Source organism: Rhodococcus sp. PvP016 (genome assembly GCF_017832185.1).
Classification (GTDB): domain Bacteria; phylum Actinomycetota; class Actinomycetes; order Mycobacteriales; family Mycobacteriaceae; genus Rhodococcoides.
This window is the reverse complement of record NZ_JAFIBH010000001.1, coordinates 2,513,849-2,975,221: the sequence shown is the minus strand read 5'-3', so window position 1 is coordinate 2,975,221 and position 461,373 is coordinate 2,513,849. Positions and strand designations below refer to the sequence as shown.

Annotated in this window: 409 protein-coding genes, 3 tRNA genes, 3 rRNA genes, 1 other RNA gene, 2 pseudogenes and 2 riboswitches (2 of these 420 only partly in view); of the genes and pseudogenes, 159 read left to right on the top strand and 259 right to left on the bottom strand. The window is 68.9% G+C overall.

What is annotated here, in order from left to right:
* The 5 genes from JOE30_RS13900 to JOE30_RS13880 form a co-directional block, all read left to right on the top strand.
* On the top strand, positions 1-544 hold the 3' portion of the coding sequence (locus JOE30_RS13900) for a DMT family transporter (RefSeq protein ID WP_307806174.1). Its footprint begins 320 nt before the window's first position; the window shows 544 of its 864 coding nt (coding positions 321-864); its start codon lies off the left edge, out of view; it ends in the stop codon at positions 542-544.
* 58 nt (positions 545-602) lie between these two features.
* On the top strand, positions 603-2,039 hold the full coding sequence (locus tag JOE30_RS13895; RefSeq protein WP_204867322.1) for a GuaB1 family IMP dehydrogenase-related protein: 1,437 nt from the start codon (positions 603-605) through the stop codon (positions 2,037-2,039).
* Between the two features lie 358 nt (positions 2,040-2,397).
* The gene (locus JOE30_RS13890; RefSeq protein ID WP_204867320.1) at positions 2,398-3,795 is read left to right on the top strand and encodes a hemolysin family protein; all 1,398 of its coding nucleotides are present in this window, start codon (positions 2,398-2,400) and stop codon (positions 3,793-3,795) included.
* The gene (locus JOE30_RS13885) at positions 3,788-4,876 is read left to right on the top strand and encodes a hemolysin family protein (protein WP_204867319.1); all 1,089 of its coding nucleotides are present in this window, start codon (positions 3,788-3,790) and stop codon (positions 4,874-4,876) included. Before JOE30_RS13890 ends, JOE30_RS13885 begins: the two co-directional genes overlap by 8 nt.
* The gene (locus JOE30_RS13880) at positions 4,873-5,766 is read left to right on the top strand and encodes a 3-methyladenine DNA glycosylase (RefSeq protein ID WP_204867318.1); all 894 of its coding nucleotides are present in this window, start codon (positions 4,873-4,875) and stop codon (positions 5,764-5,766) included. Before JOE30_RS13885 ends, JOE30_RS13880 begins: the two co-directional genes overlap by 4 nt.
* A gap of 9 nt (positions 5,767-5,775) precedes the next feature.
* Here JOE30_RS13880 and JOE30_RS13875 read toward each other — a convergent pair whose 3' ends face one another.
* The gene (locus JOE30_RS13875; protein ID WP_204867317.1) at positions 5,776-6,651 is read right to left on the bottom strand and encodes an aldo/keto reductase; all 876 of its coding nucleotides are present in this window, start codon (positions 6,649-6,651) and stop codon (positions 5,776-5,778) included.
* Positions 6,652-6,803: 152 nt separating this feature from the next.
* On the opposite strand from JOE30_RS13875, the gene JOE30_RS13870 reads away from it, so the two are divergent.
* From JOE30_RS13870 to JOE30_RS13860, 3 genes are read left to right on the top strand one after another with little or no spacing between them, the layout of a single operon-like run.
* Entirely contained in the window at positions 6,804-8,984 is a 2,181-nt protein-coding gene (locus JOE30_RS13870; protein WP_204867315.1) for a malate synthase G, read from the top strand.
* A 42-nt stretch (positions 8,985-9,026) separates the two neighbouring features.
* The gene (locus JOE30_RS13865; protein WP_204867313.1) at positions 9,027-10,805 is read left to right on the top strand and encodes a substrate-binding domain-containing protein; all 1,779 of its coding nucleotides are present in this window, start codon (positions 9,027-9,029) and stop codon (positions 10,803-10,805) included.
* A gap of 31 nt (positions 10,806-10,836) precedes the next feature.
* Complete coding sequence (locus JOE30_RS13860) at positions 10,837-11,979, top strand: metallophosphoesterase (protein WP_204870385.1); 1,143 nt, start codon at positions 10,837-10,839, stop codon at positions 11,977-11,979.
* An 18-nt stretch (positions 11,980-11,997) separates the two neighbouring features.
* On the opposite strand, the gene gcvP is transcribed toward JOE30_RS13860, so the two are convergent.
* The 11 genes from gcvP to JOE30_RS13805 form a co-directional block, all read right to left on the bottom strand.
* On the bottom strand, positions 11,998-14,865 hold the full coding sequence (gcvP, locus tag JOE30_RS13855; protein ID WP_204867311.1) for an aminomethyl-transferring glycine dehydrogenase: 2,868 nt from the start codon (positions 14,863-14,865) through the stop codon (positions 11,998-12,000).
* 168 nt (positions 14,866-15,033) lie between these two features.
* Positions 15,034-15,151: riboswitch (glycine riboswitch) on the bottom strand.
* Positions 15,152-15,187: 36 nt separating this feature from the next.
* Positions 15,188-15,760, bottom strand: a complete 573-nt coding sequence (locus JOE30_RS13850; RefSeq protein ID WP_231476295.1) for a MerR family transcriptional regulator — start codon at positions 15,758-15,760, stop codon at positions 15,188-15,190.
* A 264-nt stretch (positions 15,761-16,024) separates the two neighbouring features.
* Entirely contained in the window at positions 16,025-16,498 is a 474-nt protein-coding gene (locus JOE30_RS13845) for a bifunctional nuclease family protein (RefSeq protein ID WP_027505439.1), read from the bottom strand.
* 124 nt (positions 16,499-16,622) lie between these two features.
* Positions 16,623-17,366 carry a MerR family transcriptional regulator gene (locus JOE30_RS13840; RefSeq protein WP_204867309.1) on the bottom strand — a complete coding sequence of 248 codons (744 nt, stop codon included), beginning with the start codon at positions 17,364-17,366 and terminating at the stop codon, positions 16,623-16,625.
* On the bottom strand, positions 17,366-17,866 hold the full coding sequence (gene garA, locus JOE30_RS13835) for a glycogen accumulation regulator GarA (RefSeq protein WP_204867307.1): 501 nt from the start codon (positions 17,864-17,866) through the stop codon (positions 17,366-17,368). Before garA ends, JOE30_RS13840 begins: the two co-directional genes overlap by 1 nt.
* 185 nt (positions 17,867-18,051) lie before the next feature.
* Complete coding sequence (gcvH, locus tag JOE30_RS13830) at positions 18,052-18,456, bottom strand: glycine cleavage system protein GcvH (RefSeq protein ID WP_027505442.1); 405 nt, start codon at positions 18,454-18,456, stop codon at positions 18,052-18,054.
* A gap of 109 nt (positions 18,457-18,565) precedes the next feature.
* On the bottom strand, positions 18,566-19,186 hold the full coding sequence (locus JOE30_RS13825) for a CDP-alcohol phosphatidyltransferase family protein (protein ID WP_204867305.1): 621 nt from the start codon (positions 19,184-19,186) through the stop codon (positions 18,566-18,568).
* 47 nt (positions 19,187-19,233) lie between these two features.
* Entirely contained in the window at positions 19,234-19,842 is a 609-nt protein-coding gene (locus JOE30_RS13820) for a CoA pyrophosphatase (protein WP_204867303.1), read from the bottom strand.
* Between the two features lie 19 nt (positions 19,843-19,861).
* Positions 19,862-21,166, bottom strand: coding sequence for a GAF domain-containing protein (locus JOE30_RS13815; protein ID WP_204867301.1), 1,305 nt, complete (start codon positions 21,164-21,166; stop codon positions 19,862-19,864).
* A gap of 58 nt (positions 21,167-21,224) precedes the next feature.
* A complete protein-coding gene (locus JOE30_RS13810) occupies positions 21,225-22,004 on the bottom strand; it encodes an acetoin reductase (protein WP_204867299.1) in 780 nt (259 codons plus the stop codon).
* Between the two features lie 41 nt (positions 22,005-22,045).
* Positions 22,046-23,092, bottom strand: coding sequence for a 2,3-butanediol dehydrogenase (locus JOE30_RS13805; protein WP_204867297.1), 1,047 nt, complete (start codon positions 23,090-23,092; stop codon positions 22,046-22,048).
* 194 nt (positions 23,093-23,286) lie between these two features.
* Between JOE30_RS13805 and JOE30_RS13800 the strand changes: the two genes are divergently transcribed.
* Complete coding sequence (locus JOE30_RS13800; protein WP_204867295.1) at positions 23,287-25,122, top strand: NAD(P)/FAD-dependent oxidoreductase; 1,836 nt, start codon at positions 23,287-23,289, stop codon at positions 25,120-25,122.
* 99 nt (positions 25,123-25,221) lie between these two features.
* On the opposite strand, the gene JOE30_RS13795 is transcribed toward JOE30_RS13800, so the two are convergent.
* Positions 25,222-25,518: a hypothetical protein gene (locus tag JOE30_RS13795; RefSeq protein WP_204867293.1), complete on the bottom strand. Its 297-nt coding sequence runs from the start codon at positions 25,516-25,518 to the stop codon at positions 25,222-25,224.
* 234 nt (positions 25,519-25,752) lie between these two features.
* Here JOE30_RS13795 and JOE30_RS13790 point away from each other — a divergent pair, with 234 nt between their 5' ends.
* The gene (locus tag JOE30_RS13790) at positions 25,753-26,538 is read left to right on the top strand and encodes a hypothetical protein (RefSeq protein ID WP_204867291.1); all 786 of its coding nucleotides are present in this window, start codon (positions 25,753-25,755) and stop codon (positions 26,536-26,538) included.
* Between the two features lie 55 nt (positions 26,539-26,593).
* On the opposite strand, the gene JOE30_RS13785 is transcribed toward JOE30_RS13790, so the two are convergent.
* From JOE30_RS13785 to infC, 46 genes are all read right to left on the bottom strand, one after another.
* Positions 26,594-27,085 (bottom strand): GNAT family N-acetyltransferase, encoded by a 492-nt coding sequence (locus JOE30_RS13785; RefSeq protein ID WP_204867289.1) that lies wholly within the window; start codon positions 27,083-27,085, stop codon positions 26,594-26,596.
* Between the two features lie 37 nt (positions 27,086-27,122).
* Positions 27,123-28,343, bottom strand: coding sequence for a glycerate kinase (locus JOE30_RS13780; protein ID WP_204867287.1), 1,221 nt, complete (start codon positions 28,341-28,343; stop codon positions 27,123-27,125).
* 28 nt (positions 28,344-28,371) lie between these two features.
* The gene (locus JOE30_RS13775; protein ID WP_204867285.1) at positions 28,372-29,877 is read right to left on the bottom strand and encodes an SLC13 family permease; all 1,506 of its coding nucleotides are present in this window, start codon (positions 29,875-29,877) and stop codon (positions 28,372-28,374) included.
* Positions 29,874-30,533, bottom strand: coding sequence for a response regulator transcription factor (locus JOE30_RS13770; protein WP_204867282.1), 660 nt, complete (start codon positions 30,531-30,533; stop codon positions 29,874-29,876). Before JOE30_RS13770 ends, JOE30_RS13775 begins: the two co-directional genes overlap by 4 nt.
* Positions 30,530-32,041 (bottom strand): ATP-binding protein, encoded by a 1,512-nt coding sequence (locus tag JOE30_RS13765; protein WP_204867280.1) that lies wholly within the window; start codon positions 32,039-32,041, stop codon positions 30,530-30,532. The genes JOE30_RS13770 and JOE30_RS13765 overlap by 4 nt, the downstream gene beginning before the upstream one ends.
* Positions 32,034-32,390 carry a hypothetical protein gene (locus JOE30_RS13760; protein WP_204867278.1) on the bottom strand — a complete coding sequence of 119 codons (357 nt, stop codon included), beginning with the start codon at positions 32,388-32,390 and terminating at the stop codon, positions 32,034-32,036. Before JOE30_RS13760 ends, JOE30_RS13765 begins: the two co-directional genes overlap by 8 nt.
* 83 nt (positions 32,391-32,473) lie before the next feature.
* Positions 32,474-33,082, bottom strand: a complete 609-nt coding sequence (locus JOE30_RS13755) for a helix-turn-helix domain-containing protein (protein WP_307806173.1) — start codon at positions 33,080-33,082, stop codon at positions 32,474-32,476.
* A 168-nt stretch (positions 33,083-33,250) separates the two neighbouring features.
* Positions 33,251-33,324 (bottom strand) — tRNA-Pro (locus JOE30_RS13750).
* Positions 33,325-33,430: 106 nt separating this feature from the next.
* On the bottom strand, positions 33,431-34,876 hold the full coding sequence (gene der, locus JOE30_RS13745; protein ID WP_204867276.1) for a ribosome biogenesis GTPase Der: 1,446 nt from the start codon (positions 34,874-34,876) through the stop codon (positions 33,431-33,433).
* The gene (gene cmk, locus JOE30_RS13740; protein WP_204870383.1) at positions 34,873-35,565 is read right to left on the bottom strand and encodes a (d)CMP kinase; all 693 of its coding nucleotides are present in this window, start codon (positions 35,563-35,565) and stop codon (positions 34,873-34,875) included. Before cmk ends, der begins: the two co-directional genes overlap by 4 nt.
* A 29-nt stretch (positions 35,566-35,594) precedes the next feature.
* On the bottom strand, positions 35,595-36,632 hold the full coding sequence (locus JOE30_RS13735) for a pseudouridine synthase (RefSeq protein WP_204867274.1): 1,038 nt from the start codon (positions 36,630-36,632) through the stop codon (positions 35,595-35,597).
* Positions 36,633-36,641: 9 nt separating this feature from the next.
* A complete protein-coding gene (scpB, locus tag JOE30_RS13730) occupies positions 36,642-37,316 on the bottom strand; it encodes an SMC-Scp complex subunit ScpB (RefSeq protein ID WP_204867272.1) in 675 nt (224 codons plus the stop codon).
* Positions 37,313-38,161, bottom strand: coding sequence for a segregation/condensation protein A (locus tag JOE30_RS13725; RefSeq protein ID WP_204867270.1), 849 nt, complete (start codon positions 38,159-38,161; stop codon positions 37,313-37,315). The genes scpB and JOE30_RS13725 overlap by 4 nt, the downstream gene beginning before the upstream one ends.
* Complete coding sequence (locus JOE30_RS13720; RefSeq protein WP_239532759.1) at positions 38,158-39,057, bottom strand: ParA family protein; 900 nt, start codon at positions 39,055-39,057, stop codon at positions 38,158-38,160. Before JOE30_RS13720 ends, JOE30_RS13725 begins: the two co-directional genes overlap by 4 nt.
* Before the next feature lie 106 nt (positions 39,058-39,163).
* Positions 39,164-40,090 (bottom strand): site-specific tyrosine recombinase XerD, encoded by a 927-nt coding sequence (gene xerD / locus JOE30_RS13715; RefSeq protein ID WP_204867267.1) that lies wholly within the window; start codon positions 40,088-40,090, stop codon positions 39,164-39,166.
* On the bottom strand, positions 40,080-40,712 hold the full coding sequence (locus JOE30_RS13710) for an NUDIX hydrolase (RefSeq protein WP_204867265.1): 633 nt from the start codon (positions 40,710-40,712) through the stop codon (positions 40,080-40,082). Before JOE30_RS13710 ends, xerD begins: the two co-directional genes overlap by 11 nt.
* A gap of 2 nt (positions 40,713-40,714) precedes the next feature.
* Positions 40,715-42,451 (bottom strand): CTP synthase, encoded by a 1,737-nt coding sequence (locus tag JOE30_RS13705; RefSeq protein ID WP_204867263.1) that lies wholly within the window; start codon positions 42,449-42,451, stop codon positions 40,715-40,717.
* A gap of 150 nt (positions 42,452-42,601) precedes the next feature.
* Positions 42,602-43,549, bottom strand: coding sequence for a copper transporter (locus JOE30_RS13700; RefSeq protein WP_027505464.1), 948 nt, complete (start codon positions 43,547-43,549; stop codon positions 42,602-42,604).
* The gene (steA, locus tag JOE30_RS13695) at positions 43,546-44,730 is read right to left on the bottom strand and encodes a putative cytokinetic ring protein SteA (RefSeq protein WP_204867261.1); all 1,185 of its coding nucleotides are present in this window, start codon (positions 44,728-44,730) and stop codon (positions 43,546-43,548) included. The genes JOE30_RS13700 and steA overlap by 4 nt, the downstream gene beginning before the upstream one ends.
* 94 nt (positions 44,731-44,824) lie before the next feature.
* Positions 44,825-46,594, bottom strand: coding sequence for a DNA repair protein RecN (gene recN / locus JOE30_RS13690; RefSeq protein WP_204867259.1), 1,770 nt, complete (start codon positions 46,592-46,594; stop codon positions 44,825-44,827).
* A 5-nt stretch (positions 46,595-46,599) separates the two neighbouring features.
* Positions 46,600-47,544: an NAD kinase gene (locus JOE30_RS13685; RefSeq protein ID WP_204867258.1), complete on the bottom strand. Its 945-nt coding sequence runs from the start codon at positions 47,542-47,544 to the stop codon at positions 46,600-46,602.
* On the bottom strand, positions 47,541-48,374 hold the full coding sequence (locus JOE30_RS13680; protein WP_204867257.1) for a TlyA family RNA methyltransferase: 834 nt from the start codon (positions 48,372-48,374) through the stop codon (positions 47,541-47,543). The genes JOE30_RS13685 and JOE30_RS13680 overlap by 4 nt, the downstream gene beginning before the upstream one ends.
* 1 nt (position 48,375) lies before the next feature.
* A complete protein-coding gene (locus tag JOE30_RS13675; RefSeq protein WP_204867256.1) occupies positions 48,376-48,630 on the bottom strand; it encodes a hypothetical protein in 255 nt (84 codons plus the stop codon).
* Between the two features lie 58 nt (positions 48,631-48,688).
* Complete coding sequence (locus JOE30_RS13670) at positions 48,689-49,693, bottom strand: HAD-IIA family hydrolase (protein ID WP_204867255.1); 1,005 nt, start codon at positions 49,691-49,693, stop codon at positions 48,689-48,691.
* On the bottom strand, positions 49,690-50,709 hold the full coding sequence (locus JOE30_RS21690) for a hypothetical protein (RefSeq protein WP_371831672.1): 1,020 nt from the start codon (positions 50,707-50,709) through the stop codon (positions 49,690-49,692). Before JOE30_RS21690 ends, JOE30_RS13670 begins: the two co-directional genes overlap by 4 nt.
* A 134-nt stretch (positions 50,710-50,843) precedes the next feature.
* Positions 50,844-50,960, bottom strand: a 5S ribosomal RNA gene (gene rrf, locus JOE30_RS13660).
* Positions 50,961-51,104: 144 nt separating this feature from the next.
* Positions 51,105-54,241: ribosomal RNA gene (locus JOE30_RS13655) — 23S ribosomal RNA — on the bottom strand.
* A gap of 331 nt (positions 54,242-54,572) precedes the next feature.
* Positions 54,573-56,091 (bottom strand): 16S ribosomal RNA (locus tag JOE30_RS13650).
* The 16S, 23S and 5S rRNA genes sit together here, the layout of an rRNA operon.
* 533 nt (positions 56,092-56,624) lie before the next feature.
* A complete protein-coding gene (gene tyrS / locus JOE30_RS13645; protein WP_204867253.1) occupies positions 56,625-57,893 on the bottom strand; it encodes a tyrosine--tRNA ligase in 1,269 nt (422 codons plus the stop codon).
* Positions 57,894-57,937: 44 nt separating this feature from the next.
* Positions 57,938-58,585 carry a DNA-3-methyladenine glycosylase gene (locus JOE30_RS13640; protein WP_204867252.1) on the bottom strand — a complete coding sequence of 216 codons (648 nt, stop codon included), beginning with the start codon at positions 58,583-58,585 and terminating at the stop codon, positions 57,938-57,940.
* A gap of 31 nt (positions 58,586-58,616) precedes the next feature.
* A complete protein-coding gene (locus JOE30_RS13635; RefSeq protein ID WP_204867250.1) occupies positions 58,617-58,841 on the bottom strand; it encodes a Trm112 family protein in 225 nt (74 codons plus the stop codon).
* Positions 58,842-58,890: 49 nt separating this feature from the next.
* Positions 58,891-61,848 (bottom strand): AMP-binding protein, encoded by a 2,958-nt coding sequence (locus tag JOE30_RS13630; RefSeq protein WP_204867248.1) that lies wholly within the window; start codon positions 61,846-61,848, stop codon positions 58,891-58,893.
* Between the two features lie 109 nt (positions 61,849-61,957).
* Complete coding sequence (gene argH / locus JOE30_RS13625; RefSeq protein WP_204867246.1) at positions 61,958-63,385, bottom strand: argininosuccinate lyase; 1,428 nt, start codon at positions 63,383-63,385, stop codon at positions 61,958-61,960.
* A complete protein-coding gene (locus JOE30_RS13620) occupies positions 63,382-64,608 on the bottom strand; it encodes an argininosuccinate synthase (protein ID WP_056447988.1) in 1,227 nt (408 codons plus the stop codon). Before JOE30_RS13620 ends, argH begins: the two co-directional genes overlap by 4 nt.
* A gap of 53 nt (positions 64,609-64,661) precedes the next feature.
* Positions 64,662-65,183: an arginine repressor gene (locus JOE30_RS13615; RefSeq protein WP_197027837.1), complete on the bottom strand. Its 522-nt coding sequence runs from the start codon at positions 65,181-65,183 to the stop codon at positions 64,662-64,664.
* Positions 65,162-66,109: an ornithine carbamoyltransferase gene (gene argF, locus JOE30_RS13610; protein ID WP_204867244.1), complete on the bottom strand. Its 948-nt coding sequence runs from the start codon at positions 66,107-66,109 to the stop codon at positions 65,162-65,164. The genes JOE30_RS13615 and argF overlap by 22 nt, the downstream gene beginning before the upstream one ends.
* On the bottom strand, positions 66,106-67,314 hold the full coding sequence (locus tag JOE30_RS13605; RefSeq protein WP_204867242.1) for an acetylornithine transaminase: 1,209 nt from the start codon (positions 67,312-67,314) through the stop codon (positions 66,106-66,108). The genes argF and JOE30_RS13605 overlap by 4 nt, the downstream gene beginning before the upstream one ends.
* The gene (gene argB, locus JOE30_RS13600; RefSeq protein WP_204867240.1) at positions 67,311-68,213 is read right to left on the bottom strand and encodes an acetylglutamate kinase; all 903 of its coding nucleotides are present in this window, start codon (positions 68,211-68,213) and stop codon (positions 67,311-67,313) included. The genes JOE30_RS13605 and argB overlap by 4 nt, the downstream gene beginning before the upstream one ends.
* A complete protein-coding gene (gene argJ, locus JOE30_RS13595; RefSeq protein ID WP_204867238.1) occupies positions 68,210-69,451 on the bottom strand; it encodes a bifunctional glutamate N-acetyltransferase/amino-acid acetyltransferase ArgJ in 1,242 nt (413 codons plus the stop codon). The genes argB and argJ overlap by 4 nt, the downstream gene beginning before the upstream one ends.
* Positions 69,448-70,506, bottom strand: a complete 1,059-nt coding sequence (gene argC / locus JOE30_RS13590) for an N-acetyl-gamma-glutamyl-phosphate reductase (RefSeq protein WP_204867236.1) — start codon at positions 70,504-70,506, stop codon at positions 69,448-69,450. Before argC ends, argJ begins: the two co-directional genes overlap by 4 nt.
* 48 nt (positions 70,507-70,554) lie before the next feature.
* Entirely contained in the window at positions 70,555-73,056 is a 2,502-nt protein-coding gene (gene pheT, locus JOE30_RS13585) for a phenylalanine--tRNA ligase subunit beta (protein ID WP_204867235.1), read from the bottom strand.
* A gap of 48 nt (positions 73,057-73,104) precedes the next feature.
* Positions 73,105-74,199 (bottom strand): phenylalanine--tRNA ligase subunit alpha, encoded by a 1,095-nt coding sequence (gene pheS, locus JOE30_RS13580; RefSeq protein WP_204867233.1) that lies wholly within the window; start codon positions 74,197-74,199, stop codon positions 73,105-73,107.
* A 70-nt stretch (positions 74,200-74,269) separates the two neighbouring features.
* The gene (locus JOE30_RS13575) at positions 74,270-75,109 is read right to left on the bottom strand and encodes an RNA methyltransferase (protein WP_204870382.1); all 840 of its coding nucleotides are present in this window, start codon (positions 75,107-75,109) and stop codon (positions 74,270-74,272) included.
* Positions 75,109-75,498, bottom strand: coding sequence for a 50S ribosomal protein L20 (gene rplT / locus JOE30_RS13570; RefSeq protein ID WP_027506746.1), 390 nt, complete (start codon positions 75,496-75,498; stop codon positions 75,109-75,111). The genes JOE30_RS13575 and rplT overlap by 1 nt, the downstream gene beginning before the upstream one ends.
* Positions 75,499-75,545: 47 nt before the next feature.
* Complete coding sequence (gene rpmI / locus JOE30_RS13565) at positions 75,546-75,740, bottom strand: 50S ribosomal protein L35 (protein WP_027506747.1); 195 nt, start codon at positions 75,738-75,740, stop codon at positions 75,546-75,548.
* A 50-nt stretch (positions 75,741-75,790) separates the two neighbouring features.
* Positions 75,791-76,468 (bottom strand): translation initiation factor IF-3, encoded by a 678-nt coding sequence (gene infC, locus JOE30_RS13560; RefSeq protein WP_082544654.1) that lies wholly within the window; start codon positions 76,466-76,468, stop codon positions 75,791-75,793.
* A gap of 501 nt (positions 76,469-76,969) precedes the next feature.
* On the opposite strand from infC, the gene JOE30_RS13555 reads away from it, so the two are divergent.
* Positions 76,970-77,362, top strand: a complete 393-nt coding sequence (locus tag JOE30_RS13555) for a DUF1844 domain-containing protein (RefSeq protein ID WP_204867232.1) — start codon at positions 76,970-76,972, stop codon at positions 77,360-77,362.
* 19 nt (positions 77,363-77,381) lie between these two features.
* Here JOE30_RS13555 and uvrA read toward each other — a convergent pair whose 3' ends face one another.
* Positions 77,382-80,300 (bottom strand): excinuclease ABC subunit UvrA, encoded by a 2,919-nt coding sequence (gene uvrA, locus JOE30_RS13550; RefSeq protein WP_204867231.1) that lies wholly within the window; start codon positions 80,298-80,300, stop codon positions 77,382-77,384.
* Positions 80,301-80,510: 210 nt separating this feature from the next.
* On the opposite strand from uvrA, the gene JOE30_RS13545 reads away from it, so the two are divergent.
* The 3 genes from JOE30_RS13545 to JOE30_RS13535 all read left to right on the top strand — a co-directional run bounded on the left by JOE30_RS13545 (position 80,511) and on the right by JOE30_RS13535 (position 84,827).
* Entirely contained in the window at positions 80,511-81,200 is a 690-nt protein-coding gene (locus JOE30_RS13545) for an MBL fold metallo-hydrolase (RefSeq protein WP_204867230.1), read from the top strand.
* Between the two features lie 163 nt (positions 81,201-81,363).
* A complete protein-coding gene (locus JOE30_RS13540) occupies positions 81,364-82,386 on the top strand; it encodes a DoxX family protein (RefSeq protein ID WP_204867229.1) in 1,023 nt (340 codons plus the stop codon).
* A 155-nt stretch (positions 82,387-82,541) separates the two neighbouring features.
* Positions 82,542-84,827 (top strand): ATP-binding domain-containing protein, encoded by a 2,286-nt coding sequence (locus tag JOE30_RS13535; protein ID WP_204867228.1) that lies wholly within the window; start codon positions 82,542-82,544, stop codon positions 84,825-84,827.
* Between the two features lie 56 nt (positions 84,828-84,883).
* Here JOE30_RS13535 and JOE30_RS13530 read toward each other — a convergent pair whose 3' ends face one another.
* The gene (locus tag JOE30_RS13530; protein WP_027506754.1) at positions 84,884-85,336 is read right to left on the bottom strand and encodes a universal stress protein; all 453 of its coding nucleotides are present in this window, start codon (positions 85,334-85,336) and stop codon (positions 84,884-84,886) included.
* 127 nt (positions 85,337-85,463) lie between these two features.
* Here JOE30_RS13530 and JOE30_RS13525 point away from each other — a divergent pair, with 127 nt between their 5' ends.
* Both JOE30_RS13525 and JOE30_RS13520 read left to right on the top strand, forming a co-directional pair.
* A complete protein-coding gene (locus JOE30_RS13525) occupies positions 85,464-88,352 on the top strand; it encodes an alpha/beta fold hydrolase (protein WP_204867227.1) in 2,889 nt (962 codons plus the stop codon).
* A complete protein-coding gene (locus tag JOE30_RS13520) occupies positions 88,349-89,233 on the top strand; it encodes an ABC transporter permease (RefSeq protein WP_204867226.1) in 885 nt (294 codons plus the stop codon). Before JOE30_RS13525 ends, JOE30_RS13520 begins: the two co-directional genes overlap by 4 nt.
* 57 nt (positions 89,234-89,290) lie before the next feature.
* On the opposite strand, the gene uvrB is transcribed toward JOE30_RS13520, so the two are convergent.
* Positions 89,291-91,453 carry an excinuclease ABC subunit UvrB gene (uvrB, locus tag JOE30_RS13515; RefSeq protein WP_027506756.1) on the bottom strand — a complete coding sequence of 721 codons (2,163 nt, stop codon included), beginning with the start codon at positions 91,451-91,453 and terminating at the stop codon, positions 89,291-89,293.
* 109 nt (positions 91,454-91,562) lie between these two features.
* Here uvrB and JOE30_RS13510 point away from each other — a divergent pair, with 109 nt between their 5' ends.
* Both JOE30_RS13510 and JOE30_RS13505 read left to right on the top strand, forming a co-directional pair.
* Positions 91,563-93,086 (top strand): ATP-dependent DNA ligase, encoded by a 1,524-nt coding sequence (locus tag JOE30_RS13510; protein ID WP_204867224.1) that lies wholly within the window; start codon positions 91,563-91,565, stop codon positions 93,084-93,086.
* A 23-nt stretch (positions 93,087-93,109) separates the two neighbouring features.
* Positions 93,110-93,631: a DUF402 domain-containing protein gene (locus tag JOE30_RS13505; protein ID WP_204867222.1), complete on the top strand. Its 522-nt coding sequence runs from the start codon at positions 93,110-93,112 to the stop codon at positions 93,629-93,631.
* 7 nt (positions 93,632-93,638) lie between these two features.
* Here JOE30_RS13505 and coaE read toward each other — a convergent pair whose 3' ends face one another.
* Complete coding sequence (gene coaE, locus JOE30_RS13500) at positions 93,639-94,856, bottom strand: dephospho-CoA kinase (RefSeq protein WP_204867220.1); 1,218 nt, start codon at positions 94,854-94,856, stop codon at positions 93,639-93,641.
* 169 nt (positions 94,857-95,025) lie between these two features.
* On the opposite strand from coaE, the gene JOE30_RS13495 reads away from it, so the two are divergent.
* Entirely contained in the window at positions 95,026-95,256 is a 231-nt protein-coding gene (locus JOE30_RS13495) for a hypothetical protein (RefSeq protein ID WP_081821417.1), read from the top strand.
* 156 nt (positions 95,257-95,412) lie between these two features.
* Here the strand turns inward: JOE30_RS13495 and rpsA are convergent, their stop codons facing one another.
* Entirely contained in the window at positions 95,413-96,891 is a 1,479-nt protein-coding gene (gene rpsA, locus JOE30_RS13490; RefSeq protein WP_027506761.1) for a 30S ribosomal protein S1, read from the bottom strand.
* Positions 96,892-97,148: 257 nt separating this feature from the next.
* Between rpsA and JOE30_RS13485 the strand changes: the two genes are divergently transcribed.
* Positions 97,149-98,060: a class I SAM-dependent methyltransferase gene (locus JOE30_RS13485; RefSeq protein WP_204867218.1), complete on the top strand. Its 912-nt coding sequence runs from the start codon at positions 97,149-97,151 to the stop codon at positions 98,058-98,060.
* A 3-nt stretch (positions 98,061-98,063) separates the two neighbouring features.
* Here the strand turns inward: JOE30_RS13485 and JOE30_RS13480 are convergent, their stop codons facing one another.
* Positions 98,064-99,194, bottom strand: a complete 1,131-nt coding sequence (locus JOE30_RS13480; protein WP_204867216.1) for an isocitrate/isopropylmalate dehydrogenase family protein — start codon at positions 99,192-99,194, stop codon at positions 98,064-98,066.
* Positions 99,195-99,214: 20 nt separating this feature from the next.
* Between JOE30_RS13480 and JOE30_RS13475 the strand changes: the two genes are divergently transcribed.
* The gene (locus tag JOE30_RS13475) at positions 99,215-99,757 is read left to right on the top strand and encodes a 2'-5' RNA ligase family protein (RefSeq protein ID WP_204867214.1); all 543 of its coding nucleotides are present in this window, start codon (positions 99,215-99,217) and stop codon (positions 99,755-99,757) included.
* On the opposite strand, the gene JOE30_RS13470 is transcribed toward JOE30_RS13475, so the two are convergent.
* Entirely contained in the window at positions 99,747-100,640 is an 894-nt protein-coding gene (locus JOE30_RS13470) for a DMT family transporter (RefSeq protein WP_307806170.1), read from the bottom strand. The two genes, JOE30_RS13475 and JOE30_RS13470, sit on opposite strands and share 11 nt — an antisense overlap.
* Before the next feature lie 2 nt (positions 100,641-100,642).
* Positions 100,643-100,768, bottom strand: coding sequence for a hypothetical protein (locus JOE30_RS21535; protein WP_275581301.1), 126 nt, complete (start codon positions 100,766-100,768; stop codon positions 100,643-100,645).
* A gap of 82 nt (positions 100,769-100,850) precedes the next feature.
* On the opposite strand from JOE30_RS21535, the gene JOE30_RS13465 reads away from it, so the two are divergent.
* Positions 100,851-101,849, top strand: a complete 999-nt coding sequence (locus JOE30_RS13465) for a GlxA family transcriptional regulator (protein WP_204867212.1) — start codon at positions 100,851-100,853, stop codon at positions 101,847-101,849.
* Positions 101,850-101,952: 103 nt separating this feature from the next.
* The gene (gene trxA / locus JOE30_RS13460; protein ID WP_204867210.1) at positions 101,953-102,324 is read left to right on the top strand and encodes a thioredoxin; all 372 of its coding nucleotides are present in this window, start codon (positions 101,953-101,955) and stop codon (positions 102,322-102,324) included.
* Between the two features lie 79 nt (positions 102,325-102,403).
* Here the strand turns inward: trxA and polA are convergent, their stop codons facing one another.
* Positions 102,404-105,067, bottom strand: coding sequence for a DNA polymerase I (polA, locus tag JOE30_RS13455; RefSeq protein ID WP_204870380.1), 2,664 nt, complete (start codon positions 105,065-105,067; stop codon positions 102,404-102,406).
* Between the two features lie 251 nt (positions 105,068-105,318).
* Here polA and JOE30_RS13450 point away from each other — a divergent pair, with 251 nt between their 5' ends.
* Genes JOE30_RS13450 through JOE30_RS13435 form a run of 4 tightly spaced genes read left to right on the top strand, consistent with a single transcriptional unit; the run spans position 105,319 to position 109,484 of the window.
* The gene (locus tag JOE30_RS13450) at positions 105,319-106,665 is read left to right on the top strand and encodes a branched-chain amino acid ABC transporter permease (protein WP_204867209.1); all 1,347 of its coding nucleotides are present in this window, start codon (positions 105,319-105,321) and stop codon (positions 106,663-106,665) included.
* A 2-nt stretch (positions 106,666-106,667) separates the two neighbouring features.
* Complete coding sequence (locus JOE30_RS13445; protein WP_204867208.1) at positions 106,668-107,660, top strand: branched-chain amino acid ABC transporter permease; 993 nt, start codon at positions 106,668-106,670, stop codon at positions 107,658-107,660.
* On the top strand, positions 107,650-108,663 hold the full coding sequence (locus tag JOE30_RS13440) for an ABC transporter ATP-binding protein (protein WP_204867207.1): 1,014 nt from the start codon (positions 107,650-107,652) through the stop codon (positions 108,661-108,663). Before JOE30_RS13445 ends, JOE30_RS13440 begins: the two co-directional genes overlap by 11 nt.
* Positions 108,660-109,484, top strand: coding sequence for an ABC transporter ATP-binding protein (locus tag JOE30_RS13435; protein ID WP_204867206.1), 825 nt, complete (start codon positions 108,660-108,662; stop codon positions 109,482-109,484). The genes JOE30_RS13440 and JOE30_RS13435 overlap by 4 nt, the downstream gene beginning before the upstream one ends.
* A gap of 219 nt (positions 109,485-109,703) precedes the next feature.
* Here the strand turns inward: JOE30_RS13435 and JOE30_RS13430 are convergent, their stop codons facing one another.
* Together JOE30_RS13430 and JOE30_RS13425 are read right to left on the bottom strand one after the other, a co-directional pair.
* Complete coding sequence (locus JOE30_RS13430) at positions 109,704-111,041, bottom strand: ABC transporter substrate-binding protein (RefSeq protein ID WP_027506772.1); 1,338 nt, start codon at positions 111,039-111,041, stop codon at positions 109,704-109,706.
* Between the two features lie 189 nt (positions 111,042-111,230).
* Positions 111,231-111,836 carry an ANTAR domain-containing response regulator gene (locus JOE30_RS13425; protein ID WP_204867205.1) on the bottom strand — a complete coding sequence of 202 codons (606 nt, stop codon included), beginning with the start codon at positions 111,834-111,836 and terminating at the stop codon, positions 111,231-111,233.
* A gap of 149 nt (positions 111,837-111,985) precedes the next feature.
* Between JOE30_RS13425 and JOE30_RS13420 the strand changes: the two genes are divergently transcribed.
* Together JOE30_RS13420 and JOE30_RS21830 are read left to right on the top strand one after the other, a co-directional pair.
* Positions 111,986-112,062: transfer RNA gene (locus JOE30_RS13420), tRNA-Leu, on the top strand.
* A 1,040-nt stretch (positions 112,063-113,102) separates the two neighbouring features.
* The gene (locus tag JOE30_RS21830; protein WP_204870379.1) at positions 113,103-113,177 is read left to right on the top strand and encodes a hypothetical protein; all 75 of its coding nucleotides are present in this window, start codon (positions 113,103-113,105) and stop codon (positions 113,175-113,177) included.
* 742 nt (positions 113,178-113,919) lie between these two features.
* Here the strand turns inward: JOE30_RS21830 and JOE30_RS13410 are convergent.
* Positions 113,920-114,297: a hypothetical protein gene (locus JOE30_RS13410; protein ID WP_204867204.1), complete on the bottom strand. Its 378-nt coding sequence runs from the start codon at positions 114,295-114,297 to the stop codon at positions 113,920-113,922.
* A gap of 72 nt (positions 114,298-114,369) precedes the next feature.
* On the opposite strand from JOE30_RS13410, the gene JOE30_RS13405 reads away from it, so the two are divergent.
* Genes JOE30_RS13405 through JOE30_RS13395 form a run of 3 tightly spaced genes read left to right on the top strand, consistent with a single transcriptional unit; the run spans position 114,370 to position 115,978 of the window.
* Positions 114,370-114,828: an anthrone oxygenase family protein gene (locus JOE30_RS13405; protein WP_307806169.1), complete on the top strand. Its 459-nt coding sequence runs from the start codon at positions 114,370-114,372 to the stop codon at positions 114,826-114,828.
* A complete protein-coding gene (locus JOE30_RS13400; RefSeq protein ID WP_204867202.1) occupies positions 114,825-115,322 on the top strand; it encodes a DNA-deoxyinosine glycosylase in 498 nt (165 codons plus the stop codon). The genes JOE30_RS13405 and JOE30_RS13400 overlap by 4 nt, the downstream gene beginning before the upstream one ends.
* On the top strand, positions 115,319-115,978 hold the full coding sequence (locus JOE30_RS13395; protein ID WP_204867200.1) for a YoaK family protein: 660 nt from the start codon (positions 115,319-115,321) through the stop codon (positions 115,976-115,978). Before JOE30_RS13400 ends, JOE30_RS13395 begins: the two co-directional genes overlap by 4 nt.
* 9 nt (positions 115,979-115,987) lie before the next feature.
* Here the strand turns inward: JOE30_RS13395 and JOE30_RS13390 are convergent, their stop codons facing one another.
* Positions 115,988-116,353: a helix-turn-helix transcriptional regulator gene (locus JOE30_RS13390; protein WP_204867197.1), complete on the bottom strand. Its 366-nt coding sequence runs from the start codon at positions 116,351-116,353 to the stop codon at positions 115,988-115,990.
* 41 nt (positions 116,354-116,394) lie between these two features.
* Between JOE30_RS13390 and JOE30_RS13385 the strand changes: the two genes are divergently transcribed.
* The gene (locus JOE30_RS13385; protein WP_307806168.1) at positions 116,395-116,730 is read left to right on the top strand and encodes a helix-turn-helix transcriptional regulator; all 336 of its coding nucleotides are present in this window, start codon (positions 116,395-116,397) and stop codon (positions 116,728-116,730) included.
* Here JOE30_RS13385 and JOE30_RS13380 read toward each other — a convergent pair.
* From JOE30_RS13380 to JOE30_RS13340, 9 genes are all read right to left on the bottom strand, one after another.
* A complete protein-coding gene (locus tag JOE30_RS13380) occupies positions 116,705-117,580 on the bottom strand; it encodes an acyl-CoA thioesterase II (protein WP_204870376.1) in 876 nt (291 codons plus the stop codon). The genes JOE30_RS13385 and JOE30_RS13380 overlap by 26 nt on opposite strands.
* Positions 117,581-117,640: 60 nt before the next feature.
* A complete protein-coding gene (gene pyk / locus JOE30_RS13375; RefSeq protein WP_027506780.1) occupies positions 117,641-119,059 on the bottom strand; it encodes a pyruvate kinase in 1,419 nt (472 codons plus the stop codon).
* Between the two features lie 99 nt (positions 119,060-119,158).
* A complete protein-coding gene (locus JOE30_RS13370) occupies positions 119,159-119,851 on the bottom strand; it encodes a TM2 domain-containing protein (RefSeq protein ID WP_204867195.1) in 693 nt (230 codons plus the stop codon).
* Positions 119,829-120,833, bottom strand: coding sequence for a prolipoprotein diacylglyceryl transferase (gene lgt, locus JOE30_RS13365; RefSeq protein WP_204870374.1), 1,005 nt, complete (start codon positions 120,831-120,833; stop codon positions 119,829-119,831). The genes JOE30_RS13370 and lgt overlap by 23 nt, the downstream gene beginning before the upstream one ends.
* A complete protein-coding gene (trpA, locus tag JOE30_RS13360; RefSeq protein WP_056448083.1) occupies positions 120,833-121,636 on the bottom strand; it encodes a tryptophan synthase subunit alpha in 804 nt (267 codons plus the stop codon). The genes lgt and trpA overlap by 1 nt, the downstream gene beginning before the upstream one ends.
* Before the next feature lie 20 nt (positions 121,637-121,656).
* Positions 121,657-122,916: a tryptophan synthase subunit beta gene (trpB, locus tag JOE30_RS13355; protein ID WP_371831671.1), complete on the bottom strand. Its 1,260-nt coding sequence runs from the start codon at positions 122,914-122,916 to the stop codon at positions 121,657-121,659.
* 55 nt (positions 122,917-122,971) lie between these two features.
* On the bottom strand, positions 122,972-123,781 hold the full coding sequence (trpC, locus tag JOE30_RS13350; RefSeq protein ID WP_204867193.1) for an indole-3-glycerol phosphate synthase TrpC: 810 nt from the start codon (positions 123,779-123,781) through the stop codon (positions 122,972-122,974).
* Between the two features lie 114 nt (positions 123,782-123,895).
* The gene (locus tag JOE30_RS13345; protein WP_204867191.1) at positions 123,896-124,555 is read right to left on the bottom strand and encodes a TIGR02234 family membrane protein; all 660 of its coding nucleotides are present in this window, start codon (positions 124,553-124,555) and stop codon (positions 123,896-123,898) included.
* Positions 124,552-126,123, bottom strand: coding sequence for an anthranilate synthase component I (locus JOE30_RS13340; protein WP_204867190.1), 1,572 nt, complete (start codon positions 126,121-126,123; stop codon positions 124,552-124,554). Before JOE30_RS13340 ends, JOE30_RS13345 begins: the two co-directional genes overlap by 4 nt.
* Before the next feature lie 140 nt (positions 126,124-126,263).
* On the opposite strand from JOE30_RS13340, the gene JOE30_RS13335 reads away from it, so the two are divergent.
* The gene (locus JOE30_RS13335; RefSeq protein ID WP_204867188.1) at positions 126,264-126,770 is read left to right on the top strand and encodes a MarR family winged helix-turn-helix transcriptional regulator; all 507 of its coding nucleotides are present in this window, start codon (positions 126,264-126,266) and stop codon (positions 126,768-126,770) included.
* A gap of 11 nt (positions 126,771-126,781) precedes the next feature.
* On the opposite strand, the gene hisI is transcribed toward JOE30_RS13335, so the two are convergent.
* The 13 genes from hisI to nadA all read right to left on the bottom strand — a co-directional run bounded on the left by hisI (position 126,782) and on the right by nadA (position 137,792).
* Entirely contained in the window at positions 126,782-127,144 is a 363-nt protein-coding gene (gene hisI, locus JOE30_RS13330) for a phosphoribosyl-AMP cyclohydrolase (protein WP_204867186.1), read from the bottom strand.
* The gene (gene hisF / locus JOE30_RS13325; protein WP_027506789.1) at positions 127,141-127,914 is read right to left on the bottom strand and encodes an imidazole glycerol phosphate synthase subunit HisF; all 774 of its coding nucleotides are present in this window, start codon (positions 127,912-127,914) and stop codon (positions 127,141-127,143) included. The genes hisI and hisF overlap by 4 nt, the downstream gene beginning before the upstream one ends.
* Positions 127,911-128,756, bottom strand: a complete 846-nt coding sequence (locus JOE30_RS13320) for an inositol monophosphatase family protein (protein ID WP_204867184.1) — start codon at positions 128,754-128,756, stop codon at positions 127,911-127,913. The genes hisF and JOE30_RS13320 overlap by 4 nt, the downstream gene beginning before the upstream one ends.
* Positions 128,753-129,505 carry a bifunctional 1-(5-phosphoribosyl)-5-((5-phosphoribosylamino)methylideneamino)imidazole-4-carboxamide isomerase/phosphoribosylanthranilate isomerase PriA gene (priA, locus tag JOE30_RS13315; protein ID WP_204867182.1) on the bottom strand — a complete coding sequence of 251 codons (753 nt, stop codon included), beginning with the start codon at positions 129,503-129,505 and terminating at the stop codon, positions 128,753-128,755. The genes JOE30_RS13320 and priA overlap by 4 nt, the downstream gene beginning before the upstream one ends.
* A gap of 52 nt (positions 129,506-129,557) precedes the next feature.
* Positions 129,558-129,797 carry a hypothetical protein gene (locus JOE30_RS13310; protein WP_204867180.1) on the bottom strand — a complete coding sequence of 80 codons (240 nt, stop codon included), beginning with the start codon at positions 129,795-129,797 and terminating at the stop codon, positions 129,558-129,560.
* Positions 129,794-130,432: an imidazole glycerol phosphate synthase subunit HisH gene (hisH, locus tag JOE30_RS13305; protein ID WP_204867178.1), complete on the bottom strand. Its 639-nt coding sequence runs from the start codon at positions 130,430-130,432 to the stop codon at positions 129,794-129,796. The genes JOE30_RS13310 and hisH overlap by 4 nt, the downstream gene beginning before the upstream one ends.
* A 59-nt stretch (positions 130,433-130,491) precedes the next feature.
* Positions 130,492-131,109: an imidazoleglycerol-phosphate dehydratase HisB gene (gene hisB, locus JOE30_RS13300; protein WP_204870370.1), complete on the bottom strand. Its 618-nt coding sequence runs from the start codon at positions 131,107-131,109 to the stop codon at positions 130,492-130,494.
* A 36-nt stretch (positions 131,110-131,145) separates the two neighbouring features.
* On the bottom strand, positions 131,146-132,282 hold the full coding sequence (locus tag JOE30_RS13295) for a histidinol-phosphate transaminase (protein ID WP_204867176.1): 1,137 nt from the start codon (positions 132,280-132,282) through the stop codon (positions 131,146-131,148).
* Entirely contained in the window at positions 132,279-133,616 is a 1,338-nt protein-coding gene (hisD, locus tag JOE30_RS13290; RefSeq protein WP_204867174.1) for a histidinol dehydrogenase, read from the bottom strand. Before hisD ends, JOE30_RS13295 begins: the two co-directional genes overlap by 4 nt.
* A 124-nt stretch (positions 133,617-133,740) precedes the next feature.
* Positions 133,741-134,208 (bottom strand): SRPBCC family protein, encoded by a 468-nt coding sequence (locus tag JOE30_RS13285; RefSeq protein WP_204867171.1) that lies wholly within the window; start codon positions 134,206-134,208, stop codon positions 133,741-133,743.
* A gap of 37 nt (positions 134,209-134,245) precedes the next feature.
* On the bottom strand, positions 134,246-135,115 hold the full coding sequence (gene nadC, locus JOE30_RS13280) for a carboxylating nicotinate-nucleotide diphosphorylase (RefSeq protein WP_204867170.1): 870 nt from the start codon (positions 135,113-135,115) through the stop codon (positions 134,246-134,248).
* Complete coding sequence (locus JOE30_RS13275) at positions 135,112-136,758, bottom strand: L-aspartate oxidase (RefSeq protein ID WP_204867168.1); 1,647 nt, start codon at positions 136,756-136,758, stop codon at positions 135,112-135,114. Before JOE30_RS13275 ends, nadC begins: the two co-directional genes overlap by 4 nt.
* Entirely contained in the window at positions 136,755-137,792 is a 1,038-nt protein-coding gene (nadA, locus tag JOE30_RS13270; RefSeq protein ID WP_204867165.1) for a quinolinate synthase NadA, read from the bottom strand. Before nadA ends, JOE30_RS13275 begins: the two co-directional genes overlap by 4 nt.
* A 167-nt stretch (positions 137,793-137,959) precedes the next feature.
* Here nadA and JOE30_RS13265 point away from each other — a divergent pair, with 167 nt between their 5' ends.
* On the top strand, positions 137,960-138,628 hold the full coding sequence (locus JOE30_RS13265) for an NUDIX domain-containing protein (RefSeq protein ID WP_204870368.1): 669 nt from the start codon (positions 137,960-137,962) through the stop codon (positions 138,626-138,628).
* Here JOE30_RS13265 and JOE30_RS21685 read toward each other — a convergent pair.
* Positions 138,621-139,697 carry a GGDEF domain-containing protein gene (locus JOE30_RS21685; RefSeq protein WP_204867163.1) on the bottom strand — a complete coding sequence of 359 codons (1,077 nt, stop codon included), beginning with the start codon at positions 139,695-139,697 and terminating at the stop codon, positions 138,621-138,623. The two genes, JOE30_RS13265 and JOE30_RS21685, sit on opposite strands and share 8 nt — an antisense overlap.
* A 113-nt stretch (positions 139,698-139,810) precedes the next feature.
* Complete coding sequence (locus tag JOE30_RS13255) at positions 139,811-140,386, bottom strand: DUF2567 domain-containing protein (RefSeq protein WP_204867161.1); 576 nt, start codon at positions 140,384-140,386, stop codon at positions 139,811-139,813.
* Positions 140,387-140,452: 66 nt separating this feature from the next.
* Here JOE30_RS13255 and JOE30_RS13250 point away from each other — a divergent pair, with 66 nt between their 5' ends.
* The 4 genes from JOE30_RS13250 (at position 140,453) to treY (ending at position 146,729) form a co-directional block, all read left to right on the top strand.
* The gene (locus JOE30_RS13250; protein ID WP_204867159.1) at positions 140,453-141,052 is read left to right on the top strand and encodes a TetR/AcrR family transcriptional regulator C-terminal domain-containing protein; all 600 of its coding nucleotides are present in this window, start codon (positions 140,453-140,455) and stop codon (positions 141,050-141,052) included.
* Complete coding sequence (locus JOE30_RS13245; protein ID WP_204867157.1) at positions 141,049-141,978, top strand: NAD(P)/FAD-dependent oxidoreductase; 930 nt, start codon at positions 141,049-141,051, stop codon at positions 141,976-141,978. The genes JOE30_RS13250 and JOE30_RS13245 overlap by 4 nt, the downstream gene beginning before the upstream one ends.
* Before the next feature lie 80 nt (positions 141,979-142,058).
* Positions 142,059-144,371, top strand: coding sequence for a glycogen debranching protein GlgX (gene glgX, locus JOE30_RS13240; RefSeq protein WP_204867155.1), 2,313 nt, complete (start codon positions 142,059-142,061; stop codon positions 144,369-144,371).
* A 9-nt stretch (positions 144,372-144,380) separates the two neighbouring features.
* Positions 144,381-146,729 (top strand): malto-oligosyltrehalose synthase, encoded by a 2,349-nt coding sequence (treY, locus tag JOE30_RS13235; RefSeq protein ID WP_204867154.1) that lies wholly within the window; start codon positions 144,381-144,383, stop codon positions 146,727-146,729.
* A 79-nt stretch (positions 146,730-146,808) separates the two neighbouring features.
* Here the strand turns inward: treY and JOE30_RS13230 are convergent, their stop codons facing one another.
* From JOE30_RS13230 to prfB, 15 genes and pseudogenes are all read right to left on the bottom strand, one after another.
* On the bottom strand, positions 146,809-147,603 hold the full coding sequence (locus JOE30_RS13230) for a DUF1295 domain-containing protein (RefSeq protein ID WP_204867153.1): 795 nt from the start codon (positions 147,601-147,603) through the stop codon (positions 146,809-146,811).
* Positions 147,600-148,895, bottom strand: a complete 1,296-nt coding sequence (locus JOE30_RS13225) for a cyclopropane-fatty-acyl-phospholipid synthase family protein (protein ID WP_204867152.1) — start codon at positions 148,893-148,895, stop codon at positions 147,600-147,602. The genes JOE30_RS13230 and JOE30_RS13225 overlap by 4 nt, the downstream gene beginning before the upstream one ends.
* Complete coding sequence (locus JOE30_RS13220) at positions 148,892-150,166, bottom strand: cyclopropane-fatty-acyl-phospholipid synthase family protein (RefSeq protein ID WP_204870366.1); 1,275 nt, start codon at positions 150,164-150,166, stop codon at positions 148,892-148,894. Before JOE30_RS13220 ends, JOE30_RS13225 begins: the two co-directional genes overlap by 4 nt.
* Positions 150,167-150,280: 114 nt before the next feature.
* Positions 150,281-150,955 (bottom strand): annotated as a pseudogene (locus JOE30_RS13215) (DUF1365 domain-containing protein); the annotation flags it as partial.
* 23 nt (positions 150,956-150,978) lie between these two features.
* Positions 150,979-152,277: an NAD(P)/FAD-dependent oxidoreductase gene (locus JOE30_RS13210; RefSeq protein WP_204867151.1), complete on the bottom strand. Its 1,299-nt coding sequence runs from the start codon at positions 152,275-152,277 to the stop codon at positions 150,979-150,981.
* A gap of 59 nt (positions 152,278-152,336) precedes the next feature.
* Positions 152,337-152,993, bottom strand: a complete 657-nt coding sequence (locus JOE30_RS13205) for a S9 family peptidase (protein WP_204867150.1) — start codon at positions 152,991-152,993, stop codon at positions 152,337-152,339.
* A gap of 125 nt (positions 152,994-153,118) precedes the next feature.
* Positions 153,119-153,489: a transfer-messenger RNA gene (gene ssrA / locus JOE30_RS13200) on the bottom strand.
* Positions 153,490-153,551: 62 nt separating this feature from the next.
* Positions 153,552-155,069 carry an SDR family oxidoreductase gene (locus tag JOE30_RS13195; RefSeq protein WP_204867149.1) on the bottom strand — a complete coding sequence of 506 codons (1,518 nt, stop codon included), beginning with the start codon at positions 155,067-155,069 and terminating at the stop codon, positions 153,552-153,554.
* A 68-nt stretch (positions 155,070-155,137) separates the two neighbouring features.
* The gene (locus tag JOE30_RS13190; RefSeq protein ID WP_204870364.1) at positions 155,138-156,007 is read right to left on the bottom strand and encodes a DMT family transporter; all 870 of its coding nucleotides are present in this window, start codon (positions 156,005-156,007) and stop codon (positions 155,138-155,140) included.
* A complete protein-coding gene (gene smpB, locus JOE30_RS13185) occupies positions 156,004-156,477 on the bottom strand; it encodes an SsrA-binding protein SmpB (RefSeq protein ID WP_027506811.1) in 474 nt (157 codons plus the stop codon). Before smpB ends, JOE30_RS13190 begins: the two co-directional genes overlap by 4 nt.
* An 87-nt stretch (positions 156,478-156,564) precedes the next feature.
* Positions 156,565-157,470, bottom strand: a complete 906-nt coding sequence (gene ftsX, locus JOE30_RS13180) for a permease-like cell division protein FtsX (protein ID WP_204867147.1) — start codon at positions 157,468-157,470, stop codon at positions 156,565-156,567.
* Positions 157,471-157,544: 74 nt separating this feature from the next.
* Complete coding sequence (gene ftsE / locus JOE30_RS13175; protein ID WP_027506813.1) at positions 157,545-158,234, bottom strand: cell division ATP-binding protein FtsE; 690 nt, start codon at positions 158,232-158,234, stop codon at positions 157,545-157,547.
* Between the two features lie 53 nt (positions 158,235-158,287).
* Positions 158,288-158,740, bottom strand: a complete 453-nt coding sequence (locus JOE30_RS13170; protein ID WP_204867145.1) for a hypothetical protein — start codon at positions 158,738-158,740, stop codon at positions 158,288-158,290.
* Complete coding sequence (locus JOE30_RS13165; RefSeq protein WP_204870362.1) at positions 158,737-159,561, bottom strand: mechanosensitive ion channel family protein; 825 nt, start codon at positions 159,559-159,561, stop codon at positions 158,737-158,739. Before JOE30_RS13165 ends, JOE30_RS13170 begins: the two co-directional genes overlap by 4 nt.
* A 66-nt stretch (positions 159,562-159,627) precedes the next feature.
* A complete protein-coding gene (gene prfB, locus JOE30_RS13160; protein WP_027506816.1) occupies positions 159,628-160,743 on the bottom strand; it encodes a peptide chain release factor 2 in 1,116 nt (371 codons plus the stop codon).
* Between the two features lie 57 nt (positions 160,744-160,800).
* Here prfB and JOE30_RS13155 point away from each other — a divergent pair, with 57 nt between their 5' ends.
* From JOE30_RS13155 to JOE30_RS13140, 4 genes are all read left to right on the top strand, one after another.
* On the top strand, positions 160,801-161,625 hold the full coding sequence (locus tag JOE30_RS13155) for an inositol monophosphatase family protein (protein WP_307806167.1): 825 nt from the start codon (positions 160,801-160,803) through the stop codon (positions 161,623-161,625).
* Positions 161,626-161,664: 39 nt separating this feature from the next.
* Positions 161,665-163,083, top strand: coding sequence for an acyl-CoA dehydrogenase family protein (locus tag JOE30_RS13150; RefSeq protein ID WP_307806166.1), 1,419 nt, complete (start codon positions 161,665-161,667; stop codon positions 163,081-163,083).
* A 31-nt stretch (positions 163,084-163,114) separates the two neighbouring features.
* On the top strand, positions 163,115-164,335 hold the full coding sequence (locus JOE30_RS13145; RefSeq protein ID WP_056447862.1) for an acyl-CoA dehydrogenase family protein: 1,221 nt from the start codon (positions 163,115-163,117) through the stop codon (positions 164,333-164,335).
* 102 nt (positions 164,336-164,437) lie between these two features.
* Positions 164,438-164,647 carry a hypothetical protein gene (locus tag JOE30_RS13140; RefSeq protein ID WP_204870855.1) on the top strand — a complete coding sequence of 70 codons (210 nt, stop codon included), beginning with the start codon at positions 164,438-164,440 and terminating at the stop codon, positions 164,645-164,647.
* Between the two features lie 96 nt (positions 164,648-164,743).
* Here JOE30_RS13140 and JOE30_RS13135 read toward each other — a convergent pair.
* Positions 164,744-164,820: transfer RNA gene (locus JOE30_RS13135), tRNA-Met, on the bottom strand.
* A 462-nt stretch (positions 164,821-165,282) separates the two neighbouring features.
* Here JOE30_RS13135 and JOE30_RS13130 point away from each other — a divergent pair.
* Positions 165,283-165,807, top strand: a complete 525-nt coding sequence (locus JOE30_RS13130) for a transglycosylase family protein (protein WP_204867139.1) — start codon at positions 165,283-165,285, stop codon at positions 165,805-165,807.
* A 700-nt stretch (positions 165,808-166,507) separates the two neighbouring features.
* On the opposite strand, the gene JOE30_RS13125 is transcribed toward JOE30_RS13130, so the two are convergent.
* Positions 166,508-169,519: a UPF0182 family protein gene (locus JOE30_RS13125; RefSeq protein ID WP_204867137.1), complete on the bottom strand. Its 3,012-nt coding sequence runs from the start codon at positions 169,517-169,519 to the stop codon at positions 166,508-166,510.
* A gap of 178 nt (positions 169,520-169,697) precedes the next feature.
* Between JOE30_RS13125 and JOE30_RS13120 the strand changes: the two genes are divergently transcribed.
* Complete coding sequence (locus JOE30_RS13120) at positions 169,698-170,336, top strand: PPA1309 family protein (protein ID WP_231476446.1); 639 nt, start codon at positions 169,698-169,700, stop codon at positions 170,334-170,336.
* Positions 170,337-170,353: 17 nt separating this feature from the next.
* Here JOE30_RS13120 and JOE30_RS13115 read toward each other — a convergent pair whose 3' ends face one another.
* Positions 170,354-171,379 carry a PDZ domain-containing protein gene (locus JOE30_RS13115; RefSeq protein WP_204867135.1) on the bottom strand — a complete coding sequence of 342 codons (1,026 nt, stop codon included), beginning with the start codon at positions 171,377-171,379 and terminating at the stop codon, positions 170,354-170,356.
* Positions 171,380-171,512: 133 nt separating this feature from the next.
* On the opposite strand from JOE30_RS13115, the gene JOE30_RS13110 reads away from it, so the two are divergent.
* The 3 genes from JOE30_RS13110 to JOE30_RS13100 all read left to right on the top strand — a co-directional run bounded on the left by JOE30_RS13110 (position 171,513) and on the right by JOE30_RS13100 (position 175,291).
* The gene (locus JOE30_RS13110) at positions 171,513-172,892 is read left to right on the top strand and encodes a zinc-dependent metalloprotease (RefSeq protein ID WP_204867133.1); all 1,380 of its coding nucleotides are present in this window, start codon (positions 171,513-171,515) and stop codon (positions 172,890-172,892) included.
* A gap of 123 nt (positions 172,893-173,015) precedes the next feature.
* A complete protein-coding gene (locus tag JOE30_RS13105) occupies positions 173,016-173,897 on the top strand; it encodes a hypothetical protein (protein ID WP_239532372.1) in 882 nt (293 codons plus the stop codon).
* A gap of 83 nt (positions 173,898-173,980) precedes the next feature.
* Positions 173,981-175,291, top strand: coding sequence for an AarF/ABC1/UbiB kinase family protein (locus JOE30_RS13100; RefSeq protein WP_204867131.1), 1,311 nt, complete (start codon positions 173,981-173,983; stop codon positions 175,289-175,291).
* 23 nt (positions 175,292-175,314) lie between these two features.
* On the opposite strand, the gene JOE30_RS13095 is transcribed toward JOE30_RS13100, so the two are convergent.
* The 3 genes from JOE30_RS13095 to JOE30_RS13085 all read right to left on the bottom strand — a co-directional run bounded on the left by JOE30_RS13095 (position 175,315) and on the right by JOE30_RS13085 (position 178,287).
* Complete coding sequence (locus JOE30_RS13095; RefSeq protein WP_371831670.1) at positions 175,315-175,659, bottom strand: WhiB family transcriptional regulator; 345 nt, start codon at positions 175,657-175,659, stop codon at positions 175,315-175,317.
* Positions 175,660-175,810: 151 nt separating this feature from the next.
* Complete coding sequence (locus JOE30_RS13090) at positions 175,811-176,068, bottom strand: hypothetical protein (protein ID WP_204867130.1); 258 nt, start codon at positions 176,066-176,068, stop codon at positions 175,811-175,813.
* 89 nt (positions 176,069-176,157) lie between these two features.
* Positions 176,158-178,287: an ATP-dependent DNA helicase UvrD2 gene (locus JOE30_RS13085; RefSeq protein ID WP_204867129.1), complete on the bottom strand. Its 2,130-nt coding sequence runs from the start codon at positions 178,285-178,287 to the stop codon at positions 176,158-176,160.
* A 136-nt stretch (positions 178,288-178,423) separates the two neighbouring features.
* On the opposite strand from JOE30_RS13085, the gene JOE30_RS13080 reads away from it, so the two are divergent.
* Complete coding sequence (locus JOE30_RS13080) at positions 178,424-178,651, top strand: mycoredoxin (protein WP_204870356.1); 228 nt, start codon at positions 178,424-178,426, stop codon at positions 178,649-178,651.
* Positions 178,652-178,671: 20 nt separating this feature from the next.
* On the opposite strand, the gene nudC is transcribed toward JOE30_RS13080, so the two are convergent.
* Both nudC and JOE30_RS13070 read right to left on the bottom strand, forming a co-directional pair.
* Complete coding sequence (nudC, locus tag JOE30_RS13075; protein WP_204870354.1) at positions 178,672-179,547, bottom strand: NAD(+) diphosphatase; 876 nt, start codon at positions 179,545-179,547, stop codon at positions 178,672-178,674.
* A gap of 87 nt (positions 179,548-179,634) precedes the next feature.
* Positions 179,635-180,705, bottom strand: a complete 1,071-nt coding sequence (locus tag JOE30_RS13070) for a TrkA family potassium uptake protein (protein ID WP_204867128.1) — start codon at positions 180,703-180,705, stop codon at positions 179,635-179,637.
* A gap of 159 nt (positions 180,706-180,864) precedes the next feature.
* Between JOE30_RS13070 and JOE30_RS13065 the strand changes: the two genes are divergently transcribed.
* Complete coding sequence (locus tag JOE30_RS13065) at positions 180,865-181,296, top strand: hypothetical protein (RefSeq protein ID WP_239532371.1); 432 nt, start codon at positions 180,865-180,867, stop codon at positions 181,294-181,296.
* On the opposite strand, the gene JOE30_RS13060 is transcribed toward JOE30_RS13065, so the two are convergent.
* Together JOE30_RS13060 and JOE30_RS13055 are read right to left on the bottom strand one after the other, a co-directional pair.
* Positions 181,297-184,662 carry an ATP-dependent DNA helicase gene (locus tag JOE30_RS13060; RefSeq protein WP_204867127.1) on the bottom strand — a complete coding sequence of 1,122 codons (3,366 nt, stop codon included), beginning with the start codon at positions 184,660-184,662 and terminating at the stop codon, positions 181,297-181,299.
* Positions 184,659-188,063: an ATP-dependent DNA helicase gene (locus tag JOE30_RS13055; RefSeq protein ID WP_239532370.1), complete on the bottom strand. Its 3,405-nt coding sequence runs from the start codon at positions 188,061-188,063 to the stop codon at positions 184,659-184,661. Before JOE30_RS13055 ends, JOE30_RS13060 begins: the two co-directional genes overlap by 4 nt.
* Positions 188,064-188,226: 163 nt before the next feature.
* Here JOE30_RS13055 and JOE30_RS13050 point away from each other — a divergent pair, with 163 nt between their 5' ends.
* Positions 188,227-189,048, top strand: a complete 822-nt coding sequence (locus JOE30_RS13050; RefSeq protein WP_239532369.1) for an alpha/beta fold hydrolase — start codon at positions 188,227-188,229, stop codon at positions 189,046-189,048.
* Positions 189,045-189,347: an MGMT family protein gene (locus tag JOE30_RS13045; protein ID WP_204867125.1), complete on the top strand. Its 303-nt coding sequence runs from the start codon at positions 189,045-189,047 to the stop codon at positions 189,345-189,347. Before JOE30_RS13050 ends, JOE30_RS13045 begins: the two co-directional genes overlap by 4 nt.
* Positions 189,348-189,354: 7 nt before the next feature.
* Here JOE30_RS13045 and JOE30_RS13040 read toward each other — a convergent pair whose 3' ends face one another.
* Complete coding sequence (locus tag JOE30_RS13040) at positions 189,355-190,836, bottom strand: PLP-dependent aminotransferase family protein (RefSeq protein ID WP_204867124.1); 1,482 nt, start codon at positions 190,834-190,836, stop codon at positions 189,355-189,357.
* 75 nt (positions 190,837-190,911) lie between these two features.
* On the opposite strand from JOE30_RS13040, the gene JOE30_RS21530 reads away from it, so the two are divergent.
* Positions 190,912-191,046, top strand: coding sequence for a hypothetical protein (locus JOE30_RS21530; RefSeq protein WP_275581300.1), 135 nt, complete (start codon positions 190,912-190,914; stop codon positions 191,044-191,046).
* A gap of 33 nt (positions 191,047-191,079) precedes the next feature.
* Positions 191,080-192,876, top strand: a complete 1,797-nt coding sequence (locus tag JOE30_RS13035) for an NTP transferase domain-containing protein (protein ID WP_204867122.1) — start codon at positions 191,080-191,082, stop codon at positions 192,874-192,876.
* Here JOE30_RS13035 and JOE30_RS13030 read toward each other — a convergent pair.
* From JOE30_RS13030 to JOE30_RS12995, 8 genes are all read right to left on the bottom strand, one after another.
* Positions 192,818-193,546 (bottom strand): sirohydrochlorin chelatase, encoded by a 729-nt coding sequence (locus tag JOE30_RS13030; RefSeq protein ID WP_204867121.1) that lies wholly within the window; start codon positions 193,544-193,546, stop codon positions 192,818-192,820. The two genes, JOE30_RS13035 and JOE30_RS13030, sit on opposite strands and share 59 nt — an antisense overlap.
* Positions 193,543-194,748 carry a uroporphyrinogen-III synthase gene (locus tag JOE30_RS13025; RefSeq protein ID WP_204870348.1) on the bottom strand — a complete coding sequence of 402 codons (1,206 nt, stop codon included), beginning with the start codon at positions 194,746-194,748 and terminating at the stop codon, positions 193,543-193,545. Before JOE30_RS13025 ends, JOE30_RS13030 begins: the two co-directional genes overlap by 4 nt.
* Entirely contained in the window at positions 194,748-195,224 is a 477-nt protein-coding gene (nirD, locus tag JOE30_RS13020) for a nitrite reductase small subunit NirD (RefSeq protein ID WP_204867120.1), read from the bottom strand. Before nirD ends, JOE30_RS13025 begins: the two co-directional genes overlap by 1 nt.
* Positions 195,225-195,328: 104 nt before the next feature.
* The gene (gene nirB, locus JOE30_RS13015) at positions 195,329-197,842 is read right to left on the bottom strand and encodes a nitrite reductase large subunit NirB (protein ID WP_204867119.1); all 2,514 of its coding nucleotides are present in this window, start codon (positions 197,840-197,842) and stop codon (positions 195,329-195,331) included.
* A gap of 47 nt (positions 197,843-197,889) precedes the next feature.
* The gene (locus tag JOE30_RS13010) at positions 197,890-199,452 is read right to left on the bottom strand and encodes an FAD-dependent oxidoreductase (protein WP_204867118.1); all 1,563 of its coding nucleotides are present in this window, start codon (positions 199,450-199,452) and stop codon (positions 197,890-197,892) included.
* Positions 199,449-201,614: a molybdopterin oxidoreductase family protein gene (locus JOE30_RS13005; protein WP_204867117.1), complete on the bottom strand. Its 2,166-nt coding sequence runs from the start codon at positions 201,612-201,614 to the stop codon at positions 199,449-199,451. Before JOE30_RS13005 ends, JOE30_RS13010 begins: the two co-directional genes overlap by 4 nt.
* Complete coding sequence (locus JOE30_RS13000; RefSeq protein ID WP_204867116.1) at positions 201,611-203,083, bottom strand: nitrate/nitrite transporter; 1,473 nt, start codon at positions 203,081-203,083, stop codon at positions 201,611-201,613. Before JOE30_RS13000 ends, JOE30_RS13005 begins: the two co-directional genes overlap by 4 nt.
* Positions 203,084-203,214: 131 nt before the next feature.
* Positions 203,215-204,519, bottom strand: a complete 1,305-nt coding sequence (locus JOE30_RS12995) for an MFS transporter (RefSeq protein WP_204867114.1) — start codon at positions 204,517-204,519, stop codon at positions 203,215-203,217.
* Positions 204,520-204,606: 87 nt separating this feature from the next.
* On the opposite strand from JOE30_RS12995, the gene JOE30_RS12990 reads away from it, so the two are divergent.
* Positions 204,607-205,302, top strand: a complete 696-nt coding sequence (locus JOE30_RS12990; RefSeq protein ID WP_204867112.1) for a FadR/GntR family transcriptional regulator — start codon at positions 204,607-204,609, stop codon at positions 205,300-205,302.
* Here JOE30_RS12990 and JOE30_RS12985 read toward each other — a convergent pair.
* From JOE30_RS12985 to JOE30_RS12975, 3 genes are all read right to left on the bottom strand, one after another.
* A complete protein-coding gene (locus JOE30_RS12985; RefSeq protein WP_027506841.1) occupies positions 205,299-206,153 on the bottom strand; it encodes a TIGR02569 family protein in 855 nt (284 codons plus the stop codon). The genes JOE30_RS12990 and JOE30_RS12985 overlap by 4 nt on opposite strands.
* A gap of 82 nt (positions 206,154-206,235) precedes the next feature.
* Complete coding sequence (moeB, locus tag JOE30_RS12980) at positions 206,236-207,414, bottom strand: molybdopterin-synthase adenylyltransferase MoeB (protein WP_204867110.1); 1,179 nt, start codon at positions 207,412-207,414, stop codon at positions 206,236-206,238.
* A 19-nt stretch (positions 207,415-207,433) separates the two neighbouring features.
* The gene (locus tag JOE30_RS12975) at positions 207,434-208,447 is read right to left on the bottom strand and encodes a DUF3152 domain-containing protein (protein WP_204867108.1); all 1,014 of its coding nucleotides are present in this window, start codon (positions 208,445-208,447) and stop codon (positions 207,434-207,436) included.
* Between the two features lie 149 nt (positions 208,448-208,596).
* Between JOE30_RS12975 and JOE30_RS12970 the strand changes: the two genes are divergently transcribed.
* Positions 208,597-209,247, top strand: coding sequence for a TetR/AcrR family transcriptional regulator (locus JOE30_RS12970; protein WP_027506843.1), 651 nt, complete (start codon positions 208,597-208,599; stop codon positions 209,245-209,247).
* Positions 209,248-209,330: 83 nt separating this feature from the next.
* Here the strand turns inward: JOE30_RS12970 and JOE30_RS12965 are convergent, their stop codons facing one another.
* Positions 209,331-209,564, bottom strand: coding sequence for a DUF3107 domain-containing protein (locus JOE30_RS12965; RefSeq protein WP_027506844.1), 234 nt, complete (start codon positions 209,562-209,564; stop codon positions 209,331-209,333).
* 109 nt (positions 209,565-209,673) lie between these two features.
* Positions 209,674-210,405, bottom strand: coding sequence for a ferritin-like fold-containing protein (locus JOE30_RS12960; protein ID WP_204867106.1), 732 nt, complete (start codon positions 210,403-210,405; stop codon positions 209,674-209,676).
* 320 nt (positions 210,406-210,725) lie between these two features.
* Here JOE30_RS12960 and JOE30_RS12955 point away from each other — a divergent pair, with 320 nt between their 5' ends.
* The 4 genes from JOE30_RS12955 (at position 210,726) to JOE30_RS12940 (ending at position 214,481) form a co-directional block, all read left to right on the top strand.
* Positions 210,726-212,411 carry a DEAD/DEAH box helicase gene (locus JOE30_RS12955; protein WP_204867104.1) on the top strand — a complete coding sequence of 562 codons (1,686 nt, stop codon included), beginning with the start codon at positions 210,726-210,728 and terminating at the stop codon, positions 212,409-212,411.
* 16 nt (positions 212,412-212,427) lie between these two features.
* Positions 212,428-213,660: a PQQ-binding-like beta-propeller repeat protein gene (locus tag JOE30_RS12950; RefSeq protein ID WP_204867102.1), complete on the top strand. Its 1,233-nt coding sequence runs from the start codon at positions 212,428-212,430 to the stop codon at positions 213,658-213,660.
* A gap of 118 nt (positions 213,661-213,778) precedes the next feature.
* Positions 213,779-214,261, top strand: a complete 483-nt coding sequence (locus tag JOE30_RS12945) for a hypothetical protein (protein ID WP_204867100.1) — start codon at positions 213,779-213,781, stop codon at positions 214,259-214,261.
* 7 nt (positions 214,262-214,268) lie between these two features.
* Positions 214,269-214,481, top strand: coding sequence for a helix-turn-helix transcriptional regulator (locus JOE30_RS12940; protein ID WP_204867097.1), 213 nt, complete (start codon positions 214,269-214,271; stop codon positions 214,479-214,481).
* Here the strand turns inward: JOE30_RS12940 and JOE30_RS12935 are convergent.
* Both JOE30_RS12935 and JOE30_RS12930 read right to left on the bottom strand, forming a co-directional pair.
* The gene (locus JOE30_RS12935) at positions 214,463-215,257 is read right to left on the bottom strand and encodes a ParA family protein (protein WP_204867095.1); all 795 of its coding nucleotides are present in this window, start codon (positions 215,255-215,257) and stop codon (positions 214,463-214,465) included. The genes JOE30_RS12940 and JOE30_RS12935 overlap by 19 nt on opposite strands.
* Before the next feature lie 97 nt (positions 215,258-215,354).
* A complete protein-coding gene (locus JOE30_RS12930; protein ID WP_204867094.1) occupies positions 215,355-216,926 on the bottom strand; it encodes a DHA2 family efflux MFS transporter permease subunit in 1,572 nt (523 codons plus the stop codon).
* Between the two features lie 174 nt (positions 216,927-217,100).
* On the opposite strand from JOE30_RS12930, the gene JOE30_RS12925 reads away from it, so the two are divergent.
* Positions 217,101-217,760: an acid phosphatase gene (locus JOE30_RS12925; RefSeq protein ID WP_204867092.1), complete on the top strand. Its 660-nt coding sequence runs from the start codon at positions 217,101-217,103 to the stop codon at positions 217,758-217,760.
* A 22-nt stretch (positions 217,761-217,782) separates the two neighbouring features.
* Here JOE30_RS12925 and JOE30_RS12920 read toward each other — a convergent pair whose 3' ends face one another.
* Positions 217,783-218,205 (bottom strand): hypothetical protein, encoded by a 423-nt coding sequence (locus tag JOE30_RS12920; protein ID WP_371831717.1) that lies wholly within the window; start codon positions 218,203-218,205, stop codon positions 217,783-217,785.
* Between the two features lie 87 nt (positions 218,206-218,292).
* Between JOE30_RS12920 and JOE30_RS12915 the strand changes: the two genes are divergently transcribed.
* Both JOE30_RS12915 and JOE30_RS12910 read left to right on the top strand, forming a co-directional pair.
* Complete coding sequence (locus tag JOE30_RS12915) at positions 218,293-219,258, top strand: diacylglycerol kinase family protein (RefSeq protein ID WP_204867090.1); 966 nt, start codon at positions 218,293-218,295, stop codon at positions 219,256-219,258.
* A gap of 259 nt (positions 219,259-219,517) precedes the next feature.
* Complete coding sequence (locus JOE30_RS12910) at positions 219,518-219,772, top strand: WhiB family transcriptional regulator (protein WP_027506852.1); 255 nt, start codon at positions 219,518-219,520, stop codon at positions 219,770-219,772.
* A 75-nt stretch (positions 219,773-219,847) separates the two neighbouring features.
* Here the strand turns inward: JOE30_RS12910 and JOE30_RS12905 are convergent, their stop codons facing one another.
* Positions 219,848-221,362, bottom strand: a complete 1,515-nt coding sequence (locus JOE30_RS12905; RefSeq protein WP_204867089.1) for a sensor histidine kinase — start codon at positions 221,360-221,362, stop codon at positions 219,848-219,850.
* Positions 221,363-221,414: 52 nt separating this feature from the next.
* Positions 221,415-221,630 (bottom strand): biotin/lipoyl-binding carrier protein, encoded by a 216-nt coding sequence (locus tag JOE30_RS12900; RefSeq protein WP_027506854.1) that lies wholly within the window; start codon positions 221,628-221,630, stop codon positions 221,415-221,417.
* 139 nt (positions 221,631-221,769) lie between these two features.
* Here JOE30_RS12900 and JOE30_RS21825 point away from each other — a divergent pair, with 139 nt between their 5' ends.
* Entirely contained in the window at positions 221,770-221,844 is a 75-nt protein-coding gene (locus JOE30_RS21825; RefSeq protein WP_110293457.1) for a 50S ribosomal protein bL37, read from the top strand.
* A 64-nt stretch (positions 221,845-221,908) separates the two neighbouring features.
* On the opposite strand, the gene rsrA is transcribed toward JOE30_RS21825, so the two are convergent.
* Both rsrA and JOE30_RS12890 read right to left on the bottom strand, forming a co-directional pair.
* Entirely contained in the window at positions 221,909-222,181 is a 273-nt protein-coding gene (rsrA, locus tag JOE30_RS12895; RefSeq protein WP_027506855.1) for a mycothiol system anti-sigma-R factor, read from the bottom strand.
* Positions 222,178-222,804, bottom strand: coding sequence for a sigma-70 family RNA polymerase sigma factor (locus JOE30_RS12890; RefSeq protein ID WP_037186858.1), 627 nt, complete (start codon positions 222,802-222,804; stop codon positions 222,178-222,180). Before JOE30_RS12890 ends, rsrA begins: the two co-directional genes overlap by 4 nt.
* 288 nt (positions 222,805-223,092) lie before the next feature.
* Between JOE30_RS12890 and JOE30_RS12885 the strand changes: the two genes are divergently transcribed.
* From JOE30_RS12885 to rsgA, 3 genes are read left to right on the top strand one after another with little or no spacing between them, the layout of a single operon-like run.
* Positions 223,093-223,758 carry an aminoacyl-tRNA deacylase gene (locus tag JOE30_RS12885; protein WP_307806164.1) on the top strand — a complete coding sequence of 222 codons (666 nt, stop codon included), beginning with the start codon at positions 223,093-223,095 and terminating at the stop codon, positions 223,756-223,758.
* 2 nt (positions 223,759-223,760) lie between these two features.
* A complete protein-coding gene (gene aroA / locus JOE30_RS12880; RefSeq protein ID WP_307806163.1) occupies positions 223,761-225,047 on the top strand; it encodes a 3-phosphoshikimate 1-carboxyvinyltransferase in 1,287 nt (428 codons plus the stop codon).
* A gap of 8 nt (positions 225,048-225,055) precedes the next feature.
* Positions 225,056-226,033: a ribosome small subunit-dependent GTPase A gene (gene rsgA, locus JOE30_RS12875; protein ID WP_204867087.1), complete on the top strand. Its 978-nt coding sequence runs from the start codon at positions 225,056-225,058 to the stop codon at positions 226,031-226,033.
* 19 nt (positions 226,034-226,052) lie between these two features.
* On the opposite strand, the gene JOE30_RS12870 is transcribed toward rsgA, so the two are convergent.
* The 5 genes from JOE30_RS12870 to JOE30_RS12850 form a co-directional block, all read right to left on the bottom strand.
* The gene (locus JOE30_RS12870) at positions 226,053-227,303 is read right to left on the bottom strand and encodes a fatty acid desaturase (protein ID WP_204867086.1); all 1,251 of its coding nucleotides are present in this window, start codon (positions 227,301-227,303) and stop codon (positions 226,053-226,055) included.
* Positions 227,304-227,382: 79 nt separating this feature from the next.
* A complete protein-coding gene (locus JOE30_RS12865; RefSeq protein ID WP_204867085.1) occupies positions 227,383-228,648 on the bottom strand; it encodes a fatty acid desaturase in 1,266 nt (421 codons plus the stop codon).
* A 143-nt stretch (positions 228,649-228,791) separates the two neighbouring features.
* Complete coding sequence (locus tag JOE30_RS12860; RefSeq protein ID WP_027506861.1) at positions 228,792-229,907, bottom strand: ferredoxin reductase; 1,116 nt, start codon at positions 229,905-229,907, stop codon at positions 228,792-228,794.
* 100 nt (positions 229,908-230,007) lie between these two features.
* The gene (locus tag JOE30_RS12855) at positions 230,008-230,541 is read right to left on the bottom strand and encodes a hypothetical protein (protein WP_371831669.1); all 534 of its coding nucleotides are present in this window, start codon (positions 230,539-230,541) and stop codon (positions 230,008-230,010) included.
* A gap of 24 nt (positions 230,542-230,565) precedes the next feature.
* The gene (locus JOE30_RS12850) at positions 230,566-231,990 is read right to left on the bottom strand and encodes a wax ester/triacylglycerol synthase family O-acyltransferase (RefSeq protein WP_204867084.1); all 1,425 of its coding nucleotides are present in this window, start codon (positions 231,988-231,990) and stop codon (positions 230,566-230,568) included.
* A 253-nt stretch (positions 231,991-232,243) separates the two neighbouring features.
* Between JOE30_RS12850 and JOE30_RS12845 the strand changes: the two genes are divergently transcribed.
* Positions 232,244-232,795 carry an Rv3235 family protein gene (locus JOE30_RS12845; protein WP_204867082.1) on the top strand — a complete coding sequence of 184 codons (552 nt, stop codon included), beginning with the start codon at positions 232,244-232,246 and terminating at the stop codon, positions 232,793-232,795.
* Positions 232,796-232,825: 30 nt separating this feature from the next.
* Here JOE30_RS12845 and secA read toward each other — a convergent pair whose 3' ends face one another.
* The 14 genes from secA to JOE30_RS12775 form a co-directional block, all read right to left on the bottom strand.
* Entirely contained in the window at positions 232,826-235,738 is a 2,913-nt protein-coding gene (gene secA, locus JOE30_RS12840) for a preprotein translocase subunit SecA (protein ID WP_204867080.1), read from the bottom strand.
* 218 nt (positions 235,739-235,956) lie between these two features.
* Positions 235,957-236,544: a ribosome hibernation-promoting factor, HPF/YfiA family gene (gene hpf / locus JOE30_RS12835; protein ID WP_027506865.1), complete on the bottom strand. Its 588-nt coding sequence runs from the start codon at positions 236,542-236,544 to the stop codon at positions 235,957-235,959.
* A gap of 458 nt (positions 236,545-237,002) precedes the next feature.
* Positions 237,003-237,671 (bottom strand): ComF family protein, encoded by a 669-nt coding sequence (locus tag JOE30_RS12830; protein WP_204867075.1) that lies wholly within the window; start codon positions 237,669-237,671, stop codon positions 237,003-237,005.
* 42 nt (positions 237,672-237,713) lie between these two features.
* Positions 237,714-239,498 carry an MtrAB system accessory lipoprotein LpqB gene (gene lpqB / locus JOE30_RS12825; protein WP_371831668.1) on the bottom strand — a complete coding sequence of 595 codons (1,785 nt, stop codon included), beginning with the start codon at positions 239,496-239,498 and terminating at the stop codon, positions 237,714-237,716.
* Positions 239,495-241,180, bottom strand: coding sequence for an MtrAB system histidine kinase MtrB (mtrB, locus tag JOE30_RS12820; RefSeq protein WP_027506868.1), 1,686 nt, complete (start codon positions 241,178-241,180; stop codon positions 239,495-239,497). The genes lpqB and mtrB overlap by 4 nt, the downstream gene beginning before the upstream one ends.
* A gap of 28 nt (positions 241,181-241,208) precedes the next feature.
* Positions 241,209-241,886: an MtrAB system response regulator MtrA gene (gene mtrA / locus JOE30_RS12815; protein WP_027506869.1), complete on the bottom strand. Its 678-nt coding sequence runs from the start codon at positions 241,884-241,886 to the stop codon at positions 241,209-241,211.
* Positions 241,887-241,891: 5 nt separating this feature from the next.
* The gene (locus JOE30_RS12810; RefSeq protein WP_204867074.1) at positions 241,892-242,575 is read right to left on the bottom strand and encodes a dTMP kinase; all 684 of its coding nucleotides are present in this window, start codon (positions 242,573-242,575) and stop codon (positions 241,892-241,894) included.
* Positions 242,576-242,615: 40 nt separating this feature from the next.
* Positions 242,616-244,127 (bottom strand): adenosylhomocysteinase, encoded by a 1,512-nt coding sequence (gene ahcY / locus JOE30_RS12805; RefSeq protein WP_037186733.1) that lies wholly within the window; start codon positions 244,125-244,127, stop codon positions 242,616-242,618.
* 114 nt (positions 244,128-244,241) lie between these two features.
* Positions 244,242-245,402 (bottom strand): alkane 1-monooxygenase, encoded by a 1,161-nt coding sequence (locus JOE30_RS12800; RefSeq protein ID WP_204867073.1) that lies wholly within the window; start codon positions 245,400-245,402, stop codon positions 244,242-244,244.
* Positions 245,403-245,558: 156 nt separating this feature from the next.
* Positions 245,559-246,986 (bottom strand): amino acid permease, encoded by a 1,428-nt coding sequence (locus tag JOE30_RS12795; protein WP_204870342.1) that lies wholly within the window; start codon positions 246,984-246,986, stop codon positions 245,559-245,561.
* Between the two features lie 178 nt (positions 246,987-247,164).
* Complete coding sequence (gene manA / locus JOE30_RS12790; RefSeq protein WP_204867072.1) at positions 247,165-248,412, bottom strand: mannose-6-phosphate isomerase, class I; 1,248 nt, start codon at positions 248,410-248,412, stop codon at positions 247,165-247,167.
* A 49-nt stretch (positions 248,413-248,461) separates the two neighbouring features.
* Positions 248,462-249,631 carry a tobH protein gene (locus JOE30_RS12785; protein ID WP_204867071.1) on the bottom strand — a complete coding sequence of 390 codons (1,170 nt, stop codon included), beginning with the start codon at positions 249,629-249,631 and terminating at the stop codon, positions 248,462-248,464.
* A 56-nt stretch (positions 249,632-249,687) separates the two neighbouring features.
* Positions 249,688-251,058, bottom strand: coding sequence for a phosphomannomutase/phosphoglucomutase (locus JOE30_RS12780; RefSeq protein WP_204867070.1), 1,371 nt, complete (start codon positions 251,056-251,058; stop codon positions 249,688-249,690).
* Between the two features lie 136 nt (positions 251,059-251,194).
* Complete coding sequence (locus JOE30_RS12775) at positions 251,195-251,602, bottom strand: DUF3499 domain-containing protein (protein WP_204867069.1); 408 nt, start codon at positions 251,600-251,602, stop codon at positions 251,195-251,197.
* A 167-nt stretch (positions 251,603-251,769) separates the two neighbouring features.
* On the opposite strand from JOE30_RS12775, the gene JOE30_RS12770 reads away from it, so the two are divergent.
* The gene (locus JOE30_RS12770) at positions 251,770-252,192 is read left to right on the top strand and encodes a metallopeptidase family protein (RefSeq protein ID WP_051613606.1); all 423 of its coding nucleotides are present in this window, start codon (positions 251,770-251,772) and stop codon (positions 252,190-252,192) included.
* Between the two features lie 46 nt (positions 252,193-252,238).
* Here the strand turns inward: JOE30_RS12770 and JOE30_RS12765 are convergent, their stop codons facing one another.
* On the bottom strand, positions 252,239-252,469 hold the full coding sequence (locus JOE30_RS12765; RefSeq protein WP_197027846.1) for a WhiB family transcriptional regulator: 231 nt from the start codon (positions 252,467-252,469) through the stop codon (positions 252,239-252,241).
* A gap of 603 nt (positions 252,470-253,072) precedes the next feature.
* Between JOE30_RS12765 and cofD the strand changes: the two genes are divergently transcribed.
* From cofD to JOE30_RS12750, 3 genes are read left to right on the top strand one after another with little or no spacing between them, the layout of a single operon-like run.
* Positions 253,073-254,029 carry a 2-phospho-L-lactate transferase gene (gene cofD, locus JOE30_RS12760; RefSeq protein ID WP_027506879.1) on the top strand — a complete coding sequence of 319 codons (957 nt, stop codon included), beginning with the start codon at positions 253,073-253,075 and terminating at the stop codon, positions 254,027-254,029.
* Positions 254,026-255,384 (top strand): coenzyme F420-0:L-glutamate ligase, encoded by a 1,359-nt coding sequence (locus tag JOE30_RS12755; RefSeq protein WP_204867068.1) that lies wholly within the window; start codon positions 254,026-254,028, stop codon positions 255,382-255,384. Before cofD ends, JOE30_RS12755 begins: the two co-directional genes overlap by 4 nt.
* A 10-nt stretch (positions 255,385-255,394) precedes the next feature.
* Entirely contained in the window at positions 255,395-255,952 is a 558-nt protein-coding gene (locus JOE30_RS12750; protein ID WP_204867066.1) for an NUDIX hydrolase, read from the top strand.
* 37 nt (positions 255,953-255,989) lie between these two features.
* On the opposite strand, the gene JOE30_RS12745 is transcribed toward JOE30_RS12750, so the two are convergent.
* From JOE30_RS12745 to rfbD, 3 genes are read right to left on the bottom strand one after another with little or no spacing between them, the layout of a single operon-like run.
* Positions 255,990-257,066: a sugar phosphate nucleotidyltransferase gene (locus JOE30_RS12745; RefSeq protein WP_204867064.1), complete on the bottom strand. Its 1,077-nt coding sequence runs from the start codon at positions 257,064-257,066 to the stop codon at positions 255,990-255,992.
* Between the two features lie 26 nt (positions 257,067-257,092).
* A complete protein-coding gene (locus JOE30_RS12740; protein WP_204867062.1) occupies positions 257,093-257,983 on the bottom strand; it encodes a glycosyltransferase family 2 protein in 891 nt (296 codons plus the stop codon).
* 10 nt (positions 257,984-257,993) lie between these two features.
* Positions 257,994-258,902, bottom strand: a complete 909-nt coding sequence (gene rfbD / locus JOE30_RS12735; RefSeq protein ID WP_307806162.1) for a dTDP-4-dehydrorhamnose reductase — start codon at positions 258,900-258,902, stop codon at positions 257,994-257,996.
* A 267-nt stretch (positions 258,903-259,169) separates the two neighbouring features.
* Between rfbD and JOE30_RS12730 the strand changes: the two genes are divergently transcribed.
* Together JOE30_RS12730 and JOE30_RS12725 are read left to right on the top strand one after the other, a co-directional pair.
* Positions 259,170-260,606 carry an LCP family protein gene (locus JOE30_RS12730; RefSeq protein WP_204870338.1) on the top strand — a complete coding sequence of 479 codons (1,437 nt, stop codon included), beginning with the start codon at positions 259,170-259,172 and terminating at the stop codon, positions 260,604-260,606.
* A gap of 27 nt (positions 260,607-260,633) precedes the next feature.
* Positions 260,634-261,347 (top strand): TIGR03089 family protein, encoded by a 714-nt coding sequence (locus tag JOE30_RS12725; RefSeq protein ID WP_204867061.1) that lies wholly within the window; start codon positions 260,634-260,636, stop codon positions 261,345-261,347.
* Here JOE30_RS12725 and JOE30_RS12720 read toward each other — a convergent pair.
* From JOE30_RS12720 to JOE30_RS12700, 5 genes are read right to left on the bottom strand one after another with little or no spacing between them, the layout of a single operon-like run.
* Positions 261,328-261,741, bottom strand: a complete 414-nt coding sequence (locus JOE30_RS12720) for a hypothetical protein (protein WP_307806161.1) — start codon at positions 261,739-261,741, stop codon at positions 261,328-261,330. The genes JOE30_RS12725 and JOE30_RS12720 overlap by 20 nt on opposite strands.
* On the bottom strand, positions 261,738-262,124 hold the full coding sequence (crcB, locus tag JOE30_RS12715; RefSeq protein ID WP_204867060.1) for a fluoride efflux transporter CrcB: 387 nt from the start codon (positions 262,122-262,124) through the stop codon (positions 261,738-261,740). Before crcB (JOE30_RS12715) ends, JOE30_RS12720 begins: the two co-directional genes overlap by 4 nt.
* Positions 262,121-262,561 carry a fluoride efflux transporter CrcB gene (gene crcB, locus JOE30_RS12710; RefSeq protein ID WP_204867059.1) on the bottom strand — a complete coding sequence of 147 codons (441 nt, stop codon included), beginning with the start codon at positions 262,559-262,561 and terminating at the stop codon, positions 262,121-262,123. Before crcB (JOE30_RS12710) ends, crcB (JOE30_RS12715) begins: the two co-directional genes overlap by 4 nt.
* Positions 262,558-263,076 carry a 5-(carboxyamino)imidazole ribonucleotide mutase gene (gene purE / locus JOE30_RS12705; RefSeq protein ID WP_204867058.1) on the bottom strand — a complete coding sequence of 173 codons (519 nt, stop codon included), beginning with the start codon at positions 263,074-263,076 and terminating at the stop codon, positions 262,558-262,560. Before purE ends, crcB (JOE30_RS12710) begins: the two co-directional genes overlap by 4 nt.
* A complete protein-coding gene (locus JOE30_RS12700) occupies positions 263,069-264,361 on the bottom strand; it encodes a 5-(carboxyamino)imidazole ribonucleotide synthase (RefSeq protein ID WP_204867057.1) in 1,293 nt (430 codons plus the stop codon). The genes purE and JOE30_RS12700 overlap by 8 nt, the downstream gene beginning before the upstream one ends.
* 54 nt (positions 264,362-264,415) lie before the next feature.
* Between JOE30_RS12700 and JOE30_RS12695 the strand changes: the two genes are divergently transcribed.
* Positions 264,416-265,006, top strand: a complete 591-nt coding sequence (locus JOE30_RS12695) for a GtrA family protein (protein ID WP_037186749.1) — start codon at positions 264,416-264,418, stop codon at positions 265,004-265,006.
* Positions 265,007-265,171: 165 nt separating this feature from the next.
* Positions 265,172-267,625, top strand: coding sequence for a cytochrome P450/oxidoreductase (locus JOE30_RS12690; protein ID WP_204867056.1), 2,454 nt, complete (start codon positions 265,172-265,174; stop codon positions 267,623-267,625).
* 33 nt (positions 267,626-267,658) lie between these two features.
* Here JOE30_RS12690 and JOE30_RS12685 read toward each other — a convergent pair whose 3' ends face one another.
* From JOE30_RS12685 to JOE30_RS12665, 5 genes are read right to left on the bottom strand one after another with little or no spacing between them, the layout of a single operon-like run.
* Positions 267,659-268,216 (bottom strand): TetR/AcrR family transcriptional regulator, encoded by a 558-nt coding sequence (locus tag JOE30_RS12685; protein ID WP_204867055.1) that lies wholly within the window; start codon positions 268,214-268,216, stop codon positions 267,659-267,661.
* A gap of 27 nt (positions 268,217-268,243) precedes the next feature.
* Complete coding sequence (locus JOE30_RS12680; protein ID WP_204867054.1) at positions 268,244-269,569, bottom strand: HAMP domain-containing sensor histidine kinase; 1,326 nt, start codon at positions 269,567-269,569, stop codon at positions 268,244-268,246.
* 12 nt (positions 269,570-269,581) lie between these two features.
* Positions 269,582-270,265, bottom strand: a complete 684-nt coding sequence (locus JOE30_RS12675) for a response regulator transcription factor (protein ID WP_027506895.1) — start codon at positions 270,263-270,265, stop codon at positions 269,582-269,584.
* 9 nt (positions 270,266-270,274) lie between these two features.
* A complete protein-coding gene (locus JOE30_RS12670) occupies positions 270,275-270,817 on the bottom strand; it encodes a PH domain-containing protein (protein WP_204867052.1) in 543 nt (180 codons plus the stop codon).
* Positions 270,818-270,842: 25 nt separating this feature from the next.
* Positions 270,843-271,697, bottom strand: coding sequence for a biotin--[acetyl-CoA-carboxylase] ligase (locus JOE30_RS12665; protein ID WP_204867050.1), 855 nt, complete (start codon positions 271,695-271,697; stop codon positions 270,843-270,845).
* A gap of 77 nt (positions 271,698-271,774) precedes the next feature.
* Here JOE30_RS12665 and JOE30_RS12660 point away from each other — a divergent pair, with 77 nt between their 5' ends.
* Positions 271,775-273,436, top strand: coding sequence for an acyl-CoA carboxylase subunit beta (locus tag JOE30_RS12660; protein WP_239532367.1), 1,662 nt, complete (start codon positions 271,775-271,777; stop codon positions 273,434-273,436).
* Positions 273,437-273,439: 3 nt separating this feature from the next.
* Here the strand turns inward: JOE30_RS12660 and JOE30_RS12655 are convergent, their stop codons facing one another.
* From JOE30_RS12655 to JOE30_RS12645, 3 genes are read right to left on the bottom strand one after another with little or no spacing between them, the layout of a single operon-like run.
* Positions 273,440-274,837 carry a hypothetical protein gene (locus JOE30_RS12655; protein WP_204867049.1) on the bottom strand — a complete coding sequence of 466 codons (1,398 nt, stop codon included), beginning with the start codon at positions 274,835-274,837 and terminating at the stop codon, positions 273,440-273,442.
* The gene (locus tag JOE30_RS12650) at positions 274,824-276,170 is read right to left on the bottom strand and encodes a hypothetical protein (RefSeq protein WP_204867048.1); all 1,347 of its coding nucleotides are present in this window, start codon (positions 276,168-276,170) and stop codon (positions 274,824-274,826) included. Before JOE30_RS12650 ends, JOE30_RS12655 begins: the two co-directional genes overlap by 14 nt.
* The gene (locus JOE30_RS12645; RefSeq protein WP_204867047.1) at positions 276,167-277,462 is read right to left on the bottom strand and encodes a glycosyltransferase; all 1,296 of its coding nucleotides are present in this window, start codon (positions 277,460-277,462) and stop codon (positions 276,167-276,169) included. Before JOE30_RS12645 ends, JOE30_RS12650 begins: the two co-directional genes overlap by 4 nt.
* Before the next feature lie 443 nt (positions 277,463-277,905).
* Here JOE30_RS12645 and JOE30_RS12640 point away from each other — a divergent pair, with 443 nt between their 5' ends.
* The 13 genes from JOE30_RS12640 to JOE30_RS12580 all read left to right on the top strand — a co-directional run bounded on the left by JOE30_RS12640 (position 277,906) and on the right by JOE30_RS12580 (position 291,415).
* Positions 277,906-279,243, top strand: coding sequence for a glycosyltransferase (locus JOE30_RS12640; RefSeq protein WP_204867046.1), 1,338 nt, complete (start codon positions 277,906-277,908; stop codon positions 279,241-279,243).
* Positions 279,240-280,115 (top strand): glycosyltransferase family 2 protein, encoded by an 876-nt coding sequence (locus JOE30_RS12635; protein ID WP_204867045.1) that lies wholly within the window; start codon positions 279,240-279,242, stop codon positions 280,113-280,115. Before JOE30_RS12640 ends, JOE30_RS12635 begins: the two co-directional genes overlap by 4 nt.
* 76 nt (positions 280,116-280,191) lie before the next feature.
* Positions 280,192-281,652: a condensation domain-containing protein gene (locus JOE30_RS12630; protein WP_204867044.1), complete on the top strand. Its 1,461-nt coding sequence runs from the start codon at positions 280,192-280,194 to the stop codon at positions 281,650-281,652.
* Complete coding sequence (locus tag JOE30_RS12625; RefSeq protein ID WP_204867042.1) at positions 281,649-283,079, top strand: condensation domain-containing protein; 1,431 nt, start codon at positions 281,649-281,651, stop codon at positions 283,077-283,079. Before JOE30_RS12630 ends, JOE30_RS12625 begins: the two co-directional genes overlap by 4 nt.
* Complete coding sequence (locus tag JOE30_RS12620) at positions 283,070-284,458, top strand: condensation domain-containing protein (protein WP_204867040.1); 1,389 nt, start codon at positions 283,070-283,072, stop codon at positions 284,456-284,458. The genes JOE30_RS12625 and JOE30_RS12620 overlap by 10 nt, the downstream gene beginning before the upstream one ends.
* A gap of 36 nt (positions 284,459-284,494) precedes the next feature.
* Positions 284,495-284,752 (top strand): acyl-CoA carboxylase subunit epsilon, encoded by a 258-nt coding sequence (locus JOE30_RS12615; RefSeq protein WP_027506905.1) that lies wholly within the window; start codon positions 284,495-284,497, stop codon positions 284,750-284,752.
* Entirely contained in the window at positions 284,749-285,429 is a 681-nt protein-coding gene (locus JOE30_RS12610) for a nucleoside triphosphate pyrophosphatase (protein WP_204867038.1), read from the top strand. Before JOE30_RS12615 ends, JOE30_RS12610 begins: the two co-directional genes overlap by 4 nt.
* A gap of 82 nt (positions 285,430-285,511) precedes the next feature.
* Positions 285,512-286,402 carry a sulfurtransferase gene (locus JOE30_RS12605; RefSeq protein WP_204867036.1) on the top strand — a complete coding sequence of 297 codons (891 nt, stop codon included), beginning with the start codon at positions 285,512-285,514 and terminating at the stop codon, positions 286,400-286,402.
* Entirely contained in the window at positions 286,399-286,818 is a 420-nt protein-coding gene (locus JOE30_RS12600; protein WP_037186768.1) for a SufE family protein, read from the top strand. Before JOE30_RS12605 ends, JOE30_RS12600 begins: the two co-directional genes overlap by 4 nt.
* Before the next feature lie 102 nt (positions 286,819-286,920).
* A complete protein-coding gene (locus JOE30_RS12595) occupies positions 286,921-288,378 on the top strand; it encodes a condensation domain-containing protein (protein WP_204867034.1) in 1,458 nt (485 codons plus the stop codon).
* 89 nt (positions 288,379-288,467) lie between these two features.
* On the top strand, positions 288,468-290,261 hold the full coding sequence (locus tag JOE30_RS12590) for an acetyl/propionyl/methylcrotonyl-CoA carboxylase subunit alpha (protein WP_204867032.1): 1,794 nt from the start codon (positions 288,468-288,470) through the stop codon (positions 290,259-290,261).
* A gap of 36 nt (positions 290,262-290,297) precedes the next feature.
* Complete coding sequence (locus tag JOE30_RS12585) at positions 290,298-290,714, top strand: DUF1707 domain-containing protein (RefSeq protein ID WP_204867030.1); 417 nt, start codon at positions 290,298-290,300, stop codon at positions 290,712-290,714.
* On the top strand, positions 290,711-291,415 hold the full coding sequence (locus tag JOE30_RS12580; RefSeq protein ID WP_307806160.1) for a haloacid dehalogenase type II: 705 nt from the start codon (positions 290,711-290,713) through the stop codon (positions 291,413-291,415). The genes JOE30_RS12585 and JOE30_RS12580 overlap by 4 nt, the downstream gene beginning before the upstream one ends.
* Here the strand turns inward: JOE30_RS12580 and JOE30_RS12575 are convergent.
* The 3 genes from JOE30_RS12575 to JOE30_RS12565 all read right to left on the bottom strand — a co-directional run bounded on the left by JOE30_RS12575 (position 291,409) and on the right by JOE30_RS12565 (position 293,430).
* The gene (locus JOE30_RS12575; RefSeq protein ID WP_204867028.1) at positions 291,409-291,921 is read right to left on the bottom strand and encodes a bifunctional 2-polyprenyl-6-hydroxyphenol methylase/3-demethylubiquinol 3-O-methyltransferase UbiG; all 513 of its coding nucleotides are present in this window, start codon (positions 291,919-291,921) and stop codon (positions 291,409-291,411) included. The two genes, JOE30_RS12580 and JOE30_RS12575, sit on opposite strands and share 7 nt — an antisense overlap.
* On the bottom strand, positions 291,902-292,498 hold the full coding sequence (locus JOE30_RS12570; RefSeq protein ID WP_204867027.1) for an NTP transferase domain-containing protein: 597 nt from the start codon (positions 292,496-292,498) through the stop codon (positions 291,902-291,904). The genes JOE30_RS12575 and JOE30_RS12570 overlap by 20 nt, the downstream gene beginning before the upstream one ends.
* A 287-nt stretch (positions 292,499-292,785) precedes the next feature.
* Entirely contained in the window at positions 292,786-293,430 is a 645-nt protein-coding gene (locus tag JOE30_RS12565) for a pyridoxamine 5'-phosphate oxidase family protein (protein WP_204867026.1), read from the bottom strand.
* Between the two features lie 198 nt (positions 293,431-293,628).
* Between JOE30_RS12565 and JOE30_RS12560 the strand changes: the two genes are divergently transcribed.
* Genes JOE30_RS12560 through pucL form a run of 4 tightly spaced genes read left to right on the top strand, consistent with a single transcriptional unit; the run spans position 293,629 to position 297,319 of the window.
* On the top strand, positions 293,629-295,533 hold the full coding sequence (locus JOE30_RS12560; RefSeq protein WP_204867024.1) for a solute carrier family 23 protein: 1,905 nt from the start codon (positions 293,629-293,631) through the stop codon (positions 295,531-295,533).
* A gap of 31 nt (positions 295,534-295,564) precedes the next feature.
* Positions 295,565-296,074, top strand: a complete 510-nt coding sequence (uraD, locus tag JOE30_RS12555) for a 2-oxo-4-hydroxy-4-carboxy-5-ureidoimidazoline decarboxylase (protein WP_204870332.1) — start codon at positions 295,565-295,567, stop codon at positions 296,072-296,074.
* The gene (gene uraH, locus JOE30_RS12550) at positions 296,071-296,394 is read left to right on the top strand and encodes a hydroxyisourate hydrolase (protein WP_204867022.1); all 324 of its coding nucleotides are present in this window, start codon (positions 296,071-296,073) and stop codon (positions 296,392-296,394) included. Before uraD ends, uraH begins: the two co-directional genes overlap by 4 nt.
* 4 nt (positions 296,395-296,398) lie before the next feature.
* Positions 296,399-297,319 (top strand): factor-independent urate hydroxylase, encoded by a 921-nt coding sequence (pucL, locus tag JOE30_RS12545; protein ID WP_204867021.1) that lies wholly within the window; start codon positions 296,399-296,401, stop codon positions 297,317-297,319.
* On the opposite strand, the gene JOE30_RS12540 is transcribed toward pucL, so the two are convergent.
* On the bottom strand, positions 297,301-298,854 hold the full coding sequence (locus JOE30_RS12540; RefSeq protein WP_204867019.1) for a PucR family transcriptional regulator ligand-binding domain-containing protein: 1,554 nt from the start codon (positions 298,852-298,854) through the stop codon (positions 297,301-297,303). The genes pucL and JOE30_RS12540 overlap by 19 nt on opposite strands.
* Before the next feature lie 113 nt (positions 298,855-298,967).
* Here JOE30_RS12540 and JOE30_RS12535 point away from each other — a divergent pair, with 113 nt between their 5' ends.
* Genes JOE30_RS12535 through JOE30_RS12525 form a run of 3 tightly spaced genes read left to right on the top strand, consistent with a single transcriptional unit; the run spans position 298,968 to position 303,881 of the window.
* Positions 298,968-300,365, top strand: coding sequence for an 8-oxoguanine deaminase (locus tag JOE30_RS12535; RefSeq protein WP_307806159.1), 1,398 nt, complete (start codon positions 298,968-298,970; stop codon positions 300,363-300,365).
* 4 nt (positions 300,366-300,369) lie between these two features.
* Entirely contained in the window at positions 300,370-301,182 is an 813-nt protein-coding gene (locus JOE30_RS12530) for an FAD binding domain-containing protein (RefSeq protein ID WP_204867018.1), read from the top strand.
* Positions 301,179-303,881, top strand: coding sequence for a molybdopterin cofactor-binding domain-containing protein (locus JOE30_RS12525; RefSeq protein WP_204867017.1), 2,703 nt, complete (start codon positions 301,179-301,181; stop codon positions 303,879-303,881). Before JOE30_RS12530 ends, JOE30_RS12525 begins: the two co-directional genes overlap by 4 nt.
* Here the strand turns inward: JOE30_RS12525 and JOE30_RS12520 are convergent.
* The 3 genes from JOE30_RS12520 to JOE30_RS12510 all read right to left on the bottom strand — a co-directional run bounded on the left by JOE30_RS12520 (position 303,869) and on the right by JOE30_RS12510 (position 306,301).
* Positions 303,869-304,333, bottom strand: coding sequence for an Lrp/AsnC family transcriptional regulator (locus JOE30_RS12520; RefSeq protein WP_027503691.1), 465 nt, complete (start codon positions 304,331-304,333; stop codon positions 303,869-303,871). The genes JOE30_RS12525 and JOE30_RS12520 overlap by 13 nt on opposite strands.
* A gap of 34 nt (positions 304,334-304,367) precedes the next feature.
* Positions 304,368-305,078, bottom strand: a complete 711-nt coding sequence (locus JOE30_RS12515) for a CPBP family intramembrane glutamic endopeptidase (RefSeq protein WP_056447710.1) — start codon at positions 305,076-305,078, stop codon at positions 304,368-304,370.
* 68 nt (positions 305,079-305,146) lie between these two features.
* Positions 305,147-306,301, bottom strand: coding sequence for an NAD(P)H-binding protein (locus JOE30_RS12510; RefSeq protein WP_204867016.1), 1,155 nt, complete (start codon positions 306,299-306,301; stop codon positions 305,147-305,149).
* 71 nt (positions 306,302-306,372) lie between these two features.
* Here JOE30_RS12510 and JOE30_RS12505 point away from each other — a divergent pair, with 71 nt between their 5' ends.
* From JOE30_RS12505 to JOE30_RS12495, 3 genes are all read left to right on the top strand, one after another.
* On the top strand, positions 306,373-306,975 hold the full coding sequence (locus JOE30_RS12505) for a ribulose 1,5-bisphosphate carboxylase large subunit (protein WP_204867015.1): 603 nt from the start codon (positions 306,373-306,375) through the stop codon (positions 306,973-306,975).
* Between the two features lie 138 nt (positions 306,976-307,113).
* Positions 307,114-311,673, top strand: a complete 4,560-nt coding sequence (locus JOE30_RS12500) for an ATP-dependent helicase (RefSeq protein WP_204867014.1) — start codon at positions 307,114-307,116, stop codon at positions 311,671-311,673.
* A gap of 3 nt (positions 311,674-311,676) precedes the next feature.
* A complete protein-coding gene (locus JOE30_RS12495) occupies positions 311,677-312,456 on the top strand; it encodes a DNA-formamidopyrimidine glycosylase family protein (RefSeq protein ID WP_204867013.1) in 780 nt (259 codons plus the stop codon).
* Positions 312,457-312,469: 13 nt separating this feature from the next.
* Here the strand turns inward: JOE30_RS12495 and JOE30_RS12490 are convergent, their stop codons facing one another.
* Genes JOE30_RS12490 through JOE30_RS12480 form a run of 3 tightly spaced genes read right to left on the bottom strand, consistent with a single transcriptional unit; the run spans position 312,470 to position 316,047 of the window.
* Positions 312,470-313,123, bottom strand: coding sequence for a PadR family transcriptional regulator (locus tag JOE30_RS12490; RefSeq protein WP_204867012.1), 654 nt, complete (start codon positions 313,121-313,123; stop codon positions 312,470-312,472).
* 36 nt (positions 313,124-313,159) lie between these two features.
* Complete coding sequence (locus JOE30_RS12485; RefSeq protein WP_204867009.1) at positions 313,160-314,467, bottom strand: serine hydrolase; 1,308 nt, start codon at positions 314,465-314,467, stop codon at positions 313,160-313,162.
* Positions 314,464-316,047 (bottom strand): serine hydrolase, encoded by a 1,584-nt coding sequence (locus JOE30_RS12480; RefSeq protein ID WP_204867007.1) that lies wholly within the window; start codon positions 316,045-316,047, stop codon positions 314,464-314,466. Before JOE30_RS12480 ends, JOE30_RS12485 begins: the two co-directional genes overlap by 4 nt.
* A gap of 183 nt (positions 316,048-316,230) precedes the next feature.
* On the opposite strand from JOE30_RS12480, the gene JOE30_RS12475 reads away from it, so the two are divergent.
* On the top strand, positions 316,231-316,446 hold the full coding sequence (locus JOE30_RS12475; protein ID WP_204867005.1) for a DUF2945 domain-containing protein: 216 nt from the start codon (positions 316,231-316,233) through the stop codon (positions 316,444-316,446).
* 7 nt (positions 316,447-316,453) lie between these two features.
* On the opposite strand, the gene JOE30_RS12470 is transcribed toward JOE30_RS12475, so the two are convergent.
* The 3 genes from JOE30_RS12470 to JOE30_RS12460 all read right to left on the bottom strand — a co-directional run bounded on the left by JOE30_RS12470 (position 316,454) and on the right by JOE30_RS12460 (position 320,230).
* Positions 316,454-317,422 (bottom strand): diguanylate cyclase, encoded by a 969-nt coding sequence (locus JOE30_RS12470; protein ID WP_204867003.1) that lies wholly within the window; start codon positions 317,420-317,422, stop codon positions 316,454-316,456.
* A gap of 46 nt (positions 317,423-317,468) precedes the next feature.
* Positions 317,469-318,656: a PLP-dependent aminotransferase family protein gene (locus JOE30_RS12465; RefSeq protein WP_204867001.1), complete on the bottom strand. Its 1,188-nt coding sequence runs from the start codon at positions 318,654-318,656 to the stop codon at positions 317,469-317,471.
* Between the two features lie 170 nt (positions 318,657-318,826).
* Positions 318,827-320,230: an NAD(P)H-quinone dehydrogenase gene (locus JOE30_RS12460; protein WP_204866999.1), complete on the bottom strand. Its 1,404-nt coding sequence runs from the start codon at positions 320,228-320,230 to the stop codon at positions 318,827-318,829.
* A 163-nt stretch (positions 320,231-320,393) separates the two neighbouring features.
* Between JOE30_RS12460 and JOE30_RS12455 the strand changes: the two genes are divergently transcribed.
* Positions 320,394-320,861 (top strand): gamma-glutamylcyclotransferase, encoded by a 468-nt coding sequence (locus tag JOE30_RS12455; RefSeq protein ID WP_027503702.1) that lies wholly within the window; start codon positions 320,394-320,396, stop codon positions 320,859-320,861.
* Positions 320,862-320,881: 20 nt separating this feature from the next.
* Here the strand turns inward: JOE30_RS12455 and JOE30_RS12450 are convergent, their stop codons facing one another.
* From JOE30_RS12450 to JOE30_RS12440, 3 genes are read right to left on the bottom strand one after another with little or no spacing between them, the layout of a single operon-like run.
* Entirely contained in the window at positions 320,882-322,048 is a 1,167-nt protein-coding gene (locus JOE30_RS12450; protein WP_204866997.1) for a M20 family metallopeptidase, read from the bottom strand.
* Positions 322,045-323,217 carry a M20 family metallopeptidase gene (locus tag JOE30_RS12445; protein ID WP_204866995.1) on the bottom strand — a complete coding sequence of 391 codons (1,173 nt, stop codon included), beginning with the start codon at positions 323,215-323,217 and terminating at the stop codon, positions 322,045-322,047. The genes JOE30_RS12450 and JOE30_RS12445 overlap by 4 nt, the downstream gene beginning before the upstream one ends.
* A 13-nt stretch (positions 323,218-323,230) precedes the next feature.
* A complete protein-coding gene (locus JOE30_RS12440) occupies positions 323,231-323,932 on the bottom strand; it encodes an enoyl-CoA hydratase/isomerase family protein (protein ID WP_204866993.1) in 702 nt (233 codons plus the stop codon).
* Positions 323,933-324,021: 89 nt separating this feature from the next.
* On the opposite strand from JOE30_RS12440, the gene JOE30_RS12435 reads away from it, so the two are divergent.
* The 3 genes from JOE30_RS12435 to JOE30_RS12425 are packed head-to-tail and all read left to right on the top strand — an operon-like array spanning position 324,022 to position 326,679.
* Positions 324,022-324,174, top strand: a complete 153-nt coding sequence (locus JOE30_RS12435) for a hypothetical protein (RefSeq protein WP_204866990.1) — start codon at positions 324,022-324,024, stop codon at positions 324,172-324,174.
* A gap of 58 nt (positions 324,175-324,232) precedes the next feature.
* Positions 324,233-325,078: a purine-nucleoside phosphorylase gene (locus tag JOE30_RS12430; RefSeq protein WP_204866988.1), complete on the top strand. Its 846-nt coding sequence runs from the start codon at positions 324,233-324,235 to the stop codon at positions 325,076-325,078.
* Entirely contained in the window at positions 325,075-326,679 is a 1,605-nt protein-coding gene (locus JOE30_RS12425) for a phospho-sugar mutase (RefSeq protein ID WP_204866986.1), read from the top strand. Before JOE30_RS12430 ends, JOE30_RS12425 begins: the two co-directional genes overlap by 4 nt.
* On the opposite strand, the gene upp is transcribed toward JOE30_RS12425, so the two are convergent.
* Positions 326,676-327,299, bottom strand: a complete 624-nt coding sequence (gene upp, locus JOE30_RS12420) for a uracil phosphoribosyltransferase (RefSeq protein WP_027503708.1) — start codon at positions 327,297-327,299, stop codon at positions 326,676-326,678. The two genes, JOE30_RS12425 and upp, sit on opposite strands and share 4 nt — an antisense overlap.
* Positions 327,300-327,447: 148 nt before the next feature.
* Between upp and JOE30_RS12415 the strand changes: the two genes are divergently transcribed.
* From JOE30_RS12415 to JOE30_RS12400, 4 genes are read left to right on the top strand one after another with little or no spacing between them, the layout of a single operon-like run.
* Positions 327,448-327,771, top strand: coding sequence for a hypothetical protein (locus tag JOE30_RS12415; RefSeq protein WP_204866984.1), 324 nt, complete (start codon positions 327,448-327,450; stop codon positions 327,769-327,771).
* A complete protein-coding gene (locus tag JOE30_RS12410) occupies positions 327,768-328,763 on the top strand; it encodes a C40 family peptidase (RefSeq protein WP_204866981.1) in 996 nt (331 codons plus the stop codon). Before JOE30_RS12415 ends, JOE30_RS12410 begins: the two co-directional genes overlap by 4 nt.
* Entirely contained in the window at positions 328,760-329,275 is a 516-nt protein-coding gene (locus JOE30_RS12405) for a hypothetical protein (protein ID WP_204866979.1), read from the top strand. The genes JOE30_RS12410 and JOE30_RS12405 overlap by 4 nt, the downstream gene beginning before the upstream one ends.
* A gap of 10 nt (positions 329,276-329,285) precedes the next feature.
* The gene (locus tag JOE30_RS12400) at positions 329,286-330,551 is read left to right on the top strand and encodes a primosomal protein (RefSeq protein WP_204866977.1); all 1,266 of its coding nucleotides are present in this window, start codon (positions 329,286-329,288) and stop codon (positions 330,549-330,551) included.
* Between the two features lie 15 nt (positions 330,552-330,566).
* On the opposite strand, the gene JOE30_RS12395 is transcribed toward JOE30_RS12400, so the two are convergent.
* On the bottom strand, positions 330,567-330,953 hold the full coding sequence (locus tag JOE30_RS12395) for a DUF2200 domain-containing protein (RefSeq protein WP_204866975.1): 387 nt from the start codon (positions 330,951-330,953) through the stop codon (positions 330,567-330,569).
* A 283-nt stretch (positions 330,954-331,236) separates the two neighbouring features.
* Here JOE30_RS12395 and JOE30_RS12390 point away from each other — a divergent pair, with 283 nt between their 5' ends.
* Positions 331,237-333,186: a hypothetical protein gene (locus JOE30_RS12390; protein WP_204866974.1), complete on the top strand. Its 1,950-nt coding sequence runs from the start codon at positions 331,237-331,239 to the stop codon at positions 333,184-333,186.
* 367 nt (positions 333,187-333,553) lie between these two features.
* Here the strand turns inward: JOE30_RS12390 and JOE30_RS12385 are convergent, their stop codons facing one another.
* The 4 genes from JOE30_RS12385 to JOE30_RS12370 form a co-directional block, all read right to left on the bottom strand.
* Entirely contained in the window at positions 333,554-333,883 is a 330-nt protein-coding gene (locus JOE30_RS12385) for a hypothetical protein (RefSeq protein ID WP_204866973.1), read from the bottom strand.
* Positions 333,884-334,044: 161 nt separating this feature from the next.
* On the bottom strand, positions 334,045-336,282 hold the full coding sequence (locus JOE30_RS12380) for an ATP-binding protein (protein ID WP_204866972.1): 2,238 nt from the start codon (positions 336,280-336,282) through the stop codon (positions 334,045-334,047).
* Complete coding sequence (locus tag JOE30_RS12375) at positions 336,279-336,854, bottom strand: ABC-three component system middle component 2 (RefSeq protein ID WP_204866971.1); 576 nt, start codon at positions 336,852-336,854, stop codon at positions 336,279-336,281. The genes JOE30_RS12380 and JOE30_RS12375 overlap by 4 nt, the downstream gene beginning before the upstream one ends.
* Entirely contained in the window at positions 336,851-337,930 is a 1,080-nt protein-coding gene (locus JOE30_RS12370) for a hypothetical protein (RefSeq protein WP_204866970.1), read from the bottom strand. The genes JOE30_RS12375 and JOE30_RS12370 overlap by 4 nt, the downstream gene beginning before the upstream one ends.
* Before the next feature lie 1,369 nt (positions 337,931-339,299).
* On the opposite strand from JOE30_RS12370, the gene JOE30_RS12365 reads away from it, so the two are divergent.
* The gene (locus JOE30_RS12365) at positions 339,300-340,046 is read left to right on the top strand and encodes a hypothetical protein (RefSeq protein WP_307806158.1); all 747 of its coding nucleotides are present in this window, start codon (positions 339,300-339,302) and stop codon (positions 340,044-340,046) included.
* Positions 340,047-340,058: 12 nt separating this feature from the next.
* Here the strand turns inward: JOE30_RS12365 and JOE30_RS12360 are convergent.
* The 6 genes and pseudogenes from JOE30_RS12360 to JOE30_RS12335 form a co-directional block, all read right to left on the bottom strand.
* Positions 340,059-341,189, bottom strand: a pseudogene (locus JOE30_RS12360) (tyrosine-type recombinase/integrase).
* A gap of 182 nt (positions 341,190-341,371) precedes the next feature.
* A complete protein-coding gene (locus tag JOE30_RS12355; protein WP_239532689.1) occupies positions 341,372-342,442 on the bottom strand; it encodes an adenosine deaminase in 1,071 nt (356 codons plus the stop codon).
* A gap of 108 nt (positions 342,443-342,550) precedes the next feature.
* Entirely contained in the window at positions 342,551-343,327 is a 777-nt protein-coding gene (locus tag JOE30_RS12350; RefSeq protein WP_275581299.1) for an amino acid ABC transporter ATP-binding protein, read from the bottom strand.
* Positions 343,324-344,781 (bottom strand): ABC transporter permease subunit, encoded by a 1,458-nt coding sequence (locus JOE30_RS12345; RefSeq protein ID WP_204870326.1) that lies wholly within the window; start codon positions 344,779-344,781, stop codon positions 343,324-343,326. The genes JOE30_RS12350 and JOE30_RS12345 overlap by 4 nt, the downstream gene beginning before the upstream one ends.
* 43 nt (positions 344,782-344,824) lie before the next feature.
* Positions 344,825-346,108 (bottom strand): thymidine phosphorylase, encoded by a 1,284-nt coding sequence (locus JOE30_RS12340; RefSeq protein WP_204866966.1) that lies wholly within the window; start codon positions 346,106-346,108, stop codon positions 344,825-344,827.
* Entirely contained in the window at positions 346,101-346,535 is a 435-nt protein-coding gene (locus JOE30_RS12335) for a cytidine deaminase (RefSeq protein WP_027503722.1), read from the bottom strand. Before JOE30_RS12335 ends, JOE30_RS12340 begins: the two co-directional genes overlap by 8 nt.
* 252 nt (positions 346,536-346,787) lie before the next feature.
* Between JOE30_RS12335 and sdhC the strand changes: the two genes are divergently transcribed.
* From sdhC to JOE30_RS12315, 4 genes are read left to right on the top strand one after another with little or no spacing between them, the layout of a single operon-like run.
* Entirely contained in the window at positions 346,788-347,195 is a 408-nt protein-coding gene (gene sdhC / locus JOE30_RS12330) for a succinate dehydrogenase, cytochrome b556 subunit (protein ID WP_081821085.1), read from the top strand.
* 3 nt (positions 347,196-347,198) lie between these two features.
* The gene (locus JOE30_RS12325; protein WP_027503724.1) at positions 347,199-347,660 is read left to right on the top strand and encodes a succinate dehydrogenase hydrophobic membrane anchor subunit; all 462 of its coding nucleotides are present in this window, start codon (positions 347,199-347,201) and stop codon (positions 347,658-347,660) included.
* A gap of 12 nt (positions 347,661-347,672) precedes the next feature.
* Positions 347,673-349,424, top strand: coding sequence for a succinate dehydrogenase flavoprotein subunit (gene sdhA / locus JOE30_RS12320; RefSeq protein ID WP_027503725.1), 1,752 nt, complete (start codon positions 347,673-347,675; stop codon positions 349,422-349,424).
* Entirely contained in the window at positions 349,424-350,206 is a 783-nt protein-coding gene (locus JOE30_RS12315; RefSeq protein ID WP_027503726.1) for a succinate dehydrogenase iron-sulfur subunit, read from the top strand. The genes sdhA and JOE30_RS12315 overlap by 1 nt, the downstream gene beginning before the upstream one ends.
* Positions 350,207-350,278: 72 nt before the next feature.
* Here JOE30_RS12315 and JOE30_RS12310 read toward each other — a convergent pair whose 3' ends face one another.
* Positions 350,279-351,496, bottom strand: a complete 1,218-nt coding sequence (locus JOE30_RS12310) for an acyl-CoA dehydrogenase family protein (protein ID WP_204866962.1) — start codon at positions 351,494-351,496, stop codon at positions 350,279-350,281.
* Between the two features lie 182 nt (positions 351,497-351,678).
* Between JOE30_RS12310 and JOE30_RS12305 the strand changes: the two genes are divergently transcribed.
* Positions 351,679-352,920: an MFS transporter gene (locus tag JOE30_RS12305; protein WP_204866961.1), complete on the top strand. Its 1,242-nt coding sequence runs from the start codon at positions 351,679-351,681 to the stop codon at positions 352,918-352,920.
* On the opposite strand, the gene JOE30_RS12300 is transcribed toward JOE30_RS12305, so the two are convergent.
* The gene (locus JOE30_RS12300; RefSeq protein ID WP_204866960.1) at positions 352,879-353,901 is read right to left on the bottom strand and encodes a LacI family DNA-binding transcriptional regulator; all 1,023 of its coding nucleotides are present in this window, start codon (positions 353,899-353,901) and stop codon (positions 352,879-352,881) included. The two genes, JOE30_RS12305 and JOE30_RS12300, sit on opposite strands and share 42 nt — an antisense overlap.
* Before the next feature lie 76 nt (positions 353,902-353,977).
* Between JOE30_RS12300 and JOE30_RS12295 the strand changes: the two genes are divergently transcribed.
* The 4 genes from JOE30_RS12295 to JOE30_RS12280 are packed head-to-tail and all read left to right on the top strand — an operon-like array spanning position 353,978 to position 357,670.
* Positions 353,978-354,757 carry an SDR family oxidoreductase gene (locus JOE30_RS12295; RefSeq protein ID WP_204866959.1) on the top strand — a complete coding sequence of 260 codons (780 nt, stop codon included), beginning with the start codon at positions 353,978-353,980 and terminating at the stop codon, positions 354,755-354,757.
* The gene (locus JOE30_RS12290; RefSeq protein WP_204866958.1) at positions 354,757-355,797 is read left to right on the top strand and encodes a Gfo/Idh/MocA family oxidoreductase; all 1,041 of its coding nucleotides are present in this window, start codon (positions 354,757-354,759) and stop codon (positions 355,795-355,797) included. Before JOE30_RS12295 ends, JOE30_RS12290 begins: the two co-directional genes overlap by 1 nt.
* On the top strand, positions 355,794-356,690 hold the full coding sequence (locus JOE30_RS12285) for a sugar phosphate isomerase/epimerase (RefSeq protein ID WP_027503731.1): 897 nt from the start codon (positions 355,794-355,796) through the stop codon (positions 356,688-356,690). Before JOE30_RS12290 ends, JOE30_RS12285 begins: the two co-directional genes overlap by 4 nt.
* Complete coding sequence (locus tag JOE30_RS12280; RefSeq protein WP_307806157.1) at positions 356,687-357,670, top strand: Gfo/Idh/MocA family oxidoreductase; 984 nt, start codon at positions 356,687-356,689, stop codon at positions 357,668-357,670. Before JOE30_RS12285 ends, JOE30_RS12280 begins: the two co-directional genes overlap by 4 nt.
* Before the next feature lie 170 nt (positions 357,671-357,840).
* Here the strand turns inward: JOE30_RS12280 and JOE30_RS12275 are convergent, their stop codons facing one another.
* The 3 genes from JOE30_RS12275 to JOE30_RS12265 all read right to left on the bottom strand — a co-directional run bounded on the left by JOE30_RS12275 (position 357,841) and on the right by JOE30_RS12265 (position 361,071).
* Positions 357,841-358,653 carry an ATP-binding cassette domain-containing protein gene (locus JOE30_RS12275; protein WP_204866957.1) on the bottom strand — a complete coding sequence of 271 codons (813 nt, stop codon included), beginning with the start codon at positions 358,651-358,653 and terminating at the stop codon, positions 357,841-357,843.
* Between the two features lie 8 nt (positions 358,654-358,661).
* Positions 358,662-359,720 (bottom strand): ABC transporter permease, encoded by a 1,059-nt coding sequence (locus JOE30_RS12270; RefSeq protein WP_204866956.1) that lies wholly within the window; start codon positions 359,718-359,720, stop codon positions 358,662-358,664.
* A 169-nt stretch (positions 359,721-359,889) separates the two neighbouring features.
* Positions 359,890-361,071, bottom strand: a complete 1,182-nt coding sequence (locus tag JOE30_RS12265) for a Gfo/Idh/MocA family protein (RefSeq protein WP_204866954.1) — start codon at positions 361,069-361,071, stop codon at positions 359,890-359,892.
* Positions 361,072-361,241: 170 nt separating this feature from the next.
* Here JOE30_RS12265 and JOE30_RS12260 point away from each other — a divergent pair, with 170 nt between their 5' ends.
* Both JOE30_RS12260 and JOE30_RS12255 read left to right on the top strand, forming a co-directional pair.
* Complete coding sequence (locus tag JOE30_RS12260) at positions 361,242-362,261, top strand: LacI family DNA-binding transcriptional regulator (RefSeq protein ID WP_307806156.1); 1,020 nt, start codon at positions 361,242-361,244, stop codon at positions 362,259-362,261.
* Between the two features lie 82 nt (positions 362,262-362,343).
* Entirely contained in the window at positions 362,344-363,342 is a 999-nt protein-coding gene (locus tag JOE30_RS12255; protein ID WP_204866952.1) for an ABC transporter substrate-binding protein, read from the top strand.
* 10 nt (positions 363,343-363,352) lie between these two features.
* Here JOE30_RS12255 and JOE30_RS12250 read toward each other — a convergent pair whose 3' ends face one another.
* Positions 363,353-364,090 (bottom strand): GntR family transcriptional regulator, encoded by a 738-nt coding sequence (locus JOE30_RS12250; protein WP_027503738.1) that lies wholly within the window; start codon positions 364,088-364,090, stop codon positions 363,353-363,355.
* A gap of 173 nt (positions 364,091-364,263) precedes the next feature.
* Between JOE30_RS12250 and iolC the strand changes: the two genes are divergently transcribed.
* The 5 genes from iolC (at position 364,264) to JOE30_RS12225 (ending at position 370,496) form a co-directional block, all read left to right on the top strand.
* Positions 364,264-365,298 (top strand): 5-dehydro-2-deoxygluconokinase, encoded by a 1,035-nt coding sequence (iolC, locus tag JOE30_RS12245; RefSeq protein ID WP_204866950.1) that lies wholly within the window; start codon positions 364,264-364,266, stop codon positions 365,296-365,298.
* A complete protein-coding gene (locus JOE30_RS12240; RefSeq protein WP_204866948.1) occupies positions 365,291-366,199 on the top strand; it encodes an aldolase in 909 nt (302 codons plus the stop codon). Before iolC ends, JOE30_RS12240 begins: the two co-directional genes overlap by 8 nt.
* A complete protein-coding gene (gene iolB / locus JOE30_RS12235) occupies positions 366,196-367,089 on the top strand; it encodes a 5-deoxy-glucuronate isomerase (protein WP_204866946.1) in 894 nt (297 codons plus the stop codon). Before JOE30_RS12240 ends, iolB begins: the two co-directional genes overlap by 4 nt.
* A 2-nt stretch (positions 367,090-367,091) precedes the next feature.
* Positions 367,092-369,044: a 3D-(3,5/4)-trihydroxycyclohexane-1,2-dione acylhydrolase (decyclizing) gene (iolD, locus tag JOE30_RS12230; protein ID WP_204866944.1), complete on the top strand. Its 1,953-nt coding sequence runs from the start codon at positions 367,092-367,094 to the stop codon at positions 369,042-369,044.
* A 69-nt stretch (positions 369,045-369,113) separates the two neighbouring features.
* Positions 369,114-370,496, top strand: coding sequence for a D-alanyl-D-alanine carboxypeptidase family protein (locus JOE30_RS12225; RefSeq protein WP_204866942.1), 1,383 nt, complete (start codon positions 369,114-369,116; stop codon positions 370,494-370,496).
* A 7-nt stretch (positions 370,497-370,503) separates the two neighbouring features.
* On the opposite strand, the gene yhjD is transcribed toward JOE30_RS12225, so the two are convergent.
* Entirely contained in the window at positions 370,504-371,526 is a 1,023-nt protein-coding gene (yhjD, locus tag JOE30_RS12220; protein WP_204866940.1) for an inner membrane protein YhjD, read from the bottom strand.
* A gap of 5 nt (positions 371,527-371,531) precedes the next feature.
* The gene (gene trpS / locus JOE30_RS12215; protein WP_056447663.1) at positions 371,532-372,575 is read right to left on the bottom strand and encodes a tryptophan--tRNA ligase; all 1,044 of its coding nucleotides are present in this window, start codon (positions 372,573-372,575) and stop codon (positions 371,532-371,534) included.
* A 41-nt stretch (positions 372,576-372,616) separates the two neighbouring features.
* Between trpS and JOE30_RS12210 the strand changes: the two genes are divergently transcribed.
* From JOE30_RS12210 to araA, 9 genes are all read left to right on the top strand, one after another.
* Complete coding sequence (locus tag JOE30_RS12210; RefSeq protein WP_204866939.1) at positions 372,617-373,648, top strand: aldose epimerase family protein; 1,032 nt, start codon at positions 372,617-372,619, stop codon at positions 373,646-373,648.
* Between the two features lie 161 nt (positions 373,649-373,809).
* Positions 373,810-374,799 carry an ABC transporter substrate-binding protein gene (locus JOE30_RS12205; RefSeq protein WP_204866938.1) on the top strand — a complete coding sequence of 330 codons (990 nt, stop codon included), beginning with the start codon at positions 373,810-373,812 and terminating at the stop codon, positions 374,797-374,799.
* A 1-nt stretch (position 374,800) separates the two neighbouring features.
* The gene (locus JOE30_RS12200) at positions 374,801-376,426 is read left to right on the top strand and encodes a sugar ABC transporter ATP-binding protein (RefSeq protein WP_239532363.1); all 1,626 of its coding nucleotides are present in this window, start codon (positions 374,801-374,803) and stop codon (positions 376,424-376,426) included.
* Positions 376,423-377,529 carry an ABC transporter permease gene (locus JOE30_RS12195; protein ID WP_239532362.1) on the top strand — a complete coding sequence of 369 codons (1,107 nt, stop codon included), beginning with the start codon at positions 376,423-376,425 and terminating at the stop codon, positions 377,527-377,529. Before JOE30_RS12200 ends, JOE30_RS12195 begins: the two co-directional genes overlap by 4 nt.
* A complete protein-coding gene (yjfF, locus tag JOE30_RS12190; RefSeq protein ID WP_204866937.1) occupies positions 377,526-378,569 on the top strand; it encodes a galactofuranose ABC transporter, permease protein YjfF in 1,044 nt (347 codons plus the stop codon). The genes JOE30_RS12195 and yjfF overlap by 4 nt, the downstream gene beginning before the upstream one ends.
* Positions 378,566-379,594, top strand: a complete 1,029-nt coding sequence (locus tag JOE30_RS12185; RefSeq protein WP_239532361.1) for a LacI family DNA-binding transcriptional regulator — start codon at positions 378,566-378,568, stop codon at positions 379,592-379,594. Before yjfF ends, JOE30_RS12185 begins: the two co-directional genes overlap by 4 nt.
* The gene (araB, locus tag JOE30_RS12180) at positions 379,591-381,273 is read left to right on the top strand and encodes a ribulokinase (protein WP_204866936.1); all 1,683 of its coding nucleotides are present in this window, start codon (positions 379,591-379,593) and stop codon (positions 381,271-381,273) included. Before JOE30_RS12185 ends, araB begins: the two co-directional genes overlap by 4 nt.
* A complete protein-coding gene (locus JOE30_RS12175) occupies positions 381,270-381,947 on the top strand; it encodes an L-ribulose-5-phosphate 4-epimerase (RefSeq protein ID WP_204866935.1) in 678 nt (225 codons plus the stop codon). Before araB ends, JOE30_RS12175 begins: the two co-directional genes overlap by 4 nt.
* Positions 381,948-382,026: 79 nt before the next feature.
* Positions 382,027-383,571 (top strand): L-arabinose isomerase, encoded by a 1,545-nt coding sequence (gene araA, locus JOE30_RS12170; protein WP_204866934.1) that lies wholly within the window; start codon positions 382,027-382,029, stop codon positions 383,569-383,571.
* 9 nt (positions 383,572-383,580) lie between these two features.
* Here araA and JOE30_RS12165 read toward each other — a convergent pair whose 3' ends face one another.
* On the bottom strand, positions 383,581-384,333 hold the full coding sequence (locus JOE30_RS12165; RefSeq protein WP_239532685.1) for an exodeoxyribonuclease III: 753 nt from the start codon (positions 384,331-384,333) through the stop codon (positions 383,581-383,583).
* 94 nt (positions 384,334-384,427) lie between these two features.
* The gene (locus JOE30_RS12160) at positions 384,428-385,579 is read right to left on the bottom strand and encodes an MFS transporter (RefSeq protein ID WP_204870314.1); all 1,152 of its coding nucleotides are present in this window, start codon (positions 385,577-385,579) and stop codon (positions 384,428-384,430) included.
* Between the two features lie 296 nt (positions 385,580-385,875).
* Positions 385,876-385,994, top strand: a riboswitch (SAM riboswitch).
* A gap of 214 nt (positions 385,995-386,208) precedes the next feature.
* Between JOE30_RS12160 and JOE30_RS12155 the strand changes: the two genes are divergently transcribed.
* The 5 genes from JOE30_RS12155 (at position 386,209) to JOE30_RS12135 (ending at position 401,249) form a co-directional block, all read left to right on the top strand.
* Positions 386,209-387,564, top strand: coding sequence for a bifunctional o-acetylhomoserine/o-acetylserine sulfhydrylase (locus tag JOE30_RS12155; protein WP_204866931.1), 1,356 nt, complete (start codon positions 386,209-386,211; stop codon positions 387,562-387,564).
* Between the two features lie 56 nt (positions 387,565-387,620).
* Positions 387,621-388,712 (top strand): homoserine O-acetyltransferase, encoded by a 1,092-nt coding sequence (locus JOE30_RS12150; RefSeq protein WP_371831667.1) that lies wholly within the window; start codon positions 387,621-387,623, stop codon positions 388,710-388,712.
* A gap of 176 nt (positions 388,713-388,888) precedes the next feature.
* A complete protein-coding gene (locus JOE30_RS12145; RefSeq protein WP_204866927.1) occupies positions 388,889-399,409 on the top strand; it encodes a non-ribosomal peptide synthetase in 10,521 nt (3,506 codons plus the stop codon).
* Positions 399,406-400,413 carry an ATP-binding cassette domain-containing protein gene (locus tag JOE30_RS12140; RefSeq protein WP_204870854.1) on the top strand — a complete coding sequence of 336 codons (1,008 nt, stop codon included), beginning with the start codon at positions 399,406-399,408 and terminating at the stop codon, positions 400,411-400,413. The genes JOE30_RS12145 and JOE30_RS12140 overlap by 4 nt, the downstream gene beginning before the upstream one ends.
* Positions 400,410-401,249: an ABC transporter permease gene (locus JOE30_RS12135; protein ID WP_056447645.1), complete on the top strand. Its 840-nt coding sequence runs from the start codon at positions 400,410-400,412 to the stop codon at positions 401,247-401,249. The genes JOE30_RS12140 and JOE30_RS12135 overlap by 4 nt, the downstream gene beginning before the upstream one ends.
* Here the strand turns inward: JOE30_RS12135 and JOE30_RS12130 are convergent.
* Positions 401,246-401,512 (bottom strand): DUF3017 domain-containing protein, encoded by a 267-nt coding sequence (locus JOE30_RS12130; protein WP_204870313.1) that lies wholly within the window; start codon positions 401,510-401,512, stop codon positions 401,246-401,248. The genes JOE30_RS12135 and JOE30_RS12130 overlap by 4 nt on opposite strands.
* A 56-nt stretch (positions 401,513-401,568) precedes the next feature.
* Complete coding sequence (locus JOE30_RS12125) at positions 401,569-402,441, bottom strand: bifunctional methylenetetrahydrofolate dehydrogenase/methenyltetrahydrofolate cyclohydrolase (protein WP_204866925.1); 873 nt, start codon at positions 402,439-402,441, stop codon at positions 401,569-401,571.
* A 54-nt stretch (positions 402,442-402,495) separates the two neighbouring features.
* Between JOE30_RS12125 and JOE30_RS12120 the strand changes: the two genes are divergently transcribed.
* Positions 402,496-402,960, top strand: coding sequence for a tRNA (cytidine(34)-2'-O)-methyltransferase (locus JOE30_RS12120; RefSeq protein WP_204866924.1), 465 nt, complete (start codon positions 402,496-402,498; stop codon positions 402,958-402,960).
* Positions 402,961-402,981: 21 nt separating this feature from the next.
* On the opposite strand, the gene JOE30_RS12115 is transcribed toward JOE30_RS12120, so the two are convergent.
* A complete protein-coding gene (locus JOE30_RS12115) occupies positions 402,982-406,293 on the bottom strand; it encodes an error-prone DNA polymerase (protein WP_204866923.1) in 3,312 nt (1,103 codons plus the stop codon).
* 211 nt (positions 406,294-406,504) lie between these two features.
* Here JOE30_RS12115 and JOE30_RS12110 point away from each other — a divergent pair, with 211 nt between their 5' ends.
* The 7 genes from JOE30_RS12110 (at position 406,505) to sigJ (ending at position 414,872) form a co-directional block, all read left to right on the top strand.
* The gene (locus JOE30_RS12110; protein ID WP_204866922.1) at positions 406,505-407,035 is read left to right on the top strand and encodes a hypothetical protein; all 531 of its coding nucleotides are present in this window, start codon (positions 406,505-406,507) and stop codon (positions 407,033-407,035) included.
* A 57-nt stretch (positions 407,036-407,092) separates the two neighbouring features.
* A complete protein-coding gene (locus tag JOE30_RS12105; RefSeq protein ID WP_204866921.1) occupies positions 407,093-408,034 on the top strand; it encodes a 1-phosphofructokinase family hexose kinase in 942 nt (313 codons plus the stop codon).
* 29 nt (positions 408,035-408,063) lie between these two features.
* Positions 408,064-408,870: a 5'/3'-nucleotidase SurE gene (surE, locus tag JOE30_RS12100; protein ID WP_204866920.1), complete on the top strand. Its 807-nt coding sequence runs from the start codon at positions 408,064-408,066 to the stop codon at positions 408,868-408,870.
* A 132-nt stretch (positions 408,871-409,002) separates the two neighbouring features.
* The gene (locus JOE30_RS12095) at positions 409,003-411,117 is read left to right on the top strand and encodes an MMPL family transporter (protein WP_204866919.1); all 2,115 of its coding nucleotides are present in this window, start codon (positions 409,003-409,005) and stop codon (positions 411,115-411,117) included.
* Between the two features lie 36 nt (positions 411,118-411,153).
* On the top strand, positions 411,154-413,160 hold the full coding sequence (locus JOE30_RS12090; RefSeq protein ID WP_204866918.1) for an SDR family oxidoreductase: 2,007 nt from the start codon (positions 411,154-411,156) through the stop codon (positions 413,158-413,160).
* 78 nt (positions 413,161-413,238) lie between these two features.
* Positions 413,239-413,994 (top strand): SDR family oxidoreductase, encoded by a 756-nt coding sequence (locus tag JOE30_RS12085; RefSeq protein WP_204866916.1) that lies wholly within the window; start codon positions 413,239-413,241, stop codon positions 413,992-413,994.
* Positions 413,991-414,872, top strand: coding sequence for an RNA polymerase sigma factor SigJ (sigJ, locus tag JOE30_RS12080; protein WP_204866915.1), 882 nt, complete (start codon positions 413,991-413,993; stop codon positions 414,870-414,872). Before JOE30_RS12085 ends, sigJ begins: the two co-directional genes overlap by 4 nt.
* An 8-nt stretch (positions 414,873-414,880) precedes the next feature.
* On the opposite strand, the gene JOE30_RS12075 is transcribed toward sigJ, so the two are convergent.
* From JOE30_RS12075 to JOE30_RS12065, 3 genes are read right to left on the bottom strand one after another with little or no spacing between them, the layout of a single operon-like run.
* Positions 414,881-415,321, bottom strand: a complete 441-nt coding sequence (locus JOE30_RS12075) for a 6,7-dimethyl-8-ribityllumazine synthase (protein ID WP_204866914.1) — start codon at positions 415,319-415,321, stop codon at positions 414,881-414,883.
* On the bottom strand, positions 415,318-415,608 hold the full coding sequence (locus tag JOE30_RS12070) for a putative quinol monooxygenase (RefSeq protein WP_027503772.1): 291 nt from the start codon (positions 415,606-415,608) through the stop codon (positions 415,318-415,320). The genes JOE30_RS12075 and JOE30_RS12070 overlap by 4 nt, the downstream gene beginning before the upstream one ends.
* Before the next feature lie 54 nt (positions 415,609-415,662).
* On the bottom strand, positions 415,663-416,040 hold the full coding sequence (locus tag JOE30_RS12065; RefSeq protein WP_204866913.1) for a VOC family protein: 378 nt from the start codon (positions 416,038-416,040) through the stop codon (positions 415,663-415,665).
* A 72-nt stretch (positions 416,041-416,112) separates the two neighbouring features.
* On the opposite strand from JOE30_RS12065, the gene JOE30_RS12060 reads away from it, so the two are divergent.
* Positions 416,113-416,937, top strand: coding sequence for a helix-turn-helix domain-containing protein (locus JOE30_RS12060; protein ID WP_307806155.1), 825 nt, complete (start codon positions 416,113-416,115; stop codon positions 416,935-416,937).
* Between the two features lies 1 nt (position 416,938).
* Here the strand turns inward: JOE30_RS12060 and JOE30_RS12055 are convergent, their stop codons facing one another.
* The 6 genes from JOE30_RS12055 to JOE30_RS12030 form a co-directional block, all read right to left on the bottom strand.
* Positions 416,939-417,895 carry a sensor histidine kinase gene (locus tag JOE30_RS12055; RefSeq protein ID WP_056442464.1) on the bottom strand — a complete coding sequence of 319 codons (957 nt, stop codon included), beginning with the start codon at positions 417,893-417,895 and terminating at the stop codon, positions 416,939-416,941.
* A gap of 42 nt (positions 417,896-417,937) precedes the next feature.
* Complete coding sequence (locus JOE30_RS12050; RefSeq protein ID WP_204866912.1) at positions 417,938-418,486, bottom strand: hypothetical protein; 549 nt, start codon at positions 418,484-418,486, stop codon at positions 417,938-417,940.
* Positions 418,487-418,547: 61 nt separating this feature from the next.
* The gene (locus JOE30_RS12045; RefSeq protein WP_204866911.1) at positions 418,548-419,327 is read right to left on the bottom strand and encodes an alpha/beta fold hydrolase; all 780 of its coding nucleotides are present in this window, start codon (positions 419,325-419,327) and stop codon (positions 418,548-418,550) included.
* 28 nt (positions 419,328-419,355) lie between these two features.
* Positions 419,356-420,591: a DNA polymerase IV gene (dinB, locus tag JOE30_RS12040; protein ID WP_204866910.1), complete on the bottom strand. Its 1,236-nt coding sequence runs from the start codon at positions 420,589-420,591 to the stop codon at positions 419,356-419,358.
* Positions 420,588-422,165: a DNA polymerase Y family protein gene (locus JOE30_RS12035; RefSeq protein WP_204866909.1), complete on the bottom strand. Its 1,578-nt coding sequence runs from the start codon at positions 422,163-422,165 to the stop codon at positions 420,588-420,590. Before JOE30_RS12035 ends, dinB begins: the two co-directional genes overlap by 4 nt.
* Entirely contained in the window at positions 422,162-422,968 is an 807-nt protein-coding gene (locus tag JOE30_RS12030; protein ID WP_204866908.1) for a hypothetical protein, read from the bottom strand. The genes JOE30_RS12035 and JOE30_RS12030 overlap by 4 nt, the downstream gene beginning before the upstream one ends.
* Before the next feature lie 186 nt (positions 422,969-423,154).
* Between JOE30_RS12030 and JOE30_RS12025 the strand changes: the two genes are divergently transcribed.
* Positions 423,155-424,405 carry a protein kinase gene (locus tag JOE30_RS12025; protein ID WP_307806154.1) on the top strand — a complete coding sequence of 417 codons (1,251 nt, stop codon included), beginning with the start codon at positions 423,155-423,157 and terminating at the stop codon, positions 424,403-424,405.
* A gap of 132 nt (positions 424,406-424,537) precedes the next feature.
* Here JOE30_RS12025 and JOE30_RS12020 read toward each other — a convergent pair whose 3' ends face one another.
* Genes JOE30_RS12020 through JOE30_RS12010 form a run of 3 tightly spaced genes read right to left on the bottom strand, consistent with a single transcriptional unit; the run spans position 424,538 to position 427,436 of the window.
* Positions 424,538-425,494 (bottom strand): endonuclease/exonuclease/phosphatase family protein, encoded by a 957-nt coding sequence (locus tag JOE30_RS12020; RefSeq protein WP_204866907.1) that lies wholly within the window; start codon positions 425,492-425,494, stop codon positions 424,538-424,540.
* On the bottom strand, positions 425,491-426,126 hold the full coding sequence (locus JOE30_RS12015; protein ID WP_204870310.1) for a response regulator transcription factor: 636 nt from the start codon (positions 426,124-426,126) through the stop codon (positions 425,491-425,493). Before JOE30_RS12015 ends, JOE30_RS12020 begins: the two co-directional genes overlap by 4 nt.
* Before the next feature lie 2 nt (positions 426,127-426,128).
* Positions 426,129-427,436, bottom strand: coding sequence for a sensor histidine kinase (locus tag JOE30_RS12010; protein ID WP_371831716.1), 1,308 nt, complete (start codon positions 427,434-427,436; stop codon positions 426,129-426,131).
* A 149-nt stretch (positions 427,437-427,585) separates the two neighbouring features.
* Between JOE30_RS12010 and JOE30_RS12005 the strand changes: the two genes are divergently transcribed.
* Positions 427,586-428,857: a PspC domain-containing protein gene (locus JOE30_RS12005; protein WP_204866905.1), complete on the top strand. Its 1,272-nt coding sequence runs from the start codon at positions 427,586-427,588 to the stop codon at positions 428,855-428,857.
* Entirely contained in the window at positions 428,847-429,083 is a 237-nt protein-coding gene (locus JOE30_RS12000; RefSeq protein WP_056442488.1) for a hypothetical protein, read from the top strand. Before JOE30_RS12005 ends, JOE30_RS12000 begins: the two co-directional genes overlap by 11 nt.
* Positions 429,084-429,122: 39 nt before the next feature.
* On the opposite strand, the gene guaA is transcribed toward JOE30_RS12000, so the two are convergent.
* The 4 genes from guaA to guaB all read right to left on the bottom strand — a co-directional run bounded on the left by guaA (position 429,123) and on the right by guaB (position 435,298).
* Entirely contained in the window at positions 429,123-430,721 is a 1,599-nt protein-coding gene (gene guaA, locus JOE30_RS11995) for a glutamine-hydrolyzing GMP synthase (RefSeq protein WP_204866904.1), read from the bottom strand.
* A gap of 28 nt (positions 430,722-430,749) precedes the next feature.
* The gene (locus JOE30_RS11990; RefSeq protein ID WP_204866903.1) at positions 430,750-432,540 is read right to left on the bottom strand and encodes an FAD-dependent oxidoreductase; all 1,791 of its coding nucleotides are present in this window, start codon (positions 432,538-432,540) and stop codon (positions 430,750-430,752) included.
* 80 nt (positions 432,541-432,620) lie between these two features.
* Complete coding sequence (locus JOE30_RS11985; protein WP_204866901.1) at positions 432,621-433,763, bottom strand: GuaB3 family IMP dehydrogenase-related protein; 1,143 nt, start codon at positions 433,761-433,763, stop codon at positions 432,621-432,623.
* 68 nt (positions 433,764-433,831) lie between these two features.
* Positions 433,832-435,298, bottom strand: coding sequence for an IMP dehydrogenase (guaB, locus tag JOE30_RS11980; protein ID WP_027503787.1), 1,467 nt, complete (start codon positions 435,296-435,298; stop codon positions 433,832-433,834).
* 287 nt (positions 435,299-435,585) lie between these two features.
* Here guaB and JOE30_RS11975 point away from each other — a divergent pair, with 287 nt between their 5' ends.
* Positions 435,586-435,990, top strand: a complete 405-nt coding sequence (locus JOE30_RS11975; protein ID WP_027503788.1) for a DUF5319 domain-containing protein — start codon at positions 435,586-435,588, stop codon at positions 435,988-435,990.
* A gap of 87 nt (positions 435,991-436,077) precedes the next feature.
* On the opposite strand, the gene JOE30_RS11970 is transcribed toward JOE30_RS11975, so the two are convergent.
* The 3 genes from JOE30_RS11970 to JOE30_RS11960 all read right to left on the bottom strand — a co-directional run bounded on the left by JOE30_RS11970 (position 436,078) and on the right by JOE30_RS11960 (position 438,563).
* Positions 436,078-437,100, bottom strand: a complete 1,023-nt coding sequence (locus tag JOE30_RS11970; RefSeq protein WP_204866896.1) for an anti-sigma-D factor RsdA — start codon at positions 437,098-437,100, stop codon at positions 436,078-436,080.
* Positions 437,093-437,671, bottom strand: coding sequence for a sigma-70 family RNA polymerase sigma factor (locus JOE30_RS11965; RefSeq protein ID WP_027503789.1), 579 nt, complete (start codon positions 437,669-437,671; stop codon positions 437,093-437,095). The genes JOE30_RS11970 and JOE30_RS11965 overlap by 8 nt, the downstream gene beginning before the upstream one ends.
* 136 nt (positions 437,672-437,807) lie before the next feature.
* Positions 437,808-438,563: a hypothetical protein gene (locus tag JOE30_RS11960; RefSeq protein WP_204866894.1), complete on the bottom strand. Its 756-nt coding sequence runs from the start codon at positions 438,561-438,563 to the stop codon at positions 437,808-437,810.
* Positions 438,564-438,861: 298 nt separating this feature from the next.
* Here JOE30_RS11960 and JOE30_RS11955 point away from each other — a divergent pair, with 298 nt between their 5' ends.
* Positions 438,862-439,155, top strand: coding sequence for a WhiB family transcriptional regulator (locus tag JOE30_RS11955; protein WP_037183820.1), 294 nt, complete (start codon positions 438,862-438,864; stop codon positions 439,153-439,155).
* A gap of 64 nt (positions 439,156-439,219) precedes the next feature.
* On the opposite strand, the gene groL is transcribed toward JOE30_RS11955, so the two are convergent.
* From groL to JOE30_RS11940, 3 genes are all read right to left on the bottom strand, one after another.
* Positions 439,220-440,836 carry a chaperonin GroEL gene (groL, locus tag JOE30_RS11950; RefSeq protein ID WP_204866892.1) on the bottom strand — a complete coding sequence of 539 codons (1,617 nt, stop codon included), beginning with the start codon at positions 440,834-440,836 and terminating at the stop codon, positions 439,220-439,222.
* 87 nt (positions 440,837-440,923) lie between these two features.
* A complete protein-coding gene (gene groES / locus JOE30_RS11945) occupies positions 440,924-441,223 on the bottom strand; it encodes a co-chaperone GroES (protein WP_027503792.1) in 300 nt (99 codons plus the stop codon).
* Positions 441,224-441,412: 189 nt separating this feature from the next.
* Complete coding sequence (locus JOE30_RS11940) at positions 441,413-442,480, bottom strand: LLM class flavin-dependent oxidoreductase (RefSeq protein WP_371831666.1); 1,068 nt, start codon at positions 442,478-442,480, stop codon at positions 441,413-441,415.
* Positions 442,481-442,653: 173 nt separating this feature from the next.
* On the opposite strand from JOE30_RS11940, the gene JOE30_RS11935 reads away from it, so the two are divergent.
* Positions 442,654-444,216, top strand: coding sequence for an Hsp70 family protein (locus tag JOE30_RS11935; RefSeq protein ID WP_204866890.1), 1,563 nt, complete (start codon positions 442,654-442,656; stop codon positions 444,214-444,216).
* A 7-nt stretch (positions 444,217-444,223) separates the two neighbouring features.
* On the opposite strand, the gene tsaD is transcribed toward JOE30_RS11935, so the two are convergent.
* Genes tsaD through JOE30_RS11905 form a run of 7 tightly spaced genes read right to left on the bottom strand, consistent with a single transcriptional unit; the run spans position 444,224 to position 450,606 of the window.
* Entirely contained in the window at positions 444,224-445,270 is a 1,047-nt protein-coding gene (gene tsaD, locus JOE30_RS11930; RefSeq protein ID WP_204866889.1) for a tRNA (adenosine(37)-N6)-threonylcarbamoyltransferase complex transferase subunit TsaD, read from the bottom strand.
* Complete coding sequence (gene rimI / locus JOE30_RS11925; RefSeq protein ID WP_204866888.1) at positions 445,267-445,749, bottom strand: ribosomal protein S18-alanine N-acetyltransferase; 483 nt, start codon at positions 445,747-445,749, stop codon at positions 445,267-445,269. The genes tsaD and rimI overlap by 4 nt, the downstream gene beginning before the upstream one ends.
* Entirely contained in the window at positions 445,746-446,402 is a 657-nt protein-coding gene (gene tsaB / locus JOE30_RS11920; RefSeq protein WP_204866887.1) for a tRNA (adenosine(37)-N6)-threonylcarbamoyltransferase complex dimerization subunit type 1 TsaB, read from the bottom strand. Before tsaB ends, rimI begins: the two co-directional genes overlap by 4 nt.
* A gap of 21 nt (positions 446,403-446,423) precedes the next feature.
* Complete coding sequence (gene tsaE / locus JOE30_RS11915; RefSeq protein WP_204866886.1) at positions 446,424-446,882, bottom strand: tRNA (adenosine(37)-N6)-threonylcarbamoyltransferase complex ATPase subunit type 1 TsaE; 459 nt, start codon at positions 446,880-446,882, stop codon at positions 446,424-446,426.
* Positions 446,875-447,924 (bottom strand): alpha/beta fold hydrolase, encoded by a 1,050-nt coding sequence (locus JOE30_RS11910; RefSeq protein WP_239532669.1) that lies wholly within the window; start codon positions 447,922-447,924, stop codon positions 446,875-446,877. The genes tsaE and JOE30_RS11910 overlap by 8 nt, the downstream gene beginning before the upstream one ends.
* Before the next feature lie 20 nt (positions 447,925-447,944).
* Positions 447,945-449,126 carry an alanine racemase gene (gene alr, locus JOE30_RS21330; RefSeq protein ID WP_371831665.1) on the bottom strand — a complete coding sequence of 394 codons (1,182 nt, stop codon included), beginning with the start codon at positions 449,124-449,126 and terminating at the stop codon, positions 447,945-447,947.
* Between the two features lie 49 nt (positions 449,127-449,175).
* Positions 449,176-450,606, bottom strand: a complete 1,431-nt coding sequence (locus JOE30_RS11905) for an NAD(P)H-hydrate dehydratase (protein WP_204866884.1) — start codon at positions 450,604-450,606, stop codon at positions 449,176-449,178.
* Positions 450,607-450,662: 56 nt separating this feature from the next.
* Between JOE30_RS11905 and JOE30_RS11900 the strand changes: the two genes are divergently transcribed.
* Complete coding sequence (locus JOE30_RS11900; RefSeq protein WP_204866882.1) at positions 450,663-451,031, top strand: plastocyanin/azurin family copper-binding protein; 369 nt, start codon at positions 450,663-450,665, stop codon at positions 451,029-451,031.
* On the opposite strand, the gene glmS is transcribed toward JOE30_RS11900, so the two are convergent.
* On the bottom strand, positions 451,032-452,894 hold the full coding sequence (glmS, locus tag JOE30_RS11895; RefSeq protein WP_204866880.1) for a glutamine--fructose-6-phosphate transaminase (isomerizing): 1,863 nt from the start codon (positions 452,892-452,894) through the stop codon (positions 451,032-451,034).
* A gap of 90 nt (positions 452,895-452,984) precedes the next feature.
* Here glmS and JOE30_RS11890 point away from each other — a divergent pair, with 90 nt between their 5' ends.
* Positions 452,985-453,851 (top strand): dienelactone hydrolase family protein, encoded by an 867-nt coding sequence (locus JOE30_RS11890; protein WP_027503804.1) that lies wholly within the window; start codon positions 452,985-452,987, stop codon positions 453,849-453,851.
* Here JOE30_RS11890 and JOE30_RS11885 read toward each other — a convergent pair.
* The 3 genes from JOE30_RS11885 to JOE30_RS11875 are packed head-to-tail and all read right to left on the bottom strand — an operon-like array spanning position 453,824 to position 455,987.
* Positions 453,824-454,060 (bottom strand): hypothetical protein, encoded by a 237-nt coding sequence (locus JOE30_RS11885; RefSeq protein WP_204866877.1) that lies wholly within the window; start codon positions 454,058-454,060, stop codon positions 453,824-453,826. The two genes, JOE30_RS11890 and JOE30_RS11885, sit on opposite strands and share 28 nt — an antisense overlap.
* Positions 454,057-455,646 (bottom strand): hypothetical protein, encoded by a 1,590-nt coding sequence (locus JOE30_RS11880; RefSeq protein WP_204866876.1) that lies wholly within the window; start codon positions 455,644-455,646, stop codon positions 454,057-454,059. Before JOE30_RS11880 ends, JOE30_RS11885 begins: the two co-directional genes overlap by 4 nt.
* On the bottom strand, positions 455,643-455,987 hold the full coding sequence (locus JOE30_RS11875) for a hypothetical protein (RefSeq protein WP_204866875.1): 345 nt from the start codon (positions 455,985-455,987) through the stop codon (positions 455,643-455,645). The genes JOE30_RS11880 and JOE30_RS11875 overlap by 4 nt, the downstream gene beginning before the upstream one ends.
* A gap of 170 nt (positions 455,988-456,157) precedes the next feature.
* Here JOE30_RS11875 and JOE30_RS11870 point away from each other — a divergent pair, with 170 nt between their 5' ends.
* Positions 456,158-457,198, top strand: coding sequence for an LLM class F420-dependent oxidoreductase (locus JOE30_RS11870; protein ID WP_204866874.1), 1,041 nt, complete (start codon positions 456,158-456,160; stop codon positions 457,196-457,198).
* Between the two features lie 12 nt (positions 457,199-457,210).
* On the opposite strand, the gene glmM is transcribed toward JOE30_RS11870, so the two are convergent.
* The 7 genes from glmM to JOE30_RS21680 form a co-directional block, all read right to left on the bottom strand.
* Positions 457,211-458,548, bottom strand: a complete 1,338-nt coding sequence (glmM, locus tag JOE30_RS11865; protein WP_204866873.1) for a phosphoglucosamine mutase — start codon at positions 458,546-458,548, stop codon at positions 457,211-457,213.
* A 113-nt stretch (positions 458,549-458,661) separates the two neighbouring features.
* Positions 458,662-459,147: a 30S ribosomal protein S9 gene (gene rpsI, locus JOE30_RS11860; RefSeq protein WP_371831715.1), complete on the bottom strand. Its 486-nt coding sequence runs from the start codon at positions 459,145-459,147 to the stop codon at positions 458,662-458,664.
* Positions 459,148-459,197: 50 nt separating this feature from the next.
* Complete coding sequence (rplM, locus tag JOE30_RS11855) at positions 459,198-459,641, bottom strand: 50S ribosomal protein L13 (RefSeq protein ID WP_027503810.1); 444 nt, start codon at positions 459,639-459,641, stop codon at positions 459,198-459,200.
* A gap of 184 nt (positions 459,642-459,825) precedes the next feature.
* Positions 459,826-460,224, bottom strand: coding sequence for a TraR/DksA C4-type zinc finger protein (locus JOE30_RS11850; protein ID WP_204866872.1), 399 nt, complete (start codon positions 460,222-460,224; stop codon positions 459,826-459,828).
* Positions 460,225-460,326: 102 nt separating this feature from the next.
* Positions 460,327-460,605, bottom strand: coding sequence for a WXG100 family type VII secretion target (locus JOE30_RS11845; protein WP_204866871.1), 279 nt, complete (start codon positions 460,603-460,605; stop codon positions 460,327-460,329).
* A gap of 51 nt (positions 460,606-460,656) precedes the next feature.
* Positions 460,657-460,959, bottom strand: a complete 303-nt coding sequence (locus tag JOE30_RS11840; RefSeq protein ID WP_162246747.1) for a WXG100 family type VII secretion target — start codon at positions 460,957-460,959, stop codon at positions 460,657-460,659.
* Positions 460,960-461,073: 114 nt separating this feature from the next.
* Positions 461,074-461,373, bottom strand: the end of a protein-coding gene (locus JOE30_RS21680; RefSeq protein ID WP_204866869.1) for a type VII secretion-associated protein. It continues 1,158 nt past the right edge of the window; only the last 300 of its 1,458 coding nucleotides appear in the window; its start codon lies beyond the right edge, outside the window; its stop codon occupies positions 461,074-461,076.

Sequence of the window (461,373 nt, the reverse complement as noted above, 5' to 3'; positions counted from 1 at the left end):
CCTCACGGTCGCGCTGGTGGCGTTCGTCGCGGTCGGCGACCCGACCGAGGGCACCGCCGACGCGCCGCTCTCGGTGTGGGCGCTGCCGCTGTCCGCCGTGGTGGCGGTGGCCCTTGTCGGCGCTGTCGCCGGTGTGCTCACGCGCGAGCCAGGTCGTGCGGCGCTGCTGCTCGGGATCGGCGGTGGACTGCTGTTCGGCGTCGCCGTCGCGTTCACCAAGTACGTCACCGACCTGGTGGAATCCGATCTGCTCGGCGCCCTCACCGCATGGCAGACGTACGCGCTGATCGCCGCCGGAGTCTCGGGCTTCTACCTGCAGCAGCGCGCGTTCCAGGCCGGTCCGCTCGCGGCGTCGCTGCCGGCGGTGACCGTGTGCGAGCCGCTGGCGGCGGTGTTCCTCGGCATCGTGGTGCTCGACGAACGGCTCCGCCTCGACGGACCGCGCGGAGTGGTGGTCGCCTCCGCCGTGATCGTCATGATCGTGACCACCGTGGTTCTCTCGCGCGAGCAGGGGCGCGCGGACGACGCCGTCCCGGCCGTCTGACCCACCCTCGACGTCGCCGCCGCAAGATATATCCGTCGGTCGCGTACGCTGGCGTCCCGTGCATTTCCTTCGCGACCAGCGCCCGCCCTACGACCTGACGTACGACGACGTGTTCCTCGTCCCGAACCACACGACGGTCACGTCTCGTTTCGACGTCGATCTGGCGAGTGTCGACGGTTCCGGGACCACCATTCCCATCGTCGTCGCCAACATGACCGCCGTGGCCGGCCGCCGGATGGCGGAGACGGTCGCGCGTCGCGGCGGCATCGTCGTCATCCCGCAGGACCTGCCGACCGCGGCCGTCGCCGAGACGGTCTCCTTCGTCAAGAGCCGGAACCTGGTGGCGGACACCCCGGTCGTGCTGACGCCCGAGGACTCGGTGTCCGACGCTCTCGCCCTCATGCCCAAGCGCGCCCACGGCGTCGTCGTGGTCGTGGACGGCGACGCGGCCGTGGGCATCGTCTCCGAGGCGGCGTGCACGGACGTCGATCGCTTCGCGCGCCTCTCGACGGTGATGGACAAGGACTTCGTGACGGCCTCCGTGGACACGAGTCCCCGCGAGATCTTCGAGCAGCTCGAGGCTCGGCACGAGAACCTCGCCGTGCTGACCGGGCCGGACGGCGCACTCGCAGGAGTGCTCACCCGCACCGGTGCGCTGCGCGCCGGCATCTACCGTCCCGCCACCGACGACGACGGGCGCCTGCGCATCGCCGCCGCCGTCGGCATCAACGGTGACGTGGGTGCGAAGGCAGCCGCCCTGGTCGAGGCCGGCGCCGACGTCCTGGTGCTCGACACCGCCCACGGCCACCAGCAGAAGATGCTCGATGCGCTGGCCGTCGTCGCGGCGCTCGATCTGGGCGTGCCCCTGGTCGCCGGCAACGTCGTGTCCGCAGCGGGTACCCGCGACCTGATCGAAGCCGGCGCGGACATCGTCAAGGTCGGTGTGGGCCCCGGCGCCATGTGCACCACCCGCATGATGACCGGCGTGGGCCGCCCGCAGTTCTCGGCCGTCGAGGAGTGCGCCACTGCGGCACGTGAGCTGGGCAAGCACGTGTGGGCCGACGGCGGGGTGCGGCATCCCCGCGACGTGGCGCTCGCCGTCGCCGCCGGTGCCTCCAACGTGATGATCGGATCCTGGTTCGCCGGCACCCACGAGTCGCCCGGCGATCTTCGCGTCGACGCAGCCGGGGTTGCCTACAAGGAGAGCTTCGGCATGGCGTCGAAGCGTGCCGTGGCCGCGCGCACGGCAGCGGACAGCGCGTTCGACCAGGCACGCAAGGGCCTGTTCGAGGAAGGCATCTCCAGCTCGCGGATGCGCCTCGATCCGGAGCGGCCCGGTGTCGAGGACCTCATCGACCACATCTGCGCGGGTGTGCGCAGCACCTGCACGTACGCCGGTGCGCGCTCGCTGGAGGAGCTGCATCGGGATGCCGTGCTGGGCATCCAGTCGGCGGCAGGCTTCGCCGAGGGACGCCCGCTCCCGTCCGGCTGGTGATCGTCGGCCCGCACTCGCGCTCACGTCGCCGACTCGGTGATTCCGGGTCGGCGACGATACGATGTGTGCGATAGCGGCGCCCCCGAGCGGGTACTGCTGTGACACGCGCCGATTCTGCGGCGCAGGCGTCGCCTCCACGCGAACGCCACACGACAGGAAGGACACCGGTGCCCGAGGCACCCACGACGACGCCGACCCCCGGGTCCGGCACTCCGTCCCCGGACCTACCGTCCCGAGACCGCCCCTCCCCCGACGGGGAGTCGTCCGGCGGTCCCTCTCCGGAGGGCTCCTCTAGGTCGCCGGGCTCACCCGGCGCTTTCCCCGAGACCACGTCGCGTCGCAGCGAGGTGTGTCCCTCGTGACCGTTCTCGTTCCGATCCTGTCCCTCGTGGGCTTCGTCGCGCTGACGGCGGGCACGGCGATCTTCGTCGCCGCGGAGTTCTCCCTCACCGCACTCGAACGCAGCACCGTCGACGCGGCTGCGCGCGACGGTGACATGCGCTCCCGCCAGGTCCAGCACGCCCACAAGACGCTGTCGTTCCAGCTCTCCGGCGCGCAGCTCGGTATCACCATCACCACGCTGATCACCGGCTACATCGCCGAACCGGTGCTGGCGCGGTTCATCACTCCGGCCGCCACGGCGCTCGGTGCGTCCGACTCGCTCGCCGGCGCCGTGTCGCTGGTGCTGGCGCTCGTCATCGCCACCTCGGCATCGATGGTCTTCGGCGAGCTGGTGCCGAAGAACATGGCCATCTCCAATCCGATGAAGGTGGCGCGGGCGACGGCCGGCCTGCAGGCGGGCTTCTCCCTCGTCTTCCGCTGGGCCATCAACGGCCTCAACGGTTCCGCGAACTGGGTGGTCCGCCGCCTCGGCGTCGAGCCGGCGGAGGAACTGCGTTCGGCGCGCTCGCCCCAGGAACTCGGGTCGCTGGTGCGCTCCTCGGCGGAACACGGCTCCATCGACCAGCGCACCGCTCTCCTCGTCGACCGCTCGCTACAGTTCGGCGAGCGCACGGCGGAGGAGTTGATGACCCCCCGCGTGAAGATCGAGACCCTCGCCGCGGACGACACGGTCGCCGACCTCATCGACACGGCGGCCCGCACCGGGTTCTCGCGGTTCCCCGTCGTCAACGGCGACCTCGACGACACCGTGGGCGTCGTCCACATCAAGCACGCGTTCACCGTGCCCGCCGAGCGCCGCGCCGGAACGACGGTCAGCTCCCTCGCGCAGCGTGTCCCCAACGTCCCCTCGAGCCTGGACGGCGACACCGTCATGGAACGGGTGCGCGCCGATGGCATGCAGGTCGCCATCGTGGTGGACGAGTACGGCGGCACCGCGGGCATCGTCACCATGGAGGACCTCATCGAGGAGATCGTCGGAGACGTCCGCGACGAGCACGACACCCGCGAGGTCGACGTCCAACGCGTCGCCGACGGGTGGCTCTGCTCCGGGCTCCTGCGCATCGACGAGGTCACCGAGTTCACCGGCTACGCGGCACCCGAGGGCGAGTACGACACCCTCGGCGGCCTGGTGCTGACACAGTTCGAACGCATCCCCGACGCCGGCGACCAGGTCATCCTGCCGCCACCGAGCGGCGACCTCGAGTCCGACGACGGCGGCTGGGTCGCGCGCGTGGACGCGATGGACGGGCGCCGGATCGACCGGATCCTCGTACGCCCGGCCGCGGAGGACGAGATCGCCCGCCTGCGCGCCGAGACCGTCCGCGAGCACGACCGGGAGGCCCTCGATGGGTGACCTACTCGCCGTCGGCCTCGCGGTCGTCCTCCTGCTCCTCAACGCCTTCTTCGTCGGTGCCGAGTTCTCGCTGATCTCTGCACGCCGCGACCGCCTCGAGAGTCTGGTGGTGCAGGGCAAGAAGCGGGCTCAGACGGTCATCGAGGCCGGTCAGAATCTGTCGATGATGCTCGCGGCCGCGCAGCTCGGCATCACCATCTGCTCGATCCTGCTCGGGCGCGTGGCGGAACCCGCCGTGGCCCACCTGATCGAGCGCCCGTTCGAGCTGCTCGGCGTACCCGACTCCCTGCTGCACCCCATCGGGTTCGCCCTCGCCCTGGGCATCGTGGTGATCCTGCACATCCTCATCGGCGAGATGGTGCCGAAGAACATCGCGATCGCCGGACCGGAAGCGACGGCGATGTTGCTGGTGCCCGTGCACTTGTGGTGGTTGCGCGTCGCGAAGCCGTTGATCTCGTTCTACAACCTGTGCGCCAACGGCACACTGCGGTTGTTGCGCGTCGAGCCGAAGGACGAGCTGGACTCGTCGGTGTCGGCGGACCAGCTCTCCGACATGATCGGCGAGTCCCGCTCCGAGGGACTCATCGACGAGGAGGAGCACCGCCGGCTGACGCAGGCTCTCGAGACGTCGGGCCGCACCGTGCGGGAGGTCCTCATCCCGCTGGACAAGGCCCGCACGGTGGTCTGCGGACCCAAGGGACCCACGCTGGGCGCGATCGAGGAGGCCGTCCGCGAGACCGGTTTCTCACGGTATCCGGTCCGCGACGAGACCGACGGCATGATCGGATACCTGCACATCAAGGACGTCCTCGATCTGATGGCGGACCCGCTGGCCGACTCGGAGACGATCATCCCGCGCTCGGACGTGCGGCTGCTGCCGATCATCGACGCGCGCACCCCTCTCGACGAGGCGCTGGCCGGTCTCCGCCGCCGTCGCAGTCACCTCGGCGCCGTCGTGGAGACGGGTAAGGGCACCATCGGCATCGTCGCTCTCGAGGACCTCGTCGAGGAGTTCGTCGGCACGGTGCGCGACGGCACCCACCTCGTGGAGGACGTCGTCCCCGGACCCGACGCGCCGTGACGTCCGTCGGGTCGGACACCGATCTCGTCGTTCTCGGACCGGACCGGTGGCATCCTCGACGGCGCGCTCACGGCGAGCGGGTGGACGAGATGATCGGTGCCTATCTGGAGCGGCGCGCGGTCGGCGAGCCGCATCCCGTGCTCGATTTCCTCTTCACCTACTACAGCCTGAAACCCGGTCATCTGCGCCGGTGGCACCCCGGACACGGGTCGGTGCTGACCGGAGCGGGTATCGAGGACTATTCCGGACGCACCGGGTACGTGAACGTCGCCGTGGGCGGGCGATCCGGCGTCACGGTGTCGTCCGAGTTCCTCGACCGGCGGTCGTCCGCGATCGACTTCGTGAGCACCCTGATCGGCCGGACGGCCACCCGCCCCGCGCAGCTGGGCTGCTTCGGTCTGCACGAGTGGGCGATGGTCTACCGCGGCGGGGACGAGGCTCTGCGTCACGACGTGCCGCTCCGCCTCGGTCACGACGGCACCGACGCGGTGGTGGAGTCGATGCCGTTGCGCTGCACCCACTACGACGCGTTCCGCTTCTTCACCCCGGACGCCCTCCCCCGCAACGCCATCGAGTTGACGCCGGAGCACCGGCTGCTGACCGAACAGCCGGGCTGCCTGCATGCGTCGATGGATCTGTACAAGTGGGTGGCGAAGCTCGGACCGTTGATGCCGTCCGAACTGCTGCTCGACTGCTTCGCGCTGTCGATGACGGCGCGTGAACTCGACATGCGGGCCAGCCCGTACGACCTCACGGCGTACGGCTACTCCCCCGTGCGTGTCGAGACGCCGACCGGACGCGCCGAGTACGTGCGCGCCCAGTCGGCGATCGCGGAACGAGCCGCCGCTCTCCGAGTCGCGATCGGCCACCTGCTCGCCGATCTGCGCTGACGGTTCGGGTCAGACGCCCACGGCCGAGAGTTCGGCGAACTCCTCGTCGCTCAGCTCGATGCTCGCGGCGGCGACGTTGTCCTCGAGGTGGGACACCGACGACGTTCCGGGAATCGGCAGCATCACCGGGGACCGACGCAACAACCACGCGAGGGCGAGCTGCGACGCGGAGACACCGTGCCGCTGGGCCAGCTCCGTCAGCGGGCTGCCCTCGCCGGTGAGCTTCCCGGTGGCGAGCGGGAACCACGGGATGAAGCCGATGTTCTGCTCCGTCGACCAGTCGAGAAGCTCCTCGGAGGAGCGGTCCGTGAGATTGAAGAGGTTCTGGACGGACACGATCGGAGCGATCTTCTGCGCCCGTGTCACCTCCTCGACGGACACCTGGCTCAGGCCGATGTGCCGGATCTTGCCTTCGTCCTGCAGCGCCTTCAATTCGCCGACCTGATCCTCGAGCGCGACGTCCGGGTCGATGCGGTGCAGCTGGAACAGGTCGATGCGGTCCACACCGAGACGGCGCAGCGACAACTCCGCCTGCTGGCGGAGGTACGCGGGACGACCGACCGGGGTCCACTGCCCGGGTCCCTGCCGGGTGAGCCCGGCCTTGGTCGCGATCACGATGTCGTCGGCGTAGGGACGCAGTGCCTCGGCGAGCAGGTCCTCGGCCACCTCCGGGCCGTAGCTGTCTGCGGTGTCGAAGAAGGTCACGCCCAGCTCGACCGATCGCCGCAGCACGCGGATCGCCTCGTCGCGGTCACGCGGCGGCCCCCAGACGCCTTCTCCGGGCAGCTGCATGGTGCCGTAACCGAGTCGGGTGATCTGGAGGTCTCCACCGAGCAGGAAGGTGCCGCTCGCGTCGGCGGGACGGGAAGTCGTCGATGTCGTCATGGCGAGTACGACGCCGTGGCGGTCGCAGGTATTCCTGCCCGTGGTCGTCTCGCGCGCCACCACCGGTGGGCTCCGCACTACCACTGGGTAACATCGGGGCGATCCAGCGCGGCACGACGCCGCGACAGGCGAGAGTCAAGTGAGGGGCTGTGATGACGGAACGCGTCCAGGTCGGCGATCTGCAGGTGGCGGCAGTGCTGCACGAGTTCGTGGAGAAGCAGGCTCTGCCCGGCACGGGTGTGGATCAGGATGCGTTCTGGGCGGGTGTGCAGTCCCTCCTCGAGGATCTCGCGCCCCGTAACCGGGCTCTCCTCGAGGCGCGCGACGAGATCCAGGGCAAGCTCGACGCCTGGCACTCCGAGCACCCCGGAGCCGGCTACGACCGCGCGCAGTACAAGGCGTTCCTGAAGGAGATCGGGTACCTGCAGGACGAGCCCGCCGCGTTCGCGATCACGACCGAGGGCGTCGACACCGAGATCACCACGACGGCCGGCCCGCAGCTGGTGGTCCCCGTTCTCAACGCACGCTTCGCGATCAACGCCTCCAACGCCCGGTGGGGCTCGCTGTACGACGCGCTCTACGGCACCGACGCCATCCCCGAGGACGGCGGCGCGGAGAAGGGCACCAGCTACAACAAGGTGCGCGGCGACAAGGTCATCGCGTGGGCTCGAACGTTCCTCGACGACGCGGTGCCGCTGACGTCGGGCTCGCACGCGGATGCCACGTCGTACGTCGTCGACGGGTCCGCCCTGGCGGTCACCCTGTCCTCCGGCGACACCGTCGGTCTCGCGTCACCGGACGCGCTGCTCGGCTACACCGGTGAGCCGTCCGCGCCGACCGGAATCCTGTTCGTCCACAACGGCTTGCACTTCGAACTGCAGATCGACGCCGACAGTCCCATCGGCAGCACCGACGCCGCGGGTGTGAAGGATGTGCTGCTCGAGTCCGCGGTCACCGCGATCATGGACTTCGAGGACTCCGTCGCCGCCGTGGACGCCGACGACAAGGTGCTCGGCTACCACAACTGGCTCGGTCTCATGCGCGGCGATCTCGCCGAGGAGGTGTCGAAGAACGGCAAGACCTTCACCCGCACCATGAATCCGGATCGCGTCTACACCGCTGTGGACGGCTCCGAACTCGTGCTGCACGGCCGGTCGCTTCTGTTCGTCCGCAACGTCGGGCACCTGATGACCACCGACGCGATCCTCGACAAGGACGGCAACGAGATCCCCGAGGGCATTCTCGATGCCGTCATGACGTCCCTGACGGGCAAGCACAGCCTGCGAGACGACGTCGCGTTGAGCAACAGCCGCACCGGCTCGCTCTACATCGTGAAGCCCAAGATGCACGGTCCCGACGAGGTCGCCTTCACGAACGAACTGTTCGCGCGCGTCGAGGACGTCGTGGGCCTCCCGCGCAACACCCTCAAGGTCGGCATCATGGACGAGGAGCGTCGCACGACGGTCAACCTCGCGGCCTGCATCCTCGCGGCGAAGGAACGCGTCGTGTTCATCAACACCGGTTTCCTCGACCGGACCGGCGACGAGATCCACACCTCCATGGAGGCGGGAGCCGTCGTGCGCAAGGCCGAGATGAAGAAGCAGAAGTGGATCGCCGCCTACGAGGACTGGAACGTCGACACCGGTCTCGCGGCGGGCCTCGAGGGCAAGGCGCAGATCGGCAAGGGAATGTGGGCGATGCCCGATCTCATGCACGACATGCTCGAGCAGAAGATCGGTCACCCGCGCGCGGGTGCCAACACCGCCTGGGTCCCGTCGCCCACCGCGGCCACGCTGCATGCCACCCATTACCACCAGGTCGACGTCTTCGCCCGCCAGGAGGAGATCGCGAAGGCTCGCCGCGCCACGGTCGACGACATTCTCGAGATCCCGCTGGCTGCCGACACCTCCTGGAGCGACGAGGACAAGCAGCGCGAACTGGACAACAACTGCCAGTCGATCCTGGGGTACGTCGTCCGGTGGATCGATCACGGCGTCGGCTGTTCCAAGGTTCCGGACATCGAGGACGTCGCGCTCATGGAGGACCGCGCGACGCTGCGCATCTCGAGTCAGCTGTTGGCCAACTGGGTCCGTCACGGCATCGTGACCGAGCAGGACGTCGTCGCTTCGCTGACGCGCATGGCGCCGGTGGTCGATCGGCAGAACGCCGGTGACCCGACCTACCGACCGCTCGCGGAGAACTCGGACTCGAACATCGCCTTCAACGCCGCCAAGGACCTCATCCTCGAGGGAACTCGGCAGCCGAACGGGTACACGGAGCCGATCCTCCACGCGCGCCGTCGCGAGTACAAGGCAGCGAACCAGGCATCCTGACAGGGAGGCCGGGAGCAGCACGAGAGAGGACGGGTCCCGAGGGTGGGAGAGCATCGTCGCACCGCGTCCACGTCGGGTGGTCGTCGCGGCGTGAGCCGCGGACCCGTCGTGGTCATCGTCGTCCTCGTGCTGCTCGTCGCGGCCGTCCTGGGCTGGTCGGCGCTGCGCGACCGCATCACCGACGAGGGTGAGCAGGCCGCGAAGGCCTGTGTGGAGGGTGACGCCGTGCTGGCCGTCACGGCCGATCCCGACATTGCCGACGCCGTGCGTACGGTCGCCGCGGCGTGGGACGCCACGGCACCGGTGGTGCGCGATCACTGCGTCACCACGACGGTGACCGAGACGGCGTCGGACGTCGCGGCAGCGGCCCTCGCGTCCGATCCGTACGACGCGGCGGCCGGTCCTCGTCCGTCGTTGTGGATCCCCGCGACCACGGCGGATGCGGCGCCGCTGATCGACGCGCGGCGGGTCGACAGCACCCCCCGGTCTCTCGCCACCAGTCCCGTCGTCCTCGGTGTCGCACCGGAGCTCGCCGACACGCTGGGAGCGGCAGCCGTCGGGTGGGCCGACCTGCCTCGTCTCGCCGCCACGCCCGAGTCGCTCGACGCCATCGGCGCCGCGGGCTGGGGGTCCCTGCGGCCGGCACTGCCGGCCGGGTCGACCACCGCCGCGGCTCTGGTGTCGGTGGCTGCGGCGATCGCCGATCCCACCGCGTCCACCCCGTCGCTCACCGCCGATCAGGCCGCGTCCGCGCCCGTGGTGTCGGCGATCTCCGCGCTCTCCCGCGCGGCGACGGACGCGACTCCCACGCCGCCCGCCGATGCTGCGGCCGCTCTCGACGCGATGGTGCAGGGCGGCGACCCCGCGGCCGCCCCGGTCCACGCCGTCCCGGTCACCGAACAGCAGTTGTACGGCCGGATCACGGAGGGCCAGCAGCTGGCCGCCTTCCGCCCGGCCGGATCGACGCCGAGTGCCGACCATCCCGCGGTGGTGCTCTCGGACAGTGATGCGACCCAACGCGCGGCTGCGGCCGAGTTCGCGGAGTTCGCCCGCGGAGCCGAACAGCAGCAGGTGTTCCTGCAGCAGGGATTCCGAGTTCCCACCGCCGACGGAACTGCCGAGGCGGCACCACCGTCGGTGGCGGGACTGACCTTCCCTGCGATCGGTCAGCCCGCCGCATCGCCCGAACCGGCGGCGCGCACGGCGGTGCTCGACACCCTGGCGTCCCCCACCCGCCCGTCGAGCACCACCGTCCTGCTCGACGTGTCGGGATCGATGGAGTCGATCGACGGGTCCGCCACGCGCCTGACCAACGTGACGTCCGCCCTGCGGCAGGTGATCGGCGCGGTCCCCGACACCACCCGGATCGGCCTGTGGACGTACAGCCGGGCACTGGACGGATCACGGCCGTACCGGGTGGAGGTCCCGCTCACCGAGGCGAATTCCGAGTCCCGTGCCGCACTGGACAGCTCTCTCGCCGGTCTGTCCCCCGCCACCGCCACGTCGACCTACGCCTCCGTGCAGGCGGCCTACGACTCGGCGGTGCAGAACTGGTCGGGCGACGGGACCAACTCGGTTCTTCTCGTCACCGACGGCCCGAACGACGACACGTCGATCTCCGCCGCGTCCTTCCTCCAGGCGATCGCCGCCGCGTCGGACCCTGCGCGTCCGGTCCGCATCGACGTGGTGTCTCTGACCCAGAACTCGGACATCGCGACGCTGCGCAGCCTCGCGGGCCAGACCGGAGGCGAGCTGGTCGAGGTGTCCTCCTCCGACTCCTCACTCGCCGCCACGCTCGACCGATTGTCCTCCGACCGGTGACGATCTCCACCGAATGCCGAAGGGCTTCCCCGTGATCCGCATGCTGACGTTCGCCGTGCTCCTGGCGATCGTGACGTTCGTCCTGCACCGCCGGCTGGTGGTGGCCACCGGACTCACCGGCGCTGCACGCCCCGCCGCAGATGCCGTTCTCGTGGCGTTCTGGGCCGCCGCGGTGGTCGGCATCGGCAGCGGTGAGGTCCTGGATCCCTCCTGGGCCCGCTACGTCGCGTACCCGGGACTGACCTGGCTCGCCGCACTCCTGTACCTGTGCCTCGGTTCCCTGCTCATCGCCGTGGGCGCACTGGTGGTGCGGATCGGAGCGCGTGTCGCCCACCGCGACGGGGTGTCCGCACGGCGCGCGTTCGTGCGTCCCGCCACCGCTGTTCTCGTCCTCGGCACCGTGGTGGCCGTCGCATACGGAGTCGTCGCGGCCGCCACCCCGAAGGTGACCCGGACGACGGTCGAACTCGCCGCTCTGCCGGCCTCGTTCGACGGTGTGCGGGTGGGCCTGGTGTCCGACCTGCACGTCGGCCCGGCACGCGGCGAGGCGTTCGTGCAGGGGGTCGTCGACACCCTCATGGCCGAGAAGCCGGACCTCATCATCATCGCCGGGGACCTCGTCGACGGAACCGTGGACCTCGTGGGCCCGGCACTGGCTCCGCTGAGCGCACTGTCTGCTCCGCTGGGTGTCGTGGTCACCAGCGGCAACCACGAGTTCTATGCGGGTGACGGCGGCGCATGGCTCAACCTGTACGACTCGCTGGGACTGCGGGTCCTGCGCAACGAGACGGTCCCGCTCACCCGCGGCGTCGACACGATCGATCTGGTCGGTATCGAGGACCTCACGGCGCCGGAACCGTACGAGCCGGATCTGGCGGCAGCCCTCGAGGGCACCGACCGGGCCCGTTTCCAGCTGCTCGCGGCGCACCAGCCCAAGCAGGCGACGCAGGCGTCCGATCTCGGTGTGGACATGCAGGTCTCCGGCCACACCCACGGCGGACAGATCTGGCCGATCGTGTATCTCGTACCGCTGCAACAGCCCTCGGTCCAGGGCCTCGACACCATCGGCGACACCACGCTCTACACCACCCGCGGCGCCGGCGCCTGGGGTCCCCCGGTCCGCATCGGCGCGCCGCCCGAGATCTCCCTGTTGGAGCTCCGGACGGCGCGCTGATCACGTCGCGTCAGTGGGTCAGGCGAAGGCCTCGATCGGCGGGCAGGAGCACACGAGGTTGCGATCGCCGTGTGCGCCGTCGATCCGCCGCACCGACGGCCACACCTTGGCTCGCGAGGTACCGGCCGGGTAGACGGCCTCCTCACGCGTGTACGGATGCGTCCAGTCGGTGACGAGGCAGTGCGCCGTGTGCGGCGCGCCCCGGAGCGGGTTGTCGTCCACGGTCCACTCCCCCGACGCCACTCGTTCGATCTCCGCACGGATGGCGATCAGGGCGTCGACGAAGGCGTCGATCTCGTCGAGATTCTCGCTCTCGGTCGGCTCGATCATGAGGGTGCCCGACACCGGGAAGCTCATCGTCGGTGCGTGGAAACCGTAGTCCGCCAACCGTTTCGCCACGTCGTCGACCGTCACCCCGGTGCGCTTGGTGATGGGCCGCAGATCCAGGATGCACTCGTGCGCGACCATCGAGCGATCGCCGGTGTAGAGCACCGGGAAGTACTCGTCGAGTCGGCGGGCGATGTAGTTCGCCGACGCGATCGCGGTGAGGGTCGCACGCCGCAGACCGGCCGCACCCATCATGCGGATGTATGCCCACGTGATCGGCAGGATGGACGCCGAACCGTACGGCGCGGCCGAGATCGCACCGGTCTCACCGAGCCCCTCCACGAACGGGTGTCCGGGCAGGAACTGCGCGAGGTGGGAGCGGACGCCGATCGGACCGACGCCGGGGCCGCCGCCGCCGTGCGGGATGCAGAACGTCTTGTGCAGGTTCAGGTGGCTGACGTCGCCGCCGAAGCGACCGGGGCGCGCCACGCCGACCAGAGCGTTGAGGTTCGCGCCGTCGACGTACACCTGTCCACCCGCGTCGTGCACCGCGGCGCAGATGTCACCGATCTCGTGTTCGTAGACGCCGTGCGTCGAGGGGTAGGTGATCATGATGGCGGCCAGCGACTCGGCGTGCTCGGCCACCTTCGCGCGCAGGTCGTCGACGTCCACGTCACCGTTTGTGCGGCACGCCACCACCACGACCTTCATTCCGGCCATCACCGCTGACGCGGCATTGGTGCCGTGGGCACTGGACGGGATGAGGCAGATGGTGCGTGCGTCGTCGCCGCGGCTGCGGTGATAGTTGCGGATCGCCAGCAGGCCCGCGTACTCGCCCTGGCTGCCTGCGTTCGGCTGCAGGGACACCGCGTCGTAGCCGGTGACCGCGACGAGCCACTCCTCGAGGTCGCCGATGATGCGCGCCATGCCGGAAGCGTCGTCCGCGGGTGCGAAGGGGTGCAGGGCGTTGAAGCCCGGCCACGTGATGGGCTCCATCTCCGCGGTGGCGTTGAGCTTCATGGTGCACGAGCCCAACGGGATCATGCTGCGGTCGAGAGCGATGTCCTTGTCGGACAGCGCGCGGAGGTACCGGAGCATGGCGGTCTCGGTGCGGTACCGCGTGAACGCCGGGTGCGTCAGGAACTCCGACGTACGGGAGAGGGCGCCGGGAACGGCGATCGGCGCGGAGCCGGAGGCGGAGGTCGGCTCGACACCGAAGGCCTGCAGCACGGCCTCCACATGTGCGTCGATCGTGGCCTCGTCGCAGGAGATGCCCACGTGGTCGTCGTCCACGAAGCGGAGATTGATCGCGGCGCCCGACTTCGCGGCGGCGACCACCACGGCCGCGCGGCCGGGCACGCGGGCGAGGACGGTGTCGAAGTAGTCCTCGTGCACCACGGTGACGCCGCCGGCGCGCAGCGCTGCACCCAGCGAGGCCGCGTGGCCGGCGACGCGGCGCGCGATGGCGGTGAGCCCGTCGGCACCGTGGTAGCTCGCGTACATCGCAGCGACGACGGCGAGGAGCACCTGCGCGGTGCAGATGTTGGACGTCGCCTTCTCGCGGCGGATGTGCTGCTCACGTGTCTGCAGTGCGAGGCGGTAGGCAGGCGATCCGTCGGCGTCGACGGAGACGCCCACGAGGCGGCCCGGCAACTGACGCGCGTGGGAGGTGCGCACGGCCAGGTATCCCGCATGGGGCCCACCGAAGCCCATCGGGACACCGAATCGCTGCGACGTGCCGAAGCACGCGTCGGCCCCCTGCTCGCCGGGTGAGGTGACGAGAGTGGCGGCGAGGAGGTCCGCGCCGACGGCCACGAGGGCGCCCCGGTCGTGCGCCTCGGCGATCACCGACGTGAGGTCGACGATGCGGCCCGACGCACCCGGCGTCTGCGACACGACGCCGAAGAACTCGCCCTCGGGCAGGCCCGCCGCGAGGTCGGCGTCGACGAGCTCGATGCCGAGCGGCTCCGCGCGCGTCGCGATCACGGCGCGGGTCTGCGGGAACAGGTCGGTGTCGAGGACCAGGCGGGCCGACTTCGACTTGCCGGCACGGCGCAGCAGCGTCATGGCCTCCGCCGCGGCGGTGCCCTCGTCGAGCATCGAGGAGTTGGCGATGTCCATACCCGTCAGGTCGGACACCATGGTCTGGAAATTGAGCAGTGCCTCGAGCCGGCCCTGGCTGATCTCGGGCTGGTACGGCGTGTACGCGGTGTACCAGGCCGGGTTCTCGAGGATGTTGCGCACCAGGACGGGCGGGGTGAGCGTGGCGCTGTACCCCTGGCCGATCATGGACGTCGCGACGGTGTTGCCGGCGGCCAGAGCGGCCAGTTCGGCGAGCGCCTCGTGTTCGGAGACCGGCGCGGGCAGAGCGTCCAGGCCGTCCGCGATGCCGTCGACGGCGGCGTCGAGAATGTCTGCGGGTACCGCGGCGGCAGCGAGATCGTCCAGGCTCGCCACACCGATGACGTCGAGGAGTCGCGCGGTCTGCTCCGCGTCGGGCCCGATGTGGCGGTCGACGAAGGTGCGGAGTCCGGAGGTCGAGCGGGGTTCGGCGGTCACGTGATCTCCCGTGGTGGTGGCGAGGTGCACGCCCCACACGCAGGGAGGGACGCCCCTCTCCCTCTGTCGTGATGCCCGAGACCACCGGGCGCCTGAGAGATTCGGCCGCCGCGTACGGCGCCTTTCCCCGTGGGCGGGTGGACGATTCCACCACTTTCCAGAGGCGTCGGAGCCCGCACGGTCCGGGTGCCTGAGAGATTGACGGAGAGGTGCTGCTCCTTCGGCGCTCGCCGGGCTTGGTCCTGTGACGGACCGTGTCCCGGCGAAGCTCTCCCGTGCGGCGTCGACGCTGCCTCAGTATATGGGAGCGGGCACCGGCGGGTCAGCCGGTCTTGCGGCTCGCGCGATTCTTGCGGCGGGAGGCGAGCTCGTCCTCGGGCGTCGGCTGGCTCTCGCCGCCGTCGGCACGCTCGGCGGGGAAGTCGGCGATGGCGCCGGTCAGTTCGCGCATGGCGCCGCTGACCGCGATCCCGAAGACGCCCTGTCCGCCCTGCAACAGGTCGACGACCTCCTCGGCGGACGTGCACTCGTAGACGGTGGTGCCGTCCGAGAACAGCGTGATGCGGGCCAGATCTGCCACGCCACGACGACGGAGGTGATCGACGGCGACACGGATGTTCTGGAGCGAGATGCCGGTGTCCAGGAGCCGCTTGACGATCTTGAGGACCAGGATGTCCTTGAAGGAGTACAGCCGCTGGCTGCCGGATCCTGCCGCGCCGCGGATGGACGGCACCACGAGGCCGGTGCGGGCCCAGTAGTCGAGCTGCCGATAGGTGATGCCGGCGATCTGGCACGCACTGGGGACGCGGTAGCCGACCAACTCGTCCGGAACCGAATCGTCGGGGAAGAGACCGGGTTGCACCTCGTCCACGTCGTTCGATGCCAGCAGGCTCATCTGCTCCGGCTCCTGCGGCTGATCTGCCACGTGTTTCTCTCCCTCTCGGATGGTCCGCCTGGAGTCCTCGTCCGCGAACCTGTTCGGCATGCGCGGTGAGAACGACGATGACATCCGTGACGCTCGGCGAGGTCGAGAATACGCCCTCGCCGCGGTGAGCGGCACGTCCTTCATCGACCCGAACGCTATGGACCGCGGAGCCGTGAGGCAACGCGCCACGCGGTAAGCCTCAACCTCAACTCAAGGGTGAGACTCGATCGTTATCTAACCGTCGGTCGCCTTGAAGTCGTCCGGCGAGATGGTGTCCAGGAATTCCTTGAACTTCTCCACCTCGTCCTCGCGCTCGTCCGGCATCACCAGACCCGCTTCGGCCAGGACGGGCTCCTCCGCGAAGATGGGGACACCGGCTCGCAGGGCGATGGCGACCGAGTCCGACGGGCGTGCCGAGACGCGCACGTCCTGGTCGAAGACCAGGTCGGCGTAGAAGGTGCCCTCCTGGAGATCGACGATGCGGACCTCCTTCAGCGATCGCCCCAGGGCCGTGACGATGTCACCGATGAGATCGTGGGTCAGCGGACGCGGCGGTTGCACGCCCTGCTGCTCCAGTGCGATCGCCGTGGCTTCCGTCTGGCCGATCCAGATCGGCAGGTACCGTTCCCCGTCCGACTCGCGCAACAGCAGAACAGGTTGATTCTGTGGCTGCTCCACCCGGATACCGATCACGCGCATCTCGCCCATTGCGCCGCCTCCCAGCTGCTGTGACTCGTCGCCCGCGCACTCGACGGGGCGGACGTGCTCTCCAGTGTATTGACCCGCGGCGCCGACGACCGGCCGTGCGAGCGGCCGACGCACGCCCTCGGGGCTACTTGTCCAGTATCCCGTGAACCGCGGACTTGACCAACGACGTGTGGAGCGACAGCGACAACGCGGCCAGCTCCCGGACGAGCTCCTCGGCGCGGTCGCGCGCGCCCGCGTCACGACCCAGTGCCACCGGCCCGGCAACCTGAGCCAGCAGGTTCGCCTCGCGGTCCGCGGCGAGCTTGAACGCGCGCAGATGCCGCACCTCGAGCCCGTACTGCGCCATCGCCCATGCCGTGCGCACGAGCACCACGGCTTCCTCGTCGTAGAAGCCGGCCGGACCCGCCGAGACGAGGCCGCTCTTCTGCAGTTCGAGCAGGAACGGTTCCTCCACGCCCGCACGCTCGAGCAGGTCGGCACGGCTCATCCGGACGCGCCGCTCACCGAGAAACTCGGTGGGCGAGACACTTCCGGGCGCCAGAGCCAGAACGCGTGGCCCCTTGGGTGCCGTGGTGACACCGTCGGGACCCACGGAACGGATGCCGTTGTCCAGAGCGTCCAGCTGTTCCTTGATGACCTTCAACGGAAGGTAGTGATCGCGCTGCGCCGTGAGGACGTAGCGCAGGCGCTCACAGTCCTCGACGGAGAATCTCCGGTAACCCGACGCCGTTCGTTCCGGGGAGATCAGTCCCTCGGCCTCGAGAAAACGGATCTTCGAAATGGTGACGTCGGGGAAGTCCGGGCGCAGACGATCGAGTACGGACCCGATCGACATGCCGCCACCGGACTGCTGCCCGACTGCCGTCATCAGCTACCTGCGCCGGCAGACGTCTCGCCGAGCTGGCCGCCTGCGGACTGGCCCTTCGGACCGGTCAGGAACACGAGACGGAATTTGCCGATCTGCACCTCGTCGCCGTTCGCCAGAACGGCGGAGTCCACGGGCTCACGGTTGACGTAGGTGCCGTTGAGGCTGCCGACGTCGACGACCTGGAAATCCTCGTCGTCCTGACGGAACTCCGCGTGGCGACGGCTCACGGTGACGTCGTCGAGGAAGATGTCGCTGTCCGGGTGGCGTCCCGCGGACGTCGTGGGCTGGTCCAGCAGGAAGCGCGAGCCCGCGTTGGGGCCACGCTTGACGACGAGCAGGGCGGAACCGACGGGCAGACCCTCGACCCCGGAGACCGGTGAGTCGGAGGAGCCCTGGGGCGCCGCTGCGGAATCGATCTCGTTCAGGAAATCCGCTCGGAAGACCGAGGTGGTCTCCGCGGGGGACTCTCCGTAGACGCCGTCGTTGCCGTTATCGCTCACGTTTCTCCTCCTCGATCTGATCGCCCCTCACCCACGAGGCGATTCAGCACATTCTCTTGTCACGCTTGTCTGACGGTTCCGCGGTTCCCCGACCGGGGTGCCGCCGAACCACGTGAGGACCTTACCGACCGTACCTTGCACACACCGTCGCCCGGGCGTGCTTGCAGCCCCGCCGGGCACGGCTGTTACGTGGTCGTGATCGACGCGTACCCCTCGGCGTCCATCATCGCCTCGAGGGCGTCGTCGAGATCGCTCTCGGAGTCGACGGACAGGTCCACGAGCCAGCCCGCGCCGTACGGATCACTGTTCACCAGTTCCGGGTCGCCGTCCAGTTCACCGTTCACCGCAACCACTTTGGCCGACAGCGGGGCGTAGATGTCGGAGACGCTCTTGGTGGACTCCACCTCGCCGAGCGACTCACCGGCCGACACCGCATCGTCCTCGGTGGGCAGCTGGACGAAGACGACGTCGCCGAGCTGCGACTGTGCGTAGTCGGTGACGCCCACGCGCACGGTGGTGGGGCCGGTCCGCTGGACCCATTCGTGCTCGGCCGTGTACCGCAACTCGGTGGGGATATCGGTCTGGCTCACGTGAACCGGGTCCTTTCGCAGGCGTTGTCGCGGTGCGGACGAGGAGAACCGCACTCGCGCTGAGCGTATTGGCGAGCTTTCCGCATCCGCAAGGCGGGCGCTCCCCGGTTCATCGTGTGGCGAGCGGGAGGCGTCGGACCGGACCGAGCGCCAGGCCGAGGTACAACGCGCCCGTGTAGAGGTACAGCGCGGTCCCCCACACCAGCAGGGCCTGCGCCGGAATCGCGATCACGTCGGCGCCGACCCAGTCCACCCGCGCGGCGAGAAGGAACGGCAGGGCACTCATCAGCACGAACGTCGCGGCCTTGCCGAGGTAGATGACCTCGGGCGGAGCAAGTCCCCGCCGCCGGTAGAGCAGCAGGGTGAGTGCGAGGATGCCGTCCCGCGCGATCAGGACCACGGCCACCCACCACGGGAGGATGCCCGCGAGGGCGAACCCCACCAGGGTGGTGACGACGTACAGGCGATCGACGAACGGATCCAGCAGAGCACCCAGGGCCGACGACTGGTCGAGCAGCCGGGCGAGCTTGCCGTCCAGCCAGTCCGTGGCCCCGCTGAGCAGAAGCAGCAGCAGCGCCCAGCCGTACGCCTGCTCCCCCAGCAACAACCACAGGAACACCGGCACCCCGAGCAGGCGAACGACACTCAGAGCGTTGGGCACCGTCAGGATGCGATCGCCGACGACACCGGCGACCACGTCGCGAGGGCTGTCGGACGCCGGACCGGTCATCCCCCGAGCTTTCCACACGGGCGCGCCGTTCGGACCCGACGAGCCGCTCAGCGCCAGGCGAAGACAGGCTGCTCGTAGTCGTGCACGCGAGTGTGCCGCCCGCCGAGCACCACCTCGCGGAACTGGTGCACCACCGCTCCCGTGGGTGCGTGTACCAGGCTCGAGCGAAAGGGCCACTGCACCACTGGTCGCGGCGACTCGGCGATCGACACGAACCGGGCGTCGACGTCCAACTCGTCCGCGGTGACGCGGTAGAGGAACTCCACCTCGTCGGGATTGGGCACCGCGTCCCCGGTCCAGTCCGCGATCCACACCACGAACGGACGGATGACGTAGCCGGAGCGGGTGCGATAGTCGTCGAGCGTCCCGAGGACGGAGTCCGGCCCGACTCGAATGCCGACCTCCTCCTCCAGTTCACGCAGGGCGGCCTCCACCGGCGTCTCGCCGTCGTCGACCCGCCCGCCGGGCAACGCGAACTGGCCCGGATGCGCACGCATCCGGGAGGGCCTCTTCGTCAGCAGCACGTGCCGATCGCCGGGCTCCCCGCCGACGGCCACGACGACCGATGCTCGCCGTTCGTCACCGCCCTCGATGAGCCGACTCTCGAAACAGTCCAGCGTCCGCACGATCTCTGCACGTTCGAGGCGTGTGTCCATCAGGCGACAGTAGCCAGCCTCACCGGGCGGGCGCGCGCAGCGCCCGCACGGCCGGAGCCGCCGAGTACGGCAGGATGCGCGAGCGATCCACCGGAAGAGCCAGCTCCACGACAGCGGACTCGTCGATCCGGTACGGCTGGGCGAGCACGACGCCGGCGAAGGCCTTGCGCAGCCGCGACATCTCGGCTCGGACCGTGATGGCACGGCCGTTGTCACCGAACAGTTCCGTCGCGAGCTCCGCCGCGGTGCGCCCGTCCCGTCTCGCGGCGAGCAGGAAGAGGATCTCCGCGTGCCGAGGCGTCGGCTCGTGCGACCAGGTCCCGAACGGGCTCGACACCTCGACCACGGTGCGGGAGGGGTCGGACACGTCGATGCGGATCGTCGTCGGCGTCGACTCCCCGTCGACGACTCCGTCGCGTTGCGAGGACGCCGGTCGCACCATCCAGCCACCGGGCAGCGGCTCCAGATCGCACACACCGAGCGTCGGTACCCACAGTCGACCCGGCGCCACCTCGTCGGGAAGCAGCACTCGATTGCGCACCGGGACCGACGCCACCGCCGCGACCCACCCGTGCCCGTCGACGGCCAGCGCGGGCGTCTCCGACCGTGCCAGCATCGGCGCCGCCACCGAGCGCAGGTTGTCGAGCGTGCGTCGATGTTGTTCGCGCAGCTGAGCTTCGGCCAGCCGAGACACGGCATCGATCAGCGCCAGCGTGGTGGGGTGCACCGAGCTCGCGGGTCCGCTGACGTCGACGAGGCCCAGCACCCGGCCGGTACGCGGATCCTTGATGGGGCTGCTCGCACACGTCCACGCGTGATGAGTGCGCACGAAGTGCTCGGCGGAGAAGATCTGCACCGCCGAGCGCGAGACCAGCGCCGTGCCGATGGCGTTGGTTCCCACACTGTCCTCGGCCCAGTCGGCGCCCTCGACGAAGCCGAGCCGATCGGCGCGGTCGAGCACCGAGGGCGCCCCGCTGCGCCACAGCACCCGCCCGAGCCGGTCCGCGACCACCAGCAGGTTGTCCGAGTCCTGCAGAACCGAACGCAGGCTCCCGGTCAACTCCGGCAGGATCTCCACGAGCCCGGAGTCTCGACGCATCTGCTCGAGTGCCGCGGCGTCGACCGAGTCGGCGGGCCCGCGGTTCTCCGGGTCGACACCCAGGTTCATCACGCGCTGCCACGAGTCGCCGATGACGTCGCGGGGGCGAGCGGGCGCGCGGGCACCCGACATGGTCGCGTCGTACACGGCGGACAGCAGCTGCGCGTACCGACGTGGGTCCTCACCTGCCGCGACGGCGGGCTCGGGTCCGGAGGTTCGAGTCATCGACACCGATTGTGCTCCACATCACAGTGCACGTCATCCCCGGGTCTGCCCCGATCGGTCATCGGTAGACGAGTCCGCCGTCGATGAGACCGGCCTGACCGGTCATGTACGCCGCGTCGGGGCCGGCGAGGTAGGAGACGTATCCCGCGACGTCGTCGGGAGTCTCGGCACGGCCCAACGCGATACCGCCCACGAACTTCTCGAAGGTCGCGCCCTCTTCCGCACCCGTCAGTTCGGCGAACCGCTTGTCGATGGTGACCCACATGTCCGTGCCCACCACCCCCGGGCAGTAGGCGTTCACGGTGATCCCGGCGGAGGCGTACTCCTTGGCGGCAGCCTGCGTGAGACCGCGCACGGCGAACTTGGTGGCGCTGTAGACACCGAGCATCTCGAACCCGTCGTGCCCCGCGATGGACGACGCGTTGATGATGCGGCCGGGCCGACCGAGTTCGATGAACGTCGCGGCCGCCGCCTGGATACCCCACAGCACGCCCTCGACGTTGATCGACAAGATCCGGCCGACCTCCTCCGGCGTGGCCTCGGACAACGGTCCGACGAGTGCGATCCCGGCGTTGTTCACCACGATGTCGAGACCTCCCAGCTCCGAGGCGGCCCGGTCGACGGCGTCGAACACCTGTCGGCGATCGCTGACGTCGGCGACGATCGTCGTGGCTGAGCGACCGAGCTCCCGCACCTCGTCGGCGACCTGGCCGATGCCGTCGTCGCGCACGTCGACGAGGGCGATGTCCGCGCCGTCGCGCGCAAGTCGGAGGGCGATTCCCCGCCCGATTCCCTGTCCTGCGCCCGTGACGAGGGCAACCTGACCGTCGATGCTCATGTGTGTCTCCTTCGTGTGATGGTGCATGTGTGGGACAGAGCTCAGAGCGACGGATCGACGAGGACCTTCATCTTCGTGCCGGCGTGCAGTGCCTCGAATCCGTCGTCGATCACCGCGTCCATCGCGATGCGCGACACCCACCCGGTGGGGTCGTACACGCCGTCGGCCATCAGAGCGATGACGGCGTCGTAGTCGGCGGAGGTGTAGCAGAGCGACCCCTGGATGCGGGCCTCCTTCATCACCAGATCGAGAAGCGGTGTGGTGAGCGGCTTCTCGTAGATGGCCACGCTGACCATCGGCTTGCGGGACCCGACGCACGCCAGCGCGGTCGCCACCGCCGGCGCGACACCGGCCGCGTCGTACACGGCGTCGGCGCCGCGCCCGTCCGTCTCGTCGGCAACCAGCGCGGGGACATCGACGGACGTGGGGTCGAGAGTGCGCGCACCGAGCGCTTCGATCGCTGCTCGCCGGGTCGCGGACGGCTCCACCACGAGGATGTCGTCGAGCCCCTTGCCGCGCAGCGCGAACCAGAGCCCGATGCCGATCGGTCCCGCCCCGAACACCATCGCGGTGTCGCCCTCGCGCACCTCACCCAGAGTCGCCGCGTGGTAGGCCACCGACATCGGCTCCACCAACGCACCCAGATCGAGGGACACCGAGTCCGGCAGCGCGTGCAGCATGTCGGTCGGCACCACCGTGTACTCGGCCATTCCGCCGTCGGACATCAGTCCGTGAAAGCCGATCGACTGGCACACGTTGTAGTTGCCGGCTCGACACGGACCACAGTGCCCGCAGCGGTACAGCGGTTCGATGGCGACACGGTCGCCGATCGACCACCCCGTCACTCCCGCGCCGAGCTCCGTGATGGTGCCGGAGAACTCGTGCCCGAGAATCAGCGGCATCTGCTGACCGGTCAGGGCGTGCGGCTCGGTGGTAATGAAGATGGGACCGGCGTAGTACTCGTGCAGGTCGGTGCCGCAGATGCCGTTCGCCCCGACGGCGATCTTCACCTGGTCCGGACCGGGATCGGGCTCCGGGACATCGGCGATCTCGACCTTGCCGGGTCCGTGGTACACCGCTGCGCGCATCGTTCGACTCCTCACCGGCCGTCCCAGCGACGGCCGTGATCACCGTTCTATGTGACACGCGGCACAGCACGACAGGGTTGCAGTCGGTTGCACCTGCGACTGCAACCCGCTGCAACTCTTCCTCGCGACCGCGTCCGCGGCGTGTGCTGTGCATCACACGAGTACGACCACGGAACGACGAAGACGGAGTTGTCATGACCCAGACCCTCGAGCCACCCACGCAGAGCATCTCGCCGCAGCAGCGAGTGGACGCATGGTTGGCCGATTTCGAAGCGGGGCTCGCAGCGCGGGACATCGATCGAGTCGTCGCGATGTTCGCCGTCGACAGCTTCTGGCGCGACTTGGTGACGTTCACCTGGAACCTGAAGACCGTCGAGGGACGCGACGGCATCGCGGACATGCTGACGGCTCGACTGGACGATGTCGACCCGCGCGGCTTCCACACCACCGAGGCCCCGGACGAGGCCGACGGCGTCATCTCCGCCTGGATCGAGTTCGAGACGGCGGCTGCGCGCGGGAAGGGCCATCTACGTCTTCGCGAGGACGCCGACACCGGCACAGCCCTCGCCTGGACACTGCTGACGACGATGCAGGAACTGAAGGGGTACGAGGAACCGCGCGGGCACGCGCGACCGATGGGGGCTGTGCACGGCTCGAACAAGCAGACGAAGACCTGGGCCGAGCGACGCGACATGGAGGAGAAGGAACTGGGATACGGCGTCCAGCCCTACGCCCTCGTCGTCGGCGGCGGTCAGGGCGGCATAGCTCTGGGTGCCCGCCTGCGTCAGATGGGCGTTCCGGCCATCGTCGTCGATCGCGGCGAGCGTCCCGGTGATCAGTGGCGAGGGCGCTACAAGTCGCTGTGCCTCCACGACCCGGTCTGGTACGACCACCTCCCCTACCTGCCGTTCCCGGACAACTGGCCGGTGTTCGCCCCGAAGGACAAGATCGGCGACTGGCTCGAGATGTACACGAAGGTCATGGAGGTGCCGTACTGGTCGAAGACGACGGCCCTGTCGGCGTCGTTCGACGAGGCGGCCGGGGAATGGACCGTGGTGGTCGATCGCGACGGCGAGGAGGTGACGCTGCGACCGAAGCAGCTGGTGATGGCGACGGGCATGTCCGGCAAGGCGAACATCCCGAATTTCCCGGGAATGGACGTCTTCCGAGGCGAGCAGCATCACTCGAGTCAGCATCCCGGTCCGGACGCCTACGTCGGCAAGAAGGTCGTGGTGGTGGGCTCGAACAACTCGGCGCACGACATCTGCAAGGCGCTGTTCGAGACGGGCGCCGACGTCACGATGCTCCAGCGGTCGTCCACTCACATCGTCAAGTCCGACTCACTGTGCGAGATCGCGCTGGGCGACCTGTACTCCGAGCGCGCCGTCGAGTCCGGAATGACCACGCAGAAGGCGGATCTCACCTTCGCGTCACTGCCGTACCGCATCATGCACGAGTTCCAGATCCCGGTGTACCAGCAGATCGCGGAGAAGGACAAGGACTTCTACGACCGCCTCGAGAAGGCCGGCTTCCAGCACGACTTCGGGGACGACGGCTCCGGACTCTTCATGAAGTACCTGCGGCGCGGCTCCGGCTACTACATCGATGTCGGCGCCTCGGAGCTGGTGGCGGACGGCAGCATCCACCTCGTCGGCGGTCAGGTCGATCACCTGACCGAGAACGCGGTGGTGCTGTCCGACGGGACGGAACTCGAGGCCGATCTCGTCGTGTACGCGACGGGCTACGGATCGATGAACGGCTGGGTGGCCGACCTGGTGGACCAGGAGACGGCCGACAAGGTGGGCAAGTGCTGGGGTCTCGGTTCCGACACCACCAAGGACCCCGGCCCGTGGGAGGGCGAGCAGCGCAACATGTGGAAGCCGACCCAGCAGGACAACCTGTGGTTCCACGGCGGCAACCTGCACCAGTCGCGGCACTACTCGCTCTACCTCGGCCTGCAGCTCAAGGCTCGGTACGAGGGCCTGGACACCCCGGTGTACGGGCTGCAGGAGGTCCATCACCTGCGCTGAACCACTCGTGCGCCTCGTGCGTGTCCCTGGACACGCGTGAGGCGCACGGCGGTCGTCGGAGCGAGCGAACTCAGCCCACGGTCGGAGTGAGGTCGGTCGTCACTGACCGAGCCAGAGTCGCTTTCGGCAGACGGCGAGCATGGGCTCGACCAACGCCCGATCGGTCACCCGAACACCGTTCTCGAGCAACACCTTCACGCGACCGAAGAACTCGAGGGGCACCAGTCCGAACTCCACCAGGATGTCCTCGGCGCGGCCGCCGCCGTAGACGTACCACCGCCGTAGGAAGGCGACCATCGCGAGGTCGGTCTCCGACGGATCGGTCGGATCGGTGGACAGGGGTGCTGCGCCGGGCGTCGTCGGCCTGGAGGCAGCGGGGAAGGGTGTGCGTGTCACGACGCGAGTATTGCCCATCGATCCGACACCGCGGTGACGGATCGGTGAACATGCCGACGAGTCACAGCAATTTCTCAGCGGCTGGTCACTCCGGGACAGTGTGAGCACCGGACCGCGCGGGTATGTGATCCCCACCACGCCACTGCGGCGTCGTCCACCGTTCCGGTAGCGGAGGCAATAGATTCGACGGTGTTCGTCGTTCGTCGGCGGCACGACCGCCGGAGGGGCAGCACGATGAACGTTCGACACAGACGACCGGCCACCTGGTTCGCGACGGCCGCAGTGGGCGTCGCACTGATCACCGCCCTCGCGGCCCCCGCGAGCGCTGCGCCCGCACCGGGCGACTTCTCCGGCGTTCCGGAGCGGACCTCCCTGTCGTACACCTCGCTCTCGACGGGCGTCCACGTCGGCACTGCCAACGAGAACGAGGCACGGCCGGGACTCTCCACGGTCAAGCTCTATCTCGCGGATCACGTGCTCCGACACGGTGATTCGTCCGCCGAGGACCGCGACCTCGCCGCTCGCATGATCCAGGTGAGCGACGACTGGGCCGCCTCGCTGCTCGACAGCAAGTACCCCGGCGCCATCGACGCCGCGGCGCGCGAGTACGGACTGACCGCGACGTCGCGAGGCAGCTTCTGGGGCGACTCCTACACCAGCACGGCCGACACCGTGCGCTTCCTCGACACCAAGAAGCGCACCGATCCCGGCAGCCCTGTCCTCGCGTGGATGACCACGGCGCTGCCGGTCGCGGCCGACGGCACGGTCCAGGACTGGGGCACCGGTCGACTCGCCGCCGCCACCGGAACCAAATGGGGTTGGGCGGACGACGGGTCCAGCGTCGTCGCCTCGGCCTCCATCGGCGACGACTTCACGGTCGCGGCCAACACCTACGGCGGCCCGGCGACCCAGAGCGACGACGTACTCACCGCGCTCGGGGCGTTCGATCTGGCGACCCCGTCGATCGTGACCGCGCCGAGTGTTCCGTCGCTGCTCGACGCCATCCTCGGTATTCGCTGAACCGGCCCAGTGGCATCGGGCGTCGACGCCACTCGGACAGTTCACGATCAACGCCTTACGTGGTGAGATCGAGGCGCATGACCACCTCGTGACGACCGTCCGGTAGCTGGTCTCCCGGCGTGTCCGACGCGGTGAAACCCGAGCGCTCGTAGGTTCGGCGGGCGGCGACGTTCTCCGACATCACCGAGAGCGTCAGCGTCACGGCGCCCGAAGCAGCAGCCCACCTAGCGATCGCGGTGATGAGCGACCGCGCAATTCCCCGACCGCGAGCGGCCGGGTCGGTCCACATCGAGATGAGTTCGGCGCTGTCGGGATCGTCGACATCGGGGACGCCGCTCGCGAGGCCCACCGGGACCGCAGCGTCGAACGCAACGAGATCCAGCGCTCCCGGGATCGACAGGCGGTCCCTCCATCGGCACTCGGGGGCGTCTTGCCAATCGGCGAGCGTGGAGCCGAACGCGTGGGGATCTTCCGCGAGCGCCGCCAGGCGGAGTGATCGCCACGCTTCCCAGTCATCGGCGGTCACACGGCGCAGCTCGATCGTCACACGGTGACGCTACAGACGATGCTGACGTCGACCGGCCTCACGCCGACTTCTTGCGACTTCGATTCCCGGATCGAGTGGAGACCGCTCCACCGAGCAGGATCATGCGCATGGTCCGTTCGGCGGCGTCGGTGAGCAGCCGCTCGCCGTTCGCGACCGCCTCGGACAACGGCATCGGCACCGTGATGATGGACGCGATGGCAGCGATGCCGACGTCGTGCACCGCCGGCGCTCCCTGACCCAGTGATCCGGCCAACGCGATCACCGGCACGCCGTACTGCTGGCAGCGCCGCGCCACCTCCGCCGGGACCTTGCCGCGCGGGGTCTGGAAGTCGATGGACCCCTCGGCGGTGATGACGAGGTCCGCCTTGCGGATTCGGCGGTCGAGGTCGATTCCCGACAGTCCCGAGTCCAGCAACGCATCGAAGCGGGACCGCAACTGCGCTCCGACCCCTGCCGCGAGTCCTGCGCCCAGTCCGCCCGACGCTCCCGTGCCCGCACCGGTCGCCACATCGCCGGTGGCCACACCGTCGCGCTCGAGGACGCGCGCCCAGTTGTCCAGCGCGGCGGCGAGTTCGTCCACCTGCTCCGGGGAGGCCCCCTTCTGCGGTCCGAACACGCGGGCGACACCGCTGGGCCCGCACAGGACGTTGTGCGGATTGCACGCGAGCACGATGTCCACCTCCGCGAGCCGCGGGTGCAGCTCGGTCAGATCGAGATGGTGGGCCCGGACTAGTTCCCGGCCGCCGCGGCCGATCTCACGACCCTGCGCGTCGAGGATCCGGGCGCCGAGCGCCTGCAGTGCCCCGGCTCCCCCGTCGCAGGTGCCGGAATCGCCGCATCCCACCAGGATCGTGTCCGCGCCCGCGTCGAGCGCCGCGGCCATGAGCTGGCCGACGCCGTAGGTGGTCGTAGCTCCGGGATCGCGTCGATCGTGCGGTACGAGCGAGAGCCCCGCCGCAGCCGCCATCTCCACCACGGCGACGGAGCGCTCGGAGCCACCGAGTCGGGCCCAGTGCGAGGGCACCGGCTCCCCCACCGGTCCGACGACCGTCGCCTCGTGGAGAGTGCCGCGCGTCGCGGCCGCCAGCGTGCGCGCCGTTCCCTCACCGCCGTCGGCGATGGGCGCGGTGTCGACCCGAACTCCGGGAAGCGCGCGCCGAACACCGGATGCGATGGCGGACGCGACGGACTCGGCGCAGAGGCTCTCCTTGAAACCGCTGGGGGCGACGAGGATGCGCTGCGGAACTCGTGTGGACATGGTTCTCCTGAGATAGGGGTGGGAGCAGTCAGGGCAGGTACAGCGGAAGACCGAGGGCAGGCCACAGCCAGACCGAGCAGACGAGAACGAGAGCGACGGACACCGGGGCGACCGCGGCGGACAGGCGGAGAAGGTGGCCTGGCGAGAACCCCGGGACGGAGTCGCTCGCGGCGAACATCGCCACCGGTTTGGCCGAACTGGTGAGGGTGAGGCAGAAGCCGGCGGCAGCGGTGGACGCGAATGCCGCGGCGGCGGGATCGATGCCGAGCACCGGCGCAGTGGCGACGATGACGGGGACGAGCACCGCGGAGCGGGCGGACCGTGACTGCACCACGAGGTGGGACAGCAGCGACACCAGCACCAGCGCGACCACGAACACGGTCGCGGCGGACGACCCGAGCGCGCTGATGGGCCCGAAGACCAGGTCGGCGAACCACTCCGCCGCACCCGTCGTGGTCAACGCCATTCCGAGACACAGCGTTCCGGCCATGAAGAGCAGCAGGCTCCACGGGATGGTGCGGACGGCGGCAGGCAGCGTGGTGGCCCCGACGAACGGTGCCGACGCGAGCAGGGCACCGATCATCGCGACGATGGCCGGTTCGACACCGTGCACCGGCTCGGTGCACCACAGGGTCACGACGGCGACCAGGACGAGCAGTACACGCTTCTGCGGGACGGTGAGTGGTCCGGCGGACCCGCCGAACGCGTCGCGTGTCACCGAGAGCGGTCGGCGTCGCTCCGCTCGATCGGTGAACAGGGACAGTGCGATCTCCGCCGCGAGATGCGACCACACGATCGCGAGCGGCAGTCCGAGGATCGCCCACTGCAGGAACCCGATGCCCGATCCGGTGGTCGTGCGCACGATCTCGCTGGTGATGAGGTGTGCTCCGGCCCCCAGCAGTGACCCGACCGCGGAGCAGAGAATGACCGCCGGGAAAACCAGCGACAGTGTCAGCACCAGTCGGGGCCGCTCACTCAGCACCGTCGCCAGAGCGAGGAACACCGGCAGCGCGAGCGCAGCCCGGCCCGACGTCGACGGGATCGCGAAGGTCGTCAGGAGCAGCACGAGGGTGACCAGATGGACGAGCTGCCGCGGCGACCGGGCGACCGACAGCACGCGTGCCGCCACCCGAGCGGACAGGCCGCTGGCCGTCACCGCCGCGGCGATGACGAACGACCCGACCAACAGCCAGATCACGGTGTCACCCAGTGTGCGCGTGAAGGTCTCGGTGGACACGGGACCCAGGATCACCAGCGTCAGAGCGGCGCCCAGAGCGACGTGGGTGTCGTCGAGGGGCGAGAAGATCCACATCCACACCGCGACCAGGAAGACCAGCACCGTTATGGTCCCGTGTGCGGTCAGATCGCCGGCCACCCCGGCCAGGACGACACCGACGGCGAGCACCGTGAGGACCACGGCACTGACGAGGGTGCGCGGCGACGGCGTCGGAACTCGCCACGGCGTCCGGGTCGGGACAGGCCTGGTGGGAGTGCGCCGACCGGGCGGCGTCGTCGCGAATTCGGTGACGGTCATCGGACGCGGTATCCCATCCCGCGCACGGTCTCCACGCGCTCGGCGCCGATCTTCGCGCGCAACGCACGCACGTAGACATCGACGACGTTCGACGCCGGATCGAAGTCGTATCCCCACACCTGCCCGAGGATCTGCTCACGGGACAGCACCTGGTCGGGGTGGCGCAGGAAGGTCTCGAGCAGAGCGAACTCGCGCGCCGTCAGATCGACGACCGACTCCCCCACGTGCACACGGCGTGACCGCAGATCCAGACGGAGGTCCCCCGAGGTCAGCGAGCTGTCCGCCGAACCTGCGGTGTCGTCCTGCAACCGCAGGCGTACCCGTGCCAGGAGCTCGGCGAACTGGAAGGGCTTGGTCATGTAGTCGTTGGCGCCGCCCTCGAGCCCGGCAACGGTGTCGCGCACGCTGTCCCGAGCGGTCAGGACCACCACGGGTGTCGTCACACCCTCGCCGCGCAACTGTCGGAGCACCGTGAATCCGTCCATCGCCGGCAGGCCGATGTCGAGCACCACCATGTCGAAGCCACCGCCACGCGCCATCATGAGCGCGGTCTCGCCGTCGGCGACGTGCTCGGTGGTGTACCCGGCGGCCCGCAGACCCTTGCCGACGAAGGAGGCGATGTGGATGTCGTCCTCCGCGATCAGGATTCGGCTCATCGGATCTCCTTCGTGAGTGCATCGTCGGTCGTGGACGTCGGGCCGGTGTCGGACCGCCGGCTGTGGCCCGGCGCCGGGAGGTCGAGGCCGAACGTCGCCCCCTCGCCGTGCACACTCCGCACCCAGGCGGAGCCGCCGTGGGCGTCGGCGATGGCACGGACGATGGCGAGTCCGAGTCCGGCACCCGACCGCGCTGCCTGTGACGTCCGGTCGGCGGGCGATCCGCGCTGGAAACGGTCGAAGATGACGGGCGCGTCCTCGGGGCGGACACCGGGCCCGTCGTCGGCGATCCACAGCGACAACCGTCGAGCGTCGCCGTCGTCGTGAAAGGTCGATCCGAGCCGGATGCGGCTCCCGTCCTCCGTGTGCCCGACGGCGTTGGCCGCGAGCTGCACCATGGCCTGCGTGACGCGCTGGGCGTCCAGAACACACGAGCCCTCCGCGACCTGCATCAGCAACCATTGCCGATCGCCGAGCGTCTGCACCTTCGACTCGATGTCGAGGACGAGTTGCGCCGCATCGACGGGGGCGGGCACGACGAAATCGGGCCGCTCGGCCTTGGCCAGCATCAGCAGGTCGCTGACGATCCGCCCCATGCGGGCGAGCTCGCTGTCGACGAGCGCCAACGTCCGCCGCCGCTCCTCCGGGTCCTCCGACATGAGCTCGAGGTGCCCGCGGACGATCGTGATCGGCGTGCGCAGTTCGTGTCCGGCATCGTCGATGAACTGTCGCTGAGTGGTGTACGCCTGCTCCAGCCGGTCGAGCATCGCATTGAACGTCTCGGCGAGATCGGCGATGTCGTCGCGCCCGTGGACCGGGACGCGCGCGGTCAGATCCGTCTCCCCGATCTCGGCCGCGACCGTGCGCACCGTGCGGACGGGAGCAAGGATGCGACCGGCGACGAGATACGCGATCCCTGTCGTCAGCAGCAGTCCGACGGCGCCGACCATGGCCATGGTTCGCATGGTCCGATCGACGAGATCACGGTTGGCACCGGTGAACGCCGTGACGACGAACGTGCCGGCGCGGCCGGTCGCGTCGTCGATGACCACGTGCCCCCACCGCATCTCGCCGATGTCGGTGTCCAGCACACCGGCGGGTTCGGCCGACCCCACGACCGTCGCAAGGATCGGTGATCCCGGAGCGAGCACAGTCGGCACAACGACACCGGGCTGAGTCAGTACCGAGTCGCCGACGACGCCGAACATCACTTCACCCGTGCCGGCCGACTGCCGGGCGAGGTACACCTCGAGAAGCCGCTCCACCGAGACGAACGGCTGCGTCGTCGTGGGATCGACCCCCTCGGACGCGAAGGTCCGAAACTCCTCGGCTTCCTGCGCGACGTCCCCGTTGGCGCGCACGTTGACGTCGCGCAACAGCAGATTGCGGGCGGTCACCAGCACGACCACCAACAGAAGAAGGGTCGTCAACATGATCCAGGCGGTGATCTTCCAGCGTGCCGGGAGAGCCGATCCGCGGCGAGCCGGGACACCGGCGGCGTCACTCATCGTCGTCACCGCCGTCGATGTCGTCCGCGTCGTCGTCCGCGTCGTCCGCGTCGTCGTCGTCCGCGTCGTCGTCGGAGAAGTCGACGATCGGCGGCGCCGGCACGGGAGCCTGAACAGTTGGCGGCGGTGGGACCGGAGCGGGAGCGGCCGGCGCGGGCACGGGAGAAGCAGGCGCGGCGTCAGGCGCCGGAGCGGTCACCTCGGGCGTCGGCTCCGGCGCCACACTCACCACGACCGGGGAGGGGTCGAGGCGTGGCGCCGGTGATCGCGTCACCAGGACCCCGGCGACGAGAACGCACGCGATGGCCACCAGAACGGCGGCCACGGCGAGTGGGCGGGAGGAGCGCATGACAGCAACTATGCCGGGGGTCCATGACCGTCCCATGAGACGACGATGAAGGTTTCTTCATGTTCGGCGCGCCGTGAGTGGCGTCAGCGGCCGAGCAGGACACCGATCTGCATCTCGATCTCGGCCGCCACGTCCGCGACGGTCTTGGTCGCGTTCGCCGTCAGAGCCATGCTGAGAAACAGGATGGCGGAGACGATGTGGGCCTGCACCTGCCGGTCCGGGTGGTGCGTCGCGTCGTCGTCGCCGCGGCCGAGGATCTCCGCGACGACCGCCTCGGTCTTTGCCGCGAGTGACAACGCTTCACGACGGTGGGGTTCCGTGTCGTCACCGAACACGACCTCGCGCTGATAGGTCCGGCCGTTCTCGATCTGCTTGCGGTTGCACTCGACGACCGGCCTGAGGACGGCCATGATCGCCTCGACCGGATCCACGACGTCGGCGGCCGCGGCGGTGCCCCGCTCGAGCGCGCTCGCGTAGTCCGAGTTCTGGACGAGGAGAAGCAGTTCACCCTTGTTCTTCGCGTACAGGAAGACGGTTCCGGTTCCCACGTCGGCGCGGTCGGCGACCTGTTGGGTGGTCACCTCACTCACGCCGTACTCGGCGAAGAGGTCGCGCGCCGCCGCGGTGATGCGGTCGAGCTTGTCCTGCTTGTTGCGTTCTCGACGACTCATCGCCGGGGAGGAAGACACCACCGCTGCCCTCCTTCGCGCTCTCCTGACGGGTGATCTACTCCCGTCATTCTCCCACGGCAGGCTTTCTCAGCTGCCGAGGAAGTCGACGACCACGGGCGCGGCCTCCGCGCGCATCGGACGCAGACATGAAAAAATGGCCCCGGACAAAGGTCCGGAGCCATTTCTGTGTCGGGCTGACAGGATTTGAACCTGCGACCACCTGACCCCCAGTCAGGTGCGCTACCAAGCTGCGCCACAGCCCGCGACCCCTCGAAAGGGATCGTGTGTGCCCCGAAGGGAACGAGGAAACACTACCCCAGTAGCGACGCTGGACGCCAATCGCCTCAGCAGCACCACCGGGGCAGTCGCCTACTTCTTCTTACGGTCCCGCTTCTCCCGGATACGCACCGAGATCCGCACCGGGCTGCCGTCGAAGTTGAACTCCTCACGCAGTCGGCGCTCGAGGAACCGGCGGTACCCGGCCTCGAGGAAACCGGTGGTGAACAGCACGAACGTCGGCGGACGCGTGCTCGCCTGCGTGGCGAACATGACGCGCGGCAGTCGACCGCCACGCATCGGCGGCGGCGTCGCGGCCACGACCTCCTTGAGCCAGGAGTTCAGCTGACCGGTCGAGATGCGCTTGTCCCACGACGCGAGTGACGTCTCGAGAGCGGGCACGAGCTTCTGCACCGCACGACCGGTCTTGGCGGAGACGTTGACGCGCTGCGCCCACGGCACGCGCATCAGGTCTCGGTCGATCTCCTTCTCGAGCTGCCCACGACGGTCGTCGTCGACGAGGTCCCACTTGTTGAACGCTATGACCAGCGCGCGGCCGGCATCGGCGACCATCGAGAGCACCCGCAGGTCCTGCTCGGAGATGACCTCGGACGCGTCGAGCAGCAGGATCGCGACCTCGGCCGCGTCGATGGCGCCCTTGGTGCGGAGCGAGGCGTAGAACTCGGCGCCGCTGGCGTGACTGACGCGCTTGCGCAACCCTGCGGTGTCGACGAAACGCCACACTTTGCCGCCCAGTTCCACCAAGGAGTCGACCGGGTCGACGGTGGTGCCGGCGACGTCGTGCACGACCGATCGCTCGTCACCGGTGAGCTTGTTCAGCAGGCTGGACTTGCCCACGTTCGGCTTGCCGACCAGGGCGACACGACGAGGGCCGGCGACACCGGTTCCCTCACGGGGGGTCTCGGGCAGGACGGCCAGGACGTCGTCGAGCAGATCGCCCGTACCGCGGCCGTGCGTCGCACTGACCGGACGGGGCTCACCGAGGCCCAGCGACCACAGCAGTGCCGCTTCGGATTCCGTGCGCTCGTCGTCGACCTTGTTGGCCACCAGGATGACCGGCGTCTTCCCCCGACGTAGGACTCGGGCCACGGCCTCGTCCGTCGCCGTCGCACCGACGACGGCGTCGACGACGAGCAGGATGGCGTCCGCCGTCTGCATCGCCATCTCGGCCTGCCGGGCGATCGACTGCTGCATTCCCTTGGCATCGGGCTCCCAGCCGCCGGTGTCCTGCACCATGAATCGGCGTCCGGACCAGTTGGCCTCGTACGAGACGCGGTCACGGGTCACGCCGGGAACGTCCTCCACCACGGCCTCGCGGCGGCCGATGATGCGGTTGACGAGCGTGGACTTGCCCACGTTGGGTCGACCGACGACGGCGAGGGTGGGAACGGCGACCTCGGCCTCGGCCTCGCCGTCACCCTCGAAGTCGATGTCCTCCCAGTCCGACTCCTCGGACCAGATGCCGTCCGAGGCGTAGACCTCGGTCGCGTCGAGCGTGTCGAATGTGTTGTCGCTCATGAGCGTGCTCCTTCCGGGGCATGAGTCGGACGCCCGATGTCCAGACGCTCGGTGACCAGACGCATCAGTTCGTCGATCACCGCGTCCTTGTCGAGGTCGCTGGTGTCCACGGTGACCGCGTCGTCCGCGGGTCGCAGAGGTGACGTGGCACGCGTGGAGTCCGCGTGGTCGCGACGCTGGACGTCGGCGAGCACGGCGTCGTAGTCGTCCCCGCGGCCCTCGGCGATGTTCTGGTCGTTACGACGCGTGGCACGCGTCTCCGCGGACGCGGTGAGGTAGATCTTGAGGTGTGCGTCGGTGAGGACGACGGTGCCGATGTCGCGCCCCTCCACGACGATCCGACCGGCGGTGTCCGCAATCTCTCGTTGCAGCGCAACGAGTTTCTCACGCACAGCGGGCACGGCAGACACCGCGGAGACGGCCGCCGTCACGGCGGATCCGCGAATCGGACCGGTGACGTCCTCGCCCGACACCTCGACCCGCTCCCCCGCGGGATCGGTGCCGATGGAGAGGTCGATGGACTCGGTGAGCGCAGCGACGGCGTCGGCGTCTCCGGGATCGACGTCGTTCGTCAGCACCCACGCCGTCGCCGCGCGGTACATCGCACCGGTGTCGAGGTAGGACGCACCGAGTCGGTTCGCCAACAAGCGGGAGACGGACGACTTGCCGGTACCGGACGGGCCGTCCATCGCGACGATCAGTCGATCGTCCGACGCGGTCACAGGCCGACCGCCCCGTACAGGCTGCCGACCTCGCCGCGACCGAGCACCCGCAGCGTGCCGGGGCGCTGGTCGCCGAGCGCGACGGCCCCGATGTCGGTGCGCACCAGGCGCTTCACCGGGAACCCGACCGAGTCGAACAGTCGACGCACGATGTGCTTGCGACCCTCGTGCAGCACGACCTTCACGAGCGTCTTGCCCTCGTTCACGTCGAGCACCGCGTAGGAGTCCACCCTCGCGGGTCCGTCGTCGAGTTCGACTCCGGAACGCAGCTTCTTGCCCGCGTCGCGGTCCAGGACACCCTGCACCGTGGCGAGGTACGTCTTGGACACCTCGAAGGAGGGGTGCATCAGTCGGTGGGCCAGATCGCCGTCGTTGGTGAGCAGGATCAGACCCTCGGTGTCGGCGTCGAGCCGGCCGACGTGGAAGAGCCGCTGTCCTGCCTGGACGCGCTCCGAGACGATGTCGCCGATGCAGGGCCGACCGAGGTCGTCCGACATCGTGGACTGCCATCCGCGCGGCTTGTTCAGCGCGATGTGGACCAGATCGGCCTTGATGACGACACGGGTGCCGTCCACCCGCACGACCGCGACCTCGGGGTCGACGCGGACACCCTGCTCGGTGACGATGCGGCCGTCGACCTCGACGCGTCCCTCGTCGATGAGCTGCTCGGCGGCGCGACGCGAGGCGACGCCTGCCTGGGCGAGCACCTTCTGCAAGCGCACACCGTCCTCCGGAGCCACGTGCGGCCGCGGGCCGTCAGTGTGCTGGTGGCGGGCGGGTTTGGCGTTGCTGATGGTCGGAGCGGCCGTCGTCTTGCGCTCCGGCTTCGGCGACTTGCCGGGCTTGGAGCCGCTGTTCTTGGGAGCCACCCGGGGGTACCCGGACTTGCCGCCGGGCTTCCGGCTCTCGGTGCGCTTGCTGTACGCAGCAGCGGCGACCTTCTTGTTGGGACGCTTCTTCTGGCGTTCGGGAGTGGAGGCGTCGGATGCGCCGTCCCGGTCCGGTGTGCCATCACGGCGAGCGGAGTCGTTCACGTTTCTTACCTATTCGTCTGTGGTGTCGGTGCCGAACTCGGTGGTCGAGTTCGACTCGGTGTTCTCTCGTCGACGCTCGGCACGCAGGACCCGTGGATCGGAGTCCATGCTGTCGCTGATGTCGTCGATCATGTCCACGCCCGGAAGCAGCGGAGCAAGTTCGGGGAGGTCGGACAGTGACGCCAACCCCAACCGTTCGAGGAACATTTCCGTGGTGACGTACTGCGTCGCCGCAGAGTCCGGGTCGGGACCCGCCTCGGCGATGAGACCTCTCGCGAGGAGAGTGCGCATCACGCCGTCCACGTTCACTCCGCGCACAGCACTGACTCGTGCGCGGGTAACCGGTTGACGATAGGCGATCACAGCGAGGGTTTCCAGTGCCGCTCGGGTGAGCTTGGACCGCGCACCGTCGAGGAGGAGCCGTTCGACGTAGGGCGCGTACTCGGTGCGGGTGTAGAAACGCCACCCGTCCCCGGCGAACCGCAGGTCGATGCCACTGCCGCGGGCGGTGAGGTCGGCGGCCATGGCGGTCAGCGCCTGCCGGATGCGCGTTTCGTCACAGTCGAGGGCGGAGGCGAGCTGCGGAACCGATGCCGGGGTGTCGACGACGAGCAGTACCGACTCGAGCGCCGCGCGCACCTCGGTGTCCGACAGGGCATCGGGAGCGTCCTCGCTCGCTGTCATCCGTAGTCCTCCATCCTCGAGACGTCCATCCGGTCGATGTCGGCAGCGTCGTCGTCCCCGGTCCAGGTGACCGCCAGATCGCCCAGCGCCTCGGGTTGGTCGAACGCGACGACCTTCTCGCGATACAACTCGAGCAGCGCGAGGAACCGCGCGACCACCTCGACGGTGACCTCGCAGTCGCGGACCAGGTCGGCGAACGTCGCCCACTCACCCACTCCGCGCTCGCGCAGCATCGCCAGGATCGCCCGCGCGTGTTCCGGAACCGACACCGCCGACGCGTGGAGATGGCCGAGACCGACCGTCGGCACCTCGCGCGGGGTGAACGCCGCCGCGGCGATCTCGGCGAAGCGGCGCGGATCCACGCCGAGCAACACCTCCGGCAGCAGCGACGCGAACGAGTCCTCGAGCGAGACCGATCGCGGATAGCGCCGCAGTGCGGCGTTCTCCAGTTCGCCGAACAACTGCGCCACTTGTTTGTAGGCCCGGTACTGCAGCAGCCGGGCGAACAGTAGGTCCCGCACCTCGAGCAGCGCCAGGTCCTCGGCGTCGTCCACCTCGCCCGACGGCAGGAGGCGGGCGGCCTTGAGGTCCAGCAGGGTCGCCGCGACCACCAGGAACTCGGTGGTCTGGTCGAGACCCATCTCCGCGCCCATCGCACGGGTGTACGCGATGAAGTCGTCGGTGACGGTGTGGAGTGCCACCTCGGTGACGTCGAGTCGGTGCTGCCCGATCAGGGTCAGCAACAAGTCGAACGGGCCTTCGAAGTTGGTGAGCCGCACCTGGAATCCGGGCGGCCTCGGCGCGTCCCCGACCGTCGTGTCCGTCACGACCGTCCCGTCGGTCAAGACTGGGGTGCGGTGTCCCGGTGGATGACCTCGCGGGCCAACGACCGGTACGCGTCGGCACCCGCGGACTTCGGCGCCCACGTGGTGATCGGTTCACCGGCGACGCTCGTCTCCGGGAAACGGACGGTGCGCGTGATGACGGTGTCGAAGACGACGTCGCCGAACACTTCCACCACGCGATTCATGACCTCTCGCGAGTGCAGTGTGCGGGCGTCGAACATCGTGACGACAATTCCCTCGAGCTTCAGCCGCGGATTGAGACGATCGCGCACCTTGTCGACGGTGTCGTTGAGCAACGCGAGTCCGCGCAGACTGAAGTACTCGCACTCCATCGGGATGAGCACGGAATCAGCGCATGCGAGTGCGTTGACCGTCAACAGGCCCAGCGACGGCTGGCAGTCGATGAGGACGTAGTCGTAGCGGTCGAGAATCGGGTGCAGCACGCGTCCCAGCGTCTGCTCGCGGCCGACCTCCGTGACCAGTTGGATCTCGGCCGCCGAGAGATCGATGTTGCTGGGCAGCAGGTCCATGCCGTCCACCCGCGTACGCATCAGGACGTCGTCGATCGCCACCCGCGGTTCGACCAGCAGATTGTGCACCGTGAGGTCCAGCTCGTGGTGCGGCACACCGAGACCCGCGGAGAGCGCGCCCTGCGGATCGAGGTCGACCAGCAGGACCCTCCGTCCGTACTCGGCCAGCGACGCTCCCAGATTGATGGTCGACGTGGTCTTGCCGACGCCGCCCTTCTGGTTGCACATCGCGATGACCGTCGCCGGTCCGTGCGAGGACAGCGGCTGCGGATCCGGGATGTCGCGGTACGGGCGGCCCGTCGGCCCCATTCCCGACGGGTGGGCCAGGGTGGGACGTTCCGGTTCGGGCTGACGAGTGCGGAACAGTGCTCCGTCGTCGTGCGCCGCTGACACCACCGGACCTCCATCCTCACCTCGTGCTGCAGTTCTCCTGAACGCTACCGCGTGTCGGGTGCAGCTTCGTGCGGACACGCTACCGTGCGCGCGGATGCGCCTCGGCCCACACTTCGCGCAATGTCGTGACGGTGACCAGTGTGTAGATCTGCGTGGTGGTCACCGAGGCGTGACCCAGAAGTTCCTGCACCACACGTACGTCCGCGCCGCCGTCGAGCAGATGGGTCGCGAAGGAGTGCCGCAACGTGTGCGGGGAGACGCTCGCTCCGATTCCGGCGCGCTCCGCCGCGGTCTGCAGGACCTGCCAGGCGCTCTGCCGGGACAACCGGCCGCCGCGCACGTTCAGCAGCAGCGCGGGGGTGCCCTGCGACACCAGTGCGGGTCGACCACGGACGAGGTACGCGTCGACGGCGTCGAGTGCGGGTCGGCCGATCGGCACGATGCGCTCCTTGCCGCCCTTGCCGTGCAGGACCACCGACCGCGAGTCGGAGTCGATGTCGTCGACGTCGAGACCCACGGCCTCGGAGATCCGCGCACCGGTGGAATAGAGGAGCTCGAGCAGCGCCCGGTCGCGCAGGCCGCGCGGGGTGTCGGCCGCCTCCCCGGCGACGGCATCGAGGAGTGCGAACACCTGCTCGACGGACAGCGATTTCGGAAGCCGTCGGCCCGGCGCCGGCGGTTTGACCCCGGCAGCGACATCGACGTCGACTATTCCCTCGGCCAGCGCGAAGCGGTGCACTCCGCGCACCGCGATGACCGTGCGCGCGGCACTGCTCGCCGCGAGCGGTGGGAAGAGCTCGTTGCCCGATCGGAGGGCCGTCACGAACTCCGCGACGTCCACCTCGGTGACGTCGCGGAGACTCTTCCGGTCGAGTTCAGCCAGATGGCTGGCGTAGCGCGAGAGATCGCGGCGGTACGAGGTGATGGTGTTGCGAGCTGACCCGCGCTCGACGGCGAGGTGATCGAGATAGGTCGCGATCACCTCGCCCGGCGAGTCAGCTGCCATGCGCGCCCGTGCGCTTCTCGAACGCGGTGGGTCGATCACGCCACGGTGCGTCGCTCGGCCGCAACGGAACCGAGCGTGACCGCATCGCGGCCAATGCCAGGATCCCCGCCACCGCCGACGCGTTCACGATCTCACCGCTGAACACACGCGACACCGCCTCGTCCACCGGGACGCGGACGAGCTCGATGTCGGCTTCCTCGTCGTGGGCCTCTGGGCGATCGACCTCGGTCACCTCGTCGGCCAGGTAGATCCGCACGGTCTCGTCCGTGAATCCGGGTGACGCCGCCACGTCGACCAGCAACGACAGGGACGCCGCGGCGAGACCGGTCTCCTCGGTCAGCTCGCGCTTCGCGGCCACGACCGGATCCTCCCCCGGCTCGTCCAGCAGACCCGCGGGAAGCTCGAGCAGGCGACGCCCCAGAGGGTGCCGGTACTGACTGATCAGCACGATGCGCTCGTCGTCGTCCAGCGCGACCACGGCGACCGCGCCGTGATGCTCGACGACCTCACGCTCGGCCCTCCGACCGCCCGGCATCGTCACCTGATCGAGCCGGAGCGCGAGAATCGCACCCTGGTACTCGACGGACGACTCGAGAATCTCGAACTCGTGACGATCGGCCATGGTCAGGCCTTCGTCGCGGCCGGTTCGGCCGGCTCCGCCGTGTCGGCCTCGTCGCCGTGGACGTCGACGGGCAACCGCTCCTCGGACTTGTACGAGAGCGCAGCGGAGATCAGCGACGCGAAGAGCGGGTGCGGCCGCGTCGGCCGGCTCTTGAGTTCGGGATGCGCCTGCGTGCCGACGAAGAACGGATGCGCGCTCCGCGGCAGTTCGACGAACTCGACCAGGTGGCCGTCCGGGGACGTGCCGCTGAACTGCAGTCCACTCTCCGCGATGCGGTCGCGGTAGCTGTTGTTCACCTCGTAGCGATGCCGGTGCCGCTCGGAGACGGACTCGCTGCCGTAGGCCTGTGACACCACGGACCCCTTGGTGAGCGTGGCGGGGTACGCGCCGAGGCGCATAGTGCCGCCCAGGTCTGCCTCGCCGGCGACAGCCTGCTCCTGATCCGCCATCGTCGAGATGACCGGCTGCGTCGTGTCGGGCTCGAACTCGGCCGAGTTCGCATCAGTGAGACCGACGGACCGCGCCGCCTCGATGACCATGCACTGCAGACCCAGGCAGAGCCCGAGCGTCGGGATCTTGTGCGTCCGGGCGTGGGTGATCGCGCCGAGCTTGCCCTCGATACCGCGGATGCCGAAACCGCCGGGAATCACCACTGCGTCGATGTCGGCGAGCGCCAGCTTGGCGCCGGCCGCGGTGTCGCAGTCGTCGGACTGCACCCACACGAGTTCGACCTTGGCGCGGTTGGCGAAGCCGCCGGCGCGCAACGCCTCGGTCACCGACAGGTACGCGTCGGGCAGATCGACGTACTTGCCGACCAGGGCGACGCGCACCGTCTCGCGAGGCTGGTGCACGCGCTCGAGAAGGGTTCCCCACACGGTCCAGTCGACGTCCCGGAACGGCAGGCCGAGCTGCCGCACGACGTACGCGTCGAGGCCCTCGCCGTGCAGCACGCGTGGGATGTCGTAGATGGAGGGCGCGTCGGGTGTGGAGATGCACCCGTCGACGTCCACGTCGCACATGAGCGCGATCTTCGCCTTGAGGCCCTGCGGCACGTCGCGGTCGGATCGCAGGATCAGCGCGTCGGGCTGAATACCGATGCTGCGCAACGCCGCCACCGAGTGCTGCGTCGGCTTGGTCTTGAGCTCACCCGAGGGCGCGAGGAACGGAACCAGCGAGACGTGGAGGAAGAAGACGTTCTCCCGGCCGACGTCGTGGCGGACCTGGCGCGCCGCTTCGAGGAAGGGCTGCGACTCGATGTCGCCGACGGTGCCACCGATCTCGGTGATCACGACGTCGGGCTCCTGGCCCTGCAGATCCGGTCCGCGCATCGCGAGGATGCGGGCCTTGATCTCGTCGGTGATGTGCGGAATGACCTGGACGGTGTCGCCGAGGTACTCGCCGCGACGTTCCTTGGCGATCACCGTGGAGTACACCTGGCCGGTGGTCACGTTGGCGTAGCCGGACAGATCCCGATCGAGGAACCGCTCGTAGTGGCCGACGTCGAGGTCGGTCTCCGCGCCGTCCTCGGTGACGAAGACCTCGCCGTGCTGGAACGGGTTCATCGTTCCGGGATCGACGTTGAGATAGGGATCGAGCTTCTGCATCGTGACGCGAAGGCCACGTGAGGTGAGAAGCTGACCGAGGCTCGAGGCCGTGAGCCCCTTGCCGAGCGACGACGCGACGCCGCCGCTGACGAAGATGTGCTTGATGTCGGCCCGCGTGTGAATGCGTGACTGCAAAGAGACTCCCGTGACGGTGCGACCCGATGGTGACAGCGAGCGAATCGCTCAACATCGAGTGGTTCGGAACCTGGCCGACCCACGGGACTTCACGGTAACACCTTCACGCGAGTTCGGTCGACACCACGCGGGCGACGACGACTGGACTACCTAGCTCGGGGTCGCCCCCACGGTCACGGCCGTCGCGGCAGGGCCCGTTCCGTACCGACCCGTCCCACCGGCGAGCTGCTCGCCGAGTGCCAGAGCGACGGTGATGCGCCCCGACGTGCGATCGACGTCGTCGACGGTGCTGGTCCCGGCGGCGAGAGCGGAATCCGACCGCACCACCGCGATGGGGCCGCTGCCCTCGGCCGAACCGGCTCGGCCCGCGAGCACGGTTCCGGCTCCGCGTCCGTCCAGCGCGCCGGCGAAGCGAGCCACGATCGCGCCGCGGTTGCCGTCCTCACCCGAGTCGGCGGCCTGTCCGGAGACCACCACCGCGAGCTGTGCCGGTGCCACGGCGCCGTCGTCGTACGTGATGAAGCCGCCGCCGCGCAGCGTGTCGAGGGCCAGGCCCAGTTCCTCGGGTGTGCTCTGCGGTTGCGCGGTCTGCGCGTTCAGCAACAGCACCGTGCCGAGCAGATCTCCCGCGAGACTGCCCTGATCCACCGATCCCGTACGCAGTTGCGCGCCGGCGGGAACCACGTTGGTGAGGCGCGTGCGGAGATCGTCGCCGCTGGCGGCGGACACGAACGCCTCGGTGAGCCCCACTCGTCCGGTCACCGACCCGCCCGCATCGGCGATGGTGCGCTGCACACCCTCCACGTCGGCGGGGTCTGCGTCGGGCGTGGTGACGAGCACGACGGTGCGATCGGCCAGCGCGCCGGCGACCACCCGCGTCGCCACGGCCGCGTCGAACCCGTCGGCGGCGTTGAGTTGCTCACCGAGTGCGTTGTTCGCCGACTGCAGGTCGTTCACCTCGGTCTGCAGATCGTCCCGATCGTCGCGCAGTCCGGACAGCACGCGGCCGGACAGCAGCCCGGAGCCGAGGACGACTCCGACCGCGAGCGCCAGGAACACCGCGATCAACGAAATGGTGTGCTGACGGAGCGAAATCACTGAAGCAGCCCCTGCACCCACAGGGCGAAGCTGTTCCAGGTCTCGATCGCCCAGTCCAGCGTCGCACCGCTGCCGTTGGTCACGACGAGCGCCGCGATGACGGCGATGAGGGCTGCGAGGACGAGCAGCGCCACCGCGCCACCGGAGACCCGGCTGCGGTACAGCGTCGCCATGGCCTTGGCGTCCACCAGTTTCGGACCGACCTTGAGTCGGGTCATGAACGTCGACGGTGTGTCCGCGCGCTTGCTGGCGTCGAAGAACTCGTCGAGCGACGCGGCGCACCCGACGGTGACGATCAGCGATGCTCCGTGGTGGTCGGCGAGCAGGAGCGCGAGGTCCGCCGGGGTGCCCGTCGCCGGGAACGTCATGGCCCCGATGCCCAGGTCCTGGATGCGCTCGAGTCCCTTGGCGTGGCCGTCGGAATCGGCGGGGAGCACCACCTCGGCGCCGGACTTCAGCGTGCGGCTGCTCACGTCGTCCGGGTCGCCGACGATCAGGTCGGGGCGATATCCCGCCTCCGACAGCGTGTCGGCGCCGGCGCCGACACCGATGAGGATCGGCGAGTACTCCTTGATGAACGGCTTGAGCGACTTCAGATCGGCCACGTGGTCGGTGCCCTCGGCGACGACCACGACGTGACGACCGTTCATGTCGACGTCCACCTCTGGCACTCCGACGCCGTCGATCAGCAGCGGCGACTCGGTGCGAATGAACTCGATCGTGTTGCCCGAGAACGCTTCAAGGTGATCGATCAGGCCGGACTTGGCCTCGATCATCCGGTCGGAGATGTCGGCCTCGGACTGCTCGGTGCCCGTGGCGAGACGCCGGTCCCCGGCATACACGTTGCCGTCGTGCAGGCGGATCTTCGATCCGTCCTTGACCTTCTTGAAGACGTCCGAACCCACTTCGTCGATGAGTTCGATGCCGTTGGCGACCAGCACCTCGGGACCGAGATTGGGGTAGCGCCCCGAGATCGAGGCGGAGGCGTTGACCACGGCCGTCACGCCGGCCTGCACCAGCAGGTCGGCCGTGATCCGGTCGAGGTCGAGTTCGTCGAGAACGACGATGTCTCCGGGACCGACACGGCGCAGGAGCTTGGCCGTGGAGCGATCGACCCGAGCGATTCCCGTGACTCCGGGAAGTGAGTCATGACTACGCGAGAGCAGAGCCGGCATCTTCATGCACACGATGATGGACAACAACACGGCAGCATCGGCGGAGGCGCGCCGTAACAACTACCACATCATTAACATGAGTCACACCAGCACAGTGCTCTCAGGCGGTCGCGGACTCCCGTTCCGCCGTCGCGGTGCGCAGCAGTTCCTCGGCATGTGCCCGGCCGGTCTCGGTGTCGTCGAGCCCGGCGAGCATGCGCGCGAGTTCCACGACACGCTCGGAATCCGTCAACGTGCGCACACCACTGTTGGGTCCGCCGCGCTTGCCGTCGGTCTTGTTCACCACCAGGTGTGTGTCCGCGAACGCCGCGACCTGCGGGAGGTGCGTCACGACGATGACCTGGTGCGTCCTGGCGAGGCGTGCCAGCCGCTTACCGATCTCCACGGCGGCGCGGCCACCCACGCCGGCGTCGACCTCGTCGAAGACCATGGTCGCTCCGGCGTCCGATCGCGCGAGGACCACCTCGAGCGCCAACATCACGCGCGAGAGCTCACCTCCGGACGCGCTCTTGTTGAGCGGCAGCGATTGCGCACCACTGTGCGCGGAGAGCCGGAACTCGATCTCGTCGGTGCCGGTCGACCCGGCGTGCAGCGCGGTTCCGTCGACGGACAGCGCCGAACGATCGTCCGCGCCCGCGGCTCGGGGGCGCACCTCGACGTCCAGCTTGGCCTTGCCCATGGCCAGACCGGCGAGTTCGGCGCTGACCGCCTTGGACAGTTTCGCCGCAGCCTTCACCCGGGCGGCCGACAGCTTGCGTGCGACCTCGGCGGTCGCGGCACCGGTGGTGGACACCCGCTCGGTCAGCGCGGCCACGGCGTCGGCGGAGACGTCCAGCCCCGTCAGGCGAGTTCGGGCGTCCTCCGCCCACGCGAGCACGCCGTCCACGTCGGCGGCGTACTTACGAGTGAGGCTCTTGAGTTCTGCCTGACGCGAGAGCAGCGTGTCCAGTGACTCCGGGTCCGCGGGCAGATCCTCGAGGTAAGAGGTGAGCTCGGCTCCGACATCGGTCACCACGGCGATGGCCTCGGCGAGACGCGGTCCGACGGCGGAAAGAATCGCATCGTCGGTGGAGGCGAGTCGATCGCGAGCCTCGCCCAACAGCGCCATGACGGACACGTCGCCGGGGTCGTCACCACCGGTGAGCGCCGTGTGCGCTGCGGACGCCGCATCGCGGAGCGAGTCCAGATCGCTGAGCCGGCGGACGGTCGCGGCGATGTCGGTGTCCTCGTGCGGTGCCGGTGCGACCGCGTCGATCTCGTTCAGGGCGAACGTGAGCTGGTCCGCCTCGCGCGCAAGTTCACGGGCCTTCTCCGTCCGCTCGCGCAGTTCGGTCACCGCGGCGACCCATTGAGAGCGGCGAGTGCGGTATGTCTCGAGCAGCGGCCCGATAGCGTCCGCGGCGAAGCGGTCCAGAGCGGCCAACTGCTGATCGCTGCGCTGCAGACGTAGTTGATCGTTCTGTCCGTGCACCGTGAGCAACGATCCGGTGAACTCCGACAGGACACCCGCCGGCACGCTGCGGCCGCCGAGATGGGCACGCGATCGGCCGTCACTACCGACCGTCCGGAGGGCGATGATGCTGTCGTCCTCGTCGCGCCGACCACCGGTGGACTCGAGCAACTGCTCCACGTCACCGCGGACCTGGTCGGTGACGTGGTCGGTGGTGAAGCGACCCTCGACCACCGCGCGGTCGGCGCCGACACGGACACGCCCGGCGTCGGCACGCGCACCGGACAGCAAGTGCAAGCTGGTGACGACCATCGTCTTGCCGGCACCGGTCTCACCGGTGAGCACCGTCAGACCCTCCGAGAACGACGCCGTCGCCTCGGCGATGACTCCCAGGCCGTCGATACGAATTTCGGACAACACGTCGGTTACGTCACCCTCCCCCGCCAGCCGGTGACCGGCAAGGCGAACTTGTGTACGAGTCGATCGGCGAACGGCGCGGAATCGAGCCGTATCCACTTGATCGGCTCACATCCTCGCACCACCTCGACGCGGGCTCCGGCGGGCAGGCGCAGGGTGCGCCGCCCGTCGCAGAAGACCACCGCGTCGTGGCCACCGTCGAAGGTCTCGATGGCGATGTGTGACTCGGGACTGGTCACCAGCGGCCGCGCGAACAGCGCATGGGCGTTGCTCGGAATGACGAGGATCGCCTCGAGCTCCGGCCACACGACCGGACCACCGGCCGAGAACGCATAGGCGGTGGATCCGGTGGGGGTCGACAGCAGAACACCGTCGCACCCGAACGAGGACACCGGACGGTCGTCCACTTCGAGCACCACCTCGAGCACACCGAGCCGCGACCCGTTCTCGATACTGGCCTCGTTCAGCGCCCACCCACGTTCGATGATCTCGCCGTCGACGTGCACGGTGATGTCCAGCGTCATCCGCGGTTCGATGCGGTACTCGCGGCGCACCACGATGGCCAGGGTCTCCTCGAGATCGTCGGCCTCCGCCTCGGCGAGGAATCCGATGCGTCCCAGGTTCACGCCGAGCACCGGGATGGACGCCACCCGCGCGAGTTCCGCAGCGCGCAGGAATGTTCCGTCGCCGCCGAGGACGAGAACGAGCTCGCAACCCACCGCCGCCGACGGTCCGAACTCCACGACGGCGACGTCGGACTGTGGAGTGGAGAGCGCATCGATTCCCGACGTCGACTCCAACCTCGACGTGTCGTGCTCGTCGACGAGCACGCGCAGGGCGATCCCGTGATCGTGGAACACCTTCGCCGCGCGCAGAGCCGTCTGCTCGATGTCCGGGCGACCCGGATGCGCGACCAGCAGGATGGTGCGCTCGGGCACGGTCGACTCGCTCACTGAGGCCCCTTCTCCACGGCGTCGGACACCAGTTGCTCGACGGACGTCGACTGGGCGGTGCTCGGATCGTCGTCCGGGCCCGGAACGGTGAGCCACAGGAAGTACTCGACGTTCCCGGACGGACCGGGCAGCGGGCTCGGCTCCACACCGGAGGTGACCAGGCCCAGGTCGGCTGCGGCGCGCGCGACTCCCAGCACCGCGTCCGCACGCAGCGCCGGATCGCGGACCACTCCCCCTGCACCGACGCGATCCTTGCCGACCTCGAACTGGGGCTTGACCATCGGGAGGATGCTGGCACCCGGACGGGCACACGCGGCGAACGCCGGGAGTACGAGGGCCAACGAGATGAAGGACAGGTCGGCGACCACGAGGTCGACCGGCCCGCCGATGGCCTCGGCGTCGATGCCGCGGACGTTCGTGCGGTCGAACACTCGCACCCGCTCGTCGGTCCGTAGCCGCCACACCAACTGGCCGTAGCCGACATCGACCGCCACGACCTCGCGTGCACCCTTGGACAGCAGCACGTCGGTGAACCCACCGGTGGACGCACCTGCGTCGAGGCACCGCGCGCCCTCGACCGTCACCCCGCGGGGCTCGAAGGCGGCGAGCGCGCCCAGCAGTTTGTGTGCCCCGCGAGAGGCCCACGACACCTCGTCGGACACCTCGGTGACCCGGAGTGCCGTGCCGGGTTCGACCGCGGTGGCGGGCTTCGTGGCCACGGTACCGGCGATCAGCACACGACCGTCCGAGATGAGCTCCGAGGCGTGCTCTCGAGATCGGGCCAGACCGCGGCGGACGAGTTCGGCGTCCACCCGAGCGCGACGAGGCATGTCAGTTCTTGTCCACGGACGCGAGCGCGTCGACGAGTACCTCGTGCGCGCGGTCGAGGATCTGGGCCTGCCTCGTCAACGTGACCAGGCCGTGCGGGTCGTCCGTACCCTCGCCGAACGGAGTCGACGCCGCCACGTCCGCCTCGGCGACCAGCGCGTCGACAGCCGAGACGACGGCATCGGGATCGACGGACGTGCCCTCGACATCGGAGTGCGACGGCAGGTGCTGACCGGGGCGGGGAACGGGCGTGCTCATCGCGGACAACGCTAGCCGATACCCCCGACGACGTCGGTCGGCGGTGGCGATCGCCGTGTCAGGCGGTCCACCGTGCGACGACATCCGCAGCCGCACCGGACGCGCCCTCGACGGTGTCGAAGCCGCCGAGCGCCCAGACCGCGGGGAGAACCTCGCGCAGCGCCTCGATCCAGAGGTCGCCGTCGTCGTCGACGTCGCGCGTGGTCTCGACACGCAGCACGGAACCGGACAGCGACACCGTCCAGGTGTCGGACGGCTCGGACGGGACGAGAGAGGCGGCCGGCTCCTCGAGCAGGGCCGACAGGGACGCCGCGAGGTACGTGGGGCGCTCGTGCCGGACGGCGGTGAGCACGTCGTGCACGGTGCTCACGCCGGTGAGCACCAGGAGTGACGGCACACCCACCTCGTTGGCTCCCGCGATGTCCGTGTCCAGCCGGTCACCCACCACCAACGGCGTGGTCGACCCGCTGCGCTCGAGCGCGTCCTTCATGAGGGGCGCCTCAGGCTTGCCCGCCACGATAGGGGTGGCCCCCGTCGCCGCGGCGACCGCCGCGACCATGGCTCCGTTTCCCGGCCCGAGGCCGCGTGGAGTCGGCAGGCTGGTGTCTGCATTGGTGGCCACCCAGCGCGCACCGGCACGGATCGCGTAGGTCGCCTCGGCGATGTTCGCCCACCCCGTGTCGGGGGAATGCCCCTGGACGACTGCGTCCGGAGTGGGCTCCGCCGTACGGACCGGCACCAGGCCGGCTGCGGACACCTCCGCCTCGAGAGCGTCGGTTCCGACGACCAACACGGTCGCACCTGCGGGCAGGAGACGAGCGAGAAGCCGCCCCGCCGCCTGGGAACTCGTCACCACCGACTCGTCGGGCGCACGGAAACCGAGATCGCGAAGATGCTCGGCCACCTGAGCGGGAGAACGACTGGCATTGTTGGTGACGTAGCAGAGCTGCGAGGAGCACTCGCGGAGAATGTCGACGGCACCGTCGATCGGATCGGGACCCCGGTACAGAGTCCCGTCCAGATCGAGCAGCAGAGCGTCGTGAGCGTCGGTCAGACGGGTCACTGACCGGTCAGTTCGTCGACTCGGTCCTCGGCGTCCGTCTCACCCTCGACGTCGGCGGCGGCAGCACGGAGGAACCACTGGACCCCGTCGTCCGCTCGACCGGCAGCCACGAGAGCGTCGGCGTAGGCGTAGTACAACCGCGCTGCCGCCGACCCCGTGCGATCTCCTTCGAGATCCGGCGTCTGGAGCGTCACCACAGCCTGGTCGTACTGACCCATGTCCATGCGGGCACCGGCCACGACGATACGCAGTTCCGACGCATCGTCTCCCGTCAGCTGGCGAGCCTCGTCGCTGCGTCCGAGCTCGATGGCTCGCTCGGGCCGACCGAGGCCCCGTTCACAATCAGCCATGACGGACAACAGGCCCGGACCACCGGCCATACGGCGGGCGGCGCGGAGTTCGGACAGAGCCTCGGCCCACTCCCCCGCGTGATACGCGGCGATGCCGGCCGTCTCGCGCACCACGGCGATGCGGCCTGCGCGCTGCCGCGCTGCACGCGCGTGCAGCAGTGCTGCGGCGGGATCGTCTCCGATCAGCTGACTGACCATGACCATGTGTCGCGCAACAGCTTCCGCGTTGCTCTTGTCCAGGCTCAACAGGTCGCGACGAACTCCGGGCTCGAGGTCTTTCGCGTCGACGTCGTCCGGCAGATCGGGCTCGACCGGACGAGGAGCGCGGGAATCAGGTCCGCGCCCACCGCCGGCACGCGGACCGGCGCTGCCTTCACCGCCGCGACGGCGAGGAGGTGCACCCTGTCCTCGGTTGCGGTCGGGTGCCTGACCCCTGCCGGAACCCTGCCTGCGGTCGCCGGACGTCGATCGATCCCCGGAGCGTCCACGGTCGCCGGTGTGGCGACGTTCGTCCTGGCTCCCGGATCGGTCACCGGAACGAGGGGCCGATGATCGGAACGACCCGCGGTCCCCCGCGGTGTCGCGGCGAGGTGCTCGGTTGTCGCGCGCGGGCGGCCGGCGGTCCGAATCGGACGCACGACCTTCCGATGACGGCTCTTCCGGCACGGTGGTTCCTTTCGATCGATCGGCGACCGAGCTCTCCCGCTCGTCACCGGTGGTGTCATCATGCCGCACTCACGATCGGAGTGCAGAAACACGAAAGGGGACCCATGTGAATGGGTCCCCTTTCGGAACGGATTGTTCGGCGGTGTCCTACTCTCCCACACCCTGTCGGGTGCAGTACCATCGGCGCTGGAGGGCTTAGCTTCCGGGTTCGGAATGGGTCCGGGCGTTTCCCCTCCGCTATGGCCACCGAAACTCTGTGAAACAACAGAGCACGAGGCACACACCTTCCCCTGTCACCGGTGCTGCTGGTGATGGATCGGTGGTGCGGGTTTCAGTTATCTGCTGAACAACTCGTGTGTTGTCTCAGATACTGCACAGTGGACGCGTAGCTTCTTTGTGGTAAGTCCTCGGCCTATTAGTACCAGTCACCTGCACCCATTGCTGGGCTTCCAGTTCTGGCCTATCAACCCGGTGGTCTGCCGGGGGCCTTACCCCCTCGAGGGGGTGAGAAACCTCATCTTGGAACAGGCTTCCCGCTTAGATGCTTTCAGCGGTTATCCCTTCCGAACGTAGCTAACCAGCGGTGCTCCTGGTGGAACAACTGGCACACCAGAGGTTCGTCCGTCCCGGTCCTCTCGTACTAGGGACAGCCTTCCTCAAGTTTCTGACGCGCGCGGCGGATAGAGACCGAACTGTCTCACGACGTTCTAAACCCAGCTCGCGTGCCGCTTTAATGGGCGAACAGCCCAACCCTTGGGACCTACTCCAGCCCCAGGATGCGACGAGCCGACATCGAGGTGCCAAACCATCCCGTCGATATGGACTCTTGGGGAAGATCAGCCTGTTATCCCCGGGGTACCTTTTATCCGTTGAGCGACACCGCTTCCACTTGCCGGTGCCGGATCACTAGTCCCGACTTTCGTCCCTGCTCGACTTGTCAGTCTCACAGTCAAGCTCCCTTGTGCACTTGCACTCGACACCTGATTGCCAACCAGGCTGAGGGAACCTTTGGGCGCCTCCGTTACATTTTGGGAGGCAACCGCCCCAGTTAAACTACCCACCAGGCACTGTCCCTGAACCAGATCATGGTCCGAGGTTGAGGTATCCAATACGATCAGAGTGGTATTTCAACAACGACTCCACACACACTGGCGTGCATGCTTCACAGTCTCCCACCTATCCTACACAAACCGAACCGAACACCAATACCAAGCTGTAGTGAAGGTCCCGGGGTCTTTTCGTCCTGCCGCGCGTAACGAGCATCTTTACTCGTAATGCAATTTCGCCGAGTCTATGGTTGAGACAGCTGAGAAGTCGTTACGCCATTCGTGCAGGTCGGAACTTACCCGACAAGGAATTTCGCTACCTTAGGATGGTTATAGTTACCACCGCCGTTTACTGGGGCTTAAATTCTCAGCTTCGCTCCCGAAGGAACTAACCGGTCCTCTTAACCTTCCAGCACCGGGCAGGCGTCAGTCCGTATACATCGTCTTACGACTTCGCACGGACCTGTGTTTTTAGTAAACAGTCGCTTCTCACTGGTCTCTGCGACCCACACCAGCTCACACTGCAAGAGTGATCACCAGCAGGGGTCCCCCTTCTCCCGAAGTTACGGGGGCATTTTGCCGAGTTCCTTAACCATAGTTATCTCGATCGCCTTGGTATTCTCTACCTGATCACCTGTGTCGGTTTGGGGTACGGGCCGTGTACCAGCTCGCTAGAGGCTTTTCTCGGCAGCATAGGATCACTGAATTCGCCTCATTCGGCTATGCATCACCTCTCAGGCTGTGTGAGACCCGGATTTGCCTAGGTCTCGCCCTACAGGCTTACACCAGTGTTACCACTGACTGGCTCAGCTACCTTCCTGCGTCACCCCATCGCTTGACTACTACCAGGAAAGGTCCCGTGCATCACCACACCCGGCACCCGAAGGTGCTCCTGGTGGCTCTGGACGGTTAGTACTCCTGATTCATCATGGGCGCGGATACACGGGTACGGGAATATCAACCCGTTGTCCATCGACTACGCCTGTCGGCCTCGCCTTAGGTCCCGACTCACCCTGGGCGGATTAACCTGGCCCAGGAACCCTTGATCATTCGGCGGACGAGTTTCTCACTCGTCTTTCGCTACTCATGCCTGCATTCTCACTCGCGTGGCCTCCACACCTGGATCACTCCGGCGCTTCCCTGGCCACACGACGCTCCCCTACCCATCCACACACCTGGCACACACCCCGTGGGATGTGCGCGGGCTATCGTGCGAATGCCGCGGCTTCGGCGGTGTACTTGAGCCCCGCTACATTGTCGGCGCAAAATCACTTGACCAGTGAGCTATTACGCACTCTTTCAAGGGTGGCTGCTTCTAAGCCAACCTCCTGGTTGTCTTCGCGACTTCACATCCTTTTCCACTTAGTACACGCTTAGGGGCCTTAGCCGGCGATCTGGGCTGTTTCCCTCTCGACTACGAACCTTATCGCCCGCAGTCTCACTGCCGCGCTCTCACATCCTGGCATTCGGAGTTTGGCTGATTTCGATAAGCTTGTGGGCCCTCTAGACCATCCAGTAGCTCTACCTCCAGGATGAAACACGCGACGCTGCACCTAAATGCATTTCGGGGAGAACCAGCTATCACGGAGTTTGATTGGCCTTTCACCCCTACCCACAACTCATCCCCTCAGTTTTCAACCTAAGTGGGTTCGGGCCTCCACGACGTCTTACCGTCGCTTCACCCTGGCCATGGGTAGATCACTCCGCTTCGGGTCTAGAGCATGCGACTGATGTTCGCCCTATTCGGACTCGCTTTCGCTACGGCTACCCCACACGGGTTAACCTCGCCACATACCACTAACTCGCAGGCTCATTCTTCAAAAGGCACGCCATCACCCACCACACCGAAATGTGCACAGGCTCTGACGGATTGTAAGCGCACGGTTTCAGGTACTATTTCACTCCCCTCCCGGGGTACTTTTCACCTTTCCCTCACGGTACTAGTCCGCTATCGGTCACCAGGGAGTATTCAGGCTTATCGGGTGGTCCCGACAGATTCACAGCAGATTTCACGGGCCCGCTGCTACTTGGGCATTCATCACGACAGTCACACAGTTTTCGTCTACGGGACTCTCACCCTCTACGACAGGCCATCCCAGACCACTTCGACTAACCGCATGATTTCTTACTGTCGGCCGATCCGGCAGAATCGACAAGACAAACCCCACAACCCCACACGCACAACCCCTGCCGGGTATCACATGCACATGGTTTGGCCTCTTCCGCGTTCGCTCGCCACTACTGACGGAATCACTGTTGTTTTCTCTTCCTGTGGGTACTGAGATGTTTCACTTCCCCACGTTCCCTCCACACACCCTATATATTCAGGTGCAGGTAACACGACATCACTCGTGCTGGGTTTCCCCATTCGGACACCCTCGGATCTCAGCTCGGTTGACAGCTCCCCGAGGCTTATCGCAGCCTCCTACGTCCTTCATCGGCTCCTGGTGCCAAGGCATCCACCGTACGCTCTTCATTACTTACAACAAAGATGCTCGCGTCCACTGTGCAGTTCTCAAACAACACACCCCCTTCGAACTCCCATCTGCACCATGCCCACCCGAAGGCGCGGTATGCCAGACATCCGAAGGAGATACATTCTTGCCTAGAAAAAACACTCGCGTGTTCTCTCAGGACCCAACAGTGCATCGATATAGAACCAGCGGAACAACACTGAGGAAGTTCGCTACTGCCGGCTCTGGTTGTCAGTGTTCCACCCATGAGCGTCCACCCGACCAACGAATGTGGTCGGCGTGGTCTCTGCGGGGTTTCCCTCCCACCTGTGTGGGTGGTACTACCCCGAGATGTGCTCCTTAGAAAGGAGGTGATCCAGCCGCACCTTCCGGTACGGCTACCTTGTTACGACTTCGTCCCAATCGCCGATCCCACCTTCGACGGCTCCCTCCCACAAGGGGTTAGGCCACCGGCTTCGGGTGTTACCGACTTTCATGACGTGACGGGCGGTGTGTACAAGGCCCGGGAACGTATTCACCGCAGCGTTGCTGATCTGCGATTACTAGCGACTCCGACTTCACGGGGTCGAGTTGCAGACCCCGATCCGAACTGAGACCGGCTTTAAGGGATTCGCTCCACCTCACGGTATCGCAGCCCTCTGTACCGGCCATTGTAGCATGTGTGAAGCCCTGGACATAAGGGGCATGATGACTTGACGTCGTCCCCACCTTCCTCCGAGTTGACCCCGGCAGTCTCCTGCGAGTCCCCGGCATTATCCGCTGGCAACACAGGACAAGGGTTGCGCTCGTTGCGGGACTTAACCCAACATCTCACGACACGAGCTGACGACAGCCATGCACCACCTGTACACCGACCACAAGGGGGGCCGTATCTCTACGGCTTTCCGGTGTATGTCAAACCCAGGTAAGGTTCTTCGCGTTGCATCGAATTAATCCACATGCTCCGCCGCTTGTGCGGGCCCCCGTCAATTCCTTTGAGTTTTAGCCTTGCGGCCGTACTCCCCAGGCGGGGCGCTTAATGCGTTAGCTACGGCACGGATCCCGTGGAAGGAAACCCACACCTAGCGCCCACCGTTTACGGCGTGGACTACCAGGGTATCTAATCCTGTTCGCTACCCACGCTTTCGCTCCTCAGCGTCAGTTATTTCCCAGAGACCCGCCTTCGCCACCGGTGTTCCTCCTGATATCTGCGCATTTCACCGCTACACCAGGAATTCCAGTCTCCCCTGAAATACTCAAGTCTGCCCGTATCGCCTGCAAGCCAACAGTTGAGCTGCTGGTTTTCACAGACGACGCGACAAACCGCCTACGAGCTCTTTACGCCCAGTAATTCCGGACAACGCTTGCACCCTACGTATTACCGCGGCTGCTGGCACGTAGTTGGCCGGTGCTTCTTCTGCAGGTACCGTCACTTGCGCTTCGTCCCTGCTGAAAGAGGTTTACAACCCGAAGGCCGTCATCCCTCACGCGGCGTCGCTGCATCAGGCTTGCGCCCATTGTGCAATATTCCCCACTGCTGCCTCCCGTAGGAGTCTGGGCCGTGTCTCAGTCCCAGTGTGGCCGGTCGCCCTCTCAGGCCGGCTACCCGTCGTCGCCTTGGTAGGCCATTACCCCACCAACAAGCTGATAGGCCGCGGGCCCATCCTGCACCGATAAATCTTTCCACCACACGGCATGCACCGCGCAGTACTATCCGGTATTAGACCCAGTTTCCCGGGCTTATCCCGAAGTGCAGGGCAGATCACCCACGTGTTACTCACCCGTTCGCCACTCGTGTACCCCGAAGGGCCTTACCGTTCGACTTGCATGTGTTAAGCACGCCGCCAGCGTTCGTCCTGAGCCAGGATCAAACTCTCCGTTGAAGACTCTTATCAACCCCACCCTAGAAAGGCGAAAGTCAATGAAAACTAGAGAGCCAAATCCAGCAATAAAACTCACGCCAGCAATAACTCCATTGCTGACAAAAAAGAACCGGTCCCTCCCCGACGGGAAGAAGGAGAAGAACCAGCAAACCAAAACAAAATATTGGCACTGACATTCATCGACACACTGTTGAGTTCTCAAAGAACACGCACACACCACCACCACCCACACTTGCGGGAGGATCCGGGGCAACCGTTCCAGCCTAACCAACCGCTCGGAGCCGAGTCAAGACTCGAACTCTTAGGTGATCAGGGCGTCAGATGATCAGCGGAGCCGGTGTTCGAGGCCTTGCGGTCTCGGTCCGTGTCCGTGTCGCTCTGACTCGACAAAAGTTACGCGACGGATAACAGTGCGTCAAATCCGCAGGTCGGGCACACGAAGGGCTCGCGACGGTGCAGGTCAGCGCGTCACATCGACGCCTCGCGGACCTTCGAGCACTCGAACCCCGACTGTGACGCCGCGCACCCGCGGCTCACACCGGCCGACGTACGCCGGCCATGTTCTTCTTACCCCGACGCAGCACCAGCCACTCACCGTGCAGGAAGTCGTCCGCGGACGGAGTCCAGTCCTCGGCAGCGATCTTCTGGTTGTTGACCGACACTCCCCCCTCTTTCACCACACGACGGGCGGCGCCTTTCGACTCGCACAGCGACGTGTCGACGAGAAGGTCGACGATCGTGCGCTCCTCCCCCACCGCCAGCTCGGCGACGTCGGTCTCCGACAACGCGGCCGAGAGTGTCCCCGCGTCGAGGTCGCGAATCTCTCCGCGGCCGAACAGGGCAGAGCTGGCGAGTTCGACGGCTGCGGTGTTGGTCGCTCCGTGCACCAGCGTCGTCATCTCCGCCGCCAGCCGCTTCTGCGCCGCGCGCGCCTGAGGTCGTTCGGCCGTCGCCGCCTCGAGTTCCGCCAACTCGTCGCGATCGAGGAAGGTGAACCAGCGCAGGTACTTCACGACGTCGGCGTCGGCCGTGTTCACGAAGTACTGGTACCACGCGTACGGCGACGTCATCTCGGGGTCGAGCCAGAGGCTCCCACCACCGGTGGACTTTCCGAACTTCGTGCCGTCTGCCGCAGTCACCAGAGGAACGGTCAGTCCGTGCACGGCGTCGCCGTCCATGCGTCGGGTGAGATCGATTCCCGCGACGATGTTCCCCCACTGATCCGATCCGCCGACCTGCAAGGTGCATCCGTGCTGCCGATGCAGGTGCAGGTAGTCCTGCGCTTGCAACAACATGTAGCTGAACTCTGTGTAGGACATCCCGTCCGATTCGAGGCGCTTCTTCACCGTGTCCCGCGCCAGCATCACGTTCACGGAGAAGTGCTTGCCGATGTCGCGAAGGAAGTCGATGGCCGACAGCGACGCGGTCCAGTCGAGGTTGTTCGCGATGACCGCGGCGCCGGCGCCGTCGAAGTCCACGAACCGCGAGAGCTGACCTTTGATGCGATCGGCCCACTCGGCCACCGTGTCGCTGGAGTTCATGACGCGTTCGCCGACGTCACGCGGATCGCCGATGAGTCCGGTCGCTCCGCCGGCCAGCACGATCGGGCGGTGACCCGCACGCTGGAAACGCGACAGGACCAGGAGCGGAACGAGGTGCCCTGCGTGCAAGCTCGGTCCCGTCGGATCGAATCCCGCGTAGAGGGTGATCGGGCCGTCCGCGGTGGTCGCCGCTGTCAGTGCCTCGATGTCTGTCGACTGGGCTATCAGTCCACGCCAGGTCAGGTCCTCGATGATGCTCACACCGGTGATTCTTTCGCATGCGCGCACGTCGCCCGACGGCGCCCTCAGGCCCGGGTACTCGGTTCCGAACCGGTGTCGATCGGCGCTCGCGGGCTACGCCGGTAGGCAGACACGGCCGCCGAGGGAATCCAGAAGCGCCATGGGCGGTCGGGAGCGGTGGACACGCCCACTCGGGGACCTGATCGGATCGGTGCCGTGGGCTCGCCGGACAGCGTCACCGACACCTCCGCATTCTCGACGAAGACACGAACACCGTTGTGAGCCAACGACAGTGCGAGAACACTCCCGACGTTGCCGGGTCCGCGAGCCATACCGGCTTCCGGTGCGCGGGGCCGCCGCGTCCTGGCGACCGCGAGACCGTCGACGACCTCACCCGCGCGGATCAGGACGGCACCCGCCGCTCCGTCGGGACCACAGACGATGTTCGCGCACAGATGCATCCCGTAACTGAGATACACGTACAGGCGACCGGGCGGCCCGAACATGACCGAGTTGCGCGGTGTGGGGCCTCGGAACGAGTGCGCCGCGGGGTCGGGCCAGGGTCCGCCGGGGTCTCCGCCGTACGCCTCCACCTCGACGATGCGCAGCGTGACGCCGGCGCACGTGATGGTGGCGCCGAGCAGCCACGTCGCCGCGTCGACAGGAGTCGCGGACCCGAGAATCTGCTCGGACGGCAGTACGAGGTCGGTCATGTCGGCGATCGACGGGTCGTAGTCGCTCCTGTCACTCCGCGATCGGAGTGGGCGCGGTCGCCCGAGCCAGAATGTCCTCGTGCTCGGCGTCGGTGGCGTCACGCGCATCGTCGATGAGCAGCACCGGAATGCCGTTCTCGATGGGGTAGACACGGCGCAGCCGGGGGTTGTAGAGCAGTTCGTCCTGGATCAGCAGAAGCGGACCCTTGTCCTGCGGGCAGGCGAGAATGCTGTGCAAGCGAGCATCGACGCTCAAGAGGACTCCTCGTTCCGTCGTCGCGTCGGTCTTCCGACGCGATCTCACCCTACTGATGCGCGGTGAAGCGCTCCGCCGCCACTGCCTTCGTCATGCGCTTGTACTCGCCGGACGTCGACGCCAGATACCAGGTCTTGACCCCGGGCCGGGGCAGTCCGGCTGCGCGCAGCGTGTCGTCGAGCGGCCGGAACGCCCGGCTCAGCGGGATGTTCGCGACCACGTGCACGACGTCGGGTCGCTCGGCCGGATCCAGGACCAGCAGCGCGTCCGACACCATCGACGCCGTGAGGTTCTGACCCGCTCGCACGGTCACTGCGCACACCGACCACTGGTCCCCGTGCTCCCCGATGCCGTACGCCACGGCAAGGTCCACCGGCTCCGCCTCGCCGATCGCGTCTGCTATCGGCTGCGGGTAGACGGGTCCTCGTGCCGTGGTGATCACCGAGCGCTTGTGCCCGAGCAGCCAGTAGTCACCGCCCTCGTCACGACGGAACAGCAAGTTGGTCGGAGTCCACACGTCGCCGGCGCTGAAGACACCGCGCATGAACGCGCCACTGGAGTCGTCCAGTCCGGGGCGGCCGAGCAACAGGCCGGGTTCGCCGGTCTCGCAGTGTCGGACGAATCCCTGCTCGTCCACGAGGTATCGACCCGAGACAGCGTCGTAAGCCGCGAGCTCCACCCGAGCGCTGCCCGGCAGCGGACGACCTTTCGCCCCGATCTTCGTTCCCGCCACGTTCGCCAGGACGACATCGCCCTCGGTGGACGCGTAGAACTCGAGCACCCGCGCGGGTGCCAGTCGTTCGAGTGTGTGTCGCCACAGATTGGTGGGCATCCCGGATCCGATGAGGAGCCGAATGGCGTGCTGACCTCGGTGCGGAAGGGACTCCGACGTCAGGATGTCCCGCATCATGGTCCACGTGTAGGAGACGACCGTGACGCCGTAGCGCTGGATCTCGTCGGCGAAGCGCTCGGGTTCCACGCCGCGAGACAGCGCGATCCGGGACCCGCCCGCCAACGCGCCGCCCACCGCCACGAGCAGTCCGGCCGAATGATGCAGTGGCGCCAGGCAGTACACGGTGTCGCCGCGGGACAGACCGGCGGAGCTGGCCGTGCCGAACGCCGACAGAGCCCAGCGGTAGTTGGTGATGAACTTGGCATCGAGGGTGTCGTCGTTTCCGCTGAACAGCACGAAAGCGAGTTCCCGTGCGCGTCCCGGGTTGGGGACGTACCACCCGGGCAACTCCACGGTCGACGGGTCGACCTGCTCGAGATCCACCACCAGGTCGGAGTCCTCGATGTCGAGCGAGCGGGACTCACCTCCGCCCAGGACCAGCACGTCCAGTCCGTGATCGACGGATCCGGCCAGATTGTCGGGGTCGACGATCAGCAGTTCCACACGCCCGAGGCGCAGCGACGCCGAGAGATCGCTGGTGGGCTGCAGCATGACGGCCACCGCACCGATGCGGGACAGTGCGGCGACGGCGGCGAGTGCGCTCGGACGTGTCTCCATGAGCACGCCGACGTGCATCGCGGGACGGACACCGTTGACGATCAGGCCGCGCACCACGTTGTCGATGCGCTGGTCCACGGCGGCGTAGGAGTACACGCGGTCGTCGAACACGAAGCACTCACCGGCACTCGCGCGCCGGGCCTGCTCGCCGAGCAGGCGACCGAGGGACACCTGCGAATGAGGTTGCAGCTGACCGAGTCTGGCGAGACGAGGCAGTGTGCGAGCGGCCTCGGACGAGATCTCACGAGACCCCTTCACGGCCCCGGCCGCCGCCGACGCGATGCCACGACCGAGACCCAGACCGACCTCGGCGATGGTGGCCGCGGTGTGGACGAGACGGTTTCCCACCGACACGCCGCTCTCCGAGGCCGGGTGCTCGTCGTACCCCATGGCGTGCACCTCGACCGGCCGCGGCCCCAGGCCCTCGCGCCACCGGATCCACCCCGCCGTGCTCGGCCACGTCTGGGTGGCGGCGGTGCTCCCGACCACCAGTCCGAAGTGCCCGGCGCGGAGCCCTGCCTCGTACACCTTGGCCCGCGGAGCGGCTTTGCGGATGCCACGCACCGCGAGTGGTTGGCCGATGTCGTCGACCTCCCCCACGAAGGCGAGGATCGGCATGGTGAGCTCGGCGAGCGAGACGACCTTGCCGCGGATGGAGAACCCGCCCGTCATCATGCGGTTGTGCACGACGAACTGCGTCAACAGTTCCGCGACCGCCGGGCCCGACCAGGCGACCCACCCGTCCATCGCGAGGAACCGACGCTGGGACTCGCGGGGCAGGAGCGCGTCCCGGTCGTGGAGCTGGAGCAGGAAGTCGATGCGCGACTTGACGGTCTTGGCCGGGTCGAGCAACTGGAACCCGGTGCGGGCCATCCAGTCGGTCACCGCGAGACGCGTGAACACGTGCTCGGCGAGGAATTCGGCACCCTTGGTGGCCACGTTCGCCGGGATCCCGAGAGGCAGCGCCGCGAGGGTGTCCACCGGACTGCCGAAGGTGATGATGCTGGCGATGTCGCGACTCGAGCGGTACGCGGCGGCCTGATAGCAGAACATGCCGCCCTGCGAGTACCCGCCGAGGTGGACGTCGCGCCCCGTCCGCTCGGCGACGATGTCGATGATCTCGCTGATCGCGACGATGTGGTCCGCCAGCGTCCGGTTCCAGCCGCCCTCCTCGGTGGCCGGCGAACCGAAGTCGACCACCCAGGGGTCCATCCCCGCCTCGTGCAGGATGCCGACGCCACCCTGGTCGCGGGTCACGTCGTAGACGTCGGCCGACATCATCATCGGCGGTACGAGCACGACGGGCGGACCCGTCTGCTCGGACTCCGGGAAGTACCGACGCAGCCGGTACATACGATCGCGCGCGACCACCGAGAAGGGGGACGGAACGGCGTCCGTCTCGAGTCCCCCGAGTCGGATGACCTCGAGCCCGTTCTGCGCCGTGGCGACCACACGCCGCAACGACGTCGCGACCGACCCGGTGTCGATTCCCAGCAACTGCACTCCTCGAAGGCGGCATCGATTCGGTCGGTGTGGTCCACGACTCGTCGACCGATGAGGTCACAGCGTCTCACACCACTCCGACCAGTCAGATCGGGTCGTCCCGTCAGGCCGTGATCCACGTCCTGAGCTCGCCCGCGGTGCGCTGGACCACGGTGATCTGCTCCGCCACCCGCGCCGGCGCGGTACCGCCGCGGCTGTCCCGCGAGCCGATGGATCCGTCGACGGTGAGCACCGCGCGCACCTCCGGTGTGAGCGCCGGGTCGATCGACGCGAACTCCTCGTCGGTCAGTTCGTCCAGACCGACACCGCGGGACTCCGCACGTCGCACACAGTCGCCGGCCACCTCGTGGGCGTGCCGGAACGGCACACCGTTGCGGACGAGCCACTCGGCGATGTCCGTCGCCAGCGTGAATCCCGCCGGCGCCAGCTCGCGCAGCCGGTCGGTGTGGAAGGTGAGAGTGGACACCAACCCTGTCAGGGCGGGCAGAAGCATCTCGAGCTGGAGCACCGAGTCGAAGACGGGCTCCTTGTCCTCCTGCAGATCACGGTTGTACGCGAGGGGCTGAGCCTTGAGCGTCGCGAGCAGTCCGGTGAGATTGCCGATCAGTCGCCCGGTCTTGCCGCGCGTGAGCTCCGCGACGTCCGGGTTCTTCTTCTGAGGCATGATCGAACTGCCCGTCGACCATGCGTCGGCGAGCGTCACGTAGCCGTACTCGGGGGTACTCCACGACACGATCTCCTCGGCGAGACGCGACAGGTCCACGGCGGTCATGGCCAGGACGAACGCCGCCTCGGCAGCGAAGTCGCGCGAACTCGTCGCGTCGATCGAGTTCTCCGCGGAACCGTCGAACCCGAGCTCCGCGGCGATCTTCTCCGGGTCGAGTCCCAGCGACGAGCCCGCCAGGGCGCCCGAACCGTAGGGCGACACCGCGGCGCGGCCGTCGAAGTCCCGGAAGCGCTGCACGTCCCGCAGCAGCGGATGGGTGTGTGCGAGCAGATGATGCGCGAGCAGGACCGGCTGCGCGGCCTGCGAGTGCGTCTTGCCCGGCATCGCCGCGTCGGGATGTGCCTGCGCCTGCGCGGTGAGGGCCTCGACCACGTCCAGCACGCCCGCCGACACCCGCCGCACCGCGTCCCGCAGCCACATCCGGAACAGGGTCGCGACCTGGTCGTTGCGCGACCTGCCGGCGCGCAATCTACCGCCGAGCTCGGGTCCGACCCGGTCGATCAGCCCGCGCTCGAGGGCGCCGTGCACGTCCTCGTCGGACTCGGCGGGACCGAACGCACCCGAGTAGACGTCGGCGGCGAGCTGATCGAGGCCGGTGAGCATCGACTCGAGATCGCCCGCCGTCAGCAGGCCGGCCGAGTTGAGCACGCGTGCGTGAGCCTTGGAGGCACGGACGTCGTACGAGGCGAGCACCCAGTCGAAGTGGGTCGACTTGCTCAGCGCCGCCATGGCTTCCGCGGGACCCGACGCGAAGCGCCCACCCCAGAGAGCGCCCGCGTTGGTGCCGTGAGCGGGTGACGTCACAGGTCCGACTGTCCCTGCGCCGCCACCGCGCCACGGTCACGGCTGGCCGCGATCTTGGACGACAGGCCGTGCAGCTGCACGAAGCCCTTGGCCGACGACTGATCGAAGGTGTCGCCCGCGTCGTAGGTCGCGAGATTGAAGTCGTAGAGCGACTCCCCGCTGCGACGACCGTTCACGACGACGGTGCCGGCGTGCAGCACCAGGCGGATCTCACCGGACACGTGCTCCTGGGTGTGCTGGACGAAGGTGTCGAGTGCGCCCTTGAGCGGCGAGAACCACAGGCCGTCGTAGACCTGCTCGGCCCACTTCTGGTCCGTGTGCCGCTTGTAGCGGCCGAGCTCGCGTTCGAGGGTGACGTGCTCGAGCTCCTCGTGGGCACGGATGAGGACCATGGCGCCGGGAGCCTCGTAGACCTCACGGCTCTTGATGCCGACGAGCCGGTCCTCGACCACGTCGAGGCGGCCGACACCCTGCTTGCCCGCACGGGTGTTCAGTTCCTGAATCGCCTGCAGCACCGAGACCGGGCGGCCGTCGATGGCGATCGGGCGTCCCTTGTCGAACGTGATGACCAGCTCGTCCGGCGCGTTGAAGTTGGCCGTCGGATCCTCGGTGTAGTCGTAGACGTCCTTGGTCGGGGCGTTCCACAGATCCTCGAGGAACCCGGTCTCCACGGCGCGACCCCACACGTTCTGGTCGATCGAGAACGGCGACTTCTTGGTGACGTTGATCGGGATGCTGTTCTCCTCGGCGAAGGCTATGGCCTTCTCGCGGGTCCAGGCGTAGTCGCGCACCGGGGCCAGCACCTCGAGCTCGGGCGCGAGCGTGTTGAAGCCGACCTCGAAGCGGACCTGGTCGTTGCCCTTGCCGGTGCACCCGTGAGCGACGACGGTGCCGCCGTGCGAGCGCGCGTTCTCGACGAGGTGCTTGACGATGAGGGGACGGCTGATGGCCGACACCAGCGGGTAGCGGTCCATGTAGAGGGCATTCGACTGGATGGTCGGGAGGCAGTACTCGTCCGCGAACTCGTCCCGGGCGTCCACGACGACGGCCTCGACAGCGCCGCAGTCGAGTGCGCGCTGCCGGATGACCTCCATGTCCTCGCCACCCTGGCCGAGGTCGATCGCCACGGCGACCACCTCCTTGCCGGTCTCGCGGCCGATCCAGCTGATGGCGACAGAGGTGTCGAGACCGCCGGAGTAGGCGAGGATGACGCGTTCGGCCATGGGGTGTGTGCTCCTTCGTGTGATTCTGACGTTCTGGGATTCGGTCTGGTGGTTCAGCGCGCGAGATTCTCGATGCGGTCGGCGAGCTCGCGTCCGGACAGCGGATCGCGGGCGATCACGAAGATGGTGTCATCCCCCGCGACCGTTCCCACAATCTCGGGCAGTGCCGCCCGGTCCAGTGCACTGGCGAGATAGTGCGCGGCTCCGGGCGGCGTGCGGAGAACCGCCATCGTGGAGCTGGCGTCGGTGGAGACGAGCAACTCGCCCAGCAGCCGGGAGAGCCGATCGGTGCCGCCCGCGACCCCTCGGACCGGGCTGCCGTCCTCGGGAACGACGTAGACGCCCGCACCACCGTCGGCGGCGCGAAGTTTGACGGCGCCCAACTCGTCGAGATCGCGGGAGAGAGTGGCCTGGGTGGCCTCGATCCCCTCCGCAGCGAGCAGCGACTGGAGTTCCTGTTGCGACCGGACCTGGTGGGTGGAGAGCAGGGCCACGACGCGCGCCTGGCGCCCGGCGCGCGTCGACGACGTCACCGGACCCTGCGACTCGGCGGTCACGGCGTCCGTCGTCCCGATGCCGCCTGCTCGAGCAGCCACACCAGGACGGCCTTCTGTGCGTGCAACCGGTTCTCGGCCTCGTCCCACACGACGCTGCGAGGGCCGTCGAGCACCGTGTCGCTGATCTCCTCGCCGCGGTGGGCCGGGAGGCAGTGCAGGACGAGAGCCTCCGAGTCGGCACGGTCGAGCAGCGACTCGTTGATCTGGAACGGGCGGAGGGGGCCGACGCGGTCGAGGCCGTCGTTCTCCTGCCCCATCGACGTCCACGTGTCGGTGACCAGCACGTCGGCTCCGGTCGCGGCGGCGATCGGATCGTTCGTGACGGTCACGCTCGCACCCGTCCGCTCACCGCGCTCCTGCGTGGCGGCCAGCACCGACGGATCCGGCACGAAGCCCTCAGGGGCGGCGATCGTGACATCGACGCCGGCGGTGACGGCGCCGAGCATGAGGGAATGCGCCATGTTGTTCGCGCCGTCACCGAAGTACGAGAGGCGCAGACCTCTCAACGATCCCTTGCGCTCGGCGAGCGTCTGGAGATCGGCCAGCACCTGGCAGGGGTGGAAATCATCGGACAGCGCGTTGACGATGGGCACGCTCGCCCCCGTCGCCATCTGCTCGAGGCGCTTCTGCCCGAACGTGCGCCACACGACGGCGTCGACGTAGCGGGACAGCACGCGCCCGGTGTCCTGCAGCGTCTCCTCGCGTCCGAGCTGCGTGCTGCGGCCGTCGACGACCACTGCGTGGCCGCCGAGCTGCGCGATGCCCATCTCGAACGAGAAGCGGGTCCGAGTCGAGTTCTTCTCGAAGATGACGCCGACGCCGCGCGGACCCTCCAACGGGCGACGCGAGAACGGTGCCTTCTTGAGTTCGACTGCGAGAGCGAGGATTTCGGCCTGCTCCTCGGGGGAGAGATCGTCGTCTCGAAGGAAGTGCCGCAGTGTCACGAGGTCGCCTCTGCTGTCGGCCGCGCCTCGTCGAGGACCGCGGGAAGTGCTCGGACGAACGATGCTGCCTGCTCGTCCGTGATGATCAGGGGTGGCGCCAGACGCAGGACGTTCGCCTGCGCCGCGTTCACCAGGAAGCCGGCGTGGCGGGCCGCGGTCTCGACATCGGCCGCCACCGGCTCGGTGAGGACGATGCCCAGGAGGAGGCCCGCACCCCGTACGTGATCGACGAGGGGATGTCCGAGCGCCTCGATGTCGTGTCGCAGGATCTTGCCCAGCCGGTCGGCGTGCGAGAGCAGATCCTCGGACGCGAGAGTGCGCAGCACGGCCAGGGCCGCCGCCGAACAGACCGGGTTGCCACCGAATGTGGTGCCGTGCTTGCCCGGGGTGAGCATGGCGGCTGCCGGACCGATGCCGATGCAGGCGCCGATGGGCAGTCCCCCGCCCAGTCCCTTCGCGAGGGTGATGACGTCCGGGACGATGCCGAACCGCTGATGGGCGTAGAACCACCCCGTACGGCCGATGCCCGTCTGGACCTCGTCGAGAATCAGCAGGGCGCCGTGGCGCGCGGTGATCTCCCGGGCTGCGGGCAGATATCCCTCCGGCGGGACGACGACGCCGCCCTCACCCATGATCGGTTCGAGGAAGACCGCGGCCGTGTTCTCGTCGACGGCTGCCTCGAGCGCGGCGACGTCGCCGTAGGGAACGTGCGACACACCGGCGGGCATCGGCTCGAACGGAGCCCGCTTGTCCGCCTGCCCCGTGAGCGCGAGGGCTCCCATGGTCCGACCGTGAAACGCGTTCTCCGCCGCGACGATGTTCGGCCGGCCCGTGAGCCGCGCGATCTTGAAAGCGGCCTCGTTCGCCTCGGTGCCGGAGTTGCAGAGGAACACCCGAGCATCGCCGCCGGCCGCGTGACCGAGGTGCTCGAGGAGGTGCTCTGCCAGTTCGATCGACGGCGGCGCCGCGTAGAGGTTGGACGTGTGGCCCAGCGTCGTCAGCTGGGCGGAGACCGCCTCGACGACCGCGGGGTGCCCGTGGCCGAGGATGTTGACCGCGATCCCGGCGAGCAGATCGAGATACTCCTTGCCGTCCGCGTCCGTCACCACGGCTCCCGAACCGCCGACCAGCGCCACGCGCGGCACGCCGTAGTTGTTCATCAGCGCATTCGAGAAGCGTTGCTGCAGTTGCTCCGTGCTGGTCATGCCCGTCCTCTCGTACTGCCGTCGTGCACCATCGTGCCGATGCCCTCGCCGGTGAACAGTTCCAGGAGCACGGAGTGCTCGAGTCGACCGTCGATGACATGGGCGCTGGGAACTCCCCCGCGCACCGCGCGCAGACACGCCTCCATCTTGGGAACCATGCCGGCGTCCAGGCCGGGCAGCAGTTCGGCGAGGACGTCCGCCTCGATCTCCGAGACGAGCGACCCGCGGTCCGGCCAGTTCGTGTAGAGCCCCTCGACGTCGGTGAGGACGACGAGCTTCTGCGCGCCGAGCGCCTCCGCGAGGGCCGCGGCCGCGGTGTCGGCGTTGATGTTGTGTACGACGCCGTCCGCATCGGGAGCGATGGTGGCGACGACCGGGATGCGCCCGGCCTCGATGAGGTCGTGCACCGCAGCGGGATTCACCGTCGTCACGTCGCCCACCAGACCGATGTCGGTGGCGACACCGTCGACGGTCACGGTCCGTCGGGTCGCCGTGAACAGATGGGCGTCCTCGCCGGAGATGCCGACAGCGTAGGGGCCGTGCGCGTTGATCAGTCCGACCAGCTCGCGACCGACCTGTCCGAACAGGACCATGCGCACGACGTCCATCACCTCGGGCGTCGTCACGCGGAAGCCGCCGCGGAACTCCCCCACCAGTCCGAGTCGAGTGAGCATGGCGGTGATCTGGGGACCGCCGCCGTGCACGATCACCGGGTGGATGCCGACGGTGCGGAGGAACGCCATGTCGGCCGCGAACGCGGCCTTGAGGCGATCGTCGACCATGGCGTTACCGCCGTACTTGACCACGACGACCTTGCCCGTCCACTGCTGGAGCCACGGGAGGGCGCCGGCGAGGATGCGTGCGGTGTCGTGTGCGGACACGGGCTCGGATGACGTCATGACGAGTAGGCCGAGTTCTCTTCGACATAGGCGTGCGACAGATCCGTGGTCCTGATCGACGCCGACGCGGAGCCGACACCGAGGTCCACCTCGACCGTGATGTCGACGGCCGAGAGATCGACCTCACGAGCGCCGGGCACACCCATGCTGTCGACGCACACGGGGCTGCCGTTGAACGACACGACGATGCGATCGGGATCGAGCGCGACCGGCGCGATGCCCACAGCGGCGAGAACGCGGCCCCAGTTGGGATCGGAGCCGAACAGCGCAGTCTTGACCAGGGAATCGCGCGCGATGGTCCGCGCCGCGACGAGTGCGTCCCGTTCGGACTCGGCGCCACCGACCCTGACGATGATCCGCTTGGTCACGCCCTCCGCATCGGCCATCAGCTGATCCGCGAGGTCGTCGCACACCGCGAGGACAGCGGCGTCGAGTTCCTCCTGAGTCGCCTCGATACCGCTGGCACCGGACGCGAGGAGCAGCACCGTGTCGTTCGTGGAGGTCGCGCCGTCGACGTCGAGTCGGTCGAAGGACTGTGCCGTGGCGTGCCGGAGGGCGCGATCGAGCTGGTCGGCGCTCGCCACGGCGTCCGTGGTGACGACACACAGCATCGTCGCCAGCGAGGGCGCCAGCATGCCGGCGCCCTTGGCCATGCCGCCCACGTTCCAGCCGTTCTCGTGGTGGATCGCCGCCTGCTTCGGCCGGGTGTCGGTCGTCATGATCGCGTAGGCCGCATCGGTGCCGCCCGAGATACCTCCCGCGAGTTCGTGCACCACCTCGGTGACACCGCCGAGCACCTTGTCCATGGGCAACCGGTCGCCGATCAGTCCGGTCGAACACACGGCGATCTCGCCGGCGCCCGTCTCGGTTCCCCAGTCGCTGAGGGTCGATGCGAGGTGCTCGGCGGTACGGTGCGTGTCCTGGAATCCGGGCGCGCCGGTGCAGGCGTTGGCGCCGCCCGAGTTCAGGACGACGGCGCGGAGCCGACCGGAGGTCAGCACCTGCTGCGACCACAGGACGGGCGCAGCCTTGATCTTGTTCAGGGTGAAGACACCGGCCGCTGCCAGATCGGGGCCCTCGTTGACCACGAGGGCGACGTCGAGGCCCCCCTTGGCCCGGAGACCGGCCTCGACCCCGGCGGCGCGGAATCCCGCTGCCGACGTCACACCCTGTGTGCGGACGAGAACTCCGGGAGCGCGCGTGGGAGCGCCGGGAGAGGACTGGCTGTGGTCGGTCATGGCGCTGTTCCCACCGTGGAGAGTCCGGCGCTCTCGGGGAGTCCGAGAGCGATGTTCATCGACTGCACCGCGGCACCGGCGGTGCCCTTCGTCAGATTGTCGATGGCGGCGAGGACCACCAGCAAGCCCGCGTCCTCGTCGACCGCCACCTGCAGGTGGACCGCGTTGGACCCGAGCACCGACCCCGTCTGCGGCAGCTGCCCCTCGGGCAGCAGGTGGAGGAAAGGTTCATCGGCACAGTACTTCTCGTAGACCGCGCGAGCCTCGGACACCGACACGCTGGTCGGGGCGGTGCACGTCGCGAGGATGCCGCGCGGCATCGGGGCGAGCACCGGGGTGAACGACACTACGACGGGGGTACCGGCGATGGCGGAGAGGTTCTGCGTGATCTCCGGCGTGTGGCGATGCGCGCCGGCGATGCCGTAGGCCCGGACCGACCCCATGACCTCGGAACCCAGCAGGTCCGGCTTCGCCGCGCGGCCGGCGCCGGAGGTGCCGCTCACGGCCACCACGGTCACACGGGGCTCGATGATGCCGGCAGCGAACGCAGGCGCCAGAGCCAGCGACGATGCCGTGGGGTAACACCCGGGAACAGCGATGCGCGTCGCTCCGACCAGGGCGTCCCGACCGCCCGGCAACTCGGGCATGCCGTAGGGCCAGTGTCCGGCGTGCTCCCCGCCGTACCAGCGGTCCCAGGCGGCGGCGTCGGTCAACCGGAAGTCGGCACCGCAGTCGACGATCAGCGTGGAGTCCGACAATTGCTCGGCGAGGGCGGCGGACTTCCCGTGCGGGAGCCCGAGGAACACGACGTCGTGCCCCGCGAGGGCGGCGGCGTCCGTGTCCACCAGCACGCGATCCGCGAGCGGAACGAGATGGGGATGGTGCTGCCCCAGCGTGGTTCCGGCGTTCCCACCGGCCGTCAGAGCGCCGATGGTCATCCGGCCGTCGAGCACGGCCGGGTGTCCGAGCAGCAGACGCAGGATCTCGCCACCCGCGTAGCCACTGGCGCCCGCGACGGCCACCCGGATGCCCGTCGATGTCGATGCACTGTCCATACGATGATTATGCATGACGGTGCAAGCTCATTCAAAAGCGGCGCACCGTCAGTGCCGGAGTTCGGCTCCCACCGCCGTCGCAGCCGCCGCGACGGCGGCGTCGCGAGCGGCGCTCGCCTCGTCCTCTGTCAACGTACGGTCGGCCGCTCGGAACCGCAGGGCGAAGGCCAGCGACTTCCGGCCGGCACCGACCTGATCGCCGGAGAACACGTCGAAGATGCGAATGTCCTCGAGGAGTGGGCCCGCCCCGGACACCAGTGCCGACTGCACGGCCGCTGCCGGGACGGACTCGTCGACGACGACCGCGACGTCCTGCAGCACGGCGGGGAACGGCGAGATGGACGGCGACGGCAGCGGCTCGCGGGTGGGAACGAGATCGAGGTCGATCTCCACCGCGCAGGTCCGCGGCGGCAGACCGGCGCGTTCGAGGACACCGGGATGCAGTTCACCCGCGTGCCCGACCACGACACCGTCGAGGACGACTTCGGCACACCGGCCCGGATGCCACGGAAGGTACTGGGCGGACCGGAGTTCCACCTCGACACCGGACGCGCTCGCGATGGTCCGGGCTGCACTGAAGGCATCGGTGGCGTCGGCGGGGCGGCCGGCGCCCCACGGCCCGGGTGCCGTCACCGCACCGGTCAGGACGACGGCGACGTGCAGCGGCTGCACCGGCAGCGATTGCTTCAGGGCGTCGATCTCGTCCTCGGTGGGACGACGGTCGACGGCGAGCGCATCGATCGGGCGCGTGCCCTCGCCCGGTCGGACGACCTGCGCGACGGCGAACAGCGCGAGATCCCGCTGCCCGCGCGAGACGTTGCGCTGGGCGATCTCCAGCAGACCAGGTACGAGAGTGGTCGCCAGTTCGGGTCGGTCCGCCTCCAACGGATTGAGCACACGCGTGGTCACCCGGCGCGGATCGTCCGCATCGAGTCCCCAGACGTCGAAGACCCCGGCCGGCAGGAACACGGGAGCGAGGACCTCGACGTGCCCTGTGTAGGCCAGTGCCCGACCCACTGCCCGGCGCCGACGCTGGGCGGCGGTGAGTCCACGGCCCGCGGGAGCGTGCGGTAGGACGGACGGAATGGACTCCAGTCCCTCCAGGCGCAGCACCTCCTCGACCAGGTCGGCGGCCTGTCGGAGGTCGGGGCGCCACGTCGGCGGCGTCACGACGGCCACCCCGCGCCCGGCGTCGGACACGGCGACGACGACCTCGCACCCGACCTGGGTGAGGCGGCGCACCGCGGTTCCGCTCGGGTAGGTCACACCCGCCACCCGGTCCGGCAGGTCGAGATCCATGGTCACGGTGTCGGGCACCGTCGGTGCACCGATGTCGGTGAGCAGCGGCTCCACCCGGCCGCCCGCGATCGAGGCCAGCAGTGCGGCGGCACGGTCGAGTGCGCGCACCGGGAGGGCAGAGTCCACCACTCGTTCATAGCGACGGCTCGCCTCACTGGGCAGCCGGTGACGGCGCGCGGTGCGGAACACGGCGAGCGGGCTCCAGATGGCGGCCTCGAGCAGAATGTCGGTGGTCTCGTCGCCCACCTCGGTGGACGCGCCACCCATGACACCGGCCAACGACACCACGCCGGACTCGTCCGCGATGACGACGTCCTCGGAATCGAGGGTGCGCACGGTGTCGTCGAGGGTGCGGAGCGTCTCCCCCGCCTCGGCGCGGCGGACCACCAACCCGCCCGACAGCGCGGACGCGTCGAATGCGTGAAGCGGTTGGCCCAGTTCGAGCATGACGTAGTTGGTGACGTCGACCGCGGGCGAGATGGGTCTCACCCCGGACAGGAGCAGCCGCCGCTGAATCGTCCAGGGTGTCACCGCGGCCGGATCGATGCCCACGACGCGGCGCGCGGCGAAACGGGTGGCACCCGACTCGGCGCGGACGTCGACCGACCAGGCCTCGCCCTCGGAGGCGGCGGCGGACACCACGGGCTGCGGGGCGTCGGCGGGGTCGACGAAGTCCAGGTCGAAACCGCATGCCAGTTCGCGGCCGAGACCGCGCACGCTGAGGGCGTATCCGCGATCGGGCGTCACGTTGACGTCGAACACGGTGTCGTCCATACCCAGAACGGCGAGTGCGTCGTCGCCGGGCTCGGCCGTGCCGGCAGGCAGCACGAGAATGCCGGAGTGATCCGAACCGATACCGAGCTCGGACACCGAGCAGATCATGCCGTCGGACGTGCGCCCGTACGTGGACCGCGCGGCGATGGCGAACCCGCCGGGCAGAACACTGCCGGGAAGCGCGGCCACGATGAGGTCGCCCTCCGCGAAGTTCCGTGCACCGCAGACGATCCCGCGCGGCTCCGCCTCCCCCACCTCGACGAGGCAGAAGCGGATCGGCTTCTTGAACTCGGTCAACTCCTCGATGGACTGCACACGGCCGACGACCAGCGGGCCCGTGATCTCCGGAAGCGGGATCACGTCCTCGATCTCGAAGCCGACGGACACGAACCCCGCGTCGAGCTCGTCAGCGGTGACGCTCCACTCGGGAGCGGCCTTCCGGACGACCTCGGTCAACCAGGACTGGGGCACTCGCACGACTTCTCCACTCTCTCTGTCTGAATGCTTGTCTGCAGGGGCCGAGCGTCAGCCGGCCACGCCGAAGGGCAGGCTGAAACGCACGTCGCCCTCGACGATGTCGCGCATGTCGGGAATGTCGTTGCGGAACTGGAGCGTTCGCTCGAGGCCCATACCGAAGGCGAACCCGCTGTAGATCTCCGGGTCGACGCCACACGCGCGCAGCACGTTCGGATTCACCATGCCGCAGCCACCCCACTCGACCCAGCCCGCTCCACCCTTCTTGCGGGGGAACCACACGTCCACCTCCGCGGACGGCTCGGTGAACGGGAAGTAGTTCGGGCGCATCCGCGTCCGAGTGTCCGGGCCGAACAGCGCACGCGCGAACGCGTCGAGCGTGCCGCGCAGATTGGCGAGCGTGAGCCCCTTGTCCACGGCGAGCCCCTCGACCTGATGGAAGACGGGAGTGTGCGTCGCGTCCAGCTCGTCCGTACGGAACGTGCGCCCGGGGCACACCACGTAGATCGGCAGGTCGCGCTCGAGCATCGACCGCACCTGCACCGGCGAGGTGTGCGTGCGCAGCACCTGACGAGACCCCTCGGGCGCGACGTGGAACGTGTCCTGCATCGTGCGCGCAGGATGGTCGGGCAGGAAGTTGAGCGCGTCGAAGTTGAAGTGCTCGGTCTCCACCTCCGGTCCCTCGGCCACCTCCCACCCCATCGCCACGAAGACGTCGGCGACCTGGTCGGCGATGACGGTGATGGGATGGCGGGCGCCCAGGGGGCGGCGGACGGACGGCAGGGTCACGTCGATCGCCTCGGCCACGAGCACGGCTGCGTCACGTTCGGCGAGCAGCACCTCGCGACGATCGTCGAACGCGATCCGCACACGGTCACGCGCCACCTTGACTCGCTTGCCGGCGTCGGCCCGCTCGGTCTTCGGCAGTGAGCCCAACGCGCGCTGCGCGAGCGCGAGGGGCGCCTTGTTCCCGATGTGGTGGATCTTGGCCTCGGACAGAGCGTCGATGTCGGACGCGGCGGCGAAGGCGGACTCGGCCTCGGTGACGGCTGCGTCCAGCGCCGCGTCGGTCAGCGCCTCCGCGTCGGCAGCGGCCTGGTCGGCCTGCGCTTCACCCTCGTTGCGCTCCACGTCCACACACTCCATCGTCTCGATCGGCGAGCACCTCTGTCGCGGTGCTCCTCACGGTCGCCGGGCAGAACCCGGCGGGGAAAGCCTAGGCGGTGCCCCGGCGGCGCTGCACCCGCGCACCGGCGTACAGACACACGGCGGCCGCGGTGGCGAGGTTGAGACTCTCGGCGCGGCCGTGGATGGGAATGCGTACCCGGTGATCCGCTGCCGCCGCGACCTCGCGGGACAGCCCGTGCGCCTCGTTGCCGAACACCCAGGCGGTGGGCCCGGCCAGCGCGTCGTCGGCGTCGTCCAGGTCCAGTTCACCGTCGACGGTCGTCGCCAGCAGACTGGCGCCGGTCGCGCGGACCGCGTCGAGTACCGCCGTCACCGAACGCTCCCGTGCGACGGGGAGATGGAACAAACTTCCGGCGGACGCGCGGACGCTCTTGCCGTTCAGTGGATCGACACTGTCCCCGGCGAAGATCACCGCGCCGGCACCGGCGGCGTCCGAGACGCGCAGGACGGTGCCCGCGTTGCCCGGCTCGGAGATGTCGACGACGACCGTCACGAGCGACGGGCTCGCGGCCAACGCCTCGGCCAGGGAGACGACGACGGACGTGCACACGGCCACGATTCCCGGCGGCGTCACGGTGTCCGACAGCGACTTCGCCGCGCGCTCGGTCATCAGCTGCGGCTGCGCACCGGCCGCGGCCGACGCCTCGAGCAGTCCGCGGTGCTCGTCGAACCAGCGCTCGGTGGCGAACACCTCGCGCACGACACCGGCGGCGACCGCCTCGGTCACCGCGTTCTCGCCCTCCGCGAGGAAGAGGCCGGTCCGCCGACGTTCGACGCCGCGCTGCAGCTTGACAGCCGAAACGACCCGCGGAGTCCGCTCGGTGAGCGGCGCCGCGGGTCGTGACGGAGTGTCGTCAAAGCTCCTGATCAGGCTGCTTCTCCGGCCGGTGCATTGATGTCGGCAGGCAGTGCCGCCTTGGCGATCTCGACGAGCGCGGTGAACGCCGCAGCGTCGGAGACAGCGAGCTCGGCGAGGATCTTGCGGTCGACCTCGACCTCGGCGATCTTCAGACCCTGCACGAAACGGTTGTACGTGATGTCGTTCGCCCGAGCTGCCGCGTTGATACGCGTGATCCACAGCTTGCGGAAGTCACCCTTGCGAGCGCGGCGATCGCGGTACGCGTAGGTGAGCGAGTGGAGCTGCTGCTCCTTCGCCTTGGTGTAGAGACGCGAACGCTGCCCGCGGTATCCGCTGGACGCCTCGAGAATCGAACGACGCTTCTTCTGGGCGTTGACCGCCCTTTTCACGCGTGCCACTGGTGAATCCTGTCGTAGTGGGGCCTAGGGCCCGGGTGGGAAAGAGATCAGAGACCGAGAAGCCGCTTGACGCGGGGAACGTCGTTGGGGCTGACGACGGCCTTGCCGTCGAGACGACGCGTCACGCGCGAGGACTTGTGCTCGAGCAGGTGGCGGCGGCCGGCCTTCTGGCGCAGGATCTTTCCGCTACCGGACACCTTGAATCGCTTCGCGGTGCCGCTGTGAGTCTTCGACTTGGGCATGAGTCCTCAGTTCTGTTACTTCGGTCGGTGGTGCTGGTGGATCCGAACGCTCAGGCGCTCGGTGTGGCTGGTGCCTGCGGCGTCGCCGGCGTCTGCGGAGCAGCGGGTGCCGGCGGTGTCGCCTCGGCGGCGGGTGCAGCGGTCGGCGCGGAGGCCGGCGGCGGCACGGTGGCGCGCGGTGCGTTGGACGCCTCCGCTGCCTTCGCCCTGGTCTTGGCGCCCTTGTGCGGAGCCAGGACCATCGTCATGTTGCGGCCGTCCTGCTTGGCCGAGGTCTCGACGAAGCCGTGCTCGGCGACGTCGGCGCCCAGGCGCTGCAGGAGGCGGTAACCGAGTTCGGGCCGCGACTGCTCGCGTCCACGGAACATGATGGTCACCTTGACCTTGGACCCGGCCTCGAGGAAGCGGACGACATGGCCCTTCTTCGTTTCGTAGTCGTGGTCGTCGATCTTGGGACGAAGCTTCTGTTCCTTGATGACCGTGAGCGTCTGGTTCTTGCGCGACTCACGAGCCTTCTGCGCGGCTTCGTACTTGAACTTGCCGTAGTCCATGATCTTGCAGACCGGCGGACGGGCGTCGGGTGCGACCTCGACGAGGTCGAGATCGGCTTCGACAGCCAGGCGGAGTGCATCTTCAACACGCACGATCCCCACCTGTTCACCGCCAGGTCCGACGAGTCGGACTTCGGGAACTCGGATGCGATCGTTGATGCGGGTCTCAGTGCTGATGGGGCCTCCTCGGTAGTGCGGTGACGGATGGTGGTGCTCGACCCGGTGCGGTGCGCCGTCCTACGCGCTCCACACCGGCGCTCGTGCTCTCCGTCTACCTCGACACCGTGGCCACCGGATTTGTTCCCGCAGGAACCTTCCGAACGACTAAAACCCCGTCGCTCGCGATCGAGATAGCGAGCAGCGGGGTCCGGTACCGACCGGTCGACGGATGTCACCATCCGCGGGCCACCTCGTCTCGTCGACGAAGCGCACCACTTCCCGATGTGGCTGGGAAGGACCGGAACCACTGCCCGGCGAACCGTGCGGTGGTGGGAGTCGGACTCCACTTGCTGCCTTCGGGCTCCGTATCCGTGGCCGGCACTCGCGCACCGACACGCACACACCTGAAGGCGGTCGTGGAAAGAAGAATAACACCAGGTGCCCTCGCGGACCGAATCCGTCCGGTCACGCACCGGGCGAGGACGCCGGTGTCGGCGCATCGTGGCATCGTCTGATGTCATGACGACCCCCGATGATGCCGTTCAGTCCGGTGCTCCACAGGTGGAGGGCACTGCGCCGCAGCTCGAGCCGGACGTGCGCGAATTGGCCGACGTCCCTGCGATCGAGGTCATCAGCCGCGCCGCGGTGATGCTCATGAGCTCTGCCGCCGAAAAGCTGGGACTCTCAGACGCGGATCCGTCCGACAGCCCCCACCTCGACCTCGACGAGGCGCGACGCGTGATCACCGCACTCGCCGGGCTGGTCACGGCCTCCGTGGAGTACCTGGGACCGCACGCCGGCCCCATCCGCGAAGGGCTGCAGGCACTGCAGAAGGCGTTCCGCGAACAGTCGGCGCACCCGGACGCGCCAGGCGCCGGGCCCGGCGAGAAGTACACCGGGCCCGTCCACTGACCGTCGCGCGACGGCCCGGTCAGGAGACCGCGACAGGCTTGCGCTTGCGGGTCCGCTTGGCCGGGACCGGTGGGGTCGAGGCGGCGTCGAGAGACTCCTGCAGGAACTTGCCGGTGTAACTCTCGGGCACCGCCGCGATCTGCTCGGGAGTGCCCTCGGCCACCATCGTTCCGCCGCCGGACCCGCCCTCGGGACCCATGTCGATCACCCAGTCGGACGTCTTGATGACGTCCAGGTTGTGCTCGATGACGATGACGGTGTTGCCCTTGTCCACCAGACCGTTGATCACCAGCAACAGCTTGCGGATGTCCTCGAAGTGCAGACCCGTGGTCGGCTCGTCGAGGATGTACACCGTGCGTCCCATGGAACGCTTCTGCAGCTCTGCGGCCAGCTTCACACGCTGCGCCTCGCCGCCGGACAGCGTGGTGGCAGGCTGTCCCAGACGGACATAGCCCAGGCCCACCTCGTTCAGCGTCTTGAGATACCGGTGGATGGACGTGATCGGTTCGAAGAAGTCGGCGGCCTCCTCGATGGGCATGTTCAGCACCTCGGCGATGGTCTTGCCCTTGTAGTGGACCTCGAGCGTCTCCCGGTTGTACCGGGCACCGTGGCACACCTCGCACGGCACGTAGACGTCCGGCAGGAAGTTCATCTCGATCTTCAGGGTGCCGTCGCCCGAGCACGCCTCGCAGCGGCCACCCTTCACGTTGAAGGAGAACCGACCCGGCTGGTAGCCGCGGATCTTGGCCTCGGTCGTCGCGGCGAACAACGTCCTGATCTTGTCGAACACACCGGTGTAGGTGGCCGCGTTGGACCGCGGCGTACGGCCGATGGGTGACTGGTCGACCCGCACGAGCTTGTCCAGCTGATCGAGGCCGTTGACGCGGGTGTGCCTCCCGGGTACCTGGCGAGCGCCGTTGAGCTTGTTCGCCATCACCGTCGCCAGGATGTCGTTGACCAGCGTGGACTTGCCCGATCCGGACACGCCCGTCACGGAGGTGAGCACTCCCAGCGGGAAGCTGACATCGATGTCCTGCAGGTTGTGCTCCCGAGCACCGATGACGGAGATCTTCCGCTTGGGATCGATCGGACGACGTACCGACGGGACCTCGATGGCCGACCGACCCGAGAGGTACGCCCCGGTGAGGCTCTCCGCGTTGGTGAGAAGCGTCTCGTACGTTCCACTGTGCACGACACGTCCGCCGCGCTCGCCGGCGAGCGGGCCGATGTCGACGACCCAGTCGGACGTGCGGATGGTGTCCTCGTCGTGCTCGACGACGATGAGCGTGTTGCCGAGGTTGCGCAGCCGCGTGAGCGTGTCGATGAGCCGGCGGTTGTCCCGCTGGTGGAGGCCGATGGACGGCTCGTCCAACACGTACAGGACGCCGACGAGACCACTGCCGATCTGGGTCGCGAGACGAATGCGCTGTGCCTCGCCGCCCGACAGCGTTCCTGCCGCGCGCGACAGCGTGAGGTACTCGAGTCCCACGTCCAGCAGGAAGCCGAGGCGGGCCTGGATCTCCTTGAGCACCTGGCCGGCGATGGCCTCCTCACGCGGACCGAGCGTCAGCGTGTTCAGGAAGTTCGAGCACTCCGAGATGGACAGTGCACACACGTCGGCGATGGACTTGTCCCCGAAATCGCCCGCGGCGATGGTCACGGACAAGATCTCGGGGCGCAGGCGCGCGCCCTCGCACACCGGGCAGTCGACCTCCCGCATGTAGCCGTCGTAACGCTCCTTCATCTGCTCCGACTCGGTCTGATCCATCCGACGGTGCAGGAAGGGCATGACGCCCTCGAACTCGGCGTAGTAGGACCGGGTGCGTCCGTACCGGTTCTTGTAGCGGACGTGCACCTGGTGCTCGCTGCCCTCAAGGACGGCACGCTTCACCTTCGCCGGCAGTTTCCGCCACGGGGTGTCGATGTCGAAGCCCATGGCGTCGGCGAGCCCGGACAGCAGCCGGCCGAAGTACTCGGACGTCTGGCCCATGGACCACGGCGCGATGGCGCCGTCCGCCAGGCTGAGATCGGGGTCCGGAACCACCAGTTCGGGGTCGACCTCCTTGCGGATGCCGAGTCCCGCGCACTCGGGGCACGCGCCGTAGGGCGAGTTGAACGAGAAAGCGCGGGGTTCGAGTTCGTCGACGGAGAGCGGGTGCCCGTTGGGGCACGCCAGACGCTCGGAGAACCGGCGCTCACGGTCGACGGCGTTCTCCTCGCGGTCGACGAAGTCGAGCACCAGGATGCCGTCGGCGAGGCGCAGCGCGGTCTCCACCGAGTCGGTGAGCCGCTGCTTGGACGACGCCTTGACGGTCAGGCGGTCGACCACCACCTCGATGTCGTGCTTGTCCTGCTTCTTCAGCTTGGGCGGATCGGTGAGCTGGTGCACGGTGCCGTCGACGCGGATACGCGAGTAGCCCTGCGTGTTGAGCTGCTCGAAGAGATCGACGAACTCGCCCTTGCGCGTGCGCACGACGGGAGCGAGCACCTGGAAACGCAGGCCCTCCTCCATCGCGAGCACCTGGTCGACGATCTGCTGAGGCGACTGCTTGGCGATGCGCTCACCGCACTGCGGGCAGTGCGCCGTGCCGGCGCGTGCGTAGAGCAGGCGCAGGTAGTCGTAGACCTCGGTGATGGTGCCGACCGTGGACCGCGGGTTGCGGTTGGTCGACTTCTGATCGATCGAGACCGCGGGCGAGAGGCCTTCGATGAAGTCGACGTCCGGCTTGTCCATCTGGCCCAGGAACTGGCGCGCGTAGGCCGAGAGCGACTCGACGTATCGGCGCTGGCCCTCGGCGAAGATGGTGTCGAACGCCAGGCTCGACTTGCCCGACCCGGACAGACCGGTGAACACGATGAGACTGTCCCGGGGCAGGTCGATGTCGACGCCCTTGAGATTGTGTTCGCGTGCGCCCTGCACTACCAGGCGATCCGCCACGGTTGTCCTCTCCTTCGTCACGGCCCACGGCCGTGCAACGTGCTGCGTCGACTCTCTCGTCGACCGCGTGAACTGCCCATTCTTCGTCGGACATGTCGTGTTCGGACACGACAGGCTTCGACGACCATATGCCCGAGGTCCGACAGACTCGACCGGCCGACGGGCTCCGTGCCCGTCTCACGACCGGTTGTCGTGGGTAATCTCACGCTCATGACCGAGAATGCACCGACGATCTCCGACGACTACACCGGCGAGGTGTCCGTGGGGACGGGCTCGCAGCGCCGCACCCTGTCGCACGCCACGATCGTGAAGACCTCGGTGGGCCCGATGGACAACAACGCCTACCTCGTCGTCTGTTCCCGGACGGGCCGATCGCTGCTCGTCGACGCCGCCAACGACGCTCCGACACTGCGCGCCGTCGTCGACCACGTGGCACCCGAGGTCTCGCTGATCGTCACGACGCACCAGCACTTCGACCACTGGCAGGCCCTCGAGGACGTCGCGTCGGCGACGGGCGCCCCGTCGGCGGCACATCCGCTCGATGCGGAACCGCTCCCCGTCGCTCCCACCCGACTGCTCGACGACGGCGACTCCGTGCAGGTCGGCGACGTCACACTCGACGTGATCCACCTCCGCGGCCACACTCCCGGGTCGATCGCCCTGGCGCTCACGGACCCCGAGAGCGGCGTCGTGCACCTTTTCACCGGCGACTCGCTCTTCCCCGGCGGCGTCGGCAAGACGGACGGAGAGGCGAACTTCGTGTCACTGCTGGACGACGTGGAGTCGCGAATCTTCGGTCGCTACGACGACCGGACGATCGTCTACCCGGGCCACGGGAAGGACACGACGCTGGGCGCGGAACGTCCTCACCTCCACGAATGGCGGACCCGCGGCTGGTGACCCGTCACCATGATCCGGTCGCCCGCCCGCCCCGCGATTCAATCGCCGGGGCGGGGGGTATGGATACAGTTCGAGAGCGTCACATGCATGTCATGGGCGTGAACAACCGCACTCGTGCAGCCAGAGCAGTCCCCCACACCACAGCCGCAACGCAGGAGGCTCAGTGATTGTCCGCCGGATCGCCCGACCGATGCTCGCATCCATCTTCATCGCAGGAGGCGTGGATGCGCTGCGCAACCCCGCCGGAAGGGCTCAGGCCGCGAAGCCTCTGATCGAGAAGAGCCAGGACGCCCTTCCCGACGAGGTGACGCAGAACGTTCCCTCCGACCCCGAGACGCTGGTCAAGATCAACGCCGCGGTGCAGATCGGCGGCGGATTCCTTCTCGCGACCGGTCGGGCGCCGCGCCTCGCGTCCACCGTGCTCGCGGGCAGCCTCGTCCCGACGACCCTCGCGGGTCACTCCTTCTGGAACGAGACGGACCCGCAGGCGAAGGCGATGCAGCGCACCCAGTTCATCAAGAACGTCAGCCTCCTCGGCGGCCTTCTCATCGCCGCCGTCGACACCGAGGGCAAGCCGTCCGTCGCCTGGCGCGGCCGCAAGGCGGCCAAGTCGGCCAAGGTCGCCGTCGCCGGCGCCCTCCCGCTGGTGTCCTCCTCGGACAGCTCCGAGACGCTCGCCCACGCCGGCGATCGCGCCAAGGAGCTCGCGGGCGTCGCCGCCGAGCGCGCACAGCCGCTCGTCGAGATCGCGTCGCAGCGTGGCGCCGAGTTGGCGGACGTCGCCCAGGATCGTGGCGGCAAGCTCGCCGAGCTGGCCAAGGAGCGCAGTGCCAAGTGGGCCGATCTGGCCGCTGCCCGCGCGTCCGAGTTCGCCGACGTCGCCCAGGATCGTGGCAGCAAGTACGCCGAGATCGCCGCGGCGCGCGGCGCCGAGCTGGCCGAGAAGGCGAAGGCCGACGGCAGCGATCTCGCGGACAAGTACGGCAAGAAGGCCCGCAAGCAGGCCAAGAAGTCCGGCAAGGACGCGCGCAAGCAGTTCGACGCCGCGCGCAAGGAGTACAAGAAGCAGTACAAGTCCACCAGCAAGGACGCGCAGAAGCAGCTGCAGGCGTCGCTGAAGGACGCCGAGAAGCGCGCCAAGGAGGCACGGGCCCGCGTCGAGGGCACGGTGCACCAGTACATCTGATCTCGTCCCCGCAGCACACGGCCGGTGTTCCCGAGAGATCGGGGGCACCGGCCGTTGCCGTCGAGAGCCCGTAGACTTTTCTGGCGCTTCCGTGCGCCGCCGAGAGGTGCACGACCACCCTCGTCACCCCGCCCCACTCGCGTTCAGGAGACCATGTGCCGGATCAGGGCACCCCGACAGATCTGCACGACGCCGACCTCGATCAGGAACAACAGCGCGTCACCCTGCTCTACGACCGCCTCGACGCTCTGCGGACCTACGCACAGTCGCGGCTGAGCGCCGTCCTGCTCCAGACGGGCGGGACACCGCAGGCGCGCAGCGAACGCGAGTCCTACTCGGCTCTGTACAACGACGACATCGCGAAGTACGACGCGTCCGAGAACGGTCTGTGCTTCGGTCGGATCGACGTCGAGGACGACGCGCCGCGCTACATCGGCCGTGTCGGCATCCTCGACGAGGACGACGACTACCAGTCATTGCTGTACGACTGGCGCGCCCCGCTGGCCCGCCCGTTCTACCTCGCCACGCCCGCCGCCCCCGAGGGCGTCGTACGCCGTCGCCACATCCGGACGCGCAGTCGTCGCGTCACCGGGGTGGCGGACGAGTACCTGGACCTCCGGACGGCGCAGGACGCCGGCGTCGCCACCGGATCGGACGGTGTCGCCGGAGAGAGCGCTCTGCTGTCCGCGCTCAACGCCGCACGCACGGGACAGATGAACGACATCGTCGAGACGATCCAGCGCGAGCAGGACGACATCATCCGGTCCACGCATCGCAGCGTCCTGGTGGTGCAGGGTGGTCCCGGTACCGGCAAGACGGCGGTGGCCCTGCACCGCGCCGCCTACCTGCTGTACACGTACCGCAAGCAACTGGACAAGAGCGGCGTGCTGATCATCGGACCCAACAGCACCTTCCTCGACTACATCGGCCAGGTGCTGCCCTCCCTCGGCGAGACGGGCGTGCTGCTGTCCACCATCGGAGATCTGTTCCCGGGTGTCGACGCGAGCCGTGAGGACACCGCGCGGGCAGCGGAACTCAAGGGTTCCCTCGACATCGTCGACGTCCTGGTCGCCGCCGTGCGCGACCGTCAGGAACTCCCGTCGGAGCCGGTGTCGGTCGACTTCGACACCTACACACTGCGGATCGACCGCAAGATGGTCACGCGCGCACGGGGACGGGCGCGGTCCTCGCGTCGACCCCACAACCTCGCTCGACCGATCTTCGTGTCCACCATGATCGATCTCCTCGCCGATCAGTTCGCCGCCATCGTGGGAGGTGACGTGCTCGACGGGTCGAATCTGCTGAGCCGTGACGACATCGCCGACATCCGCGACGAGATGCGGGAGAGCCCGGAGCTGATGGGCGCGATCGGCGCACTGTGGCCCGAGCTGTCGGCCCAGGACGTTCTCGCCGGACTGCTGGCATCGCCCGAACGGCTGCGGACGGCCGCACCGAGGTGGGCGCCCGAGGACCGTGCCGCCCTCGAACGGTCGGACGACGGACGCTTCAGCGGTGCCGACGCTCCCCTGCTCGACGAACTCGCCGAGCTCCTCGGCATCGACGACGCCGCGGAACGCGAACGGGAACAGCGTCGCTGGCGCGCCCAGATCGAGGACGCTCAGGGCGCGCTGGACATCCTGACCGGATCGGCACCGCAGGATCTCGAGGACGAACTCGATCCGGAGATCCTCATGGCGTACGACCTCATCGACGCCGACCGTCTCGCCCAGCGTCAGGGGCACGGCCGCAGGTTGACGGCGGCCGAACGCGCGGCCGGCGATCGCACGTGGACCTACGGCCACGTGATCGTCGACGAGGCTCAGGAACTCTCGCAGATGGCGTGGCGAATGGTCATGCGCCGCATACCGAATCGATGGATGACCCTCGTGGGCGACGTGGCCCAGACGGGCGACACGGCGGGTGCATCGTCCTGGCAGGACGTTCTCGGCCCCTATGTGGCGCAACGATGGAAGCTGACCGAGCTCACCGTGAACTACCGCACACCCGCGGCGATCATGGAGATCGCCCGGCGGGTTCTCTCGACACTCGACCCGGCCGCGTCGATCCCGCGGTCGGTGCGGGACAACGGCGAGACGCCGTGGGCGCATCGAGTCACGGAGGCCGATCTGGTGTCGGCGGTCGAGCGCCACGTCGCTGCGCATCCACGCCCGGGTATGTCGGCGGTCCTGGCACCCGCGGACGTCGCCGCGCGGCTCGCACATCTGGGGACGGACGACGTCCGGGTGTGCACGGTGCGCGACGCCAAGGGCCTCGAGTTCGACTCGGTGCTCATCGTGGAACCCGCACGGATCGTGGACGACTCGGCCCGCGGCCTGAACGATCTGTACGTGGCGCTCACGCGCGCGACACAGCGGCTGGGAATCGTCCACACATCGCCGCTACCGGACGTGATGGGACCCATCGCCCCCGTGACGCAGTGATGCCGTCACGGCACGAACAGTTCGTGCCGTGACGGCATCCAGCGGTGGTTCGAGCGTCAGTGCGTGGTGTGCACGATCAGCACGTCGCAGCGCGCCTTGCGCGCCGCATCGGACGGAACCGAGCCGAGCAGGCGGCCGGTGAGCGAGTTCAGTCCCCGGTTGCCCACCACGAGCAGATCCGCCTTCACCTCGCCGACGAGCTCGAGCAGCGAGTCGACGGGGTTGCCCACCACGGGACGCTCCTCGATCGACGAGGCGCCGGCTGCGACCGCACGCTCCCGCGCAACACGCAAAATCTCCTGTGTCGGAGCGGATCCCGTGATCTGGTACGCGTCGTCCTTCAGTGCGTCCGCGTCCTGCGAGGACGCTTTCGAGTCCGCCGGGTAGTACGCGCACGCGATGTAGAGCGTCGCGGCGGAATCCCCCGACAGCGCTGCCGCCTTCTCCACGGCCCGCAGTGACGAATCGGAGCCATCGGTTCCGACGACGACGTTGCGGTAAGCGCTCATACATTCCTCCAGTGGTCATGTCCCGACGATCATCGAGTGTCGATTCGAGACATTAGTCGCAGCGGCGACCGCCCGACGCGGCTTCCGGTCGAAAGCACGCGCCTCCCCCCTCGCATACATTGAAGTAATGCCACGACCCCGATTCCGGTTGCCCGGACGCGCCTCCACGCTCGGACGACCGGTGATCGTCGTCGTCGCGGTGCTCGTCGTCCTCGCCCTCGCCGTGGCGTCGTTCGCACTTCTGCGCGACTCGAACGGTTCCGCGTCGTCGGTGCGGACGGAGGACGCCGTCCGCACCCTTCCGGAGAGTCCGGGCAGCAGTGCCACCGTCGACATCGACACGACGCTGTACCTGCCGGACACGGACGCGCCCGCGCCGGCGGTGTTGTTGGCCCACGGCTTCGGCGGCGACAAGAACTCGGTGGCCGCCCAGGCGCGGGATCTCGCGTCGCGAGGGCTCGTCGTCCTCGCGTACAGCGCACGCGGCTTCGGCCTCAGCACCGGCAGCATCGGCCTCAACGATCCCGATCGTGAGGTGGCCGACGCTCGCGGCCTGATCGACTACCTGGCCACTCGCCCCGAGGTGCAACTCGATTCCCCGGGTGACCCTCGGGTCGGTGTCGCCGGTGGTTCCTACGGCGGCGCGCTCGCGCTCATGGCGGCCGGAACCGATCCTCGCATCGACGCGGACGCCGCCTCGATCACGTGGAACGACCTGAACCAGTCCCTCTTTCCCAACTATTCGGTGGCCGAGCCGTCGTCGCAGGCACCGACACCCGCCGTGTCCGAGGGCAGTGACGCCGGCGTCCTGAAACGCGGCTGGGCCGGCATCTTCTTCGGCGCCGGTGCGGCCCCTGCTCCCGGTGGAAGCGGCGACGCCCCGTCGTCGACCGCCCCCGCTGGAGCATGCGGCCGGTTCGCCCTCCAGGTGTGTCTCGCGTACGCGGAGTCCGCGGTGAGCGGACAACCGTCCGAGGCCACCAGCGAACTGCTGCGTGCGCGCTCGCCCCGGTCCTTCGCCTCCTCGATCACTGCACCCACCCTGCTCGTGCAGGGCCAGCGCGACACCCTCTTCGGACTCGACCAGGCCGACGCCACCGCGCGGCAGATCGCGGCGGCTGGCGGCTCGGTCCAGGTGCGATGGTTCGACGGCGGCCACGATGCGGGCGGCACCGACGCCACCGCGGACGGTGCGGTCGCGGACTTCCTGGTACAGCATCTGACCGGGGACGGGACCGACTCCGCGCGCGCCGACTCGACGTTCACGTACGCGTTGGCCGGCGACCCCACCGACCAGGGCGATCGGGCCCGCGAGCTCACCGCCGCCGCATATCCGGGGCTCTCGGACGCCACCCCGACCGAACGCCAGGACTTCCCGCTCACCTCGGCCACCGGCAACGACACTCAAACCGTCGTCCGGCCGCCCGGTGGGTCTCCAGCAGCTCTCACCTCCCTGCCCGGGGTCGGCTCCGCCTCGGTCCTCGGCGGCGCCGCGGCCGGACTCGGCGGGGCTGCGAGCGCACTCCTGACGGGCGACATACCGGGACAGACCGCGTCGTTCGTCACGGAGCCGCTCGACACGTCCTACACGATCGTCGGCACCTCGTCGGTGTCCGTCACCGTCGGTCCGACCACCTCGCCGAGCGGTACCGTGCTCTTCGCCAAGCTGTACGACGTGGCCGACGACGGTCGACGCACTCTGCCCAGCGGCCTGGTGTCCGCGGTGCGGGTCCCCCCGTCCGATCGACCGTCCACGGTGAGCGTCACGTTGCCGGGCATGGCATACCAGGTCGCCGCCGGACATCGCGTCGAGGTGGCGTTCTCCACCACCGACCAGGCCTACGCCGTCCCGCTCGAGCCCGCGGCGGTGTCGGTCACCCTCTCCGACGCCACGCTCGCGCTGCCCGAGGTACCTGCCGAGAACGCTGAGTCGACGTTCCCGTGGGTTCCTGTCGTGGGCATCGCGGGGCTCGCCGTGGTGGTCGCCGCCCTCGTCGCTCTCGCGTCGTTCACCTCTCGGCGTCGCACCGTCGCCGAGGTGGACGAGTCGCTGGTGGACGTTCCGCTGGTGATCACCGATCTCGCGAAGAGCTACTCCAACGGCTTCCGCGCGGTGGACGGCGTGTCGTTCCGCGTCGGCGCGGGGCAGGTGCTCGGGCTCCTCGGGCCCAACGGCGCCGGCAAGACCACCACGCTGCGCATGCTGATGGGCCTCATCACGCCCTCCAGCGGCGAGATCCGAGTCTTCGGGCACCTGGTCTCTCCCGGGGCGCCGGTCCTCTCTCGACTCGGTTCCTTCGTCGAGGGTTCCGGATTCCTGCCCCATCTCTCGGGGATGGAGAACCTGGACCTGTACTGGAAGGCGACCGGCCGACCGGCGGAGGACGCCCATCTCGAGGAGGCACTCGAGATCGCCGACCTCGGCACGGCGATCCACCGCAAGGTCCGGTCGTACAGCCAGGGCATGCGGCAACGACTCGCCATCGCGCAGGCGATGCTCGGACTCCCGGACCTCATGGTCCTGGACGAACCCACCAACGGGCTCGACCCGCCCCAGATCCGCACCATGCGCGACGTCCTCATCCGCTACGCGCAGACGGGCCGCACGGTCCTGGTCAGCAGCCACCTGCTGGCGGAGGTCGAGCAGACCTGCACCCACGTCGTCGTCATGAACAAGGGCGTCGTCATCAGCTCCGGGACGGTCGACGATCTGATCGGCGCGAGCGGTCCTCTGGAGTTCCGTGTGGACCGGCCTACCGATGCCGTCTCGGTGCTGCGAGGCATCGACGGCATGGGTGAGGTCGTCGAGGCGGAACCGGAGGGCGCGATCAAGGCGCAGCTCGGAGTGCTCGATCCCGCGATGGTGGTGCGGACGTTGGTGAGCGCCGGTATCGGCGTCTCCTCCGCGTCGCGATCGACACGACTCGAGGACGTCTTCCTCGACCTCGTGCACGACGACACCGACCGACTCCGCCATGCGGCGGAAGCGTCCTCGGGGAACGGAACGACAACATGAGCGCCGACAGTCGACCGACGACCACCACCGAGGCGCATCCGGACGGCCGGGTCGCGGGGTACACCCCGGCGGGCACGCTGTCGTTGCGAACCGAGCTGACGCGGCAGTTCACGCGGCGGAGAACCCAGTTGTCCCTGGGCTTCCTCGCGCTGCTGCCCGTCATCATGGCCATCGCGTTCACGGTGGGCGGGTCGGACTCCGACACCGCCAGCGGGAGCCTCATCGATCTGGGCACGCAGAGCGGGGTGAACTTCCTCGTCTTCGCCCTGTTCGTGTCGGTGGGATTCCTGTTGATCGTGGTGGTGGCGCTGTTCTTCGGCGACGCGATCGCCAGCGAGGCATCGTGGTCGAGTCTGCGCTACCTGCTCGCCGTCCCTGTTCCGCGAGGTCGGCTGCTGCGACAGAAGGCACTGGTGTCGGCGATCCTGTCGCTCGCCGCGCTGTTCACGCTCGTGGGGGTGTCGCTGATCCTGGGCAGCGTGCTGTACGGCGTGGGATCGCTGGTGTCACCCTTCGGCGACGCCCTGTCGTTCGGGCTGTCGATCGGGAGGCTCGCGATCGGCGTCGTCTTCATCGCGATCAATCTGACGTGGGTGGCCGGGCTGGCACTCGCCCTGTCGGTGTCCACCGATGCGCCCCTGGGCGCGGTCGGCGGCACGGTGATGGTGTCCATCGTGGCCCAGATCCTCGACCAGATCACGGCGTTGGGATCGCTGCGCAACCTGTTGCCCGGCCACTACTCGACGTCGTGGACGAGCGTGCTGTCGCCGACGCTGTCGTGGAACGACCTGCTCGACGGCGCCTTCTCCTCGCTCGCGTACGCCACCATCTTCGGCATCATCGCGTGGCGACGATTCGCGACGAAGGACATCACGAGCTGACGACGAGGCCCGGCACCGTGTCCGTCGGTGCCGGGCCTTCTCAGGTTCGGCGACGGATCAGGACAGGCCCGCGGCGTCCATCCCGCGCAGCTCCTTCTTGAGGTCCTGGATCTCGTCGCGCAGACGGCCTGCCAGCTCGAACTGCAGTTCGCGCGCCGCGTTCATCATCTGATCGGTGAGCTGCTTGACCAGGTCGGCCAACTCGGCGCGCGGCATGGTCGAGACGTCGCGCCCCTCCACGACACCGCTGCTGCCGGCCCGTCCCGCCTCGCCGGGTGCCCGCCGGCCGCGGCTGGCGTTGCGGCCCGATCCACCGATGTCCACGGTGGCCTCGGTGTCCTCCGCCTCCTCGTACACCTGGTCGAGGATGTCGGCGATCTTCTTGCGCAGCGGCTGCGGATCCACGCCCATCTTCTCGTTGTAGGCGATCTGCTTGGCGCGGCGACGCTCGGTCTCCTCCATGGCGTACTGCATCGAGTCGGTGATCTTGTCGGCATACATGTGCACCTGGCCGGACACGTTTCGGGCGGCACGGCCGATGGTCTGCACCAGACTGGTCCCGCTGCGCAGGAAGCCCTCCTTGTCGGCGTCCAGGATCGCGACGAGGGAGACCTCGGGGAGGTCCAGACCCTCACGGAGCAGGTTGATGCCGATGAGCACGTCGTACTCGCCGAGCCGGAGCTGACGCAGCAGCTCGACGCGTCGGAGCGTGTCGATGTCGGAGTGCAGGTAGCGCACCCGGATACCGAGCTCGAGGAGGTAGTCGGTGAGATCCTCCGCCATCTTCTTGGTCAGCGTGGTGACCAAGATGCGCTCGTCCTTCTCGGTGCGCTGGCGGATCTCGTGCACGAGGTCGTCGATCTGGCCCTTGGTGGGCTTGACGACGATCTCGGGGTCGACCAGGCCGGTCGGGCGGATGACCTGCTCGACCACCTCACCGCCGCTCTGTCCCAGCTCGTACTTGCCGGGGGTCGCCGACAGGTACACCGTCTGCCCGATGCGCTGCGTGAACTCCTCCCACGTCAGGGGCCGGTTGTCGGTGGCCGACGGCAGCCGGAAGCCGAACTCGACGAGGTTGCGCTTGCGCGACATGTCCCCCTCGTACATGGCACCGATCTGGGGCACCGTCACGTGGGACTCGTCGATGACGAGCAGGAAGTCGTCCGGGAAATAGTCGATGAGAGTAGCCGGCGCCGTCCCGGCGGGTCGCCCGTCGATGTGGCGCGAGTAGTTCTCGATGCCGGAGCAGAAGCCGACCTGCTTGATCATCTCGAGGTCGTACTGCGTACGCATACGCAACCGCTGGGCCTCGAGCAGCTTGCCCTTGCCCTCGAGGTCGGCGAGCCGCTCTTCGAGCTCGGCCTCGATGTCGCGCACCGCACGCTCCATGCGCTCGGGCCCGGCGACGTAGTGGGTAGCCGGGAAGATGCGCACGCTGTCGACCTGGCGCACCACGTCGCCGGTGAGGGGGTGCAGGAAGTACAGCGCCTCGATCTCGTCACCGAAGAACTCGATACGGACGGCGAGTTCCTCGTAGGACGGAATGATCTCGACGGTGTCGCCGCGCACACGGAACGATCCGCGGGTGAACGCCATGTCGTTGCGGGTGTACTGCACATCCACGAGCAGCCGGAGGAACTTGTCGCGCGGCACCTCCTGCCCCACCTCGAGATGCACCGAGCGGTCGACGTAGGACTGCGGTGTGCCGAGACCGTAGATGCACGACACCGAGGCGACCACCACGACGTCGCGACGGGACAGCAGATTGGCCGTCGCCGAGTGGCGGAGGCGCTCCACGTCGTCGTTGACCGACGAGTCCTTCTCGATGTAGGTGTCGGTCTGCGCGATGTAGGCCTCGGGCTGGTAGTAGTCGTAGTACGAGACGAAGTACTCGACGGAGTTGTTGGGCAACATCTCTCGCAGCTCGTTGGCCAACTGAGCCGCCAGTGTCTTGTTGGGCGCCATGAGCAACGTGGGCCGCTGCACCTGCTCGATCAACCACGCGGTGGTGGCCGACTTTCCGGTGCCGGTGGCGCCCAGGAGCACGATGTCCTTCTCGCCCGCCTGGACGCGCTTCGTCAGCTCCGCGATGGCCGTCGGCTGGTCGCCCGCAGGGCTGTACTCGCTGACCACCTCGAAGGGACGATCGCTGCGCTCGATGTCGCCCACGGGACGGAACTCGGAGTGCGCCAGGACGGGTTGTTCAGCTGCAAAAGCCATATCACCAGAGTAGGCCCGACCACCGACACAGTCGCCGTTCGGCGGGTCACACGACCCGGCCACGGGTACGCCGACCGTCCCTGTCGGACCTGCGCGTCACAATGGGCCCATGCTGCTCGCACGCGTCGTCGAGACCTCGGCCACGGTGGCCGCCACCCGGTCGCGCAAGGCCAAGGTCGTGGCGCTCGCCGCGCTGCTGTCCGAGTGCGCTCCCGAGGAGGTCGCCCTGGTGACGCTCTACGCGTCGGGCACTCTGCGTCAACGCCGTACCGGCCTGGGGTGGCGCAGCGTCGCCACCCTCCCCCCGGCCACCGACGCACCGACGCTGACGGTCGCCGCCGTCGATGCGGCGTTCGACGCCGTCGCGACGATGGCGGGCCCGGGATCGCAGGCAGCGCGCGCGGCGGCGGTGTCCGCACTGTTCGGCAGCGCCACCGACACGGAGCAGACCTGGCTGCGCGGCGTGGTTACCGGTGAGGTCCGCCAGGGTGCGCTCGACGCGCTGGTGCAGGAAGCCGTGGCGTCCGCGGCCGACGTCCCGCTCCCCGAGGTACGCCGGGCCGCGATGCTGTCGGGATCCACGGTGACGGCCGCGACGGCCGCGTTCACCGGCGGGTCGGCGGCACTCGCGGAGCTGGGACTGACCGTGGGCCGGGCGGTGCTTCCCATGTTGGCCTCCAGCGCCCCCACCGTGGCCGAGGGTGTGGCGAAGGCGGCCGGTGGCGCCGGCGGCGCCGTGGCGCTCGACACCAAGTTGGACGGCATCCGTGTGCAGGTCCACCGCCGCGGTGAAGACGTCTCGATCAGCACCCGCAGTCTCGACGACATCACCGCTCGCCTGCCCGAGGTCGTCGAGTTCGTGCGCGCCCTGCCGCTCACCTCCGTGGTGCTGGACGGCGAGGCGCTGGCCCTGGACGAGCAGGGACGCCCGCGGGCCTTCCAGGAGACGGCGTCACGCACGGCGCAGTCGACGGGTGTGACCGTGACACCGTTCTTCTTCGACATCCTGCACCTGGACGGTGCGGACCTGCTCGACCGTGCGCTGCACGAGCGGCTGGCCGTTCTCGACGCTCTGATCCCGGAGGGCAACCGGGTGCCGCGGCTGGTCACGGCAGACCTCGAGGCCGCGGACTCGTTCGCGGCGTCGGCGGTCGCGTCCGGTCACGAGGGTGTGGTCGTCAAGAATCTCGGTGCGCCGTACGACGCGGGACGACGCGGCGCTGCCTGGGTCAAGGTGAAGCCGGTGCACACGCTCGATCTCGTGGTGCTCGCGGTCGAGTGGGGATCCGGTCGCCGGTCCGGTCTGCTGTCCAACATCCACCTGGGCGCAGTGGATCCTGCCGGCGGCTTCGTGATGCTGGGCAAGACCTTCAAGGGCATGACCGACGAGATGCTCGCCTGGCAGACGGAGCGGTTCCTGGCTCTCGAGACGGGCCGGACCTCGCACGTGGTGCACGTGCGGCCCGAGCAGGTCGTCGAGATCGCGGTCGACGGACTGCAGCGTTCCTCGCGCTATCCGGGCGGCATCGCCCTCCGATTCGCGCGCGTGGTCCGCTACCGCGACGACAAGGCGGCAGCGGACGCCGACACGCTCGACGGAGTGCGGAGCATGTTCGCGCCGCCCACTCCGTGACGGTGCGCGGTACGGTGCGGACCATGACGGGTCTGGCACACGTGCACCCACCGAAGGTCGAGGTGTTCGACGTCGCAGGACGCACCAACACCGATCCGAAAGGGTTCGTCCGCCCGGTCGACGTGTACGAGACGACCGACTGGGGCCTCTACATGGCCCGTCCGTCGGACCATCCGTCCTTCGACTACCTGGAGTCGTGGATCGTGCCCAGCCTGGGAATCCGCGCGTCGATCTTCCACTATCTGCCCAACCATGTCCGCGACCAGAACCACTACGTCGACATCGGCGAGTTCGTCCACGACGGGGACGTGTGGCACTCGGTCGATCATTACCTCGACATCGTCGTCCGTACCGGCCGCGATGCCGAGCTCCTGGACGTCGACGAGTTGCTCGTCGCACACAGCACCGGGCTGCTCGACGCGCGGACGACGGAAGCCGCGATCCGCCGGGCGTCCACAGCCGTGGACGGGATCGCGGCGGCGAACCACGACGTGAACGGGTGGCTCGCCGCTCTCGGCATGACGACCCACTGGGCGGATCGCTGAGAGGCGATCAGTCCGCGGTCCACCCCGTCCGATCCGCCCACTCCACGACGTCGGGATACACGCTGTCGAAGTACGGCGCCTTCTCCCCCACGTACGCCTCGATGGCGTCCGCGTACTCGCCGTGTTCCGCCGCCCGCGCGGCAGCACGGGTCTTCACCTCGAGGTACGCCTCCCGAGCGGCAGGGTCGGCGCGAAGCCGGTCTCGGAACATGAGCGCGAAGACCTGTCCGGGGTACCCGTCGACCCGGAGGTGGATGTTCACCGGTCGGCCCGGGTCGGCGGCACCGTGCAGACGCTTCTCCCACAGTGCTGGATCGGCTTCCCCCGGCACCGCCGACGGCTTCGGGTCGTCGGCCGTGATGTGTTCGATGCGCGGAAAGGTGGCCGCCGACAGCGGATCACGCAGCGCGTCCGCGGTGGCGAGATCCGCCACCGTAACCTGGATGTCGAGGACGTCCTTCGCCGGGAAGCCGGGAACAGCGGTGGATCCGATGTGGTCGATCCGTATCGCTCGGTCGCCGCACGCGAGGCGCACACGATCGATCGCGCGCTGCGCCTCGGCGGGCCACATCGGGTCGGCGGGCACCACGCGAGGGGCGGCCCAGGCCACGGTCTCCGAGCGGAGGTTCGCCGCGAAGAGCTCGAGTCGATCGGCCCAGAACTCACGGACGATGGCCTCCAACGCTTCCGGTGTCCCGGAGTTGTCGAGCCACACGTCGGCGGCGGCGCGGCGCTGCTCGTCCGTCGCCTGGGCTGCGATGCGGGCGCGAGCGTCGTCCTCGTTCAGTCCACGCGAGGCCACCAGCCGTCGCACCCTCTCCTCCGCCTCGACGTGGACGACCACGACGAGGTGAAACGCTGCGGCGGTGCGGGATTCGACGAGCAACGGGATGTCGTGCACCAGGACGCAGTCCGGCGGGGCGCTGTTCACGAGCTCGGTCGTGCGCTGCCCGATCAGTGGGTGCAGGATGCCGTTGAGCGCGAGGCGTGATTCCTCGTCTCCGAACGCCTTCGCCGCCAACGCCGGACGATTCAGGCTGCCGTCGTCCGCCAGGATGTCCCCGCCGAAGCGCTCGACGAGAGCGGCCAGTCCGGGCGTGCCCGGCTCCACGACCTCGCGCGCGATCTTGTCGGCGTCCACCACGACGGCGCCGAGGTCGGCGAGGGTGCGTGACACCGTCGACTTCCCCGCGCCCATTCCACCGGTCAATCCGATTCTCAACACGGACCCAGTGTGGCCGAGTCCGGCGCGCGGCGCATCAACACGCCGCGAATCACCAGTCTCAAATGCACCATGTTTCCCAACCTGTCGGTTATCTTCGAGGCGCACAACAGGCTTTCGTATTTTCTCCGGAAGGCTCCGCGAGACGGTACTCGACAGGTAAAGGACGGGCATGAACACCATTGCGGGAGAGGGAGTCGGTCGGATGCAGTCCGGGCGGCACCGCCTGGGCATGTCCGACGGCGTCCACTGCATCCTGATCCCTCAGGTCGCCGATGCGCTGGCGGAACATCGCCGCAACTGGTTCACCTCGCTCATCAGCCCTGCCCGCCACAGCTTCGCGTCCATGCGTAAACGCGGCGTGCAGATGGGCACCGGCTGGAGTGCAGCCGCAGCGAGCTGACCCACCGCACCACCGACCACACGAGAGAAGGCCCGATCCCGCGCGGATCGGGCCTTCTCTCGTGTGTGGAGCCGGTGGGGAGCCGGTGCCACGAACCGGAGAAGCCCCGAACCTGTGCGGTTCGGGGCTTCTCTCGTTCAGCGGTCGATCAGCGGATCATGCTCCGCCGGACAGCTTCTCGCGGAGAGCGGCGAGCTGAGCGTCACTGGCGAGCGATCCGCCGGTGGACTCGGGAGCTGCTGCCGCCGGTGCACCCTGTGCGGACGGAGTACCGGTCTCCGAGGAGTAGCCGGCCGCTGCGTTGGCAGCTTCCTGCGCCTCGTCGGCCGCGGTCTTCTCCATCTGCGCGGTGTGCATCTTGTGGCGACGCTCCGCCTCGGCGTAACGGCCTTCCCACTCCTCGCGCTGCTTGTCGAAGCCCTCGAGCCATTCGTTGGTCTCGGGATCGAAGCCCTCGGGGAAGACGTAGTTGCCCTGCTCGTCGTACGAGTCGGCCATGCCGTACTTGGACGGATCGAACTCGGCGCTGTAGTCCTCGTTGGCCTGCTTCAGCGACAGCGAGATGCGGCGACGCTCGAGGTCGATGTCGATGACCTTGACGAGCGCGTCGTCGCCCACGGTGACGACCTGGTCCGGGACCTCCACGTGGCGCTCGGCCAGCTCGGAGATGTGGACCAGGCCCTCGATGCCCTCTTCGACGCGCACGAACGCACCGAAGGGAACCAGCTTGGTGACCTTGCCCGGGACGATCTGACCGATCGCGTGGGTACGGGCGAACTGACGCCACGGGTCTTCCTGCGTCGCCTTGAGCGACAGGGAGACACGCTCGCGGTCCAGGTCGACGTCGAGAACCTCGACCGTGACCTCGGTGCCGACCTCGACGACCTCGGACGGGTGGTCGATGTGCTTCCAGGACAGCTCGGACACGTGAACCAGGCCGTCGACTCCGCCGAGATCGACGAACGCGCCGAAGTTGACGATGGAGGACACGACGCCCTTGCGGACCTGGCCCTTCTGGAGCTGGTGCAGGAATTCGCTGCGCACCTCGGACTGCGTCTGCTCGAGCCATGCACGGCGCGAGAGGACGACGTTGTTGCGGTTCTTGTCGAGCTCGATGATCTTGGCCTCGATCTCCTTGCCGACGTACGGCTGGAGATCGCGGACACGACGCATCTCGACGAGCGACGCGGGAAGGAAGCCACGGAGACCGATGTCGAGGATGAGACCACCCTTGACGACCTCGATGACGGTGCCCTTGACGGCCTCGTCCTTCTCCTTGAGCTCCTCGATGGTGCCCCAGGCGCGCTCGTACTGTGCGCGCTTCTTCGACAGGATCAGACGACCCTCTTTGTCCTCCTTGGTGAGGACGAGAGCTTCGACCTCATCGCCCACGGAGACGACCTCGTTGGGGTCGACGTCGTGCTTGATGGAGAGCTCGCGAGAGGGGATGACGCCTTCGGTCTTGTAACCGATGTCGAGCAGGACCTCGTCGCGGTCGACCTTGACGATCGTGCCCTCGACGATGTCGCCATCGTTGAAGTACTTGATCGTCGCGTCGATCGCGGCGAGAAAATCCTCGGCGGAGCCGATGTCGTTGACGGCTACCTGCGGCGAGGTGACGGTGGATGAGGCCATGTGGTGAGTTGCTCCGGACGGGTTGGGGTCGGTGGATGGATGTTCGGTCGGACAGACTCGTTCTTCCTGCGGACAGGACACGCGTGCTGCCGTATCTTGAGCGCTGGGAGACGAGACACGACGCGGTCCCCCCGGACACGTCACGGACCCTCGCCGACGAGCGGGAGTCCGACCACGTGCACGCGAAGACAGACATTCGCGTATCGAAGACTACTCGGTGCCCCGCGCACCGAGCAAACCCGGTTACCGTGTTGCGCGTGTACACAGAAACCCCCGGCGATCTCGGTGTTCCGGCACGTCCGACCGGGTCCACGCCCGGCCCCACTCCCGCCGCCGGCGCGGCCCCCGCGGAGCCGCTCCCCGGTCGCCGCCGCGTCGACTCCCGATCCTCCGAGCGGGCGTCCCGGTCCTGGTGGGACCAGGATTCCGACGAGTACCACCGCACCCACGGCGACTTCCTCGGCGTGACGAGCGAGGCCGGCGAGTTCGTGTGGTGCCCCGAGGGTCTGCACGAGGGCGACGTGCATCTGCTCGGTGACGTCGAGGGGCGTGACGTGCTCGAGATCGGATGCGGATCCGCCCCCTGCTCGCGCTGGTTGGCCAGTCACGGTGCCCGCGCGACGGGCCTCGACATCTCGGCCGGGATGCTGGCGCACGGCGCTGCGGCGATCGCGGCTCGCGAGGCAGCCTCCCCCGGCAATCCGTCACCCGCGCTGATCCAGGCCTCCGCGGAGAACCTGCCGTTCGCCGACGCGTCCTTCGACGCGGTGTGCTCGGCCTTCGGCGCGATCCCGTTCGTCGCCGACTCCGCCGGAGTCATGCGCGAGGTCCGGCGCGTGCTGCGCCCCGGCGGACGGTGGGTGTTCTCGGTCAACCACCCGATGCGGTGGATCTTCCCGGACGATCCGGGCCCGGCCGGGCTGACCGCCACCATCCCCTACTTCGACCGCACGCCGTACGCGGAGTTCGATCCCGACGGCACCGCCACCTACGTCGAGCACCATCGCACGGTGGGCGATCGCGTTCGCGAGATCGTCGCCGCCGGGCTGACCCTGGTCGACATCGTCGAACCCGACTGGCCGGAGTGGCTCGATCGCGAGTGGGGTCAGTGGTCGCCGTTGCGTGGAGAGCTCTTCCCCGGCACCGCGATCTTCTGCTGCACCGCCTGACCGTCAGAGACCGCGCACCACGTGGGCGTCGACCGTCTCGAGGAACTCGCTCGTGGATGCGAGTCCCCCGATGTCCGCGGTACCGACTCCCGACGCGATGGTGGCCTCGACCGCCGCGCGGATCCGCTCTCCCACCCGTGCGTGATCGGCGGGCCCGGGTCCCGCCGCGAGGTGCTCGAGCATCGCGGCCACCGACAGCAGCAGCGCCGTCGGGTTGGCGCGGCCTCGGCCCGCGATGTCGGGGGCGGCGCCGTGGGCGGCCTGGGCCATCACCTTGGTGTCCGAGGCGTTGATCGACGGTGCCATCCCGAGCGACCCGGCCAACTCGCCGGTGAGGTCGGACAGGATGTCTCCGAACATGTTCTCGGCCACCAGGACGTCGAAGGTCTCCCCCGACCGCACGAGCTTCGCCGTGAGGGCGTCGATGTGTTCGTGGTCCACCTCGACGTCCGGGTGCCGCTCGGCCACCTCCATGCACACGTCCCTGAACAGCCCCGTCGTCAGTCGCAACACGTTCGTCTTGTGCACCACGGTCACGTGACGCCGACGGGTCTCCGCGAGGGCGAACGCCTGCTCGGCGATGCGTTCGCACGCTCGACGGGTGAACACCCCCACGGCGAGGGCGACGTCGGGAGTGGGCATGAACTCCCCGGATCCGACGGCCATGTTGCGGTCGGCGTAGAAGCCCTCGGTGTTCTCCCGGACGACGACCAGGTCCATGTTCGGACTCGTCGCCCGCACGCCCGGCAAGGCGCGCGCCGGGCGGATGTTCGCGTACAGATCGAACTCCTTGCGGATGCGACCACCCGGCGTCAGCTGTCCCCGCGTCTCCTCGGGGTACGACGCGCTGTCGTGCGGTCCGAGGACCCAGGCGTCCAGCTCTGCCAACGCGCTCAGGGTGCGCGGCGGTACCGCGTCGCCGAACTCGTCGAGTGCCGTACGACCGAAGGGCAGCTCCACCCACTCGACGGGCGTGGCACCCAGGGCCTGCACGGCCGCATCGACGATCTGTACCGTCCCGGGCACGATCTCGGTGCCGATGCCGTCGCCGTGCAGAACACCGATGCGGTGCGGTGCGCGGCGCGAGCCGGAGTCGTGGGGCTGTGCGGCCCCGGGATGCGCTGCACTCGTCATGGCCGCCATCATTACTCATCATGGTGCAGTCGGTGGAACTCCTCCTGGACGAGCGCAGCGACGATGCGATCCGGCGCGAGTGGAACTATCTCGCCGAGCTGGGGCTGCCGAGTCAGGCTCGGCACGCGGGGGCGTCCAACCGTCCGCACATGACCATCGCGGTCGCGTCGCGGATCGACGACGTCGCCGAGCGTCGGCTCGCCGCTCTGATCGCCGACGGACGAGACGCCGGGTCGTGGCGATTCCCCGAGTCGGTGCGCCTCGGCGGGTTGGTGGTCTTCGGCGGTTCGCGGGCGGTCCTGGCCCGGTCCGTCGTGCCGACCTCGGCTCTCCTGGATCTGCACGCGCGGGTGTACGAGGCGCTCGCCGACTCTCCCGGCATCCCCCCGCATCTGGAACCCGGGCACTGGACTCCGCACGTGACCCTGGCGATGCGCGCGCGTCCCGAGGACATCGGTTCCGCGGCATCGCATCTCGTGACCGATCTTCGAGACGTCGACGCCGAGGTGTCGGCCGTCCGCCGCTGGGACGGCGACGCGAGAGTCGACTGGCTCATCGGGTGACCGGCGGCGCGGCCACCGGGGCGCCTCGGCGCCTCGTCGTGACCACCACCCCGACGATGATGAGCGCGGTGCCGATCACCGCGTTCGCGGTGACCGACTCGTCGAGCACCAGGGCGCCGAGCGCGATGCCGACGACAGGACTGAGGTACGTCACGGTCGACGCGGCGGACGGTCCCCATCCCGTCACGACGTTCATGTTCCACAGGAATGCCAGTCCGGTGCCGGCACAGCCGAGCGCGAGCATCGACGCGACGACGGGGACGTCGAGACGCACCGCGTCGCTCGCCACCACGGGTGCCGCGACCAGCATCATCGCCGCGGCGACACCGATCTGCATCGTCGCCACCGCCAACGACGGCACACCCAGCGGGATGACGAACCGGCGCAGGTACACCAGCGCGACCCCGTAGGACGCGGTGGCGCCGAGGCAGGCCAGCTGCGCACGCGGGCTGCCTCCCAGACCGCTCTCCCACGGCGCGAACACCACGACGATGCCGGCGAAGCCGATCAGGAGGCCCGCGGTGCGCAGCAGAGTCGGCCGTTCGGCCGGAAGAAATGCGAAGGCCAGCACCGTCGTCATGAGCGGCGTCGTCGCGTTGACGATGGAGGCCGTGGCCGAGTCGATCTCCTGTTCCGCCCACGCGAACAGCAACCACGGGAGGATGCACTGCACCACCGCGAGGAACGCCGAGTGGAGCCACACGACTCCTCGCCGCGGCAGTCGAACGTGCATGGGTCGCAACAGGATCAGCAGCGTGGCCGCACCGAGGACGAGTCGCGCCAGAACCACCTGCACGAAGCTCAGCCCCTCGAGGCCCACCTTCATGAACAGGAAGCTCGCGCCCCACACCGCCGCGGTGGCCAGGAACTGCAGTACGAGCACGATCAGAAACGGTAGTCGCCGTGGCGTGTCACCTCGGCATGGGTGTCCGGTGTCCGATCCGCCAGCGCGAGGGCGGCGAGGACCGCGAGGAGCAGGAGGACTGTCGCGAGAACGAGGAAGAAGGTCATGCGAGAAATACTCCGCCGCACCGGATTCCGCGAACAGTGGCAGTAATGACATATTTCATCGTTTTCCTGCCATACTGGGCAGATGCTGACGAAGGTGGTCGTCCCGCTCATGCCGTTGACCGAGGCGTTCGAACTGGGCGTCGCGTGCGAGGTCTTCGGATTCGACCGGTCGGACGACGGACTGCCGGTCTACGACTTCTCGTTGATCGCGGCTGTCCCCGACCCGATCCGTACTCGGTTCGGCTACTCCATCGACGTCCCGTACGACCTCGATCGACTCGACGATGCGGATCTGATCATCATGTCCGCGGGTGGTACCGCGACGGCGCCGGACGGCACGTTCGCCTGCGGCACCGGTGACGGCCACGACCTCGAGCCGCTCGCCGAGAAGTTGCGCGCTGCCGTGGCGAGAGGCGCGCGCGTCGCGAGCCTGTGCACCGGCGCCTTCGTGCTCGGCGAGGCAGGACTCCTGGACGGACGTCGGTGCACCACCCACTGGCGCCACGCGGCGCGCCTGGCCGAGCGCTTTCCCGGCGCCACGGTCGACTCGAACGTGCTCTACGTCCAGGACGACAACGTCTACACCAGCGCCGGCACCGCTGCCGGAATAGACCTGTGCCTGCACATCGTGCGTTCCACACAGGGCGCCGCGGTGGCCAACGGCATCGCACGGCGCATGGTGGTGCCGCCGCACCGTGACGGTGGGCAGGCCCAGTACGTCGCGGTGCCCGTCCCCACCTGCGACTCGGACACCCTCGCCCCTCTCATCGACTGGATCGCCGAGAACCTGCGTGCGGACCTCACGGTGGACGTCCTGGCAGCACGGGTGTCGATGTCGCCCCGCACGTTCGCGCGCCGGTTCCAGGCGGAGACGGGCACGACCCCGGCACGCTGGATCAGCGATCAGCGTGTCCTCGAGGCGCAGCGACTCCTCGAGTCCGGTGATCTGTCGGTGGACGGCGTCGCGGACACCGTGGGGTTCGGTTCCGCCGCGGTGTTGCGGCAGCACTTCCTGCGGCTACGCCGCACCACACCGCAGTCCTACCGACGCACCTTCCGAGCGGCGCCCGTCTCGGTCTGATCGATCTCGGGAATGACGGCGCGGGTCCGCCTGTTGACGGTGGACAGAACATCATGCCGGAGCCCACACGAGGTGGGTCGGCACTCACGACGAAAGGATCCTCGTGGCAACGCAGACCCTCACCCAGCAGAACTTCGACGAGACCGTCACCGGTAACGACGTCGTTCTGGTCGACTTCTGGGCCGACTGGTGCGGACCGTGCAAGCAGTTCGCCCCGACCTTCGAGAAGTCGTCGGAGCAGCACCCCGACGTCGTGTTCGGCAAGGTCGACACCGAGGCCGAGCAGGGACTCGCCGCCGCCGCGAACATCCGCTCGATCCCCACGCTCATGGCGTTCCGCGAGGGTGTCCTCGTCTTCGCGCAGCCCGGCGCCCTTCCGCAGGCCGCGCTCGAGGACCTGGTCGGCCAGATCAAGGGCCTGGACATGGACGACGTCCGCAAGCAGATCGCGGAGCAGCAGGCCGCGTCCGAGTGACCACCGCGGGCTGACACCCGCACCCACGACGGCGGGCGACGGAAGAGATTCCGTCGCCCGCCGTCGTCGTGTGGTCGCCTCAGTGGGCGGCGTCGTCCCAGGTGCGACCTGTTCCGACGGAGACGTCGAGCGGCACCGACAGCTCGATGGCGTGCGCCATCTTGTCGCGGACGAGTGCCTCGACCTCGGCGCGTTCGGACTCGACGACCTCGAGCACCAGTTCGTCGTGCACCTGGAGGAGCATCCGTGAGGTGAGCCCGGCCTCGACGAGTCCGAGCTGGACGTCGATCATCGCGACCTTGATGATGTCGGCCGCGGTGCCCTGGATGGGGGCGTTGAGAGCCGCGCGCTCGGCGACCTCGCGGCGCTGGCGATTGTCGCTCGTGAGATCCGGCAGATAGCGGCGGCGTCCGTAGAGAGTCGAGGTGTAGCCGACCTTGCGCGCCGCCTCCACGACCTCGTGCAGGTAGTCGCGCACCCCGCCGAAGCGGGAGAAGTACGCCTCCATCTGCTCCTTGGCCTCCTCGGTGGAGATCTTGAGCTGCTGGGAGAGGCCGTAGGCACTGAGCCCGTACGCCAGTCCGTACGACATCGCCTTGACCCGGCGGCGCAACTCGGGCGTCACCTCGTCGATGGGCACCCCGAAGGCGCGCGACCCGACGAAGCTGTGCAGGTCCTCGCCGGTGTTGAAGGCCTCGATGAGCCCCTCGTCCTTGGAGACGTGCGCCATGATCCGCATCTCGATCTGGCTGTAGTCGGCCGTCATCAGCGAGTCGTAGCCCTCGCCGACGACGAAGCCCTCCCGGATGCGACGGCCCGCGGACGTCTTGACCGGAATGTTCTGCAGGTTGGGCTCGGTGGAGGACAGCCGCCCCGTCGCGGCGATGGTCTGGTTGAACGTGGTGTGGATGCGACCGTCGTCGCTGACCGACTTGAGCAGACCGTCGACCGTCACCTTGAGCCGCGTGGCGTCCCGGTGATCGAGTAGGTGTCGAAGGAACGGATGCTCGGTCTTCTCGAACATCGACTGCAGCGCTTCGGCATCGGTGGTGTAACCGGTCTTGGTGCGCTTGGTCTTCGGCATGTCGAGCTCGTCGAACAGGACCACCTGCAACTGCTTGGGCGACCCGAGGTTGATCTGCTTGCCGATCACCGCGTAGGCCGCCTCGGCGGCGACACTCACCTCCCCGGCGAACTGGCTCTGCAGGTCGTGCAGATGATCGAGATCGATCGCGATACCGGTGTTCTCGACGGTGGCGAGCACGCCGAGCAGCGGCAGCTCCATGTCCGAGAGCAGCGGCGCGGACTCGATCTCGTCGAGCTCGCGGTCCAGCGCCTCCGCGAGGTCGAGCACGGCCTGCGCTCGCAGGATCTCCCCCTCGGCCACCGCTGCCTGCGTCTCGTCCTCGCTGTCGAGGAGGGACAGCTGAGCATCGCCGGCGTCCTCGATACGCAACTCGCGCTTGAGGTACCGCAGCGAGAGGTCGTCGAGAGCGAAGCTCCGCTGCCCCGGTCGCACCAGGTAGGCCGCGAGTGCGGTGTCGCTGGTCAGCCCGGCGACGGGCCATCCGCGACCACGCAGCGCATGCAGCGCCCACTTGGCCTCGTGGAGCGCCTTGGGCCGCGACTCGTTCGCGAACCACGCCGCGAGCGCCTGCTCGTCCTCGGCGGTGAGCCCGATGGTCTCGACGTAGGCACCCTCCCCGTCCGCCGACGCGAACGCCACGGCCGACGCGTCGCCGTCGAACGGCGACCGCGTCCCCACGACGGAGAGACCGGTGCGGACACCGTCCTGCGTGTGCGCGTCGAGCCACTCGGCGAGTTCACCGGGTTCGAGCGCGCGGCCCCGCACCTCGAAGCCCTCCTCCGCCTCGGGCTCGGTCGACGAGAGTGTGGCGAAGAGCCGATCGCGCAGCACGCGGAACTCGAGATCGTCGAACAGCGCGTGCACCCGCTCGCGGTCCCACGGCGCCAGCTGCAGCTGATCCGGTGTGTACGGCAGGGGGACGTCGCGCACCATCTCGGTGAGCTGGCGATTGAGGACGACGCTGGAGAGATTGGCGCGCAGCGCGTCGCCGACCTTGCCGCGCACGGTGTCGACCTTGTCGACCAGGTCCTCGAGGCTGCCGTACTCCCGGATCCACTTGGTGGCGGTCTTCTCCCCCACCCCCGGGATGCCGGGAAGGTTGTCGCTGGGGTCTCCGCGCAGGGCCGCGAAGTCCGGGTACTGGGCCGGGGTGAGTCCGTACTTGCTCTCGACCTCCGCCGGCGTGAACCGCGTGAGGTCCGAGACGCCCTTGCGCGGGTACAGGACGGTCACCTGGTCGTTCACCAACTGCAGCGAGTCCCGGTCGCCGGTGACCACCAGCACCCGGTACCCCGCCGCGACCGCCTGCGTGGTGAGGGTCGCGATGATGTCGTCCGCCTCGAACCCCGGCTCCGCCATCACAGGGATGCCCAGAGCTCCGAGGACGTCCTTGGTGATGTCGATCTGGCCCGCGAACTCGTCGGGCGTCTTGATGCGATTGGCCTTGTACTCCGGGAACTTGTCTGCGCGGAACGTCTGACGAGAGACGTCGAAGGCCGCGCCGACGTGCGTGGGCGACTCGTCCCGCAGCAGGTTGATGAGCATGGAGGTGAACCCGTACACCGCGTTGGTGGTCTGCCCGCTGGTGGTCTTGAAGTTCTCGGCGGGCAGGGCGTAGAAGGCGCGGTACGCCACCGAGTGACCGTCGATCAGCATCAGGAGGGGCGAGGACTCGGTTACTGGACTCACGCAGGTCAGTCTAGGGAGGCGTACCGACACGAGCGAGGTCGGCGGTCGACCGCTTCGAAACAAGACTGAAACATCGAAGAAATCGAAGCGGCCGTTCTCGATACCCGGAGCCCGATAGAGTCCGACAATTGCAAGCAGAGCCGAGATTCCTCGGCGTTAGTCGACCGTCCGAGAGGACCCCCGTGCCCCCCTCGAGTCCTCGACGGCCCGGACGAACGATGGCCACCGCCGCCCTCGTCCGCGCGCTCGTCGTCGTACTCCTCGGCCTCATCGCCGCAGCCACCTTCGGTGGAACGGCCCTGGCCCAGGAACCCACTCCGTCCCCCACTCCGAGCTCGAGCTCACCACCCGCGAGCGGCTCCGAGTCCGATTCCGCTCCACCCGCCGACGCGGTCGATGTCAGCGGAAGCCTGAACAACGCCGGCGAACGCCTCGTCGGCGTCGACGTCGTGGCCCTCGACTCCGGCGACTCCGAGGTGGCTCGCACCACGTCGGAAACCGGTGGGCGCTGGACACTTCCGGTCTCACCCGGCAGTTACACGTTCCGCGTCGACCCGGAGACGCTGCCCGACGGTGTCTCCGTGCAGAGCGACGTCGAACGCACCGTGGAGGCAGGTCGCGCCAACACCGTCATCTTCAGTTTCGGTGAGGAACGCAGCGCCACGGTCGTCCCGTTCTACGAGAAGTTCCTGCGCACCACCATCGACGGGCTGCGCTTCGGACTGGTCATCGCGCTCGCTGCGATCGGTCTGAGCCTGATCTTCGGTACGACCGGCCTCACCAACTTCGCGCACGGCGAACTGGTCACGCTCGGCGCCGTCGCGGCATGGGTCTTCAACCAGAAGCTCGGGATCCAGTTGATCCCTGCCACCGTCCTGGCGGTGATAGTCGGTGTGGCGGTCGGCTGGGCGAACAACGCCGGACTCTGGAGACCACTGCGCAGACGCAAGACGGGCCTCATCGGCCAACTCGTCGTCTCGATCGGTCTCGCGATCGCCCTGCGGTACCTGATCCTCATCTTCTTCTCCGACCGCGCCGAGCCGTACAAGGACTACCAGGCGCAGGTGCAGCGTGAGTGGGGGCCGTTCGCCATCACCGACGTCAACCTCGCCTGCATCGTCATCAGCGTCGTGGTTCTCGTGCTGGTCGCGCTCATGTTGCAGAAGACCCGCATCGGCAAGGCCATGCGCGCCGTCGCCGACAACCGCGATCTCGCCGCGTCGTCCGGCATCAACGTCGAGCGCGTCGTGACCTTCGTCTGGTGCATGGGTGGCGGTCTCGCCGCTCTGGGCGGCGTGCTGTTCGGGCTCTCCGAGCTCGGCGGACGCGTCCAGTGGGAGATGGGCTTCAAGCTCCTCCTGCTCATGTTCGCCGGCATCACCCTCGGTGGCCTCGGGACGGCGTACGGCGCCCTGCTCGGCTGCGTCATCGTCGGTCTGCTGGTGCAGTGGTCGACGCTCGTGATCAACCCCGACCTCAAATACATCGGAGGATTGCTCGTCTTGATCGTCATCCTCATCGTCCGGCCGCAAGGCATCCTGGGCTCGCGGCAAAGGATCGGCTGACCATGGACATCATCGGAGCAATCCAGGTATCGCTGGCCCAGCTCGTCGGGCCCTCCGCGATCTTCTACGCACTTCTCGCCATCGGACTGAACCTGCACTTCGGCTACGCAGGACTGCTCAACTTCGGCCAGATCGGCTTCGCCCTGCTGGGCGGATACGGCGTCGGCATCATGACCGTCACGTACGAACAACCGCTGTGGCTCGGCATTCTCGTCGGACTCGCGGCGGCCGGTCTCCTCGCACTCGTACTCGGTATCCCCACCCTGCGCCTGCGAGCGGACTATCTCGCCATCGTCACCATCGCGGCGTCGGAGATCCTGAGACTGGTCTTCCGGTCCACCGCGTCGAACGGTGTCACCGGATCGACAAACGGCCTCTTCGGTTTCGCCGATCCGTTCACCAACCTCAGCCCGTTCGACTCGGGCAAGCAGTACTCGTTCGTCGGCGTGAAGTTCTACGGCGACGACCTGTGGGCCATGGTGGTCGGATGGTCTCTGGTACTGATCCTGTGCGGACTGGTGTACCTGCTCACGCACAGCCCCTGGGGACGCGTCCTCAAGGCCGTGCGCGAGGACGAGGACGCCGCTCGCTCACTGGGCAAGAACGTCTTCGTCTACAAGATGCAGGCCCTCGTCCTCGGTGGCGTCATCGGCGGTATGGGCGGCGTGTTCAACGCTCTACAGACCAAGTCGATCAACCCCGACTTCTACTCGACGGCGCAGACCTTCTTCGCCTTCGGCGCGCTGATCCTCGGCGGTGCGGCCACGGTCTTCGGCCCGGTCGTCGGAGCCATGCTCTTCTGGTTCTTCCTGTCGATCCCCGACGTGCTGCTGCGTCAGGCCGCCGCCGGCGAAAACCCGCTCATTCCGATGACCGAACAGCAGGTCGGCGCCACACGATTCGTCCTCCTCGGCATCCTCATCGCGGTGCTGATGATCTTCCGCCCGCAGGGACTGCTGGGCAACAAGCGGGAGGTACAGCTCGATGCCAAGTAACACCATCGCGGCACGCAAGCCGCTCAGCGCCGAGGCGCGCGCGGCGTTGTTCGCCGACGTCGCGAACACCCCCGGCGTCGCCAAGCCCGATCCGACCATGGTGGTCGACGGTGTGTCCCGGACCTTCGGTGGCCTCAAGGCCGTCGACGTGGCACACCTCGAGATCCAGCGTGGCTGCATCACCGGCCTGATCGGCCCGAACGGCGCCGGCAAGACGACCCTGTTCAACCTTCTCACCGGATTCGACCAGCCGGACACCGGGTCCTGGTCGATGGACGGCAAGTCACTGGGCAGGATGACACCGCACCAGGTGGCACGCCACGGTGTGGTGCGCACCTTCCAGCTGACGAAGGCACTGTCGAAACTGACCGTGCTGGACAACGTCCGCCTCGGCGCCACGGGCCAGAAGGGTGAGCGGATCTTCAACACGCTCATGCCGTGGACGTGGAAGGCGCAGGAGCGCGAGGTCACCGAGCGTGCGCAGGAACTGCTCGCGCGATTCAAGCTCGACGCGAAGTCCGAAGACCTCGCGGGATCCCTCTCCGGCGGACAGCGCAAGCTGCTCGAGATGGCGCGAGCGCTCATGACGGATCCCGCCGTCGTCATGCTCGACGAGCCCATGGCCGGCGTCAATCCCGCACTGACGCAGAGCCTTCTGGGTCACATCAAGTCGCTGCGCGACGACGGCATGACCGTCGTCTTCGTCGAGCACGACATGGACGTCATCCGCGACATCAGTGACTGGGTCGTGGTCATGGCTCAGGGCAGCGTCATCGCCGAGTCCGCTCCCGCGCAGTTGGCGGACAACGAGGCCGTCGTCGACGCGTACCTGGGAAGCCACCACGATCAAGCGCTCGAGTTCGACGCCGACGGAAATCCCGTGGGCGCTACCGCAGAACTGGCCGAGGCGCTCGAGCAGGCCGAGGTCGAGACGCTCGAGTCGGGCGGAGATCTCTCCGAGGCCGAACCCGAGATCGGGACGGACAAGAGGACCACGACATGACCGAATCCGGAGCGACCACATCGGGGGAAACCGGGCTCACCGCAGCAGAATTCGCGGCGACACCGGACGAACACCGCCGCCTGGCCACCGACGCGCTCGTGCGCGCAGACGACCTGGTGGCCGGGTACATCCCCGGCGTGAACATCCTGAAGGACTGCAACTTCTATCTGAACGACGGCGAGATCGTCGGCATCATCGGCCCCAACGGTGCCGGTAAGTCGACGTTGCTGAAGGCCCTCTTCGGTCTCATCCCCATCCGCAGCGGATCCGTCACGCTGCGCGGCGACACCATCACCTCCGCCGAGGCGCACGTCCTGGTGACAAAGGGCGTCGGCTACGTTCCGCAGACCCAGAACGTGTTCCCCTCGCTCACCATCGAGGAGAACCTCGAGATGGGGATCTATTTGCGACCGAAGAAGTTCCAGGAGCGGTTCGACTTCGTGAGCGAGCTGTTTCCGCTGTTGTCGGAACGTCGCAAGATCAAGGCGGGCGCACTGTCCGGTGGCGAACGGCAGATGGTTGCCATGGGCCGCGCGCTGATGATGGAACCGTCCGTGTTGCTGCTCGACGAGCCGTCGGCCGGACTGTCTCCGATGTTCCAGGACGAGGTCTTCATCCGCTGCAAGAAGATCAACGCGGCGGGCGTCTCCATCATCATGGTGGAGCAGAACGCTCGCCGGTGCCTCCAGATCTGTGACCGCGGCTACGTGCTCGATCAGGGCAAGAACGCGTACACCGACACCGGCACGAACCTGATGAACGACCCCAAGGTCATCGAGCTGTACCTCGGCACGCTGGCGGGGAGCAAAGAGAAGAAGTAGTACCCGCGCACACCGACAGGGGCGCTCCGAGTTCGCTCGGGGCGCCCTTTCCGTTGCCCTACCCCGGGCACGGACCCCCGGCGAGTACGTCCAAAGTGTCGTGCAAAGAGCCGGATTCACAGCACTGTCGACGTACTCGCCGGGGAGGGGAGCCGAGCCCCACGACAGCAGAACGGGCCCGACTCCAGTGGAGTCGGGCCCGTTCCGGGCTACTGCAGATCAGCCGCCGACGACGATGTAGTCCTCGGTGGTGAGCTTGTTGTCCGGTCCGAAGACCAGCTTGCCGTACGAGCCGACGGACGGCTCGCCGCCGTCGGTGAACGCGAGCTCACCGGTGACACCGTCGTAGTCGATGTCGGTTCCGGCCTTCACCAAGGGCAGGCACTCCTGGAACGTGGTGCACTTCGTTCCGTCCTTGGTGACGGAGTTGATGTTCGCCGCGATGTCGACACCCGCGGTGGACTTCGCCTGCTCCGCGGCCAGGGCGGAGATAACGACGGCGTCGTAGGACTCACCGGCGTAGTTGAAGTCGACCAGAGCCGGGTTGACGGCCTTGAGACGGTCCTGGAAACCGGCGCCCACATCGGTGAGCGGCGTGGTGCCACGCATGGTGTCGAGCAGCCCGGGTCCGACCGACTCGCCGAGCGCGTTGCCCATGTTGCCGTCGACGCCGTAGACGGCGGTGCCGTCGGACGGTCCGATGCCGATCTCGTGCATACGGGTGATGATCTTCGCCGACTCCTCGAAGCCGATGATGGCGACGGCGTCCGGGTTGAAGTTCTTCACCTGGTCGACCTCGGCGTTGAACGACTGCGCGTTGGGGTCGTAGATGATCTTCTGGATCTGATCGGACGCGATGCCGGCGTCCTCGAGGTTGGTGACCGTGTTGCTCGCCAGGCCCGTGCCGTACGGGTCGTTCAGCGCGAGGATGGAGACGCGCTGGCCGCCGTCCTCGGCGATGAGCTGCGAGAGCGCCTGTGCCTGAAGCACATCGGTCGGTGCCGTACGGAAGTACTGGCCCTTGTCCGCGTAGCAGACGAACTGGTCGGAGGTGTTGGCCGGCGAGATCTGCACGACGCCGGCGCTGGCGATCTTGTCGATGACCTTGAGGGACACCGAGGACGATGCCGCACCCAGGATGACACTGACGCCGGCCGCGAGCTCGCGGTCGACGGTGCTGTTCGCGGTGTCCGTGGTGGTGTCGCCCGAGTCACCGGGGATGAGCTCCATCGGCTGGTCGAGAACGCCACCGGCGCCGTTGACGTCGTTGACTGCGAGCTGCACGCCGGCGACCTCGGGCGGGCCGAGGAAGGCGAGGCTGCCGGTCTCGGGAAGCAGTGTGCCGAGCTTGAGCGGAGTGGTCACCGGCGTCGCGCCGGCAGTTGCCTGCTCGGGTGTGCAGTCGGTGTCCACCGTGGCCTCCGCAGCTGCGGAAGAGCCGCCGGCAGCGCTGGTTTCGCTACCGGAACTCGAATCGTCGCTCGAGGAACAGCCGAACAGGGCGAGCGAAGCGACGCTCACCACCGCAGCCGTCCGAACGATGGTTCGTCTTGCCATCTGTCGTCTCCTAGAAATATGTGCGTCACGCACCCGATACCGTGACGCTCGTGAAGGAGAACCTATCGCTCCCCGACGGTTCGCGACCCGTGGAACAAGCCCTGTGACCTTACTGTGACGTCTACGCAGCCAGTTTTAACGCAGCCGTAGCCTGGCACAGTCTTCGAGGCCGAATCACGGCACTCGGTGTCACGCGACGGGGGCGTCTCCGAGCGTCTCGATGACGACGGAGGCGACCGCCTTCATCGTGGTGCGACGGTCCATCGCGGCCCGCTGGATCCACGTGAAGGCCTCCGGCTCGGAGAGCGACTGGGACGTCATCAGCAGGCCCTTGGCGCGCTCGATGAGTTTGCGCGTGTCGAGTCGATCGGTGAGGTCGGCGATCTCGGTCTCCAGCGCGGAGATCTCGGTGAACCGGCTGGCGGCCAGTTCCACGGCGGGCACGAGGTCCGCCTTCGTGAAGGGCTTCACCAGATACGCCATGGCGCCGGCGTCGCGGGCCCTCTCGACGAGCTCGCGCTGACTGAAGGCCGTCAGGATCACGACAGGAGCCAACCGAGCCGCAGCGATCTCCGATGCCGCGTCGATACCGTCTCGACGCGGCATCTTCACGTCCATGATCACCAGATCCGGAACCAGAGCGCGGACGAGGTCCACCGCTTCCTGACCGTCCGCGGCCTCGCCGACGACGTCGTACCCCTCCTCGCGCAACATCTCCACGAGGTCCAACCGGATGAGTGACTCGTCCTCCGCGACCACCACACGACGTGGCTGCGATGGTGCCGATGTGTTCACGCTGACTCGCCCTTCCTCGATGCACTGCTCCCCTGCGGCGGCGTCGTTCTCGGCACCTCGCTCGGGCCGTCGTCAGGGTACCGGTGCGCCGCGTCCGGCACCGATCTTCTACACTCAGTGACCGCACCAGCTCGTCCAGCGAGCGGTTCGCCCTCGTATCCCAATTGGCAGAGGAAACGGATTCAAAACCCGTGCAGTGTGAGTTCGAGTCTCACCGAGGGCACCACATCACCCCAGCTACAGGCGCTCTGCCTGGGCTGCACAACCGTTCGCAAGCGTCCACCCCGCCCAACGAGCGGGACGGTCCTACGGGCTTGGGGTCGTAGCCAACATCGCGGCAGTGAAGTTGCGCCGAGGTGCGCCCGATAACCAATTCTGAGCAGATCCGACACGCCACAGTGCGTACTACGCTTTCAATCCGACTTATGAGAACCTGTGAGGCTGCCCACCGATGAGGCCGCGCTACCTACAGGATGGACGCATACATGTCCGACGACGAAACGACTGACATCGCCGCCTTGCGCGAATGGGTCGGGATACTCGACACATTTATCGTTGGCCTCGACGACCTTAGTTCAGACACCTCAATATCGTTCTGCGAGAATGCGTCAGATCTGTGGACGGCAGGAATATCCGTGGACACAGCGCCCGAACCAACTAGTGCCGCCATGTGGATTTTCTTTGGCACGGCCACGACCATCGCCCACGCAACTAGCGAGGCGGCGATGGATCAGACGAACACCCCGGACTATCGCAACCGTATAACAGGCGAAGAGATTCGCGGGGCACTGCGTTCTAGTTTGCAAGAAATTTCCCGGACTGGTCATGGGTGGTTGACGGAAGGACACCCGACGGATAACGAGGTGGCACAGAAAATCGCGGACACGGGCTCCACTCTCAAGCGACTCTTAGAAAGTGCCAAACAACTCGTAGACGAACAAGCCGCTGAAGATGAAGCCGCTGCTGCCGACCCTTACGGCGCAATCCTGGGGTATCGGACGCCCGAAGTAGATGCCTCAATCATGTTTACCAAGGTGTGTTCGTTCTCGAAGGAAGAGAACGATCGGTACGCCGATGCGTATTCGCGACTCCAAAAATTGATGGATTGCGAGTTGTTTCGACACGTGTCGGATGAGAACGAGCGATTTTGCGATACCTTAATTGGCGTACTTACCGACATTCGAGACCGAAAACTCAGCTTGACAAATGATGATGCCATGGATGAACGTAGACGCAAAATCCGCTCAGCGCTGATCTCGTTCTTGAATGCTTTGCAAAGCCATAAGGAGCAATCAATCCGTGCCGCAATGGATCTGTACAAAAGAGGCTCCCCTCAGCTGAAGGAAGTTCAGACGCATTTCGATGATCTCTTGAAGTCTTCGTTTGATTACGGGTGGCTTTTTGCAATGCGCGATGCGCTTTTCCATGGAGATATTAATGCCTTCAGATACGAATTCACCATACGGCTGCACGGCGAGGACGTCGCGAACGTGTTTATGGACCGGGACTACATGCTGCGGTTCTTCAAGGAGGATCGCAATAAGACTTGGCTCAAGCGTAGGGAGCTAGAAGAACGTGATGCTCTCCCCAGCATCCTCGACATGATCGTGGCTGTTCAGCCGCTCATGGCGCAGCTGCAGGACCGTCTCGATGAAATCCTCTACCCGGACCGGACTGCTGACGCCGCAACCGTTGTCGAACTCATCGAGCGGTTCGAAGGGCGAGAGGGTGTCTACGCATTGCAGGCCGGTCCGGGGTTCACACCACGATTTAAGATCCCGCCGCACAACCGGCTCGCGCCACGTGTGCTCGCCTACGCGCAGGGACTTGTCGCCGACTCGGCTTAACTGGACCGGCGACCAAATAGCCGCACCACGTTGGATGGCACCTGGTCCTCACCTTCGGTTGTTACCGTCGACGCTGCTACCGGTTTGGGGAATTGATTGCCAGCGCCGCCGTCCTCGGCCGGAATCCAATCGCCGTAGACGTCGAGGGTGAGCGACGCCTGGCCGTGGCCCAGCCAGGTAGATACTAAACCGGATGGTTTCGAGTTGACTGACACTCTCATGGTGTTCGATGGCACTCAGGCCATCGACCGAACGTCCAGCGAGAGCGCGAATCCTGGATCGGCCGCCCCCGTCGTCAGGCGCAGCACGTGGCGCCCCACCCGTCGGCAGGCGAATGAGATCGGGAACGCCACAGCCTGCTGCTCCCCCTCGAGGTGACCGGCGACGGGCAGTTCGAACACGTGCAGCGGCTCGTCCTCGCCGTCCGTGATCGCCACCCGTACCCGCTCACCCGATTCGTCGTCGGCGCCGCGCTGCAGCAGGACCACCAGGTAGGCCTCGACGGGCTGTGCGAGGGACGGGAGCACGCACCAGTCCCAGATGCCGCCCAGCACGTCGAGCTTCTGGTCCGACTGGCGCGCGTAGTCGGCGAAGAAGGCACTCGTGACGATCATCGGTCGACCCCTGCGGTGGGCACCGTGATCTGATGGGACGACAGAACCGCCGCATCACCGAAAGGCTTCGTCGTGTCCGTTCTGCTCTCCGCCGCCGTCGTCGCGGCGGGTGTCGGGTCCGCTGCGGTGGCCGGCGTCCTGATGGCCTTCTCCATCGCCGTGATGCCGGCGCTGGGCGCACAGCCCGCGTCCGCCGCCACGGCGGTGATGACGCGCGTGAACGTGGTCATCGTCGCTCCCGTCTTCATGGTCCTGCTGTTCGGTACCGCGGCGGCATCGGTCGTCGCCGCCGTCACCGCGTTCCTCGAGCCTGGCACACCCGCCGTCCTCGTCGCCGCGGCGGCGGCGCTCTACGTCGTGGGCTGCCTCGGCGTGACCGTCGCCGTCAACGTGCCGCTCAACGATCGACTCGCCGCCGCGGAGGACGTGTGGCCCGAGTACCTCACTCGGTGGACCCGGTGGAACCACGTCCGCGTGATCGCGGGACTGGGTGCGTCGGTGCTCTTCGTCGTCGCCGGAGTCGCAGCATGACGGTGGTGCACGGCTTCGCCCCGCTCGTCGGCGACTCGCCGCACACGCTGATACTCGGTTCCATGCCGGGGGTCGCGTCGTTGACGGCCGGGCAGTACTACGCCCACCCGCGGAACGCGTTCTGGCCCATCATGACCCGTCTGTTCCCTCTACCCGCGAATGCGGAGTACGCGGAGCGCGTGCGCGCACTCACGGCCGCGGGCGTCGCGGTGTGGGACGTTCTCGAACTGTGCACCCGCGAGGGCAGCCTCGACTCGGCCATCGAGAGCGACACGGTGGTGCCGAACGACATCGACGCGCTGCTCGCGGCCCACCCCACCCTGGACCGCATCGTGTTCAACGGCGCCGCGGCGGCGCGGCTGTTCGATCGCCACGTGGCGCTGTCCCGGCCCGTCGAGACGTTCCGTCTGCCGTCCACCAGCCCAGCCCACGCCGCGCTGAGCACGGAGGCGAAGGTCGATGCCTGGCGCGTGGTCGCGAGGGACGACCGATGACCGCGACCGCCTCGAGTCTGCGCTTCGCGCTCCTCGTCACCGCCGCGAGCGGGTTCCTCGATGCGTACACCTACGTCACCCGAGGCGGCGTCTTCGCCAACGCGCAGACGGGCAACGTCATCTTCCTGGCGATCGAGGTGTCGCGGACGCACTGGCGAGACGCGGCCCAACACCTGTGGCCGATCCTCGCGTTCGTGGTCGGTGTCTCGATCGCCAACGTCATCAAGACGGGACGCGCCGAACGCCGAGTGCACCGGCCGATCCGGTGGTCCATCGCGGCGCAGGCAGCCATCCTCGCCGTGGTGGGCTTCGTACCCGCCACGGTGCCGAATGCACTGGTCACCGTGCCGATCTCGTTCATCGCCGCGCTGCAGATCGCCCTGTTCCGGAACATCGGCGATCTCAACTACATCGCGATCGCGATGACCGGGAATCTGATGCGCGTGACCGAGGCCGGCTTCGCTGCGATCGTCGACCGCGACTCCGCCGGCCGACGGGCGTTCGGTGTCTACAGCGCCGTGATCGCCGTGTTCGTCCTCGGCGCACTGGCCGGCGCCGCCGCGACCGGGTCCGTCGGCGTCCGCGCCGCGTGGATACCGGCCGCGGTGTTGGCGGCGACGCTCGCGATCTTCGTCATCGACGAGCGCACGCCCTGAGCACCCCGGTCAGTCCTGACTCACCGGTGACCCCGATGCGACCATGCCCCGCGCCAGCTCGAGTCGACGTCGGACGGCCGTGATCAACTCGTCGTCGGTCAGCGCGGCGGCGCTGGCGGCCAACTCGATCGACGCGTCGACCTCTCGGGGCTCGAGATAGCGCGCGACGACGAGCGCCTCCACCGGATTTCGGCCGAAGTGCCGTGCGACCGCGATCACGCGATCCGCACTCGGCGTGTTCTTCCCCAGTTTCCATCTCGAAACCGACGCGGGGTCCACCCCTGCAGCCCGCGCGATCTCCACTTGTGATGCTCTGTCTGTGACGCGGTTCAGATACTCCCACCACGTCTCCCCCACCCCGGACGTCTGATCCATGGCGCGAACACTACTGACACGGACGCAAGTTCACGCGCAGTGTGTCGATTGCCCGCCCGCCAGTGCATGTGTACCTTTCGTCTCGTGCGTGCAACGAGCGCGACACGATCGATCACCGGGGGGAATCGATGGCTAATCTCGAGCTGGACCGCGACGGGCTGGAACGACTACGGCGCTTCGCTCACATCACGACCGACGGGCAACTGGCAGAACGTATCGGGGTCGACCCGGCCACGGTATCCCGTATTCTCAGCGGGAAGTGCGCGCCCGGAACGAAATTCATCGCCGGCCTGCTGTCGGAGTTCGGGACCGACCGTTTCGACGACGTCTTCGTGGTGACCGACGACCGCGTCATCGTGCCGGGAAATGGCGGATGAGCCCTTCCTGCACCACCGTCGCCACCAATTCTCCTCCGCGCGAGAAGAATCGGCCGGTGGCCAGGCCGCGGGACCCCGCGGCAACCGGCGACTCGGTGGCGTACAGCATCCACTCGTCGAAGCGGAACGGACGGTGGAACCAGATGGAATGGTTCACGGTCGCGGCCACGATGCGGTCGAAACCCCAGGACAGACCGTGCGTGGTGATGATCGAGTCGAGCACCGTCGTGTCCGACGCGTACCCCATCGTCGCGACGTGCAGAGCGGGATCGTCGGGCAACGGCCCGTCGGACTTCATCCATACCCTGTTGTGGTTCAGCCGTTCTCCGGTGCCCTTCATGATCCACGCAGGATCATTGGCGTACCGCATGTCGATCGGCTTCAGCGCATCCACGAACATCTTCAGGCGGTCTTCGTACCCGTCGAAGTGGTTGCCCAGTGGCGGCAGCGATTCGGGGTACTCGACCTCCGGCCACTCGACGCTGTGCTCGAGACCGCCGCGCGAGTCCTGGTAGGCGGCGAGCATCACGAACAGCTCCTCGTCACCCTGGTACGCCGTCACCTGACGGTTGGCGAAGGCGCGGCCGTCACGGTGACGCTCCACGCGGAAAGTGATGTCTCGCTTGACATCTCCGCCGCGAATGAAGTGTGCGTTGATCGCGTGGATCGGCCTCGCCCCGCTGACGGTGCGGCCGGCCGCGACCAGCGCCTGCGCGACCAGCTGCCCACCGAACGTCCTGCTCCCGACCTCTGCCGGGTGCCGACCGACGTAGGTGTTCTCGTCGACCTCCGTGAGATCGAGGATGTCCAGCAACACGTCGAGATCGCGTGAGCGCCCCGCCGTGGCGATCGGCGCGTCCCCCCGACGCGCCGATTCCGGTCTGTCGACCGTTCCCCCCAGTTCGGTCACTTACCGGTCCTCTTCTCCGATTCGGTGCACGTGGATCAAGTTGGTGGAGCCTACAGTGCCGGGAGGCGCACCGGCGACGATCACGACCTGGTCGCCGCGGTGATAGCGGTCGAGCTCGAGCAACGACTTGTCGACCTCGCGCACCATGCCGTCGGTGGTGTCGACGAACGGCACCAGGAACGTCTCGGTTCCCCAGGTCAGAGCGAGCTGACTGCGCACCTCGGGGATGGACGTGAACGCCAGCAGCGGCAGCCGCGAGTGCAGACGTGCCATGCGCCGCACGGTGTCACCGGACTGCGTGAAGGCGACGAGCGCCCGTGCGTCCAGCCGCTCCCCGATGTCGCGAGCTGCGTAGGAGATGACGCCGCGCTTGGTGCGCGGAGTGTGGGTGAGAGCAGGAACCGCGTCGCCCTCCATCTCGACGGTCTCCACGATGCGTGCCATCGTGCGCACCGTCTCCATGACGAACTTGCCGACGGAGGTCTCGCCGGACAGCATGACGGCGTCGGTGCCGTCGAGCACCGCGTTCGCGACGTCGGACGCCTCCGCGCGGGTGGGGCGCGAGTTCTCGATCATCGACTCGAGCATCTGCGTGGCGACGATGACGGGCTTGGCGTTGGCGCGCGCGATCTGGATGGCGCGCTTCTGCACCAGCGGAACCTGCTCGAGCGGGAGCTCGACACCGAGATCACCACGCGCGACCATCACCGCGTCGAACGCGAGGACGATGGCCTCGAGGTTGTCGACCGCTTCCGGCTTCTCGATCTTGGCGATGACGGGGACGCGGCGGCCCACCCGGTCCATGATCGCGTGCACCAGCTCGACGTCGGCCGGCGACCGCACGAACGACAGGGCGATGAAGTCGACTCCCAGAGCCAGAGCGAACTCGAGATCCTCGGTGTCCTTGTCCGACATGGCGGGAACCGACACGTCCATGCCGGGGAGGGACACGCCCTTGTTGTTGCTGACGGGGCCGCCCTCGGTCACGCGGCAGAGGACGTCATTGCCCTCGACACCGGTGACGACCAGGCCGACCTTGCCGTCGTCGACGAGGAGGCGATCGCCTTCCTTGGCGTCCTGTGCGAGTTCCTTGTAGGTGGTGGAGACCCGATCGTGCGTGCCCTCGCACTCCTCGACCGTGATGCGGATCAGCTCACCGTTGGCCCAGGTGGTCTTGCCCTCCTTGAACCGGCCGAGCCGGATCTTCGGACCCTGCAGGTCGGCGAGGATGCCCACGGCCTTCCCGGTGGCGTTCGACGCCGCACGCACCCGCTTGTAGTTCGCCTCGTGGTCGGGGTAGTCGCCGTGGCTGAAATTCAGCCGAGCCACATCCATTCCGCTCTCGACGAGTTCCTTGATTCTCTCGTCGGTGGCAGTCGCCGGTCCCAGGGTGCATACGATCTTCGTCCGTCGGGTCACGGGCGCAAGCCTAGTCCCCGCGGGACCCGATTCCTATCGACGACGCCGCTCTATGTCCTGACAATTGGGCTACTGGCCAGTAGTTAACCGGGAGGTCGTTCAGGGTTTGAGAAGTCGGCCGTTCCCGTCGCGGACCTTGCTCACGAGCATGACAATGCCGTCGACGAGGCACCACAGCCACACCGCCGCGTAGAGCGGGATGCCGATGAGCGCACCGATGATCGTCACGGTCAGCAGGACGCTCACGATGAACGACACGAGCTGCGCCACGCCGAGAACCGTCGAGCCGATGTAGAACCGGCCGATGCCCAGCGGTAGACCGAAGAGCAACGGGGCCAACTGGAGAACGCCTGCCGTCACCTTCGACTTGTCGCCGAACGGTTCGCCCGTCGCCAGGTCCCGACCGAACGGCGCCATCGGATCGACGCCGTAGCCGCCCGGGAACGGTGACTGACCGTACTGGGGCTGTCCGTACTGGGGCTGTCCGTACTGGGGCTGCGAGTACGGAGTGTCCGCGGCCGGCCGTGCAGACCAGTCCGTCGACTCGGGCTCGCGATTCCAGGAGCCGTACTCGCCCACGGGGTAGCCGAAGGCAGCCGTGTCACCGGCAGACGGTTCCGGGTACGTCCCGGGCGACGGGTAGGACGGGTAGGCGCCGGAACCCGGACCCTCGCCGAAACTGGCGTTGGTGTTCCACCCCGGACCGGGAGTGCTCCCGGTGACGTCGTCGGACCCCACGGGGTCCGAGCCGGTCGACTTCTTCGTCAGGTCAGGCTTGTCCGGATCGGTCACGTCCCTCGTCCTCACTCGTCGTCGGGGTGGTCACCTCGTCGGTGGATCTATCCTCGTCCTTCGCGGGAGCGTCCGCCTCGTCCGTCGGTGCGCCGGCGGGCTCGTCCTCGTCGGTCCGCGTGCGCAGCATGGCCGGTTCCTCACGACCCTTGGGCGCGAGGACGACGTACGCCAGTGCCAGCAGGAAGACGATGCCGGAGGTGAACGAGTTGACGCGGATGCCGCCGATGAGCGTCGCGAAGTCGCTGCGCATCAGCTCGATGACGAAGCGTCCGGCGCAGTAGCCTGCGACGTACAGGGCGAAGATGCGGCCGTGTCCGAGGCGGAAGCGGCGGTCGACCAGCACCAGGAGCACCACGACGACGACGTTCCACAGCAGTTCGTAGAGGAACGTCGGATGCACGACCCGCTCGACGATGCCGGTGGAGACGCCGGCGAGGGAGTCGACTCGACCGTTGGCGTCGACGCGCTCGTAGATCTCGAGGCCCCACGGCAGCGTGGTGTCGCGTCCGTAGAGCTCCTGGTTGAAGTAGTTGCCGATGCGGCCGATGGCCTGCGCCAGGAGGATGCCCGGCGCGACGGCGTCACCGAAGGCCGGGAGCGGTATCCCGCGTCGCCGGCAGGCGATCCACGCGCCGACGCCACCCAGGAAGACGGCGCCCCAGATGCCGAGACCGCCCTGCCAGATCTTGAGGGCGTCGATCGGATTGCCACCCTCGCCGAAGTACGTCGGCGCGTCGGTGATGACGTGGTAGACCCGGCCGCCGATGAGACCGAACGGCACGGCCCACACGGCGACGTCGAGGACGGTCCCCTTGTCGCCGCCACGGGCGACCCAGCGGCGATCACCCCACACGATCGCGACGACGATGCCGACGATGATGAAGAAGGCGTACGCCCGCAGAGCGAGCGGCCCGACGTACCAGACACCCTGCGGCGGACTCGGGATGTACGCGAGCACGGCGGTGTTCGCCGCGAGCATCACGACGCGGCCTTCGCCGACCGCACGCCCTCGGCCAGTTCGGCGGTGAGCGCGGACACGGCGCCGACGCCCTGGTCGACGGCGGAGACGAGCGCGGATCCGACGATGACGGCGTCGGCGTACGCGGCGATCTCCGCGGCCTGGGCACCGGAGCGCACCCCGAGGCCGATGCCGATGGGGATGTCGGAGTGCACACGGATGCGGGACACCAGCGCGGGCGCGGCGGAGGACACCGCGTCGCGGGCACCCGTCACGCCCATGGTCGACGCGGCGTAGACGAAACCGCTGCTCGACTGCACGGTGCGGGAGAGACGCTCCTCCGTCGACGACGGTGCGACGAGGAAGATGCGATCGAGCCCGTGCTCCTCGGAGGCGCCGAGCCAATCGCCGGCCTCGTCGGGAATCAGGTCCGGCGTGATCATGCCGAGGCCGCCCGCCGACGCGAGATTCGCGGCGAACTCGGTCACGCCGTACTTCATGACCGGGTTCCAGTACGTCATGACGACGGCCTTGCCACCGGCGTCGGCGATGGCCTCGACCACGGTGAAGACGTCGCGGACGCGGGCGCCGTTGGCCAGGGCGCGCCCTGCGGCCGCCGCGATGGTGGGACCGTCCATGACGGGATCGGAGTACGGGACGCCGACTTCGATGATGTCGCAGCCGCTGTCGACGAGGGCGCGCACGGCGTCGATCGACTCGGGCACCGTCGGGAACCCGGCGGGCAGGTACCCGACGAGGGCTGCGCGGTGCTCACCGCGGGTGTGGTCGAAGACCGGGCCCAACCGCGACGGACCGGAGTGCACCGGGATGGGGGTGGGGGTGCTCACGTCACGTTGCCCTTCTCGTCCAGGATGCCGAACCACTTCGCGGCGGTGTCGACGTCCTTGTCTCCGCGGCCGGAGAGATTGACCAGGATCATGGCGCCGTCACCGAGTTCACGGCCCAGCTTCACGGCACCCGCGATGGCGTGCGCGGACTCGATGGCCGGGATGATGCCCTCGGTCTTGCACAGCAGCGTGAAGGCCTCCATGGCCTCCGTGTCGGTGATGGGCCGGTACTCGGCTCGCCCGATGTCGTTGAGGTACGAGTGCTCCGGTCCTACGCCCGGGTAGTCGAGCCCGGCGGAGATGGAGTGCGAGTCGACGGTCTGCCCGTCCTCGTCCTGCAGCAGGTACGAGAAAGCGCCGTGGAGGGCGCCGGGCGTGCCCGCACCGATGGTCGCGGCGTGGCGACCCGTCTCGATGCCGTCGCCGGCAGCCTCGTACCCGATGAGCCGGACGTCCGCATCGTCGATGAAGGCATGGAAGATGCCGATGGCGTTGGACCCACCGCCGACGCACGCGGCGATGGCGTCGGGCAGCCGACCGTGATCGTGCAGCATCTGCGCGCGCGCCTCCATGCCGATGATGCGCTGGAAATCGCGGACCATCATGGGGAACGGGTGCGGTCCGGCGACGGTGCCGAAGCAGTAGTAGGTCTCGTCCGCGTTGGTCACCCAGTCGCGCAGCGCCTCGTTGATGGCGTCCTTGAGAGTGCGCGAGCCGGACGTCACGGCGACGACGTCGGAACCGAGGAGCTTCATCCGGGCGACGTTGAGGGCCTGACGCTCGGTGTCCACCTCGCCCATGTAGACGAGGCACTCGAGGCCGAGCAGCGCACAGGCCGTGGCCGTGGCGACGCCGTGCTGGCCGGCGCCGGTCTCGGCGATGACGCGGGTCTTGCCCATCCGCTTGGCGAGCAGCACCTGGCCCAACACGTTGTTGATCTTGTGCGAACCGGTGTGGTTGAGGTCCTCGCGCTTGAGGAAGATGCGGGCCCCACCGGCCTGCTTCGACAGATTCGCCGCCTCGAAGATCGGTGACGGGCGACCGGTGTAGTCGCGCTGCAGGCGATCGAGCTCGTCGAGGAAGTCTCGATCGCCCCGCGCCTTGGCGTACTCGGTGGTGACTTCCTCGATGACGCCCATCAGCGCCTCGGGCACGTAGCGGCCGCCGTACTTACCGAAGTGTCCGCCGAGGTCGGGGTCGTGATCGGTGCGATCGGTGATGCCGTCGCTCGAGTTCGGAAGATAGCTGGTAGTCACGGTGTCGAGTCTGCCCGATGACACACCGGGACGACGAGCCGGGTGGAGCCTGAAATCAGCGCGCAGGCTTCGGGCAGGAGGGGTGCGTTCCGGCCGCGACCAGGTCACGCACGGCGGACCGCGGATCACCGCTGGTGACCAGTCCCTCACCGACGAGAACCGCGTCGGCACCTGCTCCGGCGTAGGCCAGGAGATCGGCGGTGCCGCGGACACCGGACTCGGCGACCCGGATGATGTCCGACGGCAGTCCGGGCGCGATGCGGGAGAAGGTGTCCGGATCGACCTCGAGTGTCTTGAGGTTGCGGGCGTTGACGCCGATGACCTTGGCGCCGGCCTCGAGGGCGCGGTCCGCCTCTTCCTCGGTGTGCACCTCGACCAGCGGGGTCATTCCGAGCGACTCGGTGCGGTCGAGCAGGGACGCGAGGGCGTCCTGTTCCAGGGCGGCGACGATCAGCAGCACCATGTCGGCGCCGTGGGCGCGAGCCTCGTGGATCTGGTACGGCCCCACGATGAAGTCCTTGCGCAGCACGGGGATCTCGACGGCACGACGCACGGCGTCGAGATCGTCCAGCGATCCGCGGAAGCGGCGCTCCTCGGTGAGCACGCTGATGACGCGCGCTCCGCCGGACTCGTAGGCACCCGCCAGCACGGCGGGGTCCGGAATGTCGGCCAGCGCACCCTTGGACGGGCTGGCGCGCTTGACCTCTGCGATGACCGCGATGCCCGGCTCGATGAGCGCGGCGGCGGCGTCGAGAGCGGGCCGCGCGGCGGCGGCGGCCTTCTTGACGGAGGCGAAGTCCACCACGGATTCACGGGCCTGCGTATCGGCCCGTACACCGTCGAGGATCGAATCGAGAACGGTCATCGGTGTCCCCCGCGTCCTTCCGCCAGAGTGGTGAATGTCTGCTCGACATCGCAGTGGATGTGTGGCGCTGCTCATCCGGTGCGCTCAGCGTAGAGGCCGGAGGAACACCACCGACTAGCGGGTCTCACCGCCGCGGGGTCGGCCGTCGGCACCGCGTGCGTCGTCGGTCGCGGTCGGGTCGGCGCCGGAGTCCAGCGCGTCCCAGATGGCCCGCTCGCTCGGTTCCTCGTCCGCGTCCACGGCGGCAGACCGAACGTCCTGTTCGGCGCGCTCACGGCGCACCGCGGGGCTGTCGTACCGGGCCGACAGGCCGGCCTTGGATCGGGACGTGCGCGCGACCACGACGGCCGCGGCGAGCGCGAGCAGACCACCGAGGAGTGCGAGTGCGGCGGGCGCGCGGCTCGCCTCCGCCGAGAGGACCTCGGCACGACCGGGCAGTTCCGCCAGCGCGCCGGCGCGCTCCGGATCCACGCCCGAGACGATCAACTGCACTGCGGGAACCGCGGCTCCGACTCCGACGAGCGCGACGAGGACCGCGAGCAGCACCGTCCACCGTCCGCGGATCGCGAACAGTGCCGCCACCGCAGCGATGGCCGCGATGGCCAAGGGTGTGGTCGCCGCGGCCCACGTACCCCCCACGAGCGAGGACGTCTGCTGCTCCCCCAGCCCGTCCGAGCTGACCACCCGGACCCAGGTCATTCGCGACGACGCCCAGAGTGCCAGCGCCGCGAGAGCCAGGAGCAGCGCGGCGAGACCGACGCCCCCGCGCTTCACTCGACGCCGCCGACGGTAGTCACCGTCTCCGCCGCGGCCACTGCGCTGAGCACTGCCATCGCCTTGTTTCGCGCCTCGGTGTCCTCGTACTCGGCGACCGAGTCGGCCACCACGCCGGCACCCGCTTGGACGTACGCGGTGCCGTTCTTGATGAGGGCGGAGCGGATGCAGATCGCCGTGTCGGCGTCCCCGTCGAAGTCGAGGTACCCGACGATGCCGCCGTAGACGCCGCGGCGCGTCGGTTCGAGTTCCTCGATGAGCTCCATCGCCCGCACCTTGGGAGCACCCGACAGCGTGCCCGCCGGGAAGCAGGCGCGGACGGCGTCGAGTGCGTGCCTGCCCTCGTCGAGCCGACCCGTCACCGTCGACACCAGGTGCATGACGTGGCTGTAGCGCTCGACGTGGCGGTACTCGGTGACCTTGACCGTGCCCGGCTCGCAGACCCGTCCGAGATCGTTGCGCCCGAGGTCCACCAGCATGAGGTGCTCGGAGTTCTCCTTCTCGTCCACGAGGAGGTCCTTCTCGAGCAACAGGTCGTCCTCCTCGGTGTCGCCGCGCCACCGGGTCCCGGCGATCGGGTGCGTCGTCGCGACACCGTCGGCGACCGTCACGAGGGACTCGGGGCTCGACCCGACGATCGAGAACGCGGTCTCGCCGTCCGCGCCGGGGACGTGCATCAGGTACATGTACGGGCTCGGATTGGAGCGTCGGAGCATGCGATAGACGTCCAGCGGAGACGCGGTGGTCTCCATCTCGAAACGCTGGGACAGCACCACCTGGAACGCCTCGCCCGCCTCGATCTCCTCGACCAGGCGGTGCACGTCGGCGCCGAACCCCTCGGAGGTGCGCTGGCGCCGGAACTGCGGCTCGGGTCGCGAGAAGGATGCCACCGTGGACTCCGCGGCGGACGACAGTGCGAGGGTCATGCGGTCGAGCCGTGCCACCGCGTCGTCGTACGCCTCGTCGACCCGCTCGTCGGTGCCGTTCCAGTTCACCGCGTTGGCGATGAGGGTGATCGCACCCTCGTGGTGGTCCACCGCCGCCAGATCGGTCGCGAGGAGCATCACCATCTCGGGGATCTGCAGATCGTCCTCGGTGAGTTCGGGCAGCCGCTCGATGTGGCGCACTGCGTCGTAGCCGAGATACCCCACCATCCCGCCGGTCAGCGGGGGCAGGTCCGGCAACCGTTCGGAGCGGAGCAGCTCGATGGTGGCCCCGAGTGCGTCCAGCGGATGGCCACCCGACGGGGCACCCGCCGGCGTCTCCCCCATCCACGCGGCCTCGCCGTCCACGACCGTGAGCGCACTGGGGCTGCCCGCACCGATGAACGACCATCGGGACCAGGACCGCCCGTTCTCGGCCGATTCGAGCAGGAACGTGCCGGGCCGGTCACCGGCGAGCTTGCGGTACGCCGACAGCGGAGTCTCGGAGTCCGCGAGGACCTTGCGTACGACGGGGACCACGCGATGGACGGCGGCCAAGTGGCGGAACTGCTCCCGCGTGGTGGTTCCGTCGCCGCCGAGCGCGGTCGACGCACGTCCGGGTGCCGGGTCCTTCTGCGAATCCATGGGTGTCATCTTCCCGGGTGCCGTCCCGCCGGGTTCGGGAGGTGCCGAACGCAGTGGTCGCACGGGCGGTGGGACACTCGACGAGTCGGAAACCGAACTGGTCGGTCGTGATCCGGCACGAGGAGAGGAACGCGCACCCGATGACCGCGACACCGCCGTCCGAGCCACCGCCGGACGAGATGCGCTGGCTCACACCGGCACAGCAGGACGCCTGGCGCGTGCTGGTCGCCTTCGTGACCCGGCTGCCCGCCGCGCTGGACACCCAGCTGCAGCGAGACTCCGGGCTGACGCACTTCGACTACTTCGTGATGGCGACGCTGTCCGAGGCTCCGGATCGACGGCTGCGCCTGCGTGACCTCGCGGATTTCGCCAACGCGTCGCTGTCCCGGCTGTCGCACGTGATGACCAAGCTCGAGCGCGCCGGATGGGCGCGGCGGGAGAGCATCAGCGGCGGCCGCGGCTCCCACGCCGTTCTCACGGACGAGGGGTACGCGAAGGTGGTCGCCACGGCTCCCGGCCACGTCTCCACGGTGCGGTCACTCGTGTTCGACGGGCTGGACGACGAGCAGGTCGAGACGATGCGGGCGCTCGCCGAGGTCATGGTCACCAACCTCGACGCCGGCATCGCCCGCGACGGCGGTGGCTGACCGCTCGGTACTCAGGCGGTCGGGGGCTCGCTCAGCAACAGGTCGGCGTCGAAGCACGAGTGATCACCGGTGTGGCACGCGCCGCCGGTCTGATCGACCGTGAGCAGGATAGTGTCGCCGTCGCAGTCGAGGCGGACCTCGTGGACGTATTGTGCGTGTCCGGACGACTCGCCCTTGACCCAGTACTCCTGCCGCGACCGCGACCAGTACGTGCCCTTTCGCGTCGCGAGCGTCATGGCCAGAGCCGTGTCGTCCATCCACGCGACCATGAGCACGTCACCGGTGCCGCGTTCCTGCGCGACGGCGCACACCAGTCCGTCGTCGGTGCGCTTGAGACGGTCGGCGATCGCCGGGTCGAGAACCGGGGCGCTCACCGAACCTCCACACCGTCCGCGCGCAGTGCGCCCTTGACGTCGCCGATGGTCATCTCGCCGAAGTGGAAGACGCTGGCCGCGAGAACGGCATCGGCCCCTGCGGCCACGGCGGGCGCGAAGTGCTCGACGGCGCCGGCGCCGCCACTGGCGATGACCGGGACCCGGACGGCCGCGCGGACAGCGGTGATCATGGCGATGTCGAAGCCGGCCTTCGTGCCGTCCGCGTCCATCGAGTTGAGCAGGATCTCGCCCACACCGAGTTCGGCCCCGCGGTGTGCCCACTCCACGGCGTCGACTCCCGTACCGCGGCGGCCGCCGTGCGTGGTGACCTCCCAACCGGACGCCGTCGGCGCCTCGCCCTCGGGCACCGTCCGGGCGTCGACCGACAGCACGATGCACTGCGAACCGAATCGAGAGCTCAACTCGCGCAACAACTCCGGTCGAGCGAGCGCCGCCGTGTTGACGGACACCTTGTCGGCGCCCGCTCGCAGGAGCGTGTCCACGTCCTGCACGGTGCGGACACCGCCGCCGACGGTGAGGGGAATGAACACCTGCTCCGCGGTGCGGGTGACGACGTCCAGCATCGTCGCGCGCCCACCGGACGATGCGGTGACGTCGAGGAAGGTCAGCTCGTCGGCGCCCTCGGCGTCGTACTTCGCGGCGAGCTCGACCGGATCACCGGCGTCGCGTAGATCAGCGAAGTTGACTCCCTTGACGACGCGGCCCGCGTCGACGTCCAGGCACGGGATGACGCGTACGGCGACACTCATCTCCGGACTCCTTCCCGCGCGCGCGATGTCGGTGTGTACGAGGACGGCTCGCCGACTCCGGCGAGCACCTGCAGCAGTTCCTCGTGCACGCCGGGGGCTGCGGCGAGCACCGACGTCGAGGTCACCGTCCACGGCTCGCCCGCCAGATCGGTGACGATCCCGCCGCCGGCGCGGACCAGCATCGCTCCCGCGGCGTTGTCCCACGCATGGTGACCGAACACGATCGACGCACCGAGTGTTCCCGCCGCGGTGTAGGCGAGGTCCAGTCCGGTCGACCCGTGCATGCGGATCCGTGACGAGACGCGGCTGATGTCCGAGAGCACCTGCACCCGGTAGGCGCCGGGCAACCGGCCGCGGCTGTCGATGTTGAACGCACCGAATCCGACGATGGAGGAGGCGAGTGCGGAGGTGGGCAGCGCGGGAAGCGCCTCCCCGTCCCGGTGCACGGGTCCACCGTCCACCGCCCAGAAGCGTTGGCCGATCAGCGGAAGCCACGTCAGACCGATGACCGGGCGCCCGTCGACCAGCAGCGACAGCAGGGTGCCCGCGGTGGGCAGCCCGAACGAGTAGTTGAAGGTCCCGTCGATCGGATCGAGTACCCACACGGTGCCGGACTCGACGGGTGGCCCGCCGAACTCCTCGCCGTGCACGGGGATCTGGGTCTGCTCCTGCAGTTCCTCGACCAGCCGACGTTCGAGCTCGAGGTCGACGGCGGTGGCGAAGTCGTCCGGCCCCTTGGCCACGGCGCTGGGCGCGCCGGCGCCCGCGACGAACCGCTCGTGGGTGCCGTCGAGCAGGGTGCGCGCGGTGGCCGCGAGAGCGTCCAGGTCCACGGCGGTCACGTCGCCGACGGTGCGCTGTCCGCGACGGCGGCGAGGGCCTCCGGCAGCGTGAAGCGGCCGGCGTAGAGGGCCTTGCCGACGATGGAACCCTCGACGCCCTTGTCGGTCAGCGTGGCGATCGCGACCAGATCTGCGACGGTGGACACGCCGCCGGACGCGATGACCGGCGCGTCGGTGACAGCGCAGACCTGTTCGAGGAGTTCGAGATTGGGTCCGGTGAGAGTGCCGTCGCGCGTGACGTCGGTGACCACGTACCTCGAGCACCCGTCGCGGTCGAGTCGCTCCAGAACCTCCCACAGATCGCCGCCGTCACTCACCCAGCCGCGTCCGCGCAGGCGGTGCTCACCGTCGACGATGCGCACGTCCAGTCCCACGGCGACACGATCGCCGTACTCACCGATGGCGCGGCGGCACCACTCCGGATCCTCGAGGGCGGCGGTGCCGAGGTTGACGCGCGCGCAGCCCGTCGCGAGCGCTGCCCGCAGGCTCTCGTCGTCGCGGATGCCACCGGACAGCTCGACCTTCACGTCGAGTTCCCCCACCACGCTCGCGAGGAGGTCGCGGTTCGAACCGCGACCGAAGGCGGCGTCCAGATCCACCAGATGCACCCACTCGGCGCCGTCGTTCTGCCAGGCCAACGCGGCGTCGCGCGGGGAGCCGTAGGCGGTCTCGCTGCCTGCCTCTCCCTGCACGAGACGAACAGCTTGACCATCGGCGACATCGACTGCGGGGAGAAGTACCAGGCTCACGTTCGACGAGGTTACCGGCACGATCCGCAGCGACACCGGGCAGGGCGGCGCGTCAGTCGGACGGCTCGGACCCGTCGGGCTCCTCGCCGAACGATCGGCGAACGGACGCCTTCGCCACCAGTGACGCGCAGACGCCCGTGGCGACGAGTCCGACGGCCACCACCAGCAGCCCCACCGGACCACTCGGCTGCAGCAGCCAGAGGACGAGCGTGGTCACGGCGAGCATCAGGGTCGCCGCACCGAGGACCAGCCCGGTGTGGCGACCCAGTGAGAACTCGCGGGGCCCGCTCATCCGAGGGTGCGGAGCCAGTTCTCGAGCAGCGTGGCGCCGGCGTCGCCGGACTTCTCCGGGTGGAACTGTGTCGCGGAGAGAGGGCCGTTCTCCACCGCCGCGAGGAACTCGCCGCCGTGATCGGCCCACGTGAGAACCGGAGCGGCCAGCGACTCGCTCGGTGCCATCTCCCAGTCCTGCACGCCGTACGAGTGCACGAAGTAGAAGCGCGTGTCGGGGTCCATGCCCGCGAACAGCACCGAATCCTCGCCCGGACGCACCGTGTTCCAGCCCATGTGCGGGAGCACGTCGGCCTGCAGCTTCTCCACGGTGCCGGGCCACTGGCCGCAGCCGGTGGCGGGCACGTCGAACTCGACGCCGCGGTCGAACATGATCTGCATGCCGACGCAGATGCCGAGCACGGGGCGACCCCCCGCGAGCCGCTTGTCGACGAGCTCGTCCCCGCGCACCGACAGCAGACCGTCCATGCACGCACCGAACGCGCCGACACCGGGCACGACCAGACCGTCGGCCTGCAGCGCGACCCGGTGATCGGAGGTCACCGTGACGTCGGCGCCCACACGCTCGAGCGCGCGTTGCGCCGAGTGCAGATTCCCCGAACCGTAATCCAGCAGCGCAACGGACTTGCTGCTCATTCCCGGCCGGCCTCCGGCCTTCCCGCCGATCTCCGGCCGGCCTCCGGCCTTCCCGCTGGTCACAAGCTTCCCTTCGTCGACGGCACTCCCGAGACACGCGGATCGGGCTCGACGGCCGCGCGCAGGGCGCGAGCGACGGCCTTGAACTCGGCCTCGGTGATGTGGTGCTGGTCGCGTCCGTACAGCACCCGGACGTGCAGTGCGATACGCGCGTTGGACGCGATCGACTCGAAGACGTGGCGGTTGATCACCGTGGCGTACGGGGTTCCCGGGTAGCCGCCGATGACCGCGTGCAGCATGTGCTCCGGTTCCCCGGTGTGCACGCAGTACGGCCGACCGGACACGTCGACCGACGCGTGTGCCAGCGTCTCGTCCATCGGGATGAACGCGTCACCGAAGCGGCGGATTCCCTTCTTGTCACCGAGGGCCTGCGCGAGCGCCTGACCGAGCACGATGGCCGTGTCCTCGACGGTGTGGTGCGCCTCGATCTCGATGTCGCCCTTCGCGTGCACCGTGAGGTCGAAACTTGCGTGCGTCCCGAGCGCGGTCAGCATGTGGTCGAAGAACGGCACACCGGTGGACACGTCGACGATGCCGGTGCCGTCGAGATTCAGCTCCACCGTGATGGACGACTCCTTGGTGGTCCGCTCGATGCGCGCGATGCGGTTCGGGGTCATGATGCTGCTCACTGGTCGGATCCTCTGCTGGGGGGTTCAGGTGGCGGGGGCGGACGAGTGGACGATGTCCTCGGACAGGTCGGCGCTGACCTCGAGGAACCGATCGTTCTCGGCCTCGGTGCCGATGGTGACCCGGAGATGCCCCGCGATGCCGACGTCGCGGATGAGCACACCCTGGTCGAGGTACCGAGACCACACTGCGGGCGCGTCGTCGAACAGGCCGAACAGCACGAAGTTGGCGCTGCTGGGCACCACTCGGTAGCCCAGGACGGCGAGCCGGGCGACGACGCGATCACGCTCGGCCGCCAACTCGGCCACCGAGGCCAGCGTGTCGTCGGCATGGCGCAGTGCGGCGCGCGCAGCAGCCTGCGTGAGCACCGACAGGTGGTACGGCAGCCGCACCAGGAGCAGTGCGTCCACGACGGCCGGAGCGGCCACCAGGTACCCGAGGCGCCCACCCGCGAACGCGAACGCCTTGCTCATGGTCCGGCTGACGACCACGCGGCTGGGGAACTCGTCGATGAGGTCGACCGCGCTGGGCGCCGCCGAGAACTCGCCGTACGCCTCGTCGACGACGAGGATCCCGGTGGTCGCGGAGGCGAGACGCCGGAGGTCGTCGAGCGAGAGACTGTGTCCCGTCGGGTTGTTGGGGCTGGTGACGAACACGACGTCCGGCGTCATCGACTCGATCGCGGCCACGGCCGCGTCGACGTCCAGCGAGAAGTCGTCACGCCGGTGCAGATCGAGGAACTCGGTCTGCGTACCCGCCGAGATGATGGGGTGCATCGAGTACGACGGCACGAATCCCAGCGCCGTGCGGCCCGGCCCCCCGAACGCCTGCAGCAGCTGCTGCAGGATCTCGTTCGATCCGTTCGCGGCCCACAGGTTGTCGACGGTGACGGGCACCCCCGTACGGGCCGCCATGTACGCGGCGAGGTCCGTGCGCAGTGCGACGGCGTCCCGGTCGGGATAACGGTGCAGCGACGCTGCCGCCTCCCGCACGGAGCGGGCGACGTCCTCCACGAGTGCTGCCGACGGTGGGTGCGGGTTCTCGTTGGTGTTGAGCTGCACCGGGACCTCGAGCTGCGGCGCACCGTAGGGAGACTTCCCGACGAGCGAGTCGCGCAGCGGCAGGTCCGACAATGCGGTCCCGGCGCCGGGAGCGGCCGTCACGATCGGCTCTCGAACCGCACGCGGACGGCATCACCGTGCGCCGGCAGATCCTCTGCGTTCGCGAGGGCGACTACGTGCTTCGCGACGCCGTCGAGAGCGTCGCGCGAGTAGTCGACGATGTGGATGCCGCGCAGGAAGGTCTGCACCGACAACCCGGACGAATGACGGGCACATCCGGCCGTCGGAAGGACGTGGTTGGACCCGGCGCAGTAGTCGCCGAGGCTCACCGGCGACCACGGTCCGACGAACACCGCTCCGGCGCTGCGGATGCGGCCCGCCACCTCGGAGGCATTCTCGGTCTGAATCTCGAGGTGTTCCGCGGCGTAGGCGTCGACCGTACGGATGCCGTCGGCCACCGTGTCCACCAGCACGATGCCCGACTGCTCACCGGCGAGGGCCGTGGCGACACGGTCGGAGTGCTTGGTGGTGAGCGTGCGCTCGGCGACCTCGCGCGTGACGGCGTCGGCCAGGGCGACCGAGGTGGTGACGAGCACGCTCGCCGCCAGCACGTCGTGTTCCGCCTGCGAGATGAGATCGGCGGCGACGTGCACCGGGTCGGCAGTGTGGTCCGCCAGGATGGCGATCTCGGTGGGACCGGCCTCGGAGTCGATGCCCACCGCTCCACGACACAACCGCTTCGCCGCGGTGACGTAGATGTTGCCCGGGCCGGTGATCATGTCCACGGGCTCGAGCGCCGCACCGTCGGTGTCCACGCCGCCGTAGGTGAGCAGCGCGACGCCCTGGGCACCGCCGACCGCCCAGACCTCGTCCACGCCGAGCAACGCTGCCGCCGCCAGGATGGTGGGGTGCGGGAGGCCGCCGAAGTCCGCCTGCGGCGGCGAGGCGACGACGAGGCTTCCGACGCCGGCGACCTGGGCGGGGACGACGTTCATGACGACCGACGACGGGTACACGGCGTTGCCGCCCGGTACGTACAGTCCGACTCGCTCGACCGGGACCCATTTCTCGGTGACCGTTCCACCGGGGACGACCGTGGTCACGGTCTCGGATCGCCGCTGATCCTCGTGCACGATGCGCGAACGCTCGATGGACACCTCGAGTGCCGCCCGCACGTCGGGGTCGAGCTGGTCCAGAGCCTTCGCGAGCTCGGCGGCCGGAACCCGCACGGAGTCGGGACGCACGCGGTCGAAGGTCTCGCTGTACTCGAGCGCCGCGTCGGCGCCGCGCTCCCGCACCGCCTCCACCACCGGGGTGACCAGATGCAGCACCGAGTTCACGTCCACTCCACCGCGCGGGAGAACCGCGCGCAGCTCGGCGGTGGACGGAGAGCTGCCGCGTAGATCCACGCGTCGCAACTCGGTGCGGGCAGTCATGGGTGATCCTCTCGGGTCGAGCAGGGGCGCGCCGGTCGGCGCACGTCGATTATCGCTCGAGCCCCGACCGACGCCCCGAGCGGGACGATCCACCCGGTCCCTCCGGCCTGTCCGCACCATGGTCTCAGGAGTAGCGGGCGGCCAGCTTCTCCAGCGTCTTCGTGATGCCGTTCGCGTTCTGTGCCGTCTGCTTGGTCACCTCGAGCATCTTCGGGATCTTCGCCGTTCCGTAGACGAACGATTCCGTCACCTCGGTGGACGAGGGGCCCACCGCGACGAACTCCCAACGCCACTTGTGGCCGAGCGGGTGCTGCCACTCGATCACCTTGGTGTCCCCGGTGTCGGTGAACTCCGTGACGGTGCTGGTGATGCGGTAGGGCACGCCGAACTGCTTCATGCCCACGGAGAACTTCGCCCCGCGCGAGAGCGTCGTCGGACCCTTCACCGTGTCCTTCACCGTTCCGGAGCCGTCCAGCTCGCCGTGCCGGTGCGGGTCCGCCACCTGAGCGAAGAGGTCGTCGGCAGGGGCGTTCACGGTCACGCGGCGGGCGATGACGCGATCGCCGCGGTCCACAGTGCTCACAGTTGTCATGTGCCGTCCTGTGCCCGGATCCCGCTCACGCGAAACGTCACTCGAAGTCGAGCCCCAGGTCGAGCACCGTCACGGAGTGGGTGAGCGCGCCGACCGCCAGGAAGTCCACGCCGGTGCCCGCGTACTCGGCGGCCGAGTCCAGGGACAGCCCGCCGGACGATTCGAGCATGGTCGCGGGCGCCGCTCGGTCTCGACGTTGCACCGCCATCTGCGTCTGCCACAGCGGGAAGTTGTCGAGCAGCACCAGGTCGACGCCCTCGGCCAGCACGTCGTCGAGCTGCTCGAGAGTGTCCACCTCGACCTCGCACGCGATGTCGGGCGCCGCGGCTCGTACGGCGCGCAGCGCCGCCACCACCGAGCCCGCGGCGACCACGTGGTTGTCCTTGATCAGTGCCGCGTCGCCGAGGCCCATGCGATGGTTCTGCCCGCCGCCGGCACGCACGGCGTACTTCTGCAATGCACGCAGCCCGGGCAACGTCTTGCGACTGTCGCGCACGACGCACCGGGTGCCGGACACCGCGTCGACCCACGCCGCGGTCGCGGTCGCGATGCCGGACAGGTGGCAGAGGATGTTGAGCATCGTCCGCTCCGCGGTGAGCAGGGCCCTGGTCGGAGCCTCCACCGACAGCACCACGTCGCCCGGCTCGACCCGGGTGCCGTCGGCGATCCGGGAGAGCACGACGTGGTCGCCGATCACGTCGTCGAGCACCGCCAGTGCGGCGTCGAGGCCCGCGACGACGCCGTGTGCCCGCGAGACGACCGCGGCACGGGTGCGCGCGCCCTCGGGCACCGTGGCGAGGCTCGTCACATCGGGCCCGTATCGGAGGTCCTCGTCCAGCGCGCGGCGCACGACGAGGAGGATCTCGTCACGATCGACGGGATCGAGAGCTGCGGCGGGTGTGGTCATGAGACTCCTATCGGGCCGACCTGGTCGGCGCTGCGGGCGTTCCGCGCGATCGCGAGGCTGCCGTCGTCGGCCAGCCGGAAGACGGTGCTGCGGCGCTGGGCGTCGTCGGGTCGAGGGTGATCGGCGCGGGTGTGCGCACCTCGCGTCTCGGTGCGGGTGAGGGCTGCCAGAGCGGTCGCGGACGCCAGCAGTGTCAGTGCGGTGTCCTCGACGTCGCGGGTCGACGTGAGCTCGCGTGAGACAGCGGCTCTCACGATCGCCGCCGCCTCGTGCAGACCTGTGTCGTCGCGGACGACGCCGACGTGACGGGTCATCGCGGACTGGAGGACGTCCCTGTCGAGCCGGGGAGCCCGGTGTCGCACACTCGGATCACCGGACGTCAGGGAGCGGACAGACACCCGGTCTCGGGCGACGCGAGCCACTCGGGTCCCCAGCACCACGCCCTCGAGCAGCGAGTTCGACGCGAGACGGTTCGCTCCGTGCAGTCCCGTGCGGGCCACCTCGCCCGCGGCGTAGAGCCCGGCGACGCAGGTGCGGCCGTACTCGTCGGTGACGACACCGCCGCACGCGTAGTGCGCTGCGGGGGCGACCGGGATCGGCTGATCCGCCGGGTCCACGCCCTGAGCCAGGCAGGCCGCGGTGACGGTGGGGAAACGCCGGGCCATGTCGGCCACGGACCGCGCGTCGAGGAAGACGTGGTCGGCACCGCTGTCGGCCAGCCGTGCGGCGATCGCCCGAGACACGACGTCCCGCGGAGCGAGATCACCCAGCGGGTGCACGCCCGCCATGATCGAGCGGCCGTCGGCGTCGACGAGATGCGCGCCCTCACCGCGGACCGCCTCACTGACCAGCGGGAGCCGACCGCGGCCGCCGGGGCGGAACAGCACGGTCGGGTGGAACTGCACGAACTCGACGTCCGCCACGTCCGCGCCCGCCCGGAGTGCGAGCGCGAGGCCGTCGGCAGTGGCGCCGGACGGGTTCGTGCTGGCCGAGTACAGCATTCCGGTGCCGCCGGTGGCGATCAGCACGGCGGGTGCGTGCACCACGCCGAGGTTTGCCTGGAGATCGTCCGGCGAGAGCGAGACCAGCACGCCCGCCACACCGTGGTCACCGACCAGGATGTCGAGCACGGTCGCGCCGGTCACCGTCGCGGGCGCCGCGGACGACAGCGCGCGCTGGATCTCGCGTCCCGTGGCGTCGCCGCCCGCGTGCACTATGCGGCCGACCGCGTGGCCGCCCTCACGGGTGCGGGACAGGGAGCCGTCCGCGCCGGTGTCGAACTGCGCACCGATGCCGGTGAGCACACTCAGCGCGTCGGCTCCGGCCCCGACGATCGAGCGCACCGCGGCCTCGTCGCACAGGCCGGCGCCCGCGACGATCGTGTCGCGCACGTGGGCCTCGACGTCGTCGCCGATCGCGACGGCCATGCCGCCCTGGGCGTACTGCGTCGCCGTGCCGACTGCGTCCTTGCTCAGCACGAGCACGCTCAGGCCGGACCGGGTCGCCTCGATCGCCGCGGCGAGTCCGGCGACTCCCCCGCCGACCACGACGAGATCGGCCGAGGCCTCCCAGCCCGGAGCGGCAGCGACACTCCCGCCCGGAGCGGCAGCGACACTCCCGCCCGGAGCGGCAGCAGTGGTCACTCGCCGCCGCCGGGCGAGCCGATGGCGATCATCCGCTCGACGGACGCGCGTGCGCGCTCGGCGGTCGCGACGTCGACGTGCACCTCGTCCTTGCCCTCCGTGAGGCACCGGAGGAGCGCCGCGGGGGTGATCATCTTCATGTACGGGCAGGACGCGCGGTCGTTCACGGCCTGGAAGTCGACACCGGGCGCCGCCTTGCGCAGCTGGTGCAGCATGCCGATCTCGGTGGCGACGAGAACCTGCTTCGCACCCGTGGTGCGCGCGGCGTCGAGCATGCCACCGGTGGACAGGATCTTGACGCGGTCCTCGGGCACGAATCCCTCGCCTGCGAGGTAGAGCGCGGACGTCGCGCAGCCGCACTCGGGGTGAACGTAGAGCTCGGCGTCGGGGTACGCCTGCGACCGCGCGGTCAGCTCGTCGCCGTTGATGCCGGCGTGCACATGGCACTCACCGGCCCAGATGTGCATGTTCGTGCGACCGGTCTGCCGACGGACGTGGGCTCCGAGGAACTGATCGGGCAGGAAGAGCACCTCGCGGTCCGGGTCGATGGACTCCACGACCTCGACCGCGTTGGACGAGGTGCAGCAGATGTCCGTCAGTCCCTTCACCTCGGCGGTGGTGTTCACGTACGACACGACGACGGCGTCCGGGTGCTCGGCCTTCCACTCGCGCAGCTGCGCCGCGTCGATGGAGTCGGCGAGAGAGCAGCCCGCCCGCTCGTCGGGAATGAGAACCGTCTTGGACGGCGCGAGGATCTTGGCCGTCTCGGCCATGAAGTGGACGCCGCAGAAGACGATGGTCTCCTCCTGCGCCTCGGCGGCGATGCGTGAGAGCGCGAGCGAGTCGCCGACGTGGTGCGCGATGTCCTGGATGGCGGGAAGCTGATAGTTGTGCGCCAGAATCGTCGCGTTCTTCGCCTTCGCCAGCCGCAGGATCTCCTCGGCCCACTCCGGGCCGGCCTCGACGCCGGCGTAGCCCGTCGGTCCGTCGAAGACCGCGGAGTTCCCGCCGAATCGCGTGGTGGTGGTCGCCATGTCGTGCTCCTCGCGTGCGTCCAGCGCTCGCGTGCGCCGGTGCCGATCCGCCGGAATGGACCCGACGGGGTTTTCGACTTATGATCGAAAACGTGATCCATCGTAGCACCGCAGCCGACGGACCGACCGGAAGTGCCCCCGATCCGGCCACCCGACCGGTGCACGAAGTGCTGTCCGTCGTCTTCCAGGTGCGCGAGCTGCAGCCCCACCAGCCTGCCGAACTGTGCGTGCTGCTGTGGCAGCGCGCGCTCGCCCCGGCGCGCGGAACCTGGTCGCTCCCCGGCGGCCTCCTCCGGGACGACGAGAACCTGACCGACTCCGCGCGCCGTCAGCTGGCGGAGAAGGTCGACGTGCGCGAGGTACGCCACCTCGAACAGTTGTCCGTCTTCTCCGACCCGGGGCGAGTCCCCGGCGAGCGCCGCATCGCCTCGACGTTCCTCGGCCTGGTCCCCATCGTCGGCGACCCGAGACTTCCCGTCGACACCGCGTGGCACCCGGTCGCGACGCTCCCCGAGACCGCGTTCGATCACGGCACGATGGTGGCGCACGCCCGCACGAGACTGGCGGCCAAACTGTCGTACACCAACATCGCCTTCGCGCTCGCACCCGTCGAGTTCAGCCTGTCGACCTTGCGCGACATCTATTGCGCAGCACTGGGATACCAGGTCGACACCACCAATCTCCAACGGGTGCTCACCCGGCGAGGTGTCATCGAGTCCACCGGGCACACCGCTCCCCCCGGCCCGTCCGGAGGACGTCCCGCGGCGCTGTACCGCTTCCGGGACAGCGCGCTGCGTGTCACCGACGAGTTCGCCGCGCTCCGACCACCTACGTGAGAGTGCTGTAGCCGACCACGGCATCGCCGCCGTCCGCCTTGGCGGAATACATCGCTCGATCGGCACAGATGAGCAGCACATCCACGTCGCGCGAGGTGACGACACGCTCCTCACGAGCGACCCCGATGCTCAGACTCGAGTCGTGGTCCGACCGCGCCGCGCAGGCGCCGCGCAGCCGCCGCGCCCGGTCGAGCACCTCGTCCATCGGCAACGCGGTCACGACGGCGAACTCCTCTCCGCCGGTGCGCGCCGTGATCGACGGAGACGGGAACATCTCGTCGATGGTGTCCGCCGTCCGACGGATCACGAGGTCACCGTGGTGGTGCCCGAAGCGGTCGTTGATCGACTTGAAGCGGTCGATGTCGATGACCACCGCGACGAGACCGTTCCGGGTGCCGAGCAGTTCGCCCGCCGCGACGGTGAGCCCCCGCCGGTTGCGCAGACCGGTCAGCGGATCCACGTACGCGGCGGTGACGTCGCCGCGTTGCAGAAATTGCAGGCGGTAGATCGAGATCGGTGCGAGGAAGAGAACCATCACGATGAGCAACCCGTAGGTGACGGCGAGCGAGGTGCGCGCCTCTCCGAGCACGGACTCCGAGCCGATCGCGCGGACGAACAACCCGACGCACACCACCACGGAGAGGGAATGGTGGACGGCGAACACCCGCGGCGTGTGGAACGTCGCCACGTAACTGCTCGCCACGCCGAACAGGATGGTGCAGGGCAGCACGGCGAGCGGGTCGGACAGCGAGAGAAGCACCACGGAGAGTCCGACGTCCGCGTACACGACGAAGGCCGTCGACATCCGGCGTGAGGGCCACGGTCCCCGGATCCACGCGAGCCCGACGCCGGCGGTTCCGACCGCGTTCACGAGCACGATCGTGAGCGCTGCTCCCGTCGGCGCGGTGGGCGGGGCGAGTCCGGCGACGACGTACAGGCCGGAGAACAGGAGGCAGGACAGGCCGATCAGGACCCGGGTCGAGCCGAGCGCGGTGTTCGTCTCGAAGTAGTGCACGGTCCACGCGTAATCGACGGGTCTTCTCAACCACCGCCGAATGGTGTTCGCCACGTTCTGGAGACCTTCGCCGTTCGAAGAGGTCGGCCCCCGCCCGCGGCCCGTCGTGGGTCGCCCTGAGAGCGCTCATTCAAGCAGACGAACCCGGTGTCCGAGACCCGAACAGATCACTCCTCGGGGGACTCGTCCCGCCCCAGATCGTCCGACGGCGACAGCGCCGTGACGAGAACGAGCGTGACGGCCGCAGCCAGAGGCTGCGCGAGCAGAGCCAGCCACGTCGAGACACCGGGGGCGAGTGCGACGACATCGCCGCGAAGGGCGCCGTCGGCACTCGGATACCGCACCGCGCCCACGGCGAGGCCGACACCGATCGCGGCGGCGGACGCGAGCGCCGACGCCGCCACGATGTCGACGACCAGACGCGGCCCGCGCTCGGCCACGCGAGCCCAGACGGCCACCGTGGTCAGCACCCCGGCCGCGGCGGTGACGCAGAGAAAAAGAGCGAGCGCGTCGAAGCGATGATCGCTCTCGCCGGTCAGCACGATCGCGCGGCCGTCACCGACGGCGGCGACGTGCTCCACGGGCGCGAGCAGAGCCCACAGGATTCCGAGGACGGCACCGACGACCGCGGTCGCGAGCGCGATCCGGATCGAACGTCGGGTGAACGCGCCGCGCGACGGCCGACCCGCATCGCCGACCCCGGGCGCAGCCGAGGCGAACCCCGTCGTGTCGACATCACTCACATCGGCCAGCCTAGGCTGTCGCTGCGTGGCCGACGGGCCCGCGACACGAGTCGGGAGAGGTGCGGAATGCAGTTGCGCAGAGACGACGTCGTCGACGGCGCACTGACCATTCTCGACGACTACGGTCTCGCCGACCTCACGATGCGCCGACTGGCAGGCTCTCTCGGTGTCGCGCCGGGTGCGTTGTACTGGCACGTCGCGAACAAGCAGGCGCTGCTCGGTGCGGTGTCCGACCGCATCCTGAGCCGACTCGACACCGTGCCTGCCACCGGGACGCCCGACGTCCTCGACGCGGTACGCGGCCGCGCTCACGGACTTCGAGACGCTCTCCTGGCCCACCGGGACGGCGCCGAGGTGGTCGCCTCCAGCCTGTCCGCACGCACGGTGACGCACCCCGTGCGGGACACGGTCGCCGATGATCTTCTCGCCACCGGCCTGACACCGGAGGATGCGGGACACGCCGCGGACGCGCTGCTCTACTACGTGCTGGGTGCGACGAGCGACGAACAGTCCCGGCTGCAGATGGAGTCCGCGGGTGCGTTGGCCCCGGATCGACACCCCGGCGACGACGGTGGCCTCGACCGGGATGCCACCGCCAGATTCGATTTCGGCCTCGAACTGTTCGTCGACGGCGTCCGGAGCCGCGTCCGTACGCTGAACGAGTGACCTCCTCGACCTCTCCCGTCACCGTCCTCGGAGCCGGTATCGCCGGCGCCGCCTGCGTCCGCGTCCTGCGCGACGCCGGTGTCCCGTTCGTGCTGCGTGACCGGGGCCGCGCCGTCGGCGGTCGGATGTCGTCCCCCGAGTTGCACGGACGCCGAGTCGATGTGGGCGCCGGCTACTTCACGGTCCGCGACGACGGGTTCCGGGACGTCGTGTCCGACTGGGCCTCTCGCGGTCTCGTGCACGAATGGACCGACACCTTCACGGTGGTGCGTGCCGGTTCGGAGCCGGAACGGAAAGCGGGACCCACGCGGTGGGGAACGTCGGCGGGCCTGCGATCGCTGGTGAAGGACCTGCTGTCAGGGATTCCTGTCGACGCCACCGAGGCGACGGCGTTGCCCGACGGACACGTGGTCCTGGCCATGCCCGATCCGCAGGCGTCCCGCCTGGTGACCGTGCCCGACGCCGTCGACTACGACCCGGTCGTCGCGGTCGTCCTCGGGCTCACCGACGGCGACGCCGCCGAACTCCCCTTCCCCGACGCCGCCTTCGTGTCCGGCGACGCGGACGTCGAGTTCCTCGCGCGTGACGGCGCACGCCGGGGCGACGGTGCCGCTGTCCTGGTCGCCCACACGTCCGCGCAGCGCGCCCGGCGGCATCTCGACGATCCCGCCGGTGCGATCCCCGCCGTCGTCGACGCCGTCGCCGCACTCACGGGCATCGGCACTCCGATCTGGACGCACGCGCACCGCTGGACCTTCGCCAAGCCCGCCTCCCAGCACGACGCGAGCCACGACATCGTCTCGCACGGAGACCGCCTGGTCGGCTTCGCCGGGGATCAGTGGTGCCCTGAGGGCTCGCCCCGCGTCGAGAGCGCCTGGCGATCGGGCACCGACCTCGGGCACGCGCTGATCGCACGACTGGGCTGAGCCCGGGTGGCCGACGCTCCGGCCTGCGACGGACCTCGCCGACAGGTGTCCTCGGCCGCTGCCGGGATAGGGTTCCGAGCATGTCCGTCGACCATGCACACGAACCATCGATCCAGGTATGGCCCGGCAGCGCGTATCCCCTGGGCGCCACCTACGACGGCGCCGGAACCAATTTCGCGCTCTTCTCCGAGGTCGCCGAGGCCGTCGATCTCTGCCTCATCGACGCCGACGGTCACGAGACCCGCGTCCGCCTCGAAGAGGTCGACGGGTACGTCTGGCACGCCTACGTCCCCCAGGTCCAGCCCGGCCAGCGGTACGGTTACCGCGTGCACGGCCCGTGGAATCCCGGAGCGGGTCAGCGGTGCGACGCGAGCAAGCTGCTGCTCGACCCCTACGGCAAGGCGTTCGTCGGATCGTTCGACGGTGACCGCTCGCTCTTCAGTTACGACATCGACATTCCCGAACGTCCCGTGCCCGCGGCGCAGGAGAGCGACGACGCCGTGCATCCCGGCGAGGCGCACGTCGCCGGCCCCGCGGGATCCGCCACCGCGTCGCGCACCGTCGACGCGACCCGCGCCAACGTCGCGACCGCCAGAACCGTTGCACCCGAGCCAGATCCCGAGCCCGAGCCCGAGAACCACTTCCCCCAGCACGACTCGCTGGGGCACACGATGACGACGGTCGTCGTCAATCCGTTCTTCGACTGGCAGAACGACCGCTCGCCGCGTCGCCCCTACAACGAGACCGTCATCTACGAGGCCCACGTCAAGGGCATGACGATGACCCACCCGGACATCCCGGAGGATCTGCGCGGCACGTACGCCGGCCTGGGCCATCCGGCCGTGATCAACCACCTGGAGAAGCTCGGCGTCACCGCCATCGAACTGATGCCGGTGCATCAGTTCATGCAGGACCAGACACTGGTGGACAAGGGACTTCGCAACTACTGGGGCTACAACTCGTTCGGTTTCATGGCCCCGCACAACGAGTACGCGTCCTCCCCCATGGCCGGTTCGGCCGTGTCGGAGTTCAAGACGATGGTGCGCTCGTTCCACGAAGCCGGCATCGAGGTGATCCTCGACGTGGTCTACAACCACACCGCCGAGGGCAACCACATGGGTCCGACCATCGCGTTCCGCGGCATCGACAACGCCGCCTACTACCGGTTGGTCGACGACGATCCGTACTTCTACATGGACTACACGGGTACGGGGAACAGCCTGAACGTCCGTCACCCGCACACCCTGCAGCTGATCATGGACTCCCTGCGCTACTGGGTCACCGAGATGCACGTCGACGGCTTCCGCTTCGACCTCGCGTCGACCCTGGCCCGCGAACTGCACGACGTGGACAAGCTGAGCGCGTTCTTCGATCTGGTGCAGCAGGACCCGGTGGTGAGCCAGGTCAAGTTGATCGCCGAGCCGTGGGACGTCGGTGAGGGCGGCTACCAGGTCGGCAACTTCCCCGGTCTCTGGACCGAGTGGAACGGCATGTACCGCGACACCGTGCGCGACTACTGGCGAGGCGAGCCGGCGACGCTCGGCGAGTTCGCGTCGCGGCTCACCGGATCCTCCGACCTCTACGAGGCGACGGGTCGCCGCCCCGGTGCGAGCATCAATTTCGTCATCGCGCACGACGGCTTCACGATGCACGATCTGGTGTCCTACAACGACAAGCACAACGAGGCCAACGGCGAGGACAACAACGACGGCGAGAGCCACAACCGGTCGTGGAACTGCGGCGTCGAGGGGCCGACGGACGACCCCGAGGTGCTGTCGCTGCGCGCCCGTCAGATCCGCAACATGCTGGCCACTCTCATGCTCAGCCAGGGCACGCCGATGCTCGCGCACGGCGACGAGATGGGCCGGACCCAGCAGGGCAACAACAACGTCTACTGCCAGGACTCCGAGCTGGCCTGGATGGACTGGTCCCTGGCGGAGACGAACGCCGATCTGGTCGAGTTCACGTCCCGCGTGATCGCGCTCCGCAACGACCACCCGGTGTTCCGTCGACGACGCTTCTTCGAAGGCCGGCCGATCCGTAAGGCGGAGCAGACACGCGACATCGCGTGGCTCACCCCGACCGGCGAGGAGATGACCGAGGAGGACTGGGACAGCGGCTTCGGCAAGTCGCTGGCGGTGTTCCTCAACGGCGAGAACATCCCCGAGCCCGACAACCGGGGCAACCGGGTCGTCGACGACACGTTCTACCTGTGCTTCAACGCCCATCACGAGCCGATCGACTTCACCACACTGGACGGCAAGTACGCCGACGAGTGGACCGTCGCGCTCGACACGGCCTCGGCCACCGGGGCCGACGATCGAGTCATCGTCGCCGGCACCGCCGTCGAGGTGCAAGCACGGTCACTGTTGGTGCTGCGGAAAACGGGGTAAGGAAGCGACATGAGCCACGCGATCACCTCGACCTATCGATTCCAGCTACGGGGTGATCGCTTCACTCTCCGCGATGCCGCGTCGCTGGTTCCCTATCTCGCCGAACTCGGTGTCTCCCACGTCTATCTGTCGCCGATCCTGACGGCGTCCGACGGCTCCACCCACGGGTACGACGTCACCGATCCGCGCACCGTCTCCGAGGCACTCGGCGGGCGGGCCGCTCTCGAGGACCTCGTCGCCGAGTGCCGGACCCACGGCCTGGGCGTGGTGGTCGACATCGTGCCCAACCACCTCGGTGTGGCCACGGCGCGGGAGAACCCCTTCTGGTGGGACGTCCTGAGACACGGACGCGCATCGCGGTACGCCTCGTGGTTCGACATCGACTGGGCCGGTGCGGAGCGCATCGCGCTCCCCGTGCTGGGCGACGACGCCGACGTGAACGAACTCTCGGTCGACCGGTCGGGAGACGAGACCACGCTGGCCTACTACGAGAACCGCTTCCCGGTGGACCCCGCGACCGACGACGGCTCGGACGACGCGACGGCACTGCACGACAAGCAGTCCTACGAACTGGTCGGATGGCGCTCCGGACGCATCGGGTACCGCCGATTCTTCTCCGTCAGCGACCTGGCCGGTCTGCGTCAGGAGGACCCCGCGGTGTTCGAGGCGACGCACGCCGAGGTCGGCAGCTGGTTTCGCGACGGTCTCGTCGACGGTGTGCGCGTCGACCATCCGGACGGGCTCACCGCACCGGCCGAGTATCTCGCGCGTCTGCGGGGCGTCGTCGGACCCGACTCGTGGCTCGTCGTCGAGAAGATCCTCACCGCCGAGGAGCCGCTCGACGTCACCCTTCCCGTCGACGGAACCACCGGGTACGACGCTCTCGCCGACCTCGGTGGGGTGTTCCTCGACCCGTCGGGTGAGGAGCCGCTGACGCGACTGTCGTCGGACGTCACCGGCCACGCGGGCGACGCGCACTGGGTGCACGAGGCCGAGCGGACCATCAAGGCCGACACGGCGAGCACGCAGCTCGCTCCCGAGGTGCGGCGCCTGGTCGCGGCGATCGCCCGCGACACCGGCACGACGTTCGACGCCGATCTCGCTCGCGAGGCCGTGACCGAGATCGTCGCCCGCATGCCGGTGTACCGCTCCGACTACGCGCCGCTGGCCGGCATGCTGCCCCGCCTGCTCGGCGACGTCGCCGCGGATCGTCCCGAACTGGTTCCCGCCCTCGATGTCGTCGCGGCCGCCGTGGCAGCACGCGGCGAGGCGTCGGGGCGTCTGCAGCAGGTCGCGGGCGCCGTGATGGCGAAGAGCGTCGAGGACTGCATGTTCTATCGCACGTCGCGGCTGGTCTCGCTCCAGGAGGTCGGCGGTGACCCGTCCCGCTTCGGTCGGTCGGTGCCCGAGTTCCATCTCCGCCTGTCCGAGCGGGCCCGGCTGTGGCCTGCCGCGATGACGACCCTCTCGACCCACGACACCAAGCGCGGCGAGGACGTCCGGGCGCGCATCGGCGTGCTGTCCCAGGTGCCCGACCTGTGGCGTGCGTGCCTGAGCGACTGGGAGGAGCAGGCTCCCTCGCCCAACGGGTCCACCGGACTCTTCCTGTGGCAGAACATTCTCGGCACCTGGCCGACCGACGGCGCGGTCACGGACGAGTACCGCGAGCGACTGCACGCCTACGCCGAGAAGGCCGTCCGCGAGGCGGGTTCGTACACCGGCTGGAACGACGTGGACGAGGACTTCGAGTCGGCCGTCCACTCGTGGATCGACGGCATCGTCGACGGGCCGGTGGCGCCCTCGCTCACTACGTTCGTCCAGCAGATCGCGCCGCACGCGTGGAGCGATTCGCTCGGACAGAAGCTCCTCCACCTGGCGGGTCCCGGAATCCCGGACATCTACCAGGGCACGGAACTGTGGGAGGACTCTCTCGTCGACCCCGACAACCGTCGGGACGTGGACTACGACGCCCGCAAGGCTCTGCTGGACAACGACCGGACACCGACGCTCGACGCGAGCGGCGCCGCCAAGTTCCACGTGACCCGGTGTGCCGCACGGCTGCGCCGGGACCGTCCGGACAGCTTCGTGGGCGGGTCCTACGTTCCGGTGTTCGCGACCGGTGCCGCCGCCGACCACGTGGTGGCGTTCGGTCGTGGACCCGCCGCCGGTGATGTCGACGTCGTCGCCGTCGCCACGCGATGGTCGGTGCGCCTCGGCGAGGCCGGCTGGGGTGACACCTCGCTGGCGTTGCCGGACGGCGAGTGGACCGATCTCGTGGGTGGTGAGTCGTTCAGCGGGACGGTCACCGTGTCCTCACTGCTCTCCGCGCTCCCGGTCGCGCTCCTCGTCCGACGGTGACCTGATCTCGAGGTGAACCGGTCACGCGCGCAGACCACCCCTCCTCGGGGCTGCGTGCGTGACCGGAAGTCGGGCCCGCTCAGGCCCTGCGGGGCGGGAGCGGGACGAAGTAGCTGGTGCGCTCCTGATACTCGCGATATCCGGGTCGCTCCGCCATGTGCTGCTCGAGCAGCCGCGCACCCGTCGCGAACACGAGGAAGTACGTCATGGCGACCGGCGAGAGCACGGTCAGCACACCGGGCCAGTGCGCCGCGGAGACCAGGAAGATCCCCCACCAGACACAGGCATCACCGAAGTAGTTGGGGTGGCGCGTGTACCGCCACAGGCCCTGATCCATGATGGTGCCCTTGCGGGACGCGTCCGCCTTGAAGGCGTCCATCTGACGATCCCCCACCGTCTCGAAGACGATGCCCAGGACCCACAGAGCGACGCCCACCGCAGTGACGACGCCGAACGATCCGTCGGACACGGCGGCGACCTGCACCGGCAGCGACACGAACCACAGCGCGACACCCTGCGTGAGATAAATCTTGCGGATCGCGTACACAGCGGGGCTGCCCGGCGCGTTCGACAGCATCTTCTCGTAGCGAGGGTCCTCGCCCTTGCCGCGCGAGCGGCGGAACATCGAGACCGCGAGACGGGTGCCCCAGGCCCCGACGAGCACCAGCATCAGCACTCGCCGCCACCCGTCGCCGGACCCGGACAGTGCCGCGGCGATCGCCACGGCGACGAACCCCGCTCCCCAGCTCACGTCGACCACGTTGTGCCGACCGATTCGGAAGCCGACGACCGCGGTGACGGTGAGGACCATGACCACCGCCAGCAGGGAGAACGCCGACACCACGGCTAGATCGGACCAGGAGAAGTCCGTCATCCGTGCGTCCGGACGAGCGGCATCGAGGACACACCGCGGTCGTCGGGTCGGACGGACAGGATCTGGTCGACACCCATCCGGCCGTCCCGGAACGCCATTCCGCCGCCCACGAGGTACAGGCGCCACACCCGTGCCACCTCGTCCCCCACGAGTGCGACGAGATCATCCCAGCGGCTCTCGAACGTCGCGTACCAGGCGTCGACGGTGCGGACGTAGTGCTCGCGCAGGGCGTGCACGTCGCGAACCTCGAGACCGGACTCCTCGATCATGGCGACCGTCGCACCCACGGGCCGCATGTACATGTCGGGCGCGATGAACGACTCGATGAAGGCACCGCCGCCCGGGTTGTCCCCCGCCTTGCGCGACATCTGCTGCACCAGCACCCGGCCGCCGGGCACCACGTTGTCGTGCAGTGCCTTCGCGTAGACCGGATAGTTCTTCTCGCCGACGTGCTCGCCCATCTCGATGGAGGCGACGGCATCGAAGGGGCCGTCGGGCACCTCGCGATAGTCCTGAATGCGGATCTCCACCCGGTCCTGCAGGCCGCGGTCCGCGATGCGCTTGTCGATGAAGGCCTTCTGCTCGCGGGAGATCGTGACGCCCACGACCTGCGCGTCGAAGTGTTCCGCCGCGTGCAGGCTCAACGACCCCCATCCGCACCCGACGTCGAGGAACCGCATCCCGGGCCGACCGAGGCCGATCTTGCGGCACACGAGGTCGAGCTTGTCGCGCTGCGCGTCCTCGAGGCCGTAGTCGGGCGAGTCCGACGTCCAGTAGCCGCTCGAGTACGCCATCTGCGGGTCGAGCACCATCTCGTAGAACTCGTTCGAGAGGTCGTAGTGGTGGCTGATCGCCGCGCGATCGCGCACCAGCGAGTGCAGTCGACCCTTGATGACCGCCTGCGAGGCGGGGGCGGGAAGAGGACGGGCCTGCTTCACCCCGACGACACCGAGCGAGGCCGCGGTGCGGACCAGCTCGACGATCGCCTTGGGGCTGGGCCGCACGGCCGTCAGCCGACGGGTGCGCACCACGTCCCACACGTGCGTCAGCGCCTCGTCGAGGTCACCTTCCACGTCGAGTTCACCGGTGACGTACGCCTGAGCAGCACCCAGTTCCCCCGGGCTCCACAGCAACCGTCGCAGCACGTTCGGGCTGTACAGCGTCACCTTCGGTGCGTCGGTGGGGCCGGCGGTCGAGCCGTCCCACGCCGTCAGGTGCACCGGCAGCGCGCCGCCGACGAACGGGGCGATCAGGTCTTCGAGCCGTGCGGCCACGGTGGGGGTGCCGGTCATCGGTCGCTCCTTCGTTCGAGCAGGATCTGCTGGACATCGATGTATCCGGAGCCGAAGCCGGCCTCGGAATAGCAGAGGTAGAAGTGCCACATGCGGGCGAACACGTCGTCGAAGCCCAGCATCCGGGCCTCCTCGGCGTGCGCGTGGAAGCGCTCGTCCCACAGGCGCAGGGTGCGGGCGTAGTGATCGCCGATGGACAGACGCTCGCGCACGCGCAGCGTCGTCTCCTTCTCGGTGATGCTCTCGATCGCCCGGATCGACGGAAGGAACCCGCCGGGGAAGATGTACTTGTGCACCCAGGTGTACGTGTTGCGCGTGGCCAGCATGCGCTCGTGCGGCATGGTGATGGCCTGGATCGCCACCTTGCCTCCCGGAGCGAGCAGCGAGTCGATGGTGCGGAAGTACTCGCCCCAGTACTGGTGCCCCACCGCCTCGATCATCTCGACGGACACGATCGCGTCGTACTCGCCGTCGACCAGTCGGTAGTCCAGGAGGTCGACCTGGACCCGGTCGGCGTGACCGGCGGCGTCGATGCGCTTGCACGCGAGTTCGAGTTGCTCGGTGGACAGGGTCACCGACCGCACCGTGGCACCGCGTTCGGCGGCGCGGATGGCGAGTTCGCCCCAGCCGGTGCCGATCTCCAGGACGCGTGTTCCCGCGGTCACCCCGGCGCGATCGAGCAGTCGATCGATCTTGGACCGCTGCGCGTCGGCGAAGTCGTCCCATCCGGGCGCCGGGTTCAGCGACGGGAACAGTGCGCTCGAATAGGTCATCGTCTCGTCCAGGAACAGTTCGAACATCTCGTTCGACAGGTCGTAGTGGCGCGAGATGTTCGAGCGCGTATTGCTCGTGGTGTTGGTCTCGGAGTCCGGCTGCTTGGGGATGTAGAGGCCGCGCAGGCGCTGCAGCCACTTCGGGATGAGGGTCGCCATGCGTTCGGCAAAGACGCCGAGTGCCGCCGTGAGATCGGGCGCGTCCCAGTCACCGGCCATGTACGCCTCACCGAATCCGATGAGCCCGCTCTCCCCCACGCGCGCCGCGAAGTCGCGCGGGCGATGGATCGTCATCACCGGAGCGGCGGGGTCGTTCGCGCCGCCTCCGATGACGACACCGTTCGGCATCTCGACCCTGATCGCGAGATGTTCCGCCGCCCTGCGGAAGAGAGCGTCGGCGACGGGCGCCGCGAGGCGAGCCTTGACGGTGGCCGGAGCCGTCGCGATGGAGGGCCAGCGTTCGGCGTCGACGGTCGATGCCACGGCGTACTGAGTCATCCTGGTGCCTTCTGATCGAGGGGGTACCGCCGAGCCGAGCGGGGTGGACAGCGAGCGCGGACTATGTCGGTCCACCGCGGCGGGTACGTCGCCGCGCACCGGCGGACGCGGAACCGTGCGGAGCCCGCGAGCCCACAAGGCGATCCCCTGACGCCGGATGCGTGCGGTGACCACGTGCGGGGCGAGGGGAGCTCGCGCGAGAACGCCCAGCACGCGGCCCGTCGTCGCAGGTCGTCCCGTGCCGGACATGACCGCCACGAACGGGGGGTGCCCGTCCCGGAGCAGCGTGATCGACAGGGCGAGGGCGCCGTCGGGCTCCGGGAGCCGCATGGCGTACTCCCCGCTGACGTCGTTGAACGGCGAGACGTAGAACTGCTTGGGTGTGCGCGCCGCCCCGCGCGCGTCCGTGTCCAGCAGATAGCGGTGACGTTCGCCGTAGGTGTTGTGCACCTCGGCGACCACGTGCTCGACGCGGCCGGCGACATCGTGCAGCCAGTAGACCGTCAGTGGGTTGAAGACGTATCCGAGAACACGAGCGTTGGTCAGCATCGTGATCCGCCCCGCGACGGGTACCCGGCCGTGTGCCCGGAGGAAGTCGTCGAGGTTGACCCGCAGCGTCGCCGACGGATCGCCCACGTGGTCGGCGGCGTCGATCCGTGCGAACGGCGCGAGCGGACCGGGCAGCGACGGCAGCGCGTCGATGTCGACGAACCACGAGTAGCTGCGATACGTGAACTCGTTCTCGATCGGCTCTCGCCGCACGTGCCTGATGGTGGTCTCGTAGATCATCGCGGTGAGAGTGCCGGCGGCGGTCATGCCCAGACCCCGCCGAGACGTTCGGCAGCGCGCAGTCCCGAGGCCGCGCCGTCCTCGTGAAAGCCCCACCCGTGGTAGGCGCCCGCGAAGGCGACCAGGTCGGTGTCGAGCTCGCCGAGTCGCGCCTGCGCGGCGACCGACTCGGACGTGTAGAGGGGATGCTCGTACCGCATCGTCTCGAGCACGGCCGACGGGTCGAGGGCAGCGCCCTCGGCCGTGGGATCGTCCTCGTCGCCCAGCGTCACGAGGTACCGGGAGCCGGTGTCGGGCAACCGCTGCAGCCGTGACATGTCATAGGTGACCACCACTCCGCCCGGCGCCGCATCGCACGCCGGCATGCGGTAGTTCCAGGAGGCGCGGGCACGCCGCAGTCGCGGGAGCACACTCTCGTCGGTGTGGAGCCGAGCCACGTTGGGCGAGTACGGCATGGCACCGAGCACCAGATGCTCCGTCGAGGTGGGCTCGGCGAGCATCTTCAGCGCCTGCTGGGGATGCGTCGCGACGACGACGGCATCGACCGTCTCGGTGTGCCCGGAGGCGTCCTCGATCTCGACCGACCGGTCGCTCCGCCGGATGGCGGCCACCGGTGTGCCCGAACGGATGTCGGCGATGGTCTCGGCGACGCGCTCGACGTAGCGGGCGGACCCACCCGTCACGGTGCGCCAGGTCGGCGAACCGCCGACGCCCAGCATCCCGTGATGCTCGAGGAACGAGAAGAGGTACCGGGCGGGGTAGTCCAGCGCCCGTGACGGCTCGCACGACCACACGGCGGACACGAGCGGCGTCATGAAGTGCGATTCGAAGTACTGCGAGAACTCGTGGCGGGCAAGCACATCCGCAACCGTCGCATCGTCGTCGCCGGACGCGAGCAGCGCGCGGGCGACGCGGTGGAAGCGGGTGACCTCGAGCAGCATCCGCAGATAGCGACCACGGAGCAGGCTGCCGGGGCCGGGGATCAGCCCGGAGAAGCCCTGCCCGCCCGAGTACTCGAGCCCGCATCCGTCACAGCGGATCGACATACTCATGTCCGATTCCTGTGTCGGGATGTCCAATTCGCGGAACAGCCGCTGCAGCGTCGGGTATGTCCGGTCGTTGTGAACGATGAAGCCCGTGTCCACGGGCAGATCACCCTGCGGGGTGGACACGACGTGGGTGTCCGCGTGACCGCCGAGTCGGCCGTCGGCCTCGTACAGCGTGACGCGAGCAGTCTTCGACAGCACGTACGCTGCCGTGAGGCCGGCGACGCCGGCGCCGACCACGGCGATGCGCCGGTCGGTGTGAGCATCGTGAGCCATGTGTCTTCTCCCTACGTGATGCGATCGGCCGGCCGCTGTGCGTCGGACCGCTCGCAGTGTCACTCGGGTTTCGTAGACGACACCTCGCGCGATTGGTCGACGACGAACTCCCGTACCCGCCGCGACCATGTCCGCGGTGATCGAAGCATGAAGTGACCCGCTCCCGCCATCGGAACGAACGAGGCGTCGACCCCCCGCGCGGCGGCGCGTTCGGTCGCGGCGCGGGACGCGACAGGGTCGGTCCACCGGTCGACGGTGCCGTGCAGGACCAACAGACGCTGTCCGGCGCGCAGAGTGTCGGTCTCCCTGCCGTCGGGCCACCACGGCGCGAGAGCAACGAGAGCCACCACGTCGGGGTGCCCCGCGATCGCCGCGGCCGTACGACCGCCCATGGAGTGACCGAGCACGGTGATGGGCGTCCCGGGTCCGTACGTGTCGCGGATCTGATCGCACGCCCACCACGCGTCCGCGACGGGGCTGCGGTCGGCGCCGTTCCAGCCGCGGTACCGGTACTGCAACTGGGTCACCGCCACCGACCGGTCCGTCGCGCGCCGGAGCATGCGAGTGAAGGGGACCATGCGCAGGGCCGACAGCTGCCACGGACGGGCGCGGTCGTGGCTGGTCACCTTGCCGCCGTGCAGAACCAGCACCGCTGAGTCGGCAGGCCCGGGTCGGAGCCCGTGCAGAGTCGGGGCCGCGACGTCGTCAACACTCATGGTTCTTGATTCGGGGCGCTCCGGCCGATGGATGCCTGGCAGTGGCGAACGTCGCGCCCTCACTGCCGGGCGACGCAGGGGGGATGACACGACAACGGCCGGACACCTGATGGTGTCCGGCCGTTCGGTGGAGCTGCCGGGAATCGAACCCGGGTCCTGTGTCGGTTTGCCAGGGCTTCTCCGTGCGCAGTCTGCTAAGCCTCTACTCGGATCTCCAGATCTCGCAGACAAGCCTGGATGACGATCCCAGCCACTGTTTGATGTCCCACATCACTCCGTGACCGAGTGACAAGGTGAGCCCTCTAGCTGATGCCAGTACCCGACCCGAGGGCAAGATCGGACTGACAGACACGCAGTCGCTACTTAGGCAGCGAGTGCGTAGTCGCGCTGATTGGAATCGGCGCTTATATTTTTGCGATGACGCTTACGGTGGTCTCTCGCCTGCACCGGCACGCTTCCCCTGACTAGACGCACACAGTCGAAACCGTTCAGCCCCTTTCCTCCGCTGTGGCGAAGTCTCGTTCCACCGGTCTTCCCGGTGGACACGTCAGTCTAACGTCATCCGACGCGGGTTTCATCCCGCGTGTCACCGGTGTCGGCCGCACGTTCGGCTTTGCCCGTGATGTTCTCGAGCATGCCGCGGAAGATGACACCGTGGAACGGCATGATGGCGAACCAGTAGAGCCGTCCGCCCAGCCCGCGCGGGAAGAAGATTGCGCGCTGCTCGTAGCGGGAGCGCGTGCCGCCGTCGCGCGGAAGGACGCGCAGTTCGAGCCAGGCACCACCCGGCGCCTTCATCTCGGCGCGCAGACGCAGCAACGACCCGCGCTCGATCTCCTCGACGCGCCACCAGTCGAGCGCCTCGCCGTTGACCAGCCGACGCGGATCCCGACGGCCGCGCTTGAGTCCCACTCCGCCGACGATCTTGTCCATCCAGCCGCGGATGACCCATGCAGCGGGGAACGAGTACCACCCGTTCTCACCACCGATGCCCTCGACGACGTCCCACAGCAGTTCCGGTGGTGCGTTGCAGTCCTGCGCGCGTTCGTCGACGTACACCACCTCGCCTGCCCAGTCCGGGTCCGACGGCAGCGGATCGGAAGGGGCGCCGGCATCGGTCGCGTTGGACCAGGTGGTCTCCACCTCGCCGTCCTCGATGCGCCGCAGCGCGAGGTGCACGGAATCTGCGAAGGTGGTCAATCCACCCTCGGGCGGTGAGACGACCGTGTCGATGTCCCGTTCGTGGGCGATGGCGTCGTACTGCAGCGACTCGATGAGGGGCATGGCCAGTCCGCGCGGGATGGGCGTGACCAACCCGATCCAGTGACCGGCGAGTCGAGGCGTCAGCACAGGCAACACCAGCATGCGACGCTTGCGCAGACCCGCCACGCTCGCGTACTCGTTCATCATCTCGCCGTACTGCAGGACATCCGGCCCACCGATGTCCCACGTACGGGACGTCTCGAACGGAGCCGTCGCGGACTCGATCAGGTAGTGCAGTACGTCGCGGACAGCGATCGGCTGGATCTGGTTGTGCACCCACTTGGGGGTCGTCATGACGGGCAGTCGATTGGTGAGGTGCCGGATCATCTCGAACGACGCGGACCCGGAGCCGATGACGACACCCGCCTGCAGCACCACCGTGAAGACACCGGACTCGATGAGGATCCGGCCCACCTCGGCGCGCGATTCGAGGTGTGGGGACAGCGCGCCGTCCACCGGGTGGAGCCCGCCGAGATACACGATGCGCTGCACGCCGGCGGCCTTCGCGGCTTCGGCAACGTTCTCCGCGCTCTGTCGCTCCGCCTCGGCGAAGTGGTCGGATCCCCCCATGGAGTGGACGAGGTAGTAGACGACGTCGACGTCCCGGAACGCATCGTCCAGTGACTCGCGATCACTCAGATCGCCCTGCACCACCTCGACGTCCGCAGCCCACGGCACGTCGCGCAGCTTCTGGGGCGACCGGGCGAGGACCCGAACTCGGTAGCCGGCCTCCTGCAGTCGCGGGGCGAGTCGACCGCCGATGTAGCCCGTCGCTCCGGTGACCACGACACGGGCGCCTGCTTGGGTGTTCATGCTCTCCATTCGTAGCAGAGGAGCACCTCGAGTGTGGTGCCCACCGGGCGCGTGGACACCCACGGGGGTCAGGCACCCGCGGTGATCAGCCCCACCGCACCCAGGGCGATGACCATGCCCACGATCTGCACCTTGGCCACCCTTTCCCCCAGCATCACCATGGCCAGCAACACGGTCGCGGCCGGATAGAGCGAGGCGATCACGCTGACCAGGGACAGCAGCCCACCCTGGAACGCGTAGAGCAACGCGGCATTGGCGGCGACGTCCAGAACAGCGATCCAGGCGGCCAGCTTCAGGACGCCGCCACGCGGGAACGAGAACATGCCGGTGCCGAGGGCGACCGCCCACACGAGGGCGGTGGCGGTGACCCGGTTGGCCAGCAACGGCCACAGACCCGCGTCGTCCTCCCCCGCCAGGTCGAGAAAGATGAACGTCAACGCGAACGCCAGACCGGAACCGACGGTCAGCCACGCCACCCGGGGCGTGAATCGCAGAGTCCGTCCGCCGGCCACGTCGCCCGCGGCGTCGTCGGGTGACTCCTTGCTGACCATGAGCACGGCGACCAGGGCCAGCGCGATGCCGATGTACGCCAGGACACCGGGTCGCTCACCCAGGACGAGTCCGACGCCGACCGGTACACCTGCCACCAGAACGGCCGTGATCGGTGACACGACGGCCATCGGCCCGGCGGCCAGTGCGAGGTAGAACCACCACACGGCGACGCCGCCCGCCAGTCCGGACAACGCGCCCCACACCACGGACGACGCGGTGAGAGTGCCTCCGACGAACGGCATGACCGCTGCCACGATGAGTACCGAGACCGGGTACGAGACGATCACCACGCGCAGCGCGGCGACGCGCCGGGACGCGACTCCTCCGACGAAGTCGCTGAAGCCGTACCCGAGCGCCGCGATCAGCGCGAGGACGATCGCGGTCAGCGCATTCCCTTTATGCGACGACCGAGCTCGCGGGTGACCTCGCGCTCTGCTGTGCGGCGCGCCAGGTCCTGACGCTTGTCGTAGTCCTGCTTGCCCTTCGCCAGGGCCAGCTCGACCTTCACCTTGCCCTCGTTGAAGTACATGGAGAGCGGTACCAGCGTCATGTTGCCCTCACGCGTCTTGCCGATGAGGACCTCGATCTCCCGCTTGTGCAGCAGGAGCTTGCGGTTGCGCCGCGGCGCGTGGTTGGTCCAGCTTCCCGCCATGTACTCGGGAATGTGCAGGCCGCGCAGCCACACCTCGCCGTCGTCGACGGTGGCGAAGGCATCGGCCAGCGACGCCTTGCCGTCACGCAGGCTCTTGACCTCGGTGCCCACGAGGGCGACACCGGCCTCGTAGACGTCGAGGATCGTGTAGTTGTGTCGCGCTTTGCGATTGGTCGCAATCGCCTTGCGACCTTTCTCCTTCACAGCTGGAACTCCTTCGGGCGCGGGTGGACGTGACTTCTGACAACCATAAGGACTCCGTCCACCCGTTTGTTCCGGGTGCCGGGTGCGCTACTGCCGGACGTACAGGCGCAGGGTGATGTAGGAGGTGATCGTGGCCATGCCGACGCCGACCAGCAGCAGGATCGGCGAGACCAACAGGACGTCGCTCGTCGTCACCCGGGCCAGGATGTTGGCCTGATACAGATCGTCCAGCACCGAGTCGATGAACGCCGCCTTGGCGGTGAACAGTCCGGCGATGGCGAGCACCGCACCCACCAGCGACGCCGCGATGGCCTCGAGCAGGAAGGGCAGCTGCGTGTACCACCGCGTGGCGCCGACCAGACGCATGATGCCCACCTCGGTCCGACGGGTGAACGCGGCGATCTGCACCATGTTGGCGATCAGCAGGACCGCCGCGACGGCCTGGACCACGGCCACCGCGAACGCGGCGTTGCGGACGCCCGCGAGGACGCTGAACAACCGGTCCACCAGCTCGCGCTGGTTGAGCACGCTCTGCACACCCGGCCGCGCCCCGAACTCGTCGTTGATCACGCCGAACCGCTCGGGATCGCTGAGCTTCACCTTGAACGACGCGGGGAAGCTCTCGGGCGACACCAGGGACGCCAGCTCCGGCTGATCCTTGAAGACGCGATCCGTGGCGTCCGCGACGGCGTCCTCCCGATTGAGGTACTGCACCGACACGACGGACGGAGTCGATTCGAGGTCCGTGCGGAGGCCGGAGCAGATGCCCGAGGTGCAGTCCGGGTCGCTGGTCGAGATGTCGTCGGTCAGGAAGATCTGGACCTCGACGCGATCCAGGAAGATCTGCTGCGTCTTCCCCGCCATCTGCACGACCAGCAGGCCACCACCGAACAGGCCGAGGGAGATGGCGGTGGTCAGCACCATCGCGATGGTCATCGTGATGTTGCGGCGCAGTCCGGTGAGAACTTCGCCGAGAAGGAAACTAGCGCGCACGGTTCACACACTTTCTTCGAGAGGTCGTTGCGCCGAGGCGCGACGCGAGCAGGGGACGGTGCCGAGAGCGGGATCTAGCGACCCACGCCGTACACCCCTCGTGCCTCGTCGCGGACCACCCGGCCGTTGTCGAGCTCGACGACGCGGCGGCGCATCGAGTCGACGATGTGGTTGTCGTGAGTGGCCATGAGAATGGTGGTGCCCGTGCGGTTGATGCGCTCGAGCAGCAACATGATGTCCTGGCTGGTGTCCGGATCCAGGTTGCCGGTGGGCTCGTCCGCGAGCAGCACGAGCGGCCGGTTCACGAAGGCGCGGGCCACCGCAACGCGCTGCTGCTCGCCGCCGGACAGCTCGGACGGGAGACGATCCGCCTTACCGGACAGGCCGACGAGCTCGAGCACCTCCGGCACCGTCCGCTCGATCACCCCGCGCGGCTTGCCGATCACCTCGAGGGCGAACGCGACGTTCTCCGACACCGACTTGTTCTGCAGCAGGCGGAAGTCCTGGAAGACACATCCCATGCTCTGCCGCAGCTTCGGCACGCGCCGCCCGGCGAGCTTGTTCACATGGAAGTCCGCCACCGTGATGTCGCCCGAGGTCGGCATCTCCTCGCGGAGGAGCAGGCGCATGAAGGTCGACTTCCCCGAGCCCGACGGCCCGATGAGGAAGACGAACTCCCCCTTCTCCACCTTCACGGACACCTTGTCCAGCGCGGGTCGAGTCGAGGACTTGTAGGACTTCGAGACGTTCTCCACGCTGATCACGGGTCGCCAGTGTAGCCGCGCGCCCCGACGGTGCCGCTACAGCGACGCGCGGGTCAGTTCGTTCCGCTCGGCAACGGCAGACCGGGGATGGTCGGCAGCTGGAACCCCGGCGCGCGCGTCGTCGTGCCGGTGGTGGTCGTGGGAGCCGGTGCCGTCGTCGTGACGCCGTCCTGCGGCGAGGCCGGATCCGTCGTGGTCGGCACGGCCGTCGTGGTCGACCGGAACGTGGTCGTCGTCGGCGCGTAGGTCTCCGCCGGGGGCGGCACCTCGGACGACGACGGCGCAGGCGGGACGTACACCGGCGAGTTCTCGTTGAGGGTCGGGTCGAAGCGCACGTTGTTCCACAGCACCAGTACGGCCAGGAAGACCAGCACCATCACCACGGTGGTCGTGCGGAAACGGCCGAGGATGCGCGCCGGTATGCGGGACATCCACCCGGGGCGGAACGTCGATCGCGGCGCGTCCGGGTGTTCGGTCGCGGGGCTCTCGGGTTCGTTCGAGGTCATTGTTCGCCTCCCACGGGACGGTCGGCGGAGAGCTCGGGCGAGACGGTGATGCCGTCGTTGCGCAGCGTCAGGGCGATGCGCGCGCGGAGCTCGCGTCCCACCTCGAACTGCTTGCCCGGCAGGGTGCGGGCGACGAGACGCAGGTTGACCTGATCCACCTCGATGCTCTCGACACCCATGACGGTGGGCTCGTCGAGCAGCAACTCGGTGAGCCGACTGTCGCGGTAGGCCTCCTCGCCCACCGACTTCAGCAGCTCGGTGACGCGCGAGAGATCCGCGGACGGCGGCACCGGCACGTCGATCACCGCGCGCGCCCAGTCCTTCGACAGGTTGACCGCCTTCACGATCTGCCCGTTGGGCACGGTGATCACCTCGCCCTCGGCCGACCGCACCCGCGTGACGCGCAGCGTCACGTCCTCGACGGTCCCGATCGCGTCGCCGGCGGTGCCGGTGATCGCGAGTTGGACCACGTCGCCGTACCCGTACTGGCGTTCGGTGATGATGAAGAACCCGGACAGGATGTCCTGGACGATGCGCTGGGCACCGAAACCGAGCGCGGCACCGAGCACGGTCGCCGGAGCCACGAGGCTGGTGATCGGGAAGCCCAGGCGCTGCAGGACCCGGATGGCGACCAGCACGTAGATGAGTGCCACGACCACCCACGTGACGACCTGCGCCACCGAGTGGCGGTGTTTCGCCGCCTCGGTGCGGACGATCGCGTCGGTCTGCTGGTAGGTCCGGTCGATGCGGCCGGTGATCTTGCCGCCGGCCCACCCCACCGCCCGGGCCGCGAGCATGCCGCCGAGGATCCACAGGATCATCTCGAGGAAGTTGTTCTGGAGCCAGAAGACGAAATCGGGAGGCAGTGGCCAGAAGGCGCTCACCTGCTACTCCTGCTCTGCACGCATACGCCAGCGGATGCCCGACTCGATGAAGCCGTCGATGTCACCGTCGAGCACCGAGGACGGATTGTTGACCTCGTACTCCGTCCGCAGGTCCTTCACCATCTGGTACGGGTGCAGGACGTACGAGCGCATCTGGTTGCCCCAGGAGCTGCCACCGTCGCCCTTGAGGGCGTCCATCTCGGCGCGCTCCTCCTTGCGCTTGACCTCGAGCAGCTTGGCCTGGAGCACGCGCATGGCGGACACCTTGTTCTGCAGCTGCGACTTCTCGTTCTGGCAGGTGACGACGATGCCGGTCGGAATGTGGGTGAGCCGCACGGCGGAGTCGGTGGTGTTGACGGACTGACCACCCGGTCCCGACGAGCGGTACACGTCGACACGGATGTCGTTCTCGGGGATCTCGATGTGATCGGTGGTCTCGACGACCGGCAGCACCTCGACCTCGGCGAAGGACGTCTGGCGGCGACCCTGGTTGTCGAAGGGGCTGATACGCACGAGACGGTGCGTGCCCTGCTCGATCGACAGCGTTCCGTAGCTGTAGGGCGCCTTCACCGCGAAGGTGGCGCTCTTGATGCCGGCCTCCTCGGCGTACGAGGTGTCGTAGACCTCCACGCCGTATCCGTGCTTCTCGGCCCAACGGATGTACATGCGCATCAGCATCTCGGCCCAGTCCGCGGCGTCGATCCCGCCGGCACCGGAGCGGATGTTGACCAGCGCGTCTCGCTTGTCATACTCACCCGACAGCAGGGTCCGCACCTCGAGCAGCTCCACATCGGTGTGCAGGGAGACGCGCTCGGCGTCCGCCTCCGCGAGAGCTTCGGCGGCGGCCTCGCCCTCCTCCGCCTCGGCGAGTTCGTACAGGACCGGGAGATCGTCGAGCCGCTGACGCAGCGCCTCGACCCGCCGCAACTCGGTCTGCGCGTGCGACAACGCACTGGTCACCTGCTGGGCGTGGTCCTGGTCGTTCCAGAGCTCGGGGTCGGCAGCCTGGTGTTCGAGCTCGTCGATCCGGCGACGGAGCTCCTCGATGTCGAGCACCGACTCCACTGTCTTGAGGGTGGTGTCGAGTTCGGCGATGTCAGCGGATACGTCAGGATGCACGCGCCCGAGGTTACCGGCAACGACCGACGGGCCTGCACCGCAGTAACGTCCTGTGCCGTGACCGACCTCGCCGACGATCTCGCCCTCGCCCTCCGCCTCGCGGACGCGGCCGACGCCATCACCACGGCGCGGTTCCTGGCCGTGGACCTGCGCATCGAGGACAAGCCGGATCTCACACCCGTCTCGGACGCGGATCTGGCCGTCGAGACCGAGATCCGGCGCCTGCTCGGCGAGGTTCGACCGGACGACTCCGTGTTGGGCGAGGAGTTCGGCGGCGACGCCGTCCTCTCCGGGCGTCAGTGGGTGCTCGATCCCATCGACGGCACCAAGAGCTTCGTCCGCGGTGTGCCCATCTGGGCGACGCTGGTCGCGCTGCTCTCCGACGGCGTGCCGGTCGTGGGCGTGGTCAGCGCTCCCGCTCTCGCACGGCGATGGTGGGCGGCCGACGGGCTGGGTGCGTACGCACGCTTCGGTGCCGGCGAGCCGCGACGGTTGTCGGTGTCGTCGGTGGCGTCTCCGTCCTCCGCGAGCCTCGGATTCTCCAGCCTCAGCGGATGGAAGGACGCCGGACTGCGAGAGAACTTCCTGGATCTGACCGACGAGGTGTGGCGCGTCCGCGGCTACGGCGACTTCCTCTCGTACTGCCTGGTCGCCGAGGGATCGATCGATGTGGCCGCCGAGCCCGAAGTATCACTGTGGGACCTGGCTCCGCTCGACGTGCTGGTACGTGAGGCGGGCGGCCGTTTCACCGCTCTCGACGGTGGGACGGGGCCGCACGGCGGCAGCGCGGTGGCGTCGAACTCGCTCCTGCACGACGCCGTCCTCGGGCGCCTGACGCGCCGACCTTACTCGACGGTAGACACCGAACTTACCGACGAGTAAGATAGCTCCCGTCCACGACCGAACACCGAGAACAGCTGGGTGATCATGACGAAGAACGACAGCGCCCCCACGACCAAGACCGATGCGTCTCGGCGCCCGGTGCGCGACACGTCAGCGGTCGGGCTCAACCCGATCCGACGCGACGCCATCGGAACCGCGATGCGCGTGCTCACCAAGCTCTCCGGCTCCGACCTGGCCGAGAAGTACAACCTTCGCCAGACGATCGACCGTGTCACGTACGAGAGCACGAAGACCGGCTTCAAGACCCTCGGTGCCGCCACCCGGACCTTCTCCAAGGTGTCCGGCGGAGGCAAGCCCGAGCGTCTGCCCGAGTCCTCCACCAAGGGCCTCGACTACTTCGACCTGACTCCCGACGACGAGCAGAAGATGATCGTCGAGACGGTGCTCGAGTTCGCCGAGGAGATCATGCGCCCGGCAGCGCACGACGCCGACGAGGCCGCGGCATCGCCGGACGACCTCGTCGCTCGCGCCGCCGAGCTGGGCATCACCCTCATCAACGTCCCCGAGAACCTCGAGGGTGCGGCCAGTGAGCGCGGCGCCGTCACCAACGCCCTCGTCGCGGAGGCGCTCGCGTACGGAGACATGGGTCTGGCCCTGCCGATCCTCGCTCCCAGCGGCGTGGCGGTGGCGCTCACGCAGTGGGGCACCGAGACTCAGCAGAAGACGTATCTGCCGTCCTTCACGGGCGAGAAGGTGCCCGGTGCCGCACTCGTCGTGAACGAGCCCCGCGCGCTCTTCGACCCGTTCGCCCTGCAGACCAAGGCCGTTCGCTCCCCCAGCGGCTACAAGCTCACGGGCGTCAAGAGCCTCGTGCCGTCGGCCGCCGCCTGCGAGCTCTTCATCGTCGCTGCCGAGCTCGACGGCCGTCCCGCACTCTTCATCGTCGAGTCGGACAGCGCCGGGTTGAGTGTCGAGGCGGACCCCAGCATGGGTCTGCGTGCGGCGGGCATCGGTCGACTGCATCTCGACGGCGTCGCCGTACCCGAGGCCAACCTGCTGGGCGACGGCGACGCGGATGCCCACGTGTCCGACTACACCGACGCCATCCGACTCGCGCGTCTCGGCTGGGCGTCCATGGCTGCCGGTACGTCGAAGGCCGTCCTGGACTACGTGGTCCCCTACGTCAACGACCGCACCGCGTTCGGTGAGCCGATCAGCAACCGTCAGGCCGTCGCCTTCATGGTGGCCAACATCGCGATCGAGCTCGACGGTCTGCGCCTGGTCATCCAGCGCGGCGCGTCCCGTGCCGAGCAGGGACTGTCCTTCGCACGCGAGGCCTCCCTCGCCCGTCGACTCGCGACGGACAAGGGCATGCAGATCGGCCTCGACGGTGTCCAGCTTCTCGGCGGACACGGTTTCACCAAGGAGCACCCGGTCGAGCGCTGGTACCGCGATCTCCGCGCCGTCGGCGTTGCCGAGGGCATCGTCCTGATCTGATCCGACACCCCACCTTTCGATTGGAACTCTCATGATCAATCTCGAACTTCCTCGCAAGCTCAGGGCGTCGGCCAACCAGGCTCATCAGGTCGCGGCCGAGATCATGCGCCCCGTGTCGCGCAAGTACGACCTGGCGGAGCACGCCTACCCGGTCGAGCTCGACACCATGGCCGCCATGATCGAGGGCATGAGCGACGCCGGCGGCGAGATCGGTGGCGCCAAGGGCGGCCGTGAGGCCAAGGGCGACGCTCCGAAACCGAGCAAGACCGCGAATGCCAACGGCGGCAACATGTCCGCTCTGGTCAACGTCATCGAGACCTGCTGGGGCGACGTGGGTCTGACCCTGTCCATCCCGTACCAGGGCCTCGGCAACTCCGCCATCGCCGCCGTCGCCACCGACGAGCAGCTCGAGCGCTTCGGCAAGGTGTGGGCCTCGATGGCCATCACCGAGCCCTCGTTCGGCTCCGACTCGGCCGCCGTGAGCACCACCGCGGTTCTCGACGGTGACGAGTGGGTCCTCAACGGCGAGAAGATCTACGTCACGGCCGGCGAGCGCTCCACGCACATCGTCGTGTGGGCCACCGTCGACAAGACCAAGGGCCGCGCCGCGATCAAGTCCTTCGTCGTCCCGCGGGACGCACCGGGCCTGTCCGTCGCACGCCTCGAGCACAAGCTGGGCATCAAGGCGTCCGACACCGCGGCACTGCTGCTCGACAACTGCCGCATCCCGAAGGACAACCTCCTGGGTTCCCCGGACGTCGACACGGACAAGGGCTTCGCCGGCGTCATGCAGACGTTCGACAACACCCGTCCGCTGGTCGCCGGCATGGCCATCGGTGTCGCCCGTGCGGCGCTCGAGGAGCTGCGGTCGATCCTGACCGACGCCGGCGTGGTCATCGACTACGACGCCGCCACCTACAGCCAGTCGGCCGCGGCCGCGGAGTACATCCGGCTCGAGGCCGACTGGGAAGCTGCGTACCTGCTCGCTCTCCGCGCTGCGTGGATGGCGGACAACAAGGAGCCCAACTCGCTGCAGGCGTCGATGTCCAAGGCGAAGGCAGGCCGTAGCGCCACGGACATCACGCTCAAGGCGGTGGAACTGGCCGGCACGCTGGGCTTCTCCGAACACCTGCTGCTCGAGAAGTGGTCGCGTGACTCGAAGATCCTCGACATCTTCGAGGGCACCCAGCAGATTCAGCAGCTGATCGTGGCTCGCCGCGTGCTCGGGAAGACATCCGCTGAGCTGAAGTGACGGTCACACGACCCTGAGAAAGGCCCGGCACACGTGCCGGGCCTTTCTGCTGTTCTGGCAAGCTGGAACGGACGAAGCACGGCGAACACGAGGGAGACTGCCATGTCGGACTGGGCGAAGAAGATCGAGGACAAAGCCAAGGGCTTCGTCGCGGAGGCCGAGGTGGGCCTCACCCACCTCGAGGGTGCGGACGCCGTCGATCTGGACGAGACGGACGACTCGGGGGATCGTACGGACGTCGGCGGCGACGTCGACGAGAACGACGCGCCCAGCACGGGCATGACGTCGGCGGATCCCGACATCTCTCACTGAGCACCAGCCACCGACGTCGATCTGACCGGGTCGACGTCGGTGCGCCTGCGACAAAGCGAAAGGCCCGACAGTCTGAGACTGTCGGACCTTTCGTGGTGGTAGCGGGGACAGGATTTGAACCTGCGACCTCTGGGTTATGAGCCCAGCGAGCTACCGAGCTGCTCCACCCCGCGTCAGCGTCGAGAACCTTGCGGCTCCGTCTGCGGTGCAAGCTGTACTGCGTTCTTGCTGAACAAGAAGTTACCGGACGGCGTCGGTGAATTGCAAATCGCCTGCTGAGCAACGAGATCGAGCCTCCAAGGGTGACCGCGGTCTCTTTTCATCCGTGTTCCCCCTCACATAACGATGGGGTCACGAAGAGGACACGAGACGGTTGTCATCCGTCATGACCTGCGGAGATGTCACAAAGCCGCCGCCTCGCCCGTTTCCGACCTCGTCACAGGGCCGGGTGACGGCTCGTGATTGTTTCGTTACCGTCGCGCTCGGCCCGAAACAAGGGCCAGGCCGACCCGCCGCTGGATTCTTCTGCCCCGCGGGATCGGAGACCCGACTCGATGGGGGCAGGGATTCGAGCGAATGCAGGCGTCACTCGCCTGCGCGCTCACGTCGACCAGCGCTGAGAGGATCTACCCCGCATGACCACTGCACGTAACTTCACCACCCGCGCGCTCGGATGGGCCGCCGTCACCGGCGCCGTCGTCGCAGCACCGCTCGTCCTGAGCACCGGAACCGCCTCCGCAGCACCCGCCCACAACTGGGACGGCGTCGCACAGTGCGAGAGCGGCGGCAACTGGGGCATCAACACCGGCAACGGCTACTACGGTGGCCTGCAGTTCTCGCAGAGCACCTGGGCCGCCAACGGCGGCTCGGGCACCGCGTCCAACGCCTCCAAGGCCGAGCAGATCCGCGTCGCCGAGAACGTTCTCGCGACCCAGGGCGTCGGCGCATGGCCCACCTGCGGCCAGTACCTCTCGTCCGGCACCACGTCGGTCGCCGAGGCACCGGCACCCGCCCCCGCGCCTGCTGCACCCGCCGCACCGGCGCCCGTGCAGTCTGCCGTCGAGCAGGGCGCGGCACTGGCCCAGCAGTACGGCGTCGGCCAGCAGTACCAGGACTTCGTGGCCGCCAATTCCGGCGTCCTCGCGGGCCTCGCTCGCTAGAGCATCCTCTCGAACGTCCGAAGCGGGCGCACCCGATCATCGGGTGCGCCCGCTTCGTCGTGTGCGGTGGGTGGTGCGTGCTGTCGAGCCACTACGCACCAGCGCTGCACGAGTGTGCGGCCACCACGACGGGTATGCGCTCGGACGGCTGCGACAGCGCCTGGTTGTCGAGCGATGACGCAACAGCACTGCATGGGGTGTGCACACCCCATGCATGAACCGCACACCCCCAGCAGCTGACTGGAAAGGGTGTGCGCCCACCACAACGGGTGTGCGCTCGGACGGCAGCGACAGCGCCTGGTTGTCGAGCGATGACGCAACAGCACTGCACGGGGCACTGAGATCTGTCAGATCCCGCGGCGACGGTCGGCCTCAGGCTCGCTTTACTGCACCGCGTAGACGGCGATGCGGGTGTGCACACCCCTTCCGCGAACCGCACACCCCCAGCAGCCGGCTGGAAAGGGTGTGCGCCCGCCACGACGGGTGTGCGCTCGGCCGGCTGCATCGGTGCGCCCTTCATCGACCCACTACGCACCGGCACTACACAGCGTGTGCACACCCCGAGCACGAACCGCGCACCCCCAGCAGCCGGCCGGAAAGGGTGTGCGCCCACCACAGCGAGTGCGCCCAGCCGAGCCACCACACAGCAACGCCCCGCCCTCATGAGTCGAGGGCGGGGCGTCGCGTGGAGCGGGGCCGGCTATCCGCCCGTGCTGTTGTACTGGTCGATCGCGCGCTGCAGGTTGTCGAACGCGGTACCGAGCTGGGCGAAGTCTCCCGACTGCTGCGCGGTCCGCACTGCTTCCAACGCGGCATCCAGATTGGTCACCGCCGCACCCCGGTCAGCGGGCGCAGGTGCACTCGTCGAAGGAGTGGACGGTGCCGGGGTCCCCTGACCCTGAGTCGGAGCTGAGCCCGTGTTCCCCAAGTTCGGTGAACCGACCTCCTCCTCTGCCTGAGGAGTAGCCGCGTCGCCGCCCGGAGCCGTGGCAACGTTTCCGGTCTCGGCACCGAACACCTGCTCCAGTGCACCAGCCAGTGTCGGTGAGTACCCGACACGGACACCGCCACCAGCGCCGGGCTCGCGATAGCTCACGAGAACGCGGGACAGCTGCGGGAACGTCGACGTATTCGTCGTGTTGCGCTCGGTGTACAGCGGCTCGACGTACAGGATTCCGCCGTTGGCGATGGGCAGCGTCAGCAGATTGCCGTACTGGATGCGGTTGGACTGTTGGAGAAGTGTCCGGTCGGACGCCACTCGGGTGTCCGAGATCATCGAGTTCTGGGCCTGTTGCGGCCCCTGAGTCTGCGTTGCGGTGGGCAACTGCAACACCGTGAACTCGCCGTAGCCGTCAGGATCGGACTTGACCGAGATGTATGCCGACAACAGTTCGCGGTTGAAGCCCACCATGGCGCTGGTCAGCCTGAACGACGGTTGCCCCGTGTCCGGATCACCGATCAGGACGTAGTACGGCGGCTGGTTGAGGTTGGTGCCACCCTCGATGGTCGGGTCGCTGGGAACCGACCAGAACGCGTTGTTGGTGAAGAACTCGCCGGGATCGTTGACGTGGTACTTGGCGAGCATCTCGCGCTGAACCTTGAACAGGTCCTCGGGGTAGCGGAAGTGCTGACGCAACTCATCGGAGATGGCCGACTCGGGCTGGACTGCACCCGGGAACGCGCCCATCCACGCTGCGAGGACGGGATCGTTGTCGTCCACCTGGTACAGGTTCACCGACCCGTCGTAGGCGTCGACGGTGGCCTTCACCGAGTTACGGATGTAGGACACCTCGTCACGCGGGAGCAATCGACCAGTGTTGGCGTCGATGCTGTCCTGCACCAGTCCCTCGAGCGAACTGCGCTGTGCGTAGGGGTACTGGTCGAGAGTGGTGTACGCGTCGACGATCCAGACGATCTTCCCACCGACCACGGCCGGGTAGGAATTGCCGTCGGCAGTCAGCCACGGTGCGACCTTCTGCACGCGCTCACGGGGATCGCGGTTGAAGATGATCTTCGAGTCGTCGCCGATGGCGCCCGAGAAGAGGATGTTGCGCTCGGTGTACTTCGCCGCGAACGCCAATCGGTTGAACCAGTTGCCGATGCTGACGCCACCCGAACCGGTGTAGGTGTAGCGGGAGGTGTCGGTGTCGTACTCGCGGCCCTCCGAGCCCTCGCTGCCACCGACGATGGCGTAGTCGGGGTTGGACGACGCGATGACCTCGCCGTAGTAGATGCGCGGCTGCTCCACCGGAATGACCTGATCACCCGCGGCCTGCGACGCGAGGTCGCTGACCGTGTAGATCGGGTATCCCGAGTTGCTGTTCGAGTCTCCAGCAGATCCCTCCTGCACTGCCGCGTTGACCCTGTTCGCCGGTGCGGCGACGAAGCCGTTCCCGTGGGTGTAGACGGTGTGGCGGTTGATCCAGTCGGTTTGGTTCCCGGACAGGCTGGCTGGTTCCAGCTCTCGTGCCGCGACGATGTAATCCTGCAGTTCACCGTCGATCTCGTACCGATCGACGTCCAATGTGGACGGGAATCCGTAGAAGTTCTTCAGCTGCTGCTGCTGAGTGAAAGTGCGAGAGAGCACGTTCGGATCCAGCAGACGGGTGTTGGCGATGGTGGTCTGATCCGCCGGAACGTCACGCGGAGACGCTGTGCCGTCTCCCGAATAGTCCTCGTACGTCACCTTCTCGTCCGTGATGCCATAGGCATCTCGAGTGGCCTCGATGTTCCGTTCGATGTACGCCCGCTCCTTGTCGGCAGCGTTGGGGCGCACCGAGAACTGCTCGACGACCAGCGGCCAGACGGCACCGACGAGAATCGACGACAGGACGAGAAGCGCGGTGGCGAGTGCCGGGATCCGCAGATCGCGTAGGAAGATCGCCGCGAAGAAGGCACCCGCACAGATGACGGCGATGGCCAGCAGGATGAGTTTCGCGGGTAGGACGGCGTTGATGTCGGTGAAGCCGGGGCCCGTGAACGTGGGCTCTTTACGGCTGCTCGACAGCAGTGCGTAGCGATCGAACCAGTACGCCACCGCCTTGAGGACGACGAACGTTCCGGCGAGCACGGCCAACTGGATGCGCGCCGACTTGGTCAGCGCACCCTCGCGGCCGCTCAGACGCAGGCCGCCGAAGATGTAGTGCGTGACCAGTGCCGCGAAGAAGGCGATGACGACGGCGACGAAGAGCCAGTTGAGGATCGACCGGTAGAACGGCAGATCGAAGGCGTAGAAGCCGACGTCCAGGTTGAACTGAGGATCCTGCACTCCGAAGGACCCACCGTGCAGGAACATCTGCACCGTGACCCAGTTGCCCTGTGCGACAAGGCCGGAGAGCAGACCGATGACGACCGGGATGCCGATGCCGAACACGCGCAGACGCGACATGACGGTGGTGCGGTAGCGAGCGATGGGATCGTTCGGGCCGGCAGTGGGCACGAAGACCGGGCGCGACCGGTAGGCGACGGTCAGAGCACCGAACACCGTGCCGCCCACCAGCAGAGCGATGACGAGGAACGTGATCACGCGAGTGAGGAGCACCGTCGTGAAGACGTTGCGGAAGCCGACCTCCCCGAACCACAACCAGTCCGTGTACGTGTCCACCAACCGGGGACCGATGAGCAACAGCGCGGCCAGAACCAACGCCAGGACCAGTAACGTACGGCTCCGTCTCGACAACGACGGTAAACCGGTTGGGGGCCTCATGCCCACGTGCCACACTCCAAGATCTCGCGCGCCGTCGCCTCGTGACACCACCGTGACGACACCACATGTCCGTTTTCGACCACTGTACGGACACCCTCGAACGCGGAGTGTCCCGCCGTGGCGACGTCCACGACTCTAGCCCTCGATGCGAGGATGGAGCGGTGAGTGACAACGAGGATGCATCGTGACCGGGAGCGAGTGGTTCGATCCCGAATCCGGGGACGCCCGCGCCGAGCGCGCCCTCGCCCGCTGTGTGCGCGAGGTCGTCGACTACGTGGACGCCGGCGGGTGGGACCAGGGGCCTCAGTTGTTCGCGTTGGTCCCGACCGAGGATCTGGCGGCCGCGGAGCCCAGCCTCCTCGACCAGCTCGAGGACGGCGCCGACCTGACACCTGTCGCCCAGGAGCGGTTGCCCGCCGACGTCGCGGGCGGATCGCACGCGCTCGACGAGTTCCTCGGCACGACCACCTGGCCGGCCTCCGTCGCCGGGTGCGCACTGGTCGAGGAGATCGTCGTTCTGCCGCCCGAGGCGGAGTCGGATCTCGACAGCGCCCTTGCTCCGCTCCTGGCTGATCGCGACGCGGCGGACCAGGCCGCGCGCCTCACGGCCGAGGAGCACCCCGACCGGCGCGACGGGCGGCTCATCGTCGCCGTGCTCCGGGACGGTCCGTCCATCGCCCTGCTGCAGCTGCGTCCCGAGAACGAGGACGACAGCAGTTTCGACGAGGCGCCGGAGCTACTGACGTACGAGAACTTGGCGCCCAACGTCGTCGCGGCACTCCACGCCACGCTCGACGCGGATCCCGAGGACGAGGACTACTAGCGTTCGCACCCGAATCGTCACGAGCAGGACGGGGCGTCTCCCCCATCGGCCAGAGCGTCGAGCGACCCGATCGCATCGTCCAGGCTCGTGACTTTCACCAGGCGTAGCCCCTCCGGCGTCCGCGGCGCCGCCTCGGCGCAGTTGTCCGCGGGAACGAGGAATATCGTCGCGCCGGCCTCGCGAGCGGCGACCAACTTGTACGGAATTCCCCCGATGGGACCCACCGCGCCGTCGGCGTCGATCGTTCCCGTGCCGGCGACGAAGGCGCCACCGCTGAGGTCGCCGGGACTGAGCTTGTCCACCACCGCCAGCGAGAACATCAGTCCGGCGGACGGGCCGCCGACGTCGGCGAGATTGAACTCCACGGTGAACGGCACGTCCGGTGTCTCCTCCGGGGTGATGCCGAGATAGCCGCGCTCGGCGTCGTCCGGACGGGCGGCGACGGTGACGTTCTCCGTCGTCGTCGCGCCGTCGCGCGTGACGTCCACCGAGATGGTCGTGCCGGGATTCACGGCACCGACAGCCTTCTGGACGTCGGCCACAGTGGACACGGGCGCGCCGTCGATCGCGGTCACCCGGTCGCCCTCCTCGAGGACGCCCGCCGCGGGGCTGTCGTCGCCGATCTGCGCGACCGTGAGCACCGTGGGCAGTCCGAGGTGATCGAGAGCCGCGAGTTCCGCACTGTCCTCGGATTGCGCGAAGTCCGCCTGGTTGGCGTTCTCGACCTCTTCTCGGCTGCGATCGGGCGGGTAGATCTCGTCGCGCGGGACCAGCCCCTGCCTGCCGCTGAGCCACAGGCCGAGGGCGTCGAACACCGTCAACTCGTCCCGCACCGCCACCGTCGTCATGTTCAGGTGGCCGGACGGCCGATCGACCTCGGTGCCCTGGACGTCCACGACGGGCTTGCCGTCCACCTCACCGAGGGTGTCGAACGTCGGTCCGGGCCCGAGGGCCGCGAACGGAACAGTGACCGCAGATCCCAGAACTCCGAGGACGACCACCGGCAACAGAGCGACCAGGAGCGTCGCGATCCTTCGATTCACGTCACCACAGTAGAGAACGACACCGTCACCGCTGTCGGGGAGACGCGTCGACGTCGCCCGCGGCGTCGGTGTGTTCGCGCTCGGCGCACTCGGCATCGCCGCCGAACCCGTGTTCGGCTTGTACCGTTGAACCATGACCAACACGCCTTTCGGATTCTCCAATTCCGACGACGACCCGGACAAGAACGAGGGGTCGAGCGGCGGCTCCGGCACGCCCGGAGGTGGTGCCGGTGGATTCGGTTTCGGCGCCGAGGGTTTCGATCCGGCGGCGCTCGGCCAGATGTTCACGCAGATGGGCCAGATGTTCAGCGGGATGGGATCCGGTGCCACGGCCGGACCGGTGAACTACGACCTTGCGAAGAAGCTGGCCCTCCAGCAGATCGGGTCGACCACCCCCGTGCGGGAAGGATCGAAGTCCGCCGTCGTCGACGCGGCGCACCTGGCGGAACAGTGGCTCGACGAGGCCACCATCCTCCCCGCCGGTGCGGTGCGCACCGAGGCGTGGACTCCGCAGGAATGGTTGGACAACACGCTCGACACGTGGAAGCGGTTGTGTGATCCCGTCGCCGAGCAGATCTCCGGCATGTGGACCTCCGCGTTGCCGCCGGAGGCGCAACAGATGGTCGGTCCGATGATCGGCATGCTCGGTCAGATGGGCGGCATGGCGTTCGGCTCTCAGCTGGGCCAGGCCCTGGGCCAGCTCGCCAAGGAGGTCCTCACCTCGACCGACATCGGCCTGCCGCTCGGCCCCTCGGACACTGCGGCACTGCTTCCCGACGCCGTCGCGGTGTTCAGCGAGGGCACCGAACTGCCCGAGCGCGAGGTACTCGTGTTCCTCGCCGCGCGCGAAGTCGCCCACCACCGTCTCTACTCGCACGTGCCGTGGCTGCGTCAGCGCGTTCTGGCCACTGTCGAGGAGTACGCGCGTGGCATCCGGATGGACTTCGGTGCCATCGAGGAGGCGGCACGCGGCATCGATCCGTCCGCGCTGACCGATCCGAGCCAGCTGGAGAAGATCCTCCAGCAGGGCGCGTTCGAGCCGCAGACGACTCCCGAGCAGAAGGCGGCTCTCGAACGCCTCGAGACACTGCTGGCCCTGGTCGAGGGGTGGGTGGACACAGTGGTGACCACCGCCCTGGGCGAGCGGCTTCCGGGAGCGTCCGCGCTGTCGGAGACGATGCGGCGCCGTCGCGCGTCCGGCGGCCCGGCCGAGCAGACCTTTGCGACGCTCATCGGCCTCGAATTGCGACCGCGCAAGGTGCGCGAAGCAGCCGATCTGTGGCGACGACTGACCGACGCGGCGGGTATCGACGGCCGCGACGGTGTGTGGGCCCACCCCGATCTGCTGCCCGACACCGCGGACCTCGACGACTCGTCGTCCTTCATCGACCGCATCGTGGGCGGGGACACCGGTTCCTTCGACGACCCCATCGCGCAGCTCGAGGAGTTCGAGCGCAAGCGCGCGGCCGAGAAGAAGGCCGAGGGAGACGACGAGGGCCCCACCCCCGTCTGATTCCGCCGACCTGGGTCTTCTCGTCGCCCGCGTGACTGCGTCGCAGGTCGGAGCGCCGTACGCCTGTGGACAAACGGTGCCGGACACCCGTGTCCGCGGTGTGGTGCGTGCCATCGTCTGCGCATGACGCAGACACGCCACGCGAGCTCGCCCGAGATCGCCCGCACGCGCGCCGAGCGGGACGGCCTTCCGCACCTGGCCGAGTCGGTCACGCTCCTCGTGCGCCGCGACGGTCGGCTGCAGGTCGGCTGGCATCCCGAGCGCCGCGTGGTCCTCACCCCGCCGGAGGGCGTGACACCGGCCGCCATGGCCTCGGTCCTGCGTCTCCTGGACGGACGACGGTCGATACCCGACGTGTATTGGCGCGCAGCCGAACTCGGCGTCGACGCGGCAGTGCTCACCGCGGTGCAGGCCGAACTCGAACGGCTGGGCGTTCTCGGACGTCGTCGTCCGCGGTCGTCCGCCGTCCGCACGGTCCTCGTTCTGGGACGCGGTCCCCTGTCGGATGCGGTGTCCATCGGGTTGTCCCCGACGGGCCGCGTCCAGCGCCGACACGTGTCACTCCCCCACAGACACGCGGACGTCGACTGCGTTGTCGTGGCGGACACCGTGCTCTGCGCCCCTGAAGTCGCCCGAGTGCTCATGGACGACGGGATCCCGCACCTTCCGGTGCGGCTGCGCGACGGCGTCGGCGTGGTGGGTCCGCTAGTCCTGCCCGGACACACGCCCTGCCTGGAGTGCGTCGAGCTGACACGATGCGATTACGACCGGGAATGGCCGCACCTCGCCGCGCAGCTCCTCGGCACCGTCGGGTCCGCGAGCGGCGCCACCATCGCCGCCACCGCGGCGTTCGCAGTCGCGCAGGTCACCGAGTTCCTCGACGCGCGTGCGGACTCCCCCGCACCGATGACTGTCGGGCACAGCTTGGAGGTGGACCTCGTCGCCGCGGCCACCCGCCGTCGACGATGGCCGCGTCACCTGTTGTGCACCTGCGCTCGTCGGTGACGGACGGTGTGACGTGTCACGGATACGCGTACGGGTCTCGACCGCTCGCGGCGCGTCGGCCGATCGTCAGCCATGATGGAGTCATGCCCGACATCCCCCGCAGCAGTTCCGCCCGGACAGCCAAGCTGGCCAGCATCCCCCTCGGGATGGCAGGCCGCGCAGCGATGGGCTTCGGACGCAAACTCGCGGGCGGAAATCGCGCGGAGATCGACGCCGAACTGAGCGCCAAGGCCGCCCAGCAGATGTTCGCCGTCCTCGGCGAGCTCAAGGGTGGAGCGATGAAGTTGGGTCAGGCCCTCAGCGTCATGGAGGCGGCCGTACCCGAGGAGATGGCGGAACCGTACCGCGAAGCGCTGACCAAACTGCAGGCCGAAGCGCCCCCGATGCCGATCGCGACGGTCCACCGGGTGATGGACCAGCAGCTCGGCACCGGGTGGCGCTCGCGCATCTCCGATTTCGACGACACGGCCACCGCGTCGGCCTCCATCGGGCAGGTACACCGAGCGACCTGGTCCGACGGTCGCGACGTCGCGGTGAAGATCCAGTACCCGGGTGCCGACGAGGCGCTGAAGGCCGATCTCAAGACGCTGTCGCGCTTCGTCGGCATTCTCGGCACCATCGTGCCGGGTACAGACGTGAAGGCTGTCCTCGACGAGATGTCGGCACGCACGGAGGAGGAACTCGACTACCGCATCGAAGGCGAGAATCAACGTGCCTTCGCCGCGGTCTACGACGGGGACGACAGATTCGCCGTGCCTCGTGTCGTCGCGAGTGCTCCCAAGGTGGTCATCACGGAGTGGATGGAAGGAACGTCCCTCTCCTCGATCATCGCCACCGGAACCGCAGAGCAGCGCAACACCGCCGGCGAGAACCTGGCTCGCTTCCACTTCGAATCGGCGGAGCGCGTCCGGCGCATCCACGGCGATCCGCACCCCGGGAACTTCAAGTTGCTCGCCGACGGCAGACTCGGCGTCATCGACTTCGGTGCGTGCCTCACTCTCCCCGACGGCCTGCCCCCGGAACTCGGTCGTATGGTGCGACTCTCGCGCGACGAGGAGTTCGAGGAGCTGACGGAACTGTTGCGCGAGACGGGATTCGTGATTCCCGGACGCGAGGTCACCGAGCGAGAGATAGCCGACTACCTCCGCCCCTTCACCGATCCGATCAAGACGGAGTCGTTCCACTTCACTCGACAGTGGTTGCAGGGCACGGCCGGCAAGGCCGCGGACTTCAACGGCCCGCAGTTCCGCACGGCCCGGTCCCTCAATCTGCCGCCGCGGTACGCGGTGATCTTCCGTGTTCTTCTGGGATCGGTGGGCATCTGCGCCCAGCTCGACGCGAATGCCCCGTACATGGCGATTCTCACCGAGTGGATGCCCGGGTTCGCCGAATAGCCGGGCGACACCCGCACAGACCGTCAAGCACAGACGACGGACGGTGCGGGTGTGACCGGGTTCTTGCGGGGACGGCCGCGAGACCGCTTGCGCGCGATGACGACTCCCTGATCGAAGATCTCGCCGCCCCACACTCCCCACGGCTCGGCACGGTCGAGCGCCGCGTCGAGGCACCCCGACCTGATGGGGCAGTGTGCGCACAACTGCTTGGCGCGTTCGAGACGGTCGGGCGACTCGGCGAACCAGAGATCCGGATCGGCTCGGCGGCACGGCAACTGATCTGCGACGAAGTCGTCGATGGTGGCCACGGACCGGTCGGTCGTGGTGTCGTCGGTGCGGCATGTCGTCCGGGTGGTGGCGGGTGACACGTCGTTCTCCTCTTCTGCTGCGATTCACGGTGGTGTCGAACTCGACAGATGTGGCGAGATCCGTGAACGGCGTCGAGGGGTGTCCCACGACGAAGGCCACGGTTCGCAGGTGCGAATCCGTGGCCTTCGACGAAGGAATGCTGTGCGGTGCCTATCGAGTGATGTCCCGATCGACTCCGGTGCCCACGGATGCGCGATGCGCCCAGCGCTCGCGGTGACGGCGCGGCAAGGGTGCCACTCCGAAACCGGTCGTGCTCAGTGCGATTGCTTCGGCGACTGCGCCTGCTCCGGCTTTGTTCATGCCGGTGCTGCAGACGGCAGACTTCTGCTGCAGAAGCGTTGCGGTGGTGTAGATCTCCACGGGTGACACCTCCTTCGGCGGCGAGTCGGAATCGAGCAGGTCACGCACCGGAAACCCTCACTGGGCGCGCGGTACGAAATACACAGTAAACGGCTGCCTCAGACCGCACAACCCATTTTCGACCTGCGGCGATACGGTCACTCGGTGGCGGAGAGACGGGCGTCGACGAGCGCCAGCACGTCGGCTCCGAACCGCTCGAGCTTCTTCGCCCCGATACCCGGGATCGCGACGAGTCCGCGATCGTCGCGTGGCCGTTGCTCCGCGATGGCGGTCAGCGTGTTGTCGCTGAAGACCACGTAGGCCGGAACCTTGAGCGCCTTCGATGTCTCCGACCGCCAGGTCCGCAGCGATTCGAGCAGGGCGATGTCGACGTCGGACGGGCAGTTCTCACACCGGCCGAGCATGGTGGCCACCGTGCCGATGACGGGCTTACCGCACACTCGGCAGACCGGCCGCTTCTTGTGGACGGTGGGTGTGGCGATACGCGACGCGGGCGACGACTCGGGAACCAGGTCTACCAGGAACCGCGAACGCCGGCGCGACTTGCGACCGCCCTCGTTGCGGGCCAGCGCCCAGGACAGTTCGAGGTGCTCCCGGGCGCGCGTCACACCCACGTACAACAGTCGACGCTCCTCCTCCACCGCGGCCTCGTCGGGTGACGAGTTGTTGTCTCCCAGAGCGTGACTGATGGGCAGAGTGCCGTCGGTGAGACCGACGAGGAAGACCGCGTCCCATTCGAGTCCCTTCGCGGCGTGCAGTGACGCCAGCGTCACCCCCTCCACCACCGGAGGGTGCCGAGCCTCCGCGCGCATCGCGAACTCACGCACCAGTCCCTCGAGATCGAGATCGGGTACCTGGACGACGAGATCCTCGGTCAGCGCGACGAGAGCCCGCAACGCAGCCCACTTCTCCCGCGCCTGAGCACCGTTGGGTTCCGTCGCCGACAGTCCCAGGGGAGCCAACACCGCTTCCACGAGCCGAGGCAGGCCGGCCCCGCTGCGCGCGTCGGACGGCAGGTCGTCACGGGCCGCACTCGACCGTACGGCGGCGACGGCCGACCGGACGTCCTGCCGCTGGAAGAAACTCTCGCCGCCGCGGATCTGATACGGGATCGCCAGATCCGTCAGCGCCTTCTCGTGCGCCTCGGAATGAGCGTTGATGCGATAGAGCACAGCGATCTCGGACGGCGCCGTGCCGGTACGGATCAACCGTTGAATGGTGCGCGCGACACCCGCCGCCTCCGACACCTCGTCGTCGTACTCCACGAAGGTCGGGTCCGGTCCCGCCGCGCGCTGCCCGATGAGCTGGAGCCGTGTGCCGGCGATGCGGCCCTTCGCCGCGCCGATGACCTTGTTGGCGAGCCCGACGACCTCCGGAGTGGACCGGTAGTCGCGCTCCAGGCGCACCACCGTCGCCTCCGGGAACCGCCGCGAGAAGTCGAGCAGGAACCGCGGCGTCGCGCCGGTGAAGGAGTAGATGGTCTGGTTGGCGTCGCCGACCACCGTCAGGTCGTCCCGATCGCCCAGCCAGGCGTCCAGCACACGCTGCTGGAGCGGAGTGACGTCCTGGTATTCGTCCACGACGAAGCACCGGTACCGCTCGCGGAACTCCTGCGCGACGGACGGGCTGTTCTCGAGCGCTGCCGCAGTGTGCAGCAGCAGATCGTCGAAGTCGAGGAGCACCGCGTCGGGGTCACGGTTCTTGAGTTCCTCGTAACCCTCGTAGACCGCGGCGACACGATCCGCGTCGGTCGGGGTGTCGCGGTGCAGCCGTGCGGCGGCGGCAGGATAGTCCTCGGGCGCGATCAGCGAGGCCTTGGCCCACTCGATCTCACCCGCGAGGTCACGGACACTGTCGGTGGACGTCGAGACGCCGGCAGCGGAGGCGGCCTGCCCGACGACACCGAACTTGCGGTCGAGCAGACGCCAGTCCGTGTTTCCCACGACCTGTGGCCAGAAGTACTTGAGCTGCCGCATCGCGGCGGCGTGGAACGTGCGCGCCTGCACCTGCCCGTCGGACGACTGCCCTCGGATACCGAGGACGCGGAGCCGTTCGCGCATCTCCCCCGCAGCCCGCGCGGTGAACGTGACGGCGAGGACCTGACTCGGCTTGACGTGCCCGTCCGCGACGAGGTGGGCGATGCGACGGGTGATCGTCCTGGTCTTGCCGGTTCCTGCACCCGCGAGCACACACACGGGGCCTCGCGGAGCGAGCACGGCGGCCGACTGTTCGGGGTCGAGACCCTCCACCGCATCCCTGTCGTTCACGTGGTCATCATGTCAGCCCGCACCGACACCGCAGGCGCGCCCACCGTCCGATCGGAACAACCGTCGGTGACTCCGCGTTGAGAGTTGCGTGACCACAGCACAGCAGAACGACGCAGCCCACGTACCCGCAGTGACGATGTACTCGACGACTTGGTGCGGCTACTGCCGGCGCCTCAAGACACAGCTCGACGAGAACGGCATCGCCTACACGGAGATCGACATCGAGAAGGATCCCGCGTCCGCGGAGTTCGTCGGGAGCGTCAACAACGGGAATCACGTCGTGCCGACTCTGAAGTTCGCCGACGGGTCCACCGCGACGAACCCCAGCCTCGCGCAGGTCAAGAAGGCCATCGGCCTGAACTGAGCCGTCGGCGTTCGCGTTCGTCAGGACTGGAGCGCCGCCCACGACTCCAGCATCGCGCGGGCGATGGAGATGCTTCCCGGAAGCAGGAGCGGAGCGTCCTCCGAGGCGCTCCAGTCCCCGGCGGCGAGGGCGGTGCGTACCTCGTCACGGGTGAACCACCGCGCCTCCGCGATCTCACCGTCGTTGAACGACAGCGGTTGCGCAGCGTCCGCGCGAGCCGCGAACCCGATCATCACTGAGCGCGGGAACGGCCAGGGCTGACTGCCGAGGTAGGTGATCTCGGACACGTCGAGGCCGACCTCCTCGCCCACCTCGCGGCCCACGCATGTCTCGAGCGACTCCCCCGCCTCCACGAAACCGGCGAGCACCGACATCCGGCGCTCCGGCCACATCGGCTGGCGAGCGAGGAGGACACGGTCCGCCCCGTCGTGCACGAGGACGATGATCGCCGGGTCGGACCGAGGCCATTCCTCGTGGCCCGTGAGGGTGCTGGTGCGGGACCACCCGGCCGACGAGAGCACGGTCGGTGATCCGTCGCGGGCACTGAACGCCGCTGACCGGTGCCAGTTCAACAACGCCACCGCCGTCACGACCAGTCCTGCCGAGGACTCCGTGAGAACGTCACCGAACGACCGCAGGTCCGTCACCTCGCCGGCGAGTGCGGAGACGGCGACCGCCCAGACATGGTGGTCGTCGACGATTCCCAGGAAAACCGCGTCCCCCGGCGGCGAGTCGGCCGTGTCGACGGCCGGAACGAGGGCCACCCGTCCGTCCTCGACCGGTACGCGACCCTGGCTGTCCACCCGCAACAACCGCGCGGTGGGCCACCCTGCGGCGAGTGCCGCGTCGTCGCGACGGAGTTCCTCGGCGCGGTCGATCGGGGAACGCGAGAGCATGGGCTCGGACAGAAGTCGGAAGGACACGTCACGACCCTACTGACCGGGTCCGACAGTGGCAGATCCGGTGCACCGCAGTACGGCTGGTCAGTTGGAGACGCGTCGGATGTAGAGCAGTCTGTCGTCCGCCTCGATCGCATCGACCTCGGGTGAACCGACACGCACCAGTCGACCGTCGCGGACCACACCGAGCACGATGTCGGACAGGTGGCGGGGCGATCCGCCGATCTCGTCGCGTTCGACCTCACGCTCGGCGATCGCGAAGCCCGCCTCGGGCGTCAGCAGATCCTCCATCATCTCCACGACGCTCGGCGTGGTCGTCGCGATGCCCAGCAGTCGCCCGGCGGTCTCCGAGGAGACCACCACGGAATCGGCGCCCGACTGACGCAGGAGATGCACGTTCTCCGCCTCACGCACCGCGGCCACGATCTTCGCCTTGGGCGCGATCTCCCGCGCCGTGAGCGTCACCAGCACCGCGGTGTCGTCCCGGTTGGTCGCGACGATGATCGACGCGGCGTACTGGGCACCGGTCAGGCGCAGGACGTCCGACCGTGTGGCCGAACCCTGCACGGTCACCAGGCCCAGGTTGCTCGCCGCGTCCAGGGACGACTGATCGGTGTCGACGACCACGATGTCCGAGGCCGACACCCCGTCTCCCAGCATCGCGGCGATCGCGGTGCGACCCTTCGTGCCGTACCCGACGACCACGGTGTGATTGCGCACGTTGCGCCTCCATCGCTGAATCTTGAACGCCTGGCGCGAACGTTCGGTGAGCACTGACAGGGTGGTGCCGACGAGCAGGATCAGGAAGAAGACGCGTAGCGGCGTGATGACCAGGATGTTCACCAGGCGCGCGGACGGGGTGATGGGCGCGATGTCGCCGTAGCCGGTGGTCGACAGCGACACGGTCGTGTAATAGAACGCGTCCAGGAAGGACAGCTGGTTGTCCTGATTGTCGGCGTACCCGTCCCGGTCGACGTAGACGACCATGGCGGCCACGAAGAGCGTGGTGAGTGCGATGAGGATGCGCTGGTAGATCGCCCGCCAGGGGCTCTGCTCGAACTCGGGGATCCGCAGGACACCCACCAGTGCGAAGTCCGGGCGATCAGTGAGTCCGGTGTCGGTGTTCAGCAGCCGATTCCGCAACCGTCCTGCCATGAATGTGGTCCTCGTCCGTCGCTCGTGGTCGTCGATCCGCCTCGTCGGCTGCCGTGACTGTATCGGAGCGTCGAGCCGCCGACCCCCAGCAGTCGCTGCAGAACTCCGGTGCCCCACCGTCCTGTTGGCAACGAGCAGACGATGGTGCAGGCTGCGACCATGACGCTCCGTACCCTGCCGCTGCTCGATTCCGTTCGACGTCCGTCGCGCCGACGGGCGGCGGACACGGCGGCGCAGCGGCTCGCGGTCCTCCTCGGCGGAGCCGGTGTCCTGCACTTCGTCACACCGGCGCCGTTCGATTCCCAGGTGCCGCACGTGCTCCCCGGATCGCCGCGGACGTACACGTACGTGTCGGGAGTGGCGGAGCTCGGACTGGCGGCCGGACTGATCGTTCCCGGCACTCGTCGCCTGACCGGCGCCGCGGCCGCCGTCTTCTTCGTCGCCGTGTTCCCGGCCAACCTGCAGATGGCCGCGTCGTGGTTGCAGAGCGAGAAGACCTCGACCGCGATGAAGGTGGGTGTCGTGGCTCGACTGCCGCTGCAGATCCCGCTGATCACGCAGTCCTGGAAGGTGTACCGCGACGCGCGTTGATCACGTCGTCGGGTCCGCGCCCGCCGTGGAGATGATCTCCGCCAACCGTTCCGCGTCCGGGAGATCCTCCGGAGCCACGGTGACTCCCGATCGCACGTAGTGGAAGGCCGCCCGCACCATGGTGAGCGGCACCGGCTCGGAGCGGGTCGCCGACATCAGCTCGGCCCAGGCGAGACGGTAGGCGGCGAGCTGGATCGCCACTGCACGCTCCTCGGCCGGTGTCGGCTGCGCGCCGGTCTTCCAGTCCACCACCGTCCAGCCACCGTCGGAGTCCGCGAACACCGCGTCCATCCGGCCCCGCAGCACGACTCCACCGACCGACGTCTCGAACGGCACCTCCACCTCGACGGGACTGCGCAACGCCCAGGGTGACGCGTCGAACGCACGCTGCAGTTCTTCGAGGTCCGTGTCGGCGGCCGAGGCGCCGTCCGCCGCGCCGGGCAGCTCGTCCAGATCGAGCAGACGGGTCGCTCCGAAGCGCCGTTCGACCCAGGCGTGGAACGCGGTGCCGCGACGCGCCAAGGGATTGGGTGCGAACGGGACCGGTCGCCGCAGCGTCGACGCCAGGGCGTCCGGATCCGCGACGAGGTGGACCACCTGGCTCACCGACATCGTGTCGGGCACGACGACGTCGGTTCCCGGCCGCGACACCGCATCCCGTTCGGCGAGAAGCAGTTCGACGTCACGCGCCCACCCGTCGGGATCGTCGTCCTCCGATTTCTCGGACAGCGAGTCCTCCACCGATCCCGCCGATGCCGACTCGACGAGTGCGGCGCGCACGGCTGCGGACCCCATGATCACGTCCTCACGGCGGGCACCCAGCGGATCGGCCGGCCAGAGTGCCGTCAGTTCGACCGTCGCGTAGGGGTTGTCGGCGCCGTCCGGCGGAGTGGGTTCCCAGTGCTGCACGGTCCCGATCTTCGCGCCGCCGGTTGCCGAGGTGCTCTCGACGAGGCCGTGCAGCTCGGCGAGGAAGGATGACGGACCCTTCGGCGTCGAGGCTCCGGGAGCCCAGTGGTGCGCCGAGACCAGCAGCACCCGCTCGGTGCGCGTGAGAGCGACGTAGAACAACCGTCGGTCCTCGTCGAGTCGGCGACGCGCGAGCGCTGCCTTGTGATCGGTGACGGCATCGGCGATGTCGCCGCGGTGAGTCGCGCCCTCGAGATCGAGAACGGGGACGCCCCCGGCGTCGTCGCCCGGAATCGCTCTGTCACCGCGCAGGGACGGCGGTAGCTCGGCCACCGAGCCCAACCAGGACGCAGACGACCTCGTGGACGGGAACACGGTCTCGCAGACGTGCGGTACCGCCACGACCTCCCACTCCAAACCCTTGGCGGAGTGCACGGTGAGCACCTGCACCCGGTGCGGGTCGACGTCGACCTCGCCGGGCGCGAGGCCGTCCTCCACGGACTCGGCGGCGGACAGGAAGGACAGCAGTCCGGTGAGCGTCGCCGTCTGCTGGTCGCCGTACTCCGCGACCACCTCGGCGAAGGCGTCGAGATGCTCGCGGCCGCCCGCGTCCCCCGACGGGCGACGTGCCCCCGCCTCCACGTCGATCCCGAGCACTCGCTCGACGTCGGCGACCAGATCGGGAAGCGGCTGACCGAGCCGGTGGCGCAGTGACTGCAGTTCCCCGCCGAGGGCGAGAATGCGTCGATGTCCCGCCTCGGAGTAGCGCGACGGATCGCCCGGATCTGCCAGAGCGTCCACCAGCCCGGACTGTTCCGATCGCTCCCCTGGCATGCCGTCCTCGAGCGCGCGCCCCAACTCCTCGGCGTCGGTGACCGTACCCGTCCGCCCTCGGCCGGTGTGTGCTGCGATCTCCCGCGCGCGCCTCCACAGGGCACGCAGATCGGCGGCACCCAGTTGCCAGCGTGAACCGGTGAGAACGCGCATGGCGGCGCTGCCGGCCAGCGGGTCGCTCACCAGCCGCAGCATCGCCACGAGGTCGGCGACCTCGGGCGTCCGGAGCAGCCCTCCGAGTCCGACGACCTCGACCGGCAGGCCTGCACCGCGCAGAACCTCGGCCATCGGCCCCGCATCGGCGTTGCGCCGCACCAGGACCGCCGCGGTGGGCGGAGTGCGCCCGTCCTCCCGCGCCGTGCGGTACTCCTGCGCGATCGCCTCGGCGATCCACCGACGCTCGTCGTCCACCGTGGTGGTCAGCGCGAGCCGGACATCGCCGGGAACCGCGCCGGGACGCGCTCGCAGCTCGTCCACCGCGACACCCCGCATGCGCAACGGGGCAGCCACCGCGTTGGCCAACGCGAGCGCCTCGGGTGGGTTGCGCCAGCTGGTCGACAACTGACGCACGGGGGCCGGGTAGCGCGCCGAACGCGGGAAGTCGGTACCGAACCGGGGCAGGTTGGCGGCGGACGCACCGCGCCAACCGTAGATCGACTGCATCGGGTCGCCGACGGCTGTCACCGTCAGAGTGGAGTCACGGCCACCCCCGAACAGCGAGGACAGCAGAACTCGCTGCGCGTGACCGGTGTCCTGGTACTCGTCGAGCAGCACCAGACGGCATCGCGTGCGCTCGTCGCGGCCCACGTCCGGATGGTCCGCCGCGACACGGGCCGCCAGCGACATCTGCCGCCCGAAGTCGAGGAGTCCGTCACGGGTCATCACCTCGTGGAGCCGCGCCACCAACGGCAGCAGATCGAGGCGTTGTTCCTGCACCTGGAGGATGCCCAGCAGATCCTTGGTGGGACCGCCGCTCTTCTGCTTCGGGCCGGGTGGCAGGTGGTGGATCAGCTTCTCGAGCTCGGTGTGGGCCTCTCTCAGATCGACCGGCTCGACCAGATGCTCGGCGAGCTGACCGGACAGGGCGAGTACGGATTCCGTGATCGACGCCGGTGCCCGGTCCAGTGGGACGTCGCCGTCCCACGCGGCCACCACGCGGTGGGCCAGCTGCCACAGTTCGGTCTCCGACACGAGGGTCGTGGACGGCTCGAGCGGCAGCACCATGCCGTGGCGTTGGAGCAGCCGACCCGCGTACGAGTGGTACGTGCTCACCTCGGGCTCACCCGACAGGACGGTGCGCTGCAGCTCGCCGGACGGATCGAGACGCCGCAGCAGGTCGGACCCGGCCAATCGCGCGAGCCGTTGGCGAATGCGCGTGGTGAGCTGCTGGGCGGCCTTGCGCGTGAAGGTCAGTCCCAGCACCTCCTCCGGCCGGACCAGACCGTTGGCCACCATCCAGACGACGCGCGCCGCCATGGTCTCCGTCTTGCCGGCGCCGGCGCCCGCGACGACCAGCAACGGACCGCGCGGAGCCGCGATGATCTCCGACTGCTCGTCGGTGGGCGGAAACTGGCCGAGAGCGACGGCGACCTCGGCGGGGCTCACTCGGGCCACGTCTCTCATCCTTCGGTCACCTGCCTGCCTCTGTCCTGTGCCGGGCAGGACGACGCTATCGGGCAGTGCCGACAGCCGTCGTTGACGCGAGCCTCGAACACCGGACCCCGCGTGGCACGCGCCGCGTCCACGACGACGGTGCGCCACTGCTCGAGGGTCTCCCCCGTGAGTGCTGCCTGGGCTCGTTCGGTGGCACCTGTCCTGGTGTGCGGCTTGGCGACGTAGACCAACCGCCCGCCGCCGGGACTGCCGGCCGGTTCGCCCTCGACCGCACCGGCGGCGAGGGCCACCTGATACGTCGCGAGCTGCGCGTGCTCGGCCGTCGCCGCGGCCGTCGCCGCGTTCTTACCGGTCTTGACGTCGACGACCACGGGGCGTCCGTCGGGATCGCGTTCGAGCCGATCGATCCGTCCGCGCAGCGCGACGGCGGGCTCGTCCGGCGTGCGCGGTTCCAACACCCCGTCCACCGGCACCTCGACACCGGCCTCCGTCAACTCGCCGCGCGAGCGTGACATCCACTCCTGGAACGTCTCGATCATGGTGGCGGTACGTGCGAGCTCCTTGCGCGAGAACCACGCAGAGCCGAGATCGACTGCCACCCAGGCTTTCTCCAGCTCCCTGCGCACCTCGTCCGGCGGCACCCGACCGGCCACTGCCTGCACCAGCGTGTGCACCAGCGTTCCGGTGACCGCGTGCACGGTGTCGCCGTCGGTGCCCCCGTTGCGTTCCAGCGCCCACCGCAGCGGGCACGCGGTGAGCACCTCCACCGTGGACGGCGACAACGACACCGGCCCGTCCGCCGGATCCCACAGCGGCACCTCGGTACTGGTTCCGGACAGCCCGTACCACTCGTCCGGGTGGGCGCCGCGCACCCCTTCCCCTGCCAGTCGCGCCAGGTGCCGTGCGGCACGCGCATGGCGGTCGGGGTCGTTCTCCGCGACACGACGGTCGCACACGACCGCACGCAGCTCGGCGACCAGAGCGGGCAACGCGAGCACCCGGCCGAGAGGCGCGGTGGGGCCGGCACCGGGGTCGCTCTCGTCGACGTCCGAGTACCGCACGGCATCGGACACGAGCAGGTCGTCCACGAACCTCGACCGCACGGTGTCCGCGCCACCGGTCACCGAGTCGACAGCAGTGACGAGCAGGCTCGACCGTGCGCGGCTGCACGCCACCAGGAACAGGCGACGCTCCTCCGCGAGCAACGGCGCGGTCCGCGAGACCCGATCGTCCAACTCGCGATCGCCGTCGGAGACACCCGCGGCGAGATCGACCAGGGCCTCGACCCCGAGCAGCGATCCGCGGGGGCGCAGCGCGGGCCACAGTCCCTCCTGCACTCCCGCCACCGCGACGACGTCCCACTCGCGCCCGACCGCGGCGTGGGCACTCAGAATGCGCACCGCGTCGGGAACGAGCGCGGGACGCCGCCCGTCGCCCACGGGAACCTCCTGGTCGGTGACGTACTCGACGAACCCCTCCAGGGTGCCGCGCGGAAGTGCGTCGACGTACGCGGCCGCGGCGTCGAACAACGCGACGACGCTGTCCAGATCTCGATCGGCCTGCACGCCCAGGGGCCCACCGCGGGCGGACGACGCCACCCACCGTCGTTCGAGCCTGGTGGCCCGCCATCCGGCCCAGAGCGCGTCCTCGACGCGACGGCCGGCCGGGCCCACCGCCTTCGCGATGGCCGTGACCACGGCACGGACACGGGTGAGCGGCGCCTTCTCGACGTCGGACAGACGTGCGACGAGCGGGTCGACCGAGGAGCCGATCATCGCGGCGCGCAGCAGCACGGACGAGTCCCGCTCGCCGCCCTCGGCCAGGTCGCCCCGCCGCAGTCCGCGCCGCAGTCTGCGGACGGCGAGCGGATCCGCCCCTCCGATGGGACCTTCGAGCAACGCCAACGCAGCGTCGTCGGAGAACACCGCTGCCGACCGCTCGGGTGCGCACCGGGCCGCGGCGACCGCGCGCATCGCGAGCAGCAGGGCAGCCGCACCACGGTGCCGATGCAGAGGCACGGCCGTGGCGGACGACACCACCGGCACCCCCGCGGCGTGCAGCGCGCGACGCAGGGACGGCAGCGACCGCGGAACGGAGCGGACGACGACGGCCATCTCCGACCAGGGCACCCCGTCGGCGAGATGCGCGCGCCGGAACGTGTCGGCGATGGCGGTGGCCTCCTTCGCCGTCGAGGACGCGATGACCACCCGTACCGGCGGAACCGCGCGGGTCTCCTCCTCCGCGGACCGGTGCTCGTCCTCCGCTCTGTGATGCTCCGCCCTGTCGTCCCGGAACTGCGTGCCGACGCGGTGTGCGACCCGACCGGACAGATGCGCGGTGATCGCCCGCTGCACCGAGCCGACACCGGAGTCCGAACGGTGGTTGCGGGACAACACGACACGACGGCCACCGTGCCCGTCGTCCAGATCGGCGAGGAAGTGCGCGTCCGCGCCGCGGAAGGAGAAGACCGCCTGATCGGGATCGCCGGCCACGACGGTGGACGCCGCACCGGCCGAGATCAGCCGCACCAGTTGAGCCGCCTGCGGATCGAGGTGCTGGGCATCGTCCACCAGCACGTGCCGGATGCGGCGACGTTCGGAGACGAGCAGGTCCGGATCCGTCGCGAACGCCGTGAGCGCTGCACCCACGAGCTCGGCCGCATCCAGCCCGGGCGATGTGGCCTCCGGAGTTTCGACGCCGACCGATCCTCGGAGCAGCATCGCCTGTTCGTACTGTGCGGCGAACTTGCCCGCAGCGACCCACTCGGGCCGAGAGTGCTTCCGCCCCCAGGCGATCAGGTCCTCCGGACCGAGCCCGCGTTCCGCGGCGCGCAGAACGAGATCACGGAGCTCGGACGCGAAGCCCACCAGTCCGAGCGCCGGGCGCACGCGTTCCGGCCAGCGGGCGGCGCCGTCCGCGATCTCACCGCGGAGCATCTCGCGGATCACGGAGTCCTGTTCCGCGTTGGTGAGGAGACGCGGCGGCGGATTACCGTAGGCGGACGCCTGCAGCCGCAGCACGGCGAAGGCGTACGAGTGCACCGTGCGCACGAGGGGCTCGCGTGTCGCTCGAGGCTCGGAGGACACGCCCAACAGCCCGGCGGTGATCTGCTCGCGCATGTCGACGGCCGCCTGACGCGAGTGCGTGAGCACCAGGACCGACTCCGGATCGCTTCCCGGCGCCGTCATCCGCGCCACCGCCACATCGGCGACGAGCGCGGTCTTCCCGGTGCCCGGACCGCCCAGAACCTGCCACGGCCGGGAGTCGCCGAGCTCGCTCGGCGCGACCAGCGGCGCACACTCCTGCGGCCACGTACGCACCTGCGCGACACGGTGCGTCCGGCGCACCAGCCGGATACCGCCACGGGTGACAGCTGCGTCTCCGGTGGTGCCCGCGCCGTCGTCGTTCATGAGGCGCATTGCATCATGGGAGTCCGACACCGCCCCATCTCCGACACAGCCCCATTTCCCACACAGCCCCATCTCCGACACAGCCCCATTTCCCACACAGCCCCATCTCCGACTCCGACTCGGTTCCGCCACCGCGTCGACACTCGACCGCGCAGGAGACCCCATGCCGACGACCTCCGGTTCCATGTTCCCCACGACGGATGCCGAGGACGTCGCCGTGTACGGCCCGGCGTCCGGACCTGTGGTCCTGGCGATCCATGGCATGACCGGCCACGGCAGGCGCTGGCATCGATGGAGCGAGCACCTGCCCCGGGCCCGCGTCGTTGCTCCGGACCTGGTGGGTCACGGGAGGGCGCCGTGGACTCCGCCGTGGTCGATCGAGCGCCAGGTCGATCGGCTGGCCGCCGTCCTGCGGGCCCACTCGGCCGGGCCCGTCGTCGTGGTCGGCCACTCCTACGGGGGTGCGCTCGCGATCCATCTCGCGCGGTCGTTCCCGTCGCTCGTCGCGGGACTGGTGCTGCTCGATCCCGCCATCGGCCTGCCGCCGGACTCGATGCTGGAGACGGCGCAGTCGACGGTGCTGTACGACGACTACACCGATGCCGCGGAGGCCCGCTCGGAGAAGATCCACGGCGCGTGGTCCGACGTCGACCCGGCTCTCGTCGACGAGGAGATCGCCGAGCACCTGGTGGACACCGAGAGCGGGCGGGTGCGATGGCGGACGTCGACGGCCGCCGTCGTCGCATCGTGGGGCGAGCTCGCACGCCCGTTCGTGCTGCCGCCCAGTGACATTCCGGTCACCGTCGTGCGCGCCGCGCGGGTGGACCCGCCGTACCTCACACCGGAGTTCCGGGACGCACTCGTCCGCTCGTCGCCGGACGTGCGGATCGTCGACCTGGACTGCGACCACATGGTGCCGCAGGCGAAGGGGCCCGAATCGGCAGCTCTGGTCGACGAGATGATCCGACGCGTGACGACGTCGTGAGCCGTATCACCGACGAGCAGGTCGAGACCGTGCGCGCCGTCGTGGCCGCAGTCCCCGCGGGCAGTGTCACCACATACGGCGACATCGCCCGGGTCGTCGGACTGCCCAGCCCACGCATCGTCGCCTGGATCATGCGGACGGACTCCTCCGATCTACCGTGGCACCGGGTCATCCGTGCCGACGGCCGCCCGGCTCCCCACCTCGCGACACGTCAGCTCGCGGCGTTGGCCGAGGAGGGGGTGTCGTCCGTCGACGGCCGCATCGCTCTGGCGTCGGTCCGGTACCGCCACGAGCCCTGATCGAGTGTCACACCATCGCTTCGGGGACGGCGTGGGACGGAACGCTCTCACGTGGCCCGGCATCGACTCCCGCTCCCACCAGTTCCGCGAGGACGGCGACCGCGTCCTCGATCTCCTCGGGGCTGCGGGAGAACGGGATGCGCTGGCACTCGTCGAAGGCGTAGCCCGTCCCGAAGCGTGACCCGGGGGCGAGCAGCAGTCCGCGCCCGCGGGCCGATTCCACCAGGTCCGTGGACCGAACACCCGAGGGCAGCGTGCACCACAGCGACAGTCCGCCGCGCGGCCGGTGGAAGGTCCAGCCAGGCAGCGACCGCGTCACGGCCGCCATCGCCGTGTCGCGACCCGCCCGCAGCTGATCGGCGCGGTGCGCCACCACCGCGTCGTACTCGCCGAACAGTTCCACGGCCGTGTACTGATCCATCATCGACACCGAGAGCTGCCGCCTCGCGTACGTCATGGCCACGCGCGCCAGGTGCACCGTGTCCGCGCGCACCCACCCCACCCGCAGCCCGCCCCAGACGGTCTTGCTCAACGATCCGACCGTGATGCAGGCGCTGTCCGGGACCGGTGCGCCGAACGGCTCGACCTCGGCGTCGCCGTCGAGACGGAGGTCGGCCGACGCCTCGTCCACCACGGTCACCACGGCGTGCCGATGCAGCGTGGCGGCGAGCCGACGCCGGGACGTCTCGGGCAACACCGCTCCGGACGGGTTGGAGTGGTCCGGCATCAGGTAGGCCAGTACCGGATCATGTTGCCGCGCAGCCCTGTCCATGTTCTCCACGAACGTGTCGGGATCATCCGGATCGATGGCCACCGGAACGCACTTGCCGCCCACGGCTCGCACCATGTCGATGGCACCCGGGTAGGTCGGGTGCTCGGTCAGCACGCGATTGCCCTGTTCGACGAAGGTGTCGATCACAGCGTGCAACGCATCGCTGGCGCCCGCGGTCACGAGAATCTGGTCGGCGGTGGTGGGGAGGCCGCGGGCGGAGTAGTAGCGGGCGATCGCCTCGCGCAGTCGGCCCACGCCGGTGGGCACGTAGCCGACGTGCAGGCCCGTCGTGCTCAACGCGCGGGCAGCAGCGCCGTACGCGGGTCCCAACAGGGCCGAGGCCGGCGGTGCGGCGTTGACGAACTCGAGCACGCCCGGTCGGGTGCCGCGCAGGATGCCGCCCCACGGCTGACTGTCCCCGCGCGGAACGACGAAGGTGCCCGCCCCGTGCACCGACACCGCGATGCCGTGCTCACGGAGTTCGCGATAGGCCGACGCGACCGTCACGCGGCTGACCCCCAGCACCGACGCGAGGACACGTTCCGCGGGCAGGCGGGCATCGGCGGCCACCGCGCCTTCCTCGACGAGACGGTGCAGTTCCTGCGCGAGTCCGAGGTACAGGGATCGACTGTCCCGCGCGACGGCGGTCATGTCGATCGCGGAAGCGAGTGTGCGCGCCGACAACCCGTCGCGCAGACGTGCCGGAGTGGAAGCCATGCCGTCATCGTGCCACAGTCCACTCGAGTTCAGTGGACTGCTCCGACAGGCCTCTCGGCGGTCGAGACTCTGTCCATGATCGTCATCGGAACACTTCTGGCCCTGTCCACTCTGAGCATCGGGTTCGGCGCCGTCGCCGTCGTGGGCGGCGGTCGCCACTCTCTCGAGGGCCCACCGCGCAGTCGACCCATGTCCACCACCGGTCGATGAGCCCGCCGCGTCTTCTCCACTACTGTGGGTCACATGTCGGGACGCACAGCGCGCACGGACGCGCTGATACTCGCCGGCGGACGCAGCTCACGGATGCAGGGAACCGCCAAGCCGACCGCGCTCGTGGACGGCGTCACCCTCGTCGATCGGGTACTGGACGCGACGTCGTTCTGCACCGTCACCGTCGTCGTCGGACCGGACGACGTGACTGCCGACCCTCCGGGGCCGAGGCGTGTCCGCCGCACCCGAGAGGACCCTCCGTTCGGAGGCCCGGTACGTGCGCTGTCGGCCGGGCTGGCCATCACCGTCGGCGACGGTGATGGTCCACGGGACGACGACGTCGTGTTGGCCCTGTCCGCAGACCTGCCGTACATCACCGAGCCGGCGCTCCGACTGCTCGTGCGAGAACTGCTGCGCGACAACACGGTCGGAGCAGTGTTCGGAACCGATTCGACCGGTCGCACCCAGTACCTGGTGGGCGCCTGGCGTCGCGACGCCCTCGTCCGAGGCGTCACCGCCGCGCTCGAACGCTGTCCGGCGGACGCCGAGCGCGGCCCGTCCATCCGCGACGCCCTGCCGGACGTCGTGGGTACCGTGGCCCTCACCGGCATCGACGACGTGGACACGCCCACCGCACTCGCGGCCGCCCGCACCGCGTCGAGACGCCCCTCCGTCGAGGTGGCGCGTCTCCTCGTGGGAAGCAGACTCACCGCGATCGCACCCCGTACCGCGTCCCTGGCCGAGAGCCTCGGCGGCACGCTCGCGGAGCCGCTGATCGCCGCACGCCCGTTTCCGAGTTTCGTCACGTCCGCGATGGACGGCTACGCCGTGCGCGGCGACGGACCCTGGCACGTCGACCACGCCGTGGTGGTCGCCGGCGCCACCGACGACGTCGTCCTCGACACCGGCCATGCGGTACGCATCGCCACCGGCGCAGCGGTTCCGGCCGGGGCGGGCGTGGTCCGCGACGAATTCGTCCTTCTCGACGACGACGGTCTGCTCCACCGGTCGGACGGCGCACCCGTGCGCGACGACGCCCGCAGTATCGCCGAGGACTGGGACAGTGGAAGCGAACTCGCGCCTGCGGGCACCGTGATCTCCCCCGCCGTCGTGTCGGCCGCGCTGTCGGCCGGCGTGAGCCGAGCGTCGACGCGCCCCGCCCCGACCGTCCGACTGGTTCTCACGGGCGACGAGATCGGCGACGACACCGCGCCGGTGGCCGGGCGCATCCGCGACACCATCGGGCCGGTCATGCCGACGTACTTGAGGTCGTGCGGGTTCTCACTCGCCGACGTCGCGCACTGCGCCGACACCGACGATGCCTTCGACGCGGCGATCCACGGCGGTGCGGACTCCGCACCGCCGGACGTCGTCGTCATCATCGGCGCGACCGGCGGCGGCGCCGCGGATCGACTGGACGACGCACTTCGACGCGCCGGAGCGCACCGTGTCGTCGACGGACTCGCCTGTCGCCCCGGCGGTTCCGCATCCGTCTCGGAACTGCCCGACCATCGCGTGGTCCTGGGTGTCCCCGGCAACCCGTATGCCGCCGTCACCACGGTGATGCTGCTCGGCCCCGCCATCGCCGCGGCCTTGACCGGACAGTCCGTCCCGATACCGCTCACCGGAACGCTGGCCGCCGAGGTGGACGCCGGCGACGTCACCCGGGCACTGCCCGCGTCCTACCTCGGTGCGGGCACCTGGCGGTGCGAGAGCTCGGTGCGCACAGCGCATCTCGCGGCTCTGGTGGGCCGTGACGGCATCGCCGTCGTCACTGCCGGCCGGACTCCGGGCGCTCCCGTCGAGATCGTGCCGCTGCCGCAGAGATGACGTCGACACCCTCGCGATAGCGATCGACGAGCAGCTGCACCACTCCCCCGTGCAGCCCCAGCGGTTCGGTGACGCCGTCCGCTCCAGCGGACTGCAATCTCGTGTGAAAGAGGCCGGGCGCCAACAGATACGAGGCGACGAAGACCTTCTCGCCGGTGGCCTTCAGAGTAGGGACCAGATCCGCAGCGCGCGGCTCGCCCGTGGCGACGTAGGCGACGGTGACCGCCGATCCGGTGACGGCGGCGAGCTGGTCCGCCGCGGTGTGCACGTCGTCGAGGGCCCGCACGTCGGAGGATCCCGCCGCGGCGAGGACGACGCGATCGCCGGTCGTCCATCCGATCTGCTCGAGCCTGTCACGCAGCACCCGCGCGAGGTCGAGATCCGGGCCCAGTGCGCGGGTCACGTGGACATCGTCGTGACCGCTCTCGGCGATCTCACGGGGCACGTCCGCGTGCACGTGGTAGCCCGAGGCCAGGAAGGCGGGCACGACCACGACGGGACCGTCGACATCGCGCAGGACCTCCGACGGGGTGGGTCCCAGCACATCGACGAAGGCGACCCGCACCGGACCCACGTGCGGTGCCACGGCGTCGGCGAGCGCGGCGATCACCTCGACGCCGGCGGGGTTGCGTGTGCCGTGCGCGACGAGGACCAGTCGAGGATCACTCACGACGCCTCCCCCGTCCGGCCGAGGCCGCCGCCCGGAACACTCGACACGGAGTCGACCAGGTCGTCCGCGCTGTCGTCGACGGCGAGGCGATATCCCCGCTTGACGACGGTCTGGATCGCTCTGGGTGCGCCGAGCGCGGACCGCACTCGCGCCATGGCCGTCTCGACGGCATGGGTGTCGCCGCCCCCACCCGGCAGAGCGGCGAGCAGGTCCTCGCGCGAGACCACCTGCCCGGGACGTCGAGCGAGAGTCTTCAGCAAGGCCATGCCCGCGGGTGACAGAGCCTTGGGTGTGCCGTCGACGACGACGCACGCGCCGAGGACGCGCAGCTCGTGACCGCCGGCCCGGACGATGCCCGCTCGACGCGGCAGTTCGTCGGCGACATGGCGTACGAGAGCTCCGACACGCGCCCGCGCGGGCGCCGTCGTGGGAACGCCCAGCACGTCGAGCGGAGCGGAGGTCACGGGCCCGACACACACTGCGAGTACCCGATCGCGGAACGACTGCAGCATGGGTTCCAACACACCGTTCTCCTTGGCGCGCATCAACATCGAGGCCACGGCGGGTGCACTGGTGAAGGTCACCGCATCGAGATCACCACACAGCACGGCCTCGATCATGCGGTCCATCGGTGCAGAGTCGTCGGGTTGCACCCAGCGGTAGACCGGAACCGGGATGACCGTCGCGCCGGCCTGCCGCAGCACCTCGCAGAAGTCCGGGACCGGCTCCCACTCGGTGGTGGCGCCGTGCAACTGCACCGCGACGCGGACGCCGTCCACGCCCTCCGCCAACAGATGTTCCAGCACCTCGGCCGACGACTCGGACTCCGGTGACCACTCCTCACGCAGACCGGCTGCGCGGATAGCTCCCTTGGCCTTCGGCCCACGGGCGAGGATGCGGGTGCCTTCGAGGGCGCGGGTGAGCTCCTCCGCGTCGCCCCACCCGTCGGCGGCCTCCATCCAGCCACGGAAACCGATACCCGTGGTGGCCACGGTGACGGCCGGCGGCGCCTCGATGATCTCGCGGGTACGACGACCGAGCTCCGCATCGTCCGACAGCGGAATGATCCTGATCGCCGGGGCGTGCACCACGTTCGCTCCGCGCCGCACCAGCAGCGAGGCCAGCTCGTCGGCTCGTCGAGCCGCGGTGACACCCACGGTGAACCCCGCGAGGGGGGCGTCGGACGAGGTCGGCTGATCGATCACGGGGATGTCGTCTCCGTTCCACTTCTCGGCCGGACGGATGCGCCCGAGGGCTGGGTCGATGCGCCCGAGGGCTGGGTCGATGCGCCCGAGGGCTGGGCGGACACTGCGACGACGCCGTCGATCACCCTGACCTCGTGTACTGCCAAGGTCGTGTCCGGGTCGTCGAGGCAACGGCCGTCCACCAGCGAGAATACCTGCTTGAGCAACGGCGACGCGACGGTCGGCTCGCCGCCGCGGTCCCCGACCAGTCCACGCGACATCACGGCGGCCCGTCCGAAGGGGTCGATGTTGCTCACGGCGAACAGCTCCTCGTCGCCGGTGCGGAACAACGCCACCTGCGCGCCGGAGGGCAGCAACACGGCAACTCCCCGTCCCGGAGTGAGTGCCGAGAGTGCGAGCGCTGTGATCCACTCGTCGGTGTCGCCCCTGGTCACGGTGGTGGTTTGGCGAGGTGATGAGTCGATGACAGTCATGGTGGTCCTCCCTGGGGACAGTTCTACGGGGCTGGTGTTACTCGGCCGTTACGGCCATGTGTCGGGCCTCATGTCGGCCGGCCTCCGGTCTTCCCGACGGCCGCTCATCCGACCGGAACGGACGGCATCCCCATCAGGACCGGAACCTTGCGGGCACCGGACTCGTCGAACGAGACGGTGGGGTCGGACTCCTCCGGGGCGTTGACGAAGGAGACGAAGCGCGCCAGCTTGGTCTCGTCCTCCAACACCCCCCGCCACTCGTCCCTGTAGCCCTCGACGTGTGACGCCATCGCTGCCTCGAGGTCCGCGGCGATCCCCAGGCTGTCCTCGCACACGACGGCGCGCAGGTGGTCGAGTCCACCCTCGAGACTCTCGACCCAAGGCGCCGTGCGCTGCAGGCGGTCCGCCGTACGCACGTAGAACATGAGGTACCGGTCGATGTACCGGACGAGGGTGGTGTCGTCCAGTCCCGACGCGAGGAGTTGCGCGTGCTTGGGTGACTGTCCGCCGTTGCCACCGACGTACAGGTTCCAGCCGCTCTCGGTGGCGATGATGCCGACGTCCTTGCCGCGCGCCTCGGCACATTCGCGGGCGCAGCCGGACACACCGAACTTGATCTTGTGCGGGGACCGTAGACCCCGATAGCGCTTCTCCAGGTCGACGGCCATGCCCACGGAATCCTGCACGCCGTAGCGGCACCACGTGGAACCGACGCAACTCTTCACGGTGCGCAGCGACTTCCCGTAGGCCTGACCCGATTCCATGCCGGCGTCGACCAGTCGTTTCCAGATGGCGGGCAGCTGTTCCACGCGCGCGCCGAACATGTCGATGCGCTGACCGCCCGTCACCTTCGTGTACAGACCGAAGTCGCGGGCCACCTCACCGATGACGATCAATTGTTCGGGCGTGCACTCCCCACCCGGCATCCGCGGCACGACAGAGTAGGTGCCGTTCTTCTGGATGTTGGCGAGGAAGTGATCGTTGGTGTCCTGCAGGGCCGCCTGCTCACCGTCGAGGATGTGCTCCGACGAGGTGGACGCCAGGATCGAGGCCACGACCGGCTTGCAGATGTCGCAGCCCGCGCCGCGGCCGTGAGCGGCGATGAGACCGGAGAACGTGCGGATGCCCGCTCCGGCGACGATCTCGAACAGCTCGCGCCTCGACTGCGAGAAGTGCTCACACAGAGCCTTCGACATCACCACGCCCGACGCGGCGAGCAACTGCTTGATGGTGGGGAGGCAGCCACCGCACGTCGTACCGGCGTTGGTGCAGGACTTGACCGAGGCGATGTCGCAGGCGCCCGCGGCGATCGCCGAGCAGATGGTCCCCTTGTCCACACCGTTGCACGAGCACACCTCGGCGTCGTCGGGAAGCGCTCCGGCGCCGAGCTTCTCGCCGCTCGGCGAGATCAGCGCGGCCGGGTCGCCCGGGAGTTCACGGCCGACCAGGGGGCGCAACGTCGCGTACGCCGACGCGTCGCCCACGAGGATGCCGCCGAGCAACGTCCTCGCGTCGTCCGACAGCACGAGCTTGGCGTAGGTCCCCTTCGCGGCGTCGTTGAGCACCACCTCGAGTGCACCCTCGGTGGCGCCCATCGCGTCTCCGAAGCTGGCGACGTCGACACCGAGCAGCTTGAGCTTGGTCGAGAGGTCCGCGCCCGGGAACTCGGCGGTACCGCCGACGAGCCGATCGGCGACGACCTCCGCGCTGGAGTACCCCGGAGCGACGAGGCCGTAGCACCGGCCCTCGATGGCCGCACACTCGCCGATGGCGTAAATCGCGGGATCCTCGGTACGGCATCCGATGTCGGTGAGGATGCCACCACGCTCGCCGACCGGGAGGCCGCTGGTACGGGCGAGAGCGTCCTGCGGGCGGACACCCGCCGAGAACACCAGCAGGGCGGCGTCGATGACGCTGCCGTCCGCCAGGGTGACGTTGATGCCGTGATCGTTCTCGGCGATGGCCGAGGTGCCGACACCTGCGTGCACGGTGACACCGAGCTCGGTGACGAGCTTCGCCAGGACGGCACCGCCGCCCTCGTCGACCTGTAGCGGCATCAGTCGCGGCGCGAACTCGACCACGTGCGGCGTCATGCCCATCTGCTTCAGGGCGTTCGCGGCCTCGAGACCGAGCAGGCCGCCGCCGACGACCACTCCCACCGCGCCGGGCCCGGCCGCGTCGGCGCAGGTACGGATGCGATCCAGATCGTCGATCGTGCGATAGACGAAGCAGCGATCGAGGTCGTGCCCCGCGATGGGCGGGACGAACGGGTAGGACCCGGTGGCCATGACCAGTGCGTCGTACGGCACCGCCGCGCCGTCCGAGGTGGTGACAACCCGAGCGTCGCGGTCGATCGACTCGGCCCGCACGCCGGTACGCAGGGTGACCGCGGTGTCCCCGACGTAGTCGTTGCCCGCCAACGCGAGTTCCTTGTGGTCCCAGGCGCCGACGTAGGACGAGAGCCCGACGCGGTCGTAAGCGGGGAGGGCCTCCTCGCACAGGACGGTGACGGACCACTCGCCGGCCGTGTCGCGTGCGCGCAGCGCCTCGACGAACCGGTGGCCCACCATCCCGTGTCCCACCACCACGGCTGTGCGGTGCGCGGTCTGGTCGGTCATGACAATCTCCTCGGGAAACGGTGAACGGGTGGTGTGACTCGGGTCGGTCACGCGGTGACCGGGAAGGCCGGAGGCCGGCCGTCTGTGACCGGGAAGGCCGGAGGCCGGCCGTCTGTGACCGGGAAGGCCGGAGGCCGGCCGCTGTCGGGGACGGGATCTGCTCGGTGGAGCCAGTCGCAGAGGCCGTCGACGACGCCCACGCAGCTCCCGCAACCGGTGGTGGCGCGGGTCTTCTCGGCCATGGCCTCGGGGGTGTGGGCACCGTCGCGCCACGCGCTGACCAAATGCTTCTTGGTGACGGTGTTGCAGCGGCAGATCACGGCCGCGTCGGGCATGGTCGACGGGTTGGAACTCTCGGTTGGTCCACCGACGAGGTGGCCGAGCAGCAGGGTCATCCGGTCGACGGGGACGAGCGATCCGCCGTCGAAGTACTGGCTGAGCGTTCCCACGACTTCCGGGTTGCCGAGCATCACCGCGCCGACCAGGCGGTCCTTGCGGACGACGACCTTCGCGTACCGGCCGCGGGTGGGGTCGCTCATGACCAGGACCTCGGACTCGGTGTCGTTCGGGTCGACGTCGATCTCGCCCATCGAGGCGAGGTCGACGTCGTGCGCCTTGAGGCGGGTGATCTGCGCCGTGCCGTGGTACTCGGCGCGGGAGGCGGTGCCGCACAGCTGGTCCGCGACCACCCCGGCCATCTCCCAGGCGGGTTGGACCAGGCCGTAGACCTCACCGCGGTGTTGGGCGCACTCGCCGATCGCGCGGATGTGCGGGTCGGAGGTGCGCAGGTCGTCGTCGACGACGACAGCACGGTCGACGTCGAGCCCGGCCGCGACGGCGAGGTCGATGTTCGGACGGATCCCGGCCGCGACGACGACCAGGTCGGCGGGCAACGCGCTGCCGTCGGACAACACGAGCTCGCGCGTGCCGTCGGGGGCGGTACGCAGAGCCTCGGCCCGAGCGCCCAGCGCCACGTCCATCCCCAGCTCTCGCAACACTCGGGTCAGCACGGCGCCGCCACCGGCGTCCATCTGCCTCTCCATCGGATACGCGCGGGGATGGACGATGGTGACGTCCGATCCGCGCATGAGGGCGCCGCGTGCGGCTTCGATCCCGAGGAGCCCGGCGCCGATCACGACGACGCGGGAACCGGGTCCCGATCCGGCGGTGATGGCGTCGCAGTCGGCGAGAGTGCGGAACGCCACCACACCGTCCGCGGGGTGACCGTCCGCGTCGGTCATGCCCGGCGCGGGCGGCAGGAAGGACCGCGATCCGGTGGCGAGGACGAGCGTGTCGTAGGTGTCGGTGTATCCGTCCGAGCGCGTGATCGTGCGGCGCTCGCGATCGATCGACGTGACGGCGACACCGATGTGCGTCTCCAGACCGTTGCGCTCACACCAGTTCTCGGGCTTGATCCGGGTGTCCCTCGGTGTCAGGTGCCCGGCAACCACGTTGGAGAGCAGGATGCGGTTGTACGCGGCGTGGTTCTCGTCGCCGTAGACGACCACCTGGACACGGGCCGCATCCGCGTCGCGTCGGTGGATCTCCTCCTGCAACCGGGCACCGGCGAGGCCGTTCCCGACCACGACGACGCGATGCGGTGCACTCATGCCGTCTCCCCTTCCGTCGCGCCTACCCGGTGCGCGGCGATACGCACCGCGCAGACCTTGAACTCGGGCATGCGGCTGGTGGGATCGAGCGCCGGGTTGGTCACGAGGTTGGCGCGCGCTGCATCGGCGAAGTGGAACGGCAGGAACACCGTGTCGAGCCGCATCGACGCGTCGCACCGCACGCGGGCGACGACCGTTCCGCGGCGCGAGACGACGTCCGCGTCCTCGCCGTCCTCGAGCCCCGCGCGACCGGCGGTGTCCGGGTGGACCTGGACGAACATGGGACCTGCCGCCTCCGACAGGGACGGCACACGCCGGGTCTGCGCACCGGACTGGTAGTGCGTGAGCACCCGCCCCGTCGTCGCGAGGAGAGGAAAGTCGGCGTCGGCGGGTTCTGTGGGCCCGACCTGGTCGACGGTGACGAAACGTGCTCGCCCGGTGGGTGTCTCGAAACGATCGAGGAACAGTCTCGGTGTGCCGCCGTGCGTCTCCGACGGTACCGGCCAGTGCAACGCCTCCCCGGCGTCGAGACGCTCGTAGGTCACGCCCGAGTAGTCGGCGATGCCACCGCGGGACGCGCGGCGCAACTCCTCGAACACCGTGCGTGCCTCCCGGGGAAAGCGGTCGGCGGGTTGGCCCAGGCGAACGGCGAGATCGGCGAGGATGTCGAGCTCCCCGCGCGCGCCCTCGGGAACGTCCACGGCTCTGCGCCGGCGCAGGATGCGACCCTCGAGGGAGGTCATGGTGCCCTCCTCCTCGGCCCACTGCAGCGTCGGCAGCACGACGTCGGCCATCGCCGCCGTCTCGGAGAGCACGAAGTCGGTGACGACGAGCATCTCGAGTGAGGCGAGCCGGTCGACGACGTGACCGGCCCGCGGGGCCGAGACGGCGATGTTGGAGCCGTGCACCATGAGCGCGCGGGGGCCACCGGGGGTGCCGAGGGCGTCGAGCAGTTCGTAGGCGCTCAGTCCCGCACCCGGGAGTGCAGACTCCTCGATACCCCAGAGGGCGGAGATGTGGTCACGCGCTGCGGGATCGGTGATCTTGCGGTACCCGGGAAGCTGGTCGGCCTTCTGCCCGTGCTCGCGTCCGCCCTGTCCGTTGCCCTGGCCGGTGATGCAGCCGTATCCGGTTCCGTGTCGTCCACACAGCCCCAGGACGAGCGAGAGTCCGATGACGGCCGAGACCGTGTCGGTTCCGGACGCGTGCTGTTCGGCGCCACGAGCGGTGAGCACGTAGGCGCCCGTACCCGCGTCCCGTGACTGCGCCAGCAACCGCACCGTCTCCCGCAGGCGAGCGACGGGGACGCCGGTGACGCGCTCGGTCCGCTCCGGCCACCACTGCGCCGCCGCCGTCCAGAACTCGTCGAAACCCTCGGTGCGCGAATCGATGTAGTCGCGATCGGCGTACCCCTCGACCACCGCCAGATGCACCAGCCCCAGCGCGAGGGCCAGGTCGGTGCCCGGCGACAGTTGCAGGTGCACTCCCCCGGCGGACAGCGCCCGGTCCACCGTCGCGGTGCGCCGGGGGTCGGCGACGACGAGTCCGCCCGCGTCGGCGGCCGTCCGGAGATGCTGCACGAAGGGGGGCATCGTCTCCGCGACGTTGCCGCCCAGTACCAGCACGGCCCGCGCGGAACCGATGTCCGCCAACGGAAACGGCAGTCCTCGGTCCAGGCCGAACGACTTGTTGCCGGCGGCCGCGGCCGACGACATGCAGAACCGCCCGTTGTAGTCGATGTTCGACGTGCCCAGCGCGACACGGGCGAACTTGCCGAGCATGTAGGACTTCTCGTTGGTCAGCCCGCCCGCCCCGAAGATCCCCACCGCGTCGGCGCCGTGCTCGGCCCGGACGCGTCGAAGCGTCGTGGCCACCGCATCGAGTGCGGCGTCCCACGTCGTCGGGACGAGTTCCCCGTCGACACGCACCAGTGGTGTGGTGAGCCTGCCGGGCACTCGCAGCACCTCGGCGGCGGTCCATCCCTTCTGACAGAGACCACCCTTGTTGGTCGGGAACTGGCGGGCCTCGATGCCGGCGCTCGCTGCATCCGTGCCGGTGACGGTCATCGCGCACTGCAGCCCGCAGTAAGGGCAGTGCGTCGCCGTTCCTGCTCGGGTGGTCGGTGGCCGAAGGGTCTCTGGCACGGATGCAGCGACGGTCATACGGTGACCACGTCCTGCTCGTCCGCGGTACGCGCGCCGGATCGACGGAGGTACACGGCCCAGGTGGCCGCGGCGCAGAGGACGTAGAAGACGAGGAAGACCCAGAAGGCGGACGTCGCCGACTTCTCCGCGCCCGAGTAGGACGCGCGCAGGACCAGGTTGATGCCCACTCCACCGAGTGCGCCGATCGCTCCGGCGATACCGATGAGCGCACCGGACATCCGACGGGACCACGCGGCCTGCTCCGTGGCCGACATCCCCACCAGCAACGTCGACTTCGACGCGAAGATGGCCGGGATCATCTTGTAGACCGAGCCGTTACCGAGCCCCGAGAGAACGAACAGCAGGATGAAGCCGACGACGTAGAACACCATCATCGACCCGGTCGCCGCACCCGCCGTGGCGTCGTCGGTCATCGACGTCGCGACGAGGATGCCGGCGGAGAAGATCATCGCGACGAAGGTGTACATCGTGATGCGGCCGCCGCCGACGCGGTCGGCGAACTTGCCGCCGATCGGTCGGGACAGGGAACCGAGGAGCGGGCCGATGAACGCGATCTGAGCGGCGTGCAGGGAGGCCTGTGCCTGCATGGCCGGGGTGACCGCGCCCCCGTCGGCCAGACCGGCGAGAAAGTTGATCTGCAGGATCTGCCCGAACGCGAAGCTGTACCCGATGAACGACCCGAACGTGCCGATGTAGAGGAACGCGATCCACCACGAGTCGGAGAAGCGCAGAACGTCGATCATGGAGCGGCCGTTGGTCTTCTGGTTGTCCAGGTTGTCCATGTACAGGGCCGCGCCGACGGCGGCGACCGCGATCAGGACGAGGTAGACGGCGCACACGATCTCGGGGGCGGTGTTGCCCACCGTCGCGATGACGAGGAGCCCGATGAGTTGGATGACGGGGACACCGATGTTGCCGCCGCCCGCGTTCAGTCCGAGAGCCCACCCCTTCTCGCGCTGGGGATAGAAGGCGTTGATGTTGGTCATCGAGGAGGCGAAGTTGCCGCCGCCCAGGCCCGCGAACGCGGCCACGACGAGATACGTCGTGTACGAGGCGGGGTTCATCATGAAGTAGAGCGTCAGCACGGTCGGGATCAGCAGCACGAGGGCGCTGAAGATCGTCCAGTTGCGGCCGCCGAACTTCGCGGTGGCGAACGTGTACGGAATGCGCAGGATGGCGCCGACCAACGTCGGCACGGCCACCAGGAAGAACTTCCCGGCCGGGTCGATCCCGTACTGCGCCATCGGCATGAAGAGCACCATCACGGACCAGATGGACCAGATGGAGAAGCCGACGTGCTCCGCGACGACGGACCAGATCAGGTTGCGACGGGCGATGTGCTTGCCGCCGGCCTCCCAGGCCTCGACGTCCTCCGCGTCCCAGTTCGTGATGTGGTGCTTACGAGCGACTGAACCGGGGGCACCGGTGGGCGCCGTGGCAGCGCCGGTATCCGACAAGCTGGTCACGAGTGGCCTCCTGATCTCTGGGGAAGCCCAAAGATAGGAAAACCATGTTGCGGGTGCGCTGCACGCTGTGACCCGTGCGTGAACTTGACCTCACGTCCGTGTTTCCGGGTCGGTGAGGGTCGGCGTCGTGCTCAGGCCTGGCGGGTCGGCCCGTCCTCGAGGACGCGCGGACGGCAGGCGGCCTTGGCGGCGACCAGCAGCACGGCGATGCCGCACGTGAGGAACGCGAACGACCACTCCCACCCGCCGGTGTTCTCGTGCAGCACACCGAAGAGAATGGGGCCGGCGCAGGCGATGGTGTACCCGACTCCCTGCGTGAAGCCCGACAGCGACGCCGAGCCGACGGCCGTACGCGTGCGCAGATTGATGAGCGTGAGCGACATCGGGAACGTCGTCGGACCTGCACCGACCAACACCAACCACAGCACCGTGCCCGTCGCGGGCGCCCACAGCAGGCCGGCGAAGCCCGCGAGATAGCAGACCGCGCAGCCGATGACGATGGGATAGGGGTCGATCATCCGACTGGTGAAGGACGGCGCGAGCAAGGAACCCGCGAGACCGACCGCGGCGAACACCCCGAGCGAGGCCCCGGCGGCACCCTCGCTGATGCCGGCCTCGACAAGGAGCGAGGGCAGCCACGTCAACATCGAGTACGTGACCATGGACGTCATCGCGAACATCCCGGCCATTCCCCAGCCGAGCGAGGTGCGCCAGACCGGGACGGGCGGTGCCACCGGCCGGGCCGACGGCTCGGTGAGCGGCCCGTCGAGCTCGGCCTCCGCGGCGGCGTCCTGCGCCGGAGACTCCGCACCGCGCACCGCGGGGGCGGCGGGGCGAGTGAGGCGCGTCAGCACGATGGCGGTCCACGGCACCACGGCGGCGACGGCGGCCACACCCCACATCGCGAGCGACCACCGCCACCCGACCGCGTCGGCGACGGGAACCGCCGTGAGCGACGGAACGATGGTGCCCAGCTGCAGAAGACAGATGTAAACGGTGCTCATCATGGCGAGCCGGTCGGAGAAGTAACGCTTGACCAGCGGCGGGATGACCACGTTGCCGATGCCCATACCGGCGAGGGCGACCGCGGAGAGCAGCGCCAGCGACCCGAGCCCGGGGGCGAACGCCCGCGCGAAGATGCCGACACCGGTCAGAGCCGCCGCGGCGAGTGCCGTCCGTTCGAGTCCGAGACGAGTGGCGATCACCGGCGTGAGCACGCCGAACAGCGCGAACATCGCAGTCGGGAGCATCCCGAGGAGTCCGATGGCGCCGGCGCCGAACCCGAGGTCGTCGCCGATCCGGGGAAACAGAGGCGAGACCGAGGTGACCGCCGCCCGGAGTGTGAACGCGGACAGGATGAGCGCCGCGAACACCAGGAGCCGTCCCTGCAGTGTCGAGCGTGACCCGGGCTCGGCAGTGGTGGCGGTCGCAGTCATGGGACGAATCATAGGATGATCCGACCTGTCTGGCAAAGGACTATTAGACTGGCCGACACCGACACCACACGAGAGAAAGACATCGAAGTGCAACCCGTACGCCGTCAGAGCCTCATCGGGCAGGTCACCGACCAGTTGCGAGGCGAGATCGAGTCCGGGACGTGGGCCGTCGGTACGCGGATACCCACCGAGCCGGAGTTGACCGAGCTGACCGGCACGGGGCGCAACACCGTTCGCGAGGCGGTCCAGGCGCTGGTGCACGCGGGCATGCTCGAGCGGCGCCAGGGATCGGGCACCTACGTGCTCGCGTCGTCGGAGATGCCGTCGGCCCTCGGCAAGTACTTCTCGTCCGCGCGGCGACGCGACGTGCTGGAGCTGCGGCGGGCGCTCGACATCACTGCGGCCACACTGGCTGCCGAGCGTCGGACCGACGAGGACGTCCGAGTGCTCGAGGACACCCTGGCGCACCGGACCGCACTATGGGACGTCGACCGCACCCGAGCCCTACTTCTCGACGTGTCCCTGCACCGCGCCATCGTCGCGGCCAGCCACAACAGCATCTACCTGGAGGTCTACGACTTCCTGCTCCCCAGCATCGAGGAGACGATCCTCGACCACGACGCCGATTCCGACCGTGCGTTCCACGAGGAGCACACGGCCCTGGTCCGAGCGGTCGTGTCCGGAGACGCCGACGCGGCGGCCACCGCCGCACGCTGCTTCTTCACCGAGCTCGCCGCGGACGGCGCCGATGATCGGGACACCGGCGCACTGCCGACCGACTAGAGGATCAGGCGCACCAGATCGGCGGTACGAGCCAGACCGGGGAACGCCTCGGCGGTCGAGCGCGGATGCAGAGCGTGCACCGCGAGGCGGAACATCACCGCCCGCAACAGCATCTGCGGCCACTCGGGGAGATCCTCCCAGCGGCCGATGAGCCCGTCGTCCGCGCCGCCCCAGGAGAGCGCGTCGACGACCACCACGGCCGCGGCCCACGACGCGGGGCGCCAGTACGGGGTGATGTCGGTGATACCCGGAGCCTGCACGCCGTCGAACAGCACCGTGCCGAACAGATCTCCGTGCACCAGCTGATCGGGCTCGCGCACCGGCCGACGCAGGGTGGCCAGCTGACCGATCACCTCGACACTGCGCACACCGTCCGGTGACGTCGGCTCCACCGCTCCCCCGGCACGGGCGGAGCGGAACGGAACCTGTTCCCACGCAGCACGATCGGCGGCGACGAACACGTCCACGTCACTCCACGGCGCGACCGGCGTCTGCGTCAGGAACCGCGGCTTCTCGAGCTGCGACGTCGCGACGTGCAGCCGGGTCGCCAGCGAGACCACCTCGTCGTGCCGGGGTTCGGGAACTCCCTCGATGTAGGTGTCCGCGCGCCACCCGGACACGACGTAGCGGCCGTCGGTCGACCGCACCGGTCGCGCGAGCCGAACCCCCTCCACCGCAAGGGTTTCGCGCACCTTCGCCGACCAGGCGCCGCGGGCGTGATCGGCCACCGGGGACAGGACGACGTCACCGAGACGCCACCCGCCGTCCCAGTCCGCTCCCAGGGCCACCGGCGCGACGTCTCGGAGCCCGAACGTGCCGATGACGTGCTGGGGAGGTTCCGCCGATGTCATGACGGCCACCGTACCGCCGCCGTGGTGCGAGTCCGGAGACCCCGGTGAGCGCGTGTCCCCGCCCGCGTCACGGAACCCGGTGTCAGTACGTCGGAACGGTGGGGTCGACGTCGCGCGCCCACGCCTCGAGTCCGCCGCGCAAGTGGTGGACGTCGGCGATCCCGGCGGCCCGCAGGACGGCGAGCGCCTCGGCCGAGCGGACACCCGTCTTGCAGTAGAGCACCACCGGCCGGTCCGTCGGCAGCGACGCGACGGCGTCGCCGGCCAACACCGTCGGCAGGGGCATCAGCGTCGCGCCGTCGAGGTGCACGATGTCCCACTCGACCGGGTCGCGCACGTCGATCAGCGCCACCGGGGTGTCGCCGTCCAGCAGCGCACGCAGGGACGTCGGATCGAGGTCGCCGTCGACCGAGTCCACCGACGGCAGGGGCGAGGCAACACCGCAGGACACCTCGTAGTCCTCCTCCACCTCGGACACCCGCACGCGACCGGGGTCCCGGCGCAGGGTGACCGTGCGGAAGGTCATGGTGCGCGCGTCGTAGACCAGCAGACGCCCGAGCAGCGTGTCGCCCATGCCCGTCACCAGCTTCACGGCCTCGGTCGCCATGATCGAGCCCACGACCCCGCAGAGCACGCCCAGCACGCCGGCCTCCGAACACGACGGCACGGTGCCCGGCGCGGGCGGATCCGGGTAGAGGTCTCGGTAGTCGACGCCGAGACCGCCGGGTGCGGCGTCCCAGAACACGGACACCTGCCCGTCGAAGCGATAGATGGATCCCCACACGTACGGGATGCCGGCGACGGCGGCCGCGTCGTTGACGAGGTACCGCGTCGCGAAGTTGTCGGTGCCGTCCACCACCAGGTCGTACTGGCGGAAGAGGTTCACCGCGTTGCGGGGCTCGAGCCGGACCTGGTGCAGCCGGACCTCGATGGTGGAGTCCACAGCCCGGATCGACTCGCGGGCGCTGACCGACTTCGGACGACCGATGTCGGCCTCACCGTGGATGACCTGTCGCTGCAGGTTGGAGGCGTCCACGTCGTCGAACTCGACGATGCCGAGGGTGCCCACGCCCGCCGAGGCGAGATACAGCAGCACGGGCGAACCCAGGCCGCCGGCGCCGATCACCAGGACGCGCGCGTTGCGCAGACGCCGCTGGCCCAGCACCCCGACATCGGGTAGCAGCAGGTGCCGGCTGTACCGAGCGACCTGCTCGCGGCTCAGTTCCGGGCCCGGTTCCACCACCGGGTCGACGATCGTCACGCTCCTCGTACCTCCCCGGTCAGGCCCTGGGGTACGGCCAGGGGTTGAAGCGACAGGTCTTGCCGTCCATCGGGACCACGCCTGCCGGATCGAGTACCGCGATGTCGTCGTTCGCCGTGCCGAAGGTCTGCTGCATCATGATCGGGGCCAACCCACCGTCTGTCTCGCAGGGCTGGTGCGCCTGGTACCCGATCGCGTGGCCCACCTCGTGGTTGATCTGGTACTGCCGATACGACCCGATGTCACCCTGGAACGCCACGGCACCGCGCACCCAGCGCGGCTCGTTGAGCACCACCCTGCCGATGCCGGGGTTGTAGCAGGACACCTCGAGCTGGATGTCGTACCCACACGCGTCGCGGATGGTCATCTGCGACGTCAGCGACACCCGGAAGTCCGGATCACCGGAGTCGACGCGGCGGAACGCGAAACGCTGATCGTTCGTCCAGCTCTTGGGATTGGCGAGAGTCTGGTCGACGAGGCGACCGAACGACTCGTCACCGCCGAAGCCCGTCGTGTCCACGCCGTCCTCGATCTCGACGGTGTAGGTGAACGTGCGTTCGGTGCCCTGGCCCACCTGGTCGGTGACCCCCGGCACCACGCGCCACGTACCCGCCCCCTGCACCGCGAACTGACCGCCGTCGGGCAGCTGGCCGCTGGACACCGTCTCGGCGAAGTTCCCGTCGGCCTGCGGCGGGACACCGATGATGCCGGTGTCGTCGGTCGTGTTGCTCAGCGCGGGAAATCCGGGTGCCGAGTCCGTCGTGGACGCGGTTCCGGGATCCCGTACCGCGTCGACGACCACCAGCACCGTCACCACCGCGAGAATCGGGATCGCGTAGGCGCGCCAACCGTAGGTCGACGTGAACCGCCCCAGCCGGCTCTGCTTCCGGGCGCTGCGCTCCGGACGTGCGGCGCGCGTGCGTCCGGGATCGACCGCGGTGGGATCCCACTGGGCGCGCAGAGGCTGATGCGAGCGTCGCGCACGGTCGTCACGCGTCGCAGGCTCTCTCTGCGGTTGCCGTCGGTCACTCACCGATCCAGGTTCTCACACGCGTCTGCGGCCTCCGGTCGGCGCGCCGGGGTATCGTCGTCACGATCCGGAAGAACTTTCATGCCGCGTAGTTCCGATGTCTGAGTGATCCTCGTCCACCGGTGTCGCGGCGGATGGGACACACGAAACACATGACAGACGTCGCCGACCGAAGCTCCTCCGTGGGCGGAACCGGGAGTGGCCGGCGCAGTGCTCGACTGCCCCGTGATGCACGCCGCGCCCAACTCCTCGCCGCTGCCGGGGAGATCTTCGTCGCCCGCGGGTACCACGCCGCCGGGATGGACGAGATCGCGGAATGCGCGGGTGTCAGCAAACCTGTTCTGTACCAGCACTTCCCCGGCAAGCTCGACCTCTACGTCGCGGTGCTGCAGAACTACGTCGACAGCCTCATCTCGGGTCTGCGCCAGGCGCTGCGGTCGACGACGGACAACCACAAGCGCGTCCGGGCCGCCGTGCTCGCGTTCTACGATTTCGTCGACAACGACAGCCAGGGATTCCGCCTGGTGTTCGAGTCGGACCTCATGGGCGATCCTCAGGTCCAGAGCCGCGTCGATCAGGCCACCGAGGCCTGCGTCGACGCCGTGTTCGACCTCGTCAGCCACGACTCCGGACTCGACCCGCACCGCGCCCGCATCCTCGCCGTCGGCCTCGTGGGCGCGAGCCAGTTCACCGCCCGCTACTGGCTCGAGGCGGATCGCCCCATCACCAAGGAGGAAGCGGTGGACACCACCGTCACCCTCGCCTGGGGTGGTCTCTCGCACGTCCCCCTGCAGTCCCAGTAGGCGACGCACCCTGGTCTCACGAACCACGACGGCCCCGCACCAGCAGGTGCGGGGCCGTCTCTCGTGCGCGGTGGGCGCGTCGGTCAGGCGGTGCCGGACGACGCGAAACCGACCCGGCGACTGTCGGACGGACCGATCTCCACGTACGCGAGCTTGCCCGCGGGCACCAGGAACTTGCGGCCCTTCTCGTCCACCAGCGACAGCACACCCTCGCCGCCGAAGGCCTTCGAGACCAGGGTCTCCACCTCGTCGGGCGTCTGCGCGCTGTTGATGACCAATTCCCGTGGGCTGTCCGAAATCCCGATCTTGACCTCCACGGCCGACCTCCGAAACGTTGTCGCGAACCTGCTGTCCACTTCAGGTTAGAGCAGCACCGGCCGCCGGTGAGTGCGTGACGCACACGCCCACAGCGAACACCGACACGGGTCAGACGAGGCCGAGAATCGCCATGCGCTCGGAATGCCGGACCTGCATGCGGTCGAACAGCGCCACGATGCCGTTGAAATCGCCCGACGCCGTCATCACCAGTTCGGTCAGCTCCTCGCGCTGCGCCAGGACGAACTGCGCCTGGGTGATGGCCTCCCCCAGCAGGCGGCGCCCCCAGAGCATCAACCGGTCCTTGTCCGCGGCACTCGCCGCGACGCGCGCCATCACCTCGGTGACGACGAACTCCGAGTGGCCCGTCTCGGCGAGCACCTCGCGCACGGTGGCGGCGATGTCGTCCGGGAGGCTGTGCGCGATCTCGCGATAGAAATCGGCGGCGAGGCCGTCGGCGACGTACGTCTTGACGAGCACCTCCATCCACGTCGAGGGCAGCGTCGAGGCGTGGTACGCGTCGAGAGCGGCGGCGAAGGGCTCGGTGACGGACAGGACGTCCCGCCCGCGCTCCGCGAGGGCCGCCTCGAGCACCTCGAAGTGGTTCATCTCGGCGGCGGCCATGCTCGCCATGGCGATGCGATCGCCGAGCGTCGGGGCCATTCGAGCGTCGTCGACCAACCGGTAGAAGGCAGAGATCTCGCCGTACGCGAGAACGCCCAGGAGACTGATGATTCCGGGGTGATCACCCGGTACGGTTCCCCCGGTCGCAGGGCCCGCGTCGGACCCCGACGGGACGTTCGGAGTGGACCCGCCGTGCTGTGGATCCGAATCTGTTCGCATGGCTGCCGAGACTACCGTCGACACGGCTCGTGCGAGCGGAACCGCGACGCCGGGTGCCGACCAGGTAGAATGAGCCGCGAGCACGCTCCACCGGTGCCGGCACCAGGGACCTCGACGGTCCGCACGCCGGTCCGACGCATCGTGGTCACCTCCGTCGGAGGCGATCGCGGCGAGCATCGGGAGCCGTGCTCACGACATTGTGCGCGCACCTGATTCGTGTCTGCCGCCGATCGTGTCGCCGCATCCGCGGCCGACCCCGATCGCGCCTGTCGACGAATCGAGGGTTTCGACACCGGCCGCGGAGCGGCCTGGCCCTCGTCGTGCGTGCGAGGCGAGAGACGAGAAAGGCCGAAACACTGAGCAAGATCACTGTGGACCACGAGACCGACGACGTGGCGGAGACCACCGTCTCGGCGACCCTGGACCTGACACAGACCGACACCACCCACACTCCCCCGACCTTCGCCGAGCTCGGCGTTCACCCCGAGATCGTCCGCGGGTTGACCGACATCGGCATTGAGCGCACGTTCGCCATCCAGGAACTCACGCTTCCCCTGGCACTCGCGGGCGACGACCTCATCGGCCAGGCCCGCACCGGCATGGGCAAGACGTTCGGCTTCGGCGTCCCGCTGCTGCACCGTCTCGCCACCGGTCCGGCCGACGGCTCGGGCACCACGGTCCTGGACGGCACCCCGCGTGCGCTGATCATCGTTCCCACGCGCGAGCTGTGCGTCCAGGTCACCTCCGACCTGGAGAACGCGTCGAAGCACCTGCACTCGGCCAACGGCCGCGTGAAGGTCATGTCCATCTACGGCGGACGGCCGTACGAGGCCCAGATCGAGACCCTGCGGACCGGCGTCGACGTCGTCGTCGGCACCCCCGGACGTCTTCTCGACCTGGCCAAGCAGGGCCACCTCGTGCTCGGCAAGGTCGGCGTGCTCGTGCTGGACGAAGCCGACGAGATGCTGGACCTGGGCTTCCTCCCCGACATCGAGCGCCTCATGAGCATGGTGCCCGAGAAGCGTCAGACCATGCTGTTCTCGGCGACCATGCCCGGGCCCATCATCACGCTCGCCCGCACGTTCCTCACCCGGCCGACGCACATCCGCGCCGAGGAGGCCGAGTCCTCCGCGATCCACGAGCGCACCGCCCAGCACGTCTACCGGGCACACGCACTGGACAAGGCGGAAGTGGTCGCGCGGGTGCTGCAAGCCGAGGGCCGCGGCGCCACGATGATCTTCACGCGCACCAAGCGCACCGCCCAGAAGGTCGCCGACGATCTCGCCGAACGCGGATTCTCCGTCGGCGCCGTCCACGGTGATCTCGGCCAGGTCGCCCGCGAGAAGTCCCTCGCGGCGTTCCGCTCCGGCAAGATCGACGTACTCGTCGCCACCGACGTCGCGGCGCGCGGTATCGACATCGACGACGTCACCCACGTCATCAACTACCAGTGCCCCGAGGACGAGAAGACCTACGTCCACCGGATCGGACGTACGGGTCGCGCGGGCCGCACCGGTATCGCCGTCACGCTGGTCGACTGGGACGACATCCCCCGCTGGCAGCTGATCGACAAGGCCCTCGGCCTCGACATCCCCGACCCGGTGGAGACGTACTCCAGCTCCGAGCACCTGTACGCGGAACTGAACATCCCGCACGGCACCACGGGCAGCATCGCGAAGCGCCGCGCCGAGACTCCCGCCGCCGAGAAGACGGACACCCGCGCGGGCCGGGGCGAGAACTCCGACCAGGCGTCGGACAGCGAAGCGACCACCACGTCGCGCCGGAGCCGGTCGCGTCGCCGCACCCGCGGCGGGGGCCACGCCGACGCCGCCGCCACCGCGGACAGTTCGTCGACGACAGGTCCCGCCGAGGCCTCCGGTGACGGATCCGCGTCGGACAAGCCCCGTCGTCGACGCCGTCGCCGGTCGTCCGCCGGGTCCTCGGCGCACGCCGGTGAGAACGGCGCGTCGGCGGAGGCATCGTCGTCCGCCGGTACGTCCGACTGACCGTCCCTCACCTGACGTGCTCGCTCCCGAACGGCGCACCCGCGTCGACGTGATCGCCGCTGTGGTGATCGTCGTGGTCGTCCTGGTGGGTGCCTCGGTGATCTGGTTCCGCAGCGACGCTCGCGGCACCACGTCGGTGGTCGCCGACGTGCCCCTCACCGCCCCGGCGTCGGCGTTGTCGGTGCCCGAGTCGTTCTCGGAGATCTGGCGCGCCGACGACACCGGGACCGGCGCGCCGACCACCGTCGGCGGGGCCGTCGTCGTCTCCGCCGACGACGCGGTGACCGGACTCGATCCCGCCACCGGCTCGCCGTCCTGGTCCTACACGCGTGACCGGGCACTCTGCTCGGTCGTGGGGGCGTGGGACGCGGCGGTGGCGGTGTTCCGCGACGGGCGGGGATGCGGCCAGGTGACCGAGCTCGACGGGTCCACCGGGGCGCGCGAGGACCAGCGCACCAACGACGCCGACGACCCGGTCCGGCTGTCGTTCGACGGCACGTACGTGACCGAACTCGGCGCCACGCGACTCGAGCTCTGGCGCTCCGACCTCGTGCGCACGCTCGAGTACGGGCGAGTCGACGCCCCGGTCAACCCGCGCAGCCAGCCCCGCACCGGATGCGACCTCGTGTCGAGCGCGTCCGCGAGCACCCGCCTCGCCGTGCTGGAACGGTGTCCCGGCGAGGAGGGTCTTCGTCTGACGTCGATGAACCCGGCGCCCAAGGACAACACGGTGCCCGACGTGTACGGCTCGACCATCCTGGCCGACGTCCCCGCGGAGGCAGCGACGGCACGCGTCCTCGCGGTGGTCGGGGATCGCCTCGCGGTGTACCTCCCCCCGGCCGGGAGCGAGGTCGCTCGGGTGGCACTGTTCGACGGGTCCGCCAACTTCGTCTCCGCGCAGGCCGTGACCGCTGACGTCACCACACCGTCCACCGACACGCTCGCGTCCGACATCGTGCGCACCGGGTCCGTCGTCTCCTGGTGGACGGGCACCGACACCGTCGGCTTCACGCAGTCCGATCTGTCCCAGCGCTGGGTTCTCGCCGGAACCCTCGGCGCGGGCGCCGTGATGGCCGGGCAGCTCCTCGTCCCGGTTCCCGGCGGTATCGCGGTGGTGGACCCGGAGAACGGCGTCGCCTCGCGCACGATCGCGGTGGACCGCGGCGAGTACACCGGGCCGGTCGCCCTGTCCGTCCTCGGCACCAGCGTGTTCGAACGCCGCGGTGCCGAGACCGTCGCCCTGGGGTGATCGTCGGCCCGGGCTGAGCGTCGGCCGAATCGCATTCGGTGATCCACTGGCGGCGAGCACACCTGGCGTGTCACGATGTCGGTCACTGTAAAGCACACTTGACAGCGAGGCGGCGACGATGCACGGCGGCACGGATGGACACGACATCACCGGTTCTCGATCACGCTGGGGTAGAACGACATTCGACGACGGACGCTACCCCGCCCTGTGGGCGGCGACACCGTTCGGAGCGGCTGCCGCACTCGCGATCGCCGCGGCCCTCGTCCTCACCGACAGTGCCGGACCGCGTCCCGTCGTCGGCGCTGTCGCTGCGTTCGTGGTGTGTCTCTGGCCCTGCGTCGGTCTGGCATGGGTCGTTCTCGTCGACCGGAACACCCTCCGCGGGGCACCGGCCGATCCCGAGCATTCTGTGGAGTCCGCGTGGTACGACCGCGCGGCCGGCGGCGCGTTCACCGATCTGCTGCTGATCACCGGCCTCGGTACCGCGGGGCTCGCGATCTCCGGCACCGACGTCTCCGCCGTGCCGGCGCTCGGTCTCGTCCTCGTCGTCGCCATGGGATCGTTCGGTCTGCGCTACCAGCTCGCGCGACGGCGGGTCTGAGCCCCCGGTGCGCAACACCCTTCCCGATCTCCGGCGTGAGCGCGGATGGTCGCAGCAGCACCTGGCCGATCGGCTGGGGGTCTCGCGTCAGACCGTCATCTCGCTCGAACGAGGTCGGTTCGACCCGTCACTCCCCCTCGCCTTCCGCATCGCCCGCGTCTTCGAACGCTGCATCGAGGAGATCTTCGACGACGGTGACGATCAGGCGTCCGCGTCGTAGGTGGCCAGGGGTGTGCCGTCGGTCCAGTGCGCGGCCAGGTTGTCGGCGAGGTCGCGGTACGCCTGGGCGCCCTTGTTCTTGCGTCCTGCGATCACCGAGGTGCCGGACGCCGACGCCTCCGCGAACCGCACGGTGCGCGGGATCGGGGGCGCCAGCACGGGGATGTCGTACCGACCGGACACGTCCGCGAGGACGTCACGGCTGTGCGTGGTACGGGCGTCGTACAGGGTCGCGAGAGCACCCAGGAGAGTCAGATCGGGGTTGGTGATCTGCTGGACCTCGCTGACCGTGCGCAACAGCTGACCCACGCCGCGGTGAGCGAGCGTCTCGCACTGCAGCGGGATCAGCACGCTCGTCGCGGCCGTCAGCCCGTTCAGGGTGAGCACGCCCAGTGAGGGCGGGCAGTCCAGCACGATGACGTCGTAGTTCTCGAGGAGAGGCGCCAGGGCGCGCTTGAGGGTGTACTCGCGGCCCGGACGCATGAGCAACAGCGCCTCGGCGCCGGCCAGGTCGATGGTCGCCGGGAGCAGGTCGACACCCTCGTCCGTGCCGAGCACGGCATCGCCCACGGGAACCCCGGCGGTGAGGACCTCGTGGATCGAGGTCTCCAGCTTGTCGGGGTTGTGTCCCAGCGAGAAGGTCAGACTTCCCTGCGGGTCGAGGTCCACCACGAGTACTCGTCGGCCCAGAGCGACGAGCGCCGCTCCCAGCGATGCCACGGTGGTCGTCTTGGCGACGCCACCCTTCTGGTTGGCCACTGCCAGGATCGTCGTCACAGCACGATCTTGGCATCACTCCGGGTGTCGAGCGACGTTCGGCCCGGCGTGGCGTGGATGCCGCACCGGGCCGAACGGGGTGGAACGGAGGCCGAGCTCAGTGCAGCATCGCACCGCGCGCGACGGCGTCACCCTGGTCTGCGCGCTCGAACTTCTTGCGTGGCAACAGGAGTGCGGGCACGAAGGTGAACGCGACGATGATGGTGGCCACCAGGAAGGTGCCGCCGAACGCGTCGGCTGCCTGTGCCAGTCCTGCCTGCACGGCATTCGGTCCGATCTGCTCGGCGATCGCCGGGTCACGCTGTGCCGCGATGGCGGGTCCCGCGGCTGCCCGGTCGAGCAGCTGGTTGGTGAGCACCACCGAGATCACGGCCGTACCGATCGACCCGGCCGACTGCTGGATGATGTTCATCAGCGACGAACCGCGGGCGACGGACGCGTCGTCCAACGTCTGCAGTGCGGCGGTCATGATCGGCATCATCGTCGCGCCGAGTCCGAGCCCCATGACGAACAACGCCCCGAGCAGGACGACGTACGAGGTCGAGGCCCCCACCTGCGTGAACACGGCCATGCCCAGCGTCACGAACACCATGCCGGTGATCACGATCTTGCCCGGCCCGATCTTGTCGGCGAGCTGCCCGGCGATGGGCATCGACACCATCGCCCCGAGCCCCTGCGGGGCGAGCAGCAGGCCGGCCATGAGCGTGGTCTCCCCGCGGACCTGCAGGAAGTAGCTCGGGAAGATCAGGCCCGCGCCGAAGAACGCGATGGCGAACAGGCTCATCGCGATCACCGCGACGGACAGGTGACGGTTGGCGAACAGCCGTAGGTCGATCAACGGGTGCTCGATCCGCAGGGCGTGGCGCACGAATGCCGCGACCAGAACGAGCCCGACGACGGCGGAGACCAGCACGCGAGCCGACATCACCGTTCCGGTCTCGGGGATGGAGGAGACGCCGAACAGGAAGAGCGCGAGGCCCGGCGACAGCAGCAGCATGCCGACGAAGTCGAAGGACTGCGAGGGCTCGGGTGCGTCCTTCGGGAGGATGACCCATGCGGCGACCAGCGCCACGGCGCCGATGGGCACGTTGATCAGGAAGATCCAGTGCCAGCTCGCCGCGTCGATGAGCCACCCGCCGAGGATCGGGCCGGCGATCGGACCGAGCAGCATCGGCACGCCCAGGACGGCCATGACACGTCCGATGCGCTCGGGCCCGGCGGCGCGGGTCAGGATCGTCATGCCGAGGGGCATGAGCATGCCGCCGCCGAAGCCCTGCAGGACGCGGAACACGATCAGCGACGTGATGTCCCACGCGACGCTGCACAGCATGGATCCGGCGACGAACAGGATGAGCGCCAGGATGTACAGGCGTTTGGTTCCGAACCGGTCCGCGGCCCAGCCGGTCAGCGGGATGACGGTCGCGAGAGCAAGGGTGTAGCCGGTCATGGTCCAGGCGACGTTGGCGTAGGACGTCTGGAACTCGAAGGCGAAGGTCGGCAGCGCCACGCTCACGACGGTCACGTCGAGGATCGACATGATGGCGCCGATGACGATGACGGCGGCGATCTTGAGGACGGCCGCGTCCAGCCCCTGACCGGTGTCGACACCACCCTGCCCGGGGGTGTTCGGGGACCCCTGCGCGCTCTGCTCGGTGCTCTGATCGGTCATGCGAGGACTCCTGGCTCGATACGTATCCGCCGGCATCGAGGCCGGGTGTCGCGTGAACGGACCAGAAAAGTAAACACCCCACCGGCGGCGATCACCAGCGGATTTCGCGAGACCTCCGTCACCGGGACGACCTCCGTCACCGACGCGGCGCGACCTGAGAGCATGATCGAGGCCATGGCAGACCCCGACCCCCGTGACCCGGCACCCGCATCGTCCGGAGCGTCCGGAACGTCGCCGCGGCGCTCCGACGCCAGACTGGTGTTGATCCGCCACGGTCAGACGGAATGGGCGGCGAGCGGTCGGCACACCGGCCGGACGGACATCGCTCTCACCGCCGACGGGGAGGACCAGGCCCGCGCCGCCGGCGACCGCATCGCGGCGCTCGGGCTCGAACGCCCCCTGGTGGTCAGCAGCCCCCGATCGCGCGCGCTGCGGACGGCGGAGCTGGCCGGACTGACGGTCGATCGGGTGTGGGACGCGCTGGTCGAGTGGGACTACGGCGACTACGAGGGCCTGACCACCCCGCAGATCCGGGAGACCGCGCCGCACTGGACCGTCTGGACGCATCCGTCACCGTCCGGTGAGACCATCGACGCCGTGTCTGCGCGGGCCGATCTCGTCCTGTCCGTCGTCGTTCCCACCCTCGCCGAGCGCGACGTCGTGCTCGTCGGACACGGCCACTTCTCCAGGTCGGTCATCGCGCGGTGGGTCGAGCAACCGGTGACCGAGGGCAAGCGCTTCGCACTGGCGCCCGCCGGCTTCACCGTGCTGGGGTACGAACACGAGTACCGGCAGATCCACACCCACAACGTGGATCCCCGCCTCGGGTCCTGAGGGTGCTCGGTCCGAGGGCCGCTCAGGCGTCGTCGGTCTCGACGTAGTCGTCCGCCAGCCACCGCGTGGCGGGTCCGCTGAACAGACACACCAGGACGCCGACGACGACGATGCCGAGCAACGAGCCCAGTACGGGCCGCCCGGAATCGGTGAGGAGCGACCAGACCACCGGGAGCAGGAGCAGCTGGGCGACGATCGCGATCGCGCGGCCCCAGCGGTGCCCGAGGATCAGGGCGACACCACCGGCGAGTACGGCGCCTCCGAGTGCCGCGAACCAGATCGCGGTGCCGAAACCGTTGATGACACTCTCGTCGGCGCCGGCGGCGCCGCGGATGACCAGGACGAGGGCCACCACGACCGCCGTGGCGCCCTGCACGGACACCAACAGGCCCGCGGCGCGCACCGGTGCCGGAACACCGGAATCGGGCAGCTTCGGACGCACCAGGCCACCCTAGAGCACACCCGCGGAGTGGCCGACGGTCACGCGCCGGTGGTCGTGAGCCGCTGTCGCTCGCGTCTACTCTGAGTGATCGTGCGAGCCATCCTCATCGTCAACCCGAACGCCACGTCCACCACGGCCGCCGGCCGAGACCTGGTGGCGCATGCGCTCGCGAGCCGGGTGTCGCTCACAGTTCTCCACACGACGCACCGCGGACACGCGCGCGAACTCGCGACCGAGGCCCGCCGGGCGGGTATCGATCTGGTGATCGTGCACGGCGGCGACGGAACGGTGAACGAGGTGGTGAACGGACTTCTCGGGGTTCCGGCCCCGACCTCCATGCAGTCGGTCACCGTGGGACCCGTGCCGCTGCTGGCGGTCGTTCCGGGTGGATCCGCCAACGTGTTCGCTCGCTCGCTGGGCATCGCGAAGGATCCGGTCGAGGCCACGAACCAGCTCATCGATCTGCTCGAGTCGGGATCGAGCCGGCGTATCGGCCTGGGGTACTGCGACCGGACGTGGTTCCTGTTCAACGCCGGTCTCGGATGGGACGCGGACGTGTGCGACGCGATCGATCGAGGCCGCAAGGGCGGCGAGGCGGTCACGCCCTCGCGCTACGTCCGAACCGCGATCACCACGTTCTTCCGCCGCAAGCGCCGCGACCCGCACCTCACCGTGGAGACCGACGCCGGCGAGGCCGTGACGGGTGTCCACTTCGCGTTCGTGACCAACTCCGATCCGTGGACGTTCCTCGAGGCGCGCCCGGTCCGGACGAACCCCGGCACCTCTTTCGACAGCGGACTCGGCATATTCGCAATGCGGTCCACGAAGGTGTTCACGACCTTACGAGTGGTCGTGCAAATGCTGTCCGGAACGTCCGGTCCGCATTCTCGGGCACTTCTCCGCGACGACGATGTGAAATGGATTCGCGTGCGTTCCACGGAACCGACCGGCCTGCAGGTCGACGGTGACTACCTCGGCGAACGCACCGAGGTCGAGTTCGCGTCAGCACCGGACGCCCTCGCCGTCGTGGCGCCCTTACCTGGCGATACCCCGTAAGCCAAGCTACTGTGTTTCACATCTCCCGATCCGGGTACCAGACGTCGGGTGTGAAACCAAATCGGGTCCAGTGAGCTTGGCCACCCGCACCGCGTCATCTCTTGACTTCTGCTTGGTTCGTGAAAGCATTCACAAGTAACAGTGCGGAAACATTGGTTGCCGCGCTCGCGAACTGCAGAACAACAAGCCCACGATCCGGACGTGAGTCCAGGATCAGTTATTCGACAGCGCCGTCGTGCGCTCAGTGAGGAGTAAGAGGATGGATTGGCGCCACAAGGCTATCTGTCGTGACGAGGACCCGGAACTGTTCTTCCCGGTGGGAAACAGCGGCCCGGCACTCGCACAGATCGCTGATGCCAAGGTCGTGTGCAACCGGTGCCCCGTCACCGCGGACTGCCTGTCCTGGGCTCTCGAGTCCGGCCAGGACGCAGGTGTCTGGGGCGGCATGAGCGAGGACGAGCGTCGCGCGCTGAAGCGTCGCAACGCGCGTACCCGCGCACGCTCGGCGGTCTGACACAGTTCCTGAGACGCACGCAGGCCCGGCACCGCATGGTGCCGGGCCTTTTGTGTGTCCGATGCGCAGCCCGTGTCAGCCGCGTGGCTCCCGGCGTCCGAGCGGGACGCGAAGCTCGGCGGCGGTGCCCCCGTCCCGCCCGGCCGCGACGCTGATGGTGCCGCCCAACTCCACCGTGACGAGCGTCGAGACGATCTGCAGTCCCAGTCGGTCGGACGCCGACGCGTCGAAGTCGTCGGGGACTCCGCGGCCGTCGTCACGCACGGTGACCTCCAGCATGCGGGAGGACCGCCGGGACTCGATGGTCACGCGGCCTCGCGCACCGGGATCGAACCCGTGCTCGAGCGAGTTCTGGACCAGCTCGGTGAGCACCATGACCAGCGGAGTCGCCCGTTCGGCCGGGAACACGCCCAGGCTGCCCTCGCGGCCGACGGTGACGTCCGCGGACAGCGACCCGATGTCGACCATGACGGGGACCAGGCGGTCGACCACCTCGTCGAGGTCGACGACCTCGTCCACGGACGTCGACAGCACGTCGTGGACGAGGGCGATGGAGGTGACCCGGCGGACCGACTCGCTCAGCGCGACCTTGGCCTCGTCGTTGTCCGTCCGTCGAGCCTGCAGACGCAGCAGAGCAGCGACGGTCTGCAGGTTGTTCTTGACTCGGTGATGGATCTCGCGGATGGTCGCGTCCTTGCTCAGCAGCGCGCGATCGCGACGCTTCACCTCGGTGACGTCCCGGACCAGCACCAGAGCACCCACGGACGTGCCGGCCGGGCGCAGCGGAACCGTGCGTAACAGCACGGTGGCACCGCGAGCGTCCACCTCCATGCGTCGTCCCCCGGCGGACGTGACGGCCGCTCCGATGGTGGCGGCGATCTCCTCCGCGTCGAAGGGGTCGGTGACGAGCGACCGGGTCGACGCGGCCAGGTCGTGGCCGGGCAGATCTGCCGTCAACCCCATCCGGTGATAGGCGGACACTGCGTTGGGGCTCGCGTAGGTGACCATTCCGGCGGTGTCGAGGCGGATGAAGCCGTCGCCGACGCGTGGGCTCGAGTTGACGTCCGTCTTCTCGGACGGTGAGGGGAACGATCCCTCCGCGATCATGTCGGAGAGGTGGTGGGCGCAGTCGCGATACGCGGCCTCCAAGAGGCTCGGCGGGCGGCCGGAGACCGGCGCGGAGTCACGCGTCAACACCGCGACCACGCGGCCGTCGGCGCGCACCGGAACGGCGTCGTGGGGCGGGCCCTGTTCATCGGGGAGACGACCACCGCCGCGCACGATCGACGCCGTGCGCAGGCACTCCGCGACCTCGGGATGTTCGGTCTCCCCGACCACCGCGCCGACCGTGTCCGACGGGATCACCGTGGGGGCCGTCGTCGGACGACACTGCGCGACGCACACCGCCGTCGCCGTGTCCGACGACGTCACCGCACGCGATCCCGGATGGTCGACGGGCACCCAGAGCAGCAGATCCGCGAAGGAGATGTCCGCGAGGATCTGCCACTCCCCCACGACGCGTTGCAGATGATCGACCGCCGTACCCGGCAGGTCGGTGTGCTCGGCGAGCATCTCGGACAGTGTGGACACGACGAATCACCTTGTCCCGGTGCAACGTCGGCTGATCAGAGCGGTGACCGGATCAGGAGATGACGGCGATCAGATCGCCCTGTTGGATGACGTCGCCCACGGCGACTCCGATGGACGTCACGGTGCCCGCGGACTCGGCGAGCACGGGGATCTCCATCTTCATCGACTCGAGCACCACCACGGCGTCGCCCTCGTTCACGTGATCACCCTCGGCGACGACGATCTGGAACACCGTCGACACCATCTCGGCTCGGACGTCCTCGGCCATCACGTTTCCCCTGTTCCATCCCGCTCGTCTGCACGCGCGTGTCGACTCGTTCGGTGAACGGACCACGCCGGAGGCACGGCCGCTCGTCGTACAGCCAACCACACGTGAGAAACTGGGTGGAACAGGAAGGAGATCCACCATGGGCAAGCGAGGACGCAAGAAGCGCAGCCGTAAGGGAAATGCAGCCAACCACGGCAAGCGCCCCAACAGCTGATCACGAGCACCACACCACGAAGGGCCGGGACGCATCGCGTCCCGGCCCTTCGTTGCGTCGGCGGTCAGTCCTCGGTGGCGGTGATGGTCACCGAACGCCGGATCTCCAGCGTCAGGCGCTCCCGCAGGCCTTCCGGAGCGCGCTCGCCGCCGCACTTGCGGCCGACGAGAGACTTGATCTTCTCCTCGATGCCGTACTGCGCGAGGCACGAACCGCAGCTGTCGAGGTGACGCTGCACGCGTTGCCTGCTGGCCTCGTCGCACTCGTTGTCGAGCAACGTCCACACGTCGGCGATCACGGCCGAGCAGTCCAGGTCCTCGAACTCGTTGCCGCTCATCGTGCTACCTCCTCGGTCGCCGCGGCGGACCGGTTGAATCCACGGTCGCGAGCGACCTCCGCCAGTTCGTTGCGCAGTTGCTTGCGGCCGCGGTGCAACCGCGACATCACGGTGCCGATGGGCGTGCCCATGATCTCGGCGATCTCCTTGTACGGGAATCCCTCCACGTCGGCGTAGTACACCGCCATGCGGAACTCCTCGGGCAGCGCCTGCAGGGCCGCCTTGATGTCGTCGTCGGGCAGGGCGTCGAGCGCCTCGACCTCGGCGGACCGCAGACCGGTCGACGAGTGCTCCGCGGTGGCCGCGAGCTGCCAGTCGGTGATCTCGTCCGTCGGGTACTGCGCCGGCTGACGCTGCTTCTTGCGGTACGAGTTGATGTAGGTGTTGGTGAGGATGCGGTAGAGCCACGCCTTGAGGTTCGTGCCCTCACGGAAACTCTTGAACGCCGTGTACGCCTTGACGTACGTCTCCTGTACCAGGTCCTCGGCATCAGACGGGTTCCGCGTCATCCGCAGGGCCGCGCCGTACAGCTGGTCGAGCAGCGGGAGCGCGTCACGCTCGAACCGCGCCGTCAGATCTGCCGCGTTCTCGCGCGAGCGGATGCCGTCCTCGGTCTCGAGGATCGCAGGATCGACAGCGCCCGTCGTGGTGCCGGTCTCGGTCTGTGGCTGATCCGTCACGCTGGCCCCTCTCGTGTGCCCCGCGGCGACCGCCCCGTCGTCCGAGGTGTCGACCTCGGACGTCCGGGAACCGGTGAGATCACCGTGGTCGTCCGGACTCCACTTTACCGATGGGATCACCACCACATTCGTCAGCGTCGCCGAGAGCCTCTCGGCTCCGGAGCGCTCCGGTGCAACGACGTTCACACGCCCTCCTCCGTCGAGCGGCGGCGCACAGTGCGCGCCGTCCTGATGCTGCGTACAACAGCCGTGGCCGCCGTCGTGTTCCCCCCGCTGCCGGATCGCCTCCGCGAGTACGGCCAGAATGTCGGGTATCAGCAGCCGATCACGACGTTCCCGACGTACTCGCGGGGGCGGGTGATCACGGTGGGAAGGGACCACGACGCCATGGCCGGATCGGCTACTCCCGCGACGACGGCGCTGTCGAGGCTCGGAATCGAGTACACCGTCCACACCTACGAGCACGACCGCGGCACCGAGCAGTACGGCGACGAGGCGGTCGATGCACTCTCCGCTCGCCTCGGTGTGTCGGCGGATCGGGTGTTCAAGACCCTGGTCGTGTCGACGGGCTCCTCATTGGGGGTCGCGGTACTTCCCGTGCCGGACATGCTCGCCCTCAAGTCCGTCGCCGCCGCCCTCGGGGCGAGCAAGGTGTCGATGGCCGATCCGGCGGCCGTGCGCCGGTCGACGGGCTACGTGCTGGGGGGCGTCTCCCCGCTCGGCCAGCGCGCGCCCCTGCCCACTGTCGTCGACAGTTCGGCACTCGGACACCCGACCCTCTTCTGCAGCGGCGGCCGGCGCGGCCTGGAGATCGAGCTCTCTCCACAGGATCTCGTCCGGGCCACCGCTGCGACCGTCGCGGACATCCGCCGCGGGTCCGCCAGTGAGAGACTGTGACCGTGACGTCCTGGATCGCGCCCCTCGCCCCGCAGCCCGTCCGTGCGACCGTCGACCTCCCGGGGTCGAAGTCGATCACCAATCGCGCCCTGATCCTCGCGGCGCTCGCGAACGGACCGTCGACGGTGACCGGCGCGCTGCGCAGCCGCGACACCGATCTGATGATCGACGCGCTGCGCACGCTGGGTGCCGTCGTGGAGTCCCCCGACGACGACGGGACGACGGTGCGGGTCACCCCCGGCCCGGGCCGCGGCGGTGACGTGGACTGCGGGCTGGCGGGCACCGTCATGCGCTTCGTTCCCCCCGTCGCCGCGCTGGCCACCGGTCGCTCGCGCTTCGACGGCGACGAGCACGCCCGTTCGCGCCCGCAGCAGACCATCCTCGACGCGCTCCGCGCCCTCGGTGTTCCCGTGAACGGCGACCGGTTGCCGTTCGTCGTCGACGGCACGGGACGGGTCCGCGGCGGAACGGTCCGCCTGGACGCGTCCGGCTCGTCCCAGTTCGTGTCGGGGCTCCTGCTCTCGGCGGCCCGGTTCGACGAGGGGCTCGTCGTCGAACACGTCGGTCCCCCGGTGCCGTCGATGCCTCACATCGACATGACGGTGGAGATGCTGCGCGAGAGCGGGATCGAGGTGGAGACTCCCGAGGACTCGGGCGTTCCGAACCGGTGGCGCGTGCACCCCGGGGCCGTGGCTCCGGTCGACCGTGTAGTCGAACCGGACCTGTCCAACGCGACCCCGTTCCTCGCCGCGGCGGCCGTCACCGGCGGTGAGGTGACCGTGCCCCGGTGGCCCGCCCGGACGACGCAGCCCGGTGACGCGTTCCGCGACATCCTCACATCGATGGGGGCCGAGGTGCTGCTCACTGCCGAGTCGCTCACGGCGCGGGGGCCCGAGAAGCTCGAGGGCGTCGACGTGGACCTGCACGACATCGGCGAGCTGACCCCGACGGTCGCGGCGATGGCGGCCCTGGCCGGGTCCCCCTCGCGCCTGCGCGGGATCGCCCATCTGCGTGGGCACGAGACGGATCGCCTCGCCGCACTCACGGCGGAACTGGGCGCCCTCGGCTGTGGCGTCGAGGAGACCGACGACGGCCTGATCATCGAGCCGGCGCCGTTGCACGGCGGACCCTGGCGGGCGTACGCGGACCATCGCATGGCCACGGCGGGCGCCGTGATCGGTCTCGTCGTCCCGAGCGTCGAGGTCGACGACATCGACTCCACCGCCAAGACGCTGCCGGGGTTCGCGGACCTGTGGAGCGCCATGCTGGCCGGAGGTGGTGCGCGCTGATCCGGCGGGTGTACGACGAGTCGGACGTCCGCGTCCGGCCGGGCAAGGGCACGCGCCCACGAACGAAGACGCGGCCCACCCACGCCGACGCCTCGGACGCGATGGTGGTGTCGGTGGATCGCGGCCGGTGGGGGTGCGTGATCGACAACGATCCCGAGCGCCTCGTAGTCGCCATGCGAGCGCGCGAGCTGGGCCGGACCCCGATCGTCGTCGGTGACGCGGTGGGCATCGTCGGCGACGTCTCGGGACGCGTCGACGCCCTGGCCCGCATCGTCCGTGTGGACGAGCGGCGCACGGTGCTGCGGCGCACCGCCGACGACACGGATCCGTACGAGCGTGTCGTGGTGGCCAACGCGGACCAGCTGCTGATCGTGGTGGCGTTGGCCGATCCGCCGCCCCGCTCCGGCTTCGTCGAACGCGCGATGGTGGCAGCGTTCGTGGGTGGTCTCCGTCCCGTGCTGTGTCTGACCAAGGACGACCTGGCGTCGTCCGACGAGTTCGCCGCCGTCTTCGCCGACCTCGACGTGCCGGTGGTGCTCGTGGGCCGGGATCGTCCGCTGGACGAGCTTCTGGAGATGATCACCGGGAAGTCGTCCGCGCTGATCGGCCACTCGGGGGTGGGCAAGTCGACCCTGGTGAACCGGCTGGTGCCGGAGGCACATCGCGCCGTGGGCATCGTCTCCGGCGTCGGCAAGGGCCGGCACACGTCGACTCAGTCGGTGTCGCTGCATCTTCCGGGTGGGGGCTGGGTCATCGACACTCCCGGTATCCGGTCCTTCGGGCTGGCCCACATCTCGCCGGAGGATGTCGTCGCGGCGTTCTCGGACCTCGCCGTCACCATCGAGGACTGCCCGCGCGGCTGCACCCACCTCGGGCCGCCGGCCGACCCGGAGTGCGCTCTGGACACCCTGACAGGACAGCAGGCGAACCGCGTCGCCGCGGTCCGCCTGCTGTTGGTGGCAGTGATGTCGAACGACTCCTACTGACGGAGCCTCGATCGATCGGTCAGCGCGAGAGCAACTTTCGTAGTCCCTTGCCGCGCTTGGACTCCTTGATCGCGGTCAGCAGACCGGCACGGCGCCCGGTGATCGGATCGACGGTGGACGTGACATGGCCGCCGAACTTGCGCTCGGATGCCGTCTCCGGAGCATCGTCCGCCGTGGCCTTGAGGTACTTGTCGGGGAGCGACAGCTTCGCGATGGTGCGCCAGGACTTGCCGTACTGGGCGAGGAAAGGCCCTGTGGTGTACGGCAGGTCGTACTTCTCGCACAGTTCGCGGACCCGCACACTGATCGCGGCGAGCCGGTTGCTCGGCAGATCGGGGAACACATGGTGCTCGATCTGGTAGCAGAGGTTTCCCGACATGAAGGCGAGGGTCGGTCCGGCGTGGAAGTTGGCGCTGCCCAACATCTGTCGGAGGTACCACTGCCCCTGCGTCTCGTCCTGGAGGTCGTGGCGTGTGAACTTCTCCGCGCCGTCCGGGAAGTGACCGCAGAAGATGACGGCGTTCGTCCAGATGTTGCGAATGACGTTCGCCATGATGTTGGCGGTCAACGTCTTTCGGTAGGACGCGGCGGGCGACAGCGACGTGATGGCCGGCGTGATCGCGTAGTCCTTCAGCATCTGGCGGCCGACCTTGTCGCCGACCTCCTTGAGCTTGCGTCGCGTCTCCTCCTTGGGCACACGGCCTTTCACGGCCTTGCCCAGCTCGAGATGCTGTACCGCCACGCCGTACTCGAACAGGAGCATCAACAGCGTGTTGTACACGAGGTTGCCGGCGTTGAACGGGACCCACTTGCGATCACGCGTGACGCGGATGAGGCCGTAGCCCACGTCGTCGTCCATGCCCAGCACGTTGGTGTACTTGTGATGGATGTAGTTGTGAGTCTGCTTCCAGTGCTCGGACGGACCGGTGTTGTCCCATTCCCACGAGGTGGAATGGATCTCCGGATCGTTCATCCAGTCCCACTGGCCGTGCATGACGTTGTGGCCGAGCTCCATGTTCTCGACGATCTTCGAGACGCCGAGCATCGCACTACCGGCCCACCATGCGGCGCGGTGGTTGCTGGCGAGCATCGTGGTGCGGCCGAGAGCCTCGAGGGAGCGCTGGAAGCGGATGGTGTTGCGGATGTACCGCGCATCCTTCTCGCCGCGCGACTCCTCGATCTCCCGACGCAACGCGTCGAGTTCATGGCCCAGCGCCTCGACGTCGGCCTCGGTGAGGTGGGCATATTCCTTGACGTCGGAAATCGCCATGTGGTCACTCCTCGGCAGGTGGTCGATGCCCGTGTGGGCCAGACCGTGGTTACTCTACCGGAAGTTACGCACCCGTAGGTTACGCCGTCGTATCTGTGACCCGCTTCACTGCCTGCCGCGCTTCGAGCCGCGCCTCGTGCAGGGCCGACCGCAGTCCACGCTTGCGACCGGTGACCGGATCGAACCGCACCCGGTTCACGACGGAGGAGCCGGCGCCCTGGAAACGGCGCTCCGAACTGGTCTCGGGCGCGTCGTCCGACGTACGACGAAGCAGCTGGTCGGGCAGCGACAGCTTGAAGATGGTGCGCAACGCCTTCCAGTACTGGGTCGGCAGGTTGCCGGTGGTGTACGGCAGGTCGTACTTGTCGCAGAGGGCGCGCACCCGTACGGCCACCTCGGCGTACCGGTTGCTCGGCAGGTCCGGGAACAGGTGATGCTCGATCTGATAGCAGAGGTTGCCGCTCATGAACGCCATCGTGGGGCCGGCCGTGAAGTTGGCGCTGCCGAGCATCTGCCGGAGGTACCACTCCTCGTGGGTCTCCGTCTCGAACTGGCCCATCGTGAACTTCTCGGCGCCGTCCGGGAAGTGACCGCAGAAGATCACGGCGTATGCCCACAGGTTCCGCACCACGTTGGCGGTGAGGTTCGCCCCGAGTGCGCGACGCCACGCCGGACCCGCGAGCAGCGGGAAGAGCACGAAATCCTTGCCGACCTGCGACGCGACCTTCCGGGCGAACTCCTTGTTCGGCTCCGAGAGCAACTGAGTCGCGGGCACACCGGCCTCGAGCTTCGCCGCGTCCAGGTCGTGCAGAGCGATGCCCCACTCGAACGTCAGTGCCAGCACCAGGTTGCCCAGGGGCTGCACCAGGTTGCGTGGCCGCCACTTCTCGTCGCGGGTCATCCGGAGGATCCCGAAGCCCACGTCGTGGTCCATGCCGACGATGTTGGTGTACGTGTGATGCGAGTAGTTGTGCGCACGCTTCCAGTGCGCGGACGGACCGGTCTGGTCCCATTCCCACGAGGTCGAGTGGATCTCCGGATCGTTCATCCAGTCCCACTGACCGTGAGAGACGTTGTGGCCCAACTCCATGTTCTCGATGATCTTGCTGGCCGCCAGCAGACCTGCGCCCACCAGCGCGGCCGAGCGCCAGCGGGAACCCATGATCGCGAGCCGTCCGCCGACCTCGAGCGCGCGCTGCAGCGCGATGGTGCGGCGGATGTACTCCGCGTCCTTGCGTCCTCGGGTGTCCTCGACGTCCCGACGGATGGCATCGAGTTCACGACCGAGGGACTCGATGTCCTCGTCGGTCAGATGTGCGAACTCCAAGATGTCCGTGATGGCCATGCTGGTCTACTCCCCGGATCGCGGTATGCCGTTCCTCGCACCGATTCGGTATCGGCGGGCAGGCCTTTCCGAGAATAGCGGACGAGCCTGTGCTCAGGGTGTGTGTGCGATCACCCCTGCGGCGCGACCCGGGGCCGACGGAGTCAGAGTTCGAGCGTGCAGTCCCCGGCAGCCGCGGAGATGCACGTCTGGATCCGCTCGCCGTGCGCATGCTCCTTGCCCGAGCGCAGATCTCGGACGTGACCGTCTGTCAGCGGCACCACGCACGTCTGGCAGATACCCATCCGGCAGCCGAAAGGCATTCGCACACCTGCCTTCTCACCGGCCTCCAACAACGTGGTGGCGCCGTCCACCGCCACGGTGCGGTCGGAGACGGAGAACGTGACCGTGCCGCCGTCGCTCGGCGCGCCGGTGCGCACGATCTCGAAACGTTCGGTGTGCAGGTTCTCCGAGATGCCCGCCTCCCGCCACACCCTCTCGATGTCGTCGAGCATCGCCGCCGGACCGCACGCCCACGTCTGACGCTCGCGCCAGTCCGGGTAGTGCTCGTCGAGCGAGCCCAGATCGAACTTGCCGTCCGAGCGGGTGTGCTGCACGTGGGACACGACCGAGTCGTACTTCGCGTCGAGCGCCGCCAGCTCCGAGGCGAACATCACGTCGTCCGCCGTGGGAGCCGAGTGCACGTGCACCACGTCGGGCATGTGGCCGCGCGAGTCGAGACTGCGCAGCATGCCGATCACCGGTGTGATGCCGCTGCCGGCCGTGACGAACAGGATCTTGGCGGGCGGCGGCTCCGGGAGGGCGAAGTTCCCCTTCGGCGCGGCGAGCCGCACGATCGTGCCCGACGGCACACCGCCGACGAGATGCGAGGACAGGAAACCTTCCGGCATCGCCTTGACGGCGATGGAGATCTGCTTGTCCTTCCAGTCGGGCGGCGACGTCAGGGAGTACGACCGCCAGTGCCACCGACCATCGACGTGGAGGCCGATGCCGATGTACTGCCCCGGCCGGTAGTCGAAGTCGAAGCCCCATCCGGGCTTGATGACGATGGTCGCGGCGTCGCCGGTCACCTTCTCGATCCGCACGATGCGGCCGCGCAACTCACGCGCGGACCACAGTGGATTGGCCAAGTGCAGGTAGTCGTCGGGAATCAACGGCGTGGTGATGCGCGCGAACGCACCGCGCACCACGTTCAGCGACGGCCGCCGCGGGGACGACACACTCGCGGCCGGGGCTTCGAGCCAGTCCTTGATTCCCATGTCACATCTCCTCGGTCGAGCGGCCACCACGGACGCAGTCGACGACTGCGACGAAACAGGGCGGTGTCAGAGCAGTTCCGGTGTAATAGCAGATCCAGTGTCAGAGCAGTTCCAGGAGAAACGGTATCTCCTGCGGTGCGTACCAGGCGAGTTCGTGATCCTCGACGTCTCCCAGCACGAACTCGGCGTCCGGATCCCCCAGGTCGGCCGCGTCCACCGCGGCGACAGCGGCGCTCACGGCGGACTCGGCCGCCGCGAGATCGACGTGGACCGCCGCCACCTCCGTCAGGGAGAGCGGCGCGGGCAGGCGGACCACGGCGTCGTCGAGGTCCGGACGCAGGGTCACCGGATCGACATCGGCCGCGATGACGACGCGGCGGAAGCTCGGAGTGGCGTCGGCGACCTCGTCGGCGTCACCGTCGGAGTCGAGGTCCGGCTCACCGCCGATCAGCCGCAGCGACGCCCGCGCAGCCTCCCGCAGCGCGACATCGGCCAACTCGTCGTCGTCACCGGAGACGTACGCCTCCCGCAACGTCGGCGTCACGGCGAAGGCCGTACGACTGATCGGCGAGAACTCACCCTCGTCCACCAGTGTCTGCAACATCCGCATCGTCGCCGGAACGAACACCCTCACCTGCGCCTCATTCCCTCACCGTCGTCAGCGGACGTTCTTGTCGTCACGCGCCGCGTCGACCAGTTCCTCGAGTGCCTCGTGCAACAACGTGGTGATCACGTCGATGTCCGGCATCGCTGCCCGGTCCGCGTTCACACCGTAGTAGACGTTGCCGTCGTACGACGTCAGGCCGATGCTGAGCGCCTGATTGCGCACGAGCGGCGGCACCGGATACATCTCGAGCATGCGTGCACCGCCCGCGTACAGCGGGAACTGAGGGCCGGGGGCATTGGTGACGATGATGTTGAACATGCGCTGGGACAAGCTCGACCCGACGCGCGCACCCATCGCGTGCAGAGTCGCCGGCGCGAAGCCGGACAGTGTGATGAGGGTCGACGCCGTCACGCCGCGACTCTGTCCAAGGTGGGCTGCCGTCGCGTGCGACACATGAGACAACCGCACCACGGCATTCGGTTCGCCCACGGGCAGATCGATGAGGAAGGACTCGACCGCGTTGGGCGGCACGTCGCCCTGGTCGCCCGCCACCGTGGCGGCCGCATGCACCGACAGCGGGACCATCGCGCGCACCGTCGTGTACGGGCCGATGGGCTCACCGCGCGAGAGCAACCAGTTCCGCAGAGCACCGGACACGACCGTCAGCACGACGTCGTTGACCGTCCCCCCGAATTTCGACCGCACCACCCGGTAGTCGTCGAGATCGGTCTTCGCCACCGAGTACCGGCGGTTGCGGGAGATGGTCGTGTTGAGTGGACTCGTCGGTGCCGTCTGCGCCGCGGTGCGGACCACCGCCGCGAACTTGCCCACGGCGCGCACCGCCTCGCCGGCAGCGCGGGTGACGTCGCCGACGGCTCCGCGCACCGCGTCCACGCCCTCCCCGGGCCGCGACACCATCTCGGCGAGAGCCTGAGCGACGAGCGCCTTCTCCGACGGTTCCCGCGCGGGCATCCACAGCTCCTCGGCCATCGGGGTCGGAGCCTTGGTGGCGTCCAGGATGACCTGACTGATCTCGAGTGCCTTGTCGCCGTCCACGATCGACGAGTGCGACTTGGTGAAGATGGCGAACCGGTTCCGCGCCAGACCCTCGACCAGATACATCTCCCACAGCGGACGCGTGCGATCGAGAGGGCGTGAGGTGAGTCGCGCGATCAGGTCGTGCAACTGTTCGGTGGAGCCCGGCTTGGGCAGCGCGGAGCGCCGGATGTGGTACGTGATGTCGAAGTCGCGGTCGTCGACCCACACGGGGCGAGCCAGGCCGAAGGCCACCTCGCGCACCTTCTGGCGATAGCGCGGAACGAGAGCGAGCCGGCTCTCGACGAGGGTCAGCAGTTCGTCGTAACTGAACCCCCCGCGCGGGAGCCGAAAGATGGCGAGCGATCCCACGTGCATGGGAGTCGTACTGGCCTCCAGGAAGTAGAAGGACGCGTCCTGAGTGGTGAGTCTGGTGGCCAACGCGCGAATCCCCTCGGTCGAGTGTGACGGCTCCCAGTCTCGCACGGCGGATGAGACCGACCATGCTCACGATCGTCCTCGTGGTTCGCGCCGTGTCGGTTCCCCGTCGTCCTCGTCGAAATTCACCGACCCTGATCGAATGCGGTGTGACGACGCCCCGCGTCTGTCTCGACGGGCCGGAACCGTGTCCGTGCGTGCAACACTCGCCGCACACCGGCCGTGGCCGCACAGGTACGAGCATCGAGGGGAACGCATGACATCGGAGGTCGTTCACGTGGCGCGGTTGCCGAGATCCGAGCCACCCGAGATCGGCGCGGCTCCCGCGCGTGCACGCCCGACCGATCGGTCCGCGGGCCGAGCGCTCTCGTCGCCGCGCCCCGGCCCGCACTCGGGACGGTCCACGCCGCGTCCGAACCTGGCCGTCGTCCGTCCGTCGGAGGCCGACGCCCGCACCGCCGCAGCGGCGCGGCACGTCGCCGATCGCGTCCTGCGTCTGACACTCGAGGTGGTGGACCGCCGCCGACCTGCGGCGTCGCTGCGCGCGGTGCTGTCCCCGGCCATGGTCGGTATGGCGACAGCCCTGTCGACAGCGGCCGTGCCGGGACGAACTCTCGGTGTCGCCGTCGTCCGGACCGTGCACGTACGCGCCGCCGGCCCGGTGCCCGACGGCGCCGGGCACGGCGACGTCGAGGTCTTCGGCACCTACTCGCGTGGTGACCGCGTGTTCGCCGTGGCGGCACGACTGACGGCACGGCGCAACACCACCGGTCCTGCCTGGGTGCTCACGAGCCTGCGCCTGTCCTGACGCGGCGGTGGCCGCTCCGGGACGGACAGATCACTTGCGCCGCTTGGCCTTCGGTGCGCGCTTGACCGGCTTGACCCCGGCCCGAGCCGCCTCGCGACGCTCGCGTCGGGTGCCGGAGCTCGACTCGCCCGTCGGCGACCCCGACCCGGCGCGGCGGACCGAGGTGCCGCCCGTCTCGTCGGGACCGGAGTAGGTCAGGCGACCGGTCGACTCGTCGTCCAGCCCCTTGGCGCGCAGCGCGGCCGGTGCGGCGGGCCGAGGTTCGGGCGTCGGTTCCGGAGTGGGTTCGGGTCGACGCTGCGCCGGCGCCGCGGGGGCGGCCTGCGCTGCAGGGGCGGCCTGCGCTGTGGGCGCCGGTCGGGCTGCGACGGGCGACTGCAGTCCCGCGCCCACCTGCAGACCCGCGGAGGCCGCGGGGCTCGGCGCCGCTGCCTCGACCTGCAGATTGAAGAGGAACCCGACGGACTCCTCCTTCAACCCGTCGAGCATGCCGGTGAACATGTCGTAGCCCTCGCGCTGGTACTCGACGAGGGGATCGCGCTGCGCCATCGCGCGCAGACCGATGCCCTCCTTGAGGTAGTCCATCTCGTAGAGGTGCTCACGCCACTTGCGGTCGAGCACGGACAGCAGCACCCGGCGTTCGAGCTCGCGCATACCGCCCTCGCCCGCGATCTCGTTGATCTCCGCCTCACGCGTGGCGTACGCGGCGCGGGCATCCTCGAGCAATGCCTCGCGCAGTTCGTCCCGCGACAGGTCGCCCTTCTCGCCGAACTCGTTCTCCGCAGCGAGGTCGGTGTGCTGCACGCCCACCGGGTAGAGCGTCTTCAGCGCGGTCCACAGCTGTTCGAGGTCCCAGTCCTCGACGTAGCCCTCCGAGGTGGCGCCGTCGACGTACGCGGTGACCACATCGGTGATCATCTGCTCGACCTGGCCCTCCATGTCCTCTCCGCGGAGGATTCGGCGGCGCTCCTCGTAGATGACGGTGCGCTGCTGATTCATCACCTCGTCGTACTTGAGGACGTTCTTGCGGATCTCGAAGTTCTGCTGCTCGACCTGCGTCTGCGCACTCTTGATGGCCTTGGAGACCATCTTGGCCTCGATCGGGACGTCGTCCGGGAGGTTGAGTCGCGTCATGATCGACTCGAGCGCGGCACCGTTGAATCGGCGCATCAACTCGTCGCCGAGCGACAAGTAGAACCGGCTCTCCCCCGGGTCGCCCTGACGACCCGAGCGTCCTCGCAACTGGTTGTCGATACGGCGCGAGTCGTGCCGCTCGGTACCGAGAACGTAGAGACCGCCCGCGTCGCGGACCTTGTCCGCGTCCTCGCGGACCTGATCCTTGACCTTCTCCAGCGTGGGCTCCCACGCCGCCTCGTACTCCTCCGGCGACTCGACGGGATCGAGGCCCTGTCCGCGCAGCGCGAGGTCCGCGATGATGTCCGGGTTGCCGCCGAGCACCACGTCGGTGCCTCGACCCGCCATGTTGGTGGCCACCGTCACCGCGCCGGACCGGCCGGCCTCGGCGATGATGGTCGCCTCCTGCTCGTGGAACTTGGCGTTGAGCACGTTGTGCGCGACACCGCGCTTGGTGAACTGCTTGGACAGGTACTCCGAGCGCTCGACGCTGGTGGTACCGATCAGAACCGGCTGGCCCTTCTCGTGTCGCTCCACGACGTCGTCGACGACGGCACTGAACTTGGCTTCCTCGCTCTTGTAGATGAGGTCGCCGTTGTCCACACGCACCATCGGGCGGTTGGTGGGAATGGGGATGACACCGAGCGAGTACGTCTGGTGCAGCTCGGCCGCCTCGGTCTCGGCGGTACCGGTCATGCCGGAGAGCTTGTCGTACAGACGGAAGTAGTTCTGGAGCGTGATCGTGGCGAGGGTCTGATTCTCGGCCTTGATCTCCACCTTCTCCTTGGCCTCGATGGCCTGGTGCATGCCCTCGTTGTAGCGGCGCCCCACCAGGATGCGGCCAGTGAACTCGTCGACGATGATGACGTCGCCGTCTCGGACGATGTAGTCCTTGTCGCGCTGGTAGAGCTCCTTCGCCTTGATGGCGTTGTTCAGGTAGCTCACCAGCGGCGAGTTGGCGGCCTCGTACAGGTTGTCGATGCCCAGCTGGTCCTCGACGAACTCGACGCCCGCCTCGTGCACGCCCACCGTGCGCTTCTTGATGTCCACCTCGTAGTGGACGTCCTTCTTCATCATGGGCGCGATGCGAGCGAACTCCGGGTACCACTTGGACGACGCGTCCGCGGGGCCCGAGATGATCAGCGGGGTACGGGCCTCGTCGATGAGAATCGAGTCCACCTCGTCCACCACGGCGAAGTTGTGCCCGCGCTGGACCAGGTCGTCCAGCGAGTGCGTCATGTTGTCGCGAAGGTAGTCGAAACCGAACTCGTTGTTCGTGCCGTACGTGATGTCGGCCGCGTAGGCAGCGCGCCGCTCGGCGGGCGTCATGCCCGAGAGGATCACGTCGACGCTCAGTCCGAGGAAGCGGTGGACACGGCCCATCCACTCCGAGTCACGCTTGGCCAGGTAGTCGTTGACCGTGACGACGTGGACGCCGTCGCCGGACAGCGCGTTGAGGTACGCCGGGAGGACGCAGGTGAGGGTCTTGCCCTCACCGGTCTTCATCTCGGCGACGTTGCCGAAGTGCAGCGCTGCGCCGCCCATGACCTGGACGTCGAAGTGGCGCTGCGACAACACGCGCTTGGACGCCTCGCGGGCGACCGCGAACGCCTCGGGCAGCAGTTCGTCGAGGCTCTCGCCGTCCTGGTGCCGTTTCTTGAACTCGTCGGTCTTCGCACGCAGTTCCGCGTCCGACAGGGACTCGACGTCCGGCGACAGGGACGAGACGTGGTCGGCGATGTGCTTCAGCCGCTTGACCATGCGACCTTCACCGACACGGAGCAACTTGGACAACGACAACGTCGGCACGGGCTATTCGTCCTCAATATCGGGTACGTGGGGCGTGAACCGAGCCCGTCCACACGGGGGGCGCAGTTCGATGCGTGGAGACCTCGTCGGTCTCCCGGCGGAACCATCGTAGGCGTCGAGCCTGACAGGGCGCTGTGAGGCACACCGGATCCTCCGCGCACGACACCGGGCGCCCGCCGGAGCGGACGCCCGATGTGGTCGGCGCGGCGGTGCGAGCGTCAGGACAGACGCAGCAATCCGTAGTCGAACGCGTGGCGGCGATAGACCACCGACGGCCGGTCCGACTCCTTGTCGTGGAACAGGAAGAAGTCGTGGCCCACGAGTTCCATCTCGTACAGGGCGTCGTCGACGGTCATCGGCACGGCCGGGTGCTCCTTGACGCGCACCACGGTGCCGGGGCCCTCGGTGGCGTGGTCGTCGACGGCGGGCGCCTCCTCGACGGGGGCGGTGACGGCTTCCTCGACGAGCGCGGCGGTCGCCTCGGCCACCGACACGGGCCGCTTCTCGCCGTAGTGGACCTTGCGGCGGTCCTTCGTGCGTCGGAGACGGCTCTCGAGCTTGGTGGTCGCCGACTCGAGGGCGGCGTAGAAACTGTCCGCGCAGGCCTCGGCACGCGCGACGGGGCCCTTGCCCCGCACGGTGATCTCGACTCGCTGGCAACTCTTGGACTGCCGACGGTTGCGTTCGTGGAACAACTCGACGTCGAACAGATGGATGGTGGGATCGAAGCGCTCGAGGCGAGCGAGCTTCTCGGAGACGTACAGACGGAAGTGGTCGGGTATCTCGACGTTGCGACCCTTGACCACGACCTCGGCGGCGGGCTCGGCGCTCGAGTTGTCGTCGGCCGGGCCGGCACTGGGTGCATCGTCGAAGTAGACGGAATCCGCAGTGGTGTCGGTCGAGTCGAGGGCGGTGGAGTCGTTCTGCTCCGGACCGTGGGCATGAGCTTCGCGGGGATGCGCGTGCACCCGGTGGGTGCTCGTGTGTGCAGTCGTCACTGGTGACGTTGTCGTCATACGTACCTCCCGATAGAGGCCGCGCCGAGATCGCTTCTGGCGCAGCGGAAGAACGGTGACACCGGAGCGCGGACCGCCCGGCGCCTTCGGTGGTGAGGCATCACCTCCAGACCCGGTAGCGAGGATCGATCGTGGCCCTGACCGTAGTCGCTCCCCGGATGGTCTGCCACTGTTCACGGGATATTCACGGGACCTTTTCAGGCTCCCTTTCCGGCACCGGGACAGGCACTGGGACAGGCACTGCGACGTCACCGCACGGCGGCGAGAACGAGCACCGCGTCGACACCGACACCGGACCGTCGCAGTGCTGCCACGGACTCCGCGGCGGTGGTCCCGGTGGTCACCACGTCGTCGACGAGCAGCACCGGTCCGCGACCGATCGCGGCGATGCCCGCGCGCCGGACATGGACCCGCCCCCGCAGGTTGTCCGCACGCTCGTCGGCGGTGAGTCCGACGGAGTCACGGACCCGGGAGTCCACCCGCAGCAGCGGCTCCACGCGCACGTCCTCCGATGCGAGCACCCGCGCGACACGGCGGCAGGTACGCAGGATCGGATCACCACCGCGCGCCCGGGCCGCGCGGCGTCGGGACGGGGCCGGGACGAGCACGAGGGGCGACAGCTCGGGGGGATCGATCTCCCCGGCGTCGCGCAGGCGCGTCACGGCGGCGGCGAGGGCGACCCCGAGAGGGGCCGCGAGGTCTCGCCGACCGCGTTCCTTCATCGCCAGGATCGACGCACGATGTGGGCCGGCGTACGGGCCGAGCGCCCAGCACGGCACCCCGGGATCGACACGCGGCCGAACCGGCCCCGGCGCCACGTCGAGCGCGCCGGCACAGGCCGGGCACCACGACGCGTCGACACGGGCGCAGCCGCCGCACTCGCGGGGCAGGATCAGGTCCAGCAGAGTCGTCGGCACCGGGACACTGTGCCGCGGAGCTCCGACAGGGTTCGCCGCTCGTCAGCCGGGGAGGACGGGCACGGACTTCGAGCCGGTCAGGCCGGGTACCTCGCGCCAGTATCGGTCACTCGCCGGGTCGCTGTCGTCGATCTGGAACACGGCGCGCGAATCGGCCACGTAGGTGCTCGACGCGGAGGCGTCGACGGACACGACGGGAGCGGTCAGATTGCGGCTGGGCAGCCCGTCGAGACGTGAGCCGTCCACGGCCACCTGCACGATCGGGATGTCGGTCGCCGCTCGGGCCACGACCACCGTGTCGCCGGTGCTCCAGTCCAAGGACAGCGCCGCGCTGGCCAGACCGTTGGCCACCGCCTCGGGCTCGCGGAGTGCGTAGCTGCCGTCGGCGCGCCGCACCACCACCGCCACGTAGACGGCGCCGTCCACGATGAGAGCCGCTCGCACCCCGTCGCGGGAGAGCCGTAGTTCGGTGATCTGGCCACCGAGCTCGGCGATGTCGGCGGAATCGACGTCCACCACCGACACCTGTCCGGTGGCCGGGTCGCGGACGGCGCGCTTGACCACGGTGCCGTCCACGACGGCCCACACGGCGTCGCGGTCCGGGCCCCAGGTGGGCCTGGTGATCGAGCCACCCTCCGCGACCGGGAAGGCGTTACCGCCGTAGGAGCCGATGAGCAGCGCGTCGGGTGGCTGCGGCGCCGCACGACCGGTGTCCGACACGGCCGCCACGAGCGTTCCGTCGCTGGACAACGAGATGGACCGCATGTTGTTGACGGTGCCGAAGTAGCCGGGAACCGGTGTCACGCCGTCGGTTCCGATCCGGACGAGCCCACCGTTGCGCAGGGCGTGCAGGCCCACGTCGGCACCCGTCACCGCCAACGGATCGAATTCCGCGACCTCGGCGGTGGTCCAGCCGTCCGGATAGTTCGGGTCCAACGGCGCGCCGTCCGCGAGCAGGACGTAGGGACCCGACACCTCGGCCTCGGCCAGTGTCCAGATGATCTGCGCGGCGAGTAGTTCGCGGGTCGCGCGGTCCAACGCACCGGCACCCCGGAAGTCGATGCGGACCCCGCCGAGACCGATGCCGACGGCCGAGGTACGCCCGTCGGCCTTCGTGATGGGACCGGCCGTGGTGACACCGTTGAACACGTTGCGCACCGCCGGCTCCAGCGACAGTCGCGGACCCGCCTGCAGCAGTGCCGTCAGGGTCTCGGTCATCCGGTCCTGCGTGGTGTTCACCCAACGCTGATCGGGCACCAGTTCGGTGCCCGTGGGATCGACGAAGTACAGCGACTTGCGCTGGTACGAGGTGAGGAACTGGGTGCGGTCCATGACGACTCCGGACGGCAGCTCGTCGATCCGCCATTCGCCGTCCTCGCGGGCGAGCGTCACCCGGGTCTCGAACGACCCCTGCTCGGCGCGGTACTGCCCACCCTGATCGAGCTGCCCCACCCGGTTGGCTCGAATCGTGTACTGCGCGGCGTCGCTCGACCGGGAGTCCTCGAGCACGTCCACCTTGTCCACGACGATCACGCTGGCGGCGTCGTTCCACTCCGAGGCGGCATTCGCCGTCAGGAACTGACGTGCACCCGCGTGGTCGTCCGCCGGATCGGTGCTGGCCTTGACGAAGTCGCGGACCAGAAGATTGGGTTCACGACCCGCGGCGGGAACGGGAAGCTCCTGCTCGACGGGCCCGCGCGCGACGGTGCCGATGGCCTGCGGCGCAGACGAGGCGGGCAACGACGCGCATCCGGACGCGACGAGCGCGAGCGCGGCCACGCACGCCACGAGGGCGGCTCGTCGCCGCGGCACGGTGCGGTCTGTCACGGTCGCTGCTCCCCCGCCGTGGCGCCGACACTCGTCGGGCGCGCCGCCGGAAGCGGCTGTCCCTGTGCGTATCTACGGCCCGCAGGTCGCAGCGGCAGGGGGCTGGACACGACCTTGCGACCACGCACGCGCGGCAACGTGAAGCGGAACCAGGCGCCCTGGCCCGGTTCGCCCCAGGCCTCGAGCTTGCCGTCGTGCAGGCGGGCGTCCTCGAGACTGATGGCGAGCCCCAGGCCCGTACCGCCCGAACGTCGGACGCGGGACGGATCCGACCGCCAGAAACGGTTGAACACGAGCTTCTCCTCACCGGGGCGCAGTCCCACACCCTGATCCCGCACGACGAACGCAGCGGCGTCGTCGTCCGCGCGCAGGCGCAGCAGGACGGGCTTCCCCTCCCCGTGGTCGAGAGCGTTCGCCAACAGGTTGCGCAGCACGCGTTCGACACGGCGCGGGTCCACCTCGGCGTTGACCGGCTCGTCGGGCATGTCGACGATCAGCTCGGTGCCGGTCTCGCGAGCCAGGTGCCGCACGGTGGACACCGCGGCGCGGGCGCACATGCGGAGATCGAGTTGCTCGGACGCCAGTTCGGCGACGCCTGCGTCGTGGCGGGAGATCTCGAGCAGATCGTTGAGCAGTGTCTCGAAACGGTCCAGCTCGGCGACCAGCAACTCGGACGAGCGCTTGAGCAGCGGATCGAGACTCTCGCTGGCGTCGTGGATGAGCTCGGCGGCCATGCGGACCGTGGTGAGCGGCGTCCGCAGCTCGTGCGAGACGTCGGACGTGAACTGGCGCTGCAGGTTTCCGAACTCCTCGAGCTGGGTGATCTGCTTCGACAAGCTCTCGGCCATCTCGTTGAACGACATGGCGAGGCGGGCGATGTCGTCCTCGCCGCGCACCGGCATCCGTTCCTTGAGCCGGCCGTCCGCGAAGCGCACCGCGATGCGCGACGCCGATCTGATGGGGACCACCACCTGCCGGGCGACCAGCATCGAGATGGCCGCGAGCAGCACCAGCAGGACCGCGCCGCCGATGAGCAGGGTTCCGCGGACGAGCGCGAGGCTGCGGTCCTCTCCCGCGAGGGGGAACACCAGGTACAGCTCGAGGGTGGAGAGGTCCGACGCGGTGGGACTGCCGACGATGAGGGCCGGACCCGAGTAGCCGTCCGGTTCGGACACGGTCGCGTACTGGTAGCTCACCTGGCCGGCCTGGACGAACGAGCGCAGCGTCTGCGGGATCTGGTCGGCGGGACCCGTGAACAGCTCGTCGCGGGCTCCGTCGCCCGGGACGATGAGCACGGGGTCGAACGTGCCGGCGGACGTGCTGTCCGCGCCGCTCTCGGTGTCCCGGCTCGTCAGACCGGACCGAGCGAGCTCCAGACGGTTCGAGATCGACGTCGAGTCGTCGCCCGCCAACTGGCTCTCGACGGACGCACGCGCGCGATCGAGCTCCTTGGTGGCGGCGTCGATCTTCGTGTCGAGGAGTCGATCCGTGATCTGACTCGTGAGCACGACCCCGAGGATCGTGATGACGATGAGGGAGAGCGTCAGCGTCGACACGACGACGCGCAACTGCAGCGACCGACGCCAGGCGTGACCGGCGGCAGCCCACATGGACCGGGACCATCGCACCAGAGGCGAGAAGGTTCCGTTGATGCGTCGACGGGAGCGTGACGTGAAGATCACCGACCGTCCCGCAGTCGATCGGCTCCGATCACGGCGGGCCGGCCTTGTACCCGACACCGCGCACGGTGAGAACCACCTCGGGGTTCTCCGGATCCGTCTCCACCTTGGCGCGCAGTCGCTGGACGTGCACGTTCACCAGGCGGGTGTCGGCGGCATGCCGGTATCCCCACACCTGCTCGAGCAGCACCTCGCGGGTGAAGACCTGACGAGGCTTGCGGGCCAGCGCCACCAACAGGTCGAACTCGAGCGGCGTCAGCGAGATGAGCGAGCCGTCGCGGGTGACCTTGTGCGCCGGAACGTCGATGACGACGTCGCCGATCGACAGGAGTTCGGCCGGCTCCTCCTCGGTGCGTCGCAAGCGCGCGCGGACGCGGGCCACGAGTTCCTTCGGCTTGAAGGGCTTCATGATGTAGTCGTCGGCGCCGGACTCGAGTCCCAGCACGACGTCGACCGTGTCGGTCTTGGCGGTGAGCATCACGATCGGCACGCCGGAATCGGCCCGCAGCACGCGGCAGACGTCGATGCCGTTCATGCCGGGGAGCATCAGATCGAGCAGCACCAGATCAGGTCGGTTCTCCCGGACGGCGGACAGCGCCTGGGTGCCGTCTCCCACCACGAACGGCTCGAATCCCTCGCCGCGCAACACGATGGTGAGCATCTCGGCAAGAGCCGTATCGTCGTCGACGACCAGAATTCGTGGCTTCATGACGACTATCGTGTCATCCCGTCGTACTCCGCAGTCTGATTGAGAAGTTCGGCGGCGAGTCTCGTCACGTCGACCTGCTCGCCGTCCGCCTGTGCGCCGTTCACGACGAACCACGGCGACATCCAGGACGACGCCGCGAGCCCCGCGTAGACCGCCGCGGTACGAGCCTGGAGACCACCGTCGCGCTCGTACGCGTCGCGGGCCCGGGACGGATCCTCCTCCTCGCGACCGCGCGCACGGCGCTCCGCGACCTCGACCGGAACGTCGAGGAGGATCTGGGCAGAGGGACGCGGCAGGACGAGGCGATCGAACTCGAGTGCGCGCACCCACTCGACCATCTCACCGTCCGCGTCCTGGTGGACGCGCGCGGCCGAGTACGCCGCGTTGGACGCCACGTAGCGATCGAGCAGGACGACATCGTGCCGGTGCAGCATCCGACGGAGGTCGGACACCGCACCGGCACGATCGAGTGCGAACAGCACCGCCATCGAGTTCACTCCGGCGGCGAGATCACCGTGCTCACCGGCCAGAGCCTCGGCCGCCAGGTCGGCGTGGATCGACTCCCCGTAGCGGGGGAAGCCGACGCGGACGGCGTCCACGCCGGCGGCCTCCCACGCGTGCGTGAGGCGGGACGAGAGCGTGAACTTGCCCGCTCCGTCGACGCCCTCGATCGCGATGAGAGTGCCCATCGACTCCACTCCTGCCTGTCGAGGCCTACGCGACCGAGTGTCAGTACCGGTAGTGCTCGGGCTTGTACGGGCCCTCGACGTCGACACCGATGTACTCGGCCTGCTCCTTGCTGAGCTTGGTCAGCGTGCCACCGAGAGCCTCGACGTGGATCTTGGCGACCTTCTCGTCGAGGTGCTTCGGCAGGCGGTAGACCTCGTTGTCGTACTCGTCGGGCTTGGTCCACAGCTCGATCTGCGCGATGACCTGGTTGGAGAAGCTGTTGCTCATGACGAACGACGGGTGACCGGTGGCGTTGCCGAGGTTCAGCAGACGACCCTCCGAGAGGACGACGATCGACTTGCCGCTGGAGAAGATCCACTGATCGACCTGCGGCTTGATGTTGATGCGTGTCGACCCGGACCGCTCGAGACCGGCCATGTCGATCTCGTTGTCGAAGTGGCCGATGTTGCCGAGGATGGCCTTGTCCTTCATCGACCGCATGTGGTCGAGCGTGATGATGTCCTTGTTGCCCGTCGCGGTGATGACGATGTCGGCCTTGCCGATCGCCTCGTCCACCGTGACGACGTCGAACCCGTCCATGAGCGCCTGCAGCGCGTTGATCGGGTCGACCTCGGTGACCTGGACGCGTGCGCCCTGGCCGGCCAGCGACTCGGCGCTGCCCTTGCCCACATCGCCGTATCCGCAGATCAGGACCTTCTTGCCACCGATCAGCACGTCGGTGCCGCGGTTGATGCCGTCGATCAGGGAGTGGCGAGTGCCGTAGGTGTTGTCGAACTTGCTCTTGGTGACCGAGTCGTTGACATTGATCGCCGGGAAGGTCAGCTCGCCGGCCGCGGCGAACTGGTACAGGCGCAGCACGCCGGTGGTGGTCTCCTCGGTGACGCCCTTGACCGACTCGGCGATGCTCGTCCACTTGGTGGCGTCCTGCGCGAGCGACTCGCGGAGCAGTCCGAGGAAGACCTTGTACTCGTCGGAGTCGCGGTCCTCGTCGACGGGCGGCACGACGCCGGCCTTCTCGAACTGCGCACCGCGCAGCACCAGCATCGTGGCGTCTCCGCCGTCGTCGAGAATCATGTTGGCGTGGCGGGGGGTGCCGTCCTCGGCGACCGGCCAGGTCAGCATCTTCTCGGCGGCCCACCAGTACTCGGCCAGCGACTCGCCCTTCCAGGCGAACACCGGGATTCCCTGCGGATCCTCGGGCGTGCCGTGGGGTCCGACGACGATCGCGGCGGCGGCATGGTCCTGGGTGGAGAAGATGTTGCACGACGCCCACCGTACCTCGGCTCCGAGCGAGACCAGCGTCTCGATCAGAACGGCGGTCTGGACCGTCATGTGCAGCGACCCGGAGATCCGTGCACCCTTCAGCGGCTGCACGTCGGCGTACTCGCGACGCAGGGACATGAGTCCGGGCATCTCGTGCTCCGCGAGGCCGATCTCCTTGCGGCCGTACTCAGCCAGCGAGAGATCCGCGACCTTGAACTCGATGCCACCGCGGATGTCCGCCTGCAGCGCCTCGGTGCTCGAAATGTCGGGGGATGTCGATGTCGTCATTGTGTGATGCCACTCCTGTCGGCTGATGATCGGCTTCCAGGCTATCGGCTCGCGGCTGCCCACGGGTGGGTCGGGGCCACGACGTGTCCGGTTCCGTCGTCTCGCACCGACTGGTCAGGCGGCGGCGGCGCGCTCGGGATCGGTCACCCAGCGCCGTTCCAGCCGAGCACGCGCGCTCGGCTGCAGGTTCGCGCGGGTGACATCGCCGTCGTAGTGCGCGACGACTCTGGGGTCCATCACGCGACGCCACAGGGGTGGGACGGCCGCGAGGACGACCATCGTCGCGTAGCCGGCGGGCAGTTGCGGCGCCTCCTCGAAGGTGCGCAGCGTCTGGAACCGGCGGCCGGGGTTCGCGTGATGGTCGCTGTGCCGCTGCAGGTGGTAAAGGAAGATGTTGGTGACGATGCGATCGCTGTTCCAGCTGTGCCGCGGCGCGCACCGCTCGTACCGGCCCGCAGGTGTACGGCCCCGGAGCAACCCGTAGTGCTCGATGTAGTTGACGGACTCGAGCGTCATCACACCGACCACCGCCTGCAGCACGAGGAACGGCAGGATGCCGACGCCGAAGACGGCGACCAGGACACCGAAGAGTGCAGCGGACATCGCCCACGCGTTGAGCACGTTGTTGCGGATGGTCCACACGCCACTGCCCTTGCGCCCCAGACGCTGCTTCTCCAGCTCCCAGGAGGACACGACGGCGCCGCTGACACTGCGGGACAGGAACCGGTAGAGGGACTCGCCCATGCGCGCGCTGGCCGGGTCGGCGGGCGTCGCGACACGCGCGTGGTGCCCGCGATTGTGTTCGACGTGGAAATGGCCGTACAGGCTCTGCGCCAGCGCGATCTTGGCCAGCCAGCGCTCGGTGCTCTCCACCCGATGACCGAGCTCGTGCGCGGCGTTGATCCCGATGCCGGCGACGAGACCGACACTGACTGCGTAACCGATCTTGTCGACGGCGGACAGTGTGCCGAAGGTGACGAGGTAGCACGCGACACCGAGCCCCGCGTACTGCACCGGAAGGAACAGGAACGTGCACCACCGGTAGAAACGGTCGTGCTGCAGATCCTGCACCTGCGCGTCGGACGGATTGTTCCCGTCTTCCCCCGCCAGCGCGTCGACCACGGGGATGACCAGGAAGAACAGCATCGCGCCGCTCCACCAGAAGGCGGACACCCCGGTGTGCAGAACCAGTTGGGACGGCAGCAGTGCCGAGGCGGGCGCCAGCATCCCCAGTAGCCAGAGCAGCTTCTTCGGGTCGTGCCACCGCCGTGCCATACGTCAACTCCTCGACATCGAGTGGATTCCGAGGCGGACTCACTGTCCACCACAGAAACAAACTTCCGGTCTCGAATTCGAGTGTAGAGCAAGTATCGCGACGGACCGACGATCCGAATGGTGAGATCGGTCCGTTATCGGCGCGAAATATGGTGACTAGTGAGTGTCGTCCGCGTGCTGCCGGGCTCCGAGCACCGAGTGGCGGCGGCTGTAGCCGAAGTACACCGCGACTCCGAGCGCCATCCAGACGACGAACCGCAGCCACGTCTCCACCGACAGGTTCAGCATCAACCACACGCAGGCCAGCACGGCGAGGATCGGCACCAGCGGAACCAGGGGGACGCGGAAGCCGCGCTTCAGGTCGGGACGGGTTCGACGCAGGACGACGACACCGATGGAGACCAGGACGAAGGCGAAGAGGGTGCCGATGTTCACCATTTCCTCGAGCGTCCCGATGGGGAAGAACGCCGCGAGAAGGCCGACCACGATGCCGACGAGCACGGTGATGCGCACCGGGGTGCCACGGCTCCCCGTCTTCGCGAGACGGCGCGGCATCAGACCGTCGCGCGACATCGCGAAGAGCACGCGCGACTGTCCCAGCATGAGCACCATGACCACGGTCGTGAGCCCGGCCAGCGCACCGAAGGAGATCACCTTCGACGCCCAGGTGATGCCGTTCAGTTCGAACGCCGTGGCCAGGGTCGCGCCCTCGCCGCCGAGTTCGGTGTACTTCACCATTCCGGTCAGCACCAGGGTGACCGCGACGTACAGGATCGTGACGATCAGGAGCGAGCCCAGGATTCCGCGCGGCAGAGCCTTCTGCGGGTCGGACGCCTCCTCGGCCGTGGTGGCCACCACGTCGAACCCGATGAACGCGAAGAACACGAGGCTCGCGGCGGCCAGGAGTCCGTACCAGCCGAAGTTGCTGCCCTCGGCGCCGGTGACGAAGGAGAACAGCGACTGGGTCAGACCCGACTCCTTCTCGGCGGGGACGGCAGGCGGGATGTAGGGCGAGTAGTTCGCCGCCTTGATGTAGAACGCGCCGACCACGACGATGAGCAGCACGACGCCCACCTTGATCGCGGTGATGACGAGGGAGACGCGCGAGGAGATCTTCACTCCCGTCGCGAGCAGGACGGTGAGCACCACGACGATGACCAGGGCACCCCAGTCGACGTCGAGTCCGCCGATGGACACCACCGGCGACGACGTCCCGAGCACCTCACCGAGGTACAGAGACCAGCCCTTCGCCACGACGGCCGACGCGAGGGCGAACTCCAGGATGAGGTCCCACCCGATGATCCACGCGACGAACTCACCGAAGGTGGCGTAGGAGAACGTGTACGCGCTGCCCGCGACCGGCACCGTCGAGGCGAACTCGGCGTAGCAGAGCGCCGCCAGTCCGCACGCGACCGCGGCGAACACGAAGGCGAGCGAGACGGACGGCCCCGCGACGTTCCCGGCGGTGCGCGCCGTCAGGGTGAAGATGCCGGCACCCACGGCGACCGCGACACCGAAGACGGTGAGATCCCACGAGGACAGGCTCTTGCGAAGTTTCGTGTCCGGCTCGTCCGTGTCGCGCATCGACTGCTCGATGGACTTCGTTCTGCGCAGACCGGTGTTGCGCGAACCGGGTGCGTCCTTGCCGTCGATGGTCACCGTCGAAACTCCTCACGTCCTCCGGGCGCCCGTCGGCCGCCCGAGGTCATCGTCACACGAACAGTGAACTCGGCGGGACGTATCCGCCAGCGTGTCGGGCCCGTCAGATCCCGCCGACGCCCGCCACGAACACGCGAGCCGTGTCGGTGAGCGCACACAGCTGCGGGTCCGGATCGGACGCGGCGATCCAGACGGCACCTCCCCGCTCCACGACCAGGGTGGTCTCACCCGAGGAGACCTGTACCCGGCCGTCGACACACAGGACGATGCGCGGCGCGGCGTCACCGTCGTGCGCGAGCGTCCACGGCTCACCGTCGCCGGACGCCGCCGACAGCTCCACACCGACGAGTGCGAACTCCGGTGCCGGCGTGGGATAGCGCACGACGTGCGGACGGCTGGTGTCGGCGACGAGGACCGGGGAGTCGAGCGGCTCGAAGTCCAGCACCCGCAACAGTTCCGGGACGTCGACGTGCTTGGGCGTGAGTCCCCCACGCAACACGTTGTCCGAGTTGGCCATGATCTCCACCGCGGTTCCGCGCAGGTACGCGTGGAGGTTTCCGGCGTCGAGGTACAGAGCTTCGCCCGGTTGCAACGTCACCCGGTTGAGCAACAACGCCGCGAGCACCCCCGCATCGCCGGGGTAGTACTCCCCCAGTTCCAGTGCGGTGCGCAGTTCCGGCACGAAAGTGCGGTCCCCGGTCTGCTCGGCACGTTCGAGAGCGCGGACACATGCGTCCAGCACGGCGGGCAGCACGGAGTCCAACGCCCGCTGCGGCAGCGTGATCCACGAGGTGAAGAGGGTGCGCAGTCCGCTCGAATCGGGTTGTGCGGCAAGCATCTCCGTGTAGGGACGAAGCTCGTCCGCATCGAGCCGACCGAAGAGTTCCACCGTCTCGGCGGGACTGCGGAACCCGGCGAGCGCGTCGAACTCCGTCAGGGCCACCACGAGCTCGGGCTTGTGGCTCGCGTCCTTGTAGTTCCGGACGGAGGCGTCGAGTGGTACGCCCGCGGCATTCTCCCGTCGGAAACCTTCGCGCGCCTGATCCGAGGACGGGTGAGCCTGCAGCGACAGCGGCTCCTCGGCCGCCAGGAACTTCACGAGGAACGGCAGACGCGGACCGTACCGCTCCACCACACCGGTTCCGAGCAGTCCGGTCGGGTCGGAGTCGATGGCCTCGAGCAGCGAGACCCGGCCGCGCGGCGTGACGAGATGCGCCGGGTCGCCCGGATGAGCACCGAACCACATCTCCGCCTCGGGATGCCGGGTGGGTGCGGGCACGCCACGCAGTTCCGCGAGAGCCGTGCGCGATCCCCACGCGTAGGACCGAGCTGTTCCGTCGAGAAGATTCACCGACCACCACCTGCCGTCGTCATCGCTGCGAACCCGGGCACGGCTGGGGTCACTCCCTGCCTCCCGAGGCCTCGAAATTCGAGCCGTGAACATTCGAGAGTTGGAGATAGGCCGCCGCGGCCTCGATCCGCACAGCCAGGACGAGCGCCCTGCGCAGCGACGCCCCGACCGGCGTCGTCGGACCGGGCACCGCAGCGGGCGCGGGCGCCTCGAGGTCGGTCCGGGGACCACCGTCGTCGTCGGCACGCACCACGTCGACCTCACCCAGGACGGCCACCCGCCGCCGGACCAGACTGTCGTCGGGGTCGGTCGAGACGGTGAAGACGCGAACGGGATCGGCCGGGGGTGGACCGTCGAGTTGGTCGTCGTGGAACAGCGGGTCGTAGTCGACACTGCCGCTCTCGGCGGAGTCCCCAACGATCGCGCCGAGGTCGTGGATCACACCGACGGCATCGGAGAGTTCGGTGGCCGCCGCCACGACGCCCGCAGCACGCAGCAGGGACGCGGCTCCGTGCCGGGCCACCTCCGTCGCCACCACACCGTCACCGGTCATGAGGACCCGGCGACCCGCCATTCGGGACGCCAGACCCTTCGCAGGATTCTGGAACACCTCGACGGACGCATGGTGTCGCATGGCCTCCGCGTCCACCGCGTCGGCGACCGCGTCGAGGTCACCGACCGACGACGCCGGGTCCACCGCAGCGAGCACCGCGGCCATCACCGCGACGTGCCGGGCGTAGGAGTTGCGATCGAGGACACGGACTCGCGGCGGGAAGGACACCACCCGGCCGCCACCGGCGTCCGCGACGGGACCCTCGTCCGGTACGGCCACCACGACCTCGGCACGCCGACGTACCCCGGCGGCGACGGACTCCGCGACCGCCGGATCACCGGCGTCGTCGCCGGCCACGACCACGACGTCCAGGGGTCCGACCCACGGCGGGGTCGCGGGCAGCGAGACGACCGGCACGCCGGCGGTCGGAGCGAGGACGGCGGCGACCAGCGCCGACGCCCTCCGGGCGGGACCGGACGCGGCGACCAGCACGACACTGCGGGGACGTAGACCGTCCAGCGGCGCCAACAGGCCCTCGCGGACGGCGGACGCGGTGGCGCGGATCTGTGCGCCCGCCAGCGCGGCGGAGTGCAGTGCACCCAACGAGTCCGCAGCCAGTATCGCGCTCGCGTCGTCGAGATCGACGTACGCCGAAGGAGCAGTCATGGGCACCTCACCCGCCTCTCTCGTTCCGTATCCCCCACTATGACAGTCCGCAACCGTCAGGCGCGGACGATGCTCAGGATCTCCGTCGTCAGGCGGTCCACGTCCTCGGGGGTGCGTGCCTCGACATTGAGTCGGAGCAGGGGCTCGGTGTTGGAGGCACGGAGGTTGAACCACGCGCTGTCACCGAGATCGACCGTCACACCGTCCAGTTCGTCGGTGGAGACGGTGCGATCGGCGAACGCCGCGACCACCGCGGCGGTGCGCTCACGAGCGTCGGCCACCGTCGAGTTGATCTCGCCCGATGCGGCGTACACCTCGTACTTGCGCATCAGGGCGGAGAGCGGCTCGTTCTGCGTCCCGAGCGCGGCGAGCACGTGCAGCGCTGCGAGCATGCCCGAATCGGCGCCCCAGAAGTCGCGGAAGTAATAGTGCGCCGAGTGCTCGCCACCGAACACCGCGCCGGTCTCGGCCATCAGCGCCTTGATGAACGAGTGACCGACCCGGGTGCGTACGGCGGTACCGCCGAGCTGCTCCACCAACTCGGGCACCGACCGTGAGGTGATGAGGTTGTGGATGATGGCCGAGGAGGGGTGCTTGCCCAACTCCCGCTCGGCCACCAGCGCGGTGATCGCGGACGGTGAGACGGGCTCGCCGCGTTCGTCCACCACGAAGCAGCGGTCCGCGTCGCCGTCGAACGCGAGGCCGATGTCCGCGCCCGTCTCGGTGACGAACTTCTGCAGATCGACGAGGTTCGCCGGCTCCAGCGGGTTCGCCTCGTGGTTGGGGAACGTGCCGTCGAGTTCGAAGTACAGGGGGTGCACCGTCACCGACGTCGGGTCCAGGACCGCGGGCACCGTGTGCCCGCCCATGCCGTTGCCGGCGTCCACCGCGACGGACAGCGGTCGGATGCCGCTGATGTCCACGAGGTCGCGCACGAACGTGGCGTAGTCCTCGAGCACGTCCTGCTCGGAGATCGAGCCGGGCGCTCCGTCGAACGTCGGGACGCCGTCGATGATCTCGGCCGAGATGGTGGCGAGTCCCGAGTCCTGTCCGACGGGCTTCGCGCCGGCCCGGCACAGCTTGATCCCGTTGTACTTCGCCGGGTTGTGGCTGGCGGTGAACATGGCACCGGGGCAGTCGAGCCGACCGGAGGCGAAGTAGAGCTGGTCGGTCGACGCGAGGCCGATGAGAACGACATCGAGACCCTGTGAGGTCACCCCTCGCGCGAAGGCGGACGACAGAGCGGGAGACGAGTCGCGCATGTCGTGCCCGACCACGACGCGCTGCGAGACGCCCTCGCCGCGTACGAGTCTCGCGAAGGCGGCCCCCACGTCGGCGACGAAATCCTCGTCGATCTGCTCTCCGACGACACCGCGTACGTCGTACGCCTTGATGACGCTGTGAACCAGGTCAGCTGGTCGGGCCACTGCACACTCCTGCATCTGGGACGAACCGGACTGATCGCGCACGACGGCGAGTCGGCGAGACCATGCTGGGAGCCTAGTGCCCGGGGGCGATGCGCGAGCAGTCCTGCAGCTCGACGCCGCGGGGAGGAACAGTCGTTCAGCTGGTGGGGTCGGGAAGAACGCGCAGATGCCCGCGTCGACCCGTGCGTGTCGGCGCGGCGGCCGGTACGTCGGCGGAGGTGCGCGTGTCGGACGACGAACCGCGTCGACCGAGGGACGGAGCGGGACGCTCACGCGCACCGGCCTCGCGGACGGCCTCGGCGAGTGCGGTCAGATCGTCGTCGTCGGGGCTGGACGTGGAGAACCCACCCTCGTAGCGCACCATTTCCCACCCCTTCGGAGCGGTGATCGACGAACCGTGTACCTCGCACAGATCCCAGGAGTGGGGCTCGTCCACGGTGGCGAGAGGTCCGACGACGGCGGTCGAGTCGGAGTACACGTACGTCAACGTCGCGACGGCCGGTCTCTTGCATCCCGGTCGGCAGCATCCCCGCGCAGCTCTCACAGGTCGAACCCTAGCGCGTGTCCTCCGGCGTGCCTCGCAGGACACGGTCGTAGCATGGGCGCGTGTCGTTCACCGGATCCTCCCAACCCCGCGGCCGCGCCGGCGGGCGTCCCGGACGCGAACATCGGGCGTCCAGCTCGCGCTCCGCGGCGCGGCGGGGTCGCGGAATGCGCGGCACCCTGTTCCCCGACACGGTGCCCGCTCGCAGGTCTCGCGCCGAGAAGTTCGATGCGGCGGTGCTGGACGCGTTCGCCGAGATCGACCGCAAGTGGCACGATCGGCTGACGAAATTGGACATCGCCGTCGACGATGTGCCGAAGATCCGTGCGGTGGACCCGGAATCGGTGAACTGGCCACCCGAGGTCGTGGCCGAGGGTCCGGTGCCGCTGTCGAGACTCGTCCCGGCGGGAGTGGACACGCGCGGAGCGACGACGCGGGCTCGGATCGTGCTGTTCCGTCGGCCCCTCGAACGGAGAGCACACGACTCGCTGGAACTGACGGACCTGGTGCACGACGTGTTGGTGGAACAGGTGGCGACCTATCTGGGGGTCACGCCCGAGGTGGTCGACCCCGACACCGAGGACGACTGACACCCCGGTGCCTGCAGCGCCTCGGCGGCTGCGGTGACGCGAAGCGTCAGATGATGCCGCGCTTGAGGCGGCGGCGTTCGCGCTCGGACAGCCCACCCCAGATGCCGAACCGCTCGTCGTGCGCCAACGCATACTCGAGGCAGTCGTCCTTCACCTCACACCCGAGGCAGATGCGCTTGGCCTCGCGCGTCGAGCCGCCCTTCTCCGGAAAGAACGCCTCGGGATCGGTCTGAGCGCACAGAGCGCGCTCCTGCCACTGATCCTCGAGCGGATCCATGTCGCCCGGCACCAGACTCAGATGCAGTGCGGGCGCAGGCATTCCGAGGCTCGTGAGCGGCGGGTCGACGTCGTCGACCGAGACGTCCTCCGAGTCGATCCCGTCCACGGGGTCCGCCGGGGCGTCCTCCGTCACGGCATCCACGTGCAGTACGTCGTCGAGTTCCCCGACGGGGGACTCCTGTCGACCGAGGTCGTGGTGTTGTTCCGGCATCACGTCCGCCTCCTCACCTGTTCGAGCGCAGTTGTTGTCGGTCACTTGTGTCGATGATCGACCGCGAAGCCGGATCGAAGAGCGAATCCTCGTGCCACCATGGGACGTGACGCTGCGGTACGCAGCGCGCGAACTCGCGTCGACCCATGGGAACACGTGTTCGAACGGTGGTTCGCTACAAGCGATTCCGCTGTTCGAACCGTTAATGACATGACTGTGATTAGACACGCCGCGGTGTGTCGCGGTCAAGCGGACCGCTCGATTTGCAATACCATCCGATCTCCGGTTTTCCCGGAAGGCGAGACTTCCCCGGTGTTTCGCGTCGGACACGCCGTGGTTCGCGCCCACCGGCCCGATCGCGAAGACGGCGACCGCCTAGGGTCGATGGTCATGAAGGTGACTGTGGTGGTGGGCGGCGTCGGTGGCGCGCGGTTCCTCCAGGGGGTTCGAGAACTGCTGGGGCCGGACGGCGACGTCACGGCCGTGGTGAACGTCGGCGACGACGTCTGGATGCACGGCCTGCGCATCACACCCGACCTCGACACCTGCATGTACACGCTCGGCGACGGCATCGACACCGAGCGCGGGTGGGGTCGACGCGACGAGACGTGGAGCGTCAAGGAGGAACTCGCGGCATACGGGGCCCACCCGGACTGGTTCGGGCTCGGGGACCGCGACATCGCGACGCATCTGATCCGGACGCGCATGCTCCGCACCGGGTATCCGTTGTCCGCGGTCGTGGAGGCCCTGTGCGACAGGTGGTCTCCGGGTGTCCGCCTGCTGCCCGTCACGGACGACCGCAGCGAGACCCATGTGGTGATCACCGATCCCGACGACGGCACCGACAAGGCCGTTCACTTCCAGGAGTGGTGGGTGCGCTACCGCGCTGCTGTGACGACTCACAGTTTCGCGTACGTCGGAGCGGACAAGGCGACCCCGGCGGACGGCGTCGTCGAGGCGATCGAGACCGCGGACGCGGTGCTGCTCGCACCGTCCAACCCGGTGGTCAGCATCGGCGCCGTCCTGGCCGTGCCCGGTATCCGCTCCGCACTGCGCACCACACCCGCCAAGGTCGTCGGGCTCTCCCCCGTCATCGACGGCAAGCCGTTGCGCGGCATGGCCGACGAGTGCCTGTCCGTCATCGGTGTGGAGACGACGGCCGAGGCCATCGGCCGCCATTACGGCGCCCGCTCGGCGGCCGGCATCCTCGACGCCTGGCTGATCCACGAGACCGACACCGCCGACGTTCCCGGCGTGGACGTGCGCGCGGTTCCTCTGCTCATGACCGAACCCGCAGTGACCGCACGGATGGCGCGCGCCGCGCTCGAGGCAGCGGGCGTCCTGTGACCCGATCCTCCGGTCCCGGCGATCATGCACCGGGCGGCTCGATCGAGGTGATTCCCGTCGCGGGACTCCCCGAGTTCCGGCCGGGCGACGACCTGGTGTCAGCAGTCGTCACGGCAGCACCGTGGCTCGCCGACGGAGACGTCCTGGTGGTCACGAGCAAGATCGTCTCCAAGGTCGAGGGACGCCTGGTGACCGCGCCGACCGACCCGGAGGCGCGGGACGCGCTGCGCCGCATCCTCGTCGAGCAGGAGGCCGTGCGCGTCCTCGCCCAGCGCGGTCGCACGCTCATCACCGAGAACCGCCTCGGCATCGTGCAGGCCGCGTCCGGCATCGACGGATCCAACGTGTCGACTGACGAGTTGGCCCTGCTCCCCGAGGATCCCGACGCGTCCGCCCGGGCACTGCGCGACGGAGTACGCCGTTCGCTGGGTGTCGACGTCGCCGTCGTCGTCACCGACACGATGGGCCGCGCGTGGCGGAACGGCCAGACGGACAACGCGATCGGATCGGCCGGGTTGCCCGTCCTGCACGCGTACGCCGGTGGTCACGACGCGCAGGGCAACGAGCTGATGGTCACCGAGGTGGCACTCGCGGACGAGGTGGCGTCCGCCGGGGATCTGGTCAAGGGCAAGCTCGGCTCCGTTCCCGTCGCCGTGGTCCGGGGCCTGCACTACGCCGACGACGGCTCCTCCGCCCGCGATCTGGTGCGGCCGGGCGAGGACGATCTCTTCTGGCTGGGAACGCAGGAGGCGTTGCGACGAGGCGCACTCGGCGCTGTCTCCGCCCGTCGCTCGGTACGCGAGTTCGACTCGGCCCCGGTCGATCCCGCAGTCGTCGAGGCCGCCGTGGCGGACGCCGTCACCGCACCCGCTCCCCATCACTCGCACCCGATGCGCTACGTCGCCGTTCGGACGCCCGCACTGCGCACCGCGCTGCTCGATGCGATGGCGGCGCGCTGGCGCGCGGATCTCGAGCGCGACGGACGCAGCGCGGACTCGATCGAGGCCCGGCTGGCACGCGGTGATCTGCTGCGCACCGCGCCGGAACTGATTCTGGCGTTCACGGTGCTCGACGAGGCGCACGACTATCCGGACGCGGAACGGCAGTCCGCGGAGACCGTCATGTTCACGGTGGCGGCGGGCGCGTCGGTGCAGGCCTTCCTGGTGTCCCTCGCAGCGCGCGGACTCGGCAGTTGCTGGGTCGGGTCGACCATCTTCGCCGCCGACACCGTGCGCGAGACGCTCGACCTGCCCGACGACTGGCATCCCGTCGGGGCCGTCGCCGTCGGACACCCGCTCACTCCCCCGTCGCCGCGCGCGCCGACACCGCCCGGCGACGCGTTCCGAGAAGTGTGAGGAACCGTTCGTGAGCGCCGAGAGCCTCCACGAGTCCGCGAGAGAGCTGCTTCGTACCTGGTCGACCACCGACCCGCACGACGACTCGATGCGCCACACGATGCTGGCGTTCCTCGACAGTGCGCCGCGTGGCTGTCTCCGCGAGAACGTGGCCGGTCACGTCACCGCGTCGGCGCTGGTGCTCGATCGGAGTGGGTGCCACGTGCTCCTGACACTGCACCCGCGCGTCGGACGATGGCTCCAACTGGGCGGGCACTGCGAGGTCGACGACGAGACCGTCCGGGACGCGGCTCTCCGCGAGGCGCGTGAGGAGAGCGGCATCGACGACCTGGTTCTCGAGCCGGAGCTGCTCTCCGTTCACACGCACCCGATCACGTGCTCGCTCGGCGAGCCGACGCGCCATCTCGACCTGCGCTTCGTCGTACGCGCCGCGGACGGTGCACACATCGTCCGCAGCGCGGAGTCGAACGACCTGCGGTGGTGGCCGGTCGACGACCTCCCCGGCGGGGAGGCGGGCGCCGAACGAGACGCGTTGTCGGACATGATCTCCCGCGCTGCGTCTCGCTGAGCTCCGGACGCCCTGGATTCTCGGACGCCCGGAACTCTCAGACGTCGGTCGAGAATCGCACTCCACCGTCGGGCAGCGTCACTCCGGGCCACACCCGGGCGCCGCGGAGCAGCTCGCACCGCGCGCCGATGTTGGCGCCGTCGCCGATGACGGCGTCGCGCACGAGTGCCCGCGGTCCGATGCGCGCACCGAATCCGAGGATCGATCGTTCGACCACCGCGCCGGCCTCGACCACGGCACCGTCGAAGAGGACGGCACCGTCGAGACGGGCGCCCGCTCCCACCTCGGCGCCGCGGCCGACGACCGTGCCGCCGATCAGCAGTGCGCCGGGCGCGACGCCCGCGCCGGGATGGACCAGTGATTCGCCCCGCGTCCCCGTCAGCGCAGGCGAGGGTGCGATTCCGCGTACGAGGTCGGCCGAGCCCTTCACGAAGTCCTCCGGCGTACCCATGTCGCGCCAGTAGGCGGCGTCGACGTGTCCGAAGACCCGCTTGTCCTCGGCCAGCAGTGCGGGGAACACCTCGCGCTCGACGGACACCGGACGATCCGACGGGATCTTCTCGATGATCTCCCGCTTGAACACGTAGCACCCGGCGTTGATCTGATCCGTCGGCGGATCCTGGGTCTTCTCGAGGAACGCGGTGACGCGGCCGGACTCGTCGGTGGGCACGCAGCCGAACGCGCGCGGGTCACCGACACGGACCAGGTGCAGAGTGACGTCGGCCTCGGTGGTGCGGTGCGTGTCGAGGACGCCGCGCAGATCGGTACCGCCCAGCACGTCGCCGTTGAAGACCATGACGTTGTCGGCGCGGAGCCGGGGCAGGACGTTGCGGATGCCGCCGCCGGTGCCCATCGGCTCCTCCTCGAACACGTACTCGAGCTCGAGGCCGAGTGCGCTGCCGTCACCGAAGTGCTGCTCGAAGACCTCCGACTTGAACGACGTGCCGAGCACGACGTGGTCGATCCCGGCGTGCTTGATGCGCGCCAGGAGATGGGTGAGGAACGGCAGACCTGCCGTGGGCAGCATCGGCTTGGGGGCGGAGAGCGTGAGCGGACGCAGTCGCGTGCCCTTACCTCCGACCAGAACTACGGCATCGGTCGCCGGAGCAGTCATCGCGTATCGCCTTTCTCAGAAACTTCTCACGAGCTCGAACCTGGCCCGACCGTGTCGTCGCGTTGCCGCAGTGCGGCAGTCACGACCACCCTGGACCGCAACGCCAGTCCGGCGCGCAACGTCCACCGGAGAGGAGCTTGCCATCTCCGCGGGTGTCTATCAGCTTGGAAGCGGTAGGCGCTGCGGTGGTGCGCCGGCAGCATCGACTCCGGATGACGCCCCGCGGCATGGCCTTTGGCGTGCGTCACGACGGCCGTGGGCACGTAGATGTTGGTCCAGCCCGCTCGTCCGAGGCGATCTCCGAGATCGACGTCCTCCATGTACATGAAATACCGGGAATCGAACCCGTCCACGGAGTCGAACGCGGCACGGCGCAGCAACTGACACGAGCCGGACAGCCACCCGACCGACCGCTCACTGACCTCGTCGTTGTCCTGCCGGTAGCGCTGCGTCCACGGATTCGACGGCCACACCGAACCGAGCAGTGCGTGCAGCGACCCGGACGTGAGATCGGGAACGCGGCGAGCCGACGGGTAGCGGGAACCGTCCGGCTCGAGGATCAGGGGCCCGAGCGACCCGGCCCGCGGATGCCGTTCGGCGGCCGCCAGCAGCTCGTCGATCGACCCGGGGCCGAACTGGACGTCGGGGTTGACGACCATGACGAACTCGGTGGCCGGATCCACTTCGGCGACAGCGCGATTGGCGGCACCGCCGTAGCCGATGTTCGCTCCGGTGCGCAGCAACCGGACGTGGTCGTACGCGGCCTCGGCCGCCTCGGGCGCGCCGTCGGTCGAGCCGTTGTCCGCGAGAATCACCGACACCGGCCGCGTCGTCGCATCCCGCAGGGACTCGAGGAATGCGTCGAGGTGCTCGCCGGGCGAATAGGTCACCGTCACGACGGCCAGGGGGGCACTCACGCCGGTCACCCTACTGGGCGGCTCCGGGCGGGTCGGCGACCGCCCGAGCCGCGAGCGCCGCCGTCAGGGCGTCGCGCCAGGGCCGCAGCGGGGTCAGTCCGGCACCGTTCCAGGCCGCCGGCGAGAGCACCGAGTAGGCGGGACGCGGCGCCGGCCGTACGTACCGATCACTGCCGCACGGGTGGACTCGGTCGGGATCGGCGCCCACGGCCTCGAAGGTCGCCCGGGCGAGGTCGAACCAGGACGCCGTCCCGGCGTTGGTGGCGTGCAGGATCTGCGGCAGTGCTCGCGGCGACGTCGCCGCCTCGAGGAGCGCGTCCGCGAGGTCCCCCGAGTAGGTCGGCGAACCCACCTGGTCGTTCACGACGTCGAGAGTCTCCCGCTCGGCCTCGAGCCGGAGCATCGTGGCGACGAAGTCCGAGCCGATGCCGGTGTAGACCCACGCGGTCCGCACGATCGTCGCGGCCGGCAATGCCTCCAGGACGGCCCGCTCCCCTGCCAGCTTGGTGCGCCCGTAGGCGGTGGCCGGCGCGGTGGGATCGGTGGGTTCGTACGGGGTGCGCGCATCTCCGGCGAACACGTAGTCGGTCGAGACGTGCACGAGACCGGCACCGACCTCGGCGCACCGCTCGGCGAGCAGGCGCGGTCCCACCTCGTTCAGCAGGGCGGCGCGGTCCTCCTCCGCCTCCGCCGCATCGACCGCCGTGTGCGCCGCGCAGTTGATCACCACGGTGCCCGGCACCACGGCAGCGGCGATCGACTCCGGATCCGTGATGTCGAGGTCGGCCGATCCGAAGCCGAGCACACGGGCCCCGCGGTACCCGTCCCGCGCGCGGTCGACGAGTCGGCGACCGAGCTGACCTCCGGCTCCGGTCACCACGATCGTCCTGTCCGAACTCTGTTCTGCGTCGGTGGTCACAGCGACAGAGTGTGGCACGCCGCGGCGGGTTGCGCGGAGCACGGCGACCCTGCCGTTAGCCTGGGGATCGTGACGGATTCTGTGACGGGCCCCGGGACACCGCGCGATCCGTACAGACCTCGGACACCACGCGGTGCGCAGCAGCGACCAGATTCTCGCGAGTCGGAACCGGGTGCGCGGCGCGCCTCCGCCCGCTCCGAGCGGGGTCGTCGGCCTCCGACCAGCCACCGCCCCTCTCGGACACCGGGGCACTCCAACGCCGGCCGGATCGCCGTCGCACTGTTCTCCGCCGGCGCGTTGCTGGTGACGGGCGTGGCATGGCAGAGCATCGACTCGCTGCGCAGCAACCTGGCGACGGTGTCGAACCTCGATCTCGGTGACGGCGCCGACGGTGCGGTCGACATCCTGCTCGTGGGCACCGACAGCAGGACCGACGCGCACGGCAACGCGCTCTCGCAGAGCGAGCTCGACTCGCTCCGCGCCGGCGACGAGGTGGCCAACAACACCGACACCATCATTCTGATCCGCGTTCCCAACGACGGATCGTCCGCGTCGGCGATCTCCATCCCGCGCGACGCCTACGTGAACGTGCCCGGTATCGGCGACAGCAAGATCAACGCCGCGTACGGAGCCACCAAGGAGGAGAAGCGCCTCGAACTCGTCGAGAGCGGGGTGCCCGATGCCGAGGCCGACAGCGAGTCGACGCTCGCGGGCCGCAAGGCACTGATCGACTCCGTCGCGGGACTCACCGGGGTGACGGTCGATCACTACGCCGAGGTGGGACTGCTCGGCTTCGTCCTCCTCACCGATGCCGTCGGCGGCGTCGACGTGTGTCTGAACGCGCCGGTCGATGAACCCCTCTCCGGCGCGCGCTTCGCGGCCGGGCAGCAGACGCTCTCGGGCGCCGACGCCCTCAGCTTCGTACGCCAGCGCCACGATCTCCCCCGTGGCGATCTCGACCGCATCGTGCGTCAGCAGGTGTTCATGGCGTCGCTGGTCCGCAAGGTGCTCAGCGCCCGCACGCTCAGCAACCCCGGCACGGTGGGACAGCTCGGGTCGGCCGTGCAGCGCTCCGTCACCATCGACGACGACTGGGACGTCCTCGACTTCGCCACGAAGTTGCAGGACGTCGCCGGCGGCGCGGTCACCTTCGACACCATTCCCGTCGCGGACATCAACGGCGTCACCGACTACGGCGAGTCGATAGTCGCGGTCGACCCGGTCGAGGTCCAGACCTGGGTGCGCGGCCTGATCGGCGACGCGGCGCCGTCCGAGAGCGTGACGCCGACGCCCACCGTTCCCGACATCGATGCCTCGAGTGTCACCGTGGACGTCGCGAACGACAGCGGCGTCGACGGTCTGGCGTCCTCGGTCTCCGACACCCTGTCGGGCGAGGGCTTCGTTCCGGGCGAGGTCGGCAACAACGAAGGTGCGAGCGTCGACCGGACCACCGTCTACGCCGCGTCGTCGGACGGTGACGCCGCGGCGGCCGTCGCCGCGCGGGTGGGCACCGACCGGACCGAGACCGACGACTCGCTGCCGTCCGGAACCGTGCGCGTCGTGCTGGCCTCCGACTACTCCGCTCCTGCGGCGGCGGGATCGCTTCCGGCCGGTGTGTCGCCCGCGGGTGACACCGCCACCCCGGCTCCGGCGGCAGCGGACCCGATCGACGCCGGGTCCACGGGCCCCCAGTGCGTCAACTGATCGGGCCCGTTCGGAAGAATGTCGTCGATGACCACAGGTGGCACGACGCTCACGGACGCGCTTCTCGGACCCATCCTGGGGGCGGACGCGGCGGGACCGCGCATCACCTACTACGACGACTCGACCGGTGAGCGCATCGAGCTGTCCGCACTGACGCTGGCCAACTGGGCCGCGAAGACGGCCAACTTCCTCCGCGACGAGCTCGGTGTGTCGCCCGGCGACGTCGTCAGCGTCGTGCTCCCCGCGCACTGGCAGACCGCCTCGGTGCTGCTCGGCGCGTGGTGGGCCGGCGCCGAGGTGACTCTCCGGCCCGATCCGGACGCGGCGGTCGCCCTCGTGACCGCCTCGGGTGTGGAGACCGCCGACGCCCGTGAGGTGGCCGCGCTGTCGCTCGACCCGTTCGGTCGACCCGTCGACGACCTTCCCCTCGGAGTCACCGACTACGCGACGTCGGTCCGCGTGCACGGCGATCAGTTCGTTCCCGCCGGCGCCGGGCCGGCCCTGGAGGGTCGCTCCGTCCAGGACGTCCTGACCGATGCACAGGGCCGTGCCGTAGCGCGGGGACTGTCGGCGACGGACCGGGTTCTCGCGACCAGGTCGTGGGACGACGCCGACGGACTGCTCGACGGTCTCGTCGCGGTGCTCGCGGCCGGCGCGTCATTGGTTCAGGTGACCGCGCTGGACCCGGCGGCACTCGATCGCCGCGTCGCCACGGAGAAGGTCACGACGGTCCTCGAGTGAGATAGCCCCCGTCGCCGAGTCCGGCCTCCGCCTCGAAGCGGTTGGCGGCGCCCGGTCGGCGCATCTCCTCCACCAGGTACCGGATCGCGAACGAGAAACCGTGGCGGGCCCACTGGTCGGCATGCACCGACTCGTGGCGCAGCATCGCCCGCCGTCGACGGGGATCGACGAGCGCGTGTCCGGTGAGGAACGCGCCGCCGAAACAGGTTCCGCCGCGGGCGTATCCGCCTCGCATCGCCTCGCACACGATCAGGTTCGACGACGCGTCGTACGAGATCCGCGCGCGCCACAGCCGAGCCCAGGTGAGCGCCGTGGCCGTGACGAGCAGCGACTGGACACTGCCGCGCGACACCCGCCGCAGCGGGCTCGACACCCGCGGACCGGGGGACGTCACGCCGAACCCCCACCCGACGCCGCCCACACGAGAGCCAGTCCCCCGGCGCAGGCCACGACGGACGCGAACACGGTGATCCCCGCGTTCGCCGCGGCCGCCCGGTGCCGACCTTCCTGCACGAGTCGGACCGTCTGCACGCTCGCGGTGCTGAACGTGGTGTACCCGCCGCAGAACCCGGTGCCGGCGACGGTCTGCCACTCGGCCGGTCGGCCGGCGAACAGCACGAGCCCTGCGAGCACGCCCAGCAGGAACGACCCGCTGACGTTGACGAGCAGGGTCCCGAGGGGTGAAGGCCGACCCAGCCGGGCCGTCACCTCGCCGTCGACGACGAAGCGGACCACCGCTCCGAGTGCGCCCGCGAGCAGCACCGCGGCGAGCGTCATGAGCGCGACCGCCGCGTGAGTACCCCACCGGACGCGATACCCGCCCAGGCGCAGACGAGCCCCGCCACGACACTGACGGCGGCGTAGGTCAGTGCTGTCGTCGGTGCGCCGTCCCGGACGAGCTCGACCGTCTCGAGGGCGAACGTGCTGTAGGTCGTGAACGCGCCACAGAAACCGGTGCCCGCAATCAGACGAAGCCATCGACGTCGCCCGACGTCCGGTCCCGAACGCGCCAACGCTTCCAGCAGCAGACCGAGGACGAATGCACCGCCGAGGTTGATCAGGAACGTGGCCCACGGCCATCCCGTTCCGGCGTGCGGCACCCAGGACTCCCCTGCGTAGCGGGCACCCGTCCCCGCGGCACCGCCGACGAAGACCGCGGCCAGGGCAGCGGGCGTTCGGTGCAGCGGGCGGACCGAGTCCTCAGACGCAGTCATTCCAGCAGACTGCGACGCAGCGCCTCGTCCTTGTCCAGGACCATCTGCTCGAGTCCACGCTGGAACTCCGCCATCCGTCCACGCAGCTGCGGATCGGCGGCACCCAGAATGCGCACGGCGAGCAGACCGGCGTTGCGTGCGCCGCCGATGGAGACCGTCGCGACGGGCACACCCGCCGGCATCTGGACGATCGACAGGAGCGAATCCATCCCGTCCAGGTATTTCAGGGGAACCGGAACACCGATGACGGGGAGCGGCGTCGCGGAGGCCACCATGCCCGGCAGGTGGGCGGCACCGCCGGCGCCGGCGATGATCACCTCGATCCCCCGATCCGCGGCATCCCGCGCGTAGTCGAGCATGCGCTGCGGCGTCCGGTGCGCGGAGACCACGCCCACCTCGAAGCGGACGCCGAACTCGGCGACCGCCAGGGCTGCAGCCTCCATCACCGGCCAGTCCGAGTCGCTGCCCATGATGATGCCGACCCGGACGGCCTTGCTGCTGCTGTTCTCATCCATGATGCGGATCCCATCCGTCGGTCCAGACGCCGTGCGAGAGCCAGTGCGCGGCACGCTCGGCGCGCTCCCGGACCTCGGCGACGTGCTCGGCATCGGACGCGGAGCCGTTCGACGGGCCCACGATGTTCACGTGGCCGATCTTGCGGTCCTTGCGCTCACCCTTGTCGTAGAGGTGCACCTTGGCATCGGGCATCCGCGCGAACAGGTGATGCACCCGCTCGTCCATGGTCGAGGACGGCTGCTCCTCGGCGCCGAGGACGTTGGCCATGACGGACACCGGCGCGAGAGGCGCGCAGTCACCGAGGGGATAGTCGAGCACTGCGCGCAGGTGTTGCTCGAACTGCGAGGTCCGGGCACCGTCCTGGGTCCAGTGGCCCGAGTTGTGCGGGCGCATGGCGAGCTCGTTGATCGACAGGGTGCCGTCGACCTTCTCGAACAGCTCCACGGCCATGACTCCCACCACACCCAGCTCGGACGCGATGCGGAGCGCGATGTGCTCGGCGTCCGCAGCCAGATCCTCGGACAGGCCGGGAGCGGGTGCGATGACGACGGCGCACTGTCCGGACCGCTGCACGGTCTCGACGACGGGCCACGTCGCTCCCTGCCCGAACGGGGACCGCGCGACCATCGCCGAGAGTTCGCGGGCCATGTCGACGCGCTGTTCCGCCATCAGCGGCACTCCGGCGGCGAGCTGGTCGGACACCACGGTGCGCGCCTCGTCGGCGTCGTCGGGCATCCAGACGCCGCGACCGTCGTAGCCGCCGCGCACGGCCTTGATCACGATGCGCCAGTCGTGGGCGTCGCCGAAGGCGACGACGTCCTCGATGGAGGCCACCTCGGTGAAATCCGGTACCGGCAGTCCCAGTTCCCGCAGGCGAACGCGCATCCGCAGCTTGTCCTGCGCGAAGATCAGTGCCTCGGGAGGCGGCTGGACGTTGACGCCCTCGGCGACGAGGACGTCGAGATGCTCGGTGGGGACGTGTTCGTGATCGAACGTCAGCGCGTCGGCACCGGCGGCGACCGCACGCAGTGCCGCGAGATCGGTGTGCTCGCCGAGCACCACGTCGGCGCTCACTCGAGCCGCCGGATCGTTCTCCCCGGCCGCGAGCACGCGCAGGGTCTGACCCAGTTCGATCGCGGCCTGGTGCGTCATCCGTGCCAGCTGTCCGCCGCCGACCATCGCGACGACGGGCAGGGAGGAGGTGCGCTGCCGCGGCGGGTCGGTACGCGGGGTCTGCTGGGGGATGTCCGAATTCACGGTGTCTCCTGCTGTCACGCCGCTCATCGTGTCACGAGTCCGATTAGTGTTTGGTCACTGCTCTTCGTAAAGTGGGTCACCGTGCCTCTGATCGACCGTGTGGTTGCCGGTATCCCGCAGCCGTTCCGAAGCATCGCCCTCCGCCACTCCGAACTGATCAAGTTCGCGATCGTCGGCGCGACCACGATGGTGTTCGACCTCGCGATCTTCTACTCCCTGAGCCTCACCGTGCTCGAGTCGAAGCCCGTCGTCGCCAAGATCTTCTCCGGCGTGATGGCCACGATTCTCAGCTACATCCTGAACCGCGAGTGGTCGTTCAAGAACCGTGGTGGCCGCGAGCGTCATCACGAGGCTCTGTTGTTCTTCACCATCAGCGGCATCGGCGTCATCCTCGCCGCCGCTCCGCTCTGGATCGCGAACAACGTCTTCGACATCCGCGAGGGACAGACCACCCTCACCGCGTTGATCATCATCGACTTCGTCCTCAACTACGTCATCGGCAATCTGCTGCAGATGGTCTTCCGCTTCTGGGCACTGCGTCGCTTCGCGTTCCCGGACGAGAACGGCCGCGGCATCATCGCGAACCCGCTGATCGAGGACGAGCCGGACCCCGATCTCGATCCCGACGTCGACCCGGACGACGAGCAGACGCAGTTCATGGGTCACAGCTGACGCGACGCGTCAGGCCCCCTCTCCTCACTCGCCCGGTGACGGGCCGCCCACCGCTATACCGCTGAGGTGCGACAAACAGTCAACTATTGTCATCCTCGTATACACATGGTTTAGTTCTGTCATCCCAGTCGTCAGAACCACACCATCACCGAGGCGGTAGTCGTCATGAGCGTTCGCGACACGATCATCACGAAGACACAGGCACTGGTCCCGATGGAGCGGCAGATCCAGGGACTGCATCTGTGGCAGCGCGCGAAGAGGCTCGTGGTGAGCGACGGGCAGCCGCACTTCCGTGAAACCGCGATTCCCGACGTGGCGGAGCTGGATCTGACCGAGATCGATGTCAGCAACCCGTTCCTGTGGCGGCAGGGATCGTGGGAGGCCTATTTCCGGAGACTGCGAGACGAGTCGCCCGTGCACTTCCGGGCCGACAGCGCGTTCGGGCCGTTCTGGTCGGTCACGCGCTACGACGACGTCGTCGCCGTCGACCGGGATGTCGAGACCTTCTCGGCGGAGCCGCAGATCATCCTGGGCACACCGCCGGAGGGTCTCGACATCGAGATGTTCATCGCGATGGACCCACCGCGCCACGACCAGCAGCGCGCTGCGGTGCAGGGCGTCGTCGCACCTCGGAATCTGGAGGAGATGGAAGGGCTCATCCGCTCGCGGGTCGCGGAGGTCCTCGACGAGCTCCCGGTGGGCGAGCCCTTCGACTGGGTCGACCGGGTCAGCATCGAGTTGACCTCGCGGATGCTCGCGACACTGCTCGACTTCCCGTACGAGGAACGACGGAAGTTGGTCGAGTGGACCGATCTGGTGGCTGCGAGCGCGTCGGCCACCGGCGGGTCCACCGACACGGACGCGGCGTATCGGGCCGCAGCGGAAGCAGCGCGCAGCTTCAGTGCCCTGTGGCACGACAAAGCGGCGCGCCTCGCGGCCGGCGAGAAGCCCGGGTACGACCTCATCACCCTCATGCAGCTGTCCGAGGACACCAAGGACCTGATCCACCGCCCGATGGAGTTCCTGGGCAACATCGTCCTGCTCGTCGTCGGCGGCAACGACACCACCCGCAATTCGATGACGGGCGGACTGCTGGCCCTGAACCAGTTCCCGGAGCAGTTCGACCGCCTCCGATCCGATCCGGGCCTGGTACCCAAGATGGTCCACGAGATCCTGCGGTGGCAGACGCCCCTCGCCTACATGCGCCGCATCGCGACTCGGGACACCGTCCTGAACGGGCAGTTCGTCCGCGAGGGCGACAAGGTCGTCATGTGGTACGCCTCGGCCAACCGCGACGAGCGCACGTTCGACGACCCGGACAGCTTCGTGATCGACCGGCGCAACGCACGGCACCACCTCGCGTTCGGCATCGGCACCCACCGCTGCATGGGAAGCCGGCTCGCGGAGATGCAACTGCGGATCCTCTGGGAGGAGCTGCTGACGCGCTTCGACGACATCGAGGTCCTCGCAGAGCCGACGCGCGTGCAGTCCAACTTCGTTCGTGGCTACAGCTCCATGATGGTGACGACGACGCCCAAGGGCGGGGAGCGTCGACGGCACGGCACCTACCGCACCGACCGACGGACCGACAACGCCGTCGACGACACCGCTCCCGTGGTGGACACGTCCACCGTCACACCCCCTCGACAGCGCCGCGACGGCGGCGGAGCCGACCGGACGCCCCTCGATGTGCGGGTCACACGCCGCCGTACCGCGGCGGAGGGCGTCGTCGAACTCGTCCTGACCGATGCTGCCGGCGGATCGCTGCCGTCCTGGGCGCCCGGCGCGCACGTCGAACTGATGCTGCGTCCGGACCTGGTCAGGCACTACTCCCTCTGTGGAGACACCGCGGACGAGTCCTCGTGGACCATCGCTGTGCTGCACGAGCCGGACGGCCGCGGCGGCTCGGCGCACGTGCACGACCACCTGCCGGAGGGATCCACTCTGCGAGTACGAGGGCCCCTGAACCACTTCGCACTCGATCCCGCACCGAGCTACCTCTTCATCGCCGGCGGCATCGGCATCACTCCGATCCGCGCCATGATCGCCGCTGCCCGAGCCGACGGAGCCGAGTGGAACCTGGTGTACGCCGGACGATCCCGTTCGTCCATGGCGTTCCTCGACGAGTTCGACGGCGACGACCGCGTGACGGTCTGGGCCAAGGACGAACGCGGCGAGCGTGTCGATCTCGACACCGTGCTGGGCGAGCCCCGGCCCGAGACCCTCGTCTACTGCTGTGGGCCCGGCCCACTCCTCGATGCCGTGGAGGACGCGTGCGCGGCGTGGCCGGACGGGAGCCTGCACCTGGAGCGTTTCGCGGCCGAGACCGTCGAGGCACCCGACGACGCGCTCGACTCGTTCGAGGTCGAGTGCGCGCGCTCGGGGGTGACCGTCAGCGTCCCCTGCGGCACGTCGATCTTCGACGCCGTCGAAAAGGCCGGCGCCGACGTCATCGGGTCGTGCATGGAAGGCATCTGCGGAACGTGCGAGGCCGACGTCCTCAGCGGCACTCCCGACCACCGCGACTCCGTGCTGTCGCGTCGCGAACGCGAACGCGGAGACACGGTGATGATGTGTGTCTCACGATCGCTGTCGTCGAAGCTGGTGCTCGACCTGTAGGGCGCGGGGGCGGTGGGACAGACCCGGGTCCGGTCAGGCGAACCCGCGGACCACCCGGTCGATGCGGTCCACCGCCTCGTCCACGTCCACCGACGGTTGCACCAGATGGCTCAGCGTCAGTCGCACCACGCAGTCCACCAACGCGTCCGGCGCCCTCTCGCCCACCAACGCGCCGACGGCTCGGTTCGCGTGGCCCAACACGGCGTCGGGGTGAACCGTGACCAGGGCGAGCAGACCCGAATCGTGCCCCGGCCGCAGAACGGCGGTGAGAGTGACATTGGCCCGACCGTGTTCGAGCACGCCCCGCACGGCGGCGGAGATACCGTCCTCGACACTGCCGGGATGCGCTGCGAGCCCGGTGCGCACCTGCTCCAGGAACCGCTCGACCTCCCGGTCCACGACGGCGCGACCGAGGTCGTCCTTGGTGCCCACCTCCTTGTAGAGGCTCTGCCGGGGCACCCCGGAACGCTTCGCGACCTCGGTCATGCTCAGGCCGTCCCACCCGCGGTCGACGATGATCTCCACCCCGGCGTCGAGCACCCGCTCGAGTCGCAGAGTCCGCAGTTCGGAATAGAAGTCGGGCGCAGTCACGCCGCGAGCCTAGGTGAGCCGAGCCGGTCAGCGCGGTTCGGACATCCCGGCCGGGATCACCTGGTCCACGCGCGCCGCGGGCAGGAACACCGCGAAGAGCGCCGGACGACGGCGCTGCAGTTCCAGTCGTCCCCCGTCCGCCTCGACCAGCGCGCGGGCGAGGGCGAGGCCCACTCCGGTGGATCCAGCGCCGGAGAAGCCGCGGTCGAAGATGTACGGCGCGAGTTCGTCACTGACACCGGTTCCCTCGTCGGAGACCTCCACGACCACAGGCGGCCGTGGTCCGTCCTGCGCGGGTGCACGCGACTCCCCCACGAGGCGCACCGTGACGACGCAGCGACCGCCGCCGTGGTCCAGCGCGTTGTGCAGCAGCACCGACACCGCCTCGCGGAGTCGCGAACCCGTGACGAGGGCGGTGACCGACGAGTCGCCGCGCAGCTCGAGGTCGCGCCCGGCATCGGCGAACGGGCCGCGCCAGTCGTCGATGACGGGTTCGAGTTCGCCGCGCACGCGCACGGTCGAGGCGTCGGCCGCGCCGTCACTGCGGGACGACCGCACCAGGTCGTCGATGGCGGTGGTCAGCCTGTCGACCTGGGCCATGGCCTCGTTGGCCTCGGTGACCACCTCGGGATCGGGATGTCCGGACAGCTCGTCGAGACGCAGGCGCACCGCGGTGAGCCGGCTGCGCAACTGGTGGGAGACGTCCGCGACGAGTGAGTGTTCGCGTTGCAGGCGCCCCACGATCTCCACCGACGCGGAGTCCAGCACGTCGGACACCCGGTCGAGTTCGGGAATGCCGTGGCGGGTGGGGTCCTTGCGGAAATCGCCCTCGGCCAGCCGGGCGGCCCGCCCCGCGACGTGCTGCAGGGGCGTGGAGAGTCGACGGGACGTGAGGACGGCGACGACGGTGCCGGCCGCGATCGAGGCCAGGACGACGAGTGCCACCGCGCCGACGGCCTGCTTCTGGGCGGTGCGCATCTCGTCGGACGGCACTTCGAGGAGCAGCGACCCGGAGGTGCCCATGGAGAGGGACTCCTCGATCGGATCCTCGACGGACGGTGCGCCGATGTCCATGCGGGACGCCGGGTTCTCGGGGGTGGGGTAGACGACGAGGAGGCGCCCGCCCATGGGCACGACGAGCCGCAGCGAGGCGGTGTCGAGGCCGCCGTCCACACGACCGTCCCCGCCCTCCTGATCGATGATCTCGGACGCCATGCGCTCGAGCCGGGTGCGCAGGTCGCCGCGAGTGAAGTCCTCGACCCACAGCCAGGCGGTGTAGGTCAGCGGGATGCCGAGCAGCATGCCGGTGAGGATGACGACCGCGAGGATCGACTGCAGGATCCGACGCCTCATTCGGTGTCCCGGTCAGTCCGTGTTGATCCGGAAGCCGACGCCGCGCACGGTCGCGATGCGTCGTTCGGCCACCGAGCCCTCGTCGCCGATCTTGCGGCGCAGCCAGGACATGTGCATGTCCAGCGTCTTGGAGCCGCGCAGCTCGGCGTCGCCCCACACCTCGCGCAGGATGGTCTCGCGGGAGACCACCTGACCGGCGTGGTCGAGCAGGATCTTGAGGAGTTCGTACTCCTTGTTGGCCAGGGGGATCTCGTGGCCGTCGAGCAGGACGCGTCGCGCGGCGGGTTCGAGGCGCAGGCCGCCCACCTCGATGGTGCCGTCCTCGGAGGCCGCGCCGCGGCGCCGGAGCAGGGCCCGGACCCGCGCCATGAGCTCGGCGACGCGGAAGGGCTTGCTCACGTAATCGTCGGCTCCCGCGTCGAGACCGACGACGAAGTCGACCTCGTCGGTGCGTGCGGTGAGCATCAGGACGGCGAGGTCGGACCTGGTGGCGCGGATCTGCCGGCACACCTCGAGGCCGTCCATCCCGGGGAGCCCGAGATCGAGGATCAGGAGATCGAACGAGCCTTCCAGAGCGCGCGAGAGCGCTGCCGGGCCTGTCTGCTCGACCGTCACCGTGTACCCCTCTCGTCCGAGTGCGCGGGACAGCGGGGTCGCGATGGCTTCATCGTCTTCGGCGAGCAGGACTTCGGTCACCGGACCACCCTACGTAGTGCGCGCGGGACCGAGATCGTCTCCGTCGTCCCAGCCGTGATTCTGGGAGTCGAAGACCTGGTGATACAGCAGGGAGTGGACCCGCTCGACGTCCGGAATGTCGTCGAACTCGAGGGGGTCGTCCGAGCTCGCGACGATCACCAGGGTGCCGGTCTTCAGGAGCCGGTCGAGAAGACCGTGACGGAACTGCACGTTGGACACCCGCCGTACCGGGATGTCGATGCCCGAGTGCGACAGCACGCCCTGGCGGACGAGGACGCGGCGGTCGGTCACGACGAAATGCGTGGAACGCCAGCGTAGTACGGGGACGGCGGTGCGCCAGGCGATCAGCCCGACCCACACCACCGCGACGGCGATCAGCGCGGCGGACCGTGCCGTGGACTCCAGCGAACGTCCGATCATGCCCACGAGGAAGCCCGCGAGGAGTGTCGCGACGAGGAACGTCAGCACCGGCAGCACGAGCATCTTCCAATGTGGGTGCCGATGCAGGATCAGGTCCTCCTCGTGCCCCAGTGCGTCCTGCGGAAACGACATGCGGTTCTCCTGAGGGAAGGGTCGGTCAGGCGTCGAGCGCGCGGAGGTGAGTGACGTCGCCCGCCGAGACGGCGACCGGCGAGGTGTCACCCGACTCGGGCACGATCACCACCCGACCGTGCTCGTCGATGTCGGTCGCGACGCCCACCAACTCGGTGTCGCCCGGCATCGTGACCCGCACGCGGCGGCCGAGAGTATCGCACCGGGAGCGGTACAGCTCCGCGATCGGCGCGGTGTCCCACCCCGACTCGCGCCACTCGTCCAGTGCCGAACCCATGGCCCGCAGGAAGGCGCGCACCACCGTGCCGCGATCGATCACGGCGGCGCCGGCCAGTTGCAGGGACGTCGCCGTCGGGACGGGCAGCTCCGCCTCGGTGAGGCTGACATTGATGCCGACTCCGGACACCGCCGTCACGACGGGGTGGGTCGAGGCCACCTCCACCAGGATGCCCGCTACCTTGCCTCCGGCGTATCCGGACGACTCGTCGCCGCGGACGAGGACGTCGTTGGGCCACTTGAGCACCGCGTCGACCTCGGCGACGGTGCGCAGCACGTCGACCACCGCGACACCGGTGAGCAGCGGGAGCCACCCCACCGATCCGGGCGGCACCCCGGGCAGCTTGACCAGCGCGGACACGATGACCTGCGACCGCGCGGGCGCGGTGAACGACCGCGAGTGGCGCCCGCGGCCCGCGTCCTGGACGTCGGCGATCAGCGCGGTGCGGTCTGCGGCGGTGTCGGCGACGGCCAGCAGATCCGCGTTGGTCGATCCGGTCCGCGCCACGACGTCGACACGCGACCACGATCCGCGGGGTCCGTCGACGAGTGCGCGGGTGAGCGCACGCCCGTCGAGCGGCGGTCTGTCCAGGTTCTCCCACATGGGGCCGAGCATAGAGACGCGGCCGACGCACCACCCCTGCCACGTCCGGCGGCGCGGCGTCGATACAGTGCTGGTCTATGACGAGTGTTCAGGATGCGTCCGCGCAGGAATCAGTGGCTCAGGAAGAGACGGGGGCTGCCGCACCCGACATCCACACCACTGCCGGAAAGCTGGCCGAGCTCGCCGCCCGCCAGGCCCAGGCGGAGAAGCCCATGGGCGAGGCGGCCGTGGAGAAGGTACACGCCAAGGGCAAGCTCACCGCCCGAGAACGCATCACCGCACTGCTCGACGAGGGCTCGTTCGTCGAACTCGACGCCCTCGCCCGCCACCGCTCCGTCAACTTCGGCCTCGCGGACAACCGCCCCTTCGGCGACGGCGTCGTCACCGGCTACGGCACCGTCGACGGCCGCGACGTGTGCGTGTTCTCCCAGGACGCCACCGTCTTCGGCGGCAGCCTCGGCGAGATCTACGGCGAGAAGATCGTCAAGGTCATGGACCTCGCCCTCAAGACCGGACGCCCCCTCGTCGGCATCAACGAGGGCGCCGGCGCCCGCATCCAGGAAGGCGTCGTCTCCCTCGGCCTCTACGGCGAGATCTTCCACCGCAACGTCCGCATGTCCGGTGTCGTCCCCCAGATCTCGCTGATCATGGGACCCGCCGCCGGCGGGCACGTCTACTCCCCCGCCCTCACCGACTTCGTCGTCATGGTCGACAAGACCTCCCAGATGTTCGTCACCGGACCCGACGTCATCAAGACCGTCACCGGTGAGAACGTCACCATGGAGGACCTCGGCGGCGCCCACACCCACATGGAGAAGTCCGGCGTCGCCCATTACGTCGCCTCCGGCGAGCAGGACGCCCTCGACTACGTCCGCGAACTGCTCGGGTACCTTCCCTCGAACAACCAGGCCACCGCGCCCCGCCTGGCACCGTCGGACCCCATCGACGGGGCCATCGCCGACTCCCTCACCGCCGAGGACCTCGAACTCGACACCCTGATCCCGGACTCGCCGAACACCCCGTACGACATGCACGAGGTCATCCGCCGCATCCTCGACGACGACGAGTTCCTCGAGGTGCAGGAAGGCCGCGCCCGCAACATCATCGTCGGGTTCGGCCGCATCGACGGGCGCAGCGTCGGCATCGTCGCCAACCAGCCCACCGCGTTCGCCGGCACCCTCGACATCGATGCCTCGGAGAAGGCCGCCCGGTTCGTGCGCACCTGCGACTGCTTCAACATCCCGATCATCACCCTCGTCGACGTCCCCGGCTTCCTCCCCGGCACCGACCAGGAGTTCAACGGCATCATCCGCCGCGGCGCGAAGCTGCTCTACGCCTACGGCGAGGCCACCGTCGGCAAGATCACCGTCATCACCCGCAAGGCGTACGGCGGCGCGTACGACGTGATGGGGTCCAAGCACATGGGCGCCGACCTCAACCTCGCCTGGCCCACCGCGCAGATCGCCGTCATGGGCGCCTCCGGCGCCGTCGGCTTCGTCTACCGCAAGCGCCTCCTCGAGGCCGCGAAGAACGGCGACGACGTCGACGCGCTGCGCCTGGAGTTGCAGAACGAGTACGAGGACACCCTCGTCAACCCGTACGTCGCCGCCGAACGCGGCTACGTCGACGCGGTCATCCCCCCGAGCCACACCCGCGGACAGATCGTCACCGCGCTGCGCCTGCTCGAACGCAAGATGGTCACCCTCCCCCCGAAGAAGCACGGCAACATCCCGCTCTAGACCTCACCAGAACGAGTGCTCGAGTGACCACCGGTCGAGCTCCGCGGACACCGTCTCGCGGAGCCGGCGGGTGTCTCCCGCGTACTCGGGGTGAATGCCGAACACGGTGATCGTGACCTTGTGGCCGTACTCCACCGCCCACGCGGCGATCGCCGGTCCCTGTCGACGCCGGGCGGCGGCGTCGCGGCCCTGCATGATCGCGCGGATCCCGAACGACTCCGCGACCTGATCACCGAGTTCGAGGGCGCTCTGCGGCGCGGCACCCAGGTTCGACACGGTGGTGTCCGGGCCGGCGATGGACGTCATCATCCGCCCGAGTACCCGGTCCGGAAGCAACCGGGCCACCGCCTGCAGGTGGTCGGTGACCGCGTCGTCCGTGGTCGCGTACTTCGCGAACGCTGCCTTGCTCAGTGCACGGATCTCACCGAGCCCCACCTCGGGCCCGATCGGTCCGGGCACCCGGATCCACACGCCCCCGGACGCATTCGCCCGATCGTCGCCGTCGGCGCGGTTGCTCACCGCGATGCAGATGCGCGTGCCCTCGGGCCCCGTCGGATGGCCGGACGCACGCAGAACCCCGCCCATGACGGCCGTGAAGAGACTGTTCGGCGTACCACCGTGCTCGGCCGCGCGGGCGACCCACTCGCGGCGATCGAGATCCACCACGGCGAGGGTGGTGTCGGACTCTGTCGGAGTGGGTCCGTCCGGACGAGCCGCGACCGGCGTTGCGGTCGGCACGGCCGCACTCCCTCGCGTGACCGCCGAGCGCAGCGCCGTCGCGCCGGCCGACGCCGCCGCCTTCCCGATCACCGCGAGCGCTCGGGCCACCGCCGGAATCTGCGCTCCCGCGTCACGGAGATCCCCCCGCACGCCGGCCCACCCGGCGACGTCCCGCCCGGTGGGCAGTGCCGAACGCGTCGGCCCCCGGCGAGCCGCATCGAGCGCCGCGTAGACGGCCTGGCCGTCGGCGATCATGTGCGAGACCAGCAGAGCCACGACGACTCGTCCGGCATCGGTGTGCGCACACTCGAGCGCGAAACCGCGTCCATCGGAGGGATCGAGGTCCGCCGCACGGAGCCGGGCGTCGACCCAGTCCCCCACGGCGTCGTCCGCGATGGTGCCGGGTTCGGTGTACACCGTGGCAGGGCGCTCGGCCCGCACCCACCGGTCGTGGCCGAACGGCACGGAGGTGGGGACCACCCGGCGATCGAACGATCCCGACGCGAGCCGGTCGGCGAGCGTCGCGACGGCGTCCGCACCCGGGTCGGCCGGGAAGATCCACAGGTACTGGATGGGCGCCGTCCATCCGAAGAGCCGCTCCGCCAACGCGTACGACTCGTCGGCACCCGCCACGCGGTCTGCCGGGCGGGCCGGATCGGTGGTCACGTCACCAGAACTCATGCGGCACATCCCATCCGGTGAGCTCTGCGGACAGGGCTGCGGTCAGCGCCTGCGCGGAACCCACGCGTGTCTCGTCGAACCCGGCCACGGCGAAGGTCGCCGCACCGTCCGTCTCCAGGTACCAGGACTGCACTCCTTCGCCGAAGCGTTGCGGGCCGGCGGGGTCGACGTGATGCGCCGTTCCCCGGAAGGCGACGTCCGTGGCGGTACGGCCGCCGACCCGGAGGAGACCGTCGAAGGACCCCAGATTCGACGCGACCACGTCGGGCATACCGGAGCCGCCGCCCGTCACCACCGACGTCACGACGGACAGCGGGAGTACCTGGAGCAGCGGCTGCAGATGAATCATCGCCGGCCGGCGTCCGGCGGACAGCGCCGCGAAGGCGTCCCGGCACAGCGCGCGGACACCGCCCAGATCGGAGCCCGGAACCACGCGCTCGGCGAGCGAGATCGACACGCCCCCGGTGGCGTTGCTGCGCTGATCGTCGTCCCCCCGGCGCAGACTCATCGGGATGCCGACCTTCACGGGCAGCCCGTCGTCGGCGTAGCCGGTGGCGATGAGCGCACCGGCGAGTACCGCGACGAACAACGAGTTCCGTGTCCCACCGTGACGCCGCGCGACGGCGTCCCACTCCGTCAGCGGCACCGTGACCGTCGCCCAGGACGGACGAGCCCGCGGCGCACGGGTGTGTGCAGGAGTGCGCGGAGTGACGGAGGCCGGACGTGCGGCGCCGGAGTCGGGCGAGCGGAGATCGGACACCACGGCAGCGGCGGTCCGTGCCACGCCCGCCGCGGCCCCGGCCACCTGACGTGCTGCGTCGCCGACGTCCCCGACGAGTGCGGCCAGACCCGTCGGCGCACAGCCCATGTCGTCGCGCACCCCGGCCGCGTCGACGACCGCGGCCACAGCGGCCGCCGTCATCGCTCGACCGTCCGCGACGAGATGCAGACAGGTGAGAGACAGCGCCGATCCACCGGTGGTCGTCCGGGTGGCCCGCAGCGCCCAGCAGCGACCCTCCTCGGCGTCGAGGTCGACGGTCTCGAGATCGCGCGTCGCCCAGTCGAGGACCTCGTCCGGTGTCACACGCTCGTCATCGAGCCGAACGGCGGGAGCCCGGTCGGACCGGACCCAGCCCGGGCGGGCGACGGGAATCGACGGTCGGACGATGCGTCGATGCAGTGCTCCGCGCGCGAGTCCCATCGCCATCGCCGTCACGTCGGCGTCCGGCACCGCGTCGTCGAAGCGCCACACGAGTTGCAGGACGACGTCCCACCCGAACGCCTCGGAGAGGAACCAGTAGGTGAAGTCCTGATCCTGCAGCCGCGCCGTCATGCGACCACCGCGTCCGTCGGCGCGGGGCGGGCCGACTCCACGAGGTCGGCCGCGCGGCGGACCGCCTCCGCGGGACTCGTCATGGCAGCGGCCACGGCGGCAGCACCCGCGGCCGCCTCGGGCGTCAGAGCGAGGCTCAGGGCCCTCTCCAGCGACTGCGCCGTGATGTCGGAGGCGGGCATCGCGGCGCCGCACGAGAGGGCGACGACCCGCCGACCCCAGAAGGGCTGGTCCGAGGACACCGAGCACACCACCGTCGGCCGCCCGGCCCGCAGTCCCGCCGCGGTGGTCCCCGCGCCGCCGTGATGCACGACGGCGCGGCACCGGGGGAAGACCGCGGCGTGGTCGACGGCGCCGGTCACGCGGACGTGATCACCGAGCGGGCCGACGGAGTCGACGTCGTTCCAGCCGGCGCACAGCAGAACTCGTACACCCACGCGCGCCGCGGCGTCCGCGACGGCGGCCAGGACTGCCGCCGGGTCCGTCACCGGCATGGATCCGAAGCCGACGTAGACGGGCGGGGGGCCGTCGTCGATCCACGCGTCGAGAGACGGGTCGGACGGCTGCGGATCCATCCGTGCCCGCAGCTCCGGGGACACCTCGAGGAAACCCGTGAGGGGACGCGTGTCCTCCCAGTCGTCCGCGAGTTCGGGGCAGAACACCCGGTCGTAGGCCTGGATCTCGACGGTCCGGCGACGCGCCATGCGACCGGGAAGCGGCGACGACACCGTGGGGATGCCCAGGGACCGGCGTAGCGCGTTCTCGCGCCGCCGGGTCGCCGCCCACAGGACGTGGTCGAGCAGGGTCCAGGCCAGTCCGACGACCGCCGACGGCGCACCGTCGATGCCGGGCACCGGGGAGAACCGCGGGTTGGAGCGCACCGGCGCGTGATGCAGCGCGACGAGACCGATCCCGCGTGCCTCGGCGAGGGGCAGCGCGATCTGTTCGGTGGTGATACCGGTGAGCAGCACGTCCGGTTCCGTGGTGTCGACGACGTCGCGCAGTTCCGTCACCATCTGGTCCCACCCGAAGTTCCACAGTGCGGCGAGCGCCCGGGCTCGGTCGGCGACCGACCCGCGGGACAGGCCGTGACGGACCAGGTCCGAGTTCATGTGCTCGCGGGTGTCGTACCCGAGCGGCACCGTCTCGAGTCCGACCCCACGGGCCGACTCCACGAGGTTGGGCGGGACTGCCATCACCACGTGGTGGCCGCGGCCCGCCAGTTCCGAACCCAGGACGACGGCAGGCTGAACGTCGCCTCGCGTTCCGCTGACGGCCATGACGATGCGCACGACTCGATTCCCCCTCGGACCTACCTGATGTGGAGTGCGCCGGAAATGGCGTCTCGTCCGCTTGTGACACTTGTTCGTACCATTCGGCGCACGGGACGGCATGTCGTGGTGCCGATCCGAGAATTGGACCACAGACAGACCTCGGGGTCGGGAACGCACGCTGGTCACAGGTAGCGCCGCACTCGACTTGTCAAGTCTGACAGCATAATACGTCGAAGACGCAGGTCACGTCGGCGCCGCGGCGTGGCATGTCACGACGGCTCCGAGCGCAACTCGGACAGCGAGACACTCGTCACCCCGGGGAGTCGGTGTGGCGTAGGACGTCACGATTGGCGGAGTCCCATCATGTCTGCAATGGTCGTCTCACGAACAGTTCGCGGAGGTCATCAGTTGCGGATGCTCGGCTCGCGGGGGTCGCGGAGCAACGCTCGAGGGGGTGAGACATGCAGGTCACGTTGGCATTTCAGGGAAGTCGAGGCGACGTGCAGCCTGGCGTCGTCCTGGCCACCGAGCTGGAACGACGCGGACACCGTGTGGTGCTCGCCGTTCCGCCGAACCTCGTCGCCTTCGCCGCGTCCGCCGGCCTCGACGCTCGCCCGTGCGGTGTGGACACCGCGGAGCTGCTCACCTCACCCCTGGTGACCCGAGACATGGCCTCGCGCAACCCGCGCCGCCGGCTGGCGGCCGTCACGGCCGTCACCGTCGCCGGAGGTCGCGCCGCGCGAGCCGCGCTGACCGACCTGGCCGACGGCAGCGACGTCCTGGTGGGGTCGTCCGTCGGTCAGGAGAGCGCGTACGACGTGGCCGAGGTGCACTCGATTCCCTACACACCCCTGCACTTCTGCCCGGTTCGCAGCAACGGCGTCGCCTCCGTCGCACCGGTGCCGTCGGCCCTCCCGGCGTTCGTGCACCGCGCGGCGTGGTGGGCGCTCGAGACCGCGCTGTGGCGCGCCTCCCGCGGTGCGCACACCACCCTCCGAGCAGAACTCGGACTGCCGCCCCTGACATCCAGTGTCGCTGGGGCGCTGGCGCGTTCCGGCGTCACCGAGATCCAGGGGTACGACGCGGCACTGTTCCCCGGGCTCGCGGAAGAGTGGGGCCCGGCGCGACCTCTCACCGGTTTCCTGCATCCCGACGCCGACACTCGCGCCGCGGTACAGCAAGCCGCCCCGGTCACGGACGGTCTCGACACCTGGCTCCACGCGGGCACACCACCGGTGTACATCGGGTTCGGCAGCATGACGGTCCCCGGCGGCGCGGCTCTTCTCGACGAACTCGTCGCTGCCGTCCGGCGTGCAGGGCGGCGGGTTCTGCTCGTCGGCGGCTGGGACGACCGGCTGCTGCGCGACAGTGCCCCCGGTTCCGGCGAGTTCGGGGACGACATTCTCTCGGTGTCGGCCGTCGACCACACCGCGGTGCTCCCGCTGTGCGAGGCCGTCGTCCACCACGGCGGCGCCGGGTCCACCGCCGCCGGTCTGCGCGCCGGCCGGCCCACTCTCGTGTGTCACGTCGGTGCCGATCAACCCCTGTGGGGACGACGCGTCGTGGCCTCGGGAGTCGGTGCGAGCGTCGCCGCACGATCGGTGTCCCCTACCTCCCTCGATGACGCACTGGCCCGGGCGCTCCACCCGCGGACACGTTCTGCTGCAGAGCGTCTCGCGAATGCCCTCGTCTCGCCGACCGATGCGGTCCGGCGGTGCGCCGACCTCGTCGAGGCGGCAGCGCACCGCCGCACGGTCCCGCTGCATTCGACCGCCTCGCGAACGGAGACCTCCCGATGAACCGACTGTCCCTGTCCGTCGTCGTCCCGGCATTCGACGAGGAGGAGTGCATCGGCGCGTGCCTGGATCTGCTCTGCACCCAGTTGGACTGCATCACCGAGATCATCGTCGTGGACAACAACTCCGCGGACGGCACCCGTGACATCGTGCGACGTCGCGCCGCGGACCACCCCGAGATTCGCGTCGTGACCGAGACGCAGCAGGGTCTCGTCTTCGCCCGGAACGCCGGTATGGATGCCGCGTCGGGGGATCTCGTCGCCCGGATCGACGCCGACACCCGCGTGTCCGACGACTGGGCCGCAACGATTCTCGACTTCTTCGCCGCCGACGTCGATCAGCACTGGGCCGCTGCGTGCGGACGCGGTGAGGCGTACGAACTGCCCTACGGCGACGCGGCCGCCCGCATCAAGGCGCGGTGGTCACCGCTCGCGCGGCGGTCGCCGTCCACGCCGGGGGTCCGCGACGTCCCGGTTCTGTACGGATCCAACATGATCCTGCGCCGCGAGACGTGGAAGCTGATCCGCGAGGACGTCTCGCTGCGCCGCGATGTCTTCGAGGACGTCGACATGGGGCTCTGCGTGCAGAAGTCCGGCGGGCGCAACGCCTTTCTGCCCTCCCTCACCGTGGGAGTGTCGCCGCGCCGGATGGAATCGGGCATGCGGTCCTTCGTCCGCTACATGGCGTGCCTCCCCCGAACCCTGCGACTGCATCGACGCCACGCGCTCGCTGCGGCAGCGCTCGTGCTGTACGTGCCGGGGGTGTCCGTGCTCCACGCCTGCCGACTCGTGATGATCCGCGCCTACGACAGCGACAGCGGTTCCTTCTCCGCGCGACATCTCCTACGCCCCCGCACCGATCGCGGAATGCCCTGAGCGCACCGCTCTCCTCGTCGCCCCTGCGATCGTCACCCGCCCTGCGATCTCGACCCGAACGGACGTGAGACCGAAGATGGAATTCACCGAGCTCGCCGATCACCCGCTCCCCCGGGGCGTGGTGACCGAGTGGATCCCCACCGTCACCGCGACCGACCGCTGGTATCGGGACGACCGACCACTGGCCTACACGCACGAGGAACACTGCCGTCACAGCCTCGCCAAGGCTGCCACGGGATCGTCGGACGAGATCGGCGCCGCCTGGATCGGGGCGGTGTTCGAGATCCACGACCGGTACGACCCCGAGGCATTGCGTCGAGCCCTGCGCGCGTGGACCTCTCGCCACGAGACCTTCCGCTCCACGGTCACGACGGACGGAGTCGACGCCGACGGCGGCGCCCGTCTCGTCCGCTCCACCGTCCCGGAGGACGCGGTGGACGTGGTTCCGCGTGTACTCGGGCGTCGGCGCACGGGATCCGACGTGCACGCCGACGTCTCGGACTTCTTCGCCCGCACCCTGTCGCCGTTCCGGTGGCCGCACTGCGTGGTCGCCACGGTCGAGGACATCGCCCCGAGTTCGTCGACGTCGGAGGACGACGAGACGGACCGGTTCCTCCTCGTCTTCGGAGCCGATCACTCCGTCATGGACGCCTACTCGATGCTGTTGGCCGTCAGCGAACTTCGTCGGCTGTACGAGTTCGAGATCCACGCGCGGGATCCACGGCTGGCGGCGATCGGCAGTCATCTGGACTTCAGCGTCGTCGACCGGGAGACCGGTGACTGCCTGACCCCCGACCACAAGGTGGTCCGCACCTGGTCGTCCTTCCTCTCCGACGGCAGCTTCCCCCCGTTCCCCCTCCCTGTCGGCGCCGACGACGAGCACGGTCCCGAGCGGCAGAGCAGTCTCTCCCGATACCTGTTGAGTGCGGCGGACACCGACGCGCTCGCCGCACACACCCGAGTACGGGGAGCGTCCATGACCGCAGCCGTGGTCGGCGCGCTCGCACTCACCTCCCGCGACCTCGCCGGCGAACGCCGACTGCGTGTGACCATGCCCATGCACACGCGCTTCGAGCCCCAGTACGCCGAATCGGTCGGCTGGTACGTGGGAGTGGTACCGGTCGACGTCCACGTCGACCCCGCCTCGGACGTGGACGACGCCGTGCGCCGCGCCGCCGCCGGCCTGGACGCCGTCAAGGGCTATGCACGCCAGCCGTACTCCCGCGTCGCGCGGCTGCTGAACGTGGATTCGGTGCCGCAGTTCGTGGTGTCCTACCTCGATCTGCGGCACACCCCCGATGCCGAGTCGTGGCCACTGTGGAACACGCGCACGCTCCGCAGTGCCACCGCCTCCCGCGACGAGGTCTACTTCTGGATCCTCCGCACGCCGCTCGGCCTCAGCATCGCGGCCCGGTTCCCCGGCCACGAGGAGGCGGTCCGCAACGTGCACGCCTACCTCGCCCGATTCCAGGAGGTGTTGCGCGAGTCCGCCGGCGCCGTCGTCGAGAGCGGGGCGGGCAGGACGGTGCACGCATGATCATCACGGCGATGCGCAACTGGAAACCCGCACCCGGCGAACTGCTCGAGTGGCATCCGGTCAACGACGCACGGCCGCTCGTCGAGTCCGCACCGGTCGATCCCACCCCGCCGTCGTTCCTGCAGGAGAACCACGTTCGTGGCGTGCGCGCGGTGGCGGACCGGGGAGGCACGCACACTGCGTACCTCGGCTCCGCTACCGAGGTCGTCGGGGATCTCGACGTCGACGCGTTGACCCTCGCCTTCGAGCAGTTCCTCCTGCGCCACGAGGGACTGCAGACGTGGTTCGAGACGGCCGACGGCGCGGTCGTGCGGCGCCGCGTTCCCCCGGCGGCCGCGCGCCTGCACGCCGTCTCGGCGGGCGAGTGCTCGGCGCCCGACCAGTTCCTCGACTACGTGCGCGATCGCCTCTCGCGGGACGCCACGCCCCTGAGTTGGCCCGCCGTGGCGTTCGGGGCGGTGGCGCGACCGGGGGGCTTCACGCTCTACTACGGCGCGGACCACGCGTTCTCCGACGGCGCCTCGCAGGTCCTGGTCCTGGCGGAGCTGATCGATCTCTATCGCGCGGCGCAGTCGAAGCGCGCGCCCACCGACATCTCGGCGTGGACCGGGAGCTTCCTCGATCACGTCGCGATCGAGAACGAGAGGGCCGCGGCCGTCGACGCCGACTCCCCCGAGCTGGCCGAGTGGATCGACGTCGTGCGAGCCCACGGCGGCGCGATGCCGTCCTTCCCGCTCGACCTCGGACTCGCACCGGGCGAGACCGCTCCCGTCGAGCCGATCGAGATGGACCTGCTGGGCGCGGACGACACCGCGGCCTTCGACGCCGCGTGCCGGGAGGCGGGTGGGAAGTTCGTCACCGGCCTCTTCGCCGCGGTCGCGATCACCGATCACGAGCTCGCCGGCCGCGACGACTACGCCGGCATCACCGTGCTCGGTACCCGCCACCTCGGGGACTTCGCCCTGTCCCAGGGCTGGTTCTGCAACTTCGCGCCCGTGACGTTCCCCGTGGCGGGCGCCGGCGACTTCCGCACCCTCGTCGGTCGGGCGAGCGAGGCCTACGCCCGCACGAAGGCCACCGCGGCAGCGCCGATCGGGAAGGTGCTGCAGTTGCTGTTCGAGTCCGGCATCGGCGGCGCCGGACTGGCATCGAGCCCGCATCTGTTGTCCTACATCGATTTCCGCTGGTTCCCCGGGCACGGCTCCGAGGCCGACGACGACGCGATCCTGTTCACCGGCGAGGGCCGCACCGCCAACGCCTCCATGTGGTTCAACCGGGACGATCGCCACTTCTACCTGGGGTCGCAGACACCCGCGACGCCCGAGGCGCAGCGACAGGTGGCGCGATACCACCAGCACCTGCGGGAGGTCCTGCAGACGGTCGCGCGGAACGGGAACCGCGCCGTCGGTGGTGACGCGTGCACGTGATCGGCGTGGACGCCTGGGCCCCGCGCCCCGGCGTCGTCCTGCAGTGGCTCGTGCGTTCCGACGCCGAACCCGTCCCGTCGACGGTCCCGCCGTCCTTCAACCAGAGTGCGCACCTCGCCGACGTCGACGACGGCAGCACGTGGCTCGCAGCATCGTTCGACGTGCCGGGGCGGCTGGACACCGACGCCCTGGAGCGTTCTCTCGAGCGGCTGGTCGCACGCCACGGTTCGCTCCGGACCGGCTTCGTGCGGTCCGACGCCGGCCCGTCGCGCGTGGATCATCCGCAGGGTGCGCTCACCCTCCGACGACGACCGGACGTCGCGGTCCAGTCCGTCCCGGAGGCGCACCGCGTCGTGCGCGCCGCGCTCGACACCGCGTGCGCTCCCTTCTCGGCACCGGCCTACACCTTCCTCGCCATCGATCGTCCGGACGTCTCCACGGTGGTGTGCGGGTTCGATCACGCGCACGTCGACGCTTACTCGCTGGCGGTCGTCATCGACGACGTCCGTCGGGGCTATCTCGGCGAGCCGGAGACCGCGCCGGATCCGGGTGACTTCGTCGACTACTGCGCAGCCGAGTCCGCGGGCACGCCGATCGACCTCGCGGACGACCGGCTCCGCACGTGGGTCGACTTCCTGCGCGCGGGCGACGGCGCTCCGCCGCAGTTCCCTCTCGATCTCGGAGTCCCGCACGGGCGCACGGACCGGTGCGCGGTCCGCGTCGACGCTCTGCTCACCGCACGCGAGGCAGACACGGCCGAGACCGGGTGCCGTGCCGACGGTGCCAGCCTCTATGCCGGTGTGCTCGCGGCCATGGCGCACGCGGTACGAGACCTCGGTGGTGGCGCCACGGTGCCCCTGCTGTTCCCGCTGCACACCCGCCGATCCGCGGCGTGGCGGTCGTCCGTCGGCTGGTTCGTCACCAACGCACCGCTCGAGGTGGTCACCGAGAGCGACCTCCGGGCCACCATCCGCTCGACCGGTCCGGCGGTGCGCCGCGCGGTCGCGCTGGGCGAGGTGCCCATCGCCCGCGTGGTCGAGGCCGCGGGCGGACTCCGGCGCCCACGCAAGGACGTCTTCATGGTGTCCTACGTCGACTACCGGTCGGCCCCCGGACACGACTCGCTGCGCAGCATCGACGCCCACCACATCTCCAACGTCACCGTCTCCGACGACGCCCAGTTCTGGATCTCCCGCACCGCGGACGGTCTCGCACTGCGGAGCCGGTTCCCCGACAACCCGACCGCCCGCACCACGATCGAGGCCTTCGTGGCCGCCGTCGCGGACCACCTCGCGCTCGTCGCCCAGCCGTGCGAGGCCGCCCTACGGTTCGCGGTGGACACCCGGACCGCGGCCGACGCGACGGTCACCGTCCCCTAGAGTTCGGGGAACACCTGCACCTGGAGGAGACGCTTCGTGACATCAGCCGACGACCGGACCGAGTCCGGTACGGACGAGACCGCTCCCTCGGCGCCCTTCCTGCGCGTCGAGTCGGGCAACCCGACCGACGAGGAGATCGCCGCCCTCGTGGCCGTCCTGTCCGCCGCCACGGCCGACGCCGGGCCGACCGAGATCCCGGTGCTGGATCACTGGGGTCGGCCGTCCACCATGCACCGTGCGGGCACGGCGTTCTCGCCCTACTCGTTCACCACCGGGGTCACCGGACCGCGGTGACGGTCCGGTTCGTACTCGCGTCGCGATCGCCCGCTCGCCTGGCCGTGTTGCGGGCAGCCGGGGTGGATCCGATCGTCCGGGTCTCGGACGTCGACGAGGACGCGGTCGCCGCGGCACTGCCCTCCGATGCACCGCACGCGGTGGTGGTCACGGAACTGGCCGCGGCCAAGGCGGCCGTGATCGCAGACTCCCTCGCTCACGATCCGGACCTGTCGACCGGCACCGTCGTCGTCGTGGGCTGCGACTCCATGCTGTCGATCGGCGGAGACCTCGTGGGAAAACCCCGGGACGTCGCCGTCGCTCGCGAACGCTGGGCGGCGATGGCCGGTGCGAGCGGCGACCTGCTCACCGGTCACTGCGTCCTGCGACTCGACGACGGCCGGATGACCGCACGCAGCGCGGCCCACTGCGGGACCACGGTGCACTTCTCCTCGCCGACCGAGCGGGACCTCGAGGCCTACCTTCGCTCGGGCGAGCCACTCGCCGTCGCGGGCGCGTTCACCCTCGACGGTCTCGGTGGCTGGTTCGTCGACGGCATCAAGGGCGACCCGTCGTCCGTCATCGGTATCGGCCTGCCGCTGGTACGCCGCTTGCTCGCCGAGGTGGGCGTGGGTATCGCCGATCTCTGGGAGAGCACCGAGGCGCGTCGTGACGGGATCGACGACACCAGCGTCTGACGCCGTCCCTACGCGCGCCCTAGGATCGTGTGGTCACGCACAACCAGTTCGACCCCCCGTCTGACAACCTCAGGAGACGCACGTGTCCGTCGCGCCAGATCCCCACCCCGCCTTCGCGTCGTTCGCGCACCCCGAACGACTCGTCACGACGCAGTGGCTCTCCGCCAACATCGGCACACCCGGACTCAAGGTCGTCGAATCCGACGAGGACGTCCTGCTCTACGACGTCGGCCACATCCCCGGCGCCGTCAAGATCGACTGGCACCTCGACCTCAACGACCCGGTCACTCGCGACTACGTCGACGGCGCAGCGTTCGCCGATCTGATGAACCGCAAGGGAATCTCCCGCGAGGACACCGTCGTCATCTACGGCGACAAGAGCAACTGGTGGGCCGCGTACGCCCTCTGGGTCTTCACCCTGTTCGGTCACGAGGACGTGCGGTTGCTCGACGGAGGTCGCGACGCCTGGCTGGCGGAGAACCGGGACACCACGCTCGACGTTCCCGAGACCTCCGTCTCCGGCAGCTACCCCGTCGTCGAGCGCGACGACGCAGCGATCCGCGCGTTCAAGGACGACGTCCTCGCACACCTCGGATCCGGCCCGCTGGTCGATGTGCGCTCCCCCGCCGAGTACACCGGCGAGCGCACCCACATGCCCGACTACCCGGACGAGGGCGCGCTGCGCGGTGGTCACATCCCGACCGCGCTGAGCATCCCGTGGGCGAAGGCCGCCGCACCCGACGGCCGGTTCAAGTCCCGCACCGAGCTCGACGAGGTCTACGGGGACGTGTCGTCCGACGCCGACGTCATCGCGTACTGCCGCATCGGCGAGCGGTCGTCGCACACGTGGTTCGTGCTGACGCATCTGCTCGGCTACGAGAACGTCCGGAACTACGACGGTTCCTGGACCGAGTGGGGCAACGCCGTGCGCACACCGATCGCGCGCGGCGAGGAGCCCGGAGCCCTGCAGTGAGCGGAACGCTGCCCGCGCCGCTGGCCGAGATCGTCGACGACTTCGCGGCCGTCGAGGGTCAGGACAAGATCACGATGCTGCTCGAGTTCAGCAAGGAGCTGCCGGCCTTGCCCGCTGGTCTCGAGCAGGCCGCGATGGAACCCGTCCCGGAGTGCCAGTCACCGCTGTTCCTCTCGGTGGACTCGTCCGACCGGTCGGCGGTGCGCCTGTACTTCAGCGCCCCGCCGGAGGCGCCGACCACGCGCGGCTTCGCGTCGATCCTGGCGCAGGGGCTCGACGGGCTTCCCGCCGACGACATCCTCGACGTCCCGGACGACTTCTACACCGAGCTGGGACTCGCGGCGGCCGTGAGTCCGCTACGGCTGCGCGGGATGTCGGCGATGCTGAGCCGCGTCAAACAGCACCTGCGGTCCTGACTCGCCGCTTTGTTCGGACAATGTCGCTCTCAGCGGTAGACTGAGGTACCGAGAGCGGCGTCCGTACGGGGCGCCGCGCCGGTGTGGAAGGACAGCCGAATCGTGGAGTTCACCGAACTGGTCGACTACCCGATTCCGGCAGGCACCCTCACCGAGTGGATCCCGAGCGTCGGCCCGCACGCGTCGACGCCCGAGGACGCGGGATGGCTGCCCGACGATCGGCCCACCTCCTACGTGCACGAGGCGCATCTGCGTCGCACCCTGGCCAGGCCGTCCGCCGGTCGCGAGTCGTGGCTCGGCACCGCGTTCGACATCGCGGGCCCGCTCGACACCGCCGCATTCCGGCGCGCGGTGCTGGCGTGGATCGACCGGCACGAGGGCATGCGGTCCAACGCCACCGTCGACCCCGACACGGGCGTGCTCTCGCGCGTGACCGCCCCGGTCGGCACCACCGACATCTGGGTCATCCAGCAGGACGCGTGCACGCAGGCCGGTGAGGTGTACGAGCACTTGCAGCACCTGTTCGACGAGTACACGTCGCCGCTGGTGTGGCCGTCCTACGCGTTCGTCACTCTCGAACCCACCGGACGCGCCGACGGCGACGCGGCACCGGACCACTTCACCGTGTTCTTCGCCGCCGATCACTCGATCATCGACGGGCTGTCCATCGTGCTCATCGCGCACGAACTCACCCGCCTCTACGAGCAGGAGACCACCGGTGCGCCGGCAGGACTGTTCCCCACCGGCAGCTACCTCGATTTCGGCGAACTCGAGCGCACCCTCTGCAGCGGCGTCGACCGGACGCACGACGCTGCCGTGGAATGGGCGACTTTCCTCGGCGAGGACGGGGGACGATTCCCGTCCTTCCCGCTCGACATCGGACCCGTCCCGGAGGTACCGATCCCGCAGGCCGGGCTGTCCGCGTGGATCCTCTCGCCCGAGGAGGCGGACGTGTTCACCGTGGCGTGCCGCCGAGCCGGTCCGGGCTTCTCCGCCGGCCTCATGGCATCCATGGGCGCCGCGGCGGCTGCCGTGTCCGGTGCGGGGCGCTTCCGCACGGTCACTCCGATGCACACCCGTCACGACCCGTCGTGGGCCGCGTCCCTCGGCTGGTTCGTCGGCGTGGCTCCCCTCGCGTTCGACGTCGAGGACGGCGAGTCGTTCGACGCAGTCGTCGTGCGCGCCGGAGCCGAGATCGCACGCACCCGTCCGATCTCACGCGTCCCCCTCGATCTCGTCGCCGAGGCCATCGACCTGCACGACACCCCGCGTTTCGTCGTCTCCTTCATGGACGTGCGCTTCGCACCCGACGCGCGGACGTGGCCCGACGTCAACGCGCGCGCACTGCGGAGCAGGAAGTACGACCACGACGTGTACCTGTGGGTGCATCGCACTCCGCAGGGCGTCAACATCTCGGCTCGCTTCCCCAGCAGCGAGGTCGCCACGGCTGCCGTCCATCGATTCGTGGCGGAACTGCGGACCGTCCTCAGCGACGTCGTGACCACCGGGACACACCTCGTGCGGGCCCGGAGTGACCTCACCCCTACACTCCGAAACTAGGATGACCAACCGATGGCGCGGGCGAAGGCCCGTGCTCGTCCGCCGGAGCGACACCACGCGACGGCCCACCCGACCTCACAGGAGGCTTCGTGCCCAGCCACGCCACTGCCCGCATCAGCAAGGTTCTCGTCGCGAACCGCGGTGAGATAGCGGTACGTGTGATCCGCGCAGCGGCCGACGCCGGCTACACCTCCGTCGCGGTCTACGCCGAACCCGACGCCGACGCCCCCTTCGTCCGCCTCGCGGACGAGGCCTTCGCCCTCGGCGGCCAGACCTCCGCCGAGTCCTACCTCGCGATCGACAAGATCATCGACGCCGCCGCCAAGTCCGGCGCCGACGCGATCCACCCCGGCTACGGCTTCCTCTCCGAGAACGCCGACTTCGCACAGGCCGTCCTCGACGCCGGCCTGATCTGGATCGGACCGTCCCCGCAGTCCATCCGCGACCTCGGCGACAAGGTCACCGCCCGCCACATCGCCACCCGCGCGAAGGCTCCCTCCGTGCCCGGCACGTCCGAGCCCGTCAAGGATGCGGACGAGATCCTCGCCTTCGCCGACGAGCACGGCCTCCCCATCGCCATCAAGGCCGCCTTCGGAGGCGGCGGACGCGGCATGAAGGTCGCCCGCACCCGCGAGGAGATCCCCGAGCTCTTCGACTCCGCCACCCGCGAAGCCGTCTCCGCCTTCGGCCGCGGCGAGTGCTTCGTCGAGCGCTACCTCGACAAGCCCCGCCACGTCGAAGCGCAGGTCATCGCCGACCAGCACGGCAACGTCGTCGTCGCCGGCACCCGCGACTGCTCCCTGCAGCGCCGCTTCCAGAAGCTCGTCGAGGAAGCCCCCGCACCGTTCCTCACCGACGACCAGCGCGCCGAGATCCACGCCTCCGCCAAAGCCATCTGCAAGGAAGCCGGCTACTACGGCGCCGGCACCGTCGAATACCTCGTCGGCCAGGACGGACTCGTCTCCTTCCTCGAGGTCAACACCCGCCTGCAGGTCGAACATCCCGTCACCGAGGAGACCTCCGGCATCGACCTCGTCCTGCAGCAGTTCCGCATCGCCAATGGCGACGCACTCTCCATCACCGAGGACCCCACCCCACGCGGACACTCCTTCGAGTTCCGCATCAACGGCGAGGACGCCGGCCGCGGCTTCCTCCCCGCCCCCGGACCGGTCACCACCTTCATCGCCCCCGAGGGCCCCGGCGTGCGCGTCGACTCCGGTGTCGAGTCCGGCTCCGTCATCGGCGGCCAGTTCGACTCCATGCTCGCCAAGCTCATCGTCACCGGCGCCACCCGCGAGGAAGCCCTCGCCCGCTCCCGCCGCGCCCTCGCCGAATTCAAGGTCGAAGGCCTCGCCACCGTCATCCCGTTCCACCGCGCCGTCGTCTCCGACCCCGCCTTCATCGGCGACGGTCAGTCCTTCGACGTCCATACCCGGTGGATCGAGACCGAGTGGGACAACACCGTCGAACCGTTCACCGCCGGCGCCCCCATCGAGGACGACGAGAACGGACCCCGCCAGAACGTGGTGGTGGAGGTCGGCGGCCGCCGTGTCGAGGTGTCCCTGCCCGGCCAGTTCTCCCTCGGCGGCAACCCCGCTGCCGGTGGCAACGTCATCCGCCGCAAGCCCAAGGCCCGCACCCGCGGCGGCGCCGGCAGCGCTGCCGCGTCGGGTGACGCCGTCACCGCACCCATGCAGGGCACCGTCGTCAAGGTCGCCGTGACCGAGGGCCAGGAAGTCGTCGCCGGCGACCTCATCGCCGTCCTCGAGGCGATGAAGATGGAGAACCCCGTCACCGCCCACAAGGACGGCGTCGTCACCGGACTCGCCGTCGAGCCCGGCTCCGCCATCACCCAGGGAACGGTCCTCGCAGAACTGAAGTGATCCACCGAGACAGCCCGCCCCCGTTACGCTCCTCTCATGGCTGACGACAGTCCTGACGAGAGAATCGGAACCGCCGAACGGGAGCGGGCTTTCTCGTTGCTGAGCGAGCATTTCGCTGCAGGACGGTTGGGTTCCTCGGAGTTCGACGAACGGTCGGCTGCCGTATCGGCAGCGGTGACCCGCGGTGAACTGGTTCCGCTGTTCCGCGACCTCCCGGGTGGATCCGCGATGCTGCACTCCGACCAGCCGACGTCAGCCGACTCGAGCCCGGCGATCGCGTCGTCGGGACACGTACCCGCGGTGAGCGGTGGACTGGACTATCGAGCCGTGGCGATGGGCATCATGCCGCTCGCGGCGCTCGTGCTCTTCTTCGTCACCGGGTCATGGCTGTGGTTCCTGGCCGTCCCCGCCGCCGGTGCGATCCTGTATGCGGGCCGCAAGGACGACTCGTGACGGCGATCCGCGCAGCACTCTTCGACGTCTTCGGAACGGTCGTCGACTGGCGCGGCGGCATCGCGTCGTCCACCCGGACCTGGCTCGACGACCATGCGCCGGACCGGACCGACATCGATACCGGAGAGTTCGCGGACAGGTGGCGGGCGAAGTATCAGCCGTCGATGCAGCCGATCAGGGAGGGTCGGCGCGAGTTCACCGCACTCGACGTCCTGCATCGGGAAAGTCTGCTGGAACTTCTGGACGAGTACGCGTTGCCCACCGATGCGGCCGAGGAGCTCAACCGTGCGTGGCACAGGCTTCCACCGTGGCCCGACTCGGTGGCCGGCATCTCGGCGATCCGGGAATCCGTCATCGTGGCACCGCTGTCGAACGGCAACATCTCGCTGCTGCTCGACATGGCGAAGAATGCCGGCCTGCCGTGGGACGCGATCCTCGGGGCCGAGGTGGTGCGGGCGTACAAGCCGACACCCGAGTCCTACCTCCGCACCGCGGCGGTCCTCGACCTGTCACCGGACCAGTGCCTGATGGTCGCCACACACAACGACGACCTCGCCGCTGCGCGTGGGTGCGGACTGCGGACCGCCTTTGTCAGGCGACCTCGTGAACACGGCCCGGAACAGTCGTCGTCCGAGCCGACCGATGACTGGAACTACGTCGTCGACGATCTACTCGAACTCGGAGTCCTACTGCGTCAGTGAATGATCCGCTCGTACACGCCCACTTCGGAACCCGTCTCCCACTCGCCGAGCCCGGCGAAGGTGGACAGCACGCGCTCGTGGTTCCAGTCCTCGTCGACATGGATCTCGTGCGGATTGCCCTCGATCTCGTGCTGGGGGTAATGGACGATCGGAATGGAGAGGTACACCGCGCGGCGCGCCGCAGCAGAGCACTTCTCCCACAGAGCGAGTGCGTCCGCCTCGGTCATGTGCTCGGCGACGTCACCGATGATCACCACGTCCGCAGACGGTAGGTCGACCTTGCGTGCATCACCGATGACGATCTCGTCGTAATAGTCGTGCAGTCGGTACGTGTCGACGTACGGCTGCCAGATCTCGACGCCCGTGATGTACGAGACCGCAGGCCCGGCAAGCAGTTTGGCGTACGTTCCCACCCCCGGCCCGATATCGAGCACGGTCACCGGGCTGTCGGCCCCCAGCGCGGTCACTCGGTCACGGATCCAGCTCTTACCCTCTGTCGAACTCATCGGCATGGGTTCGTGTGCCCACCGCGGGCATTTCGTAACCGTCGCTGCGGTGGTCGTGGTCGCGGCCGGTCGCCAGATCGCTGCAGTCGACGAGGACGACGTCGGGATTGTCGGCCAGAAATGCCCGCGCTCCCCGGTCTCCGTCCGCGGCGCCGGCCGCCTGCGGCCACCAGTGCCGCGCGAGAACGACGGGGTGTCCGGGCCGGCCATCGAACGTCGCTCGAGCCAGACCCGTGGAGAGCGACGCCTCGACGACGCGTCCGACCACGTCGCCGCCGATATCGGGGGTGTCCACCAGGTGCAGCACCGCCAGGTCGGCGTCGGTCGTCTCACATGCCTGCAGGCCCGCCCGCACCGAGCTGCCCATGCCGGTGCGCCACTCGTCGTTCACCACGGCGTGCGCGCCGGGAGGCATCTCCGGCACCGCGGCACCCACGACGACCAGCACCTCGTCGCACCCGCCATCACGCAGCGCCCGCACCGCCAGGTCCAGCCAGAGCCCGTCGTGCGCCAGGATCTTGGGGGCGCCGTACCGGGTACCTGCACCCGCCGCGAGCACCACGCCGATCGTCGTCATGCGACCACCCTGCACGGGTGGCGACCCCGGCGCCAGTGCGCGTCGAGCACCTCCCGGGCGCCACGTCCCACTTTCCGCACCCACGAGCGGGAACCCGCCCCCAGCGCCCGCGAGTGGAACACCCCGTGCACGTGACGCTCCGCTCGACGCGAAATGGCGCGGGATCCCGCCGAATCCGCCGCCGAGAGGAGCAGAAACTCCACCTCCCGGGCGCCACGACCCACTTTTCGTACCCACGCGCCGGAACCCGCCCCCAGCGCCCGCGAGTGGAACACCCCGCGCCACGCCTACTCCAGCCGCGCCTCGAGCTCGGCGATGCGGTCGAGCAGCACCTTCTCCCGCGCCGCGGCGTCGCGCTCGTACAGCGCCCCCATCCGGCGCACGTAGTCCTGGTCGTAGCGCGGGATGATGCTGCGGGTGCAGTTCCAGTCGATCGCCTCGACGGAGATCACGACGCTGCGCTCGCACCGCGACTCGACGGTGCCGCCGGGCACCTGCCGGAGTCGCTCGAGCAACGCCGGGTCCGCGCTCCCCTCGACCACCGTCGCGCGGCCGTAGATCTTCACGCGCTGGCGACGCGGGTAGTCCACGACGATCAGCGCCACGCGGTCGTTCGCGTCGAGATTGCCGGCCGTCACGTACTGGTTGTTCCCGGCGAAATCGGCGAACGCGAGTGTGTGGTCGTCGAGCACCCGCAGGAACCCGGCCGGCCCGCTGCGGTACTGGACGTAGGGCCATCCGGTCTCGGTGACCGTCGACAGGTAGAACTGGTCCGCGGCGCGGATGATCACCTTCTCCCGGCCGTCGAGTTCGTCGGGACCATCGTCGCCGCGTTCCGTCTGCGCACCGTAGGCCGTGTAGCTGCCCTTCGCGCGCTGCCGCGCCAGCGCCGAGGGTCCGAACACCAGGTGGTGATAGTGGTTGCTCATCACCCCTCACTCTTCACCACGCTTGGCGGATCACCCAATGACCAGCGCGAACCGGTGACCCGACTTTGTGCGGTCTCGACTGGCGGGGTGGCCCCGCATGGCGGAGTCTGATCGCACCGCACTCCGGTCACTCGCCGCCCTGCACCGTCGCAGGGCACCGCCTCAGGCCCTTTCGGCCCTCGCCTGGAACCAGGTCCACTCATGACTGTTCGCTCCGCCGTCACGCGGCGTCACCCCGTCGACGAGGTTCTCCCCGCCCACAAGCTGGCGGCCTACGGGTTCCAGCACGTCGTCGCCTTCTACGCCGGGGCGGTGCTGGTCCCGATCATCATCGGTGGGGCCATCGGCCTCACCAACGAGCAGTTGATCCACCTGATCAACGCCGACCTCTTCACGTGCGGCATCGCCTCGATCATCCAGGCGGTCGGCTTCCGGAAGATCGGTGTGAAGCTGCCGCTCCTGCAGGGCGTCACCTTCGCCGGTGTCAGCCCGGTCATCGCGATCGCGATGGCGAACGGCGGCGGAACTGAGGGCCTGCTGTACGTGTACGGCGCCGTCATCGTGGCGGGCCTGTTCACGTTTCTCATCGCCCCCTGGTTCAGCAGGCTGCTGAGGTTCTTCCCACCGGTGGTGACAGGGACTGTGATTGCCATCATCGGTATCGCGCTGCTGCCGGTGGCCGTCAACGATGCCGTCACCAATCCTGCGACGCACGAACAGGATCCGACGAACGGTCGCTGGATGGCCTACGCGATCGGCACGCTGGTGATCATCGTGCTGATCCAGCGATTCTTCCGCGGCTTCACCGCCACCATCGCCGTGCTGCTGGGACTCGTCATCGGCAGCGCCACCGCGTACGTGTTGGGCGACATGACGTTCGACGGTGTCTCCGAGGCCTCGTGGGTCGGGTTCACCCAGCCGTTCCTGTTCGGTGCGCCCAAGTTCAGTGTCATTGCCATCATCTCGATGATCGTGGTCCTGATGATCACGGCGGTCGAGTCGACGGGCAGCGTCTTCGCGACGGGCGAGATCGTCGGCAAGCGGATCACGAAGGACGACATCGCCGCCACCCTGCGTGCCGACGGCGTGGCCACGGTCATCGGCGGTTCCTTCAACTCGTTCCCGTACACGGCCTTCTCGGAGAACGTGGGCCTGGTGCGGCTGACGCGCGTACGCAGCCGGTGGGTGGTCGCCGCCGCCGGTGTCATCATGATCGTCCTGGGCCTGCTGCCGAAGACGGCGGCGGTGGTCGCGTCCATTCCGTCGCCCGTCCTGGGCGGCGCCGCGTTGGCGCTCTTCGCCACCGTGGCGGTCGTGGGCATCCAGACCCTGTCGAAGGTGGACTTCACCGATCACCGCAACCTCATCATTGTTGCGACCAGTCTCGGCCTCGCCCTGCTGGTCACCATTCAGCCGACCGTCTCGGAGGGTGTCCCGAGCTGGCTCGAGCTGCTGTTCTCGAGCGGCATCGTGCTGGGTGCGTTCACCGCGATCGTCCTCAACATCCTGTTCTTCCACGTGGGTGGCTCGCGCGGGGCGACGGTGGCGGGCTCCCCCGGCGACTCGATCACCCTCGACGCCGTCAACGAGATGAGCCTCGACGAGTTCTCGACGACATTCGGCGACGTGGTGCAGGGATCGGACTGGGTGGTGCGTCGCGCGTACGAGCAGCGTCCCTACGCGGATGCCCACGCGCTGCGGGAGGCGTTCCAGGATTCCCTGCTCGCAGGCACCACGGAGGAACAGGTCGAGCTGATCAGTGCCTTCCCCGATCTGGGCAGCGAGGACGACACGGGTGAGGCGTTCGCCAAGGATCACGTCTCGCTCGCCCACCTCGGCGACGAGGAGCACCGCTCGGTGGTCGACCTGGCCACCGCCTACCGCGATCACTTCGGCTTCCCCCTCGTCATCTGCGCAGCCGAGACCGAGCACTACGACCGTGTGCTGGCCAACGGGTGGTCACGGATGGAGAACTCCCCGGGTGCGGAGCGGTCGTTCGCCATGATCGAGGTCGCGAAGATCGCGAACCATCGGTTCGACGACCTGGTCGCCGATGCGAATCCCATCGCCGCGGCGCGCTTCGGCAGACTGAACGACCTGTCCTGATCCTCACCACAGAAGGGAACGCCCCGTGTTCCTGCACGAAGCACTCGGGCTCGACGGATTCAATCGGCTGTCCGATCGCGCCGCGATGCACGCCTTGTTCGAGTGCTGCTCGTCGTCCATCTGGGCGCGCCGGGTGGCCGCCGGTCGCCCCTTCGACAGCGCCGACGCCCTCCTGGAACGCGCCGACAGCGAGTTGGAGGAACTGTCCGAGACGGAGATCGACCGCGCACTCGACGGTCATCCGCGTATCGGTGCCTCGGTGACCGCCGGCTCGTCGTCGCAGCGCGAGCAGGCCGCGGTGAACGAGGCGGACCAGGGTGTCAAGGACGCGCTCGCGGCGGGGAACCGGACCTACGAGGAGAAGTTCGGCCACGTCTACCTGGTGTGTGCGACCGGCCGACCGGCGACGGAGCTTCTCGCTATCCTCACCGAGAGGCTCGACAACGATCCGGAGACGGAGAGGCGCGTGATGAGAACCGAACTGGCGAAGATCAATCGAATCAGGTTGACCCGCATGCTGACCGAGCGGACCGACCAGTGAGTGTGAGCACCCACGTCCTCGACGCGGTGCGCGGAACACCGGCGACGGGAGTGGGTCTGGCGGTGGTCGACGAGCACGGCGACGTGGTCACCACCGGCATCACCGACGAGGAGGGCCGCGCCAAGGAACTGCTGCCGGACGACGCGGTGGCCGGTGTCTACACACTGGTGTTCGACACCGCCGCGTACTTCGAGCAGTCCGGGACGCAGACCTTCTACCCCGAGGTGTCCATCACCTTCACCGTCCTCGATGTCGATGCGCACCATCATGTTCCGCTGCTGCTGTCTCCGTTCGCGTACTCCACCTATCGAGGAAGCTGACGCCATGACCGACCTGACCGGAAACATCGTCCTGGGAGCAAACCAGTACGGCAAAGCCGAGAACCGAGTGGTGCGCATCTATCGCGACACCGCCCGCCACGAGATCCGGGACATCTCCGTGTCGTCGGCACTGCGGGGTGATTTCTCCGCCGCCCATCTGGTCGGTGACCAGGGCGCCGTCCTGCCGACGGACACGCAGAAGCAGACCGCGTACGCGTACGCGAAGGAGAAGGGCCTGCTGCATCTCGAGTCGTACGGTCTCGATCTGGCACGACATTTCGTCGACGACGTCGAGCCGGTGACGGAGGCTCGGATCGAACTCGAGGAGTACGAGTGGGAGCGCGTCACCGTCGACGGCCGCCCCCACGATCACACCTGGGTGCGCAAGGGCCAGGAGACGCGGGTCGCCTCGGTCACCGTGGCCGACACCGGGGCGGAGCAGAAGACCTGGGTCACCGCGGGTTTCAAGGATCTGATCATCCTGAAGTCGACGGGTTCCGAGTTCGCCGGTTTCCTCGAGGACTCCTACACCGTGCTCGCCCCGACTCATGATCGCGTCATGGCCACCTCGCTCGAGGCCCGGTGGCGCTACACCACCACCGACGTGGCGTGGGACGAGGTGTACGCCGGCGTCAAGGCGGTGATGATCGAGCAGTTCGCCACACTCCAGTCGCTCGCGTTGCAGCAGACACTCTTCGCGATGGGACGCGCTGCGCTGGAGGCATTCCCGTTCATCGCTGAGATCCGGATGAGTGCACCGAACAAGCATCACTTCCTGTACGACCTCGACCGCTTCGGCGTCGAGAACAACGGCGAGGTCTTCCACGCGGACGACCGTCCGTACGGGCTCATCCAGGCGACCGTCGAGCGCGAGGACGCCCCGGGCGCAGGGTCCGCCTGGCGGACCTACAGCGTCGTCGGCTGAGGCCCGAGCACGGCCAACGCGACGAAGACATCGGTGCGGTCCTCCGTCGTCCCCAGATCTCGGTCCGTCAGCGCCTCCACCCGTCCGATGCGGTACCGCACCGTGTTGACGTGCACGTGGAGTGCATCCGCAGTGCGACTCCAGGAACCGTCGTGGTGCAGGTACGCCCGCAGCGTGTCCAGCAGTCCGGCGTCGGTGCGGTGGTCGTGGTCGAGTACCGCGCCGAGCACCCGCCGGGCGTAGGCGGCGCGCAGTCCGTCCGGGACCACCGAGAGCAGGACGGCGGCCGATCCGGTGTCCGCGCTGGTCCGCACTGCGATGCGGTCGGCCGATGCCGCCGCCACCTCACGCGCATGCTGTGCCGACCGCATACATCCGACGAGGGCCGCGGCCTCCACCGCCGTACCCACGCCCACGGCGATCTGTCCGGTCACGGTGTCCTCGAGGCGACGCAGTGCCCGGGCGAGATCGGCGGCCGTGCTGGTGGACGTGCGACCGGGAGGCAACCCGACGACGCCGATCACGAGGTCCCCGCCGGTGATTCCCACACTCACCACACCGTCGACCGAGTCCCGCACCGCGTCGGTGAGCACCGCGGCCAGGACCTCGACCGGCATGTCCGCGGTGGCGGCCAGCGCGACGACGTCTCCTGTCACGTCGACGCCGATCTGTCGAATGCGTTCCAGTGCCTGCTCTCCGGATCCGTCGACGAGGAGCTCGGCCGCGCGGTCGGCCATGGTGCGCAGCACCCGCGCGCCGTCGTCGACGCGCACGCGATCGAGGGCCGCGATGCTCGCCAGCTGACCGAGCGCATCGAGAACCTGCCCGTCCATGCGCTCGTGGTCACCGTCCACGACGAGGTACCACGCGGTCGCGCGGTGACCGAAACTCGACCCGACGGGCAGTACGGATCGCACCGTGTTCTCGGTGACCACGCGGCACGGAAGACCCTGCGCCGCAGTGCGGACGAGAGCGTCCACCACCTCCGTGGTCAGCGGCTCGGCGGACACCACGGGCCGGCCCACCGCGGTGATGATCCGGCAGGTCACGCCGGTGTCGCGCGCCGTCTCGTGTGTGAGATCGGCGAGCGCGCGTCCGTCGGTGACCGCGGTGAGCAGTCGGTGCTGGCGGGCCAGACTGGCGGAGAGCCGCGCCACCCGATCACCGGTCACCCGGCTGGTGACGGCGTCGATGACGTCCGCGAACGCGACCGCCGACGGCACCGCCAGCAGCGGTAGCGAGTACTTCTCGCACGCACGCACCACGTCGTCGGGAACGGAGCCGAACACTTCGTCGCCCGCCGCGAGCGCCACCGCACCCGCCGCGACGACCGACGCCACGAAGGCATCGCTGTCCTCCGGCGCGCGGCGCCACACCATGCCGGTGACGACCAGCTCGCCGCCCACGATGTACCGCGACGGGTCCGGCAGATCGGTCGCGAAGGCCCACCGCACGGTCCGACCGAGTTGGTCGTCGGTCCCGACGAGGCGCCGCAGCGCGAGTTCCGGTACGTCGAGCACGTCCTGGATCAGCACACCCGTTCACCTGCCCGCATCGTCGTTGGAGGATCCGACAGTAGGCGGCGCTCGTTTCGGCCACGTTTCGTCGGCGCGCGCCCTGCGCGGGTGGCCGACACGGTGTTGACTCGGTGACACAGCGAGGACAGGAGTACGACGTGCCGGACCGCATACTCATCACGGGCGCCCACGTGATCACCGTGGATCCCGCCCGTTCCGAGTGGGCGGCGGGCTGGGTCCTGATCGAGGACGGGCTCATCGCGGCGCTCGGCGACGGGACACCGCCGCCACTTCCCGAGGGTCCGGAGATCACCGTCATCGACGGCCGCGGTTGTGTCCTGACTCCCGGCCTGGTGAACACGCACCACCATCTCTATCAGTGGATCACCCGTGGTCTGGCAGCCGACTCGACGCTCTTCGAGTGGTTGACGACGTTGTATCCCGTGTGGGCCGGCATCGACGCCGACTCGGTCCGCGTCGCGGCGACCGGTGGACTCGCCCGGTTGGCCGCGACCGGGTGCACCACCACGACCGACCATCTCTACGTCTTCCCCCACGACGGCGGCGACGTGTTGGGCGCCGAGATCGACGCCGCGAGGACGGTCGGTCTGCGGTTCCACCCGACGCGCGGATCGATGGACCTGGGACACAGTCAAGGTGGCCTGCCGCCGGACAGCGTCGTGGAATCGCTCGATGCGATCCTGGCCGCGAGCAGCGCCGCGGTCGACCGCTGGCACGACCCGTCCTTCGGATCGATGCTACGAATCGCTCTCGCACCGTGCTCGCCGTTCTCCGTCACCGCCGACCTCCTCCGCGAGTCGGCGAAGCTGGCGCGCGAGCTCGGCGTCCGGTTGCACACACACCTCGCCGAGACCTTGGACGAGGAGGAGTTCTGCCGCAGCAACTTCGGCATGACGCCGGTGCAGTACATGGAATCGGTCGGCTGGGTCGGCGACGACGTCTGGTACGCGCACGCCGTGCATCTCGACGACGCCGCGATCGCGACCATGGCGGCCACCGGAACCGGGGCGGCCCACTGCCCCACGTCCAACGCGCGACTGGGCGCCGGCATCGCCCGAGCGCGCGATCTGATCGACGCGCGGGTGCCCCTGGGGCTCGGTGTCGACGGCGCCGCCAGCAACGAGTCCTGCAGCATGCTCGAGGAGGCGCACCACGCGGCGCTGTTCGCACGGGCGCGCGGCGGCCCCCGCGCCATGACCGTGCGCGAAAGTCTGGACCTCGCGACTCTCGGCGGTGCCCGAGTCCTCGGGCGCGAGAACGAGATCGGCTCGCTGGAGGTGGGGAAGCTCGCCGATCTGGCGCTGTGGCGCATCGACGGCGCCGCCCACGCCGGCATCACCGATCCCGTCGCCGCGCTGGTCCTGGGCGACCGGCCGCCCCTCGAACGGCTCCTCGTGCACGGGCGGGTGGTGGTCGAGAACGGGGTGGTGGTCACCGTCGACGAGGAGACGGTGGCCCGCGACGTGGCGGCGGCGCACACGGCGCTGCTCACGAAGGCCGGGCGGTGATCGTGTGGACCTGAACACCGTGCGCGAGGTCGTCCGAGCCCGCACGCGAGACGACCTCTCGGTCATCGACGCCGACACCGCCCTGGTGGCGGGCGGGACGTGGGTCTTCTCGGAACCGCAGGTGGGGGTGCACCGACTGGTCGATCTGACGGGCCTCGGCTGGGAACCCGTCGTCGTCGGCGAGGGGCTCGAGATCGCCGCGACGTGCACCGTGGACACGCTGCGCCGGATGTCGTGGCCGCCCCGGTGGCCGGACCTCGAGTCGCTGGTGGCCCTCTGCTCCGACGCGTTGCTCGCGTCGTTCAAGGTGCAGCAGTTCGCCACGGTCGGCGGGAACATCGCCCTCGGACTGCCCGCGGGATCCATGACCTCCCTGTGTTCGGCGCTCGACGGCGTCGCGGTGATCTGGACCCCCGACGGTCACGAGCGGCGCGTCCCCGTCGCCACGCTGGTGACCGGACCCCAGCGCACGTCGCTGGCACCGGGCGAGGTGATACGCAGCATCGACATCGACGACGCGGTGCTGCGCTCCCGATTCGCCTGTCGCAGAATGTCCTTGGCGCCTCGCGGGCGCTCCGGCGCCGTCGTGATCGGTCGCCGGGACGCCGACGGATCGTGCGTCCTCACCGTCACCGCGTCGACGCGCCGTCCGCACCAGCTGCGACTCGAGGCAGTGCCGCACGCCGAGGACGTGGCCGCGCTGCTGGACACCGCGATACCCGCCGACCAGTGGTACGACGACGTGCACGGGGCACCGGACTGGCGACGCCACGTCAGCGCTGTTCTGGCACAGGAGATCTGCGAGGAGCTGTCATGAGAGTGGGAGTCAACGGGGAGACCGTCGAGATGTCGCCGCGACCGGGCCAGTGCCTGCGCACGGCTCTGCGCGACATCGGACGGTTCGAGGTGAAGAAGGGCTGCGACGCGGGCGACTGCGGCGCGTGCTCGGTGCTGCTGGACGGTGCCGCCGTCCAGTCGTGCATCGTTCCGGCCTACCGCGCCGAAGATCGGGAGATCACCACGGTGGCCGGACTCGGCACGCCGGACGACCTGCATCCGGTGCAGCAGCGCTTCGTCGACGCCGCCGGATTCCAGTGCGGGTTCTGCACGGCCGGCATGATCGTCACCGCCGCCTCGCTCACCGACGAGCAGACCGAGGATCTGGACACCTCGCTCAAGGGAAACCTGTGTCGCTGCACCGGGTATCGGGCGATCACCGACGCGGTCACCGGTGTGCGCACCATCGAGAAGTCCACCGAGGGACCGGCGTGCGGACGCTCGGTCGCCGCACCGGCCAGCGCCCACGTCGTCACGGGAACGGAGCCGTACACGCTCGACGTCGCGATGCCGGGCCTGCTGCACCTGTCGGTGCTGGGGAGCCCCCACGCCAGTGCGCGCATCGTCTCGATCGACACGTCGGCCGCGCTTGCCGTCGAGGGTGTGGTCGCGGTGCTCACCCACGAGGACGCGCCGCCCGTCGCCTTCTCCACCGCACGCCACGAGTCACGGGACGACGATCCCGACGACACCCTCGTTCTCGACCGCGAGCTCCGCTACGTCGGGCAGCGGGTGGCGGCGGTGATCGCCGAGTCGGTGGCCGCCGCGGAGGAGGGCAGACGGCGCCTCCTCGTCGAGTACGAGGTGCGGCCCGCCGTGCTGCATCCCGTGGACGCGCTCGCACCGGGAGCCCCGATCGTCCACGCCGGCAAGGGTCCCGAGGCCAGGATCGCAGATGTCGAGCGCAACATCGTGGCCGCGGTGAGCGGTGCGACCGGCGATGTCGACGCGGGCCTGGCGGCCGCGGACGCGGTGGTGACGGGGACGTGGCGCACCGCCCGCGTGCAGCACACCCACCTCGAGACGCACGGTGCGATCGCCTGGTTCGCCGAGGACGGGCGCCTCACCGTCCGCACGAGTTCGCAGGTCCCGTTCCTCGTGCGGGACGAGCTGTGTCACATCTTCGACCTCGATCCCGACACCGTGCGGGTGTTCACGACGCGGGTCGGCGGCGGGTTCGGTGCCAAGCAGGAGATGCTCACCGAGGATCTCGTGACGCTCGCCGCTCTGACGGTGCGTCGACCGGTACAGCTCGAGTTCTCCCGTGCCGACCAGTTCACCGTCGCGCCCTGTCGGCATCCCATGGAGGTGTCGGTCACCGCAGCGGCCACGGCCGACGGCACGCTCACCGCGCTGACCCTCGACGTGCTGAGCGATGCCGGCGCCTACGGCAACCACAGCCCCGGTGTGCTGCACCACTCCACCGACTCGATCGCCCTCTACCGCTGCGCGGCCAAGCGCGTCGAGGCGAGAGCGGTGTACACGAACACGATTCCGTCCGGCGCGTTCCGCGGGTACGGCGTCGGACAGACCGGCTTCGCCGTCGAGTCGGCGCTCGACGAGTTGGCGCACCGGTTGCACATCGATCCGCTCGAGTTCCGGCGTCGCAACGTCGTCGTGCCGGGTGATCCGTTCGTCGCCGCGCACGTCCTGGACGGCGACCTGCTCTTCGGCAGTTACGGACTCGACCAGTGCCTCGATCTGGTGGACGAGGCACTCGCCGAACCCGGATCGCCGGCGCCCGACGGATGGCAGGTGGGCGTCGGCGTGGCCATCGGCATGAACGCCACCGTGCCGCCGCGCGGCCATGTCTCCGACGCGTCGATCACCGCCCTGCCCGGAGCGCGCTACCTGGTACGTGTCGGCACTGCCGAATTCGGTAACGGCACCACGACGGTGCACGGTCAGATCGCGGCGTCGATCCTGAACACGACCGTCGATCGCATCGAGATCGCGCAGTCGGACACCGATGTCACCTCCCACGACACGGGCGCCTTCGGGTCGGCTGGAACGGTGGTGGCCGGCAAGGCCGTCGCGCTCGCCGCGGAGTCGTTGCGCGAGCGCATCATCGGTGCTGCGTCGACCCTGACCGGATCGCTGCCGACGCAGGGCGTGCTGGGCCCCGAGGGCGTCACGGTGGACGGCGCACTGTGCTCCCTCGACGAGATCGTCGCGGCCCACGACGGACCGTTGGCGGCGGACGGGTACCACGGCGGATCGCCCCGCTCGGTGGTGTTCAACGTCCACGGCTTCCGGGTGGCGGTCGACCCCGGGAGCGGCCGCGTCGCGATCCTGGACTCCGTGCAGGCCGTCGACGCCGGCACGGTGATGAATCCGGTGCAGTGCCGTGGGCAGGTGGAAGGTGGTGTGGCGCAGGCGTTGGGCGCGGCACTGTACGAGGAGATGCGGCTCGACGAGACGGGGCACGTGACCACCGCGTCGCTACGGAACTATCACATCCCGCAACTCGCCGACGTTCCGACGACCCGAGTGCTGTTCGCGGACACCTACGACGCGCTCGGGCCGCTGGGTGCCAAGTCGATGAGCGAGTCTCCGTACAACCCCGTCGCGCCGGCGTTGGCCAATGCCGTCACGGACGCCGTCGGCGTGCGGCCCCGCGAACTGCCGATGTCGGCGGACCGCGTCTGGAGGATGCTGCAGCGCGATCAGGAGTCGTAGAAGGTCTGCAGGATGATGGTGCTGCGGGTCTGCACGTTGGCAGTGGTCCGGATCTGCTGCAGGAGCCGCTCGAGATCCCGCGGTGACGCGACGCGCACCAGCAGCACGTAGCTGTCCTCCCCCGCCACGGAATGGCACGCCTGCACCTCGGGAAGCGGTCGCAGACGCGCGGGCGCGTCGTCGGGCGCCGTCGGATCCAAGGGAGTGATGGCCACGAACGCCGACAGTGGCTGGCCGATGGCCTCCCGGTCGACGCGTGCGGTGTATCCGAGGATCACACCGGACGATTCGAGCCTGCGCACCCGTGACTGCACGGCCGAGACCGAGAGACCCGCCCGCTCGGCGAGGTGAGCGAGAGTCGCGCGGCCGTCGGTGATCAATTCCTCCACCAGTACGCGGTCGGTGGCGTCCAGATCGTCCGAACGGACGGACTTGCCTCGTGCACCGGTCATGGGCGCAAGCCTGCCACGTCCCGATCGAGGAGCGTCAGGCGAACAGTGGGGGCATGGCGAAGACCATGACCGTCGACCACGCGACGTGCGTCAGGATCGGCGCGAGAATACCGCCGGACGCCCGGCGTTCGAGTCCCAGCACGAAACCGAGGGTGATGGCGGCGAAGCCGAGCATAGGGTTGCCCGTAGCCAGCGTGGCGATGGTGTAGACGATCGTCGAGATGACGACCGGTCGCTTCACGCCGATGGCCGAGAACAGAGCGCCGCGGAAGAAGATCTCCTCGGCGACCCCGTTGAACAGCGTGATGAAGACGATGAGCGCGAGTGGTCCGACGCGAGCGTGATCGAGCACGTTGGCCGTGAAGTCCCGCAGCGGCGGGATCTCCCGCACGACCAACGCGCCGAGGATGAACACGCCACCCGCGGCGAGACCGATCGCGATCGGCGTGATGATCGGCCGCCGCAGAGTCCCGCGGAAGTTGATGCGGCCGAGGTGCAGTGGCCCGGACAGGAACCCGCCGACGATCCACACCAACGCCAGGGCGATGGTCAGCGTGTAGAACATGGGGTCGCCGGGCTCGGTCGACAGCGACACTCCCAGCAGCGTCGCGCCCACGACGAGCACGACCGCCACGATGATGCGCCGCCGTAGGAAGGCGCGATCGGTCTCGTGATGGTCGCGGTCGACCTTGTCCACCAACGCGTTGCGCACGATGGATTCGGCCCTCATCTGCCAGGACACCATGAAGTACTCCTCCGGCTCGTCGAACCTGTCGGTCGTGTCGGAACTGCGGTCTGTGAACGAGAGACCGACTAGAACTTCAGAAGAGACCGTACCCGGGACGAGACCGCGGCAACCACGTCCAGATTGGTCCGGACGACCGGAGCGACGGGCCACGAGTAGAGCACCGCGCCGATGCCGAGTGCCTCGGCGAGCTTCCACCCGTCCTCGCTCAGCAGTTCGGCGCCGCGGCGCCGAATGCTGCGGACGTCGCCGCCGGTCCACTCCGCGTCCGAGGACACCAGGCGCAGCGAGTCGGGCGTCGTCGCCAGACCGCGGGTGGCGCTCGCGCCGAGCAGGCTTCGGCGCATGGCGTCGTCGACGTCGGTGAGACCGCCCTCGGGCTCCGGGACGAACTCCGAGATGCGATTCTCGGAGGCTGTCATCGAGTTGACGAGAGACTGCACCAGGTCGTCGGCGAGCAGTCCCGGAACCGGGATCAGGCGGCCGATCACCAGAGCCGCGAGCTTGGTCGGGATGCCCGGGGTGGGCACACCCAGACGATGCAGTTCGGCGGCGCGGACGTAGGCGAAGACGAGGTCCTTGTACGGGAGGATCTCGGGGCCCGCGATGTCGTACGCGTCGGCGGGCACGTCGGGCGACGCGCACGCGAGGAGGTAGTGCACGACGTCGTCGACGGCGATCGGCTGCACGGGCTTGCTCAGCCAGCTCGGGAGCGGCAGCACCGGGAGTCGGTCGGCGAGATACCGGATCATCTCGAAGGACGTGGACCCGGCACCGATGACGATGGCGGCGCGCAGCCACACCACCTCGATGCCGTCGATGGTGAGCGCCTCGCCCACCTCGGCGCGGCTCGCGAGGTGCTCGGACAGCTTCTCGCCCTCGGGGACGAAGCCACCGAGGTAGACGATGCGCCGGACACCCGCGGCGCGTGCCGCCTCGGCGAAGTACCGCGCGGACGCGAGGTCGGTGGCCCGGTAGCCGGACTCCCCGATGGCGTGCACCAGGTAGTACGCGACGTCGACGTCCTCCGCGGACAGCGCCTCGGCGCACGAGTCGGCGTCGGTCACGTCGAGTCGCACGGCCCGCACGTCGTCGTGCCAGTCGAAGGAGGTCAACTTCTCCGGCGTGCGCGAACCCACGACGACGCTCTCGTCGGCCGACACGAGCGCGTCGACGAGGCGAGAACCGATGTAGCCGCTGGCCCCGGTCACGAAAGCAGTCATGTTCTCGACATTACGGGTGCGGTGCGCTCGCATACCGCCGCGTGAGGGGCGTCACCGTGCAGACTGTGCTCATGGCCGACGTGGATCGACACCGAGCACCCGACAACGATCTGTCGGTGCGCACCGTCCGGCTGCCCGTACCGTCACTCGGCGACATGCTCGGACTCGCCCGCGGGACCGTGCTCTGGTCGCTCGACACCGTCGCGTTCGTCGCCCAACTGCCCCGCCGGATCGACGACCTGTTCGTCCGTGTCGACGAGGTGATCGCCGCGATCGAGCGCATCACCGACCAGGCTCAGACCGTCATCGGCAAGGTCTCTGCCACCACCGAGGACGCGCAGGGCGTCATCGTCGGGGCGGAGTCCGCCTCGTCCAAGGCGCTGGCGATGATCTCCGAGCTCGAACCGATCACCGCGCGCGCGATCCCGCTGGGCCGCACCTTCGTGGACAACTTCTCCGAGGCCGAGGTGGAGGCGGCCGTGAAGCTCGTGGACCAGCTGCCGGAGCTGGTGCAGCGAATGGAGGGCATCATGCCGATCCTCGCGACGCTCGACACGGTCTCCCCCGAGATCCACGAACTGCTCGAGGTCACCAAGGACGTGCGCAAGGCCGTCATCGGCATCCCGGGGTTCAAGTTCTTCCGCAATCGCGGCGAGGAACGCCTGCACGACTGATCGTCGCGCCGCCACACCTCGCGAGTACGTCCACAGTGCCGTGATCCCGGCCTGCTCGGCGACATTCTCGACGTACTCGCGGGGGGGTGGGCACGCGCATCCGGCATTCGTGTCGGAGGGTCCGTGCACTATGGAGAGGTGAAGAACCCTCCCACTCCGGCACCGGAGGACGTGCTCGCGCGATTCACGGCTCCGACGCGGGCGTGGTTCGACGGCGCCTTCCCCGCGCCCACGGCCGCTCAGCTCGGTGCCTGGGACTCCATCTCCAGCGGCGCACACACCCTCGTCGTCGCCCCGACCGGCTCCGGCAAGACCCTGTCCGCGTTCCTGTGGGCGCTGGACAAGCTGGTCAGCCGTGATCCCGAGGACACCGCACCCGGCACCCGCGTGTTGTACGTGTCGCCGCTGAAGGCTCTCGCCGTCGACGTCGAGCGCAACCTCCGCGCACCGTTGGTCGGCATCACCCAGACGGCCAAGCTGCAGGGCGTCGCGCCGCCGGAGATCTCGGTGGGCGTGCGCTCCGGCGACACCAGCCCCGCCGATCGTCGTCTGATGCTCAAGACCCCGCCGGACATCCTCATCACGACACCCGAGTCGTTGTTCCTGATGCTGACGTCCGCGGCGCGCGAATCACTCGAACGCGTCGACACCGTCATCGTCGACGAGGTGCATGCCGTCGCCGGCACCAAGCGCGGCGCGCACCTGGCGCTGTCGTTGGAGCGGCTCGACGCGAGGTTGGACAAGCCCGCTCAGCGCATCGGTCTGTCCGCCACCGTCCGTCCGCACGAGGAGGTGGGGCGCTTCCTCACCGGGTCCGCACCCATCAGCATCGTGTGCCCGCCGTCGCCGAAGACGTTCGACCTCTCGGTGCGCGTGCCGGTCGAGGACATGACAGAACTAGGAACCACCGAGCCGCAGGAGGGATCCGCCTCCGCCGCTCCGCAGCAGGGGTCCATCTGGCCGCATGTCGAGGCGCAGATCGTCGACCTCGTCCTGGAGCACCGGTCGTCCATCGTCTTCGCCAATTCTCGACGGCTCTCGGAGCGACTCACCGCGCGCCTCAACGAGATCTACGCCGAACGCCTCGGTGACGGTGCACCCGTCGATCACGCGCCGCCGTCCCAGATCGGCGCGTCCGGGGACGTCGTCCACGGTGCCGAGCCGCTGCTGGCCCGCGCGCACCACGGCAGCGTGAGCAAGGATCAGCGCGCGCTCATCGAGGACGACCTGAAGTCCGGCCGACTGAAATGCGTCGTCGCCACCAGCAGCCTCGAGCTCGGCATCGACATGGGCGCAGTCGATCTGGTGGTGCAGGTCGAGGCACCGCCGTCCGTGGCCAGTGGTCTGCAGCGCGTTGGTCGCGCCGGCCATCAGGTCGGCGAGATCTCCCGCGGCGTGCTGTTCCCGAAGCACCGCACCGACCTGATCCACTGCGCCGTGACCGTGCAGCGGATGACCGACGGGCACATCGAGGCCCTGAAGGTGCCGGCCAATCCCCTCGACATCCTGGCCCAGCACACCGTGGCGGCGTGCGCCCTCGAACCCATCGACGCCGACGAGTGGTTCGACATGGTCAGGCGCACCGGCAATTTCGGGTCGCTCCCCCGGTCCGCCTACGAGTCCACGCTGGACCTGCTGTCGGGAAAATACCCGTCGGACGAGTTCGCCGAGCTGCGGCCACGTTTGGTGTGGGACCGCGACGGTGGGTCGCTGACCGGTCGCCCCGGCGCCCAGCGTCTGGCGGTCACCTCCGGCGGCGCCATTCCCGACCGCGGACTGTTCGGTGTGTTCATGGTCGGCGAGAAGGCCAGCCGCGTGGGTGAACTGGACGAGGAGATGGTCTACGAATCCCGCGTCGGAGACGTCTTCGCCCTCGGCGCCACCAGCTGGCGCATCGAGGAGATCACGCATGACCGTGTCCTGGTCAGCCCTGCCTACGGTCAACCGGGCCGGCTTCCGTTCTGGCACGGTGACGGCCTCGGCCGTCCGGCCGAACTCGGGGAGGCACTGGGCGCGTTCCTGCGTGAGTCGTCGGACGACGACGCCCTGCGCGGCCGACTGCAGGAGAGCGGGCTCGACGTCAACGCGGTGAACAACCTGTCCGCGCTGCTCACCGAGCAGCGCACGGCGACGGGCCACATGCCCACCGATCGCACGTTGGTCGTCGAACGGTTCCGCGACGAGCTGGGCGACTGGCGTCTGGTGCTGCACTCCCCGTACGGCCAGCAGGTGCACGCACCGTGGGCCCTGGCCATCGGCGCGCGCCTCATCGAGCGGTACGGCATCGACTCGCAGCCCACAGCGTCCGACGACGGCATCATCGTGCGGCTCCCGGACACCGACGACGAGCCGCCGGGCCCGGACCTGTTCGTCTTCGAGAAGGACGAGATCACCGACATCGTCACCGAACAGGTCGGCGGATCGGCCCTGTTCGCGTCGCGGTTCCGTGAATGTGCCGCGCGCGCACTGCTTCTCCCCCGCCGCAACCCCGGAAAGCGAGCGCCGCTCTGGCAGCAGCGTCAACGTGCCGCGCAGCTACTCGACGTCGCCAAGAAGTATCCGACGTTCCCCATCCTGCTCGAGACTGTGCGCGAGTGCCTGCAGGACGTCTACGACCTGCCTGCACTGGAAGACCTGTGCGTCCGCATCGCGCGCCGCCAGATCCGCATCGTCGACGTCGAGACCGACTCGCCGTCACCGTTCGCCACCTCGTTGCTCTTCAGCTACGTCGGCCAGTTCATGTACGAGGGCGACTCCCCGCTGGCCGAGCGTCGTGCTGCTGCACTGTCCCTCGACGCCTCGCTGCTGGCGGAGCTGCTCGGGCGGGTCGAGCTGCGCGACCTTCTCGACGGCGACGTCGTCACCGACACGGAGCTCGAACTGCAGCGCCTCGTCGACGACCGCAAGGCCCGCGACGCGGAGGGCGTGGCAGATCTGCTGCGCCTGCTCGGCCCGCTCACGACGGCGGAGCTCGAGGCACGCATCGAGTCGCCCGGCTCCGCAGCGCAGTGGGCGGGCGAGCTCACCGCGGCGCGCCGCGCCCTCGAGGTCTCGTTCGCCGGGTCGCAGTGGTGGGTCGCCATCGAGGACGCCAGCAGACTCCGTGACGCCCTCGGTGTTCCGTTGCCCATCGGCACGCCCGCCGCCTTCATCGAGCCCGTCGAGGATCCGCTCGGCGATCTCGTGAGCCGCTACGCGCGCACGCACGGCCCGTTCTCGGTCGCGGACGTCGCCGGCCGCTTCGGCATCGGGTCGGCGGTCGCCCGTGACGTGCTGTTGCGCCTCGTCGCCCAGAAGCGGGTGGTGGAAGGTGAATTCCGGCCCGGCGGTTCCGGCAGTGAGTGGTGTGACGCCGAGGTGCTGCGCAGGCTCCGCCGGCGGTCGCTCGCCGCCGCACGCCAGGACGTCGAACCCGTGTCCACCGGCGTCCTCGGCCGCTTCCTTCCGCGCTGGCAACACGTCGGCGGCACCCTCCGCGGACTCGACGGCGTGGCCACGGTCATCGACCAGCTCGCCGGCGTGCCCGCGCCCGCCTCGGCCTGGGAGTCGCTGATCCTGCCGCAGCGCGTCCGCGACTACTCCCCCGCGATGCTCGACGAGCTCACCGCCACAGGCGAAGTGGTGTGGTCCGGCCAGGGCGCGATCTCGTCCAAGGACGGGTGGATCTGTCTGCACCCTGCGGACGCCGCCCCGGTCACGCTGCCGCCCGCCAAGGACGACGAATTGACGGACTTGCAGCAGACCGTGCTGCAGGTGCTCTCTGGCGGCGGCGCGTACTTCTTCCGGCAGCTCTCCGACACTGTCGGGCAGCTGCACCAGACCGAGTCCGGTGCTCCGGCCGACGACCCGACTCTGGTTGCCGCCCTGTGGGACCTGGTGTGGACCGGGCACCTGACCAACGACACGTTCGCACCGCTGCGCGCGCTGCTCCACGGCACCACCCGTTCCGCGCCGAGCCACCGCCCCGCGCGGCGCTCGCCGCGGGCGCGGTCCTACCAACGTTTCGCGCGACCCTCCCTTCCGACGCGCACGGGCCCACCCTCCGCGGGTGGTCGGTGGGCGTTGCTCCCGGAGGCCGAGTCCGACCCCACCATCCGGGCACACGCCACCTCGGACATCCTGCTCGAGCGCTACGGCGTCGTCACCCGAGGGTCCGTCATGAACGAGGGCGTTCCCGGCGGCTTCGGCGGGGTCTACAAGGTGCTGACCGGCTTCGAGGACAGCGGCCGCGCGCGTCGCGGGTACTTCGTGGATTCGCTCGGCGGTGCGCAGTTCTCCACCTCCGACGTCGTCGACCGACTACGCAGCGAGTCCGAACGGCCCGTCGGGGCCGTCGCCCTCGCCGCCACCGATCCCGCCAACCCGTACGGTGCCGCACTGCCCTGGCCCAAGAGTCCCGTGGACGCCGCCTCGGGCCACCGTCCGGGACGCAAGGCCGGTGCCCTCGTCGTCATGGTGGACGGCGAACTCGTCCTCTACGTCGAGCGGGGCGGCAAGACGGTGCTCACCTTCACCGAGGAGCGCGACGTGCTTGTCACCGCCGCCTCGGCTCTGGCCGCACTGGTCACCACCCGCTCGGTGGACAAGCTGGTGATCGAACGCACCGACGGGAGCGACATCCACGGCTCCGTCTTCGCGACGATCCTCACCGAGGCGGGCTTCTCGGCGACGCCGCGTGGCCTCCGGATCAGGGCCTGATCCATGCCCGAAGGCGACACCGTCTGGCGCACGGCCAACAGTCTGCGCGACGCACTCGACGGCAAGGTCCTCACCACGTGTGATGTCCGCGTGCCGCGCTACGCCACGGTCGACTTCACCGGCGAGACAGTGGAATCGGTGCTGTCGGCGGGAAAGCATCTCGTCATCGAGGTCGGCGGCAAGGTCATCCACTCCCATCTGAAGATGGAAGGTGCGTGGCACGTCTACCAGCCGGACACACCGTGGCGACGGCCCGCCTACCAAGCGCGCATCGTGCTGGGAACGAGTGACCGAGTCGCGGTCGGGTTCGAACTCGGTGTCGTCGAGATACTGGATACCGTCGAGGAGGCGGTCGGGTATCTCGGGCCGGATCTGCTGGGGCCCCTGTGGGATCCGGCCGTTGCTCTCGGAAACCTGGAAGCGGAACCCGACCGACCCATCGGCCTCGCTCTGCTCGACCAGCGCGTCATCGCCGGACTCGGGAACGTCTACCGCAACGAGATCCTCTTCCTCCGCGGAGTGGACCCGCACACGCCGGTCTCCGCGGCGGGGAACCTGGCGAAGATGATCGATCTGTCGCACCGCACGATCACGGCGAACAAGAACCGCAACGCGCGCACCTTCACCGGGGATCTCCGCGCGGGCCGGCACTTCTGGGTCTACGGCCGGGAGAACAAGCCGTGCCGCCGATGCGGAACGCGCATCCGCGACGGGCTGCTCGGCGACAACCCGCTCGAAGAGCGGCAGATCTACTGGTGCCCGAGGTGCCAGCCCGCTCCGTGAACCGGCTGTCCGGTCACGACTTCTCGGGCACCTCCGGTGCACCCAGTCGTGCCGAGGCGTCGAGCATCGTCTCGGTCCGATCCCGATGTGAGGTGGCCGGAGTCGTGGTGTCCGGCCAGTCCTCGATCTCCGCCAGCGCCCAGTCGCTCCACTCGACGATGTGGGAGAAGTGTCCGACCATGAAGCGATTGGCGAGTGCCATCAAGTGCTGACGCTCGGGAAACGTCGCGACGGTGGTGTCTCGCAGCGTCACGGCGTGCCGCCCGAAGAGTTGACGGGTGGCGTCGGCCTGCTCCCGCATCGTCCGTAGGTTGCTGCGCAGGTCCTCGAGGGAGCCCTGGTCGGCGAACAGCACCCGCATCATGCCCTCGAACTCGAGGGCCGACGGGCGGGACTTCTCCGCCAACCACGCCGTCAGGGCGGCGCGCCCCTCGTCGGTGATCGAGTAGACGGTGCGGGGACGTGCGCCCACGGCATCCGCCCTTGCTGTCACGAGCCCGCGCTCGAGCAACTTCTTCGGCGCGTTGTAGTGCTGCCGTCCCGCCCGAGGCCACAGTTCGCCGACACCACGGCTGAACAGTTCCGAGATGTCGTACGCGGTGAGGTCCCGCGACACCAACATGCCGAGCACGACGTACGACGTCGTGGTGAGGTCGCCCTGAGCCACCGGTTTCACCTCTGGATTTCTCCCCCGGTAGCGAGCCTACTTGCCGGTGTCCTCCGCCACCTCGTCGATGTCGTCGGCTGTGTCCTCGGCGCCGGAAGACGGCCCGGACTGCTGCGCATACAGGGCTTTCGCCAGCGACCCGGCCAGCGCCGCCGCCGGCGCACTCCCGTCCGTCCCGGGCGCCATGTTCGCCCAGACCACCATCGTCAGGTCGTTGACCGGGTCGTACCCCATGAAGGAGTTGTATCCGGGCATCTCTCCGATGTGTCCGAACATCGGTCCCATTTGCGCGAGCCCGTAGCCGTACCCGGCCGAGGACGGGTTGTCGGGATCGGTCGGCTGCACACTGTCCATCCGCAACGTCTGGGTGTCCGCGTCGAGCAGGTCGCCCTTGACCAATGCCCGAACCCACGTGGCCAGATCGTTCGCCGTCGAGATGCCCTGGCCGGCCGCGCTGGTCCACGACGGGTTGTCGTTCGTGGTATCTCTCGGCTGGACCGAGCCGGCCTCGATGGCAGCGATCCGCTCAGGGGACAGCGCTTCCTTGCCCTCCCCGAGCGTTTCGACGTTGCCGCTGTAGCTGTACCCGCGGGTGAACGGCGCCGGGATGCTCGTGTCGGTGGTGGCGGGATACGACGTCCCCACCAGCGCCAGCGGACCGAAGAGCCTGTCCTGAAAAATCTGAGCGATGGGCTTGCCGTCGAGCTTCTCGGCGATCAGTCCGAGCAGCACGGTGTTGGTGTTGGAGTAGCTGTAGCCCTCTCCCGGTGGGAAGTTCGGCGGGTTGCTCAGCCCCAGTGCGACAAGCTCCTCGGCGGTCCACACGCGGCTGGGATCGGTGTCGAGTGCCTCGTTGAGCTCCACGGTCTGGGTGTAGCTGTAGAGCCCACTGCGCATGTCGAGCAACTGGCCGATCGTGATGGCATCACCGTTCGGCACATCCGGCCGGAACTTGCTCACCGGATCGTCGACGGACAGCAACCCCTCCTGGACCATCTGCAGGATGACCGTGCCCGTCCACGTCTTCGTGTTCGAGCCGATCCGCACCTTGGTGTCGAGAGTCGGGACCTCCGAACGATCGGCCGCCACCGAACCCCGGGTGTTGACGTACTCACCGTCCGGCGTGGTGATCAGGACGACCATGCCGATCTCCCGCGACGTCGTGGCGACGTCCTCGACCATCGCATCGAGAGCTGCGGGATCGAGTGGCAGGAGAGCCGATTCGGTCGCTGACGACGTGACCGGTGCCGGCGACTCGCCGCTGCCGGACGAGCAGGCCGCGATAAAGATCAGCGCAGAGGCCGTCGCGATACCGACGGTACGAGAGACAGTGCGAACAGTCATGAGCGTGTGAACCTTCCGAGTCCCTGCTTGTCGAGGTATTCGACCGTGAACGAGGCGGGAGCACCGTTCGCGATCTCGAACGTGACCCCGGTCGGGCCGACCGCGTTCTCGCCGGACGTCTCGAAGAAGTAGGTGTCACCGTCGTAGTGGGTCAGGGGGTACGTCAGCTGGCCGTCCTTGCCGACGGTGAGCGAGAGCCGATCACCGTCCGCCGAGACCTGTGCCGGTCCGTGGAACGGGCTGTCGAACGTTCCGACGTGCTCGATCGCGGAACGAGCAGGGGTCACCGAGGCTGGCGGTGTCGCGTAGTCGACCGGCGACGCTTCCTCCTCTGCGATCCCGTCGAAGATTCCGGCGATCAACGGCGCCCAGTCGACGGTCTGCCGGCCGTTCCGCACCTGGTCCATGAACTGCGCTGCAACGGTTTCCGAGCCCCCGACCGGTGCCGAGTTGGACAGGACGACGATGCCCAGCTGTTCGCTCGGCAGCATGAACACCGTGGTGCTCGCTCCGAGGGCGAATGCTCCTGAGTGCGACAGCTCGACGCGCCCCCTGTCGTCCGTTCCCACGTTGAATCCCAACCCGTAGAACGAGTCTCGTGCGCCCTCCGTCCCGGACTCACCCGACAGGGAGTGCGAGGTGTGCGTGTACTGCAGTGCGTCCGCGTCGACGATGCGACGCCCCTCGAACTCGCCCCCACCGAGTTGCATGCGGATCCACTTCGTCATGTCGTCGACGGACGAACTCGCTCCGCCGGCAGGGGACTGATTGTCGGGCTCGCGGACGTACTTCGCTTCCCACTCGGTGGTCGAACCCTCGGCGAGCACGTGGTTCACCGCGTGGTTGGGCGAGTTCGCCCAGTCCTCGAATCGTGACGAGGTGTCGGCCATACCGAGGGGCTCGTAGATGCGACGACGAGACAGTTCGGGCCAGTCGGTGCCCTGCGCCTTCGCCGCGGCATTGCCGGCGGCGGTGAATCCGAAGTTCGTGTACGCGTAGCTGTCCCGGAACGACGCCAGCGGGAGCTGGTCGAGTCGGCCCATGATGTCGTCGTAGTCGTAACCGAAGTCCTCGAGGACGTCACCGGCGTGATCGGGCAGGCCCGACCGGTGCGAGAGCAGGTCGACGAACGTCGCGTGCTCGCTCACGTACGGATCCGCCACCGCGAACTCGGGCTCGTACCGCCGGACCGGATCGGCCCAGTCGACCGCTCCGTCTCCGACCGAGGCGGCGATGACGCTCGACGCGACCGGCTTGGACACCGACGCGAGTTGGAACCGGGTGTGGGTGTCGACGGGCTCGTCGGTACCGACCTTCCGGACACCGAAGCCCCGCGAGTACAGCACCTCGTCCTGGTACACGACCGCGGCCGCGACACCCGGCGTCCCGGTCCGCGCCATCATCGCCTCGACGAACCCGTCGAGATCGCCGACGGCCGCGTCGACGTCCGCGCGGTCGATCTGAGCGGCAGGGACGGCCGGTGGACTGTCCGCGAGTGGCTCCGGCGTCGCCTCCTCGGCGCTGCATCCCGCTGCCACCAATGCCAGCGTCAGTACCGTCGCAGCAGTTCTCGCGGCCATCTCGTCATCCCCGTTCGACGTGCCGAGTCCCCGTCCCACGAACATGGGCTGGAGACCGATCGGTTCGAGACCCTACCCCGACTGTGTACTTTGCACCATGCAAGTTGCACTATCTACTCGACCGCGGTGTGCCGACAGCACTTCCCGGGTATCAGCACCGCAACCGATGGAAGGAACCGACACATGCCGAAGGACGAATTCACCAAGGGTGACAAGGTCGAGTGGAAGACGCACGGCACCAAGACCGAAGGCGAGGTGGTCGAGAAGATCACCTCCGAAACCGAAGCCGGTGGGCGCACGGTCAAGGCGTCGAAGGACGACCCTCAGTACCGAGTGGAGAGTGACAAGTCCGGCAAGGACGCGGTGCACAAGCCCTCCGCACTGGACCCGAAGGACTGACCCGCACTCACGCCTGGTCGTCGACGCCGGCCTTCGTCCGTTTCACCTGGTAGAGGTCGGCGTCGGCACGCGCGAGGACGTCCGACGCCGACTCGCCGGGGAACGCGGACACTGCGCAGCCGACACTGACGTGCGGGAAGGCGGCGGCGGTCGTGTCGACGAAGGCACGGCTCACGGTCGGCGATGCCCCGTGCACGAGTGCCGCGAACTCGTCGCCGCCCAGTCTCGCGATCACCGTCCCCGGTGGTGCCAGTTCGGACCACGAGCGGGCGAGTGAGATCAACAATCGGTCGCCCGCGGGATGACCGGACGTGTCGTTGATGGCTTTGAAGCCGTCGACGTCCAGCGCGACGACGGTGATCGACGACGTCGTCACTTCGCTGACCGCCATCTCCCACCCCGCCCGGTTCCATACACCGGTGAGGGGGTCCGTGTGGGACGCGTCGATGAGCGCCCTGGTGACCGATCCGAACGCCTCGGCCGCTCCGACGATCGCGACCACGAAGACCAGGTAGCTGATGGGATACAGCGTCGCGGGAGATGCCGCTGCGGCACCACACACGGCCACCACCAGCACGACCACGAGAACGAGTGCCACCGTCCGGCCGTGAAAGGCCCGGATGTACATGGCCAGGAACATCACCGCGATGAGGCACATGAACTGCGACGCGGCGAGGACGTGGAATGCCATGACGGCGGGCGTCGCGATCAGGGCCGCGGCCACCGCGATGCCGAGAGCGGTGCGTCCGTGCGGCCGGACCGCCAGGACGAGCAGCGCCGTCACCCCGACGACGACAGCCACCACGCCGCCCGCCACCGGTGACGTCACCCGGTCACCGTGCGGCAGCAACGAGACCGTCACGCCCACCGCGTACAGCGATGTCGTGACGAGCAGATACTGGCGCAGCAGGCGGGTCCGAAGTTGGGCGGTTCCGTGCCGAACACTCGGTGGCTGTGCGCCGTCGACGGACCGCATGCCGACACGATGCCAGGTTCGGCGGGAGTCGGAAAATTGAAGACGATCACCGCGCCTCGTGCGCCGCGGCGAGACGTCGCACGGCCTCCCGCAGCTCGTCCTCGCTCGACGTCGCGAAGCAGGCGCGCAACGCAGTGCCGAGTTCGTCGCCACCGGCCGGATCGAAAGCGCGACCGGGAACGTACGCGACACCGCGGTCGAGCGCTGCCGGCAGCAGCGCCGACGTGTCGGTGCCGTCCGTGAACCGCACCCACAGGAACATCCCGCCGCGGGCCGCATCGACCTCGATCGCCGGTCCGAGTTCGCCCCGCAATGCTCCGACCAGCACCTCCGCCCGTGCCGAGTAGACCGCACGCACGTCGTCCAGGTGCTGTCGCAGCCACGGCTCGTCGGCGAGCAGGTCCGCCGCGACCAACTGCGTCAACGACGACCCGCACAGATCGGCGCTCTGCTTGATCCGCTCCACGGCGTCGCACACCGGTCGCGGCGCGGTGAGCCACCCGACGCGCAACGACGGTGCGAGGATCTTGGAGGCCGAGCCGAGACGGATCACCCGGTCGGACGCGATCGGGCCCGGCGGGGGCGCGTCGAACCACACGTCGCCGTAGGGATCGTCGTCGACGACCCAGAAGCCGTAGCGCTCCGCGAGGTCGACGAGGGCGCGGCGTCGCCCGACCGACAGCACTCCCCCGCGAGGATTGTGGAAGTTGCTGACGGTGTGCACGGCGCGGGGACGCACGCCCGACTCGAGCAGCCGCGCGAGGGCATCCGTGTCGGTGCCGTCCGCATCGACCGGAACCGACTCGATACGGGCACCGACGGCCTGGAACGCCTGCAGCGCACCGGGATACACCGGTCTATCGACCACGACCACGTCACCGGGATCGACGAGCACGGACGCGAGCAGGCTGAGCGCCTGCTGGGAGCCGTGCGTCACCACCACCGAGGTGGGCGGCACCTCGTCCCGGACCAGCGCCGACTCCCGTGCGGCGATGACGTCCCGGAGCCGCCGTACTCCCGTGGTCTCCGCGTACTGCAGGGCGGCGGTGGAGCCGCTCAGTATCCGATGCGTGACCTCACGAATGGTGCTGTGCGGCATGACGTCCGGCGAGGGCAGACCTCCCGCGAGAGACAGGATGTCCGGCCGCGCGGTCAGCGTGAGCAGGTCGCGGATGGCCGATCCGGTGATCGCCGACGCGCGGACGGACAGGGGTGGCAGAGCAGAGGACGACATGGCTTCTCCGAGCATCGTGGGACACGAGGCGTCGCGGCGCGCTCACCGGGGTGGGCTCGGAGTCGGTCGTGACGAGAACGGCGCCGCGGGTGGGGCGCCGTTCTCGTAGCGTAGCGCGCTGGCTCACCCAGTGGAACCACTGTCTCACAGTGTGGGAACAAGCGGAGGTGTCAGTCCAGATCGTCGTGGCGCATGAGCTGGCGCGCCGCCTCGGTGATCGACCCCGTGAGAGACGGGTAGACCGAGAAGGTGGCGGCGAGATCGTTCACCGTCAGGTTGTTCTGCACCGCGATGGCAATGGGAAGAATCAGCTCGGACGCGGTCGGAGCGACGACCACTCCGCCGATGACCACACCCGTCGCGGGACGGCAGAAGATCTTGACGAAGCCGCGACGCAGGCCGGACATCTTGGCACGGGGGTTCGTGTTGAGCGGCAGCATGACCGTGCGCGCGGGGACGTCCCCGTTGTCGATGGCGGACTGGCCGACACCCACCGTGGCGATCTCGGGTCGAGTGAACACGGCGGAGGCGACCGTCTTGAGCTTGATGGGGCTGACACCCTCGCCCAGCGCGTGGTACATCGCGATACGGCCCTGCATGGCGGCGACGGACGCCAGCGGCAGCAGGCCCGTGCAGTCGCCGGCCGCGTAGATGCCGGGCACGCGGGTACGCGAGACCCGGTCCACGCGAAGGTAACCGCCGCGGTCGAGCTCGATGCCGACGCTCTCGAGGCCGAGGTTCTGCGTGTTCGGAACGGAGCCGACCGTCATCAGCGCATGCGAGCCCTCGACGGTCTTGCCGTCGGACATCGTCACGACGATGCCGTCGGCAGTGCGGGTCACCGAGTCCGCGCGCGCGTTCTTGATCAGCGTGACACCACGCTCGGACAGGACGTCCTCGAGCACGAGTGCCGCGTCGGCGTCCTCACCGGGAAGGACGCGGTCGCGACTGGACACGACGGTGACCTTGACGCCCATCTCGGTGTACGCGGAGACGAACTCGGCGCCGGTCACGCCGGATCCGACCACGATGAGGTGGGTGGGCAGGGAGTCGAGGTCGTAGAGCTGACGCCAGGTCAGGATGCGCTCACCGTCGGGCTCGGCGCCGGGCAGGATGCGCGGGCTCGCACCGGTCGCGATGAGCACGACCTCGGCGTCGATCTCCTGCGTCGACCCGTCCGCGAGGGTGGCCTCCACCTGGTGGGCGGCCAGGCCGGGCTGCGTGTCGACCACCTTCGCCGTTCCCGACAGCACGGTCACGCCGACCGTCTGCAGACGGGCGCGGATGTCGGACGATTGTGCCTGCGCAAGGGATTTCACGCGGTTGTGGATCTGCGGCAGGTCGATGGTGGCCGCGGTCGGGTCGAGCTCGATACCGAGGTCGGACGCGCGACGCATGTCGGTGCGGATGCCGGTCGAGGCGATGAAGGTCTTGGACGGAACACAGTCCCAGAGGACGCAGGCGCCGCCCACTCCGTCGGAGTCGATGAGCGTCACCGTCCCGCCGTGCTGGGAGGCGACCAGAGCGGCCTCGTATCCGGCCGGTCCGCCTCCGATGATCACGATGCGGGTCATTCGTCCTCCGTTGCGGGTTTTCGGGAGAGTCCTGGCGAGCGTGAGGGTTGCTCACAGCCTCAAACCTATTCCACGGGGTGCTGCGGCTGCACGTCAGGCCGAGCCCGGATAGGTGGGCACCTCGATCCGCGCGAACCGGGTACGACGGTTTAGGCTGACCGCCGTGCCGATCTATGCCGCTTACGGCTCCAACATGCACCCCGAGCAGATGCTCGAGCGGTGCCCCCACTCCCCTGCGGCCGGAACCGGGTGGTTGCCGGGGTGGCGGCTGACCTTCGGCGGCGGCGACATCGGCTGGGAGGGCGCGCTCGCGACCGTCGTGGAGGACCCTGATTCGAAGGTGTTCGTCGTGCTCTACGACGTCTCACCGGAGGACGAGGAGAGCCTCGACCGGTGGGAGGGTTCCGAGCTCGGCATCCACCGCAAGATCCGCCTCCGCGTCGAGACGGACGACGAACCCGTCCTCGCGTGGCTCTACGTGCTCGACGCCTACGAGGGTGGGCTGCCCTCGGCGCGCTACCTCGGAGTCATGGCCGAAGCCGCGGAGATCGCCGGCGCCCCGGCCGACTACGTGCGCGACCTGCGCACGCGCAACAGCCGCAACGTCGGCCCCGGGACCTCGTCGCTCTGATCGTCGGGCAGCTACGATTCTCAGGCGGCGGGGTCGTCTCCCAGTCCCAGCGCCAGTGCCGTCATCGTGCGGACACCGACGGCCAGCGCACGCTCGTCCAGGTCGAACGTCGGCTGATGGATGTCGAGTTGCGGCCCGACACCCGACCACACGCCGAGACGCGCCATCGCGCCCGGCACGTGCTCCAGGTACCACGAGAAGTCCTCGCCGCCGCCGGACTGTGCGGTGTCGGCCAGGGCGTCGGGGCCCAGTGAGCGGATGGCCGCTTCGAAGCGCCGGGTGGCGTGTTCGTCGTTGACGACCGGCGGCACGCCGCGGCGGTAGTGCACCTCGTACTTCACGCCGGTGGGCGCGAGCACGCCGGCGACGATCTCCTGCACCAGCGGCTCGAGCAGCGCCCAGGTCTCGTGGTCACCCGTCCTCACCGTGCCTGTGAGCATGCCCTTCTGCGGGATGGCGTTCGGGGCCTGACCTGCGACGACGGCGCCCCACACCATGACGGTGCTGGTACGCGGGTCCACGCGGCGGCTCAGCAGTCCCGGCAGACCCGTGATGACCGTGCCCAGCGCGTACACCAGGTCGGACGTCAGATGCGGACGTGAGGTGTGTCCGCCGGCCGAGTCCAGCCGCAGTTCCACGGTGTCCGCCGCGGAGGTGATCGCGCCGACGCGGATGCCGACGCGTCCGACCTCGAGCCGGGGATCGCAGTGCAGCGCATAGATCTGCGACACGCTGTCCAGTGCGCCCGCGGCCACCATGTCGAGAGCGCCGCCGGGCATGACCTCCTCGGCGGGCTGGAAGATCAGCCGGACGCCGTGCGGCAGCGAGTCGAGTGAGGCCAGCGCCAGTCCGGTCGCCAGCAGGACCGTCGTGTGGGCGTCGTGTCCGCACGCATGGGACACACCGGGGACCGTCGACGAGTACTCGGCGCCGGTGAACTCCGTCAGGGGCAGCGCGTCCATGTCGGCCCGGAGAGCGACGCGCGGACCGGCGGGGCCGATGTCGCAGATGACGCCGCTGCCACTGGGGAGCACCACCGGGGACAGCCCCGCGGCGCTGAGGGTCTCGGCGACGAATTTCGTCGTCTCGAACTCCTGCCTCGCCAGTTCGGGGTGCATGTGGATCCGTCGACGCCACGTCACGAGATCCGCCCCGTGTGCTGCGATCCAGGCGTCGGCCGGATTCATCGTCGTACCGTCCTCTCGTGTGTGCCCTCGACGAGTCGAGAGCGTTGCTGTGGGTCGGTGGCCGCCGCGACGGCCACGCGGGCGAGGGCGCGGGCACCGTCGACGACGGCGCGGTCGGCCGACTCGGTGATGCAGGCCGTGGTGAAGCCGGGCTGGTGAGTGACCGCGCCGCCCGAATCGAGACCGATCACCGGATGGATGCCCGGGATCCGCGCGGTGACGTTGCCCATGTCCGTGCTGCCGAACGGGCGGGAGGTCTCGAACTCCTCGGGGACCAGTGCGCGGCCGAGAGTGCCTGCGACACGACGGTATTCGGCCACCAGCCAGGGATCGGGGGTGAGTTCGGTGTAGGTCGGGGACACGGTGACGATCTCGTGGGTGCACCCGGTGGCCACCGCTCCGGCCTCGAAGCATCCCCGGGCGCGGCGATCGAGATCGGCGAGCGCCTCGGCGGTGTCCGCGCGCAGGTAGTAGAACATCTCCGCCGATCCGGGAACGATGTTCGGGGCGGTGCCGGCGTGACCGACGATGCCGTGGATCTGCTGACCCGGACGCAGATGTTGACGCAGCAGGCCGACACCGACCTGCGCGACGGTGACGGCGTCGCCCGCGTTGATGCCCCACTCGGGCGCCGCGGAGGCGTGCGCTTCACGCCCTGCGTACCGAACGGCGATGTCCGACAGCGCGAGTGAGCGCGCGGCGGCGATGTCGAAGGGACCGGGGTGCACCATCATCGCCATCGAGACGTCGTCGAACACCCCGGCGTCGAGCATGAGGACCTTGCCGCCGCCGGACTCCTCGGCCGGGGTGCCGAGCACCCGGACGGTCAGCCCCAGCTCGTCGGCGACCGCCGCCAGCGCGAGCCCGGCGCCGACCGCGGACGCCGCGATGATGTTGTGACCGCAGGCGTGGCCGATCTCCGGCAGCGCGTCGTACTCGGCGCACACGGCAACCACCAGCTCGCCCGAACCGTACGTCGCGTCGAACGCCGTCGGGAGGTCTGCGACACCCCGACGCACCTCGAAGCCGCCACCTGCGAGTAGATCGGCCGTCGCCGCCGACGCGAAGTGCTCCTCGAAGGCCAGCTCCGGACGCGCGTGCACGGCGTGCGACAGGGCGACGAGATCGCCGGTCGCGGCGTCGAGAACGGAATCGAGGGTCGAGGACACGGGACTCAGTGTGTCACTGCCCCAGTGAGAAGGTGCTCTCCGCCGTGGGGACGGACAGCGCGGCGAGGGTGCGCACGTGGATGCTGTCCTTGATGGACGTGAGGTTGGCGCCGCGGGTGGACACCCGTTCGGCCGCCTGCGCCACCGCGGTGGACAGCAGCTCGTCCTCACCGGCGACGGCCTGCACGATGCCGAACTCCAGAGCATCCGCGCCGCCGTAGCGACGACCGGTGGTCATCGCGTCGATCATCGTTCGACTCGGCAGACGCTCGGCCAGCAGCGTCGACATGCCCTCGGTGAACGGCATCCCGAGGTTCACCTCGGGAAGGCAGAAGAAGCCCCGGTCAGCACGCATGACGGACGTGTCGTGGCACAGGGCGAGCATCGCGCCGGCGCCGAAGGCATGCCCCTGCACGGCGGCGACCGTCGCCATCGGGAAGCGCAGCAGTCGGGTGTAGACGGTGTGCACCAGGTCGAGGTACTCCGGAATGGAGTCCGCGTGGCTGAACAGATAGCCGGTGTCCAGGCCGTTCGAGTAGAACTTGCCGCCGCCGACGGTCACCAACGCGGCCGGGCCCTCGGACGCCTCGGCCTCGTCGAGGAGCGTGTGCACCTGCTCGATCCACTCCGGGTGGAAGCGGTTCTCCGGGTTGACGCCGTCGGCGTGGGCGAGGCTGAGGACGAAGACGTCTCCGTGGCGATCGAGTGAGGGCATGGACGGATGATACTCGTCGGTAACCAGACCCCGATCGACGCCGGCGACGCTCGGTTGCGCAGGACCGATTTCCGGAGGACCGTGCAGTCATGGCGCTCGCGGAGATTCTCCAACTGTGTGTGATCGTGCTGCTCGCAGCCGTGTCCACGATGCTGCTGTTCGTCGGTGCCTACGGGTCGGGGGCCGTGCTCGCGTCCGCGGCGTCGGTGTGGTTCTGGCGTCTCTACCGAGCTCACACCTGACACTCCGCCGTCTCGTCTGCCGCAGCGAACGCCCGCCCGCGGCGATAGGGTCGGACATGTGAGCACTCCCCCCGTACCGGCCGACTCGGAGAACGCACTCGTCGATCCCGAGACCGATCCCACCGGAGCCGCCGAGGCGGCCGCCGCCGCCCTCGCCCGGATCACCGGCATCGCCGAGCACCCCGTGGCAGTGGTCCTCGGATCCGGATGGCAGAAGGCCGCGGAGCAGTTCGGCACGCCCCAGCACATCGTCCCCATGTCCTCGCTGCCCGGCTTCGCCGCACCCAGGGCGCTGGGCCACTCCAACGCCATGTGGTCCGTGGACGTCGAGGGCACGCAGGTCCTGATCCTGCTCGGCCGCACCCACGCGTACGAGGGACATCATCTCGGCCGCGTGGTCCATCCCGTCCGCACTGCGGCAGCCGCCGGCGCTCGCACCATCGTCCTGACCAACGCGGCGGGCGGCATCCGTGAGGGCATGGCAGTCGGTGATCCTGTGCTGATCTCCGACCACCTCAATCTGACAGCACGGTCGCCGTTGATCGGAGCCCAGTTCGTCGACCTGGTCGACGCGTACTCGGCCGACCTGCGCGAGGTGGCCCGGGGAATCGACCCGAGCCTGACCGACGGCGTCTACGCCGGACTGCCCGGCCCGCACTACGAGACGCCCGCCGAGATCCGCATGCTTCGCACGCTGGGCGCCGACCTCGTCGGCATGTCCACGGTGCACGAGACCATCGCGGCGCGGGGTGCGGGTGCCCGCGTCCTGGGTATCTCGCTGGTGACCAACCTCGCGGCCGGGATGACCGGAGAGCACCTGGACGGCGACGAGGTGATCGCCGCCGGCGCCGCCTCGGCCGAGCGGATGGGAACTCTGCTGCGTCGGCTGGTCCCGCAACTGTGACGGACCTCGGTGCCGTCGTCCGGCAGTGGATCGAGGACGATCCGGACCCCGCGACGCAGGCGGAACTGCGCGATCTCGACGAGAGTGATCTGGCCTCGCGGTTCGCCGGTGCGCTCACGTTCGGCACCGCGGGTCTGCGCGGACCCGTGCAGGCCGGGCCCAGCGGTATGAACGTCGCCGTCGTCACCCGGGCAACACACGGTGTGGCGCAGTATCTCTCCCGTCATCACGTGCCCGGCTCCGAGGTGGTGGTGGGCCGGGACGCCCGGCACGGCTCCGCCGAGTTCGCCGTCGCCGCGGCCGAGGTCCTGGCCGCGGCCGGCTTCCGCGTCACCCTGCTCCCGGACCCGGCGCCGACCCCGGTGCTGGCGTTCGCCACGAGATCACGTGGCGCCGTCGCCGGAATCCAGGTCACCGCCTCGCACAACCCCGCGGCCGACAACGGCTACAAGGTCTACCTCGACGGTGGCGCCCAACTGGTGTCGCCCGCCGACAGAGAGATCGAGGAGTTCATCCGGCAGGCGCCGGGTGCGTCCTCGATCGCACGCACTCCCGTCGCGCCCACCTCGGACCCCGTGATCACGCAGTACCTCGACCGGGTGGCGCAGCGAGTTCCCGAGCGGCCGTCGCATGCCGGGCTGCGCATCGCACTCACGCCGATGCACGGGGTCGGCGGGCCTGTGGCCGTGGAGGCGCTGCGCAGCAGCGGTTTCACCGACGTCCACACCGTGACGTCGCAGTTCGACGCCGACCCGGACTTCCCCACTGTCACCTTTCCCAACCCGGAGGAGCCGGGCGCGGCGGACCAGGTGCTGGCGCTCGCCGCCGAGGTCGACGCGGCACTGGCCATCGCCCTGGACCCGGACGCGGACCGATGCGCGATCGGCGTGCGCGGGCCGAACGGCGTCCGCATGCTCACCGGCGACGAGACGGGAGCGGTGATCGCGGACCGCATCCTGCGGTCGGCGCCGGCGGGATCACTCGTGGCCAGCACCATCGTGTCGTCGAGCCTGCTCTCGGCACTCGCGCCCGCCCGCGGCGCCCGCTACCGGCGCACGCTCACCGGCTTCAAGTGGCTCGTGCGCGCCGGCGACGGCCTCGTGTACGCCTACGAGGAGGCGATCGGACACTGTGTCGACCCGGACGCCGTGCGGGACAAGGACGGCATCTCGGCGGCCGTGCTGCTCGCACACATCGCGGCCGACCTGGCCGAGGAGGGACGCACGATCCTCGACGTCCTCGACGATCTCGACCGCGAGTTCGGAGCGCGCGTGGGCACCCAGGTGTCTCGGCGCGTCACCGACCTCTCGGAGATCGGGGACATGATGACGCGCCTGCGTTCCGCACCACCGACGACGTTGGCGGGTGCGACGGTGACCGTGCGCGACCTGAACACGCCCGACACCGAACTCCGCACGGACGCAGTGGAACTGACCAGTGAACGGTTCCGCGTCATCGTTCGGCCGTCGGGAACCGAACCCAAGTTGAAGGCCTACCTGGAAGTGGTCGAGCCAGTGGCGACGGCGGAGGATCTGGCGCCGGCCAGGACTCGCGCAGCCGACACGCTCGAATCCCTGGCCGACTTCGCCCGCTCGCTCTAGCGAGGACCGAACTGACGGTCCCCGGCGTCACCGAGGCCCGGCACGATGTACGCGTTCTCGTTCAGCCCCTCGTCGATGCTCGCGGCGACGAGGCGCACGGGCAGTCCCGACGACGCGAGTGCCTGCACTCCCTCGGGGGCCGCCACGACGCAGATGCACGTGACGTCGTCCGCGCCGCGCTGCACCAGAAGCTCGATGGTGTGGACCATCGACCCGCCCGTGGCCAGCATCGGGTCGAGGACGTAGACCGGGTAGCCGGCCAGGTCGTCGGGCAGCGATTCCATGTACGGCACCGGCTGATGTGTCTTCTCGTCGCGCGCGATGCCGACGAAGCCCATCCGCGACTGCGGGATCAGCGAACTGGCCTTCTCGACCATGCCCAGGCCCGCGCGCAACACCGGTACCAGCAGCGGCGGCGACTTCAGGCGCGTTCCGGTGGTCACCGCGACCGGCGTCGTGACGTCGAACTCGACCACGGGCGCGTCGCGCAGCGCCTCGTAGACCAGCATCTGGGTCAGCTGGCGCAGTGCGGATCGGAATGCGGGGTTGTCCGTCGACTGGTCGCGCATCTGGGTCAGCAGCGCGGACGCGAGGGGGTGGTCGAGTACGCGGGTGTCCATGTCGGGCGTGGTGTTCACCGGGATCACCCTAGTCGGCGATCGGCGCCCACTCCCGGTCGAACGGATCCGCGTGGTCGGGGAACCGCGGGCCGCTCCGCACCGTCTGACTTCGAGACGGTGCGAGCACGCGAGTGAACGGTGGACTGCAGTGGCCGAGAGCGGTACGACATTCGACGTCCGAGTGGACGGTCTGCACGACGGCGCCGGCCGTCTGACCGACGCCGCACTCCTCGTGCGGGACGCGTCCACGGTGGCGCGGGCGGCAACGGGCTCCGCGGCGACGCTCGGACTCGTCGGAGCCGACTTCGGAGCCGCGTTCGCCGGTGCCGCGGCGCGCTACGCCGACGGCCTCGGTGCCTTGTCCGACCTGTTCGAGCACCTCGGGGCGTCCGTCCAGTCCGCGGCGCGGTCCTACGGCGACGGCGACACCGCGCTGTCCGACGCGCTCGCCGGCACCGGTGCACCACGATGATCGACCTGCTGGCCGCGCCCCTCGAGACTCTGATCCGCTCTCTCGGCACCGGCTGTCCGTCCCCCGACACCGATTCCCTCGACTCGGGCATCGCGTCACTGTCCGATGCCTCGCGACAGGTGACCGACGGAGTCACCGCTCTCACGGACGCGTGGTCCGGACCCGCGTCCGAGGCTGCTCTCGACCTGACCGTGCGCGGCGCCGCCGCTGCCGGGTCGATGATCGAGCACGCCGGCGCGCTGCAGTCACTCGCCGCGGAGGCGCAGGCGAGCGTCGCGCGTGGGGTCGCCGAACTGCAGACCATCATGGCCGCTTTCCTCACGGGCGCAGCCGCACTCGCGCCCGCGGCCCTCACTCCCCCGGGACAGAGCGCACTCATCGCCCACGCGACGCACCACCTCGACAGTGCTCTCGCCGTCCACGCTCGGGTGCGAGCAGAGCTCGATGCCCTGGCTGCCCGCGTCGGTGCACTCGTCGTGCCGGAGGTTCCCGCACTCCCGTCCCTGCCCGCGTCGCCGGACGCGGCTCTCCGCGGGCTCTTCGGGCCGACGACTCCGGAGCAGCTGGTCGATCCGGCGTCGCCCGGTACCGACGGGACCGGCACGCTCGTGACGCTTCCCGACGGCAGCACCGCCATGGCGCCCAACGAGCGCGCGGCCGGTGCCGTTCGCTTCGCGCTGGCCCAGCAGGGCACGCCGTACGTGTGGGGCGGCACCACCCCTGGCCAGGGCCTGGACTGCAGCGGGCTCACGCAGAGCGCGTACGGCACCGCCGGAGTGGACCTGCCGCGGCTGGCTGCCGACCAGGCTGTGGGCAGCCCGGTGAGCGCCGAGGACCTGATGCCGGGCGACCTCGCCGTGTGGGACGGTCACGTCGCGATGGTGGTGGGGAACGGTCAGATGGTGGAGGCGGGCGACCCGGTCAGCGTCAGCGCCGTCCGGACGTCGAACGTCGGCATGAGCTTCCACGGCTTCTACCGGCCGACCGCATGACCGGCGGATCCGCTTCCACGCGCGCCGGACGCATCGCGGTGCTGCCGTCCGGCGAGATCGTGGACCTGGAGCTCGAACGGAACGAGCTCGCCTTCGGGGGTTCCGCGGTGGCTGCCGCGGTGCGGGTGCTGCACGGGCTCGCGCACCCGGTCGCACCGGTGCCCGGGGCGGGCCTTGCCGACGACGACCTCGTCGAGACCGCCTCGTCCGGTTCGGCACGACGCGTGTCCACCCTGCTGCACCGCACTCTCGACGACCTCGCACGCGTGCGCGGCCGCAACGACAGAGATGACGCGCTCGTCCGCGCCGAGGTGGACGCGCACGGGCGTCTGGTCGGCCTCACCATCGAGGACGGCGTCCGGGAGATGCGCTGTCACCGGGTCGAGGCGGCGATCGTCCACGCGGTGAACACGGCCGTTCTGGCCGTCGTTCTCGAGCGTGCCGACATCCACGCCGCCCTGCGTCTGGGACTCGACACGGCGTCCAGTGAGGACGCCCGGCGGCTGGGATAGGCTCGCGGCCATGGCTGGAGACATCGTCCCGATCGAACTCGGTGTGACTGCCGGCGACCTCGTCACCCTGTGGGCGCCCGAGTGGCGTGAGGACGGCGAGGAGTGGGAGGCCTTCCTCGGTCGCGAGGACGATCTCTACGCGTTCCCGTCGGTGGCCGAGATGGCGGCGTTCATCCGCACCGACACCGACAACGACCTCGTCGACCATCCCCAGTGGCGCACCGTCGTCGCGCTGTCCGCAGCCCACATCGAGCCGGACGACGACCACGTCTACGACCTCGTGGGTGTTCCCGAGCTCGCCGCGGGCGATCCCGACGAGGATTCCATCATCGAGCTGGCCCGCTCACTCGAGATGGCACGCACGCTCGGCGAGGTCTGCGAACTGGATGCCGTCACCCGTTTCTTCTCTGCCAATGCGCTTCTCGGAGTGCTCTCTCGCGGCGCCGACGCCTTCGTCGGGCGTGAGGGCTCGCAGCTGTGGAACCGCATCGGTGCCGTCGTGGCGAAGGGGTGGGACGCCGTTCTCGACGCCATCGACACCGTCCTGACCACTCCCGACGTCGACGCCGAGGCGACCGCCGTGGCCGATGCCGAGATCACGGCCGCAGCCGAGAACATCGTCGACGCAGAGGATCTGGACGACGAGGACATCGACACCGACGACGACACCGCTTCGGACGACTCCGATGTGCTCGTGGTACCCGTCGACACCGAGGACGAGGACGAGACCTTCTGGGGCTCGGTGGGTATCGATCCGGTGCGCATCATCACCTCCGAGGACACGTACTACACGCTGCGCTGCTACCTCGACGACGAGCCGCTGTTCCTGGGACGGTCGGGCGCGATCTTCGTGTTCGGTAGTGAGCGGGCGCTCGCCCGCTACCTGGCCGACGATCACGACCACGACCTCACGACGGTCAGCACGTACGACGACGTGCGCACCGCGGCCGTCGACGGTTCTCTCGACGTGCAGGTGACCGACGAGAACGTGTACGTGCTGCCCGGGCTCGCCGACGACCTGGCCCGCGGGCCGGAATCCGTCGACGCCGATCAGCTCGATCTTGCCGTCGAACTGTTCACCGACGCAGCCGACTACGCCAAGGACGCGTCCGTCGAGGAGGCACTGGCGCCGGCCACTCCCCTCGGCTGGCTCATCTCCTACATCCTCGAGCCGGTGGACGGACGCATGGCTCCGAGCGCCCCGTTCGACGCGGAGGCGGAATCGTGGCGCGCCCTCGAGCGCGAGTTCGAGACCCGGTTGCGTCCGACCACCTGACCGTCGGCGCGCCGATCAGGCGCGCAGGATCTTCGCCATCGGTCGCCCCTTGGCGAGCTCGTCGACGAGCTTGTCGAGGCGACGGATGTTCTGCATCAGCGGATCCTCCACCGACTCCACCCGCACACCACACACCGACCCCGTGATGAGCGGCGCGTTCGGATTCAGCTGTGCGGCCTCGAAGAAATCGAGGAACGTCGTGTCCGCCGACAGGTGACGGGCCAACTCGGCGTCGTCGAAGCCCGTGAGCCAGCGGACGACCTCGTCGAGCTCGTCCTTGGTCCGACCCTTGCGCTCCACCTTGGTGACGTACAGCGGATACACGGATGAGACGGGGGTGGTGAAGATGCGGTGCACGGGTGGGAGTGTATTCGGCTCGTCGGCCACGTGGTGCGATCCCATCAACTGACCGGTTCGACCCGAGTGCACTCACCTGCTTCACATCACCATTCATGATCGAACCGTCGGGTACGTTCCAGGAATGGCGCCGACATGGGAGCAGTTGCGAGGTTCCAACTACGGGACGATGGGCCGGTCCGTTCGAGGAGTCGTCCACCGACCGGACGGATCCTCGCAACTCGTGCGCCATGCACCTGAGTCCAGCTGGCGTTACGAGAATGAACTCGGCGAGCCCACATACGTGGAAAATGCGACCGATCGGTGGTCTCGCGATCAAGACGCGGTGATGGTTCATACCGTCAAGCACCCCGGAACCGTGTACGTCGTCATGGGTCCCGGCTCGCCGTCGCTGCTACTTCGCGCGTACGACCTTTTCCCTCCGAACCCCACGCCCGGCTATCACGACAAGCTGTTCGGCGAGCCGAGCACGCCGCGGGCAGCCCGAGTGCGGGGCCGCGACGGTTGGGAAGTGAGTGGTCAGGACAGCCAGATGAACCTGACCGTGACGTACGTCTTCGATGCGGAACTCGGCGTCGCCATTCGATGGCAGCGCGGCGACGAGTGGATGGAACTGACCGACTCTCACCTCGACGATGCTTTTGATCGAGAGCTGTTCACGTGGTCCGGACCATCCCGACCGTTCGAGGAAGCCGTATCGCGGGCGCAGCGCGAATACGACGAACGCCAACGTGCACTGGCCCAGATCCCGCAGGCAGTCCCGACGTGGCTTCCGTTGACGACGAATGTGCATCCACAGTCCGGCGATGCCCGTACAGGCGAGCTGAGCCTGGACATCAGCGGTCACGCCCCCCAATTCACGCTGCGGCGGTGGGTGACATCGATCGGTGAGCCGGCTCTGGCGTGGCCGAACGAGAACACGCCGGAACGCTACCGGCGGACCATCGGCGACTGGACGTACGAGATCCGCAGCTACAACGACTTCTCGGAAACCGACTGCGGTCGTATCATCGAGTCCATCGTTCCGGTCGCTCCACCCGATCGCGATCCAGCAGACATCCTGGCCGAGCTCGCCGACGAGGAGTCCGACCGACGCGAGGCGGAGGTGTCCGAGAGTCTCGGGACCGGGCGCGTGATCACCGACCATCTCGGCGGCGAGTCTCTCCTCATCCGAACGGATTTCACCGACGACGCACGATGGCGCGACGTTGCGGTAGCGGCGATGGCGCCCGTACCGAGCGGCGGCGAAGGGGAGTTCGCGGCGTACCTCACGTGCATCGACAACCGGCAGTACGACGGCCTGACCGTCGACGGACTGATCGACATCATCGGGGATGAACCGACCCACTACGTCTTCCTCGCCGACTCCGTTACCGTCAACGATCCCGAGATGCCCATCGTTGCGATGCATACCGGTCCCGACAACCCGGAAAGCCCGCGCGGCAGAACGTTTCGCGTCATTCCCACGGAGATGTGGGGCGTGGAGAACAATCTGTCGATCTCCAACATGGACTTCGAGTCCTTCGCCGACAGCGTCGACGAGGACGGCGTGTTCCGGGGGTTTCCCCAGCCGCCCCAGCCCGTCGAACAGGTGACCACACGTGACGTCGCGCAGTGGATCGCCGGCGACCTCACCACGGACGCACTCCGTGACTTCCACGCCGAGATCTCCGGGTGGAAATACCGCTACCCCGTCCAGCTGTTCGACGTCGACCTGAGCGAGATGCACGCCCAGTTCGGAGACAACGAGATGTCGGCACCAGCCGCATCCTCGGGGTACGAAGAGTTCGTGGCCGCGACAGCCGAAGGCGGCACCGCACTGCGTGGGTCCGTCTGGACGCACGACGGGCACTGGACATTTCTCGTGCATCACGACTCTCACCGCCCGATCGCGGCGTACCGCGTCACGCTCGCTCCCTATGCTCCCCCGCCGCCGCAGGAAGGCGTACAGCAGACCCAGAGATACGAAGTGCCGTTCGTGTGCACCGAGCCGAGATCACCGATCCTCACCGACGAGGACGACCTGGTCGACCGCGATCTCGTACAACGGGCCGTCCTCGCAGAAGCTTCACGGCTGCACCCCGATGCCGACATCACCGGAGGAATGCCGCTGATGAATCGGATCCCTCGCCTCGTCGGTATACAGATCGGCAGCCACGTCCAGGTCGACCGTCAGCCGGTCTTCTACGTAGCCATCGTGACCGATGTCCAGGACGTGTTCCTGGTCATCGAGGTGCCACAGGAGGGACTGAGAATTGTCGGACCCGGCGAACCCTGATTGTGCACCGTGATCCCCCGGTGGGTGGTTCGGTCGATCGCCGCATCCCACCGGAACCAGCGGACGGTCCATCTCCCACTGGTCTCCGACCTGACCGCGCCTGACGAGTCCCCGTCAGCACATGCTTCACCCGAAGCCCAGGGCGTTGCCGTGGCGTCTCTGCGTACGCGGGGTGCCGGTCCGATGCCTCACGACTTCGAGGTGCCCGCGCTCGTGCGCCTGCTGTTCCCTCAGAAGCGGGACGGTGAACGAGATCTATCAGCGAGTCGAATGCACTGGATCAGCAGCTTGCGGGGAAACTGACACCGACTCGTTGCGGAGTCCAAAACAACCACGTCAGAGGCAGTCTCGACGGTTGCCGCAGCGGTCATCCGCGCGTCGTATACGCGTAGTACAGACCGTCCCTCCAGCGCAGAAAGACTGATGGCCCGGCGCCGTCTCGTGGGGTGAAGATGTCGTACCAGAGTGGCCACATGTGATGGTCAGCGATCCACGCCACGGTCGGCGGCAGGCTCGTGGCGGCTGGCGAGGACGATACCAACGCGTACCCGGTGCCCGCGATGTAGAGCTTGGGCGGTGGATCGATGAACCAGGTCACTGTCCCGTAAAAGGGATACAGGGCCATGAGCAGGGCAATGACCAGTGCAACGAGCAACATCACGGAAGTAAGTAGCCGGCTGCGCATCTTCTCGCTCATCGCACTTACCCGCTCCCGTCGGATCCACGGCCACCACCGTGCGCACAACTATCCACTGTTAACGCACCGTCATGGATGCCGAACGCATGGCGCCGTAGGAGTGGGCAGACCCGCCTGCGACCGTAGCGTCCAATTTTCGCCGACTGCGGTAGATGCCGGGTCTAATCGATGGCGTCTTCGATCAGTCCGTATGGAGGTCGGTTTGAATCGCCGCTGTACCGAACCACGACGTTAGCCTCATCGACTGATGCCGGAGGTTCATTATCGACGATAATAATCTGCGCTCGCCCGGCGTGGGTACTCAACCACTGTTCGATATGAGCGTAGATCCGATCTACTTTCGAACCTGCTTCCAATGCGATGTCACTAGCGAGAGCGGATCCGTCACTGACTTGCCGCAGCCCCTTTTGAGGGCTGTCGATCAGGAGGAAGCCGGGATGGGACCGACCCTGCTCGATGGACAGCTCGAAGATTGCCAGTTCCCATGCCAAAGCAACGAGCGTCATCGCACCGGCGGAGCCAAGCTGGTCATATCTTCCCCCGCGAGCGTGCGGCACAAGTGAGCTGTCGATGAAAGGCTCGCTGATCTTCGGAAATGCGAACGTCGTTAGCAGTTCTCCAAATCGCCTACTCAGTTGGTCCAATACTTCATCGCGATCCAACTGTGCTAGCTCAAGTTCTTTACGCCGCTCACGCGCGGCCGCGAGTATTGCGCTGATGCGATTCGCTTCGCGTTCACGTTCCAATAGTTGTTTTTGCATTCGGAAGTGCCCCTGTAGGGTACCGAGTTCGGAATCTAGACCAGCAATAGTGTTCGTCAAAGTGTCACGCTCAGTGATGAAGGGTGCGACGGCAGGGGCTGTAGACGCGTCCAGAGCCCGTTGCGCCTCGTTGAGCGTCTGCTGGACCTGCTGTTGTTGGGCAGTGAGGTCAGCGACCTCGACTGCAACTTCGTCGACAAATGAAGCTAGCTCTCTCAAACGTCGACGAACATTTCGCCTTTCGCGACTAAGGTCGACCTGGGGGCCGCCGTTCTGGTCTAGAGCGGGTTCAGCTAAGGCTGCGTTCACCGGTTGCCGACACAATGTGCAGTTGCCGTTCGCGATGGACAAAGCCTCAGGCAGATGGTTCTGACATGCAGGACAGACTGTGACGGACAATGCATCGAACAGCTGCTGTGCTTCTGCAAGAAGTTCTATCTTGTGTAGGTCGTCTGCATACTGCGATCGCAGCGTCCCTAACCTCCCTAAAAGCGTATCTCTTTCGCGAATTTGACCGGCCAGCTCACGAGCGCTTTGCGCAGCATTGTTATACGTTGCGCGAGTTGCCGCGGCGAACCTCGTAGACGCAGTAAGTGTCTGCGTAAGCTGCGAGAGCTGTTGTGTTGCAAGTACTTTTCGAGCATTAGCGCGTGTGGCGGCCTCACGAAGATCCGCTTCGCCGCGTACGCCAGCTTCTAGCAGGAACGACCGAAGTGTACTCAACCCAACCTGCGCTTCGCGAAGCTCCTCCCGCAATGCTTGGATGTGGGCGGTTATGTCCGAGTACTCGTGGTCGGAGACCTCGAAGAGATAGTCAATAACTTGCCGTAACTTAATGTTTCGGTGCGGTTGCCTTTCGTACACCAAGTCGGTACTGCCGATCCGGGTGTGCGCGAGGAACGCCAGTGGCATGACGTCGCGAAAACTCAACACCGACGTAGTCGAGTCGTCCTTAGTCGGTGCCTGCCGCACACGTAGTCCATCGAGACCGCAAGCGCGTAGCAGAAACTGAGACAACGAATCAGTATCCGATGGATTCATTGTCAACCTACGGAACCAGGAGCCGTCGAACCTTTTGTGATCGCCTCGAAATAACAGCACGGTGGAGGTGCTGCCTCCGACTGGGCGTTCAATCACGTATCGAGAGATTTGGTGTGTATGCGGGGGCGTGACCGAGCCGCCGGCCTCGGGGTCGGATTGTCCGTCCTGCTGGCTTTGTTGCGCGTCGTGTTCGCGCTCACGTTCTTCATAGTCCGGAAAATCAGTGCCGAGGCGCTCGAGAATCTCGACGGCTAGCTGTGCTCCGCGTACATTGTCGGTGACTTCAGGGTGCGTCGGATGGTTGGCAGCACCTAGACAGTAGTCGATGAAATCCAGCACAGTTGTTTTGCCCGTTGAGATCTCGCCGACTACGAGGGACAGATCCTTCCCCGCGCCTGCCTCGTCTGTGAAGTCCACCTCGTAGTCTCGGCGAATGCCTTTCAAACGAAGACCGAGTACGCGGATCCGCGGGTGCGCTTCCGGGTTACTGACAGCAGTGAAGTTCCGCTCGAAAGCCGATACGGCTGTTTGTTCCGACGCCTGATCGGCCTTATCGGCCGGTTCAGTGGGTTCTGAGGGTTCTGCTGCCTCGTTCACTTCGGTTTACCAAAGAGGGTCAGCTCGGCGTCGACCCCTAGGAGGTCGAACATGACGGGATCGGCGCGCAGCCAATCCGATAATTCCCGTTGAAGCGCGGTGTCGTTCAAACGAGCAATACGTGCAAGCATCAACTGCGCGCTCGACCGATATGCGTCTGCGTAAACGGAGGTGAGCTGCTCGGCGATCGCCGATCCCGAGTCAGTGACAAGAAAGACCCTGCGCGCATTGGCGGTACCCATGCGGGCGAGCCCAAGCGATATGAGGCGACTCAGATCTTCAACGAGTCGCTCGCGTCGGGTGGCATAGCGCTGGCCGGGCGCGGCGTTGCTCAGCGGGTGGTCGGTGAAACCCGCGAGGCGGAGTCGGCGGTATGTAATGTCAGACGGCTGGAGGATCAAAAGTGGATGAGAGGCCGCAAAGTCGGTCACCCCAAGCCTGTGCAGATCTAGAGTGACTGACAACTTGTTTGCCTCGGTCAGAAGCAGCAGTAGCTGGGCATGCCGAAATTGAGGTACGTCGTCGGGACGTAGACGACCGGTTGCTGAAGATGGTTCGATCAGGCTGGTCACTGCACCCTCTCCGTAGCAGTCTTGGACTCTGATTCTATCGCCTTCAATTCGCCAGCGGTTGGGGCAGTGCCCAGCTCTTCGACTGGACTCACTTGTGCGAAATTGTCGCGGATTTCTGCGATCTCGCGCCAATTGCGAACCCATCCTGCGCGTGCAGCCTCGACTTGCTGATGCATGAGTCCCTGGCCGTGGAGTGTTTGCGCGCGGAGGCCTTCGGCGTGATCGTTGTGTTTGGAATCGATGACGTCCATCACGTGTTCGTATAGTCCCGGCAGTAGGTTCCCCGTAGTGTCAGCGGCGATGCTGTTGTACTTGTTTTCCCACGTGGATCCGATTCTCGCCCGCCATGTTCGAAGGGCACCAACTTCCCGAGGAACCGCTTTATCTGCCACTTCCGCTTCAAGTATTTCTGCGTTGAAGAACGCCTCTCGTGCGCTTCTGGTCTCGTGCATGTTCGCATGAGCGAGCTGGTGAACGAACAAAAAATCGTCGTATCGATTCTCGTTAGAAACGTCCTGCCACAGAACTGGATCTGGGGTTGATTGCTGGAGCGTTGGGTGTGTGGTGTGGCTGCCAAACCAGTACTCTCGTGTGGCACGCGCCTGCTCAGGCATCAGCAGGCGTCGCAGTCGGCCCGCATCCCACAGATCAAGTGCAACGTTGTCTCGCTTCTCTGTCCTCTTCTTCCAGTTGTCCCACCATTGCATCATTTTCGGAGTGAGCTCACTGGGTACTGCCAGGGTCCAGGTCGACAGTGTGTATCCGTTGCCTCCAGCAGCTCTGTGTGCGGACTTGTAGGAGTCGCGAATGTCGCTTTGATGTCCGACATCGGTCTTGGTCGGGTAGAACTTGGCTTGCCACACGCCGACGGTTCCGCCATCCAAGTCGCCGATGAACGCATCGATGCCCCAGTCACCGGGACTGGCTGTGGGTGACCGAACCTCCGGATGCGCCACTCCAACGACGTCGTTGACCAACTGTTCGAAAAGTGGGCGAGCGCCCTCGACGGAACCGGCAAGCACGATCAGTTTATGGAAGTTGACCAGGCCCGCGGAGTTGATCGTGTGATCAGCCATCGTCGTCCTCCTTGCGTGTCAACCCGCGTAGCATAGCGATCGGTCGGTTGTCGCGACTGCAACGGGCGGAGCCCACGTTCGCGTAAGTCTCATGTTCGGCAGACCGCCGAACACTGATATTATCCGAACATGCAAGGTCTTGTGGGAAGCGACGGACCACCGCAGAACGACGCAGACGTGATCGAGACCTGCACGCGGGTGATCATGGACCACTTGCCACGTTCGTGGACTGTGTCCGTGCAACCCAGGTCGGAAGCAGAGTTCCACGGCGCCCGCGAGGTAGATGCTGATATCGTCCTGTCGGCTCCCAACGGACAACGGGTCATCCTTGAAGTTGAGGTCAAGACCGGTGACTTCCGCGCTGCAGACGCACAACGGATCGCCTCCCGGTTTGATCAACTGTCAGGCCACACGGCCGACACCGCCCCACAGGGGCGGAACCGCAACTCGCGGTCGAGCGTAGTTCCGACGCTCTTCACCAAGTACCTGACCAGGCCAACCCAGGAACGACTTGCCGAATTCGGGTTGAGCTACGTGGATGCAACCGGGAACCTACGGCTCAAGTCGGACAATCCAGTCATGTATCTGTCAGATCGTGGCGCCGATAGTGACCCGTGGCGGATAAGAAGTGGACGTCCTCATCTCGCGCTGAGAGGAGAACCCGCCGCGAAAATAGTGCGCACGTTGGCTGACTTCCGCGGGCCATGGAAGACCCGTGGTCTCATCGAAGCCGCTGGCGTGTCTACCGGCGCAGCGTACCGGGTGCTTGAGTATCTGGAGAGCCAGGAGCTACTGGAACGACGCGGCAGCCGAGGACCAATCAACGTTCCAAATTGGGAGACCCTCCTTCGACTTTGGAGCCACGACTACCACCTGATGGAGACCAACAGAATCACGCGGTGGATAGCGCCGCGGGGCCACGAAGATCTACTCAACCGTATGAGTCAATCGTCGATCCTCGATTACGCCGTCACCGGATCGCTTGCAGCGAGTGTTTGGGCACCATACGCGCCGACGAAGTCAGTGATGATCTACACGTCGACGCCAGCTCACGCTGCACATGAGTGGGGACTCCGCGCGTCAGACAGAGGCAATAATGTGCTACTTGTTCAGCCTGCATATGCTGTTGCACTGGATCGAACGGTGCCAGGTCCTGCCGGTCTTAGGACCGCAGCCCCCGCACAGGTAGTCGTTGACCTGATGACAGGGCCGGGACGTGCACCGTCCGAAGCTGAAGAACTTCTAAACTGGATGGGGCAACATGAGCACACCTGGAGACGGCTGCAGTGAGCCACCGGGAAACTTGCTGGTCCGCGCACGCACCGTATTACTAGATGCCCTAGAGGCGTTGGCAGATCACCGTGACGCTGTGATAGTCATCGGCGCTCAGGCCGTATATCTGCATACAGGCGGTGTCGACGTTGCGATTGCAGAAGCAACCAAAGACAGCGATGTCGCGCTCGATACTCGCATCCTGGGGAATGATCCGAAGGTAGACGCAGCAATGAAAGCTGCCAACTTCATCCTGAACCCTGATACGGGGCAGCCGGGGTCCTGGGTCAGCCCTGACGGTATCCCTGTGGATCTGATGGTGCCAGAAATGCTTGCGGGGGCAGGCAGTCGCAGTGTCGAAATGCCTCCTCACGACAAGATGACGGCCCGTCGTGCAGTTGGACTGGAAGCGACGGTTATCGACTACAGCGAGATGCCGGTTCCGTCCCTGGACACTTTCGACCGTAGGGTTGTTACCGCAAAAGTTGCTGGTCCGACTGCTCTTCTAGTGGCTAAATGTCACAAAATTGGTGAGCGGGCGGCCAACGAAAATCCGAGTCGGCTCGTCAACAAAGACGCTCATGACGTGTACCGAATTCTGCGAAAGTTTCCTACAGAAGTTCTCGCTAACAAGTTCACGGAATTACTTACTGACGAATTAGCCGGAACAGTTTCCGCGGATGCACTCGACTACTTGCAGAGTCTGTTTGGCGACGGTCCTGAAGCAACTGGATCAGTGATGGCTGGGCGTGCGGAGGAAGGCGTCGGAGAACCTGACGAGGTATCAGTTTCGGTCTCGTTTCTGGCCGCGGACTTAGTAAACGCGATCCGGCCGAGTTCATAGCACCGCTCATAGTTACAGCCCAATGTCGTTGACAGCATTGCCGATCAGCGGTGCGTTTTCGCGAGCGTAGCGCTCGAGCATGGCGGGGGTGGCGTGACCGGTCTATCGCATTATGGCGTGGGCGTCGGCGCCATTGCGGAAGGCTTGAGTGACGAACCCGGCACGGAGGGAGTGTCCACCAAGCTGCGTGACCAGACCAGGGTCGTAGCCGGCGCGTTCGGCCCGGCGACGGATAGTTTTGTAGATAGCGGCGCCGGACAAAGGTGTGGTGCCGAGGTTGCCGTTCTTCGCAACGGCGCGGAACGGCGGTGTCCGCGCCGTGGTCCGGGGCTCCCCCGCGGCACAAATGCCCCTCGAACGGCTCACGACCGCGGAGCAGCCGGATGACGGAGGTGCGCCCGCCGGCGTCGAATGCCACACAATTTGCACCCATCGCGCATACGCGCAGGGCGGGCAGGTTGCGTGCGATTCGGTCGTCGGGAGTGCCCGGATGACGCCGTGGCCTTCCTGGTCGGTCTTGGTTTTGCGGAGTTGGACGTACAGGCCGTCCTCGCGGTGCAGTGTGACGTCGCGGCGTATGAGGTCAGCGAGTTCGGAGCGGCGGAACGCGCCGGCGAATCCGACGAGCAGCAGTGCGGTGTCGCGGCATTCGAAGACGTCGTCGGCCCACCCGTCGCACTGGCCGCGGGCTGCGTCGACGAGGTGCCAGATGCCGGAGACGAGCAGTGGCGCACGTTGCGTGCGGTGGCGATCGCCGGTGCTGGCGTAGTCGCGGCGTATGCCCGCGAGGGTGGCGGCGACGAGCTCGCGCGCCGATGGCTGCGGGTGCCCGGCGGTGCGGTGGTAATGGTTGATGGCTGCCGCCCGGGCGGAGAGAGTGTTTGCTGCCTAAGCCTTCTCCCCCGCCGCGGTGACGGTGTCGGCGGCATCAACGAGGTAGGCGGCGACCGTGACGGGGTGCGCCGGCGGCGCATCGTGCCTGTTGCGGGTGCACCTGTCGGTGAACCGTCTACACCCGGATCCAAAGGCGCAGCGGGTTCCGGCCGACCGGGACGACTCCACCGCAGCGGTGATGCGTGCGGACACCGCCGCAGGGATCGCGGGCGCTGCCGTGCCCTCCGAGGGACCCGAGACGGCCGTCAGATAGCGCACGGGGGCCGCTTCAACAGGTCTGGACTCCTTCGCTGCCTAGACCCCTCGTCGGACACGGCCGCAAGCAAACTGTGCTGAACTGACTCTTCAGCAGTCATGATGCGTTAAGTGACATTATCGACGCTGATCCCCCTTCGGGCGGCGTTGAAATCCTCTTCCGCCCCAATAAGCCGCTACCCCAACAACACCCGATACCCGGGCTTCACGACATCGTCGATCAACGCCAACCTCTGGTCGAACGGCAGGAACGACGACTTGAGCGCGTTGATGGTGAACCGCTCGAGGTCCGACCAGCCGTAGCCGAATGCCGTGGCCAGCCGGTACATCTCCTTGCTCATCGAGGTGTCGCTCATCAACCGGTTGTCCGTGTTCACGGTGACGCGGAACCGTAAGCGGGCCAGAATGTCGAAGGGGTGCTCCTCGACACTGGCCACTGCGCCCGTCTGGACGTTGGAGCTGGGGCACAGTTCCAGTGGAATCCGCTTGTCCCGCACGTAGTTCGCGAGCTGGCCGAGTTCGCGGGCACCGTCGGCATTGATGGTGATGTCGTCGACGATGCGCACCCCGTGGCCCAACCGGTCCGTGCCACAGAATGCGATCGCTTCGTGGATGGAAGGCAGGCCGAACGCCTCGCCGGCGTGAATGGTGAAGTGCGCGTTGTTGGCCCGCATGTACTCGAACGCGTCGAGGTGCCGGCTCGGGGGGAAGCCCGCTTCCTTGCCGGCGATGTCGAAGCCCGCGACACCCTGATCGCGGTACCGGACCGCGAGTTCGGCGATCTCGCGGGAACGGGCGGCGTGCCGCATCGCGGTGAGGAGGCACCCGATGACGATGGGCCGACCGGCCGCACGGGCGGCACTCTCGCCCTGGCGGAACCCTTCGAGGGTGTGTTCCACGACTTCGTCGAGCGTGAGCCCCTTCTCGAGGTGCTGCTCGGGTGCATAGCGCACCTCGGCGTAGACGACACCGTCGGCGGCCAGATCCTCCGCGCACTCGCGCGCCACGCGCTGCAGGCCCTCGGCCGTCTGCATGACGGCGACGGTGTGCGCGAACGTCTCGAGATACAGCTCCAGGGAGCCGCTGTCGGCGGCGTCGCGGAACCACCGGCCGAGGCTCTCCGCGTCCGACGCGGGAAGCCCGTCGTACCCGCACTCGCTGGCCAGTTCCAGCACGGTCGACGGCCGGAGCCCACCGTCGAGATGGTCGTGCAACAACGCCTTCGGCGCGCGGGCGATGTTCTGCATGTCCAGGGGTGCCGGACCGCTCAGTCGTGCCGCGCTGTCCGGAGCAACCGTCAGATCGTCATCCATGTCCCGACTGTAGTGTTCGCGGCCGCGCCTCGCGCCCCTCGCCTACAGCGGGTCGAGGATGCGTTTGAGGAACTGTTGCGTCCGCTCCTGCGCCGGGTGCGTCAGCACATCGGTGGGGGTGCCTCTCTCGACCACGACTCCCCCGTCGACGAACAGCACCTGGTCGGCCACCTGCTGCGCGAATCGGATCTCGTGGGTGACGACGACCATGGTCCAACCCTCGCTCGCGAGGTTCTTCATGACCGCCAATACCTCGCCGACGAGCTCGGGATCGAGCGCCGAGGTGGGCTCGTCGAACAGCATCAGCTCGGGCGCCAGGGCGAGTGCGCGGGCGATCCCGACGCGTTGCTGCTGACCGCCCGACAGCTGGAACGGGTACTGGTCCTCCTTGCCGGTGAGACCGACCTGCGCGAGCAGTTCCCTGCCGGCCGCCTCGGCCTCCGCCCGTGGGTGCTTCTGCACGATCACGGGACCCTCGACGACGTTCTGCAGCACCGTCTTGTGCGGGAACAGGTTGTGGCTCTGGAACACCATGCCGCTCTGCGCGCGCAGCGCTGCCGTCGCCGACCGGACGCGCCCACGCGGAGCCGACGCCAGGGCACCGAAGTCCGCGGACACGTCGCCGATGCGCACGGTGCCGGAGTCCACCGGGTCGAGCGCGTTGAGCCCGCGCAGCAGCGTGGTCTTGCCGGAGCCGGACGGACCCACGACGACGGTGACCGTGCCGCGGTCGGCGGTGAAATCGACTCCCTGCAGGACGTGGTTGTCGCCGAACGACTTCCGCAGTCCCGTCGCCTCGATCAAGGGCTTCTCGGTCATCGCGCCACGTACCTGTCCAGTCGGGTCTCGAGTCTGCCCTGCACGGAGGACAGGACGATGCAGATGATCCAGTAGTACACCGCGGCCACCGAGTACAGCGCGAAGAAGTCGAAGGTGGGGGCTGCCGCGAGCTGCGCCACGCGGAGCAACTCGGTGACCAGGATCGTGGACGCCAGCGACGTGTCCTTCACCAACGAGATCAACGTGTTGGACAACGGCGGCACCGCGGTGCGCAGTGCCTGCGGCAGGACGATGCGCTGCAGCGTGGTGCGGTACCCCATGCCGATGGTCTCGGCCGCCTCCCACTGGCCCTTGGGCACGCCGAGAATGGCCGCCCGCACGATCTCGGCCGCGTAACCACCGACATTGATGCTGAACGCCACCACCGCCGCGGGGAACGGCGAGATGACCACCCCGAACTGCGGCAACGCGTAGAACACGATGAACAGCTGCAGCAGCAACGGCGTGCCGCGGACGATCGAGACGTAGAAGCGCGCGAGCAGCGACAGGGGTCGGATCGAGGAGATCCGGGCCAGTGCCACGGCCAGCGCGATCGCGAGACCGATGACGAAGCTGATCGCGGTGAGCGGCAACGTCGTGGTGACGGTGGCCTTCAGCATCGGCACCAGGTTGCGGGTGATCAGTTCCTGAGTCGACTCGGTGGCGCCGGCCTCGGCGGTGGGCGCGGTGGCCGCGGCGGTCTGCGGATCGGGCACCGCGACGTCGGACCCGAAGTAGCGCTCCGAGGTCGCCGCCAGCGTGCCGTCGTCCTGCAACTCCTCGAGTGCCGTGTTCACCTGGTCCATCAGCCCGCTGTCCTTACGGGCGGCGAAGGCCTGCAGGCTGGTGTCCCCGGTCTGCGCGGCCACGGCGACGCCCGTGTCCCCCGTCTGGGCGAAGTACTCGGCAATGGCGAGCGAGTCGTTGACGGTGGCGTCGACACGGCCGTCCTTGACCAGCGTCACCGCCTGGACGAATCCCTCGACTACCTGCACCTGAGCGCCGGCGTCGGTGGCCACCTCGGCCCAGTTGCTCGTCGACGACTGCGCCGTGGTCCGGCCGGCCAGGTCGGCGAGCGAGGTGATCGACGTGTCCCCGGCCCGCGCGACGATCTCGCCCTCGGAGACGGTGTACGGCCGCGAGAGGTCGTACTTGGCCTGCCGTTCGTCGTTGACGGTCACCTGGTTGGCGATGAGGTCGAACCGGCCGGACTCGAGACCGGCGAAGATCGAGTCGAACGGCGTCTGGACGAACTCGACGCGGACGCCGAGTTTCTCCCCGACCGCGCGGACGACGTCGATGTCGTACCCCGTCAGGTCACCGTCGGACCCCTGGAAACTGAAGGGGCTGTACGTGCCCTCCGTGCCGACAACGAGCACACCGTTGTCGGTGACCGTGTCGATCAACGGTTCGTCCGAGGACGACCCGCACGCGCCCAGCAGGATCGCGAGCATCACCCCCACCAGCGTGACGAGGGACCACCGAGCGCGCGTCACGCTACGTACCGATCCGATCCAGGATCAGCGGCGAGGCGGCAGGCGCGTCGTCGCCGACGGCCCATCCGTCCGTCAGCGCCTCGAGCGCACCGTCGAACCGTTCCGGGGTGTCCGTGTGCAGCGTGAACACCGGACTCCCGGCGGACACCCGCTCTCCCGGTCTGACATGCATGCGCACCCCTGCTCCTGCCTGGACCTGTTGGCCCTGCCGCTCGCGCCCCGCACCCAGCCGCCAGGCAGCGATACCCACCGCCATGGCGTCCACACGGGTGACCACGCCGTCGCGGTCGGCCACGACGTCGTGAGTGTGTCGTGCCACGGGCAGCGGCGCAGCGGGATCGCCACCCTGTCCGGCGATCATCGACCGCCACCGGTCCATGGCCGTGCCGTCGCGCAGCTTGTCGGCCGGATCGACACCGTCGAGTCCGGCGGCCGCGACCATCTCCCGCGCCAGCGCGAGAGTCAGCTCGACGACGTCCGCGGGTCCGCCGCCGGCCAGGACGTCGAGGGATTCCTGCACCTCGAGAGCGTTGCCGGCGGTGAGGCCGAGCGGGGTGGACATGTCGGTGACCAGCGCGACGGTGTCGACGCCCGAGTCGGTGCCGAGTTCGACCATCGTCGCGGCGAGCTCGCGCGCCTGATCCAGCGACTTCATGAACGCACCCGATCCGCACTTCACGTCCAGGACCAGTGCGCCCGTCCCCTCGGCGATCTTCTTGCTCATGATCGACGCGGCGATCATGGGGATCGATTCGACGGTGCCGGTGACGTCGCGCAGGGCGTAGAGCTTCTTGTCCGCCGGGGCCAGATCCGCACCCGCAGCGCAGATCACCGCGCCGACAGCGGGGTCGTCGAGGAGTCGGGTCATCTCGTCGGCCGTGAGATCGGCCCGCCAGCCCGGAATGGACTCCAGCTTGTCCAATGTGCCGCCGGTGTAGCCGAGACCGCGTCCCGACAGCTGCGGCACCGCCGCACCGCACGCCGCGACGAGGGGTGCGAGCGGGAGCGTGATCTTGTCCCCGATACCGCCCGTGGAGTGCTTGTCGACGGTGGGACGCGAGATGGACGAGAAATCCATGCGGCTGCCCGAGGCGATCATCGCGTCGGTCCACTCGCGGATCTCCACGCGCGTCATGCCGCGCAGCAGAATGGCCATCGTGAGGGCCGACATCTGCTCGTCCGCCACGTCGCCACGGGTGTACGCGTCGACCATCCACGAGATCTGGTCCGAAGAAAGGGTGTGGCCATCGCGTTTGGTGGCTATCACCGATACGGCATCAGGCATCGGTCACCGCCTTCTCAGCGGTGTTCGAGACCTGGCCGGCGGCGAGATCGTCGGGGCCGAACGCCTCGGGGAGGAGGTCGCTCAGTGGACGCACACCCGACGCCGTGTCGATCAGCAGATCGCCTCCGCCGAACTCGAACAGAAGCTGCCGACAACGGCCGCACGGCAGCAGGATCGAGCCTCGACTGTCGCAGCACGAGAACGCGATCAGGCGTCCGCCGCCGCTCGCGTTCAGCGCCGACACCAGTCCGCACTCGGCGCAGAGCCCGAGACCGTATGAGACATTTTCCACATTGCATCCGGCGACGATGCGTCCGTCGTCCACTGTCGCAGCGGCTCCCACGGGGTAGTTCGAATAGGGCGCGTAGGCGTGGGTCATAGCCTCACGAGCACTGTCGCGCAAGGATTTCCAGTCGACTTCCGGCATGTGGGCGATCCTGTCACGTCGAGGCTGCCACTGCAGGCAACTCCGAGCGACCCACCAGGTCATTGGACAGGCAAACCTAACTTCCGGTCGGCAGGGAAACGCCAGGCCCAACGCGAATTAGTGCGCGTCCGAGCATGGGATTAGAGTTCGAAGAAGTCGTTTCACACACACGATCGAGCTGGATTTCTCCGGTATCTCTCCGGGCGTCTTCGCTCGTCGCGTCCATCAATGATGTTGGAGGCACTGCACTCGATGGCTAGCACGACCGAAGCCGCCCCGACGCGGGAGCGCACGCGGTCTCTGTACCGCGGAGACCCTGGCATGTGGTCCTGGGTTCTGCACCGGATCACCGGTGTCGTCACGTTCTTCTTCCTGTTCGTGCACGTCCTGGACACGGCGCTCGTCCGCGTCGATCCCCAGGCGTACAACGACGTGATCGACACGTACAAGACGCCGATCGTCGGCCTGATGGAGCTCGGCCTGGTGGCCGCGGTGCTCTACCACGCACTTAACGGCATCCGAGTCATGCTCGTCGACTTCTGGTCGAAGGGAACCCAGTACCAGCGCCTCATGCTGTGGGTCATCCTCGGCATCTGGTTCGTCGTCATGATCCCGGGCGCGGCACGCATCCTCTACAACACCTTCACCGGGGGGCACTGAGCCATGGCGACCACCGACGCAGGTGCCAAGCAGGCACGCACGCTGGGAACGTCTCACGACCGTCCCGCCAGCCTCGACAATCCGCGCTCACCGCGCCGGAAGAACCGCGGCAACTTCGAGCTCTACGCATGGCTGTTCATGCGCTTCTCCGGACTCGCGCTCGTCGTCCTCGTCCTCGGCCACATGTCCATCATGTTGCTGCTCGACGACGGTGTTCACCGCATCAACTTCGCCTTCGTGGCCGGCCGCTGGTCGAGCCCGTTCTGGCAGGTGTGGGACCTGACGATGCTCTGGTTGGCGCAGCTGCACGGCGGCAACGGTCTGCGGACCGTCATCGCCGACTACTCGCGCAAGGACTCCACGCGGTTCTGGCTCACCACGCTTCTGGTGCTCTCGATGATCCTCATCATGGGTCTGGGCACGTACGTCATCTTCACGTTCGACCCCAACATCACCGCCAGCTAGGGGAGATTGCACATGCAGGAACATCGTTACGACGTACTGATCGTCGGTGCCGGTGGTGCAGGTATGCGCGCGGCGATCGAGGCCGGTCCGCGCGCCCGCACCGCGGTGCTCACGAAGCTCTACCCCACTCGCAGCCACACCGGCGCGGCGCAGGGCGGCATGTGTGCTGCCCTCGCCAACGTCGAGGAGGACAACTGGGAGTGGCACACCTTCGACACGATCAAGGGCGGCGACTACCTGGTCGACCAGGACGCCGCCGAGATCATGGCGAAGGAGGCCATCGACGCGGTCCTCGACCTCGAGAAGATGGGCCTGCCGTTCAACCGCACGCCCGAGGGCAAGATCGATCAGCGTCGCTTCGGCGGACACACCCGTGACCACGGCAAGGCGCCCGTGCGCCGTGCGTGTTACGCCGCCGACCGCACCGGTCACATGATCCTGCAGACGCTGTACCAGCAGTGCGTCAAGCACGACGTGGAGTTCTTCAACGAGTTCTATGCGCTGGACATCGCGCTGACGGAGACCGACGAGGGCCCCGTGGCCACCGGCGTGATCGCCTACGAGCTGGCCACCGGCGAGCTGCACGTGTTCCACGCGAAGTCGATCGTGTTCGCCACCGGCGGTTCGGGTCGTATCTACAAGACGACCTCTAACGCCCACACCCTCACCGGTGACGGCATGAGCATCATCTTCCGCAAGGGCCTGCCGCTCGAGGACATGGAGTTCCACCAGTTCCACCCGACCGGCCTCGCCGGACTGGGCATCCTCATCTCCGAGGCCGTGCGCGGAGAGGGCGGAATCCTCCGCAACGCGGACGGTGAACGCTTCATGGAGCGCTACGCCCCCACCATCAAGGACCTCGCGCCGCGCGACATCGTCGCCCGCTCGATGGTGCTCGAGGTGCTCGAGGGTCGCGGTGCCGGACCGAACAAGGACTACGTCTACATCGACGTGACCCACCTCGGCGCCGACGTCCTCGAGGAGAAGCTCCCGGACATCACGGAGTTCTCCCGTACGTACCTGGGCGTCGACCCGGTCACCGAGCTGGTGCCCGTGTACCCGACGTGCCATTACGTCATGGGCGGCATCCCCACCAAGATCCGCGGTGAGGTGCTCCGCAACAACGACGACGTCGTCCCCGGCCTCTTCGCCGCCGGCGAGTGCGCCTGCGTGTCCGTGCACGGCTCCAACCGCCTCGGCACCAACTCGCTGCTCGACATCAACGTGTTCGGCCGTCGCGCCGGCATCGCTGCCGCCGAGCACGCCAACAGCGTCGACTTCACCCCGCTGCCCGAGGCTCCGCAGAAGATGGTCGAGGAATGGCTCGAACTCATCCTCTCGGATCACGGCAACGAGAAGGTCGCGACCATCCGCACCGAGCTGCAGCAGTCGATGGACAACAACGCGTCCGTCTTCCGCACCGAGGACACCCTCAAGCAGGCCCTGAGCGACATTCAGGGACTGAAGGAGCGCTACGGCCGGATCACCGTGCAGGACAAGGGCAAGCGCTACAACAGCGACCTGCTCGAGGCCGTCGAGCTCGGCTTCCTGCTGGAGATGGCGGAGGTCACCGTCGCCGGTGCTCTCAACCGCAAGGAGACTCGCGGCGGACACGCCCGCGAGGACTACCCGGAGCGCGACGACGTCAACTTCATGCGCCACACCATGGCGTACAAGGTGGGCGAGGGTCTGCTCTCCGATATCCGCCTCGACTACAAGCCCGTGGTGCAGACCCGCTACGAGCCGATGGAGCGTAAGTACTGATGAGCGCACCCGCTATCGACAAGTCCGAAGACAAGGGCGGTCTGCCTGCGGTTCCGGACGAAGCAGTGATGGTCACACTGAAGATCGCTCGCTTCAACCCGGAGGACGACAAGGGTTCGCACTGGGACAGCTTCCAGGTCCCCACCCTGCCGACCGACCGTCTTCTCAACCTGATGCTGTACGTGAAGAACTACCTGGACGGCACGTTCTCGTTCCGCCGCTCGTGCGCTCACGGCGTGTGCGGCAGCGACGCGGTCCGTGTCAACGGTGTCAACCGTCTGGCCTGCAAGGTCCTGATGCGCGACATGCTCCCGAAGGACTCCTCGAAGTCCCTCACCATCACGATCGAGCCCATCCGCGGTCTGCCCGTGGAGAAGGACCTGATCGTGAACATGGAGCCGTTCTTCGACGCGTTCCGCGCCGTCAAGCCGTACCTGATGACGTCCGGCAACGAGCCCACGCGTGAGCGCATCCAGTCGGCCGCCGACCGCGCGCGGTTCGACGACACCACCAAGTGCATCCTGTGCGCGTGCTGCACCACCTCGTGCCCCGTGTACTGGAACGACGGCAGCTACTTCGGTCCCGCTGCCATCGTCAACGCACACCGCTTCATCTTCGACAGCCGTGACGAGGGCGCTCCCGAGCGTCTGGACATCCTCAACGATGTCGAGGGTGTGTGGCGTTGCCGCACCACCTTCAACTGCACCGACGCGTGCCCCCGTGGCATCCAGGTGACGAAGGCGATCCAGGAAGTCAAGCGCGCACTGCTCTTCGCACGCTGATGTGCGCTTCGCGCCCGTGAGTCTTTTGCGCATCCCTGGATGCGCGAAAGGCTCACGGGCGGCGGAGCCGCACTAGACGAACGCCGAGTACCCCGTCACTCCCCTGCCGACGATGAGATTGTTCATCTGCGACGTGCCCTCGTACGAGTACAGCGCCTCGGCATCGGTGAAGTACCGGATCACGTCGTAGTCGAGCACGATGCCGTTGCCGCCCATGATCTCCCGCGCCCAGCCGACCACCTCGCGCAGTCGCGTGGTGGTGTAGCTCTTCGACAGCGCCGCGTGCTCGTCGTGGCGCACACCCGAGTCCTGCAACTGGGACACTCGTAGCGCCATACCGAGGCACGCGGTGATGTTGCCGGCCATACGGGCGATCAGGTCCGAGATCAACTGGAACGACGCGATGGGCGCACCGAACTGCTCGCGTTCCTGCGCGTACGCCACCGCCTTCTCGAAGGCACCGATCATGACGCCGACCGCGCCCCACGCGACGCCGCCGCGGGTGAGGGACAGGACCTTCGCGGTGTCGGCGAACGAGTTCGCGTGCTCGAGCTTGTTCGCGGCGGGCACCCGGCAGTCCTCGAAGTACAGATCCGCGTTCTCGACGGCGCGCAACGAGTACTTGCGCTCGATCTTCTCCGCACGGAACCCCTCCGCGAACCCGTCGTCACCCTTCTCGAGGACGAAGCCCTTCACCTCACCGTCCGCTTCGTCCTTCGCGTAGACGATGATCAGATCGGCGAAGGTCGCATTGCCGATCCAGCGCTTGCTGCCGTTGAGCACCCAGTGGTCACCATCGAGCCGGGCCGTCGTCTCCATGCCGCCGGCGACGTCGGATCCACCGTGCGGCTCGGACAGGCCGAAGGCGCCGATCTTCTCCATCCGGCGCATGGCCGGGAGCCACCGCTCCTTCTGCTCGTCGGAACCCAGGATGGCGATGCTGCTCATCGCGAGACCGCTGTGGACGGTGAACATCGTGCCCGTGGACGGATCGACCCGCGAGAACTCCATGCCCAGCCACCCGGTGAAGACCTTGCGTGCGGGCTCCCGACCATCGAACTCGTACTCGAGTCCGACGATGCCGAGGTCGGCCAGGCGCGGAAGCAGATGAACCGGCGATTCGGCCTTCTCCCAGAACTCATTGGCACGCGGGGCCACCTCGTCCTCGAGGAAGCGACGCACCACCGCGACCGTCTCCGACTCCTCGTCCGTCAGAATGCCCTGGTAGCCGAACATGTCCGCGGCGAGGAACCCCTTCGAGAGAGGTCCCAGCGGTTCGTGCTTGCTCATGTGCGACTCCTGTGTCGGTCGTCCGGCGAGTGGTCGGGTGACGCCTGTGTCTGTCACCGTGCTGCACGGATACCCCGGCTGTCCCGAGATCAGTCGAACCCGTCGAACGGATCTCGAGGTGTTCTCGAGGTACCCGGGGTCCCCGCTGTGCGGTCTCGACGAGGTGGGGCCATAGTTGATCGGTGACAGAACCCGGGGGCAGCTCGACGACCGAACCCACCATCGGCCGCGGGCTGGTCCTCCTGCTGGCCGTCACGTGCGGCGTCCTGGTCGCGAATCTGTACTACGCGCAACCGCTGCTCGACACGATCGCTCGCTCCTTCGGCATCGAGGAGGGCACGGCGGGGATCCTCGTCACCACCGCGCAGATCGGCTACGCCATCGGTCTGGCGTTCCTCGTCCCGCTCGGCGACCTGATCGAACGGCGGCGCCTCATCGTCACCGCCGCCCTGATCTGCGCAGTCGCGGACGGCATCGCCGTGGTGTCCCCCGGATTCCCGATGCTCGCCGCCGCCCTGGTCCTCGCCGGGGTGGGAGCGTCCGCCGCCATGGTCATCGTCCCGCTCGCCTCGGCCCTCGCCGCCGAGGAGGACCGCGGACGCACCGTCGGCACCGTCATGAGCGGTCTGCTCACCGGAATCCTGCTGGCGCGCACCGTCAGCGGGCTCCTGTCCGAGCTGGGCGGCTGGCGGTTGGTCTACGGGGTGGCCGCCGTGGCCATCGCCCTGCTCGCGGTGGTGCTGCGGAAGTACGTGCCGGTGTCGACCCCGGTGGTGACCGACACCTACCGCGGCATTCTCGGCTCGATCCTGACTCTCGTGCGCGAACTCCGGGAGCTCCGGTTGCGCATGGCTCTGGGCGCGCTCCTGATGGCCGCGTTCTCGGTGCTGTGGACCGGGCTCGCGTTCCTGCTCGCGGCTCCGCCGTTCTCCTACGGAGACGCCGTGATCGGCCTGTTCGGCATCGCCGGGGTCGCCGGTGCGCTGATGGCACCCATCGCCGGACGCATGACCGACAAGGGACACGGACGGCGCGCGACGACGCTGTGCCTGTCGATCCTGCTGGCCAGCTGGGCGCTGCTCTTCCTCGGATCGGGCAGCTCCGCCCTGTGGGCAGTCGTCGTCCTGATCGTCGGCATCATGGCGCTCGACCTGGGCACCCAGGGCGCGCACATCAGCAATCAGAACGTCGTGTTCGTCCTCGATCCGCCGGCGCGGAACCGTCTCAACACCGCGTACATGGTGAGTTACTTCGGCGGCGGCGTCCTCGGTTCCGTCGCCGCGTCCGTCAGCTATTCCGTCGGCGGCTGGGCGGTGCTGTGCCTCACCGGGGCAGCGATCTCCCTCGCCGCACTCGCCATCTGGCTCCTCGGCCGGAGCGCGTCATCGGGGAGTGTTGTGCGGAGTGACCACGTGCACGGGTGACGGTTCGTCCCGCACACCCTCGAGCGCGCCGGCGGCCTGCATGAGCAACCGGCACGCCGACCGCGCGTCGGCGCGCAGATCATGGTGCAGCACAGCCGAGATGGAGCGCTCGGCCAGCAGCCGACGGTTGTCCGCGTCGAGGTCGTGGGCGATGAACACCCGGCACCGACGGCCCACCCGCTCGAAGGCCCGCACGGTGGCGACGTTGCCGCCGCCGATGGAGTAGACCGCCTCGATGTCGGGGTGCAGCGTCAACGCCTCGACCACCAGATCCTCCACCGTGTCGTCGAGACCACTGCTGCGAGCGATGTCGAACACGGCCCGCGGCACCCCGGACGCCGTGCGGCGGAGGGCCCGACGGAACCCGATCTCCCGTTCGCCCTCGTTGCGGAACGTGTCGTGGCTCAACGTGACCAGCACGCTCGACGTCGACTCCCCCAGCCACTGATCGACGAGGTACGCCGCGGTGGCGCCCGCGGCGCCGTCGTCGATGCCCACGTACGCGGTGCGCGCGCTCGACGGCACGTCGCTCACGTAGGTCACCACCGGGATGCCGGCCGCCACGACGGCGTCGAGCGCGTCGGACACCTGCGGATCGTCCGGTGCCTTGACGATCAGTCCGTGCGAGCCGCGCGCGCGGATGCCGTCGAGCGTCTCGAGCATCGCGGGCACCGACTCCGTCTCGCGGAAGTGGAACCGCGACCGGACCACGGCCGGTGACAGCATCGGCAACTCGGCCTCGAGCGCGGACCGCACCTGGGAACAGAACCGCTCCGGTGCCTGCATCACCACGTCGACGAAGAACTTGCGCCCCGACAACCGCAACTGGGTGCGCTGCTTGTCGAGGTCGGCGATGGCCTGGCGCACCTCCGCTCGGGTGTCCTCGCGGACACCGGGCCGCTCGTGCAGCACCCGGTCCACGGTCGCCTCGCTCAGGCCCGACTGCTGCGCGATCTCCCGCACTTTGTAGCGATGTCCCACAGCGGTGTCCTCTCGAGGTGTTTTTGATGCGTTCAGAGTGTTGATCACCGGCGCCGGGACCGCAAGACTTCCCGGTGTGGGCACTCTTCTGGACGACACCGTCGTTCTCGTCAGCGGCGGCACGTCCGGTGTGGGCGCCGCCGTCGTACGGGCGAGCCTCGCCGCGGGTGCACGAGTGGCCTTCAGCGGCCGGCGCGACGACGTGGGCACCGCGTTCGAACGCGAGCTGCGCGCCGACGGCCACGACGCGACCTTCGTGCGCGCCGACATCGCCGACCCCATCGAGGCGATCGCGAGCGTCGAGCGCACCGTCGAGCACTACGGCCGCGTCGATGCCGTGTGCAACGCGGCCGGACTCACCACCCGCGGGTCGCTGCTCGACACCACCCCCGAGCTGTTCGACCAGCACGTGGCCGTCAACCTGCGAGGACCGTTCTTCGTCATGCAGGCCGCCGTCCGAGACATGCTCTCGCGCTCGGCTCCCGGCACCATCGTGAACATCGGCTCCGTGAGCGGCCGCGGCGGGCAGCCGTACCTCGCCCCGTACGTGGCGGCGAAGGCCGGACTGTCGGGGCTGACCAAGAACGCGGCACACGCTCACCGATTCGACCGGATCCGCATCAATGCGCTCGACATCGGCTGGACCGAGACCGGGGGCGAAGCGGTGACGCAGAAGACGTTCCACGACGCGCCGGACGACTGGGCCGCCGACGCCGCGGCGCGCATGCCGATGGGCAAGCTCGGACAACCCGACGAGATCGCCGACATGGTGGTGTTCCTGCTGTCGCCGCGCAGTGGCGTCGTCACCGGCTCGGTCATCGAATGGGATCAACAGGTAGTAGGAGGGCAGGACTGATGGGCAACGACGTTCGGAACCAGCGAATCGGAGTCGTCGGACTCGGACGCATCGGTGCGTTCCACACCGAGACTCTCGCCGGACTCGACGGGGTGTCGAGCCTCGTGGTCACCGACGGCCGGCCGGAGGTCACCGACGCCGTCGCCGCGAAGTACGGCGCGGACAAGGTCGACGGGGTCGAGGCGATGCTCACCGCCGGAGTGGACGGCATCGTCGTCGCGGCGGCCACACCCGCGCACGCCTCGCTGCTGCTGGCCGCGGTGGACGCCGGGATCCCCGTCTTCTGCGAGAAGCCGTTGGCCTTCACCGCGACCGAGAGCAAGGCCGTGGTCGACGGCATAGCGACCTCCGACGTGCCCGTGCAGATCGGGTTCAACCGGCGATTCGATCCGGCCGTCGCAGCCGCCGAACGTGCCGTGCGCAGCGGAGATCTCGGGTTCCTGCACACCGTGCGGTCCACCACTCTCGACCCCGCTCCCCCGCCGATGGCGTACATCGCGGAGTCCGGCGGCATCTTCCGCGACTGCAGCGTCCACGACTTCGACGTCGTGCGCTGGATCGTCGGTCGCGAGGTCGTGTCCGTGTTCGCCACCGGCTCGAACCAGGGCGATCCCGCGTTCGCCGCCGCCGGCGACGTCGACTCCGCCACGGTGTTGCTCACGTTCGAGGGTGGCGCCGTCGGTGTCGTGTCGAACTCCCGCTACAACGGCCGCGGCTACGACTGCCGCCTCGAGGTCCACGGCCGGGACGACACGGTGGTCGCCGGCTGGGATCCCCACACACCGGTGCGGAACATGGAAGCGCCCCAGCTCTTCCCTCACGGCGAGCTGTTCCCGTCGGACACGCCCCACGGGTTCTTCATGGACCGGTTCGCCGCCTCCTACCGCGCCGAGCTGTCCGCGTTCCTCAAGGTCTGCGCCGGCACCCGCCCGTCCCCCTGCACCGCGCAGGACGCTCTCGAGGTCGCCTGGATCGCCGAGGCCGCCACCGAATCCCTGCGCCGCGGCGCACCCGTCACCCTGGAAGAGGTCCGCTCATGACCGCCGCACCCGTACGTATCGCCGGAGCCCCCATCTCGTGGGGCGTCTGCGAGGTCCCAGGCTGGGGATACCAGATGGACAACGATCGCGTGCTGCGCGAGATGCGCGGCGCCGGACTCACCGCGACGGAGAACGGTCCCGAGGGCTTCCTCCCGGCCGATCCGGCGTCCCTGGCCGCAGTGCTCGCCGGTCACGACCTGACCTCCGTCGGGGGCTTCGCTCCCGTTCTGCTGCATGAGGAGTCGCACGATCCGGTGCCGACCATCGCGTCGCTGCTCGACGGCTTCGTGGCCGCGAACGCCGACGTCATCGTCCTCGCCGCGTCCACCGGCCAGGAGGGCTACGACGCCCGTCCGACGCTCACCGCCGATCAGTGGACCGTGTTGCTGCGCAACCTCGATCGTCTCGCCGCCGCCTCGGCCGAGCGGGGAATCCTCGCCGTCGTGCATCCCCACGTCGGCACCATGATCGAGCAGCGTGACGAGGTGCACCGCGTGCTCGACGGTTCCTCCATCCCGCTGTGCCTGGACACCGGGCACCTCATGATCGGCGGCACCGACCCGGCCGAACTGGCCACCGCGGCAGCCGATCGCATCGCGCACGCTCACCTCAAGGACGTCGACGCCGCCCTCGCAGCACGGGTCCAGGCCGGCGAGCTCACCTACACCGACGCGGTCCGCGCCGGCATGTACACGCCGCTCGGCACCGGGGACGTGGGCATCGGCGGCGTCGTCGACTCGCTTCTCGACGCCGGATACACCGGCTGGTTCGTGCTCGAGCAGGACACCATCCTGTCCGAGGAGCCGGGCGAGGTGGGCGGCCCGGTGACGGACGTCGTCGCCAGCGTGCAGCATCTCCACGACATCGTCGCCGCCCGAACGGCCGCAGTGTGACGGCACCTCTGCGCATCGGGGTCCTCGGCGCGTCGCGCATCGCGGAGCAGGCGATCATCGGCCCGGCTCACGCGCTGGGTCATCGACTGGTGGTGGTCGCGGCACGCGATCGCGGCCGCGCCGAGGCCTTCGCACAGCGGTACGGCGTCGAGCGCGTCGCCGACGACTACGACGCAATGATCGGCGATCCCGAGGTGGACGCCGTCTACAACCCGCTCGCCAACGCCCTGCACGCCGAGTGGAACATACGCGCCCTGCGGGCCGGCAAGGCCGTCCTGACGGAGAAACCGTTCGCGCGCAACGCCGCCGAGGCGCGGGCCGTACGCGACGTGGCTCGCGAGACGGGCGGAGTGATCGTCGAGGGGTTCCACTACCTCTTCCACCCGGTGACGCGACGGCTGCTGGACATCGCCGCGAACGGCACCCTCGGTCGCCTCACGCGCGTCGAGGTCGTCATGGCCATGCCCGCACCCGCCGACGACGATCCCCGATGGTCGCTCGACCTCGCGGGCGGGTCCGTCATGGACCTGGGCTGCTACGGGCTCCACGTGCACCGTCTGCTCGCCGACGTCGCCGGTGGGCCTCCCCGCGTGGTCTCCGCCGTCGCCACCGAACGTGATCCCGGCGTCGACGCGACGTCGACCATCGAACTCGCATTTCCCGACGGCGCCGTCGGCACCGTGACGAACTCGATGGAGCACGCCGAGCACGAGTTCACGGTGCGGCTGACCTTCACCGAGGGAACGGCGTTCGCGCACAACCACATCAAGCCGAACACCGATGACCGCGTCTCCGTCACGGACACGTCGGGGACGACGGTGGAGCACCTCGGCACCCGCCCGTCGTACGAGTACCAGCTCGAGGCCTTCGCGGCGCGGGTGCAAGGCGGCGCTCCGATCCCCCTGGACGCCGACGACGCGGTGGCCACCATGGAGCTCGTCGATGCCGCGTACACGGCGGCAGGTCTCCCTCTCCGGTAGACACCGAACGACGGCCCCGCACCTCTCCCCGGTGCGGGCCGTCGTCGTTGGTGCAGTTCTGCTCACAGGCGCGGACCGCACGGCACATCCAGCCGTGCCGACACGGGTTGCGTGCAGAAACAACACGGGCCCCGCACCTCGTGTGAGGTGCGGGGCCCGGGAGTCGAGCGTCAGCGGCGCAGTTCGTGCGTCAGCGTCTCCAGCTCGTCGCCGCCGGCCATCTCCTTGGTGAGATCGTCGAGGCTGATCTCGTCGTAGGAGCAGTCGAGCTTCTGGCGGCCACGGTTGAGCAGTACGAAGTGGTCACCGACCATGTACGCGTGGTGCGGGTTGTGCGTGATGAACACGACGCCGAAGCCCTGCTCCTTCGCTGCCGAGATGTAGCGCAGCACCATGCCGGACTGCTTGACGCCCAGCGCGGCGGTCGGCTCGTCGAGGATGAGGACACGGGCGCCGAAGAAGATGGCGCGGGCGATGGCCACACACTGGCGCTGACCGCCGGAGAGCGAGCCGATGGGGGCGTCCACGTCGGGCAGGTCGATGCCCATCTTGTGGAGCTCCTCCTTGGTCGTCGCGCGCATCGCGGCGGCGTCGAGGGTGCGGAAGACACCCTTCTTCCGGAGCTCCTGGCCCAGGAAGAAGTTGCGCCACACCGGCATCAGGGACACGACGGCGAGGTCCTGGTAGACCGTCGCGATGCCCTTGTCGAGCGCGTCCTTGGGTGAGGAGAACTTGACCTCCTCGCCGTCGACGAGCAGCTGGCCCTCGGTCTGCTGGTGCAGGCCGGCCATGATCTTGATGAGGGTCGACTTGCCGGCACCGTTGTCGCCGAGGACACCGGTGACCTCACCGGCGCCGACGCGCAGGTTGATCCCGCCGAGGGCGATGATGTTGCCGTAGCTCTTGCCGACGTTCCTCAGCTCGATCAGCGGGGTCTTGCCGCCACTGTTCGATTCGAGGGGAGTCTCGATGGTTGCACTCATGTCAGGTGTCACCTTTTCGCAGCGTAGGAACGGAAGCTGTTGTTGGCGATGACGGCGAAGAGCAGCATCGCACCGAGGAAGAACTTGAACCAGTCCGGGTTCCAGCCGGCGTAGACGATGCCCTGGTTGGTCATGCCGAAGATGAAGGCGCCGATGGCCGCACCGATGGCGGTACCGAAGCCTCCGGTGAGCAGGCAGCCACCGATGACCGCGGCGATGATGTACAGGAACTCGTTACCGACACCCTGGCCGGACTGAACGGTGTTGAAGGCGAAGAGCAGGTGCATGCCGACGAACCAGGCGCAGAAGCCGACGAACATGAACATGCCGATCTTGACCTTGGTCACCGGCACACCGATGGCGCGAGCCGAGTCCTGGTTGCCGCCGACGGCGAAGATCCAGTTGCCGATGCGCGTCTTCATCAGCACGTAGGTGGTGATGAGCGTGAAGACGAGCCACCACAGCACGGTGATGCGGACCGAGACACCGAAGACGGAGAACGACGAGGCGAAGACCTTCTTGGCGGACTCGAACCCGTCCATGTCGGAGATGGACTGCGTCGCGACCTGGCCGGTGACGAGCTTGGTCACCGCGAGGTTGATGCCCGTCAACATCAGGAACGAGGACAGCGTGATGAGGAACGACGGGATCTTCGTCTTCATCACCAGGTACCCGTTGAGGAATCCCACCCCCAGTGCCAGCACCAGGGCGAGAACAGAGCCGATCCAGACGTTGAGGTGGAGGTTGTAGGCCAGCATGGAGGCGGCGATGGAGGAGAACGTCACCGCCACTCCGGTCGACAGGTCGAACTCGCCGCCGATCATGAGGACCGACACGCCGCACGCCATGATGCCGATGGTCGACGAGGCGTACAGCACGGTGGCCAGGGCCTCGGGGCTCCGGAACGGCGGCGCGACGATGGCGAAGAACACGAAGATGATGATGGCGCCGAAGAGGGCGCCGATCTCCGGACGGACCAGCAGACGCTGGAACGGCTTCTGCTTCTTCACCCGCTCGTCGGTCACGACGGTATGCGTGGCGAGATCGAGATCTGCCTGAGTGGACATGGACTTCCTTACCTGACGGGGGATTCTCTGCGCGGGCGGAGCATTCGTTCGGATGACGCTCCGTGAAGGGGGCGAGCGGCGAACGTTCCGTGTGATGTCGATGTAATACGCATCACAGCCATAAGTCAATACTTTGTTCGGACATTAGGACTGCAGCCGGACATATCCGCTAGAGCGTGACCCACCTTCCCGACTCCACCGACTCCGTCATCGCGTCCAGCACCGACGCGCTACGGACAGCATCCCGCACGGTCGCGCCGACGGAGACGTTCTCGGCGATGGACTGCAGGAAGCGCGCCGCCTCGACCACCTTCAGGTCGTCGTACCCCATCGCGGACGCGGACCCCGGCTGGAAGACGCCGTACTCGCCGGCTCCCGGACCGACGAAGAGCGTGGACTGCGGCTGGTCCTGGTACAGCGGCTGATCCTCGCCGGTCGCCCGCAGGCCCAGCTGCAGCTCCCCCATCCGACGGAAGTCCCACGAGACCGAGCCCTTGGTCCCGTGGATCTCGAACCCGTAGGAGTTCTGGTCACCCACCGCCACGCGACTGGCCTCGAGGACGCACCGTGCGCCGGTCGCCATGCGCAGCTGCGCGGACACGAAGTCCTCGTTCTCCACCGGGCCCTGCTCACCGCCCGTGGCGCGCATGTGGCCGCTGGTCACCCCCGCCGGCTTGGCGCGCTGCGGGATGAAGACGGCGGTGTCCGCCACCAGCGAGGCGATGTCGCCGAGCAGATACCAGATCAGATCCGCGCCGTGGGACGCCAGATCGCCGAGCACGCCGCTGCCGCCGCGCTCACGCTCGAAACGCCAGCTCAGCGCGCCGTCCGGGTGGGCCGCGTAGTCACTGAAGAACCGGAAGCGTGCGTGCGTCACGTCGCCCAGTTCGCCGGACGCGATGATGCCGCGCGCCTGCTCCACGGCCGGTGCATTGCGGTAGTTGAAGCCCACCGCCGTCTGCACGCCTGCCTTCTCCGCGGCGATCGCCACCGCACGGGCATCGTCCGCCGACAGACCCACGGGCTTCTCGATCCAGAGGTGCTTCCCGGCCTCGGCCACCGCGACGCCCATCTCCCGGTGCAGGAAGTTCGGCGACGTCACCGACACGGCACCGATGGACGGATCGGCCACGACGTCGCGCCACGACTCGGTGGACGAGCCGAAGCCGAACTGTTCGGCGGCCTCGGCAGCGCGGCCGGGTACCTCGTCGGCCACGGTCGCGAGAACGGGCAGGGGTCGGAGCGCGGGGTAGTGGTGGCGCACGCGGCTGTAAGCCTGCGTGTGGACGCGGCCCATCCAGCCGAAGCCGATGACGGCGACAGGCAGAGTGGTGGGGCGAGAGTCGGACATGGGTGCACTCCAGACGAGGGTTGTTGGACCGTTCCAAAAGGAAGCCTGTCCGCAGTCTGCCCGTCGCCCGAACGCGCTGTCAACGGTCTTCCGTTCACCGCGTCCGTCCCGCTAGGCTGCGGTTGGCACGGTCCAACTCTGCGGGGCCGCCTCACCGGACGGAGCGAGCCGTGACGAACATCGAGCGGCCACCCACCATCCGCACCGTGGCCGAACGCGCCGGCGTGTCCAAGTCGCTCGTCTCCCTGGTCCTGCACGACTCCCCCAACGTCAGCGACGAGAAGCGCGCAGCCGTGCGCGCGGCCATCGACGAGCTGGGCTACCGGCCGAACCTGTCGGCCCGCAACCTGTCCCGGCAGCGGACGGACATCGTCGGGGTCCTCATCAACGACCTCCGCAACCCGTGGTTCGTGGACTGCCTCGAGGGCCTGGCCCCGGTGCTCGAAGCGCACGGGCTGACCATGATGCTCGGCGACGGCCGAGCCGACCGGAGCGGTGACGACACCGTCGTCCGCAAGTTCACCGAACTGCGACTCGACGCGCTCGTCCTGGTCGGCACCCGGTCGCCCACTCCCCTGGTCGCCGATGCCGCCACGTCCATGCCGACGGTGATCGTCGCGAGTCGCGACCTCGAACTCCCCCGTGCGGACGTCGTGGCGAACGACGACACCGCGGGATCCGCGCTGGCCGTGGCGCACCTCGCGGGGCTGGGTCACCGCCGGATCGCCCACGTGGCCGGGTCGTTCGGCGCCGTGTCCGCCCTGCGCGCCGACAGCTACCGCGTAGCGATGGCGTCGCGCGGTCTGGACACCGACGGCCTCGTCGAATCGTGCGACCTCACCGAGGACGGCGGATACGACGCTGCCAGGAGACTGCTCGCCCGCACCCCCCGCCCGACCGCCGTGTACGCCGTGAACGACATCGCCGCGGTCGGCGTCATGACGGCCTGCCAGGAAGCGGGGCTGGCCGTGCCGCAGGACATCTCGATCGTCGGATACGACAACACCTCCATCGCACAGCTGCGCCACGTCTCTCTGACGTCGGTGGACAACGCCAGCGCGTCGGTCGGTCGCCGGGCCGCCGCGGCGGTGATCGACCGGATCGCTCGCCCGGCGGCAGCCGGCACCCTCGACCTCATCGCCCCGACCCTGCAGGTGCGCGGCAGCACGGCACCGCCGGCCGACACGTAGCTCCCCACGCGGTCTCCCCGGTGACTTAGGGTACCCCTACCTCCGTGGTCTCCGGAGGCATCGCGAGCAGCAGGGGTACCGCATGCGCAGCACGACATCACGACGATTCGCCACGGCCCTCGCCGTTCTGGCACTCCTCACGGCGGCGGGGTGCAGCAATGACCAGGCAGCCGACGCGGTGCCGGACGGCGACACCCCGACCGGCATCGTGACCATCGAGCACGCACTCGGCTCCACCTCCATCGACCGCGCCGAGCTCGGGACCGACCCTCGCATCGTCGCCCTCACCGTTCCGGCCGTGGACGCCGCGCTCGCCCTGGGGGTGCAGCCGGTGGCCTTCGCCTCGGACACGACGGGGGCACCGGACGGCCGTTATCCCTGGCAGTCGGGGCTGGCGGCGGACGTACCGCTCATGTCCATTCCCGTCGACGGCACCCTCCCCATCGAGGAGATCGCTTCGTACGCACCGGATCTCATCCTCGCCGACTTCGCCGCGTCGACGCCGGCCCAGTACCAGCAGTTGACCGCACTGGCCCCGACCATTCCCGTCATCGGCGACACGGTCTCGCCCTACGACGCGTTGACGCGCGCGTTGGGCACGGCGCTCGGCCGCGAGGACGACGCCGACGCGGTGATCGCGCGGACGCAGACCGCCCTCGCCGACGCCGCCGCGGAGCTGCCCGGACTGGCGGGGCGGACGGCGCTGCTGTCGCAGTACATCCCGGCCACCCAGCAGCTCGTCGTGGTCGCCGACCCCGACGACGGCGCCTCGGCGTTCTACCGGCAACTGGGAATGACGCTGCCGCCCATCGAGCGTGCGGAGACGGTCGGCAACCGGCTCGTCGTCGGGCCCGAGCGCCTCGACGTCCTGAACTCCGACCTGGTGACCATCCTCGTGAACGGCGGTACCGCCGCCGATCTCGAGGCACTGCCCGGCTGGGCCGATCTGCCCTCCGTGCGCTCGGGCGGCATGCTGATCACGGACTACGCGACCATCATCGCGCTGAACACACCGTCACCGTCGTCGCTGACGTATGCGCTGGAGAAGGTTCGGCCGACGCTCCGGTCGATCGCAGGCTGACGCCTCCGGGTCAGCGGTCGACGAGGGTCGTGTCGAAGTAGTACCGCGACGCGCGATACACGTGCGACCCGTACTCGACCACCTTGCCCGAGTCGTCGAACGCCGTGCGGTGCATGGTGAGCAGCGGCGCCTTCGGCTTCTCGTCCAGCAGGTGCGCCTCGTCGCGATCGGCCGCCTTCGCGCCGATGCGCTGGCGAGCGAGCCGGATGTGGACGCCCTTGGTGCGAAGCGACTGGTACAGGCCGTGCGCCTCGAGCTCGGCGGGCTCCGGCGCCACGTCCACGGGCATGTAATTGATCATCAGGGCGAGCGGTTCACCCTTGGTCAGCCGCAGACGCCGGACGGTGACCACCTCGGACTCCGGGCCGATGTTGAGCTCACGCGCCACGTCCTCGGTGGGCAACCCCACCGAATATTCGAGCAACTTCGTCGTCGGGTCCTGGCCGGCGCGCGCCAGGTCGTCGAAGAGGCTGGTCAGTTCCACGGGTCGATGCACCGGGCTCTGCACCACCTGTGTGCCGACGCCGCGCTTGCGCACCAGCAGCCCCTTGTCCACCAGTTCTTGGATGGCCCGACGCGTGGTCGGCCTCGACAGGTTGAGGCGCTTGGCGAGGGCGAGCTCGTTCTCGAAGCGATCGCCCGGGGCCAGACTGCCGCCGAGGATCGCGCCCTCGATGGCCTGCGCGAGTTGGTAGTAGAGCGGAACGGGACTCGACCTGTCGAGCTCCACGGCGAGCGGTTGACTCACGTACCAGCTCCGATCCGAAACTAGGCGGGTGTGCGGGCGGGCTGCCCGAGAACAGAGTGTAAGGGACCGTGCGCAATATGACGGCAAGTTAGAATGTCAGGACAAACTATTGACAGGTTGGTGTGGCGCGGAGCACAGTGATACCGGCCCCCACGCACACGCCCCGAGTATCGATGGAGCAGACCTTGACCACAGTGAACAACACCGGCCCCACCGGTGAGGCACGTTTCGACGTGCTCGCCATCGGACGCAGCGGAGTCGACATCTATCCCCTGCAGGTCGGTGTGGGCCTCGAGAACGTCGAGACGTTCGGAAAGTTCCTCGGTGGCAGCGCCGCCAACGTCACCGTCGCCGCCGCGCGACTCGGGCGCCGCACCGCGCTGATCTCCGGGGCCGGCGACGATCCGTTCGGCCGCTTCGTGCGCGCCGAGCTCGCCCGCCTCGGCGTCGACAACCGCTACGTCGTGGTCGACGGCCAGTACGCCACCCCGGTCACGTTCTGCGAGATCTTCCCGCCGGACGACTTCCCGCTGTACTTCTACCGCAAGCCCACCGCGCCGGACCTGCAGGTGCGCCCCGAGGACATCGACACCGAGGCCGTCCGCAGCGCCGCTCTGTACTGGTCGACGGTCACCGGTCTGTCCGAGGAGCCCTCGCGCAGTGCACACTTCGCCGCCTGGGAGGCGCGCGGACGCGCTCCGCTGACGGTGCTCGACCTCGACTACCGGCCCATGTTCTGGGAGAGCCCCGCAGCCGCGACCGAGCAGGTCCAGCGCGCACTGCGCCACGTCACGGTGGCCGTCGGCAACCGTGAGGAGTGCGAGATCGCCGTCGGCGAGACCGAGCCGGACCGGGCCGCCGACGCGCTGCTCGACATGGGGGTGGAACTGGCGATCGTCAAGCAGGGCCCCAAGGGCGTGCTGGGCAAGACGCGCACCGAGCGCGTGGAGGTGCCGCCCAACTTCGTCGACGTCGTCAACGGACTCGGCGCCGGCGACAGCTTCGGTGGATCGCTGTGCCACGGACTGCTGTCCGGCTGGCCGCTCGAGAAGATCCTCCGCCACGCCAACGCGGCCGGCGCCATCGTCGCGTCGCGCCTCGAATGCTCCACCGCCATGCCCACCGCCGACGAGGTCGCCGCCCTCGCCGAGTCCGCGGTCACCGCACCGGGTTCCGATCTCGCCGATTCCGAGGAAGCACATGTCTGAGACCATCTCCGCGACCTGCACCACGTACGCCGACGTCACCGAGATTCGGGCCCACGACCCGGGCGCGATCGACCGCGCCTGGGCCTCCCGCGTCACCCGTGAGACGGTGCGCGGAGACGGGCGGCTCATGATCGTGGCCGCCGACCACCCTGCACGCGGAGCCCTGTCGGTCGGCTCGAACCCGACGGCCATGAACAGTCGCACCGAACTGCTCGACCGCCTGCGCACCGCGCTGGCCGACCCGGGAGTCGACGGTGTGCTCGCGACGTCCGAGATCCTCGACGACCTCGTCCTGCTCGGCGCCCTCGACGACAAGGTCGTCATCTCCTCCATGAACCGCGGCGGACTCGCCGGTGCGTCGTTCGAGCTCGACGACCGGATGACCGGCGCGACCGCGGCGTCCACCGCGAAGGCGCGGATGAACGGCGCCAAGATGCTGACCCGCATCGACCTCGACGATCCCGGCACGCTCGGCACGCTCACCGCCTGCGCGCAGGCCATCGACGAACTGGCGGCAGAGGGCCTCATGGCCATGGTCGAGCCTTTCCTGTCGTCACGCCGCGACGGCAAGGTGGTCAACGATCTGCGCGCCGACGCCGTCATCAAGTCCATCCACATCGCCCAGGGCCTCGGCGCCTCGTCGGCGTACACCTGGATGAAGCTGCCCGTGGTCGACGAGATGGAGCGCGTCATGGACGCCACCACGCTCCCGACGCTGCTGCTCGGCGGCGACCCGCAGACCGCGCCCGACGAGACCTTCGCCAGTTGGGCACGCGCACTGAAGATCCCGGCCGTCCGCGGCCTCATCGTGGGCCGCACACTGCTGTACCCGAAGGACGGCGACGTCGCCACCGCGGTCGCGACCGCGGTCGACATGGTGCGGGGCGGGACGGACGCGTGAACAGCGAGTTCTACATTCCCGCCGTCCCCGGTGCCGGAGTCACAGTCACTCCGGAGAGCGCGGGATGGACCGAGTCCAGCCTCCGCACAGTGCTTCTCGCACCCGGCGAGTCCGTCGACCTCACCTCCGGCGACGACGAGATCATGGTGGTCCCTCTGCAGGGATCCGCGACCGTCACGTGCGGCGAGGAGTCGTTCGCACTGACGGGGCGTGCGTCCGTCTTCGACGGGCCCTCCGACTTCGCGTACGTCGGCCGCGACAGCAGCTACACCCTGCGCAGCGAGCAGGGTGGACGCTTCGCTCTCTGCGGCGCCCGCGCGTCGCGGGCCCTGCCGTTCCGCTACGTGCCCGCCGCCGACGTCGCCGTCGAACTGCGCGGCGCGGGCAACTGCAGCCGTCAGGTGCACAACTTCGGTACCGCCGACACGTTCGAGGCCGATTCGCTCATCGCGTGCGAGGTCATCACCCCCGGCGGCAACTGGTCGTCCTACCCCGGCCACAAGCACGACGAGGAGACCGAGACCGAATCGGCACTCGAGGAGATCTACTACTTCGAGATCGACAGTGGCCGCGACGGTTCCGCCGGCTTCGGGTACCACCGCGTGTACGGCACACCCGAGCGCCCCATCGAGGTGCTCGAGGAGGTCCGGACCGGTGACGTCGTCCTGGTCCCGCACGGGTACCACGGACCGTCCGTCGCCGCGCCCGGCTACCACATGTACTACCTCAACGTCATGGCCGGACCGGGCAGCGAGCGCGCCTGGAAGATCGTCGACGATCCGGACCACACCTGGATCCGCAGCACGTGGGACGGCCAGGACGTCGATCCCCGTCTCCCCCTCACCCCCCGCCCTCCGCTGGACTCAGCGCACCGTGGAAAAGGAGCCTGACGATGGTGTCCACCGCACCGATGTCACAGAGCAAGACCGAGAACGCGGAGCCGATGGTGCACCTCACGGTGTCCCAGGCCATCGTCCGCTTCCTCGCCAACCAGTACGTCGAGCGTGACGGGGTCCGGACCAAGTTCTTCGCGGGCTGCTTCGGCATCTTCGGCCACGGCAACGTCGCCGGTCTCGGTCAGGCGTTGCTGCAGGCCGAGATCGACGCCGTCGAGGCGGGCACCGAGCCGGAGCTCCCCTACGTCCTCGGCCGCAACGAGCAGGCCATGGTGCACAGCGCCGTCGGCTTCGCCCGCCAGAAGGATCGTCTCCAGACCTGGGCCGTCAGCGCCAGCGTCGGACCGGGCTCGACCAACATGCTCACCGGCGCGGCGTTGGCCACCATCAACCGGTTGCCCGTCCTGCTGCTCCCGGCGGACACCTTCGCCACCCGCGCCTCCTCGCCGGTGCTGCAGGAGCTCGAGCTCCCGTCCAGCGGCGACGTCACCGTCAACGACGCGTTCAAGCCGCTCTCGCGCTACTTCGATCGGGTGTGGCGTGCCGAGCAGCTGCCTGCGGCCCTGCTCGGCGCCATGCGCGTCCTCACCGACCCGGTGGAGACCGGCGCCGCCACGGTCGCCGTCCCGCAGGACGTCCAGGCCGAGGCCCACGACTGGCCCGAGTCGTTCTTCGCGCCGCGCACCTGGCACGTCGCCCGCCCGCTGCCCGAGCGGTCCGTCGTCGCCCGCGCCGCCGAGATCATCCGTTCGGCGAAGGCGCCGCTGATCGTCGCCGGCGGCGGCGTCATCTACTCCGGTGCCACCGAGGCGCTCGCGTCGTTCGCGGAGAAGACCGGAATCCCCGTCGGCCAGAGCCAGGCCGGCAAGGGCTCCCTCGTCTACGACCACCCGCAGTCGGTCGGCGCGATCGGGTCGACCGGCACCACGGCCGCCAACGCCCTCGCGACCGAGGCCGACGTCGTCATCGGGATCGGCACGCGCTACAGCGATTTCACCAGCGCGTCGCGCACGGCCTTCTCCCACCCCGACGTGCGTTTCGTCAACATCAACGTCGCGTCCATCGACTCGGTCAAGCAGGGCGGTCTCTCCGTGGTCGCCGACGCCCGCGAGGCGCTCGAGGCACTGACGGACGCGCTGGCGGACCACGAGGTGAGCGCCGAGTATCGAGCGCGCGCAACCGAACTCGCCGCCGAGTGGGATCGCACGGTCGCCTCGGTGTATGCCGTGGACGACGACAACCTCGGCATGAACCAGAACCAGGTCATCGGCCTCACCAACTCGCTGTCCGACCCGCGCGACATCGTCGTGTGCGCCGCCGGCTCGATGCCCGGAGACCTCCACAAGCTCTGGCGCACACGCGATGCCAAGGGTTACCACGTCGAGTACGGGTTCTCCTGCATGGGCTACGAGGTGGCCGGCGGCATCGGCGTGAAGATGGCGGCACCGGATCGCGACGTCTTCGTCATGGTCGGCGACGGCAGCTACCTCATGATGGCCACCGAGCTCGTCACCGCGGTCCAGGAGGGCGTCAAGGTCATCCTGGTGCTGGTGCAGAACCACGGATTCGCTTCCATCGGATCGCTGTCGGAGTCGCTCGGCTCCCAGCGCTTCGGCACCGCGTACCGCTACCGGTCCGAGTCCGGTCGACTCGACGGCGGTGTGCTGCCCGTCGATCTGGCGGCCAACGCCCAGAGTCTCGGCGCCGACGTCATCCGCGTGAACACCGCCGGCGAGTTCGCCGACGCCGTCAAGGTGGCCAAGGCCGCGGACCGCTGCACGGTCATCCACGTCGAGACCGATCCGCTCATCGCCGCACCGGACAGCGAGTCCTGGTGGGACGTCCCGGTCAGCGCCACCTCGACGCTCGAGAGCACGCAGGCGGCGTACGAGACGTACGAGGCGTGGAAGAAGGTCCAGCGGCCGTACCTCCGGCCGTCCGCCGACTGACTTCTCCATCCGGACACACCCGGTCACCCGGGGCGGCGTGCACGAGCGCGCCGCCTAGGGTGACCGGTGATGAACATTCACGACCGCACCCGGCGCGGCCGACGGACAGCCGCGAGTATCGCCACGGCGGTCGTGCTCGTGAGTACGCCGGCCGTCCTTCCGGGTCTCGCCGGGGCGCAGCCCGCACCGCCCCCGACGTCCACTCCGTTCCGGACGCCCGACACCGATGCCTGTCCCCACCGTGACGTGCCACCGCCGGCCATCGATGCGTCCGAGGTTCCCGCTCCCGGCGACGCGGAACCGCAGCCCGTACCCGTCCCGGCCCAGACGGTCGGCGGCGAGGAACTGGCGGCGTGCGGTGTGATCACCGCGGCCGGTGCGCCCGCTCTTCCCGCGGACATCTCGGCGGCGGGATGGGTGCTCACCGATCTCGACTCGGGCGCGGTGGTCGCCGCGAAGGATCCGCACGGCCGGTACCGGCCGGCGAGCACGATCAAGGTCCTGCTGGCGCTCGTCGCGCTCGACGAACTCGACCTCGACCGCACCGTGGTGGCCACCGCGGAGGACGCGGCCGCCGAGGGCAGCGCGGTGGGCATCGGTGCCGGGGGCGTGTACTCGGTGCGCCAGCTGATGCAGGGGTTGGTGATGGCGTCGGGGAACGATGCCGCACACGCCCTCGCCGTCCAGCTCGGCGGCGTCGACACCGCCGTGGAGAAGATGAACGCGAAGGCCCGTGCGCTCGGTGCACTGGACACGCGCACGGCGTCGCCGTCGGGTCTCGACGGGCCGGGTATGGCCTGCTCCCCCTACGATCTGGCGCTCATCTTCCGGGCCGCGATGGACAATCCGACCTTCGCGGAACTCGTTGCCACCGAATCGGTTCCGTTCCCGGGTTACCCCAAGGACGCGTCGAAGCCGGACAATCCCTCGCGGCCCGACATGCCCGGCGTCCCGGTGAATCCCGATCTGCCGCTCAACGAGGATCGGCCGGGCTTCACCCTCGCCAGTGACAATGCGTTGCTGTTCAACTACCCGGATGCCCTGGGCGGCAAGAACGGCTACACCGACGACGCACGCCAGACGTTCGTCGGCGCGGCCGAACGCGGCGGCCGCCGATTGGCCGTGTCCCTCATGAATGCCGACGTGCTGCCCATCCGGCCCTGGGAGCAGGCCGCCCGCCTGCTCGACTACGGCTTCACGCAGCCCGCCGACACGGCGGTGGGCACCCTGGTGACCGGGAACCCGGACGCGGCGCCGGCGTCCACGACCGCGTCGACTCCCACCTCGACCGCGCCGACCGATCGGCGGACCGAGGCGAGCACTGGCGGCGCCTACGCCGGAGTGGACGACGAGAGCGATGCGGCGATCAGGGTGGGTGCTGGAGTCCTGGGCCTGATCGTCGTGGTGGGGCTCCTTCTGTGGGCGCGCACGCTGCACCGCAGACGGTCCTGACCACACGTCAGCGTCGGCGTCGGCCGCGCCATCCGCCCAGGCCGAGCACGGTGAGAACGCCGGCGCCGACGAGAGCTGCCGCGCCCGCGGGTGAGACACCCTCGCGGACCACCACCTGCGGTGCGATCACCGCACTGTCGGGCACCGCGGGTGCCGCGAGGGCCAGGTTCTCGGTGGCCGTCGCCGCCCACGCCGTCGCGAACAACAGGAAGCGTGACGTCGTGAACGCGAACACGAGGATGCCGATGATCGGTCCGAACGTGGCACCGGCCGGACCGGACGTGACGCTCTCGAGGTAGACCGCGCCGACCTGCTTGAAGATCTCGAACACCACGGCGGCCAACAGCGCGGCGCGTGCCGCGCTGCGCACGGTCACGGGCTCACGGGGCAGCCGGGCGATGACCCAGACGAACAGTGCCCACGTCGCGGCGATCGCCAGGGCGAACGACGCGATCTGCACGGCGACGCCGACACCGGGGACGTCGTCCAGGTTCAGGGCCTTCAGAAGTGCGGGGACCACCGACCCACTGGCCACCGCCGACAGGCCGAGCGAGATCACCAGGGCGAGACCCAGACCGAGCAGCGCTCCGAGATCCTTGGCCTTGGTGGCCAGGAAGCTGCCCGCCTCGTGCGGCGTCTCCCACATCGCGGTGAGCGCCTCCCGCAGATTGGCCGTCCATCCGAGGCCCGCGTAGAGCGCACCCAGGAGACCGATGATGCCCACGCTGGTGCGCGTCTCGATGGCACTCTCGACCAGTTCGTTGATGGTGCCCGCGAAACTGCCGGGAACGTTCTCGGCGATCTGGGACTGCAGTTCCGTCAACAGGTCCGGCCGCGAGGCGAGGACGAATCCCACCACGGCGAACGCGACCATCAGCAGCGGGAAGAGAGCCAGAACGCTGAAGTAGGTGATACCCGCGGCGTAGTAGTCGCCCTTCTGTTGCTGGTACACCGAGCCGGCCCGCGCGAGATGGTCGAACCACGGCCACCGCCGTCGACGTTCCTCGATGATCGCCGCGAAGTCCGGCATGGCGCTCAGCCTTTCGGTGGAAGGAATCCGACCCTGTCGTACACCTGCGCCAGCGTCCTGGACGCGATCGAGCGTGCGTGCTCGGCCCCGTCCCGAAGAATCCGGTCGAGTTCGGCCGGATCGTTCATGTACTCCGTGAACGCCGTGCGCACCGGGGCGGAGAACGCCGACACCGCATCCGCGGTGTCGCTCTTGAGATCACCGTATCCCTTTCCGACGTATCCCTCGACGAGCGTCGCGACGGGCGTGCCGGTGAGGGCGGACTGGATGGTGAGCAGATTGCTGACCCCGGGCTTCTCGGCGGTGTCGTAGCGGATCTCACGCTCGTTGTCGGTGACCGCCGAGCGAATCTTCTTGGCCGACACGGCGGGGTCGTCGAGGATGTCGATCCGGCCCGACACGCCGGAGCCCGACTTGCTCATCTTCGCCGTCGGCTCCTGCAGGTCGTAGATCTTCGCGATACCGGTGACGATGTGCGCCTCCGGCACGACGAACGTCTTCTTGTAGCGCGAGTTGAAGCGTTGGGCGAGATCGCGCGTCAGCTCCAGGTGCTGGCGCTGATCCTCTCCCACGGGCACTCGCTGCGGGCGGTAGAGCAGGATGTCCGCGGCCTGCAACACGGGATAGGTGAACAGACCCACGCTCGCCTGATCGCTGCCCTGGCGTGCCGACTTGTCCTTGAACTGCGTCATGCGGCCGGCCTCGCCGAATCCCGTGATGCAGTTGAGAACCCACGCGAGTTGGGCGTGCTCGGGTACGTGAGACTGCACGAACAGAGTGGACCGCGCAGGGTCGATGCCGACGGCCAGCAACTGCGCTGCGGCGCGGCGTGTCCGGGCGCGCAACTCCTTCGGATCCTGCGGCACCGTGATGGCGTGCAGGTCCGGGATGAAGTAGAAGGCGTCGTACTCGTCCTGCAGTTCGACCCACTGCCGCACCGCGCCCAGGTAGTTGCCCAGGTGGAAGGAATCCGCCGTGGGTTGGATGCCGGAGAGCACTCGGTGCCGAGGTGCGACTCCTGCGCTGTCGGTCGCGGTGTCGGTCGTCATGATCTACAGATTCAATCACTTCCGGTCGTAGGGTCTGCGCCATGACCACTCACAGGACGTCCGACACCGCCGTGACCATCGGCTCGGTGACGGGGATCGAGGTGGAGGTGCTGCCGTACGGTGCGACCCTGCTGCGCCTGACCGTCACGGGCGGGGACGGCGTCCGCCGCGACGTGTCGGTCGGCGTCGCCGGCGAGGCCGAATTGCGCGCGGGAACGGACTACCTCGGGGCGACCGTGGGGCGCTACGCCAATCGCATCGCGCACGGGCGGTTCGACCTCGACGGTGAACAAGTGGAGGTGACGCGCAACGACGGCGACAACCACCTGCACGGCGGAGTCGACGGCTTCGACTCCCGCACCTGGACGGTGGAGCGGGTCACCGCTGACGAGGTGGAACTGTCCTTGGTGAGTCCCGACGGCGACCAGGGCTACCCCGGCGAGGTGCGGGCACGCGCCGTCTACTCGGTCCGGGGAGACACGATGCGCATCGAGTACCTCGCGCAGACCTCACGTACGACAGTGGTGAACCTGACCAGCCATGCGTACATCGATCTCGACGGACACGGTGTCGACGACCTCGAACTGCAGGTGGACGCGGCCTCGTTCGTGCCCGTGGACTCCGCGGGGATTCCCACGATCGGTGTCGTCCCGGTCGACGGCACGGCACTCGACCTACGGCTCCCGCGCCGCATCGGCGACGTCGTCCGGTCCGATGATCCCCATGTGGCGGCCACGCGAGGGGTGGACCACAATTTCGTCCTCGACGGGCCCGAGGACGGCGGGGAGCTGCGCCGCGCGGCGCGTGTCACGTCGCGTCGCAGCGACACGACGCTCGAGGTGTGGACGAATCGACCCGGGCTGCAGGTCTACACCGGCAACTTCCTCGACGGCAGCACCGTGTCCCGGCGCGGTACCGCGCTGCGTCAGGGTGACGGACTCGCGCTCGAGCCCCAGTTCTTCCCCGACAGCCCGAACCAGCCGGCGTTCCCGTCGGCTGTCCTGCGCCCGGGCGAGACGTCCCGCTGCGTGATCGAGTACAGATTCGCCGCCTCCGGCCGCACCGCGGTGTAGCCGACCGACCTTCCCGCCGCATCGCCACAGCATGATGCCATTGATGTGAGCGTTCACATCACTTTTCGGCAATGTTCGCGAAGCTCTTGACGCGGACGAATGTTAACGCTCACACTCTGTGTCACGCGTCACACGGAGTGATGCCTACAGAGGAGACCACGATGACGTCGAAGAGAGTCGTTGCAGCGAGCACGTTCCTGATGAGCAGTGCGTTGATCCTGAGTGCCTGCGGCGGCGGAGGCGACTCCGCGAGCGGCGGAGACGGAACCGTTCTGGGGTTCTCGCAGGTCGGAGCCGAGAGCGGCTGGCGCACCGCCAACACCACGTCGATCCAGGGCGCGGCGAGCGAGGCCGGAATCGATCTCAAGTTCTCCGACGCACAGCAGAAGCAGGAGAACCAGATCAAGGCCATCCGCACCTACATCCAGCAGAAGGTGGACGTGATCGCCTTCAGCCCGGTAGTCGAGACGGGCTGGGAGCCGGTGCTGCAGGAAGCGAAGCGCGCGAACATCCCCGTCATCCTCACCGACCGCTCGGTCGACACGACGGACGAGTCGCTGTACGCCACGTTCCTCGGATCGGACTTCGTCGCCGAGGGCGTCAAGGCCGGCGACTGGCTCGTCGAGAACAGCGCGACGTCCGACGTCAACGCCGACGGACGCATCAACGTGGTCGAGCTCGAGGGCACGACGGGTGCCGCACCGGCCATCGATCGCGCCGAGGGCTTCCGCGAGGCCATCGCCGCACAACCGACCATCGCCATCTCCAAGTCCCAGACCGGTGACTTCACCCGCGACGGCGGCAAGCAGGTCATGGAGTCGTTCCTGAACTCCGACAAGGCAATCGACGTCGTCTACGCCCACAACGACGACATGGGCCTGGGCGCCATCGAGGCCATCGAGGCGGCCGGCCTCGTCCCCGGCAAGGACATCAAGATCATCACCGTCGACGCGGTCAAGGACGGCATGCAGGCGCTGGCCGACGGCAAGATCGACTACATCGTCGAGTGCAACCCGCTGCTCGGACCGCAACTGATGGACCTGACGAAGAAGGTCGTCGCCGGCGAAGAGGTACCCAAGCGCGTGGTCACCGAGGAGACCACCTTCACTCGCGATCAGGCCGCCGCCGTGCTCGCCGACCGCCAGTACTGACATGAGTACCGAGATGATCGTCCCCCCGCCGACCACGACGGCGACGGAACCGATCGTGGAGATGACGGACATCTCCATCACCTTCGGCGCCGTCCGTGCCCTCGACGGCGTCTCCCTTCGGCTCTACCCGGGCGAGGTCCACTCGCTGATGGGCGAGAACGGTGCCGGGAAATCGACGTTGATCAAGGCGCTCACCGGCGTCTACCCGATCGACAGCGGCACCGTCACCGTCGACGGGACCGTGCACGAGTTCGCGAGTCCGGCGGCCGCTCAGGCCGCCGGCATCAGCACGGTGTACCAGGAGGTCAACCTCCTGCCCAACCTCACCGTGGCCGAGAACATGCTGCTCGGGCGCGAGCCGCGGCGGCTCGACCGACTGCTCGGCAGCACCGGCGGCGCGGTGCGCACCGTTCTCGGTGCCGTGGGCGGTATCGACACGCGGGCGATGAACCGCCGCGCACGTGCGACGCTCGATCGACTGGGCCTCGCGGTCGATCCCGCGTCCGTGCTCGGCGATCACCCCATCGCCGTGCAGCAGCTGATCGCGATCGCTCGTGCGGTGGACGTCGACGCCCGCGTGCTCATCCTCGACGAGCCCACCTCCAGCCTCGACAAGGACGAGGTGGAGACCCTGTACGGGGTCATCGAGCGGCTGCGGGACGCCGGTACCGCCGTCGTCTTCGTCTCCCACTTCCTCGACCAGGTCTATCGCATCTCGGATCGCATGACGATCCTGCGCAACGGACGCCTGGTGGAGGAGCGGTCGGTGGCGGACACCCCGCAGCTGACCCTGGTGGAACTGATGATCGGCCGGGAACTCGACACCCTGCGCGAGTTGGACGACCGCGAGCCCACGGTGGTCGATCCCACCACCGAACCCGTCATGGAGGTGCTCGGCCTCGGCCGCAAGGGCGCCCTCGAGGCGACCGATCTCCGGCTGTACGCCGGGCAGGTCGTCGGCGTCGCGGGGCTGCTGGGGTCGGGCCGCACCGAACTGGCGCGGTTGCTCGGCGGGGCGGACCGCGCGGACTCCGGCACCATCGAGATCCATTCCACCCGTCGGCGCTTCCGCACTCCACGCAACGCGGTCGATCGACGGGTCGCGCTCACCAGCGAGGACCGCAAGGCGGACGGCGTCGTGGGCGACCTGACGGTGGCCGACAACATGATGCTCGCGCTCCAGGCCACGCGCGGGTGGATGCGCCCGATTCCCCGCGCCACCCGCACCGCCCTGGTGCAGAAGTACATCACCGCACTCGACATCCGCCCCGCGGACCCGAACGCGTTGATGCGCAACCTCTCCGGTGGCAACCAGCAGAAAGTGCTGCTCGCGCGCTGGCTCGTCACGGAACCGGAGATCCTGATTCTCGACGAGCCCACCCGCGGAATCGACATCGGCGCCAAGGCGCAGATCCAGGCACTCGTGGCCGATCTCGCCGAACGCGGGATGTCGGTCGTGTTCATCTCGGCCGAGCTCGAGGAGATCCTGCGCCTCAGCGACCGCGTCGTCGTGATGCGCGATCACCACCTGATCGACGAGCGCGTCAACCGCGGAGTCTCCGTCGACGACGTCCTCGCGACCATCGCGGCGGGAACCCGCGCAGACGACAGGAGTTCCGAGGCATGACCGACACACTGGGAGTACGACCGACGTCGACTCCCCCGCCACGGCCGGGGTCGGACGCCCCCGCCGGTCGCCGGATGCCGGGATGGATGTCGCACCCGGTCGTCTGGCCACTGCTCGCCCTGATCGCGCTGATCGTCGTCAACGTCGTCGCGACACCGGACTTCCTCGACATCAGGATCGAGAACGGTGGCCTGTTCGGCAACGTCGTCGACATCGCGCGGAACTCCGCGCCGCTCATCCTCGTCGCGGTGGGCATGACGCTCGTGGTCGCGACCCGCGGCATCGACCTGTCGGTCGGCGCCGTCGCCGTCATCGCGGCGGCCGTGGCCTGCACCCGTATCGCGGCCGCCCCGGACGAGGGCGCCGTCACCACCGTCGTCATGGCCGTCGTGTGGGCACTGGGAGCCAGCCTGCTGCTGGGCCTGTGGAACGGACTGCTGGTCTCGGTCTTCGGAATCCAGCCGATCATCGCGACCCTGGTCCTCATGGTGGCCGGCCGCGGCCTGGCCATGCTCATCACGGACGGTCAGATCACCACCGTGCAGGACGGGGCCTTCAGCTCGCTCGCCTCGGGAATCGTTCTCGGACTCCCCGTGGCACTGCTGATCGCGCTCGCCGTCGTCGTGGTGACCGCCCTGCTGACCCGCCGTACCGCTCTCGGCATGCTCGTCGAAGCGGTCGGCATCAATCCCGAGGCCAGTCGCCTCGCGGGGGTGAGCGCCCGCACGATCGTGTGGACCGTCTACGTCTTCGCGGCGACGTGCTCCGGCATCGCCGGTCTCATCATCGCCGCCAACACCAACTCGGTGAACGCCAACAGCCTCGGTCTGTGGATCGAACTCGACGCGATCCTCGCCGTGGTGATCGGCGGCACGGCACTCACGGGCGGACGCTTCTCGCTCGCCGGCACCGTGGTCGGTGCGCTGCTCATCGGCACCCTGACCCGCACCATCCCGAATCTCGGAATCCCCTCCGAGGCCAACTACCTCTTCAAGGCTCTGGTCGTCATCGTCGTCTGCCTCCTGCAGTCACCGCGTGCCCGAGCGTCACTGCTGGGCCTTCGACACAGGAGACCGACGACTCGAAAGGCGGCCCGGTCATGACCGATCTGCTGACACGCCCCCCGGCCACCTCCGCCGCGCCGTCCCGATGGGACCGCATCCGGCGCTATTCACCGCCGAGCAGGTTCCTGCCGGTCATCGCCACCTTCGCGTTGCTCGTCGGCCTGTTCGGCGTCGGCGAGATGCGCTACCCGGGCTTCGCCGACCCGCAGCTGTTCCTCTCCCTGTTCGTCGACAACGCATTCCTGATCGTCCTCGCCGTGGGCATGACCTTCGTCATCCTGACCGGCGGCATCGATCTCTCGGTCGGCTCCGTCGTGGCGCTGTCGACCATGATCGCGGCGCGCACACTGCAACTCGGCTGGTCCCCCGTCCTCGTCATCGCCACCGTGCTGCTGTGCGGCACGCTGCTCGGCACCACGATGGGCGTGCTGGTCCACTACCTGCAGATCCAGCCGTTCGTCGCCACTCTCGCCGGCATGTTCCTCGCTCGTGGTCTCTGCTACATGATCGGCGTCGAGTCCATCCCCATCACCGACGAGACGTTCAGCTCCATCGCGTTCGCCGTGATCGAGCTCCCGGGCGGCTACACCATCACCTGGAGCGTCGTCATCGCACTCGTGACCGTCGCGGTGGCGGCCTACGTCCTGGCATGCACCCGTTTCGGCAGGTCGGTCTACGGCATCGGCGGCAACGAGGCGTCGGCCGTGCTGATGGGACTTCGTGTCGCAGCGGTGAAGGTGGGTGTCTACTCGATCAGCGGTTTCTGCGCCGCGCTCGGCGGACTCCTCTTCGCCTTCTACGCCCTGTCGGGCTACAGCCTGCACGCGGTCGGCATGGAGCTCGACGCGATCGCCGCCGTCGTCATCGGTGGGACGCTGCTCACGGGTGGCCGAGGCTACGTCCTCGGCTCGGTCGTCGGTGTCCTCATCCTCGGTGCCATCCAGACGTTCATCGCGTTCGACGGGACCCTGAGTTCGTGGTGGACCCGGATCACGGTCGGAACACTGCTGCTCGTCTTCGTCGTCGCTCAGCGTCTGACCACGGTGCCGCGGGCCCGCTTCCGTCCGAGGCGAGCATGACCACCACGACCGGGACCGACGGTCGACCTCCCGTCATGGCCGACGTCGCCCGGCTCGCCGGCGTGTCTCATCAGACGGTCTCCCGAGTCATCAACGGGCAGAACAATCTTCGCCCAGAGACTCGGGAACGGGTCCAGCGCGCCATCGACCAGCTCGGATACCGTCCCAACCGGGCCGCTCGCGCCCTGGTGACGAAGAGGTCGGCCACCATCGGCATCATCGGCTCCAAGCTCGGGTTCTGGGGCCCGAGCACCACCCATCGCACCGTCCAGAGCGCCGCCCGCGAGGCCGGTTTCTCGGTCAGCGCCGTCAGTCTCACGACCCTCTCGCGCGACGAGCTCGTCGACGCGATGCACCACCTGCACGACCAGGGCGTCGAGGGCATCGTCCTCATCGCCGCGACCGACGACGCGGTGGCCGCAGCGCGTTCCGAGGAGGCGGTGGTGCCCGTCGTCGTCGTGGAGGGCGATCCGCTGACCTCCCGCTGGACGGTCGGCATCGACCAGGTCGGCGGCGCCCGCCTCGCCACCCGCCACCTCGTCGATTCCGGACATCACCGCATCGCCCACCTCGCGGGTCCGCTGGGCTGGGCCGAGGCCCGCGCGCGCGAGCAGGGGTGGCGGGAGGTCCTCGACGAGGCGGGGCTGCCGTGGACCCCTCCGCTCCGCGGTGACTGGTCCGCGCGCAGTGGGTTCGAGCGCGGCTCCCGGTTGGCAGCCGATCCCGACATCACGGCGGTCTTCTGCGCCAACGATCAGATGGCGCTCGGCCTGCTGCGTGCGTTCCACGAGCACGGCCGTCGGGTGCCGCAGGACGTGAGCGTCGTGGGCTTCGACGACATTCCCGAAGCCGCCTATCTCATCCCTCCGCTGACGACGATTCGACAGAACTTCACCGAGGTGGGCCGACGCGCCATCGAGATCCTACGAGCGGCGATCGACGGGACCGACGGTCCCGCGACGCAGATCGCTCCGGAACTCGTCGTGCGCGCGAGCACCACCCGAGCCACAGGAGAACAGCCATGACGACGCCTGATCACGAGACCTACACCATCGGAGTCGATTTCGGCACGCTGTCCGGACGGGCCGTCGTCGTGCGGGTATCCGACGGCGCGGAGCTCGGCACGGCCGTGCACGAGTATCGACACGGAGTCCTGGAGTCGACGCTGCCCGGCGGCTCCGTGCGGCTCGGCGACGCCTGGGCACTCCAGGTTCCCGACGACTACCGCGACGTGCTCCGCACCGCCGTTCCGGCAGCCCTGCGCGATGCCGGTGTCCCGCCCGACCGGGTGGTCGGCATCGGAACCGACTTCACGGCGTGCACGATGGTGCCCACGCTCGCCGACGGCACTCCGCTCGACGAGGTCACCCAGTTCGCCGATCGGCCGCACGCCTACGTGAAGCTGTGGAAACACCATGCGGCGCAGGGCCAGGCCGATCGCATCAACGCCCTCGCCGCGGAGCGCGGCGAGACGTGGCTCCCCCGCTACGGCGGACTGATCTCGTCCGAGTGGGAGTTCGCCAAGGCGTTGCAGATCCACGAGGAGGACCCCGAGGTCTACGACGCCATGGAGCGGTGGGTCGAGGCGGCGGACTGGATCGTCTGGCAGCTGTGCGGACGCTACGTCCGCAACGCCTGCACGGCGGGTTACAAGGGCATTCTGCAGGACGGCGAGTATCCGTCGGCCGAGTTCCTCACCGCCCTGGCACCCGGGTTCGCCACGTTCGTCACCGACAAGCTCGACCAGCCGATCGGCGAACTGGGTTCTCGGGCAGGATCTCTGACCACCGAAGCGGCCGCGTGGACCGGACTGCCCGAGGGAATCGCGGTGGCCGTCGGCAACGTCGATGCGCACGTCACGGCGCCGGCGGCCCGCGCCGTGGAACCCGGGCGCATGGTGGCGATCATGGGCACCTCCACCTGTCACGTCATGAGCGCCGACGTACTGCGGGAGGTTCCGGGGATGTGCGGCGTCGTCGACGGCGGCATCGTCGCGGGCTCCTACGGGTACGAGGCCGGGCAGTCCGGGGTCGGCGACATCTTCGGATGGTTCACCCGCACCGGGGTACCTGCCGACTACCGCGACGCCGCCGCCGAGGCCGGCGAGTCGGTCCACGAGCATCTGACACGCCTGGCGTCGGAGCAGGAGGTCGGCGAACACGGGTTGGTCGCCCTCGACTGGCACAGCGGCAACCGATCCGTCCTGGTCGACCACCGACTGTCGGGACTGTTGCTGGGGACGACTCTGGCCACCAGGCCCGAGGACATCTATCGGGCGCTGCTCGAGGCCACGGCCTTCGGCACCCGGGTCATCGTCGAGACCTTCCGCGCGAGCGGTGTTCCGGTGGAGGAGTTCGTCGTCGCCGGTGGACTGGCGAAGAACCCACTGCTGATGCAGATCTACTCCGACGTGCTGCGCATGCCGCTCTCGGTCATCGGGTCCGACCAGGGTCCGGCACTGGGGTCGGCGATCCACGCGGCGGTCGCGGCCGGCTGTTACGCCGACGTGCCCGTGGCCTCGAAGGCGATGGGCCGCGTGCACCGCGGCGCATACCAACCCGACGAGGGCCGGTCGCAGGCCTACGACGCCCTGTTCCGCATCTATTCCGATCTTCACGACCACTTCGGACGTCAGGTGTCCACCATGCGCGACCTGCGGGCCCTCCGCGGCGACGTGCTCGACCGGAAGGCGGCGGGGCGATGACTGTTCTCGACAGCGCTCGCGGCACCGTGGATGCGGTCCGTGCCGAGGTGTGCGCGCTGCACGCCGAACTGGTGCGGTACGGACTGGTGGTGTGGACCGCCGGCAACGTCTCCGCCCGGGTCCCCGGCCACGACCTCTTCGTGATCAAGCCGAGCGGCGTCTCCTACGACGACCTCACCCCCGAGAACATGGTGCTGTGCGATCTGCACGGCACCGTGGTCGAGGGCGATCACGCCCCGTCCTCCGACACCGCGGCCCAGGCCTACGTCTACCGACATCTCGATCACGTCGGCGCGGTGGTGCACACCCACTCGCCCTACGCGGTGGCGTGGGCCGCCCGCGGCGAACCGATCCCGGTGGTCACCACGATGTGCGCCGACGAGTTCGGCGGCGACATCCCCGTCGGACCGTTCGCCGCGATCGGTGACGACTCCATCGGACGCGGCATCGTCGACACGCTGCGTGGCAGCAGGTCGCCCGCCGTGCTGATGCAGAACCATGGCGTCTTCGCGGTGGGCCCGACGGCACGGTCCGCCGTCAAGGCCGCGGTGATGTGCGAGGACGTCGCACGGTCGGTGCATCTCGCGCACCAGCTCGGCCGGCCGCTGCCCATCCCGCCGGACGCCGTCGACGCGCTGCACGACCGCTACCAGAACGTGTACGGCCAACGCTGAACCGCCGCAGCACCACTTGCTCCACACCCGTCTTCACCCGCACTCGTTCCACCGCCTCTGCGGTGACCAGGAGGTTCCCATGTCCGTCGTCGAAACCAGGTCCGCCCCGTCCCCCTCGCCCGCACCGTCCGGTGTCGCCCGACCCGAGGTCTGGTTCCTCACGGGCAGCCAGAGTCTGTACGGTCCCGAGACTCTCGAGCAGGTGGCGGTGCAGTCCCGCACGATCGCCGAGAAGCTCGACGACGCACTGGGTGTGACGGTGGTCTGGAAGCCGGTGCTTCTCGACGCGTCGTCCATCCTGAACCGGATGCGCGAGGCCAACACGACCGACGACTGCATCGGGGTGATCACCTGGATGCACACCTTCTCCCCCGCCAAGATGTGGATCGCCGGCCTCGACGCCCTCGACGTGCCCCTCCTGCACCTGCACACGCAGGCCGGGATGTCGCTGCCGTGGTCGACGATCGACATGGAGTTCATGAACCTCAACCAGGCCGCGCACGGCGACCGGGAGTTCGGTCACATCCAGTCCCGCGTCGGCGTGCTGCGGACCACCGTCGCCGGACACGTCGACGATCCCGCCGTCGTCCGGCGCGTCGAACAGTGGACGTGTGCGGCGCGCGGCCGCGCCGACATGCGATCGCTCCGGCTGGCGCGCTTCGGCGACAACATGCGCGACGTGGCCGTCACCGAGGGCGACAAGGTGGAGGCTCAGCTGCGATTCGGCGTCTCGGTGAACACCTACGGTGTCAACGATCTCGTCGAGGTCGTCTCCGCGGTGGACGACGCCGCGGTGTCCGCACTGGTCGACGAGTACGTCGAGACCTACGACGTCGCGGCCGCACTGCGGCCGGGCGGCGACCGACACGAGTCGCTGCGCTACGGCGCACGGGTCGAGGCCGGAATGCGGCAGTTCCTGACCAAAGGCGGATTCGGCGCCTTCACCACGAACTTCGAGGACCTCGGCGGGCTGCGGCAGCTCCCCGGACTCGCGGTCCAGAGGCTGATGGCCGACGGGTGGGGCTTCGGCGGCGAGGGCGACTGGAAGACCTCGATGTTGTTGCGCGCCATGAAGACCATGGCCATCGGGCAGCCCGGCGGCACGTCGTTCATGGAGGACTACACGTACCACCTCGTGCCCGGGGAGGAAAAGATCCTGGGCGCACACATGCTCGAGGTGTGCCCGTCCATCACCACGGCGACCCCGACCCTCGAGATTCATCCGTTGTCGATCGGCGGGCGCGAGGATCCCGTGCGACTGCGCTTCACGGCGGATCCCGGCGCCGGCATCGTCGTGGGCATCTCCGACGTCGGTGACCGGTTCCGCCTCACCGCCAACGTCATCGAGGTCGTCGAGCCGGACGAGGCGCTGCCATCCCTGCCGGTGGCCTGCGCCGTGTGGAAGCCGCAGCCCTCGCTGTCGGTGTCCGCGGAGTCGTGGCTCACAGCCGGCGCACCCCATCACACGGTGCTGAGCACTGCACTCGATCTACCGGTGCTGGAAGCGTTCTCGGACATGATCGCGGTTGAGCTTCTCACGATCGAGGAGGGCACCACCACGCGAGACTTCCAGCGCACGTTGCGCTGGAACGCGGCGTACCACCGGCTGGCCGCGGCGTTGTGAGCCGGCCGGTCAGCGGTAGACGACGGTGACCGGTGCGTGGTCGGACCACCGCTGGTCGTAGGTGTCGGCCCGCTCGACCACGGCGTCCTTCGCGCGGTCCGCGAAGTCCCGGGTGGCCATCTGGTAGTCGATGCGCCACCCGGCGTCGTTGTCGAAGGCCTTGCCGCGGTACGACCACCAGCTGTAGGGCCCGTCGACGTCAGGGTGGAGCGCGCGCACCACGTCGACCCACGCTCCCGACTCACCGACGAGAGCGTCGAGCCAGGCGCGTTCGCTCGCCAGGAAGCCGGACTTGGTGCGGTTGCCCTTCCAGTTCTTCAGATCCCGTTCGGTGTGCGCGATGTTCCAGTCACCGCAGACCACGTGATGGTCCCCCGAGGACGCGAGCGCCGCGAGACGGTGCTCGAACGCGGCCATGAACCGTTCCTTGGAATTCTGCTTCTCGGTACCCACCTCACCGGACGGCAGGTAGAGACTCGCGACGGTGACGGCCGGATCTGCTCCGACGGCCGGGAAGCGGGCCTCGATCCAGCGCCCCGCGTCGTCGAACTCGGCGCTCCCGAACCCGACGACAGCACTGTCCGCAGGAACCCGCGACAGGATGGCGACACCGTTGCGGCCCTTCGCGGACGGCTCGGCGGACACGAGGTGCCAGCCCTCGCCCAGCGCGGGAGCGAGGCATGCGAGCAATTCCTCGTCCGTCGCCCGCGTCTCCTGTAGGCAGACGATGTCCGCCGCGGAATGCTCGAGCCACTCGAGCATGCCCTTGCGCACCGCGGCGCGCACTCCGTTGACGTTGACCGACGTGATGGTGTGAGACACCGCAGCACCGTATCCGACGGCGCGGACAGGACCGTCAGGCGGCGAGACGAGCGTCGGTGCGACGCTGCATCGCCACCGACGTGGCCAGGACGGCGATGCCGGCGATCGCGAGACCGGCACCCACCACTGCCGGCGCCGTGTAGCCGAAGCCCGCGGCGATGACGGCGCCGCCGAGGGCGGCCCCCAGCGCGTTGGCGAAGTTGAACGCCGCGTGGTTGAGCGAGGCGGCGAGGGTCTGCGCATCGGCGGCGACGTCCATCAGTCGCGTCTGCAGCCCGGGCACGATGGCGGATCCCGATGCGGCGATGAGGAACACGACGATCAGGGCGGTCACGGGGTTGTGCGCTGCGGCGACGAACACCGCCAGGCTCACCGCGACGGACGTCATCGCCAGGAAGAGCCCGGGGATCAGCATGCGATCCGCGATCCATCCGCCGGCCATGTTGCCGACCACCATGCCGAGGCCGTAGATCATGAGCGCCAAGGGCACCGCGGCCTTGGAGAGCCCGGCCACGTCCGTCAGCGTCGTGGCGATGTAGGTGTACACGGCGAACATGCCGCCGAAGCCCACCATGCCGACGAAGAGTGTCATCCAGACCTGCGTGCGCCGGAAGGCGCCCAGTTCGGTCCGCGGGTTCGTGGTGGGCATCGAGTCCAGTCGCGGCAGCCACACCGCGAGGGCGGTGACGGTGAGTGCACCGATGACGGCGACGATGCCGAACGCGCTGCGCCAGCCGAACGCCTGGCCGATCCACGTGGCCGCCGGCACACCGACGACGTTGGCGACGGACAGCCCCATCATGACCATGGCCACCGACTTGGCGCGCGCACCGGGATCGGCGAGGTGGGCGGCCACCAGCGCTGCCACACCGAAGTACGCGCCGTGCGGCAGACCGGCGACGAAGCGGGAGGCCATCAGCTCGTGGAAGCTGGGCGCGAACACCGTGCCGAGGTTGCCCAGCGTGAACGCCACCATGAGGGCGAGCAGCAACGTCCGCCGCGGCACTCGCGCCGCGAGCGCGGCGATGACGGGCGCACCCACCACGACGCCGACGGCGTAGGCGGAGATGAGGTGACCGGCGCTGGGCTCGGAGACCCCCATCGTGGTCGCCATCTCCGGGAGCAGACCCATCGAGACGAACTCCGTGGTGCCGATGCCGAAACCGCCGAGAGCGAGCGCCAGCATCGCGACGCGTCGGCGGCGCACCCGCAACCGATCCGCCGCGGGGTCCGCGGCAGCAGCGGGAAGGACGTCGAACGCGACGGAGGGGGGTGTCACGAGCTCACTTTCGGGTCTGCGCCCCGCATCGATGGTTCATGATCGATTCAGAAGCGCTCGGGTGGTCAACGACGACGGGCGCCCCGAGAGGCGCCCGATCACCTGTCCATTCTGACCGCCGGCATGATCATTCGCCAATCGAACGATCGTGAGTTCGGCCACCCTCGTGCCGTCGACACCCGACCCGCTACCATTTCCGCCAAGGTCATGAGTGCCAGCATCGAGCCCCGGCTTGCTGGCCGGCAACCCTCCAACCGCGGTGGGGTGCCCCGGGTGATGACCGGGTTACTCGGCCCGCACGGGCCGAGAGCAAGCGCGGGCCCGTCTCCTCGGGCCCACCGACCGACGATCTCGGAGGTACCCATGTTCTCCCACCGACGGTGTTGTAGCCGGCGATAGGCCCCGACCCTTCTCTCCACGAAGATCGGCTCGCCTACTGCGCTCTGCACACGGTGAGGTGCCTCTCGTGCTGCGGGCGTGGCGGCTGCCGACGTGGATCCCACTCGAGCACCACCCCCACGAGGAGCACCACACCCATGACCGATCACACATCCGACACCGGTGCCACCGAGGGCGACGTCGTCGATGCAGCCGGAGCACCCGTCGAGGATCCGGCACTGAACTGGAGCTTCGAGACGCGGCAGGTGCACGTCGGACAGGTTCCCGACGTCACCACCCACGCGCGCGCCCTGCCGATCTACCAGACGACCTCGTACACGTTCGACAACACCGACCACGCCGCCGCGCTGTTCGGGCTCGCCGAGCCGGGCAACATCTACACCCGCATCATGAACCCGACGCAGGACGTCGTCGAGCAGCGCATCGCGTCGCTCGAGGGCGGCGTCGCCGCACTGCTCGTCTCGTCCGGCCAGGCCGCCGAGACGCTGGCGATCCTCAACATCGCCGAGACCGGCGACCACGTCGTCTCCAGCCCCCGTCTGTACGGCGGCACGTACAACCTCTTCCACTACACGCTGCCCAAGCTGGGCATCACCGTGTCGTTCGTCGACGATCCGGACGACCTCGACCAGTGGGAGAAGGCCGTCCGCCCCGAGACGAAGGCGTTCTACGGCGAGACCATCTCCAACCCGAAGAACGACATCTTCGACATCCGCGGAGTGTCCGACGTGGCGCACCGCCACGGCATCCCGTTGATCGTCGACAACACCGTGGCGACGCCGTATCTGATCCAGCCGCTGAAGCACGGCGCGGACATCGTGGTGCACTCGGCCACCAAGTACCTCGGCGGCCACGGCACCGCGATCGCCGGCGTCATCGTCGACGGCGGTGGCTTCGACTGGACACAGGGTCGCTTCACCAACTTCACCACCCCCGATCCCAGCTACCACGGTGTGGTGTTCGCCGATCTCGGCGCGCCGGCCTTCGCACTCAAGGCCCGCGTACAGCTGCTGCGCGACATCGGCGCGGCCGTCTCCCCGTTCAACGCGTTCCTCATCGGCCAGGGCATCGAGACGCTGTCCCTGCGCCTAGAGCGACACGTGCAGAACGCGACGGCGGTCGCACAGTTCCTCGAGCAGCGCGACGAGGTGACGAGCGTGAACTACGCCGGGTTGCCGTCCTCCCCGTGGTACGAGCGCGGACAGGAACTCGCTCCGCGCGGAGCGGGTGCCATCGTGGCGTTCGAACTCGCGGGCGGTGTCGACGCCGGCAAGCGTTTCGTGGATGCGCTGGAGCTGCACAGCCATGTCGCTAATATCGGGGACGTGCGTTCACTGGTGATCCATCCCGCGTCGACGACGCATTCGCAGTTGACGCCCGAGGAGCAGCTGGCCTCCGGAGTCACGCCGGGTCTCGTGCGACTCGCAGTCGGTATCGAGGGAATCGACGACATCCTGGCCGATCTGGAGAAGGGTTTCCGGGCCGCATCTTGACACTCGATCTCCACTCGCCTGCCCGTCCGTCGGCATTTCCGCCGGCGGACGGGCAGGTGGGTACCGTGCACATCGGCGACGTTCCCCTCGAGAGCGGACGCGTGGTTCCCGACGCGACGGTCGCCGTGCAGCGGTGGGGCGAGGTCTCGCCCGCGCGGGACAACGTCGTTCTCGTCCAGCACGCGCTCACCGGGGACTCGCACGTCACCGGACCGGCCGGACCGGACCATCCGTCGCCCGGGTGGTGGACCGGCATGGTGGGTCCCGGCGCACCCCTCGACACCGATCGCTGGTGCGTGGTGGCGACGAACGTGCTCGGCGGCTGCCGGGGTACCACGGGGCCCGCGTCGCTCGATCCGGACGGTGTCGCGTGGGGATCCCGTTTCCCCGCCATCTCCATCCGCGATCAGGTGACGGCGGAGCGCATGGTCGCCGATGCCCTCGGCATCGACCGCTTCGCTGCCGTCGTCGGCGGCTCCATGGGCGGTATGCGCACTCTCGAGTGGCTGGTCTCGTACCCGGACCGTGTCGCCTCGGCACTGGTGCTCGCCGTCGGCGCGCGCGCGTCCGCCGACCAGATCGGCACCCAGACCACGCAGATCGCCGCCATCACCGCCGACCCCGACTGGCAGGGCGGTGACTATCACGCCTCCGGTCGCGCTCCGCGTGCCGGACTCGCCGTTGCTCGGCGTATCGCGCACCTCACCTATCGCACCGAGCACGAGCTGGACGCCCGGTTCGGCAACGAGCCCCAGGTCGGCGAGGACCCGCTGAACGGCGGGCGCTACGCGATAGCGAGCTACCTCGAACACCAGGCGACGAAGCTCGTCGACCGCTTCGACGCCGGGACGTACGTGCTGCTGTCGGAGGCCATGAACCGGCACGACGTGGGCCGAGGGCGAGGCGGACTCGAGGCGGCCCTCGGCTCGGTCCGCACGCCCACCATCGTGGGCGGCGTCGACTCCGACCGGCTGTACCCCTTGCGGCAGCAGCAGGAGATCGCCGACCTCGTTCCCGGATGCGACGGGTTGCGCATCATCTCCTCGCGCGACGGCCACGACGGCTTCCTCACCGAACCCGACGCGGTGTCCACGATGCTCGTGGCCACCATGGCGTTGGCCTCGGACGCGCTCGCGGCGAAGGACTGATCCGCACCGTCCCCTGAGCTTGGCAACTCTCACAAAGAAACCTGAAGTCCTCGAGGACGAGGGAAATCAAGTTTCCGGTTTGTTAGTGTTCGACATCGTGTGGTCTGCACCGCAGCGCTCGACGCTGCGGTGACCGAAGGGCCCACGTGGGGATGCGAGCGAGCCGGGGGAACAGCATGTCGGACGATCACCCGGGCTCGGGCGCGGGAGCGGACGACTACACGCAGGTCTTCGATCTCACCCGGGCTCAGCGGGACATGTGGTTGCTGCAGGAACTCGACCCCGAGGTCACCTTCGCGGTCGCGCACTACATGGACATCCGCGGTCCGCTCGACGTCGATCTCCTCGAGCAGGCCATGCGCCTCGCCACCCTCGACACCGGCTCGATGCTCACCCGCCTCGTCACGAGTGACGCGCAGGACGAGCACGTCGACTCCGACTCGCTCCGTCAGCGTCTCGACCTCTCACTCCTCGACATCGACCTCGATCGCATCGACGTCAGCGACGACGAGTTCCCCGAGGAGGCGGCGGCCGAGATCATGACGGAGTTCACCCGTCCCCTCGACATGTATCGGGACGCGCTGGGCTACACCGCCGTCATCACCCTGGCCGAGGACCACCACTACTGGTACGCCCGCGGCCATCACGTGGCCATCGACGGTTACGGAGCCTCGGTCGCCGCCGCTCGCACCGCCGAGATCTACACGGCGCTGGTACGCGGCGAGGATCCACCGCCGTCGCGAGCACGGCATCCCCGGGCCTTCGCCGAGGCCGAGGCGCGCTACCGGGCGTCGTCGCGGTACGAGCGCGATCGAGCCCACTGGGCCGGTCTGCGCGACGTCCTCGGTGAGCCGGTCTCGATGTCCGGGCGGGTCGCGCCGCCGTCCGCGTTCAACCACCGCTGCGACACGCTGCTCGGTACGTCGGCGGACCGGACGGTCCACGACGCGGCGGAGCGTCACGGATCCACCGTCGCGGTCGTCGTCGCCGCCGCGTTCGCCGCGTTCCTCGCGCGGGTCACCGACACACCCGACGTCGTCCTGACGATGCCGATGGCCGCCCGCGTGACGTCGTGGATGCGCGAGTCGGCGTCCATGGCCGCCAACGCGGTACCCGTGCCCGCGCACTGCGGCGGCGGCGTCGACATCGGCTCGGTGGTCCGCGAGGTCGGGAACCGCGTCAGCGAATCACTCCGTCACCAGCTGCTTCCCGCCTCGGAGATCGCCCACCTGCTCGGTGCCCCCGGCGTCACTCTCGGTCCCACCATCAACCTCATGATGTTCGGCGAACGCGTGGTGCTGGGCGACATTCCGGCCGATCTCGAACTACTGACCTCCGGACCGACCGCGGACATGGCCGTGACGGTGCACGAGAGCACCACCACGGGTCGCCTGCGGGTGGACCTCGAGGGCAACCCCGCCCTGTACACGGCCGACGAACTGGTCGTCCACAGCGAACGGTTCGCCCGCTTCCTCGTCGACTTCGCCGAGGCCGACGTCGACACACCACTGCGCGCGCTGTCCCTCGTGACCGACGAGGACCGTGCCGCCGTCCTGCCGGCGCTCGATCCGCTGGTGCCGCCGTTCGCCACGTTCGCCGACATCCTCACGCACGGGCTGGTGCTGGGCGAGAAGGTGCCCGCCGTCGTCGACGGCGACATCGCACTCTCCTATCCCGAGCTCGACCGCCGCTCGGACGCACTGGCCCGCGAGTTGCTCGATCTGGGTGTCGGTCCCGACGTCATGGTCGTGTCCGCGCTGCCCCGCTCGCACGCGTCCGTCACCTCGGCCTGGTCCATCGCGAAAGCGGGCGGCGCGTACGTACCGGTCGACCCCACCCTGCCGGCCGACCGGATCACCACCATCATCGGCGACAGTGGCGCGCTGGTCGGCGTCACGACGAGCGCGCTGGTGAATTCGCTTCCCGCGCAGGTCGAATGGGTTCTCGTCGACGAGGACAGAGCACCGCTCACCGGCGGGGGCCTCGTGGGAGCGCGGCGCCCCGGACCGGACGACCTCGCCTACGTGATCTACACCTCCGGCAGCACGGGGACCCCGAAGGGCGTCGCGGTGACGCACCGGGGCTTCGCCGCGATGACGTACGCGGCCGTCTCGGCGCACCGACTGCCGCGCGGCGCGCGAGTGATGCACTTCGTGTCACCGGGATTCGACGCCTCCGTCCTCGAGATGGTGTTGGCCTTCGGGTCCGGCGGGACGTTGGTCGTCGTGCCCACCGACGTGCACGGCGGCGAGGAGCTGGCCGAGGTGCTCGACGCCCAGCGCATCGACGCCGGCTTCATCACGCCTTCCGCTCTCGCCACCGTTCCCGTGGCGCCGGGCGCGGGTCCGCGTGCCATCGGAGTCGGCGGAGACGTCGTCCCGGTCGCGCTGGTGGACGAGTGGGCGCCCGGACGCCGGATGGTCAACGTGTACGGGCCGACCGAGAGCACGGTGGCCGTGACGTTCGGTCCCCTGGTCGCCGAACACGAGGTGGAGCTGGGGTCACCCTTCCCGGGCATCCGCGCCTTCGTCCTCGACAGCTCGCTCGCGCTGACACCGCCCGGCTGTGTGGGTGAGCTCTACCTCGGCGGTACCGGCATCGCTCGCGGGTACCTCGGCCGTACCGCCCTCACGTCCGAGCGCTTCGTCGCCGATCCGTTCGGGAACTCCGACAGGCTCTACCGCACAGGCGATCTGGTGAAGTGGACCACCCGCGGCACCCTGGTCTACCTCGGGCGCCGGGACAGCCAGGTGAAGGTGCGCGGATTCCGGATCGAGCTCGGCGAGATCGAGGAGGCGCTGCGAGCGCTGCCCGACGTCGCGGACGCCGCCGTGGTGGTCCGCGGTGACGGCACCCTCCGCACCGTCGAGGGCTACGTGCGCATGACGCACGCAGGCGCCGTCGCCGACACACTGCTCGACGATCTCGCTCTTCTGCTCCCCCACTACATGGTGCCGAACCGGCTCACGATCCTCGACGAGATGCCGCTGACGCCGAACGGCAAGATCGACAGGCGACGCCTTCCCGAACCGCGTGCCCGCGAGAGTCGTCCCGCGCGCGCTCCGGAATCGGAGAACGAACTCCTGGTGGCGAGCGTCCTGGCCGACGTCCTCGGCCTGGACGACGTGGCCGCCACCGACGACTTCTTCGAACTGGGCGGCAACTCCCTGCTCGCGACGAGGGTCGCCGCCCGCATCTCGGCCGTCGGGGGCCATGCCCTCGGGGTTCGCGAGGTGTTCCGGCACCCCGTGGTCGAAGCGCTCGCACTGCACCTGGACGACGGCACCCCGTCCACCGGCGATCAGGACGGGCCCGTGCCCGTCGACCGGTCCGCGCCGATTCCCGCCTCGCCGTCCCAGCGCAGCATGTGGTGGATCGAGCAGTACCGGCCGTCGGCGACGTATCACGTGCCGCTCGCCCTCCGCGTCACCGGTTCGTTCTCGGTCGAGGCGGCGCGGGCCGCGCTTCTCGACGTCCTCGATCGTCACGAGAGCCTGCGCACACTCTTCGACCGCGACGACACCGTCGACGGCCCCGTGCAGCGCGTCGTCGACATCGACACGGCCACCACTCTGTTCGATGTCGACGTGCTCGACGCGCCGGACGCGGACGCCGTCCTCCCGGCGCTGAGGGACGTCGCGTCCCGCCCCTTCGATCTCGCTGTCGACCTGCCCCTGCGCGCCCGGATCGTCCGCGTCGCCGGCACCTCCGGACCGGCGACCGATCATGTCGTGGCTCTCGTCCTGCACCACGTGTGTGTCGACGGGTGGTCGCTCGGCGTGCTGGCCACCGACCTCGTCGTCGCGTACTCCGCGCGGCTCGAGGGCCGCACCCCGACCTGGTCCCCGCTGCCCGTGCAGTACGCGGACGCCTCGGAATGGAAGCGGCTGGCACTCGGGTCCGCGGACGATCCGGAGTCGGCCCTCGCGACGTCCGCCGCCTGGTGGACCGACGCGCTCGCGGATCTCCCCGACGTCCCCACTCCCGGTGCCGATCGCCCGCGTCGCGCGGAACCGTCCGGACAGGGCGCGACGGTGTCCGTCGTCCTCGACGGCGATCGTGGAGTGCACGTCGACGCCCTCGCCCGTCGAATCGGCCTGTCCCACTTCATGATCGTCCACGCCGCACTGGTGCTGGTTCTCAGTCGATTCGGAGCAGGAGCCGACGTCACCATCGGCACCGCCGTCGCCGGACGCGATCACCCGGACCTCGACGGAGTCGTCGGCATGTTCGTCAACTCCGTGGTGCTGCGCACCGTGGTCGACGGCGCGGCGACCGTCGCCGACCATCTCGACGCCGTGCGGGCGGCCGATCTGGACGCGTTGGCCCATGCGGACATGCCCTTCGACACCCTCGTCGACCTGCTCGACCCACCGCGCACTCCGGGCCGACACCCTCTCTTCGACGTCATGCTCACCACCCGGAGCACGCCGGACACGTCGGGCACGGTGGGCGATGCGCGGGTGACCGCCCACGGGATCGACGTCGCACGGGCGAAGTACGACCTCGAACTGGTGCTCGACGAGTCACCCGGGCAGGCCGGCCCGCGGTCGAGCATCGATCTCACCTATGCCACCGACCTGTTCGACGAACGCACCGCGCGCGCCGTGCTCGATCGACTCCTGGCCGTGCTCGACGCGATCGCCGCCGACCCCGACGCGCTCGTCGCCGACATCGACGTCCTACTGCCTCCCGAGCGCGCGGCGACGGTGCCGATGCGGGAACGCGCGCGAGCTCGGTCGACGGACTCGACCTCCGCGCTCGACACTCTCGTGGCCCACCACGCCGCGACCACCCCGGACGCGGTGGCCGTGGTCGACGGCGACCGCCGGACCACCTACGCGGAGCTCGAGGTACTCGTCGCCCGCGGCGCCGCACGCCTCGTGGACAACGGCGTCTCCGCCGACACGCGTGTGATCGGCCTGCTGCGACGCTCGACCGAGTCGGTGGCCGCGATTCTCGCCGTCTCGCGCGCCGGTGGTGCCATCGTCCCGGTCGATCCCGACTACCCGGCGGACAGGCGCTCGTTCATGGTGCGGGACAGCAAGACGCTGCACGCCGTGTGCTCCGATCCCTCGGACGTCCCGAGCGACGGCTTCCTGTGGTCCACGACGGACTCGCTGTTCGCCGAGGAGAACGTTCCGGCGTGTCCCGACGACGGTGGCTGGGTCGTTCCGCTCGGCTGCACGGCGTACGTCACCTACACGTCGGGAACGACCGGACGTCCCAAGGGTGTCCAGGTCACCCGTCAGGGCTACGCGAACATCACGAGCGAACTGGTGCGCGCCTACGGGGCGGACACCGACGCCCGCGTGCTCGCCTTCGCCTCTCCCAGTTTCGACGCCTCGATGCTCGAACTGGGCCTCGCCTTCGGGTCCGGAGGCGCGCTGGTGATGGTCCCCCCGGGAATCGTGGGCGGCACGGAACTGGCGACGCTGCTGCGCCGCCACGACGTGACGCACTGCTTCCTCACCCCCTCCGTCCTGTCGACACTGTCCGCCGACGACCTCGTCCCCGGCGACCCGGTGCTGCTGTCCGCACTCGGCGTCGGCGGCGAGAACTTCGGCTCGGATCTGCTCGAGTCGGTCGCGCCCGGACGCACCGTCATCAACATCTACGGGCCCACCGAGACCGCGATCTGCACCCACGCCAGGACGCTGCACGAGGGTGACGACGTCGCACTCGGGCGCCCCGTCGCCGGGATGCGGGCGACCGTGCTCGACGCCTCGCTGCACCCGGTGCTGCCCGGAGTCGAGGGCGAACTGCACCTCGCCGGAGTACAACTCGCACGGGGTTACCTCGACCGGCCGGGCCTCACGGCGACACGTTTCGTCGCCGACCCGTTCGGCCCACCGGGAAGCCGGACCTACCGCACCGGCGACCTGGCACGGTGGACCTTCGCGGCCGATCCCGACAGCACCGAACCGGTCGTCCGCATCACCGGTCGCAGCGACTTCCAGGTCAAGATCCGTGGTCTGCGGATCGAACTCGGCGAGATCGACGCCGTGCTCGCGTCGGCACCGGGTGTCGGTGGAGCCGTCACGCTGACGACGCCCGGACCGACCGGCGAGACCGTGCTCGTCTCGTTCGTCCACCCCGTCGTCGACGAGTCGGCCGCCCTGCGATCGAGCGATCTGCTGCGCCTCGCCCGCACTCGGCTGCCGCGTCACATGGTGCCCACCGCGATCGTCGTCGTGGACGCGTTTCCGCTGACACCGGTGGGCAAGCTCGACCGTGCGGCGTTGCCGATGCCGACCGTCCTCGTCGACGAGGACGACCGCGCTCCCGGAACCGCCGCGGAAGCAGCCGTCGCGGGTGTGCTCGCGCAGGTCCTGGGTGTCGAGCGCGTCGGTGTCACAGCGGACTTCTTCGCGCTCGGCGGAACGTCGCTGACCGCGACGCGCTACGCCGCGCGCATCACCGAGGTCACCGGTGTGCCCGTCGCCGTACGCACCATCTTCGATCGCCCCACTGTCGCAGAGCTCGCCGAACTGCCCGAATTCGCCGACCTGACAGCACATTCGGGCGCCCTCCCACGGGCCGACGCGGTGACACCCGCGGAGCGACCCGATCCCGTCCCGCTGACCCCGGCGCAGCTGTCGATGTGGTTCTCGTCGAAGGTGGCGAGCACCGCCACGGCGTACACGATCGTGGCCGGACTGCTCGTGGAGGGTCCGCTCGACGTCGACGCCGTCGGTGCGGCCGTGAACGACGTCATCGCGCGGCACGAATCGCTGCGCACCGTGTATCCCACGGTCGCGGGCGAGCCGGTGCAAGTGGTCCTCGACACCGCTCCCGTCTCCGTCGAGCTGGTCACTCCCTCCGACTCCGATCTCGATCCGTCGGCGCCCGAGGTGCAGGCGGCACTCGACGAGGTCGCCCGGCGACGGTTCGATCTCGCGACCGAGGCCCCCGTCCGTGCCGTCGTGGTACGCCTGTCGGAGCACACCCACGTCGTCGGGGTCGCGGTTCATCACATCGCCGCCGACGGCGAATCGGTGGCGCCGCTCACCACCGACCTGCTGCTGGCCTACGAGGCTCGCCGCACGGGAGTCGCACCGGTGTGGCCGACGGAGCCGGTGCAGTACATCGATCACGCGCTGGCACTCACACTCTCAGTGGGCAGCGCCGACCACACCCGCGCCGTCGACTTCTGGCGCTCGGTCCTGGACGGCGCTCCCCCCGTGCACTCGGTACCGCTGAACAGCCCGCGCCCCGACCGGCCCACCGGCCGCGCCGACGTCGTCGACGCGGTCCTGAGCCCGCAGGTCCGCGATCGCGTGCTCGCCTACGCGGCCGATCACCGCGGTACCGAGTTCATGGTGGTGCACGCCGCACTGGCCGCCGTGCTGGCCGCGCACACTCCCGGGATCGACCCGCTGCTCGGGACGGCGGACGTCGTCGTCGGCACCCCGTACGCGGACCGCGCCGGAGCCGAGTCGATGGTCGGCATGGCGGTGAACACCCTCGCGCTGCGGGTGCCGGTGTCGTTGGCATCCACCTTCGACGAGATCGTCGACGTGGTGCGGGACCGCGATCTCGCGGCGCTCGACCATGCCGCGGTTCCGTTCGAGACGCTGGTGTCGACACTGCAGCCCGAACGTCATCCGGCACGCCACCCGATCGTCCAGATCATGCTCTCGGTCCACGCCGCTCCGCCGCTGCACCTCGACCTCGGCGGGCGCACCGTCTCCGCGCTCCGCCTGCCCGTGGAGCGATCCGCCTTCGATCTCGTCGTGACCGTCCGCGCCCGGACGGACGGCGGTGCCGACGTGTCGGTCGCCTATGCCCGAGACCTGTTCCTGCCCAGCACCGCCCGCCATCTGGCCGACGCCGTGGTGGACACACTGGACCGCGCCACGTCCGATCCCGCACTGTCGATCGCGAGCCTGACGGGCCCGTCCCGTCTCCCGTCCGAGACGGAGTTCCTGGACGTGCTCGTCGAGCGGGTCGCACGCGACTCCCCGGAGCGCCCCGCCGTCGTCGCTCCCGAGGGCACCCGTACCTACGGTGAACTCCTCACCGCCGCAGACGCTCTCGCCGACCGACTCCGCGCGGCCGGCGCCGGGCCCGGACGCACCGTGGCGCTCGCGATGAGCCGGTCCGCGTCCTCGGTGACGGCGTTCTGGGCCGTCGCGAGGACCGGCGCGACGATCCTGCCTCTCGATCCGACGTATCCGGAAGAACGTCTGAGCTACATCCTCGACGACGCGGATCCCGTCCTGGCATTGCGAGCGGCCTCGGATCCCGTGGTCGCGCCGGACGCCGTCACGTGGTGGACCCTCGACACCGACGCAACGCCCGATCACCCCTCCATGCCCGACGCGGCCCTGCCGGCGACGGTCCGGCGCAGCCTCGACGACGTCGCCTACCTCGTCTACACCTCGGGAACGACCGGGCGCCCGAAACCTGTCGGCGTCACCCATCGCGGCCTCGAGAGCCTCGCCGTGGCCCTCGGAACGGCGTTCGACACCGACCGGACGTCCCGCGTCCTGCACGCGGCGTCCCCGGGGTTCGACGCGGCGATCCTCGAGATGCTGGTGACGGTGATCCGCGGATCGACGTCCGTGGTCGCGCCGGCCGCCGCCTACGCCGGCAGGGCGCTCGAGGCCCTGATCGAGCGTGAGCGCGTGGACGTGCTGTTCCTGACGCCTGCCGCGCTGGCGACCCTCGATCCTCACACCGTGTCCGGTGTGCGGTCGGTGGGCACCGGCGGCGAGGCGCTTCCCGCGGCTCTGCTCGAGGCGTGGGCCCCGGGTCGCCGGATGGTCAACGCCTACGGCCCCAGCGAGACCACGGTGGCGGCGACGATGGGTGTCCAGCGCGCCGGCCGCGCACCCCACATCGGACTCGCCGTGCCCGGCACCGCCCTGCGCGTACTCGACACGAGACTGGTAGCGGTCGCCGACGGCGACGTGGGTGAGCTGTACGTCTCCGGACCCGGAGTGGCACAGGGCTATCCGGGGCGCCCGGGGCTCACGGCAACACGCTTCGTGGCCGACCCGTCGGGACGCCCGGGCGGCAGGACGTACCGCACCGGCGACCTGGTGCGGGTCGCATCCGACGGCATGGTCGAGATGACGGGCCGATCGGACACTCAGAGGAAGATCCGCGGTGTCCGCATCGAACCGGCCGAGGTGGAGGCCGTGCTGGCCGCCCACCCGGCCGTGACGTCGGTGGCCGTCGTCGTCGAGGAGAACTCCGTCGGCGCGGCGCTCGCGGCACACGTGACGGTGCACGGCACCGTCGACTCCGCCGCCCTGCGGAGCTTCGCCGCCGAGAAGCTCCCCCGCGCCCTCGTCCCCGCGACGGTCACCGTGCATTCGTCGTTGCCGCGCACCCCGCACGGCAAGGTCGACCGACGTGCACTGCTCATCCCTCTGGGCCGGCTCGAACCGCTGGCTCCCGATCACTTGAGCCCGGATCATCCGAGCACTGCCCCGGCCCGTACGACCACCGCCACGGCGATCGCGCCCGCCCGGTCGATGCTCGACACCGTCCGAAGCGTCTTCGCCGACGTGCTCGGGGTCGATGCCGTCGGCCCGGACGACGACTTCTTCGCTCTCGGCGGCAACTCCCTCGCCGCGGTACGGGTCATGGACGTCCTTCGTGAGCGCCTCCGTACCGACATCGCTACCGACGTCGACCCCGATTCCCTCGACGTCACCTGGTTCTTCGACGCAGCCACCCCGGCTGCGTTGTCCGCTCGCGTACAGGAGCTGATCATGCTCGACGACAATCACGGCACCCGAGGCGACGGCGGCAGCCACGCGAACGGTTCCTCCACGAACGGCTCGGGCACGAACGGGTCCGGAGCCAACGGAACCGCCACGAGGACCGGGTCGCACGCGGCACCCCCGCCCGTCACCGAGCCGACCGCTCGCACACCGAAGCCGCCGGTCCGTCGCACCAGCACCGACGCGGTACTGCCGTTGCGTGCCGGCGACGACGGTGTGACGCCGCTCATCTGCGTGCATCCGGCCATCGGGCTCTCCTGGAGCTACACGGGACTGCTGCCGCACCTCGATCCGTCGATCCCCGTGCTGGGTCTGCAGGCCCGCGGCATCGGTATCCCCGCACCCGAGCCCGCGTCGGTCGCGGAGATCGCGCGCGACTACGTCAACACCGTGCGCGCCCAGTTCCCCACGGGCCCCTACCGACTCCTCGGGTGGTCACTCGGCGGCCTCATCGCCCACGCGATGGCCGTGGAGATCGAGAAGCTCAGCGACGAGGTCGAACTGTTCGTCATGGACGCCTATCCCCTCGCCGGCACCGACCGCCCGCGCACCGAGATGTCCGTGGCGTCGCTGATGCGTGAGTTCCTTCCTCTCGAGGTGACCGTCGACGACGACATCGATCTCGACGCGGCCATCGCCATGATCCGCGGCGCGGGGGGACCGACCGCCCATCTCGACGAAGGGCAGATGCGACGGCTGTACGAGCGCTACCAGCTGTTCGTCGACCTCGGCCACGAGCACACTCCGGCCCGGTTCTCGGGCGATCTCCAGTTCTTCTCCGCAACCGTCGATTCCGATCCCACCCTCACGCCGTGGGCATGGCGGCGCTACATCGCCGGGTCGATCACCGACTACCCCGTCGACGTCCCGCACAACGCGATGGGCACGCCGGACGCGCTGGCCGCCGTCGCACGTCGCCTCGGCGGTGTGCGTCCGGCGCTGCTCGCCGGTGCCCGGTGACCGCCGGACTCTCCGGAGGAGCGACCCTCGCCGTCGACGTCCGATCGTTGGTCAAGGACTACACCGGACGGCGTAACACGCACCGGGCCCTCGACGGCGTCGACCTCACGGCCGCTGCGGGACAGGTCACCGCGGTGCTCGGCCCCAACGGCGCCGGCAAGACCACCACCGTGCGGATCGTCGCGACGCTGATCCGGCCCACGTCGGGTTCCGTCCACGTCGCGGGCGTGGACGCCGTGAAGGACCCGCGCACGGTGCGTGGGCTCATCGGGCTGTCCGGCCAGTACGCCGCCGTCGACGGTCGGCTCACCGGCTACGAGAACCTCCGCATGCTCGGGCGGCTCTACGGGCTCAGCAGCCGAGACGCACGCGCGCGAGCGCGCGAGCTCCTCACCCGGTTCCGCCTCGACGACACGGGAACCCGCTCGGTCTCCACATTCTCCGGCGGTATGCGCCGTCGTCTCGATCTGGCGGGCGCGCTGGTGGCGCGGCCACCCCTCATCGTGCTCGACGAACCCACCACCGGTCTCGACCCCCGCAGTCGGAACGACATGTGGGACATCGTCACCGACCTCAAGGCGGACGGAACGGCAGTGCTGCTCACCACCCAGTATCTCGAGGAGGCCGACCGACTGGCCGATGCGATCGTCGTCGTCGACGGCGGTGTCGTCGTGGCCAGGGGCACCCCGTCCGATCTGAAGTCGCGCGTCCGTCCGCCGTCCGTCGAGGTGCGCCTCGCCGACCCTCGTGACCTGCGCCTGGCAGCGGATCTGCTCCCGCGGATGAACTTCCGCGTGCACCGCGCCTCCGCGTCCGCCGGGTGGTTCACCGTGGACGCACCGTGGGGCAGCGAATCCATGGTCGACGTGCTGAGTCGCCTGCACGGCACCGGTATCCGGGTCGGCGACGCGCGGGTGAACGTACCCGATCTCAACGACGTCTTCTTCCAGTCGACCGGTAGCGCCTCCCCCGCCGCCCCCTCCCTCGCGACGGCCACCGCATGACCGCCGAACTGGTCGGTCCCCGCGGCGTCCGGGAGCAGAACGCCTCCAGCTTCCTCGTCGACTGCGTGACCATGACCCAGCGCAACCTGCTGACCATCCTGCGGGTCCCACAGTTGTTGCTCGGGGCGACGATTCAGCCCCTCATGTTCGTCCTGCTCTTCAGCTACGTCTTCGGCGGAGCACTGGGCGGTGCCACCTACCGCGAGTTCCTCATGGGCGGCATCTTCACGCAGACCGTCGTGTTCAGCGCCGCGTTCACGGCCATCGGGCTCGCGACCGACAGCAAGGAGGGCATCGTCGACCGGTTCCACTCGCTGCCGATGTCGCGTCTGTCCATCGTGCTGGGGCGCACTCTCTCCGACATGCTCGTGTCGGTGGTGAGCATCGCCGTGATGATCGGCGCGGGCTACGCCGTCGGGTGGCGCATCCGCGGGAGCGCTCTCGACGCACTGGGCGCGGTGCTGCTGCTGATGTTCTTCGGCTTCGCCATGTCGTGGATCGGCGCCGTGGTCGGTTCCGTCGCCAGCACGGCCGAGAGTGCCCAGAGTGCGCTGATGATCATTCTGTTCCCGATCACCTTCATCTCGTCCGCGTTCGTGCCGTCGTCGACGCTGCCGGGCCCACTCCGCGCTGTCGCGCAATGGAACCCGATCACCTCGGTGGCCCGGTCGACGCGCGAGTCGTTCGGCAATCCCACCGCGCCGTCCGTCGCGATCCGCGAACCGATCAACTGGGCGTCGACACACCCGATGCTGTACTCGGTGATCGTCTCGCTGCTCATCCTCGCGATCTTCGTCCCGTTGACGCTGCGGGTCACTCGCTCGCGCGAGGGCTAGTCCGTCCCGAGCGGATCGATCGAGACCGCGAGCCACACCACTGCGCTGCCCACGGCTGCCAGGGAGAAGGTGTCGAACGCGCGGGACCGCACGGCCAGGATCCCGACACGCTCACTGCCGAGGCACAACCGGCACGCGGCGGCGATCAGGGTCGCGACACCGAAGACGAACGCGCCGCGGCGCCACCGATCGGCGAGCACCAGGGCCACGGCGACGACGATCACCAAGACGACGGCGACCACCGGGATGCTGCGCCGGAGCATGTCCCGCGCCGGCCTCCGCCGCGTCGGTCCCCCGACAGCCGACCCGAGCCGGCCTCTCATGACGAGACCGACTCCGATGCGGCCAGCATGCGCTCCGCTCGCTCGACGACGTTGCTCAGCAGGAACGCGCGCGTGAGGGGTCCGACTCCGCCGGGGTTCGGGGACAGGAAGCCGGCGACCTCGTCGACGCCGTCGGCCACGTCGCCGCGCAGTCCGTCGTCGGTGCGCGAGACACCGACGTCGATCACAGCGGCGCCGGGCTTGATCATGTCCGGGGTGATCAGCCCGACGACACCGGCACCGGCGACGACGATGTCGGCTCGCCGCACCTCGGTGGCCAGGTCACGGGTACCGGTGTGGCACAGCGTCACCGTGGCGTTCTCGGATCGGCGCGTGAGGATCAGACCGAGGGGCCGGCCGACGGTGACTCCGCGACCGACCACGACGACGTGGGCGCCGGCGATCGGGACGTCGTACCGGCGCAGGAGGTGCACGATGCCGCGCGGAGTGCACGGCAGCGTCGACTCCTCGCCCAGCACCAGGCGGCCGAGGTTGACGGGATGGAGGCCGTCGGCGTCCTTCTCCGGATCGACACGCTCGAGGGCGCGGTTCTCGTCGAGATGCTTCGGCAGCGGCAACTGCACGATGTAACCGGTGCACGCCGGATCCGCGTTCAGTCCGTCGATGACGGCGTCGAGTTCCTCGCTCGAGACGTCCGCGGGCAGGTCGCGGCGCAGGGAGGCGATACCCACCTTGGCGCAGTCGTTGTGCTTGCCGCGGACGTAGGCGGCGGAACCGGGATCGTCGCCCACCAGCACCGTGCCGAGCCCGGGGGTCACGCCGCGCTCCCGCAGCGCCGTCACGCGCGCGGTGAGGTCGACGAAGATCTCGTCGCGGGTGAGTTTGCCGTCCAGTCGCGTTGCGGTCACACCACATAGTTTCCCACGCTCGGGCAGGCGGGTGGGACGTGGCAGTCTGATCAGGTGTTCCGTCTGATGTTCCACGAACCGCGTATCCCGCAGAACACGGGAAACGCCATCCGCCTGGTCGCCGGTACGGGGTGTGAGCTGCACCTGATCGAACCGCTCGGCTTCGACCTGTCCGAGCCCAAGCTGCGGCGCGCCGGCCTCGACTACCACGACCTGGCGTCCGTCACGGTGCACCCGAACCTCGAGGCGGCGTGGGACGCCCTCGCGCCCGAGCGGGTCCACGCCTTCACCGCCCATGCCACCACGTCCTACGCGTCGGTGTCGTACCGGCCCGGCGACGTGCTGCTGTTCGGGCCCGAGCCCACCGGCCTCGCACCGGAGGTACTGGCCGACGAGCACGTGACCGACCGCCTGCGCATCCCGATGCTGGCGGGGCGCCGGTCGATGAACATCACCAACGCCGCGTCGGTCGTGGTCTACGAGGCATGGCGTCAGTGCGACTTCGAGGGCAGCGTCTGACGGTCGGGACAGACCGCAGGATCAGCGGAAGTCTCGCGAACGCAGGAGGACGCGGAGGTCGAGGGTCTCGAGTTTGTCGGCCACCAGCGTCACCACCCCCTCGGCGTTCTGGACGATGCCGCGGATGAACAGAGCCTGCGACAACTGCGCCGCCGAGCGGTACTTCTGCCACAGTCCCACCGAACACACCACGTTGATCATCCCGGTCTCGTCCTCGAGATTGATGAACGTGACACCAGCCGCGGTGGCGGGACGCTGACGGTGGGTGACCGCCCCGGCCACGAGCACCCGATCTCCGTCGGCCACCGACAGTAGGCGGTCGGCAGGGACCACGTCCATCTCGTCGAGCCGCTCGCGCAGGAACTGGGTGGGATAGCTGTCGGGTGAGACGCCGGTGGCCCAGATGTCCGCTGCCGCCAACTCCCACGCACTCATCCCCGGGAGCGACGGCGCGCGCGTCGACGCACCCAGAGCGGGCAACCGATCGGGACGCTCGGCCGCCGCGGCCCCGGCGGCCCACAGCGCCTCTCGGCGTGTCACACCGAAACACGCGAGAGCGCCTGCGGTGGCGAGAGACTCGGCCTGCGTCACGCTGAGTTCGACGCGACCGGTGAGATCGAGCAACGAGGTGAACTGTCCGCCGGACACCCGCTCCGCCACGATCCGCTCGGCCAGTGCGGTGCCGATGGATCGGACGTCGGACAACCCGAGGCGCACCTCGAGGCCGTCGTTCTCGACGGTGGCGTGGGCAAGGCTGGCGCACACGTCGGGACCGTGCACGAGTACGCCGTGCCGCCGGGCGTCGGCCACCAGTGACTGCGGCGAGTAGAAACCCATGGGTTGCGCGCGGAGCAGACCGGCGCAGAACGCGGCGGGATGGTGCAGCTTGAACCACGACGAGTAGAAGACCAGCGACGCGAAACTTTGCGAATGACTCTCGGGGAAGCCGAAATTGGCGAAGGCATAGAGCTTGTCGAAGATGCGGTCCGCCTTGTCGCCGGTGATGCCGTGCAGGTCGCGCATCCCGTCGTAGAAACGCTGACGCATGCGGTCCATCTTCTCCGGACTGCGTTTGGACCCCATGGCCCGACGCAGTTGGTCCGCCTCGGTGGCCGAGAACCCCGCGACGTCGACGGCCATCTGCATCAGCTGCTCCTGGAACAGCGGTACGCCGAGAGTGCGCTCGAGTGCCCGCTCGAGCGACGGGTGATCGAAGGTGACGGGCTCGAGTCCGTTGCGGCGCCGGACGTACGGGTGCACCGAATGTCCCTGGATGGGTCCGGGTCTGATGAGGGCGACCTCGACGACCAGGTCGTAGAACTCCCGCGGTTTGAGTCGCGGGAGCGTCGCCATCTGAGCACGCGACTCCACCTGGAAGACACCGACGGAATCGGCGCGCTGCAGCATCTCGTAGACCGCGGCCTCGCCGAGGTCGAGTTCGGCGAGATCGACGTGCAGTCCCTTGTGCTCCTTCACCAGATCGATCATGTAGTGCAGCGCCGAGAGCATGCCGAGCCCGAGCATGTCGAACTTCACCAGACCCACTGCGGCACAGTCGTCCTTGTCCCACTGCAGCACGGTGCGGTTCTCCATGCGCGCCCACTCGACGGGGCACACGTCGGCGATCGGCCGATCGCAGATCACCATGCCGCCGGAGTGGATGCCGAGATGCCGCGGGAAGTTCTCGATCTGCGCGGCGAGTTCGAGCACCGGGAGCGGGATGGTGGTCTCGCGGGCCTCGGCGGACAGGTCTCGCCCCGGCACCCCCGACCAGCGGGTGATCTGCTTGCTCCACGCGTCCTGCTGACCCTGCGACGCCCCGAGCGCCTTCGCCATGTCGCGTACCGACGACTTCCCGCGGTAGGTGATGACGTTGGCCACCTGCGCCGCGTAGTCGCGGCCGTACTTGGCGTAGACGTGCTGGATGGCCTCTTCACGACGGTCGGACTCGATGTCCACGTCGATGTCGGGTGGGCCGTCGCGCTCGACGGACAGGAACCGCTCGAACAGCAGACCGTTGCGCACCGGATCGACGTTGGTGATGCCGATGGCGTAGCACACCGCAGAGTTGGCCGCGGATCCTCTTCCCTGACACAGGATGTCGGCCCTCTTGCAGAAGTCGACGATGTCGTGGACCACCAGGAAGTACCCGGGGAAGTCGAGTTCGGTGATGACGGCGAGTTCTCGGTCGATCTGGGCGTAGGCCGCAGGTTCGTCCTCGCGCCGACCGTAGCGTCGCTCGGCACCGCGCATCGTCAACTCGTGGAGCCACGTGATCTCGGTATGGCCCTCCGGCACGTCGAACGGCGGCAGCTGCGGCGCGATGAGGTGTAGGTCGAACGCGCACTCCTCCCCCAGCACCGCGGCGTGGGACACGGCGGTGGGATAGGCGGAGAACATCGCCGCCATCTCGGACCCGGAGCGCAGATGGGTTCCGCCGAGCGGCGGGAGCCACCCGGATGCATCGTCGAGACTGCGCCGCGCACGGACCGCGGCCATGGCCATCGCGAGCCGGCGCCGACTCGGCCGCGCGAAGTGTGCCGACGTCGTCGCGATGACCGGGAGCGAGAGGCCCGCGGCGATGTCCGCCAGGGTGTCGTTGCGATCGTCGTCCTCGGCGACGCCCTGCCGCGTCAGTTCCACCGTCACACGGTCTGCGCCGAACCGCTCCACCAGGTCGCGCAGCGCCTGCTCGGCAGCTGCGGGACCACCCTCGCTCAGCGCGCGACGCACGCTGCCCTTGCGGCACCCCGTCAGGATCTGCCAGTGCCCCCCGGCCGCCTCGGCCAGCGAATCGATGTCGTATCGCGGGCGACCCTTCTCCCCACCGGCCAGATGCGCGGCGGCGATCTGGCGGGACAGGCGCCGGTACCCCTCCTGTCCGCGCGCCAGCACCAACAGATGCGTTCCGTCCGGATCGGCTGCGCCGGTGCGTGATTCGGTCGGCATTCCTGGATCACCGAGCGACAACTCGGACCCGAAGACGGTCTTCATCTCCAACTCGCGTGCCGCCTCCGCGAACCGCACGACGCCGTACATGCCGTCGTGATCGGTCAGCGCGATGGCGTCCAGACCCAGCCGTACGGCCTCCTCGACCATCTCCTCGGGCTGGGAGGCGCCGTCGAGAAAGCTGAAGGACGAGTGGGCGTGCAGTTCCGCGTAGGGAACGGTGTCGCGCGGCCGCACCACCGCACCCTCGTAGGGATCACGCTTGCGCGACCAGGCCGGACTGTCACCGCCGTCACCCATCGCCAGCGGATCGATGACACGAGGCTTGCCCGAGAGCAACCGCTCCATCTCGGTCCACGTGGGCGGTCCGTCGTTCCATCCCATGACGCACCCTCGTCCGCTTGCTGGAGAACTTGTGTTCGAACGTATGTTCCCATTGGACCACCACCTCCACTCCGGCGGCAAGTCGACGGAAACCGTGGTCTCGCCCGGAACCACACCCCCACGGGGACACCCGGTACGCAAGGTGCCGAATGGTCCGCTTCCGTTGCACACTTCCCCTGGAAGCGACCATCGACGACGAAGAGGACATGCCGTGCGAAAACTCACCCGAACCCTTCTCGGCACTGCAGCAGCGATTCCCCTGGCCCTCGCCACTCCCGGTCTCGCTGCCGCGGCGGAACCCACCGACGTCACCTACGCGTTCGCTGTCGACGGCACGTCCGTCACCGACACCATCACCTCTGCTGCCGACGACACCCTCAGCTGTGCCACGTCGTTGGCACCCGCACCTGACGGTGTTCTGCCGCCGCTGGAAGACGTTCTCGGACCCGGCCAGACCCTCTACGACGGCGGCGACATCGAACCCGGCACGTCGACCCAGACGGTGTCCGACGTACCTCCCGGCTCATACGTCGTGCTGGCCACCTGCGCCCTCCAGGACGGCGACGCAACCGAGGCGATGTGGGTGTCCGACTACCCCGGCTTCGCTGAGTACATGGCCACGGTGTTGCCCTGGACCGTCTACACGGTCCAGCAGGCGTCGACGGTGATCACGGTGCCCGGGGCAGCACCGGAACCGGCTTTCCCGTCGCTCGACGACCTTGCGGAGGCCTTCGGAAGCTGACCTGTCAACCGTTCGACGTCGGGTTTGAGGAAGGGACGAATCGGGCACATCACGGCGATGTCGACTGCCGAACATGCGCCCACCGCCACAGTATTCGCGCCGTCCCCGCTGCTGACCATCACCCTGGACGCAGCGCCGAACGGCGACACCGAACTCCACGTGCACGCCGGCGGCCAAGGCCACTGGATCGCCCGCATGGCCACCAACCTCGGCATGGACGTGACGCTGACCGGCGCGTTCGGCGGCGAGAGCGGCGGCGTGCTGCGGGATCTGATCCACCGCGAGGGAATCACCGTGCGTGCGGTGGACGTCGGCCACGAGTCCGGGTCCTACATTCACGACCGGCGGGACGGCGACCGCACCGAGGTGGCGACGATCGATCCCCCGCACCTCGCCCGGCACGCGCTCGACGACCTCTACGGGATCACCCTCGAGTCCGGAGCCTCGTCCGACATCGTGCTGCTGGGGGGCCCGCACACCGGGTCGGTGGTGCCCGCGGACTTCTACCGGCGGCTCACGACCGATCTGCGATCGCTGTCGAAGCCCGTCGTCGCGGATCTGTCCGGACCGACCGCGACGGCGGCTCTGCAGGGCGGGCTCACGGTGCTCAAGATGAGCCACGAAGACCTCATCGAGGACGGGCGCGCGGAGTCGGACGACCCGGACGTCCTCATCGACGCGATGCGCGCCCTGCACGACGAGGGTGCCGACATCGTGGTTCTCTCCCGCGCGGCGGACCCGGCGCTCGCCCTCGTCGACGGCACGGTGCTCGAGGTGGTCACTCCCGACCTGGAACAGACGGACCACCATGGTGCGGGCGACTCCATGAGCGCCGGCATCGCCACCGGACTCGCCCGCGGCATGTCCATCGAGGAGGCACTCGCCCTCGGCGGCGCCGCCGGCACCGCCAACGTGACCCGCCGCGGACTGGGTACAGGACAGCTGGGGCTCGTCGAGACCGTGATGGCGACGGTCGAGGTACGCCCCTTCTCGTCCTGACCGGCTGTACCCACTCGCAGGAGGCACACGTGCGCGTGCTCATCACGAACGACGACGGAATCGACAGTCACGGGATCGCCGTGCTCGCTCGGGTCGCCGTCGAGGCCGGTCACGACGTCGTGGTGGCGGCGCCGCACGAGGAGCGCAGCGGTGCGAGTGCGTCGCTGTCGGCGCTCCAGAACCGCGACCAGCTCGTGGTCTCCCGCGCGTCGGTCGCCGACCTGGACGTCGACGCGTTCGCCGTACAGGCCTCGCCCGCCATGATCGCGTTCGTCGCGACGCGCGGAGCATTCGGTCCGCGGCCGGACATCCTGCTGTCCGGCATCAATCACGGTCCGAACACCGGCTCCGCCGTCCTGCACTCCGGCACCGTGGGGGCGGCCCTCACCGCGTCCACCCACGGGGTTCCGTCGATGGCCCTGTCCCTCGCCGGCCTCGACACGGCGTCTCTCGCCGCGCCTGGCGACATCCACGACCAGATCGACCGTGAGGTCGCCTCGGGCGCTCCGAGCTGGGACACCGCCCACCTCGTGGCCCGGCGCGCACTCGACTGGTTCGTCGACCACGGTGCAGCGGACTGGGTTCTCAACGTCAACATCCCCCCGGTCGCGCCATCGGAGCTCCGCGGCATCCGCCCGGCCGACCTCGCTGCCTTCGGCGCCGTCCAGGCGGAGATCGGCGACACCGACGACGAGTTCGTCACCGTCCGCTTCGACGCCATCCACGCGCGGGACGACGATGACAGCGACGCCGGCCTCGTCGCCCGCGGATGGGCGACGACCACTGCACTGCGACCCCCGTCGAGGGTGGACGTCGACCTGGCCGGGTTGGAGTGATCGCGTCCGTCGTGTCCAAGTGAGGAGGAGGCGACCGTCACTCCCGCGCCCGCTCTCAGAGCTTCCCCATGACAGTTCACTACAGTCACAGACGACCGTCGATGCTCGACCTGACCGAGATGGGGATTTTCTGTGACTCGCTGGGCTTCGTTCGTGGTGTCGCGGGCACGGTGGGTCCTGACCGCCGCGATCGTCATCGTTCTGGCAGGTGCCACGTGGGGACTCGGGGTCTTCGGCAGCCTCAGCCAGGGCGGATACGAGGATCCCGGCAGCGAGGCCGTGCAGGTCGCCCGACAGATCCAGGGCCTGGGAACCGCCGCACCGGACATCATCGTCATCTACTCCGCGCCCGACGGCCGCACGCTCGACGACATCGGGGCGGACGTCACGCCGGTGCTCGACGCGTTCCGGGCGGAGGTGGGTCCGAACGACATCACCTCCTACTGGACGGCCGGACCGGTGCAGAAGCCGTTCCTGGAGAGCAAGGACGGCACGAAGGGACTCGCGACCGTCACCCTCGGCGACGCCAGCGGCATCACCGTCGCGTCGTTCTCGGAGTTGCTGCCGAAGCTCGAAGTCGCCGGCATCGACACGCAGTTCGCGGGCGCCTCCGTCGCGGGGGTCTCCTTCAACACCCAGCTCCAGGAAGATCTGGTCCGCGCCGAGATCATCGCGATCCCGATCACGCTGATTCTTCTGGTCATCATCTTCGGCGGCGTCGTGGCCGCCGCCGTCCCGGTGATCGTGGGGGCGCTCTCGGTGGCCGGCGCGCTGACCGTCCTGCGCCTCTTCACCACGTTCACCGAGATCAGTTCGTTCGCCGTCAACGTCGCCAGCCTGCTGGGTCTCGGCCTCGCCATCGACTACGGACTCTTCATCGTCAGCAGGTTCCGCGAGGAACTCAGGGGCGGAGCCACGTCCCACGAGGCCGCACGACGCACAATGCTGACCGCCGGGCGCACCATCGTCTTCTCCGGTCTGCTGCTCATCTGCGCCTTCGCGGGGATGCTCGTCTTCCCGCAGGCCATCATCAGATCCCTCGGCTTCGGTGCGATGGCGGCTGTCGGATGTGCGGCTCTGCTGTCGTTGACGGCTGTGCCGGCCGTCCTCGCCATGCTGGGTCACCGCATCAATGCCATCACCTGGTCGAGGACCGCCTCGGATCGCGGAGATGCACGCGCACACAAGTTCTGGGGCGGCGTTGTCACGAAGGTGATGAAGCGCCCCATCACCGTCGCCACCCTCATCATCGTCGGCCTGCTGGTCGTCGCCGCACCGCTGGTCAAGGCTCAGTTGGGCGAGGTGTCCTACACCGCGCTCCCCGCCGACGATCCCGCGCGTATCGCGTTCGAGACCCTGTCCTCGGACTTCAGCAGCACCGGTGACAGCGCCACCATTGTGTTGGACGGAGAGTCGGCGCGGCCGGACGGCCCCGCCATCAACGCGGTCACGACGGCTGCTCGCGCGGTGAGCGGTATCGCGAACGTCCAGTTCGGCACGGCCAGCGGCGACTTCGTGGTCATCAACGCGACGTTCTCGTCGGACGTGTCCCAGGAAGCGCAACAGGATGTGGTGCAGCAACTCCGCGCGATCCCGGCACCCGACGGAACCGACCTGACGGTGGGCGGAGCGGCGGCCCTGGTCCTCGACGGCAACAACGCCATCGTGAACTGGCTGCCGGTGATGCTCACCATCATGGTGGTGTCGACGCTGATCCTGCTGTTCCTGGCGTTCGGCTCCGTGGTGCTGCCGATCAAGGCAGTCGCGATGGCGGGACTGAGCATGGCGGCGACGTTCGGAGCTCTGACGTTCATCTTCCAGGAGGGCCACGGGGCGGGCCTGCTCGGCGTCACACCGGCACCGCTGGAGGCGACCTTCGTGGTTCTCATCCTCGCTGTCGTGTTCGGCCTGTCCACCGACTACGAGGTGTTCCTGATGTCCCGCATGGTGGAGGCGCGCACCGCCGGCGCCACCACGGAGGAGGCGGTGCTGATCGGCGCCCAGCGGACCGGCCGCATCGTGACCGCGGCGGCGTTGATCCTGATCATCGTGACGGGGGCGTTCTCGATGTCAGGACTGTCCATCATGCGATTCCTGGGTGTCGGCATGATTCTGGCGTTGATCATCGACGCCACGATCATCCGTATGCTGCTGGTTCCGTCGCTGGTCAAGCTCATGGGCGAGGCCAACTGGTGGGCACCGGCCTGGATGCGGAAAGTCCACGCGAAGGTGGGTATCGGTCACTGACACCGCCCGTTCTTACTGCGCGGTAAGGTGCCCGCCATGAGCGACTACGTGGTCACCGGCGGCACGGGATTCCTCGGCCGGGCGGTCGTGCGGAGAATCCTGGAGCGGGACGCGAGTGCGACGGTGCACGTGCTCGTGCGCCCGGGCTCGGTCGACCGTCTGCGAGCCTTCGCGGACGGGGCGGCAGGCGGCGAGCGGATCAGCCCGCTGGTCGGCGACCTCGAGGAACCCGGTCTCGGTATCGACGCGTCGGCCCTGCCCGACGTCGGCCACGTGGTGCATCTCGGCGCCGTCTACGACCTCACGGCAGGCGACGAACAGCAGGCGACCAACGTGCAGGGCACCGCGGCGGTGGCCGCGCTCGCCGTCCTGCTCGGGGCGACGATGCACCATGTGTCGTCCATCGCGGTGGCCGGAGACCATCGAGGGGTGTTCACCGAGAACGACTTCGACCTCGGTCAGAACTTCCCGACGCCGTACCACCGCACCAAGTTCGAGGCGGAGAAGCTGGTCCGCGCGACTCCGGGCCTCACCTGGCGGGTCTACCGACCGGCAGCGGTGGTCGGCGATTCGACCACCGGGGAGATCGACAAGATCGACGGCCCGTACTACCTCTTCCGGCTCATCTCCCTGCTCGCCGAGTTGCCCTCGGCACTTCCGATGACGGTGCCCGCACTCGGCGCGACCAACATCGTCCCGGTCGACCACGTCGCCGACGCGCTGGTCGCCCTCCTGCACGCCCCGGATCTCGACGGCCGCGTGTTCCACCTCGTCAACCCGCGTCCGCAACCGATGCGGGAGATCTACTCCGCTCTCGCCGACGCGGCCGGCGCACCCCGCGCCGTGGGGAGCATTCCCGGCTCCGTCGTCACGCCGCTGCTCCGCTCGACCAATCGTCATGTCGTGGCCGCCCGCGACGCGGTGTTCGAGAACTACGACATCCCGCCCGTCATGGCCGAGCACCTCACGCTGCCCACCCGGTTCGACTCGACCCTCACCCGTGCTGCACTGGACGAAGCGATGGGCGAGAACAGGAGCCGGGTACCGGAGTTCCGCACGTACGCCCCCGCACTGTGGTCGTACTGGCGTGCGCATCTCGACCCGTACCGGGCGCGACGCGACGATCCGGCCGGTCCGCTGGTCGACCGACACGTCGTCATCACCGGCGGTTCCTCGGGTATCGGCAAGGCCTCGGCCTTCGCGGCGGCGCGCAAGGGGGCTCGGGTCATCCTCGTCGCCCGCGACGAGGAGAAGTTGACGGCGGTGGTCGAGGAGATCCGGGCGACCGGCGGCGACGCCCACGGCTACGTCTGCGACATCACCGACGACGCGTCCGTCGCCGAGACCGTGCCCGCGATCCTGCGCGACCACCACCACGTCGACATGCTCGTCAACAACGCGGGCCGATCGATCCGGCGCTCGCTCACGCTCTCGACCGACCGTCTGCACGACTTCGAGCGGACCATGGCCGTCAACTACTTCGGTGCGCTCCGCCTGATCCTCGCTCTGCTCCCCCACATGCGCGAGCGGAAGTACGGCCACATCGTCAACATCAGCAGCGCCTCGGTGCAGAGCCATCCGCCGCGCTTCGCCGCATACGTGGCGAGCAAGTCGGCGCTGGACGCCTTCACCTCGGTCGCCGCGTCGGAGACTCTGGCGGACGGCGTCTCGTTCACCACCGTGCACATGCCGCTGGTCGACACCCCGATGATCGCCCCGACCGGCAACAAGAACGTCAACAAGGTCGAGACGCCGGAGAAGGCCGCCGCGATGGTGATGCGGGCACTGATCGAGAAGCCGAAACGCATCGACGTTCCCACCGGGACCGCCGCCGAGTGGGGCAACCTGCTGATGCCTCGCTCGAAGGACCGCGTACTGGCGTCGTACTACAAGGCGTATCCGGACAGTGCCGCCGCCAAGGGAATCACCGACACCAGCTCGTGGTCGTCCGGTCCCCGCGCACCGAGGAAGAACCGACGCGAGTTCCGGATGCCCCGGGTCGTGCGGCGGGCCGGACGATGGGTTCCCGGCGCGCACTGGTGATGTCACAGATGCTCGCTCTCCCTCGTCCTACTCTCGAACGGGTTCCACCGAGGACTCGCACGAGGGAAGGATGACGCCATGCGGATCGCAGTGGCAGGCGGAACGGGCGCAGCGGGGCGGCACGTGGTGGAGCAGGTGCGGGCCCGAGGACACACTCCCGTGGTGCTCGCGAGATCGGCCGGTATCGATCTCACGCGGCCGACGCCGGAGCTCGACCGGGCACTGACGGACGTCGACGCGGTAATCGACGCCGCGAACGTCACGACGATGTCGGCGCGCGCGTCCGAGGAGTTCTTCGGCGCCGTCACGTCGACGTTGCTCGCCGCCGGGGAGCGCACGGGAATCCGTCACCACGTGGCGTTGTCCATCGTGGGGTGCGATCGTGTCGATTACGGCTACTACGCCGGTAAACGTCTGCAGGAGAAGCTCGTACGCGAGTCGACGCTGCCGTGGACGATCCTGCGTGCGACGCAGTTCCACGAGTTCACCGGCCAGGCTCTCGCGATGACTCCGGGTCCGGTCGCAATGGTCCCGACGATGCGGAGTCAGCCGGTCAGCACCGCCGAGGTCGCCGCCCACATCGTCGACCTGGCGGTGGGGACACCGCTCACCTCCGTCGTGGAGTACGCCGGTCCGCGCCCGGAGTACCAACCCGATCTGGCGCGCAGGCTGCTGCGCGCGCGTGGATCGAAGCGACTCGTCCTCCCCCTGCGGCTGCCGGGCGCCGGGGGTCGCGGCATGGCGAACGGTGGGCTCCTACCCGGTCCGGACGCGGCGCACGGCGACGAGACGTTCGACCAGTGGCTCGCGCGCGTGGGTGCCTCGACCCGGTGAGTGTCACCGACGACTTCGTCCGCGTCCGCCCACGGCTGGTCCGCATCGCCTACGCGGTGCTCGGTTCCCACGCCGACGCCGAGGACGTCGTGTCCGACTGCTGGCCGAAACTGGTCGCGGCCGATGCGACGTCACCCGTTCTCGACGTCGAGGCGTGGGCGGTGGTCGCTGTCTCCCGCGCCGCACTGGACGTGCTGCGGTCGGCCCGCGTGCGACGAGAGACGTACGTGGGACCGTGGTTGCCCGAGCCGTTGGTCGGTCCGGCCGACTCGCCGCCGGACCGGGTGACGCTCGACGAGAGCGTGCGCTTCGCGCTCATGGTGGTGCTCGAGACGCTGTCCCCGGCCGAACGCACGACATGGGTCCTGCACGACGTGTTCGACGTCCCGTTCGACGAGATCGCGCGCATCGTGGGCCGCACTCCGAACGCCGTGCGGCAGCTCGCGTCTCGCGCACGGCGGCACGTGACGGAGGGGGCTCCACGTTTTGCGGTGTCGCCCGAACTGCACGCCGGTGCCGTGCGTGACTTCACCCGTGCCGCCGGTACGGGAGCGCTCGCCGACCTGCTGACGACACTCGATCCGAACGTGGTGCTGGTCAGCGACGGCGGCGGAATCGTCTCGGCGGCGCGGCGTCCCGTGATCGGTGCCGACCACGTCGCGAGATTCCTCCTCGGTATCGCGACCAAGGTCGGCGACACGCTGCGGCTGTGTCCCTGCCGAGTGAACGGCAGGACGGGCCTCGCTCTGATCGTGGGCGGTGTCCTGGCCGGAGTCGTGTCGTTCGAGGTGGCTCCGACCGGCCGGGTGACCAGGATCGACATGATCCGCTCACCGGACAAACTCGCGCTGGTCGACCCCTCGGTCTGGCAGGGCTGACCCGACAGCTAGCGGCCGATCGAGTCGAGGGACGCGAGCGTGCGCACCACCGCGCTCGCGGCCTCGACGCCCTTCTTCTCGAGGTGCTCCGCGAAGAAGTTCGTGTGATCGGCGTGCTCGTGGAAGTGGTGCGGGGTGAGGACGACCGAGAACACGGGCACGTCGGTGTCGAGCTGCACGCGCATCAGACCGTCGATGACAGCGGTCTCGACGAAGTCGTGGCGGTAGATCCCGCCGTCGACCACGAGTGCCGCCGCGACGACGGCCGAGTACCGGCCGGTGAGCGCGAGTCGCTTGGCGTGCAAAGGGATCTCGAACGCGCCGGGCACCTCGAACGTGTCCACGTCGCGCCCGAACTCGCGCACGAAACCCTGGCGCACCCGGTCCACCAGTTCGCGATGCCAGGTCGCCTGGACGAAGGCCACCGAGGGAGTCGCGTCCGTCGTCATCGAACGGGCGCAAGCACGGTCAGCACCGGCGCCGCGGTGACGATCGAGCCGAGTTCGCTGCGGCCCTCGGGCGTCGCCCGGAACGCGCGGTAGGCGGCGTCGGCCTCGACGCTGGCCCAGCTCTCGACGATGACGACGTGCGCCGGATCCTTCACGTCCGCCGTCACCTCGACACCGAGGCATCCCTCGAACGCGCGGGTGGCGACGAGGGTCTCGTCGATGATGCGGTGCGACTCCTCGAGCCGGGCGGGATCGAGACGCAGTTCGAGCAGAGCGGTGATGGCCACGGGACGTCCGTTCGGTCGGGGATCGTTGTCGATCCCAGTTCACCACGCGTGTGGTCAGCCCCAGTTGGCGGCATCCGTCAGACAGAACGGATGGCCGGCCGGATCGAGGAGAACGCGCCACGTCTCACCCGGCTGTGGTTGGGCGAGCGTTGCCCCCAGCTCGATCGCGCGGGCCTCGGCGGCCGGGATGTCCTCGACCGCTACGTCGAAGTGGAACTGCTTGCTCCCGTCGGGGTTCGGCCAGGCGGGTGGCCGATAGCCGTCCACGCGGCCGAAGCCCAGCGCCGGGCCTCCGTTCGCGGCAGAGAGCATGGCGTAGTTCTCGCCGTCGCCCATCGTCTGGGTCAGACCGAGGAACGCCGCCCAGAACTCGGCCACAGGAGGAACCTCGGCACAGTCCAGAGTCATCATCGCCAGTCGCGTCGTCGTCATGACCCCAGCCTCCCTCACCATCGGGACCGTGACTTGAACAAACGCGCCACCTCGAGCGGTACGGTTCGCTCCGTGACGGAGGATCCGTTGACCCGAGCAGGCCGACGCGCGCAGTCGGCGATTCTGCATCCCGCACGTGCGGACGGCCGAATCATCGTCGGCCGGTCCCTGCCTCCCGACGACCTCGCGACCGTCGTCGACTACTTCTGGTGGGTGGAGTGGCACTGTCCCGAACCACACGTGCAGGAGGTCGTTCCGCGCCCGGTGATCCATCTGACGGCGGAGTCTCGGAACGGCGCTCCGCGGCTGCTGGTGCACGGCGTGATGCGACATCGCTTCGAGCGCACCCTCGTCGGTGACGGGCGCACGGTGGCAGCAGCGTTCCGTCCCGGGGGTTTCCGCCCGGTCCTCGGCCGGCCCGTGAGCTCGATGACCGATCGGATCGGGACCGTCGAGGAGGTGCTGGGGACCGACGATCGCCGACTCGCCAGTCTCCTGCTCGTCCCGGACGCGGACGTCACCGCGTGTGTGGACCGGCTGTCCTCGTGGCTGATCGAGCGGACCGGGGCGGCCGATCCTGTCGCCGCCGACATCGCGGACCTCGTGGAACTGGCCGAGACGGACACGACCATCATCCGGGCGCAGCAGCTCGCGGATCGCGCGGGAGTGAGCCTGCGGACGCTGCAGAGACAGTTCGCCGACCATGTCGGCGTCGGGCCCAAGTGGGTGGTGCAGCGGTGCCGACTCCTGGACGTGGCGGGCGCCGCGCACACCGGCGGCGCGGTGGACTGGGCAGCGCTCGCGGCCGATCTCGGGTACGCGGATCAGAGCCATCTCGTCCGGGCGTTCACCGCCCTGGTGGGCAGTCCTCCCGCGCGCTACCGGGCGAACACCTGACTCACCCGTCCCGCGTGTGCGCTTCCCGTGCCTCGTCGACGAGGCGGTGGATACGGCGTGCGACCTCGTCCAGCTGATCGACGATGTCACGCCGAAGTTGGTCCACCGCATCCTGATCCAGCGGCACCGTGGGCGCACGATCGGGGTCACCGATCTCGATGAGCAGCTCGATGTTGGTGCGCAAGGCGGTGAGCGGTGCCAGCAGCTCGGTACCCGCGTCGACGATGAGGTGGTTCTGCGCGAGCCGTGAGCGTTGCAAGGCCGCCAACATGTCGTTGAACCGATCGGCGAGGTGCGCCAGCTCGTCGTCACCCACCACGGCCACCGGACTGAGGTCGCCGGTCTCGGTGATCCGCCGCGTGGCGCGGGTGAGCCGGCCGACCGGGCGCAGGCCCGTCCGCGCCACCAGGTATCCCGACAGTCCCGCCAGCACCACCAGTGCGCCGCCCACCGTGACGAAGATGAGGAGCAGTCCGCTCATCACCCCGTCGAGCGACCGGTAGGACTCTCCGACCAGCACGGTCGACCCACTCGGCGCCTTCTCGATGGCCACCGCGTAGCCGTTCAGATCGGTGACGACGCGGTCCGACTCCCCCGCGACCACCGACGCGACCACCGGTTCCAGCACGCCGTCGGGCGAGGCGAACGGAGTGAAGCTTCCGGACGCGGAGTACACGTCACCGTCCGCGCTGACGATGCCCACCTGCAGATAGCGTCCCGCGCGAGGTCCGGCGGCGAAGCCGAAGGCCGCGGGCGAGAGCCCGGAGGAGTCACTGGCGATCAACTTGTCGGCGTCCCGGCCCACCCGATCGGCGAGCTGCGCACGCAGTGCGTCCTCGGTGACCATGTAGATCACGAAGGAGCAGATCGCGACGGCCAGCGCCGCCACGCTCACCGTGAGAAGTCGGATACGACTCCGCAGCGACAGCGTCGCCGCGCGGGGCCGGGTGACGGTCATGACACGACGGTAACCGGCGGATCGCTCGGCGGCCGTGCGGTTCTATCGACCGCGTGCGAACCGATCCCGCACGGCTCGGCCCCAGATGGGAAGGAAGCCGACCGTCATGTAGGCCAACGGTCCCACCGTCCCGCCCCACTTGACGATGCTGAGCGCACTCGACACGGTCGCCGTCGCGTCGGTGATGCGGCGGGTGTCGCGGTGGAGGTAGAGGTTGACGACGTTCTCGGTGATGTCCGCGGTGGCCGCGACGGCCGGGGCGGCGACGAGCACCGCGCGCAGCGACCGCGACATCGGGACCAGCTCGGCGAGCCGCACGGCGCCCAGCCGCAGCGCCGCCGCGTACAGCACCGGGTGGTGGAAGTTGGCGTGGTATCCGTTGGTCAGCTCCCGCGCCGCGCGTGGACTCATGCCGTCGACGACCGACCGGTAGCGCGCACCCGACGGGCACACCTGCAGTTGCGCGTAGGCGGCCCCGCCCTGGCCGGTCACCCTGATGAGGCTGAGCTCGGACACGGCGTACATCAGGGCCCGAGCAGCGAGTTCGCCGTCGGTCCGGGTCACGGTGAACTGCTGGGTGGGTGCCGTCATGCGCCGACCGTAACGACTGTGGTCGCGAGGGACGGCGAGGACGTCGTCGATTCTGGACGCCTCACAGGGCGCGGGGAGTTTCCTGGTGCTCGGCGAGGAACGGGCCGACCGCGGCGTCGAAATCGGCGAACCGATCCCGATGCACACTGTGCCCGCTGTCCACGGCGACGACCCGGCTGCGCGGCACCAGCGCCGTCATCGCCTCGAGGCGCGCGCGGTCGACCATGCCGGTGGGACCACCGACGACCAGCAGCACGTCACTCTCCATGTGCGCCAGCGCATCCCACCACAGCGGATCGGGAGCGCGGAACTGGGTGAGCGCGGACGACGTCATCGACCGATCGAAGGCCAGCACGGCGCGCGGGTGGCGGATCACGCTGGTCGTGGCGTGCAGCAGTTCGCGCGCGGACGGGAACTTCGTCGTGATCGACGGGGTCTCGTCACCGGGACGGATGGGGAGTGGTGCTTCCTCGACCACGAGCTTGCGCACCGTCGTCGGACGGCGTTGCGCGACGAGCGTCGCGGCGTGGCCTCCCAGGGAGTGGCCGACGAGGTCGACGCGGGTCAGCGAGAGATGATCCAGGAGCGCCTCGAGGTCGTCGCCGAACTCTCCGAACAGGTAACTCCCTGCGCGTCCGCTGCGGCCGTGCCCGCGGAGGTCGGGGACGACGACACGGCGACCCCGCCGAACCAGCGTGCGCGCGAACGTGTCCCAGGTGTGACCGTCGCCGCCCATGCCGTGCACCAGCACGACGGGCGACCCCAACACGTCGGTACCACCGGAATCTCGATAGTGCAGCCGCACGCCCCCGGCGTCCACCGCACCGTCCGTCATGATCATCGAGCCATCCTCCCAGAGGCGCCGACTCTCACTCGTGGAGCATCGGCACCGACGTCTGCTCTTCTCGCCCGAGCAGCACACCGCGCGTGAGCGCGGAGGTGCCGAACCGGCGTTGCACTCCGTCGAGCGCCTCGTCCAGGGCCGTCCGGTCGATGGTCGGATGCTCGTCCTCCGGCGTCTCGAACGGCAGCTCGAGCTGCATCGCGGCGCCGTCCTCCAGATTCGACACCGCCACTCCGACGAGGGTGAGGCCCTGCATCGTGATGGTCGACATCGATGCGCCCAGCAGCGATCGGGCCGCGGTGAGCACGACGTGGGTGTCGGCCGTCGCGCGGCTCAGCGTCGTGGATCGCGTCGCTCGCGTGAAGTCATCGAAACGCAGGCGCAGCGTGATCGTGCGACCTGCCCAGTGACCCTTCCGCATGCGGTGGGTGACACGGTCGACCAGTCCGACGAGGGCTGCGTCGATGTCCGCCGGGGTCTTGTGACGACGCCCCAGAGCATGTTGGGCGCCCACCGACCGCCGGCTCCTGCCGGTGCTCACCCGGCGCGCGTCGACACCGTTCGACAGGGCGTGCAGGTGCCGACCGGCGGCCGATCCGAGGACGGCGGCCAACGCGCCCTCGCGGTGCGCGGCGAGATCACCGATGGTGCGGATGCCCTGTGCGTGCAGCTTGTCGGCGGTGATCCTGCCGACGCCCCACATACGCTCCACCGGAAGCGGATGCAGGAACTCGAGCTCACGGTCCGGCGGAACCTCCAGCAGGCCGTCGGGTTTGGCGACGGCACTGGCGATCTTGGCGAGGAACTTGGTACGCGCCACCCCGACGGTGATGGGGAGACCGACGTCCTCCGCCACTGTGCGACGCAGGTCCCGAGCGATGTCCGACGGCGATCCGGACAGCCGCGCCAACCCGGTGACGTCGAGGAAGGCCTCGTCGATGGAGATGCCCTCGACCAGCGGGGTGACGTTCTCGAACACCTCGAAGACGTCCTTGCTCGCCTGCGAGTAGGCGGCCATCCGGGGCGGCACCACCACCGCCTGCGGGCACAGAGCGCGCGCCTGCCGGCCACCCATGGCCGTCTTCACGCCGAAGGCCTTGGCCTCGTAGCTCGCCGCCAGAACCACACCCCCACCGACGATGACGGGTCGCCCGCGCAGCGACGGATCGTCCCGCTGCTCCACCGAGGAGTAGAAGGAGTCGAGGTCCGCATGCAGGATCGTGGCCTCGCCCGTGCGTTCGCGTGCGCGTTCCGCCGTCATTCGTAGATCCCTTCCACGAACCATCGTCCACCGTCGTGCAGGACCAGCAGGGCACGGGTGTCCTCCAGCAGCACCTGCGCCCGCGCCACCTGGCGGGCCGTGGAGGTGGCGCCGAGATCCCACCACCGCTCGTCCGCCGCCCACGGTCCCGCCCAGCCGTGCAGTACCCAGCTCCGCGATCCCCAGTCGACCCGGCCGGGCACGCGATCGAACATGCCGCGCTCGGTGACCTGCACCGCCACTCCCGACTCGTCGGTCACGGCGATCTCCGGACGCGTCGGCATCAGCGCCGAGGGCGACGGGGACGGCAGCCGGCCGGGCCACGGAGCGGAGGGATCAGCATCGGGCACCGGCTCGTCGCCCCACGGCAGCATCGTCACGCGCTCACCCGGCCCCCGACCACCGCTGAGCACACCCACCTGGACGGCGTCGCCGCCCAGCAGACCCTGCACCCGCACCAGGGCACGGCGGGCCCGCTCGTCCTCGTCGCCGACGCCGCCCCACAGTCCCAGCTGCAGCGCACCCGCCGACACCACCTCCACCGGCTCGAGACGCAGCAGAACGATGCCGGCGGTCGGCTTGTTCTCACTGCGGCCGGTGAGCCAGCCGTCGAGCTGCCACCGCACGCGATCCGCGGTGCCCTCGGGAGTGAGCGGTTCCGCACATCGCCACGTGCGGGAGAGGTGTTCACCGTTGGCCGTGGTGGCCTGCACCAGCAACCGGGTGCAGGCCACGGCCGCGGCCGACAGCGTCACGTGCAGCCGCTCGGCCAGGGCACGACCCGCGAACGCCGCCGCGTCGACGCGATCGATCGGAGGGTCGCAGCGGTACTCGACCTCCAGGTCGGGAGGAAGCACGCGCGCCGAGGGCGGCCGTTCCGGCTCACCTCGCGCGCTGCGGTGCGCGAGGACCGCGTCGGTGCCGAAGCGGGAGGCCACGTCCACCGGTGACAGTGCCCCGAAGTCCCCCACCGTGCGCAGACCCAGCCGCACCAGCAGATCCACCAGGTCCACCCGCTCCGGCGCCGCGAGAGACGGTTCCGCCGACAACTCGGCCACCGGGAGCGGAGCCAGGAACTGCGCGCCGCTCCCCCGCGGCACGATCGCGCCGTGCCGAGCCGCGACGACGGCCGTCGACACCTCGTCGGCGATCCCCACCTGGCACTCGACACCGACCGCCGCGACGGTGTCCACCAGCTGCTCCGCCGCGGCCTCCTCCGAACCGAAGTACCGCGCCGCACCGCGCGCCGACAGCAGCAACAGGCCGGGCCGCAGCACCTCGATACCGGGCACCACCTCGTCCACCGCCGAGGCGACCGGCTCGAACAGTCGCGCGTCACGATCCGGATCCGCCCGCGCCACATACAGTTCCGGACAGCGGGCCTGCGACTCACGACGACGTCCGCCGCGACGGACCCCCTCGGCGCGTGCCGTCGCGGAGCAGGCGACGACGCGATTGGCGGAGACCACCGCCACCGGCGACGAGGCCGGGATCTCCGCCGCGGCGGCAGCGGCCACGGCAGGCCAGTCGGGGCACCACAGAGCCAGTACCCGGCTCCGACGGTCGGTGCTCACGACGGCAACGCTTCCAGCACCGGATCCCGATGCGACACGGTGGAATCGGCCGGTCCCCACTCGACCCCGTCGCCCGTGGACGTCAGGGTCAACCGGCCGGTCCGCGGCCGGACGGCACGGCCCTGCACCTCGACGCCCAGATGCACGGCGCGCACCCGGCCGTGACCCGTACGGGCCCCCGAGCCGAGCCCGCCGTACCCGCGGATGCGGGCGTCCAGCCGGAGCTCGGCGCCGTCCCAGCGTCCGTCGGTGACGATCAGCGTGGCGCCCTTGTTGCGCGCCCGAGCGACCACCGCCCGTGCTCGCGACGGCGGTACCGACATACCGCCCAGCCCCAGCACCACCAGATCGATGCCGTCGAGCAGCACGGCAGCGACCTCCACCGGGTCCGGCCCGGGATCCGGGACCAGCGCCACCCGCTGCAGATGCGCCCCCATCTCCGACGCCGCCAACAGTCCCAGCCGCGGCAAGCCGATGACGGCGGCGTGCCGTCCCGATCCGGTGACCGACGCCAGGATCCCGAGCAGCAACGATCCGGCGCCGGACACCGAGACCACCGTGCCGCGGGCCAACCCACCCTCGGGGAGCAGCGCCGACAACGCCTCCGGGACCGGGAGAACCGGGCGGACCCGGGCCGGCGCAGGATCCGGGGCAGGTGCGGTGGCCGTGAGGGTGACCGGTGCGGCAGGAGCGGGGGCATCGGCCACACGCGCAGGTGAGGACCGGATACGACGACGCAGGAACTCGATCCGCTCGGCGCGGGACAGCCCTTCGAGGCCTTCGAGATCAACGGAAACAGGCATACTCACTCCCCGGTCGGGACGGTCGAGACTGCGTTGGAGACCCGGGGGAAGACCGAGAATTCGAACATACTTTCGAACGCTCACACCAGTAAAGCCGCTGCCCGTTCGAACGTCAAGACGCCCGGAAACGTCCTGGTGACAGCCCTGCCCGGCACTCGATCGGCTCGTCCGATAACCTCGAACACCGTGACTGATCACCAGCAGCCCAGCGGAGCGGTGGCCGGCTCGGGGCGCACGCGACCGGTCATCGGACCCGACTACCTCCTCGCCGGTCGCTACCGACTCGACTCCAAGCTCGGCGGCGGCGGAATGGGCGCGGTGTGGCTCGCGAGCGACACGTTGCTCAGCCGCAAGGTGGCCGTCAAACAGGCCACCTCGACCGTGGACCTCACCCCCGAGGCCGCCCGCGAGATCCGCGACCGCGCCATGCGCGAGGGACGGATGGCGGCCCAGCTGAACAACCCGCACGCCATCGCCATGCACGACGTCGCACTCGACAGCGGCGAGCCCTGGCTCATCATGGAGTACCTCCCCGCCCGCAGCCTCGCGATGGCCCTCAACATCGCCGAGTCGCTGCCCCCGGACGAGGTCATCCAGATCGGTGCCCAGATCGCCGACGCCCTCACCGCCGCCCACGCCGCCGGCATCGTGCACCGCGACATCAAGCCGGGCAACATCCTGGTCGCCGATCGCGGCAGCGCGCTGGGCATGGTCAAGATCAGCGACTTCGGCATCTCGCGCGCCAAGACGGACACGCACGAGGAGAACAGCGCCGTCATCACCGGCACCCCCGCGTACTTCGCACCCGAGGTGGCGCGTGGCGCGGACCCCACCGAGGCCAGCGACGTCTTCTCGCTCGGCGCCACGCTGTACACCGCGACCGAGGGGCAACCACCCTTCGGCATCGATGCCGACTCCATCGCCCTGCTGCACCGCGTCGCCGGGGGGCGCATCATCCCGCCGCGCAAGAGCGGACCCATGACGGCCACGTTGCTGCACATGCTCGAACCCGACCCCGCACGCCGCCCCACCATGGCCGAGGTCCGCACCCGCTTCGTCACCCTCGCCGTGGGCAAGAACGGCAACGCCGGATCGGTGATCAACCACCCGCTACGCGCGGCCGACGGTCAGGTCCCGTTCTGGGCGCTGCGCGGCTCCCGAGTCCCGGGCACCTCCCGCCGGGACGAACGCATCCACGGCCGCACCATGACGGGGCTCCCGGCAGCGGACACCGCCACCCCTCTGGATCGGGTTCCGCGTCCGACCGCGGCGTCCACCACGCCGGCACCCGGGCCGGCCCCACGCCCGACGTACTCGCCGCCCGCATTCGAGACGAAGGAACCCAAGTCCTTCACCGCCCCCGCCGGGCTGCCGCTCTACCTCGCGATCGGCGGCGCGGTACTGCTCCTGCTCATCGTCCTGCTCCTGGTGCTCTGACCCGCCCCCGGCCCCTGCCCCCCCCCGGCCCCGCCCCCGGCCCCGGCCCCGCCCCCGGCGAGTACGGCCATACTGTCGCGAACATCCCCCACAGGACGACAGTTCGGACGTACTCGCGGGGCGAAGACGCGGTCAGGGGACGTCGACGGTCGCGACGAGCCCGCGGTGGTCCGATCCCACGATGTCGATGGGCTCGAGTGAGCGCACCTGCGCGTCCCGCACCACCACATGGTCGATCCCGACCACCGGTGGGTACCACTTGTCCATCGGGTAGGTCGGGATGACCCCGGCACCGACAGCGTCCGCCGCGTCCACGTATCCGCCGGTGAGCAGATCGCGGAACCGCTTGTGCGCGTGCGTCGAATTGAAGTCACCACCGATGATCACCGCTCCCGGCGACGCCTGCGCCAACTCCTCACCGAGCATGTCGAGCTCCGACGCCCACACCGGGGTGGGTGTCGGCCAGGGCGGCACCGGATGCACCGCGTAGACCCGGAGGGGCTGCGCCGCACCGACATCGAGATCCGCCGTCACGCTCGCGAGCAGGTAACCGGGCAGTTCCCGGCCGTTCGACAGCGGGAACCGGCTGTAGATCGCGGCGCCCGCACCGCCCTGATACGGCGCCACGAACCGGTAGGGCAACGCGGCGGAGAGCCCGGCGGCGTCGAACGCCCCCACCGAGTCCTCGGTGAGCTCCTGCACGGTGAGGACGTCGATGTCGCGCTCCCGCACCGACGCCACCAGTGCCTGCGGATCCGCCTCTCCCAGCATGACGTTCGCCTGCATCACGCGCAGCGACTCACCGGGGGCGGCATCGGCGACTCCCGCGGCGCCCGGTACGTACAGCGGCACCACGACCACTGCGGCCAGCCCCAGGAGAACGGCCGACGCCGCGGCGATCCACCACCGCCGCGCGAGCAGGCACACCAGGACTCCGACGACGGTCACGCACAACAGGATCGGCGCCGCGGAGGCGGGACCCACGACCACCATGCTGCTGGTCTCGAGCATCGACGAGACGACGGCCACCAGGCCCGCGGCCACCCCACCGAGACCGACGACGACGGCCGCGATCGTGCGGGCCCTCATTCGATGCGCCGTCGGTGTGCCCAGCGGGTGAGGGCGTTCCTGTTGGACTGCTGCGTCTTCCGCAACACGTTCGAGGCATGGGTCTCGACGGTCTTGATCGAGATGAAGAGCGTCTCGGCGATCTCGCGGTAGGTGTAGCCGCGGGCGAGCAGACGCAGCACCTCCATCTCGCGCGGCGTCAGGGAGTCGAGCTCCGGATCGAGCGGCGGCTCCGCTGCCGCGGAGCGACCTGTGAACGAGTCGAGGACGAACCCCGCCAACCGCGGTCCGAACACGGCGTCACCGCCTGCGACACGGCGCACCGCGTCGGCGAGATCGGACCCCGAGATGGTCTTGGTGACGTAACCCCGAGCGCCGGCGCGAATCACGGCGATGACGTCCTCGGCAGCGTCGGACACGCTGAGCGCCAGGCACACCGGGCCCTCCGCGATGGACTGCAGAACGGCGACCCCACCGCCGTCGGGCATGTGCACGTCGAGCAGGACGACGTCGGGACGGATCTCGTCGATACCGCGGACCGCATCCGCGACGCCACCGGCCTCACCCACCACCTCGATGTCGGTCTCGCGCCCCAGTTCCGCACGCACCCCCGACCGGAACACTCCGTGATCGTCGACCAGGAAGACTCGCAGGGTCACGCGGACCGTTCCTCTCTCGCGGTGTCGGGCACGGAGTCCGCGTGCCCGGTGGTACCCGTGCCGCGCACCCGCGGCACACAGATGTGGATCTCGGAGCCCTGCCCGGGTGCGGACCGCACCCGCACCGAGCCGCCGCGGCGTTCGATGCGTGCCCGCACACTGCGCGCCAGTCCCTGTCGATCCTGCGGCACGCTGTCCGGATCGAATCCGCACCCGCGGTCGCGGACGAAGACCTCGACGGTGTCGCAACCCGCCTCGGCGTACAGGTCGACGGAGGTCACCCCGGAGTGCTTGGCGGCGTTGACGAGTGCCTCGCGCGTGGCTCCGAGCAGAGCGGTGGCGACCTCACGGTTCAGCCCCGAACTCTCGACCGGCTCGTCCAGAGCCACGTCGCCCACCGTCACGGGATCCACGGTCACACCGTAGTGGTCCTCGACCTCACCGGCGATGGTGGCCAACGCGCGGACGAGAGACGCATGGTCGTCCCGGTCTCCCCCGAACAGCCACTTGCGCAACTCTCGCTCCTGGCTGCGTGCGAGGCGCATCACCTCGGCGGAATCGGCGGACTGCTTCTGGATCAGCGCGAGGGTCTGCAGCACCGAGTCGTGCAGGTGCGACGCGATCTCCTCGCGCTCGTCGTTCCGGATGCGTGCCGCGCGCTCGTCACCGAGGGCGCGCCACAACCGCATCCAGAGCGGCACGGTGAGCAGTACTGCCCCGACCAGCGTCACGACGACGGCGAGCAGGGACGACTGCAGGGCCCGCACGTCCACGCGGGCGACGAGCACGACGCAGAGCCCGATGATCACAAGCGTGACCCCGGCGACGATGCGCGCCCACCCGAGCACCGAGGTGCGGGCGTGCCGAGGCCGGGTGTCCGCCGTCCGGGTCCCGGCCGCGTCGAACTCCCGCCACACCAGCGCGGCGCCGAGCGCGACGACGACGACAGGGGCGATGATCGTGGACGAGCTGCCCGTCAGCCCGGACCCCAGCGCGACGGCGCCGCCGATCCCGAGAGCGATCAGCCCGTACGCCCGACGCTTCTCCGAGCGGTCCGGCCTGCGGACGTCGGTACCCGCGGAGGTGAAGATCCACAGCAGTCCGTAGGCGACGGCACCGGCACCGGCCGCGGCGCACAGCACCGCGAAGACGACCCGCACCCGGAAGACGTCGACGTCCAGGTGATCGGCGACACCGCCCGCGACACCGCCGACGACACGTCCGGCCGCACGGCGGCGGAGCGCCGGCGTCGGCAACGGCGGACGGCCGGGAGGCTCCCGCGTGTGCGGAGGCTGTGCGGGCAGGGTGGACACGCCTCGATACTGGCACGGCTCACGGCTCCGCGGTATCGGGGTTCTCCCCCATCTCGGTCGAGTCGAGCGACGCGCGGACACCGGCGAAATCAGGGTTCGCCCCGATGTGCCGGGGCGCCCCGGCAGCCCAGGATGTAACCATGACCCACGCCACCGCGTCCGCCCAGCTGTCCGAGATCTGGCGAACCCGACCCGTGCGCCTGCCCGATCAGGGCCCCGGCGCCGGTGTCGCGGCCGGAATCGGCCACCGCTACCGCGTCGACCCCGTTCTCGTCCGTGTCGCGTTCGTCGTCTCCACCCTCTTCGGCGGATCCGGCCTGGTCCTGTATCTCGCTGCGTGGCTGGTGCTTCCGCGCCGCGGCGACGTCGTGTCGCCGGCGGAGTCGTTGCTCGGCCGCGGCCGCACGTCGGAGTCCCACACGACGGCCGTGGTGCTGTCCGTCGCTCTCGTCATCTCGGTCCTCACGGTCGGACCACTCGGAATGGGATCGGGGTTGGTGTCCACGATCGCCATGCTGGGGGCCCTGTACCTGCTGTTCCGTCGGACTCCGAACGCGCCGTCACCGGTCGAGCTCGCCGGCGCTCCCCTGTCTGCGCACGATCCGGCCGCGCAGCAGTGGAACGCCTACTCGACGCTTCCCGACCAGTACGTCCCGGAACCGGCCGCCGCACACACCGCGCCCGTCTCGTTCTCGAAGGACACCCCGGACACACCGTCCGCTCCGCCGCCGCCGAGCTGGGATCCGCTGGGGGTCGCTCCGTTCGCCTGGGACCTCCCCGAACCTGGTCGCCCCGTTCTCCCGGTCCCCGCACCCGCGCGGAAGTCGCACCTGACGTCCACGGTGATCGGCCTCGCCATCATCGCCTCCGCCGTGACCATCGGCATCGGCGCCGCCACGGGCGCCGCCGTCGTGACCGCTCCCCGTGTCGGCGCGGTGGCGCTGACCGTCGTCGGCATCGGACTGATCATCGGCGCCTTCCTGCGGCGCGGCTACGGGTTGCTCGTTCTGGCGGCCCCGCTCGCCGGGTTCGTCCTCGTGTCGTCCCTGGTCGACGTGCAGGACCTGCGCGGTGTCGAGTCACCGAACATGGGCAACGTGACGATCGCGCCCACGTCGATGGCTGCGCTGGCGCCCTCGTACGAGTCCGGTGTGGGGAACTTCGTCCTCGACCTGCGCGGGCTCGACCTCACCGAGGACCGCACCGTGACCGTGGAGAAGGCCGTCGGCAACACCGAGATCCTGCTGTCGCCGACCATGAACGTCGTCACCGACTGCACCAGTGCCGTCGGCAACGCGAACTGCGTCGGCACCGGCGGGGTCGACGGCGGATCCGACGGGACGGCAGGACCGACCCTGACCATCGAGGCCAGCACTGCGCTGGGAAATCTGGAGGTGCACCGTGACCGATGAGACCGGACACGACACGAGCGGTACCGATCGCCGCGGACCCTCACCGGTCCTGCTGATCGCCGGTGTGGCGGCGCTGCTGCTGGCGATCCCGACGCTCGTCGGCGCGGACCCCACCGCGATCGTCGCCGGCGCCGCGTCGGGCTGGACCCTGGTGATCGCCGCGATCGTCGTCGGCGTGGTTCTCGTGCTGGCGCCCGTCAGGCGCCGGAAGTCTCGCTCGCAGTAGAGCTCTCGCCGTTCGACCGCAGGCGGTCCGCCGCCGGGCTCACTCCCATTCGATGGTGCCCGGCGGCTTGCTCGTCACGTCGAGCACCACCCGGTTCACCTCGCGCACCTCGTTGGTGACGCGGGTGGAGATCCGTTCGAGCACGTCGTACGGCAGCCGGGTCCAGTCCGCGGTCATCGCGTCCTCGCTCGACACCGGACGCAGGACGATCGGATGGCCGTAGGTCCGGCCGTCGCCCTGCACACCCACACTGCGGACGTCGGCGAGCAGCACCACGGGGCACTGCCAGATCTGGGAGTCCAGACCCGCCATCGTCAGCTCCTCGCGGGCGATGGCGTCGGCGTGGCGCAGCGTCGCCAGGCGATCGGGCGTCACGGATCCGATGATGCGGATGGCGAGGCCCGGGCCGGGGAACGGTTGCCGCGCCACGATCTCCTCGGGCAACCCGAGCTCCCGGCCGACGGCGCGGACCTCGTCCTTGAACAGCAACCGGAGCGGCTCCACGAGCGAGAACTGCAGATCCTCGGGCAGACCGCCGACGTTGTGATGGCTCTTGATGTTGGCGGTACCGCTGCCGCCGCCGGACTCGACCACGTCCGGGTAGAGCGTGCCCTGCACGAGGAAGTCGATCGACTCCCCCTGCGCCGCACTGTCACCCAGTTCCGCGCTCACCGCACCCTCGAACGAGCGGATGAACTCGCGGCCGATGATCTTGCGCTTGGTCTCCGGATCCGAGACGCCGTCGAGCTCGCGCAGGAAGGTGTCCACGGCGTCCACCGTCACCAACCGGGCACCGGTGGCGGCGACGAAGTCCTGCTGGACCTGCTCACGCTCGCCGGCACGCAGCAGTCCGTGGTCGACGAACACACACGTCAGACGGTCACCGATCGCGCGCTGCACCAACGCCGCGGCGACCGCGGAGTCGACACCACCGGACAGACCGCAGATGGCTCGGCCGTCGCCCACCTGCTCGCGCACCTGCTCGACCAGCGCGTCCGCGATGTTCGCGGCCGTCCACGTCGGAGCGATGCCGGCGATGTCGTGGAGAAAGCGGGACAGCACCTGCTGACCGTGCGGGGAGTGCAGGACCTCGGGGTGGTACTGCACCCCGGCGAGGCGTCGTGCCCGATTCTCGAATCCGGCGACGGGGGCGCCGGCGCTGGTGGCCACGACCTCGAAACCCTCGGGAGCCTCGGTGACGGCGTCGCCGTGACTCATCCACACGGGCTGCGTCGACGGCAGACCGTCGTGCAACGTCCCGCCGGAGACGTCGATGTCGGTGCGCCCGTACTCACGCGTGCCCGTGTGGGTGACCGTGCCGCCCAGCGCGCCCGCCATCGCCTGAAAGCCGTAGCAGATTCCGAAGACCGGGACGTTCAGGTCGAACAGCGCCGGATCGAGTTGCGGCGCTCCCTCGGCGTAGACGCTCGACGGACCACCGGACAGCACGATCGCTGCAGGCTTCTTCGCCGCGATCTCGTCGACCGTCATCGTGTGCGACACGACCTCGGAGAACACCCGTGCCTCACGGACGCGCCGCGCGATCAACTGGGCGTACTGCGCGCCGAAGTCGACGACGAGCACGGGATTCGCGTTCTCGAGGGGCGGGACGGGATCCTGCTGCGGGGAGTCGGTCACGCGCACAGTCTAGAGAGCGCGTCCGCCCTCATGCCGCGCCGGTGCTGCCCGCGTGACTGGCGACCCGCGTCGAGGACGGCGGCGTACTCGTCGGCGTCCGGATCTCGACGATGGGCAGCACGAGCGCCGCCGGTGCGTGCGCGGGAACCACCGGGCTGCGGGGCGCGATGGGCTCGATGCGCTCGTACGGCAGACCCTGCGCGGGCCGAAGGTCCTTCTCTCCCTTGTTCGGCCACAGCGACGCGGCCCGCTCGGCCTGCGCGCTGATGGTCAGCGAGGGATTGACGCCCAGGTTGGCGGACACCGACGAGCCGTCGACGATGCTCAGCGTCGGGTAGTTGTGCACGCGGTGGTACGGGTCGATGACGCCGTTCTCGACGTCCTCGGAGATGACGCAGCCGCCGAGGAAGTGCGCGGTGAGCGGGATGTTGAAGACCTCTCCCCACGTCCCGCCGGCGATGCCGTCGATCTTCTTCGCGATGCGCCGGGTGGCCTCGTTGCCCATCGGGATCCACGTGGGGTTCGGCTCGCCGTGTCCCTGCCGGCTGCTGACGTGACGACGCCCGAACGGACCACGCTTGGTGAAGGTGGTGATGGAGTTGTCGAGGTTCTGCATCACCAGCGCGATGATGGTGCGCTCGCTCCAGTGTCGCGTGTTCATCATGCGCAGGAACCGGACGGGATTCTTGACCACCTCGGCAAGGAACTTGAGCCACCGCGGCGTGCGGCCGCCGCCGTCCGTCATGAGCGTCTGCAGCAGGCCCATCGCGTTCGAGCCCTTGCCGTAACGACACGGTTCGATGTGCGTGTCTGCACTGGGGTGGAACGACGACGTGATCGCGACACCGCGGGTGAGATCGATGGACGGGTCGTAGGTCAGCTTGCCCGCGCCGACGATGGACTCCGAGTTGGTGCGCGTCAGGCGCCCGACCGTGGGCGAGAGGTTCGGCAGCGAACCCGTGTCGCGGAACTTGTGCATGAGCTGCTGGGTGCCCCACGTGCCGGCGGCGAGGACGACGTGCCCCGCGGTGTAGGTGGCACGGCCCTTGCGCAGGCGGGCACCGGTCCGCTCGGTGGACACGACCCACGAGCCGTCCGGTCGCGGTGTCAGGTCGGTGACGGTGGTCATCGGCACGATGTCCGCGCCGGCCTTCTCCGCCAGGCCGAGGTAGTTCTTGAGCAGCGTGTTCTTGGCGTTGTGGCGGCAGCCCGTCATGCACTCGCCGCACTCTGTGCAGCCGGTGCGATCCGGACCCATGCCGCCGAAGTACGGATCGGGCACCGTCTTGCCGGGCTCGTCGCCGAAGAACACGCCGACGGGCGTCTGAATGAAGGTGTGGCCGACGCCCATGTCGTCCGCGACGGACTTCATGACGTGGTCCGCCGGGGTCATGTGCGGGTTCTGCACGACGCCGAGCATCTTCTGCGCCTGCTCGTAGAACGGCGTCAGCTCGGAGTGCCAGTCGGTGATGTGGGACCACTGCTGGTCCTGGAAGAACGACCGCGGCGGCTGGTAGAGCGTGTTGGCGTAGTTCAGCGACCCGCCGCCGACACCGGCGCCGGCCAGGATGAGGCAGTCACGCAGCAGGTGGACGCGCTGGATGCCGAAGCAGCCCAGCTTCGGCGCCCAGAGGAACTTCTTCAGGTCCCAGCTCGTCGCCGCGAACTCGTCGTCCTCGAACCGACGCCCGGCCTCCAGAACGCCGACCGAGTACCCCTTCTCGACGAGCCGCAGCGCCGTGACACTGCCACCGAAGCCGGACCCCACGACGAGGACGTCGTAGTGCGGGGTGGCGCTCGTCGTGGTTGCGTCGCTCATCGAGACCTCCTGATAGACCCGGACGTGATCGGCACCACGATACCGTACGTGTGAATCCGGGTGACAGGAACTGGTCGCGACTATCCGCGAATGTTGAGGCCCACCTTCTGGAACTCCTTGAGATCGGAGTAGCCCGACTTGGCCATCGACCGTCGCAGGCCGCCGACCAGGTCCAGCGAGCCGAACGGGTCCGTCGACGGACCGGACAGGACGCGGTCCAGCGACGGACGGTCCTCGCCGAACGACACGGGCAGGAACGCACCGCGCGGCATCGACGGGTGCGCCGCTGCCGACGGCCAGTACCAGCCGCGGCCTGGAGCCTCGTCGGCCAGGGCGAGCGGTGCGCCGAGCACGGCGGCGTCCGCCCCGCAGGCGATGGCCTTCGCGAGATGGCCCGACGTCGAGATCCCGCCGTCTGCGAGCACGTGCACGTACCGGCCGCCGGTCTCGTCGAGGTAGTCACGACGGGCGGCGGCGGCGTCGGCGATCGCGGTGGCCATCGGGACACCGATACCGAGGACCTCGCCCGTGGTGGTGGCACCCTCGGTGGATCCGTAGCCGACGATGACGCCCGCGGCGCCGGTCCGCATCAGGTGCAGGGCGGTGCGGTGGTCGCTGACGCCGCCGGCCACGACGGGCACGTCGAGCTCGGCGATGAACGTCTTCATGTTGAGCGGTTCCTCGCTCGGGTGTCCCACGTGCTCCGCGGAGATGATCGTGCCCTGAACGACCAGCAGATCGATGCCCGCGGCCACCAGCGCCGGAGTCAGCGACCGTGCGTTCTGGGGACTGACGCGCACGGCGACCGTGACACCGGCCTCCCGCACCTGCGCGACGGCGGCCGCCAGCAGGTCCGGCTGCAGGGGTGCGGCGTGGAGCTTCTGCAGCATCTTCACCGGCGCGTCCGCGTCGACGTCCGATTCCGCGAGCTCGACGAGCTGATCGATCACCGACTCCACGTCGGCGTGCCGGCCCCACAGGCCCTCACCGTTGATGACGCCGAGGCCACCGCGCTTGCCCAGCTCGATCGCGAACGACGGAGACACCAATGCGTCGGTCGGGTGGGCGACGATCGGGATGTCGAAGCGGTAGGCGTCCAGTTGCCACGCCGTCGACACCTCCTTCGACGACCGGGTACGCCGGGACGGGACGATGTCCACGTCCTCGAGCTCGTACGTCCGTCGAGCCGTCCGGCCCATGCCAATTTCCACCAGGTCGCGCACGCGCGTCCTCTCTCGTAAGCCGCCCGTACCTCGTGGGACGGGGGCGCTCGACTCCGGCCGGAGTCGAGTCAGCGGGCAGTGTAGTTCGGTGCCTCGACGGTCATGGTGATGTCGTGCGGGTGGCTCTCCTTGAGTCCGGCAGAAGTGATCTGCACGAACTGCGCCTCCTGCAGCTCCTCCACCGAGTTCGACCCCGTGTAGCCCATCGCGGCCCGCAGTCCGCCTGTGAGCTGATGAATGACCTGGGACAGCGGGCCTCGGAACGGCACGCGCCCCTCGATGCCCTCGGGCACCAGCTTGTCCTCGGCCAACACGTCGTCCTGGAAGTAGCGGTCCTTGGAGAAGGACTTCGTCGCGCCGCGTCCCTGCATGGCGCCGAGCGAGCCCATGCCGCGGTAGCTCTTGAACTGCTTGCCGCCCACCAGGATCAGCTCACCGGGCGACTCGGCGGTACCGGCGAGCAGGGATCCGAGCATCGCAGTGGAGGCGCCGGCGGCGAGAGCCTTGGCGATGTCACCCGAGAACTGCAGTCCGCCGTCGGCGATGACGGGCACACCGGCGGCCTTGCACACCGCGACCGCCTCGAGGATGGCCGTGATCTGCGGGGCGCCGACACCGGCGACGACGCGGGTGGTGCAGATGGAACCGGGACCCACGCCGACCTTCACGGCGTCCGCACCCGCCTCGACCAGGGCGCGCGCTCCCGAGCGGGTGGCGATGTTGCCGCCGACGACCTGGACGCGCTCGCCCACCTCGGCCTTGATCTTGCTGACCATCTCGAGGACCTGGGAATTGTGCCCGTGCGCCGTGTCGACGACGAGCACGTCGCACCCCGCCTCCGCGAGGAGCATCGCGCGGGACCAGGAGTCGTCGCCGACGCCGACGGCGGCACCGACCAGCAGACGACCGTCGCGGTCCTTGGTGGCGTAGGGGTGCTGCTCGGTCTTGACGAAGTCCTTGACGGTGATCAGACCGGTGAGCCGGCCGTGTCCGTCGACGATGGGCAGCTTCTCGATCTTGTGACGACGCAGCAGGCCCAGTGCGGCGTCGGCCGTGACACCCTCGCGCGCGGTGACCAGCGGAGCCTTGGTCATGACCTCCGCGACGGTGCGGTTCTGGTCGACCTCGAAGCGCATGTCGCGGTTGGTGATGATGCCGACCAGTTCGCCGCGCTCGTCGGTGACGGGCAGGCCCGAGATGCGGAACTTGGCGCACAGCGCATCGACCTCGGCGAGCGTGTCCGACGGCGAGCACGTCACCGGGTCCGTGACCATGCCGGCCTCCGACCGCTTGACCACCTCGACCTGCGCCGCCTGATCGGCTGCGGACAGGTTGCGGTGCAGGACGCCCATACCGCCGGCGCGGGCCATGGCGATGGCCATGCGTGCCTCGGTGACGGTGTCCATGGCGCTGGACACCAGCGGGACGCGCAGCCGGATCTCGCGAGTGAGCTGGCTGGACGTGTCCACCTTGCTCGGAATGAGATCCGATGCGGCGGGTATGAGGAGAACGTCGTCGAAGGTGAGGCCCAGCATGGCAACCTTGTTCGGGTCGTCGCCACCGGTGCGGACACGGGGTACCTCGACGCGGGCGGTCGAGTCCTCTGCGGCGGTCACGGGCCTGTCGGGGGTACTCATACGGATCGGGCCCTCCTGAGCTGCGGTCGATCGATGTGCGAGCCGGGGACTTCCCTCGTCCGCTCGCGGTACATCGTATCGGTCCCGCGCTCGGCGCAGGTCACCCCGTGCGCCGGAGGCCGCTGGACCGCAGCGGAGCCGTGTAGCGCTGGCGCAGACCGGCACTTGCTGCGTACCGTGGACGTGTGCGCGATCAACTGCCTCCAGGTCTGCCGCCGGATCCGTTCGCCGGCGATCCAGCCGACCCCTCGGCCGCCCTCGACGCCATCGAGCCCGGACAGCCCCTCGATCCCCAGGAACGCCTGGCGGTCGAGGAGGATCTCGCGGATCTCGCCGTCTACGAGGCACTCCTCGCCCACCGCGGCGTGCGCGGTCTCGTCGTGTGTTGCGAGGACTGCCAGCAGGACCACTACCACGACTGGGACATGCTGCGCGCGAACCTGCTGCAGCTGCTCGTCGACGGCACCGTGCGTCCGCACGAGCCCGCCTACGACCCCATTCCCGACGCGTACGTCACGTGGGACTACTGCCGCGGCTACGCGGACGCGTCCATGAACGACGCGCTCCAGGGCGACGGGTACGACTCCTAGGACGTCGGCCCGCACCACCACGTCACGACGAAGGCCCGCAGACAGTGTCTGCGGGCCTTCGTCGTGAACGAGAGTCGTGATCGGAGCTCAGTTGGGCACCACGGACGTGTCCGGGGTGACCGCCGCCGTCGTCGAGGGCGCGGGCGCGGGGGCTCGCAGGATCTCCGGCGACAGCGTGACCGTGGTGGTGGGCGCCTGCGGGAAGAACGGCAGGTCCGTCGGCACCGGGAACGGCAACTGGATGTCCGTCGGCAGCTGCGGGATCTCCGTCGGGAGCGGTATCTGCGGGAGCTGCAGGCTCGGATCCACGGGGATTTCCGGGACGATGTCCTGCGGCACGGTCGGCACCGTGGTGACCGGCGTGGTCGGCAGCGTCGGCGGCGGAACGGCAGCCGGTGCGGTCAGCTTCGCCAACTCGTCCGACAGGCGCGTCCACCACATCTGCAGCTGGGCGCGCTCGTCCTCGTCGCGGATGCTCTCCGTGCGCTGTGCGGCCTCGGCCAAACGAGTCTTGGCCGTCTCCGCGTCACCGCGAGCGAGCAGATCCTCGACCTCCTGCAGCGCCGACGTGGTGTCGACCTGTGCGACCGTCGAATCGGCCTGCTGAGTGAAGACGACCTCCTTCACCTTCCACAGGGGATCGCCCGGCATAGCGCTGTACGAGAATGCCGTGACACCACCCGCGAGGAACGCGACGGCGGCCGCGGCACCAGCGACGGGACGCAGGAAACGCATCCGGCTCCGCGTGCGCTGACGGTGCAGTGCGTCCTCTGCCAGAGCGAGATCGATCGCCGCGGCGACCTGATCGAGATCGGGACTCTCGGGGAGCGGGTCGGCGAGGATGTCGGAACGCCATTCGGCCAGCAGACTGGCCAGGCGATACTCGTCGGAGTCGACGGTCGCGACGGGACCGTCGCTCGCGATCGCATCGATGAGCGCGTCATCACGGCGCACGGCCATGATGTCGACGGGGCCGGACGACTCGAGGTCGTCGACCGTTCGGGGATCGACGCCACCTGCGCCGGAGGCGTCGGGGCGGCCGGTGGCTCCGTGTCCGGAGGCGCCGTGCCGAGAATCTCCAGCGCTGCCGCGCCACGAGTCCCTAGCCATACTTGTCACCTGCTCCCACTACTTCGTTCTTCAGCTTCGCTATTGCCCGGTGCTGCGCCACACGAACGGCGCCTGCGGTACTACCCACGGCGGCGGCCGTCTCCTCTGCCGACAACCCGACCACCAACCGGAGCACCAGGATCTCGCGGTGCTTCTCCGACAGCGTCGACAGCAGTTCGTTCATGCGGCGTCCTGCCTCCGAATCCAGCGCCCGTTGCTCGGGGCCGTCCTCGATGGACATGACATCCGGTACATCGGCCATCGGTTCGGATTTGTTACGCGACGAGCTGCGATGGGCGTCCGCGACCTTGTGCGATGCGATCCCGTACACGAACGCCATGAAGGGGCGGCCCTGGTCCTCGTAGCGCGGCAGCGCTGTCATGACCGCGAGGCACACTTCCTGGGCGACGTCGTCAGCCGACAGCTGACCCCTCTCACCTGCACCGACGCGCGCCCGGCAGTACCGGACCACGATCGGCCTGATGGTTTCGAGGACAACGGAGAGAGCCCTTCGGTCACCGCGAGCAGCTGCGGCGACGGCCGAGTCCAGCCCCTCACCCGTGGCAATCATCGTCAGAGTGTTTCCCACCTCACATCGGGCCCGCTCCGGAATCGAGCGCGCTTCCTCCCGGCCCCCGACGGCCCGGTGCGGAACCTCTCAAGGATAGTCGCCGCCCGACGCCGCTCGACCGAACCGTACGGTTCGGTCACGAGAATTGCCCACCGCGTGACCGGATCGCAACCTCGAACCCTCGTCGGACACCACTCGCGTCGCGGTCACCGCACGCTTCGGACAGGCAGGCGGAGGCCCACGCGAGCGGGAGCAACTCGGCGGCGACGGCGTCGTCGCGCGCCGAGCGCGCTGCCGTCGCGGCGCCGGCGTGGTCACCCGCCACCAGCAGGGCCGCGGCGTGCACCACACGGGACTTGACGAGGTGCCGCGGCGATCGGAACTGCCGTGCCGCCCGAACGGATGCCTCCGCCGCGTCGAGCGCGCGCCGCGCGTCACCCGACGCCATCGCCACCTCCGCCCGGACCCACAGCACGCGTAGGGACACTCGCTCGTGCCCCGGCCGGGTCGCGAGCACCGACTCCGCTCGCGTGAGGAGGGCGTCGGCCCGCGCGAGGCGGCGGGGACCGATGGCATCGGCGGCGAGACCGACGAGAGCATCGACCACGGCATCGACGTCGATCGCCCGGCGCGGACCCGTCGCACGTGAGAAACCGCTGTCGACGAGCGCCGCGCCGTCACGTACCGCGGCATCGGCGTAGCGGCCGAGTTGGCGCAGCAGCGATCCCTCGAGGCTCGCGCTCAGGGACCGCACGGCCGGATCGGCGTCGCGCCGCAGCGACCGGGCTCCGGTGAGCGAGGCGGCGTACCACCCGCGGGCTCCGGCGTCGACGGCCTCCGACCACCGTGTCAGGGAGTCCGGACCGGGCACGGGACGACACGAGGAGTGCACGGGAAACAGAATAGTCTTCGGGCGTTATCCAGGAATTTACACACGAAATGTCACGACATTTCCGGGCACAGTGTGTCGGTGTCTTGTCGACGATGTGACAGGGACATTACGAGGACTCCCCTTCCGGCTCGACACCAGAGAAAAGTGTCGTCCGAGTTAATTAATGCCTGCTCCGAGTATGCAGATCACCACGATCGAGACTGTTGACGGTGAAACTCGCCCGGCTCTACGGTTGCGACAGATCGTGAACTGCACCAGAAGAATTCACGACCGTGCGTGAGAGTCCTAGGAGTACACAATGCCCCAGCCCAATCACCTTCCCGGACCCAATGCCGATATCTGGGATTGGCAGATGCACGGATCGTGCCGCGGCGAGGACTCGTCGATGTTCTTCCATCCCGATGGTGAACGAGGACGAGCGCGAGCGCAACGCGAGATGAAGGCCAAGGAGATGTGCCGCGCGTGCCCCGTCCTCGCCCAGTGCCGGAGCCACGCGCTCGCCGTGAGCGAGCCGTACGGAATCTGGGGTGGCATGTCCGAGACCGAGCGAGAGGTCTTCGCGCGGCGCAACCGCCGCCGCCTGGCCTCCTGACCCCACCGACGAGCGAGGCCCCACCGGACCGTGTCCGATGGGGCCTCGCTCGCCTCGAGGGTGGTCAGTGGTTGTGACCGTGACCGTGGCCGCCCTCGTCCTCGACGACCTCGGGCTTGTCGACGATGGTCGACTCGGTCGTGAGAATCATCTTCGCGACGGACGCGGCGTTCACCACGGCCGAGCGAGTGACCTTGACCGGGTCGATGACACCGTCGGCGACCAGGTCGCCGTACGTCAGCGTGGCGGCGTTGAAGCCGGTGCCGTCGTCCGCGTCGACGAGCTTGCCGACGACGACGGAACCGTCGATACCGGCGTTGCTCGCGATCCAGTACATCGGGGCCCGCAACGCGAGGCGCACGGCCTCGACGCCGATGGCCTCGTCGCCCGTCAGACCGAGGTGGTCCTTCAGGCCCCGGCTGGCGTGCACGAGTGCGGCGCCTCCACCGGAGACGATGCCTTCCTCGACTGCAGCCTTGGCGGCGTTGACGGCATCCTCCACGCGGAACTTGCGCTCCTTGAGGTCGGTCTCGGTGGCGGCACCGACCTTGATGACAGCGACTCCGCCGGCCAGCTTCGCCAGACGCTCCTCGAGCTTCTCGCGGTCCCAGTCGGACTCGGTCGCCTCGATCTCACGTCGGAGCTGTCCGACGCGATCGGCGATGGCCTCCGCGGTGCCCGCACCCTCGACGATGGTGGTCTCGTCCTTGGTGACGACGACGCGGCGCGCGCTGCCGAGCAGATCGAGACCCGCATCCTTGAGGCTGAGGCCGATGTCGGAGTTGATGACGGTGGCACCGGTGACGATGGCGAGGTCCTCGAGGAACGCCTTGCGACGGTCTCCGAAGAACGGCGCCTTCACCGCGACGGCCTTGACCGTCTTGCGGATCGAGTTGACGACGAGCGTGGACAGTGCCTCGCCCTCGATGTCCTCGGCGATGATGAGGACCGGCTTGCCCGACTCCGCGATCTTCTCCAGGAGCGGCAGGAAATCGGGAAGGGACGAGATCTTCTCGCGGTACAGCAGGATCTGCGCGTCCTCGAAGACCGCTTCCTGGCTGTCCGGATCGGTGACGAAGTACGGCGAGAGGTAGCCCTTGCCGAACTGCACGCCCTCGGTGATGACGAGTTCGGAGACGAGCGAGCTCGACTCCTCGACCGTCACGACACCGTCGGCGCCGACGCGGGTGAGCGCCTCGCCGACCATCTGGCCGATGACCTCGTCGCGGGACGACACGGTGGCGACCTGCGCGATGGACTTCTCGCCCTGCACGGGAACCGCGGCGGCGAGCAGTGCCTCGGACACGTGCTCGACGGCCTTGGTGATGCCGGCGCCGAGCGCGATGGGGTTGGCACCGGCGGCAACGTTCTTGAGACCCTGCTTGACCAGGGCCTGCGCCAGCACCGTCGCCGTCGTCGTGCCGTCGCCGGCGACGTCGTTGGTCTTGGTGGCGACGCTCTTGACGAGCTGTGCGCCGAGGTTCTCGAAGGGATCCTCGAGGTCGATCTCACGGGCGATGGACACGCCGTCGTTGGTGACGGTGGGACCACCGAAGGCCTTGGCCAGCACCACGTGCCGGCCGCGGGGCCCGAGGGTGACCTTGACGGCGTCGGCGAGCTTGTCGACGCCCCTCTCGAGGCTGCGTCGTGCAACCTCGTTGAATTCGATTTGCTTGGACATGTGGCCTACCAACTCCTCATCAGTACGGCGTGACGCATTCCGCCCCGGGTCCTCGAGACAAGGACACCGGGGCGGAGGGCGTGGGGCTTACTTGGAGATGACTGCCAGCACGTCGCGTGCGGACAGGATCAGGTACTCCTCGCCGGCGTACTTGATCTCGGTGCCGCCGTACTTGCTGTAGATGACGGTGTCACCCTCTTTGACGTCGACAGGGATGCGATTTCCCTTGTCGGTCACTCGGCCTTCACCCACGGCCACCACGGTGCCCTCCTGGGGCTTCTCCTTGGCGGTGTCGGGGATGACCAGGCCGGAGGCGGTCGTCGTCTCGGCCTCGACGGCCTGGACGAGGATCTTGTCCTCGAGCGGCTTGATGTTCACGCCTGCCACGATGAGCCCTCCACTTTCACGATTGTCGGTCCGGGGCTGGTCCCCGGCACGGATTGTGCTGGTGTTCGTCCTGCTGGGTACTGCTCTGGTTCACGACGCGTGAGTGCGGTGGCCCGTCGTCGCGGGTGCCGGGTCACTGAACCTGGCGTCGACTAGCACTCTATACACGCGAGTGCCAGCACTCAACCTTCACGAGTGCACATTCTCGTGTCGCGTCGAGGACGCCATCGCCTTGCGGACGAGCGGCGCGACCTCGCGGCCCAGAAGTTCGATGGAGCGCAGCACCGTCTCGTGGGGCAGGGTGCCGACGCTGATGTGCAGCATGAAGCGATCGAGACCCAGCAACGTCGACATCGAGACGATCTTCGCCGCGACGGTCTCCGGCGATCCGAGAACGAGCGAGCCGCGCTCGGAACGGGCCGCGTCGAACTGACCCCGACCGATCGGCGGCCACCCGCGCTCGCGGCCGATGTGCGACATCGCGGTGCGGTACGGCGGGAAGAACACCTCGGCCGCGGAGTCGTCCGACTCACCGACGAAACCGTGCGCGTGGACGGCGAGCGGGGTGGCGGGCTTGCCGAACTCGTCGAGCGCGCGCCGGTACAGATCGCCGAACGGTGCGAACCGGGCGGGTTCGCCGCCGATGATCGCCAGCGCGACGGGCAGCCCGTACGACGCCGCGCGGACCACCGACTGCGGGTTGCCGCCCACTCCGACCCAGACCGGCAGCGGCTCCTGGAGGGCACGCGGATACACGGCCTGATCGGTGAGGGCGCTGCGATGACGGCCGGACCAGGTGACCCGCTCGGACCGGGAGAGCGCCACGAGAAGGTCGAGCTTCTCCGCGAACAGTTCGTCGTAGTCCTCGAGCTCGTAGCCGAACAGCGGGAACGACTCGGTGAAGGATCCGCGTCCGGCGATCACCTCGGCGCGACCGGAGGAGAGCTGATCGAGTGTCGCGAAATCCTGGTACACCCGCACCGGGTCGTCCGAACTGAGGACACTCACGGCGCTCGTCAGACGAATGCGCTCGGTGCGCGCCGCGATCGCCGCGAGCACGACGGCGGGCGCGGACGCGGCGAAGTCCTCACGGTGATGCTCACCGACGCCGTACACGTCCAGTCCCACCTCGTCGGCGAGCTGGGCCTCCTCGACCACCTCGCGCAGTCGTCGACCGTGGCCGCGCACCTCCTGCACACCCTCCTCCGGATAGGTCTCGGCGAAGGTGGTGATGCCGATCTCGAAGCTCGCAGACACGGTGACGCGCCCCTTTCTCACTTTCGTGACGTCTCGTCATTGCACTGGTCAGGCAGGGGTTCGGTGTCCCTCTGCGAGTGGAACCACCGCGGGATGTGCACTATTTCCGTAGGAGTTCGGTAACATTCGTATAACGGCAGCGTAGGAACGACGGCCCGAGGAGGTGCATGCACGTGTCGGACACACAGCAGGAGAGTGTGGTCCCCGAACCCACGATCGGGGTCTCGGCGGGATCCGAGGTGGTGTGCTGCGCCGTCCTCACCACCGCTCGCGACGGCACCGAGACCTTCGACTACCGCACCGTGACCGCCGAGGGCGCCCGCTCCGACATCGGTGACCTGGTCGCCACCTCGCTCGACCTCGCCTCCCACCACCTGGTCGACGACGACACCCGCCCCGCCACATCGGGCGGACGTATCGCCGTGGCGCATCGCGGCGGCCTCGGATCGCGGTCGATCCTGTCGGCGACCCGTCGTCATCACGTGACGGGCGACCATCTCGTCACCGACACCGACGCCGTGCTGTGCTGGCTCCGGCACACCGGTGAGGTGGCGCGGTACGGCCACGTTCTGCTCGTCGACGTCGGCGCCTCGGGCACCACCACGACGGTGATCGATCAGGTCGACGGCACCGTGCGCGCGGTCCGGCGCACCGACGAGGTCAGCGGCGCCGTCCTCGACGCGCACCTCCTCGCCCTGACCGCCGAGAGGCTGCCCGCGGTCACCACCTCGGACCGCCCGGTGGTCGCGGCGCGTCTGCGCACGGCCAAGGAGCAACTGTCCTTCCACGAGTCCGTCACCGTGGATCTGCCCGGTGCCGAGACGCTCACCGTGACTCGCGCCGAGATGGTCGTCGCCATCGCCGCACCGCTGGCTGCGCTGCGCGAGTTGGTTCTCGAGGTGCTCGACGAGGCCGGCCCGACCGCGCGCCCCGAGGTGGCCGCCGTGGTCGGCGGCGGCGCACACGTGCCCGCCGTGGTCGAGACCATCACCGACGCCGCCGACGTGCCCGCGGTGCCGACGCCCGAACCCGACGCCGCCGTGGCCAAGGGTGCAGCCCTGCTGGCCCGCGACCTCGGCCACTCGGTGCTGCCCGCGTCCACCCGGCCACCCACGTCGATCGCCGGGAGCCTGCGAACGGTCGGGCTGCTCGCGGCGGCGTGTGCCGCCATGGCCGTCGTGCTCGCGTACGGCGTCCAGGCTCTGACCCCGTCGAGCGAGTCGGCCGTCACCACGGTGGCCACCTCGCAACTTCCGAACTCGACCACGGAGGACACAGCCACCAGCGCGTCGGCACCCGAGGCGGCGCCGCCGACTCTGACCGGCGGCTGGGAGGACGACGCTCCGGAGCCCACGGTCGCAGAGCCGTGGCCGACGACCGATTACACCTACACCCCCGAGGTGCGCCCCTACCCGACTCGCTCGTCGTCACCGTCGGCCACGGCGACGACGACCGTGGCGCCGCCGACGTCCACCACCCCGACGCTCCGCCCGGCTCCCGATCTTCCGGTCATCGTCCTGCCGGACGTTCCCGGAATCCCGCCGTGGTGGACGGACCTGACCAGTGTGCTGCCGACCCCGCCGGTGACGCCGGAGAGCACGCCCGAGTCCGGATCGACATCGGTGTCGCCCGCGCCCAGCGCCGTGGTGCCGGAGTCCGTGCTCCCCGAGGGCCTCGTTCCCGTACCGACCACGTCCGCTCCGGCGGTCACACCGTCGACTGCACCGCCCGCCTGACGGGCCGTCAGACGATTTGGCTGACCGAGACGGGCAGGCCCGGATCGGTCGCCGCCGTCAGCGGTGACGGCTCAGCCCCGGATGCGGCGATGTGCGCGCCGAGCGTGGCGATCATGACGCCGTTGTCGGTGCATCGACGCGGAGTGGGCACGCGCAACGTCACCCCGGCCGCAGCGCACCGCTCCTCGGCGAGCGATCGGATACGCGAGTTCGCAGTGGCACCGCCGCCCAGGACGAGAGTGCCGATCCCCCGGTCGGTCACGGCGCGCAGCGCCTTCATCGTCAGGACATCGGCGACGGCCTCCTGGAACGACGCGGCCACGTCGGCCACCACGATCGGACGGCCGGCACGCTGCGCCGACTCGACGTGGCGAGCCACCGCGGTCTTGAGGCCGGAGAACGAGAAGTCGTAGCGCGAGTCGCGCGGTCCGGTCATGCCCCGAGGAAATGCGACGGCGCGCGGGTCACCCTCCGCGGCGAGCGCGTCGAGCACGGGACCGCCGGGATACCCGAGTCCGAGGAGCCGGGCGACTTTGTCGAAGGCCTCTCCCGCCGCATCGTCGACGGTGCTGCCCAGTTCGACGATCGGTTCGGCGAGGGAGGACACCTCGAGCAGGTGCGTGTGTCCGCCCGAGACCAGCAGCGCGACGCACTCCGGCATCGGGCCGTGCTCGAGCGTGTCCACCGCGACGTGACCACCGAGATGATTGACCGCGTAGAACGGCACGTTCCACGCCGCCGCGTAGGCCTTCGCCGCCGCGACACCGACGAGGAGCGCACCGGCGAGGCCGGGTCCGATGGTGACGGCGACAGCGTCCGGGCGACGAATGCCCGCCTGCGTCAATGCTCGTCGCATAGTGGGGACGATCGCCTCGAGGTGCGCGCGCGATGCGATCTCGGGGACGACACCACCGAAGCGGGCGTGCTCGTCGACACTGGACGCGACCTCGTCGGCGAGCATCTCGCACGTGCCGGTGCCCGACGCGTCTCCCGTGTAGCGGACGATGCCGACACCCGTCTCGTCGCACGAACTCTCGATACCCATGACGATCACGGGTGACCACCTCTCGTAGTCGGGGCGGGCCTGGTCATGGTGTACGCGTCCGCACCGCTGGGCTGGTAGTAACGGCGGCGCGTCCCGACGATGTCGAAGCCCGCCCGGCGGTACAACTCGATGGCCGGCTCGTTGTCGGTGCGCACCTCCAGGAACACCGGACCGCCGTGCAGGTCCGCCTCGTGCAGCAACGCGTCGAGCAGTGCCCTGCCGACGCCGCGACGCTGCGCGGCGGGATCGACGCCGATGGTGTGGACCTCGGACTCGGTGTCGTCGCCCTTGCCCAGCAACGCGATCCCGGCGTACCCGACGGCCCGCCGGTCGTCCTCGCGCACGACGAAGTACCGCACGTGCGGGCCTCGCAGTTCGTCGACGAACGCCGATGCGGGCCAGGGGCCGTCGGTGGGGAACAGCACGGCCTCGAGCTCCGCGCACCGGTCCGCGTCCTCGACGCGCATCGGTTCGACCGAGCCGATCATGCGCGGGTCTTCGCCGCTCGATCGGCCGTCGCCACCGCGTCGGGACGCCGGAGATACTGCGGCACCAGCGCCGTCGGCTCCGCGCCGGAGCGCAGCGCCTGCACGGCCACGGCGACGAGGCATTCCGGGGACGGGCTCTCGACCGGTTCCACGGGGAGGTCCACCAGATCGACGTGCAGTGCCGATCCGGCCACCACCGTGGACTCCCCCACGACGATGTCCGCGGCGGGCGAGACGAACGGTCCGGCCACGCGCTCGGCGCCGCGGAACCGTGCCCAGTACACCTCCCGGCGACGCGCATCCGTGACGACGAGGACCTCGCGATCACCGGGCACGGCCGCGGCGATGGCGTCGAGACTGCCGACACCGTGCACCGGGATGCCGAGAGCGTCACCGAAGGCGGCTCCGGTCGCCATGCCCACGCGCAGGCCGGTGAACGGCCCGGGTCCGGTGCCGACGACGACGGCGGACAGGTCGTCCGCGGTGATGCCGGCGTCGGCGAGGCACTCGAGGATGTGTGGGGTGAGAACTTCGGCGTGCTTACGGGCGTCGACGGTGACGCGCGTCGCGAGGGGCTGCGGGCCGGTGTCGTCGAGCCGCACCACCCCGGCCGTCACGGCGGGAGTGGAAGTGTCCACGGCGAGTATCAGCACGGGGATCCAGATTACCCGTGCTCACCCGATCCACTGCCACGTGGCGGTACGGACGTCGGACTCCGGCTCGCGCCGCAGCCGGATCAGCAGGTGCCGGTCGGCGAGTGCCTCCGCGATGCCCTCGCCCCACTCCACGACGACGACGGAGTCCGCCAGCTCGGTGTCGAGGTCGAGGGCGTCGAGCTCGTCCATCGCCGAGGCGCCGGTTCCGAGCCCCAGCCGGTAGGCGTCGACGTGCACGAGCCCGGGGCCGGTGTCCCCGCCGGCGCGGTGGGTGCGCGCGATCATGAACGTCGGCGAGCTCACGCGGCCGAGCACACCGAGTCCGCGAGCGAGACCCTTCGTCAGCGTCGTCTTGCCGGCGCCGAGGGGGCCGTCGAGCACCACGACGTCGCCCGCTTCGAGCTCCGCGGCGAGGCGCTCGCCCAGGTGCTCGGTGTCCTCGGCAGTCGAGAGGACGGCCTGCCCCTCGTCAGCCAACGGTTCGCCTCGTCGGTTCGGCTCGGACCCGTCCGTCGCGAGCGCGCTGCACCAGACGGTCCAGGGCGTCGTTCACCTCGTCGGGGAACTCGAGCTGCACCAGGTGACCGGCGCGGCGGACCCGCACCATCTCGGCGTGTGGGAGCGCGTCGGCCAGCTGCTCCGACTTGTCGAACGGGATGACCCAGTCGTCGTCGCCGCACAGCACCAGCGTCGCCGTGTCCGCGATGACGGGCAGCGCCTCCAGTTCGTCGTGCAGCTCGAGCGCCTGGAGGAAGTTGACCATCGTCACCACCGAGGTGTCGTGGATCATCTGCTCGGCGAACGCCTCGAGGGCGGGACTGACCTCGGTGCCGAACGACGCCGCGCGCAGCACCGGGGCGATGACTCCGCGCACGACGCCGCGGCCGAACTGGACCGCACCCGGAGCGGTCCGCACCGCGAGCCGGAACGCGTCGACGGCCGGGTTCTGGAGATTGCGTCCGAGACCGGTACGCGCGAGACCCGCTGCGGTGGTGGACATCAGCGCCACGCCGACCACCCGCTCGGCCACCGCGTCGGGGAACTGGCGCGTGGCCGCGAGCACCGACATGCCCCCCATCGAGTGGCCCACCAGCACCAGCGGCCCACGCGGCGCGACCGCCCGGATCACGTCGGCGAGATCGATGCCGAGGCGGGCGATGTCGCACTCGTCCGGCGAGACGTCGCCGGATCTGCCGTGACCGCGCTGGTCGTAGAACACCATCCGCACGTCGTCGCCCCACCGGCGGGCGAGCTCGCGGCGCTGGTAGTGCCAGCACTCCATGCGCAGGCAGTACCCGTGCACGAACACCACGGTCAGCGGCGCCTCGAGTGGACCGACCTCGCGCACCGCCAGCGGCACACCGTCTCCGCTGGCGACGACGCACCCGCGATCGAACTCCATCGACTCGAAGTCCTCGCGCCGGCCGGTGTCGGGCACCGGCGGGCCCACCCGCCGCCGCACCGCGGTGATGCCGGCCACGGCGGCCACTGCCGCGATACTCGCTGCGCCTCCGGCCATTCCGGCGAGACGGGCGCTGATCACGAGACCCCTCCGGCGAACGTCCGTCGTACTCGACCGCGGATGCCGGTCACCACCTCGTAGTTGATCGTGTCGAGCGTCTCCGCCCAGTCCTGGGCCGTGGGCTCCCCGTGGTCGCCCGGTCCGAAGAGGTACGCGGTGTCCCCCTCGGCGACGTCGGGACGGCCGGGGCCGAGGTCGACGACGATCTGGTCCATGCACACCCGGCCGACCGCCGGATACCGCACGCCGTGGATCGACACCTCGTACCGGTTCTTCAGGGCGCGCGTGATGCCGTCGGCGTAACCCACGGGCAGCAACGCCACCGTCGTGTCGACGGGAGCGATCCACTCGTGACCGTAGGAGACGCCGTCGCCGGCAGCCACCCGCTTGAGCAGGACCACCGTGGCGCGCAGGGTCATCACGGGGCGCAGTCCGAACCATCCGAGATCGGGCGCCGGCGACAGGCCGTACAGCGCGATGCCCGGTCGGACCAGGTCGTAGGCCAGGTCGGGGCGGGTCAGAGCGCCGGCGGAATTGGCGATGTGCCGCACCTCGGGTGCCACTCCCGCTCGGGCCATCGCGTCCGCGGCGGTGTCGAAGCGTTCCTTCTGCCGGTCGTTGATCGGATCGCCGGGCACGTCCGCGTCGACCAGATGGGAGAACAGGCCGCGCACGCGCAGTGCGCCTCCACGCTGCTCCGCGACCAGGGCGTCGACGGCCGCGTCGAACTCGTCCGCCCCCACGCCGTTGCGATTCATGCCGGTGTCGACCTTGAGGGACACCACGGCGGGACGGCCGACACGGCGTGCGGCGTCGGCGACCTCCGCGATCTGACGGGGCGAGGACACGCCGATCTCGACGTCCGAGTCGATCAGTCCCGTGAAGTCGGTGCCGGGGGCGTGCAACCAGCACAGCACCGGCGCCGTGATGCCCGCAGTGCGCAGTGCGAGCGCCTCCGCCGCCGTGGCGACACCGAGTTCACGAGCACCGGCCGCGAGCGCCGCCCGAGCGACCTCCACTCCGCCGTGGTTGTAGCCGTCCGCCTTGACGACGGCCATCACCGCAGCATCGCCGGCGTGCTCGATCAGGATGCGCGTGTTGTGCGCGACGGCGTCCAGATCGATCAGCGCCTCGGCCTGCGGGCGAGAAGTCGGAGCCGGTGCGACCGGACTCGTCGGCACCTCCTGCGCGCTGTTCACCGACGTCATTCTGCCATCGACACCCCGCACCGACGTGCGGTGGCGGGTGTCAGGCCCGTGCGCGGAGGTCGCCGACCGCGTCGGGAACGGCGCGGAGCAGCGGTGAGGCGGAGATGGGGGCAGCGGTACGCCGACCTCGATCGGTGGCGGCGAGCGCAGCCGCCCGCGAGTGCGCGCGAGCGCCCATGACCGCGGCGGTACGGGCCGGTACGCCCGCCGCGAGCAGCGCTCCGATCATGCCGGACAGCACGTCGCCGGACCCGGCCGTCGAGGACCAGGACGATCCCGCATCGTCGACGGAGACGGTGCCGTCGGGATCCGCGATGACCGTCGCTCGCCCCTTGAGCAGCACCGTCACGTTCCAGTCGGCCGCGAGGGCGCGGACGGACCGGACGCGATCGGGCCCGGGCGCGGACCCGGTGAGTCGCTCGAACTCTCCCGCGTGCGGTGTCAGCACGGTCGCGGAGGATCGTCCGCGCAGCAGCTCGGGTCGCTGCGACAGCACGGTCAGTCCATCGGCGTCGACGAGGACCGGGACGTCGGACTCCAGGACGGAGCGCAGCCGGTCGGCCGCATCGTCGTCGGTGCCGAAGCCGGGCCCGACCACCCAGGCCTGCACGCGTCCAGCCTCGTCGAACGAACGGGCGGTGACCACCTCCGGGTAGTGATGCACCACCTCGGCGCCGCCGTGCCCGACGTAGCGGACCATGCCGGACGTCGCTGCCACCGCAGCGCCCGTGCACAGCACGCCCGCGCCGGGATACTTCTCGCTGCCCGCCATGATGCCGGTGACGCCCTGGGAGTACTTGTCGTCCGCGGGTCCGGGTACCGGCCACGCGCGGCCCACCTCGCCGTCGTCGGGAGAGGTGATCGTCGCGGCGTCCGGATCGAGGCCGATGTCGATCAGGTGCAGCTCGCCGCACCGCGCGCTCGCGAGCACGTGCACCGGCTTGTAGGCGCCGAACGCCACCGTCACGGCGGCACGTACGGCGGGACCGTCGACGGCGCCCGTGTCCGGGTCGACACCCGACGGCAGGTCCGCAGCCACGACGGGGGCGGTGAGTCCGTCGACGATCGCGGCCGCGTCCGGTCGGAGCGATCCCCGCGCGGACAGGCCGACGATGCCGTCGATCACCAGATCGGGGTCGCCGGCGCGCGTCACGACACGTCCCGCGGCGGCCCGGAACGCCGCCAGTGCGGCGGGATGGGCGCGATCGGGGCGGAGCAGAAGTGCCTCCACGGCGACGCCGCGCCCGCGTAGTTCGGCACCGGCGAACAATGCGTCGCCGCCGTTGTCCCCCGATCCGGCGAGAACGAGCACCCGTCTGCCGACCACTCCGCCGGTGCGGACCCGGAGCTCACGAGCGACGACCGTCGCCAATCCGTGGGCCGCGCGGCGCATCGCCGCGTACTCGGGCAGTCGGGCCAGCAGCGGGGCTTCCGCCGCTCGCACCTCGTCGGCGGTGTGGAAGTGGCGCATGCGTCCCACGGTAGCGCCGACCGGCCACGATGCACGGCAGGTCTACCGTGGGAATCATGGCTCGCCTGACAACACTCGCGGCGACGATCGGAGTCACTGCCGCACTGGCACTGTCACTCACGTCGTGCACCGAGGACGCCCCCGCCGCCGAACGTCCGACCGGACCGAACGTCGTCACGGTCGCCGCGATGGCCTACTCCCCCGCCAGTGTCACCATCTCGCCCGGCGACACCGTCACGTGGTTCTTCGACGACACCGGTGTCGCGCACAACGTGATCGGCATCGACGCGGCGTCGCGTCTGCTGCACAGCCCGATGATCTCGTCGGGTCAGTTCAGCCAGACGTTCGACGACCCCGGCACGTACCCGTACTTCTGCTCGGTGCACCCGAACATGACGGGCACCGTCATCGTCCGAGAGACCTGATCACTCGACGGTGACCGACTTAGCCAGGTTGCGCGGCTTGTCCACGTCGTAGCCGCGCGCCTGCGCGACCTCGGCGGCGAACACCTGCAGCGGCACCGTCGACAACAGCGGCTGCAGCAGTGACGGCGCTGCCGGGATCTCGATGAGGTGATCGGCGAACGGCCGCACCGTCTCGTCGCCCTCCTCGGCGATCACGACGGTCCGGGCGCCGCGAGCCTGGATCTCACGAATGTTGCTGAGCATCTTCGAGTGCAGCACCGCTCGGCCCTTCGGCGACGGCATCACGATGATCACCGGCAGGTCGTCTTCGATGAGCGCGATCGGACCGTGCTTGAGCTCGCCGGCGGCGAAGCCCTCGGCGTGCATGTATGCGAGCTCCTTGAGCTTGAGCGCACCCTCGAGAGCTACCGGATAGCCGACGTGGCGACCGAGGAACAGCACGGTCGGTGACGACGCCAGCTCTCGGGCCAGGGCGCGCACGGGCTCGACCGTCTCGAGCACCTTCTTCACCAGCGCAGGCATGGCCTCGAGATCCGCGTACTCCCGCGCGACCTCGTCCGGGTACTTGGTACCGCGAGCCTGCGCCAACGCCAGACCGACCAGGTAGTTGGCCGTCACCTGGGCGAGGAAGGCCTTGGTCGACGCGACGCCGATCTCCGGTCCCGCCCGCGTGTAGAGCACCGCATCGGCCTCGCGCGGGATCTGGGAACCGTTGGTGTTGCAGACGGCCAGGACTCGGGCCTTCTGCTCCTTCGCGTGCCGGACCGCTTCCAGCGTGTCGGCGGTCTCGCCCGATTGGGAGATGGCCACCACCAGCGTCGAGCGGTCGAGAACCGGATCGCGATAACGGAATTCACTGGCCAGCTCCACCTCCACGGGGAGTCGGGTCCAGTGTTCGATCGCGTACTTCGCCAGCAGCCCCGAGTGATACGCGCTGCCGCACGCGACGACGAACACCTTGTCGACGTCGCGCAGCTCCTGATCCGACAGTCGCTGCTCGTCGAGGACGATGCGGCCGTCGGTGAAGTGTCCGAGGAGGGTGTCGGCCACCGCCGCGGGCTGCTCCTGGATCTCCTTCAACATGAAGTAGTCGTGGCCGCCCTTCTCGGCGGCGGCGAGGTCCCAGTCGATACGGAACGGACGCCCCTCGGCCTCGGACCCGTCGAAGTTCATGACGTCGTAGCCGTCGGCCGTGATCACCACGACCTGGTCCTGCCCGAGCTCGACCGCGTCGCGCGTGTGCTCGATGAAAGCGGCGACGTCGGACCCGACGAACATCTCGCCCTCGCCGACGCCGACGACCAACGGGGTGGAACGACGGGCCGCGACGATGGTGCCGGGGTGATCGACGTGGGTGAACACGAGCGTGAAGGCGCCTTCGAGGCGCTGCAGCACCGCGAGGGCGCTCTGGACGAAGTCTCCGGCCGTGGGGCCGTCGTCGTAGGCGGCGGCGACCAGGTGGACGGCCACCTCGGTGTCGGTGTCCGACTGGAAATCCACGCCGGCGTTCTCGAGCTCGGCGCGCAGCGGAGCGAAGTTCTCGATGATGCCGTTGTGCACGACGGCGACGCGGTCGGCGCGGTCGCGATGCGGGTGGGCGTTGCGATCGGTGGGCCGTCCGTGGGTGGCCCACCGGGTGTGGCCGATTCCGCTGGTGCCGACGAAGGTGTCCCGCCCGAGTTCGTCCAGTTCGGCCTCGAGATTGGCCAGCTTTCCGGCCTTGCGCTCGACGGCCATTCCCCCGGATCCGTCCAGGACGGCGATGCCGGCCGAGTCGTATCCGCGGTACTCCATCCGGCGCAACGCCTCCACCACCACCGGTAGGGCTCGACGATGTCCGACGTACCCGACGATTCCGCACATGGGACGACAGCCTACTTCGGCGCGGACGGCGCTCCGGCCGCCCGCACGTCGACGGCATCGCGAAACGCCGCGTCGACTACGGTCAGTGCTGTGCCGAAGACGCAGAAGTTGGTCGCCGACCTGACCAAGCGGGGTCCTCATCGTGTGCTGCGCGGTGACCTCGCTCTCGCGGGCCTGCCCGGTGTGATCTACACGCCCAGTGAGGGCACGGGCCTGCCGGCGATCGCCTTCGCGCACGGCTGGATGACCGGCGCCTCCCATTACGACTCGACGCTGCGGCATCTCGCGTCGTGGGGCATCGTCGTCGTCGCGCCGAACACGCAGCGCGGACCGGTGCCCTCCCACAGCGCCCTGGCGCAGGATCTCCTCGTCGCGCTCGACGTGTGCACCGGCATCCGTCTGGGCACCGGCGACATCAGCGTGCACCCCGCCAAGCTCGGCCTGGTGGGCCACTCGATGGGTGCCGGCGCCGCGGTGATCGCCGCGGCTCAGCGATCGGACGTCGCCGCTCTCGGTGCGCTCTATCCGGCGCCCACCTCCCCGCGCGCCCTGTCGCCCGGGATCGCCGACGCGGTCACGGCGCCCGCTCTGGTTCTCGGCAGTCCGTCCGAACTGAACTCCCTCACCGCCGAGCCCGTGGCGCTCGCCGATGCGCTCGGTGGCCCCACCCTGCTCCGCGTGATCGACAAGTCGGAGGGTGACGGCATGGTCGAGGGCCGGAAGCTGCTCAGCTTCCTCGGCGTCGGCAACGCCCAGCCGAAGACTCGGCGCTCGGTGCAGGCTCTGCTCACCGGCTTCCTCCTGCACCGCCTCGCGGGCGACGACACGTACTCCGACTTCTCCGATCCCGACGCCGTCGTCAAGGGCACCGAGGTGGTCGACCCGAACGCGCCGACCGCGGACGCCCCCAAGAAGGTCAGCGCGATCCGTCAGCTGAGCCACCTCGCCGGTCGCTGAGGCGCCGCCGGCGGAGCCTCGTCGCCGGCCACTGCCTCTGTGGCCGATCGCAGGATCACTCCCGCGCGACGCGGCACCACCCGCACGGCCTCCGAGCGCTGCCGAGCCTCCTGGTCGATGGCCGCGAGACGGGTCCGCACACGCCGCGTCGCCCGCCGGTGTTCCCGCACGACGGCATCGATGATGTCCGCGGTGTTCTGCGAGTTCACAGCGGACCGGCTTCCGCGAGCTCGGGTCGAGCCGGCTCGCCGGATGCTGCGGCCTCACCGCTCGGCTCTGCGTCCGGTTGCGGCACTGCGGGTTCCGCGGTATCGCCGGATTCCGCAGCAACGGGAATGCAGTCCGGTGGTGCGACCACCGGCTGCTCGACCACCGGCTGCTCGACCACCGGGGGCTCGACGACCGGGGTCGCCGGATCCGCTGCCTCCGGTTCGACTGCCTCGTCATCCAGCGCTTCCCGTTCCGCAGTGTTCGGGGCCTCGGACGACGGCTCTGTCGGCTGTTCCGATTCCGGCGCCGCCTCGTCCATCACCTCGGTGAGAACGGGCAGTCCGAGAGGACCTGCAGCGAGAGCGAAGTGACGGGACTCCCCCGCCGCGTCGTGGGTACGGATGTCCACTGCCCCGTCCGCGCCGAGGGCGACACTCACCCCGCGACCGTCGAGCTCCGCCTCGAGGTGACCGCGCTCGACGTCCCCGGTAGGCGCGGTCGACGCCGCCTCCGGTGCCCTCGGCGCCTCGGCGGGCGGTGGTTCGCACGGCACCGCGGTCGCCACCACCTCGGTCACCGCGTCCCGCACCGCCCGTCCGATCAGGTCGGCGAGTGGCGAGCGATCCTCGACGGGAGCGACAGGCAGCGTCGTCGGCGGCTCCGCGACCACGGGAGAGGGCGCGACGGCGACCGACGACGGCTGTGGTGCGGCGGCCGGCACCGACGCGGGCGCGGTGGCTGCAACCGGCGCGGTGCCTTCCGGCGCCACACAGTCGCACGTGTCGTCCTCGACGGACCGGTGACCACTCGGCCACGGCGAGTCGTCGATGTCCGCCGCGGCGGCGCAGAGTGCCGCGTAGACCTCCGACACCGCGGTCTCCGTCGAGGCGCACAGCTCCTCGAACGCGGCCACCCGCTCGGTCATCGCCGGCACGAACACGGTGTCCAACCACTCTCGGCATCGGGCCGCGACCGGTTCGAGGACCTCGGCCTGCCGCCTGCCGGGATCCGACGCGGACAGCAGCATCGCCTCGAGACCCGGGAACACCGAGGCCAGCGTCCGCACCGCGTCCGGTGCGGACGGACCTCCGGCGCCGGCGATGGTGGCCGCGACCTGCGCTGCGTCGCGGCCGTCCACCTGGTCGGCGCGGAACGCGGAGGCGGCGATCGACTTGTCCTCGACGATCGCGTGCAACCCCGTCGACGCGGAGGCCATCGCTGATCCGATCGCCTCGAGCTGATCGGCGTGGCCGGCGGACCTTGCGCACTGCCGTCGAAGGATGTCGAGCGCGGCGTCGGCGGCATCTCCCGACCAGGCCTCCCCCAGGGCGTCCGCTGCGGCGGACTGTCGACCGATCTCCACGCGCGCGTCGGCCGCCGCGGCACGGAGGCGGTCCGCGTCCGCCCGGAGGGCCTCGGTATCGAGTCCGCGTTGCTCGTCGTAGCGAGCGCAGAGAGCGACGTGGGAGGTACTCATCGGTGCACCGCTCGCACCGACCATCGGGAGGAACGTCTCGAAGAACGTCAGGCCCTCGCTCCCGAGGTCCAGCAGACCGTCGATCGTGGGCGGCACCGGTGCGGTCACCGATCACCTCGTTGTGCCGGCACGCCCGGCGCCGCGACGCGCAGGGCGGTGACATCGTCGAGCGACACCGAGCCCTCGATCGATGCCCGGAGGGCGGCCGACGTCGCAGCGGTGGCCTCGGACCAGGAGCGCAGGCCCTCCGACAGCCGCCCGAGTCTGTCCTGCAGGACGGCGGCCTCCGCACGGTGGTTCCGGCCCGCCGACTCGACACCGAACAGACCGCCGACACCGCGCTCGGCGGACACTCCTACGGCGCTCGCGGACTCCTCGAGGGCCGTGATCGCCTCTCGAGCCGCCCCCTCGTCCAGCGCCGTTCCGCCTGGCGACCTTCCACTGCTCATGTCTTCCCCTCCCGAGTGATCCCACGACAGCGCGACCCTCACGGATCAGACGCATCACCGCGCCCGTGCGTTCCCGGCGAAACGGCAGCCGTCGGTCGGCACAACCGGTAGGACCGGTAACCTCCGATTTCACAGGTGAGTAACACACACTTCGGCGATCAGGGAGCCCCATGCGCATCGGTATGCAGTTGAACTACTCGGGCGGATTCAGCGAGACGGTCGAGGAGGTCGGGGCTCTGGAGAGGGCGGGAATGGACATCGTGTTCATCCCCGAGGCGTACTCGTTCGATGCCGTGAGCCAGATCGGCTTCCTCGCCGCGAAGACGTCCACCATCGAACTGGCGTCGGGAATCTTTCAGATCTACACCCGCACACCGTCGCTGCTGGCCATGACCGCCGCCGGCCTCGACTTCGTCTCCGGTGGCCGCTTCGTCATGGGTATCGGCGCGTCCGGCCCCCAGGTCATCGAGGGCTTCCACGGCGTCAAGTACGACGCCCCGCTCGGCCGCACCCGCGAGATCATCGAGATCTGCCGCCAGGTGTGGCGCCGCGAGAAGGTGCAGTTCGAGGGCAAGTACTACCAGATTCCCCTGCCCGCCGATCAGGGCACGGGTCTGGGCAAGCCCCTCAAGCTCATCAATCATCCTGTGCGAGCTGACATTCCGATCGTCATCGCGTCACTCGGACCCAAGAACGTCGCGCTCACAGCCGAGTTGGCCCAGGGCTGGGAGCCCATTTTCTTCCATCCGGAGAAGGCCGAGTCGGTGTGGGGCGAGTCGCTCGCGGCAGGCAAGGCGAAGCGCGACCCGTCACTGGGTGAGCTGGACGTGTACGCCAGCCCTGCCGTGGCCATCGGCGACGACGCCGACCAGTTCCTGCCGTGGATCAAGCCCCAGTTGGCCCTCTACATCGGCGGCATGGGCGCCAAGGGCAAGAACTTCTACAACGACCTCGCGGTGCGGTACGGCTACGAGGAGGAGGCCGAGAAGATCCAGGATCTGTACCTGGCCGGCAAGAAGGAGGAGGCCGCGGCCGCCGTTCCGGACGAGCTGGTCCGGTCGATCTCGCTGATCGGCACCGAGAGCTACGTCAAGGAACGCCTCGCCGCCTTCAAGTCCGCGGGCGTGACCACCCTGAACATCCACCCCATCGCGGCCGATACCGCGGGCCGGGTGGGCCAGGTGGAGCAGCTCAAGGCCCTCATCGGCTGACGGGCCGAGACGTCAGCCGACGGCGCCGACCACATCTGCGATGTGGTCGGCGAGTCGGCGAGCGGTGTCTGCGGTGTCCGCCTCCACCATCACGCGGACGAGCTGCTCGGTTCCCGAGGGACGCAACAACACTCGACCCTCTCGTCCGAGCTCGTCCTCCGCACGGGTCACCGCGTCCTGCACCAGCGGAGCCGACGTCGCGGCGGACTTGTCCTGCACGGGCACGTTGATCAGCACCTGGGGCAGCGTGCGCATGACGGACGCGAGGTCCTCGAGGGTGCGTCCCGTCTCGGCCATCCTGGCCATGATCTGCAGGCCCGTCAGCACGCCGTCACCGGTGGTGCCGAATGCGGGCAGGACGATGTGCCCCGACTGCTCACCGCCGAGTCCGTAGTTGCCGGCGCGCAGTTCCTCGAGAACGTAGCGATCGCCGACAGAGGTGGTGCGCACCGTGATTCCGGCGTCACGCATCGCGATGTGCAGTCCGAGGTTGCTCATGACGGTGGCGATCAGCGTGTCGTCGGGAAGCTCACCGCGCTGGTGCATCGCGATCGCAAGGATCGCCATGATGGCGTCCCCGTCGACCACGGCGCCGTTCGCGTCGACCGCGAGACAGCGGTCCGCGTCGCCGTCGTGGGCGAGTCCGAGGTCGGCGCCGTGCTCGACGACGGCCTTCTGCACCACGTCGAGGTGGGTGGACCCGCATCCGTCGTTGATGTTCAGGCCGTCCGGGTCGGCGTTGATGGCGATCACCGTCGCGCCCGCGGCGCGGTAGGCGTCCGGGGCGGCGGTCGAGGCGGCTCCGTGAGCGCAGTCGACGACGACGGTGATGCCGTCGAGGCGACGGGTGACGATGGTCGCGAGGTGGCTCTCGTAGCGGGCGAGGGCGTCCGGGGCCTGTCGCACGCGGCCGATGGCGGCACCGACAGGGCCGGTGGCGGGCGCGTCGAGCAACGCTTCGATGCGGTCTTCCTGGTCGTCGTCCAACTTGTGGCCGCCGGCCGCGAAGAACTTGATGCCGTTGTCGGGCATCGCGTTGTGCGATGCGGAGATCATGACGCCGAGCTGCGCGTCGTTGTCGTCGGTCAAGTAGGCCAGGGCCGGGGTGGGGACGACACCGACCGTGAGGACGTCGACTCCGGCCGAGGACAGTCCGGCCACGATCGCGGCTTCGAGCATCTCGCCGCTCGCGCGCGGGTCCCGTCCGACCACGGCCAGGGGGCGGGTGGTCGACGAGTCGACCACACCGAGCACTGCTGCGGCGGCACGGCCGAGTCGTAGCGCGAGGTCTGCCGTCACCTCCTCGTTCGCCAGTCCCCGAACTCCGTCGGTACCGAACAACCGGGCCATGACAGTTACCTCTTCCGAGCAGGTGGAGCGAATGCAGGTGCCGTGACACGAAGCAGGCGCCCGCGGCGGTCCGAGGACCAGCCGGAGCGCCTGCTTCTCCAGAAGAGCTGAGATCAGCGCTTCGAGTACTGCGATGCCTTACGAGCCTTCTTCAGGCCGTACTTCTTGCGCTCCACGGCACGCGGGTCACGCGTGAGGAAGCCGGCCTTCTTGAGGGCGGGGCGATCGTCCGGGGTGACCTCGATGAGGGCACGAGCGATGGCGAGACGCAGGGCGCCTGCCTGGCCGGACGGGCCGCCACCGTGCAGGAGGGCGACGATGTCGAAGCCGTCCGCACGCTCGACGGTGACGAACGGGGACTTGATGAGCTGCTGGTGCACCTTGTTGGGGAAGTAGTCCTCGAGGGTGCGGCCGTTGAGCTTGAAGTCGCCCGAGCCGGGGGTCATGCGCACGCGCACGACGGCTTCCTTACGACGACCGACCGTGGTGACGGGGCGATCGATGTAGATGGCGGGACGAGCGGCAGCCTCGATGTCGGCGACGACCTCGGGCTCCTCGACGGAGACGAACTCGTCGGCGATCTCGACGGAGTCACCGATGGGGACGGTCTCTTCGGCCGTCTCGGTCACGACGTTCTCTTCGGGAGCGGTCACTGGGACACCTGCTTGATCTCGTACGGGACGGGCTGCTGAGCCGTGTGGGGGTGATCGGGACCTGCGTAGACCTTGAGCTTGCCGGCGATCTGGTTGCCGAGCTTGGTCTTGGGGATCATGCCCTTGATGGCCTTCTCCACGACGCGGTCGGGGTTCTTGTCCAGAACCTCACCGATGCTGCGCGCGCGGAGACCGCCCGGGAAGCCCGAGTGGTGGTAGTGGAACTTGTCGGTCCGCTTGTTGCCGCTGATCGCGACCTTCTCAGCGTTGATGACGATGACGAAGTCTCCGCCGTCGAGGTTGGGGGAATACGTGGGCTTGTGCTTGCCACGCAGCAGAGTTGCTGCCTGGACTGCGAGGCGGCCGAGAACGACGTCGGTGGCGTCGATCACGTGCCAGGTCCGGGTGACATCCCCGGCCTTTTGGCTGTACGTGGACACAGAACTTCCTTGTCTCATCGCTGATGGTGCTGGCCAGGCGCGTGGTCGATCGTCTCGGCGGCCAGTGGAGACCCGAGGGATCGGTATCGGTCGTGCATGACGACTCGATGTACCGAACGCCAACGGTGTACCTTACCGGCCCACGTACTGGCAGGTCAAAACCCCTCGGTCGAACCCTGCACGGTCACCGCCGGCGAGAGGTGCAGTCGATGCACCGGCGAGCAGTGGGCAGCGCCTCGAGGCGGGCGTCGGCGATCGCCCCGCCGCAGACCTCGCACTGTCCGTAGGTGCCGCGCTCGATTCGCATCTCCGCGTCGTCGAGTTCGCGCAGTTCTTCCCGGGCCTCTCGCGACATCGATGCGATGGCGGCGCGCTCGAAAGCGATGGTCGACCCCTCGGGATCGTGTTCGTCGTCGTCGGTGGTCCACCGCGACCCTTCGACGATGGCCTGGTGCTGTCGTGCCAGCGACACGATGCGGGCCTCGGTGAGCGCACGTTCCGCCGCGACCCTGCCACGGGCGATCGCCCGAGCCGCGTGGTCGCGGTCGCTCGGGTCGGTGACGGGCTGATCCGGCTGTGTCATGACGACGTCCAGTATCCGCCTCGCACCGACCGGAGTCGTACGGACCGTCGGAGGTGGGCAACCGGACACCCCCTGCGCCCCGGTTGCCCACCCCGTCCGTGATCAGGCGAACATTCCCCGGTTCGCCGCCTCGCGTGCCTGCATGTCGGCGTTACCCTGACCGACAGCACTGCCGACCGCCTCGAGGACCTGGTTGAGCTCGAGGGCGGCCGAGTCCCACTGGCGCTGCTTGTCCTGGTACGACTCCGACGCCGTGCCTTCCCATTCCGCCACCAGCGGCGAGATGACTTGGCGCAGTTCGTCGAGCTTGCTGTTCAGAGTGGCCTGCTTGGCGTCGATCTGAGCAGTGACCTGGTCGATGGCACCGAACACGTATCTCATGGTGAACGTCCTTCCTGACGTGAGTGATGGGCAGATCGAATGATCGGCGGGTCAGAGGTTGAGCGAACCGCCCGCGGCGGTGACGGTGCGCGTGTTGTCGTCGTCGGCAGCGCCGTAGGCGGTCCCGCTCGACTTGATGGCGTCCCCGATCGATCCCAACGCCAGTTGCAGCTTGTTCGCGCTGCCGTCCCAGCTGGTCATGACGTTCTGGAACGCGATCGCCGCCGCGCCTTCCCAACTCCCTCCGACCGCCTGGACGTCGCCACGCAGCTGGTCCAGCAGCGCCTTGATCTCGAGCGTCAGCTGGTCCACCTTCCCTGCGGTGACGTGCATCGTCTCGACGGTGGTCTTCATCTGCGACATGGTCTCTCGATCCCCCCTCGGTGTGATCCGGGCCGGTACCCGGAACTTCCCCTGCACCCTCTTCGACGCGACGACTCGGCGAACGGTTCCGTCTCCACCACCTCGTCAGCCGACGACGAGGGACGCGAGGACCGCGGTGCAGACCTCTGCCATCACGGGGTCCGCGGCGTCGGCGCTCTGGCAGCCGAGACTCGTCTGCTCCCCTGGTGACACGATCACCGTCCACGCGACCGTAGAGCCGTCGGACGCCTTCTCGGTGTAGACGAGCGCGGGACGGTCGGCGACGTCCGACCGTCGATCGAGCCCGCCGAGGCGATCGGGTGCGGCGTCGACCCCGGCCGACAGGGTGGCCTGCACGTCGGGTAGTCCGACTCCCGCACCGAGTTCGCGGACCACCATCACCAG

Bases quoted from the DNA above. Each gene is read 5' to 3' on its own strand.
- JOE30_RS12570 (WP_204867027.1), bottom strand. From the start codon at position 292,498: ATGACGACGATCGGCGTGGTGCTCGCGGCGGGTGCAGGTACCCGGTAC.
- hisH (WP_204867178.1), bottom strand. From the start codon at position 130,432: ATGAGCAGCAAGTCCGTTGCGCTGCTGGATTACGGTTCGGGGAATCTG.
- JOE30_RS12400 (WP_204866977.1), top strand. From the start codon at position 329,286: ATGGCTGGAGACATCGTCCCGATCGAACTCGGTGTGACTGCCGGCGAC.
- JOE30_RS13790 (WP_204867291.1), top strand. From the start codon at position 25,753: ATGAACGTTCGACACAGACGACCGGCCACCTGGTTCGCGACGGCCGCA.
- JOE30_RS11970 (WP_204866896.1), bottom strand. From the start codon at position 437,100: ATGGCTAGGGACTCGTGGCGCGGCAGCGCTGGAGATTCTCGGCACGGC.
- JOE30_RS12970 (WP_027506843.1), top strand. From the start codon at position 208,597: ATGACAGACGTCGCCGACCGAAGCTCCTCCGTGGGCGGAACCGGGAGT.
- nadA (WP_204867165.1), bottom strand. From the start codon at position 137,792: ATGGCGACCACCACCACGCGATTCGGCGGGAACTCCGCGGTCTTCGAC.
- xerD (WP_204867267.1), bottom strand. From the start codon at position 40,090: ATGGCAGCTGACTCGCCGGGCGAGGTGATCGCGACCTATCTCGATCAC.
- JOE30_RS12700 (WP_204867057.1), bottom strand. From the start codon at position 264,361: ATGAGCGGCGTGACAGCAGGAGACACCGTGAATTCGGACATCCCCCAG.
- JOE30_RS12165 (WP_239532685.1), bottom strand. From the start codon at position 384,333: ATGCTCGAGTGGCTCGAGCATTCCGCGGCGGACATCGTCTGCCTACAG.
- JOE30_RS12195 (WP_239532362.1), top strand. From the start codon at position 376,423: ATGACCGACACACTGGGAGTACGACCGACGTCGACTCCCCCGCCACGG.
- JOE30_RS11850 (WP_204866872.1), bottom strand. From the start codon at position 460,224: ATGACACAGCCGGATCAGCCCGTCACCGACCCGAGCGACCGCGACCAC.
- JOE30_RS13480 (WP_204867216.1), bottom strand. From the start codon at position 99,194: ATGACGAGTGCAGCGCATCCCGGGGCCGCACAGCCCCACGACTCCGGC.
- JOE30_RS12480 (WP_204867007.1), bottom strand. From the start codon at position 316,047: ATGGCCGCGAGAACTGCTGCGACGGTACTGACGCTGGCATTGGTGGCA.
- JOE30_RS13310 (WP_204867180.1), bottom strand. From the start codon at position 129,797: ATGAGCGGGCCCCGCGAGTTCTCACTGGGTCGCCACACCGGGCTGGTC.
- JOE30_RS12485 (WP_204867009.1), bottom strand. From the start codon at position 314,467: ATGACTGTTCGCACTGTCTCTCGTACCGTCGGTATCGCGACGGCCTCT.
- argC (WP_204867236.1), bottom strand. From the start codon at position 70,506: ATGGACAGTGCATCGACATCGACGGGCATCCGGGTGGCCGTCGCGGGC.
- JOE30_RS13395 (WP_204867200.1), top strand. From the start codon at position 115,319: ATGACCGCGACCGCCTCGAGTCTGCGCTTCGCGCTCCTCGTCACCGCC.
- JOE30_RS13805 (WP_204867297.1), bottom strand. From the start codon at position 23,092: ATGCGCGCAGCGGTGTACCACGGACCCGGCAAGGTCGAGATCGCCGAT.
- JOE30_RS13530 (WP_027506754.1), bottom strand. From the start codon at position 85,336: ATGAGCGCTTACCGCAACGTCGTCGTCGGAACCGATGGCTCCGATTCG.
- JOE30_RS13285 (WP_204867171.1), bottom strand. From the start codon at position 134,208: ATGACAACTGTGAGCACTGTGGACCGCGGCGATCGCGTCATCGCCCGC.
- JOE30_RS12065 (WP_204866913.1), bottom strand. From the start codon at position 416,040: ATGACGACGACGCGACTGGCGATGATGACTCTGGACTGTGCCGAGGTT.
- JOE30_RS12030 (WP_204866908.1), bottom strand. From the start codon at position 422,968: ATGCCTGTTTCCGTTGATCTCGAAGGCCTCGAAGGGCTGTCCCGCGCC.
- polA (WP_204870380.1), bottom strand. From the start codon at position 105,067: ATGCTGATCGACGGTCACTCGGTGGCGTACCGCGCCTTCTACGCCCTG.
- JOE30_RS12135 (WP_056447645.1), top strand. From the start codon at position 400,410: ATGACCGCCGAACTGGTCGGTCCCCGCGGCGTCCGGGAGCAGAACGCC.
- JOE30_RS12130 (WP_204870313.1), bottom strand. From the start codon at position 401,512: ATGCTCCGGCGCAGCATCCCGGTGGTCGCCGTCGTCTTGGTGATCGTC.
- JOE30_RS12370 (WP_204866970.1), bottom strand. From the start codon at position 337,930: ATGGCTGATCACACGATCAACTCCGCGGGCCTGGTCAACTTCCATAAA.
- JOE30_RS12670 (WP_204867052.1), bottom strand. From the start codon at position 270,817: ATGTCGTTTCCGCAGGACGCACTGGGGCACGAGGAGGACCTGATCCTG.
- JOE30_RS13885 (WP_204867319.1), top strand. From the start codon at position 3,788: ATGGGTGACCTACTCGCCGTCGGCCTCGCGGTCGTCCTCCTGCTCCTC.
- JOE30_RS12985 (WP_027506841.1), bottom strand. From the start codon at position 206,153: ATGACATCGGCGGAACCTCCCCAGCACGTCATCGGCACGTTCGGGCTC.
- JOE30_RS12640 (WP_204867046.1), top strand. From the start codon at position 277,906: ATGCAGGTCACGTTGGCATTTCAGGGAAGTCGAGGCGACGTGCAGCCT.
- JOE30_RS12870 (WP_204867086.1), bottom strand. From the start codon at position 227,303: ATGGCGATTTCCGACGTCAAGGAATATGCCCACCTCACCGAGGCCGAC.
- scpB (WP_204867272.1), bottom strand. From the start codon at position 37,316: ATGACAGCGAGCGAGGACGCTCCCGATGCCCTGTCGGACACCGAGGTG.
- JOE30_RS12315 (WP_027503726.1), top strand. From the start codon at position 349,424: ATGAGCGCACCCGCTATCGACAAGTCCGAAGACAAGGGCGGTCTGCCT.
- pheS (WP_204867233.1), bottom strand. From the start codon at position 74,199: ATGGAGTGTGTGGACGTGGAGCGCAACGAGGGTGAAGCGCAGGCCGAC.
- JOE30_RS12385 (WP_204866973.1), bottom strand. From the start codon at position 333,883: ATGAGCGAGAAGATGCGCAGCCGGCTACTTACTTCCGTGATGTTGCTC.
- yhjD (WP_204866940.1), bottom strand. From the start codon at position 371,526: ATGCCGGACTTCGCGGCGATCATCGAGGAACGTCGACGGCGGTGGCCG.
- JOE30_RS12155 (WP_204866931.1), top strand. From the start codon at position 386,209: ATGACCGATCACACATCCGACACCGGTGCCACCGAGGGCGACGTCGTC.
- JOE30_RS12395 (WP_204866975.1), bottom strand. From the start codon at position 330,953: ATGGGATCGCACCACGTGGCCGACGAGCCGAATACACTCCCACCCGTG.
- JOE30_RS13440 (WP_204867207.1), top strand. From the start codon at position 107,650: ATGCCAAGTAACACCATCGCGGCACGCAAGCCGCTCAGCGCCGAGGCG.
- JOE30_RS12520 (WP_027503691.1), bottom strand. From the start codon at position 304,333: ATGACCGGTGCACGAGGCAAGTCCGTCCGTTCGGACGATCTGGACGCC.
- JOE30_RS13760 (WP_204867278.1), bottom strand. From the start codon at position 32,390: ATGCGCTCCTCCCGCCCACTCGCCGTGGCCGCCGTTCTGGTGGCCATC.
- JOE30_RS13675 (WP_204867256.1), bottom strand. From the start codon at position 48,630: ATGAGCACGCCCGTTCCCCGCCCCGGTCAGCACCTGCCGTCGCACTCC.
- cofD (WP_027506879.1), top strand. From the start codon at position 253,073: ATGAAGGTGACTGTGGTGGTGGGCGGCGTCGGTGGCGCGCGGTTCCTC.
- JOE30_RS11870 (WP_204866874.1), top strand. From the start codon at position 456,158: ATGCGCATCGGTATGCAGTTGAACTACTCGGGCGGATTCAGCGAGACG.
- JOE30_RS13710 (WP_204867265.1), bottom strand. From the start codon at position 40,712: ATGGCCGATCGTCACGAGTTCGAGATTCTCGAGTCGTCCGTCGAGTAC.
- JOE30_RS13430 (WP_027506772.1), bottom strand. From the start codon at position 111,041: ATGGCAAGACGAACCATCGTTCGGACGGCTGCGGTGGTGAGCGTCGCT.
- JOE30_RS12050 (WP_204866912.1), bottom strand. From the start codon at position 418,486: ATGACGGCACCCACCCAGCAGTTCACCGTGACCCGGACCGACGGCGAA.
- JOE30_RS12255 (WP_204866952.1), top strand. From the start codon at position 362,344: ATGCGCAGCACGACATCACGACGATTCGCCACGGCCCTCGCCGTTCTG.
- uvrB (WP_027506756.1), bottom strand. From the start codon at position 91,453: ATGGCTTTTGCAGCTGAACAACCCGTCCTGGCGCACTCCGAGTTCCGT.
- JOE30_RS13845 (WP_027505439.1), bottom strand. From the start codon at position 16,498: ATGGGCGAGATGCGCGTGATCGGTATCCGGGTGGAGCAGCCACAGAAT.
- nadC (WP_204867170.1), bottom strand. From the start codon at position 135,115: ATGACCACACCCGCCGCAGCTCTCGATCCCGTCGATCGTGACGAGATC.
- JOE30_RS12410 (WP_204866981.1), top strand. From the start codon at position 327,768: ATGATCGACCTGCTGGCCGCGCCCCTCGAGACTCTGATCCGCTCTCTC.
- JOE30_RS12635 (WP_204867045.1), top strand. From the start codon at position 279,240: ATGAACCGACTGTCCCTGTCCGTCGTCGTCCCGGCATTCGACGAGGAG.
- JOE30_RS12925 (WP_204867092.1), top strand. From the start codon at position 217,101: ATGGCAGACCCCGACCCCCGTGACCCGGCACCCGCATCGTCCGGAGCG.
- JOE30_RS12335 (WP_027503722.1), bottom strand. From the start codon at position 346,535: ATGCCGGAAGTCGACTGGAAATCCTTGCGCGACAGTGCTCGTGAGGCT.
- JOE30_RS13435 (WP_204867206.1), top strand. From the start codon at position 108,660: ATGACCGAATCCGGAGCGACCACATCGGGGGAAACCGGGCTCACCGCA.
- yjfF (WP_204866937.1), top strand. From the start codon at position 377,526: ATGACCGATCTGCTGACACGCCCCCCGGCCACCTCCGCCGCGCCGTCC.
- JOE30_RS12690 (WP_204867056.1), top strand. From the start codon at position 265,172: ATGAGCGTTCGCGACACGATCATCACGAAGACACAGGCACTGGTCCCG.
- araA (WP_204866934.1), top strand. From the start codon at position 382,027: ATGTCCGTCGTCGAAACCAGGTCCGCCCCGTCCCCCTCGCCCGCACCG.
- JOE30_RS12470 (WP_204867003.1), bottom strand. From the start codon at position 317,422: ATGCGGTCCGTCGACGGCGCACAGCCACCGAGTGTTCGGCACGGAACC.
- argJ (WP_204867238.1), bottom strand. From the start codon at position 69,451: ATGACCGACCACAGCCAGTCCTCTCCCGGCGCTCCCACGCGCGCTCCC.
- JOE30_RS13100 (WP_204867131.1), top strand. From the start codon at position 173,981: ATGCCCGACATCCCCCGCAGCAGTTCCGCCCGGACAGCCAAGCTGGCC.
- JOE30_RS12355 (WP_239532689.1), bottom strand. From the start codon at position 342,442: ATGCAGAACATCGCCCGCGCGCCGAAGGCGTTGTTGCACGACCATCTC.
- JOE30_RS12090 (WP_204866918.1), top strand. From the start codon at position 411,154: ATGAGCGACTACGTGGTCACCGGCGGCACGGGATTCCTCGGCCGGGCG.
- JOE30_RS12285 (WP_027503731.1), top strand. From the start codon at position 355,794: ATGACCGCCGCACCCGTACGTATCGCCGGAGCCCCCATCTCGTGGGGC.
- JOE30_RS12655 (WP_204867049.1), bottom strand. From the start codon at position 274,837: ATGAGTTCTGGTGACGTGACCACCGATCCGGCCCGCCCGGCAGACCGC.
- JOE30_RS12005 (WP_204866905.1), top strand. From the start codon at position 427,586: ATGACCCACGCCACCGCGTCCGCCCAGCTGTCCGAGATCTGGCGAACC.
- JOE30_RS12560 (WP_204867024.1), top strand. From the start codon at position 293,629: ATGACTGTTCGCTCCGCCGTCACGCGGCGTCACCCCGTCGACGAGGTT.
- JOE30_RS13335 (WP_204867188.1), top strand. From the start codon at position 126,264: ATGACCGCGACACCGCCGTCCGAGCCACCGCCGGACGAGATGCGCTGG.
- JOE30_RS13870 (WP_204867315.1), top strand. From the start codon at position 6,804: ATGACGGAACGCGTCCAGGTCGGCGATCTGCAGGTGGCGGCAGTGCTG.
- JOE30_RS13545 (WP_204867230.1), top strand. From the start codon at position 80,511: ATGACCGAGAATGCACCGACGATCTCCGACGACTACACCGGCGAGGTG.
- JOE30_RS13005 (WP_204867117.1), bottom strand. From the start codon at position 201,614: ATGACCGTCGCTGCATCCGTGCCAGAGACCCTTCGGCCACCGACCACC.
- JOE30_RS12460 (WP_204866999.1), bottom strand. From the start codon at position 320,230: ATGACCCGCATCGTGATCATCGGAGGCGGACCGGCCGGATACGAGGCC.
- JOE30_RS12945 (WP_204867100.1), top strand. From the start codon at position 213,779: ATGCACGGCGGCACGGATGGACACGACATCACCGGTTCTCGATCACGC.
- dinB (WP_204866910.1), bottom strand. From the start codon at position 420,591: ATGACGGCGGAACGCGCACGCGAACGCACGGGCGAGGCCACGATCCTG.
- JOE30_RS13140 (WP_204870855.1), top strand. From the start codon at position 164,438: ATGTCGGACTGGGCGAAGAAGATCGAGGACAAAGCCAAGGGCTTCGTC.
- JOE30_RS13220 (WP_204870366.1), bottom strand. From the start codon at position 150,166: ATGACTCAGTACGCCGTGGCATCGACCGTCGACGCCGAACGCTGGCCC.
- JOE30_RS13810 (WP_204867299.1), bottom strand. From the start codon at position 22,004: ATGAGCATCGACGGTCAGGTTGCCCTCGTCACGGGCGCAGGACAGGGA.
- JOE30_RS12765 (WP_197027846.1), bottom strand. From the start codon at position 252,469: ATGGATCCGCTCGAGGATCAGTGGCAGGAGCGCGCTCTGTGCGCTCAG.
- JOE30_RS12575 (WP_204867028.1), bottom strand. From the start codon at position 291,921: ATGAGTTCGACAGAGGGTAAGAGCTGGATCCGTGACCGAGTGACCGCG.
- JOE30_RS13605 (WP_204867242.1), bottom strand. From the start codon at position 67,314: ATGACCAGCACGGAGCAACTGCAGCAACGCTTCTCGAATGCGCTGATG.
- JOE30_RS12105 (WP_204866921.1), top strand. From the start codon at position 407,093: ATGTCGACTGCCGAACATGCGCCCACCGCCACAGTATTCGCGCCGTCC.
- araB (WP_204866936.1), top strand. From the start codon at position 379,591: ATGACGACGCCTGATCACGAGACCTACACCATCGGAGTCGATTTCGGC.
- JOE30_RS13680 (WP_204867257.1), bottom strand. From the start codon at position 48,374: ATGCCTCGTCGCGCTCGGGTGGACGCCGAACTCGTCCGCCGCGGTCTG.
- JOE30_RS12055 (WP_056442464.1), bottom strand. From the start codon at position 417,895: ATGACCGTCACCCGGCCCCGCGCGGCGACGCTGTCGCTGCGGAGTCGT.
- pucL (WP_204867021.1), top strand. From the start codon at position 296,399: ATGACCGACCTGACCGGAAACATCGTCCTGGGAGCAAACCAGTACGGC.
- JOE30_RS13035 (WP_204867122.1), top strand. From the start codon at position 191,080: ATGTCGGGACGCACAGCGCGCACGGACGCGCTGATACTCGCCGGCGGA.
- JOE30_RS12745 (WP_204867064.1), bottom strand. From the start codon at position 257,066: ATGACTGCTCCGGCGACCGATGCCGTAGTTCTGGTCGGAGGTAAGGGC.
- JOE30_RS12345 (WP_204870326.1), bottom strand. From the start codon at position 344,781: ATGCTCGCGATCCTGCTGGGCGCGTGCGGGTCGTCCTCGGACGAACCG.
- JOE30_RS13225 (WP_204867152.1), bottom strand. From the start codon at position 148,895: ATGACCGGCACCCCCACCGTGGCCGCACGGCTCGAAGACCTGATCGCC.
- JOE30_RS12405 (WP_204866979.1), top strand. From the start codon at position 328,760: ATGACCGGCGGATCCGCTTCCACGCGCGCCGGACGCATCGCGGTGCTG.
- upp (WP_027503708.1), bottom strand. From the start codon at position 327,299: ATGGACACCCGCGTACTCGACCACCCCCTCGCGTCCGCGCTGCTGACC.
- JOE30_RS12810 (WP_204867074.1), bottom strand. From the start codon at position 242,575: ATGGGCACTCTCATCGCGATCGAGGGCGTCGACGGAGCGGGCAAGTTC.
- JOE30_RS11845 (WP_204866871.1), bottom strand. From the start codon at position 460,605: ATGAGATACGTGTTCGGTGCCATCGACCAGGTCACTGCTCAGATCGAC.
- glmM (WP_204866873.1), bottom strand. From the start codon at position 458,548: ATGGCCCGGTTGTTCGGTACCGACGGAGTTCGGGGACTGGCGAACGAG.
- JOE30_RS13620 (WP_056447988.1), bottom strand. From the start codon at position 64,608: ATGGCCGAACGCGTCATCCTCGCCTACTCCGGCGGTCTCGACACCTCT.
- JOE30_RS21530 (WP_275581300.1), top strand. From the start codon at position 190,912: ATGATCGTCATCGGAACACTTCTGGCCCTGTCCACTCTGAGCATCGGG.
- JOE30_RS13060 (WP_204867127.1), bottom strand. From the start codon at position 184,662: ATGAGAGACGTGGCCCGAGTGAGCCCCGCCGAGGTCGCCGTCGCTCTC.
- JOE30_RS13010 (WP_204867118.1), bottom strand. From the start codon at position 199,452: ATGAGTGCACCGCATCGCGTCGTCGTGGTCGGGAACGGCCTCGCCGGT.
- JOE30_RS12290 (WP_204866958.1), top strand. From the start codon at position 354,757: ATGGGCAACGACGTTCGGAACCAGCGAATCGGAGTCGTCGGACTCGGA.
- JOE30_RS13525 (WP_204867227.1), top strand. From the start codon at position 85,464: ATGCCACGACCCCGATTCCGGTTGCCCGGACGCGCCTCCACGCTCGGA.
- JOE30_RS12660 (WP_239532367.1), top strand. From the start codon at position 271,775: ATGACGAGTGTTCAGGATGCGTCCGCGCAGGAATCAGTGGCTCAGGAA.
- JOE30_RS11965 (WP_027503789.1), bottom strand. From the start codon at position 437,671: ATGATTGCCACGGGTGAGGGGCTGGACTCGGCCGTCGCCGCAGCTGCT.
- JOE30_RS13495 (WP_081821417.1), top strand. From the start codon at position 95,026: ATGAACACCATTGCGGGAGAGGGAGTCGGTCGGATGCAGTCCGGGCGG.
- JOE30_RS11875 (WP_204866875.1), bottom strand. From the start codon at position 455,987: ATGAGCAGTGGAAGGTCGCCAGGCGGAACGGCGCTGGACGAGGGGGCG.
- JOE30_RS13780 (WP_204867287.1), bottom strand. From the start codon at position 28,343: ATGTCCACACGAGTTCCGCAGCGCATCCTCGTCGCCCCCAGCGGTTTC.
- JOE30_RS11990 (WP_204866903.1), bottom strand. From the start codon at position 432,540: ATGAGCGACGCAACCACGACGAGCGCCACCCCGCACTACGACGTCCTC.
- JOE30_RS12930 (WP_204867094.1), bottom strand. From the start codon at position 216,926: ATGACCGATCAGAGCACCGAGCAGAGCGCGCAGGGGTCCCCGAACACC.
- JOE30_RS13050 (WP_239532369.1), top strand. From the start codon at position 188,227: ATGCCGACGACCTCCGGTTCCATGTTCCCCACGACGGATGCCGAGGAC.
- JOE30_RS12510 (WP_204867016.1), bottom strand. From the start codon at position 306,301: ATGACTGCTTTCGTGACCGGGGCCAGCGGCTACATCGGTTCTCGCCTC.
- hisF (WP_027506789.1), bottom strand. From the start codon at position 127,914: ATGAGTGTCGCCGTACGCGTCATCCCGTGCCTGGACGTCGACGCGGGC.
- JOE30_RS12210 (WP_204866939.1), top strand. From the start codon at position 372,617: ATGACCACTCACAGGACGTCCGACACCGCCGTGACCATCGGCTCGGTG.
- JOE30_RS13170 (WP_204867145.1), bottom strand. From the start codon at position 158,740: ATGACCTCGAACGAACCCGAGAGCCCCGCGACCGAACACCCGGACGCG.
- JOE30_RS13850 (WP_231476295.1), bottom strand. From the start codon at position 15,760: ATGAGCCTGCTGGCATCGAACGACGTGGACGAGGTGCAACCCGGTCTC.
- glgX (WP_204867155.1), top strand. From the start codon at position 142,059: ATGTCCGTCGACCATGCACACGAACCATCGATCCAGGTATGGCCCGGC.
- JOE30_RS13875 (WP_204867317.1), bottom strand. From the start codon at position 6,651: ATGACGACATCGACGACTTCCCGTCCCGCCGACGCGAGCGGCACCTTC.
- JOE30_RS12435 (WP_204866990.1), top strand. From the start codon at position 324,022: ATGGCGCTCGCGGAGATTCTCCAACTGTGTGTGATCGTGCTGCTCGCA.
- JOE30_RS12885 (WP_307806164.1), top strand. From the start codon at position 223,093: ATGCTGCGTACAACAGCCGTGGCCGCCGTCGTGTTCCCCCCGCTGCCG.
- JOE30_RS13130 (WP_204867139.1), top strand. From the start codon at position 165,283: ATGACCACTGCACGTAACTTCACCACCCGCGCGCTCGGATGGGCCGCC.
- JOE30_RS13400 (WP_204867202.1), top strand. From the start codon at position 114,825: ATGACGGTGGTGCACGGCTTCGCCCCGCTCGTCGGCGACTCGCCGCAC.
- iolC (WP_204866950.1), top strand. From the start codon at position 364,264: ATGGAGCAGACCTTGACCACAGTGAACAACACCGGCCCCACCGGTGAG.
- JOE30_RS12505 (WP_204867015.1), top strand. From the start codon at position 306,373: ATGGCCGACGTGGATCGACACCGAGCACCCGACAACGATCTGTCGGTG.
- JOE30_RS13230 (WP_204867153.1), bottom strand. From the start codon at position 147,603: ATGACGGACTTCTCCTGGTCCGATCTAGCCGTGGTGTCGGCGTTCTCC.
- JOE30_RS12205 (WP_204866938.1), top strand. From the start codon at position 373,810: ATGACGTCGAAGAGAGTCGTTGCAGCGAGCACGTTCCTGATGAGCAGT.
- JOE30_RS12900 (WP_027506854.1), bottom strand. From the start codon at position 221,630: ATGGCCGAGGACGTCCGAGCCGAGATGGTGTCGACGGTGTTCCAGATC.
- JOE30_RS12075 (WP_204866914.1), bottom strand. From the start codon at position 415,321: ATGACGACGGACGCGACTCCCTCGGTGGCCTTCGTCCAGGCGACCTGG.
- JOE30_RS12270 (WP_204866956.1), bottom strand. From the start codon at position 359,720: ATGTCCACTCAGGCAGATCTCGATCTCGCCACGCATACCGTCGTGACC.
- trpC (WP_204867193.1), bottom strand. From the start codon at position 123,781: ATGACCGTTCTCGATTCGATCCTCGACGGTGTACGGGCCGATACGCAG.
- JOE30_RS11955 (WP_037183820.1), top strand. From the start codon at position 438,862: ATGCCCCAGCCCAATCACCTTCCCGGACCCAATGCCGATATCTGGGAT.
- JOE30_RS13800 (WP_204867295.1), top strand. From the start codon at position 23,287: ATGACCCAGACCCTCGAGCCACCCACGCAGAGCATCTCGCCGCAGCAG.
- JOE30_RS13340 (WP_204867190.1), bottom strand. From the start codon at position 126,123: ATGGATTCGCAGAAGGACCCGGCACCCGGACGTGCGTCGACCGCGCTC.
- JOE30_RS13640 (WP_204867252.1), bottom strand. From the start codon at position 58,585: ATGACCGACCTCGTACTGCCGTCCGAGCAGATTCTCGGGTCCGCGACT.
- JOE30_RS13520 (WP_204867226.1), top strand. From the start codon at position 88,349: ATGAGCGCCGACAGTCGACCGACGACCACCACCGAGGCGCATCCGGAC.
- JOE30_RS12910 (WP_027506852.1), top strand. From the start codon at position 219,518: ATGGATTGGCGCCACAAGGCTATCTGTCGTGACGAGGACCCGGAACTG.
- rimI (WP_204866888.1), bottom strand. From the start codon at position 445,749: ATGATCGGCTCGGTCGAACCGATGCGCGTCGAGGACGCGGACCGGTGC.
- JOE30_RS12495 (WP_204867013.1), top strand. From the start codon at position 311,677: ATGCCCGAAGGCGACACCGTCTGGCGCACGGCCAACAGTCTGCGCGAC.
- JOE30_RS13840 (WP_204867309.1), bottom strand. From the start codon at position 17,366: ATGACGGCAGTCGGGCAGCAGTCCGGTGGCGGCATGTCGATCGGGTCC.
- JOE30_RS12390 (WP_204866974.1), top strand. From the start codon at position 331,237: ATGGTTCATACCGTCAAGCACCCCGGAACCGTGTACGTCGTCATGGGT.
- JOE30_RS12175 (WP_204866935.1), top strand. From the start codon at position 381,270: ATGACTGTTCTCGACAGCGCTCGCGGCACCGTGGATGCGGTCCGTGCC.
- JOE30_RS12325 (WP_027503724.1), top strand. From the start codon at position 347,199: ATGGCGACCACCGACGCAGGTGCCAAGCAGGCACGCACGCTGGGAACG.
- JOE30_RS13775 (WP_204867285.1), bottom strand. From the start codon at position 29,877: ATGACCGTCACCGAATTCGCGACGACGCCGCCCGGTCGGCGCACTCCC.
- JOE30_RS13555 (WP_204867232.1), top strand. From the start codon at position 76,970: ATGACGACCCCCGATGATGCCGTTCAGTCCGGTGCTCCACAGGTGGAG.
- crcB (WP_204867059.1), bottom strand. From the start codon at position 262,561: ATGACTGCGTCTGAGGACTCGGTCCGCCCGCTGCACCGAACGCCCGCT.
- der (WP_204867276.1), bottom strand. From the start codon at position 34,876: ATGAGCGACAACACATTCGACACGCTCGACGCGACCGAGGTCTACGCC.
- JOE30_RS12665 (WP_204867050.1), bottom strand. From the start codon at position 271,697: ATGTGGGAGAACCTGGACAGACCGCCGCTCGACGGGCGTGCGCTCACC.
- hisB (WP_204870370.1), bottom strand. From the start codon at position 131,109: ATGACCCCGAACCGCATCGCGCGCATCGAGCGGACCACCAAGGAGTCG.
- JOE30_RS12265 (WP_204866954.1), bottom strand. From the start codon at position 361,071: ATGTCCGACTCTCGCCCCACCACTCTGCCTGTCGCCGTCATCGGCTTC.
- JOE30_RS12650 (WP_204867048.1), bottom strand. From the start codon at position 276,170: ATGACGGCGCGGCTGCAGGATCAGGACTTCACCTACTGGTTCCTCTCC.
- JOE30_RS12020 (WP_204866907.1), bottom strand. From the start codon at position 425,494: ATGAGGGCCCGCACGATCGCGGCCGTCGTCGTCGGTCTCGGTGGGGTG.
- JOE30_RS13040 (WP_204867124.1), bottom strand. From the start codon at position 190,836: ATGGCTTCCACTCCGGCACGTCTGCGCGACGGGTTGTCGGCGCGCACA.
- cmk (WP_204870383.1), bottom strand. From the start codon at position 35,565: ATGGACGGCCCGTCCGGTACCGGCAAGTCGTCCGTCTCCCGCTTGTTG.
- mtrA (WP_027506869.1), bottom strand. From the start codon at position 241,886: ATGAAGCCACGAATTCTGGTCGTCGACGACGATACGGCTCTTGCCGAG.
- JOE30_RS13465 (WP_204867212.1), top strand. From the start codon at position 100,851: ATGCTGACGAAGGTGGTCGTCCCGCTCATGCCGTTGACCGAGGCGTTC.
- JOE30_RS13390 (WP_204867197.1), bottom strand. From the start codon at position 116,353: ATGGATCAGACGTCCGGGGTGGGGGAGACGTGGTGGGAGTATCTGAAC.
- JOE30_RS12795 (WP_204870342.1), bottom strand. From the start codon at position 246,986: ATGCGCGACACGGACGAGCCGGACACGAAACTTCGCAAGAGCCTGTCC.
- JOE30_RS13820 (WP_204867303.1), bottom strand. From the start codon at position 19,842: ATGGACACACGCCTCGAACGTGCAGAGATCGTGCGGACGCTGGACTGT.
- JOE30_RS12845 (WP_204867082.1), top strand. From the start codon at position 232,244: ATGACATCGGAGGTCGTTCACGTGGCGCGGTTGCCGAGATCCGAGCCA.
- JOE30_RS13080 (WP_204870356.1), top strand. From the start codon at position 178,424: ATGTACTCGACGACTTGGTGCGGCTACTGCCGGCGCCTCAAGACACAG.
- steA (WP_204867261.1), bottom strand. From the start codon at position 44,730: ATGAAGATGCCGGCTCTGCTCTCGCGTAGTCATGACTCACTTCCCGGA.
- JOE30_RS12185 (WP_239532361.1), top strand. From the start codon at position 378,566: ATGACCACCACGACCGGGACCGACGGTCGACCTCCCGTCATGGCCGAC.
- JOE30_RS12145 (WP_204866927.1), top strand. From the start codon at position 388,889: ATGTCGGACGATCACCCGGGCTCGGGCGCGGGAGCGGACGACTACACG.
- JOE30_RS13510 (WP_204867224.1), top strand. From the start codon at position 91,563: ATGCTGCTCGCACGCGTCGTCGAGACCTCGGCCACGGTGGCCGCCACC.
- JOE30_RS13065 (WP_239532371.1), top strand. From the start codon at position 180,865: ATGACGCTCCGTACCCTGCCGCTGCTCGATTCCGTTCGACGTCCGTCG.
- JOE30_RS13145 (WP_056447862.1), top strand. From the start codon at position 163,115: ATGATCAATCTCGAACTTCCTCGCAAGCTCAGGGCGTCGGCCAACCAG.
- nirD (WP_204867120.1), bottom strand. From the start codon at position 195,224: ATGACTGTCATCGACTCATCACCTCGCCAAACCACCACCGTGACCAGG.
- JOE30_RS12680 (WP_204867054.1), bottom strand. From the start codon at position 269,569: ATGAGGCGTCGGATCCTGCAGTCGATCCTCGCGGTCGTCATCCTCACC.
- JOE30_RS12160 (WP_204870314.1), bottom strand. From the start codon at position 385,579: ATGCTGGCGCTCGCTCTCGGCGGTTTCGGCATCGGCACCACGGAGTTC.
- JOE30_RS12860 (WP_027506861.1), bottom strand. From the start codon at position 229,907: ATGGGAATCAAGGACTGGCTCGAAGCCCCGGCCGCGAGTGTGTCGTCC.
- lgt (WP_204870374.1), bottom strand. From the start codon at position 120,833: ATGCTCGCGGCGAACACCGCCGTGCTCGCGTACATCCCGAGTCCGCCG.
- JOE30_RS12200 (WP_239532363.1), top strand. From the start codon at position 374,801: ATGAGTACCGAGATGATCGTCCCCCCGCCGACCACGACGGCGACGGAA.
- iolD (WP_204866944.1), top strand. From the start codon at position 367,092: ATGGTGTCCACCGCACCGATGTCACAGAGCAAGACCGAGAACGCGGAG.
- JOE30_RS12450 (WP_204866997.1), bottom strand. From the start codon at position 322,048: ATGAATCCGGCCGACGCCTGGATCGCAGCACACGGGGCGGATCTCGTG.
- guaB (WP_027503787.1), bottom strand. From the start codon at position 435,298: ATGCTGGGCCTCACCTTCGACGACGTTCTCCTCATACCCGCCGCATCG.
- glmS (WP_204866880.1), bottom strand. From the start codon at position 452,894: ATGTGCGGAATCGTCGGGTACGTCGGACATCGTCGAGCCCTACCGGTG.
- groL (WP_204866892.1), bottom strand. From the start codon at position 440,836: ATGTCCAAGCAAATCGAATTCAACGAGGTTGCACGACGCAGCCTCGAG.
- JOE30_RS12865 (WP_204867085.1), bottom strand. From the start codon at position 228,648: ATGGCCATCACGGACATCTTGGAGTTCGCACATCTGACCGACGAGGAC.
- JOE30_RS12310 (WP_204866962.1), bottom strand. From the start codon at position 351,496: ATGAGCAAGCACGAACCGCTGGGACCTCTCTCGAAGGGGTTCCTCGCC.
- JOE30_RS13505 (WP_204867222.1), top strand. From the start codon at position 93,110: ATGACGGGTCTGGCACACGTGCACCCACCGAAGGTCGAGGTGTTCGAC.
- JOE30_RS12475 (WP_204867005.1), top strand. From the start codon at position 316,231: ATGCCGAAGGACGAATTCACCAAGGGTGACAAGGTCGAGTGGAAGACG.
- JOE30_RS13250 (WP_204867159.1), top strand. From the start codon at position 140,453: ATGCAGTTGCGCAGAGACGACGTCGTCGACGGCGCACTGACCATTCTC.
- JOE30_RS12770 (WP_051613606.1), top strand. From the start codon at position 251,770: ATGCGCGGCACCCTGTTCCCCGACACGGTGCCCGCTCGCAGGTCTCGC.
- JOE30_RS12960 (WP_204867106.1), bottom strand. From the start codon at position 210,405: ATGCGAACAGATTCGGATCCACAGCACGGCGGGTCCACTCCGAACGTC.
- treY (WP_204867154.1), top strand. From the start codon at position 144,381: ATGAGCCACGCGATCACCTCGACCTATCGATTCCAGCTACGGGGTGAT.
- JOE30_RS13055 (WP_239532370.1), bottom strand. From the start codon at position 188,063: ATGAACGACGACGGCGCGGGCACCACCGGAGACGCAGCTGTCACCCGT.
- nudC (WP_204870354.1), bottom strand. From the start codon at position 179,547: ATGCTCTCGCGTTCCCCGATCGACCGCGCCGAGGAACTCCGTCGCGAC.
- JOE30_RS12995 (WP_204867114.1), bottom strand. From the start codon at position 204,519: ATGACTGCGACCGCCACCACTGCCGAGCCCGGGTCACGCTCGACACTG.
- rpmI (WP_027506747.1), bottom strand. From the start codon at position 75,740: ATGCCCAAGTCGAAGACTCACAGCGGCACCGCGAAGCGATTCAAGGTG.
- JOE30_RS13765 (WP_204867280.1), bottom strand. From the start codon at position 32,041: ATGAGTGACGCCGCCGGTGTCCCGGCTCGCCGCGGATCGGCTCTCCCG.
- JOE30_RS11900 (WP_204866882.1), top strand. From the start codon at position 450,663: ATGGCTCGCCTGACAACACTCGCGGCGACGATCGGAGTCACTGCCGCA.
- ahcY (WP_037186733.1), bottom strand. From the start codon at position 244,127: ATGACGACATCGACATCCCCCGACATTTCGAGCACCGAGGCGCTGCAG.
- JOE30_RS12785 (WP_204867071.1), bottom strand. From the start codon at position 249,631: ATGACTGCTCCTTCGGCGTACGTCGATCTCGACGACGCGAGCGCGATA.
- JOE30_RS12515 (WP_056447710.1), bottom strand. From the start codon at position 305,078: ATGGTGTCCTGGCAGATGAGGGCCGAATCCATCGTGCGCAACGCGTTG.
- JOE30_RS11840 (WP_162246747.1), bottom strand. From the start codon at position 460,959: ATGAAGACCACCGTCGAGACGATGCACGTCACCGCAGGGAAGGTGGAC.
- JOE30_RS12045 (WP_204866911.1), bottom strand. From the start codon at position 419,327: ATGATCATGACGGACGGTGCGGTGGACGCCGGGGGCGTGCGGCTGCAC.
- JOE30_RS13450 (WP_204867209.1), top strand. From the start codon at position 105,319: ATGGCCACCGCCGCCCTCGTCCGCGCGCTCGTCGTCGTACTCCTCGGC.
- JOE30_RS12240 (WP_204866948.1), top strand. From the start codon at position 365,291: ATGTCTGAGACCATCTCCGCGACCTGCACCACGTACGCCGACGTCACC.
- nirB (WP_204867119.1), bottom strand. From the start codon at position 197,842: ATGACCGACCAGACCGCGCACCGCACAGCCGTGGTGGTGGGACACGGG.
- JOE30_RS12585 (WP_204867030.1), top strand. From the start codon at position 290,298: ATGGCTGACGACAGTCCTGACGAGAGAATCGGAACCGCCGAACGGGAG.
- JOE30_RS13105 (WP_239532372.1), top strand. From the start codon at position 173,016: ATGACGCAGACACGCCACGCGAGCTCGCCCGAGATCGCCCGCACGCGC.
- sdhC (WP_081821085.1), top strand. From the start codon at position 346,788: ATGGCTAGCACGACCGAAGCCGCCCCGACGCGGGAGCGCACGCGGTCT.
- JOE30_RS12085 (WP_204866916.1), top strand. From the start codon at position 413,239: ATGCGGATCGCAGTGGCAGGCGGAACGGGCGCAGCGGGGCGGCACGTG.
- JOE30_RS21535 (WP_275581301.1), bottom strand. From the start codon at position 100,768: ATGACCTTCTTCCTCGTTCTCGCGACAGTCCTCCTGCTCCTCGCGGTC.
- JOE30_RS11905 (WP_204866884.1), bottom strand. From the start codon at position 450,606: ATGCGCCACTTCCACACCGCCGACGAGGTGCGAGCGGCGGAAGCCCCG.
- JOE30_RS13070 (WP_204867128.1), bottom strand. From the start codon at position 180,705: ATGGCAGGACGGTTGCGGAATCGGCTGCTGAACACCGACACCGGACTC.
- JOE30_RS12630 (WP_204867044.1), top strand. From the start codon at position 280,192: ATGGAATTCACCGAGCTCGCCGATCACCCGCTCCCCCGGGGCGTGGTG.
- JOE30_RS12350 (WP_275581299.1), bottom strand. From the start codon at position 343,327: ATGACCGAGAAGCCCTTGATCGAGGCGACGGGACTGCGGAAGTCGTTC.
- JOE30_RS13770 (WP_204867282.1), bottom strand. From the start codon at position 30,533: ATGAGCCGAATCCTGATCGCGGAGGACGACATCCACATCGCCTCCTTC.
- JOE30_RS12725 (WP_204867061.1), top strand. From the start codon at position 260,634: ATGACCACAGGTGGCACGACGCTCACGGACGCGCTTCTCGGACCCATC.
- JOE30_RS13475 (WP_204867214.1), top strand. From the start codon at position 99,215: ATGGTGCAGTCGGTGGAACTCCTCCTGGACGAGCGCAGCGACGATGCG.
- rpsA (WP_027506761.1), bottom strand. From the start codon at position 96,891: ATGGCCTCATCCACCGTCACCTCGCCGCAGGTAGCCGTCAACGACATC.
- JOE30_RS13410 (WP_204867204.1), bottom strand. From the start codon at position 114,297: ATGATCGTCACGAGTGCCTTCTTCGCCGACTACGCGCGCCAGTCGGAC.
- JOE30_RS11910 (WP_239532669.1), bottom strand. From the start codon at position 447,924: ATGGCCGGAGGCGCAGCGAGTATCGCGGCAGTGGCCGCCGTGGCCGGC.
- JOE30_RS13445 (WP_204867208.1), top strand. From the start codon at position 106,668: ATGGACATCATCGGAGCAATCCAGGTATCGCTGGCCCAGCTCGTCGGG.
- JOE30_RS12465 (WP_204867001.1), bottom strand. From the start codon at position 318,656: ATGTCGTCCTCTGCTCTGCCACCCCTGTCCGTCCGCGCGTCGGCGATC.
- JOE30_RS12800 (WP_204867073.1), bottom strand. From the start codon at position 245,402: ATGGCACGGCGGTGGCACGACCCGAAGAAGCTGCTCTGGCTACTGGGG.
- JOE30_RS13205 (WP_204867150.1), bottom strand. From the start codon at position 152,993: ATGAGTGTTGACGACGTCGCGGCCCCGACTCTGCACGGGCTCCGACCC.
- JOE30_RS12115 (WP_204866923.1), bottom strand. From the start codon at position 406,293: ATGGGATGGAACGACGGACCGCCCACGTGGACCGAGATGGAGCGGTTG.
- JOE30_RS12625 (WP_204867042.1), top strand. From the start codon at position 281,649: ATGATCATCACGGCGATGCGCAACTGGAAACCCGCACCCGGCGAACTG.
- JOE30_RS12340 (WP_204866966.1), bottom strand. From the start codon at position 346,108: ATGCCTGATGCCGTATCGGTGATAGCCACCAAACGCGATGGCCACACC.
- trpS (WP_056447663.1), bottom strand. From the start codon at position 372,575: ATGACGACCGACACCGCGACCGACAGCGCAGGAGTCGCACCTCGGCAC.
- JOE30_RS12275 (WP_204866957.1), bottom strand. From the start codon at position 358,653: ATGAGTGCAACCATCGAGACTCCCCTCGAATCGAACAGTGGCGGCAAG.
- crcB (WP_204867060.1), bottom strand. From the start codon at position 262,124: ATGACGCTCGCCGCGGTGCTGCTCGCGGGCGCACTCGGAGCGGTGGTC.
- sdhA (WP_027503725.1), top strand. From the start codon at position 347,673: ATGCAGGAACATCGTTACGACGTACTGATCGTCGGTGCCGGTGGTGCA.
- JOE30_RS12525 (WP_204867017.1), top strand. From the start codon at position 301,179: ATGAGAGTGGGAGTCAACGGGGAGACCGTCGAGATGTCGCCGCGACCG.
- JOE30_RS13195 (WP_204867149.1), bottom strand. From the start codon at position 155,069: ATGAACACCCAAGCAGGCGCCCGTGTCGTGGTCACCGGAGCGACGGGC.
- JOE30_RS13825 (WP_204867305.1), bottom strand. From the start codon at position 19,186: ATGACCGGTCCGGCGTCCGACAGCCCTCGCGACGTGGTCGCCGGTGTC.
- hisD (WP_204867174.1), bottom strand. From the start codon at position 133,616: ATGACTGCCCGCACCGAGTTGCGACGCGTGGATCTACGCGGCAGCTCT.
- JOE30_RS13815 (WP_204867301.1), bottom strand. From the start codon at position 21,166: ATGACTCGAACCTCCGGACCCGAGCCCGCCGTCGCGGCAGGTGAGGAC.
- JOE30_RS13165 (WP_204870362.1), bottom strand. From the start codon at position 159,561: ATGATCCTGTGGATCCTCGGCGGCATGCTCGCGGCCCGGGCGGTGGGG.
- JOE30_RS13210 (WP_204867151.1), bottom strand. From the start codon at position 152,277: ATGGCTCACGATGCTCACACCGACCGGCGCATCGCCGTGGTCGGCGCC.
- argB (WP_204867240.1), bottom strand. From the start codon at position 68,213: ATGACGTCATCCGAGCCCGTGTCCGCACACGACACCGCACGCATCCTC.
- JOE30_RS12440 (WP_204866993.1), bottom strand. From the start codon at position 323,932: ATGCCCTCACTCGATCGCCACGGAGACGTCTTCGTCCTCAGCCTCGCC.
- JOE30_RS13110 (WP_204867133.1), top strand. From the start codon at position 171,513: ATGACCAACACGCCTTTCGGATTCTCCAATTCCGACGACGACCCGGAC.
- rsrA (WP_027506855.1), bottom strand. From the start codon at position 222,181: ATGAGCGGCAACGAGTTCGAGGACCTGGACTGCTCGGCCGTGATCGCC.
- JOE30_RS12225 (WP_204866942.1), top strand. From the start codon at position 369,114: ATGAACATTCACGACCGCACCCGGCGCGGCCGACGGACAGCCGCGAGT.
- purE (WP_204867058.1), bottom strand. From the start codon at position 263,076: ATGGATGAGAACAGCAGCAGCAAGGCCGTCCGGGTCGGCATCATCATG.